Source organism: Corynebacterium kefirresidentii (assembly GCF_016599755.1).
GTDB classification, from domain to species: domain Bacteria; phylum Actinomycetota; class Actinomycetes; order Mycobacteriales; family Mycobacteriaceae; genus Corynebacterium; species Corynebacterium kefirresidentii.
Genome location: NZ_CP067012.1, coordinates 634,387 through 1,095,759, shown reverse-complemented (window position 1 = coordinate 1,095,759; position 461,373 = coordinate 634,387). Strand labels below are relative to the sequence as shown.

The 461,373-nt window shown below is 58.4% G+C and carries 425 protein-coding genes, 9 tRNA genes, 1 other RNA gene and 2 pseudogenes (2 of these 437 cut by a window edge); 145 read left to right on the top strand and 292 right to left on the bottom strand.

What is annotated here, in order from left to right; genetic code table 11:
- Window positions 1-81, top strand: the 3' end of a protein-coding gene (locus I6I12_RS05325) for a protein adenylyltransferase SelO (protein ID WP_200288935.1). 1,275 nt of this gene lie to the left of the window's left edge; only the last 81 of its 1,356 coding nucleotides appear in the window; its start codon lies beyond the left edge, outside the window; the stop codon is at window positions 79-81.
- Window positions 82-163: 82 nt separating this feature from the next.
- On the opposite strand, the gene mqo is transcribed toward I6I12_RS05325, so the two are convergent.
- Entirely contained in the window at window positions 164-1,660 is a 1,497-nt protein-coding gene (mqo, locus tag I6I12_RS05320) for a malate dehydrogenase (quinone) (protein WP_023021318.1), read from the bottom strand.
- Window positions 1,661-1,924: 264 nt separating this feature from the next.
- Between mqo and I6I12_RS05315 the strand changes: the two genes are divergently transcribed.
- The 4 genes from I6I12_RS05315 (at window position 1,925) to I6I12_RS05300 (ending at window position 5,536) form a co-directional block, all read left to right on the top strand.
- Complete coding sequence (locus I6I12_RS05315; RefSeq protein WP_200288934.1) at window positions 1,925-2,956, top strand: alpha/beta hydrolase; 1,032 nt, start codon at window positions 1,925-1,927, stop codon at window positions 2,954-2,956.
- Window positions 2,957-2,983: 27 nt separating this feature from the next.
- Window positions 2,984-4,387 (top strand): mycothione reductase, encoded by a 1,404-nt coding sequence (gene mtr, locus I6I12_RS05310; RefSeq protein ID WP_200288933.1) that lies wholly within the window; start codon window positions 2,984-2,986, stop codon window positions 4,385-4,387.
- A gap of 316 nt (window positions 4,388-4,703) precedes the next feature.
- Window positions 4,704-5,090, top strand: a complete 387-nt coding sequence (locus I6I12_RS05305) for a hypothetical protein (RefSeq protein ID WP_200288932.1) — start codon at window positions 4,704-4,706, stop codon at window positions 5,088-5,090.
- A 47-nt stretch (window positions 5,091-5,137) separates the two neighbouring features.
- Window positions 5,138-5,536 (top strand): hypothetical protein, encoded by a 399-nt coding sequence (locus tag I6I12_RS05300; protein ID WP_200288931.1) that lies wholly within the window; start codon window positions 5,138-5,140, stop codon window positions 5,534-5,536.
- A gap of 172 nt (window positions 5,537-5,708) precedes the next feature.
- Here I6I12_RS05300 and map read toward each other — a convergent pair whose 3' ends face one another.
- The 5 genes from map to dxr form a co-directional block, all read right to left on the bottom strand.
- Window positions 5,709-6,578, bottom strand: coding sequence for a type I methionyl aminopeptidase (gene map / locus I6I12_RS05295; protein ID WP_200288930.1), 870 nt, complete (start codon window positions 6,576-6,578; stop codon window positions 5,709-5,711).
- Window positions 6,579-6,656: 78 nt separating this feature from the next.
- Window positions 6,657-8,510, bottom strand: a complete 1,854-nt coding sequence (locus tag I6I12_RS05290; protein ID WP_200288929.1) for a penicillin-binding transpeptidase domain-containing protein — start codon at window positions 8,508-8,510, stop codon at window positions 6,657-6,659.
- 81 nt (window positions 8,511-8,591) lie between these two features.
- Window positions 8,592-9,755, bottom strand: coding sequence for a flavodoxin-dependent (E)-4-hydroxy-3-methylbut-2-enyl-diphosphate synthase (gene ispG, locus I6I12_RS05285; protein WP_023021310.1), 1,164 nt, complete (start codon window positions 9,753-9,755; stop codon window positions 8,592-8,594).
- A 106-nt stretch (window positions 9,756-9,861) separates the two neighbouring features.
- Window positions 9,862-11,070, bottom strand: a complete 1,209-nt coding sequence (locus tag I6I12_RS05280) for a M50 family metallopeptidase (protein WP_200288928.1) — start codon at window positions 11,068-11,070, stop codon at window positions 9,862-9,864.
- Between the two features lie 15 nt (window positions 11,071-11,085).
- Entirely contained in the window at window positions 11,086-12,246 is a 1,161-nt protein-coding gene (dxr, locus tag I6I12_RS05275) for a 1-deoxy-D-xylulose-5-phosphate reductoisomerase (RefSeq protein ID WP_200288927.1), read from the bottom strand.
- Window positions 12,247-12,423: 177 nt separating this feature from the next.
- Here dxr and I6I12_RS05270 point away from each other — a divergent pair, with 177 nt between their 5' ends.
- On the top strand, window positions 12,424-12,885 hold the full coding sequence (locus I6I12_RS05270; RefSeq protein WP_023021307.1) for a DUF2631 domain-containing protein: 462 nt from the start codon (window positions 12,424-12,426) through the stop codon (window positions 12,883-12,885).
- A gap of 180 nt (window positions 12,886-13,065) precedes the next feature.
- Here I6I12_RS05270 and I6I12_RS05265 read toward each other — a convergent pair whose 3' ends face one another.
- From I6I12_RS05265 to rlmN, 3 genes are read right to left on the bottom strand one after another with little or no spacing between them, the layout of a single operon-like run.
- Window positions 13,066-14,658 (bottom strand): hypothetical protein, encoded by a 1,593-nt coding sequence (locus tag I6I12_RS05265; RefSeq protein ID WP_200288926.1) that lies wholly within the window; start codon window positions 14,656-14,658, stop codon window positions 13,066-13,068.
- A gap of 5 nt (window positions 14,659-14,663) precedes the next feature.
- Window positions 14,664-15,494, bottom strand: a complete 831-nt coding sequence (locus I6I12_RS05260) for an ABC transporter ATP-binding protein (RefSeq protein ID WP_023021305.1) — start codon at window positions 15,492-15,494, stop codon at window positions 14,664-14,666.
- 18 nt (window positions 15,495-15,512) lie between these two features.
- The gene (gene rlmN, locus I6I12_RS05255; protein ID WP_489884471.1) at window positions 15,513-16,625 is read right to left on the bottom strand and encodes a dual-specificity RNA methyltransferase RlmN; all 1,113 of its coding nucleotides are present in this window, start codon (window positions 16,623-16,625) and stop codon (window positions 15,513-15,515) included.
- 94 nt (window positions 16,626-16,719) lie between these two features.
- Between rlmN and I6I12_RS05250 the strand changes: the two genes are divergently transcribed.
- Entirely contained in the window at window positions 16,720-17,127 is a 408-nt protein-coding gene (locus I6I12_RS05250; RefSeq protein ID WP_200288924.1) for a LapA family protein, read from the top strand.
- Between the two features lie 87 nt (window positions 17,128-17,214).
- On the opposite strand, the gene I6I12_RS05245 is transcribed toward I6I12_RS05250, so the two are convergent.
- The 5 genes from I6I12_RS05245 to rpsB form a co-directional block, all read right to left on the bottom strand.
- A complete protein-coding gene (locus I6I12_RS05245; protein ID WP_200288923.1) occupies window positions 17,215-18,093 on the bottom strand; it encodes a phosphatidate cytidylyltransferase in 879 nt (292 codons plus the stop codon).
- Between the two features lie 151 nt (window positions 18,094-18,244).
- The gene (gene frr / locus I6I12_RS05240; protein WP_023021301.1) at window positions 18,245-18,802 is read right to left on the bottom strand and encodes a ribosome recycling factor; all 558 of its coding nucleotides are present in this window, start codon (window positions 18,800-18,802) and stop codon (window positions 18,245-18,247) included.
- A gap of 71 nt (window positions 18,803-18,873) precedes the next feature.
- Window positions 18,874-19,560: a UMP kinase gene (gene pyrH / locus I6I12_RS05235; protein ID WP_023027755.1), complete on the bottom strand. Its 687-nt coding sequence runs from the start codon at window positions 19,558-19,560 to the stop codon at window positions 18,874-18,876.
- Window positions 19,561-19,828: 268 nt separating this feature from the next.
- Window positions 19,829-20,641 carry a translation elongation factor Ts gene (gene tsf / locus I6I12_RS05230; protein WP_023021300.1) on the bottom strand — a complete coding sequence of 271 codons (813 nt, stop codon included), beginning with the start codon at window positions 20,639-20,641 and terminating at the stop codon, window positions 19,829-19,831.
- Window positions 20,642-20,941: 300 nt separating this feature from the next.
- Entirely contained in the window at window positions 20,942-21,775 is an 834-nt protein-coding gene (rpsB, locus tag I6I12_RS05225) for a 30S ribosomal protein S2 (protein ID WP_005325233.1), read from the bottom strand.
- 378 nt (window positions 21,776-22,153) lie between these two features.
- On the opposite strand from rpsB, the gene I6I12_RS05220 reads away from it, so the two are divergent.
- On the top strand, window positions 22,154-22,678 hold the full coding sequence (locus tag I6I12_RS05220; protein ID WP_080971240.1) for a M23 family metallopeptidase: 525 nt from the start codon (window positions 22,154-22,156) through the stop codon (window positions 22,676-22,678).
- Here the strand turns inward: I6I12_RS05220 and I6I12_RS05215 are convergent.
- From I6I12_RS05215 to rimM, 13 genes are all read right to left on the bottom strand, one after another.
- Window positions 22,675-23,592 carry a tyrosine recombinase XerC gene (locus tag I6I12_RS05215; protein ID WP_023021298.1) on the bottom strand — a complete coding sequence of 306 codons (918 nt, stop codon included), beginning with the start codon at window positions 23,590-23,592 and terminating at the stop codon, window positions 22,675-22,677. The two genes, I6I12_RS05220 and I6I12_RS05215, sit on opposite strands and share 4 nt — an antisense overlap.
- A gap of 35 nt (window positions 23,593-23,627) precedes the next feature.
- A complete protein-coding gene (dprA, locus tag I6I12_RS05210) occupies window positions 23,628-24,809 on the bottom strand; it encodes a DNA-processing protein DprA (RefSeq protein ID WP_200288922.1) in 1,182 nt (393 codons plus the stop codon).
- The gene (locus I6I12_RS05205; protein ID WP_200288921.1) at window positions 24,806-26,368 is read right to left on the bottom strand and encodes a YifB family Mg chelatase-like AAA ATPase; all 1,563 of its coding nucleotides are present in this window, start codon (window positions 26,366-26,368) and stop codon (window positions 24,806-24,808) included. The genes dprA and I6I12_RS05205 overlap by 4 nt, the downstream gene beginning before the upstream one ends.
- Entirely contained in the window at window positions 26,355-26,753 is a 399-nt protein-coding gene (locus tag I6I12_RS05200) for a YraN family protein (protein ID WP_200288920.1), read from the bottom strand. Before I6I12_RS05200 ends, I6I12_RS05205 begins: the two co-directional genes overlap by 14 nt.
- Before the next feature lie 172 nt (window positions 26,754-26,925).
- Window positions 26,926-27,231, bottom strand: a complete 306-nt coding sequence (locus I6I12_RS05195) for a DUF2469 domain-containing protein (protein WP_005325239.1) — start codon at window positions 27,229-27,231, stop codon at window positions 26,926-26,928.
- A gap of 62 nt (window positions 27,232-27,293) precedes the next feature.
- On the bottom strand, window positions 27,294-27,935 hold the full coding sequence (locus I6I12_RS05190; RefSeq protein WP_200288919.1) for a ribonuclease HII: 642 nt from the start codon (window positions 27,933-27,935) through the stop codon (window positions 27,294-27,296).
- Window positions 27,922-28,659: a signal peptidase I gene (gene lepB / locus I6I12_RS05185; RefSeq protein WP_200288918.1), complete on the bottom strand. Its 738-nt coding sequence runs from the start codon at window positions 28,657-28,659 to the stop codon at window positions 27,922-27,924. The genes I6I12_RS05190 and lepB (I6I12_RS05185) overlap by 14 nt, the downstream gene beginning before the upstream one ends.
- Window positions 28,637-29,440, bottom strand: a complete 804-nt coding sequence (gene lepB, locus I6I12_RS05180; RefSeq protein ID WP_023021292.1) for a signal peptidase I — start codon at window positions 29,438-29,440, stop codon at window positions 28,637-28,639. The genes lepB (I6I12_RS05185) and lepB (I6I12_RS05180) overlap by 23 nt, the downstream gene beginning before the upstream one ends.
- 185 nt (window positions 29,441-29,625) lie before the next feature.
- The gene (gene rplS / locus I6I12_RS05175) at window positions 29,626-29,970 is read right to left on the bottom strand and encodes a 50S ribosomal protein L19 (protein WP_005325245.1); all 345 of its coding nucleotides are present in this window, start codon (window positions 29,968-29,970) and stop codon (window positions 29,626-29,628) included.
- Between the two features lie 363 nt (window positions 29,971-30,333).
- The gene (locus I6I12_RS05170) at window positions 30,334-32,667 is read right to left on the bottom strand and encodes a Tex family protein (protein WP_200288917.1); all 2,334 of its coding nucleotides are present in this window, start codon (window positions 32,665-32,667) and stop codon (window positions 30,334-30,336) included.
- A gap of 145 nt (window positions 32,668-32,812) precedes the next feature.
- Window positions 32,813-33,442 (bottom strand): hypothetical protein, encoded by a 630-nt coding sequence (locus I6I12_RS05165; RefSeq protein ID WP_200288916.1) that lies wholly within the window; start codon window positions 33,440-33,442, stop codon window positions 32,813-32,815.
- A gap of 494 nt (window positions 33,443-33,936) precedes the next feature.
- Window positions 33,937-34,809: a tRNA (guanosine(37)-N1)-methyltransferase TrmD gene (gene trmD / locus I6I12_RS05160; protein ID WP_200288915.1), complete on the bottom strand. Its 873-nt coding sequence runs from the start codon at window positions 34,807-34,809 to the stop codon at window positions 33,937-33,939.
- Window positions 34,806-35,303 carry a ribosome maturation factor RimM gene (rimM, locus tag I6I12_RS05155; protein ID WP_200288914.1) on the bottom strand — a complete coding sequence of 166 codons (498 nt, stop codon included), beginning with the start codon at window positions 35,301-35,303 and terminating at the stop codon, window positions 34,806-34,808. The genes trmD and rimM overlap by 4 nt, the downstream gene beginning before the upstream one ends.
- 104 nt (window positions 35,304-35,407) lie before the next feature.
- Here rimM and I6I12_RS05150 point away from each other — a divergent pair, with 104 nt between their 5' ends.
- Both I6I12_RS05150 and I6I12_RS05145 read left to right on the top strand, forming a co-directional pair.
- Entirely contained in the window at window positions 35,408-35,812 is a 405-nt protein-coding gene (locus I6I12_RS05150) for a cupin domain-containing protein (protein WP_200288913.1), read from the top strand.
- A 38-nt stretch (window positions 35,813-35,850) separates the two neighbouring features.
- Entirely contained in the window at window positions 35,851-36,537 is a 687-nt protein-coding gene (locus tag I6I12_RS05145) for a TetR/AcrR family transcriptional regulator (RefSeq protein ID WP_234288180.1), read from the top strand.
- A 227-nt stretch (window positions 36,538-36,764) separates the two neighbouring features.
- Here I6I12_RS05145 and rpsP read toward each other — a convergent pair whose 3' ends face one another.
- Entirely contained in the window at window positions 36,765-37,280 is a 516-nt protein-coding gene (gene rpsP, locus I6I12_RS05140) for a 30S ribosomal protein S16 (protein WP_005325261.1), read from the bottom strand.
- A gap of 353 nt (window positions 37,281-37,633) precedes the next feature.
- On the opposite strand from rpsP, the gene I6I12_RS05135 reads away from it, so the two are divergent.
- Window positions 37,634-39,901, top strand: a complete 2,268-nt coding sequence (locus I6I12_RS05135; protein ID WP_200288911.1) for an acyltransferase family protein — start codon at window positions 37,634-37,636, stop codon at window positions 39,899-39,901.
- Between the two features lie 137 nt (window positions 39,902-40,038).
- On the opposite strand, the gene ffh is transcribed toward I6I12_RS05135, so the two are convergent.
- The 16 genes from ffh to I6I12_RS05055 all read right to left on the bottom strand — a co-directional run bounded on the left by ffh (window position 40,039) and on the right by I6I12_RS05055 (window position 60,623).
- Window positions 40,039-41,682 (bottom strand): signal recognition particle protein, encoded by a 1,644-nt coding sequence (gene ffh / locus I6I12_RS05130; protein WP_200288910.1) that lies wholly within the window; start codon window positions 41,680-41,682, stop codon window positions 40,039-40,041.
- A gap of 51 nt (window positions 41,683-41,733) precedes the next feature.
- Window positions 41,734-43,857: a [protein-PII] uridylyltransferase gene (locus I6I12_RS05125; RefSeq protein ID WP_200288909.1), complete on the bottom strand. Its 2,124-nt coding sequence runs from the start codon at window positions 43,855-43,857 to the stop codon at window positions 41,734-41,736.
- A gap of 7 nt (window positions 43,858-43,864) precedes the next feature.
- The gene (locus tag I6I12_RS05120) at window positions 43,865-44,203 is read right to left on the bottom strand and encodes a P-II family nitrogen regulator (RefSeq protein ID WP_200288908.1); all 339 of its coding nucleotides are present in this window, start codon (window positions 44,201-44,203) and stop codon (window positions 43,865-43,867) included.
- 222 nt (window positions 44,204-44,425) lie between these two features.
- Window positions 44,426-44,794: a Na+/H+ antiporter subunit G gene (locus I6I12_RS05115; protein ID WP_049361135.1), complete on the bottom strand. Its 369-nt coding sequence runs from the start codon at window positions 44,792-44,794 to the stop codon at window positions 44,426-44,428.
- Window position 44,795: 1 nt separating this feature from the next.
- The gene (locus I6I12_RS05110; RefSeq protein WP_200288907.1) at window positions 44,796-45,086 is read right to left on the bottom strand and encodes a cation:proton antiporter; all 291 of its coding nucleotides are present in this window, start codon (window positions 45,084-45,086) and stop codon (window positions 44,796-44,798) included.
- The gene (locus I6I12_RS05105; protein ID WP_200288906.1) at window positions 45,083-45,616 is read right to left on the bottom strand and encodes a monovalent cation/H+ antiporter subunit E; all 534 of its coding nucleotides are present in this window, start codon (window positions 45,614-45,616) and stop codon (window positions 45,083-45,085) included. Before I6I12_RS05105 ends, I6I12_RS05110 begins: the two co-directional genes overlap by 4 nt.
- Complete coding sequence (locus I6I12_RS05100; RefSeq protein WP_200288905.1) at window positions 45,617-47,158, bottom strand: monovalent cation/H+ antiporter subunit D family protein; 1,542 nt, start codon at window positions 47,156-47,158, stop codon at window positions 45,617-45,619.
- Window positions 47,158-47,634 (bottom strand): sodium:proton antiporter, encoded by a 477-nt coding sequence (locus I6I12_RS05095; RefSeq protein ID WP_023021275.1) that lies wholly within the window; start codon window positions 47,632-47,634, stop codon window positions 47,158-47,160. Before I6I12_RS05095 ends, I6I12_RS05100 begins: the two co-directional genes overlap by 1 nt.
- Entirely contained in the window at window positions 47,634-50,612 is a 2,979-nt protein-coding gene (locus I6I12_RS05090; protein WP_200288904.1) for a DUF4040 family protein, read from the bottom strand. Before I6I12_RS05090 ends, I6I12_RS05095 begins: the two co-directional genes overlap by 1 nt.
- Before the next feature lie 371 nt (window positions 50,613-50,983).
- Window positions 50,984-52,948 carry a signal recognition particle-docking protein FtsY gene (ftsY, locus tag I6I12_RS05085; protein ID WP_200288903.1) on the bottom strand — a complete coding sequence of 655 codons (1,965 nt, stop codon included), beginning with the start codon at window positions 52,946-52,948 and terminating at the stop codon, window positions 50,984-50,986.
- 102 nt (window positions 52,949-53,050) lie between these two features.
- Window positions 53,051-56,560, bottom strand: coding sequence for a chromosome segregation protein SMC (gene smc, locus I6I12_RS05080; RefSeq protein WP_200288902.1), 3,510 nt, complete (start codon window positions 56,558-56,560; stop codon window positions 53,051-53,053).
- A 78-nt stretch (window positions 56,561-56,638) separates the two neighbouring features.
- A complete protein-coding gene (locus I6I12_RS05075) occupies window positions 56,639-56,917 on the bottom strand; it encodes an acylphosphatase (protein WP_023021271.1) in 279 nt (92 codons plus the stop codon).
- Window positions 56,918-56,939: 22 nt separating this feature from the next.
- Window positions 56,940-58,439, bottom strand: a complete 1,500-nt coding sequence (locus I6I12_RS05070) for an alanine/glycine:cation symporter family protein (protein WP_200288901.1) — start codon at window positions 58,437-58,439, stop codon at window positions 56,940-56,942.
- 53 nt (window positions 58,440-58,492) lie between these two features.
- Window positions 58,493-59,308, bottom strand: coding sequence for a bifunctional DNA-formamidopyrimidine glycosylase/DNA-(apurinic or apyrimidinic site) lyase (gene mutM, locus I6I12_RS05065; protein WP_200288900.1), 816 nt, complete (start codon window positions 59,306-59,308; stop codon window positions 58,493-58,495).
- A 2-nt stretch (window positions 59,309-59,310) separates the two neighbouring features.
- On the bottom strand, window positions 59,311-60,081 hold the full coding sequence (gene rnc, locus I6I12_RS05060) for a ribonuclease III (protein ID WP_200288899.1): 771 nt from the start codon (window positions 60,079-60,081) through the stop codon (window positions 59,311-59,313).
- Window positions 60,078-60,623 (bottom strand): YceD family protein, encoded by a 546-nt coding sequence (locus I6I12_RS05055; protein WP_086587445.1) that lies wholly within the window; start codon window positions 60,621-60,623, stop codon window positions 60,078-60,080. The genes rnc and I6I12_RS05055 overlap by 4 nt, the downstream gene beginning before the upstream one ends.
- 150 nt (window positions 60,624-60,773) lie before the next feature.
- On the opposite strand from I6I12_RS05055, the gene I6I12_RS05050 reads away from it, so the two are divergent.
- Complete coding sequence (locus I6I12_RS05050; protein WP_023021266.1) at window positions 60,774-61,421, top strand: hypothetical protein; 648 nt, start codon at window positions 60,774-60,776, stop codon at window positions 61,419-61,421.
- 184 nt (window positions 61,422-61,605) lie between these two features.
- Here I6I12_RS05050 and I6I12_RS05045 read toward each other — a convergent pair whose 3' ends face one another.
- Window positions 61,606-62,364, bottom strand: a complete 759-nt coding sequence (locus I6I12_RS05045; RefSeq protein ID WP_023021265.1) for a DivIVA domain-containing protein — start codon at window positions 62,362-62,364, stop codon at window positions 61,606-61,608.
- Window positions 62,365-62,563: 199 nt separating this feature from the next.
- Entirely contained in the window at window positions 62,564-63,910 is a 1,347-nt protein-coding gene (gene gdhA, locus I6I12_RS05040) for an NADP-specific glutamate dehydrogenase (protein ID WP_200288898.1), read from the bottom strand.
- Between the two features lie 198 nt (window positions 63,911-64,108).
- Between gdhA and I6I12_RS05035 the strand changes: the two genes are divergently transcribed.
- Window positions 64,109-65,191, top strand: a complete 1,083-nt coding sequence (locus tag I6I12_RS05035) for a glycerate kinase (protein WP_200288897.1) — start codon at window positions 64,109-64,111, stop codon at window positions 65,189-65,191.
- Here I6I12_RS05035 and I6I12_RS05030 read toward each other — a convergent pair.
- Window positions 65,188-65,586, bottom strand: a complete 399-nt coding sequence (locus tag I6I12_RS05030) for a hypothetical protein (protein WP_200288896.1) — start codon at window positions 65,584-65,586, stop codon at window positions 65,188-65,190. The two genes, I6I12_RS05035 and I6I12_RS05030, sit on opposite strands and share 4 nt — an antisense overlap.
- Before the next feature lie 36 nt (window positions 65,587-65,622).
- On the opposite strand from I6I12_RS05030, the gene I6I12_RS05025 reads away from it, so the two are divergent.
- Window positions 65,623-66,828 (top strand): amidohydrolase, encoded by a 1,206-nt coding sequence (locus I6I12_RS05025; protein WP_200288895.1) that lies wholly within the window; start codon window positions 65,623-65,625, stop codon window positions 66,826-66,828.
- Window positions 66,829-66,928: 100 nt separating this feature from the next.
- Entirely contained in the window at window positions 66,929-69,319 is a 2,391-nt protein-coding gene (locus I6I12_RS05020; RefSeq protein WP_200288894.1) for a glycogen/starch/alpha-glucan phosphorylase, read from the top strand.
- 70 nt (window positions 69,320-69,389) lie between these two features.
- Here the strand turns inward: I6I12_RS05020 and I6I12_RS05015 are convergent, their stop codons facing one another.
- Window positions 69,390-70,181, bottom strand: a complete 792-nt coding sequence (locus I6I12_RS05015; RefSeq protein ID WP_234288179.1) for an alkaline phosphatase — start codon at window positions 70,179-70,181, stop codon at window positions 69,390-69,392.
- Window positions 70,182-70,217: 36 nt separating this feature from the next.
- Complete coding sequence (locus I6I12_RS11990) at window positions 70,218-70,532, bottom strand: hypothetical protein (protein ID WP_234288178.1); 315 nt, start codon at window positions 70,530-70,532, stop codon at window positions 70,218-70,220.
- Window positions 70,533-70,548: 16 nt separating this feature from the next.
- Between I6I12_RS11990 and I6I12_RS05010 the strand changes: the two genes are divergently transcribed.
- Both I6I12_RS05010 and I6I12_RS05005 read left to right on the top strand, forming a co-directional pair.
- A complete protein-coding gene (locus I6I12_RS05010; RefSeq protein ID WP_200288893.1) occupies window positions 70,549-71,892 on the top strand; it encodes an IS256 family transposase in 1,344 nt (447 codons plus the stop codon).
- Window positions 71,893-71,928: 36 nt separating this feature from the next.
- Window positions 71,929-72,656 (top strand): annotated as a pseudogene (locus I6I12_RS05005) (IS1634 family transposase); the annotation flags it as partial.
- A 30-nt stretch (window positions 72,657-72,686) separates the two neighbouring features.
- On the opposite strand, the gene I6I12_RS05000 reads toward I6I12_RS05005, so the two are convergent.
- The 14 genes from I6I12_RS05000 to hisD form a co-directional block, all read right to left on the bottom strand.
- The gene (locus I6I12_RS05000; protein ID WP_005328806.1) at window positions 72,687-73,577 is read right to left on the bottom strand and encodes a cation diffusion facilitator family transporter; all 891 of its coding nucleotides are present in this window, start codon (window positions 73,575-73,577) and stop codon (window positions 72,687-72,689) included.
- 293 nt (window positions 73,578-73,870) lie between these two features.
- Window positions 73,871-75,286: a pyruvate kinase gene (gene pyk, locus I6I12_RS04995; protein ID WP_198010468.1), complete on the bottom strand. Its 1,416-nt coding sequence runs from the start codon at window positions 75,284-75,286 to the stop codon at window positions 73,871-73,873.
- A gap of 158 nt (window positions 75,287-75,444) precedes the next feature.
- Complete coding sequence (lgt, locus tag I6I12_RS04990) at window positions 75,445-76,398, bottom strand: prolipoprotein diacylglyceryl transferase (protein WP_023021256.1); 954 nt, start codon at window positions 76,396-76,398, stop codon at window positions 75,445-75,447.
- A gap of 45 nt (window positions 76,399-76,443) precedes the next feature.
- Window positions 76,444-77,274, bottom strand: a complete 831-nt coding sequence (locus tag I6I12_RS04985; protein WP_200288892.1) for an indole-3-glycerol phosphate synthase TrpC — start codon at window positions 77,272-77,274, stop codon at window positions 76,444-76,446.
- An 84-nt stretch (window positions 77,275-77,358) separates the two neighbouring features.
- On the bottom strand, window positions 77,359-77,997 hold the full coding sequence (locus I6I12_RS04980; RefSeq protein WP_023021254.1) for a TIGR02234 family membrane protein: 639 nt from the start codon (window positions 77,995-77,997) through the stop codon (window positions 77,359-77,361).
- Window positions 77,994-78,356, bottom strand: a complete 363-nt coding sequence (gene hisI, locus I6I12_RS04975; protein ID WP_023021253.1) for a phosphoribosyl-AMP cyclohydrolase — start codon at window positions 78,354-78,356, stop codon at window positions 77,994-77,996. The genes I6I12_RS04980 and hisI overlap by 4 nt, the downstream gene beginning before the upstream one ends.
- A complete protein-coding gene (gene hisF, locus I6I12_RS04970) occupies window positions 78,353-79,123 on the bottom strand; it encodes an imidazole glycerol phosphate synthase subunit HisF (protein WP_023021252.1) in 771 nt (256 codons plus the stop codon). The genes hisI and hisF overlap by 4 nt, the downstream gene beginning before the upstream one ends.
- 30 nt (window positions 79,124-79,153) lie before the next feature.
- Complete coding sequence (locus I6I12_RS04965) at window positions 79,154-79,936, bottom strand: inositol monophosphatase family protein (RefSeq protein ID WP_023021251.1); 783 nt, start codon at window positions 79,934-79,936, stop codon at window positions 79,154-79,156.
- A gap of 3 nt (window positions 79,937-79,939) precedes the next feature.
- On the bottom strand, window positions 79,940-80,728 hold the full coding sequence (gene priA / locus I6I12_RS04960) for a bifunctional 1-(5-phosphoribosyl)-5-((5-phosphoribosylamino)methylideneamino)imidazole-4-carboxamide isomerase/phosphoribosylanthranilate isomerase PriA (RefSeq protein ID WP_023021250.1): 789 nt from the start codon (window positions 80,726-80,728) through the stop codon (window positions 79,940-79,942).
- A 14-nt stretch (window positions 80,729-80,742) separates the two neighbouring features.
- Window positions 80,743-81,375 (bottom strand): imidazole glycerol phosphate synthase subunit HisH, encoded by a 633-nt coding sequence (gene hisH, locus I6I12_RS04955; protein WP_023021249.1) that lies wholly within the window; start codon window positions 81,373-81,375, stop codon window positions 80,743-80,745.
- Between the two features lie 3 nt (window positions 81,376-81,378).
- Window positions 81,379-82,629, bottom strand: coding sequence for an MFS transporter (locus tag I6I12_RS04950; RefSeq protein WP_023021248.1), 1,251 nt, complete (start codon window positions 82,627-82,629; stop codon window positions 81,379-81,381).
- A gap of 169 nt (window positions 82,630-82,798) precedes the next feature.
- Window positions 82,799-83,401: an imidazoleglycerol-phosphate dehydratase HisB gene (gene hisB, locus I6I12_RS04945; RefSeq protein ID WP_023021246.1), complete on the bottom strand. Its 603-nt coding sequence runs from the start codon at window positions 83,399-83,401 to the stop codon at window positions 82,799-82,801.
- Window positions 83,398-84,528, bottom strand: coding sequence for a histidinol-phosphate transaminase (locus I6I12_RS04940; RefSeq protein WP_200288891.1), 1,131 nt, complete (start codon window positions 84,526-84,528; stop codon window positions 83,398-83,400). Before I6I12_RS04940 ends, hisB begins: the two co-directional genes overlap by 4 nt.
- Window positions 84,529-85,839 (bottom strand): histidinol dehydrogenase, encoded by a 1,311-nt coding sequence (gene hisD / locus I6I12_RS04935; RefSeq protein ID WP_200288890.1) that lies wholly within the window; start codon window positions 85,837-85,839, stop codon window positions 84,529-84,531.
- A 126-nt stretch (window positions 85,840-85,965) separates the two neighbouring features.
- On the opposite strand from hisD, the gene I6I12_RS04930 reads away from it, so the two are divergent.
- Window positions 85,966-86,862 (top strand): type III secretion system chaperone family protein, encoded by an 897-nt coding sequence (locus I6I12_RS04930; protein ID WP_200288889.1) that lies wholly within the window; start codon window positions 85,966-85,968, stop codon window positions 86,860-86,862.
- A 9-nt stretch (window positions 86,863-86,871) separates the two neighbouring features.
- Here I6I12_RS04930 and I6I12_RS04925 read toward each other — a convergent pair whose 3' ends face one another.
- Both I6I12_RS04925 and I6I12_RS04920 read right to left on the bottom strand, forming a co-directional pair.
- Window positions 86,872-87,384, bottom strand: a complete 513-nt coding sequence (locus I6I12_RS04925; RefSeq protein WP_234288177.1) for a hypothetical protein — start codon at window positions 87,382-87,384, stop codon at window positions 86,872-86,874.
- Entirely contained in the window at window positions 87,359-88,144 is a 786-nt protein-coding gene (locus I6I12_RS04920; RefSeq protein WP_200288888.1) for a hypothetical protein, read from the bottom strand. The genes I6I12_RS04925 and I6I12_RS04920 overlap by 26 nt, the downstream gene beginning before the upstream one ends.
- A 161-nt stretch (window positions 88,145-88,305) precedes the next feature.
- Between I6I12_RS04920 and I6I12_RS04915 the strand changes: the two genes are divergently transcribed.
- From I6I12_RS04915 to I6I12_RS04895, 5 genes are all read left to right on the top strand, one after another.
- Window positions 88,306-88,845: a TetR family transcriptional regulator gene (locus I6I12_RS04915; protein ID WP_023021240.1), complete on the top strand. Its 540-nt coding sequence runs from the start codon at window positions 88,306-88,308 to the stop codon at window positions 88,843-88,845.
- Window positions 88,846-88,866: 21 nt separating this feature from the next.
- Window positions 88,867-91,065 carry a glycogen debranching protein GlgX gene (gene glgX, locus I6I12_RS04910; RefSeq protein WP_232212598.1) on the top strand — a complete coding sequence of 733 codons (2,199 nt, stop codon included), beginning with the start codon at window positions 88,867-88,869 and terminating at the stop codon, window positions 91,063-91,065.
- A 13-nt stretch (window positions 91,066-91,078) separates the two neighbouring features.
- On the top strand, window positions 91,079-92,410 hold the full coding sequence (locus I6I12_RS04905) for an exonuclease domain-containing protein (protein WP_023021238.1): 1,332 nt from the start codon (window positions 91,079-91,081) through the stop codon (window positions 92,408-92,410).
- Between the two features lie 76 nt (window positions 92,411-92,486).
- Complete coding sequence (locus I6I12_RS04900; protein ID WP_023021237.1) at window positions 92,487-93,104, top strand: hypothetical protein; 618 nt, start codon at window positions 92,487-92,489, stop codon at window positions 93,102-93,104.
- A 10-nt stretch (window positions 93,105-93,114) separates the two neighbouring features.
- Window positions 93,115-94,113 (top strand): GTP pyrophosphokinase, encoded by a 999-nt coding sequence (locus I6I12_RS04895; protein WP_023027873.1) that lies wholly within the window; start codon window positions 93,115-93,117, stop codon window positions 94,111-94,113.
- A gap of 10 nt (window positions 94,114-94,123) precedes the next feature.
- Here the strand turns inward: I6I12_RS04895 and I6I12_RS04890 are convergent, their stop codons facing one another.
- From I6I12_RS04890 to ilvA, 4 genes are read right to left on the bottom strand one after another with little or no spacing between them, the layout of a single operon-like run.
- A complete protein-coding gene (locus tag I6I12_RS04890; RefSeq protein WP_023021235.1) occupies window positions 94,124-94,513 on the bottom strand; it encodes an RNA-binding S4 domain-containing protein in 390 nt (129 codons plus the stop codon).
- Window positions 94,514-94,756: a hypothetical protein gene (locus I6I12_RS04885; protein ID WP_200288887.1), complete on the bottom strand. Its 243-nt coding sequence runs from the start codon at window positions 94,754-94,756 to the stop codon at window positions 94,514-94,516.
- Window positions 94,757-94,758: 2 nt separating this feature from the next.
- Window positions 94,759-95,397, bottom strand: coding sequence for a YigZ family protein (locus tag I6I12_RS04880; protein WP_200288886.1), 639 nt, complete (start codon window positions 95,395-95,397; stop codon window positions 94,759-94,761).
- Window positions 95,397-96,665, bottom strand: a complete 1,269-nt coding sequence (gene ilvA / locus I6I12_RS04875; protein WP_023021232.1) for a threonine ammonia-lyase IlvA — start codon at window positions 96,663-96,665, stop codon at window positions 95,397-95,399. Before ilvA ends, I6I12_RS04880 begins: the two co-directional genes overlap by 1 nt.
- 99 nt (window positions 96,666-96,764) lie before the next feature.
- Between ilvA and I6I12_RS11985 the strand changes: the two genes are divergently transcribed.
- The gene (locus I6I12_RS11985) at window positions 96,765-97,562 is read left to right on the top strand and encodes a hypothetical protein (RefSeq protein ID WP_234288176.1); all 798 of its coding nucleotides are present in this window, start codon (window positions 96,765-96,767) and stop codon (window positions 97,560-97,562) included.
- 48 nt (window positions 97,563-97,610) lie between these two features.
- Here the strand turns inward: I6I12_RS11985 and I6I12_RS04865 are convergent, their stop codons facing one another.
- Both I6I12_RS04865 and dnaE read right to left on the bottom strand, forming a co-directional pair.
- A complete protein-coding gene (locus I6I12_RS04865) occupies window positions 97,611-98,801 on the bottom strand; it encodes a cobalamin-independent methionine synthase II family protein (RefSeq protein WP_200288885.1) in 1,191 nt (396 codons plus the stop codon).
- A gap of 72 nt (window positions 98,802-98,873) precedes the next feature.
- Window positions 98,874-102,446 (bottom strand): DNA polymerase III subunit alpha, encoded by a 3,573-nt coding sequence (gene dnaE / locus I6I12_RS04860; protein ID WP_023021228.1) that lies wholly within the window; start codon window positions 102,444-102,446, stop codon window positions 98,874-98,876.
- Between the two features lie 27 nt (window positions 102,447-102,473).
- Here dnaE and rarD point away from each other — a divergent pair, with 27 nt between their 5' ends.
- The gene (rarD, locus tag I6I12_RS04855) at window positions 102,474-103,343 is read left to right on the top strand and encodes an EamA family transporter RarD (protein ID WP_234288175.1); all 870 of its coding nucleotides are present in this window, start codon (window positions 102,474-102,476) and stop codon (window positions 103,341-103,343) included.
- Here rarD and I6I12_RS04850 read toward each other — a convergent pair.
- From I6I12_RS04850 to lspA, 5 genes are read right to left on the bottom strand one after another with little or no spacing between them, the layout of a single operon-like run.
- The gene (locus tag I6I12_RS04850) at window positions 103,330-103,599 is read right to left on the bottom strand and encodes a hypothetical protein (protein ID WP_023021226.1); all 270 of its coding nucleotides are present in this window, start codon (window positions 103,597-103,599) and stop codon (window positions 103,330-103,332) included. The genes rarD and I6I12_RS04850 overlap by 14 nt on opposite strands.
- Before the next feature lie 13 nt (window positions 103,600-103,612).
- Window positions 103,613-104,635 carry an HNH endonuclease signature motif containing protein gene (locus tag I6I12_RS04845; RefSeq protein ID WP_200288884.1) on the bottom strand — a complete coding sequence of 341 codons (1,023 nt, stop codon included), beginning with the start codon at window positions 104,633-104,635 and terminating at the stop codon, window positions 103,613-103,615.
- 60 nt (window positions 104,636-104,695) lie between these two features.
- On the bottom strand, window positions 104,696-105,232 hold the full coding sequence (locus tag I6I12_RS04840) for a hypothetical protein (RefSeq protein WP_200288883.1): 537 nt from the start codon (window positions 105,230-105,232) through the stop codon (window positions 104,696-104,698).
- Complete coding sequence (locus I6I12_RS04835) at window positions 105,229-106,155, bottom strand: RluA family pseudouridine synthase (protein WP_086587410.1); 927 nt, start codon at window positions 106,153-106,155, stop codon at window positions 105,229-105,231. The genes I6I12_RS04840 and I6I12_RS04835 overlap by 4 nt, the downstream gene beginning before the upstream one ends.
- On the bottom strand, window positions 106,148-106,639 hold the full coding sequence (lspA, locus tag I6I12_RS04830; protein ID WP_034655419.1) for a signal peptidase II: 492 nt from the start codon (window positions 106,637-106,639) through the stop codon (window positions 106,148-106,150). The genes I6I12_RS04835 and lspA overlap by 8 nt, the downstream gene beginning before the upstream one ends.
- 41 nt (window positions 106,640-106,680) lie before the next feature.
- Between lspA and I6I12_RS04825 the strand changes: the two genes are divergently transcribed.
- Complete coding sequence (locus I6I12_RS04825) at window positions 106,681-107,622, top strand: hypothetical protein (protein WP_200288882.1); 942 nt, start codon at window positions 106,681-106,683, stop codon at window positions 107,620-107,622.
- Here I6I12_RS04825 and I6I12_RS04820 read toward each other — a convergent pair whose 3' ends face one another.
- A complete protein-coding gene (locus I6I12_RS04820; protein WP_200288881.1) occupies window positions 107,623-108,273 on the bottom strand; it encodes a WKL family lipoprotein in 651 nt (216 codons plus the stop codon). It lies immediately after the preceding gene.
- A 108-nt stretch (window positions 108,274-108,381) separates the two neighbouring features.
- On the opposite strand from I6I12_RS04820, the gene I6I12_RS04815 reads away from it, so the two are divergent.
- Window positions 108,382-109,269 (top strand): asparaginase, encoded by an 888-nt coding sequence (locus I6I12_RS04815; protein WP_200288880.1) that lies wholly within the window; start codon window positions 108,382-108,384, stop codon window positions 109,267-109,269.
- A 4-nt stretch (window positions 109,270-109,273) separates the two neighbouring features.
- On the opposite strand, the gene I6I12_RS04810 is transcribed toward I6I12_RS04815, so the two are convergent.
- Window positions 109,274-110,662 carry a DNA polymerase IV gene (locus tag I6I12_RS04810; RefSeq protein WP_200288879.1) on the bottom strand — a complete coding sequence of 463 codons (1,389 nt, stop codon included), beginning with the start codon at window positions 110,660-110,662 and terminating at the stop codon, window positions 109,274-109,276.
- A gap of 158 nt (window positions 110,663-110,820) precedes the next feature.
- On the opposite strand from I6I12_RS04810, the gene I6I12_RS04805 reads away from it, so the two are divergent.
- The 6 genes from I6I12_RS04805 (at window position 110,821) to I6I12_RS04780 (ending at window position 117,092) form a co-directional block, all read left to right on the top strand.
- Window positions 110,821-111,801 (top strand): ABC transporter ATP-binding protein, encoded by a 981-nt coding sequence (locus I6I12_RS04805; RefSeq protein WP_200288878.1) that lies wholly within the window; start codon window positions 110,821-110,823, stop codon window positions 111,799-111,801.
- 9 nt (window positions 111,802-111,810) lie between these two features.
- Complete coding sequence (locus tag I6I12_RS04800) at window positions 111,811-112,872, top strand: ABC transporter substrate-binding protein (RefSeq protein ID WP_200288877.1); 1,062 nt, start codon at window positions 111,811-111,813, stop codon at window positions 112,870-112,872.
- 3 nt (window positions 112,873-112,875) lie between these two features.
- Window positions 112,876-114,540, top strand: a complete 1,665-nt coding sequence (locus I6I12_RS04795; RefSeq protein WP_200288876.1) for an ABC transporter permease — start codon at window positions 112,876-112,878, stop codon at window positions 114,538-114,540.
- Entirely contained in the window at window positions 114,530-115,153 is a 624-nt protein-coding gene (locus tag I6I12_RS04790) for a metallophosphoesterase (protein WP_200288875.1), read from the top strand. The genes I6I12_RS04795 and I6I12_RS04790 overlap by 11 nt, the downstream gene beginning before the upstream one ends.
- 65 nt (window positions 115,154-115,218) lie before the next feature.
- Window positions 115,219-115,863 carry a GntR family transcriptional regulator gene (locus I6I12_RS04785; RefSeq protein ID WP_200288874.1) on the top strand — a complete coding sequence of 215 codons (645 nt, stop codon included), beginning with the start codon at window positions 115,219-115,221 and terminating at the stop codon, window positions 115,861-115,863.
- Entirely contained in the window at window positions 115,860-117,092 is a 1,233-nt protein-coding gene (locus I6I12_RS04780) for an MFS transporter (RefSeq protein WP_023021214.1), read from the top strand. Before I6I12_RS04785 ends, I6I12_RS04780 begins: the two co-directional genes overlap by 4 nt.
- A 69-nt stretch (window positions 117,093-117,161) precedes the next feature.
- Here I6I12_RS04780 and ileS read toward each other — a convergent pair whose 3' ends face one another.
- The gene (gene ileS, locus I6I12_RS04775; protein ID WP_200288873.1) at window positions 117,162-120,332 is read right to left on the bottom strand and encodes an isoleucine--tRNA ligase; all 3,171 of its coding nucleotides are present in this window, start codon (window positions 120,330-120,332) and stop codon (window positions 117,162-117,164) included.
- 288 nt (window positions 120,333-120,620) lie between these two features.
- Here ileS and I6I12_RS04770 point away from each other — a divergent pair, with 288 nt between their 5' ends.
- Window positions 120,621-121,622 (top strand): HNH endonuclease signature motif containing protein, encoded by a 1,002-nt coding sequence (locus tag I6I12_RS04770; RefSeq protein WP_200288872.1) that lies wholly within the window; start codon window positions 120,621-120,623, stop codon window positions 121,620-121,622.
- A 49-nt stretch (window positions 121,623-121,671) separates the two neighbouring features.
- On the opposite strand, the gene I6I12_RS04765 is transcribed toward I6I12_RS04770, so the two are convergent.
- From I6I12_RS04765 to I6I12_RS04665, 21 genes are all read right to left on the bottom strand, one after another.
- Window positions 121,672-121,893 (bottom strand): zinc-binding dehydrogenase, encoded by a 222-nt coding sequence (locus tag I6I12_RS04765; RefSeq protein WP_200288871.1) that lies wholly within the window; start codon window positions 121,891-121,893, stop codon window positions 121,672-121,674.
- A gap of 99 nt (window positions 121,894-121,992) precedes the next feature.
- On the bottom strand, window positions 121,993-123,168 hold the full coding sequence (locus I6I12_RS04760; protein ID WP_200288870.1) for a DivIVA domain-containing protein: 1,176 nt from the start codon (window positions 123,166-123,168) through the stop codon (window positions 121,993-121,995).
- Between the two features lie 204 nt (window positions 123,169-123,372).
- Window positions 123,373-123,666 (bottom strand): YggT family protein, encoded by a 294-nt coding sequence (locus tag I6I12_RS04755; protein WP_023021209.1) that lies wholly within the window; start codon window positions 123,664-123,666, stop codon window positions 123,373-123,375.
- Window positions 123,667-123,742: 76 nt separating this feature from the next.
- Window positions 123,743-124,195 (bottom strand): cell division protein SepF, encoded by a 453-nt coding sequence (locus I6I12_RS04750; protein WP_023021208.1) that lies wholly within the window; start codon window positions 124,193-124,195, stop codon window positions 123,743-123,745.
- Window positions 124,196-124,299: 104 nt separating this feature from the next.
- Window positions 124,300-124,998, bottom strand: a complete 699-nt coding sequence (locus I6I12_RS04745; RefSeq protein WP_023021207.1) for a YggS family pyridoxal phosphate-dependent enzyme — start codon at window positions 124,996-124,998, stop codon at window positions 124,300-124,302.
- Complete coding sequence (gene pgeF / locus I6I12_RS04740) at window positions 124,998-125,729, bottom strand: peptidoglycan editing factor PgeF (RefSeq protein ID WP_023021206.1); 732 nt, start codon at window positions 125,727-125,729, stop codon at window positions 124,998-125,000. The genes I6I12_RS04745 and pgeF overlap by 1 nt, the downstream gene beginning before the upstream one ends.
- A 24-nt stretch (window positions 125,730-125,753) precedes the next feature.
- Window positions 125,754-127,073: a cell division protein FtsZ gene (gene ftsZ / locus I6I12_RS04735; protein WP_200288869.1), complete on the bottom strand. Its 1,320-nt coding sequence runs from the start codon at window positions 127,071-127,073 to the stop codon at window positions 125,754-125,756.
- A gap of 309 nt (window positions 127,074-127,382) precedes the next feature.
- Window positions 127,383-128,054 (bottom strand): cell division protein FtsQ/DivIB, encoded by a 672-nt coding sequence (locus tag I6I12_RS04730; protein WP_200288868.1) that lies wholly within the window; start codon window positions 128,052-128,054, stop codon window positions 127,383-127,385.
- Window positions 128,054-129,517, bottom strand: a complete 1,464-nt coding sequence (gene murC / locus I6I12_RS04725) for a UDP-N-acetylmuramate--L-alanine ligase (protein WP_200288867.1) — start codon at window positions 129,515-129,517, stop codon at window positions 128,054-128,056. Before murC ends, I6I12_RS04730 begins: the two co-directional genes overlap by 1 nt.
- Window positions 129,518-130,618: an undecaprenyldiphospho-muramoylpentapeptide beta-N-acetylglucosaminyltransferase gene (gene murG, locus I6I12_RS04720; protein WP_200288866.1), complete on the bottom strand. Its 1,101-nt coding sequence runs from the start codon at window positions 130,616-130,618 to the stop codon at window positions 129,518-129,520. It abuts the gene before it with no gap.
- A 23-nt stretch (window positions 130,619-130,641) separates the two neighbouring features.
- Window positions 130,642-132,042: an FtsW/RodA/SpoVE family cell cycle protein gene (locus I6I12_RS04715; RefSeq protein WP_200288865.1), complete on the bottom strand. Its 1,401-nt coding sequence runs from the start codon at window positions 132,040-132,042 to the stop codon at window positions 130,642-130,644.
- A gap of 28 nt (window positions 132,043-132,070) precedes the next feature.
- Window positions 132,071-133,462, bottom strand: a complete 1,392-nt coding sequence (gene murD, locus I6I12_RS04710; protein WP_200288864.1) for a UDP-N-acetylmuramoyl-L-alanine--D-glutamate ligase — start codon at window positions 133,460-133,462, stop codon at window positions 132,071-132,073.
- A 41-nt stretch (window positions 133,463-133,503) separates the two neighbouring features.
- On the bottom strand, window positions 133,504-134,610 hold the full coding sequence (mraY, locus tag I6I12_RS04705) for a phospho-N-acetylmuramoyl-pentapeptide-transferase (protein WP_023021199.1): 1,107 nt from the start codon (window positions 134,608-134,610) through the stop codon (window positions 133,504-133,506).
- Window positions 134,611-134,640: 30 nt separating this feature from the next.
- Window positions 134,641-136,170, bottom strand: a complete 1,530-nt coding sequence (locus I6I12_RS04700) for a UDP-N-acetylmuramoyl-tripeptide--D-alanyl-D-alanine ligase (RefSeq protein ID WP_200288863.1) — start codon at window positions 136,168-136,170, stop codon at window positions 134,641-134,643.
- A gap of 2 nt (window positions 136,171-136,172) precedes the next feature.
- Window positions 136,173-137,708 (bottom strand): UDP-N-acetylmuramoyl-L-alanyl-D-glutamate--2,6-diaminopimelate ligase, encoded by a 1,536-nt coding sequence (locus I6I12_RS04695; RefSeq protein ID WP_200288862.1) that lies wholly within the window; start codon window positions 137,706-137,708, stop codon window positions 136,173-136,175.
- Between the two features lie 9 nt (window positions 137,709-137,717).
- Entirely contained in the window at window positions 137,718-139,586 is a 1,869-nt protein-coding gene (locus tag I6I12_RS04690) for a peptidoglycan D,D-transpeptidase FtsI family protein (protein WP_034655422.1), read from the bottom strand.
- Between the two features lie 207 nt (window positions 139,587-139,793).
- A complete protein-coding gene (gene ftsL / locus I6I12_RS04685; RefSeq protein ID WP_200288861.1) occupies window positions 139,794-140,570 on the bottom strand; it encodes a cell division protein FtsL in 777 nt (258 codons plus the stop codon).
- Complete coding sequence (gene rsmH, locus I6I12_RS04680; protein WP_432417961.1) at window positions 140,567-141,607, bottom strand: 16S rRNA (cytosine(1402)-N(4))-methyltransferase RsmH; 1,041 nt, start codon at window positions 141,605-141,607, stop codon at window positions 140,567-140,569. The genes ftsL and rsmH overlap by 4 nt, the downstream gene beginning before the upstream one ends.
- Window positions 141,608-141,765: 158 nt before the next feature.
- Window positions 141,766-142,200: a division/cell wall cluster transcriptional repressor MraZ gene (gene mraZ, locus I6I12_RS04675; protein ID WP_005324499.1), complete on the bottom strand. Its 435-nt coding sequence runs from the start codon at window positions 142,198-142,200 to the stop codon at window positions 141,766-141,768.
- 451 nt (window positions 142,201-142,651) lie between these two features.
- Window positions 142,652-143,050 carry a DUF3040 domain-containing protein gene (locus I6I12_RS04670; protein WP_023021193.1) on the bottom strand — a complete coding sequence of 133 codons (399 nt, stop codon included), beginning with the start codon at window positions 143,048-143,050 and terminating at the stop codon, window positions 142,652-142,654.
- 109 nt (window positions 143,051-143,159) lie between these two features.
- Complete coding sequence (locus I6I12_RS04665; RefSeq protein ID WP_200288860.1) at window positions 143,160-143,591, bottom strand: SAV_6107 family HEPN domain-containing protein; 432 nt, start codon at window positions 143,589-143,591, stop codon at window positions 143,160-143,162.
- Between the two features lie 231 nt (window positions 143,592-143,822).
- Here I6I12_RS04665 and I6I12_RS04660 point away from each other — a divergent pair, with 231 nt between their 5' ends.
- The 3 genes from I6I12_RS04660 to I6I12_RS04650 are packed head-to-tail and all read left to right on the top strand — an operon-like array spanning window position 143,823 to window position 147,007.
- A complete protein-coding gene (locus I6I12_RS04660; RefSeq protein ID WP_023021191.1) occupies window positions 143,823-144,377 on the top strand; it encodes a GNAT family N-acetyltransferase in 555 nt (184 codons plus the stop codon).
- Between the two features lie 50 nt (window positions 144,378-144,427).
- On the top strand, window positions 144,428-145,507 hold the full coding sequence (locus I6I12_RS04655) for a polyprenyl synthetase family protein (protein ID WP_034655886.1): 1,080 nt from the start codon (window positions 144,428-144,430) through the stop codon (window positions 145,505-145,507).
- A 9-nt stretch (window positions 145,508-145,516) separates the two neighbouring features.
- On the top strand, window positions 145,517-147,007 hold the full coding sequence (locus I6I12_RS04650; protein WP_023021189.1) for an alpha-(1->6)-mannopyranosyltransferase A: 1,491 nt from the start codon (window positions 145,517-145,519) through the stop codon (window positions 147,005-147,007).
- Here the strand turns inward: I6I12_RS04650 and I6I12_RS04645 are convergent.
- A complete protein-coding gene (locus I6I12_RS04645; RefSeq protein WP_023021188.1) occupies window positions 146,976-147,380 on the bottom strand; it encodes an Rv2175c family DNA-binding protein in 405 nt (134 codons plus the stop codon). The two genes, I6I12_RS04650 and I6I12_RS04645, sit on opposite strands and share 32 nt — an antisense overlap.
- A gap of 10 nt (window positions 147,381-147,390) precedes the next feature.
- Here I6I12_RS04645 and I6I12_RS04640 point away from each other — a divergent pair, with 10 nt between their 5' ends.
- Window positions 147,391-148,725: a protein kinase domain-containing protein gene (locus I6I12_RS04640; protein WP_023021187.1), complete on the top strand. Its 1,335-nt coding sequence runs from the start codon at window positions 147,391-147,393 to the stop codon at window positions 148,723-148,725.
- On the opposite strand, the gene I6I12_RS04635 is transcribed toward I6I12_RS04640, so the two are convergent.
- Both I6I12_RS04635 and I6I12_RS04630 read right to left on the bottom strand, forming a co-directional pair.
- Window positions 148,722-150,110: a class II 3-deoxy-7-phosphoheptulonate synthase gene (locus I6I12_RS04635; RefSeq protein ID WP_023021186.1), complete on the bottom strand. Its 1,389-nt coding sequence runs from the start codon at window positions 150,108-150,110 to the stop codon at window positions 148,722-148,724. The two genes, I6I12_RS04640 and I6I12_RS04635, sit on opposite strands and share 4 nt — an antisense overlap.
- A gap of 44 nt (window positions 150,111-150,154) precedes the next feature.
- Window positions 150,155-150,664, bottom strand: coding sequence for a polyadenylate-specific 3'-exoribonuclease AS (locus I6I12_RS04630; RefSeq protein ID WP_023021185.1), 510 nt, complete (start codon window positions 150,662-150,664; stop codon window positions 150,155-150,157).
- 74 nt (window positions 150,665-150,738) lie between these two features.
- Between I6I12_RS04630 and I6I12_RS04625 the strand changes: the two genes are divergently transcribed.
- Window positions 150,739-151,920 (top strand): glycosyltransferase 87 family protein, encoded by a 1,182-nt coding sequence (locus I6I12_RS04625; protein WP_023021184.1) that lies wholly within the window; start codon window positions 150,739-150,741, stop codon window positions 151,918-151,920.
- Here the strand turns inward: I6I12_RS04625 and I6I12_RS04620 are convergent.
- The 12 genes from I6I12_RS04620 to ctaC form a co-directional block, all read right to left on the bottom strand.
- Window positions 151,826-152,917: a hypothetical protein gene (locus I6I12_RS04620; protein ID WP_023021183.1), complete on the bottom strand. Its 1,092-nt coding sequence runs from the start codon at window positions 152,915-152,917 to the stop codon at window positions 151,826-151,828. The two genes, I6I12_RS04625 and I6I12_RS04620, sit on opposite strands and share 95 nt — an antisense overlap.
- Before the next feature lie 65 nt (window positions 152,918-152,982).
- Entirely contained in the window at window positions 152,983-153,723 is a 741-nt protein-coding gene (locus tag I6I12_RS04615; RefSeq protein ID WP_200288859.1) for a lysophospholipid acyltransferase family protein, read from the bottom strand.
- A gap of 23 nt (window positions 153,724-153,746) precedes the next feature.
- The gene (locus I6I12_RS04610) at window positions 153,747-154,679 is read right to left on the bottom strand and encodes an ROK family protein (protein ID WP_023021181.1); all 933 of its coding nucleotides are present in this window, start codon (window positions 154,677-154,679) and stop codon (window positions 153,747-153,749) included.
- Between the two features lie 38 nt (window positions 154,680-154,717).
- A complete protein-coding gene (locus tag I6I12_RS04605; protein ID WP_023021180.1) occupies window positions 154,718-155,821 on the bottom strand; it encodes a glycosyltransferase family 4 protein in 1,104 nt (367 codons plus the stop codon).
- Complete coding sequence (locus I6I12_RS04600; RefSeq protein WP_200288858.1) at window positions 155,822-156,865, bottom strand: C40 family peptidase; 1,044 nt, start codon at window positions 156,863-156,865, stop codon at window positions 155,822-155,824.
- Window positions 156,866-156,978: 113 nt separating this feature from the next.
- Window positions 156,979-157,608 (bottom strand): C40 family peptidase, encoded by a 630-nt coding sequence (locus tag I6I12_RS04595; protein WP_200288857.1) that lies wholly within the window; start codon window positions 157,606-157,608, stop codon window positions 156,979-156,981.
- Between the two features lie 968 nt (window positions 157,609-158,576).
- Complete coding sequence (gene qcrB / locus I6I12_RS04590; protein WP_023021177.1) at window positions 158,577-160,199, bottom strand: cytochrome bc1 complex cytochrome b subunit; 1,623 nt, start codon at window positions 160,197-160,199, stop codon at window positions 158,577-158,579.
- Window positions 160,199-161,419: a cytochrome bc1 complex Rieske iron-sulfur subunit gene (qcrA, locus tag I6I12_RS04585; RefSeq protein WP_200288856.1), complete on the bottom strand. Its 1,221-nt coding sequence runs from the start codon at window positions 161,417-161,419 to the stop codon at window positions 160,199-160,201. The genes qcrB and qcrA overlap by 1 nt, the downstream gene beginning before the upstream one ends.
- Entirely contained in the window at window positions 161,416-162,303 is an 888-nt protein-coding gene (qcrC, locus tag I6I12_RS04580; protein WP_049361051.1) for a cytochrome bc1 complex diheme cytochrome c subunit, read from the bottom strand. The genes qcrA and qcrC overlap by 4 nt, the downstream gene beginning before the upstream one ends.
- A gap of 53 nt (window positions 162,304-162,356) precedes the next feature.
- Window positions 162,357-162,968 (bottom strand): aa3-type cytochrome oxidase subunit III, encoded by a 612-nt coding sequence (gene ctaE / locus I6I12_RS04575; protein ID WP_432417960.1) that lies wholly within the window; start codon window positions 162,966-162,968, stop codon window positions 162,357-162,359.
- Between the two features lie 545 nt (window positions 162,969-163,513).
- Entirely contained in the window at window positions 163,514-163,945 is a 432-nt protein-coding gene (gene ctaF / locus I6I12_RS04570; protein WP_049361050.1) for an aa3-type cytochrome oxidase subunit IV, read from the bottom strand.
- A 19-nt stretch (window positions 163,946-163,964) separates the two neighbouring features.
- Window positions 163,965-165,038 (bottom strand): aa3-type cytochrome oxidase subunit II, encoded by a 1,074-nt coding sequence (gene ctaC / locus I6I12_RS04565; RefSeq protein ID WP_200288855.1) that lies wholly within the window; start codon window positions 165,036-165,038, stop codon window positions 163,965-163,967.
- 388 nt (window positions 165,039-165,426) lie between these two features.
- Between ctaC and asnB the strand changes: the two are divergent.
- Window positions 165,427-167,334: pseudogene (gene asnB, locus I6I12_RS04560) on the top strand (asparagine synthase (glutamine-hydrolyzing)); the annotation flags it as partial.
- A 45-nt stretch (window positions 167,335-167,379) separates the two neighbouring features.
- Here asnB and I6I12_RS04555 read toward each other — a convergent pair.
- A complete protein-coding gene (locus tag I6I12_RS04555) occupies window positions 167,380-168,558 on the bottom strand; it encodes an IS256-like element IS1249 family transposase (protein ID WP_005323424.1) in 1,179 nt (392 codons plus the stop codon).
- A gap of 250 nt (window positions 168,559-168,808) precedes the next feature.
- On the bottom strand, window positions 168,809-169,153 hold the full coding sequence (locus I6I12_RS04550) for a HesB/IscA family protein (RefSeq protein WP_005324455.1): 345 nt from the start codon (window positions 169,151-169,153) through the stop codon (window positions 168,809-168,811).
- Between the two features lie 141 nt (window positions 169,154-169,294).
- On the opposite strand from I6I12_RS04550, the gene I6I12_RS04545 reads away from it, so the two are divergent.
- Window positions 169,295-169,987, top strand: a complete 693-nt coding sequence (locus I6I12_RS04545; RefSeq protein ID WP_200288854.1) for a DUF3043 domain-containing protein — start codon at window positions 169,295-169,297, stop codon at window positions 169,985-169,987.
- Between the two features lie 12 nt (window positions 169,988-169,999).
- On the top strand, window positions 170,000-170,794 hold the full coding sequence (locus tag I6I12_RS04540) for a nicotinate-nucleotide--dimethylbenzimidazole phosphoribosyltransferase (RefSeq protein WP_200288853.1): 795 nt from the start codon (window positions 170,000-170,002) through the stop codon (window positions 170,792-170,794).
- A gap of 8 nt (window positions 170,795-170,802) precedes the next feature.
- Here the strand turns inward: I6I12_RS04540 and I6I12_RS04535 are convergent, their stop codons facing one another.
- The gene (locus I6I12_RS04535; RefSeq protein ID WP_234288174.1) at window positions 170,803-171,900 is read right to left on the bottom strand and encodes a branched-chain amino acid aminotransferase; all 1,098 of its coding nucleotides are present in this window, start codon (window positions 171,898-171,900) and stop codon (window positions 170,803-170,805) included.
- Window positions 171,901-172,003: 103 nt separating this feature from the next.
- Here I6I12_RS04535 and I6I12_RS04530 point away from each other — a divergent pair, with 103 nt between their 5' ends.
- The 3 genes from I6I12_RS04530 (at window position 172,004) to thiC (ending at window position 176,273) form a co-directional block, all read left to right on the top strand.
- The gene (locus I6I12_RS04530; RefSeq protein ID WP_200288851.1) at window positions 172,004-173,491 is read left to right on the top strand and encodes a leucyl aminopeptidase; all 1,488 of its coding nucleotides are present in this window, start codon (window positions 172,004-172,006) and stop codon (window positions 173,489-173,491) included.
- Between the two features lie 38 nt (window positions 173,492-173,529).
- A complete protein-coding gene (locus tag I6I12_RS04525) occupies window positions 173,530-174,066 on the top strand; it encodes an isochorismatase family protein (RefSeq protein ID WP_200288850.1) in 537 nt (178 codons plus the stop codon).
- A gap of 425 nt (window positions 174,067-174,491) precedes the next feature.
- On the top strand, window positions 174,492-176,273 hold the full coding sequence (thiC, locus tag I6I12_RS04520) for a phosphomethylpyrimidine synthase ThiC (protein ID WP_200288849.1): 1,782 nt from the start codon (window positions 174,492-174,494) through the stop codon (window positions 176,271-176,273).
- On the opposite strand, the gene I6I12_RS04515 is transcribed toward thiC, so the two are convergent.
- Window positions 176,265-176,675, bottom strand: a complete 411-nt coding sequence (locus I6I12_RS04515; RefSeq protein ID WP_023021164.1) for a hypothetical protein — start codon at window positions 176,673-176,675, stop codon at window positions 176,265-176,267. The two genes, thiC and I6I12_RS04515, sit on opposite strands and share 9 nt — an antisense overlap.
- 125 nt (window positions 176,676-176,800) lie before the next feature.
- Here I6I12_RS04515 and sucB point away from each other — a divergent pair, with 125 nt between their 5' ends.
- From sucB to I6I12_RS04480, 7 genes are all read left to right on the top strand, one after another.
- A complete protein-coding gene (sucB, locus tag I6I12_RS04510; protein ID WP_200288848.1) occupies window positions 176,801-178,837 on the top strand; it encodes a 2-oxoglutarate dehydrogenase, E2 component, dihydrolipoamide succinyltransferase in 2,037 nt (678 codons plus the stop codon).
- Between the two features lie 292 nt (window positions 178,838-179,129).
- Complete coding sequence (gene gcvP, locus I6I12_RS04505) at window positions 179,130-181,973, top strand: aminomethyl-transferring glycine dehydrogenase (protein ID WP_023021161.1); 2,844 nt, start codon at window positions 179,130-179,132, stop codon at window positions 181,971-181,973.
- 2 nt (window positions 181,974-181,975) lie between these two features.
- Window positions 181,976-183,088 carry a glycine cleavage system aminomethyltransferase GcvT gene (gene gcvT / locus I6I12_RS04500; RefSeq protein WP_200288847.1) on the top strand — a complete coding sequence of 371 codons (1,113 nt, stop codon included), beginning with the start codon at window positions 181,976-181,978 and terminating at the stop codon, window positions 183,086-183,088.
- Window positions 183,089-183,124: 36 nt separating this feature from the next.
- Complete coding sequence (gene gcvH, locus I6I12_RS04495) at window positions 183,125-183,517, top strand: glycine cleavage system protein GcvH (RefSeq protein WP_023021159.1); 393 nt, start codon at window positions 183,125-183,127, stop codon at window positions 183,515-183,517.
- A gap of 80 nt (window positions 183,518-183,597) precedes the next feature.
- On the top strand, window positions 183,598-184,407 hold the full coding sequence (lipB, locus tag I6I12_RS04490; RefSeq protein ID WP_023021158.1) for a lipoyl(octanoyl) transferase LipB: 810 nt from the start codon (window positions 183,598-183,600) through the stop codon (window positions 184,405-184,407).
- 121 nt (window positions 184,408-184,528) lie between these two features.
- Window positions 184,529-185,593, top strand: a complete 1,065-nt coding sequence (gene lipA / locus I6I12_RS04485; protein WP_200289024.1) for a lipoyl synthase — start codon at window positions 184,529-184,531, stop codon at window positions 185,591-185,593.
- An 81-nt stretch (window positions 185,594-185,674) separates the two neighbouring features.
- Window positions 185,675-186,460, top strand: coding sequence for a DUF4191 domain-containing protein (locus I6I12_RS04480; RefSeq protein ID WP_200288846.1), 786 nt, complete (start codon window positions 185,675-185,677; stop codon window positions 186,458-186,460).
- A gap of 76 nt (window positions 186,461-186,536) precedes the next feature.
- Here the strand turns inward: I6I12_RS04480 and I6I12_RS04475 are convergent, their stop codons facing one another.
- A complete protein-coding gene (locus I6I12_RS04475) occupies window positions 186,537-187,010 on the bottom strand; it encodes an RDD family protein (protein ID WP_200288845.1) in 474 nt (157 codons plus the stop codon).
- 118 nt (window positions 187,011-187,128) lie between these two features.
- Between I6I12_RS04475 and glnA the strand changes: the two genes are divergently transcribed.
- From glnA to I6I12_RS04460, 3 genes are all read left to right on the top strand, one after another.
- Window positions 187,129-188,562, top strand: a complete 1,434-nt coding sequence (gene glnA, locus I6I12_RS04470; RefSeq protein WP_023021154.1) for a type I glutamate--ammonia ligase — start codon at window positions 187,129-187,131, stop codon at window positions 188,560-188,562.
- A 241-nt stretch (window positions 188,563-188,803) separates the two neighbouring features.
- Window positions 188,804-189,769 carry a TDT family transporter gene (locus tag I6I12_RS04465; protein ID WP_200288844.1) on the top strand — a complete coding sequence of 322 codons (966 nt, stop codon included), beginning with the start codon at window positions 188,804-188,806 and terminating at the stop codon, window positions 189,767-189,769.
- A 74-nt stretch (window positions 189,770-189,843) separates the two neighbouring features.
- Complete coding sequence (locus I6I12_RS04460; protein WP_023021152.1) at window positions 189,844-190,224, top strand: hypothetical protein; 381 nt, start codon at window positions 189,844-189,846, stop codon at window positions 190,222-190,224.
- Here the strand turns inward: I6I12_RS04460 and I6I12_RS04455 are convergent.
- From I6I12_RS04455 to thrC, 4 genes are read right to left on the bottom strand one after another with little or no spacing between them, the layout of a single operon-like run.
- A complete protein-coding gene (locus I6I12_RS04455) occupies window positions 190,221-190,766 on the bottom strand; it encodes an NUDIX hydrolase (RefSeq protein ID WP_200288843.1) in 546 nt (181 codons plus the stop codon). The genes I6I12_RS04460 and I6I12_RS04455 overlap by 4 nt on opposite strands.
- 29 nt (window positions 190,767-190,795) lie before the next feature.
- Window positions 190,796-191,629 (bottom strand): trypsin-like serine protease, encoded by an 834-nt coding sequence (locus tag I6I12_RS04450; RefSeq protein WP_200288842.1) that lies wholly within the window; start codon window positions 191,627-191,629, stop codon window positions 190,796-190,798.
- Window positions 191,607-191,753, bottom strand: a complete 147-nt coding sequence (locus tag I6I12_RS04445) for a hypothetical protein (RefSeq protein ID WP_200288841.1) — start codon at window positions 191,751-191,753, stop codon at window positions 191,607-191,609. The genes I6I12_RS04450 and I6I12_RS04445 overlap by 23 nt, the downstream gene beginning before the upstream one ends.
- A 3-nt stretch (window positions 191,754-191,756) precedes the next feature.
- Entirely contained in the window at window positions 191,757-193,199 is a 1,443-nt protein-coding gene (thrC, locus tag I6I12_RS04440; protein WP_200288840.1) for a threonine synthase, read from the bottom strand.
- A gap of 39 nt (window positions 193,200-193,238) precedes the next feature.
- On the opposite strand from thrC, the gene I6I12_RS04435 reads away from it, so the two are divergent.
- On the top strand, window positions 193,239-194,546 hold the full coding sequence (locus I6I12_RS04435; RefSeq protein ID WP_023021147.1) for an MFS transporter: 1,308 nt from the start codon (window positions 193,239-193,241) through the stop codon (window positions 194,544-194,546).
- Window positions 194,547-194,560: 14 nt separating this feature from the next.
- Here I6I12_RS04435 and I6I12_RS04430 read toward each other — a convergent pair whose 3' ends face one another.
- From I6I12_RS04430 to I6I12_RS04405, 6 genes are all read right to left on the bottom strand, one after another.
- Entirely contained in the window at window positions 194,561-195,268 is a 708-nt protein-coding gene (locus I6I12_RS04430) for an AAA family ATPase (RefSeq protein ID WP_200288839.1), read from the bottom strand.
- A 10-nt stretch (window positions 195,269-195,278) separates the two neighbouring features.
- Window positions 195,279-195,497, bottom strand: a complete 219-nt coding sequence (locus I6I12_RS04425; protein WP_023021145.1) for a hypothetical protein — start codon at window positions 195,495-195,497, stop codon at window positions 195,279-195,281.
- Between the two features lie 145 nt (window positions 195,498-195,642).
- Window positions 195,643-196,110, bottom strand: coding sequence for a hypothetical protein (locus tag I6I12_RS04420; RefSeq protein ID WP_034660167.1), 468 nt, complete (start codon window positions 196,108-196,110; stop codon window positions 195,643-195,645).
- The gene (locus I6I12_RS04415; protein WP_200288838.1) at window positions 196,103-196,447 is read right to left on the bottom strand and encodes a hypothetical protein; all 345 of its coding nucleotides are present in this window, start codon (window positions 196,445-196,447) and stop codon (window positions 196,103-196,105) included. The genes I6I12_RS04420 and I6I12_RS04415 overlap by 8 nt, the downstream gene beginning before the upstream one ends.
- 97 nt (window positions 196,448-196,544) lie before the next feature.
- Entirely contained in the window at window positions 196,545-199,616 is a 3,072-nt protein-coding gene (locus tag I6I12_RS04410) for a bifunctional [glutamine synthetase] adenylyltransferase/[glutamine synthetase]-adenylyl-L-tyrosine phosphorylase (protein WP_200288837.1), read from the bottom strand.
- 7 nt (window positions 199,617-199,623) lie between these two features.
- Window positions 199,624-200,961 carry a glutamine synthetase family protein gene (locus I6I12_RS04405; protein ID WP_023021141.1) on the bottom strand — a complete coding sequence of 446 codons (1,338 nt, stop codon included), beginning with the start codon at window positions 200,959-200,961 and terminating at the stop codon, window positions 199,624-199,626.
- 192 nt (window positions 200,962-201,153) lie between these two features.
- On the opposite strand from I6I12_RS04405, the gene I6I12_RS04400 reads away from it, so the two are divergent.
- Together I6I12_RS04400 and I6I12_RS04395 are read left to right on the top strand one after the other, a co-directional pair.
- Window positions 201,154-202,212, top strand: a complete 1,059-nt coding sequence (locus I6I12_RS04400; RefSeq protein WP_023021140.1) for a DUF2786 domain-containing protein — start codon at window positions 201,154-201,156, stop codon at window positions 202,210-202,212.
- A gap of 135 nt (window positions 202,213-202,347) precedes the next feature.
- On the top strand, window positions 202,348-204,078 hold the full coding sequence (locus I6I12_RS04395) for a CYTH and CHAD domain-containing protein (RefSeq protein ID WP_200288836.1): 1,731 nt from the start codon (window positions 202,348-202,350) through the stop codon (window positions 204,076-204,078).
- Between the two features lie 59 nt (window positions 204,079-204,137).
- On the opposite strand, the gene I6I12_RS04390 is transcribed toward I6I12_RS04395, so the two are convergent.
- On the bottom strand, window positions 204,138-204,326 hold the full coding sequence (locus I6I12_RS04390; protein WP_049361312.1) for a hypothetical protein: 189 nt from the start codon (window positions 204,324-204,326) through the stop codon (window positions 204,138-204,140).
- A 259-nt stretch (window positions 204,327-204,585) separates the two neighbouring features.
- Here I6I12_RS04390 and I6I12_RS04385 point away from each other — a divergent pair, with 259 nt between their 5' ends.
- Window positions 204,586-205,860, top strand: coding sequence for a galactokinase family protein (locus I6I12_RS04385; protein ID WP_200288835.1), 1,275 nt, complete (start codon window positions 204,586-204,588; stop codon window positions 205,858-205,860).
- 12 nt (window positions 205,861-205,872) lie between these two features.
- On the opposite strand, the gene I6I12_RS04380 is transcribed toward I6I12_RS04385, so the two are convergent.
- The 5 genes from I6I12_RS04380 to I6I12_RS04360 all read right to left on the bottom strand — a co-directional run bounded on the left by I6I12_RS04380 (window position 205,873) and on the right by I6I12_RS04360 (window position 210,747).
- Window positions 205,873-207,267, bottom strand: coding sequence for a ribonuclease catalytic domain-containing protein (locus tag I6I12_RS04380; protein WP_200288834.1), 1,395 nt, complete (start codon window positions 207,265-207,267; stop codon window positions 205,873-205,875).
- A 25-nt stretch (window positions 207,268-207,292) separates the two neighbouring features.
- An RNA gene (gene rnpB / locus I6I12_RS04375) (RNase P RNA component class A) lies at window positions 207,293-207,742 on the bottom strand.
- Between the two features lie 15 nt (window positions 207,743-207,757).
- Window positions 207,758-208,891 carry a bifunctional RNase H/acid phosphatase gene (locus I6I12_RS04370; protein ID WP_200288833.1) on the bottom strand — a complete coding sequence of 378 codons (1,134 nt, stop codon included), beginning with the start codon at window positions 208,889-208,891 and terminating at the stop codon, window positions 207,758-207,760.
- Window positions 208,891-209,607, bottom strand: coding sequence for a zinc ribbon domain-containing protein (locus I6I12_RS04365; RefSeq protein ID WP_200288832.1), 717 nt, complete (start codon window positions 209,605-209,607; stop codon window positions 208,891-208,893). Before I6I12_RS04365 ends, I6I12_RS04370 begins: the two co-directional genes overlap by 1 nt.
- Window positions 209,608-210,747, bottom strand: coding sequence for a Nif3-like dinuclear metal center hexameric protein (locus I6I12_RS04360; RefSeq protein ID WP_200288831.1), 1,140 nt, complete (start codon window positions 210,745-210,747; stop codon window positions 209,608-209,610).
- Window positions 210,748-210,842: 95 nt separating this feature from the next.
- Between I6I12_RS04360 and I6I12_RS04355 the strand changes: the two genes are divergently transcribed.
- Together I6I12_RS04355 and I6I12_RS04350 are read left to right on the top strand one after the other, a co-directional pair.
- Complete coding sequence (locus I6I12_RS04355; RefSeq protein ID WP_034655439.1) at window positions 210,843-211,334, top strand: low molecular weight protein-tyrosine-phosphatase; 492 nt, start codon at window positions 210,843-210,845, stop codon at window positions 211,332-211,334.
- Between the two features lie 10 nt (window positions 211,335-211,344).
- Window positions 211,345-212,349, top strand: a complete 1,005-nt coding sequence (locus tag I6I12_RS04350) for an SURF1 family cytochrome oxidase biogenesis protein (protein ID WP_200288830.1) — start codon at window positions 211,345-211,347, stop codon at window positions 212,347-212,349.
- Window positions 212,350-212,567: 218 nt separating this feature from the next.
- Here the strand turns inward: I6I12_RS04350 and I6I12_RS04345 are convergent.
- Window positions 212,568-212,640, bottom strand: a tRNA-Val gene (locus I6I12_RS04345).
- Window positions 212,641-212,708: 68 nt separating this feature from the next.
- Window positions 212,709-213,107, bottom strand: coding sequence for a DUF3052 domain-containing protein (locus I6I12_RS04340; protein ID WP_023021130.1), 399 nt, complete (start codon window positions 213,105-213,107; stop codon window positions 212,709-212,711).
- A 337-nt stretch (window positions 213,108-213,444) separates the two neighbouring features.
- On the opposite strand from I6I12_RS04340, the gene aceE reads away from it, so the two are divergent.
- The gene (gene aceE, locus I6I12_RS04335) at window positions 213,445-216,192 is read left to right on the top strand and encodes a pyruvate dehydrogenase (acetyl-transferring), homodimeric type (RefSeq protein ID WP_200288829.1); all 2,748 of its coding nucleotides are present in this window, start codon (window positions 213,445-213,447) and stop codon (window positions 216,190-216,192) included.
- 115 nt (window positions 216,193-216,307) lie between these two features.
- On the opposite strand, the gene I6I12_RS04330 is transcribed toward aceE, so the two are convergent.
- Window positions 216,308-217,306: an alpha/beta fold hydrolase gene (locus I6I12_RS04330; RefSeq protein ID WP_023021128.1), complete on the bottom strand. Its 999-nt coding sequence runs from the start codon at window positions 217,304-217,306 to the stop codon at window positions 216,308-216,310.
- 27 nt (window positions 217,307-217,333) lie between these two features.
- Here I6I12_RS04330 and I6I12_RS04325 point away from each other — a divergent pair, with 27 nt between their 5' ends.
- Together I6I12_RS04325 and I6I12_RS04320 are read left to right on the top strand one after the other, a co-directional pair.
- The gene (locus I6I12_RS04325) at window positions 217,334-217,627 is read left to right on the top strand and encodes an acyl carrier protein (RefSeq protein WP_023021127.1); all 294 of its coding nucleotides are present in this window, start codon (window positions 217,334-217,336) and stop codon (window positions 217,625-217,627) included.
- Window positions 217,624-218,409, top strand: coding sequence for an HAD-IIA family hydrolase (locus I6I12_RS04320; RefSeq protein WP_023021126.1), 786 nt, complete (start codon window positions 217,624-217,626; stop codon window positions 218,407-218,409). The genes I6I12_RS04325 and I6I12_RS04320 overlap by 4 nt, the downstream gene beginning before the upstream one ends.
- A gap of 82 nt (window positions 218,410-218,491) precedes the next feature.
- Here I6I12_RS04320 and I6I12_RS04315 read toward each other — a convergent pair whose 3' ends face one another.
- Together I6I12_RS04315 and I6I12_RS04310 are read right to left on the bottom strand one after the other, a co-directional pair.
- Window positions 218,492-218,902: a hypothetical protein gene (locus I6I12_RS04315; RefSeq protein WP_051138330.1), complete on the bottom strand. Its 411-nt coding sequence runs from the start codon at window positions 218,900-218,902 to the stop codon at window positions 218,492-218,494.
- Window positions 218,903-219,402: 500 nt separating this feature from the next.
- Window positions 219,403-220,197 (bottom strand): serine hydrolase domain-containing protein, encoded by a 795-nt coding sequence (locus I6I12_RS04310; protein WP_200288828.1) that lies wholly within the window; start codon window positions 220,195-220,197, stop codon window positions 219,403-219,405.
- Window positions 220,198-220,353: 156 nt separating this feature from the next.
- On the opposite strand from I6I12_RS04310, the gene I6I12_RS04305 reads away from it, so the two are divergent.
- Window positions 220,354-222,045, top strand: a complete 1,692-nt coding sequence (locus I6I12_RS04305; protein ID WP_200288827.1) for an alkaline phosphatase D family protein — start codon at window positions 220,354-220,356, stop codon at window positions 222,043-222,045.
- Window positions 222,046-222,191: 146 nt separating this feature from the next.
- On the opposite strand, the gene I6I12_RS04300 is transcribed toward I6I12_RS04305, so the two are convergent.
- Both I6I12_RS04300 and I6I12_RS04295 read right to left on the bottom strand, forming a co-directional pair.
- On the bottom strand, window positions 222,192-223,280 hold the full coding sequence (locus I6I12_RS04300; RefSeq protein WP_200288826.1) for an alkene reductase: 1,089 nt from the start codon (window positions 223,278-223,280) through the stop codon (window positions 222,192-222,194).
- 143 nt (window positions 223,281-223,423) lie between these two features.
- Complete coding sequence (locus tag I6I12_RS04295; protein WP_200288825.1) at window positions 223,424-225,031, bottom strand: mechanosensitive ion channel domain-containing protein; 1,608 nt, start codon at window positions 225,029-225,031, stop codon at window positions 223,424-223,426.
- A gap of 146 nt (window positions 225,032-225,177) precedes the next feature.
- Between I6I12_RS04295 and I6I12_RS04290 the strand changes: the two genes are divergently transcribed.
- Complete coding sequence (locus tag I6I12_RS04290) at window positions 225,178-225,699, top strand: hypothetical protein (protein WP_234288173.1); 522 nt, start codon at window positions 225,178-225,180, stop codon at window positions 225,697-225,699.
- A 24-nt stretch (window positions 225,700-225,723) separates the two neighbouring features.
- Here I6I12_RS04290 and I6I12_RS04285 read toward each other — a convergent pair whose 3' ends face one another.
- Both I6I12_RS04285 and I6I12_RS04280 read right to left on the bottom strand, forming a co-directional pair.
- Window positions 225,724-226,779, bottom strand: coding sequence for a trimeric intracellular cation channel family protein (locus I6I12_RS04285; protein WP_200288823.1), 1,056 nt, complete (start codon window positions 226,777-226,779; stop codon window positions 225,724-225,726).
- Between the two features lie 106 nt (window positions 226,780-226,885).
- A tRNA-Ile gene (locus I6I12_RS04280) sits at window positions 226,886-226,959 on the bottom strand.
- A gap of 132 nt (window positions 226,960-227,091) precedes the next feature.
- Between I6I12_RS04280 and I6I12_RS04275 the strand changes: the two genes are divergently transcribed.
- From I6I12_RS04275 to I6I12_RS04260, 4 genes are all read left to right on the top strand, one after another.
- Window positions 227,092-227,997, top strand: coding sequence for a DUF5067 domain-containing protein (locus tag I6I12_RS04275; protein ID WP_200288822.1), 906 nt, complete (start codon window positions 227,092-227,094; stop codon window positions 227,995-227,997).
- Between the two features lie 466 nt (window positions 227,998-228,463).
- The gene (locus I6I12_RS04270) at window positions 228,464-229,279 is read left to right on the top strand and encodes a PTS sugar transporter subunit IIAB (protein ID WP_200288821.1); all 816 of its coding nucleotides are present in this window, start codon (window positions 228,464-228,466) and stop codon (window positions 229,277-229,279) included.
- A gap of 11 nt (window positions 229,280-229,290) precedes the next feature.
- Window positions 229,291-230,868 carry a PTS ascorbate transporter subunit IIC gene (gene ulaA / locus I6I12_RS04265; RefSeq protein WP_200288820.1) on the top strand — a complete coding sequence of 526 codons (1,578 nt, stop codon included), beginning with the start codon at window positions 229,291-229,293 and terminating at the stop codon, window positions 230,866-230,868.
- Window positions 230,869-230,905: 37 nt separating this feature from the next.
- Entirely contained in the window at window positions 230,906-231,517 is a 612-nt protein-coding gene (locus tag I6I12_RS04260; RefSeq protein WP_200288819.1) for a hypothetical protein, read from the top strand.
- 6 nt (window positions 231,518-231,523) lie between these two features.
- Here the strand turns inward: I6I12_RS04260 and I6I12_RS04255 are convergent, their stop codons facing one another.
- Window positions 231,524-232,006, bottom strand: a complete 483-nt coding sequence (locus tag I6I12_RS04255; RefSeq protein WP_200288818.1) for a MarR family winged helix-turn-helix transcriptional regulator — start codon at window positions 232,004-232,006, stop codon at window positions 231,524-231,526.
- A 100-nt stretch (window positions 232,007-232,106) separates the two neighbouring features.
- On the opposite strand from I6I12_RS04255, the gene I6I12_RS04250 reads away from it, so the two are divergent.
- The 5 genes from I6I12_RS04250 (at window position 232,107) to I6I12_RS04230 (ending at window position 236,927) form a co-directional block, all read left to right on the top strand.
- Window positions 232,107-232,526, top strand: coding sequence for an organic hydroperoxide resistance protein (locus tag I6I12_RS04250; RefSeq protein WP_200288817.1), 420 nt, complete (start codon window positions 232,107-232,109; stop codon window positions 232,524-232,526).
- A 54-nt stretch (window positions 232,527-232,580) separates the two neighbouring features.
- The gene (locus tag I6I12_RS04245; protein ID WP_049358550.1) at window positions 232,581-233,000 is read left to right on the top strand and encodes an organic hydroperoxide resistance protein; all 420 of its coding nucleotides are present in this window, start codon (window positions 232,581-232,583) and stop codon (window positions 232,998-233,000) included.
- A gap of 145 nt (window positions 233,001-233,145) precedes the next feature.
- Window positions 233,146-234,338, top strand: a protein-coding gene (locus I6I12_RS04240) for an IS3 family transposase (protein ID WP_375545482.1) whose coding sequence is annotated in 2 segments (ribosomal slippage) — window positions 233,146-233,428 and window positions 233,428-234,338 — 1,194 coding nt in all. Because the reading frame shifts where the segments join, the coding sequence is not laid out codon by codon here.
- A 213-nt stretch (window positions 234,339-234,551) separates the two neighbouring features.
- Entirely contained in the window at window positions 234,552-235,595 is a 1,044-nt protein-coding gene (locus I6I12_RS04235) for an ATP-grasp domain-containing protein (protein ID WP_200288815.1), read from the top strand.
- A 168-nt stretch (window positions 235,596-235,763) separates the two neighbouring features.
- Window positions 235,764-236,927: a hypothetical protein gene (locus I6I12_RS04230; RefSeq protein WP_200288814.1), complete on the top strand. Its 1,164-nt coding sequence runs from the start codon at window positions 235,764-235,766 to the stop codon at window positions 236,925-236,927.
- Window positions 236,928-236,980: 53 nt separating this feature from the next.
- Here I6I12_RS04230 and I6I12_RS04225 read toward each other — a convergent pair whose 3' ends face one another.
- The 7 genes from I6I12_RS04225 to I6I12_RS04195 form a co-directional block, all read right to left on the bottom strand.
- On the bottom strand, window positions 236,981-238,828 hold the full coding sequence (locus I6I12_RS04225) for a hypothetical protein (RefSeq protein WP_200288813.1): 1,848 nt from the start codon (window positions 238,826-238,828) through the stop codon (window positions 236,981-236,983).
- An 8-nt stretch (window positions 238,829-238,836) separates the two neighbouring features.
- A complete protein-coding gene (locus tag I6I12_RS04220) occupies window positions 238,837-241,047 on the bottom strand; it encodes a glycosyltransferase (protein WP_200288812.1) in 2,211 nt (736 codons plus the stop codon).
- A 9-nt stretch (window positions 241,048-241,056) separates the two neighbouring features.
- Window positions 241,057-241,995: a hypothetical protein gene (locus I6I12_RS04215; RefSeq protein WP_200288811.1), complete on the bottom strand. Its 939-nt coding sequence runs from the start codon at window positions 241,993-241,995 to the stop codon at window positions 241,057-241,059.
- A complete protein-coding gene (gene wecC / locus I6I12_RS04210) occupies window positions 241,986-243,251 on the bottom strand; it encodes a UDP-N-acetyl-D-mannosamine dehydrogenase (protein WP_284698439.1) in 1,266 nt (421 codons plus the stop codon). Before wecC ends, I6I12_RS04215 begins: the two co-directional genes overlap by 10 nt.
- Window positions 243,252-243,374: 123 nt before the next feature.
- On the bottom strand, window positions 243,375-245,282 hold the full coding sequence (locus I6I12_RS04205; RefSeq protein ID WP_234288172.1) for a glycosyltransferase family protein: 1,908 nt from the start codon (window positions 245,280-245,282) through the stop codon (window positions 243,375-243,377).
- Window positions 245,279-246,748, bottom strand: a complete 1,470-nt coding sequence (locus tag I6I12_RS04200) for a hypothetical protein (RefSeq protein WP_200288810.1) — start codon at window positions 246,746-246,748, stop codon at window positions 245,279-245,281. Before I6I12_RS04200 ends, I6I12_RS04205 begins: the two co-directional genes overlap by 4 nt.
- A 187-nt stretch (window positions 246,749-246,935) precedes the next feature.
- Complete coding sequence (locus I6I12_RS04195; protein ID WP_200288809.1) at window positions 246,936-247,712, bottom strand: DUF6270 domain-containing protein; 777 nt, start codon at window positions 247,710-247,712, stop codon at window positions 246,936-246,938.
- Between the two features lie 309 nt (window positions 247,713-248,021).
- On the opposite strand from I6I12_RS04195, the gene I6I12_RS04190 reads away from it, so the two are divergent.
- Both I6I12_RS04190 and I6I12_RS04185 read left to right on the top strand, forming a co-directional pair.
- On the top strand, window positions 248,022-248,729 hold the full coding sequence (locus I6I12_RS04190) for an ABC transporter permease (protein WP_234288190.1): 708 nt from the start codon (window positions 248,022-248,024) through the stop codon (window positions 248,727-248,729).
- Window positions 248,719-249,564 carry an ABC transporter ATP-binding protein gene (locus I6I12_RS04185; protein ID WP_234288171.1) on the top strand — a complete coding sequence of 282 codons (846 nt, stop codon included), beginning with the start codon at window positions 248,719-248,721 and terminating at the stop codon, window positions 249,562-249,564. Before I6I12_RS04190 ends, I6I12_RS04185 begins: the two co-directional genes overlap by 11 nt.
- Here the strand turns inward: I6I12_RS04185 and I6I12_RS04180 are convergent.
- Both I6I12_RS04180 and I6I12_RS04175 read right to left on the bottom strand, forming a co-directional pair.
- Entirely contained in the window at window positions 249,547-250,923 is a 1,377-nt protein-coding gene (locus I6I12_RS04180; protein WP_200288808.1) for a glycosyltransferase family 4 protein, read from the bottom strand. The two genes, I6I12_RS04185 and I6I12_RS04180, sit on opposite strands and share 18 nt — an antisense overlap.
- 173 nt (window positions 250,924-251,096) lie before the next feature.
- The gene (locus tag I6I12_RS04175) at window positions 251,097-252,434 is read right to left on the bottom strand and encodes a glycosyltransferase family 4 protein (RefSeq protein ID WP_200288807.1); all 1,338 of its coding nucleotides are present in this window, start codon (window positions 252,432-252,434) and stop codon (window positions 251,097-251,099) included.
- 251 nt (window positions 252,435-252,685) lie between these two features.
- Between I6I12_RS04175 and I6I12_RS04170 the strand changes: the two genes are divergently transcribed.
- Window positions 252,686-252,758 (top strand) — tRNA-Asn (locus I6I12_RS04170).
- A 78-nt stretch (window positions 252,759-252,836) separates the two neighbouring features.
- Here I6I12_RS04170 and I6I12_RS04165 read toward each other — a convergent pair.
- The 4 genes from I6I12_RS04165 to I6I12_RS04150 form a co-directional block, all read right to left on the bottom strand.
- Window positions 252,837-254,210, bottom strand: a complete 1,374-nt coding sequence (locus tag I6I12_RS04165) for an NAD-dependent succinate-semialdehyde dehydrogenase (protein ID WP_200288806.1) — start codon at window positions 254,208-254,210, stop codon at window positions 252,837-252,839.
- A gap of 98 nt (window positions 254,211-254,308) precedes the next feature.
- Entirely contained in the window at window positions 254,309-255,514 is a 1,206-nt protein-coding gene (locus tag I6I12_RS04160) for an oxygenase MpaB family protein (RefSeq protein WP_200288805.1), read from the bottom strand.
- A gap of 43 nt (window positions 255,515-255,557) precedes the next feature.
- Complete coding sequence (locus I6I12_RS04155) at window positions 255,558-256,925, bottom strand: oxygenase MpaB family protein (protein ID WP_234288170.1); 1,368 nt, start codon at window positions 256,923-256,925, stop codon at window positions 255,558-255,560.
- 44 nt (window positions 256,926-256,969) lie between these two features.
- Entirely contained in the window at window positions 256,970-258,337 is a 1,368-nt protein-coding gene (locus I6I12_RS04150) for an oxygenase MpaB family protein (RefSeq protein WP_234288169.1), read from the bottom strand.
- 464 nt (window positions 258,338-258,801) lie between these two features.
- Here I6I12_RS04150 and I6I12_RS04145 point away from each other — a divergent pair, with 464 nt between their 5' ends.
- A complete protein-coding gene (locus tag I6I12_RS04145; protein WP_200288804.1) occupies window positions 258,802-259,869 on the top strand; it encodes a PDR/VanB family oxidoreductase in 1,068 nt (355 codons plus the stop codon).
- Window positions 259,870-259,880: 11 nt separating this feature from the next.
- Here the strand turns inward: I6I12_RS04145 and I6I12_RS04140 are convergent, their stop codons facing one another.
- The 4 genes from I6I12_RS04140 to I6I12_RS04125 all read right to left on the bottom strand — a co-directional run bounded on the left by I6I12_RS04140 (window position 259,881) and on the right by I6I12_RS04125 (window position 264,492).
- On the bottom strand, window positions 259,881-260,804 hold the full coding sequence (locus I6I12_RS04140) for a DMT family transporter (protein ID WP_023021023.1): 924 nt from the start codon (window positions 260,802-260,804) through the stop codon (window positions 259,881-259,883).
- A 167-nt stretch (window positions 260,805-260,971) separates the two neighbouring features.
- Complete coding sequence (accC, locus tag I6I12_RS04135) at window positions 260,972-262,345, bottom strand: acetyl-CoA carboxylase biotin carboxylase subunit (RefSeq protein WP_023021022.1); 1,374 nt, start codon at window positions 262,343-262,345, stop codon at window positions 260,972-260,974.
- Window positions 262,346-262,378: 33 nt separating this feature from the next.
- Window positions 262,379-262,930, bottom strand: coding sequence for an acetyl-CoA carboxylase biotin carboxyl carrier protein (gene accB, locus I6I12_RS04130; RefSeq protein ID WP_023021021.1), 552 nt, complete (start codon window positions 262,928-262,930; stop codon window positions 262,379-262,381).
- A gap of 2 nt (window positions 262,931-262,932) precedes the next feature.
- A complete protein-coding gene (locus I6I12_RS04125) occupies window positions 262,933-264,492 on the bottom strand; it encodes a hypothetical protein (RefSeq protein WP_023021020.1) in 1,560 nt (519 codons plus the stop codon).
- Between the two features lie 398 nt (window positions 264,493-264,890).
- Here I6I12_RS04125 and I6I12_RS04120 point away from each other — a divergent pair, with 398 nt between their 5' ends.
- Window positions 264,891-266,243, top strand: coding sequence for an MFS transporter (locus tag I6I12_RS04120; protein ID WP_200288803.1), 1,353 nt, complete (start codon window positions 264,891-264,893; stop codon window positions 266,241-266,243).
- Window positions 266,244-266,403: 160 nt separating this feature from the next.
- Here the strand turns inward: I6I12_RS04120 and I6I12_RS04115 are convergent, their stop codons facing one another.
- Together I6I12_RS04115 and I6I12_RS04110 are read right to left on the bottom strand one after the other, a co-directional pair.
- Window positions 266,404-267,045 carry a 3-oxoacid CoA-transferase subunit B gene (locus tag I6I12_RS04115; RefSeq protein WP_086589098.1) on the bottom strand — a complete coding sequence of 214 codons (642 nt, stop codon included), beginning with the start codon at window positions 267,043-267,045 and terminating at the stop codon, window positions 266,404-266,406.
- Entirely contained in the window at window positions 267,045-267,788 is a 744-nt protein-coding gene (locus I6I12_RS04110; protein WP_023021017.1) for a CoA transferase subunit A, read from the bottom strand. Before I6I12_RS04110 ends, I6I12_RS04115 begins: the two co-directional genes overlap by 1 nt.
- Before the next feature lie 115 nt (window positions 267,789-267,903).
- On the opposite strand from I6I12_RS04110, the gene I6I12_RS04105 reads away from it, so the two are divergent.
- Window positions 267,904-268,674: an IclR family transcriptional regulator domain-containing protein gene (locus I6I12_RS04105; RefSeq protein ID WP_200288802.1), complete on the top strand. Its 771-nt coding sequence runs from the start codon at window positions 267,904-267,906 to the stop codon at window positions 268,672-268,674.
- A gap of 12 nt (window positions 268,675-268,686) precedes the next feature.
- Window positions 268,687-269,904: an acetyl-CoA C-acetyltransferase gene (locus I6I12_RS04100; protein ID WP_200288801.1), complete on the top strand. Its 1,218-nt coding sequence runs from the start codon at window positions 268,687-268,689 to the stop codon at window positions 269,902-269,904.
- 55 nt (window positions 269,905-269,959) lie between these two features.
- On the opposite strand, the gene I6I12_RS04095 is transcribed toward I6I12_RS04100, so the two are convergent.
- From I6I12_RS04095 to I6I12_RS04085, 3 genes are all read right to left on the bottom strand, one after another.
- Entirely contained in the window at window positions 269,960-270,625 is a 666-nt protein-coding gene (locus I6I12_RS04095; RefSeq protein ID WP_023021014.1) for a DUF1707 SHOCT-like domain-containing protein, read from the bottom strand.
- Window positions 270,622-271,845 (bottom strand): non-hydrolyzing UDP-N-acetylglucosamine 2-epimerase, encoded by a 1,224-nt coding sequence (gene wecB, locus I6I12_RS04090; RefSeq protein ID WP_200288800.1) that lies wholly within the window; start codon window positions 271,843-271,845, stop codon window positions 270,622-270,624. The genes I6I12_RS04095 and wecB overlap by 4 nt, the downstream gene beginning before the upstream one ends.
- An 84-nt stretch (window positions 271,846-271,929) precedes the next feature.
- Complete coding sequence (locus I6I12_RS04085) at window positions 271,930-273,210, bottom strand: acid phosphatase (protein ID WP_234288168.1); 1,281 nt, start codon at window positions 273,208-273,210, stop codon at window positions 271,930-271,932.
- A 432-nt stretch (window positions 273,211-273,642) separates the two neighbouring features.
- On the opposite strand from I6I12_RS04085, the gene I6I12_RS04080 reads away from it, so the two are divergent.
- Window positions 273,643-273,924, top strand: coding sequence for a hypothetical protein (locus I6I12_RS04080; protein ID WP_023021011.1), 282 nt, complete (start codon window positions 273,643-273,645; stop codon window positions 273,922-273,924).
- A gap of 66 nt (window positions 273,925-273,990) precedes the next feature.
- Here I6I12_RS04080 and dnaG read toward each other — a convergent pair whose 3' ends face one another.
- Window positions 273,991-275,913, bottom strand: coding sequence for a DNA primase (gene dnaG, locus I6I12_RS04075; protein WP_200288799.1), 1,923 nt, complete (start codon window positions 275,911-275,913; stop codon window positions 273,991-273,993).
- Between the two features lie 211 nt (window positions 275,914-276,124).
- On the opposite strand from dnaG, the gene I6I12_RS04070 reads away from it, so the two are divergent.
- Together I6I12_RS04070 and I6I12_RS04065 are read left to right on the top strand one after the other, a co-directional pair.
- Window positions 276,125-276,586 (top strand): guanyl-specific ribonuclease, encoded by a 462-nt coding sequence (locus I6I12_RS04070; protein ID WP_200288798.1) that lies wholly within the window; start codon window positions 276,125-276,127, stop codon window positions 276,584-276,586.
- A gap of 2 nt (window positions 276,587-276,588) precedes the next feature.
- Window positions 276,589-276,822, top strand: coding sequence for a barstar family protein (locus I6I12_RS04065; RefSeq protein ID WP_023021008.1), 234 nt, complete (start codon window positions 276,589-276,591; stop codon window positions 276,820-276,822).
- Between the two features lie 150 nt (window positions 276,823-276,972).
- On the opposite strand, the gene I6I12_RS04060 is transcribed toward I6I12_RS04065, so the two are convergent.
- Window positions 276,973-278,265 carry a deoxyguanosinetriphosphate triphosphohydrolase gene (locus I6I12_RS04060; RefSeq protein ID WP_200288797.1) on the bottom strand — a complete coding sequence of 431 codons (1,293 nt, stop codon included), beginning with the start codon at window positions 278,263-278,265 and terminating at the stop codon, window positions 276,973-276,975.
- Between the two features lie 47 nt (window positions 278,266-278,312).
- Window positions 278,313-278,888 (bottom strand): YdcF family protein, encoded by a 576-nt coding sequence (locus I6I12_RS04055; RefSeq protein WP_200288796.1) that lies wholly within the window; start codon window positions 278,886-278,888, stop codon window positions 278,313-278,315.
- A gap of 54 nt (window positions 278,889-278,942) precedes the next feature.
- Between I6I12_RS04055 and I6I12_RS04050 the strand changes: the two genes are divergently transcribed.
- A complete protein-coding gene (locus tag I6I12_RS04050; RefSeq protein WP_200288795.1) occupies window positions 278,943-280,967 on the top strand; it encodes a TPM domain-containing protein in 2,025 nt (674 codons plus the stop codon).
- 60 nt (window positions 280,968-281,027) lie between these two features.
- Here the strand turns inward: I6I12_RS04050 and I6I12_RS04045 are convergent, their stop codons facing one another.
- Genes I6I12_RS04045 through I6I12_RS04035 form a run of 3 tightly spaced genes read right to left on the bottom strand, consistent with a single transcriptional unit; the run spans window position 281,028 to window position 283,365 of the window.
- The gene (locus tag I6I12_RS04045; RefSeq protein ID WP_200288794.1) at window positions 281,028-281,474 is read right to left on the bottom strand and encodes a hypothetical protein; all 447 of its coding nucleotides are present in this window, start codon (window positions 281,472-281,474) and stop codon (window positions 281,028-281,030) included.
- Entirely contained in the window at window positions 281,474-281,983 is a 510-nt protein-coding gene (locus tag I6I12_RS04040; RefSeq protein WP_200288793.1) for a hypothetical protein, read from the bottom strand. Before I6I12_RS04040 ends, I6I12_RS04045 begins: the two co-directional genes overlap by 1 nt.
- 2 nt (window positions 281,984-281,985) lie before the next feature.
- Window positions 281,986-283,365: a glycine--tRNA ligase gene (locus tag I6I12_RS04035; protein ID WP_200288792.1), complete on the bottom strand. Its 1,380-nt coding sequence runs from the start codon at window positions 283,363-283,365 to the stop codon at window positions 281,986-281,988.
- Between the two features lie 183 nt (window positions 283,366-283,548).
- On the opposite strand from I6I12_RS04035, the gene I6I12_RS04030 reads away from it, so the two are divergent.
- Together I6I12_RS04030 and I6I12_RS04025 are read left to right on the top strand one after the other, a co-directional pair.
- A complete protein-coding gene (locus I6I12_RS04030) occupies window positions 283,549-283,839 on the top strand; it encodes an ArsR/SmtB family transcription factor (RefSeq protein WP_200288791.1) in 291 nt (96 codons plus the stop codon).
- Window positions 283,840-283,909: 70 nt separating this feature from the next.
- Complete coding sequence (locus tag I6I12_RS04025; RefSeq protein ID WP_049361563.1) at window positions 283,910-284,329, top strand: Fur family transcriptional regulator; 420 nt, start codon at window positions 283,910-283,912, stop codon at window positions 284,327-284,329.
- Window positions 284,330-284,439: 110 nt separating this feature from the next.
- Here the strand turns inward: I6I12_RS04025 and I6I12_RS04020 are convergent, their stop codons facing one another.
- Complete coding sequence (locus I6I12_RS04020) at window positions 284,440-285,102, bottom strand: CPBP family intramembrane glutamic endopeptidase (RefSeq protein ID WP_200288790.1); 663 nt, start codon at window positions 285,100-285,102, stop codon at window positions 284,440-284,442.
- Window positions 285,103-285,222: 120 nt separating this feature from the next.
- Here I6I12_RS04020 and I6I12_RS04015 point away from each other — a divergent pair, with 120 nt between their 5' ends.
- Window positions 285,223-285,690: a hypothetical protein gene (locus I6I12_RS04015; protein WP_234288167.1), complete on the top strand. Its 468-nt coding sequence runs from the start codon at window positions 285,223-285,225 to the stop codon at window positions 285,688-285,690.
- Window positions 285,691-285,693: 3 nt separating this feature from the next.
- Entirely contained in the window at window positions 285,694-285,888 is a 195-nt protein-coding gene (locus I6I12_RS04010) for a helix-turn-helix transcriptional regulator (RefSeq protein ID WP_200288788.1), read from the top strand.
- Window positions 285,889-285,912: 24 nt separating this feature from the next.
- Here the strand turns inward: I6I12_RS04010 and I6I12_RS04005 are convergent, their stop codons facing one another.
- The 4 genes from I6I12_RS04005 to I6I12_RS11980 all read right to left on the bottom strand — a co-directional run bounded on the left by I6I12_RS04005 (window position 285,913) and on the right by I6I12_RS11980 (window position 288,768).
- The gene (locus I6I12_RS04005) at window positions 285,913-286,611 is read right to left on the bottom strand and encodes an isoprenyl transferase (protein ID WP_234288188.1); all 699 of its coding nucleotides are present in this window, start codon (window positions 286,609-286,611) and stop codon (window positions 285,913-285,915) included.
- A gap of 67 nt (window positions 286,612-286,678) precedes the next feature.
- On the bottom strand, window positions 286,679-287,395 hold the full coding sequence (gene recO, locus I6I12_RS04000; protein ID WP_049361567.1) for a DNA repair protein RecO: 717 nt from the start codon (window positions 287,393-287,395) through the stop codon (window positions 286,679-286,681).
- A 6-nt stretch (window positions 287,396-287,401) separates the two neighbouring features.
- Window positions 287,402-288,439, bottom strand: coding sequence for a GTPase Era (era, locus tag I6I12_RS03995; RefSeq protein ID WP_200288786.1), 1,038 nt, complete (start codon window positions 288,437-288,439; stop codon window positions 287,402-287,404).
- A 182-nt stretch (window positions 288,440-288,621) separates the two neighbouring features.
- Complete coding sequence (locus I6I12_RS11980; RefSeq protein ID WP_234288166.1) at window positions 288,622-288,768, bottom strand: hypothetical protein; 147 nt, start codon at window positions 288,766-288,768, stop codon at window positions 288,622-288,624.
- On the opposite strand from I6I12_RS11980, the gene I6I12_RS03985 reads away from it, so the two are divergent.
- Complete coding sequence (locus I6I12_RS03985; RefSeq protein ID WP_200288785.1) at window positions 288,767-289,147, top strand: hypothetical protein; 381 nt, start codon at window positions 288,767-288,769, stop codon at window positions 289,145-289,147. The genes I6I12_RS11980 and I6I12_RS03985 overlap by 2 nt on opposite strands.
- 84 nt (window positions 289,148-289,231) lie before the next feature.
- Here I6I12_RS03985 and I6I12_RS03980 read toward each other — a convergent pair whose 3' ends face one another.
- The 8 genes from I6I12_RS03980 to hemW all read right to left on the bottom strand — a co-directional run bounded on the left by I6I12_RS03980 (window position 289,232) and on the right by hemW (window position 297,273).
- Window positions 289,232-290,248, bottom strand: coding sequence for a formamidase (locus tag I6I12_RS03980; RefSeq protein WP_200288784.1), 1,017 nt, complete (start codon window positions 290,246-290,248; stop codon window positions 289,232-289,234).
- Between the two features lie 276 nt (window positions 290,249-290,524).
- Complete coding sequence (gene pdxY / locus I6I12_RS03975) at window positions 290,525-291,373, bottom strand: pyridoxal kinase PdxY (RefSeq protein ID WP_200288783.1); 849 nt, start codon at window positions 291,371-291,373, stop codon at window positions 290,525-290,527.
- A 51-nt stretch (window positions 291,374-291,424) separates the two neighbouring features.
- On the bottom strand, window positions 291,425-292,042 hold the full coding sequence (gene ybeY, locus I6I12_RS03970; RefSeq protein WP_200288782.1) for an rRNA maturation RNase YbeY: 618 nt from the start codon (window positions 292,040-292,042) through the stop codon (window positions 291,425-291,427).
- Window positions 292,039-293,019 (bottom strand): PhoH family protein, encoded by a 981-nt coding sequence (locus I6I12_RS03965; RefSeq protein ID WP_200288781.1) that lies wholly within the window; start codon window positions 293,017-293,019, stop codon window positions 292,039-292,041. The genes ybeY and I6I12_RS03965 overlap by 4 nt, the downstream gene beginning before the upstream one ends.
- A gap of 23 nt (window positions 293,020-293,042) precedes the next feature.
- Entirely contained in the window at window positions 293,043-293,804 is a 762-nt protein-coding gene (locus I6I12_RS03960; protein WP_200288780.1) for a 16S rRNA (uracil(1498)-N(3))-methyltransferase, read from the bottom strand.
- Window positions 293,804-294,955 carry a molecular chaperone DnaJ gene (gene dnaJ, locus I6I12_RS03955; RefSeq protein WP_200288779.1) on the bottom strand — a complete coding sequence of 384 codons (1,152 nt, stop codon included), beginning with the start codon at window positions 294,953-294,955 and terminating at the stop codon, window positions 293,804-293,806. The genes I6I12_RS03960 and dnaJ overlap by 1 nt, the downstream gene beginning before the upstream one ends.
- A gap of 69 nt (window positions 294,956-295,024) precedes the next feature.
- Window positions 295,025-296,074: a heat-inducible transcriptional repressor HrcA gene (hrcA, locus tag I6I12_RS03950; RefSeq protein ID WP_200288778.1), complete on the bottom strand. Its 1,050-nt coding sequence runs from the start codon at window positions 296,072-296,074 to the stop codon at window positions 295,025-295,027.
- Window positions 296,075-296,133: 59 nt separating this feature from the next.
- Window positions 296,134-297,273 (bottom strand): radical SAM family heme chaperone HemW, encoded by a 1,140-nt coding sequence (hemW, locus tag I6I12_RS03945; RefSeq protein WP_200288777.1) that lies wholly within the window; start codon window positions 297,271-297,273, stop codon window positions 296,134-296,136.
- A gap of 147 nt (window positions 297,274-297,420) precedes the next feature.
- Between hemW and I6I12_RS03940 the strand changes: the two genes are divergently transcribed.
- The 3 genes from I6I12_RS03940 to I6I12_RS03930 all read left to right on the top strand — a co-directional run bounded on the left by I6I12_RS03940 (window position 297,421) and on the right by I6I12_RS03930 (window position 300,965).
- Window positions 297,421-298,815, top strand: coding sequence for a hemolysin family protein (locus I6I12_RS03940; RefSeq protein WP_200288776.1), 1,395 nt, complete (start codon window positions 297,421-297,423; stop codon window positions 298,813-298,815).
- Window positions 298,815-299,873, top strand: a complete 1,059-nt coding sequence (locus tag I6I12_RS03935) for a CNNM domain-containing protein (RefSeq protein WP_200288775.1) — start codon at window positions 298,815-298,817, stop codon at window positions 299,871-299,873. The genes I6I12_RS03940 and I6I12_RS03935 overlap by 1 nt, the downstream gene beginning before the upstream one ends.
- 219 nt (window positions 299,874-300,092) lie before the next feature.
- On the top strand, window positions 300,093-300,965 hold the full coding sequence (locus I6I12_RS03930) for a hypothetical protein (RefSeq protein ID WP_200288774.1): 873 nt from the start codon (window positions 300,093-300,095) through the stop codon (window positions 300,963-300,965).
- 241 nt (window positions 300,966-301,206) lie between these two features.
- Here the strand turns inward: I6I12_RS03930 and I6I12_RS03925 are convergent, their stop codons facing one another.
- From I6I12_RS03925 to I6I12_RS03915, 3 genes are all read right to left on the bottom strand, one after another.
- Entirely contained in the window at window positions 301,207-302,709 is a 1,503-nt protein-coding gene (locus I6I12_RS03925) for a hypothetical protein (RefSeq protein ID WP_200288773.1), read from the bottom strand.
- A gap of 366 nt (window positions 302,710-303,075) precedes the next feature.
- Entirely contained in the window at window positions 303,076-303,756 is a 681-nt protein-coding gene (locus tag I6I12_RS03920; RefSeq protein ID WP_086588326.1) for a hypothetical protein, read from the bottom strand.
- Between the two features lie 251 nt (window positions 303,757-304,007).
- Window positions 304,008-305,840, bottom strand: coding sequence for an AMP-dependent synthetase/ligase (locus I6I12_RS03915; RefSeq protein WP_200288772.1), 1,833 nt, complete (start codon window positions 305,838-305,840; stop codon window positions 304,008-304,010).
- 94 nt (window positions 305,841-305,934) lie between these two features.
- Between I6I12_RS03915 and malQ the strand changes: the two genes are divergently transcribed.
- Window positions 305,935-308,058 (top strand): 4-alpha-glucanotransferase, encoded by a 2,124-nt coding sequence (malQ, locus tag I6I12_RS03910; RefSeq protein WP_200288771.1) that lies wholly within the window; start codon window positions 305,935-305,937, stop codon window positions 308,056-308,058.
- A gap of 50 nt (window positions 308,059-308,108) precedes the next feature.
- Here malQ and I6I12_RS03905 read toward each other — a convergent pair whose 3' ends face one another.
- Window positions 308,109-308,348, bottom strand: a complete 240-nt coding sequence (locus I6I12_RS03905; protein ID WP_086588323.1) for a hypothetical protein — start codon at window positions 308,346-308,348, stop codon at window positions 308,109-308,111.
- Window positions 308,341-308,556: a hypothetical protein gene (locus I6I12_RS03900; protein WP_200288770.1), complete on the bottom strand. Its 216-nt coding sequence runs from the start codon at window positions 308,554-308,556 to the stop codon at window positions 308,341-308,343. The genes I6I12_RS03905 and I6I12_RS03900 overlap by 8 nt, the downstream gene beginning before the upstream one ends.
- 38 nt (window positions 308,557-308,594) lie before the next feature.
- Here I6I12_RS03900 and I6I12_RS03895 point away from each other — a divergent pair, with 38 nt between their 5' ends.
- Complete coding sequence (locus I6I12_RS03895) at window positions 308,595-309,893, top strand: carboxylesterase family protein (protein WP_200288769.1); 1,299 nt, start codon at window positions 308,595-308,597, stop codon at window positions 309,891-309,893.
- On the opposite strand, the gene idi is transcribed toward I6I12_RS03895, so the two are convergent.
- Both idi and I6I12_RS03885 read right to left on the bottom strand, forming a co-directional pair.
- Entirely contained in the window at window positions 309,894-310,430 is a 537-nt protein-coding gene (gene idi, locus I6I12_RS03890; protein ID WP_200288768.1) for an isopentenyl-diphosphate Delta-isomerase, read from the bottom strand.
- Window positions 310,427-310,975: a hypothetical protein gene (locus tag I6I12_RS03885; protein ID WP_049361590.1), complete on the bottom strand. Its 549-nt coding sequence runs from the start codon at window positions 310,973-310,975 to the stop codon at window positions 310,427-310,429. The genes idi and I6I12_RS03885 overlap by 4 nt, the downstream gene beginning before the upstream one ends.
- A 181-nt stretch (window positions 310,976-311,156) precedes the next feature.
- On the opposite strand from I6I12_RS03885, the gene I6I12_RS03880 reads away from it, so the two are divergent.
- From I6I12_RS03880 to I6I12_RS03865, 4 genes are all read left to right on the top strand, one after another.
- Window positions 311,157-313,046 (top strand): ABC transporter ATP-binding protein, encoded by a 1,890-nt coding sequence (locus I6I12_RS03880; protein WP_200288767.1) that lies wholly within the window; start codon window positions 311,157-311,159, stop codon window positions 313,044-313,046.
- A gap of 91 nt (window positions 313,047-313,137) precedes the next feature.
- Window positions 313,138-314,268: a MalY/PatB family protein gene (locus tag I6I12_RS03875; protein ID WP_200288766.1), complete on the top strand. Its 1,131-nt coding sequence runs from the start codon at window positions 313,138-313,140 to the stop codon at window positions 314,266-314,268.
- A 205-nt stretch (window positions 314,269-314,473) separates the two neighbouring features.
- Window positions 314,474-315,874, top strand: a complete 1,401-nt coding sequence (gene brnQ, locus I6I12_RS03870) for a branched-chain amino acid transport system II carrier protein (protein ID WP_200288765.1) — start codon at window positions 314,474-314,476, stop codon at window positions 315,872-315,874.
- A 186-nt stretch (window positions 315,875-316,060) separates the two neighbouring features.
- Window positions 316,061-317,080 (top strand): LLM class flavin-dependent oxidoreductase, encoded by a 1,020-nt coding sequence (locus I6I12_RS03865; protein ID WP_200288764.1) that lies wholly within the window; start codon window positions 316,061-316,063, stop codon window positions 317,078-317,080.
- Here I6I12_RS03865 and I6I12_RS03860 read toward each other — a convergent pair.
- Window positions 317,077-317,613 carry a hypothetical protein gene (locus I6I12_RS03860; protein ID WP_200288763.1) on the bottom strand — a complete coding sequence of 179 codons (537 nt, stop codon included), beginning with the start codon at window positions 317,611-317,613 and terminating at the stop codon, window positions 317,077-317,079. The genes I6I12_RS03865 and I6I12_RS03860 overlap by 4 nt on opposite strands.
- Before the next feature lie 198 nt (window positions 317,614-317,811).
- Here I6I12_RS03860 and I6I12_RS03855 point away from each other — a divergent pair, with 198 nt between their 5' ends.
- The 6 genes from I6I12_RS03855 to I6I12_RS03830 all read left to right on the top strand — a co-directional run bounded on the left by I6I12_RS03855 (window position 317,812) and on the right by I6I12_RS03830 (window position 325,159).
- On the top strand, window positions 317,812-318,576 hold the full coding sequence (locus I6I12_RS03855; RefSeq protein ID WP_086588313.1) for a GntR family transcriptional regulator: 765 nt from the start codon (window positions 317,812-317,814) through the stop codon (window positions 318,574-318,576).
- 39 nt (window positions 318,577-318,615) lie between these two features.
- Window positions 318,616-320,163: an ABC transporter substrate-binding protein gene (locus I6I12_RS03850; protein WP_200288762.1), complete on the top strand. Its 1,548-nt coding sequence runs from the start codon at window positions 318,616-318,618 to the stop codon at window positions 320,161-320,163.
- The gene (locus I6I12_RS03845; protein ID WP_200288761.1) at window positions 320,160-321,128 is read left to right on the top strand and encodes an ABC transporter permease; all 969 of its coding nucleotides are present in this window, start codon (window positions 320,160-320,162) and stop codon (window positions 321,126-321,128) included. The genes I6I12_RS03850 and I6I12_RS03845 overlap by 4 nt, the downstream gene beginning before the upstream one ends.
- Entirely contained in the window at window positions 321,128-321,949 is an 822-nt protein-coding gene (locus tag I6I12_RS03840) for an ABC transporter permease (RefSeq protein WP_200288760.1), read from the top strand. The genes I6I12_RS03845 and I6I12_RS03840 overlap by 1 nt, the downstream gene beginning before the upstream one ends.
- On the top strand, window positions 321,946-323,400 hold the full coding sequence (locus I6I12_RS03835; protein ID WP_200288759.1) for an ATP-binding cassette domain-containing protein: 1,455 nt from the start codon (window positions 321,946-321,948) through the stop codon (window positions 323,398-323,400). Before I6I12_RS03840 ends, I6I12_RS03835 begins: the two co-directional genes overlap by 4 nt.
- A 67-nt stretch (window positions 323,401-323,467) precedes the next feature.
- Complete coding sequence (locus tag I6I12_RS03830) at window positions 323,468-325,159, top strand: FUSC family protein (RefSeq protein WP_200288758.1); 1,692 nt, start codon at window positions 323,468-323,470, stop codon at window positions 325,157-325,159.
- Here I6I12_RS03830 and thpR read toward each other — a convergent pair.
- The 3 genes from thpR to I6I12_RS03820 form a co-directional block, all read right to left on the bottom strand.
- Window positions 325,156-325,698, bottom strand: coding sequence for an RNA 2',3'-cyclic phosphodiesterase (thpR, locus tag I6I12_RS03825; RefSeq protein WP_200288757.1), 543 nt, complete (start codon window positions 325,696-325,698; stop codon window positions 325,156-325,158). The two genes, I6I12_RS03830 and thpR, sit on opposite strands and share 4 nt — an antisense overlap.
- A 3-nt stretch (window positions 325,699-325,701) precedes the next feature.
- Window positions 325,702-325,824 carry a hypothetical protein gene (locus I6I12_RS12080; RefSeq protein WP_005324145.1) on the bottom strand — a complete coding sequence of 41 codons (123 nt, stop codon included), beginning with the start codon at window positions 325,822-325,824 and terminating at the stop codon, window positions 325,702-325,704.
- Window positions 325,825-325,909: 85 nt separating this feature from the next.
- Complete coding sequence (locus I6I12_RS03820) at window positions 325,910-327,304, bottom strand: YeeE/YedE thiosulfate transporter family protein (protein WP_200288756.1); 1,395 nt, start codon at window positions 327,302-327,304, stop codon at window positions 325,910-325,912.
- Window positions 327,305-327,473: 169 nt separating this feature from the next.
- Between I6I12_RS03820 and I6I12_RS03815 the strand changes: the two genes are divergently transcribed.
- Entirely contained in the window at window positions 327,474-327,854 is a 381-nt protein-coding gene (locus tag I6I12_RS03815; RefSeq protein WP_200288755.1) for a hypothetical protein, read from the top strand.
- Window positions 327,855-327,876: 22 nt separating this feature from the next.
- Here the strand turns inward: I6I12_RS03815 and I6I12_RS03810 are convergent, their stop codons facing one another.
- From I6I12_RS03810 to I6I12_RS03785, 6 genes are all read right to left on the bottom strand, one after another.
- Window positions 327,877-328,530: a response regulator gene (locus I6I12_RS03810; protein WP_200288754.1), complete on the bottom strand. Its 654-nt coding sequence runs from the start codon at window positions 328,528-328,530 to the stop codon at window positions 327,877-327,879.
- A complete protein-coding gene (locus tag I6I12_RS03805; protein WP_200288753.1) occupies window positions 328,527-329,738 on the bottom strand; it encodes a sensor histidine kinase in 1,212 nt (403 codons plus the stop codon). Before I6I12_RS03805 ends, I6I12_RS03810 begins: the two co-directional genes overlap by 4 nt.
- Window positions 329,739-329,804: 66 nt before the next feature.
- Entirely contained in the window at window positions 329,805-330,470 is a 666-nt protein-coding gene (locus I6I12_RS03800) for a response regulator (protein WP_200288752.1), read from the bottom strand.
- A complete protein-coding gene (locus I6I12_RS03795) occupies window positions 330,467-331,078 on the bottom strand; it encodes a hypothetical protein (protein ID WP_200288751.1) in 612 nt (203 codons plus the stop codon). The genes I6I12_RS03800 and I6I12_RS03795 overlap by 4 nt, the downstream gene beginning before the upstream one ends.
- On the bottom strand, window positions 331,075-332,295 hold the full coding sequence (locus I6I12_RS03790) for a sensor histidine kinase (RefSeq protein WP_200288750.1): 1,221 nt from the start codon (window positions 332,293-332,295) through the stop codon (window positions 331,075-331,077). The genes I6I12_RS03795 and I6I12_RS03790 overlap by 4 nt, the downstream gene beginning before the upstream one ends.
- A gap of 42 nt (window positions 332,296-332,337) precedes the next feature.
- Window positions 332,338-333,714 carry a M20 metallopeptidase family protein gene (locus I6I12_RS03785; protein ID WP_023020965.1) on the bottom strand — a complete coding sequence of 459 codons (1,377 nt, stop codon included), beginning with the start codon at window positions 333,712-333,714 and terminating at the stop codon, window positions 332,338-332,340.
- Between the two features lie 157 nt (window positions 333,715-333,871).
- Between I6I12_RS03785 and I6I12_RS03780 the strand changes: the two genes are divergently transcribed.
- Window positions 333,872-334,861 carry an HNH endonuclease signature motif containing protein gene (locus I6I12_RS03780; protein WP_200288749.1) on the top strand — a complete coding sequence of 330 codons (990 nt, stop codon included), beginning with the start codon at window positions 333,872-333,874 and terminating at the stop codon, window positions 334,859-334,861.
- 79 nt (window positions 334,862-334,940) lie between these two features.
- Here the strand turns inward: I6I12_RS03780 and efeB are convergent, their stop codons facing one another.
- From efeB to lepA, 4 genes are all read right to left on the bottom strand, one after another.
- Complete coding sequence (efeB, locus tag I6I12_RS03775) at window positions 334,941-336,221, bottom strand: iron uptake transporter deferrochelatase/peroxidase subunit (RefSeq protein WP_200288748.1); 1,281 nt, start codon at window positions 336,219-336,221, stop codon at window positions 334,941-334,943.
- Complete coding sequence (locus tag I6I12_RS03770) at window positions 336,221-337,384, bottom strand: EfeM/EfeO family lipoprotein (protein ID WP_023020962.1); 1,164 nt, start codon at window positions 337,382-337,384, stop codon at window positions 336,221-336,223. The genes efeB and I6I12_RS03770 overlap by 1 nt, the downstream gene beginning before the upstream one ends.
- A 3-nt stretch (window positions 337,385-337,387) precedes the next feature.
- A complete protein-coding gene (locus tag I6I12_RS03765; protein ID WP_023020961.1) occupies window positions 337,388-339,352 on the bottom strand; it encodes a phospholipase C in 1,965 nt (654 codons plus the stop codon).
- A gap of 259 nt (window positions 339,353-339,611) precedes the next feature.
- Window positions 339,612-341,462, bottom strand: a complete 1,851-nt coding sequence (lepA, locus tag I6I12_RS03760; protein ID WP_023020960.1) for a translation elongation factor 4 — start codon at window positions 341,460-341,462, stop codon at window positions 339,612-339,614.
- Between the two features lie 18 nt (window positions 341,463-341,480).
- Here lepA and I6I12_RS03755 point away from each other — a divergent pair, with 18 nt between their 5' ends.
- Both I6I12_RS03755 and rpsT read left to right on the top strand, forming a co-directional pair.
- A complete protein-coding gene (locus tag I6I12_RS03755; RefSeq protein ID WP_023031165.1) occupies window positions 341,481-342,017 on the top strand; it encodes a type II toxin-antitoxin system PemK/MazF family toxin in 537 nt (178 codons plus the stop codon).
- A 228-nt stretch (window positions 342,018-342,245) separates the two neighbouring features.
- The gene (gene rpsT, locus I6I12_RS03750; protein WP_023020958.1) at window positions 342,246-342,509 is read left to right on the top strand and encodes a 30S ribosomal protein S20; all 264 of its coding nucleotides are present in this window, start codon (window positions 342,246-342,248) and stop codon (window positions 342,507-342,509) included.
- Window positions 342,510-342,593: 84 nt separating this feature from the next.
- Here the strand turns inward: rpsT and I6I12_RS03745 are convergent, their stop codons facing one another.
- Window positions 342,594-343,172, bottom strand: a complete 579-nt coding sequence (locus I6I12_RS03745) for a TetR/AcrR family transcriptional regulator (protein WP_023020957.1) — start codon at window positions 343,170-343,172, stop codon at window positions 342,594-342,596.
- Between the two features lie 331 nt (window positions 343,173-343,503).
- On the opposite strand from I6I12_RS03745, the gene I6I12_RS03740 reads away from it, so the two are divergent.
- Together I6I12_RS03740 and I6I12_RS03735 are read left to right on the top strand one after the other, a co-directional pair.
- On the top strand, window positions 343,504-344,346 hold the full coding sequence (locus I6I12_RS03740; RefSeq protein ID WP_023020956.1) for a DNA adenine methylase: 843 nt from the start codon (window positions 343,504-343,506) through the stop codon (window positions 344,344-344,346).
- Entirely contained in the window at window positions 344,339-345,691 is a 1,353-nt protein-coding gene (locus I6I12_RS03735) for a type II restriction enzyme (RefSeq protein ID WP_200288747.1), read from the top strand. The genes I6I12_RS03740 and I6I12_RS03735 overlap by 8 nt, the downstream gene beginning before the upstream one ends.
- Here the strand turns inward: I6I12_RS03735 and I6I12_RS03730 are convergent.
- The 22 genes from I6I12_RS03730 to I6I12_RS03630 all read right to left on the bottom strand — a co-directional run bounded on the left by I6I12_RS03730 (window position 345,688) and on the right by I6I12_RS03630 (window position 369,151).
- The gene (locus tag I6I12_RS03730) at window positions 345,688-346,335 is read right to left on the bottom strand and encodes a LysE family translocator (RefSeq protein WP_023020954.1); all 648 of its coding nucleotides are present in this window, start codon (window positions 346,333-346,335) and stop codon (window positions 345,688-345,690) included. The two genes, I6I12_RS03735 and I6I12_RS03730, sit on opposite strands and share 4 nt — an antisense overlap.
- Window positions 346,332-346,721: an ankyrin repeat domain-containing protein gene (locus tag I6I12_RS03725; RefSeq protein ID WP_023020953.1), complete on the bottom strand. Its 390-nt coding sequence runs from the start codon at window positions 346,719-346,721 to the stop codon at window positions 346,332-346,334. Before I6I12_RS03725 ends, I6I12_RS03730 begins: the two co-directional genes overlap by 4 nt.
- A gap of 10 nt (window positions 346,722-346,731) precedes the next feature.
- On the bottom strand, window positions 346,732-347,709 hold the full coding sequence (holA, locus tag I6I12_RS03720; RefSeq protein WP_200288746.1) for a DNA polymerase III subunit delta: 978 nt from the start codon (window positions 347,707-347,709) through the stop codon (window positions 346,732-346,734).
- Window position 347,710: 1 nt separating this feature from the next.
- The gene (locus I6I12_RS03715) at window positions 347,711-349,123 is read right to left on the bottom strand and encodes a ComEC/Rec2 family competence protein (protein WP_200288745.1); all 1,413 of its coding nucleotides are present in this window, start codon (window positions 349,121-349,123) and stop codon (window positions 347,711-347,713) included.
- 18 nt (window positions 349,124-349,141) lie between these two features.
- Window positions 349,142-349,828 (bottom strand): ComEA family DNA-binding protein, encoded by a 687-nt coding sequence (locus I6I12_RS03710; RefSeq protein WP_200288744.1) that lies wholly within the window; start codon window positions 349,826-349,828, stop codon window positions 349,142-349,144.
- A gap of 99 nt (window positions 349,829-349,927) precedes the next feature.
- Window positions 349,928-350,803: a DegV family protein gene (locus I6I12_RS03705; RefSeq protein WP_023020949.1), complete on the bottom strand. Its 876-nt coding sequence runs from the start codon at window positions 350,801-350,803 to the stop codon at window positions 349,928-349,930.
- A complete protein-coding gene (locus I6I12_RS03700; RefSeq protein ID WP_200288743.1) occupies window positions 350,803-351,501 on the bottom strand; it encodes a histidine phosphatase family protein in 699 nt (232 codons plus the stop codon). The genes I6I12_RS03705 and I6I12_RS03700 overlap by 1 nt, the downstream gene beginning before the upstream one ends.
- Before the next feature lie 6 nt (window positions 351,502-351,507).
- Complete coding sequence (gene rsfS, locus I6I12_RS03695) at window positions 351,508-351,951, bottom strand: ribosome silencing factor (protein WP_179387589.1); 444 nt, start codon at window positions 351,949-351,951, stop codon at window positions 351,508-351,510.
- Between the two features lie 146 nt (window positions 351,952-352,097).
- Window positions 352,098-352,715, bottom strand: coding sequence for a nicotinate-nucleotide adenylyltransferase (nadD, locus tag I6I12_RS03690; RefSeq protein ID WP_023020946.1), 618 nt, complete (start codon window positions 352,713-352,715; stop codon window positions 352,098-352,100).
- Complete coding sequence (locus I6I12_RS03685) at window positions 352,712-353,668, bottom strand: cutinase family protein (protein WP_200288742.1); 957 nt, start codon at window positions 353,666-353,668, stop codon at window positions 352,712-352,714. Before I6I12_RS03685 ends, nadD begins: the two co-directional genes overlap by 4 nt.
- Window positions 353,669-353,679: 11 nt before the next feature.
- A complete protein-coding gene (locus I6I12_RS03680; protein ID WP_200288741.1) occupies window positions 353,680-354,948 on the bottom strand; it encodes a glutamate-5-semialdehyde dehydrogenase in 1,269 nt (422 codons plus the stop codon).
- A gap of 72 nt (window positions 354,949-355,020) precedes the next feature.
- Window positions 355,021-355,356 carry a hypothetical protein gene (locus I6I12_RS03675; protein WP_023020943.1) on the bottom strand — a complete coding sequence of 112 codons (336 nt, stop codon included), beginning with the start codon at window positions 355,354-355,356 and terminating at the stop codon, window positions 355,021-355,023.
- Window positions 355,356-356,261, bottom strand: coding sequence for a D-isomer specific 2-hydroxyacid dehydrogenase family protein (locus I6I12_RS03670; RefSeq protein ID WP_200288740.1), 906 nt, complete (start codon window positions 356,259-356,261; stop codon window positions 355,356-355,358). Before I6I12_RS03670 ends, I6I12_RS03675 begins: the two co-directional genes overlap by 1 nt.
- Window positions 356,261-357,190 (bottom strand): D-isomer specific 2-hydroxyacid dehydrogenase family protein, encoded by a 930-nt coding sequence (locus I6I12_RS03665; RefSeq protein ID WP_200288739.1) that lies wholly within the window; start codon window positions 357,188-357,190, stop codon window positions 356,261-356,263. Before I6I12_RS03665 ends, I6I12_RS03670 begins: the two co-directional genes overlap by 1 nt.
- A gap of 33 nt (window positions 357,191-357,223) precedes the next feature.
- Entirely contained in the window at window positions 357,224-358,456 is a 1,233-nt protein-coding gene (proB, locus tag I6I12_RS03660; protein WP_034660157.1) for a glutamate 5-kinase, read from the bottom strand.
- Window positions 358,457-358,516: 60 nt separating this feature from the next.
- Entirely contained in the window at window positions 358,517-360,049 is a 1,533-nt protein-coding gene (gene obgE, locus I6I12_RS03655) for a GTPase ObgE (protein ID WP_200288738.1), read from the bottom strand.
- Between the two features lie 1,804 nt (window positions 360,050-361,853).
- The gene (locus tag I6I12_RS12075) at window positions 361,854-361,988 is read right to left on the bottom strand and encodes a hypothetical protein (protein WP_023020938.1); all 135 of its coding nucleotides are present in this window, start codon (window positions 361,986-361,988) and stop codon (window positions 361,854-361,856) included.
- Window positions 361,989-362,024: 36 nt separating this feature from the next.
- Entirely contained in the window at window positions 362,025-362,204 is a 180-nt protein-coding gene (locus I6I12_RS03650) for a hypothetical protein (protein ID WP_023020937.1), read from the bottom strand.
- Between the two features lie 1,422 nt (window positions 362,205-363,626).
- A complete protein-coding gene (locus I6I12_RS11975; RefSeq protein ID WP_234288187.1) occupies window positions 363,627-363,686 on the bottom strand; it encodes a hypothetical protein in 60 nt (19 codons plus the stop codon).
- Between the two features lie 775 nt (window positions 363,687-364,461).
- Complete coding sequence (rpmA, locus tag I6I12_RS03640; protein ID WP_005324079.1) at window positions 364,462-364,740, bottom strand: 50S ribosomal protein L27; 279 nt, start codon at window positions 364,738-364,740, stop codon at window positions 364,462-364,464.
- 42 nt (window positions 364,741-364,782) lie between these two features.
- The gene (rplU, locus tag I6I12_RS03635; protein WP_005324077.1) at window positions 364,783-365,088 is read right to left on the bottom strand and encodes a 50S ribosomal protein L21; all 306 of its coding nucleotides are present in this window, start codon (window positions 365,086-365,088) and stop codon (window positions 364,783-364,785) included.
- A 226-nt stretch (window positions 365,089-365,314) separates the two neighbouring features.
- On the bottom strand, window positions 365,315-369,151 hold the full coding sequence (locus I6I12_RS03630; RefSeq protein WP_200288737.1) for a translation initiation factor IF-2 N-terminal domain-containing protein: 3,837 nt from the start codon (window positions 369,149-369,151) through the stop codon (window positions 365,315-365,317).
- A 202-nt stretch (window positions 369,152-369,353) separates the two neighbouring features.
- On the opposite strand from I6I12_RS03630, the gene I6I12_RS03625 reads away from it, so the two are divergent.
- The gene (locus I6I12_RS03625) at window positions 369,354-370,121 is read left to right on the top strand and encodes a hypothetical protein (protein ID WP_200288736.1); all 768 of its coding nucleotides are present in this window, start codon (window positions 369,354-369,356) and stop codon (window positions 370,119-370,121) included.
- On the opposite strand, the gene arsB is transcribed toward I6I12_RS03625, so the two are convergent.
- Entirely contained in the window at window positions 370,118-371,182 is a 1,065-nt protein-coding gene (arsB, locus tag I6I12_RS03620) for an ACR3 family arsenite efflux transporter (RefSeq protein WP_200288735.1), read from the bottom strand. The two genes, I6I12_RS03625 and arsB, sit on opposite strands and share 4 nt — an antisense overlap.
- Before the next feature lie 109 nt (window positions 371,183-371,291).
- Between arsB and I6I12_RS03615 the strand changes: the two genes are divergently transcribed.
- Window positions 371,292-371,642 carry an ArsR/SmtB family transcription factor gene (locus I6I12_RS03615; RefSeq protein WP_023020933.1) on the top strand — a complete coding sequence of 117 codons (351 nt, stop codon included), beginning with the start codon at window positions 371,292-371,294 and terminating at the stop codon, window positions 371,640-371,642.
- Window positions 371,643-371,655: 13 nt separating this feature from the next.
- Here I6I12_RS03615 and I6I12_RS03610 read toward each other — a convergent pair whose 3' ends face one another.
- From I6I12_RS03610 to I6I12_RS03580, 7 genes are all read right to left on the bottom strand, one after another.
- A complete protein-coding gene (locus tag I6I12_RS03610) occupies window positions 371,656-372,960 on the bottom strand; it encodes an exonuclease domain-containing protein (RefSeq protein ID WP_200288734.1) in 1,305 nt (434 codons plus the stop codon).
- A 161-nt stretch (window positions 372,961-373,121) separates the two neighbouring features.
- Window positions 373,122-373,532, bottom strand: coding sequence for a nucleoside-diphosphate kinase (gene ndk / locus I6I12_RS03605; protein WP_005324068.1), 411 nt, complete (start codon window positions 373,530-373,532; stop codon window positions 373,122-373,124).
- 78 nt (window positions 373,533-373,610) lie between these two features.
- Window positions 373,611-373,922 carry a hypothetical protein gene (locus I6I12_RS03600; RefSeq protein WP_023020931.1) on the bottom strand — a complete coding sequence of 104 codons (312 nt, stop codon included), beginning with the start codon at window positions 373,920-373,922 and terminating at the stop codon, window positions 373,611-373,613.
- Between the two features lie 55 nt (window positions 373,923-373,977).
- Window positions 373,978-374,490 carry a DUF4233 domain-containing protein gene (locus tag I6I12_RS03595; protein WP_023020930.1) on the bottom strand — a complete coding sequence of 171 codons (513 nt, stop codon included), beginning with the start codon at window positions 374,488-374,490 and terminating at the stop codon, window positions 373,978-373,980.
- A complete protein-coding gene (folC, locus tag I6I12_RS03590; protein WP_200288733.1) occupies window positions 374,487-376,022 on the bottom strand; it encodes a bifunctional tetrahydrofolate synthase/dihydrofolate synthase in 1,536 nt (511 codons plus the stop codon). The genes I6I12_RS03595 and folC overlap by 4 nt, the downstream gene beginning before the upstream one ends.
- A complete protein-coding gene (locus I6I12_RS03585; RefSeq protein ID WP_200288732.1) occupies window positions 376,022-378,742 on the bottom strand; it encodes a valine--tRNA ligase in 2,721 nt (906 codons plus the stop codon). The genes folC and I6I12_RS03585 overlap by 1 nt, the downstream gene beginning before the upstream one ends.
- A gap of 80 nt (window positions 378,743-378,822) precedes the next feature.
- Window positions 378,823-379,773: a malate dehydrogenase gene (locus I6I12_RS03580; protein ID WP_200288731.1), complete on the bottom strand. Its 951-nt coding sequence runs from the start codon at window positions 379,771-379,773 to the stop codon at window positions 378,823-378,825.
- A gap of 369 nt (window positions 379,774-380,142) precedes the next feature.
- Here I6I12_RS03580 and I6I12_RS03575 point away from each other — a divergent pair, with 369 nt between their 5' ends.
- On the top strand, window positions 380,143-380,907 hold the full coding sequence (locus tag I6I12_RS03575) for a TetR/AcrR family transcriptional regulator (RefSeq protein ID WP_023020926.1): 765 nt from the start codon (window positions 380,143-380,145) through the stop codon (window positions 380,905-380,907).
- A gap of 16 nt (window positions 380,908-380,923) precedes the next feature.
- On the opposite strand, the gene clpX is transcribed toward I6I12_RS03575, so the two are convergent.
- Window positions 380,924-382,219 carry an ATP-dependent Clp protease ATP-binding subunit ClpX gene (gene clpX, locus I6I12_RS03570; RefSeq protein ID WP_023020925.1) on the bottom strand — a complete coding sequence of 432 codons (1,296 nt, stop codon included), beginning with the start codon at window positions 382,217-382,219 and terminating at the stop codon, window positions 380,924-380,926.
- 226 nt (window positions 382,220-382,445) lie between these two features.
- Between clpX and fabG the strand changes: the two genes are divergently transcribed.
- Window positions 382,446-383,213, top strand: coding sequence for a 3-oxoacyl-ACP reductase FabG (fabG, locus tag I6I12_RS03565; protein WP_023020924.1), 768 nt, complete (start codon window positions 382,446-382,448; stop codon window positions 383,211-383,213).
- Between the two features lie 98 nt (window positions 383,214-383,311).
- Here fabG and I6I12_RS03560 read toward each other — a convergent pair whose 3' ends face one another.
- The 6 genes from I6I12_RS03560 to I6I12_RS03535 all read right to left on the bottom strand — a co-directional run bounded on the left by I6I12_RS03560 (window position 383,312) and on the right by I6I12_RS03535 (window position 388,631).
- Window positions 383,312-383,566, bottom strand: a complete 255-nt coding sequence (locus tag I6I12_RS03560) for a hypothetical protein (protein WP_023020923.1) — start codon at window positions 383,564-383,566, stop codon at window positions 383,312-383,314.
- A gap of 170 nt (window positions 383,567-383,736) precedes the next feature.
- Entirely contained in the window at window positions 383,737-384,027 is a 291-nt protein-coding gene (locus I6I12_RS03555; RefSeq protein WP_023020922.1) for a hypothetical protein, read from the bottom strand.
- 3 nt (window positions 384,028-384,030) lie between these two features.
- The gene (locus I6I12_RS03550; protein WP_023020921.1) at window positions 384,031-385,329 is read right to left on the bottom strand and encodes an inorganic phosphate transporter; all 1,299 of its coding nucleotides are present in this window, start codon (window positions 385,327-385,329) and stop codon (window positions 384,031-384,033) included.
- Window positions 385,330-385,649: 320 nt separating this feature from the next.
- On the bottom strand, window positions 385,650-387,152 hold the full coding sequence (locus I6I12_RS03545; protein WP_200288730.1) for a peptide MFS transporter: 1,503 nt from the start codon (window positions 387,150-387,152) through the stop codon (window positions 385,650-385,652).
- A 235-nt stretch (window positions 387,153-387,387) separates the two neighbouring features.
- On the bottom strand, window positions 387,388-388,011 hold the full coding sequence (locus tag I6I12_RS03540) for an ATP-dependent Clp protease proteolytic subunit (protein WP_005324052.1): 624 nt from the start codon (window positions 388,009-388,011) through the stop codon (window positions 387,388-387,390).
- A gap of 20 nt (window positions 388,012-388,031) precedes the next feature.
- A complete protein-coding gene (locus tag I6I12_RS03535) occupies window positions 388,032-388,631 on the bottom strand; it encodes an ATP-dependent Clp protease proteolytic subunit (RefSeq protein WP_049361647.1) in 600 nt (199 codons plus the stop codon).
- A 138-nt stretch (window positions 388,632-388,769) separates the two neighbouring features.
- On the opposite strand from I6I12_RS03535, the gene I6I12_RS12090 reads away from it, so the two are divergent.
- The 6 genes from I6I12_RS12090 (at window position 388,770) to I6I12_RS03505 (ending at window position 394,234) form a co-directional block, all read left to right on the top strand.
- On the top strand, window positions 388,770-389,450 hold the full coding sequence (locus I6I12_RS12090) for a metal-dependent transcriptional regulator (RefSeq protein ID WP_200288729.1): 681 nt from the start codon (window positions 388,770-388,772) through the stop codon (window positions 389,448-389,450).
- Window positions 389,451-389,565: 115 nt separating this feature from the next.
- Window positions 389,566-390,033 carry a class Ib ribonucleoside-diphosphate reductase assembly flavoprotein NrdI gene (gene nrdI, locus I6I12_RS03525; RefSeq protein ID WP_005324049.1) on the top strand — a complete coding sequence of 156 codons (468 nt, stop codon included), beginning with the start codon at window positions 389,566-389,568 and terminating at the stop codon, window positions 390,031-390,033.
- A gap of 50 nt (window positions 390,034-390,083) precedes the next feature.
- Window positions 390,084-392,279: a class 1b ribonucleoside-diphosphate reductase subunit alpha gene (gene nrdE / locus I6I12_RS03520; protein ID WP_005324048.1), complete on the top strand. Its 2,196-nt coding sequence runs from the start codon at window positions 390,084-390,086 to the stop codon at window positions 392,277-392,279.
- A 52-nt stretch (window positions 392,280-392,331) separates the two neighbouring features.
- Window positions 392,332-393,357 carry a class 1b ribonucleoside-diphosphate reductase subunit beta gene (nrdF, locus tag I6I12_RS03515; RefSeq protein ID WP_023020918.1) on the top strand — a complete coding sequence of 342 codons (1,026 nt, stop codon included), beginning with the start codon at window positions 392,332-392,334 and terminating at the stop codon, window positions 393,355-393,357.
- Window positions 393,358-393,442: 85 nt separating this feature from the next.
- Window positions 393,443-393,613, top strand: coding sequence for a hypothetical protein (locus I6I12_RS11970; RefSeq protein WP_005329175.1), 171 nt, complete (start codon window positions 393,443-393,445; stop codon window positions 393,611-393,613).
- Between the two features lie 39 nt (window positions 393,614-393,652).
- Entirely contained in the window at window positions 393,653-394,234 is a 582-nt protein-coding gene (locus I6I12_RS03505; RefSeq protein ID WP_005324045.1) for an NADPH-dependent FMN reductase, read from the top strand.
- A gap of 173 nt (window positions 394,235-394,407) precedes the next feature.
- Here I6I12_RS03505 and tig read toward each other — a convergent pair whose 3' ends face one another.
- The 3 genes from tig to I6I12_RS03490 all read right to left on the bottom strand — a co-directional run bounded on the left by tig (window position 394,408) and on the right by I6I12_RS03490 (window position 396,880).
- Entirely contained in the window at window positions 394,408-395,766 is a 1,359-nt protein-coding gene (gene tig / locus I6I12_RS03500; protein WP_023020916.1) for a trigger factor, read from the bottom strand.
- Window positions 395,767-395,856: 90 nt separating this feature from the next.
- Window positions 395,857-395,930: transfer RNA gene (locus tag I6I12_RS03495), tRNA-Pro, on the bottom strand.
- Window positions 395,931-396,064: 134 nt separating this feature from the next.
- On the bottom strand, window positions 396,065-396,880 hold the full coding sequence (locus tag I6I12_RS03490; protein WP_200288728.1) for a DUF1542 domain-containing protein: 816 nt from the start codon (window positions 396,878-396,880) through the stop codon (window positions 396,065-396,067).
- A 122-nt stretch (window positions 396,881-397,002) separates the two neighbouring features.
- Between I6I12_RS03490 and I6I12_RS03485 the strand changes: the two genes are divergently transcribed.
- The 4 genes from I6I12_RS03485 (at window position 397,003) to I6I12_RS03470 (ending at window position 399,485) form a co-directional block, all read left to right on the top strand.
- Window positions 397,003-397,077, top strand: a tRNA-Gly gene (locus I6I12_RS03485).
- Between the two features lie 104 nt (window positions 397,078-397,181).
- Window positions 397,182-397,874, top strand: a complete 693-nt coding sequence (locus I6I12_RS03480; RefSeq protein WP_200288727.1) for a nitroreductase family protein — start codon at window positions 397,182-397,184, stop codon at window positions 397,872-397,874.
- Window positions 397,875-398,000: 126 nt separating this feature from the next.
- Window positions 398,001-398,633, top strand: coding sequence for a hypothetical protein (locus I6I12_RS03475; RefSeq protein WP_200288726.1), 633 nt, complete (start codon window positions 398,001-398,003; stop codon window positions 398,631-398,633).
- A gap of 18 nt (window positions 398,634-398,651) precedes the next feature.
- Window positions 398,652-399,485 carry an aldo/keto reductase gene (locus tag I6I12_RS03470; RefSeq protein WP_200288725.1) on the top strand — a complete coding sequence of 278 codons (834 nt, stop codon included), beginning with the start codon at window positions 398,652-398,654 and terminating at the stop codon, window positions 399,483-399,485.
- An 86-nt stretch (window positions 399,486-399,571) separates the two neighbouring features.
- Here the strand turns inward: I6I12_RS03470 and I6I12_RS03465 are convergent, their stop codons facing one another.
- The gene (locus I6I12_RS03465; protein ID WP_023020911.1) at window positions 399,572-400,045 is read right to left on the bottom strand and encodes a ribose-5-phosphate isomerase; all 474 of its coding nucleotides are present in this window, start codon (window positions 400,043-400,045) and stop codon (window positions 399,572-399,574) included.
- A gap of 116 nt (window positions 400,046-400,161) precedes the next feature.
- On the opposite strand from I6I12_RS03465, the gene I6I12_RS03460 reads away from it, so the two are divergent.
- The gene (locus I6I12_RS03460) at window positions 400,162-400,566 is read left to right on the top strand and encodes an MFS transporter (RefSeq protein WP_200288724.1); all 405 of its coding nucleotides are present in this window, start codon (window positions 400,162-400,164) and stop codon (window positions 400,564-400,566) included.
- Here I6I12_RS03460 and I6I12_RS03455 read toward each other — a convergent pair.
- Complete coding sequence (locus tag I6I12_RS03455; protein WP_200288723.1) at window positions 400,563-401,186, bottom strand: mycothiol-dependent nitroreductase Rv2466c family protein; 624 nt, start codon at window positions 401,184-401,186, stop codon at window positions 400,563-400,565. The two genes, I6I12_RS03460 and I6I12_RS03455, sit on opposite strands and share 4 nt — an antisense overlap.
- A 98-nt stretch (window positions 401,187-401,284) precedes the next feature.
- Between I6I12_RS03455 and pepN the strand changes: the two genes are divergently transcribed.
- Window positions 401,285-403,801, top strand: coding sequence for an aminopeptidase N (gene pepN / locus I6I12_RS03450; RefSeq protein ID WP_200288722.1), 2,517 nt, complete (start codon window positions 401,285-401,287; stop codon window positions 403,799-403,801).
- On the opposite strand, the gene I6I12_RS03445 is transcribed toward pepN, so the two are convergent.
- The 7 genes from I6I12_RS03445 to I6I12_RS03415 all read right to left on the bottom strand — a co-directional run bounded on the left by I6I12_RS03445 (window position 403,798) and on the right by I6I12_RS03415 (window position 411,769).
- On the bottom strand, window positions 403,798-404,577 hold the full coding sequence (locus I6I12_RS03445; RefSeq protein WP_200288721.1) for a GntR family transcriptional regulator: 780 nt from the start codon (window positions 404,575-404,577) through the stop codon (window positions 403,798-403,800). The genes pepN and I6I12_RS03445 overlap by 4 nt on opposite strands.
- Window positions 404,578-404,651: 74 nt before the next feature.
- Window positions 404,652-405,368, bottom strand: a complete 717-nt coding sequence (locus I6I12_RS03440) for an SDR family oxidoreductase (protein ID WP_200288720.1) — start codon at window positions 405,366-405,368, stop codon at window positions 404,652-404,654.
- A 55-nt stretch (window positions 405,369-405,423) separates the two neighbouring features.
- Window positions 405,424-406,641: an alkylhydroperoxidase domain protein gene (locus tag I6I12_RS03435; RefSeq protein ID WP_200288719.1), complete on the bottom strand. Its 1,218-nt coding sequence runs from the start codon at window positions 406,639-406,641 to the stop codon at window positions 405,424-405,426.
- A 30-nt stretch (window positions 406,642-406,671) separates the two neighbouring features.
- Window positions 406,672-408,294 carry a dipeptide ABC transporter ATP-binding protein gene (locus I6I12_RS03430; RefSeq protein WP_023020904.1) on the bottom strand — a complete coding sequence of 541 codons (1,623 nt, stop codon included), beginning with the start codon at window positions 408,292-408,294 and terminating at the stop codon, window positions 406,672-406,674.
- Complete coding sequence (locus I6I12_RS03425; protein WP_200288718.1) at window positions 408,294-409,106, bottom strand: ABC transporter permease; 813 nt, start codon at window positions 409,104-409,106, stop codon at window positions 408,294-408,296. Before I6I12_RS03425 ends, I6I12_RS03430 begins: the two co-directional genes overlap by 1 nt.
- Window positions 409,103-410,110, bottom strand: coding sequence for an ABC transporter permease (locus I6I12_RS03420; protein ID WP_200288717.1), 1,008 nt, complete (start codon window positions 410,108-410,110; stop codon window positions 409,103-409,105). The genes I6I12_RS03425 and I6I12_RS03420 overlap by 4 nt, the downstream gene beginning before the upstream one ends.
- 3 nt (window positions 410,111-410,113) lie before the next feature.
- Window positions 410,114-411,769 (bottom strand): TIGR04028 family ABC transporter substrate-binding protein, encoded by a 1,656-nt coding sequence (locus I6I12_RS03415; RefSeq protein WP_200288716.1) that lies wholly within the window; start codon window positions 411,767-411,769, stop codon window positions 410,114-410,116.
- A gap of 202 nt (window positions 411,770-411,971) precedes the next feature.
- Between I6I12_RS03415 and I6I12_RS03410 the strand changes: the two genes are divergently transcribed.
- Window positions 411,972-413,840, top strand: coding sequence for an FAD/NAD(P)-binding protein (locus I6I12_RS03410; RefSeq protein ID WP_200288715.1), 1,869 nt, complete (start codon window positions 411,972-411,974; stop codon window positions 413,838-413,840).
- Window positions 413,841-413,891: 51 nt separating this feature from the next.
- Here the strand turns inward: I6I12_RS03410 and I6I12_RS03405 are convergent, their stop codons facing one another.
- The gene (locus tag I6I12_RS03405) at window positions 413,892-415,049 is read right to left on the bottom strand and encodes a cystathionine gamma-synthase (RefSeq protein WP_200288714.1); all 1,158 of its coding nucleotides are present in this window, start codon (window positions 415,047-415,049) and stop codon (window positions 413,892-413,894) included.
- Window positions 415,050-415,193: 144 nt separating this feature from the next.
- Here I6I12_RS03405 and I6I12_RS03400 point away from each other — a divergent pair, with 144 nt between their 5' ends.
- Window positions 415,194-416,204: a mechanosensitive ion channel family protein gene (locus I6I12_RS03400; protein WP_200288713.1), complete on the top strand. Its 1,011-nt coding sequence runs from the start codon at window positions 415,194-415,196 to the stop codon at window positions 416,202-416,204.
- Window positions 416,205-416,588, top strand: coding sequence for a globin (locus I6I12_RS03395; protein WP_200288712.1), 384 nt, complete (start codon window positions 416,205-416,207; stop codon window positions 416,586-416,588).
- 102 nt (window positions 416,589-416,690) lie between these two features.
- Here I6I12_RS03395 and ald read toward each other — a convergent pair whose 3' ends face one another.
- The 6 genes from ald to I6I12_RS03365 all read right to left on the bottom strand — a co-directional run bounded on the left by ald (window position 416,691) and on the right by I6I12_RS03365 (window position 423,857).
- Window positions 416,691-417,782, bottom strand: a complete 1,092-nt coding sequence (ald, locus tag I6I12_RS03390; protein WP_200288711.1) for an alanine dehydrogenase — start codon at window positions 417,780-417,782, stop codon at window positions 416,691-416,693.
- Between the two features lie 286 nt (window positions 417,783-418,068).
- On the bottom strand, window positions 418,069-418,707 hold the full coding sequence (locus I6I12_RS03385) for a DUF8185 domain-containing protein (protein ID WP_200289015.1): 639 nt from the start codon (window positions 418,705-418,707) through the stop codon (window positions 418,069-418,071).
- Between the two features lie 42 nt (window positions 418,708-418,749).
- Window positions 418,750-419,166 (bottom strand): acyl-CoA thioesterase, encoded by a 417-nt coding sequence (locus I6I12_RS03380; protein WP_034660154.1) that lies wholly within the window; start codon window positions 419,164-419,166, stop codon window positions 418,750-418,752.
- A gap of 25 nt (window positions 419,167-419,191) precedes the next feature.
- Window positions 419,192-420,862 (bottom strand): energy-dependent translational throttle protein EttA, encoded by a 1,671-nt coding sequence (gene ettA / locus I6I12_RS03375; RefSeq protein WP_200288710.1) that lies wholly within the window; start codon window positions 420,860-420,862, stop codon window positions 419,192-419,194.
- A gap of 119 nt (window positions 420,863-420,981) precedes the next feature.
- On the bottom strand, window positions 420,982-421,623 hold the full coding sequence (locus I6I12_RS03370; RefSeq protein ID WP_023020892.1) for a single-stranded DNA-binding protein: 642 nt from the start codon (window positions 421,621-421,623) through the stop codon (window positions 420,982-420,984).
- A gap of 182 nt (window positions 421,624-421,805) precedes the next feature.
- The gene (locus tag I6I12_RS03365; protein WP_200288709.1) at window positions 421,806-423,857 is read right to left on the bottom strand and encodes a bifunctional copper resistance protein CopD/cytochrome c oxidase assembly protein; all 2,052 of its coding nucleotides are present in this window, start codon (window positions 423,855-423,857) and stop codon (window positions 421,806-421,808) included.
- A 54-nt stretch (window positions 423,858-423,911) separates the two neighbouring features.
- Between I6I12_RS03365 and I6I12_RS03360 the strand changes: the two genes are divergently transcribed.
- The 3 genes from I6I12_RS03360 to cmrA all read left to right on the top strand — a co-directional run bounded on the left by I6I12_RS03360 (window position 423,912) and on the right by cmrA (window position 425,849).
- Window positions 423,912-424,841 carry a LysR family transcriptional regulator gene (locus I6I12_RS03360; protein WP_084279027.1) on the top strand — a complete coding sequence of 310 codons (930 nt, stop codon included), beginning with the start codon at window positions 423,912-423,914 and terminating at the stop codon, window positions 424,839-424,841.
- Between the two features lie 39 nt (window positions 424,842-424,880).
- Window positions 424,881-424,954, top strand: a tRNA-Arg gene (locus tag I6I12_RS03355).
- A gap of 94 nt (window positions 424,955-425,048) precedes the next feature.
- Window positions 425,049-425,849, top strand: a complete 801-nt coding sequence (cmrA, locus tag I6I12_RS03350; RefSeq protein ID WP_200288708.1) for a mycolate reductase — start codon at window positions 425,049-425,051, stop codon at window positions 425,847-425,849.
- Here cmrA and I6I12_RS03345 read toward each other — a convergent pair.
- Window positions 425,846-427,387, bottom strand: coding sequence for an alanine/glycine:cation symporter family protein (locus I6I12_RS03345; protein WP_200288707.1), 1,542 nt, complete (start codon window positions 427,385-427,387; stop codon window positions 425,846-425,848). The two genes, cmrA and I6I12_RS03345, sit on opposite strands and share 4 nt — an antisense overlap.
- Before the next feature lie 211 nt (window positions 427,388-427,598).
- On the opposite strand from I6I12_RS03345, the gene orn reads away from it, so the two are divergent.
- Together orn and I6I12_RS03335 are read left to right on the top strand one after the other, a co-directional pair.
- Complete coding sequence (gene orn / locus I6I12_RS03340; RefSeq protein WP_200288706.1) at window positions 427,599-428,246, top strand: oligoribonuclease; 648 nt, start codon at window positions 427,599-427,601, stop codon at window positions 428,244-428,246.
- A 49-nt stretch (window positions 428,247-428,295) separates the two neighbouring features.
- Window positions 428,296-428,371: transfer RNA gene (locus I6I12_RS03335), tRNA-His, on the top strand.
- A gap of 28 nt (window positions 428,372-428,399) precedes the next feature.
- Here the strand turns inward: I6I12_RS03335 and I6I12_RS03330 are convergent.
- The gene (locus I6I12_RS03330) at window positions 428,400-429,356 is read right to left on the bottom strand and encodes an MsnO8 family LLM class oxidoreductase (protein ID WP_200288705.1); all 957 of its coding nucleotides are present in this window, start codon (window positions 429,354-429,356) and stop codon (window positions 428,400-428,402) included.
- Window positions 429,357-429,385: 29 nt separating this feature from the next.
- On the bottom strand, window positions 429,386-430,657 hold the full coding sequence (locus I6I12_RS03325; RefSeq protein ID WP_396335057.1) for a L,D-transpeptidase: 1,272 nt from the start codon (window positions 430,655-430,657) through the stop codon (window positions 429,386-429,388).
- 170 nt (window positions 430,658-430,827) lie between these two features.
- On the opposite strand from I6I12_RS03325, the gene I6I12_RS03320 reads away from it, so the two are divergent.
- Window positions 430,828-430,900 (top strand) — tRNA-Lys (locus I6I12_RS03320).
- Between the two features lie 178 nt (window positions 430,901-431,078).
- Here the strand turns inward: I6I12_RS03320 and I6I12_RS03315 are convergent.
- The 5 genes from I6I12_RS03315 to I6I12_RS03295 all read right to left on the bottom strand — a co-directional run bounded on the left by I6I12_RS03315 (window position 431,079) and on the right by I6I12_RS03295 (window position 435,754).
- Window positions 431,079-431,840, bottom strand: a complete 762-nt coding sequence (locus tag I6I12_RS03315; RefSeq protein WP_023020884.1) for an ABC transporter ATP-binding protein — start codon at window positions 431,838-431,840, stop codon at window positions 431,079-431,081.
- A complete protein-coding gene (locus I6I12_RS03310) occupies window positions 431,831-432,886 on the bottom strand; it encodes a FecCD family ABC transporter permease (protein WP_200288704.1) in 1,056 nt (351 codons plus the stop codon). Before I6I12_RS03310 ends, I6I12_RS03315 begins: the two co-directional genes overlap by 10 nt.
- Window positions 432,886-434,049: an ABC transporter substrate-binding protein gene (locus I6I12_RS03305; protein WP_200288703.1), complete on the bottom strand. Its 1,164-nt coding sequence runs from the start codon at window positions 434,047-434,049 to the stop codon at window positions 432,886-432,888. Before I6I12_RS03305 ends, I6I12_RS03310 begins: the two co-directional genes overlap by 1 nt.
- 90 nt (window positions 434,050-434,139) lie before the next feature.
- Window positions 434,140-435,417 carry a glutaminase gene (locus tag I6I12_RS03300; RefSeq protein ID WP_023020881.1) on the bottom strand — a complete coding sequence of 426 codons (1,278 nt, stop codon included), beginning with the start codon at window positions 435,415-435,417 and terminating at the stop codon, window positions 434,140-434,142.
- A 58-nt stretch (window positions 435,418-435,475) separates the two neighbouring features.
- Window positions 435,476-435,754, bottom strand: coding sequence for a DUF3618 domain-containing protein (locus tag I6I12_RS03295; RefSeq protein WP_005323988.1), 279 nt, complete (start codon window positions 435,752-435,754; stop codon window positions 435,476-435,478).
- A 96-nt stretch (window positions 435,755-435,850) separates the two neighbouring features.
- On the opposite strand from I6I12_RS03295, the gene bcp reads away from it, so the two are divergent.
- Both bcp and I6I12_RS03285 read left to right on the top strand, forming a co-directional pair.
- Window positions 435,851-436,318 carry a thioredoxin-dependent thiol peroxidase gene (bcp, locus tag I6I12_RS03290; protein WP_005327287.1) on the top strand — a complete coding sequence of 156 codons (468 nt, stop codon included), beginning with the start codon at window positions 435,851-435,853 and terminating at the stop codon, window positions 436,316-436,318.
- 258 nt (window positions 436,319-436,576) lie between these two features.
- Window positions 436,577-437,563 carry an HNH endonuclease signature motif containing protein gene (locus I6I12_RS03285; protein WP_200288702.1) on the top strand — a complete coding sequence of 329 codons (987 nt, stop codon included), beginning with the start codon at window positions 436,577-436,579 and terminating at the stop codon, window positions 437,561-437,563.
- 21 nt (window positions 437,564-437,584) lie between these two features.
- Here I6I12_RS03285 and bioD read toward each other — a convergent pair whose 3' ends face one another.
- Both bioD and I6I12_RS03275 read right to left on the bottom strand, forming a co-directional pair.
- The gene (bioD, locus tag I6I12_RS03280) at window positions 437,585-438,244 is read right to left on the bottom strand and encodes a dethiobiotin synthase (protein WP_200288701.1); all 660 of its coding nucleotides are present in this window, start codon (window positions 438,242-438,244) and stop codon (window positions 437,585-437,587) included.
- Window positions 438,241-439,512 (bottom strand): adenosylmethionine--8-amino-7-oxononanoate transaminase, encoded by a 1,272-nt coding sequence (locus tag I6I12_RS03275; protein ID WP_200288700.1) that lies wholly within the window; start codon window positions 439,510-439,512, stop codon window positions 438,241-438,243. Before I6I12_RS03275 ends, bioD begins: the two co-directional genes overlap by 4 nt.
- Window positions 439,513-439,555: 43 nt before the next feature.
- Between I6I12_RS03275 and I6I12_RS03270 the strand changes: the two genes are divergently transcribed.
- A complete protein-coding gene (locus tag I6I12_RS03270; protein WP_234288164.1) occupies window positions 439,556-440,986 on the top strand; it encodes a peptide MFS transporter in 1,431 nt (476 codons plus the stop codon).
- 131 nt (window positions 440,987-441,117) lie between these two features.
- Here the strand turns inward: I6I12_RS03270 and I6I12_RS03265 are convergent, their stop codons facing one another.
- Genes I6I12_RS03265 through pflB form a run of 5 tightly spaced genes read right to left on the bottom strand, consistent with a single transcriptional unit; the run spans window position 441,118 to window position 446,827 of the window.
- On the bottom strand, window positions 441,118-442,266 hold the full coding sequence (locus I6I12_RS03265; protein ID WP_200288698.1) for an SPFH domain-containing protein: 1,149 nt from the start codon (window positions 442,264-442,266) through the stop codon (window positions 441,118-441,120).
- A gap of 59 nt (window positions 442,267-442,325) precedes the next feature.
- On the bottom strand, window positions 442,326-443,564 hold the full coding sequence (locus tag I6I12_RS03260) for an alpha/beta fold hydrolase (protein WP_200288697.1): 1,239 nt from the start codon (window positions 443,562-443,564) through the stop codon (window positions 442,326-442,328).
- 11 nt (window positions 443,565-443,575) lie between these two features.
- Window positions 443,576-444,445 carry a pyruvate formate-lyase-activating protein gene (gene pflA / locus I6I12_RS03255; protein WP_200288696.1) on the bottom strand — a complete coding sequence of 290 codons (870 nt, stop codon included), beginning with the start codon at window positions 444,443-444,445 and terminating at the stop codon, window positions 443,576-443,578.
- Window positions 444,446-444,447: 2 nt separating this feature from the next.
- Window positions 444,448-444,699 (bottom strand): autonomous glycyl radical cofactor GrcA2, encoded by a 252-nt coding sequence (gene grcA2 / locus I6I12_RS12055; RefSeq protein WP_005323969.1) that lies wholly within the window; start codon window positions 444,697-444,699, stop codon window positions 444,448-444,450.
- Window positions 444,700-444,739: 40 nt separating this feature from the next.
- Window positions 444,740-446,827, bottom strand: a complete 2,088-nt coding sequence (gene pflB, locus I6I12_RS03245; protein WP_023020871.1) for a formate C-acetyltransferase — start codon at window positions 446,825-446,827, stop codon at window positions 444,740-444,742.
- 314 nt (window positions 446,828-447,141) lie between these two features.
- Here pflB and I6I12_RS03240 point away from each other — a divergent pair, with 314 nt between their 5' ends.
- Entirely contained in the window at window positions 447,142-449,052 is a 1,911-nt protein-coding gene (locus tag I6I12_RS03240; RefSeq protein WP_023020870.1) for a solute carrier family 23 protein, read from the top strand.
- Here I6I12_RS03240 and I6I12_RS03235 read toward each other — a convergent pair whose 3' ends face one another.
- Together I6I12_RS03235 and I6I12_RS03230 are read right to left on the bottom strand one after the other, a co-directional pair.
- A complete protein-coding gene (locus I6I12_RS03235; RefSeq protein WP_234288163.1) occupies window positions 449,053-449,643 on the bottom strand; it encodes a hypothetical protein in 591 nt (196 codons plus the stop codon). It lies immediately after the preceding gene.
- 74 nt (window positions 449,644-449,717) lie between these two features.
- Window positions 449,718-449,802: transfer RNA gene (locus I6I12_RS03230), tRNA-Leu, on the bottom strand.
- 90 nt (window positions 449,803-449,892) lie between these two features.
- Between I6I12_RS03230 and I6I12_RS03225 the strand changes: the two genes are divergently transcribed.
- Both I6I12_RS03225 and I6I12_RS03220 read left to right on the top strand, forming a co-directional pair.
- Complete coding sequence (locus tag I6I12_RS03225; protein ID WP_023020868.1) at window positions 449,893-450,315, top strand: hypothetical protein; 423 nt, start codon at window positions 449,893-449,895, stop codon at window positions 450,313-450,315.
- Between the two features lie 2 nt (window positions 450,316-450,317).
- Window positions 450,318-450,662: a DUF3817 domain-containing protein gene (locus tag I6I12_RS03220; RefSeq protein WP_023020867.1), complete on the top strand. Its 345-nt coding sequence runs from the start codon at window positions 450,318-450,320 to the stop codon at window positions 450,660-450,662.
- On the opposite strand, the gene rdgB is transcribed toward I6I12_RS03220, so the two are convergent.
- The 8 genes from rdgB to clpS all read right to left on the bottom strand — a co-directional run bounded on the left by rdgB (window position 450,659) and on the right by clpS (window position 456,078).
- A complete protein-coding gene (rdgB, locus tag I6I12_RS03215; protein ID WP_023020866.1) occupies window positions 450,659-451,267 on the bottom strand; it encodes an RdgB/HAM1 family non-canonical purine NTP pyrophosphatase in 609 nt (202 codons plus the stop codon). The two genes, I6I12_RS03220 and rdgB, sit on opposite strands and share 4 nt — an antisense overlap.
- The gene (gene rph / locus I6I12_RS03210; protein WP_005323955.1) at window positions 451,261-451,989 is read right to left on the bottom strand and encodes a ribonuclease PH; all 729 of its coding nucleotides are present in this window, start codon (window positions 451,987-451,989) and stop codon (window positions 451,261-451,263) included. Before rph ends, rdgB begins: the two co-directional genes overlap by 7 nt.
- Before the next feature lie 15 nt (window positions 451,990-452,004).
- The gene (locus I6I12_RS03205; protein WP_023020865.1) at window positions 452,005-452,766 is read right to left on the bottom strand and encodes an MBL fold metallo-hydrolase; all 762 of its coding nucleotides are present in this window, start codon (window positions 452,764-452,766) and stop codon (window positions 452,005-452,007) included.
- Window positions 452,767-452,838: 72 nt separating this feature from the next.
- Window positions 452,839-453,618: a glutamate racemase gene (gene murI, locus I6I12_RS03200; protein WP_023020864.1), complete on the bottom strand. Its 780-nt coding sequence runs from the start codon at window positions 453,616-453,618 to the stop codon at window positions 452,839-452,841.
- The gene (locus I6I12_RS03195) at window positions 453,618-454,271 is read right to left on the bottom strand and encodes a rhomboid family intramembrane serine protease (RefSeq protein ID WP_023020863.1); all 654 of its coding nucleotides are present in this window, start codon (window positions 454,269-454,271) and stop codon (window positions 453,618-453,620) included. The genes murI and I6I12_RS03195 overlap by 1 nt, the downstream gene beginning before the upstream one ends.
- A gap of 13 nt (window positions 454,272-454,284) precedes the next feature.
- The gene (locus tag I6I12_RS03190) at window positions 454,285-455,211 is read right to left on the bottom strand and encodes a P1 family peptidase (RefSeq protein WP_200289013.1); all 927 of its coding nucleotides are present in this window, start codon (window positions 455,209-455,211) and stop codon (window positions 454,285-454,287) included.
- Entirely contained in the window at window positions 455,211-455,747 is a 537-nt protein-coding gene (locus tag I6I12_RS03185) for a DUF2017 domain-containing protein (protein WP_023020861.1), read from the bottom strand. The genes I6I12_RS03190 and I6I12_RS03185 overlap by 1 nt, the downstream gene beginning before the upstream one ends.
- A gap of 4 nt (window positions 455,748-455,751) precedes the next feature.
- A complete protein-coding gene (gene clpS, locus I6I12_RS03180; protein ID WP_023020860.1) occupies window positions 455,752-456,078 on the bottom strand; it encodes an ATP-dependent Clp protease adapter ClpS in 327 nt (108 codons plus the stop codon).
- Window positions 456,079-456,200: 122 nt separating this feature from the next.
- Between clpS and I6I12_RS03175 the strand changes: the two genes are divergently transcribed.
- Window positions 456,201-457,529 carry a nicotinate phosphoribosyltransferase gene (locus I6I12_RS03175; RefSeq protein ID WP_034655966.1) on the top strand — a complete coding sequence of 443 codons (1,329 nt, stop codon included), beginning with the start codon at window positions 456,201-456,203 and terminating at the stop codon, window positions 457,527-457,529.
- A gap of 18 nt (window positions 457,530-457,547) precedes the next feature.
- Window positions 457,548-459,527: an ATP-dependent DNA helicase gene (locus tag I6I12_RS03170; RefSeq protein WP_200288694.1), complete on the top strand. Its 1,980-nt coding sequence runs from the start codon at window positions 457,548-457,550 to the stop codon at window positions 459,525-459,527.
- Here the strand turns inward: I6I12_RS03170 and I6I12_RS03165 are convergent.
- Window positions 459,493-460,224: an aminoacyl-tRNA hydrolase gene (locus tag I6I12_RS03165; protein WP_200288693.1), complete on the bottom strand. Its 732-nt coding sequence runs from the start codon at window positions 460,222-460,224 to the stop codon at window positions 459,493-459,495. The genes I6I12_RS03170 and I6I12_RS03165 overlap by 35 nt on opposite strands.
- Window positions 460,217-461,373, bottom strand: partial view of a phosphoserine phosphatase SerB gene (gene serB / locus I6I12_RS03160; protein ID WP_200288692.1) — the 3' portion only. Its footprint extends 34 nt past the window's final position; only the last 1,157 of its 1,191 coding nucleotides appear in the window; the start codon falls outside the window, past its right edge — the gene reads right to left on this strand; its stop codon occupies window positions 460,217-460,219. The genes I6I12_RS03165 and serB overlap by 8 nt, the downstream gene beginning before the upstream one ends.

The window sequence follows — 461,373 nt, the reverse complement described above, 5'->3', positions numbered from 1 at the left end:
CACCCGTGGGAGCCCAACCCCTCATTCGAATCGCCGGACCCCAATGGCTTGGAGGGATACCTCACCTACTGTGGCACCTAGCTGCTGTTCACCGAGCCCAGACCGAATAACCCCCTGTACCGTCTCGGTGCGGTACAGGGGGTTATCTAGGAAGAAGCTGGTTCTAGCGGTCTAGCTTCAAGGTCTTCTGGGTGTACTCCCACATCTCGTCATAGAGCTTTTCATCGTTGCGCAGCTTGATGCCATAAGACGGAACCATCTCGCGGATCTTATCCGCCCAATCGATCATGTGCTCGCCGAAGCAACGCTCCAGCAGCTCCAACATGACGGCAGGGGTAATGGATGCGCCCGGGGATGCACCGAGCAGGCCGGCGATATTGCCCTCCTGGTTATTGACCAGGGTAGTACCGAACTCGAGGGAGCCGAACTGCGGGGCGCCTGCAGGCTTGATCACCTGCACGCGCTGGCCGGCGATGACGGTCTCCCAGTCGCTTTCCTTTGCCTCCGGGACGTACTCGCGCAGGGTCTCAACGCGGTCGGAGAAGTTCTTGCGTACCTCGTCTACCAAGTACTTGGTCAGGCCGAACTCCTGGACGGCAACGCCAAGGTAAGAAGTGATGTTATCCGGGCGGATGGACTTAAATAGGTCCAGGTAGCTGCCCTTCTTCAGGAACTTCGGGCTCCAGCCGCCGTAGGGGCCGAATAGCAGGCCCTTCTCGCCGTCGATAACACGGGTATCCAGGTGAGGCACGGACATTGGCGGGGCGCCCACAGCAGCCTTACCGTAGACCTTCGCCTGGTGCTGCTCGATAAGCTCCGGGTTCTTGGAACGCAGCCACAGACCGGATACTGGGAAGCCTGCGTAACCGGCAACTTCCTTCACCTTGGCCTTGCGCAGCAGATCCAAGGCATAACCGCCAGCACCCACGAAGACGAACTTAGCCTTGACTACCGTGATGTCACCGGTGTGCTTGTTCTTGGAATAGACCTTCCAGGAAGAGCCATCGCGCTTGATGTCGATGACCTCATGTCCGTAGCGGATCTCGGTGCCGGAGGCCTTAGCCGCGGTCAGGAACTGCTTGGTCAGCGCGCCGAAGTTAACGTCAGTGCCGGCATCGGTCCAGGAGATGGCTACCTTATTGGAGAAATCACGGCCCTGCGCCATCAGGGGCAGCTTCTCCGCAAAGACAGAATCATCAGCGGAGAACTGCATGCCTGGGAACATGTGCTTCTCGCTCAAAACGTCATAGCGACGCTTAAGGTAGTCAACCTGGATTTCGCCCTGTGCGAAGGACACGTGCGGAACTGGGTTAATAAATTCGCTCGGGTCGGTCAGAATACCGTTGTTGAGCTGGTGAGACCAGAACTGGCGAGACTTCTGGAACTTCTCATTAATCCCCAGAGCCTTGGAGATATCAATGCGACCATTCTTCTCCGGGGTGTAGTTCAGCTCGCACAGTGCGGAGTGGCCGGTACCGGCGTTATTCCACGGGGAGGAGGACTCCAATGCGGGGCCGTCGAGACGCTCAAAGACCATCTGGGTCCAGCTAGGCTCCAGCTCGCGGAGCATTGCGCCCAAGGTGGCGCTCATGATGCCGGCACCAATAAGTGCTACGTCGACCTCGTCTACAACCTGTGCTGTCTTCTTAGCGGAGGACACTCTGTTATTACCTCTTCGAATTGAAAATAGATATCCATCGGCGCGGTCTACGCCTTGACTTATAGCGCTTAGCGCCCCGCGCCACCATCGTTGCACTAAGACAACCTGGCAGTGCGTCACGCGTTAAGGCCTTACTCTACGCTTTTCTTATGCAATTTGGGATTTCTCCCCCAGACCAGTGGCAAAAATGTGGGAATTTCCGCCCCCACTATCTACACCCCAACACCAGCACCATAAATCCTTTATTACACCTAGAATCGAGGCATGGTTACACACTCCCCGGTATGGGGCCCAGACAAACTCGGCCCCGACTATGAAGCTGCCACCATTGACTTAGGCGTCGACCCCGACGGCGAGGGCAACGTGGCCACCACGCTGGTGCACTACGCACCGCAGCAGGCGGACGATGCGGCACGCGAACCATCCGCCGCCTCATCGCGCCCGGCTTTGGTGTGGCTACACGGTATGACCGACTACTTCTTCCACACCCACGTAGCCGAGCACTTTGCCGCCCAAGGTTATGACTTTTATGCTGTGGATCTGCGCAAGTGTGGTCGCTCGCGCCGCTCCGGCCAGTCATGGCACTATGTATCGGACTTGGCGTTCTACTTTGCTGACCTCACCGCTGCACTCGATGCCATCCCTAATGATGAGGTTATCTTCATCGCTCACTCCACCGGTGGCCTCATCGCCCCGCTATGGATGGATCATCTGCGCCGAACCGACTACGAACGCCACCAGCGCTTGAAGGGGCTCATCCTCAATAGCCCGTGGCTCGACATGATGGGCGTGCCCGGCCAGGTTCTTACCCCGCTCAAACCGCTGTTGTACGCACTTGGCCGCATCGTCCCCAGGACTCCCCTGCCCGGTGGCAACTTCACCGCCTACGGCGAGTCTGTTCACCAAGATTTCTACGGCGAGTGGGATTTTGACCTCCGCTTTAAGCCACTGGCTGGCCATAAGAAGTATGTTGGCTGGCTAGCCGCAGTATTCCATGGCTTTGATGCCATCCATAGCGGTCGTATCGATGCCGGCGTACCAATTTTGACGCTGCAGTCCACTCGCACTCAACTGGGCCGGCCTTATTCCGATACCGCGAACCACACGGATGTCATCATCGACGTTGCCCAAACGCGCCGCTGGGCAAAGGAACTAAGCGCTCACTACACCTTGCACCCCATCAAGGGCGCTAGGCACGATGTTTTTCTATCCCTTCCGGATCCGCTGCAAGAGGCCTTCAACGCCTGCGATGAGTGGTTGCCCACCGTCTTAGATTCCGCTAAACCCGTCCAGTAATTTAGTCCCTATATATAAGGAATAAACGTGACTTCTTCACACCAGAACCATACGCCCGCGGCCGAGGAACATTTTGACCTCATCATCATCGGCACCGGCTCCGGAAACTCCATCCCTAGCCCGGAGTTTGATGACCAAAAGATCGCCATCATTGAAAAGGGTACTTTTGGCGGTACCTGCCTCAACGTGGGCTGCATTCCCACTAAAATGTATGTCTATGCCGCCGATATCGCCTTGGCCGCGCGCGAGGCCGGCCGTCTAGGCCTAGATGCTCAGGTCAATAGCGTGGATTGGGATTCCATCGTGGACCGCGTCTTCACCAACCGCATCGACCAGATTGCCAAGGGCGGCGAGCAGTACCGCCGCGGGGAGGAAACCCCAAATATCACCGTATTTGACGAGCACGCCCGCTTTATTGGCCCGAAGACTATTCAGACCGGCGAACATGTCATCACTGGCGAGCAAATCGTCATCGCGGCCGGCTCCCGCCCGGTCATTCCAGAGGTCTATGCCAAGTCTGGCGTGAAGTACTACACCAATGAAGACATCATGCGCATGGACCATCAGCCACAAAGCCTCATTGTGGTGGGCGGTGGCTATATCGCCATGGAGTTTGCCCATGTCTTTGACGGGCTCGGCACGGAGGTCACCGTGGTCAATCGCTCCGAGACTTTGCTGCGCCACCTTGATGATGATCTATCTAGTCGCTTCAATCAGATTGCTCGCGAGCGCTTCGACGTCCGCATTGCCAATGGCACCCAGCTCGAGAAGACCGACAAGGGAGTGCGGTTGGAGCTAGATGATGGCACCTCTATTGAGGCAGAGGCCATTCTGGTTGCCACTGGGCGCACCCCCAATGGCGATCAGATGGATATGGATAAGGCAGGCATTGAGCTGCTTGCCGACGGCCGCGTAAAAACCGATGAGTTCGGCCGCACCACTGCCGAGGGCGTATGGGCGCTTGGCGACGTCTCTTCGCCGTACATGCTCAAGCACGTAGCCAATGCCGAGATGCGCTCCGTACAGCACAACCTGCTGCACCCAGAAGACCTCCGCCCGCTCCCCCATGACAATGTCCCTGCCGCCGTCTTTACCCACCCGCAGATCGCAACGGTGGGCCGGACCGAAAAGCAGGCTCGCGAGGAAGGCTTCGATGTAACCGTCAAGGTGCAGAACTTTGGCGATGTTGCCTACGGCTGGGCCATGGAAGATAAAACCGGTATATGCAAGCTAGTGGCAGATCGCGCTACCGGGCAGCTTCTCGGAGCTCACTTGATGGGACCGCAGGCTTCTACCCTCATCCAGCAATTGATTACCGCGATGGCCTACTCGTTGGACATGCGGGAGTTCACCCGCAACCAATATTGGATTCACCCCGCGCTACCAGAAGTAGTGGAAAACGCCCTTTTGGGACTGGAGTGGCAAAAGTAAATTGTTACGTGACCTTCCTCATACATACCCAGATTTTTCCCAGCTTCCAGGGCATATTCCCATTTCACGCCAAGGAAGTCACATTCGTGACTGCAGGAAATTCACCACCATTTAGGGACACACGTTAATTTAATGGATGAAATTCCGGTCTTTGACGCGCAAAAGGACAAGAGTTTTACTAGATTTACTGGGGGCACCGGCTCAAGCCGATACGAACACGGCTACCGCGTGTTTCTGTATGTTCCCTGTACATTCAATAACACTTTGGTTTCCCAGTGTGGAAGCCTTGCAAGTACGACTTTTAAGGAATTTTGATATGCGTATCCGCAATGCAGCTATCGCTGGCGCAACCGCTCTCGCCGTTGCCTTCGGCGGCACCACCGTTGCTTCCGCCGACGTTAACCAGAACGGCAACACTGTCCCAGTAGAGCAGGCAGGTCCTTCCAAGACTGGCGCAGGCCAGACGGAAGACCAGACCCCTGAGGACTACACCCCTTCCCTGTCCTCCAAGATCGGCAACAAGCTCGAGGGCGACCAGGCAGCTAACGCCGTTGGCATCTTCGGTTCTTCCAAGGACTTCTCCGGCCAGCCAGCATGGGCAAAGGTCTTCTACGGTGCTACCGTGCTAGCAGGCGTTGGCGCCCTGCTCGGCGGCATCATCGGCCCTGTTTACAACTTCTTCGTACACGGCCCTTCCTTCTAAGCAACAGCCACTCGGCTCAATCAAAAATTCCGAAAGGTATTTTCACAATGCGTAACTTCCGCACCGCAGCCGTTGCTGCTGCTACCGCAGTCACCGTAGCTTTCGGCGGCACCGCAGTTGCTTCTGCAGAGACCCCCTCCACCAACGAGAACACCACCTCCTCCTCTTCTTCCAGCTCCCTCACCCAGCTGGGCAAGGACTGGGGCGCATGGACCGAGGGCGAGGACGGCAAGCCTGTCGTAACTCCTGACAACCAGGTCACCGGCGAGGACATGTTCGGCACCGAAACCTCCGAAGACATCCCGGAGTGGGCTTCCAACTGGAAGAAGGGTGCTACCGCACTGGGCATCACCTCCATTGTCGGCGCAATCATCGGCGCTTACAACTACGCCGTTTACACCGGCATCGTCCCGCAGCACATCTTGGACCCAATCTTCCGCCGCTAATTATTAGCCGCAGATTGGCTCTAGATAGCTAGGGCTTGCAGGGGCCCCTTTGCTATGTGCAGCTACGTGCTGAGTGCTGATGCCTTGCGCGGGATGTCGGCAAGCAAAGTACGCAAAAGGCCGCCTCCACTTCCCCGCTTGGGGTCGTGGAGGCGGCCTTCGTTAGCGAAGCTTAGTCCTCATCGGGGATGGTAAGGATTTCGTTGCCGTCCTCAGTAATGACGAGGGTGTGCTCAAACTGGGCGGTGAACTTGCCGTCCGTGTTTTGGACGGTCCAGTCATCATCCCAGATCTCGTAATCCAGCGAGCCAAGATTAATCATCGGCTCGACGGTAAGCGTCATACCCGGCTCGAGGATATCGCGGTAGACGGTCGAGTCATGGTGCAAGACAACTAGGCCGTTGTGGAAAGTCGGGCCGACGCCGTGGCCGGTAAAGTCGCGCACGACGTTATAACCAAAACGCTTGGCATAAGACTCGATAACTCGACCGATGACGTTAATCTCACGGCCAGGCTTTGCAGCCTTAATGCCGCGCATCGTGGCCTCTTTCGTGCGCTCTACCAGCAGGCGGTGCTCCTCGGAGACATCGCCGGCAAGGAAGGTAGCGTTATTATCGCCGTGCACCCCGTTCTTATACGCGGTGATATCGATATTGACGATGTCACCATCTTCAATCACGGTGGTGTCTGGGATGCCGTGGCAGACAATCTCATTAAGGGATACGCAGCTGGACTTAGGGAAGCCACGGTACCCCAGCGTAGAAGGGTAAGCGCCGTGGTCACACATGTATTCGTGTGCCACGCGGTCTACATAATCAGTAGTTACCCCCGGCTTAACGGCCTTTCCAGCCTCCTTGAGGGCGTTGGCCGCAATCTTGCAGGCCTCGCGCATCTTCTCAATGACCTCTGGGGACTGGACATAGGGCTCGCCAATGCCCTCTTGTACCTCATCCTTCCACGCGTACTCCGGTCGCTCAATGCTTTCCGGAACGGTGAGGATCGGAGTGGGCTTGCCTGGCTTTAGCTTTCCTCGATTGCTCATGGTTTCCCATGGTAGTCCTCTCCACCGCGAACGCGGGAGCCGGGGTCCTGCGGCGGGGTTGCAGACGCAGCGCGGCGACTATCCCTCGGCCGGCGGCGCTGCCCCTTCGTGCGGACCGGAGCGGTAGGCATCGACCTTCTGCAAGAAATTGCTGGTGATATTGACCGAGGCATCGGAGCCGCCACCCAAAACCACGAGGGTGGCAAAGGCAATATCATCTTCTTCCCGGTAGCCGGTAAACCAGGCGTGCGAGCCTTCATTGATTTCCGCCTCACCGGTCTTGCCATAGATGGTGCCGCCAGCGACCATGCTGCGCGCGGTACCGCTGGTGACCACTTGGCGCATCATGGCTCGGACATTGTCCAGCACGGGCTTGGAAATCTGCTGTGGTTTCTCGGACGCTTTAGTCTTATGGCCTTCAATCAGCGTAGGCGTAGGTGTCTTGCCGTTGGCAACCGTGGCAGAAACAAGGGCCATGCCAAAAGGACTTGCCAAGTCGTAGCCCTGACCATATCCGGATTCAGTGCGTTCCAATGGCTCCTTTCCGTCTGGAATAGAGCCAGTGATGGTCGTCAACCCGGGGATGTCGTACTCAACGCCGAAGCCAAATTTCTTGCCCATATCCTTCAGCTCACCAGGCTTGAGCTTGGTGGAGATATCCGCAAAGGTGGTGTTACAAGACTGCGCGAAGGCTTGGCTAAGCGGAACACTGCCCAAAGAAAAAGAATTGTAGTTGGTCACTACGCGGCCATAGATATCCATAGTGCCCGGGCACGGAACGATGGTATCGGTATTTAGGCCCTGTTTGTCCACGCCAGCCGCGGCGGTGAGAATTTTGAAAACAGAACCGGGTGGGTACTGGCCTTGGAGGGCGACGTCGCCGTCCTCATCAGCCTTCTCGGTTTGCGCTACGGCCAAAATATCGCCATTGGAAGGTCGGATGGCTACGAGCATTGCCTGCGAATCGGCACGCTCGTTTACCGCTTCTTGCGCGGCGCGCTGCACATCGTAATCGAGACCAACCTTGATCGATGGCGCAGCATTGGGATCATGCTTTTCGACGTCCGAGAGTGCCGCACCATTTTCATTGACCACGGAAATGGACCAGCCAGTTTGACCATCGACCTCGTCTTGGACCGCAGAACGCACGCGCGACATGAGATCGGGCGCAAGACCGCGGTTGCGGGTAACCAAGGCTGGCTCCTCGTTGAGGCGCACACCGTCCATGCCTTCCACCTTGGGACGCACAGCCTTGGCTTGGTCTTCTGTGAACATAGTTACGGAGAAAGAACCATCCGCATCCTCCAATTTCTTGGCCAAATCCTTGGCATCAATCTCTGCAATTGAATCATCCTGACGATGGGCAGCTGCCAACGCACCGCTAATCTTTGCCGCGGTAGGGCGCACATCCTCCAAGGAACTGGTATCTACCACCAGCCGGTAGTTCAGCCCTGGGCTCATCAATTCCACTCCATTGGAAGAGACCACGCTGGCACGCTTTGCCTCCAATGCGCGCAGTTCCAAGTGCTGGTTTGCGCCCAAGTCTGGGTGGATAAGGCTCGGCTTCCAGCGCACCGTCCACTCATCCTCGGTCTTAGTAAGCGTCATCTGCGTGTCATAGCTCAAGGTGCGTTCCTTGGGCAGATCCCAGGTGACCTTGTAGTTCGCCGTAGCGAGGTTCTCGTCTTGATCGACACCTTCTAGCTCAATATCGAGCCCCTCGGCCTGCAGGCCGGAGTAGGTGGCGTCCAGGGCGGCGGTGGCGTCAGAGGGGGAATCGGTAAGCGCGGCCAAACCGTCGTTATTGCGAGATTCCATCCCTTCGAGGAATTCCTCCGCCACCGGTTCTGCAGATACCGGCTTCGGGGTACAAGCAACCACGCTGGTGGAAGCGAGCGTGATAGTTGCAACCAGCGCGACCAACTTCTTCATGTCTTGGCACTCTAGCAGCGCAAGAGCTAAAAAAGACTGCCCCACACCGAAGTGCGGGGCAGTCTACTTAATGTGGGTGGATTACTGGGTTACGCGAACCTCAGCCTTAGCGCCTTCCACGGCCTCCATGCCCTGCTCATCGGCAATGCGCATGGCTTCTTCAATGAGGGTTTCTACAATCTTGTCTTCCGGCACGGTGCGAACGACCTCGCCCTTGACAAAGATCTGGCCCTTACCATTGCCGGAAGCAACGCCGAGGTCAGCATCGCGTGCCTCGCCCGGACCGTTGACAACGCAACCCATAACGGCAACGCGCAGCGGGAACTCCATGCCCTCCAAGCCAGCGGTAACTTCCTCTGCCAGCTTGTAGACGTCCACCTGAGCGCGGCCGCAGGAAGGGCAGGACACGATCTCCAACTTGCGCGGGCGCAAATTGAGCGACTGCAAGATCTGGTCGCCTACCTTGATCTCCTCTACTGGCGGCGCGGACAAGGACACGCGAATGGTATCGCCAATGCCCTCTGCCAGTAGCGCGCCGAAGGCAACCGAGGACTTGATGGTTCCCATGAACTTCGGGCCTGCCTCGGTCACACCCAAGTGCAACGGATAGTCAGTCTTTTCCGCCAGCTGGCGGTACGCCTCCACCATCAGGACAGGGTCGGAGTGCTTGACGGAAATAGCGATATCTCCGTAGCCGTGCTCCTCAAACAGGCCAGCTTCCCAAATGGCGGACTCGACGAGTGCCTCCGGGGTGGCTTTGCCGTACTTTTCCAGCAGGCGCTTATCCAAAGAACCACCATTAACGCCGATGCGGATAGGAATGCCGGCATCGCCTGCAGCCTTTGCAACTTCCTTCACGCGACCGTCGAACTCGCGGATATTGCCCGGGTTAACACGGATGGCGGCACAGCCGGCATCGATGGCTTGGAAGATGTACTTAGGCTGGAAGTGGATATCCGCAATCACCGGGATGGGCGACTTCTTAGCAATGGCCGGAAGTGCTTCCGCATCGATGGGCTTAGGACAAGCCACACGCACGATATCGCAGCCGGAAGCGGTCAGCTGCGCAATCTGCTGCAGTGTGCCATTGATGTCGTGCGTCTTCGTATTGGTCATCGACTGCACCGAAATTGGTGAGTCAGAGCCGACACCGACCGGGCCTACCTGCAACTGCCGAGTCTTACGGCGCGGGTGCAGTACTGGTGGCGGGCCGTCTGGGATTCCTAGACCGATGGGGGTCGACATGAATTCTCCTTGTTGAAGCACAGAAATTTATAAGGTGGGTGATTAACGCCCCCACTCTAGCACTGCTTGCTTTATGCCTGAAGTGCGCGCTGTGGGGACACGGCTGCTAACCAAATAGCCGGATAGGGTTAACTACATCGGCGACGATAACGATGACGCCGACGCCCATCAGCAGTGCGGCCATCACATAGGTCACCGGCATCAACTTGGTGTAATCGGCCGGGCCCAAGGCCGGCTTGCCCGCGAGCTTGCGGATACCATCGCGCAGCTTTTCATAGATGATGACGGCGATATGCCCGCCGTCGAAAGGCGGCAACGGAACTAGGTTAAATAGAGCGAGGAAGAAGTTCAGCGTTGCCAGCATCATAAAGAACATCGACCACAGGGAACGCTCCGCCAATTCGCCGCCCACACGGGAAGCGCCGACAACGGACATCGGGCCGTCAGCTTCGCGTTCGTGGCCAAAGATGGAGGCCACCACGCCCGGCACCTTGCCAGGAAATTGCTTGAGGCCATCTACCGTTGCTTCCAACGAGTAGGTACTAAACCGCCACGTTGCTGGTAGCGCGTCAACAGGGCCGTGCTTTTCGACGACGTCGATAAGCTGATTGCTCAACCCGATAGAGCCGGCATCTATAAGTTCTCCGTCCTTATTGAGCCGCTTAACGGTATCCAGGTGGACTGGGATGTCTTTATCTTTTCCATCGCGCTCAACTGTCAGCGTGATGGTGTCACCAGGACGCTGCATTACCTCATCGCGCAGCTGGGTAAAAGAGTCTATCTTCTGGCCCTCGAAGGCGACGATGATATCGCCCTCCCGCACACCGGCCTTTCCGGCGGGGCCTGGACCCGTACACTTTTCCAGCTCTTGGTTCGGCTTCTGATTGGCCGAGCAGGTCACCTCGCCTACGCGGGGGCGCACATCGGCATCCGGGTTGGGCAGGCCAGCCGTCATCGCGACAAAATAGAGAATGACAAAGCCCAAAATCAGGTTGACGACAATACCGCCTGCCATCACAATGATGCGCTGCCACCATGGCTTTTTATACATGGCGTGGGGTTCTTCGTCCTCGGTGAGGAATTCATCCTGGGCAGTCATTCCGGCGATATCGCAAAAGCCGCCCACAGGGAAGGCCGCCAGCCCGTATTCCGTGTGCCCCTTCCGGAAGGAAAATACGCGCGGACCAAAGCCGATAAAGTAGCGGCGCACGCGCATACCAAAGGCACGCGCGCTAAGCATATGGCCTGCTTCATGCAACGCTACGGTAAGCCCGATGCCAAGGGCGAAAAACACAATGCCCAGCAAATTTGCCATGGTGTGAAAAGCTTTCTAGTCAGCCAGCGAATCAATCAGCGCGTTCGCGCGCCTGCGCGCCTCGCCTTCTACTGCGAGGATTTCATCGAGGCTAGAGACTACACCAGCAAACTCAGAAGCGGAATCAAGGACCTTGCCCACTACGTCCACGATTTCTGGAAAATGGATACGCCTGGATAAAAATGCGGCCGCCGCTTCCTCATTGGCCGCGTTATAAATGACCCCCGTTCCCTCGGCCGCGGCGCGCCGGGCGAGATCGACGGCGGGAAAGGCGGCATCGTCAAGCGGCTCAAAACGCCACTCATGCGCCTGCGCAAAATCTAAGGAAGGCTGCGCACCCGGCACGCGGTGCGGCCAATTCAGCGCCAGCGAAATCGGCAGCTTCATCGACGGCGGCGAAACTTGGGCGATGGTGCAGCCATCTTTGAAAGTAGCCATAGAGTGAATAATGGACTGTGGATGCACGGTGACATCGATACGCTCAGGGTCGATGTCAAAGAGCAGCGTCGCCTCAATGAGCTCCAGACCTTTATTCATGAGCGTTGCTGAATTGAGGGTATTCATCTGGCCCATAGACCAGGTCGGGTGCTGCGCCGCCTGCTCTGGGGTCACGTCCCACATCTCTTCGCGCGACCAACCACGGAAGGGACCGCCTGAGGCGGTAAGAACAAGCTTATCCAGCTCCCCTTCCTCGCCGGCGCGCAGACACTGCGCCATGGCGGAATGTTCCGAATCGACGGGAATGATTTGACCAGGGCGCGCGGCCTGGGTGACGAGCGTGCCACCGGCGACGAGGGATTCCTTATTGGCCAAGGCCAAGTACTCCCCCATCTCCAGCGTCGCTAGAGTGGCTTTAAGGCCGAGGGATCCCACTAGAGCATTGAGCACAGTATCGGCCGGAGTCGAACGCACTAGGTTCTCTGCAGCATCGGCGCCACTTAATACCGAACCGCCTAAGGCAGCGGAAACCTCGGCAGCAGCATCCTCTTTAGCCACTGCAACGTGGTCAAACGAAAGGTTGAGGCGACGAGCCTGTTCAATGATGAGCTGCGGGTTGGAGCCGCCCGCCGCGATTCCCACTACCTCGAATTTATCGGGATTATCCGCAATAACTTCCAGAGCCTGCGTGCCGATTGAACCGGTGGAACCAAGAATGAGTATTCGCTGTGTAGTCACCCTTCCACCCTAGCGCCCATCACCACGGGGCGGGCATGGCAGGTAACCAGTACTGCGGCGGGGGTGTTTAATCGCCATCTAAGGCGCGATGATTTAGAATGTGTAGCAGACAAATGGCATTGGTGTGCCCGCACGCCCATCGCGCAGACGGGCATACGCAGAAGCGAAGGAGAGCAAGTGTCTTCCCACAAGCCGGTACCGCAGGTATATGACGGTGTTTCTACTGAGGACGTCCCATCCGCAGGATTCGGTTGGTCCCGCATCAGCCGCTCGGGCGTGCAGATCGCCGGTTGGATTTCCGTTCTCTTCTTGATCGCCTACCACTTTGGTAATCACAAGGGCCACGTTGAGACTGTCTGGCTCGTCGTACTGACTGTCCTGCTGGTAATCGGCCTGCTCATTCATGCTTTCCAGCCTAAGCTGCACCAGGTGCGCACCGTGACCGCCCGCAACCAGCCGGTGGGCCACCAGGAGCCAGACTGGGTCTACGACCAAAAGACCAACACCGGTGTGTACGCCGAGCTGAGCGATTCCCAGCTGCGCGCGCTGAATATCGAGCCTTCCCGCGTTTCTCACCTGCGCGTTGAGCCAGGCACTAACAACGCCACCCCGGTTTCCTCCAGCAAGCACGCGCTCTAAGCTTTCAGCACACTTTAGCTACCGCCGCCCTTCCCCGCGAAGGTCGGCGGTTTCTTTTTGCCTCCGCTTGCCGACGCCTCTCCCCTTACTCAGCGCTCACTCTGCTGGGTGCTGCCCTGCCCACACCCACCCTTAGCAAGAGCGCGGTGTGGGCGATACTTGCTAAGAAGCGCCCGAGTTTTAAGACACCCAGTGGCCCACCTTGGCGTAGATCTCGGGCAGGGTGTTATCGACGCGCTTGCCACTGACCCGCAGTGCGAGGACATAACACGCAACAGGCACGGCTATGACGAGTACAAACCCCAGCGCGACCAGCACCATGTTCGAGCCGTAGCCGATAGCCATTGGGATGACGCCTGGGATGATGGGCGTCCAGCCAATAAACAAACTCAAAATAGCGCTTAAGAAGGCGCTAGCCGAGTAGCCGGATTTATCCGCCCACATATTCCCGCCAGGCCGCGCGGTGGCAAAGGGATTAAAGGTGGTGAGCAGCAATGACAATCCGGCGGAAGAAATGAAGATTCCCAGGGCAGCAACCACCAAACAGGCAGTGAGAGCTTTATCCGCACTTAGCGCAAAAAGCAGCATCGCCGTGAGCACAACAATTATGGCTGAAAGCACCACGTGCGCCCAGTGCCGCGCGTAGAGCAGCGTGCGCGGACGAACTGGGGCGGCCATCTTTACCCACAGGCTTGGACCGTCATAACCAAAATCATTGGTGGCGACGATTCCGCCTATCAGCCCGAGGAATAACAAACCTACTGAAGATAAATCGGAGTCAGTAGCAAAGCCCTGGATAATCAAGACGACTGCCAGAATTGGCTGCATGATAATGCTGCCAATAAGGCGGGAGTCACGGAAAATATAGCGCAGCGAGCGCGTAAATTCCATGGCAGCAGGGCTGCTATAGGAAAAGGAACCAAGGGAAAAGCGGCTTATCCCCTTGGACTTCTCACGGTGATTGCGTGCCGACGGGGAAACCGTACGGTGCTCGAATTGCCGCCGCAGCAATTGATGCCACGCCCACACAGCTACGCCCAGCGTTACTACGGCGATGAGAAATTGTGCGCAGGCTTCCACCATTTCGCCCTGAGCAAGCGCAAGCGCCCAACCCACCGGTGCTCCAACAGGCGTCCACGCTAATCCTTCACCTACCGTTCCCAAAGGGAAGTCAGAGCCCGCGAGGGAAGAAAGTTTAGTCGAGCCGAAGATAAGCACGAACACCGCCACCGAGCCCAAGGCCTTAAGCTTCGTGGAACTAAGCTCCGCGACAGTTGACCCGACATGAACCGCGAGATCCACCAGCACCAGCGTCAGTACAAGGGCGAAAAGCATTCCTAGACAGAAAGGCAAGATGAACAATGCCTTCCCGTTTGCCGCCAGGATCACGCTTCCGGCCACCGCATAAGCAATGGACAGCAAGACTGAGACCGGGGCACGCAGATTAAGCACCGAGGCGATAGCGAGTGCCGGTGTGATGTCTTTCAGCCGCAGCGGAAACGCGGAAAGCTCGCGGGCAGATAGCTGGTTCTCTCCGCTGGGCATGATGAGGGTGATAACGATGAAAGCCAGCGTGCCAAGACCAGGGGCCACGGTTAAGGCTTGCACGTTCCCAGTTCCGGTGGAAATATCTGCCGCAGCAAGAGCGGCGAGCGATGCTAGCCCGATGAGTCCATAGAGCAAAAGGCAGATCGGGATCATAACCGCTGCAGCATTCGCTTTAAGGCTTCGCACCCATAGTGTGCGGTGCAGCTTGAGAAGCGTCGAAGTCATTGCGTCTACAACTCCCCTTCCCCGCGCTGCGTTGTGCTGCCTTCGCTGCGCAACCACTCGAAAGAGTCCGCATCAAATTCACTTCCGCCGGCGAAGTGAATGAAGGCATCCGTCAGGCTGCCGCCTTGGCGCACATCTTCCACGTGGCCGGCGGAGAGCACCTGGCCACCGGCGATGATGGCTACGTGATCGCATAAGCCTTCCACTAATTGCATAACATGTGAAGACAGGATTACTGTGCCTCCGCGGGCGACATAGGCGCGCAGGATCTCTTGAATAAGCTGCCCCGAAACGGGATCCACTGCCTCTAGGGGCTCATCTAGTATCACGACCTCTGGGTTATGCAGGAGCGCGCCCGCCAGAAGTATCTTTTTAGTCATGCCGGCGGAGTAGTCCGCGATGGGTTTATCGGCGGCGTCGGCAAGCTGCAAGGCATCCAAAAGCTGTGCGCTGCGGTGCTCGACTTCGGCTTGATTCATGCGGCGCAATGCGCCGAGATAGAACAAGTACTCTGGGCCCGATAAACGGTCGAAGACCGGAGCGCCGTCGACAAGCAGGCCCATGGCCGCCTTGGCTGGCAGTGGCTCCTGCCAGGTATTGTGCCCGGCGATAAAGGCCTCGCCGCTATTTGGGCGCAGGAGGCCACACGCCATGGTCAACATGGTGGTTTTGCCCGCGCCATTGGGGCCAACGATGCCATAAATAGAGCCCCGCGGGATGTCGAGGCTCAAATTCGACACCACGGGGCGTCCAGCGAAAATTTTGTTCAGACCGCGCACGGCAAAGGCCTGCGTGGTCGGATCATCTGCAAGTGGCGGATAATTCGGAACAATCATGTCCGCCAATCTTATCAGTTAGGCTGACTTATCTTCCCGCTCATCCGCTGCAAGCTGACCACAAGCCGCCGCAATCTCATCGCCCTTTGTATCGCGCACCGTGCAGGGAACGCCTTGGGCTTGCACGCGACGCACGAACTCGTCCTGGCGGTCTTGCGGGGCCGCATCCCACTCTGAGCCCGGCGTGGGGTTCAGCGGAATAACATTAACGTGGACCTTGGAGCCCAACTTCTGGTGCAGCTTGCGCCCCAGCATATCGGCGCGGAAATCCTGGTCATTCTTATCGCGAATCAGGGCGTACTCAATGGACACGCGGCGGGCGGACTTATCCGCATAGTAGCGCGCGGCATCCAGCACCTCATCAACAGACCACCGGTTGTTGACGGGCACTAGACCGTCACGCAGCTCATCGTCCGGAGTGTGCAAGGAAACGGCCAGAGTGCAGGCCAAGTCTTCGTCCGCAAGCTTGCGAATTGCCGGAGCCAAGCCCACGGTGGAAACGGTCACGTTGCGCTGGGAAAGGCCAAAACCCGTACCATCCTGGCCAGAAATCTGACGTACGGCCTGGACCACGCGCTTATAGTTGGCCAGCGGCTCACCCATGCCCATGAAGACAACGTTGGACAAACGCCCACCTTCTGCAGCCATGGCGGCCGCAGCGTGGCGGAATTGCTCGACAATCTCGCCCGTGGACAAGTTACGATCAAGGCCGCCCTGGCCAGTAGCGCAGAACGGGCAGGCCATGCCGCACCCTGCCTGGGAAGAAATACACAAAGTAGCGCGACCTGGGTAGCGCATCAGCACTGATTCCAGTAGCGTGCCGTCGTGCAACCGCCACAGGGACTTAGTGGTCTCGCCGTCGTCCGTGGAGGTGGTCCGGATGGGTTTCATCAGCTCAGGGAAGAAGGCTTCCTTGACTGCTTCGCGCTTGCCGGCGGGGATATCGGTCATATCCTCGACGTTGTCGGTGTAGTGCTCGTAATAGTGCTTAGCCAGCTGCTTCGCACGGAATTTAGGTAGGCCAATTTCTGCGAGCTTGTCAATGCGCTCGTCTTCGGTCAGGTCCGCAAAATGCTTAGGAGGCAATCCGCGGCGCGGGGCGGAAAAGTTAAGTTTCACTGGTTGAGCCATAATATTGCCCATCTTTCCACGGTCTGCGTGGGATTTTCCAATTGGAGGCCGTGCCAAGTGGCATAATCGACAGGATTAAAGAAATAATGGATACATGACAAATCCAAATTATCCTGCAGATGATTTTTCTTCTTCCGACGCAGACCTCTCCTCGGCGGAGCTGAACGCTTCTGAACCGGAGACTAGTTCTGACCTAGAACCAGCCGTTTCTGACTCTACTTCTCACTCCACTCAGCCCTCTGGCAAGGCGAAGGGATCTTTCGCGGCCAGCACGTGGATGGCGCTTATCGTAGGATTCCTGCTGCTGATTGTCCTCATTGTGTTCATCATGCAAAACCAGCACGAGGTTCCCATGAACTTCCTGGGCTGGTCTGGCGAGTTCCCCGCCGGAATTGCTTTCCTCATTTTTGCTATCGGCGGCGCACTCATCATGGCGCTAGTCGGTGGCTGGCGCATGTTTGAGTTGCGTCGCCAGCTACGCAAGCAAGCGCAGCAGGTATAAATCTATATAAAAGCCGCCTCTCCCCTGTTCTGCCGTCTTTTTCGGGCAGTTTATACGGGAGAGGCGGCTTTTGTTTGTCTGATGTTCCTATGGTGTAAACGTAGACAGGAAGCTAATCGCTACCCAGGTGACCATGGCAGAAGGTAGCATGCCATCCAAACGGTCCATGAGGCCGCCGTGGCCGGGCAATAATGCCGACATGTCTTTAATACCCAGCTCGCGCTTAAATTGGGATTCCACCAAGTCTCCCAAGGTGGCACAGATAACTAGACCGAGCCCCATCAGGCCACCCACCCAGGCATCGTGATGGAGCAGAAATTTCACCGTGAGCGCACCGGTCACCACGCCGAAGATGATGGACCCACAAAACCCCTCCCACGATTTTTTAGGGCTCACCGCAGGTGCCATGGGGTGCGAACCAAACATCACGCCCGCAACATATCCGCCGGTATCGGAAGCCACAACGCACAGCATAAAGACGACGATGGAGGCAGCCCCACTGGAAAATGGAGTCGACACTAGCGACAACATAGCTGCGAAGGTGGCAAAAAGGGGAATCCACGTCAGCACAAAAATACCGACGGACATATCACGCAGGTAGTTGATAGGCGGACGATGACGGCCATTATGGAAAAGGCGGCCAAACATAAGTGCCAGCACCGCAGTGACATAGACCGCTACCAGGCCTGGCGCACCCAGGGGCCATGAGATCCACACCATGGCTTGGCCCAGAATAATAAGCAGCGTACGCGGAACATAGTAGGAATGCTCCCGCAGGCGGCTGAGGACCTCCCACATCGCAACGCCTACTGCAAGCGCTACGACCGCATACCAAGCCAGCGGACCAGCCCACACGGCAAGCACCACAAGAACGCCGAGCCCCACGCCAACACCGATAGCGGCCGGCAAGTCGCGGCCTGCACCATTCTTTGGCTGTGGCAATCGGCGGTTTATGGCGTCACTCACCGTGACCGGCTCCTTTCGCTGTCTTGTGTGATTCCCCGGCTAACATGCTCAGTTCCGCCGGCTCTGCCCCGTTTGTGGGAGCGGCGGGCCTTGGAACAGAAAAAGCGCCGCCGGCCGAGGAGACAGGCACGGCGGCAACAAAGCGGAGGTCCTAGACCTCCATCAGCTCGTTTTCCTTATTCTCTACCAAGCTGTCTACCTGCTCGATGTAGCCGGAGGTAATCTTTTCCATTTCCTTTTCTGCTGCGATGACTTCGTCCTCGCCGGCATCGCCGTCCTTTTGCAGCTTCTTCAACTGCTCCATGGCCTTGCGGCGAATATTACGGATAGCGATCTTGCCATCCTCACCCTTGCTCTTAGCCAGCTTCACCATTTCTTTACGGCGTTCCTCCGTCAACTGCGGGACAGTCACGCGCAGAACCTGACCATCGTTGGTGGGATTGACGCCCAAATCCGAGTTGCGGATGGAATTTTCAATCTCATGGATCATGGACTGCTCATAAGGCTTGATGAGCAGCATGCGCGGCTCTGGTACGGATATGGTAGCCATTTGGGTAATCGGGGTGGGAACACCGTAGTATTCGGCTACCAAGCCGTTGAACATGGCGGGGTTCGCGCGGCCGGTACGAATGGTCACCAGCTGCTCGCGGGTGTGCTCGACGGAAGCGGTCATGTGCTCTTCTGCTTCGAGCTGAATCTCATCGATCATGAGGCTAAATCATCCTTAAACGAATAGGGGTGGCTGTATAAAAAGGTAGCAGGTTCGCAGCCGCTACAGTATTAGGACTGCACCAGCGTGCCGATAACTTCACCGCCAGCTGCGCGGGCAATATTGCCCTCCTCCAGCAGGTTAAAGACCAAAATCGGCATATCATTGTCCATGCACAGGCTAAAGGCCGTTGCATCTGCCACCTTTAGGCCCTTTTCAATGACCTCACGCGGGGTAATTTCGGAGTACAACTCTGCATCCGGATTGGTGCGCGGGTCATCCGAGTAGACGCCGTCGACTGCCTTAGCCAGGAACAGAACCTCGGCGCCAATTTCCAAGGCGCGCTGCGCGGCGGTGGTATCCGTGGAGAAGTACGGCATACCCATGCCAGCGCCGAAGATAACTACGCGGCCCTTTTCCAAATGGCGGTCCGCACGCAGCGGCAGGTACGGCTCAGCAATCTGCGCCATGTTGATGGAGGTCTGTACGCGGCAATCAACACCTTGCTGCTTGAGGAAATCCTGCAGTGCAAGGGAATTCATTACCGTGCCGAGCATGCCCATGTAGTCCGAGCGTGCCCGGTCCATACCGCGCTGGGATAGCTCCGCGCCGCGGAAGAAGTTTCCGCCGCCAATCACCACTGCAATCTCGATTCCTTGGCGGGAGACCTCGGCGATTTGGCGGGCAACGTTTTCAACCACATCCGGATCGATACCGACCTTACCGCCGCCGAACATCTCACCGCCCAGCTTCAGCATTACTCGCTTATATCCGGTTCGCTTAATATCTGCAGCAGTCACGCCTACTTCGTCTCCTTAACGCGGGGCAGTTTCAATCTCCGCCCCATCTTACCCATATATCTTTCGCATCCTCACACCACCTGCCGATGCAGCCCGGTGGGTTTAAGCTAGGCATCAAAAAGGCACCTAGAGAAGAGAGAACCTCGCGCCGGTCACCCCATTAGCGCACAACAAAGCCCACAAAGGACGGTCCTTTGTGGGCTAGGTTTTAAAAGCGAGAGCGTGCTTAAGCGCCAACCTCGTAGCGAACGAAGCCAGTGATGGTGGTGCCAGCCTCTTCCGCAACCTGCTTTACGGTCTTCTTGTTATCAGACAAGGAAGCCTGCTCCAGCAGAACGATGGACTTGAAGAAGCCGTTCAGGCGGCCTTCCACGATCTTCGGCAGGGCTGCCTCCGGCTTGCCCTCCTCACGAGTAGTGGCCTCAGCGATCTCGCGCTCCTTTTCGACGATCTCTGCAGGAACGTCTTCGCGGGTGAGGTACTCAGCGTTCATTGCAGCAATCTGCAGGGCGGCAGCGTGAGCGCCTTCCTCGTTGCCCTCGTAGGAAACCAGAACGCCCACTGCCGGCGGCAGATCAGCGGAACGCTGGTGCAGGTAAACGGCAATGTTGTCGCCCTCTACCGTAACTGCACGGCGTGCCTGCAGCTTCTCACCGGTCTTAGCGGACTCCTCGTCCACTACCTCGGAAACCTTCTTGCCGTCGATCTCAATGTTGTTGAGTTCGTCTGCGGAGTTTGCCTTGGCCTCAGCGGCAGCGTCAGCAATCTTGGCTGCGAAGGTCTTGAAAGCCTCGTTCTTAGCAACGAAGTCGGTCTCACAGTTGATCTCGACCATAGTGTTGCCAGAAACAGCAATCAGGCCTTCGGTTGCCTCGCGGTCAGCGCGCTTGGAGACGTTCTTAGCGCCCTTGATGCGCAGGTACTCAACGGCCTTATCGTAGTCGCCGTTGGACTCTTCCAGAGCCTTCTTGCAATCGAGCATGCCGGAGCCGGTAGCTTCGCGCAGTGCCTTGACGTCTGCAGCAGTGTAGTTCGCCATAGTTGGGGCGATCCTCCTTGAAAATCAAACAGTGTTCGTTCAAACAGCGTAGTCGACGCGGTGAAATCGCGCCGCTTTAGGGTGGCAGAAACCACCCCTTTTCTCACCTATGCATGAAGGTGGAGCTGGCTTCAGCAGCACCCAGCATAGATAAAACCAACCCCCGCCGCCGTTTGAGCACGGTGGCGGGGGTTGGTAAACAGCCTTGGGCAGGTATTACTCCCTTGCTGCCCCACACCAAAAGTGCGTGGGGTATTCAGTTAAAAGCAGGTAAGGAAGGTTCCTACCAAGAAAGTACGATTACTTCTCGGCCTTGTCTGCGGATGCTTCCTCAGACTTTTCTGCGGAAGCCGGATCGGAAGCTGCGGCAGCCGCCTCAGCGTCACGCTTTTCCTTTTCAGCAGAGTCGCCGGCAGCTTCCTTGGCTGCAGCCAGCTGACGCTCCTCACGAGCCTTCTTGCCTTCCTCTACAGCGGAAGCAACGATGCCAGAAAGCAGCTTGGTGGAACGGATGGCGTCGTCGTTGCCCGGAATCGGGAAGTCAACGTCGTCCGGGTCGCAGTTGGTGTCCAAGATGGCAACAACTGGGATGTTCAGCTTGTGAGCTTCCTTGACCGCGATGTGCTCCTTGTTGGTATCAACAATCCACAGAGCGGACGGGGTCTTAGCCATATCGGAGATGCCGCCCAGAACGCGCTCGAGCTTGGCGCGCTCACGGTTGAGCATGAGAACTTCCTTCTTGGTGCGGCCTTTGTAGCCGTCCTCACGCTCGTCCATTGCCTGAAGCTCCTTCATGCGCTTCAGACGCTTGGACACGGTCTGGAAGTTGGTGAGCATGCCGCCCAACCAGCGGTGGTTTACGTAAGGCATACCGACGCGGGTTGCTTCCTCAGCAACTGCTTCCTGAGCCTGCTTCTTGGTACCAACGAACAGGATGGTGCCGCCGTGTGCAACGGTTTCCTTGACGAACTCATAAGCCTCGTCAATGTAGGTCAGCGTCTGCTGCAGGTCGATGATGTAGATGCCGTTACGGTCAGTGAAGATGAAACGACGCATCTTCGGATTCCAGCGACGGGTCTGGTGGCCAAAGTGCACACCAGCGTCGAGGAGCTCGCGCATGGTTACAACTGCCATGATTCGCTCGCTTTCTTTTATCTTGTCTTTCGGTTTTCCAATTGTGCGGTGTTTTATTCCGCACCCTAGCAACGAAGGCCCCGCTGACACCTTGTTTCCAAGGACCACGTCAGCCGCCAGGCTGTCTCTTCCTTCCAGCAGGAAGCGACAACTTCGCCGCGCGTAGTCAATGCCTCCACACGGTGGACACACTGCTGTCTCAAAGAATAATCCCTCTACGCTGGTTTTTCCAAACCGAATACAACTTATTCACACTAGGGTCGAAGCTGCTAAGCATCATGCGCCACATTCACCCCAATTGGACCATCCGCTACTCGTAATCCACAGCCCCACAGGCAAGGGCTTTCTGACAGCTCACCTCTGGTTAATGCTTTTCCCATGAGCCATTTTTCTGTGTCTTTTTCAAAGCCCGCTTTCCGACGCCCCACCTTCACCACCACTGCCTTCCTCGTCGTTTCTTCCCTCCTACTACTACTGTGCTGCCCACCGGCCACGGCCTACGTTGATCCTGCCTCGGGTAAGCCAAACCCGGCGCGGGTTTTGCGCGGGTTTGAAGCTCCCGAACAAAAGTGGAGTCCCGGCCACCGCGGTGTAGACATGGCCCTTGCCGTGGGTTCTCCGGTGGTAGCCGCTGAAGATGGCGTTGTCGCGTTTGTCGGCACGGTGGCAGGAAAACCGGTCGTTTCCATCACCCATGCAGACGGGGTAAGGACGACTTATCAGCCCGTACACGGCACCGTAAAACAAGGCCAAGAGGTTCGCGAAGGACAAGTCATTGGCCGCTTGGGCAATCCCGTCGATGGCTATCCCGGCCTGCACTGGGGCGCCCTCATTGCAAAAGATACCTATATTGATCCTTTAACCTTGCTGGATATGCCAGTGATACGCCTCAAGCCACTTTAAGCTCGAGGATGCGCCTGGTTATATACGCGTTGCAATCTTTGCGCAGATACGTGGGTATAGATCTGCGTGGTATTAAGCGAGGAATGCCCCAATAGTTCTTGCACAACCCGCAAATCTGCCCCGCCTTCTAGGAGGTGGGTGGCAGCCGAGTGCCGCACTCCGTGCGGGGTAAGCCCTTGTGCACCGCTAACTTTGGCGGCCCTATCCACAATGCGCCGCACCTGGCGCTGGTCAATGCGCCCTCCCCTGCTGCCTACGAATACGGCTTTAGTTCCTTCCTCAGCGAGTTGTCCACGGCCCTTTTCTATCCACTGCCGCAAGGCGTCGTCCGCCGCATGACCAAAAGGCACCACGCGCTGCTTATCTCCCTTACCGGTTACGTGCAAGGTGCCGCGATGAAAATCAATATCGCTCAGGTCTAGGCGCACCAGCTCCGCCACGCGCATCCCGGAGGCATACAGCAACTCCAAGATGGCACTATCGCGCAGGAAGTGAGCTTCGTCTGCAGAAACCGCATTGCCCATGAGCTCACCGGCCTGCTCGGGGGATAGAACCGTCGGTAGGTGACGGCCCACCTTGGGCGTGACCAGCCGTGCGGCTACATCTCGCTCGAGGTGCCCTTCGCGCACTGCCCAAGTGGAAAATCCTTTGACCGCTGCGGTGCGCCGCGCCAAGGTGGAGCGCGACTTTCCTTCCGCCACGGCCTCTGCCAGCCATTGGCGCAGGTTGTTGAGGTTAAATTCCGCAAAGGTAGGAACGCTGCGAGCAAGGTCGCGCAGATCTGAGCGATACCCACGTACCGTTGCCTCCGCACGGCCTTTCACGTGCAGTTGGAAATCCACGAAATCCTCGATAGCCTCAGCCATCTGCCCTTGAATATCCGGCGCTTTCGCGGAAACTCCATCTTCACTCATGTCACAGCAGTGTACTCGCCTATCACTGGGGTTATCTATTCCGTTTCCCTGCGCGCCCAGGTATTGCCGTGGCGGACAACGACACACATCTTCTCTAACGCCAATAAAAGGTGAACTGTCAACGGCAGACGAAATCCCGCGTCGCGGGCAATGTCCTCTGCCGTAGCTTTTTCTTGGCCTGGCGGCGGTGTTGCATCAAAGACTCGCAACTCATTGCGGGAGAGACGTTGTGTCATTGTTGCCGCAAAATTGATTTCATATTGTGCACCTGGATCTACTTCCCCGGTGCGGCTGACTAAGGCGCGAATTTCATCGGCGCTGGTGACCAACTGTGCACGGCCTTCCTGAATGCGCTGGTGACAGCCCAGCGAGCCGCTAGTGGTTATCGGCCCCGGTACAGCCATGGCCACGCGTCCTAGCGCTTCTGCCCAGTTGAGAGTATTAAGTGCGCCGGATCGAAAAGCCGCCTCCATAACTACGGTGCCGTGACTGAGTGCTGCTACTAAACGATTGCGCGTTAGGAACCGGTGTCGCTTCGGTGCGGTTTCCGGTGCGAATTCAGAAATAACGCACCCGTTATCCGCGATCTTGGCAAATAGATTGGCATTGCGAGCCGGATAGTCCCTATCGATGCCGCACGCCGCTATAGCTACCGTGTGCCCGTTGTTGTGCAAAGCAGTTTCATGCGCCACGGTATCGACGCCTAGGGCGCCGCCTGATATAGGAGTCCATTCGTGTTGGACCAATCCGGACACTACGTTTTGGGTTGCCTGCCAGCCATAGCGAGAAATGGCGCGAGTGCCAACAATCGCTACAGCCTGAGCAACCTCCTGTTTCACAGGGGCGCCACGCACCCAGAGGCTGTGCGGCGGCAGTGCTTGGTCATCAAAGGTAGCTGGGGCTTCCCCGCTGTTTTGATAGAAGCCGAATGCGGAATCAAACTCCTCCGTTGGCCACTCTGGGCTTTCTGCCGTGATGAGCCGAGCCCCAACGCGTTCGGCTGCTGCCATATCCTCCGCTTGACGCAGCCAATCATAACGGGAGGCCGTGCGCGCAAGCAGCGGTCCTGTCCAATCGGCACGATGGTAAATTCCATGGGCGATTTCCTCAGCCGGATACTGCGTAAGCAGGGCCTGCAAAGCAGCGGAAGGGCCTTCTACCACGCGGTTGAGGTATACCCAGGTGGCATAAGGGGTGGAGAGATCTAATTCGCTCATGCCGCGAGCCTTCCCACGTTGATGGAGCCACGCAGGTCGAGTGCGCGTCCCACCTCATCCAAGTCCGGCTGCATCTTCCCTGCTAAATCAGCTAGGGTCCACGAAAGCCTGAGCACACGGTCCACCCCGCGCTGGGAAATGTCGCCTTCCGCCAGGTAGGCGGACAACATCACCATTGCAGCATCCGCAGCCGGCCGCTTTCGGCGCAAGTAGGACGAAGGGACCTCGCCATTGGTCCGCGCGGAAATGCCATCCGCCCACCACCGCGCAGCGGCACGCTCGCGGGCAGCGGCAACTCGCTCGGCAATGACTGCGGAGTCTTCTTCGCCCTCCGCGTTAATCGTCGCCGCCTGCCCACTTAAGGTGACCACCATATCTAGACGGTCCCGGAGCGGACCGGAGAGGTTGGACAGATAGTTCATGCGCTCGTGGGGGTTACACCTGCACTGCGAAGGATCTTCTGCCGAGCACCTACACGGGTTTGCTGCCATGACCAGTTGGAAGCGAGCAGGATAGATAACTTCTCGGCGCGAGCGCGCAAGCCGTACTTGCCCTTCTTCCAACGGGGCACGCAGGCCATCGAGTACCGGTGCGGCAACCTCGCTGACCTCGTCGAGGAAGAGCACACCATTGTGAGCCAGGCTTACCGCTCCTGGGCGCGGATGCCCGGATCCGCCACCCAGCAGCGCGGCCCGAGTAACCGAGGCATGCGGGGCGATAAACGGAGCATGCTCAATGACCTCACCTGGCGTTCCGGTAAGCGAATGAATCGCGGTGGTCTCTACCTGCTGATCCGGGGTAAGTGTAGGCAGGATGGTGGGCAGACGGGAGGCAATCATGGACTTTCCCGCCCCGGGAGGGCCAATCATCATAAGGTGGTGCCCACCGGCCGCAGCAACCTCGGCGGCCCATTTTGCATTAGCTTGGCTCGCGATATCGCAAAAGTCCAAGCGCATCGTGGCTGCAGGCGCAGCTTCGAGCGAGCCAGAAAAACTCGCCGCCTGCGGTAACCCGCGGTTTCCGCACGCCCAGCTAAAAGCCTCTTTCAAAGATGCTGCGACGAGTACGTCCAAATCCGGCACCAAGGTTGCCTCGGCTGCGTTACCCGGCGGCACGATAAGAGTTGATATTCCCTGCTCCCTTGCGGCTAGAAGGGCCGGAATAATACCTGCGACGGGCCGAACGGATCCGTCGAGACCGAGCTCTCCCAAAACCAAGGTGCGCTGCAGCCGCCTCGCGGGCGAAGGCGAATTGCCAAAGCGCGGAAAGTCACCTTCTGCCTGCGCCGCCAGGATCGCGAGCGCTATGGGTAAGTCAAAGTGGGAACCGGATTTGGGAAGCGACGCTGGAGACATCGAGACGACCACTTTGGTCTTGGGCCAAGGAAGGTGGGAGTTAAAGGCTGCAGTCTTGATCCTATCCCGCGATTCAGAGATCGCGGTATCCGTCTGACCCACAACATGCATCCCTGGCAGGCCGTGGCCAACGTTCGCTTCTACATCGACTAACTGTGCTAGAACTCCGTTGAGGGACATCGTCAAGCAATTACCTAGAGCCATCTTCAACCCCTTTGAAGTGTTCTAGCGCAAATCCCTGCCCGCGCTCCAACAACGTTATAACGTCGAATCGCACCGAAGACAGTGGCTTTCCATCGAGCCACTGCGCTGCAGCCTTGCGAAGGCGCGCTAGCTTCTGCGGGGTTACGGCTTCTGCCACCCCGAAGCTGGCAGTGGCACGCGTTTTAACCTCAACAAAGACGATGGTTCCGTCCGCCTCGCGCGCGATGAGGTCAATTTCTCCTACCCTATAAGAGACATTAGCGGCAATAATTTCGGCCCCGCGTTCACGGAGGTAGCGCGCGGCGAAGGCCTCTCCCCTTTTCCCTAAGACTTGCTTATGGCGAGGCTTCTTCGTGGCTAGGTGGTGTTCTGAACTAAATTGCATTGCAGTTTATCCTTGTGCGTCGTGAAATTCATCGGCCTGCACAGAACACCGCAGCTAGCATGGGGTGCACAAGGTGTACAAAACGGAAAGTGCCCCGGCTGTGGATAACTAGGGTTCGAGGCACTGTTATCCACAGGCAGGGCACAACGCTTGTAGTGCCGAGTTGACAAAATTACTCCGGCATCATGAATTCCGGCTTATCCAGCTCTTCGATATTGACGTCCTTGTAGGTAATGACGCGAACATAGCGCACAAAGCGGGCGGAGCGGTACATATCCCATACCCAAGCATCGGACATGCGCACCTCGTAGTACACATCAGGTCCAGAGGTATGCGGAATGAGCTCTACCGCATTAGCCAGGTAAAAGCGCCGCTCAGTTTCAACGACATAGGAAAACTGACTGACAACGTCTCGGTACTCGCGGTAGAGGGACAGCTCTACCTCAGCCTCGTAGTTATCGAGTTCCTCTGCACTCACGGTGGACCTCCAGGTTGTGGGTTAGCTCGCTTAAGCTTAGCGCGCAGGAGGCTAGATTCTAGCTAGGCACGCGCGGCGAACTCCGCATGAGCGCGGCGGACATTGTCATAGCTCATCCGGTGTTCCGGGCACGCTCCCAGCGCCGAAATTGCAGCCTCGTGTGCCTTAGTCCCATAGCCTTTGTGCTTGGCCAATTCATAGCCGGGATAGCGCGCATCAAGGTCGCGCATCAGGTGGTCGCGACTCACTTTTGCCAAGACACTTGCCGCGGCGATACACCGCGCGGCTGCATCGCCGCCGATGATGGGCAGCTGGGGTTGGGTAAGGCCGGGGATAAAGAGGGCGTCGCTAAGCACATAGCCTGGGCGGATATCCAGGCGTGCTACCGCCCTGCGCATACCGGAAATATTAGCGTGCTGGATGCCGCGCTTATCGATGTCCCCCGCGCTAATGTGCACCACAGACCAGTCCACAGCCTTGTCCTTAATGAGTGGAAAGAGCCGCTCGCGCTGCCGGGGAGTCAGTTTTTTGGAATCGCTAAGCTCCGCCAGCTCCTTGATCGGGCGATTAGGCATAATGCAGGCCGCGATGGTGATTGGCCCGCAACACGCGCCGCGCCCGGCCTCATCCACTCCAGCCACCGGCCCGAGCCCAGCCTTGCTCAACGCCAGCTCATAGGTGCGTCGTTGCTTAAGCCGCCGCATGCGAAATCTCTGGGTGTTCCACCCCACCCCACCGCGACAGAGGCAAGATGACAGCCTCAACTCGGCCGCGAATATTGTCCACTGGCACGGTGCCTTGTAGGTTATCGCCCAAGTGCGCACGCGAATCGAGGGAGTTGGTGCGATTATCTCCCATTACCCAGAGATGCCCCTCCGGGACGGTGACGGGGCCAAAGTACTCGCCGCCACACTCCTGGGAGCCAACACCGGGGTCTACGGGAATCTCCGGTGGATCAAGCACGAATGATTGATCAATCGGCTGACCATCCACCATCACCGAAGGATCACCAGCCTCACAGCTCACCGTTTGTCCGCCGGTAGCAATTACCCGCTTGACGAGGATATTTTCCCCGTTGGGCAAAAGCCCAACTGCCGCCAAAGCATTCTGCGCACCTCGCACAATAATATTGCGCGAGCGTGTGACCTGAAACTCGTTATTCCACGACTCCGGCCCTTCGAAGACAACCACCTCCCCAGGTTGTGGGTCTGTGAAGTAATAGCTGACCTTCTGCACTGCGATGCGATCGTTTTCGCAGCCGGGACAACCATGCAGGGTAGGTTCCATCGACGCAGAAGGAATGACATACATCCGTCCCACCAATGCTTGTAAGAGCACCAGCAGGACAAAACCTGCCACCACGGGGAAGAAAAAATCCCGGGTGCGCAGGCGTTGGGAAGAAGGTTTATTCCTGGATGTCCGGGTCATCGATGCCACCGATGCGGGTAAACGGCCAGAAGACGAACTTCACCTTGCCGCGGACATTTTCCACCGGTACTGTGCCGTGGAATTTATCGGTCATGTGATAGCGAGAATCTGCCGAGGCCGTGCGATTATCACCCATGACCCAGATATTGCCCTCCGGTACTTCCACGGGACCAAAGTACGGGCCTCCACAAGCTTCCGAGCCTGTCGACTTATCTACCGGGTACGTTGGCGGGTCTTGCACGTAGTCTTGCTCGATGGGCTTGCCATCAACCATGACTGCAGGATCGCCCTCCTGGCAAGACACTGTCTGCCCACCGGTAGCAATCACGCGCTTAACCAGGGTATTTTCATCGGGCGGCGCCAAGGATACAAAGCTCAATGCATCCTGCACCCCGTGGATTACCGGGTTGGACGAGCGCGGCGAGACATAGCTGGAATTCCAGTCCTCGGTGCCTTTGAAGACGACAACATCGCCTGGTTCTGGCTCTCCATCGCCGTAATAGGAGATCTTTTCCGTAAAGATACGGTCATTCGTACAGCCCTCGCAGCCATGCAGTGTCGGCTCCATCGAGCCGGAAGGGATCACATACTGCCGTCCGATAAAGTTCTGGAAAAGGCCCACGATAACAAGGACCGTTGCCACGACCAGAAGGGTTTCCAGCAGCCACGGCATGTCTTTTTTCTTGGTTGCCCCTTCGCCTTGCGGGGAAGCGTTCCCCTCTACGGGGTTGGCCCCCTCACCTTCAGGCGACTGTTCCTGCGAGATGCTGTCTTTATTCACGCGCTAAATCCTAGCAACCCCACGTCCCGGTTCCCGCCTTATCCCCCTCGCGGCTGGAGAATTCACAGGCAATTATCCGGTTAAAGCCTGCCGGCTGACACCAGGAAATAGCTGGCAATAGGCACAAAAATCCCCCTTGCACCCACAAGGGTGCAAGGGGGATGGTGGCGCGCAGCGCACTAATACTAGCGACGCTCCTTGATGCGAGCCTTCTTACCGCGCAGATCGCGCAGGTAGTACAGCTTCGCACGGCGAACGCGGCCGCGGCGGGAGACCTTGATGGACTCCAGGTTCGGGGAGTGAACCGGGAAGGTACGCTCAACGCCGATACCGAAGGAGACCTTACGGACGGTGAAGGTCTCACGGATGCCGGAACCCTGACGACGGATGCAGATGCCCTTGAACAGCTGTGCACGCTCGTTGTTACCCTCGATAACCTTTACGTTAACGTCGAGGGTATCGCCTGGGCGAAAGGACGGGATATCGTCGCGCAGCTGTGCTGCATCGACCTTGTCAATAATGTTGGACATGCCAATATTCCTTTTCAGTTTGGGACAGAGGACCCTAGCGGCGCTAAGCCTAACCGGTTCGTGCCCGTTACATAGAACGGCCCCCTATTTTTCCATATGTACCTGCAGGAACCAAATTTCCTTCCCGGCACTTCTTTCTCTCCCCCGCCCAAGCTACGCCGCCGCAGCTTAGGAGGGAAACTGCTAAGCGGCCGCCCCCACCACCGCTAGGTGAAGTTTGCGCAGGTGATTGGATGGGTTCCACCTCGCCCGCATCATGGTTCCGACAACATCGTGGCAGAATCCTCCCTCCGGACTGCAAAAGCTCCCACCGTACGCAACGATGGGAGCTAAAGCAGCAGGCAAAACACTAGACCACGGCGGTTAGAAGCCTGCCTTCTTCAGGGCATCGGCCATGGCGCCACCACCGCCGGAGCCACCTCGACCGCCAGTGCGGCCGCGCGAGCCACCCCGGGAACCGCGCCCGGATTTGTGTCCGGAGCGCTTCCCTTCTCCCCTGGCGGCAGAGTTTGCGGCATGTTGCGCATCGCCACGGCGCTTGGGAGCCTGCTGCCCCGGTTCATCATCGAGGCGCAAAGACAAGCCGATGCGCTGCCGCTCGACGTCGACCTCCATGACTTTTACCTTGACCACTTGGCCAGAGCGCACGACCTCGTGCGGATCAGAGACGAACTTGTGGCTCATGGCAGAAACATGGACGAGGCCGTCCTGATGTACTCCAACGTCCACAAAAGCGCCAAAGGCCGCCACGTTGGTAACTGTGCCCTCAAGGATCATTCCCGGGGTGAGATCGGAGACCTTATGTACCCCCTCTTTGAAGGTTGCGGTCTTAAATTCCGGACGCGGGTCGCGGCCGGGTTTATCCAGCTCAGCGATGATATCGGTCACCGTAGGGATACCAAAGGTCTCATCTGCAAAATCTGTTGGCACAAGCTTGGAAAGTACGCGCGTATTGCCAATAAGCTCGGAAATGCCCAGACCGGTCTTTTCCGCAATGCGGGAGACCACCGGATAAGCCTCAGGGTGCACGGCGGAGGCATCCAACGGATCGGTGCCGCCATTGATGCGAAGAAAGCCGGCTGACTGCTCAAACGCCTTAGGTCCGAGACGCGGCACCTTCTTCAGTTCCTTGCGGGAAGCAAAGGACCCGTTTTCATTGCGATAGGCCACAATATTGGCAGCGATGGTGGAATTAACTCCAGCCACCCGCTCCAGCAGCGGGACGGAAGCAGTGTTGAGATCTACGCCCACGCCGTTCACGGCACTTTCCACCACACCATCAAGGGTGCGAGCGAGCGCGGTCTGGTTAACATCGTGCTGATACTGCCCCACCCCAATAGCCTTCGGATCGATCTTTACCAGCTCCGCCAGAGGATCCTGCAAACGACGAGCGATGGAGACTGCACCACGCAGCGAGACATCCATATCGGGGAATTCCGCCGCCGCCAGCTGCGAGGCAGAATACACCGAAGCGCCGGACTCTGAGACTACGACGGGCGTGGGACGCTGGCGTCCGGCCTGCTTGATGAGGTCCGCAATCTCCTGGGCGAGCTTCTCGGTCTCACGGGAGGCAGTACCATTTCCGATGGCCAAAAGGTCCACCGAATGCTTGGCGCACAAGGTAGACAAGGTCTGTAACGCCTGGCTCCACTGATTCTGCGGCTGGTGCGGGTAGACAATAGTGGTATCGAGCACTTTGCCGGTTTTGTCTACAACCGCACACTTGACGCCATTGCGGTATCCCGGATCCAGGCCAATGGTGGCACGCTGACCTGCCGGCGCAGCAAGTAGCACATCCCGCAAATTGGTGGCAAAAATCTTGAGCGCACCTTCCTCTGCCACTTCTTTCAGGCGCATACGTACATCCAGGCTGGAGGAAATATAAAGCTTGGTGCGCCAGCCCCAATGGACGGCGTCAGCAAGCCACTTGGAGGAGCGATCCAGTTCAAAGCGGGAGGCAATAACGTCCTCATAGTCCGCGTCATCGCCAGCATCAAGCTGCAATTGCAATACGCCTTCATTCTCGCCCCGCAGGAGCGCCAAAATGCGGTGCGAGGGCAATGTGTGGAAAGACTCGTTGAAGGAGAAGTAATCCTTAAACTTCGCCCCTTCTGCTTCCTTGCTCTCAATGACGTGCGCGCCCATAACGCCTTCAGTAAACATGCGCTCTCGCACCTCACCCACCAGGTCAGCGTCCAGTGCGAAGCGATCCACCAGGATGGCGCGGGCGCCGTCGAGGGCTTTCTTTGTATCTTCAAAGCCCTCGCAAAGGAAGGCCTGCGCTAGATCTTCTGGGGTGGCGTGAGGATCCGCGATGAGCTTATCGGTCAGCTCTTCTAGGCCGGCCTCGCGGGCAATATCCGCCTTAGTTTTACGGCGCTTCTTATACGGCAGGTACAGGTCCTCCAGGCGCGCCTTGGTTTCGCAGGCAAGGATTTGTTTCTTCAGGGCGTCGCTAAGCTTGCCCTGCTCCTCAATCGCCGCAAGGATGGTCTCCTTACGCTCCTGCAATTCCTTCAGGTAATTCGCGCGCTCCTCAATAGTGCGCAGCTGGGAGTCATCCAGCCCGCCGGTGGCCTCCTTGCGGTAGCGAGCAATAAAAGGCACGGTATTGCCCTCCGTAAGGAGCTGCAACGCGGTGGAAATCTGTGTTTCCTTCACGTTGAGCTCGGCGGCGATGGTTGCCGCAATATTCACGTGGTCTCCTCACTCTTTTCTCGAGGTTTGGGATTAGACCCACCCAATTTACCGCACTGCCCCTTCACCGCCTTCGCTTGCCGACGCCCCTCTCAACGCAAAAACCTCCTTTCCAGCAAGGAAAGGAGGAAGGTGCGGCGCGTGCTTAGTGGATAACCACGCGGGCGTTATCGCCGCCGGTGCAAGTAACCCGGGCGGAGCTACCGGAGCAGTACATGGTGTAGGTACCACCGGTGGTCGGCGAATGGACGCTCAAGGTGACGTTAGTGCCGCCACCCGCAACCCAGTTATTCATAAAAGTGGTGTAGACGTTGCGAGCAAAAGAACTGGAAGTCGGGCCAGTCGCATAATAGTTAGGGTAATCACCCCAGGAATGTCCATTGCTGGAGCCAGCGGAACCAGCCTGTGCCGGTGCTGGTGCCGGGGCTTCCTTGGTCTCGGTCACCGTGACCGGGCTGGAGTCCTCATCCTCTGCAGAATCCTTGGAGGAACCGGACTTCTTGCCGGACCCCGACCCAGCTCCGGATCCGCTATTCGCATCCGCCTGCTGGAATTGGCTATCCCCTGCAGCGCTATCCGTAGAGTCACTCTTGTTATTGGTCACGAACATAATGACCATGGCAGCCACCGCGATTACCGCCACAATGGCTGCGATAATCGCAGCGATCGTGGCACCGCTGACGCCGCCATTGTTCTGCTGGGGATAATACTGTTGGTTGTACTGGGGCGGCTGCTGGTTAAATCCACCGTAATTATTGCTATTGGGAGCCGTCATGGTTTAGGGACCACCTTGGGAATAGAAGTTTGGAGGGAATGTCCCCTTACTATAACCCCAAACGGCCTAAGCGCTGCAGATTTAGCGTGAAAATGCGGCGATTAATTTTCTCGTCGGCGCCTATTGCGCAGCTTCCGCTCGCCATACCGCTGGGGTACCAAGCCCCATCTCTGTAAAACCGATTTCCGCGCTCCCCAACCACAGCGCTTCCGGGGGCAAACATTCCGCCACAGTGGGGGCCACGGTGGCTAAGGGGTGTGCGGTCTCACCGTTAACTATAAGCCGCCACACCGGAATTCCCTGCGGTCGCTGACCAAACCTGAAACGGTATTCCTGCGCTAAAGGGCTGCTCTCCGGGCATGACTCCGCTACCTGAATGACGAAAATGCTAGCTGGATGAAAGCCCTGAGCACGTAGCCTGTCAGGCAGTCCTGCGAGGCAATCCTCATTCTCTCGAGTTCCTAGAAGCACGGAAAGATCAGCACTAACCTCCATTAGCCTTCACCCTTAGCCTTAGCTTCCTGCTCCAACTGCGCAATGAAAGCCCTATCATCCTTGTCTAGCTCGGCTACTTCCAGCAGCTCGGGACGGCGCTGCCAAGTGCGCAATAATGCTTGTTCGCGCCGCCACTTATCCACCAAGGCGTGGTTTCCCGAGGTCAAAACGTCCGGTACGGCCAGACCCCGCCACTCTCGCGGCTTGGTATAGCTCGGGCCCTCCAAGAGACCATCAGAAAAAGAATCCTCTTCATGGGAGCGCTTATTGCCCAGCACGCCTGGAATGAGTCGCACGACGGCCTCTGCAATTACCAACGTCGCTACTTCCCCACCGATCAACACATAATCACCGATGGATACCTCGCGGACGCGGTAGCGACGCGCGGCATCATCCACCACACGCTGATCGATTCCCTCATAACGCCCGCAAGCAAAGACGATATGCTCCTCAGTCGACCACGCACGCGCATCCGCTTGACTAAACGGCTTACCCGTTGGGGTAGGCACAATGAGCAGTGGGAGGTCACTATCCTCCTCGGGCTGGGCGTCAACGGCATAGGCGTGCGCCTCTACTCCTTCAAGCTCATCGTGGCGGGGACGGTTCAAGTGCGGAAGGGCCGATTCTAGGTTCGGTGCACTTTCCTGAGCAGCAACACTATCGAGTGCCGGCCCCCATACTTCCGGCTTCATAACCATGCCAGGGCCGCCGCCGACCGGCGAATCATCGACAGACTTATGCGCATCAGTCGCCCACTGCCGCAGATCATGTACGCCTACTTCAAGGCGACCTTGTTCAATGGCTTTTCCTAAAAGTGCATGCCGCAACGGCTCCAAGTACTCCGGAAAGATGGTGACAACATCAAGCCTCATAGGTCCAGCAATCCTTCCGGCGGGTCAATGGTGCACGTCCCTGCTGCAAGGTCCACGTCAGGAACAATGGCATGCACGAAAGGAATGAGTGCTTCCTTGCCAGTGTCGAGATTTACCTCTAGCAAATCTTGGCTTCCACCGTGGATGACCGACGTAACCTCACCAATGTTTTTGCCCGCCAGAAGTACGCGTAGTCCTTCCAGCTCATGGTCATAAAAACCGCCATCATCGCTATCGAGCGGCGCGGCGAAAAACTTCGTGCCGCGCAGGCTATCCGCCACATTGCGGTCTTTTACTTCTTCGAAGGTAACGAGCAGCCTTCCCTTGTGAGTGCGGACTGCCTTGATAGTTAGCGTGTGCTCTTTTTTGCCCTGCGTGCCATGGAGCGCTTCCCCCACCGCAAAGCGCACCTCCGGTTCGTCAGTAGTGGCCTCGATTACTACTTCACCCTTCACGCCGTGCGATTTAATCACGCGACCAATCATCAATTCCATAGCGGAAATTCTACAGCACGAGCCTTTTCCCTTGTCAGTGATGGGTTTTCAGCTACTTCGAAAAAGTTCCAGTTTTTGGGGCTCATTGTCGTTAAAGTAGGCACATGAGCGATTTACCTACCAATTCCCCGGATACTTTTGGCACGGCTTCCCATCTGGGCACTGCTTCCGCTATGACTACACTTAATTTGCTCGATATCGCACCGGATACGGATCCGCAGCGGCCCCGCCCAGGCGTACAGCGCGTCTTGAGCACCGATGGCGCTAATCTCATTCTCTTTAGCTTTGCACCAGGACAGTCCCTACCGGACCACAAGGCCGCTCATCCCATTACCGTGCAGACGCTCCGCGGGCAGCTCAACTTCACCTATGGTGAAGAAACCGTCACCCTTACGCCGGGCACGATCGTGCATCTTCCTGCATATGAGGTGCATAAAGTCGAGGCTGCAGCTGCGGATTCCGGTACCTCTACCCCCGCAATTTTGTTGCTCACTATGCTGACAAAATAGTTTATAGGAACATAAGTTTCGGTGATAAAATGACTCTCATGGAATCGCATAATAAGCCTTACCATCATGGAAACCTCCACGATGAGCTGCTCCGCATCGCAGTCCAGCTAGGCAAGCGAAGCGGCCCCAATGCCATCACGGTCCGTGCCGTTACCCGCGAAGCCGGAGTATCCCCTACCTCCGCCTACCGCCACTTCAAGGATCAAGAAGAACTACACGATAAGGTAGCCGAGCTTGCCACCGACGAACTGGTCCGGCGCCTGCATGAGACTACTAAAGCTGCCGGGCACTTGGATTTTCCAGAGCACTTGGTGCAAATCGGTTACGCTTACCTCGAGTTTGCCTTGGATGAGACCAATTTCTTCCGTTGCATGTTGGAATGGAAGGCGCTGCGCTTCATGCTCGGTGTGGATCCACACACCGAAGATGATCCGAAGATGGATCACCTTCAGCAGATTCGCGATTTCTTCGCCCTTCTCGCCCGCCACGCGCAAGCTTTGGACAATACTACTGACCCCACATATTTCATGCAGAACGCCCTTTTGGCATGGTCTACCATCCATGGCTTTACCGTTCTTGCCGTCAACGGCCCCATGTCACAGCTACCACGCGAGCAAATCCTAGAACTTTTTGCTCCGGTTGTTGCCGGCGGCCTGCGTGGCATGGACTTTAAAGATCCGTCTAATGTCTACAGTCGCTATGCCGACTACAAGCCACAGAGCTAAGGGAAACATTCACCCTCCCCCACCCGTTGTAGCTTGCTGGGTTTCACCGTGCTTTTCTAAAAAGATGACCGCGCACGCAACTCCACCAAGGACATACGTGCGCGGTCATCTTTTTGGGCCGGTTGATTTCATCCACACAGCACAAAGGCCCCGCCTACACAACTTGCACCGTGGTGTAGGCAGGGCCCGAAGTTAGAAGCGCTGCGCGTTTAGCAAAGGAAGGCAGATTACTCTGCAGACTCCTCGGAAGCTTCCTCAGCCTTCTCCTCGGCCTCGGCATCAGCTTCGCCGGCAGCAGCAGCGGCAGCCTCTGCAGCAGCAGCTTCCTCAGCGGCCTTCTTCTCAGCCTCTTCCTTGGCCTTCTTCTTCTTTTCGGTGATAGCCTCGATGGTCGGGCCGTTGTTAGCCTCAGCCAGTGCCTCGTTGAAGATCTCCAGCTTGGACTTCTTCTCCTCAGCAACCTTCAGGGTGCCTTCTGCACCAGGCAGGCCCTTGTGCTTCTGCCAGTCACCGGTGACCTTCAACAGAGCAAGAACCGGCTCGGTTGGCTGTGCGCCGACGGACAGCCAGTGCTGCGCACGCTCAGAATCGATCTGGATGAGGGAAGGCTCTTCCTTCGGGTGGTAGATACCAATGTTCTCGATTACCTTGCCGTTACGACGGGTGCGGGCATCAGCAATAACAACGCGGTACTCAGCAGCGCGGACCTTGCCCAAACGCTGCAGCTTAATCTTGACAGCCATGACGGCTCCTTTTCTAGTCACTGGGCAGTACAGACGCGCACCAGGTAGTGCGCCGGTTCAACCCTTGGATTTAATCTGCGTGTGACATACCGGCCGACCGTAGACGGGAACGGTGCTACGCAGAATATTACGTTCTGTGGACTACCTAGCCCGGAGTATCCGAGTAGATAACCTGAAGTATTTTAGCGCGAGTATCTGCAATTTTAAAAATCACGACGCCACTCACGCAGGTTCGTTATGCCATCGATACTAAAGCAGAGTAGCCTTAAGGGCCGAATATAGACATTTGGTTTCATATGTATGGCGCGCCTTCTGCCTCACTGTAAAGGCGTTGACGCACGAAAAGACAGTTTATGACTAAAGAATCACCGCGAAATTTCCGGTACCGCTATGACCTTGATGGTCTTCGCGGTATTGCCATCGGCCTAGTAGTTATCTACCACGTCTTCGTTGGACGCGTCTCCGGCGGCGTGGACGTATTCTTGCTGCTATCCGGCTACTTCTTCTTGGGCTCCCAGCTGCGCTACGCCAGCAAGCCCAACGCTTCTTTAAACCCTTGGTGGCCCATCTGGCGCACCCTGCGACGTTTGGTACCCAGCTTAGTTTTGGTCATTGGCGTGACCTACATTCTGGTGCGCATTTTCACCCCACAGCTCATGCGCACCGAGCTCACCCAGCAGATCACAGCCACCATGCTGTACTACCAGAACTGGGAGCTAGCGGAACAAAACGCCGACTACACGGCGGCCGCAGCGGATACCTCCCCGCTGCAGCACATGTGGTCCATGGCCGTACAGGGCCAGTTCTACATCATGGGCATTGCCTTTGCGACCATCTTGGCAGCCATCATGAAGTTCCGGCCGAAGCACCAACCACTGGGCAAGCGCAGCTTCCCCACAGTCAACCAGATTGCGGGCCCGATCCTCATTGTGGCCACCATTGCCTCCTTCGCCTATGCTTCACGCCACGGCCTCTACGGCACCCCGGAGAACTACTACTCCACCTGGTCACGCGCTTGGGAGTTGACCTTGGGTGCTGTCCTAGCCATCTACGGTTCCGCCTGGAAGATTCCGCCCCGCCTTTATGACCTCTTTACGGGTTTGGGCCTTGTGATGCTCATCTTTACCGGTGCCATCATCGCCGATACCACCGCGTATCCTGGCCCGCTTTCGCTCTTGCCGCTGGGCGGCGCCGTGCTCATCATCTTGGGTGGCGGTGGCAAGATTTCCAAGGCCATGGCCTCCAAACAGGCCCGCTGGCTGGGCGATGTAGCCTATCCGCTCTACCTATGGCACTGGCCTCTGCTTATCCTGTCCACCTCTTATTTGGGTCAAGAAACCCCATCGTGGTGGCTGGGCGTTATCATTATCGCCATTTCACTGGTGCTGGCGGACCTCACGCACCGCTTTTTGGAGCGGCCACTGCGCCAGCATCGCAAGCGCCCCACCGCCGAGGATCTGCCGGTACGCAAGGGCCTATCGACATTGCGGAAGCCGGCAGGCGCTGCTCGCGGCGTCGGTGGTGTCGTGGTTGCTGCGGCCGTTGTCGGCCTTCTGGCCATTCAGCCGCTGTGGATGCGCACGCTTGATGATGCCGACGCAGAACTTCTGAATCCTTCCCTCTACCCCGGTGCGACGACGTTCATCAATCACCTCACCCCACCGGATAATGTAGAGATTAAGCCTGACCCAATTCTGGCCGGCGGCATCCAGCCACCAGTGGCTGCTAATTGGTGCTTTGTTCCGGATAGCCAGCCCGCTGATTTCTTCTTCGAAACCCGCAAAGACGGCAAAACTCCGTGCATTTTCGGTGACACAAACGCAGAAAAGGAAGTCTATTTGGTTGGCGGCTCCCACGCGGAACAGTATTCTTCCGCGCTTGACCGCCTGGGCAAAGAAATGGGCTTTAAATTGGTTCCGTTGCTACGCCAAGGTTGCCCCATCGAGCTGGGTGACGATGTCACCGTGACCCCTGAGTGCGCCGAATGGGGCAAACTAGTGATGGATCGCATCGAAGAAGCAAACCCAGCCTTGGTGATTTCAAATACCACGCGCCCGCAAAATGAGTACGGCACGGGCCCCGATGCTGTTCCCGCTGGATACCAGGCATTTTGGGATGAATTAGCCGAGCGCGATATCCCCTTCTTGGGCTTCCGCGATAACCCGTGGGGCTTCGATGAGGAAGGCCGTCCGCGCGAGTTCGATGAGTGCTATGTAGCCACCGAAGATGCCTATGGTTGCGGCATGCGCTTTGAGCAGGTCTACCAGCCCTATGACCCCGGTGCAGTAGTGCTCTCGAAGTACCAGAATATGCTCTCGGTAGATACCGCCCCGTGGTTCTGCGATGACAATGGTGACTGCCCAGTCATCATCGGCAATACGATGGTCTACCGCGACATGCACCACATCACCAATGCCTTCGCGGAATCGGCTATGCCCATGATTCGCGAGGCCCTGAAGCCATTCCTCAACGGGGAAAAGGTCCAACAGCAAGCCCCTGATATCCCCCCGGAGCAGGCCGCAGCAGCTGTGGAGCCGGCACCCGCCGCACCTACCGACGCCGGCAAGCCACATGCCAACCCAGTCCCCTACCCCAACACTGTGCGCGACGACGCCGTCTAGGCCATAGCGCGCGAACACGCGCCAACGCCTACGAGCACGGGCGCTGGGGATAAGGCACCCAACTGCCTGCATAGAACGAAGGAGGCTCCCACAATAACGTGGGAGCCTCCTTTGCTATGTCTTAAGACTGAGGCAGACTATTTTTTGCCCTTGCCAAAGTCCAAGTTGTTGAGATCAATATTTTCCATTCCCTTCGGCATCTTTGGCATGCCCGGCATTCCCGGCATGCCACCGCCGCCGCCCATTTGCTGCTGGAGTTTTTGCAGTTCTTCCATGGACGGCATGCCGCCACCACCTGGCATTCCGCCCATGCCCGGCATTCCGCCCGGCATCTTCGGGCCGCGGTTTCCACCGCCGCCCTTGCCCTTCTTGCGCTTGCCGTTTTTACCCTTGCGGCCCTTCGGCTTCTTCTTGGTAGCAGAGCGGCCACCCATACCACCCATGCCGAATTGGCCAGCCATCTTAGACATCATCTTCTTAGCTTGGTTGAAGCGCTCGATGAGCTGGTTGACCTCAGAAACGCTCACGCCAGAGCCATTAGCAATACGCTTGCGGCGCGAAGCATTGAGGATCTTCGGATTCTCACGCTCCTGCGGAGTCATACCACGGATGATGGCCTGGATGCGGTCCAGCTGCTTTTCATCCACCATGGCAGCCATCTCATTCATCTGCTTGCCGCCGGGCATCATCTTCAGCAGGTTGCCGATGGGCCCCATCTTGCGGATCATCAGCATCTGCTCAAGGAAGTCATTCAGCGTCAGCTCGCCAGAACCAAGCTTGGAGGCGGCCTCCTCGGCCTTCTGATGATCCAAGGTGGCCTCGGCCTGCTCGATGAGGGAAAGCAAGTCACCCATGCCCAAAATGCGGCTGGACATGCGCTCGGGGTGGAAGACATCGAAATCATCGAGCTTCTCACCGGTAGAGGCATACATAATGGGCTTGCCGGTGACCTCACGAATAGACAGGGCCGCGCCACCGCGGGCGTCACCGTCCAACTTGGTGAGAACCACACCGGTAAAGTCCACGCCATCGCGGAAAGCCTCGGCAGTCTGCACGGCATCTTGGCCGATCATGGAGTCGATGACAAAGAGGACTTCGTCTGGGTTCACGGCATCGCGGATATTGCGCGCCTGCGTCATCAGTGTCTCATCAATGCCCAAGCGGCCGGCGGTATCGATGATGACCACATCGTGCTGTTTCTGTTTGGCCTCAGCAATACCGCGCTTGGCGACGTCCACCGGATCACCGTGGGAGGTACCCATTTCATGCTCATTGGAGTCCAGGGAGGTACCCGGATCTGGCGCGAAGGTCGGCACCTCGGCGCGCTCGCCGACGATCTGTAGCTGCTGCACCGCACCCGGGCGCTGCAAGTCACAAGCCACCAGCATCGGGGTATGCCCTTGCTTGGCCAGGTGCTTGGCCAGCTTGCCGGCCAACGTGGTCTTACCGGCACCCTGCAAACCGGCGAGCATGATCACTGTCGGCGGGTTCTTCGCTAGGTTCAGGCGGCGAGTTTCACCGCCGAGGATCTCAATGAGCTCTTCATTGACGATCTTGACTACCTGTTGGGCTGGGTTGAGCGCCTCAGAGACTTCCGCGCCACGGGCACGTTCCTTGATGCGCTTGATAAAGCCACGGACGACGGTCAAAGACACGTCAGCTTCCAGCAGCGCGAGGCGGATCTCGCGGGCGGTGGCATTAATGTCAGCCTCGGTCAGTTTGCCCTTACCGCGCAGGCCCGCCAGGGCTGACTGTAGGCGGTCTGATAGTGAGTCAAACACTACGGATGCGCTCCCTTAATTTAGATCGATCTAAAGTTCAACTATTTAATCTTAGTCCCTTGCCAGGGCCCTGGTCACATTCCCCACCACCGTAGCGCGGGAAGCCTGCCCGGCAAGGAAGACATTGACGATCATTGTCGCGCCCATAATCTCATGGCGCAGCCACACAAAGTCTGGCAATGCCTCTATCAAGTGCCCCAAAGCGCCAATGCGCTCGACGGTACGGATCACCAAGATGCCGCCCACATCAAAAGCCGCGGTGGTTACTTCTCCCTCGATATCTGGCAGCTCCGTATAGGTACGGGAGTTATAAGACTGGATAAACCTTATCTCCTGGGCCGCTTCCTTTAGGGTCTGTTGTACGGTGCGGATGAAAAACTCCGCCTTATAAGTACCGTCATCCTCTTTGACGATATTGGCCCGCACGATGGTCCACCCCAAAGCGGACAGCAAGGCAAAAATGCGCTTGAGCTCCCCTTTGGAGGAGCCACACCAGGACACAGTAACTTCTTGGTCTTCCCAATCCACCGTAAGCGCAACGCCCTCAGTAGATAGCGGCACGTGCACCGCGGGGCGCTGAAGGACGCCTGGTTTGAGTGCTTCCAGAGCGCGCGAGACGATAAACTTCTGCGCTTGCTCTACCCGCGGTGTCCAGACGCTAGGCCCTGTCGATTGTGCATCAGCCTTAGCCAATACCGCCAGCAGCGAAATAATCAGCGGATCGTAATGCGCTGCGGCCAACAATGCGTCGCGAGCGGCATCGGAGAACGGGTCCATTGTCGCAGCTAGCCGCGCTAAGGTGATATGCTCTGCCACCAGAATTTGAGCACGCGACCTATCGGCCACGCTCAACCGCATGCGGGCTGCCTGGCGAGCTATCATTTCCGCGCCTACCTGAGCGTGGGGGCGCTCGTAGCCCTTACCAATGTCATGGTAAAGCGCGGCCAGCAATAATAGATCAGGGCGAGCTACCGAGGTGCGCACCTCCGCGCACCGAGTAACCGTCGCAATGAGATGATGGTCCACCGCTCTGACGTGGCTGCGCTCGCGCGGCAACAAACCGCGCACATGCCCCCATTCCGGCACTAGACGTTCCCACAGGCCATAGCGGTCCAAATCCTGAATAACCCGCGGCGTATATTGCGGGGACGACAAAATGGCGAAGAAATCATCCACCGCTGCTCGCGACCAGCGTGGCGGCAGAATCGGCAATTTTTGGAGCTGGTGCCAGGTGGTCTCGGCAACGGCATATCCCGTGCGTGCTGCGGCTGCCGCAACGCGTGTAAGCAACCACGGATCCTCCACATTCGGTTTGCGCGAAAGGTAGATAACGCCGCCCTCTGCCACCACGTCCACATCGAGTGGACGGCGCTGCCCGCGGCCCGCCGCCAGCGCATTTCTCCCCAGCACCCCTCGGGCGGTGGCCAGGCCGCGTTCTACGGCCTTATTAACAGTGGCTGCAGCGCCTACCAAAGCGGCGGTTAAGGCATATCGGTTTTCAAAGCCCAAATCCGCAGCCACGTCCGCGGCGAACTCGGGGTCTAAGATATCGCGGTGGCGTCGGGCTTTGACATGCAGGAGTGTGCGGACGTCGAGAAGCAGCTGCTTTTCGACGTCTAGATCAGGAAAGTCGCACAGGTTACCCAAAGCCATCGCGCGCAGAAGCTGAATATCGCGCAGTCCCCCACGGCCATTTTTCAAGTCTGGATTCGTCATTGCTGCTACCGCGCCCGAGCGCTTCCAGCGAATAATCGCGGTATCCACAAAGTCATCAAAGCCGCGCTGCAGCTGGCGCCGCCACGCTGCGAGCAGCTGTGCCCGCGCCTCATCCACTAATATCTTGCGCCCTGCGACAAAGGCCAAGTCCAACTGTGCAAAGCCAGCAGAAGCATCTTCTGCAGCAATCGCCGCACACTCCTGCGGGGTGCGCAGGGCATAATCTAGGCGATACTTGGCATCCCATACGGGCAACCACAGCTTCTCCACCAGCGCTGGGTCTGGATCGTGGCCCTCCGGATAGATAAGGATGACGTCAATATCCGATTGCGGGGTCATCTCATTGCGGGCGAAGGACCCGGTGGCAGCGAGCGCAGTCCCCGCTGGGAGCTCGAGGCTGCGCAATACACGAAGCGCCGAGGCATGGGCCTCGGCGCGAATCTGTGCGGCGTTAAGCATGCTGGTTTTACAGTGCCGCCTCGCCGTGCTCCCCGGTGCGTACACGAATGGCATCTTCTACTGGGGTTACCCACAGCTTGCCATCGCCGATTTTGCCAGTGTAGGCAGCATCCACAATGGCGTTAATGATGTCTTCAGCGTGGTCATCCGCCGCTACTACTTCCAGCTTGACCTTAGGCACAAAATCGGTGGCGTATTCTGCTCCGCGATATACCTCGCTATGCCCTCGCTGCTGCCCAAAGCCCTGGCTTTCAGTAACAGTGAGACCGCGTACTTCCTGCTGCTCTAGCGCCTGACGGATTTCCGGCAGGGTAAAGGGCTTAACGATGGCCGTGATGAGTTTCATTGTTACTCCTTGTTTTCTCTTCGGGGCGGGCTAGAAGCACCGAATAGTGTGCATCCATTCTAGCCCGAGCACGGCAGTTGCTGTGCACTATATTCGCGTCATGAATCTAGGGCCCGGTGAATGCCACAATCCAGTAAAACCAAAAGGCGGCGAGCTCGTCTGCATTTCCGCCATTGAGCGCTATTGCAGATAAGACTCGCCGCCAGAAGGCGCTGAGGGTGACTAGATATCGTCTTCCTTGGCTTGCACGGTTTGGACTTTTTTGTGGTTATGCTTGGCGTGTTTGACGTCAGTAACTGTTACGCCGTAGATGGAACGTCCCAGGTAGAAGGAACCTACTGAACCGATAATCCACACACCGAAGCAGGCGATCAGGGCTTGAATGAGCAGCCACAGGGAAAAGCCATCGCGGCCAAAATCTACAACTAGTTTGGCCACGATAATCAGCGGTACCGCAAGACCCACGGTCGGCCCCAGCAGGTTAGCGCGCGTCAATGCGTCGGGCGCCCGCCACAGGGATATAACCGTCGCGACCACCAAAATGGTGGCGATAATAAGTAGCACCGAGGCGATAATCTCAGAAATAGCCATTTTATCGCCTGCCCTTCGAGATAATGCGGGCCATAGATAGCGTGGGCAGCACGCCCGCGGCAATGGCACCGAGGAGTGCAATGTAGTAGGCCATCGGGGCGTTATTGGTCATCGACCATGCCAAGTACATGCAGATCATGCCGTAGAACACGATGTCAGACGTAATTGCGCGAGTGAGCTCATCGCGTGTGCGCAGTGCAAGCAGCACGCCGCACCATGTGGCGACGCCAATGATGAATACGCATACAAATACGACCCAGCCGAACGGGGACAGTGTGGCAAAATCAATCATCGCTCGGTCTCCTTCCTGCGTTTTATGTTCCGGGCATGACGCTTTGGCTTTTCGACGTCCGCTTCGCTTTCTGAAAGCGGAGTGTCCTCCGCCCGCGCCAAGTCAGGCGAGCGCATAAAGCGACCGACAGATTCGAGGGGATACTCGTAGAATGCCTCATCCAATTCCGTCGTCCCTCCTTGGCCTGGGACGCCGTAGTCGATGTCTTTCACCCGTGGGGCAAGGCGTTGCTCCATATCAGCCAAGTCAGCCACGATTGCCGCCGGGTCAGATCCCTGAACTGCCTGCACCAGCACGATGCGCGGCAGCCCCTTGCGGGGTGGCTCGCGCAAACCCAACGAAAGCGTTCCTGGCGTTGCGGTGATGGAAGAAGTAAACCAGAAGATCTCCCATGCGCCAGTCACACGCAGTGGATAACGAATGATAACCGGGTGGTATTCGTTATCTGGCTTAAAGGCCGCCATCGCCAGGCTAATGCCGGCCACAAAGATTTCCTTAATGAGCCACAATGCATACACCACTGCGTTCATTTAACGGCCCTCCTGAATTTCATCGATATTGGGAACTGCAATCGGCTCGTCTCCCAAGACGGTTTCAGTATAAGCGGTGGTATCAAGCAGCTGCTCCGAGGCGCTATCCACAACGTCCAGAACGTTTCCAGAGAAAATGAACATGCACAGCGAACCAAGGATGAGTGCGGCAGAGGGGGCCATGAGCTTTTTGCGGATGATCAGTTCATCCGGAACCTTATCTTCCGGCAAGCCCTTGCCCCAGAAAACCTTGCGCCATACGCGCAGCATGGCCAAGAAGGCGGCAAAGGAGGCAATGATAATAGCCGCGATAGCGATCCACGCCCACGCGCCTCCTACCCGGGCAATCTCGAAGACGATCATCAGCTTGCCCCACATTCCGGAGAACGGCGGGAAACCTACGACGGAGAACGCACCGGCAGCGAAAATCCACGCGATAATGGGGTCCCGACGAGCGAGACCGGACAGCTTGGTTAGCAGGCCCGTGCCGTAGGTTTCCTCAATGGCGCCAGAAGCCAAGATCAGCGAACCAACAGTCAACATGTGGTGAATCGTGTACATAATGCCGGCTGCTAGTGCGCGGCGTGGGTCATCAGAGGTAAAAGCAAGCATTACCAAGATGAAAGGCATGCCGTTGAGCATCTGATAGCCGAGCACGCGGCGAATGGAGTTCTCCGCTAGGCCGCCAAAGGCACCGATCATCATGGAGATGATCATGATCACGATGATCAACACATTCCAGCGCTGATCCAGACCGAATAGCTGCACGTAGAGGCGATAGAGCATGTACACGGCCACCTTGGTGTGCAGGCCGGAAAACAGGCCCATCACCGCAGCTGAGGTCCCCGGGTAAGTGCGAGGCAACCACGATTGCACAGGGAATACGCCGGCCTTGGCGGTGATTGCAATGAGAATCAAACCCGCGGCGACGGTGACGGGCCCGTTACCTGCTGCCGCACCCTTCAATGCGCCAAGGTTAACCGCGCCGGTAACCGAATACATATAACCCACGCCAACGACCAGCAAGGTGGAGGCGAAAAGGTTCACCAAGACGAAGGCACGTCCGGCCGCCAGACGCGACCAAGTACCAGACATGGTGATAAGGCCATAAGACGGCAGAAGCATAACCTCAATAAAGACGAAGAAGTTAAAGAGGTCAGCAGTAAGCAACGCACCGCAGACACCGGTAATCAAAATCAAGGTGAGCGATGGATAAAAGCGAGACTTGGTCTCCCCGCCCGCAATGGCAAACCAGTTGGCGCCAAAAGCGACAATCATCGTGGTGATGATCATCAACGCGGAGAAAGCATCCGCAGCAAACGGGATACCCACATTGCCTTGGTATAGGCCCACTGTGTGGGCAACTACCCCGTTGTTCATGGTGTACATCAGCAGACCCAGGCCAGCGAAGATTCCCATGCCCGGGATGATCAACATGATGGAATCGCGCACCGCACGCCACGGTGCCAGCAGTGCAAAGGCTGCTGCAATCAGCGGGACCGCTGGGAATAGCGGAAGGAGTTGAGCTACAGCATCAGTCATTATTTATCATCCTCCTTCTGTTCAGCTGCCCCGCGCTCTGCTACGGGAGTGTCGTGGTCCACCTGACCGATACGGTCAAGTTGGTTGGTGGATTCTTCCAGAATCTGGCGATTTTGGGCGTCACGGCCCAAGGTTGAAAAGGCATGGTCGATGGTGTTGTCATCAACCGGCTCCACCACATCGGTGTCGTCGTTCTTGCCCATTGCCGCCATCGTCAACAGGATGGTCGAGGTTGCCATGGAAATAACCACCGCGGTCAACACGAAGGCCTGCGGCAGCGGATCTGCCATCTGGTCGTGTGGAACCTGGGAGGGGAAGGACTCGCCGCGGTAGGAGTACACGCCCGTAGCCAGCAGCATTAGGTTAGCTCCGTGTCCGAAGGCCATCATGCCCAACACGATGCGCACCAAACCGCGCTGCTGGATGAGGTAGACGGCACTGCCTATGAGCAAAGCAATAGTCAATGCAAGGATCATTACTTCTCTCCTCCTCGCTTAGGCATGGACCGTTTATTTTTCCTCTTCGTCCTTGCTTCCGATGGCGTCAGCAAAGCCAAAGGATCGGTCGAGGGGTTAATCGGGTCCGGATACGGATCATCGACATCCTCAAGCGAAATGCGCGGCGTGGTTGGCAGCGCGGAATTATCATCATGAATCCACGGCAGGAAGTCACGCTCCGTGCCAGGGCGCAGGTAACCGCCCAGGGCATTAATCGCCATGGTCAACATGCCCAACACCGCTAGGTAGATGCCCAAATCGAAGATGAGCGAGGTAGTCCAGTGCTGACCAAAGGCCTCAGCATGAATAGCCGCGAGGAAGCCACCATTTCCAAGGCCGTGGTGCAAGTAGCCCACGAAGCCTGCAATCAAGGCAGTAATAATGCCGATGCCGGTCAGGTGAATCGGGGTCATGCGGCCAAAGACGATTTCATCAGAGCCTCGGGACAGGTAGATAAGCCCGATTGCGGCGCCCATAATCAACGCTGCCGGGAAGCCACCGCCAGAGGCATTATGCCCGCGGAAGAAAACGATGACAGACATGATTACCAGAAGCGGGATTACCACGTGAACGCCCTTGCGCAGTGGCACAGAGTTCAGCTGTGACTGGCCAAATGGCGCAGGACGTGTACCTGACTTGAACGGGAACCGCGGCAACGTCGTAGTAATGGCTGCGATAACCACTGCTGCCATGCCCAGCACGGAAAGCTCGCCCAAAGTATCAAGCGCACGGAATTCCACGATGATGGTAGCCACAACGTTATCGCCGCCTGTAATATCCGGCGCATTATCGAGATACCACATGGCTAGATCCGAACGCTCGTGTCGGCCCATTAGTCCCCACACGCCCAAGAATGCAGCCACACCGGCTAAAACTGCGATGATAATAGAGCCGGTCTTGCGGGACTTATCCTTCACCGGTTGGAAGGTTTCCGGCAGGTAGCGCAGCACCATCATCATGACGATGACGGATAGGGCTTCCACCATAAACTGAGTCAAAGCTACGTCCGGCGCCCCGAGCAGGAACATCTGCAGGGTTACACCAGTGCCGGCAATGCCGATCATGATGGCACCGGTCAAGCGATTCTGAGTGCGCACCAAACCAAACATGGCCAGCGCGATGATTCCTAATGGCAGCAGATCCCATGGGTTATCCAGACCATCTACCCTCGGCTGCAGCGCTACCCCATCGACGCCCTCGCGGATGAGGGTGGTCGCGGCCAACACGATAACCAAAATGACAATAGGCAGCATGTGGCGGGACGGATTATGCGAATCGGACATCTTGGCCAAGACTCGTCCCAGCCGCGAACAACCCAACTGCAAAGAGTGCAGCAACTCATTGCCGCTGCGCGGCATAAACTCCCTGTCCTCAAAGCTTGCCCACATCGTCTTGCGGGCAAAGATACCGGCAATACCGGCGATAAGGACCACGAGCGAGATAAGGAAAGGAACATTAAGCCCGTGCCAGAGGGCAAGGTGCGAATGATGTTCCAGACCAACAGCAGCCACTGCATGGTCAATCGGGTTATTAAAGATTCCGAGTACAAATACCAGTGGCAGGGACATAAAGCCCGGTAGTGCGGCAGGCAGCCACAGGGAAACCGGAGCCTCGTGGACATGTCCCATATCGCGAGGTCCATCAAAGAAGGCGCCGAAGACGATCTTGGCGGAGTAGGTAAAGGTAAAGAAGGCGCCGATGGCGGCAACGATGAGCAAGATGCCCTGGCCAGTGCCACCAATCGGGGCGTCTTCAAACGCAGTGAGCATGCCTTCCTTGGATACAAAGCCCAAAAGCGGTGGTACCGCGGCCATAGAGGCCGCGCCGATGACTACCGAGCCAAATGTCCACGGCATCTTATTCCACAGTGGTCCGAGGCGGCGAATATCGCGCGAACCGGCCTCGTGGTCGATGACGCCAATAAGCATAAACAGCGAGGACTTAAATAGCGCGTGCGCCAACGTGTGTACCAACGCTGCGGCGATAGCGAATGGGGTTCCCACACCAATGGTGGCGACAATCCAGCCCAAATGGGACACGGTCGAATAAGCCGTGAGCTTCTTCAAATCCGTCTTTTGCACCGCAAAGACCGCGGACATTACCGCGGTACCCATTCCGACCACGATGAGCAGCCAATTCCATACCGCCACATCGTGGAAGATCGTGGAAAAGCGAATCAGCAGATACACGCCAGCCTTGACCACTGCGGCTGCGTGAAGGAAAGCCGAAACCGGAGTGGCGGCGGCCATAGCCTCAGGAAGCCAAAAGTGGAATGGGAATTGCGCCGATTTGGTAAATGCAGACGCCGCGATCAACACGGCTACGGCCGCTGTTACACCTGGGCGCTGCGTCCATACCGGCGACGCCAGAATCTCAGATACCGTAGTCGATCCGGTCACCGTCGCAGCAATACCCAACCCGGTCAGCAGGGTCAATCCACCAACGAAGGTCAGGATCAAGGTGCGCTGCGAACCAGCTTCGCCGCCCGAACCGGAGCGCGCAATCAGCATAAAGGAAGCCAAGGAGACTAGCTCCCAGGCAAGGAACAAAACCACAACGTCATTGGCCAAAACCAGCAATAAAATGGACAGCGTAAACGCTGTCATCAAGGTGTAGAAGCTGGTATTACCCTCATTCTTAGGCAGATAAGCCGCCGAATAAGTAAAGACGACGGCACCAATGACCAGCGCCAACATAGCAAAGAAAATACTCAACGCGTCCCCGCGGAGAGCAAAACTTACGTCGACGCCCGGTGCGATAAAATCGCGCACCCAGGTGGCGTGGAAACTCAATTCCTCCCCGGCTGCAATGGCAGGAAATTCCTTGGCAATAAGGACCGCCGCAATAACGAAAAGGCCAGCTAGTGGATAGCCTGCCTTTCGGTCAATAACCTTTACGGTTACCGGTGCCAAGATCACTGCCAGCGCCGCGAGGAGGACTGCATAAAGTAGCGTCACGAAATACTTGCCTCACGAACCTTGGTCTAGGTTTAATGCGAATTTCGCATTAAATACAGCCCCTTCAGGCTACCATTCTCACCAAGGCCAAACCACATTGCAGCATTCCCTGTCGGCTGATAAAAGGCGAGCACAACCGCCCCAAATACGCTTATAGTCAGAAAAACCACAGGCACTTAGCAGGACATTCTTCCATACCAATTGAATTGCCCATTCCGCATAGTTTGCGAAGTGGTGATCCCAAATCGGCGAAAAGGATTCGCGAGCAAGGTACACGCTGGAACTTAGCCAGGAAAACGAAGAACTCCCCCAGCACACCGTGGCGCACGCTCGCGCTTCCCGATATACAGGGGGAGTATCAAAGTTGGCCGTTATTTTTCACCCAAGAGAGCGTCGACAAAGCCTTCGACCTCAAACGGCGCGAGATCATCGGCGCCTTCGCCCAAGCCCACGAGCTTGACCGGAACGCCCAACTCCTCTTGCACCTGGAAGACGATTCCGCCCTTGGCAGTACCATCCAGCTTGGTTAGGACGACGCCGGTGATATCTACTACCTCGCGGAAAATCCGGGCCTGGGTCAGGCCGTTTTGTCCCACGGTAGCGTCCAGTACCAGCAGAACCTCGTCCACATCAGTCTTCTTTTCCACCACGCGCTTGACCTTGCCCAACTGGTCCATCAAGTCTGTGGAGGTATGCAGGCGGCCTGCGGTATCGACCAAGACCACATCTACTTGCTGTTCTACACCGCGAGCTACCGCGTCGAAGGCGACCGATGCTGGGTCAGCGCCCTCCTTGCCGCGCACGGTATCGGCGCCAACGCGGCGACCCCATGTCTCGAGCTGATCAGCGGCCGCAGCACGGAAAGTATCCGCCGCGCCCAGAAGTACCTTATGGCCCATGGCTACAAGCACACGGGCAAGCTTGCCCGTGGTGGTGGTTTTTCCGGTGCCATTTACGCCGACAACCATAACGATGGCTGGCTTACCCTCATTCGGCATGGCCTTAATCGAACGGTCCATCTCTGGGTGGCCTGCCTCAATGAGGCATTCACGCAGCATGGCACGGGCCTCGTCCTCGCTGGAGACGCCGCGCTCAGCAATCTTCTCGCGCAGGGAGTCAGTCACTTTCATAGTGGACTTGGTGCCTAGGTCCGCCATGATGAGAGTATCTTCTACTTCCTCCCAGGCGTCTTCGTCCAGGTCGCCTGCGGAAAGAATCCCCATAAGTCCCTGGCCGATGGCATTTTGCGACCGGGACAGGCGTCCACGCAAACGGCCGAGGCGCCCACCGGCGGGAGCGATGTCTTCCTGTGGTGCTGGCGCTGGGGCCGGCTCTCCCTCTGGAACCTCGGTCTGCTCCTTGGCAGCTTCGGCCGCGCCGGTTTGTGCCTCGGCTGCAGCCGCAGCCTCTTCGGCCTCCTCGCGGTCATCGACGCGCTCTTCAATGTCTTCCGCGTTCTTGTCTTCAACGACCTCGTCAAAGACTGGGGATTCCTCTGCTACTGCGGCGTCTTCCACAGCTACGGTATCTTCAGGAGCTTCTGCCTTTTCAGCAGCTGGCGAAGCCTCTTCCGCTGGCTTATCTGCCTGCGACGTCGCTGGCTCCTTCGGCTCGGATGTTGCTGCTGGCTGCTCGACCGACTTTGGGGCTTTATCCGCAGGTGTTTCTTTACTTTCTGCAGCCGCAGCTGCCGTACCCGCTACCCCTGCTGCACCGGCAGCGGTTGCCGCCGTGGCTCCAGCGCCCGTGGACGGGTTCTTTTCGGACTTATCTGGGAGAGAGTCAGTCGGCTGCTCTTTGACATCTGCCGGCTTCTTGGTCTCAGTAGTTTTATTGGTTTCTGCCGGCTTTGCCTGCTGTTGTGGTGCCGGCTTATTTTCCTTTGGTTGCTCTACCGCGGGCTTGTCGGCCGCAGCATCGGTCTGAGACTGAGCGGGCTGTGGCTTGTCCGCAGGTGCTTGCGGCTTGGCCTGTGGTTGTGGGGTCTTGCCGCTAAGCTGCTCGTTGGCAATGTCGGTAGCATTAGGCTCTGCCTTTGCCTCCTGATGTGCCGGAGCTGACTTATCCGCAGCTGGCTGGTTCTTCACGGGCTTTTCCGCTTGCACCGGGCTTTTCTGCTTTTCCTTGGCACTACCGGCAGGAGCGAAGTTAAAGCCGGACTTAGCTTGATAATTGCCGGACTTTTGCTCCTGAGTAAGCTGCTTCGGTTCTTCCTCAGTGGGCTTGTCAAAGGACACCTTCTTGGCGTCGCCGCGTTTTTTGCCGATCACTACGAGAAGAATAATCAGCACAATGACGACGATCGCAATGCCGATCCATAACCATAAAGAATTCATGTCTCTATAGTGCCAGTCTTGCGGGCTCGCGGCACGCCAAACCCCCTCCTATCCCGGATAGAGGGGCCTACCGGCAGGCGACGCCCGCGGCTACCACCCTGGCTAGTCGCCCCGTGGAGCATCAACGCCCAGGCGGGTAGCGTCCTCGCTGGCTTGCTCTGTTCCAGGGGCACTACCTGCGGGATTCATGCGCTGCGAAATAACACGGGTGATACCGTCGCCGCGCATGGTCACGCCATACAGCACGTTAGCTACATCCATCGTCGGCTTTTGGTGCGTAATGACGATAAGCTGCGAATCCTTGCGCAACTCTTCAAAAAGGGCGATGAGGCGGCGCAGGTTGACATCATCAAGCGCTGCCTCAACCTCATCCATGACGTAGAACGGGCTGGGGCGGGCGCGGAAGATTGCTACCAGCATTGCCAGCGCGGTGAGCGACTTCTCACCACCAGAAAGCAAGGACAGGCGCTTGACCTTCTTGCCCGGTGGGCGCGCTTCCACCTCGATGCCGGTGGTAAGCATGTCCTCCGGCTCCGTGAGGATGAGGCGGCCCTCGCCACCAGGGAAAAGGGTCTGGAAGACCTTGGGGAATTCCGCTTCCACGTCATGCCAGGCATCGGTGAAAAGCTGTAAAATCTGCGCATCCACGTCCTCAATAACCCCGGCAAGATCCTTGCGGGCTTGGATGACATCTTCCAGCTGGGTGGACAGGAAGGAATAACGCTCCTCCAAAGCCTTATATTCTTCCAACGCAAGTGGATTAACCTTGCCCAAAGAATTCAAGTCCTTTTCTGCTTGCTTCAGGCGCGCATTTTCCGCCCCGCGATCGAAATCCTCGCCTGGGGTGTAGTCCTGCAAAAGGTCCGAAATCGCAATGCCGAGCTGCTCCACAATCTTGGCTTCTGCTTCATCGACGCGCACCTGTGCCTGCGAGCGAGCAATTTCTGAGTCATGAGCGCGGTTGGTCAACCGGTCCAGCTGCTGTCGCGCGGCCGAGACTTGCTGTTTTACCTGTTGCAACTGCGCGTTCAAGGAGGTGCGCTGCGCAAAGTAGTCATCGCGCTCAGCGGTGGCGCGCTCTAGCAATTGCGTGGCGCGCGCGGCCAAATCACGCGAATGCCTTGCCACTGCACCGGCCAATTCCCCTTGGGCTTTGCGCCGGGCCATGGCCTGCTCATGGCGAGCCTTGGCTTGGCGCTCATGCTGCGCTTGGCGACGCAATGCCTCGCCCTTCCCCGCTACCTGACCCACTTGGTCTTGAGCAGAGCGGGCTGCAACCTGCGCCTCCATCTCCATCGACTTAACCTGCTCTAATGCGGCCGAAGCCTCGTCACGTTCCGCCGAAGAAGGCTCATCTGGCTGCTCGTCCGCATCGACGCGGGCGAGCCTATCGCGGGCGTCGGCAAGCTGCTTGCGGGCTTCTGCGATCTTTACCTCAATCTCGGTCGCCCGCGCAGCGGCCTTTTCGTGTTCCGATTTATTGGCCTCGTATTGCTTAAGCAGGCGCTGATGATCACGCTTCCACGCGTCAACCTCGGTATCGTGTTCGCGCAAGGCAGCCTTCGCCGAGGCGGCGGTCACGCGGGCATCTTCTGCCGCAATCTTTGCGCCCTCAAGTGTGCCGGATAGTTCTTCTAGCTCCTGCGTCGCAGATTCCAGCTGTTCCTCTGCCTCTGCGATGCGAGCGGTGACCTCTACGGTAGACGAGGCACCGGTGCCTACTTCTACCCAACCTTCGCCCAGTACCACGCCCGATTCGGTAACGGCGCGCAGGCGAGGATCCTCTGCCACCAATTTTTTCGCCGCCGCGAAATCGGGAACGAGCACGACATCCGCAAGGAGGCGGTGCAGCGCGGCGGATACCTCCGGAACCACAGCAATGTGGTCGAGCAACCACGAGGTTCCGGTGGGCAAAGTTGCATCCACGCGCCAGGAAGTGGCGGGGGCGGCCACAGAGACATCGATAAGCGCGGAGCGCGTACCCTTTTCCAGGTCCGCAATGAGCTGAACGGAAATCTCGCCGGCCTGAGCCTCAGCGAAGGCGCCCAATGCGGCAGCAACCGCCGTCTCATATGAGGTGCTGATGAATGTGGCCAGCGGCTGGAACTGCTCACCTACATCGATTTTTTCTGGTGCAGTCTGGGCCAGGGTATCGATGCGGGAGCGCAACGTGTACACGGCGCGCTCGCGTTCGCGCTGCTCATCGCGCAGCTGTTCCAAGCGTTTGTCGGCCGCACCCGATTCACTGGCTGCGCGCACATGTGCCTCCTCGAGCGGCTCGCGCTCGCCAGCCAAAGATTGCAGTTTATCCGCCACCTCATCGGCCTCTGCCTGGGCAGACTGGGTGCGTTGGCTGGTAGAAGCAAGGGTTTCCTCTTGCCGCGCTAGCTCCTCTTCCGCCGAAGTAACCTGGCCTGCCGCCTTTTCCTCCGCCGCGATAAGGCGGACTACGCCCTCGCGCCTATCAGCAATGGCGCGCAGCTGGGCCATGTGTTCGCGCTCGGCCGCCTCAAAGGCTTCGCGACGCTCTGCTACCTCTTCGCGGATCGCTTCCAGGCGTTCTGCAGCTTCTTCCGCCGCGGCGAGAAGCTCCGCATGCTCCTCATCTGCACGGGTGGCCCGTGCCTCTAGGTCCTCCGGATCTTGGCCAGAATAAGCCACCTGCGCACCAGCATTGGCCGCTCGCTCTTCCGCGATGCGCTGCGTGGCGGAAATGCGCTCAGAAAGCGTAGACAGATCGAACCACAGTTTTTGGGCGGCATCTGCCTTGGGGCTTATTTCTTCTAGTTGGGCTTCTACCTCTAGCTGGGAGCCTGTCGCTTCTTCCAGCTGCGCCGTAACTTCTTCAACCTGCTCGGCGAGAACTTCGGCCGTGCGCTCGGCCTCCTGAAACTTGCTGCGCAGCCGCACTACCCTATCGCCGGCTAAGCGCAGGCGGGCATCGCGCAGATCAGCTTGCACCGTGGCCGCACGCTGCGCGGCCTCGGCCTGGCGGGCCAAAGGCTTAAGCTGCTTTCCTAGCTCATCCGTAAGGTCCTGCAGGCGATCCAAATTGGCCCGCATGCCAGTGAGCTTTCGCTGCGCTTTTTCCTTGCGGCGGCGGTGCTTGAGCACACCCGCTGCCTCTTCGATATAGGAGCGCCGATCTTCGGGCCGCGATTCGAGGATTTCAGAAAGCTTGCCTTGGCCGACGATAATGTGCATCTCGCGGCCAATACCCGAATCAGAGAGCAGCTCCTGAATATCCATAAGGCGCGCCTTGGCGCCATTGATTTCGTATTCGCTGGCACCGTCACGGAACATTCGGCGGGTGACCGAAACTTCCGAATACTCGATCGGCAGCGCGCCGTCCGCATTATCGATGGTGAGGGTTACCTCGGCGCGCCCCAAAGCCTTGCGGTCGCCGGCGCCGGCAAAGATGACGTCTTGCATCTTTCCGCCACGCAGCGTCTTGGCGCTTCCCTCGCCCATGACCCAAGCTAGCGCATCGACCACATTGGACTTGCCGGAACCATTCGGTCCGACAACAGCGCAAATGCCCGGCTCAAATTTCAGAGACGTCGCCGACGCAAATGATTTAAAGCCTTTGAGCGTCAGCGATTTCAGGTGCATTTGGGTTAGTTTAGCAAGCTTAGAGCACGCCTGCCCAGCCGAGCCTCAAGGCTCGAAACTGCGGGCATGTGCTATGCATCAGCGTTCAATGAAGCCAGACTCTCCCTTGGGGGCAGCCCATTGCTCGACTACTAGGTCCACCGTTCCTGGCCGGCGAGTCATACTGGGCTGTTCTTTGAGGAGTCCTAGCAACTCCTCACATTTCTCCCGCGGTCCCTCGGCTACAACCTGAACCCGACCGTCGGCCAAATTAGTAGCATGCCCCTTCAAGCCGAGCTCGAGGGCACGGGAGCGCGTCCACCATCGAAAGCCCACGCCTTGGACGTGCCCGTGGACAAAAGCGGTCATTCTTTCCATGGTCAAGCGGCCTCCCTAGCTCCTAGTAGTGATCTTGTTGACCCTTATCGCGCAGGACGCGGCGGTCCTCTTCGCTGCGACGAGTGACGGGGTCGGAGCCGTCCCAGCACTCCACGCCTTTAAGCTCCGGCAGCATATCGCGGTGGAATACCGGGTCAATGCCATGGCTGCGCTGCTCGTTGTAGTTCTTGAGCAGTTTGATGGCCACCCCGGATAGCGGCACGATGGCGAGGATATTGAGGATAACCATGGTTGCCGCGCCGGTATCGGCCAAGGCAAAGACCAGCGGCAAGGAGCCCACCGCACCGAACCAGACAAAGAAAAGTACGACGAGGCGGAAAATCACCAGCGCAGGCTTGCTCTGGGTGAGGTACTCCAGGTTAGACTCCGCCAAGTAGTAATTGCCCAGGATGGAAGAGAAGGCCAGGAAGAAGAGGATAAAGCTGACGAAGTGGATTCCCCACTCGCCCACCTCAGAAGATAGGGCTGCCTGGGTCAAGGACACGCCTTCTGCTTCTGCACCATAGGCAATCTCTGGTCCCAGCAAGATAATGAAAGCAGTGATGGTACATACCACCAAGGTGTCAAAGTACACGCCGAGGGTCTGCACCAAGCCTTGCTTGACTGGGTGAGATACGGCCGCAGTTGCCGCCGCGTTAGGGGCAGAGCCTTCGCCGGCCTCATTTGAAAACAGACCGCGCTGAATACCCTTCATCATGGCCGCGCCAAGACCGGCTCCCGCAATTTCCTTGATTCCTAGGGCGTGACCGACGATATCGCCAATCATTCCCGGTACCTTGTCAAAATTGGTAATGACGACAAAACCACCGATGAGCAGGTAAGCCACCGCCATAAATGGCACGATGACCTGGGTGATATTGGCAATGCGGTTCACACCGCCAAAGATGATAAGACCCGCAACCACGGCGATAACAATGCCGATAATGGAGCGGAACATCGTGTCATCGCGGTCAAAGGAAAAGGACACCGCATCCGCAATGGCGTTGGTCTGGAAGGCGTTATATACCAAGCCAAAGGTAAAGGCGATGGCGATGGAGAAAAGCACGCCGAGCGGTCCCCACCCCAAACCGCGCTTCATATAATACGCCGGACCACCGCGGTACCCATTGCCATCGCGGACCTTCCACAGCTGGGCCAAGGTTGACTCGATGAACGCAGTAGCGCCACCCAGGATGGCAATCAGCCACATCCAGAAGACGGCACCTGGGCCGCCAACGGAAATGGCCACTGCCACGCCGGCAACGTTACCGGTGCCAACGCGGGAAGCAGCTGAAATGGTGAAGGCCTTAAACGCGGAGATTCCGCCATAGTCTTCGTCCTCATCGCGGCCCTCCCCCTTGGGGCGCTCGACGACGGCGCGGAACATATCCGGCACCATGCGCACTTGCACCAAAGCAGTACGGATGCCGAAGAATAGGCCCGCAGCAATCAGCAGCCACGGCAAAATCCACGACCACACGCCGTCATTAAATGTCGTTACGACATTTTCAAGAAAATCCATGCAGAATAATTTACTGCCTTAAGGTTCACAACGTGAACCCCATACGCCATAAATTATTGACAATGGGGGCAAAAATGGGTGGACCGCCCTGAAATTATGCAGCGCTCCAAGGGCGTTCCACACCGCAGACAGGGCTGGCCAGCACGCCCATACGCGGCCAAGGAACGCGAAAAATACCCCGATTCGCCGTTCACATTTACGTACAGGGAATCAAAACTCGTGCCACCCACTTTTAGGGCCGCTGTCATGACCTCCTGAGCTGCTGCAAGCAGAGCAACAGCATCTTTTTGCCGCAAGGTCGAAGCTTTCTTGCGGGGTGAGATTTGCGCGTCCCACAGGGATTCATCAGCGTAAATATTGCCGATTCCAGAGGTCAGCGTTTGATCCAAAAGCGCGGTCTTCACTGCGGTCCTCTTCGCACACAGGCGCCGTGCTGTAGCCGCACTATCGAAATCCGGTTCCAGCGGGTCAATGCCAATGTGCGCAATCTTGTCCCACGGCGCATACAACCAATACCCAAAGGTGCGCTGGTCAACAAAGCACACCTCTACCCCACCGCTCAGCTGGGCGGTAATGCGAAGGTGCGAAGATTCGGTGGCACCTATTCGGATCTGACCCGACATACCTAGGTGGATAAAGAGGACGTCACGGTGGGGGTCCATGGCATCTTCGTCCACAAATTCCAGCCACATAAACTTCCCGCGCCTGGCCACCGCAGAGATCTCTTTGCCCTCAAGGAGACCGGAAAGCGGCTCATCTTGGCCACGATTGGAACGCGGGTGTAACACCTCTACAGACTCAAAAGTCCGTCCCACCACGTGTGGTGCAAGGCCACGGCGGACGGACTCGACTTCCGGCAATTCCGGCATGCTCAGCCCTCTTTATGTGCAGTGCCTTGCACCAAAAGCGGAGTTTCGCGCAGGGTCTGGCAGGCCTCCTGAGCTGCCTGCTGCTCGGCCAACTTTTTATTGTGGCCCACACCATTTCCTACGGTCAGACCAGCCACAGTAGCTACTGCATTAAAGGTCTGGTCATGCTCTGGTCCGGTGGAAGTAGCCGAATAAACCGGCATCGGCGCCTTTAGCTCCGCGCACAGCTCCTGCAAAGAGGTCTTCCAATCCAAGTGGCGCCCGCTCACAGTCGCATTTTCGATCTTTTCCGCAAATAAGCGCAAGATGACGTCACGCGCCGTTTCAAAACCATGCTCGCGGTAAATGGCACCAAAGATTGCCTCAGTGGTATCCGCAAGAATGGAATCTTTATCGCGGCCACCGGTGGACTGCTCGCCCTTACCCAACAAAATGTGCGGTCCTAGGTTTATTTCCCGGGCGATATCAGACAGGCCGTAGCGCGAGACAATCGATGCGCGCATCTTGGAAATATCCGATTCCGGACGGGACGGGTAGGTGATGTAGAGCTGAGAGGCTACCGAAAGGCCCAGCACCGCATCGCCCAAGAACTCCAAGCGCTCGTTGTTTGGCAAGTGCCCATTTTCATTAGCAAATGAACGGTGGGTCAATGCTAGGCACAGGTGCTCTGGTTGCAATTCCACACCGAGCGATTCCAACAACGGGGAATGGTCTACTGCAGCGAACTCGGCAGCCAGTGCCTCTTCCCCAGTTAGCTTCTTCTTGCGGCTCATAGGAACTTCTCCAAACCAGCCCAGCGGGGATCGACCTTTTCTTCATCCTTTTCGCCAGAGATACCCGTGGTTACGCCCTCAGGCGTGTCAATCTCGCAGCCATCTTCGCATACTGGGGCAAAGGGAAGATTAAGGCCTGCCTCATCGATCACGGCCTGCAAGAGATCCAGCTCATCATCTTCAATCTCTGGAATCTCATCTCCGGATCCTTCGTCGCCGTCTGAAGGGGTATCTCCCGAGACAAAGGATTCGTCGGCTGCAAAGACCTGTGTGACGTGCAAGTCCAACTGTGGGTGCAATTCCTTCAAGCAGCGAGCGCATTCCCCGGTCAGCTGTCCGGATACGTTGGCATCCACTAAGACACCTGCACCAAGAGGGGTCAAGGTAGCGTCTACGGTGAGCTCTTCGCCCTGCGGGATGGCGATCATCTCCACGCCGATCCTCTCAGGTGAGGGGCCGGTTTGGGTGCGTTGTTCCGGCAGTGCGTCAGCGCCTTGGGCGTTCAACAATTCGCCCACATCGAACTTCAATGGTGATGTCATAACACTAGGTAGTCTACCTTGCCCCGCAAACTCCGCCTAGCGGCCCGCGCGAGGAAAGTTTCTGTCAAGAATCTGGCGTTTAATGTAAAAGGACATATGCCTTTGCGGATTAGCCTTTTCCCGAGCGAAAGCCGTCCTTAGTCTGGAAGCATGACCTACCACTTGGCACTAGCCTCCACGGATCTACGCAGCATAGCGCTCGGTTTCACCGTGTTTAGCTGTCTTCCCGCTGCGGTGTTAGCTACTGCCGGTATGCTCGTTCACGCCACTCCACGCCCGGACCGTTCAGGCATGTACGGCGCGCGTGGCATTCGCCTCTTTACCGCACTCATCTGTAGCGTCGTTGCCGGTTTGGTAGCCGGTGCCATTTTAGTATTGCCCACCGGCATGGACCTTTCGGTCCTTACCGGCGCGCTCATCTTTTCCCTAAGCGCAGGTGCTATTACTTGGTTCTCCCGCGCGACCATTCCTACCGCGCTCATTTCTGTGGGCACGATGGTGCTAGCTACCGGTGCGCTCCTTAGCGTGTGTGCCGTGTGCTTTCCACAAAATTTCAGTGATAATCCCTTGACATCATTGTCTTCCTATTTCTTCACTGCACTCGTTGCGTTCCTTTTTCCAGGCTTGGTAACCGCGATTATTGCAGCATGCATGGCCGTCCAATCCGCCGCGCCTGCACACCTTCTCCCGCAGCAGGAAGACATCTCCGTTCCCCTACACACCCACATAACGCCTACTCCCCATGAAAAAGGAAAGGCCATTGCCGCTAAGCAACCTCGCACTCGTGCCACCACCTAATTTACTCAGACCAGCGGCGATGAATAAAGGCCCTTTTTGGTGAGTAGACGGTGTACGACGAACCGCCTGCTCACCAAATAGGGCCTTTGGCCGTGCCTAGTGTATAGGTCTTTCCTAGCCCCTTACTCTACGGCCCGGTGTGCACCGAACCATAGAGTTTAAGGCCGATAAAGAAACTAAAGTTTTAGCGCTCGTTATAGCGGCGCTCATAGGTCTCGCCTTCAGCGTAACGTGTGTTGCTTGCGGCGCCGCCGGCGCGTCCCGGAGCCGAATAGTCGCCGCCACGGGAGCGCACTCCGGCACCGCCACGCAGGGCAGAGCGGTCGGAGTTTACTGTACGCAGCAGACCATTAAGGGTGGTTTCAAATTCGCTTAGCTTGCCATCCACAAATTCATCGCATTCACTGCGCAGACGGTTAGATTCGGTGTGGGCGGATTCCACAATGCGATGTGCTTCTTCATCGGCGCGGCGAACAACTTCTGATTCCGAAACCAGACGCTCTTGCTCTGCGCGGCCTTCAGCGACGGAACGCTCATATTCATCATTCGCCTGAGCGATAGTACGGTCTGCTTCCGCGCGGGCCTGCTCCACCATGGACTGAGCGCGAGCTTCAGCATCAGCCACCAGCTTGGCGGCATGCTGTTCTGCATGGGACACCGTGGCATCTGCTTCCTCGCGGGCGTGGCCCACAATGTCATCTGCCTGGGCATTAGCATCATTGATGGTTTGGTCCGCGCGCTCCTCAGCGCCGTGCAGGATTTCATCCTGCTTATCCAACACATCCTGCGCGTCATCAATCTCAACGGGCAGCGCGTTACGGAGGTCGTCGAGAAGCGCGAGCATTTCATGGCGCGGAACTACGCAATTAGAGGTCATGGGGAAGCCATGGGCCCCCTCCAAGTGCTGAACTAATTCATCTAGAGACTCAAAGACACGGTACATACCGCGAATTTTACATACCCTCACCCGCCATGCGTGGAGGCCACGCACCGAGTGTGTACTGCAGATTTTACTTCCACAACCGGTCTTGCCAGTCCGCGCCCACACATACAGAATTTATGGCACGCATATACAAAAACAAGCGCCCCTTTTACCGCCACGCTCTGTGGCGCAAAAGGGGAGCTTGAATAAAGGCCGATTTTTAGATGACGCCCTGTGCCAGCATGGCATCCGCTACCTTCTTGAAGCCGGCGATATTTGCGCCGGCTACGTAATCGCCTTCGCGGTCGTATTCCTTCGCCGTGTTGTCGATGTTTTTAAAGATATTAGACATGATCGCGTGGAGGCGGTCATCGGTGTAGTCAAAGGACCAAGAATCACGGGACGCATTTTGCTGCATTTCCAGCGCGGAGGTAGCAACACCACCAGCATTAGCGGCCTTGCCCGGCGCGAAGTTGATCTTGGATTCTTGGAATATGTGGACGGCCTCCGGGGTGGACGGCATATTGGCACCTTCGGCCACGTAGCGCACGCCGCCTTCCACAAGCTTTTTGGCCGAGTCGCCGTCCAGCTCATTTTGGGTAGCACACGGCAGTGCCACGTCCGCCCCTACTTCCCAGATATTTCCGCCCTCATGGAATTCCACGCCGCTGCCAGCCTCTTGTGCATAAGTGGAAATACGCTCACGACGAGTTTCTTTGACGTTCTTGAGAAGCTCGATGTCCACGCCTTGTGGGGTGGTGATATAGCCGGAGGAATCGGACATGGCCACCACGGTGGCGCCCAGTTCTTGGGCCTTCGCTGCGGCGTAGATGGCAACATTGCCAGAGCCAGAGACAATGACCTTGGCACCATCAAAGGACTCGCCATGGGTCTTCATCATTTCATTGGTGAAATAGACCGTGCCAAAGCCTGTGGCCTCGGTACGAACCAGGGAACCGCCCCAGGTCAGGCCTTTGCCAGTAAGGACACCGGATTCATGCTGGGTAGTCAGGCGGCGGTACTGACCAAAGAGGAAGCCGATCTCGCGGCCGCCGACGCCAATATCACCAGCTGGAACATCGCGGTATTCTCCGATGTGGCGGTGCAACTCCGTCATAAAAGACTGGCAGAAGCGCATGATTTCCACCTCGGACCTGCCCTTGGGATCAAAGTCAGAACCGCCCTTGCCACCGCCAATGGGCAGGCCGGTCAGGGAATTTTTGAAGATCTGCTCAAAACCGAGGAACTTAATGATGCCCAGGTTGACCGAAGGATGGAAACGCAGTCCGCCCTTGTAGGGGCCGAGCGCAGAATTGAACTGGACGCGAAAACCGCGATTGACTTGGATATCACCATTGTCATCGATCCACGGCACGCGGAAGATGAGCTGGCGCTCAGGTTCACAGAGACGCTCCACCAAGCCGTAGTCCGCGTACTGCGGGTCTTTTTCTAGGACAATCTTCAGCGAGTCCAGAACCTCAGAAACCGCTTGGTGGAATTCTGGTTCTCCCGCATTGCGCTTGAGCAATTTGTCGTAGTACTCAGAAATTTGGCTATCTACTGACATGGCGTGCATTCCATTCTGTGGACGTATAAGAACAGATACCAGTTTCCTATCAAACTACCGATAAAGCAAGCAGTTTCTAGACCTTGCATAGATCCGAACCGTCTTTACCAGCGACAATAAAGTAAAATATTTTCTGTAGAACGTTCGGATCTTCAGCCGCACAGACTCCTTTCGCAGGCGGGCTTTATAATCACGGGCATGCATATTGTCGTCGCGCCAGACTCGTTTAAAGGCACCGCCTCCGCGCCCGAGGCCGCAGCAGCCATTGCTATGGGGGTGCGCCAGGTTCTTCCCGAGGCCACGGTTACCACCCTGCCCATGGCCGATGGTGGCGAGGGAACCGCCGCCGTCCTCGCACAAGCGGCCGCAGCCGGCGGACAATCCGTCGAAAACATCACCCTGCCTACCACCGACGCTATAGGCCGCTTGACTCAGGCAAGCTATGCTCTGGCCGGAACCACTGCGTTTATCGACGTCGCCTCTGCCACCGGCCTGCCCGCAGTGCAGGACAGCCTTGATCCGCTGCACGCCGATTCTTATGGCACCGGCGTATTGATTGCGGATGCAGAAACGCGCGGCGCCACCTCGATTGTGCTCGGATTGGGAGGAACTGCCAGCATCGATGCTGGCATGGGCATCCTTACCGCGCTCGGCGCTGCCGCGCACGACGCCCGCGGCTACGCCCTGCCCAAGGGCGGCGCTCCCCTAGTTCAGCTCGATCACATTGACACCGCGCAGCTCAATATCAAAGCAGGCATGCTTGACTTCACTTTGCTAGCCGATACCCGCGCTACTCCAGTACAGGCGGCAACCATCTACGGCCCCCAAAAAGGAGCGCAAGGCGAGCAGGTAGCGCTGCTGGCCGGTGCCATGTTGCAAGCATGCGAAGTCACCGGCGCCGATGCGGACTCCGAATATTTCGGTGCCGCGGGTGGCCTTCCCATCGGCCTGCACTGGCTTTCTCGCACGCTCTGGGGCTCAGATGAGCATATTCGCGTCTTATCCGGCGGCGCACATGTCGCCACTGCGCTCGGGCTTCCAGAAAAAATATCCTCCGCCGATCTCGTCATCACTGGCGAGGGCCGGTTTGACGAGCAATCTTTGACCGGAAAGGCCGTCGGAACCATTGCGGCTCTCGCCCGGGACGCAGGCACGCCCATGGGCATCATCGCCGGTTCTTTCGAGCATGGCACGGACGCCTACTGCGCATCGCTTAGCCAAGAAGGCCTCTTGGCGCAACAGCTGGCGGCGGCCGCCAGGGACATCGTCAAGCAGCTCTAAGGCCGGATAGACAGCGACCATGGGAAGATAGCTGGCCGTTCATGCGCTAGCTCATCTTCCAGCAAGACGTGGTCTTTCGGCAGCACTGCATGCGGGGTAAGAAGGCGCGAGAGCACCATGCCTAGTTGGTTAACCGAGCCGCTCACCCCTGTTACCGCAATGTCGTAGCGGTGCACGCTCGCGTCCTCAAGGTCGCGGTCCTCATGCTCATCGCGATAATTTTGCCGCAGCTGTTCTTCCAACCCCTCTGGAAACTGCGGTGCATCAGGGCGAGTAACCTCAGCGGAGGCTAATGAACCGCTTTCTACCAACTTGTCGGTGGCAGTGGTAAAGATATCCGCGACGCGCTCTGCTTGTGCGTTGGGAACCAAAACATCAAATTGAATAACCGGCATAGCGCTAACCCTACCCAATTCCTAAGGTGTGAAACCATGTCTGATTCTGCCCGCATCGCCCAGCTCGTCACTTCCCAGCAGGCCGATCTGGAGTGGCAGCAGGACTTTTATGAGGACCTGCACCGCCACCCCGAGCTTTCCCACGAGGAAGAGCGAACCGCCGGTCGCATCCGCGCCAAGCTCGCCGATTTTGACTGCGAGGTAGTAGAGAACATCGGGGGTTATGGGATGGTCGCCATCTTCCGCAATGGCGATGGACCCACCGCTTTGCTGCGCGCGGATTTCGATGGTCTGCCGGTAGAGGAGGCCACCGGTGTTTCCTATTCCGCTGCCAATGGAAATATGCACGCCTGCGGACACGACATGCACACCACCGCGCTGCTAGGTGCCTGCGCGCTTCTCGACGCCTCCCGTAGTTCCTGGTCCGGCACCTTCCTCGCCCTTTTCCAACCGGCCGAAGAATCCTCCATGGGGGCTAAATTCATGCTGGCCGATAACCTCATTGAACGCGTCCCGCGCCCCGATATTTGCCTTGGCCAGCACATCATGCCCGGCCGCGCCGGCACGGTTCGCCACACCGCCGGCCCGATCATGGCCGGATGCGACTCCCTGCGTATCCGCGTCTTTGGCAAATCCGCCCACGCCTCCATGCCCCATAACTCCATCGACCCGACCTACATCGCGGCTATGATCGTCACCCGCCTCCAAGCCATTGTGGGCCGCGAGGTCGCCCCGCACGAGTTCTTTGTCATCTCCGTAGGCGAGCTTCACTCCGGCGATAAAAACAACATCATCCCCGACTCCGCCGAGCTGGTACTCAATACTCGCTACTATGATCCCGCGTTGGCAGAAAAGGTCTACCACTCCCTCGAACGCATGGTTAAGGCCGAGTGTGTCGCCTCCGGAAGCGAGCAGGACCCTACTTTTGAGTACTACGCCCACGGCGAGGTCACCGATAATGACGCCGCTGCCCATGCCCCAATAGGCGAGGTTTTCGACGCCGCTTTTGGCTCCGATTCAGTCATCGCGGCCCCTTCTACCGCCTCCGAGGACTTTTGCTACCTGCCGCAGGCGTGGGGGGTACCTTATGTCTTTTGGCACATCGGCTGCACCCCGGAAGATGAGTTGCAGGATCCTCCGGTCAACCACCAAGCAACCTTCCTGCCTGACTATGCTCCCACCGTTTATGCCTCCACCCGGGCGGCATATGGTGCGGCATTGACCTACTTGGCCACGCCCTAGGTGCCCGAGACGCGTCTTCTCATTCCCCCGCCTGCGGCGCAGGGCCAATGCTATTAAGCTGGCAGGCGTTTCGTGACTCCCCACAAACTTAAGGTTGAAAATGAGCCAGCCACGGCATTCTGCTTTCGAATCCACTGTTCCCTCCCATGTCCGCGCGGCCTCTGGCGTGAGACCGCACAACGCTTCCAACCGTAAGTTCTGGTCGGGCCTCTCCGGTGCCGTCATGGAGCAGATTGCCGATAATTGGGAGCGCACCCGTGCTGCCTACGCGGAAACGCGCCAACAGCACTACTTCTCTGCGGAATTCCTGCAGGGACGCGCGCTGCTCAATAACCTCACCAACTTGGGTCTTGTTGACGATGCCAAGGCTGCGGCCAAGGCAACCGATCACGAGCTGAGCGATGTCCTCGAAGCCGAGCATGATGCCGCGCTCGGCAACGGCGGCCTCGGACGCCTTGCCGCCTGCTTCCTCGATTCCGCTGTCACTCAGGACTACCCCGTAACCGGCTATGGCCTTCTCTACCGCTACGGCCTTTTCCGACAGTCCTTTGAGAATGGCTTCCAGAAAGAACAACCAGATGCGTGGATGGAAAACGGCTATGACTTTGTCATCCGCCGAGCCTCTGAACAGCGCCGCGTCCACTTCGATGACATGGACGTGCGCGCAATTCCCTATGACATGCCTATCACCGGCTACGGGACCGATAACGTAGGCACCCTGCGCCTATGGAAGTCCGAGCCCATCGATGACTTCGATTACGATGCCTTTAACTCCCAGCGCTTTACCGAGGCCATCGTCGAGCGCGAGCGTGTTATGGATATCTGCCGCGTGCTCTACCCCAATGACACCACGTACGAGGGCAAGGTATTGCGCGTGCGCCAGCAGTACTTCTTTGTCTCTGCCTCCCTGCAGACCATGGTGGATAACTACATTGACCAGCACGGCGAAGACCTCACCGGGTTTGCGAAGTATAACTCCATCCAGCTCAATGACACCCACCCCGTACTTGCCATCCCGGAGCTGCTGCGCATCCTGCTCGATGAGCATGGTCTGAGCTGGGATGCAGCCTGGAAGATCGTCACCGAAACCTTCGCCTACACCAACCACACCGTGCTGGCGGAGGCGCTGGAGAGCTGGGAGGTGTCCATCTTCCAGAAGCTGTTTTGGCGCATTTGGCAGTTGGTGGAGGAAATCGACCGCCGCTTCCGCGAAGATATGGCCCACCGCGGTCTGGATCAGGGCCGCATCGACTACATGGCACCGGTATCCAACGGCCACGTGCATATGGCCTGGATCGCCTGCTATGCCGCCTACTCCATCAATGGTGTCGCCGCCCTGCACACGGAAATCATCAAGGCCGATACGTTGGCCGAATGGCACGAACTCTGGCCGGAGAAATTCAATAACAAAACCAATGGCGTCACCCCGCGCCGCTGGCTCAAGATGTGCAACCCCCGCCTGGCAGAACTACTCACCCAGCAGGCTGGTTCCGATGCGTGGGTTACTGACCTCACCCAGCTGGCCAGACTCGCCGATAAGGCCGACGATGCTGACCTACTACGAGAACTGATCGCCATCAAGCAGGCCAACAAGCGCGACTTTGCTAACTGGGTAAAAGACCACCAGGGCGCCGACGTTGATCCCGATTCCATCTTTGATGTACAGATTAAGCGCCTGCACGAGTACAAGCGCCAGCTGATGAATGCCCTCTACGTCCTCGACCTCTACTTCCGCATCAAAGACCAGGGCGAGACGGTGCCGAAGCGCACCTTCATCTTTGGTGCAAAGGCCGCACCGGGTTACGAGCGTGCCAAGGCGATTATCAAGCTCATCAACACCATTGCGGAGCTAGTCAATAACGACCCAGATACCAAGGACATCATCCGCGTCGTTTTTGTGGAGAACTACAACGTCTCCCCCGCCGAGCACATCATCCCCGCCGCTGATATCTCAGAGCAGATCTCTGTAGCCGGCAAAGAAGCCTCCGGTACGTCCAATATGAAGTTCATGATGAATGGCGCACTGACCTTGGGGACCATGGATGGTGCCAACGTAGAAATCGTAGAGGCAGTCGGTGAGGACAACGCCTATATCTTTGGCGCCCGCAACGAGGAGCTTCCTACGCTGCGCGCCGAGTACAACCCGGGCGAGCTTTACCAGAGCGTGCCAGGCTTAGCCCGCGTGCTTGATGCGCTTGTCGACGGCACCTTGGGCGCCGAAAATGCCGGCATCTTCGGCGACCTGCGCTCCTCGCTTCTCGATGGCTACGGGGAGCACGCCCAGGACCAGTACTACGTGCTCGGTGACTTCGCCGACTACCGCGCTACTCGAGACCGCATGGCTGCGGACTATGAGGAAGACAACCTCGCTTGGGCTAAGAAGGCGTGGCTCAATATCTGCTATTCCGGCCGCTTCTCCTCTGACCGGACCATCGCGGACTACGCGAACGAGGTGTGGAAGATCCAGCCCACCCCGATTTCCTCACGCTAAGAAAAGGTCCTGTCCTTCGCTTTCGTGGCGGAGGACAGGACCTTTGGCAAGGCGCTGTGCTCAATTCTGTTTAGCGCAGGCCCACGCGCTTTAGCTGCTCATAAATGGGGTGCAAGTCAATAGTGAGCACACCCAACTGCGTAGCCAGGAAGCCGAGTCCACCGACGACGGCCCCCAGGATTCCTAGGCCGGTAGCAAGGCCTGCGGCAAAGCCCTTGCTACTACCGTCCTTGCCTTCGCCATCCGAGGGATTAGCAGTATCTCCCGGCTGTTCTGGGTCACCAGCAGAATCGGTGCCATCGTTCCACCACTCGTCAAAGACCAAATTAGCCACCAAAGTGTTGTCGATGTATTCACCGCGCACCGAATCGGTACCAGAGGTACGGGCCATAATGTCCTCCGAGCCGGCTCCCTTGAAGAAGAACGGCACTAGCTGATTGGTGTGCTGCCCGGAGTACCAACCGTGGCGGGCAACCTTGCCCTTCTCACCTTCCATAGCATTGAAGCGGTTGTCCGCTTCAGGGTTGTCTTCTGTCGGCACCTCATTCGCACCGGAGAGATAGCCAGTCTCGTGGTCCGCAGTAACAACGAGCAGAGTATCCTCCCACGAGGAGTTCTCTTCCACCCACTTGATGGCGGCGTCGACAGACTTATTAAAGTCCTGGGTCTCCTCGATATCGCGCACCGGGTTATTGCCGTGGCCGGCCCAGTCAATGGCACCGCCTTCAATCATGACGGAGAAACCATCCTCATCCTGCCCCAAAGCATTGAGCGCTCCGGTGGTCATGGTGGGGAGATCCACGACGTCGTTAAGCGGGTCAGAGTACGGTGCCTTTGCCTCGCCCGAGCGGGAGTTCTGCAACGTGGAACCTACCTGCGCGATACCCCAATACTTCTGCTACGGCTTGACGTCACCTTGCGCCATCTTCTTGAAGTCATCGTTGGACTCGAAGTAATTCCAGTCGGTCTCGCCTCCGGAAAGCTTGGCGTAGTCGTCCTCGTACATGAAGCTATAGTCGGGAGTATCGACCTTCTGGTGGTCATTATCGTAGAACGGGTGGCCAGCGGCCATGACCAAGTCGAAGGCGCTGCCGAGCATCTCACGGCTAATGTCCTGCAGCTTATCGCGGTCCTTGTTGTGCGCGGCCCACGCCGCCGGAGTGGCTTCGGAATAGAGAGTGTCTGATGGTTTGTGTGGGTACCTAACCTGCATGAGGAGATGGACCAGAATGACTACTGTGGCGAGACGAGATCCGGCTGATAAGGCCAAGATTGATGCGATTGAAAAGAAGCTTCTTGCTAACCCTGAAATCGCGAAGCTGATTGATGACCTAGGCACGTCTACAACGGATGCCAACGACCTGGTTCGCGGCATGTTGCAAGCCTCGATTACCAGAGGACTCAACGCTGAAATGGATGCCCACCTGGGCTACGAGTCTGGCGACAGGAGCGCTAAAGCTGCAGCTAGAACAGACAATCACCGCAACGGGTCGTATCCAAAGACCGTGGATTCTAACTACGGGCCAGTTACCGTTGATGTGCCGAGGGATAGGGCTGGCGCATTCTTGCTGACTATGGTCCCTAAAGGCTCGAGGAGATTGACCGATGTCGATGACATGACCGTTAGCTTGTACGCCGGTGGGATGACAATTAGGGACATCCAGCACCATATGGCAACGGCGATGCGTGTTGATATTTCTCATGAGACGATTTCCGCAGTCACCGATGCCGTCCTCGATGAGGTCATGGTCTGGCAAAACCGCCAGCTAGACGAGTTCTACCCGGTCATTTTCCTGGACGCGCTGCGCATTAAAATCCGCGATGGCGGCCTAGTGGTCAATAAGTCCGCGTACATGGCAATCGGCGTGGCTCTCGACGGTATCAAGCACTTTTTGGAATCGTGGATTGCCAAAGAAGAAAGCGCTTCATCCTGGGCGCAAGTATGCGCCAATCTTTCTAACCGTGGGGTTAAAGACGTCTTTATCGTTTGCTGTAACGGGTTCAAAGGCTTGCCGGAAGAAGTAAAGGCAACCTGGCCGAACTCTATGGTGCAAACCTGTATCGTGCACCTGATTCGTGCCGCTAACCGATGGGTAGCCTACAGGGATCGCCGGGGCGTATCGGCCGCGTTGAAAAAGATTTACACCGCCACGGACGAGTCCACAGCTCAGGCTGCCTTAGACGAATTTGAAGCCTCTGAATTGGCAGAAAAGTATCCACGCTCAGTCAAAGTCTGGCGAGATGCATGGGCGCGTTTCGTACCGTTTCTCCAGTTCCCACCAGCAGCCAGCAAGGTCATTTACACGAAGAATTCGATTGAATCATTCAACAATGAACTGCGGAAAGCTACCCGCAACAGGGTGCAGTTCACTAACAATGAATCAGCGCTCAAGACGCTATGGTTGATGATCTGCAATATCGAAGACAGACGAGCTGCCAAGAGAGCGAAGCAGGGCAAACGAGTCTCAGCGACAACCGGCAGACTCATGGAAGGGACCCGAGTTTCCGGCTGGAAACAAGCCATTAACCAAATGGCCGTGGCCTACCCCGACAGCTTCGACAAATACCTATAAACCTAGCCCCACACACAAACAACTTGACACCCTCCGAACAAGCAAGCATTGATAGATGCAGGTCTGCACTACATTTTGTCGGTGAAACCCCACCGTGCCTGAGGTGATTGAAACCTGGCGGCGGGAAATCCCTGGTGAAGCCTACGCCCACGGCCAGATCTGGACACAAGCCTCGGCAAGCGATGCGCGCAAACACACAACCCCGAATACGGTGACCCACTTCCAGTACTCCTATGATCGGGCCAGACGCGGCCTGCGCGGAATCAAAGAGCAAGTCGCAAAAGCCAAACGCGCTGTTGACGGCGAAATCGCCATTAAGCGCAACCGCTATTTCGATCTTTCCACCCCGAACAAGAAGGTCAACTACGCTCTTGCTGCCAAACACCGAGCCCTAGCCGGAATTAAAGGCTATGAAACCGACCTGACCGCTCTTCCCGCCCAGGAGGTTATCGGGCATTACCGCAGGCTATTCCACATTGAAAATGTCGTATCGGATGTCGAAATCAGACCTGAAAGCACGCCCAATCTATGCGAGGAAACAAAACTCGATCACAGCACATCTCAATATTGTGATGGCAGCACTAGCCGTGACCCACCTGATGGAGACCCGCAGTGGTCACTTCATCAAACGCCTCGTGAGAACACTCAAGAAATACCGCAGCTTTCAACTCGTCGTTGGCGGCGAAACCATTCACGCCGCCGTACCATTCCCGCCCGACCTCACTGCCACCATCCAAGTAATCACCGGCCGCGAACTTCCGCACAAAATTGGCCTAAGTCAGGTTAGAAGGGAATCAGCACACCGTCTCGTGGGATTCGTGCTCTGGGTGCTCAATCTGGATGGTGGAGTGCTCGATACCGTGTTCGCGCAGGGCCTGCTGGGCGGCATCCAACAGCGGGCCGGTGCCGACGGTGCCGTCGCGCACGATATGCACGGTCGTGAGCACGTTCACGCCGTCCAGGCTCCACAGGTGCAGGTCGTGGATGTCAGCAACGCCCTCGACCTGCCGCAGCGCGGGCTCGATCGCACTGGCGTCGAAGTCCGCCGGGACTTGCTCGAGCAGCACGCTCGCCGAAAGCCGCATGAGCTGCCAGGCGCGCGGCAGCACCATCGCCGCGATCGCTAGGGAGGCGATCACGTCCGCCGCCACAAACCCCGTGGTCAGTACCACGATGCCGGCTACGATTACTGCGACCGAGCCGAGCATATCCACTAACACGTGCAAGAACGCGCCCTCCACGTTGATCGAGGATTTGCGGTGCCGGTGCAGAACCCACGCCGATAGCGCATTCGCCACCAGGCCGATCACCGCGATGATCAGCATCGTTTTTCCCTGCACTTCGGCCGGGCTCTGCAGGCGGCGCACCGCCTCGACGACAATCCACACCGAGATCGCCAGCACCATCACTGCGTTCGCCAGTGCAGCAAGCACCTCCACTCGTCGGTAGCCGTACGTGGCCTGAGCCGATGCTTGTCGGCGCCCAACCAACACCGCTAACACCGCGATGATCAACCCCGCAGCGTCGGAAAGCATGTGCATCGCATCCGCCATCAGCGCCATCGAACCCGCCAACCAGCCGCCGATCAGCTCCGCGAAGAAGACGGTGCCGGTAATGCCTAGCGCAATCAAGAGTGCGCGCAGCGGCGTGCTGGAGTGATCGTGGTCGTGGTGCTCGTGTGCCATGCACTCAGCCTATCCCCGTCGACGCTTATTGACAATTAAATGAAAATGGATGGCGGTAAGCGCAGCCACTGAGGCCAAGTCGGCCTGATTTAGGTCATTGTGCAGTTGTCCTTTGAATGTGTAGAGAAGCTGAAACATGAACAACCAAAAAGTACTGCAGCCGCATGTCAGGAAAGCAACCGCTGAGTGTACTCGAGGTAAATATAAATCTACATTTGTATAAATGTATATAGAAAAGCGCCGCGACCCGTGGAACGTGTTAAAGGGTGGGTCGCGGCGCTCGTGCCAAAAATCTACTTCTTGGTTTCACCCAACAAGTGACACTGAATCATGTTGGTATTGCCGGCAATTCCTGGAGGGGTACCAGCAATGACGACAATCATGTCACCTTCTTCGTACTTATCCATCTCCAGCAATGCGTCATCGATGGCTGCCATCATGTCATCGGTGGACTTAACGTGCGGACTCAAGAAAGTCTCAGCACCCCAGGTCAACGCGAGCTCAGAACGCACGGCCGGATCCGGGGTAAACGCCAACAGCGGCAGGTGGGAATGCAGGCGGGCTACACGCTTGGCAGTATCACCGGAGGTGGTGAAGGCCACGATGGCCTTAGCATTAAGGCGCTCTGCAATATCGCGAGCGGAGTAGGACACCACACCACGCTTGGTGCGTGGAACGTGGGTAAGCGGTGGAACCTTGCCGCCGTCTTCAGCATTAGCCACAATCTTGGACATGGTGCGCACAACGTTCTGCGGGTCAATGCCCACGGAAGTCTCACCAGAGAGCATGACAGCATCGGCGCCATCGAGCACGGCGTTGGCAACGTCGGATGCCTCTGCACGGGTCGGGCGCAGGTTGGAAATCATCGAATCCAGCATCTGGGTAGCCACGATGACCGGCTTAGCGTTTTCACGCGCAATCTGGATAGCGCGCTTCTGGAACAGCGGCACACGCTCCAGCGGCACCTCGACGCCGAGGTCACCACGGGCAATCATAATGGCATCGAATGCCAGCACGATGGACTCGAGGGCATCGACTGCCTCCGGCTTTTCCAGCTTCGCAATAACCGGAACGCGGCGACCTTCTTCATCCATAATCTCGTGGACCTTATCCACGTCAGCTGGGGAGCGAACGAAGGAAAGCGCGACAAGATCTACGCCAAGCTTCAGAGCGAAGCGCAGGTCGGCGATATCCTTCTCCGACAGGGCCGGCACGGAGATATCCATGCCAGGAAGGGAAACGCCCTTGTTATTGGAAACTGGGCCGCCCTCGGTAACCTCACACACGACGTCATTGCCGTCGACTTCCTTACAGACAACGGCGACCTTTCCGTCGTCGATAAGCAGGCGGTCACCCGGCTTGGCGTCCTTGGCCAAGCCCTTATAAGTGGTAGATACTCGGTCGTGGGTGCCTTCGATATCGTCCACGGTAATGCGGACGATTTCACCGTTATCCCACTGCTCCTCGCCGTTAATAAAGCGGCCAAGGCGAATCTTGGGGCCCTGCAGGTCCGCCAAAATACCGACGGCGCGGCCGGTCTTATCAGTAGCCTGGCGCACCCAGTTGTAATTCGCCTCGTGGTCCGCGTGCTCGCCGTGAGACATATTCAAGCGGGCAACGTCCATGCCGTCTTGAACGAGGCGCAAAATGCCATCCTCGCTAGCAACGGCAGGGCCGAGAGTACAGACAATCTTTGTTCTTCTATCCAGCATTATTGGCCTATTCCGTCGGGGAAACTGAACACTCCCCAACCTACTCCTTCGTATGGATTGCGGCCACAATTTTGGACCCCCATTTTCCGAACGGACACTCAAAAATGCCCTAGCCCCCACACAATCAAACCTATTCGGAAATACCGGGGTAGAACCTACGGTGATGCAGAGTCCGAATGCTGCCCCTCAGGTACCGCGCTACCATCGCCACCCCCGTTACTATCGCGGCGCTCGGCCCAATACTTAGGATCTACCTCTGCGGGAGATTCTGGGCCTTGGCGGCGCCTATCAAGCAAGAAAAAGACGACCGCAGAGATGATGAAAATCACCAGGGAGACGATGATATTCACGCGCAGCCCGAAGATATGGGTGGCTTCATCGGAACGCATTCCTTCGATAAAGAACCGGCCCAACGTATAGCCCATGACATAGAGGGCAAAGACTCGTCCGTGCCCCAACTTCCATGCCTTGTGCGCCCACAAGAGGAATAGACATACAAGGACGTTCCACACCAGCTCGTAGAGAAAGGTCGGATGCACCGAAGTCATAACCTCACCCGTGGAGTGCCCGGAGACCGGCGCAAAACCGCCGTTGTCATTGACTCGGTAGTAAATATCTAAAGCCCATGGAACGTCGGTCGGGCGCCCGTAGAGTTCTTGGTTAAACCAGTTGCCTAGCCGCCCAATCGCCTGCGCGAGGACCAGGCCCGGGGCCACGGCATCAGCGAAGGGGCCGAGTGGCACCTTCTTCACTTTGAAAAGTATCCACAAGGCCAGCGCGCCGAGAGCAACAGCGCCCCAGATGCCAAGGCCGCCATTGGTAATCTTTAGCGCATCCGCGGGGCTGCAACTATCGCAGAAGTACTTCTGATTATCGGTAATCACGTGGTAGAGCCGCCCGCCAATGATGCCGGCTGGGATAACCACGATGGCAGCATCCCATACTGTGTCTGGGTTGCCGCCGCGAGCGGTATAACGGCGCAAGGTCATGCGCAGGCCGACGATAATGCCCACGATGATGCACAGCGCGTAGGCACGGATGGGAAGTGGCCCCACCTGCCACACGCCCTGCGGCGGAGACGGAATATTTGCAAGAATTTCTGTGTGCACGTAGCCAGTGTGCCTTATCCCCCACCCCGCCAGCTAGTCGGGGTATTACTCTAATTTGCGCGCGGGGCACGCTGGGTGCTGGCCGGCGGCAACCAGCGACCGAGCAAACGCTGTAGGGTCTTGGGCCGCCATGACTGATTCGCCGACGAGCACCGCATCGGCGCCCCGGGAAGCATAGTGAAAAAGGTTGCGCGCGTTGTTTACCCCACCTACTGCAATGCGCAGGATGGATTCGGGCAGGCCCGGGGCAATATCGTTGAACGCCTCACGGTTAATCGCGTCCGAGGCTAAAGACCACGCATTGATGGAGATAACGCTACTTCCAGCCTTAATTGCGCGGTCGACCTCGGCGCAGTTGCGTACCTCGACGATGGCGGTCATACCGAGAGATTCCACGCGGTCTAATAGTGCCTCCAAGCGAGCCTGCTCCAGCAGCTCTACTTGCAGTGGAATAGCATCGGCCCCATAACAGCGGGCCTCATGAATTTGGTAGGGATCTACGATGAGATCTCGTGACATCATGGGCACATCAATCGCTGCGCGGGCAGCCGCCATGTCCTCCAAAGAACCGTGGAAGCGGCGGAAATCAGTCTGGCACGCCATAAGGTGTACGCCGCAGTCTTCAAAGGTGCGGGCCCATTGCGCCATGTGCTCCGCAGAACCAACATGTGCAATCTCGCCGCCGTAGGGAACGGCACGCTTGAGTTCCGTGATAACGGAGCAGCCGGGGCGCAAGAGAGCTGCGCGCACATCCCGGGGAGATTCCATGTCACGCGAGCGTGCCTTTACTTCCTGAAACGACACACGGGACTCCCGCGCAGCGACGTCCTCTAAGACTCCTGCTACTAGGTGGTCAACGGCAATGGGCGTAGGCATCAGCACCTCCCTCCACGGGCGATTGAAATCACACTTAGGTTAACCCGCTCCCGTGCAGTTGCGGAAATTGCACAGACTACGGGGCTATTTTTTATCCATATCAGTGGGATCGATATCACTATCAAGCGCGTCCCACATCACGCGGCCAGAATCAGAGGAGGTTTCCAAATCCTCCTCCAATTTCGCTTGCCGCGCTGCCGGCGTCTCGTATTTGCTAGATGCCTTCACTTTATCCTCGCCTGGGTTGCGAGCTAGCATAACCGCACCAAAAAGAGCCATTGCCGCTCCTACCAGGGCCAGAATCGGCCCCCAGGCATGCACCTCGGTGGAAACCACTGTGGCCCATTGAGAAATTTGCGCGGAATCTACTGCATTCTTATTAGCCGAGGCACCTTGCAGGATCTTCTGCGCGCGCTCAACATCCGCGCCCGCCGTCAGCAAGCTAACCGGGGTCCATGCACTGGCCGCTGCTGCGAGGGCACAAATAATGCCCACTACGCGCCTACCGATGCGGCGCAGAGCCAACCCTGCGACGGCGCCGGCAACCAATACTAGAGTCAAGGCCATAATCTCTAGCGACCATGCCGAACCTATGATGTCATTGGCGGCGGAGCCGGTCTTATCATCTTCGCTGGCAGCAACCACCCACGTGGCACGGGAAGACAGCCACAATACGATGGCTCCTACAGCGATAAGTAGCGGTCCAAGGCGTTTAGCCTTCACGATTGTCCTCCTAGGAGATCTGTGGCGTCAAAGCACGTGCGGTCACCGGTATGGCAGGCGCCGCCACGCTGCCGCACGGTCAGCAGGATAGTATCTCCATCACAGTCAAGGCGAACGCCCAGCACCTCTTGGGTGTGGCCAGAAGTCTCACCCTTGACCCAGTACTCATTGCGCGAGCGCGAAAAATACGTGGCCTTGCGCGTGGCAAGGGTATGCGCCAAAGCATGGTCATCCATCCATGCCATCATCAGCACCTCACCGGACTCAGCCTGGGCAATGGCCGGCACCAAGCCTTGGTCATTGCGCTTGAGCTGCTTGGCGATGCCCCCATCTAGTTCATAGTCGGCCGGGTTACTCATCGGCGCACCTCGTAACCTGCGGCATCTAGGGTGTCCTTTACGTCGCAAATTTCTACCTCACCAAAATGGAAAATGCTTGCGGCCAAAACGGCATCGGCACCGGCCGCAACGGCCGGTGGGAAATCCGCGGCGCTGCCCGCACCGCCAGAAGCGATGATGGGAATAGTCACTGCCTCGCGCACGGCATACAGCAGGTCCACATCAAATCCTTGCTTGGTGCCATCGCCATCCATCGAGTTGAGGAGAATCTCCCCTACTCCGAGTTCCTCGCCACGGCGAGCCCACTCAATGGCGTCTATTCCGGCCGACTTCGTGCCACCATGCGTGGTGACCTCGTAACCAGAGGGCGCAAACTCCTCCCGGCACCGGCGGGCATCAACGGACAGCACGATGCATTGGGTCCCGAAAACCTCGGCCATTTCGCGCAGCACTTCCGGATTCTTAATCGCTGCAGTATTTACGGAAACCTTATCTGCACCGGCGCGCAGTAGCTCCCGGACGTCGTCGACGCTGCGTACCCCGCCGCCGACTGTTAGTGGGATAAATACCTGGTCCGCAGTGCGGCGTACAACCTCTAGCATGGTTGAACGCCCTTGCTTTGAGGCAGATACATCCAAAAATGTAAGTTCGTCAGCGCCTAAGGAGTCATAACGCGCGGCCAACTCCACCGGGTCACCGGCATCGCGCAGGTTTTCAAAGTTAACGCCCTTGACCACCCGGCCTTGGTCCACGTCTAGGCAGGGGATAACACGTACGGCTACAGCCATATCGGCCGCCTCCTTTGTGAGAATGAAGTCTTAGCGGTGAAAGGAACCGCTATGACGGGACAGGATGTCCACGATAGTGGCATGGACCTGCGGGGTACCTGCGACCAAGCCACGCGACTGCGCAGTCCACGGATTTCCTTCCGGATCAGTCACTACTCCGCCGGCGGTTTGAATTTGCAGTGCACCAGCGGCGTTATCCCACGGGTGTGGGGAGAAGTTAATCGCGCCATCAAATACGCCCTGCGCAACAAAGGCATTATCCAGCCCCACTGAACCGGTCATCCGCGGGCGCAGGCCGGTTTCGCGCAGCTCGTGGAAGATCTCAGTGGGCAGATGAGAAGAGCAGCCCACGTGTCCGCGCGCTTCATCGAAGCCCATCGCGTCCTCCCCACCGCCGAAGCCAGTAGCAGGCCCGCCTACTGAGCGCAGAGGAGAGCCATCGCAAGTGACCAAACGTCGCCCCAATAATGGGAAATCAGACACCGCTACAACAGGTGCGCCCTTATGGATGAGCGCCACCAAGATGCCGGCTAAAGGGTTTCCAGCGGAGTAATTTGCGGTGCCATCAATCGGATCTACTACCCAGACGGTATCTAGCACGCTGCCGCCGGATTCTTCTCCGTACACTGGGATGCCGGTCATTTGAGTCAAAATATCCCGCAGCTGTTGCTCGATGACGAGATCTACCTCGGTGGCAAAATCTCCCTGCCCTTTAAAGCGGGCGGGCTGCGCACCGAGGCCGGAACGAAAAATGGGTTCTACTTGGTCTACGGCCGCCTCCGCGAAGGCCACCAACTCGCGGGGTTCCATCATGGCTTAGTTGTCCTCAGGGTCGAACGGGTCAATGGTTTCTTCCGCCGGCAGCGGCTCTACCTCGGCCACTGCTGTGAGAGCTTCTTCGAGGCTGAATTTCCCCTCGTAGAGGGCTTTTCCAATAATGGCGGAATCAATGCCCTCATTTTCATAGAGAGCAAGCTCGCGCAGGTCTTCCACGCTAGAGATACCACCGGAGGCGGTGATTTTAGCTTCCGTAGCCATGGCGACCTCGCGCAGCAGCTCGATATTCGGTCCGCTTAGCGTGCCGTCTTTAGATACGTCTGTCACCACAAAGCGCTGGCATCCGGCAGCATCGAGGCGCTCGAGCACCTCCCACAGGTCGCCGCCATCGGAAACCCAACCATTGCCCGCAGTGCGCCACTCGCCGCCTTCCTCGCGCACGGCGAGATCCACGGCAACCTTATCGCCATAGCGCGCAAGGATATCTTCTATCCATTCCGGCTGTTCAAGAGCAGCGGTGCCAATATTAATGCGCTGCGCGCCGGTAGCCAGTGCTTGCTCTACTGCGGCATCGTCTCGGATGCCGCCACTAAGTTCCACGTTTATGCCCAGCTCTGCGGTGATATTCGCCATCTGCTCGTGGTTGGAACCGCGGCCGAATGCCGCATCCAAGTCCACAAAATGCAGCCATTGCGCGCCGTGGGACTGCCACTTCAATGCGGCATCGCGCGGCGCACCGTAGGAGGTTTCGGTGCCTGCTTCGCCTTTGTCCAAGCGCACCGCTTGACCTTGAGAGACATCAACTGCGGGCAAGAGCGTAAAAGTCATAGTCATCATCCTACCTAGAGCGTGCGCATCCAGTTTTCCAAAAGCTGTGCGCCAGCGTCCCCGGATTTTTCCGGGTGGAATTGGGTCGCCCACAAAGCGCCATTTTCCACCGCCGCGACAAACCTATCACCCGCGTGCTCGGCCCAGCTGACCAAGGGTGGACGGGTGATTTCCGTTTCCAACTCCCAGCGGCGGACGCCATAGGAATGCACAAAATAGAACCGCTCGTCTTCGGACAAGCCTGCAAACATATCGCTGCCGACGGGAACCGCAACGGTATTCCACCCCATATGCGGCAGGACTGTAGAGTGAAGTTTTTCAACGGTGCCGGGCCACTCGCCGCAGCCGGTGGAATTGATGTTGTGCTCCACCCCGACGTCGAAAAGCACCTGCATACCTACGCAAATACCCAGCACTGGCCGCTCCCCTGCCAGGCGCTGGCCGATGACCCTTGGCCCCTGAACCTCGTTTAGCCCGCGCATACATGCGTCAAAAGCGCCAACGCCGGGGACAAGCAGACCGTCTGCGTCCACCGCTGCTTTGGGATCCGCAGTCACGGCAACTTCCGCGCCTACTCGCTCCAGCGCGCGCTGTGCCGAGCGCACATTGCCCGCGCCGTAATCCAATAATGCGACCGTCTTTGCCATGGGCTATACCTTACGCATGCGACGCAGACGCGTTCGGATATCGTTGGTTTCACTCACGCGGGTGCGCCCAAGGATAAAATCTGCCAGCGTCATTAGTACGCCAACGCCGAGGATAGCCACACCGGCGCCAAACGCCCCCGCGTAGCCGTAGCCGGCAACCAACGCACCCAAAAGGGTCGAGCCCAAGCCGGTGCCGCCATCATAGAAGATATTCCAAATGGCCGAAGCCTCCGAGACACGCTCGCGCGGTAGACGGTCAAACATCGACAACAGGGCTTCATTTTGGGCAATGCCAAAGGCCCCGCCGAATAGGAAGGCACCCAGCACAAGCCACCACACGGAGCCGTCGAGGTAGAGCGGGACGGCGATGGCGAGCACACCCACAATGGCCATGATCTGGCTGGGGATATACAACCGGCCGGGAGTGCCCACGCGGTCTGCCACCATGCCGGCGAAGTAGCGGAAAATCATGGCCGCGCCACCCACGATGGACAGCATGATGCCGGCAAGGCTGGCGCCACGCTCTGCATCTAGTTCCTGCACCGCCGGCGGCAGGAAGGACGACACGGCGCCGTAGCTCATGGAGAAAGTCGTTAACGCTAGTGCAGGCACTGCCACCAGCTTCCACGTGGGAACGCGGATTAGGTTGGGCTCGTCTTCGGTATCAGAAGCCAGCGTGACCTTTATCTTGGGAATGCGCAAGCACAAACCAAAGCCCACGAAGCCAATGATGCCGGCAGTGATATACGTCGAGGCATAACCCAGCTTTTCCGCCATGACCAAGCCCAAGGGCAAAAAGACCATTTGGCCTAGTCCCGTAAACACACCGATCATGCCGGTGGCCTTGCCCAAAAGGCGAACAGGTGCCAACTCGGCAATAAGCGCAGACTCGGAAACGGTCAGCGCGCCAAAGCCCACCCCGCGCAAAGCGGAAAAGAGTAGGACAACCCAAGCATCTGTTCCCAAAAGATGTCCGAAGGCAGGGACGCCCAAGGTAAAGGCGGAAAGTGCCATCACGCGGCGATAGCCCCAACGGCGCAAAAGCCACGGGGAAATGATCTGCGTAAGCACGGTAAAGGCCATGAAGATGCCGGTGGATGAGCCCGCCAAAGTAGCTGAGCCGCCGGAATCAATGACAGCGAGCGGCACCACCGGAAGGAGGATGGACCAAGCGCCGAAAGCAGCGGCAATGGCCATCATAGTGGCGGTATAGCCCGGGATCTTCCAAATATTAGTCTCTTGGGTTTTGCTCACTTACCAAACGCTCCTACCATCCACGAAATTGCTGCTACCACGGTAATTGCGGCCAAAAGGGAGGCTACTACTGTCATTGCCTTCGACCCCTATTGGTAGGCAGTCCATGCACCGCCTACTAACATGCCTGCCACGAGGAAAAGAACCAAGATCATAACATGCATGCTTTTTAGAGTGCTCCCTTCGTCGAAGGAATTCCAGTCCGACGGGGGTCGGGTTCCACGGCAGCGCGCAGCGCACGCGCCACGGCTTTAAACTCCGCCTCCGTAAGGTGGTGCGGATCGCGCCCATAGCGCACGTTGAGGTGCAGCGTTATCGCAGCGTGGGCAGCAAGCGTTTCAAAAAAGTGGCGGTTAATCACCGTGGCGTAGTGGCCACCAATTATGTGCCACTGCAGGTGCTCTGGCTCGCCGTTCATCACGAAATAAGCGCGGCCAGAAAAATCCACCACCGCTTCAACCAACGTTTCATCCATGGGCAGTAGCTGGGAGCCGAAACGACGAATGCCGGCCTTATCCCCCACTGCTTCCCGCAGTGCGGTACCGAGCACGATGGCGGTATCTTCCACGGTGTGGTGGGCATCGATCTCGGTATCACCCGCTGCCTGCACGGTGAGATCAAAGCTGCCGTGGGTGGCAAACGAGGTCAGCATATGATCGAAAAAGGGCAGGCCGGTGGAAATATCGCTGCGTCCCGTGCCGTCTAGGTCGATGACCACGGAAATCTGCGATTCAGAGGTAGACCGCTGGGCGCGTCCTACACGGTTGCTCATGGTTCGCTCCTTTCTCCTCCGGCCGGATTATCCGCTACTACTGTATCCGCAAGGTCCTCAGCTACTGCCAAAAAGGCCGAGTTTTCTTCCGGCAGGCCCACGGTCATGCGCAGGTGCCCGGCAATCCCGACATCCCGGATGAGTACTTCTTTATCCAAGAACTGCTGCCATACGCGCTGCTGGTCAGCAAAGCGGCCGAAGAAGAGGAAATTGGATTCACTAGGCAGGACCGTATAGCCCAGTTCCCGCAAGCGAGCTGCCACGCGCTCGCGCTCGCTGGCGATCTTTTCCACGGTGGCGAGCGTATCCGCGCTATGGCGCAACGCCACTGTCGCCGCAGCTTGGGAGAGCACAGACAGGTGATACGGAAGTCGCACTAACATGACGGCTTCTACAAAGGCCGGATCTGCCACAAAATAGCCAAGGCGGCCACCGGCGAAGTCGAAGGCCTTGGACATGGTGCGCGAGACCACCAACTTTGTGGGGTATTTATCCAGCAGCGTCACTGCGGAGGGCGAAGAGGAGAATTCGCCGTAGGCTTCATCGACGATGAGGATTCCCGGCGCGGCGTCGGCAAGCGCGGCAATATCGTCCAGACTAGTCACCCCGCCGGTGGGGTTATTCGGCGTTGTCACAAAGATGATATCCGGCTGGTGCCGCGCCACGGCCGCCAGAGCCCGGTCCATGTCTATGCGGAAATCCTCGTCCCGCGGGCACTCCACAAACTGCGTGTAGGTTCCGTCCGCAAGGATGGGGTGCATGGAATAAGACGGCGTAAAGCCGAGCACGCTGCGGCCTGGACCACCAAAGGCCTGTAGAAGCTGCTGCAAAATCTCATTCGATCCGTTCGCCGCCCATACCTGCTCATAACTAACCCCCACCCCGGTCTGTTCGGAAACGTAATGGGCCAAGGCTTTACGCAGCTCTACGGCATCGCGTTCCGGATAGCGATTGAGCGTGGAGGCAAGGCGCTGAGTCTCCGCCACCAAATCAGCAACGAGCGCTGGAGAGGGCGGATAGGGATTTTCATTGGTATTGAGTTGGTAGGCCACAGTGAGTTGCGGCGCACCATAGGCGGACTTGCCGCGCAATTCCTCGCGCAGGGGAAGATCTGTCAATTGCGTCATTTAGTTCTCCTCGAATCGGGCGCGGATTGCTTCGCCGTGGGCAGGCAGCCCCTCAGCCTTAGCAAAGGCGATGACCTGCGGGGCAATTTCTTCCAGCGCAGCTCGGTCATAGTTAATGAGGTTGACCGGCCGCATAAAGGTGTGGGTAGACAGGCCAGCCGAAAAGCGCGCCGTGCCGGAGGTGGGCAGCACGTGATTGGAACCGGCAGCGTAGTCCCCGAGTGGCACAGGGGCGAAGTCCCCCACAAAGATGGCACCAGCGTGCTTAATCCGCTCAGCTACCGTGCCGGGTTCTGCGGTGTGGATCTCCAGGTGCTCGGCAGCATAGGCATTAGCCACCGCAATCGCTGCGTCCAGGGAATCGACCACCACAATGCCGGATTGCTCGCCGCCTAAGGCCGCGGCCGCCCGCTCCGCATTAGCGGTAGCGCCGTAGCGCGCCTCCACCTCCGCGTTCACCCGCTGAGCGAGGCTTTCTGATTCCGTTATAAGCACACTCGCTGCCATCGGATCATGCTCGGCCTGGGAGATAAGGTCATAAGCCACATACACGGGGTTTGCGGTGTCATCGGCGATGATGGCAATTTCGGTCGGACCTGCTTCTGCATCTGTCCCCACTACCCCGCGCACCAAGCGCTTGGCTGCGGTAACGAAAATATTTCCCGGCCCCGTAATCATGTCTACTGGTGCAAGCTCGGCATCATCATCGCCGTAGGCCATCAGCGCAATGGCCTGGCCACCGCCTATAGCCCACACCTCATCTACGCCAAGCATCTGGCACACAGCTAGCACCGTGGGGTGCGGTAGACCGCCGAACTCCTTTTGCGGGGGCGAGGCCACCACTAAGCTTTCTGCGCCGGCCGCCTGCGCCGGCACCGCGTTCATGATCACAGACGAGGGATAGACAGCCTTGCCTCCCGGCACGTACAAACCGACGCGCTCGATGGGGCGAAAGACCTCGGTCACCGTGGCGCCCCGAGCCAGTTCGGTGGTATGTGCGGTCGGCTTTTGTTCGAGGTGGACCTTGCGGACGCGCTCAATCGAGGCCTCAATTGCTCGGCGCACCTGCGGATCTAAGCCAGCAACGGCCTTGTCCAATTCCGCTTGCGGTACCCGCAGGTGGCGCGGGCGCACGCCATCAAAAAGTTCGCTGTAGTCCAGTGCCGCCGCGGCGCCTTCTTGACGGACGCGATGAACCATTGGTGCCACTTTGTCCACTACAGCGGCGACGTCGGTGCCGCCGCGTGGCAGGACTCGCCGCAGCTGGGCAGGGCGCAGCTCTGTGCCGCGCAAATCGATGGTTCGAAGCATTTCCGGCTCCCATTATTCTTATCGGATTTCTATTATTAAACCAATATCCTAATGTCCAAATGCCAGCGAGGGGGCGGGTTTGGACGATAGACTCGGACTCAACACAGCTTTAAGGTGGTGGCAGTGATGAGCGAGAGTGATCCTTCCCTTCTGCTTGCGCATGTCCGCGCCATCGCCCGCGAACATGGCTTGTCCTGCTGGGCGCTACCCTCAGGCGAACTTTTAGTACCCCACTCAGCCGGCGGATCTACCTTCATCTTTATAGACCAACTAGAAGAACCGGTACTCCACCTACACACCAGCCCCCGCGGCGGCGTGGACCTCAGTGAGATATCCGAACTAGCGCATGTGGCCAACGAGTGGAACCACGATTGCCTCTCACCGGCGATAGTGGTTGATTTTGACCAGCCTGAGTGCGTAAGCGTATCCGGTCATAGTTATCTACCGGCGGATAACTCCCCGAGCCGGGAACAGCTCGCGGCGTTTGCCTTACCGGCACTGCGCAATGCCGAGGTCCTCATGGACTTGCTCGCCCAATCCCATCCCGGCCTCGTGCGCGAAGCCTCACCGCAGCTAGCCCCGCTTGCCGACGCCCCCTTAGAGCCCTTCACCCTCGATAGCCTGGCCGAAATCCTGCCGCTTATCGGAATCCAACGCTTCCAAAGCGACGGCGCCACGGCTATCTACGCGTGGGTCAATGATGTTCTCTTTTCCTTCGCTTTAGACAACGGCCCCAGCCTTATCATCAAGGGACATTGGGACCCCAGCTTGGAGGAAGCGGAATTTACCCGCCTATTCCTCATTTGCAATGACTGGAATCGCGCCCATCACGGCGCCGTTGCATTTTGCCACCACACCGCCGAAGGCCTGCAGGTGCGGATGGATGCCACCACCATTGCCGCCGCCGGCCTAACGCGGCCCCAACTCTTTAGCGCTATCGGCCGCGGCCTTAAACACATCCTGCACGGAATCGATGACATCGCGCAGGAAGTTACCGGCGCCTCCCCCGTAGAATGGCCCTAGGCGCGCGGCTTACCAATCATCATCGGAACTCACAAAAGCCGTGGACCAGTAGGAAAACATCGCCATAAATGGCGCCACCGCCCAAGAGATGGCCGGGGAGAATTTCGGTGCAAATTCTACGAACTCTCCTGGGTTTTCGGGCGGATGCGTGGCGGTGACCCCGCCAAATACGTAAAACGAGGCCGCGCCTGCCAAGGCGCACACGCCGACCCACAAGAGCATCGACAAGCCCCGCCCTTGCCGTCGCATATATGCACCCAAGCCCAAAAGCAGTCCGAGTAGGCCAGTTATGAGGGCAAAGGTAATGAAGGCGATGAACTGGGCGCTGCCCATCGCTTCGATGGCATAACCGCCATCGTCTACCTCGTGGCCGGCAAGCGTCGGACGGGAAAGCCCCCACAGCGCACCTGCCACGCCAAAGACCAAGAGCGCACACGCGAGTAACCCCGCACCAAAACCTAGGGTGCGGGGTAAGCGGCGCTGGGAAAGAGACAATTTAGTTGCAGAAGGTCCAGTTGCCATTCTCGCGACGGAAGCGAACCGTAGAGGTCTCATTGCCCTCAGAGTTAGACACGCTCACGGTTGCAGAAGCATCGTCACCGTTGACCACAATGTCGTTAACAGACTGCAGCTTGGTCGACTGCGGGATGGACTCCAGCTGGCTAGCGAACTTCTCCACCTCACCGTTGCCGCCGCCCTGCTGGCGCATGGTGTTGGCGTACTCAGCGAAGGACTGGTTCGGCAGGCTATCGACGTACTGCTGGTACTGGCCAAACTCCTTGGCCTGGCCTTCACGCACGGCTTGGCAGGCGTGCTGCGGCATGTAGTTGAAGTATTCCTTCACATTATCGATTTCGTGCTGGCCGCGGACCAGCTGCTCGATGGCCTGCTTGTCAGCATCATTTGCGTCCTGGCCACCTTCAATCGGCTTGATGTCCTTCGCCCCAGCGAAAGGATCCTCGCCATTATTTAGCGGGTTGGCCATCTGATCTGGGCCCTCGCCAGGGGCGCCCTCGCCGTCTTGGCCCTCTGCACCAGCAGCGCCGTCCTTGTTTTCGCCGTCCTTGTCTTTATCCTTATCCTTGTTTTTGTCCTTGTCCTTATCGGCGTCTTTGTCCTGGGACTTGTCTGCAGACTTATCCTCAGAAGACTTGGAGGCAGTGGTGGCGGCAGCCTTCTTAGAATCGTCGTTGTTGTCATCCGAACCACATGCAGCCAGCGCCAAGGGGGCAACCAGCGCTACTGCGATAAGGGACTTCTTAGCAGGGGTCAAAAAGGACAAGGGAAAACTCCTGAATCAATCTTGCGAATGTGAAGCGCCTTAAGGCAGCTTCTTTTTGTCTTCGCAATACTAACAACACCACGATGGAAATGACATTGATACTCCATTAAAGGAACCTGTGAGCTACCGCCCCGCTAGTCCTAGTCCGTACAATCACCAAGGTGCATATCAATCGCGAGAGTATTATCGACGCCGCTATTTCCTTGCTTGATACCTATGGGCTGGGCGACGTCACCATGCGCCGCGTTGCATCCTCCCTCGGCGTTGCCCCCGGCGCGCTTTACTGGCACATTGCCAATAAACAGGCGCTCATTGCGGCTTTGGCTGAGTACATTATCTCCCCCGTTTCTGGGGAGTCGCTCGAGGAGCTCAGCCTCAGCCTGCGCGATGCGCTACTTGCCCACCGCGACGGCGCTGAGGTAGTCATTGCCGGTCTCTCCCTGCCTCAGGCCCCCGCCTGGGACTACCTCTTATCCGTCTTTTGCTCTGCCGCAGCGCGTGGTGCCTATGAAGCCGACAGTACCCACCGCGCCGCCGCCCTATCGGCTATTCACCTCGTACTCGGTGCCACCTTGATGGAACAGTCCCAACGCCAGCTTGCAGAAACCACCGGCGAGGCTCCTGGCTCTAATTATCGCGACGACCTCCATCGCGGCATTCGTATTATTCACGCTGGGCTTACGCACGGCACTGGAGACTAAAAAGTGGTTATGCTCGTGAGCATGAACACTCCCGCCATGGACGCAGTCCCCACGCCCACCGAGCGCTACGGCCGCCAAATCTGGCCTGGCAAACCTACCCCACTGGGATCCACCTTTGACGGATCCGGCACCAATTTTGCCCTATTTTCTGAGGTTGCAGACAAGGTCGAGCTCTGCCTCATCGACAAAGAAGGCAGTGAAGAGCGCATAGAAATGTCAGAGGTCACCGCCCATGTGTGGCATGTCTACCTCCCCAATGTCACCCCTGGCCAGCGCTATGGCTACCGCGTTTATGGCCCCTATGAACCTGAAAACGGCCTGCGCTGCGATCCTTCCAAGCTCCTCGTAGATCCATATGCCCGCGCCTTCGACGGCGAATTCGACGGCGATGCCTCCCTATATTCCTATGACATCCACGCCGAAGAACCTGGCACCGGCCGCAACGAAGAAGATTCGCTGGGCCACACCATGCTCTCCGTGGTCATCAACCCTTTCTTTGACTGGCGCAGCGACCATCGCCCGCACATTCCAGACAACGAGAAGGTCATTTACGAAACCCACGTCAAGGGCATGACTATGACCCACCCAGACGTGCCGGAAGAACTGCGCGGTACCTACGCCGGCATGGCGCACCCCGCCATCATTGACTACTTCAAGGAGCTCGGCGTCACCACCGTCGAGCTCATGCCCGTCCACCAATTCTTGCAAGACGATCGGCTGCGCAACTTGGGCCTGCGCAACTACTGGGGCTATAACACCTTCGGCTTTTTCGCCCCGCACCATGACTACGCCTATGCCAAAAAGCCAGGCGAGGTGGTCTCCGAATTCAAGACCATGGTCCGTGCCTTCCACGAGGCAGGCATCGAGGTAATCCTCGACGTGGTTTATAACCACACCGCCGAAGGCAACCACATGGGGCCCACCATTGCCTTCCGCGGCATTGACAATGGCGCTTACTATCGCCTCGTCGAAGGCGATGAAGCCCACTACATGGACTACACCGGCACCGGCAATTCCCTCAATGTCCGCAACCCGCACTCGCTGCAACTGATTATGGATTCCCTGCGCTACTGGGTCACCGAGATGCGAGTCGACGGCTTCCGCTTCGACCTGGCGGCGACTTTGGCGCGGGAGCTTGACGACGTCGATAAGCTCGCTACCTTCTTCGACCTTGTCCAACAAGACCCCATTGTCAGCCAGGTCAAGCTCATCGCCGAGCCCTGGGACATTGGCCACGATGGCTACCAGGTAGGCAACTTCCCACCTATTTGGAGCGAATGGAACGGCAAGTACCGCGATACCGTCCGCGATTTCTGGCGCGGTGAGCCCGCTACCCTGGGTGAATTCGCCTCCCGACTGACCGGCTCTTCGGATCTTTATGCCGATAATGACCGCCGCCCCACCGCTTCTATCAACTTCATCACCGCCCACGATGGCTTTACTCTGCGCGACCTCGTGTCCTATAACGACAAGCACAACGAGGCCAATGGCGAGGACAACCGCGACGGCGAGTCCTTCAACCGCTCCTGGAACTGCGGTGAAGAAGGCCCCACCGATAACGAAGAAATTCGCAAGCTGCGCCGCCGCCAGGTGCGCAACTTCCTGACCACTCTCCTACTCTCCCAAGGCACTCCGATGCTCTCGCACGGCGATGAGTTCGGCCGCACCCAAGACGGAAATAATAACGTCTACTGCCAGGACAACGAGCTGGCATGGATGGACTGGTCCATGCTGAAAGAAGAAAAGTCCGCCGCCATGCTGGGATTTACCAAGCGCGTGCTGGCCATTCGCAACCACCACCCCGTATTCCGCCGCAAACGCTTCTTGGCCGGTGGCCCGCTAGGCGCGGATGTAAAAGAACGCGATATCGCCTGGCTGGTCCCCTCTGGTCGCCTGATGACCCAAGACGACTGGGACCACGATTTCGGCCGCGCTCTTATGGTCTACCTCAATGGCAATGCCATCACGGAGACCACCTCCCGCGGCGAACGTATCACCGATGATTCCTTCATCATGATATTCAACTCCCACGACGGCGAAATCGAGTTCACCCTGCCTACCAAGGATCTCGGCGCCACCTGGCGGCTGATGGTCGATACCGCCGATTCCGGCGGCTACCCCGCGGAGGAAACCCTCATTGAGGCAGAGGGTACGATCACGGTGCAACCGCGTTCAACGCTGATCTTGCGTCAGGTTGAGCCGCCCGTTTTTGACTCCTAGAGAAAGGCCCCTCGTGTCATTTCCCGCGCACGGCGTACTCATCGATGTCACAGCGGATAAACTCGTGCTCCACCGCACGCTGCTGGCCACCAGCCTTGGCGCCCCAGCCACGCAGGATATCCCGCTCGATTCCATCGACACTGTGCGCGTGAATGAACCGACCGCCACCGGCTTTGGCGCCCTCGACCTTGGCGCCGCCGGTTCCATCGCTTTCGCCCCGCACCAAGACCCGCAGGCCGTCGCCCGCGCCATCGCCGCCGCCCAGCGCGGCGAGGCCCCCTCCGCCACCGCCACCATCCCGGGGCTCGATTTCACCGCCGTGGATGTAGAAACGGCCAATGATAACTGGGGCTCTATCTGCCAAATCGGCGCGGTTCGCTTCCGCGATGGCCAAGAGACCGACTCCCGTTCCTGGCTGTGCACCCCTCCGCCGGGCCTAGAGCACTTTGCGGATATCAACGTCTCCATCCACGGCATAACCGCGAGCGATGTGGAAGGGGCGCCAGCTTTTGCCGACGTCGCCAAGGAGCTCTTCGACTTCCTCGGCGGCGACGTACTTGTCGCGCACAACGCCCAATTCGATTCCACCGCACTGCGCTCCGGCCTGCTTGCCGCCGGCGCCGAGGTACCCACGGTGCCGCTGGCATGCTCCCTCGCGCTAGCCCGCGACGCCTCTAAAGCCAAGGTAATTTCGGTGCGCAATCACAAGCTGCCCACCGTCGCAGCCCACCTTTCCGCTCCGGATTTTAGCCACCACGACGCCACCGAAGATGCCCGCGCAGCCGGCGAAATCATCGCCCGCTTGGCAGAGCGCTTCGGACACACCGGCAGCATCCGCGATCTATTCACCGCCCGCGAGTTCACCCTTGGCCGCCTCGAGTCCACGGCCGTCCTTCCCGTCCTGCGCGCCCACACGGCCCCGACCTCCGGCGCCGACCTCGGCGCAGGCACCGACTTCCGCGACCAAACCCGTGCGGCCGGCTCGGCAAAAAAGAAGTCCGGTGGCCCCGCCCCCTGGCAGTCTGTCGCCACGCCGGATACTATCCCCGAGCCCAATCCAGACGCTGATCCGGAAGGCGCACTTTATGGCAAGCATGTCACCCTCACCGGTGATTTCGAGCCCTATGACAAGGGGGTGCTGTGGCAGGGCATCGCCGAGCGCGGCGGCCAGGTAGCCAAAAACGTCACCAAAAAGACCACGCTGCTTATCGTGGGCGAATGGGCCAAGAAAACCTCCAAGGAAAAGCGTGCGGAGGAACTGCAGGCCAAGGGCCAAAAAATCGACATCTGGCCGGCCGATAAGCTCTTTGCCGAACTCCAACTCGACGCCGAGCCGCCCTTTTAATTTTCCCGGGAACCAAACGGCGGTTTCTCCAGTCCAATAAAGGCGACTGCACCCTACCCCACTGGAGAGCCCCGTCGTGACCGTCGCCCTGCGTTCGCCGCGTCCTACCACCGCAAACCTGCTGCCTGCCCTCTTTGCCCGTTCCTGGCTGAAAGAACAGCGGCTTTCCGACGACGGCTTTTGCGATTCCCTTGCCACCATCCAGCTCTCCCCCAGCCTGTCCATGGCGCTTGTCTTTCCAGGCAAGCGTAGCTTTCGCCGACTAAGCCACCGCGGCTTGGCAGACATGGACATTTCCACGCGCCGGGCGTGGAACCACGCCTCACATAACCTGCAACGCGCCGCCCTCGATTCGCAGGGACTGCGTTTCTGGACTCGTCCGGCTGCCTGCGAGCTCCCTTCCGCCTCCCACCTCGGGGGCCTACAGGTTCGCTCCCACGGCGCACCGATTTCCTCCTGGATCGCTCACCCAGAAACATTTACTGTGCTGGACAAGCACATGCGCCGCCTCCTGCGTTCGCACTCGCTGACCTACCTTGTCCCAGACTCCGCCACCCTCTTCGTTTTTGCCCGCCTGCCGGACACCTATGCCTGCCAGCTGGCTGCCGATGCCGTCGCGCGCGTGCCCTACCATCGCACCGTGCTCCACCCGCGCCCGCTAGTATGGTCTAACGGATTCCCGCGGGAGTTATGAAAGGAGCACCATGCCGGAAAGTAGGATGTCGCGGCTAAGCAACCAGTACCACGACTGGGCGCGCAACCACCCCACCGCTGCGGGGGACTTCCGCACCGCCATCGAGGATCTCCTCAATGACGCCGGCATCATCTTCGACCGCGTTTCTACCCGCGTCAAGACTTGGCCCTCGCTTAAGGCAAAGGCCAAAAAGCGCCGCGAGAACGGCGATTTTGTCTACCCCCAGCCGTGGCAGGAGATCCACGATGTGATGGGGGTGCGGGTCACGCTGTTTCACTCCACCGCGATTCCAGAAGCGCTGAGCGTTTTTGGTGAATCGTTTAAAGTCGAGCGTTCCGTTGATAAAGCAGCCGAGACCCGCATTTCCGGCGGCTTTGGCTACGGCTCCCACCACCTCGTGCTCACCGTGACCGAAGATAGCGCTGCCGCAATGGAAGAGCTCGCGAACTACGTAGGTTGGACCTTTGAGGTGCAGATTCGCACCGTTCTGCAGCACGCATGGGCGGAGTTTGAACACGATATCCGCTACAAGCAAGGGCCCAACCCACCCTCACCTGAAGTGGACCGCCTCTTTACCTTGGCCGCGGGGCTTATCGAGCTTGCGGACCAGCAATTCGACGAGATTGCTGCACTCAAGGCCCCAGGTACGGAAACCGATCGGGACGTCGAGCTTACCGCCGAGACCCTACCGGGCGTGCTGGCCATTATCCTGGGCAACCGTTTCCCGCTCTCGCGCTCGGAGCACTACCGATTCTTGGCGGAGTTATTGGAGCAAAACGGCGTGCGCCACTTGAGCCAGCTCGAGCAGCTGCTTGACGATACTGCCATTGCCCACGTCCACGACGCCATGCGCTACCGCTTTCGTCCCGGCCAGGTGCGGCTTATCGACGACTTGCTGCTCAACAAATTTGGCAAGCAGCATATCGAGGCCACCGCCGAATCCGGCGACCGCCCGGGCCGCAAGCGTCGGCTTACTGCGCGCCTGAAGGCCTTGCGCGCTGCCCACTAGTTTCGGCTGATTATCGGAAACCGCCGCGGAATTTCTCCATATCGCGTCGTTCCTTCTTCGTCGGTCGGCCCGCCCCGCGTGGGCGCACGGGTACCGACGGCATAAACTCCTTGGGTGGAGGCGGCGGCGCATGGTCCGTGTAGCACGTACGCGCCACGGGTGCGCCCACGCGCTTGGCCACAGTCGCTAAGACCTCAAGGTCATGCTCGTGGTGATTGCGCCACACGCGCACACGGTCGCCCGGCACCACCTGCTGGGAGGGCTTGACAGCCTCGCCATTTATCTTGACATGCCCGGCGCGCACGGCCGTCGCGGCCGCCGAACGGGTCTTAAACATGCGCACGGCCCACACCCAGGCATCAATCCGGACGGGGCGGCCGCTAGGTTGCGGTGCCGGCATCTAATACTGGTTGTGGTTCTCGTTGACGATTTTCTGGATCTTCAGCCAGTTATAGCCGCCACCGACTACGGCGACGATGGCACCCACCAACATCCAGGCCCAGAAACTTGCCGCAGATAGCACGCCCAGCACTGCTCCCACGCCGAGGCCGCCAACCACGCACACAACGGCGTTGCGGGAGTGCTTGCGCACCTGCTGCTTGCGCTGCGCAATGGGGTTATTCGGTCGCTGCTGCATACTCATGTTCAGGATCTTACCTCAACCCACGCGCTGCCAGCTTCTGCCGCCGCGAGCTGGCCCTGCGAGATCGCTGCCAGCGTTGCTTCCAGCTCTTCCAGCCCACCTGGGCGCACGGCCACGGTAAAGGTTACTGCGGCCGCGTAGGCGGTATCGGTTATCTCATAGCCGCGCCCGCGCAGATCCGCCTCCACTCGCCCGGCCGTTGCATGTGGGCACTCCACGGCATAGAGCTCCCGGCGCGCCCGGGTTACCGCACGCACCTTTTCCATGGCCTCACTCACCGCACCACCATAGGCGTGCACGAGGCCGCCGGCTCCTAACTTGATGCCACCAAAGTAGCGCACTACCACTGCGCAGACATCGAGCATGCCGGAGCCTTTGACCACATCCAGCATGGGTTTTCCGGCGGTGCCGGAGGGCTCGCCATCATCGGAGGAGCGCTCCACCGGATTCGCACCGTCGACGTGATAGATGTAAGCGGAGCAATGGTGACGGGCGTCGGGAAAGCGGGTGCGGGCGGCGTCGATAAACGCGCGGGCCTCTTCCTCATTGGTGACGCGACCGATCAAAGTAATAAATCGGGAACGCTTGATTTCAATGTCGTGTTCAACCTGGCCTACGGGGCGACGATAAGAATTTTGCATTAGGCTACGAGGAATTCATACTCGGGGGTGCCGGGCTTGAGGTACTGCACCGAAATCTTGGATTCACCCATGCGTTGCAGCAAGCCGTCGAGGTCCTCGGCGCGGCTAAGCTGCAGGCCCACTAGCGCCGCACCGGTTTCCCGGTTATTGCGCTTGAGATACTCAAAGAGTGTGATGTCATCGGTCGGACCCAAAATCTCGTGCAAAAAGTGGCGCAGCTGCCCGGGCTCCTGCGGGAAGTTCACCAGGAAGTAGTGCTTGAGGCCCCGGTGAACTAGGGAGCGCTCCATGATTTCTGCATAGCGCAGCACGTCATTATTGCCGCCTGAAATCACGCATACCACCGTCGAGCCCGGTTTCAGGTCCAGCTGATGCAGGCCCGCCACCGACAATGCACCGGCCGGCTCGGCAATGATGCCCTCATTTTGATACAGGTTGAGCAAGTCCGTGCACACCGCGCCTTCGGACACGGTGTCAAAGCTCAGGCGCTCGCGATTGGCGTCCAAAATCTCATAGGGCAGCGCGCCCAAGCGCTTTACGGCCGCGCCATCAACGAAGGGGTCGACCGCATCCAGCGTGACCGGGCCCCCGTGGTCAAATGCCGCTCTTAGCGACGCCGCCCCTTCCGGCTCCATGCCCACCACCCGAGTATCCGGTGCCATATCCGCCAGATAGGAGGTGATGCCAGAAATCAGGCCACCGCCTCCTACGGGAACGACAACGGCATCGGGCGACTTGCCCTTGGCCGAAAGCTGCGCGAGAACCTCTGCGGCTACGGTGCCCTGCCCGGTGATGGTATCGCGGGCGTCGAAGGGCTCGATGAAGGCGGCGTCGCGCTCGGCGGCGTCGGCATGCGCAGCTGCGGCTGCCTCATCGAAGTTGGAACCAACTACCACCAGTTCTACTTGGTCGCCGCCGTGAACCAGGATGCGGTCGCGCTTTTGCATTGGCGTGGGCTCTGGCACAAAAATCTTGCCGGCGATTCCCATTGTGCGGCAGGCATAAGCCACGCCCTGCGCATGATTGCCGGCCGAGGCCGTAACAATTCCCCGGTGCCGCTGCTCTTGCGGCAGATTCGACATCCCGTTTAACGCGCCACGAATCTTATAGGAGCGCACGTCCTGCAGATCCTCCCGCTTGAGGTAGACCTCGCAGCCCGTCTCGGCCGAAAGCCGGGCGCAATACTGCAGCGGAGTCGGGGCGATTTCCGAGCTAATCCGTGCCTGCGCCTGCTGGATATCGGATGCATGGATGGTCGAATCAGTCATGTCTTGACAGTCTACCCATTCGCTGGAAATTCACTGGCCTTTAGTTGCACCGTTACCTACGTAGGCAATAGTGGACATAACCACAAGAAAGGAATATCTATGCTCAAACGCATCTCTCTCTGCGTTACCTCCTCGCTCGTCCTCGCCTGCTCCCCTGCCGCGCATGCCCACGTCGTGGATAACGTGCTGGAGCATTCCGCGCCCACCGCTGCGCTGCAGCTTAACCCCATCGGTTCTCATGAATCGGGTGTGCTGGGCAAATCGGCCGCCGAAATCGTCGCTTATCACGCCGCGTCCCAGCGCATCCTCACCGTCAATGCGCGCTCCGGCGAGGTCGATATCTTAGATGGTTCCGATCCCTCCCACCCGCACAAGATCGGCGCCATCTCCGCCGGTGGTAACAGGGAGATTAACTCTGTGTCCGCGCGCCCCGTTGGCCTGGCCGCCACCGCCGTGGCAGCAGGCCTCGTCGCACCAGCTACCGCTTCTGCCACAGAAGAGCAGCCAAAGCAACTTTCGGCTGAGTGCCAGGCCGAGGTCGACAAGGCCAAGGAAGAGCACCTCAAAAAGATCAAGAGCGGCGAGCTCGGATCTTCCGCTCGCACCCCGCAGGAGCTTATGCAGGGCCTTGCCAATGGCTACGGTTCTTCCGGAATGCCCAAGGAGCCGGACTGCGTAGCCAAGGAGGCGGAGCAGCACCAGATCGAGGCACTTGAGCGTCTGCCTATTTGGGGCTCTTCCACCCCCGAAAAGTTCCTCGAGGTCATGAGCTGGGTGACCGTGGCCGCCAGCCTCGTGGCTGCGCTGCTGCAGGCCTTCAACATGGTTGCCACGGTAAACCCGGCTGTGCTGGAGCCGATGAAGAACGCCCTCAAGCAGCTGGGCGTGCGCTTCTAAACGCCACAGATTAAGCCGCTCCGAAGTTTCGGAGCGGCTTTCGGCGTTTTAGAACAGTTCGCGGGTAGCGATGTCAGCGCCTTCTACCAAAGATTGCAGCTTCGCCCACGCAATCTGGGGGTGCAGGCGACCGCCCAAACCGCAATCGGTCGACGCGATAACATTTTCAGGGCCTACTACCTCGGCGAATTGGATGATGCGATCTGCCACGAGGCGCGGATGCTCTACCGCGTTGGTGGAGTGCGAAACCACGCCTGGGTAAATCACGGTGCCTTCCGGCAGCGCGTGGTCCTGCCACACGCGCCATTCGTGCGCGTGACGCGGTGACGCGGCTTCGAAAGAGAATCCGCCGACCTCGGCCCGCAAAATTTCCTCGATGATATCTGCAAATGGGACGTCGGTTACGTGCGGGCCGTGCCAGGAGCCCCAGCAGATGTGCAGGCGCGTTTGTTCCTTGGGCAGGCCGGCGATGGAATCATTAAGGACATCGATGCGCTCACGAATGAAGCCACGGAAGTCCTCTACGGTTGGCTCCGGGTTGATTTGGTCCCAGGCCTCGGCCAGGTCGGGTGCATCGAATTGCACAGTGAGCCCGGCATCGGTGATGGCTTGGTATTCAGTGCGCATGGCACGGCCGACGTCGGCAAGCAGCTGGTGCTCATCGTCGTAGTAACGATTGTTAAGGCGCGCAGCCGAACCGGGGGAAAGGGCGGCGATGAAGCCTGGGGTGCCGGAAGGTAGGGCGTCGGCAAGCAGGCGGACATCGGCGGCGACCTCATCTTGTCCGATGTAGGTTACCGGGCCGGTAAATTCTGGGTTTGCCACCTTGGCTCGGCCGGTGAAGATGCCAGAATCCGGGTCGTTGTAGGCCTCGGAGAACAGCGCGCGGTCGCGGCGGTCAATAAACGACGTCAGCCGCGGCTCCCCCGGTTTCGAGCGCACTACCTCAGCCGATTCCCAGCGGTCGGTATCCGTCATCGTCAGCCCGCCCAGGCGGCTAAATGAGTAATTCCACCATGCGCCATAGTCCACAGCGCCCGAGGTGATATGGCCGTATTCGCCCTCGTTAATGATATCGAGGCCCAGATCAAGCTGCCGCTTGACGACGTCCGCCACCGCAGCCTCCAAAATCCCCTGGAACTCCGCGGCCGGCAGCTCCCCGCGCTTCAGGTTGGCCTCCAGGAGCTCCGGGGTGCGCGGCAGCGAGCCGACATGGGTAGTGCGAATCTTACAAACCATCAGGTTTCCTCCATCAAAATAGACTGTGCTGTCTATATTAGTGGAGGGGGTCGCCGGCCACCGAAATTAGATTCAGCCTAAGATGCCCGCGCCCATAGTGGCTTTGAGATCGCCCATGAGGTTGCCGGAGCGTTCCACGCGCAGGTGGTCGCCGAGGATCATGGTGGTGGACTCGGAGCCGTCGACAAGCTCGAGATACACGTCCGACTCGCCCTGGTTTTTGAGCAGAACCTGCTTGAGCCGGGCAATATTTTCCATGGTGCACTGGTCCGTGCGCATAGTCAGGCGCAGCGGCAGGCCCGCACCCCCGCCCGGGCCGAGGTCTGGGACGCGAATATCGGAGCAGAACAGGGAACGCCGCTCATCACGAATCTTGACGTTCACGCGTGCCAAGATGATGTTGTCCTCCACAATCTGCGGGGCGACGAGAGAGTAGACCTTGTTGAATACCAAGATTTCCACCTGCGCGCCGTTGTGGTCTTCCACCGTGACAATGGCCCATGGGGAGCCATCGCGCTTGGAGAAGCGGCGGTCCACGCCCGAGATGATGCCACCGATGATGAGCTCTTGGCCGTTGCGCACCTCATCGTTGAGGATCTTAGTCAGCGGGGTATCCGTTTGCGCGGCCAGCGCCTCTTCGAAGCCATCGAGCGGGTGGCCGGACACGTACAAGCCAAGCATCTCGCGTTCGAGGGCAAGCTCGTGTTTTCGGTCCCACTCATCTTCTGGGATATCCATGGCAAAGGCATTTGCGACCTCGTTATCTTCTCCTCCGCCGATTCCGGCGAAAAGATCGAACTGGCCCTTATCCGCGGCCTTCTTGGTGGTTTGCACCGCATCCACCGCGTCTTCATGAATGAGCATGAGACCCTTGCGCGGGTGGTTCAAGTCATCGAAGGCACCGGCCTTGATGAGCGCTTCTGTTACGCGCTTAGTGCAGGCGGTCAGCTCGATCTTGTCCAGGTAGTCACCAAACGAGGTAAACGCGCCCTTGTCGTGGCGCGACTTAATGATGGATTCCACCACTTCCGAGCCGACGTTGCGGATAGCGCCCATGCCGAAGCGGATATCCTCTCCCACCGCCTGGAAGTCTTCTTCGGATTCGTTGACGGAAGGCGGGAGCACCTTAATGCCCAGGTGGCGGCAGTCCGAAAGGTAGATGGCAGACTTGTCTTTCTTATCGCCCACCGAGGTCAACAGCGCGGCCATGTATTCCGGTGCGTAGTAGGCCTTGAGGTAGGCCGTCCAGAAAGACACCAGGCCATAGCCCGCGGCGTGGGACTTATTAAACGCGTAGGACGCGAAGGGCTCGATGGTGCCCCAAAGCGCATCCATGGCGGACTTTGAATAGCCGTTTTCTTGCATGCCGCCCCAGAACTTGTCGTACTGCTGGGCCAACACTTCGGGCTTTTTCTTACCCATCGCCTTACGGAAGCCATCTGCCTCGCCGGCCGTGTAGTTGGCGACCTTCTGCGAGATACGCATGATCTGCTCCTGGTAGACGATGAGGCCGTAGGTCTCATCCAGGATTTCCTTCAGCGGCTCTTCTAGCTCCGGGTGAATCGGGGTGATTTCCTTCCGGCCGTTCTTGCGGTCCGCATAGTCCCAGTGGGCGTTCACACCCATCGGTCCCGGGCGGTAGAGCGCAAGGGATGCCACAATATCTTTAAAGCCGGTAGGCTTCATGCGCTTGAGCAGCTCTTGCATACCACCGGAGTCGAGCTGGAAGACGCCCAGCGTATCGCCGCGCGAGAGCAGGTCATAGACCTTGGAGACTTTGGGGTCGTCGGCATGCAGCTGCTCCAGGTGGATTTCTTCGCCGCGGTTGCGCTTGATGTTTTCGATGGCATCGCCGATAACGGTGAGGTTACGCAGGCCCAAGAAGTCCATCTTCAGCAGGCCGATGGCCTCACACGCCGGGTAGTCCCAACCAGTAATGTAGGCGCCGTCGGCCGGGCGCTTCCACATGGGGATGTGGTCCATGAGGCGGACCGAGGCCATAATCACCGCACAGGCGTGCACGCCCGCCTGCCTGACGACGCCTTCCAAGCCCCTAGCCGTGTCATAAATCTTTTTCACATCCGGGTCGGATTCCACCATCTGGCGAACCTCGGTGGCCTCAGAATAGCGCTCGTGATCCGGGTCCGTGATGCCCCTAAGCGGAATATCCTTGGCCATGATCGCAGGTGGCAACGCCGCGTTGATGCGGTCGGCCATCTGGAAGCCAGGCTGGCCAAAGTGCACCTTGGCGGAGTCTTTAATGGCCTGCTTCGTCTTCACCGTGCCGAAGGTAATCACCTGCGCCACCTTGTCCTCGCCCCAGCGCTCGGCCGCGTAGGTGATCATTTCGCCGCGGCGGCGGTCATCGAAGTCGATATCGATATCGGGGGCGGACGGGCGCTCGGGATTCAAGAATCGCTCGAAGAGGAGATCATGTTCCAGGGGGTCGATATTGGTAATGGTCAGCGCGTAAGCGACAAGCGCGCCGGCCGCCGAACCACGGCCTGGCCCCACACGAATGCCCACCGAGCGCGCGTGCTTGATGAGCTCGGCCACGATAAGGAAGTAGGACGGGTATCCCTTCATCTCAATAACGGAAATCTCATACTTCGCGCGCTCGATGTACTCCTCCGGAACATCCTGACCGGGGAAGCGAGCTTGCAGGCCCTCCATAACCTCGTGGGTGAGCCAGGAAGTTGGGGTGTGGCCCTCGGGGACGTCGGCAATAGGCATGCGATCGTGGGTGTGCTCTTCCCAAATCTCGCCATAGTCTTGTACACGCTCGGCAATCCACAGCGTGTTATCGCAGCCATCTGGAATCATATCGTCCCAGGTCTCGCGCATCTGCGCGGCCGATTTAATGTAGTAGCCGGTGCCGCCGAACTTGAAGCGATCAGGGTCCATAAAGGTCTTGCCGGTCTGCACGCACAACATCGCCTCGTGCGCCGGCGCCTGGGATTCCAAAACGTAGTGGCAGTCGTTGGTCACCAGCGGCGGCAGGTCCAGCTTGCGGCCGATCTCTAATAGGCCATCGCGCGTGCGCTTTTCGATGTCCAGCCCATGGTCCATCAACTCCAAAAAGAAGTTATCTTTGCCGTAGATGTCTTGCCACATGGCCGCAGCCTCAAGCGCCTCATTGAACTGGCCTAGGCGCAGTCGGGTCTGGACATCGCCCGAAGGACAGCCGGTGGTGGCAATGATGCCGTCAGCATGCTCCGCGATGAGCTCAGCATCCATGCGCGGCCACTTGCCCAGCTGGCCCTCATAGGAGGCCAACGAGGACAGGGTAAAAAGGTTGCGCAGGCCGGTCGCGTTTTCCGCAATCATTGTCTGGTGGAGGTAGGCGCCGGAAGCGGAAACATCGTCGCGCTTTTGGTCCGGTGTGCCCCACAGCACGCGCTTTTTATTGAAGCGAGACTCCGGTGCCATATACGCCTCGATGCCGATAATGGGCTTGATACCGGCGCCGGTCATGCGGCGGTAGAAGGCATCGGAGCCGTACATATTGCCGTGGTCGGTCATGCCTACGGCCGGCATTTTCTGGCGGACCACCTCGTCTGCCAGCATATCGACCTTGGCCATGCCGTCCAGCATGGAAAACTCGGTGTGGTTGTGCAGGTGGACGAAGGAGGAGTTTTTGGCCATGCGGCTCATCATAGCGGGGCGGTCAAAATGGGCTATTATTTTGTGATGCTCTACACGCTGGCCGCCTACATCATGTGGGGATTTTTCCCCGCGTTCTTCCCTCTCTTGTTGCCGGCATCGCCTTTAGAAATCTTCGCCCACCGCGTGCTGTGGACCGCGGTGTTGGTCACGGGATTTTTGTGCCTCGCCGGCCGATGGCGCGAGTTAGTGCGCATGGACAAGCGCACGTGGGGCTGGCTCGCGGCCGCGGGAGTATTTATCACGGCCAATTGGGGCACCTACGTGGTAGCGATTAATAGCAACCACGTAGCCGATGCGGCGCTGGGGTACTTCATCAATCCCCTCGTATCAGTTGCCCTCGGCATGGTGTTTTTGAAAGAGCGGCTGCGGCCGTGGCAGGCCGGCGCGGTGGGGGTTGCGGCCATCGCGGTGCTGTATTTGACATTCTTTACCGGCCAGGCGCCCTATATTTCGCTGTTATTGGCCTTCAGCTTCGGGATTTATGGGCTGCTCAAAAAGCAGGTGCGGGTATCCTCGGCCGTCTCGGTGGCAGCGGAGGCGCTCGTGATGTCACCACTAGCGGTGGGCTACATCCTGTGGCTAGAAAGTAGCGGCCAGGGCACCTTCGCTAGCGAAGGAACCGGCCACGCGCTGCTTTTGGTGAGCGCCGGCTTAATCACCGCACTGCCGCTTCTTTGCTTTGCAGAGGGCGCGCGGACGCTACGCTTATCGACGATCGGCATGCTCCAATACCTCACCCCCATCATGCAAATGCTATGGGCGCTTTTCGTCACCCACGAGCACTTTTCGACCCACCGGTGGATCGGTTTCGGCATCATCGGCTTAGCCGTAGCAATCTACGTGGTCGACCTAGTGCGCATGGCTAGGAGCGCTTGAGTTCCTCGCGGGCAGCGCGAGCACGGCGTCGTGCGGCCTGCTCTTCCTCCGCTTTTAGTGCCCAGCGGGGCATCACTGCGATAAGGAAGATGCCATAGGCACACACGATCCCCGAAAACACCAGCGTCATCGGGGTGCCGCCGGAAACGAGGCCAATAAGCAGTGCGATGCCGGAGACCACCGCCGCAACCCAGGCGGCGATATAAGCAAACTTGTAGTTGGGCATCCACTGCGAAAAAGGCTGCTGCGAGAACATAGGTCTAGCCTACCTAGGTAGGGCTAGTGTCAACCAGATCCGGCGGGGGCTCTTCCCAGGGGTTGACCCAGCGCACGCCGCGGGCCGTGCGCTCGAAGCGGCCGTTGCGCGGCGGGCCGGTGCGATGATCGTCATTGCGGCCATTGTGATAAGCGCAGGCGGTGGTGAGGTTCTTCGCGTTCGTCCACCCGCCGCCGGCCCAGCTGAATATGTGGTGGACTTGGCACTCATCGGCAGGCTTGTGGCAGCCCTTAACCGGGCAGGTGGGGTTTTCCGCCGCAGCCATCATAAACTGCTTCCAGGTCGCCCCGCGGCGCATGCGGTACAGATTCACCGGACCTTCCACGGGATGCAGCAGGGTGACAAACCCCTCCTCTGCCAGCGCGCGCTGGGCCAATTCGGCACCGGTTATCTGCGCGCCGTTGGTCATAGTCAGCACCACATCATCACTGCCATGGGCCACGCCGACCAATTTATCTAGTGGCACCACAACATTAGTGCGCACGGTAGTGGTAGAGGCACCGGTGCGGAAGAGGGAGGCGACGTCGGCAAGCGAGCCGGCATGCTGGTGAAGTTCCGCAATGAGCGCGGAAGGACCGGTGATAGAAAGCGTCCACGGCTTTCCGGCGGCGCGGCGCCGCAGCCGCACGCCAGGCTTGTGCTCGCGTGGCGCGCGCATCCTGCGCAGCTTGGTGCGGGCACGCCTTTCCATCTCCCGCGTATCGCAGGCAAGGTGGGTGAGCTCGGCGCGCAGGGCCCAGGCGCGAGCTTGGGTGGGCGCGCGACGCGCATGCTTTTCGATGACCTCCAGCGTCGGCAGTGAATGCCTGTTAAGACGCGCCCCATCCACCGCGCGCCGTTGGCGGCGGCGAAAGCTGGTGGGGCCGAAGTAGACCTGCGCGAGCTGCGCAATAGAGTCCGCTGCGGCATCGGGCATGCCGGCGGCGGCAAGGTCGGCAGCAGAAACGGAGGCGGCCTCGGCGAGGATATCCATTGCCGAGTTCAGTGCCGCGATATAGGCCCGAATATGTTCCATGCCCCTGATGCTAAAAGCGCTGCGGGGGCACTGCGCGCTGCGGGAGCACAGAAGGCGAAATTAGCTGGGAGGGCGGATGGCGAAGCTGCCCCAGGCGGCGTCGGCAGGCGCGGGTTCGACGGCGGCAACGGAGGGGGTGGAGGCGACGTCGGCAAGCTGAGCGCCCGATCCCCACACCACAACTGCGCTAACCGCGCTGGGCCGCTGCCCATAGGAAGCATCGATGCGGTCGAAGGCGCGCTGGATGACGCCGGCACGGTCCTCACCAGCTCTCGGTTCGGGGACGTCGATGGGGGCGGTGGAGCCAATAAGGATGGCATCCATGCGCGGGGCCGCTGCAACGGCGGCCGCGGCGGCTACGGGCGGTAGTTCCTCGTCAAAGGTAACCAGGGCGTAGGCAGGCTCATTGGGAATGTCGCTGCCCGCCACGCGCGCAATATACTCCCCGCGCGATTCCCCATCGGGGCCCAGCTGGTCTCCTTGCACCTGCGAGGTAGCCTGGGTCCCCAACGCGCCGCAGAGAGCCAGCGCCGCCAGAAAAAGCACCGCGAGCACCGCCAACGCCGCTAGCCGACGCCGCCGGTAGACCTCCCTCATCCCCGCAGCACCTCCAAGGCATGGTCAAGATCGGCTGGATACGGTGCCTGAATCTCAAACCATTTGCTGGTGCCGGGGTGGGTAAAGCCGAGTTTTACCGCGTGGAGCCACTGCCGCTCGAGTCCAAGGCGCTTGGCCAGGTTCGGATCGGAGCCGTACATGGGATCGCCCACGCACGGGTGGCCGGTGGCAGACATGTGGACGCGGATTTGGTGGGTACGGCCGGTCTCTAGGTGCACCTCGATGAGGCTGGCCTCGCGGAAGGCCTCGATAAGGCTGTAGTGGGTAACGGCCGCTTTGCCGTCATCAAGCACGGCGAATTTCCAGCCCGACTTGGGGTGGCGGCCGATGGGGGCATCGATGGTGCCCTCAATGGGATCTGGTAGGCCTTGGACCACGGCGTGGTAGGTCTTTTTCACGCTGCGGTACTTAAAGGCATGCTTGAGCGCAGAGTAAGCGCGCTCCGAGGAAGCCACGACCATCACCCCAGACGTACCCACATCGAGGCGGTGCACGATTCCCTGGCGCTCAGTCGGCCCGGAAGAAGCCACCGTATAGCCGGCTGCGCGCAGCCCGCCGATGACCGTTGGCCCGTCCCACCCCACGCTCGGATGCGCGGCCACGCCCACCGGCTTATGCACGCAGATGATATCGGCATCGCTGTAGAGCACGTCCATGCCTTCCACGAGCTCTTCGCGCGGCAACAGCGGCTTTTCTGGCTCAGGTAAAAGCACGGAAACCACGTTGCCGGAGGTCAAACGCTCGGATTTGCCCAATTCTTGGGAATCGATGGTGACGCTGCCTTCGGCACATAGCTGCGCGGTGGCGCTGCGGGAGAGGCCAAGGAGCTTGGCCAGGGCGGCGTCGGCACGCATGCCTTCTAGCCCTTCGGGGATGGGGAAGCTGCGCATCTGCCTATTCATGCTCGGCCTTCCTTTCCTCCAGCACCATGGTGATAATGAAAAGCACCACTCCGCAGGTGATAGCCGCATCTGCGATATTGAACACGGCGAAAGAGCCAACCGAAATATAGTCCACCACGTGCCCGAACCAGAAGCCGGGGGCGCGGAAGATGCGGTCGGCAAAATTACCCAGCGCACCGCCAGCAATGAGCGCTAGGCCTACTGCCTGACCGGAGTGGGTAATGCGCGGGGCGGCTACGGCCACGCCGAGCACAAAGACCAATTGGATGGTAGTAAACAGCCACGTAGATCCCTCCCCGCCCATGGAAAAGGCGGCACCAGGATTAAAAAGCAGCGTAAAACGGAACCAGTCCCCAATCACCGGCAGGGGTTCGCCCTCGTTAAGGATGGAGAGCATTACCTGCTTCACGGCTTGATCCACCAGCGCCACGGCAATGACTACTGCGGCGATAAGTCCTGTCTTGCTCCTTCGTTTTTGACTCACCCGGTCTATTCTAAACGGGAGCGTCCGGTATTTTGGTAAGCGTGTTTCGAGTCAAAGTTTTTGCAGCCCTGACCACAGCCGCCGTAGCGCTTACGGCGTGTTCCTCTGAAAAGCCAGGCCCGGCGGTGGAACAACCCGTAGGCCTGACCATCGACGCCCCGCGCGTCACCGTGGATAATCCCGGAACCGGAGAGAAAAAACTCCTGGAATACCGCGATATCGACTCCACGCAGGACCTAAACTACCGCGTTACCGAGGGCTTTGCGCAGGACCTGCTCAAAAAGTCCGCAGCTGAGAAGTTTCAGGCCGCCGACGTCGATTCCACCACTACTACCCTGCCGTTATCGGCCAAGGTAGAAAAGGCCAGCGAGGACGTCGAAGACCAGCTACCAGCCAGCCGCAATGCCTTCGTCACGGCCGGAACTCCAGAATCTACCGGAGATAAAGACGTCTCCTCGGCGGAGGGATTCCAATTCGGTTGGCGTGGCCAGGACACCGGCCAGATGAATTCGCTGCGCCTAGCTGCGCCCCAGAATGCCACGGATGATGCCCGCGGCTCCGTCGAACAGGCGATTATGAAGCTGACGGCCCTACCCGTAGTTTTCCCTACCGAGGAGGTGGGCAAGGGCGCGAGCTGGTCGGTGGATTCGCGTGTGACCGGCGAGTCTACCCTGCTGCAGACCACGCGCTATACGGTCGATTCCATCGATGGCGACCGAGTGAAACTAAACGTAGAGGTAGAACAGCGGCCCTCGCTAGGCGCACTGTCCTTTGCAGGCCAGGCCCAGGGCACGGAGCTGGAGAACAAAGAGCTCAAGGTTTTAGATTCCAGCACCAAGTCCAAGGGCAGCATCACGGTGGATTTGAGCAAGCCGCTGCCCGTAGACGGTGACGTGTCTTTCGACACTAAGGTCATTTATGGTGCCGCCGGCTCGGAGCTGCGCGTGGTGCAGTCGAGCCTGACGGAGCTGAACTTTTCCTAGTTACTCGGCCGGGGCTTCTACAGGAGCCTCTGCCGGGGCCTGCTCGGCACCGGCAGCGGGGGCATCGCCTTCCGCGGGTGCACCGTCGCCCTCGGCCGGAGCCGGGGCAGGTGCGGAGGCACCGGCGCCAGTGTCCGCACACATTTCTGGAACCTGCTCTGGCGGCACCGTATTTTGAATAAGCGTGCAAGCCCAAGCCTTGGAAAGCTTCCAGGTGCCATTTTCATACACAAACTCCACCTGTTCTGCGGTCTGCTGCTGGCCGTCAGCGGTGGTGAAGTTCACGGTGGTAAGCACGGACTGCGGGTCATAGCCCGGCAGTACGGGATCCACGACCTCAAACTCGGCGCCGGACTCCGCCTTGGATTTTGCCATGGTGTCAAAGATTTCCGGCGCGGTCTCGCCGCCTTGCACGGTGGAGGTCTTTTCTTGCTCGGAGGCATTGGGGTCGGTGGCCTTGGCCAAAATTGCGTTTAGGTCAGCCGGGGACGGCAGCGCGGGGGCGGCGGAATCGCCGTCCGAGGAAGCGGATTCCTTTGCCTCGGTGTTGGCGGCGGCGGAATTGTCCTGCTCATCGTCGGAAGAGCAGGCGGCCAGGGCGGTAGCCGCGGTCAGTGCGAGGCACGCGGCACTAAACTTGCGGAATTTCAATTCTAACTCCTCACGTGTGGGTTCCAAACTCCCATCAGTTTACAGCTGCACCACCCTTTTCCGGATTGCGCCCGCCGCGTGGACGCAGATTTCTTTAACCTTAGGTACATGACCCGAATTGCTTTGATCGCCACCGGCGGCACAATAGCGTGTACCACCACAGCCGATGGTTCCCTTGTTCCCACCGTCTCCGGCGCGACCCTAGCCGCCGATATCGACGCCGAGGTAGTGGAGTTTCGGCAACTCGACTCCTCCTCTATCACTTTGGCGGACCTCGATGAGCTCATCGCGGTGGTTAACGCCCAAACGTCGCGGGAGGACATCGACGGTGTAATCATCACCCATGGCACCGACTCGATGGAAGAGACCGCGTTGGCACTGGAGATTTTCTGTAGCGGTGCAAAGCCCATCGTGCTCACGGGGGCGCAGCGTTCCTACGATCACCCCGCGGCGGACGGCCCTAGCAACCTGCGCGATGCCCGCGATCTTGCAGCCAGCGGGCGCGCCGGGGTGTTTATCTGCTTTGGCGGTGCGAGCATTCCGGCGCGCGGTGCGCGCAAGCGGCACACTAGTGACCTGCGCGGATTCGAGTCTCTGGGTATCCCTGGCACCACGCCGCGCCTAGCTCCTGCCCCGCTGGCGCCGCACCCAGTGGAGATCATCCCAGCCTATCCGGGAGCTGGCCGCCTGCTGGTTGATGCTGCCGCCAATTCCCCTGCCAGCGGCCTCATTATCGAGGCCATGGGCTCGGGCAATATGGGCGAGGACATGGGCCGCGCGCTTGCCGACGCCCTCCGCGCCGGCCTCCCCGTCGTCATTTCTACCCGCACGCCCTACGGCCCAACAGCGCTGGCCTACGGCGGCGACGGCGGTGGCGCGAGCCTTGGGAAACTGGGCGCTATTAACGCCGGGTCTTTCCGCCCGAGCCAGGCGCGAATCCTGCTGGCAGCGGCACTGGCCACTGGCACCGACCCAGCTGAGCTATTCCGACAGTAAATGCTTAGTCTTCGGTGGTGAGCCAATCCTGCCAATCAAGCGAGTCGAGCGGATCCGCCGGCGCGAGCGCGGGTTCATCGGCCGCGAATGACTTGGTACGGCCGGGCCCCGTGGCACGGGTTTCAAAGCGCACGCTCACTACCCCATGCCCGACGCCCTGAATCCAGCCGTGGCCGTATTCGGGGTGGAATACGTCTTGCGTTGCGTGCCACTGGCTATCGGTTTCTTCTTCCACCGTCACCGTCGGTGTCGGTACTGGCGGCGCAACGTCGTCGCTCACTCCGGTTTCATAGTCCGTATCTGCCGGCGCGGGCCGCACGATTTCACGGTCCAGTTCCGGGAAGAGCACGTCTTGGCGGGCGGTTTCTAACCCGGAATAGCTCACTCCCACTAGGCGAATGGGCCCGAGCTCATCGGGATAGCGGGCGAGCTTGAAGGCGGCGGCGGTGAGCACGGCGGCGTCGTCAGTCGCGTACGGCAAGGTAGTTGAGCGCGACTCGATGTGAAAGTCCGCCATGCGCAGCTTCACCGTCACGGTGCGTGCGCCACGCCCGTCCTTGAGCAGCCGGCGGTGTGCGCCCTCCGCCGCGCGGGCTATAGCTGCATCGACCTCCGGCACGGTTAGCAAATCCTTCGGGTAGGTGTGCTCGGTAGAAATCTGCTTAGAAATAGCGCGCGGCGCTACCTCTCGGTCATCAATACCGCGGGCCAGCTGCCACAGCTGCAGACCTACCACGCTGCCGATAGAAATCTCCACTTCCTTGCGCGTCATCGCCGCGAGCTGTCCAATGGTTTCCACCCCAATGGAATTCAGCTTCGCGCCGGTCACTGGGCCGACTCCCCATAGCTTGTTCACCGCAAGCGGGTGCAGCATTTCAAGCTGGCGCTCGGCCGGGATTACGAAGGTGCCATCGGGTTTCGCCTCGCCTGAGCCAATCTTGGCAAATTGCTTACCCGAACCCGCACCGATGGAGCACGGCAGCCCCGTTTCCTTACGGATGAGCGCGCGCAATTCATCCGCCCAGCGCTTGACCTCATCCGCGCTCGCGCCTTGTAGGGCGGCGGGTTCCATAAAGGCCTCATCGATGGAAAGTTGCTCGATGACTTCCACGTGTTGCGCGATGATGTCGAATACCCGGCGCGAGGCCGCCGAATAGACCACCCGGCGCGGCTGCACCACCACCGCGCGTAGCCCAACGAGCTGCTGCGCGCGGTACATCGGCATGGCCGAATGCGCACCGTACACGCGCGCCTCGTAGGAGGCGCCTGCCACCACGCCGCGTCCGCTGGTTCCGCCCACCAAAACCGGACGCCCCCGCAGCGTAGGCCGGGTCAGCTGCTCGACGGAGGCGAAAAACGCGTCCATGTCGATATGTAAAACCCAGCGTTGCATGCGGCCCAGTCTAATAGGCGTACCTCTACATGCACTCCTGGGTGTTTGCGTGCCGTTAATTAAAGCTTTAATCCCCTTCCATCTTCACGTCACCCACATGCAATATTACGGCCTTATCTTTTTCGAGGTTATTTCTTGAAGAAAGTATTTCGCTGATTATGGACTCACCCCACGTCATCTTGCGCGGCGTTAAGCGCGAATTCGCCGATAATACGGGCCTCCACGAGACCGATCTGAGCATCAACCGCGGTGAATTCGTCTCTATTCTCGGACCTTCCGGCTGCGGCAAGTCCACCCTGCTGCGTTGCATAGCCGGATTAGAAACGCCTGACGCGGGAACCATCTCCTTCGGAGAGATGGAGGTATTTGGCCCACGAACCAACGTAGCCGTCAATAAGCGCCGGCTTTCGATGGTCTTCCAGGACCTCGCACTGTGGCCACACATGACGGTGGAAAAGAACATCGAGTTTCCGCTGACCACCCCAGGCAATAAGGTGGCGGCAGGCCAACGGGCCGAGAAGGTCCGAGCCTGCATGGACATGGTGGGTATCGCTTCCAAAGCGAAGGCGCGGCCAAACCAACTTTCCGGTGGCCAACAGCAGCGCGTTGCCATCGCCCGCGCGTTGGTTTCTAATCCAGATGTCCTGCTTATGGATGAGCCGCTGTCCGCCCTCGACGCCGCGCTGCGCGTGCAAATCCGCGCAGAGCTCACCCAGCTGGCACAGGAGCTGGGGCTGACGGTCATCTACGTCACGCACGACCAAGCCGAGGCACTTGCCATGTCGGATCGCGTCGTAGTTATGACTCAGGGCCATATCGAACAATTCGCGGATCCAGTCACCCTTTACGAACAGCCGGCCACCGATTTCATCGCTGGCTTCGTAGGCACCATGAACCGCCACCCACAGCTACCCAGCGTACGTCCAGAAAATCTCACCGTCACCACTGCGGAGGAGGACACCGGCGCCTCCCCGCGCCGGGTCGAGGCGCAGGTTCTTGGCGCTCACTACATCGGTGGGCGCTACGAGTTGCGCTGCAATGTTCCCGGGGCCGAGGAGCCGTGGGTGGCATATTCACCGCGCCGCATCGCTCGCGGCGAGACCGTCCACCTCAACTATCCATCTTCTCTTTCTGCATAGGAGCCACACATGTTCACCAAAAAGTTTACTGCCGTTATCGCTACCACCGCTGCTGGAGCGCTCGCCTTGACCGGTTGCGGGTCCGTTGAGGACAGCACCGAAACCGCCACCGACGAGTCCACCTCTTCTGCTGAGAAGTGGAAAGCGCCTGAAGGTCTATCCGGCGAGGTGGATTACTACTCCGCTAACCCACAGGGTCTCACCGACGCCCTCGTGGAGGCCTTCGAAGAAAAGACCGACGTCCACGTCAATGTTTTTGCCGACACCACCGGAAAGATCACCGCCAAGCTCAAGGCAGAGGAGGCAAACCCGCAGGCTGACGTCGTCTACCTCGCCTCGTGGGCGGCAGCTAGCAAGCAGGACAAGTCCGGCGCCCTTGAAAAGTACACGCCGGAGGGAGCGGACAAGATTGAGTCAAAGTGGGCGTCGGAAAGCGGCACGTTTACCGGCCGCGATGGTTCGGCTCTAGCACTGGTAACCAACACCAACGTCGTGGACGAGGCCCCGAAAGACTGGGAGGACCTCACCGATGAGAAGTACAAAGACCAAATCATCATGCCGGACCCGCGCGAATCCGGTACCGCAGCCGACCTCATCGCGGCCATGGTGGACCAATGGGGCGAGGAGAAGACCTGGGACCTCTTTGACAAGCTCTTTGACAACGGCATGATCGTCCAAGGTGCCAATGGCCCAGCGCTCGACCAGGTCACCTCCGGTTCCCGTGGCATCGTCCTCGGCGGCGTTGACTACTCCGCATACTCCGCGCAGAAAAAGGGTGAGCCGCTCGAGGTCGCCATCCCTACTTCCGGTACCACGGTCACCCCGCGCCCAGTCATGATCCTGAAGTCCTCCGATAACAAGGAAGCCGCAGAGGCCTTCGTGGACTTCATGTTCTCCGAAGAGGCACAAGAAATCTCCGCCTCCAAGAACATGATTCCGGCCAATAAGGACATCGCTCCAAAGAATGGCCCGAAGCTGGATGAGATTAAGACCCTCAACGATGACCTCGATGGCCTGGTTTCTCAGTCCAAGGACATCAAGGAAACCTTTGCCAAGCGCTATTTGAAGTAACCAATGAGCTCCACCACCACTCCCCGACGTCGCCTTGGGATATACGGGGTCCTTCTCATCTTGCTCGCCCTCGTCGCCGCACCACTGGCTTCCGTGTTGGTCAACGCGGCCGTGGGCTACCACGATGAGCCCTCAGCCCTAGGCAACATTGTCCAACCGGGCATGCTGCACATCCTTGGCAATACCATCTTGTTGTCCGTGCTGGTCGTGGCTTTTGCCACGCTCATGGCCGCCCCGCTCGCTTTTCTACGTGCGTGGACGCGCTTTAGCTCGGCCAACTGGATCGAGATCGCCGTCATGATCCCGTTTATGACTCCGCCCTTTGCGGCGGCAATGGCGTGGATGGATTTCACCCGCCGCGGTGGTGTCGCAGAGATGCTTCTCGGCCACGGCGCTGGCAAACTCGCCCACGATGTCATTTACTCGGTGTGGGGCATGGCCTTCATCATGGCCGTGGAGCTTTTCCCTTTCTTATATCTCATCCTGCGCACCTGCCTGAATTGCATTCCAGCGTCAACGTTGGAGATGGCCCAGGTAGCCGGCGCGAGCCGCTGGCAACAGGCCGTGCGCATCATCGCCCCAAATGTTATTGGGCCATATTCCCTTGGTGCACTCATCATCTTCATCAAGGCCGCCGGCGAGTTTGGCACCCCAGTTACGCTGGGCAATGCCATCGGATACAAGGTGCTCGTCTCCTCTATTTATGAAGACGTCACCATCGACCCCCTCGACTTTTCCAGCGCCGCCGCGTCCTCTTCGGTTCTCTTTGCCATTGGCGTGGCTGCGTGGGCATTCCAACAGTGGATTTCGCGCCACGATCTCACTGGCGGCGGACGTGTAAGCCGCCCCGTGCTCATCCGCCTCAGCCCAGTCGGCTCTATCCTCGGCGCACTCATTGCCGCAGTCATCCTCTTGGCTTCGGTGGTCATTCCCTATCTTTCCATCACTTTGTCCGCGATGACCATCCTGCGCTCGGCCCCACCTACGCTCAATAACCTCACCTTCGATTACTTCTCCATCGTTGTGCAGATGCCCACCGCACAGGAAGCGCTGATTCGCTCCATCGGCTTGGGTGCCCTTGGCGCCACCGCTGCCGTAGCACTAGGTGTCCTCGTCACGGTGCTCACCCGCCGCCAAAGCTTCATAGGCGCAAAGCTGAGCGATTTCTTGGCCGTCGCCCCCGATACCGTGCCGGGCATCGTGCTGGCCATTGGCTTTATTTTGCTGTGGAACTCTCCTTGGCTGCCCTGGTCTCCCTACGGCACGATGGGCATGCTGGTCATGGCTTTTACGGTGCTCTTTTTGCCCATGACCATTCAAAATATCAAGACTTCAGCCGAGTCTATCTCCCCCACCATGTACGAGGCCGCCGCGATTTCGGGATCCTCAACTCTGCAAACTTTTGGGCGCATTACCCTGCCCTTGCTTGCTCCTGGCATCTTCGCTGGCTGGCTCCTCGCCTTCTTCGTAGGCATCCGCGAGCTGGTCATGTCCTCGCTCATTCGCCCCAGCCAGGTCAACCTCTTGGCTCCGTGGATTATGAACCAATTCGATCAAGGACACCGTGCCGAGGCCATGGCTATGACGCTCATCGGTGTCGGAACGTCCACAATTGTCTTGGTAGCTATCACGTGGTGGCAAAACCGAAAGGCCGCACATGCCCGCTAGCATTTTTGTCTTTGCCGATCTGCACCTAGGCCGCCCGGGCGCCCCCGGCTTGGACTGGGCCCTGCAGGCACTCGAGGTTGCCGCCAACAGAGGGGCCACAGCGTGCGTGTGCTTGGGCGATATCATTGACCGCAACGCTAACTCGGCCGAGTTTATGCCTCAGGCCCGCACCGTTATGGCCCATGCTGTCACTTTGTTCAGCGAAGTCCACTTCATTTCCGGCAACCACGATACCCACCACCACCTGGACTTCCCGCCCGAGGTGACAGTCCACGGCACGCAGGTGCATACCTTTCGCATAGGAAACACCACGGTCCTAACCGCAGCGGTGGCCACCGATCCGGACCCGCGCCGCCTCCAGCTTCCTCCCCGCCGCAGCAACGGCCCCGTCCTCGGCCTCCTACATTCTTCCGTCACCGGTGAGTTTTCTAAAGGCACCTGCCTACCACTTTCTGTAGACCAGCTACAGGCCTGCGAGGCCGATGCCTGGATCCTTGGGCACGTCCACACCCCGCACACGCTTGCCGACGCCCCCTTCATCGGCTGGGTCGGCATGGGCCACGGCTTACTCTTCGACCCCGATACGTGCCACGTCACACGATTGCCTAACTAGATTCGTTCCCCACAAAGTACACCTTCACGCTTGCTTGCATGCAAGCTTGTATGCAAGATGGATGCATGTCCAATGAACGAATGCAGCCCGCCGCGGAGCGCGCCTATGACTTCGTCAAAGAGAAGATCATCGACGGCTCCTTCGAGCCCTCGCAGATGCTTTCCGAGGCCTCACTCGCTACCGAGATGGGGATTAGCCGCACCCCGATGCATGAGGCCTTTTTGCGCCTAGAGGTCGAAGGCTTTCTACAGCTCTACCCCAGGCGGGGTGCGCTCATCGTGCCGATCAGCCCGCAGGAAATTCACGAGGTCTATGAAGCACGCTTGCTCGTAGATAGGCACTGCGCTGAGAAAATCTGCGCCATGCCTGATGCCGAGCGCGCGGACATTGCTGATCAGCTGGATGCGACCATCGCGGAACAAGACACGGCGTTGGATGGCGCAGACCTGCATGCCTATACGCATCTTGATGCGCGTTTCCACCAGATCATCATGGATGGCGGGGCGAATAGCCTGCTGGCGGGACTGGGACACCAGTTGCGCGAGCGCCAACAGCGTTTTACCGCCACAGCCATTGGCCGCAATGTGGCCCGTGCCCGCACCTTCGTGGACCAGCACCGCACGCTTGCCGATGCCCTCCGCACCGGCGACCTCGACGCCTACCTCTCCACATTGGACACCCACCTAACCAACTCAAGGAATCAACTATGACCGAAAAGTTTGCCCAGCACTCATGGTTTCCCGTCGCCGGCAGCATGGTTGCCGTGGCGTGGGGCGGCAATGAGTTCACCCCTCTCCTAGTTATGTACCGCGAGCAATCACACTTCTCGCAGGTCACTGTCAACGGGCTCCTAGCCGCTTATGTGCTCGGCATCGTGCCGGCGCTGCTCATCTCTGGCCCGCTTTCGGACTACATCGGGCGCCGCCCCACAATGCTGCCTGCCGCACCCCTATCACTGCTGGGTTCATTCCTACTCTCCATCGCGCCGAATGAGCCCCTCGTCATCGCCGTGGGCCGCATCATGTGTGGCTTGGCTCTAGGCATCGTCATGGCGGTCGGCTCCACGTGGGTGGCGGAGCTTATCACCCGCGCCGGCGGCGACCCCGCTGCTGGCCCGCGCCACGCTTCGATGTGCCTAACCCTAGGCTTTCTCATCGGCGCTGGCCTCGCATCGGTGCTGGCCCAATGGGGCCCGTGGCCAACCCATCTGGCCTATATCCTGCACATTCTCCTCACCGTCGCCACCGCCATCTGGTTGATGAATACCCCGGAGACTCGCCCACCACGTGGCGCCACGGTAAAAGATACCTTCCTCGACCTGAGCATCCGCGACATGCTGCGCATGCTGCACATTCCCTCCGCAGCCCACCGCCGCTTCGTGCGCATCGTCTTGCCGGTAGCACCGTGGGTCTTCGGCTGCGCTGGTGCCGCCTACGCGCTCTTGCCCCAACTTTTGTCCAAGTCTGCCAGTGAAGCACCCATTGCTTTCTCCGGCCTCATGACTGTTATCACCTTGGGCTGCGGCGTTGGCGTCCAAATGCTCGGCAAGGTCATTGACACCAGCCGGTCCGCCCGTGCTTCCGCGGTGGCAATGGGAGTTATCACCGTAGGCACCATCCTCGGTGCGGTTGCCTCTAGTACCCGTTCGCTGCCGCTCGGTATCGCCGGCGCAGCCGTCATGGGTGCAGGATATGGCCTAGCCCTTGTCGCCGGTCTATCCGAGGTCCAGCGCATCGCCCGCCCTGAAGAACTCGCTGGCCTCACCGCCGTGTACTACTCGGTGTCCTACACCGGCTTCTTTATCCCCATGGCCTTCAGCGCGCTCGCCCCGCTGCTCGGCTTTACCACCCTATTCCTCATTGGCGCCGTGCTTGCACTGTGCTGCCTAGTTAACGCGGTCCTCGGCTGGCGCGCTCACCTGCCCGGTCCAGTCCGCTAAGTCCTATCACTCGTGAAAATTGCCCAGCCACGCCGGCTGGGCAATTATTTTTAGGTGGCAGCTAGCGCGCTACTGCTTGACGACGGTAGCGCTAACCCCCTTAACCACCTCGTGCACGCCCTCGCCATCAAGCGCCTCGGTGGTCACTTGGAAGTCGGTGGCGAGTACTTCACCGGCTATATGGTCGGCGTGACGCTCAGCCCATGCCTTCTTCGCCTCCGGTACGGCAAGTACGGCCGCGATGCGATCCGAAACCTCGAATCCAGAAGCCTTGCGGGCGTCCTGGAGGCCACGGATAACGTCAGCAGCCCAGCCTTCGGCCTCGAGCTCTTCGGTCACCTCAGTATCGAGTACCACAAGGCCATCGAGCCCGTCGATACGCGCGGTCGACTTCGGGTTCGCCGCCTGGAGGCGCTCCGTGTACTCATCCGGACCAAGCACAATATCGCCGTCAACCACGACCTCATCGCCGCGGCGCTCATAATTGCCCGCCTTGAGGTTCTTGATGGCGCGCTGCACGTCCTTGCCCAAGCGCGGGCCGGCGACCTTGGCGTTGCAGACTACCTGGAAGGTGCCCACCGAATCGACATCATCGGTAAGCTCAACTTCCTTAACGTTGACCTCGTCGCGAATGATATCGGCAAAGTCCGCCAAACGCTGTGCCCCTGCAAGAGCCACCGTCAGCTTCGGCAGCGGCAACCGGTTGCGCAACTTATTGGACTTGCGCACCGACGATGCCGCCGAGGCCACCGCACGGGTCGCATCCATCGCAGACACCAGATCTGCATCGGCTGGGTAATCCGCGGCCTGCGGGAAATCCGCCAAGTGCACAGAACGCTCGCCGGTTAGCCCGCGGTAGATAACTTCCGCCACGTGCGGCAAAAGCGGCGCGACCACGCGAGTCACGGTTTCCAACACGGTGTACAAGGTATTGAAGGCCTCAGGATGGGCTTCCTCGCCCTCCCAGAATCGCTCGCGCGAGCGACGCACGTACCAGTTGGTCAAAACGTCTGCAAACAGGCGTACCTCTTCGGTTGCCGTAGAGATATCGGTATCGGCAAGCGCCGCGTCCACCTTAGCTACGACATCGTGGGTTTTGGCCAAGATATAGCGGTCCAAAACATGCGTAGAGGTGGTGTCGAACTTGGCTTCTTTTTCCGCGTAGAGCTGCAGGAAAGTATAGGCGTTCCAAATAGGCAAGATAGCCTGGCGCACGCCCTCGCGGATGCCCTGCTCGGTCACGATGAGGTTGCCACCGCGCAGGATAGGCGAAGACATCAGGAACCAGCGCATGGCATCCGAACCGTCACGGTCAAAGACTTCATTGACGTTTGGATAATTGCCCTTGGACTTGGACATCTTGAGGCCATCGTTGCCCAGCACGATGCCATGGGCTACGACCTTCTTGTATGCCGGACGATCAAACAGCGCGGTGGACAGCGCGTGCATCACATAGAACCAGCCACGCGTTTGACCGGAGTACTCCACGATGAAGTCAGACGGCGAGTGGGTTTCAAACCACTCTTTATTCTCGAAGGGGTAGTGCTTCTGCGCGAACGGCATCGAGCCGGACTCGAACCAGCAGTCCAATACGTCCGGCACGCGACGCATCATAGACTTGCCGGTTGGATCGTCCGGGTTCGGGCGCACCAACTCATCGATGTGCGGGCGGTGCAGGGACTCCGGGCGGACGCCGAAGTCACGCTCCAGCTCATCCAAGGAGCCGTAGACATCCATGCGTGGGTAATTGTCATCATCGGACATCCACACCGGGATAGGCGCACCCCAGTAGCGGGTACGCGAGATATTCCAGTCGCGCGCACCCTCGAGCCACTTGCCAAACTGACCGTCCCGAATGTGCTCCGGCAGCCACTCGATCTCATTGTGGTTGAGCTCCACCATGCGATCGCGGAACTCGGTTACCTTCACAAACCAGGCTGGCAGAGCCATGTAGATTAGCGGCTCACCCGAGCGCCACGAATGCGGGTAAGAGTGCTCGATGGTCACGTGGCGCACCACTCGCCCAGCGGCCTTCAAGTCCTTGATGATGTCCTTATTGGCATCAAAAACCAGCTGTCCCTCATACGGCGGTACCTGCGAGGTGAACTTGCCGTCCTCGTCCACTGGGATAACCAGCTCGATATCGTACTGGTTAGTGGTATTCATATCGTCTTCACCAAACGCCGGAGCCTGGTGAACCACGCCGGTGCCATCCTCGGTAGTGACATAATCAGCGACCAATACCTGGTAAGCATTGCGCAAATCCGGGAAGAAACCAAAGATCGGCTCATAGGTAAAGCCCTCGAGCTGCGCGCCGGTGAAGGTCTCCAGTACCTCGGCCTCACCTAGTTCCTTTTCCAAGGTAGCCAGCAGGTTTTCCGCCATGATGAAGGTACGACCGGAAAAATCGCCCTCGGTGGCCCTAAAGAGCACGTAAGAGACCTCTGGGTGAACCGCCAATGCCTCATTAGAAGGCAAGGTCCAGGGGGTGGTGGTCCAGGCGAGGAAGGAGGCGTCGGCAAGCGCGGGGTGCTCCGCCAGTGTCTTTTCTGCCGCGCTTCCCTCACGAGCGCCGTCCACAGGGAAGGTAACCGTCAGGGTCGGGTCCTGACGCATCTTATAGGAGTCATCCAGTCGGGTCTCCTGGTTGGACAGAGAAGTATGCTCTGCCCAAGAGTAAGGAAGGACGCGGAATCCCTTGTAGATCAGGCCTTTGTCATAAAGCTCCTTGAACGCCCACATGACCGATTCCATGTAGTTGATGTCCATGGTCTTGTAGCCGTTGTCAAAATCCACCCAGCGGGCCTGGCGGTTGACGTATTCTTCCCACTCGTCGGTGTATTCCAACACGGACTTTGCGCAGTATTCATTGAACTTTTCCAAGCCCATGTCCTCGATCTGCGCTTTATCAGTAATACCCAGCTGCTTTTCCGCTTCCAGCTCGGCGGGCAGACCGTGGGTATCCCAGCCGAAGACACGAGGCACGTAATTGCCAGCCATGGTGCGATAGCGCGGAACGATATCTTTTACATAACCGGTCAACAGGTGACCATAGTGCGGCAAGCCATTAGCAAAGGGAGGGCCATCATAGAAGATGTATTCTGGGCAATCCTTTGTCTTTTCTAGCGAAGCCTGGAAGGTATCATCCTGCTTCCAGTACTTCTGAACTTCCTCTTCCATATCCGGGAAGCGACTTGAGCCTCCGGTCATGTCAACCTTGGGGTAAATCTTTTTCGCCATTACAATCCTTCACTCATCACTCGGTGCAGGGACGCGCCTGTCAGGCTCGCGGTACCACCCTGCTTGAGCCCGAAGGCTCCGCTTCGTTTCGGTGAAGGAGTTGACGGTCCCACCCGTTCAGTTCTACTAGGCCGCACTGGCTGTTCTTCTGAATTGCTCCCCGGTGATGGCCGGATCACTGCATGTAGCACAAAGTATAGCGCCCCAGAATCTTCGTGCACAATAAGTTATCCACAGGCTAAAAATTTTCCCTTGTGGGGGCTTGCGCGGGGCAATAAATTGTGAGTCGTGAACGCGCTAGATACTTACCTCGCAGCCATGGCACCTGGGATGGACATCGTCCTTGGGTGCGCAGGCATGTCTGAGGACGACCTCTGCGCACGGGGCGCTGCCGAAAAGACTGCCCGCGAGCTGGCCTTGTTAAAGGAAGCATACTGCGGCACGACCAAGTTCACGGGGAAACGTCGCCGCGCTATCGAAGGCGCCCAGCACAATGGGCATTCCATTGTTGCCTTATCCATCATTGAAAAGTATGCGCGGAAAATGCCTACGCTTTTCGACGCCTGGGTTCTCCGCGAACAACTCTGCACCACCAAGGCCACAGCAGGGGCGCTGGAGAAGCTGGCTCAGTCCAAAGTCCCGAAGAAAAAGCGCACTGTGAAACCGGGCGTGCGCATCATCCGACGCAAAGATGCTCCGTGGACGCTTGCGATCGATGGATCGTCTTCGTTTATCGCGGATTTGCACGCAGCGGTAGAAAACCAGAATAAAAAGCCGCTAGAGGTGGTGGAAGATACCTTCTTCGGGGACGATAGCGCGCAACGGAGCACCGTAGTAACCAATGTCATCGTGCGACTGGAAGATTACGTACGCATCGTCAACGGTGACGGTGAGGAAATCACCCTGCAGATGACAAACGGGGCAACGCTTTCGGGTGCGCAATACTTGCGCCGCACGTTAAAGGAACATGGACTCATCACGCTGGTCAGCCCCTACGAAGGCGCGGTGAACCTGTATCGCACGGAGCGCTTCGCCAATGCTAAACAGCGATTGATGGCGGGTGCAGAAAATCCTGTGTGCCCGTGGCCGCGGTGCGCTAAGCCAGCCGACGAATGCCAAATTCACCATTTGGAACCCTGGCTACACGGTGGATTGACCAATATCGCAAACTTATCCACAGCCTGCGCCTACCACAATGGAGCCAACGATGACGATCCCAATGCCCCACCGCTACGCGGGCGACTTAGCCGCACGAATGGGCAGATTCGGTGGCAGCCCCCTGACTGCTAAGACAAGACCGCGAAATAAGGCGCCTCGAGCGCCTTTTTGGCGTGCTATTTTAGTTCTCGCGTAAAGCCTCGCGCAAGGAATCTTGCTCAGGGTGTTGTGCTGCCCGGGCTTTATCGCTGCGATGCTTATGCGCCCAATCCAGAATAAAGCACACCAGACCGAGGCCAGCGGCGGCGAAGACGATATACAGCGACCAGTCGGCACCCGAGATGACGAAGTTGACCAAGGCTACGAATGCCACGAGGGCGAGAACTAAGGCGGCAACAAGCACAATGGTTCCTTTCGGTTAGGTCGGGATAGGGCACCACGGTCTAAAACAACAATAGCGCCCCCGCAGCGGTGGCGGGGGCGCTAGAGAGAACGCGGTGGCTTAGTTATTGCCAGCTTCGCCGTTCGGTGCGGCGGTGCCGCGAGTAGCCAGCTCTTCCAGCTGAGACTCGAGCAAGGTCTTCAGGCGAGTGCGGTACTCGCGCTCGAAGGTACGCAGCTCGGAGATACGAGCCTCCAGTGCGGTCTGCTGCTGCTTGACCGTGTTCATAACCTCGGTGTGCTTGCGCTCAGCATCGGCCTGCAAGGAAGCAGCCTTCTCCTCAGCCTGACGGATTTGTGCCTCAGCACGGGAGGACGCATCGGACTCGGTCTGCTTTGCCTTAGCCTCGGCGTCAGACACCAGCTTCTTGGAGCGGGAATCCGCGTCCTGCAGCTGGGCATCGTACTTCTTCTGGGCGTCGGCAAGCTGCGCCTTGGAACGAGAGTCTGCGTCGGTCAGCTGCTTCTCGGCGGCGGTGCGTGCCTCCGACAGCATGGACTCGGACTCCGCACGAGCCTCGGAGGTCAGGCGGTCTGCCATCTCCTGTGCCAGACCCAGAACGCGAGCGGCCTGCATGTGGGTTTCTGGGGTAGCCAGACCATCTGCAGCCTGAGCTGCACCAGCGCCTGCAAGGCCTGCAGCTGCAACGCCGGCCTTGGAAGAACCAGCTGCGGAAGCGGACTTCTTCAGCTCATCATTTTCCTTCTTGGAAGCCTCAAGGTCCTTCTTTGCCTGTGCAGCCTCTGCACGAGCTGCCTCGGCTTCCTTCTTTGCCTGTGCTGCCTCATTGCGGGCGGCCTTCAGGTCTGCAGAAGCGGAAGCGGCGGCAGAGCCGGTCTCCTGTGCCTTGGATGCCTCCGCCTGGGCTGCCTTTACCTGCTCGCGTGCCTTCTTGGTTTCTTCCTTAGCGCGGGACAGCTCGGACTTGGAGTCCGCCAGCTTGGTTTCGTACTCGGCGCGCAGCTTGGCCTCAATCTCCTTGCGCAGTGCAGCCTCATCGGTACGAGTGGACGCTGCCGTTGCGGTACCAGCGGCACCGGCGCCAGCGCCCGCCTTGGCCTGAGAGTTGAGATCGCTGACCTGTGCCTGTAGATCTTCGTTCTCATCCTGCAGCTGGGCAAGCGCATCCTCTACGAGGTCGAGGAACTGATCCACCTCGTCTTCGTTGTAGCCGCGCTTGCCAATGGGCGGCTTGCTGAACGCGACGTTGTGAACATCAGCTGGTGACAGTGGCATGTCTTCTCTTCCCCTTCAGGTTGATACAACCCCGGAGGTTCCAGGGCCTTAGGAGCTGCGGTTCAGGTCTAACTAAACCTTCCCCACAAAGGTACATGTGGTTCATAATACGGGTTATCGCGATTTATCGTAACCAAACGACCACAATAATCGACGCCCCGCCGAGTCTCAACGTTTACCACAGGTTGCGAGGCGACGGGGGTGCTAACCGAAAAATACGATTTGCAAGATTCGTGTAAGTATCGAAAGCAAAATAAATAGCACGAGCACCGATACGTCGAGGGCCACCCCGCCCATCTGGAGCGGCGGGATCAAACGGCGTAGCGCCTTTACCGGCGGATCCGTAATTACAAACAGTGGCTCCGCTACAACCATAAACCAACGTGGCGGGTTAAACTGCCGGGAGAAGGATTGAATCATCTCAATGATGATGCGGGCGATGAGAACCCACGTATAAATCCGCACGAGCAGGATAAGAATAATTCCGAGTTGTGTCACAATAACCGAGCCTATCTAATAGACCCCCGCAGGTGCCCAATCGGCACCCCACGGGGGTCAAGAAAAACTTACCGCTTTAGCGCAGGCCAGCGGCGCGCTCGAGCTCGTGCCTAGCGATGTCCGCAGACTTCGGCACGATAGAAAAGACCTTGCGCTCGGTATCCAATCCCTTGGTGAGGTTAAGCATGCGCCCTTCCAAGCCGAAGCAGAGACCGGCAGCGAAGTCGATGAAGCGCTTTGCGGTGGCCTTGTCGGCGTCGGTAAGCTCAAAGACCACTGCGTCGCCGTCGCGGAAAGGCTCGCCCACCTTGGCAGCGTCATTGAAAGACGTCAGCGAAATAGCCACGATGGTCGGCACAAACTCTTCTTTCACCGGAGCAGGCTCATAAGACTGCGGAGCACGACGCGGGGCGTAGGCGGAGGAGGCATTTTCGGAATAACGCGGCTCCTCGCTGTAGTAGGCATCGTCTTCTTCGATGTCCACCGGGCCCAGCCCGAAGAAATCCTTCGTCTTATCAATGAATGACATTTTTGGGTCTCCCTCTGACCTAAATTTGTACAAGTCTAAACGCGCAAAATGTGTCTAGTGTGACTCATGTGATTTACGCTGTGAAATGCGCTTTTGCAATGCTTTCAACCTACTGGCCGCGGCCCCATGATACTGGTTCCGACACGCACGATATCGCTGCCCGCAGCAATTGCTTCGGCCATGTCCGCGCTCATTCCAGCAGACAATTTCAGCGGGCGCTTCAGCGCGGCAGATAGCCGGTCGACCTCATCTCGCACACCGCGAAAGACCTCGCCCGCATCGGCGTCGAGGGGCGGGACTACCATGAGGCCAGCGAAGTCGAGGTGTTCGCTTCCTTCTACTGCTTCGACGAGCTCGTCGAGCGCGTGGCGTGAAACGCCTCCGCGAGCGTCATCGCCATCGGCAGACACTTGGACAAAGACCGGCAGGTTGCTCTCGCGTTCCCCTCGTTCCTTTGCCAAGGCGACGCCCCGTTCCAAAGCCTGAGCAAGTTTGAGGGAATCAAGCGAATGAACGCTGGCCGCCCAACGAGCCACGTGATTGGCCTTTTTGGTCTGGATCTGGCCGATCATATGGAAACGCAGCTGTGGCAATTCGGCAGCTTTGGCGCGAGCTTCTTGCTCCCGGTTTTCGGCAACGTCACTAACCCCGAGTTCAGCAAGTAGGGCGATATCCGCAGCTGGATGAAACTTCGTCACCGGCAGTAGCTGCGGGGGCTTGCGGTCTGCTTGCGCCGATAGCCGTTCAATCTCAGCTCGAGTAGCGGCGAGATTTTCTCGTAGCTGTGCTTTACGGTCTGCCATTAGTTAGCCTCCAACCAGATCAGCCCGGCCTGGCGGCCGGTAGTGCCTTCGCGGCGATAGGAAAAGAAATTTTCGTCTTCAATTGTGCAGCGCGGATCGGATTCAATCGCGGTGATGCCGAGGCCCATGAGCTGGCGGATCAAACCTGCGCGAACGTCAATTCCCCAGGTTCCTTTCGACGTCCGCGTCTTCGAACCGGGCAGCCGACGTTCTACATCCTCAGCCATCTCTTTCGGCACCTCGTAGTTTTTGCCGGAGGCAGCTGGTCCCATAACCACCTGGATGCGCTCGGGCTGAGCGCCGAGTTTCTCCATTTCGCGCACGGTATTGACGATGATGCCGTTGCGGGCGCCCAAGCGGCCAGCGTGGGCGGCGGCGATGACACCAGCGGCGACGTCGACAAACAGAACCGGCGTGCAATCTGCAACAAGGACGCCCAGCCCAAGGCGGCGCTGCGTGGTGACAATCGCGTCGGTGGCTGGCACAGGTTCATCCTGTGGACCATCGATAACGGTGACTGTATTGGTGTGTAGTTGTTCCATCCACACGATATCGTCCACGCCGGTCACACGCTTTAAGCGGTCGCGGTTTGCGGCAACCGCGGCGGGGTCATCGCCGACATGGTGCCCTAGGTTAAAAGAGTCATATGGAATAGCAGACGCCCCGCCGGCACGGCTGGTAAAGACCATGCGGACGGGGCGTTTGGTGCGATGTTCCTCGTTTACTGGCATGCACACCAGCGTAGCGCTTTGCGCTTAGCGCATGAAGGAAGGCACGTCCAGATCGTCGTCGCCATCATCATCGCGGCGCTGGGACGGGCGAGACAGACGGTAGTCATCGCGACGCTCCTCGCGGGAGAAACGGTCAGAGTTGGTGAACAGACCGGTAGATTCTGGTCGGCGCTCCTCGGCAGGGTGCTCTGGGGTGTAGCGCTCCCGCTCCTGGCCGGCACGCGGCTCGTAGGAGTGGCGCGGGGAGTAGTCATCTTGTACCGGCTCGGCCACACCAGGCTGTGCCGGAGCCGGGGTGACGGGCTCTGCGGCCGCGCGCTGGCGATTATCAAAAAGGGACCCCGGCTTGCGCTGTTCCTGCTGCTTCTGCGGTTGTGCAGCGGCCTGGGTCATATTGGCCTCGGCATCAAAGCCGGTGGCAATGATGGTGATGCGGATTTCATCACCCAAGGTGTCATCGATGATAGTGCCGAAGATGAGGTTGACGTCTTCGTCAGCGCGCTCCTCCACCATGGAAGCCGCGGCATTAACCTCGTGCAGGCCTAGGTCGGAACCGCCGGCGATAGACAACAGCACGCCCTTGGCGCCTTCCATCGTCGATTCCAAAAGCGGGGAATTAATGGCCTGCTCGGCAGCGGTCATGGCGCGATTATCGCCGCGGGCAGAGCCGATGCCCATCAGGGCAGAACCGGCGTCGGACATGACGGAGCGGACGTCGGCAAAGTCGACGTTGATCATGCCAGGGATGGTGATCAGATTGGTAATACCCTGCACACCATTGTGCAGCACCTCATCGGCGGCGCGGAAAGCCTCGACAATGGAAAGCTCTTCCCCACCGAGCTGCATCAGGCGGTCGTTCGGGATAACGATAAGCGTGTCGCATACCTCACGCAGCTCTTCGATGCCGGCCATAGCCTGGCGGGTACGGCGGGCACCCTCGAACTTGAACGGACGGGTGACAACGCCCACGGTCAACGCACCCATCTTCTTCGCGATGGATGCCACAACCGGAGCGGCACCGGTGCCGGTACCGCCGCCTTCGCCAGCAGTCACGAAGACCATATCGGAACCCTGTAGGGCGTCTTCGATTTCGGACTTGTGATCTTCTGCGGAGGTCTTGCCCACCTCAGGGTTAGCGCCGGCGCCAAGGCCACGGGTGGCCTCGCGGCCGATATCCAGCTTGGTATCGGCATCAGAGAAGATGAGGGCCTGAGAGTCAGTGTTGATGGCGACGAACTGAACGCCCTTGAGGCCTTCTTCGATCATGCGGTTGACGGCGTTGACGCCGCCACCGCCGACGCCGACGACCTTGATATCCGCGAGATTGTTATTGGAAGAGATCATGTGAGTTGGTCTCACCTTTCGCTACTTTAAGTCTGCACGTGCATTAAACGAGGAATGTAATGCGGTCCGCCGAAGGCGAATCGCGTTCCTTTCCATCTTTAACGACAGCCGTGTAATTTTCACGCACATTTTGCGCGTGTCGAGACCCTCAAGTTGCACTTTAGGGTTGTTCACCTGCGGTTTTGTTAGTCACACCCGCACCATCCGCCCCACATTGGTGCCAGAGAAAAGGCCCCTGCAGCGCACGCGCTTAAGCGGCGCTGCAGGGACCACAGAAGGGTAAAAAATGCGTCCGGGGGCACCCGTCCCCTATCCGCGGGTGGTCACCAACTCAGGGTTGGAAATATTCCACTCGCGACCTTCCATCTTCAACACGGTGGCAAAGGCACGCGCCTTGTCATCATCATTGGAGTCGCTCGCGCCCCAAAAGACGCGGCGGCCATCCTTAGTGGTAAAGATGAGCGAGTATTCATCGGCCACATCAAGGGTTCCTACTTGGTTGCGCACATCATCCGATAACGCAGCGATCGCGCGCACCGCGTCTTGGGTTTGGCGGGAGCCGCTATCAACAGAACCAGTGACCTCAACCGCGCCGGCGGGAGGCTCCGCGGAGGTAAATTCCTCGCCCTTATCATCAATCAGGAAAGGCTTATTATCGCGCTTTACAAAAGCCACAGCCTTGTGTTCGTCCACATTGATAGTCAAGGTGGAGGGGAAATCGCGCGAGACAGTTACCGAATCAACCCAATCCAATCCAGCAACACCGGAGGCTGCCTTGCCTGCATCTACGCGCAGGAGGTTTTCTCCTTCGGCAACCCCGGCGGCCTCCTCTACCTGCGCAGCATCAAGCTGGTGGGTACCTTCCACCTGAAAATGGCGGACTTTTAAGATGGGCACCGTCCACACTACGACGGCAATGATCAAGGCTACGACAACGACAGCTGCACTGATCCCGGCAATGAGCTTGGTGGATACGCGCACTAGCTCGCCCGCAATTCATCGAGAATTTCTGCCGCGACCATAGTTACCGAGCCAGCACCGATGGTCAGCACAACATCGCCAGGTTCTACGAGCGAAACAACGTCGCGGGCAGCGGCAGAAAAATCTGGTTCGAAGATGACCTGCATGTCACTTGGCATTTTATCGGTAATGATGCGGGAGGTAATTCCCTCCACAGGTTGTTCGCGCGCGCCGTAGATGTCGAGGACTACGGCGGCGTCGGCAAGCGAGAGCGCTTGGGCAAACTCGGCGTCAAATTCAATGGTGCGCGAGTACAGGTGCGGCTGGAAGCAGGCGATGACACGGCCGCCGTGGCCTTCGGCCTCAACCTTTGCCCGAGCGGCGCGCAGAACTGCAGCAACCTCGGTGGGATGGTGCGCATAGTCATCAAAGACGCGCACGGGCTTGCCCTGCTTGTCGACGCTCCCCCGGTACTCAAAGCGCCGGCGCACACCGCTAAAATCAGCCAATCCCTCAGCAATGGCAGCCGGGGCGCCACCGGAAAGCACACCAGCCAACAAGGCGCCCATCGAGTTAAGCACCATGTGGTGTCCCGGGATCTGCAGCTCGTAGCGCACAGTTTCAGAGATGCCAGGAAGGTTAACCTTTACGGTGGTGTCCATCCCCTCAGCGGTGGTCTCCTCGCGTTCCAGCTCAGCAGCCAGAGACACGGTAGTGGTAAAAGACTTGTCCGCTGCGCCATAGGCCACGACGTTGATGCCGCGCTCCTGCGCACGCTCGCCTACTTGGGCGGCGTTCTCATCCTCGGCGCAGACAACAAGATAGCCGGTATCTGGGGTGACCAGGCTAGCAAAGTCATCGAAGACCTTGAAGTAAGCCTCCTCGCTGTGGAAGAAGTCGAGGTGATCGGGCTCGATAGTCGTAAGCACCGCAACATCGGGGCTGTAGCGCAGCAGGGAGGCATCGGATTCATCAGCCTCGGCGACAAAGGCCTCACCGGTGCCGCCGTGGGCGTTGGTGCCCGCGCGATTGAGCTGGCCGCCGATGGCAAAGGAAGGATCGAGACCTGCGTGTTGCATCGCACTCACGGTCATCGACGTAGTGGACGTTTTGCCGTGCGTGCCGGCTAGCAATACCTGCTTGTGGCCTTCCATCAATGCGGCAAGCAAATCGGAGCGGCGGATGACGGGGATATCGTTTTCCTGCGCGGCTACTAGCTCCGGATTGTCTTGCGGAATGGCAGCGAAGGAAGTCACCACGACGGTCGGTAGTTCACCCGATAGGCGCAGGTTTTCGGCAGCGTGCCCGATGGCGACCTTCGCGCCCATGGTGCGCAGCACCTCCACCGGGGTGGAGGCTTTTACATCGGAACCGGTAACCACGGCGCCGCGCGTGGCAAGAATTCGCGCCAGCCCCGACATGCCAGAGCCACCAATGCCGATGAGGTGGACGCGGCGGAGATCGTAGTGTGCGGGATCAGTCATTTACTTTTCCTTCCTTCCGGCGGCGGTTTCGGCCTCGGACACGCGGGCAGCGATGCGGTCTGCGATGGTATTGGCCACGTCGCCGGCGCTGGCGTGGGCGGCGGCATGCGTCATCGATGCTAGACGTTTAGGGTCATCGAGAATGCCGCGCACCTCAGAGATAAGACGCTCAGGGGTCAGCTCCGCATCGGGAATCTGGATGGCAGCGCCCGCCTCGACCACTTCACGGGAATTGAGCGCTTGTTCACCGTTACCATGCGGCAACGGCACGTAAATCGCTGGCAGCCCTGCGGCAGATACTTCGGCAACGGTCATAGCACCGGAGCGGCATACGACGAGATCGGCTACCGCAAGGGCCGAGCCCATATCCTCGATATACGGCAAAGCAGCGTAGTTCGGATGTGCTGCGGGCTCGTCATTCTTCTTGCCATAAGCATGCAGGAGCTGGAAGTCCTTGGCTAGGTCTTCCACTGCCCCAGCAACTGCGCGGTTGATGCTGGCTGCGCCTTGGGAGCCGCCGGTAATGAGGACGGTGGGAAGCTCGGCCAAGTTCCACTTGGTGCGCGCGCCTGCAGCAAGAGTCCCCTTCGGGTCCTCCGCCAAGCTCGGGCGCACGGGAATGCCCACGACCTCACCCGGCATTCCGGAGTCCGGGTGGGCGTTGAGGCCGATGCCGCCCATTTTCACGCCGAGCTTATTGGCGATTCCGGCTAAGGCATTGGTCTCCAAAACATAGAACGGGATCCCAAGGGAGCGCGCAGCAATATAGGCTGGGCCGGCCACGTAGCCGCCGGTGCCAAAAACAACGTCTGCTTCGAGGTCCTTGAGTACCTGCTTGGCCTCCCTCACCGCGCGGGAGAGGTTAAACGGTAGCTTGAAAAGCTGCGCGTTGATTTTGCGCGGAATCGGCACGGGGGTAATCAGTCTAAGGTCCACGCCTCGGGCGGGAATGATATCGCGCTCAAGGCCCTTTTCGGTACCGAGAGCAGTGATGCGAGCGCCGTGGCGCTCACGCAAAGCTTCGCCCACGGCAAGGGCGGGTTCAATGTGTCCGGCAGTGCCGCCACCTGCAATGACGACGGAAATAGGCGTGGAATTCATAGCCTAAAGGCTACCAGCGCCACCTATCGATAGCGGCGCTCGGCGCGCGGATAGCGGCGGCCGCTTCCAGTCACCGGGCGACCAAATTGCTCTTCGCGCACACGGGAGCGTGGCTCCTGCGGGCGGGCGTGACGCCCCCGCTGCTTCTTTTTCGGCTTAGACACCGGCTGCGGCTCGCCAATGAAAAAGAGGCGATCAAAAAACGGGCGGCCAAAGTTCTGCATTGCGGAAATCTGCATCGGCTCGTGGCGCGCTACATTGCACAGCACGCCCATCGAACCGATGGTGATAATCGCCGCGGTACCGCCGGCGGAGATCATGGGCAGCTGAATACCGGTCACTGGCAGCAGGCCAATGACATAGCCAATATTGACGAAGGCCTGAGTAACCACACCGATGGTCAACGAGGCGGCGAGCAAAGATTGGAACTGATTCTGTGCCCGCATCGCGGTGCGCAGGCCCACATATCCCAAAGCGGCAAAGAGCAAGATAACGAGCGCGCCGCCCCACCAGCCAAGCTCCTCACCCACGATGGCGTAAATAAAGTCATTTTTCGCCTCTGGCAGGTAGAACCACTTGGCGCGGGATTGGCCGATGCCAACGCCCCAGAAGCCGCCGTCGGCAAGCGAGAGAAAGCCCTGATAAGACTGGAAACCAGTGCCTTGAGTATCGGAGATATTGCCCAACAAGGCGTCGAAATAGGTGTGGAAGCGATTCGAGCGGAAACCGCCTTTCAAGAAAATCCCAATCAACCCCAAGACCGCGGCAACGCCAATCGTTGCGGGAACTCTCCAGTCAACGCCGGCGAAAATGAGGGTAAAGACCACCACGATGGCGAAGGACAACGCCATGCCCATGTCCCCTTGACCGACGATGAGCAAAAACATTCCTGCAGAAATAAAGGAATACATCATGAAGGGGTCAGAAAGCTTCATGGATTTGTGTTCCTTGTCAGCCAGGACGCTCGCACCAAACATGCCTACGGCAATGCGCGCGAGTTCCGAAGGCTGCAAGGAAAACGGACCGAGGTAAATCCACGACTGCGAACCCACCTCTTCACGGCCGGTGCCTACACCGGGGATAAGCACCGCAATGAGCAAAATAATAGAAAGGCCCACGATCCACGGCACGCACTTGCGCAAAGTATGTGGCGAAACCTGCAGGCCCAGCCAAAAGGCAAGGAGACCAAAAAACACCATGACGCACTGCCGTAGCGCCTGGTTCCACACCCCGCCGTCCTCCGTCAATGACGTGGCCATTGAAGAGGAAAAGACCATGAGCACACCAATGCCCACGAGTGTGAAAATGATAAAGCGCAACAGCTGATAATCCAGGCCGGCCTGCTGGCGGGCTTGCTCGCGCAGCTCACGAACGCGGTCGCCAAAGCTCTTGGAGCGCGGGCGCTGCTGGGAGGTGGCCGTCATATGTTCTCCTGATCTTCAATATCTAGCTCTAGTCGCGGGTGAGCTCCCGCGCGGCTGCGGCAAAGAAGTCACCGCGTTGAGCCATGCCGGTATACATATCCAACGATGCCGCAGCCGGTGCCAAAAGGACGGTATCCCCGGCTTCGGCGTGTTGCAGTGCAGCATCCACCGCTGCATTCATGGCCGCGGCAGGCTCGTTGTTTTCGATAACGTCTACAGGTGCATGTGGTGCGTGTTCGGCCAGTGCCTGGGCGATTTCTTGCCTATCCGCGCCGAGAACTACCGCGGCCTTGATCTGGGCGGCGTGCTTGGCGACGAGCCCGTCTACCGCCGCCCCCTTCAACTGCCCGCCGGCAATCCATACAACGGAATTGAGCCCTTTTAGTGCCGCATCCGCTGCGTGTGGGTTGGTGGCCTTGGAGTTATCGATGAAACTGATGCCGGAATGCTCATGAATCACAGCGCCACGGTGCCCGGCGACGGTATACGCTGCCAGCCCCTGCGCGATGGAGCGCGGGCTAGCGCCTGCCAAGTGCGCGACGCTCGCCGCGGCCGCAGCGTCCAAGACTCCTGCCAAGCCGGCGGGCTCGATACCTTCGGCGGAAGCGAGATCCTCCCGCTCCTGGGCGAGCCGCGAGACAAGGCGGCCGGCGCTTACGCCTACCTCACTCTCTGCAGGTTCAGCGGCGGTAAAACCGTATAGATTAGCTGTATTCTCGGCGTAGCGCACCGCCGCGGCATCGTCCTTGCCCACGACGGCGGCTTGGCCGTCGAGCACCTTGGCTTTGGCCTGCGCATAAGCGTCGAACGAGCCATGCCAATCGAGGTGGTCTTCTGCCAAGTTCAACAGCACGCCCACATCTGGGCGCAACTGGCTAGACCAGTGCAGCTGGAAAGAAGAAAGCTCGGCACAAAGGACGTCGACGCGAGGGGTGGCGGTGAGGGCGTCGAAAAGCGAAACGCCAATATTGCCCACCGCCAGTGCGCGCTTGCCGGTGCGCTCGGCATCGGCCTGCATAATCTGGGCCAACATTCCGGTGGTGGTGGTTTTGCCGTTAGTTCCGGTGACCACTAACCAGGTGCGCGGTGCCCCGAAGACGCCGGATCGGTCCAAGCGATAGGCAAGCTCCACATCGCCGATCACCTCTACCCCAGCGTTCTGAAAAGCAACCAACAAAGGCGAGTCAGGACGCCAGCCGGGCGAGGTAATCACGAGGTCAAACTCGCTTTGGGCAGCGGAGTCAACGGAAACCGTAGCTACGCCGTAGTCCTCCGCCAACGCCTCTAGAGCAGCTTCGTTGGAATCTGCCACGGTAGTGTCCACGCCGAGTCTGGTGAGCATAGCGACGCAACCGCGCCCGGATACTCCCGCCCCAGCCACGAGCACGCGACCGCGCAAGGAGGATGGCAACTCGGTCATCTGTTTTCCTCTTTCCTCGATAAAGCTAGAAGGCGTGAGTCTTAAGAACTAAAACCGACCGCGGACAGCCAGTCACCATAAAAGATGCATACGCCGGCAATGGCGGCCATGGCGCTGAGCAACCAAAAGCGAGTGACCACGGCGGTCTCTGCCCAGCCACCGTTTTCAAAGTGGTGGTGGATGGGCGCCATGCGGAAAAAGCGCTTTCCGGTGCTGCGGAAGACGATGATCTGGATAACCACGGAGACCGTCTCAATAACGAAGATGGCGCCGATGATGATCATGAGCAGCTCGGTACGGGTGGTCACGGACAGGCCAGCGACGAGACCACCGAGTGCTAGTGAGCCGGTATCGCCCATAAAGATTTTCGCCGGTGCGGCATTCCACCACAAAAAGCCCAAGCAACCGCCCAGGCCAGCTGCAGCCAGCACGGCGAGGTCGAGTGGATCACGGACCTCATAGCACCCCGCCGCAGGCGACACCGCGCAAGAATTGCGGAACTGCCAGAAGGAAATGAGCGCGTAGGCTCCCATGACCATCGCAGTGGTGCCGGCGGCCAAACCGTCGAGGCCATCGGTGAGGTTTACGGCATTCGACCACGCCGCGATGAGTAGATAGAGAAAGACCAAGAAAACGATGGTGCCGATAATGGCGCCGCCCACGGCGATATCGAAGGTGTCAAAATCGCGGACGAAGGACAGGTTTGTAGACGCCGGGGTCAAGCCGTGTGCATCTGGGAACTGCAGTGCCAAGATGCCGAAGATAAGCGCGACGGCTAGTTGACCTACCAGCTTAGCGGTCTTATTGAGGCCGAGGTTACGCTTTTTAAACAGCTTGATGAAGTCATCGGCAAAGCCCAGTCCGCCCAAGCCCATGGTGAGGAAGTAGACCAAGAGACCGGAGGGGCTAAAGCCACCGTTGCCCGTCACGCGGGCGTAAATGCCCACCACAAGGTAGGCCACAGTGATGGCGAGCAAAATCGCCAGTCCGCCCATGGTTGGGGTGCCGCGCTTGCGTAGGTGCAGCTGTGGCCCATCCTCGCGGATTTCCTGCCCCTTGCCTACGCCGGAAAAGTAGCGGACCAACATGGGAGTGGTAAAAATCGCGACGAGGAAGCTGAGGATGCCCGCGATAATGATCTGAGTCATTGCTAGAGGTCTTTCTCCTTGTACTGAGGACTAACGGCGATTGAGCTTTTCTGCCACGCGCCACAGGCGCTGGGCATTCGATGATTTGATGAGGACAACGTCTTTGGCCTCGCGCTCCGCCCAGTCTTCGATGCCGGCAGGCGCTACCCTAATGATGTCTTCGACCGCCGCCGCAGCGGTGTCAACATCTGGGCTGATAGTAGTATTTATACCCTGCGCCCGTGCGGCCTCGACCATCGCCCTCATATTCTCGTTATCTCCCACGGCCACGAGGTAGCCAACGTGGTATTTGGAAAGGACCTCGCCCAATGTGCGGTGGGCAGCCACCGCTTCGCCGCCGAGTTCTCCCATCTCACCGAGCACGGCGATGGCACGGGCATCCGGACGAGCGGCTGAGGTATAGGCCAGCGCGGCAATCGCCGCGTGCATGGAATCGGGATTGGCATTATAGGAGTCATCGATGGTGGTGACTCCATCGCGGCGGGTTCGCACGTCCATGCGGTGTTCGGAGGCATTTTGGTGCCCCGATAGCGCGCTGGCTACCACCTGCGGGTCCATGCCTGATTCAATGGCTGCGGCCGCCGCTGCCAAAGCATTAGATACTTGGTGCCGGCCAAAGACCTGCAGTTTTACTGGAAGCGGGTCTGTGCCCGGCGCATGCAGCACGAACGAGGGGCGGGCCACATCATCGAGCTGGATATCGCTGGCGTAGTACTGGGCGTCGGCAGCCGGCGGCTTATTTGCCGAGTAGTAAACGACCTTTGCTGAGGTGCGTGGCGCCATGCCGGCGACGAAGGGATCATCGGCATTGAGCACAGCGACCCCGCCCTCAGCGGCCGAGGGCAAGGCCTCCACAAGCTCGCCTTTGGCTTGGGCGATGTTTTCACGCGAGCCAAACTCGCCTAGGTGAGCGGTGCCGACGTTGAGCACTACGCCCACGGTGGGTGCGGTAATGGTTGTCAGATGGCGGATATGGCCAATTCCGCGGGCAGACATTTCGGCAACAAGGAAGCGAGTGTGCTCATCACAGCGCAAAGCGGTATAGGGCAGGCCGACCTCGTTATTAAAGGAACCAGGAGGGGCAACGGTATCGCCCTCTGCGCGGAAAATAGTGGCCAGCAGGTCCTTGGTGGAGGTCTTTCCGGCTGAGCCGGTCACACCGACGATCTCTAGGCCCTGCTCCGCGGTCAGGCGGCGGGTGACTTCCCTGGCAATATCGGACAGCGCCTGGACAACCGCAGCGGCAGAGCCGTCCTCGTCGTGAGCATAGATATCCGCGTTCGCAGCATCACCGGTAACGCGGCCTTGAGGCTTGACGACGACCGCCGGAACGCCGACCGGCCGCGCGGCAAGCACCGCTACAGCGCCCTGCTCAACGGCCTTTTCCGCATAGTCGTGGCCATCCACTCGGGCGCCGGGCAGGGCAAGAAACAACCCACCTTTGGTTACCTTCCGGGAATCGAATTCGATGAACCCGGTAACGCGCTGGTCTGGGTCAGAAACGCAATCGAGGCTGCCCCCGGTGATTTCGGCAATATCGGCAATAGAAAGTGGAATCATGACTACTCCTTCGCATCCCTAAGGGTATCGCGCTGTAGGGTTCCGGCCAGTTTCTTCTCGATGGCGCGTGCCATTTCTTCGCGGTCATCAAAGTGCAAGGTTTTCCCGTTAACAAGTTGGCCCACCTCGTGGCCCTTGCCGACGACGATGACGGCATCGCCTGGCTCGGCCCAGTCAACGACTTCATCGATGGCACGGGCACGAGAACCTACCTCACGAATATCGCCCTGGGGCGCGGCTTCGCGTGCACCGTCCACCACCGCAGCACGAATAGTGGCAGGGTCCTCAGAGCGTGGGTTGTCATCGGTGACCACAGTGAGGTCAGCGCGGGTGGCCGCGGCAGCGCCCATGATGGGGCGTTTTGAGCTATCACGGTCTCCGCCGGCGCCGACGACGATGCCGACGCGCCCCTTGGTTCCTTCTAGTTGGCCGCGCAGAGTATCAAGCACCGCGGCGATAGCTGCCGGCTTATGGGCATAGTCCACCACGGCCACAAAGTCTTGGCCGCGGTCGATGCGCTCCATACGGCCGGGAACAGCGACCTTTTCCACGCCCGAGAGGAACTCCGCCGGCTCCTCTCCTACCGCTACGGCCATGCCCAGCGCCAAACAGGCATTGGCGATATTGAACTCGCCAGGCAGTGGCAACCGGAAGGAGAAATCGGCACCGTCATAGTTCAAGGCGACCTCTTGGGCGCCGGTAGCCTCGGTGGCGGTTTGGTGCGCAGAAATCGTGGCCGCAGCCCCCTGAGTGGCCACCGTGGTTACGGGGTGGCCAGCGCTCTCGGCGACGCCGCGCATGCGCCCGCCCCACTCATCATCGAGGCAGATTACAGCCTGCTCGGCCGCCTGTTCCCCAGCAAAGAGCTTGGCCTTAGCTTCAAAGTAGTCCTCCATGGTGGGGTGAAAATCCAGGTGATCCTGGCTTAAATTCGTAAACCCGCCCACGGCAAACCGGGTTCCGCGCACGCGTCCCAACTCCAGTGCATGCGAAGATACCTCCATCACCACGTGGGTGACGCCCTCGCTTTTCATGCGCGCGAATAGCTCTTGCAAGGTAGGTGCCTCGGGAGTAGTAAGCGAGGTAGGAACCGGGGTGCGGTTAATACGAGTACCGGTGGTACCGATAAGCCCCACGGAATGCCCAGCATGGAGCAGACCAGCTTCAAGCAGGTAGCTCGTGGTGGTCTTGCCGGAGGTACCGGTGACGCCAATGACCGTCAGTTCCCGGGTGGGGTGGCCATAAATTTCAGCGGAAATCGGACCGAGCACGGCACGAATATCGTCCACCACCACAATGGGGCGGGTTTCTTGGGCCCGGCTGAGCAGGTCGAGTCCGGCGGCGTCGGTAAGCACAGCCGCAGCCTTAGTATCGCGGGCGAACTGCGCGCCGTGTGCACGTGTGCCCGGCAGGGCGGCAAAAAGCGCGCCCTCAGGCAGACGGGAAGAATCCAGCCCGCACGCGGAGACCTCCACGGAGGCATCACCAATGACGCGCCCGCCAGAAAGCTGGGCGAGAGTATCCAATGAAACGGTCATACTAAGCTCCTATTGTGCCCGCAGGGTCAGCCGCGGTGCTGGTTTCGAAGTCGGAATATTGTCACGGTTGAGCAGCCAGGAGGCGATGTCTCGGAAAATCGGCGCTGCCGATTGGCCGCCGCCTCCATTGTCCTCCACACCGGATTTGGGTTCATCCAACATGACGGCAACGACGAAGCGCGGATCATCGGCCGGTGCGATACCGGCAAAGGTGATCCAATAGGCGGAGTTCGAATAGGCCCCGGTATTCGGATCGACCTTTTGAGCTGTACCAGTCTTGCCGGAGAGCTGATAACCCTTGAGTTGCGCATTACCGGCCGTGCCATTTTGCAGGCCAGCGTCATCGTCTTGGAAGACGGCCCGGAACATATCCACCGTTGTCTTGGCGGTTTCAGGGCTTATCACCTGGGTCTTTTTTGGCTCCTCCAGCTTTTCTTCCTTGCCGTCTGGCCCCTTCACAGAGTCAATGATGCGCGGCTCGATGCGCTCGCCGCCATTTGCCAATGTTTGGTACACGCTCGCCATCTGCAAGGTGGTCCAGGACTGGCCCTGACCAATGGGCAGGTTGGCGAAGGTGCCGCCGGACCATTGCTCCAGGTCCGGCACGCTACCGGCAGATTCATTCGGTAGTTCTACGCCGGTGGTATTACCCAAACCAAACTTTTCCAAGTACTTCGCGTATTTTTCTTGGCCCAATTTATCGGCAAGCATCAAGGTGCCCACATTGGAGGATTTACCAAAGATGCCGGTCGTTGTATAGGGCTCGGTGCCGTGCTGCCACGCATCGTTAACGGTCACACCCGCCATATCGATGGATCCCGGAACCTGGTGCACCTCGTCCGGGGTGGTCACTCCCTCTTGCAATGCGGCAGCGGCGGTAACCACCTTGGCTACAGAGCCTGGCTCATAAGGGTGCGAGACGCTGTGGTTTTCAAAGTCTTTGCCCTCATCGAGCTGATCCTCAATATTCTTGTTGGGATCTACGGTATCGGTATTGGCCATGGCGAGGACTTGGCCGGTCGCAGCATCAAGGACCACAGCCTCCGCGCCAGAAGCCTTGGAATTGGCCTTGGCCTTCTCCAGCTTTTGCTGCACATAAGTCTGCAGATCCAAATCGAGGGTGAGGGTGACATCGCGGCCATCAACGGTATCAACGACATCACGGAGCGTGCCCGGAATAACCTGGCCATCCGCGGATACGTCCTCGGTTGACTGGCCGTCAATGCCGGTTAGTTCCGTATCGCGCGCGGCCTCGAAGCCAAATTGGCCATGGCCATCCATGGATACCTTGCCCACGACATTCTCCCCAATAGCGCCATTGGGGTACTGGCGAATGTCTTGCCGGTCCGCTGCTACTCCGTGGTACTTATTGGAAATCTCTACGGCTACATCCGGATCGACATTGCGCACCAATACCTCGTATTGGGTATCGGCCTTGAGCTTATTAAGAATGTCTTCCTTTTCCACCTTGGAGGTCGAAGCTCCCGAATCCTCAATCATCTTCGGGATTCCCTCCGCCATGTCTTTGAGGGTCTCCTCCATTTTCTGGTTGAGGAAGCTATCGAGCTTCTTATCGTCCATGCCCTCAGTCGAGCCGTCATTCTGGGCCTCGATTTCGGCCTTGTCTTTTAGCTCATCGCGCAGACGAGTAGGTGAGACGGTCAAGGACCGAGACTTCATCGTATAAGCCAAGCGCTGGCCGTCGCGGTCTAAAATCTCTCCCCTACGGGCCGGCTCAATATAGACGCGCTCGCGCTGAGTTACGGCCTTGGCGGAAAGGTCCGGACCCCATACGAGCTGCACCCAGGCTAGTCGGCCGACAAGGACAACCATAGCCACGAGCACCACGGAGACGATAATGCGCAGACGCTTGCGCATCAGCTTCTTTTGCGGCACCGCGGAGCTGGTGGTGCGGCGCGGGCGGCGCCTAGCCCTACTTGGCGTAGTCACAGTCCAATGTCACCTTCCCTATTTCCGCCACAATTTCTTGCGTGTATTGATTGTGCCCTACAAAAGTCAGAATGCCCGCGCCACCACGCGCGAGCATCATCATTTTCACCGAATATTCTTTCCTAGCTACTCCGACTACTCGGCGCGGCTGGCGTACGGCGCACGTGCGGGAAGGTTGGGGCGCGCGTCATCCTGCGCGGCGCCGGTATTCCCGGCATCACCGCCGCGGGTGGTGCGCTGTTGGCCTTGCGGCACGGCGTTTAAGGAATCCGAGAGGCCTTCAGTATCCTTCGGGTCGCTGGAAGCTTGGCTGGGGCGGATAGGTTCTCCGTTTACGTCAATAAGCTTTTCCGTATCCGGGGTGCCTTCGCGCTTATCGACGATCTTTCCATCGCCGCCGACTTCCGCAATACCTGGCTGCTTAGGAATGGCCATGCCCATTTCATCCGCACGGCGCGCGATGTCTGCAGAAGAGCTGAGATTTTCTGCATCACGGTTGAGGGTTTCAATCTGGTTATCCAGTTGGGAATCCTGAACGGTGAGCTGTTGGATGGCAAAGGTTTGCTTGGTAGACAAACCGGACAGCCACATTGCCACAGCTACGCCGACGATGAGAAGCGTAAGCGCGATGACAGACAGGCGGGCAAACAGCCCGCTCTTCTTAGTCTGCGGCTGCAGCTGCCGGCCGCGGAAGCTAACAACCTGCTTCGATCCCAGGCGGTTCGTGCTGCGGCTGCGGTGCGGAACCCGGGTGCGGCTCGGGGCACGCTTCGTGCTGGGACGCTCACGCAGCGCCGTCGGGGCTCCGGTATCGATTCCGGTGGTGAAGTCTCGGCTGGCGCCCATGGTGCGAGTGGCCTCTCTGTCGCGGCTGTCAGTCTTTAGGTGGTTTCGACGTGGGATTGTGCTCATGGCCTGCCTCCCGGCGGTAGAAATTCTGGCATTCCCTCGAGCCTTTCGATGGCACGAACACGCACCGACGCGGCCCGGGAATTTTCTGCAATCTCCTCTTCGGAGGCCTTTTCCGCGCCTCGCGTCACGATTGTGAATTTCGGCGCGGTGCCAGGAAGGTCCATTGGCAGTCCGGCCGGAGTTGTGGACGTGGTCAATTCTTTAAAGGCCGCCTTCACGATGCGGTCTTCCAAGGACTGGTAACTCATAAATACGGCACGGCCTCCTACCGATAGTGCTTGGGTAGTAACCGGCAGCACATTTTCGATAGCCTCCAACTCGCGGTTGACCTCGACGCGCAAGGCTTGAAAGGTGCGCTTCGCGGGGTGTCCCCCTGTACGCCGGGTCGCGGCCGGAATGGCGTCGTAAAGCAGCTCAACTAAGCGCGCGGAGTTAGTGAAAGGCTCCTTACCGCGCTCCTTCAGTACAGCCGAGGCAATTTTCCCGGCAAAACGCTCATCGCCATAGGTCTTGAGGATCCGAGCCAAATCACCGTGCGAATAGGTGTTGAGCACATCCGCCGCAGTAATCCCCTGCGAGGGATCCATACGCATATCCAGCGGTGCATCCGTCTTGTACGCGAATCCGCGATCCGCCTGATCGAGCTGCATCGAAGAAACGCCAAGGTCAAAGAGGGCTCCCGCAAGGCCAACGCTGCGGGCCAGATCAAAGTTATAGCCCTCGCCTTCCGCAATGGCACTGCCCAACTCATCAAAGCGAGCGTTGACGCCAATGAAGCGATCGCCATAAGGAGCTAGACGTTCGGTTGCGTTGCGCAGCGCCTGCTGATCGCGGTCTACGCCAATCACTCGGACATTGGGGAAAGCTTCTAGAAAATAGCGGGTGTGGCCGCCGGCGCCCAAGGTGGCGTCAACAAGCACGGCATTATCCCCCGCCGTTTCTACTTGGGGGCGCAGGAGATCGGCCATGCGCTCGCGCATGACAGGCACATGGCCGTGATTATCAGCCACGTCATAATTTAGGTTTTCAATAGCCATGTCTCCCCGCAACCCCCTTTCTTCGAATCCCGGACTTCCAGTGGTGGAAAGCATGCGAGTGCGTATAGGGCCCTGTCCGAGGCAGGTTTCTGATATCGGGGAAGTACACCAGAATCATCCGCCTCGGACAGAGTCCTTACACGCACTCTTGTGCAGGCTTAGAGCAAGCCCGCCAGTACGTCATCGGCATCTGCGGCCGAATAAGCATCTTCAGTTTGCGACTGGTACTCGGCCCACGCGGCCGCGTCCCAAATTTCGAGAAAGTCCACAGAGCCAACCACAACGCATTCCTTGGACAGGTTCGCGTACTCCCGATGCCCCGCGGACAACGTGATTCGACCATGCCCGTCCGGTCGCTGTTCGTCCGCACTTGCTGCCAAGTTGCGAATGAAAGCGCGTGCTTCTGGGTTGGTTCGAGAAACCGCCGCTGCCTTCCGTGCTCGTGCCGCAAACTCCTCCCGTGGGTACACGGCCAACGAGTGGTCCTGCCCCTTGGTGACCATAAGGCCACCCGCGAGTTCATCGCGAAACTTTGCCGGAAGCGTAAGACGTCCTTTGTCATCGAGCTTCGGAGTGTAGGTTCCGAGAAACATCCCGGCATCCACCTTCCTTACTCGAAAACTCCGGATTCTCTCACTTCAGAATCGAGACGTTGAAGCCCCTCTTTCCTCCGCTGCGCCCCACTCTACCCCACTTTCCCCCACCTAACCCACTTATTGCCGCGTGTCTTTCAGTTAGTCCACAATTTCCCGCAGCTAGATAGCGGTTTCTTCAGTGGGAAGAAATCCCCTAAAAGACCTTGACAGCCCACTACAGCCACCCCTTACGCACCACCCGCAACACCAATATAATGCGCCCCGATTCCCTCACCTCCCCCATATCCTGTGTTATCAAGGCGTTTTGACTGGACTAACGGGAAAGCTACCCCACAACAGCCCACCGAACGCTTCTCCGGTGGGGCAAAGTGGGGAATTTTGGTTGGATACAAAAATCCCCGGTCAACCTTTACTGGGTCGACCGGGGTGAGCTTGAAAATGAAAAGCGCTAACGCCCCTCAAAACGGCGGCGGAAGTTTTCCTCCAGCTTATCGCTGACTCCACCCCTACGGGCGGCAGACTTCTTTGCACGGACACCAGAATCACGCTTCTCCACCGAATAGCCGGAGCCATCACCGCGCAGCATCCACACACCAGCGGCAAACATCACTAAAAAGCCCGCAATGGAAAGCGCAATAAACCACAGGCTCTGTTGTGCGAGGGCAACACCGCCAATGAGCATGCATAGACCGACAACAACGAGTGCTACGCCACGCAGGGTTACCGCGCCGCCAGAGCCACCGAACGACGCAGGCTCAGAAACGGAAGCGCCAAACTTAGGATCATCAGCAAGTAACGATTCCTCAATTTCACGGAGCGTACGCTGCTCCTGTTCAGAAAGAGACACTGTTCCTCCAACTAGGGTTTGGGCTTCGGGCGGCAATAGTTCTACTTATACTAACGCCCAGAATAATCAGTATGTTCCCTAAAAGGTAGTGAGCGCCCCCACGCAGTGACTACGCAGCAAAAGAGCCAAAAGAAGTCTCTAACTCACTTTCATCCAAGAACTGTGCAGCACGCTGCATAAGACCGTAGACAAAATCCCCGCCCGGGACTTCATCCAAGCCCGACGCTACGCGAGCGCGGGTACGCGAATAGCCCTTAAAAGATTCAGCCCACCGCTTTTCCTCCACACCTACGAGCGCTAGCCGGTCCCATGCGCTAGAGGGGAGGCGGCGACGTCGAGCCACCGCCGATGCAGCTACCCGCGCCCCCGCGGTGCGAAGGGCCGATTGGTACGCCACCTCTAAAGCTTGATCGAACCGCCCTTCAGCCGCATAACCGCGTGCGGCATCCAATAATTCTCGAGCCTGAAAGAGGAACCGCGCTCGCTTGCCGCCCGCCCGGCCATTAGAACGGGTACGCGTTGCCGAAATAATCTGTGCCATTGCCTTTGTCCTTAACTAAATAAATAACGTCGTTGGTTTTGCCCATTGACCCTAAGGAAGCCGCCGGACATTTCACCCTTAAGAATAGTGCACCTGTTCGAATTAGACAAGGGTATACCCTGCGCACAAGGTTCTATAAGGCCGATTGTTCGACTTTTTAACACCGCGTCCGAAAGACAGAGTTCGCCCCACTGTCCGCCTCTGGGCCAGACTTCTGGTGTCATAGATACTGTGAGCTTTGAAATTCGCCGCCTAACCCCGCCGGAGTTTTCCTTACTGGCCCCTCAATTGGTTGAAATCCATATCGAGGCAATGAACTACAACCCCGCCATCGTGCACAGCCGCATCTCCAGCTGGCGACGTGACTTGACGCGCCCTGGATTCAGCGCGCAGATAGCCACCCAGGACGACGGCATCGTTGGGGTGTCCTATGGGTTTCTAGGTTCTCCGGATAGCTGGTGGGACGCTGAGCTTCGTCGCGGGCTACGTTTGCAAGGCGGTCCCACTGAAGAGCAGTGGGACATCGTACGCAACTACTACGAATTGGCGGAGATCCACGTATTGCCGCAATACCAGGGACACGGCCTGGGTAAAAAGCTCTTAGAGGGATTGTTATGGAATGCCCCGGCGCGTTATGCCCTATTGTCCACGCCTGAAGTACCAAACGAGGACAACGGTGCCTTCCGCCTCTATAGGTCCGCCGGTTTTTTCGATGTCCTCCGCAATCACCTCTACCCCGCCGATGCCCGCCCTTTTGCCATCTTGGGCGCTAGGCTGCCGCTGTAAACCTCTGTTATTTCTTAAGTGCTCTAGGCGGTATCGTGTGGGATGTGACTATGCAAAATATTCCTGAGCTGGCGGACATTCCCGGTGCGGTACGCGAAGAACTCGCTGCCTTTCTTGATCAACGCCGAGAGCAGGTGGCCGCAATTGGTGCCCCTGTAACTAAGGCCGTGAGCTTTTTGGAATCCTTCGTGCTTGACGGCGGCAAGCGGGTGCGCCCCACCTATGCCTGGGCAGGATACCTCGCTGCTGGTCGCGGAGAAGAAGACCCGGAGGCCATGCTCCGTGCGGCCGCTTCCCTGGAATTTATCCAGGCATGTGCGCTCATCCATGATGACATTATCGATGCTTCAAATACCCGGCGCGGCAATCCTACGGTGCACCGAGGCGTCGAAAAGCTGCACCGCGAGTCGGGATACTTGGGGGACCCAGAATTTTTTGGCACGTCCGTAGCAATCTTGGTCGGCGATCTAGCGCTGGTGTATGCGGAGGACATGTTCCAGGACTCCGGTCTTAGTGCGGCAGCTTTACACCGAGCTCGCAGCCCGTGGCGCGGCATGCGAACTGAAGTCATTGGCGGACAACTTTTAGATATCTCTTTGGAGGCGGCCGGTTCCGAATCCGTAGAGCTTGCCAATTCCGTCAACCGCTATAAAACGGCCGCCTATACCATTGAACGCCCATTGCACTTGGGCGCCTCGATTGCCGGTGCTAGCGAAGAACTTATCGCAGCCTTCCGCGGCTACGGGCAAGATATCGGCATTGCCTACCAGTTGCGCGACGATCAATTGGGTGTCTTTGGCGATCCCGCCGTAACCGGCAAACCTGCCGGTGATGATCTGCGCGAAGGAAAACGCACCGAGCTTTTGGCGCTAGCGCTTCGTCGCGCGGATGAATCCGACCCGCAGGCTGCGGCCACCCTACGCAAGCTCATCGGTCACACCTCAGATCCCCAGGAGCTATCGCGCTTAGCGCAGATTATCGCTGATTCGGGCGCACCGGAAGAGATTGAGCGCCGCATCGCATCACTGACGCAATCCGGTTTGCAGCACCTGCGCGCCGCACGAGTAGATCCCGCGGTAACCGAAACCCTAGAGCAGTTGGCAATCAAGGCCACGGCTCGCCACAAGTAGGTTTTTGCCGTGTCAAAGACGTACTCCTTTCCCATTCCGCGCGCGCTACCACTGGGATTATCGGCATCCTGTATTTTGCTGTTTGCCTCATTCTCCGGCGGCGCTACCCGGAACCGCGGCGGGCTCCTTGAGGCGCTAAATATTGGCTTCTTGTCTTATGGTCACGGGCGCAATCTCGGTCTTGCGCTGTACTGGGTGGGCATTTTCCTCTTAGCTGCGGCTTGGGTACTCGCTGGGCGCACCATTATTCGCCCGCAGCTTACTAACCCTCGCCCCAAGGGCGGCTTACGCGATATCCAGCGCATCCTCTTTGCCTGGGTCACTCCCCTTGTATTTGCCGGTCCCCTGGCTTCGCGCGATGTGTATTCCTATCTCATGCAGGGCGCAATGGTCCGCGACGGCTTCGATCCTTATACCGAAGGTGCTGCTGTCAATCCAGGCCCCTTCCTTCTTGAGGTTTCCCAGGACTGGCGCAATACCACCACGCCCTATGGCCCCCTTCATTTATGGATAGGTGAATTGGTCACCGGCTTGGTGGGTGACAACGTCACCGCAGGTGTCGCCGCGTATAAGGTTCTTTCCCTATTAGGTTTTATCACCATCGCTTGGTCTATCCCCCGCATCGCTTCGAAACTCGGCGCTGATCCGGCGGTAGCTTTGTGGCTCGGCGTGGCAAACCCAGTCATTATCTTGCACCTCATCGGCGGCATGCACAATGAATCTCTCATGGTGGGTCTCGTATCTATCGGGCTGCTAGCAGCTTTGAACAGGCATTTCCACGCCGCCCTCCTCCTCGTAGGCACGGCAGTGGCGATGAAGGCCACTGCCGTCATTGCGGCACCTTTCATTGTATGGATGATGCTTCACTACTACGCGCCCAAAGGCTCTAGCAAGTGGCGGTCGCTATTCGTCTTTGTGCTTTCTGGCCTAACTGCGCTGGTAGAAATCATCGCTGCGGTAGCCCTCATCACATGGATTTCGGGAACGTCTTGGGGCTGGTTGTCTCAGGTAAGCGGCAATTCCAAGGTGATCAACCCGCTTGCGGGGCCAACCCTAGCCACTGATGTAATCTTCCCCGCCGTGCAAATCTTTATGCCGGATGCTTCCTATAACGCCATCCTGGCTGTCTTGCGCAGCATCGCAATGGTCTGCATGCTCATCGGACTGGTGGCGGTGTGGTGGCTATGCCGCAAGGACGACCGTGACGCTGTCATGGGCACCGCAGCCGCCTACCAGGTCGCCTTTGTCTTCAATGCCGTGACCTTGCCGTGGTATTACGCCTCCATCTTTACCCTGATGGGCACGTTCCGGCCGCCATTATGGCTTATTAAATTCGCCTCCGGCGTGGCCCTGTTTATCGGCGTCTCCTTCTCCGGCGATGGCAATCACCAGCTCTACAACTGGTTCTGGGTCATCGGGATGATCGTGGTGGCATGGTTTGCCATTCAGTGGATATTTGAAGGCGTGCCTAAAAAGCGGCAGCCTGAGCACGCCGGATAACCTCGCGGGCGAGGTGACCATGCAAGGCATCGATGGGGCGGCCCGGCAGTGAATCATCCTCAGTAAAGAGGTGCTTGAAGATTTCGGTGTCCTTATAGCCGCCGTCGGTCAATACGGTAATCGCCGCGGTCACATGCTTGGCAATGACACCTTTATCATTGAAGAAGGCCAGCGGCACCCGCTTTCCTTCTGGGGAATCCCAGGCGATGAACTTTCGGTCCTGCAGCAGGTCATAGGCGCGCGTAATGGGCAAGTCTAGCTTTTCTGCTACTTGCTGCATGCTGAGCAGTTCTTCGTTAGCGAGCAAGGTATCTAGGGATTTTTCTGCATTAGTCACGTTCTCTACTTTAACGCGGGCTAGAGGATCAGCCATACTGGGAAGCATGACTAGGTTGGAAATTGGTGACGTGCTGGAAAACCGTTACCGCATCGATCGCCCCATTGCCCGCGGTGGCATGTCTACCGTCTATCGTTGCGTGGACATGCGGCTTGGGCGAGCGGTAGCGGCCAAGGTCATGGACGAGCGCTATTCCGATGACCCAGTCTTTATCAAGCGCTTTTCGCGCGAGGCCCGCGCCATGGCTCGTTTGCAGCATCCCAACCTCGTGGCTATTCACGATTTTTCGGCCGATGGTGAGCCCATCTACCTCATCATGGAACTCATCGATGGCGGTACGCTGCGCGAGCTTCTGGCCGAAGGCGGCCCCTTCCCAGTGCAGGCGGCCACCTCTACCCTGCGCAATGTTCTCCGCGGCCTAGAGGAGGTGCATTCCACCGGGCTCATCCACCGCGACATCAAACCCGATAATGTGCTTATTACCTCCCACCACCGAGTAAAGGTGGGCGATTTTGGGCTGGTGCGCGCCACCAATGCCGAAGCCACGACAAACATGATTGTGGGCACCGTGTCCTACCTTGCGCCAGAGCAAGTAACAGGTGAGGAAATTACCCCAGCCTCGGATGTATATTCAGCCGGTATCGTCCTCTTCGAGCTGCTTACCGGCACCGTTCCCTTCTCTGGCGATACTCCCATGGCGCATGCCACGGCCCGCTTAAATTCCGACGTCCCCGCGCCGTCGTCGCGTATCTCTGGTGTGCCCAAGCTTGTCGACGCCCTCGTGGCCACCGCCACCGCCCGTGATCCCCGTGAGCGCTTCTCCGACGCCGGCGAGTTTCTCGAGGCACTCGATGACGTCTGCCGAGAGCTCGATCTCCCAGACGTGACCATCCCCGTGCCAAGGAACGCTGCGGCAGCGCGCACGGCACAGGCTCCTACGGATTTTTCTGGCACAGGAGCCACCGAGATCTTTGAGCCCACTCGCAGCATCTCGCAGGACGAAACGGAGCATCTTGACGGTGGCCCGACAGAAGTCATCCCGCCGCAGCGCCTTAGTTTTGAAACAAAACTGGATATGCCTCAGGCGGAGGCCGCTCCAGGGCCGCAGCCACAACCGCAGCCATATTCCACGGCCGAGTCCCCCCTCGAACCGTTTGCCCCGGCAGCTGCATCTGCGCCACCACCGGTGCCGGCGTCTGTCCCTGAGCAACCGGTCCACAGCGCACAAGAAGAACCCGCCGAGCGTCCGCTGACCAACCGCAATCCGCTTTCACTAGTTCTTTTCCTACTAGTGGTAGCGATTGCTGTTGGCGCGGTGGCGATCGGCGGGTGGTGGTTCGGTTCTTCGCTTTATGGCATGACGCCGAACCTGTGGATTTAGTTACGCAGCATCTCCGCAATGAGGAAGGACAGCTCTAGCGATTGCTGTGTATTCAAGCGCGGATCTACGGCAGACTCATAGCGGCCCGGCAGGTCCACGTCGGTGATGTCCTCGGCACCGCCCAGGCATTCAGTGACGTCCTCACCGGTGAACTCGAGGTGCACTCCACCCGGATGGGTGCCCAGTTCACGGTGGACCTCAAAGAATCCTTGAACCTCGTCCACAATCTTGTCAAAGTGGCGAGTCTTATAACCGTTGGATGCGGTAAAGGTATTGCCGTGCATCGGATCGGACTGCCAAACCACCTTGTGGCCTGAGTCTTCCACTGCCTTCACGATGGCAGGTAGAACGCTGCGGACCTTATCGTGGCCCATGCGCGAAATCATGGTCAGGCGACCAGGTTCGCGGTTCGGGTCGAGCCTTTCTGCGTACTCCACGGCCTGCTCTGGGGTTACCCCTGGCCCCAGCTTGATGCCCACTGGGTTGCCAATCATCGCCGCAAAATTCACGTGGAAATCCTCGATACCTCGAGTGCGCTCACCAATCCATACTTGGTGCGCAGAAAGATCGTAGAGCTTGGTATCGCCGTTATTATCCAAGCCCAAGCGCAGCATGGAGCGCTCGTAGTCCTTCAGCAATGCTTCGTGCGAGCAGTAGATATCGGCAGAGCGCAAGGTGTCATCGTGCACGCCGCAGGCATTCATAAAGTTCAGTCCGTTTTCGATCTCACGGGCTAGGTCCTGGTAGCGGGCACCAGCGCGAGATTTACGCACGAACTCACGGTTCCACTCATGCAGGCGGTAGAGATCCGCAGTTCCAGACGAGGTTAGCGAACGTACCAGGTTCATTGCCGCCGAAGAGTTTGCGTAGGCGCGGATCATGCGGGCGGGGTCGTGACGGCGCGCCTCCTCGCTTGGCTCCACGCCATTGACAATGTCACCGCGGTAGTTCAACAGACCGTTAGAATCCGTATCAGAGGAACGCGGCTTGGCGTACTGGCCGGCGATGCGGCCCAGTTTCACCACGGGAACCGAGGCACCATAGGTCAACACCACGGCCATCTGCAGCAGCGTTTTCACATTGCCGCGGATATGCGGCTCGGTATTTGACTCAAACGTTTCTGCACAGTCGCCGCCTTGCAGCAAAAAAGCCTTGCCTAGGGCAACGTCTGCCAGCTTCTTCTTGAGCGCTTCAATCTCGGGCGCAACCACGATAGGAGGCACGGATTCGAGAATTTTGCGCACGTTATTGGCCTGGGAGGGATCCCAGCTTGGCTGCTGCTTTGCATCACGCTTGATGACGTCTTGGAAGACTTCCTCGATGCCCTCAGGCAATGGTGGAAGGTCCGGGAGAACGCCTTGCGGAATATCTACTGTCCAACTCACACTGCTATTTAACCATTAAGGACCTATAGCGCGTTAGTTAAATTCTAGATATTGATTCTATTGCCCTTAGAGAGCGGAAGCACCTGGGCGCAGACACGGAACTTGGCAAGGTTATGGCGGGCGTCGACAAGCGCATCATGATTGCCCTTTGGCACGGCGGGCAAGCTTGGTCGTCCTGCAAACTCCCAGTACTGCTTGAGCTCGCGGGTATAGCGCGGCATCCGCCTAGGCAGCCCGGCCATATCTCCCCACAACTGCGCCAATACCACGTGATCGTAGGCTCCCACCCACGCCCACAGCTCTATCGGAGTGGAACTTTGGGTCAGGAATTCAAAGACCTCCGTGCGGATGGTCTCCAAAGGTTTCCACACTGGATCCCGGGGGCTGGGCAACTTGGCTAATACATTGTCTTTTACCCAAGAATTGGCCTTTGCCGGATCAAAATCCGTAGACACAGCGTAGTACTCGCTGCCATTCTCACCGACGATGCCGATGGAGACCAATTCAATGGTCTGTCCATCTTCGATAAATTCGGTGTCATAGAAGTAGCGCACGTCTCCCAAGCCTAGCGTCGCCTTATCCGGGGCGGTAAATTGGCCCCTTAAAGAGACAGTTGTACACTTCTGGCGTGAAGAAGTCTGTGTGGTTTACTGCATTTCCCTTGTGCCTATCTGCCCTCGTGGCCCTTTGGTGGCTGATTGATATTCCGGAGCTTTTCTCCGGCCATTTCTCCACCTACTACCACATTGACCTCGACGTTTACCGCGAAGGCGGTGCCGGCTTTGGCAGCGATTTATATGCCAAAGATTACCTAGTCGGCAGCAATCGCGATGTCTCTCTCCCCTTTACCTACCCGCCGTTTGCGGCGCTGCTTTTTGTCCCATTGAGCTGGATTCCCCTCACCGCCGCAAGCATCCTCATATCTATCGCTTCCTTTGCTGCGCTTTGGGGCTGCGTAGCCCTCGTTCTGCGTGCTTTGCGCTGCCCTGGCTGGGCAGGTTGGGCGCTTTTGGCCGCAATGCTTACTGAGCCGATCACGGAGACCTTTAGCTTCGGGCAGGTCAATATCTTGCTGACCGCACTAGTGGTGGTGGATATCCTCTGGCTTAGCCCCAGCCGTGGCCGCGGCGTGCTGACCGGTATTGCAATGGCTATCAAGCTCACCCCCGCAGTATTCCTCGCCGTGTTCTTTGTCCGCAGGGAATGGCGCGCATTTTTCAGCGCGCTAGGCGCCTTCCTAGCCGCGGGTCTCCTTGCCTTTGCTTGCAATCCGCATAGTTCCATCCAGTACTGGAGCGATACGTTGCGCGATTCCAACCGCATTGGCGGCCTTGCCTATAGCTCCAACCAATCTCTGCGCGGATTCTTCAGCCGCCTAGCCCCAGAACACGCCGAAAAGCTATGGCTCGTAGCTGTTCTCCTCGTCATTGCCCTCGTCTGGTTTACCATGGAGCGTCTCTCACAGGAGAACCAAGCGGTGCTCATGCTTCTGGCCGCATCAGTTTCGCTGCTGTGCTCGCCGGTGTCGTGGTCGCACCACTTTACCTGGCTCGTTTTGGCGGGAGTGCTTCTGGTGGCCCGTCGCCACTGGGGGCTTGCCGCACTAACGTGGCTGGCGCTTCTGGCTCGCGGGCACTGGCTCGTGCCTCATGCCAATGACCAAGAGCTAAGCTGGGCCTGGTGGCAGCACATCGTGGGCAATGATTACGCCATCGTTACTGCCCTGCTGGTTCTTTGTTCGCTACCATTGGCTCTACGACGGGCCGGCGCTTATCAATCCGCGGTGGAACCAGCGTCCACCCAAGGATAGGTACCTTGCCCAGCGCCCAAAGTGCCACCGAGGCCGCTGCCGAGTAGAAAAAGCAGGCGCCAATCCAGAACCAGGTATTTTCCATGGGCCACGCGCCGGCCAGGCTCACCGCGTAGTCACGGTGGGCCATGAAGAACCCGAATCCCACCGTCATGCCGATGGGGTGGGCCAAGTAAATGGGCAACGTGTGCCGGCCGACAAATTTTACGAAGGTGGAAAGCGCCGGAATATGGCTGATGATGACCGCACCGACGATGCCCGCTGGGGTTTCGAGCGTTTGCTCTGCAAAGCGAATCAAGAGATCTAAATCGCCCCGGCCGAGGACGTCCCCACCTGGCAATGGCCACTGCACAGCTACGTCACCTTCGATAGCATTCCAGGTTTGGCGGAGGGACAGTCCCGTGATGTAGCTAATGATGGCCGCACAATATACCCATAGCGATCCTGTGTGGAAGTTGCCCTTGAAGGGTGCTTCGGCGGCGTCGGCAAACCGCGTAATTGGTCCACGCAAATAGGCCGCCCCCACGAAAATGGGCAAGAACATAATTGCCTTGCCGATGAAAAAATAGTGGTCCTGCCAGGCTATAAAAAGCAGCGGTGCAAAACTTAGTCCTATGCCCGCCCACGCTGGCAGCTTGCGCACGGCCCACAAAAATATATTGAACAAAATGAGCGAGTGAATAAACCAAGCCATCGTGTGCCCCAAAAGCAGGTTATACAGTAGCTCAGTAACCTGGAGATAGGGATCACCGAAAACCCAGTGATATTCGATGCGCTTGGTCCATAGTTCAACGGTCATCCACACCGTATAGGGAACGAGGAAAAACCACAGGCGTCGAGTAAATAGCTCGCTAAAAGAATAGCGAAAAATCTTGGTAGAGAAATAGCCGGATACGAGAAAGAACAAGGGTAGGCGGAGCGGGTCCAGCCATACGTTTAGGGCAGCCAACCACGTTAGCTCACCTTCTGGAACTACCAGCGTGACGTGCAGCAGCACGACGCCGATAATGGATACGCCTTTAGCGGTATCTGGCCAGGCTAAGCGGGCCTTGGGAATAGTGATTACCTCCCCTTGTATTCTGCGCCGGCGGGGTAACCATGGCCAGCTTTGAGTGAAGCCTTCACATCGGAGGCGTACACATCAACATAAGGCTTATCGCTCATCTCGGCCAAATTGCGCATCACAAAATCAGTAAAGGCACGGATCGTCTCATGCTCTTTTGGATTCATACCGCGCTCTTTGGCCCACTCATGCGGCCAGATGGCGTCGCCCACCCGCACGCCGACCTTGAAGGGGCGAGGAATCCACGAGCCAATGGGATTAGCTTTGCGCGTGTTGATCATCGCAATGGGGAAAACCGGTTGGTTAGTCTCCATCGCAATGCGCGCCATGCCGGTGCGGCCCTTATAAACGCGACCATCCGGAGAACGGGTGCCTTCCGGGTAAATACCGAAAAGGCCCCCGCGGGACAAGATGCTTTCTGCGGTTTGCACAATGGCATCGCCAGCGTCTTCACTATCGCGCTCGATGGGGACTTGGCCTACCGAAGTAAAAAACCACTTCTGCAAGCTACCGACGAACCCAGGGGTGGTGAAATATTCCGACTTAGCTGGAAAGGTAATCTGGCGAGGGCATACCAAAGGAAAGAAGAAAGAATCCATCACAGCTTGGTGATTCGAGACCAAAATCGCGGGCCCTTCCGCTGGGATGTTTTCAATTCCCTCGGTCCACGGGCGATTCCATACGCGCAGGACAGGTCCGAAGAATATGTACTTAAAAGCCCAGTACCACTTGTTTTTCATCGCCAGGTCGTCCTTTGTTCGTTCTAACGGCCGCTACGGGCCAAATCGGCTACGCCAATCATACCCGCTGCAGACCCCAATTCCGCGGTGGCAACACGTGCGAGGGGGCGATGCCCTGCCCCGACAATATCTTGCCCCATGGCTTTGGTGGCCCCTTCGAGGTACAAGTCCGCGTCTTGAGATACGCCGCCGCCAAGCACTATGAGCTCTGGATCGAGGACATCGGCCACAATGGACAGGCCTTGACCTAGCCACCGGCTGAAGTCTTCCATCACCGCTACAGCAAGCGGGTCTCCCCTACGCGCTGCCTGGGTAATTTCTTTACCTGTAGGCTCCGCCGGCAACGAAGTCTCATAATGTTCACGCAGATCGGCGCAGGTATCCGGCAAGGCAGTCCCGGAGGCATAACGCTCCAAACAGCCACGCTTGCCACACGAGCACTGCCGCCCATTAGGAGACACCACGATATGCCCAAACTCTGGTGCGGTGCCGAACGCACCGCGGTAAATGGTGTCATGCGTCATCAGCGTGGCGCCGATTCCGGTTCCCACTGCAAAAAAGACCCAATCTTCCGCGCCACGACCAGCACCAAAGCGCCATTCTCCCCACGCAGCAGAATTTGCATCATGCTCCAAGCGCACGTGCATGTCTAGCTTGCGCGAAAGCGACTCCTGCACGTGGGCTTTCCGCCATGGAAGATGCGGGGCAAAGCGCACTACTTCGCACGAAGGATCCAGAAATCCCGCCAATGCGAGGCCAACCGCATCCACTGTATATTCAGCGCGCAGTTCCTCGACGATACCCACTATGTCCGCTTCCAGTTGCTCGACGTCCATAGAAGTGGGAACGGTACGGCTCGCGAGAATTTCCCCTTCCCGAGTGATCACTCCACCGCGCACGTTGGTGCCACCGACGTCAAAGCCGATAGTGAGATCGGCGGAGTTGTTCTTAAGCATGCATAACAGAATATACCGACAACCTGGTTAGGGTCACATCAGGACATCAGCCGACGCAATCGCTGGCCCATAATCCGCCAGGTCCAATGAGCTTCTACATGGCGACGCCCCGCTTGCCCCATGCTGAGCCTACGCTGCGGATCAGCCAAAAGAGCCTTTACTGCCTCTGCCAGTTCCTGCACCGATGAGCCATTGACGACGACTCCGGTATCCTCCGTCATTGTCTCCGGTGCTCCGCCGGAGTTTCCGGCAATAACCGGCAGGCCGCACGCTTGGGCCTCCAAGTAGACAATGCCTAGGCCCTCAACATCCAGACCGCCGCCGCGAGTGCGCGCCGGCATGGCAAAGATATCCGCCGCGTGCAAGGCAGTCTCAATGCTCTCTGCTTCTTGAATCACTGCATCCGGGCAGTAGATATCCGCCAGTTCCTCTAAGGCCCGGCGATAGCGCCCGCGCCCGATAAGAAGTAGCTGCGTATCGGGGAATTCTCCACGTACTAAGGGCATGGCGCGTAGGAGCTGATCCTGGCCTTTGCGGGGTACGAACCGCGATATGCACACGATAGTCGGCCCGCTGACACCGAACTCAGCCTTTGCAGCTGCACGTTGCTCCGGTGTGGCCGGGAAAAGTCCTTCTACACTCACGCCGGAAGGCAAATGCTCCCACCGCGGATTCGGCCCAAATGCTCGGCGCAACCGACGCAGGGTGTATTCAGAGATATAAGTAATGACGTCGGCGTGATCACCAATGCGGCGCAGGCACTGCCTGGCGACGGGCAGCATCGACCACCCCACCTCGTGTCCGTGGGTTGTAGCAACCACACGGGTGGCTCCTGCCTCTTTAGCGGCCTTGCCCATCAAGGCAAGGGGCGCAGCTGCACCGAACCACACGATGTCAATGCCCTCGGCGCGGATAATCTCCTGCATGCGGCGCACCGTGGCCGGCGTCGGCAGCATCACTCGGCGAGGCCAACGGATAACCTTGTAGTCCACCGCGGCATCGAATTCCGCCGGCGACTCCTGAGTCGAGGCAAATACCACGACGCCGCGCGGATCTAAGGTTGCTAAAAAATCCCGGAGGTAAGACTGAATCCCGCCGATCTTGGGCGGGAAATCATTGGTTACCAGCAGAACGCGGGCCACTTAGTACCGCGCCGTTCCGGTAATCGGCATGGACTTCAACGGCACCACCTGAACAGGCACGCCATAGGTAGAGGCATGGACCACCTGCCCATTACCGATGTACATACCCACGTGAGTGACACCAGGGTAATAACCCACAATATCGCCCGGCTGCAGGTCCTCTAGCGGTACCGAGGTGCCGCCAGCAATCTGAGCCTGCGACGTACGTGGAATCGACTTGCCAATCTGCTGATACGCCCAGAACATCAGCCCAGAGCAATCAAATTGATCTGGGCCTGCAGCGCCCCAGCCATAAGGTGCACCCAGCTTCGACAGAGCAGCGGAAGCGGCACCATCAGCAACCTCGCCCAAATCCATATCAGGCTTATCGGTACCGCCGAACTGCCCTTCCCAGGCCTGACGCTGTTGCTCATCGAGGGCGTCTACCTGCTTCTCGATGTCCTCTTGCTGCTTTTCCAGCTCCTCCTTTTCCTTGAGGAGCTTCTCGCGCTGCTCTTCTAGCGCCTTCTTTTCCTCGCGTACCTTAGTAGCGGCTTCAGTAGCCTTGTGCTTTTCTCCCTCCGCCGTCGAAGCGGCGCTCGCCTTTGCATCAAGGGTGCGCTGCGCCTGGCGGGAAAGCGCGCCGAGGTAACCCATGCGCTCAACTGCATCGGAAGGATTTTCTGCAGCCAGCGCTCCCGATACAGCGGAGCGAGAATCGCCGCGGTAGCGCGACTGAGCGAGGTCATCGACGCGGCTCTGCTGCGCGGTCACGTCACCCTTCGCCTCATCCGCCCGAGTTTGCGCCTCAGCGGCTGCGCTCTCAGAATCAGAGACTTCCGCCTGTTTTTCCTCGAGCTTGATTTCTAGCTCTTTTACTTCTTCATTCTTGGCGGAAACCTTGCGCGCAACCTCGCCAACGCGCTCCACCAACGCGTCCATATCTTCCGTGGCGTTTTCCTGTTGCGGCGCCGCTTCCTGCGCAACTACCTGCGAAATCCCAGAAACCGACGACACAGCAAGAGCTGCCACGATTGCAGCTACGGGAAGTACTCGTTTAGACACGTAAGGACCCTTAGACTAAGAGGAATTTAAAAATCGCATCGATTATAGCGGGTTTTACCCCCTAATGCACAACAAAGCCCTCCCATGGAAGGAAGGGCTCTATCCGCAACCTATTAGAAGCGGACAGCGGAGTGAATCGGCATGTAGTTCATGTCGCGCTCCTGAACCGGAACACCGGAGTTCAAAGCGTCAATGATGGTGCCGTGGCCGGTGTAGATGCCGACGTGGGAAGCACCACCGTAGTAAGCGATGATGTCACCCGGCTGCAGCTGATCCAGCGAAACCGGAGTACCACCGGAGGCCTGTGCCTGAGAGGTACGCGGAATCTGCTTGCCAGCCTGAGCGTATGCCCAGCTGGTCAGGCCGGAGCAATCGAAGGCGTTCGGGCCTGCAGCGCCGTAAACGTACGGGGAGCCGATAACGGAGCGAGCTGCTGCCAGCGCCTTCTGACCAACGGTCTGCTGTGCCGGAGCTGCCTGCTTGTGGCCGGCGGCTGCGTAGTTGGTGTTCTGCTGGTCAGAAACCTGGCCCAAAGACGGAACGTAGCGGTCAATGTTCGGGACCTGGTCAATATTCGGGACGTTTTCCAGACCTGCTACCTCGAAGCGGTAGTCAGTATTAGGTACGACGACCTCTGCCGCCTGCGCTACGCCTGGCGCAACGACAGCTGCGGTGGCAGCCAGTGCTGCGGTAGATGCGATTCGACGGGTGTTCTTAATGCCCTGACGACGGTGCTGTGCCATGAGAAAAACTCCAAATCTTCCTGCGCGCCTACTTCTCTACTAAGAGAAGCTCTGACCCTGGGGGACTAGCGTTCGTTGGAAATCCGTTCCTTTAGGATTTCCTCCACTCGGCCCCTCAGTAGGAGGAGCCAGATGCGGCGCTGTAATTCTTCTGTTTAGATTGAGCACCTTTCGGGCGGTAACTCAATGTCTCGAATAGGTTACGAAATCATTACAACCGATGTCCATTCGCACTACCCAATTTTGCTTTGTTATCGGTTCGTTACCTTCCCTTGACCTAGACGAGACTTATCACCCATAGAACGAAATAAGTTCACCGCTAGCAGAACTTATAAACCTACTACCTGCATAAATATCAAAGCTCAGACCACACCGCTCAAAGCCGTATGTTCACAATGCTGACACTCAACAATTAAGCAAGTTCTAATTTGTGACTTTAGCCACTAACACATTTGATGGCCCTATTTAGCCGTAAGTTAACCCCTTCTACTCCACCGCACTGTAGCCCCTTCACGACAGTCGAACCTCCCTACATAGCCGAGCAGTATCGGCCTCTCGCCGCGTACAGATCTTTAACCGAAACCCATAGTGAAGGTCACCGCGAGACTAGAAAATAGGGCGTAACTACAAGGAACTTGAGAAAGCCCCTACAAGAAGCAGCATCGAAGCCTGACTGCCCGTAGGGACAACGCCAAACGAAAACAACAAGCCCGGCTATGAACGCCTGCCGAGGAACTCCATGGACTTCTCACGCGTTTATCGTCTAAACATTGCTCCTCCATGCTCCAAGGCCGCTCACCGCGCAGGGGCTCCATTCCAGTACTCTTTCTGCGCTTCGGCATTACACCTCAATAACAACAGCACCTAGAGAAGTATTGGGCCAGCAAAACGCAAAACCCACCCTTGCTCCTTCAGCAGGAGCAGGGTGGGTCTATGAGCGTGTTTCGAGTAATCCTCAGGAAAAGGGCTTAGATGCGGCCGTTTTCCTCGTCCTCGCGGCGGTTAGCCTCGTTGAGGCGACGGAACATCTCCGCTTCCTCATCGTGGTTATCCGAGTGGATTTCATGGACGCGGTGCATGAGCGCCTCATCGTCAGGGCTAAAGGTGCCCTGAGTCTCGGAATCCGCCAAGCCGAGCTGGTTGAGCTGCTTTGGAACCTGAGCACCTGCGTACTCGAGGGGAACTGGGTGACCATCGGCATCAACCGGGCCGAGCGGCTGGTGAACCTCAATGAAGGCACCATTCGGCATCTGCTTGATAACGCCGGTCTCGATACCGTGCTCCAGAACCTCACGGTCGGAGCGCTGCAGACCAACGCAGATGCGGTAGGTCATGAAGTATGCAATCGGAGGCAAGATGATCAAGCCGATACGACCAACCCAGGTCATCGCGTTGAGCGAAATCTGGAAGAAGTGCGCTACGTGGTCGTTACCACCGGACAGCGTGACCAGCAAGAAGAATACGATGGCGGCTGCGCCGATAGCGGAACGGGTAGGAACATCGCGCGGACGCTGCAATAGGTTGTGGTGTGCATCGTCACCGGTGAACTTCTTCTCCAAGAATGGATATGCCATAAGCAGTACGACCATCAGACCACACAGCAGAGCAACCCAGAACGCGGAAGGAATGGTGTAGTTGCCAATGTAGAGCTCCCAAGCTGGCATGACACGGGCAACACCATCAGTCCACAGCATGTAGATATCCGGCTGAGAACCGGCGGAGACCTGGGACGGGTTGTATGGTCCAAGCGTCCAGATGGCGTTGATGGTCAGCAGACCAGACATCAGAGCAAGTACGCCGGCGACCATCATGCCCATGCCAATTGCCTTGGTAGCAAAGACCGGCATAATGCGGACACCAACGACGTTGTTCTCGGCACGGCCTGGTCCGGGGAACTGGGTGTGTTTCTGGAACCAAACCATAATCAGGTGGGCAGCAATCAGGCCGAGGATGATGCCCGGAATGACCAGAACGTGCAGGATGTAGAAACGATCCAGCATCAGGTCAGACGGGAAGTCACCGCTGAAGATTGCCCAGTGCAGCCAGGTACCGATAATAGGCAGGCCGAGGATGATGGCGGACATGATTCGCAGACCAACACCGGAAAGCAGGTCATCCGGCAGGGAGTAACCGAGGAAGCCCTCGATCATGCCCAGCAAGATGAGTGCGCAGCCGATGATCCAGTTTGCTTCACGTGGACGGCGGAATGCGCCGGTGAAGAAGATGCGGAGCATGTGAGCCACCATGGACATCATGAACAGCAGGGCTGCCCAGTGGTGCATCTGGCGCACAAACAGACCGCCACGAACCTCAAAAGAGATGTCCAGCGCAGTGGCGTAAGCGCGAGACATTTCCACACCGTTCAACGGTGCGTAGGTGCCGTCGTAAATGACCTTCGTAATGGAAGGGTCGAAGAACAACGCCAAGTAGATACCGGTCAGTACAAGAATGATGAAGCTGTACAGCGCCATCTCACCGAGCATGAAGGACCAGTGGGTCGGGAAGACCTTGTTCAGCTGAGTCCTCAGCACACCGGCGGCGCTATAACGCTCATCCATATTGTTGCCCATTTGGGCGAGTTTATTGCTCATTATGACTTACGCTCCCAGAATGCCGGGCCGACAGGCTCAATGAAGTTGCCCTGTGCAACGAGGTAGCCCTCGTCGTCCACCGTGATAGGCAGCTGTGGCAGTGCACGGGCTGCAGGACCGAAGACCGGCTTGCCGTAGTGCAAAGCGTCGAACTGCGACTGGTGGCATGGACACAGGATTCGGTTGGTCTGAGCCTCATAGAGAGAGGTCGGGCAACCGATGTGAGTACAGATCTTGGAGTAGGCGTAGTAGTCGCCGTGGTGGAAGTCTTCTTGACCTTCGCGCTCGATGGCCTTCTGCGCATCGTTGTGACGCAGTCGGATCAACATCACGGCGTTGCGGTTGCCGTGAATTGAGTGCATGTGGTGCTCGTAGACATCGCGCTCGGCATCGTACTTATCGCCATCGTTGACGTCTTCTTCTGCCAGCGGGAAGACGGTCTCCATACCGCCTGCTGCCAGATCCTCCGGACGCACGCGAACCAGGCGGGTAACGCCCTTGGTGCTGTAGTGCTCGCCGGTTTCACCGGAGTGCTTCTCAGCGATGGTACCGGTGTCGCGGGCCAGGTAAAGCTTGACACCTTCATTATGAAGGGTCCAGCCGGAGGTCCACAGAGTTCCGTCACCGGCGTAGTTCAGGTTGTGGCGAACCTTCCATGGGTTCTTGATTGCGCCGCCCAGCGGTGCAACCACAGTCAGGCCGAACAGAACGCCGGCTCCGCCCAACAGCCCCTGAACGGTCTTACGGCGACCAAGGGTGGAAGTCTTCCAAGAATCATTCAGCAACGCGGTCAAGGTACGACGGTCAACCTCTTCGGAAGGACCGTCATGGCGACGCTGTACGGAAATCTCCTCTGGGAGGATCTTCTTAACGTACTGAACAATGGCGATACCCAACGCACAAATTGCGAGTGCGGCGGTAATACCCAGCAAAGGAGTGTAGAGGGTGTGCCAAATGTGGCCCTCCTCCCCTAGCTGCTTGTACTGCCACGGCCAGAACAGGTAAACGCCGAGGAATCCCAGCCCGCCGATGACAGACAGGAAAAGCCAGATGGCGACGTTGCGGCCCGCACGCTTTTCAGCCGGGTCGCCTTCAACCGGGAAGCGCTCCTTGCGGAACGCTACGGTGACATCATCGAGCTCGGTACCTAGAGCAGCGAGTTCATCGTTGCTCATCTTATCGAGCTCAGCATTAGTGTAATTCTTCTTTACATTGCTCATGAGCGCGATCCAATCCACATAGCGGCGGCGCACAGGGCGCTAATGCCGATAATCCACATTGCCAGGCCTTCCGCTACGGGGCCGAGGCTACCAAGGTCCCAACCTGCTGGGGAAGGAGTTTCCTTTGCAGACTTGAGGTAGGCAATGATGTCCTTCTTCTCGTCTGCAGTCAGCTGGCGGTCGGAGAACTTAGGCATGTTCTGCGGGCCGGTCAGCATTGCCTGGTAAATCTCCTGCTCGCTTGCCGGGGCAAGCTCAGGAGCGAACTTACCGGAGGACAGCGCGCCACCCTGGCCGGTGAAGTTGTGGCAAGATGCACAGTTCATGCGGAAGAGCTCAGAGCCCTTCGCTACGTCTTCTGCTTGGATTTCGCCATTGTAGTTAGCACCACGCAGGGATTCCTGGGCAACGCTTCCGTCATCGTTGTAAACGATGTCTGCGCCGCCACCATTGGCTGCTACGTATGCAGCCAATGCCAGAGTCTGCTGCTCGGTGTAACGCGGAGCCTTGCGCTCTGCCTGCGCATCGTTAGACATCATCGGCATACGGCCAGAGTGTACTTGGAAGTACACAGAACCAGCGCCGATGCCAACGAGGGAGGGACCGCGGCCTTCGATGCCCTGCAGATTGGCACCGTGGCAAGTGATACAAGCGGTGTCATAGATGTCCTTGCCCTCCTGAACGAGGGCTTGGTCATCTTTTTCCGCCGTGGCGACCTGTGCGTCTGGGGTCAAGGCAGAAGCCAAGACGCCCGCACCGGACAGGCCAATCGCCAAAGCGAAGCCACCGGCAATGGTGCGCTTCGCCTTGCGGCGACGGCGGGTCTTCTTAGCCGCCGCAGTGGTCTGCTCCACTGCCACGGACTGCGAATTGTTATCCATCATTTTCCTTTAGATAACTCGAACACGGGAGGACTGTTTGGGGATAGTGGCCAGTTCTACTGGACCAAGTAAATAACGGTGAAGACGCCGATCCACACAACGTCAACGAAGTGCCAGTAGTAAGACACTGCCATTGCGGCGGTCGCCTGCGCCGGCGTGAACTTGGACTTAGCAACGCGCGCCAGGATGATTGCAAAAGAAATCAGACCTGCGGTCACGTGCGCAGCGTGGAAGCCGGTGATGATGTAGAACACCGAACCGAAGACGCTGGACTGCACAGTCACACCTGCGTGAATCAACTCGGTCCACTCGAATGCCATGATGCACAGGAACACAACGCCCAGTACCAGCGTCACGGTGTACCAGAGTCGAAGCTTGTAAACGTCACCCCTTTCTGCGGCAAACACGCCGAACTGAGAGGTCACAGAAGAAGTAATCAGCACTGCCGTAATGAGGAAACCCATGGGCAGGTTGATATGGGCGGTGTGCTCCGCCCAGTCGCCTTCTTGACCGTTTGCTCGCGAGGTGAACCACATCGCGAACAGTCCGGCAAAGAACATCAATTCCTGAGACAGGAACACGATGGTGCCCACACTGACCATATTTGGTCGGTTCAGTGAGGCAGCACGTGGTGCTGTCATACCTTGGTTAGAAACTACGCTCGTCACAGAGGCCATTATGGCTGTTCTGGGCGGCAAAGTCACCTCGATTCCCCCCGTTATCACTATTCATTTTTGATGCTTTAGCCAGCAGACGTTCAGCCAGTTCCCTGCGATATTTTTATTTTTTCCGCCGGGAACTTTTTCCTCTTCTTTACGACGCCCCATCGATGCAGGTGACAACACACGACGCCCCACGCTTAGAAATTCCCGAGCGCCCCCACCTCAGTAATTCTGACCTGTAGATGCATTAACAAGTACGCGAGATTGATACATTCTGGAGAGATAAATCACACCCACTCACCACCCCAAACCCGCAGGTCTACAACTTTCGGTCGACCCCCGCGAAAAGTCGCCTCTACGTGCCCGAATGACGTAGACAGTCAGGTAGCAGTCTTGCTAGATATCCAGCCACTACCCCACCACAGAAAAGTTTTTTGGAATCTAGGGAACTTTTTCGCGGAACATCCGACTACCGATCGCCAAAGCCCTCCTAGCTTCCAAAGCTAGGAGGGCGGAGAAGTTTTAGGCGGGGATTTCTTCAGAGTGAAGAACTAGTGCTTTTCCTTTGGCAGACCGTACTGCAGGGAAAGACCGGTGCATGCCGCGATGAGGCAGACAGCGCCGAGAGCGATCAACCAGAAGTAGAGGAAGATGATACCCAGGCCAAGGAGGGCGATAGCACCGGTCATAGCCAGCGGCCAGATGGAGCCTGGAGAGAAGAAGCCTAGGATGCCAGCCGCGTCCTCGGTCTCTGCCTCTTCCCAATCCTCTGGCAGGACGTCGCTGCGGTTATCGGTGAAGTGCAGGTAAGCACCGAGCATCATGCACAGCAGGAAGGCAAGGAACATACCCACGATGCCAACCCACTCGGCACCATACAGGTAGCCGTCGTCCTTAACGAAGGTAACGCCGAAGATGTAGACAATCAGCGAGACAAGAAGGTAGGTCGCGATTGAGTAAAAGACTTTCGATGTTGCACGCATTGTGTTGTGTCCTTATCTCTTATGCCGCCGTGTTGACGAAGTTGTCACCATTAGCGGTATCACGCTCGCCGGAGAACGGGTGGGTGGTAACCGCGTATGGGTCCTGACCGATTTCCTTGAGAGCCTCGGCGTTGGTAGCTTCCGGATTGTTCTCGCGGAACTTCATGTACTTGTTGAAGTCCTCTGGGGATACAACGCGGATTTCAAAGTTCATCATCGAGTGGTAGGTACCGCACATCTCGGCACAGCGACCAACGAATGCGCCCTGCTTCTCAATCTTTTCCACCTGGAAGCTACGCTCCTGAGCGTTTGCCTCTGGGTGTGCGTAGACGTCGCGCTTAAATAGGAACTCCGGTACCCAGAATGCGTGGGATACGTCCCCAGAAGCGAGACGGAATTCAATCGCGGTATCGGAAGGAAGAACCAGAACCGGAACCTCTTCGGTAGTACCGACGGTCTCAATCTTGTTGTAGTTCAGGTAGGAAAGGTCGCCCATGGACTTGCCGTGGATTGGGTTCGGGTTATCGATACCCTCTGGGTCGTGAGCAGACTTTTCTGCCTCGGCCTGACGTTCCTTATCAGCACCGTTATAGTTCTCACCGTTAACGTGGTTCTCCGCGTAACCGAACTTCCAGTTCCACTGGAAAGCGGTGACGTCGACGACGACCTTCGGATCCTTATCCAAGGCGGTAACTTTCTGCTGGGTCTGAACGGTAAAGAAGAACAGGCCCATGATAATGAGGATCGGAACGATGGTCAGAACCATCTCAAGCGGTACGTTGTACTGAATCTGGCGCGGGAACTCGCCCTTGCCATCCTTCTTCGCCTTCTTCGCGCTCCAGCGGAAGATAGCGGTGAGGAATAGGCCCCACATAATAAAACCAACGATCCATGCAGCAACCCAGACCCAAATCCAGAAGTTGTACATGGCCTCTGCCTCAGGGGTAATACCCTTTGGCCAACCGAATCCTAGGAGGTTCTCTACAGCAGTTGGCGCCTGAACGTCACAACCTGCCAGAGCGAGTCCACCCAGAGCAAGTGCGCCAGCTACGCCCGCCTTGCGGGCAAAGGTGCGCTTATTACGCTGTCCCACGTGTGTTCTGCCTTTCTGTCCACACAAAACTTCTCGAATACTCACAGAGCACTCTTACCCAATCAGAATAGAGGAAAATTGCCAGATTCCCAGCCTATTTAAAGGCATAAAAGGGCACCTAGTGCACTCATTTCATATTCTCCTTCTTGTAGGTTACCGCCCCACCTGCACAATGTTCCAACCGGACCCTAAGGTTCCAACACGGCCATGTGTGTCAATTCACAGCTTGCCCGGGGATACATCAACCGAAAGTTCGCACCCTATCGGGGAAGCTATTTCCAAGGCAGCCAACAGCTTTCCTTAAGCCGTGGCGTGTTCTAGTTTGCACCTCTCGAGCCGTAAAGTGGGTGACTAGCAATAGACGCTTATATTAAGGAGCAATCTTTACATGTGCGGACTTCTTGGCATGCTCGCCGCCACGGGCGACGTAGATAAGTACGTTGACGCGCTAGAACGTTCCCTGCCTTGCATGCGCCACCGCGGCCCAGATGCGGCAGGCACCTGGCACGACGGCGATGCTGCCTTTGGCTTCAATCGCCTGTCCATCATTGACCTAGAACACTCCCACCAGCCCCTTCGCTGGGGTCCGGAGGACCAGCCTGACCGCTACGCCATGACCTTCAACGGCGAAATCTACAACTACGTAGAACTACGGGAAGAGCTCAAGGGCCTCGGCTATACCTTCCATACCGAAGGCGATGGTGAGCCTATCGTGGTGGGCTACCACCACTGGGGCAAGGACGTGGTCAACCACCTGCGCGGCATGTTCGGCATCGTCATCTGGGACACCCACACTAAGACGATGTTTGCTGCCCGCGACCAATTCGGCATCAAGCCGCTGTACTACGCCACCACCGACGCTGGCACTGTCTTTGCCTCCGAGATGAAGTGCATTCTGGAAATGGCAGACGAGATCGGTCTAGAGCTCAACCTTGACCGCCGCGCCATTGAGCATTACGTCGACCTGCAATACGTCCCGGAGCCGGAGTCCCTCCACGCGAATATCCGCCGCGTGGAATCCGGCTGCACCGTTACCCTTCGTCCAGGCGAAGAGGTTGTCTCCGAGCGCTACTTCAAGCCCCGCTTCCCTGTTCAACAGGTAAAGCAAGGTGAAGAGCAGCAACTCTTTAACCGGATTGCGGAGGCGCTGGAGGATTCCGTAGCTAAGCACATGCGCGCCGACGTCACCGTAGGCTCCTTCTTGTCGGGCGGCATTGACTCCACAGCTATTGCCACCCTGGCTAAGCGCCACAACCCTGATCTGCTGACTTTCACCACCGGCTTCGAGCGCGAGGGCTACTCTGAGGTCGATGTCGCGGCAGAGTCCGCGGAAGCTATTGGCGTGGAGCACATCGTCAAGATTGTCTCCCCGGAGGAGTATGCCGAGTCCATCCCGAAGATCATGTGGTACCTGGACAATCCGGTAGCTGACCCTTCGCTGGTGCCGCTCTATTTCGTGGCCCAAGAAGCCCGCAAGCACGTCAAGGTTGTTCTTTCCGGTGAGGGCGCGGACGAACTCTTTGGTGGTTACACCATCTATAAGGAGCCACTGTCCCTCGCTCCCTTTGAGAAGATCCCTTCCCCACTGCGCCGAGGGTTGGGCAAGCTCTCCCAGGTGCTGCCAGAAGGCATGAAGGGCAAGTCTTTGCTCAACCGTGGCTCGATGACCATGGAAGAGCGCTACTATGGCAACGCACGTTCCTTCAATTTTGAGCAGATGCAGCGGGTTATCCCGTGGGCGAAGCGCGAATGGGACCACCGTGAGGTTACTGCGCCCATCTACGCCCAGTCTGAGGGCTTTGACCCGGTCGCACGCATGCAGCACCTAGACCTCTTTACCTGGATGCGCGGTGACATCTTGGTCAAGGCCGATAAGATCAATATGGCCAACTCGCTTGAGCTTCGCGTGCCCTTCTTGGACAAGGAAGTCTTCAAGGTGGCCGAGTCCATCCCTTATGACCTGAAGATTTCCCACGGCACCACCAAGTACGCACTGCGCAAGGCAATGGAGCAGATCGTTCCGGCCCACGTTCTGCACCGCAAGAAGCTGGGCTTCCCCGTGCCGATGCGCCACTGGTTGGCCGGCGACGAGCTCTACGGCTGGGCCCAAGACACCATCAACGAATCCCAGACCGAGGACATCTTCAATAAGAAGGAAGTTCTCGAGATGCTCAAGGAGCATCGCGACGGCGTCTCCGACCACTCCCGCCGTTTGTGGACTGTACTGTCCTTTATGATTTGGCACGGCATCTTTGTGGAAAAGCGCATCGATCCGCAGATCGAGCAGCGCGACTATGGGTTAAGGGTCAAAATGTGTGTCTGGCTCGGCGTGTCGCGGGGGTTAGATTTGGCCTTTTTGAATGCCGATTGAGTGGGTGTAGTCGGTGTCGATAGCGTTGTCGTAGAGGGCTGGGCGTCCTGTTTCGTGGTCGGCTTGGTTCTCGGTTTGGGTCAGGGTGGATACTTTGGCGAGTTGGCCCTGGCCCCAGTCGGACTGCCTGGCGATTCGTACTGGATCGTCAGGCAGTTCCGTTTTTAAGTAGAGCCACCAATCCAGCATGCGGCGTTGTCGTTCGCCTGATCTGCCGCGGTGGGTTCTGGCGAGCAGTTTGAGCTGGGCGTTGATGCCGCCTTCTAAGCTGTTGGTGGTGGATTTGATCCGCTCGGGCGCAAGGACTCCTGCTGGCGGGTTGAGGTAGACAAACAGCATCTCGGACCGCCAAAGATGGTTGAGGCTGTTGTAGGCCTTGCGCACGTTGTGGTGGGTCCACACGCGGGTCCATGCACCTGTTTTGGGGTCTTTGATCATGGTTTTCTCGTTCATCCATTCCCGGTAGATCGTTGAAAACTCGTGCAGTTGCACACCCCACGCGGCGGCTTCATCCAGTGTGGTGATCCGGGTCAGTTTCAGCGCAAGTCGGTAGATGGTGCGCCCGGCATCGGTGCGTGGGTTGGTGGTGGTGTAGCGGCGGACCACGCGTTGGGCGTGGACGAGGCAGCGTTGAATTTTCGTAGTCGGCCAGCACTTTTTGATTGCGCTGTATGCGCCTTGGCCGCCGTCGATGACGGCGATGAGTGGGGCTTCGATGCGTTCAAGCAGCAGTTGGTAGTCGCGGGTGGTTTCGTGTTTGCACCAGTGCCAGGCGATCACGTGGTCGATGGTCGCCGCGACGATCAGGCAGCCACCGGCGGTGTAGGTGCCATCGAGAAATACCTGGTCGTAGATCCGCTTGTGGTGGCCGGCGGTGGGGTCAGGCACATCAACGAGCCAGCACCACTTGAAGCGCCGCTTCATGGTGGCGCGGCTAACACCGTTTCGTTTGGCTAGGTCGTCGAGTGATATTGCGGTGGTGCAATGCTCGATGAACTGGGTGAACACTGCCGCGTTGGTGATGTCGTTTCGACGTTTGACGCTGGAGGCGCCGCATTGTTTGCAGCGCCATCTGGTGGTGCCTTTGCTGGTGGTGCCGTTGCGTTTCATTTCACCGCCGCAGTGGCAGCGTGGTTGGTTCTTCGACATTGCGACACCACACCACGCCGCGCATAGCACATCACGGCTGCCACACCGAGGATTTCCCGTCGGGGGCTAGATATATGCTTCCGGAGCATATACTTTCCGGAAACCTACAGGTCAATCCGTGAAAATCCGCGATTCCGGACACACTTTTTGACCCTTAACCCGCGACTATCCAGTCAAGCTCTAAGAGCCTTCCACACATACACAAGAGGGTGGGTGCCATCGGCACCCACCCTCTTTGCTGTCCTTCTTTTTAGTTGAAGGAATCGCCACAGGCGCAAGAACCGGTGGCATTCGGGTTATCGATGGTAAAACCCTGGGACTCGATGGTGTCAGCGAAGTCAATCTTGGCACCGGTCAGGTAAGGAACGGACATCTTGTCCACGACGAGGTTTACGCCGCCTACCTGGTCGACCTTGTCACCATCCAAGGTGCGATCATCAAAGTAAAGCTGGTAGCGCAGGCCAGCGCAGCCACCAGGCTGAACGGCAATGCGTAGGGAGAGATCGTCGCGGCCTTCCTGATCAAGCAGCGCCTTTGCCTTAGCGGCTGCTGCTTCAGTCAGAATGACGCCGGTTGCGGAAGCTGGAGCGGTCATCACTTCTCCTCAATAAGTATTGGTTTCGTTGCCACTACCCTACCCGCTTCTTTCAGGTGGGAAAAGGTAGCCCACTGCTACAACATCTACTGGGCCGGGCCTATTCCCCTATTCGCGCCTAAACCTTGTAGTGTGAGGAGAGTGAAACTCCCGTGGCAAAAAGATGACAAGACCTCCACTGAGCCCGCTCCTGCGCAGGACAAGGCGCAGGAAGAAATTCAGAAAGAGCCCCAGCGCAAGGGCTATACCCCACCGAAGGGTCGTCCTACGCCAAAGCGCTCCGAACAAGAGATCGCGCGCGGCGTAAAGCGCGATCCCCATGGCATGTCCGAAGCACAGCGTTACCAGCACCGCAAGGACATGAAGAAGTCCATGAGCAAGGACGAGTGGAAGGAATATAAGAAAAAGGAGCGCCAAGAGCGCCAGCAGGCCAACCGTGAGCAGCAGGCCCGCATGGCTGACGGTGATCCGCGTTTCCTTCCCGCTCGCGATCAGGGCGCAGAACGCGCCTATGTGCGCGATTGGGTAGATGCGCGCCGCAGCTTGAGCAATTGGGTTATGCCAATGGCCCTAGTTCTCATCGTGGTCGTGTTCTTGACTTACGCGGTACCAAGCATCGCGACGGTCATTAACGCGGTGGCGATGGTTATCCTCATTATCTTTGCCATCGAGGGCATCATCTTGGCCCGCCGCTGCAATAATGCCGTGCGTACCAAGTTCCCTGGCACCACTGAAGCCGGCTTTAGCCTGGGCTTTTATGCATATTCTCGCGCCAGCCAGCCGCGCAAGTGGCGCATTCCGCGCCCCCGCGTGGAGCTCGGTGCTGACGTTTAGGGAGATGTGCTCATGGCCATTCCGCAGCCCGATTCTCAGGCACGTACCGCACACGACGCGCAGCTCGCGCCTTATGGGCGCCTGACCGAAGCCGCTCAATGGCTAGCCGCCTGCCAAGGCAGCGCCCCCGCTCAGGAGCCGCAGCGTATACGAGCCATCGTCTTTGCTGAGCAGGAGCCCCAGCTACCGGCTCCCGAGACCGCTGCGCGTCGGGCCGGGGCCGGACTGAATGTAGTCACGGTGACGGATCTATCCCAGGCATATGACTTGGGAGCCGCTACCGCAGATGCGGAAATTGATGCCGGTGCGGACCTACTGATTCCCGGCGGCGTGGAAAGCGCCCGCGTCCCCGCCGTGGTCATGGCGACGATGACGCAGACGGAGCCGGTAGTGATCGTCGGCAAGCAGCCCAGCGTGGAAGACTGGAAGCGAGAGGTCTCTGCCATTCGAGATGCTATGTTCCGCGCCCGCAACCTCGAGGGCATGGAGCTCGTAGCCTCCTGCCAGTCTGCGGTGCTGGCCGCTGCGGTGGGGCTCATTACCCGAGCCGCGGAGCGTCGCACGCCCCTCCTTATCGATGCCCCCTTAACCGCAACCGCGGCGCTCCTTGCCGAGCGCGATAACCCTGGGGTGAAAGAGTGGCTCTTTGCCACTACCCTTTCCACCGCCCCTGCCCATGAGTTGGCGCTAAGAAAACTGGGCCTCCAGCCACTGCACCAACTGGCAATGGAGCCGGAGCCCACCCTCGGCGCCCTAGCGGCGCTGCCGATGCTACTTACCGGAGTCGAGATCGCCGCAGACGCCTAAGCCGCGGCCTATTTCACCAGGGTATGCAGCCAGCCATGGGTATCTTCCACGGCACCGCGCTGAATTCCGGTTAGGTGCTCGCGCAAGGTCATGGTGATCTCGCCTGCTTCATTGCCATTGACCTGGAAATCGGCGGAATCGCCCAGCACGTGGCCCACCGGGGTGATAACCGCGGCAGTACCGCAGGCAAAGGCCTCCGACATTGCGCCGGATTCTGCATCGCGCTGCCATTCCTCGGCCGTAATGCGGCGTTCGGTGACCTTGTAGCCCAGGTCTTGGGCAACTTGCAGAAGAGATTCGCGCGTGATGCCCGGCAACAAGGAACCGGATAGTTCTGGCGTAACAATCTCCACATTCTCGCCGGAGCCATAGACAAACATGAGGTTCATTCCGCCCATTTCTTCGATGTAGCGGCGTTCAATAGCGTCCAACCAGACCACCTGGTCACAGCCTTTTTCATCCGCCTGGGCCTGGGCCAATAGCGAGCCCGCATAGTTGCCCGCAAACTTGGCCGCGCCGGTGCCGCCGGGCGCTGCGCGCACGTAGTCGGTGGACAGCCAAACAGATACCGGTTTGATGCCACCACTGAAGTAGGAACCCGCTGGGGAGGCTATTAGCACGTAGCGGTAGGACTTGGCCGGGTGAACCCCCAAGGAAACCTCGGTGGAGATCATAAAGGGACGCAGATACAACGCCGCTTCTCCACCGGCTTCCGGTACCCAGTTCTTATCTACTTCCACCAATTGGCGCAAAGACTCAATAAACTCCTCTTTCGGCAGCTCCGGCATAGCCAAGCGTTCAGCAGAGTTGATAAACCGCTGGGCATTATGGTCGGGACGGAAGGTGGCAATGGAATCATCGGGCTGACGATAGGCCTTGATGCCTTCAAAGATTGCCTGCCCGTAGTGGAATACGTTGCTTGCCGGTTCCATTGTCATCGGCCCGTACGGTCTTACCTGAGCATTGTGCCAGCCCTTTTCTTCGGTCCAATCAATGGTGACCATGTGGTCCGTAAAGTGCTTGCCAAAGCCGGGGTTGGCGAGGATTTCGCTCAATTCCTCCGCAGACGTGGGATTATCGGTCCGAGTAATCGTGTAATCAAGCATGCCCACAATCTACCCCTTTATCTATAGCGAGGCAGGAATAAGTTCACCGCTGCGCGGTACAGTAGAGGGAAGATTGATAAGCCTTTTTATAAAGGAGGACACTATGGCACAAAACGAATTGCCCGCACGCGGTCACTTTCCCAAGCTAAAGCTGGGGAAGAAGGTTCCAAAGAAGGCGGACGCACTACTAATTGCTGCGTTCGAGGGCGAAGGCGGGCTAGAACTGCCGGGCACCGAGTTGCTAGGGGCTGCCGCACTTCGCTCCACCTATGAGGCACTGGTGGCCGTAGGGGCTTCCGGCACGGCCGGCGAGGTCACGCGCGTACCGGCTCCAGCTAAGGCTGGCGTAGCCTCCATCATCGCCGTGGGATTGGGCGAAGCAGAAGAAGTAGACGCTGAAACGCTGCGCCGCGCTGCAGGCCAGGCCGCCCGCTCCATTACCAAGATTGAACAGTTAGCTACCTCTCTGGGCGATTTTGGCATCGCCCCAGTGGTAGAAGGCCTCATCCTCGGCGGCTATAAGTACTCCGGCCTACGCAGCGAGCCATCTACGATGCCCACCACCTTTACCGTAGTGGCCGAGAAGTCAGCCCAAGAGGAATTTGAAAACGCGAAGATTACCGCTGAATCCGTTCTTCTCGCCCGCGATCTGGTCAATACTCCATCCAACCTGCTCTACCCAGAAAGCTACGCCGCTTTCCTTTCCGCCCAAGCAGCAGAGGCGGGCCTTGAGGTAGAGGTCTTGGATGAAAAGGCCCTAGAAAAGCAGGGCTTTGGCGGCATCCTGGCGGTCGGCCGTGGCTCTGCACGTCCGCCGCGTTTGGTCCGCTTGAGCTGGCGCCCGAAGAAGGCCAAGCGCCACGTCGCGCTGGTGGGCAAGGGCATTACCTTTGATACCGGCGGCATTTCCTTGAAGCCAGGCGCCAAGATGTGGGACATGATTTCCGATATGGGCGGTTCCGCCGCAATGGTCGCTGCCATCATTGCTGCGGCAAAGCTGAACCTCAAGGTGGGTATCACCGCTACCCTGCCACTGGCAGAAAACATGCCAGGCAGCGATGCCACCCGCCCAGGTGACGTCATCACCCACTACGGCGGCATTACCTCCGAGGTGCTCAACACCGATGCGGAAGGTCGCCTCGTGCTTGCTGATGCCATTGCGCGCGCCAGCGAGGACAACCCTGACTACCTCATTGAAACGGCTACTCTCACCGGTGCCCAGATGGTTGCTCTAGGTGAGCGGACCGCCGGCGTTATGGGTTCCGAGGAATTCCGTGACCGCATGGCCGAAATCGGCCGCGAGGTGGGCGAAAAGGCTTGGGCCATGCCGCTACTGGAGGAACACGAGGAATCGGTAAAGTCCGCCAGCGCCGATATCCGTAATATCAACGCCAAGCGTGAGGGCGGCATGGAATATGCCGGCACCTACCTCCAACACTTTGTGGGTGAAGAAATCGAATGGGCCCATATCGATGTGGCCGGCCCTTCCTTCAACACCACTGGCGCTTATGGATACACCCCAAAGATGGGCACCGGCGTGCCCACCCGCACGGTGGTAGCAGCCCTGCGCGAAATTGCTGAATTAAAATAGCACCACAGCAGGCTTTATGCGATTAAACTCCTAAAGGCATGAAGCCTGCTCTCATTATCGTTGACGTTCAATATGACTTTTGCCCCGGCGGTGCCTTAGGCACCGAACGAGGCAATGAAGTCGCCGCCAAAATCGCGACTCTGCAACAGGATTATGACACCGTCGTAGCCACGCAGGATTGGCATATAGATCCGGGCTCTCACTTTTCCCAGAGCCCGGATTTTGTTGATTCTTGGCCCGTGCACTGTGTAGCCGAGTCCCACGGCGCGGCCATGCATGAGGCTATCGGGCCGGCCCAAGCCTACTTCCGCAAGGGTGAATACACCGCCGCCTATTCCGGATTTGAGGGTGCTGCTAACGGCACCCTGCTTGCTGACTGGTTGCGCGAGCACCACATCGATGCCGTAGACATCGTGGGCATTGCCACCGATCATTGTGTTCGTGCCACCGCTGCTGATGCCCTACAGGAGGGGTTCACCGTCCGCGTTCTGCGTGACTATTGCTCCCCGGTAGATGAATCTCGCGGTGAGGCGGCGTTGCAAGAGTTAGCCGCTGCCGGCGCCACGATCTGCTAGGCAAAAGAAAACGCCTGCGGCCCTCGAACCGAAAGTGGTCCGAGGGCCGCAGGCGTCTCTCTACAAGGTGTTTCCATGTATCGGCTAAAACAGCCGCCCTCTGGAAACATGAGGGGTTCTCTCTATCTCTCTCGCATGCGCTCTCTCAAACGCATGAACTTAGTATGGGTTACCGATATTGGATAGCGGTGGAAAGATCCTGAAAGTTTCCTGTTGACCTAGCAACCACATTCCTTCACCCTCCCACCACGCATCGCTAGGCCTAGACCAAATGCAGAAAACCCTGCGCTGGGTGAGGCGATTGTTATACGGTGATCTACGTCCCCACGGGTGCCCGAGCACGGGCTGAGAGTGCGCTACAGCTGCGTATCTACCGTTCGAACCTGTTTGGTTAATACCTACGAAGGAAGAGAGGAGAGCCTGCCATGACGGCTGCCCCAGAAAACCACCCCAAGCATTCCTATTCCCCCATTCGGCACAACGGCTTAGAGGTCCCAGAGACCGAAATCCACTTGGACGATTCCCCTCATGCCCCTAACGAGCCCTTCCGCGTTTACCGCACGCGTGGTCCCGAATGCGCACCGGAGCAGGGGCTTCCGGCATTACGCACCGAGTGGATTCAAAAACGCGCGGATACCGAAAAATACCAAGGCCGCAACCGAGAGCTCGCTGACGACGGCCGCGCCGCACAGCGCCGCGGTGCTGCCTCCCAAGAATGGAAGGGCTCTAAGCGCCTGCCGCTTAAGGCGAAGGCAGGCCAACGCGTTACGCAGATGCATTATGCCCGCCAGGGCATCATTACCCGCGAAATGGAATTTGTAGCTCTGCGCGAGCATTGCGATGCGGAATTCGTACGTCAGGAGGTCGCTCGCGGCCGTGCGATTATTCCCAATAATGTCAACCACCCCGAGTCCGAGCCCATGATCATTGGCCGCAAATTTCTTACCAAGATTAACGCCAATATCGGCAACTCAGCAGTATCCTCCTCCATCGATGAGGAAGTATCCAAACTGCGCTGGGCTACCCAATGGGGTGCGGATACCGTCATGGACTTGTCTACGGGTGACGATATCCACACCACCCGTGAGTGGATCTTGCGCAACTCCCCGGTTCCCATCGGCACCGTCCCGATTTACCAAGCATTGGAAAAGGTCAATGGCGTAGCGGAGGACCTCTCGTGGGAAATCTTCCGTGATACCGTCCTCGAGCAATGCGAGCAGGGCGTGGACTATATGACGATTCACGCTGGTGTGCTTTTGGCCTATGTGCCTCTAGCTAGCAATCGCGTGACTGGCATTGTAAGCCGCGGCGGCTCGATTATGGCGGGCTGGTGCTTGGCCCACCACAAAGAATCTTTCCTTTACGAGCACTTTGATGAGTTATGCGAGATTTTTGCGCAATACGATGTTGCATTTTCGCTTGGCGACGGCCTGCGGCCCGGCAGCCTAGCCGATGCGAACGACGCAGCCCAGTTCGCTGAGCTTAAGACGATTGGCGAACTTACCCGCCGGGCTTGGGAGTATGACGTCCAAGTCATGGTGGAAGGCCCTGGCCATGTCCCGCTCAACATGATTCAAGAAAATAACGAGCTCGAGCAAGATTGGGCCTCTGACGCGCCCTTTTATACTCTCGGCCCGCTAGTTACCGATATCGCTCCCGGCTATGACCACATCACTTCTGCCATCGGCGCCGCCCATATCGCTATGGGTGGCACGGCGATGCTGTGCTACGTGACCCCGAAAGAGCACTTGGGCCTACCCAACCGAGATGACGTAAAAACTGGTGTCATTACCTATAAGATTGCCGCGCACTCCGCGGACGTGGCCAAAGGTCACCCTGGCGCCCGTGCCTGGGATGACGCGATGAGCAAGGCCCGCTTTGAATTCCGCTGGAATGATCAGTTTGCGCTTTCCCTCGATCCGGAAACCGCGCAGGCTTACCATGACGAAACCTTGCCTGCCGAGCCAGCAAAGACCGCCCACTTTTGTTCCATGTGTGGCCCCAAGTTCTGCTCTATGCGCATCAGCCAAGACATTCGGGATATGTTTGGCGGGCAGATGGCCGAGCTAGGCATGCCAACGCTAGGTGAGCAAGTCCGCGAGGCCGTCGACGGCACTGCACCGGAGAAAGGCATGCAAGAAAAGTCTGCCGAATTCCGCCGCCGCGGCTCCCAGGTCTACCTACGTGAAGAGAGCGATCTAGCTTAATTCAGTCCCCGTATCGGGGTTCTCGCCGCGCTCGAACCGGGCGCGGCGTTTTCTTTGTTCTTCCCTTTTACGCAGAATGCGGTTTCGCTCCAGGCGTTCACGCATGCGCTGCGGGTAGCCGGTTTCTTCCACGTCATAAATATCGCAGCTCAATAATGCGGCCACCGCGTCGATACCCTTTGGCCCGCCGATGCGACGGCGGATGAACTCGCCGTTTTCATCGACAACGACAACCGACATCTCGTTGACCACTGTTTCCGGCTCCACAAAGGCCTCTACATACATTCTTCCGGCGGCCCACTGTTGCAAATCCTGCGCGTCTTCTGGGCGGATGGTCTCCCCCGGTCCGCGGGGTGGTCGCAGTGACGATCTGGACTTGTTGCGGCGGAAGGGGTTGAACATAATTCCCTAGCTTACCCGGAAGGAGGGTAGTTACTAACCCCACATCTGCACGAGGGTGAGCATCACGCTGTAAGATTGTCGGGTAGCGATAGAACACTTCCAACTTTCGAGGAGTCTTATAACTCATGGCGAACTCCGTTGAGATGCCCGAGCTGGGCGAATCCGTAACCGAAGGCACCATCACGCAGTGGCTCAAGTCCGTCGGCGACACCGTCGAAGTAGACGAGCCTTTGCTCGAGGTCTCCACCGACAAGGTCGATACCGAAATCCCCTCCCCCGTAGCCGGCACCATTATTGAAATTAAGGCTGACGAGGATGACACCATCGAGGTTGGCGAGGTCATTGCCATCATCGGTGACGAGGATGAGGCAGGCTCCGCATCCAACGACTCCTCCGCTGACAAGGACGAGGAAGAAGCAGAAGAAGCTCAGGTAGAGCCAAAGGCTGACTCTTCTAACGGCGGCTCCGGCGACGCATCCGACGTGGAAATGCCAGAACTTGGCGAGTCCGTCACCGAAGGCACCATCACCCAGTGGCTCAAGTCCGTCGGCGACACCGTCGAAGTAGACGAGCCACTGCTCGAGGTCTCCACCGACAAGGTCGACACCGAAATTCCATCCCCAGTAGCAGGCACCCTGGTAGAAATCCTCGCCGACGAAGATGACGCCATCGAGGTAGGCGCAGTCATCGCCCGCATCGGCGACGAAAACGCCACCGCATCCTCCTCCGACTCCAAGCCAGAACCACAGGCCGAAGAAAAGAAGGAAGAGCCGAAGGCTGACTCTTCTAACGGCGGCTCCGGCGATGCATCCGACGTGGAAATGCCAGAACTTGGCGAGTCCGTCACCGAAGGCACCATCACCCAGTGGCTCAAGTCCGTCGGCGACACCGTCGAAGTAGACGAGCCTTTGCTCGAGGTCTCCACCGACAAGGTCGACACCGAAATTCCATCCCCAGTAGCAGGCACCCTGGTAGAAATCCTCGCCGACGAAGATGACACCATCGAGGTAGGCGCAGTCATCGCCCGCATCGGCGACGAAAACGCCACCGCATCCTCCTCCGACTCCAAGCCAGAACCACAGGCCGAAGAAAAGAAGGAAGAGGAAAAGAAGGAAGAGCCAAAGGCAGAGGAAGATAAGAAGCCGGAGCCAAAGGCAGAGGACAAGAAGGAAACCCAGCAGGATTCTTCTCTCAATACCTCCGCGAAGGTCAACAACGGCGACAACGTTCCTTATGTCACCCCACTGGTACGCAAGCTGGCTGACAAGCACGGCGTAGACCTCAACAACGTTGAGGGCACCGGCGTCGGTGGCCGTATCCGCAAGCAGGACGTGCTTGCTGCCGCTGGCGAAGGAGACGCACCTGCCAAGTCTGGTGCGCAATCCGACAACTCCCCACGCGCTCGTTGGTCCACCAAGTCTGTGGATCCGGCCAAGCAGGAGCTTATCGGCACCACCCAGAAGGTTAACCGCATTCGCGAAATCACCGCTTCCAAGATGGTAGAGGCGCTGCAGATTTCCGCACAGCTTACCCACGTGCAGGAAGTCGACATGACTGCCATCTGGGATATGCGCAAGAAGAACAAGCAGGCATTCATCGACAAGCACGGTGCCAACCTGTCCTTCCTGCCATTCATCGTGAAGGCTACCGCTGAGGCCCTAGTCTCCCACCCGAACGTCAATGCGTCTTATAACCCAGAAACCAAGGAGATGACCTACCACGCGGACGTCAACATCGCTATCGCTGTTGATACGCCGAAGGGTCTGCTCACCCCGGTCATCCACAAGGCACAGGACATGACCCTGCCGCAGATCGCGCAGCAGATTGCGGAGCTGGCTGATAAGGCCCGCAATAACAAGCTGAAGCCGAACGATCTGACCGGTGCTACCTTCACCGTGACCAACATCGGTTCCGAGGGCGCCATGCTCGATACCCCGATCTTGGTTCCGCCACAGGCCGGCATTCTGGGTACCGCAGCCATTGAGAAGCGTCCGGTGGTTGTCAACGAAAACGGCCAGGATGCCATTGCCATCCGCCAGATGTGCTACCTGCCATTCACCTACGATCACCAGGTGGTTGACGGTGCGGACGCAGGCCGCTTCATCACCACCATCAAGGATCGCCTGCAGACCGCGGACTTCCAGGCAGACCTCGAAGTCTAAAGGTTCTATCGCCGCTTAAAGCCTTCCAGCCCTACTGCGGGGCTGGAAGGCTTTTGCCATGTCTGGGGTGCCAAGTGGGGGTGATAGTTCCGCCTTTAGCTGAACCATCCATCCCGTTTTATTCGAGGCTTTTCGCGGTCGTTCCCCCTAAGCCCGTGGTGAGCGCCTTAGGAGCCACCTTAGACAGTGATGCGGTGCATAAAAGTTTCTCAAGGGGGATCGGCTCACCCATTATTAAACATATAATTAGGGCGGTTATAGCCATTGTCCCTCACTAAGGAGTCTCACTGACATGGAATTCATCTCCCGCCACCTAGGGCCGGATTCTACGGAGCAGGCCACCATGCTTGCGAAGGTAGGCTACGACAGCGTGGACGCGCTGGTCGATGCCGCCATTCCCTCCAAGATCCGCGCCGCAGAATTGCCTCAGCTTCCTGAGGCACTCTCGGAGGATGAAGCACAGGCTACGTTGCGGGAGTACGCCAACCAGAACACTGTGCTAAAGCCTTTCTATGGTCAGGGCTTTTCAGATACCCTCACCCCAGCGGTCATCCGCCGCGGTCTGCTAGAAGATGCTGGTTGGTATACCGCTTATACGCCGTACCAGCCGGAGATTTCCCAGGGGCGTCTGGAAGCGCTGCTGAATTTCCAGACCATGATTGAATCCCTCACTGGACTACCGATTGCGAATGCCTCTCTCTTGGATGAGGCTTCTGCTGCGGCTGAGGCCGTGGGCCTTATGTCCCGTGCGGTAAAGAAGGGCCGCCGTGTAGTGCTCGATTCCCGCCTGCACCCGCAGGTGCTTACCGTCGCCGCGGAGCGTGCCCGCGCGATTGACCTCGAGGTGGAAATCGTCGACCTGCGCGAAGGCCTCGTAGGCGAGGACCTCATTGGCGCCGTCATTGCCTACACCGGCACCGAGGGCGACATTTTTGATCCCTCTTCCCTCATCGAAGAGCTGCATACCCGCGGCGCGCTAGCCGCTGTGGTCACCGACCCGCTTTCCCTGCTTCTCTTGGAAGGCCCTGGCTCACTGGGCGCCGATATTGTACTAGGTTCCTCCCAGCGCTTCGGCGTGCCGCTCTTCTTCGGTGGCCCGCACGCTGCTTATATGGCGGTTACAGAAAAACTCAAGCGGCAGATGCCTGGCCGCATCGTCGGTGTTTCTAAGGACGCGGATGGTCGCCCGGCCTACCGCTTGGCACTGCAGACTCGCGAGCAGCACATTCGCCGCGAGCGCGCCACCTCTAATATCTGTACTGCGCAGGCGTTGCTAGCTAATGTCGCCTCCATGTACGCCGTCTACCACGGTCCGCAAGGCCTCAAGGCTATCGCACAGCGCGTGCATGGGCTTGCCTCCAGCTTCGCCCAATCCGTCAAGGATGCCGGAAAGCAGCTGGTATCTGAAGACTTCTTCGATACAGTCACCGTCGCCGGCGTGGATGCCACCAGCATCAAGGAAAACCTCCAGAAGGAGGGATACCTCGTGCGCGCGATCGGTGAGGACAAGGTATCGGTGTCCTTCGGTGAGTCGGCGACTAAGGAGGACGTCGCCAAGCTCGCCCAAGCCTTCGGCGCTGAGGCGACTGAGGCTGACTTCGACCTGCCTAAGAGCCTGCAGCGCAGCCAGGAGCCGCTCCAGCACGAGGTATTCAACCGCATCCACTCCGAAACCCAGATGTTGCGCTACCTGCGCAAGCTGGCTGATAAGGACTTAGCACTTGACCGCACCATGATCCCGCTGGGGTCTTGCACCATGAAGCTCAACCCCACCGCCGCCATGGAGCCGATTTCCTGGCCGGAATTTGCTGGCATCCACCCCTACGCCCCGGAAGAGACAACCACTGGCTGGCGCGCACTGGTCGAGGAGATTGAAGGTTGGTTGGCCGAGATTACCGGCTATGCCAAGGTCTCCATCCAGCCCAACGCCGGATCCCAGGGCGAGCTGGCCGGCCTTTTGGCCATCCGCCGCTACCACGTAGCCAATGGCGATAACGAGCGCGATGTAGTACTCATCCCGGCTTCCGCACACGGCACGAATGCGGCCTCGGCTACGCTGGCTAACCTGCGCGTTGTGGTGGTAAAGACCGCGGACGACGGCTCTATTGATCTGGCGGATTTGGATGAAAAGATTGCCAAGCATGGCAACCACATCGCCGGCATCATGGTGACCTACCCGTCCACCCACGGGGTCTTTGACCCAGAGGTTCGCGATGTTTGCGATAAAGTCCACGCGGTGGGCGGCCAGGTCTACATTGACGGTGCGAATATGAACGCACTGACCGGTTGGGCCCGCCCAGGGCAGTTCGGCGGCGATGTCTCCCACCTCAACCTGCACAAGACCTTTACCATTCCGCATGGCGGTGGCGGCCCAGGCGTGGGTCCAGTAGCAGTGGCCGAGCACCTTATCCCGTTCCTGCCCACCAATGCCGCGGATCCGCAGCTGGATGCAACCACTGCTACCCCGGTTGGGCAAGGCGTGCCTATTACCAGTACCAAGTACGGCTCGGCCGGTGTGCTGCCGATTTCCTGGGCATACCTAGCTATGAGCGGCGCGCAGGGACTTGCTCAAGCCTCCGCCCACGCAATTTTGGGCGCAAATTACCTGGCCAAGTCCCTGGAAGATTCCTTCCCTGTGCTCTACACCGGCAATGCTGGCTTGGTGGCCCATGAATGCATCCTGGATCTGCGCGCGCTTACCGACGCCTCTGGGGTCACCGCCGCGGACGTCGCCAAGCGCCTCGTAGACTTTGGCTTCCACGCCCCGACCCTGGCTTTCCCGGTGGCCGGCACCCTCATGGTGGAGCCCACCGAGTCCGAGGACTTGGGCGAGCTGGATCGTTTCATCGAGGCAATGCGCACCATCCGCGCCGAGATCCAAGAAATCATCGACGGCCAGGTGTCCTACGAAGGCTCCGTCATCCACCATGCTCCGTTTACCGCGGAGTCCGTTAGCGCCGATACGTGGGACTTTGTCTTCAGCCGAGAAAAGGCCGCTTGGCCAGTGAAATCCCTGCGCCACAGCTACAAGTACTTCCCGCCGGTGCGCCGCATCGACGAGGCCTATGGTGATCGCAACTTGGTCTGCAGCTGCCCGCCGCCGGAAGCATTCGATATCGACGATTCTGAGGAGTAAACATGACCGAACTACTTACCTCCCCACTCAATGCCGAGCACGAGAAGCTCGGCGCCACCTTTACGGCCTTCGGCCCATGGAACATGCCGCTGAAGTACCAGAACGAGCTAGACGAGCACCGCGCCGTACGCAACAGCGCCGGTCTATTTGACCTGTCTCATATGGGCGAAATCTGGGTCAACGGCGCCGACGCCGGCAAGTTCTTGTCCTATGCCTTCATCTCCAACTTTGAGCCCCTCAAGGTGGGCAAGGCCAAGTACTCCATGATCAACGCCGAGGACGGCGGCATCATCGATGACCTCATTACCTACCGCTTTGAGGAAGATAAATTCCTCGTCGTCCCGAATGCCGGCAACGCCGATACCGTGTGGGACGAGCTCAACAAGCGCGCCGAGAGCTTCGATGTCACCTTGAAGAACGAGTCCCGTGACGTGGCCATGATCGCCGTCCAGGGCCCTAAGGCCGCAGAAATCCTCGTCCCGTTGGTGGAAGACAATAAGCAGGACGAGGTCTACAACCTCGGCTATTACGCCGCCACCATGGGTAAGGTGGCGCGCACCTTTGCCATCATCGCGCGCACCGGCTACACCGGTGAGGATGGCTTCGAGCTCATTGTGTACAACTCCGATGCCGCGCAGCTGTGGGAAGAGCTGCTCAAGGCCGGTGCAGAATACGACCTCAAGCCGTGCGGCCTCGCCGCCCGCGATTCCCTACGCCTCGAGGCCGGCATGCCTCTTTACGGCAACGAGCTCTCCCGCGACATCACCCCGGTAGAGGCGGGCATGGCCCGTGCCTTTGCCAAAAAGGAGGCCGATTTCGTCGGCTCCGAGGTCGTCCGCCAACGCGCCGCCGAAGGCCCGCAGGTAGCGATCACCGGTCTCACCTCCGAGCAGCGCCGCGCAGCCCGCGCCGGTGCCGAGGTTTTCGTGGGCGATGAGAAGGTAGGCACGGTCACCTCCGGCCAGCCTTCCCCCACTCTGGGACACCCAGTGGCCATCGCGCTGCTGAATACCGGCGCGAACCTCGAGCCCGGCTCCGCTGTAGAGGTGGAGATTCGCGGTAAGCGCTATCCTTTTGAAGTAACCGCGTTGCCGTTCTATAAGCGCGACAAGTAAGCATCTTTTCAACCAGCCCGAAAGGACCACATCACCATGGCTAACCTTCCTCAAGATTTTTCCTACTCCGAAGACCACGAGTGGGTCAACGCTGCCGCCGATGCCGTTGCTGGCGCTACCGTGCGCATCGGCATTACTTCCGTGGCTGCTGACCGCCTCGGTGAGGTCGTCTTCGCCGAACTGCCGGAGGTAGGCGATACCGTTACCGCCGGCGAGTCTTGTGGCGAGGTCGAATCCACGAAGTCCGTCTCTGACCTCTACTCCCCTGTCACCGGCACCGTAAAGGCCGTTAACGAGGATGTGCACGATGACTACGCTGTCATCAACAACGACCCGTTCGGCGAGGGCTGGCTTTTCGAGGTTGAGGTTGATGAGGCCGGCGAGCTCATGGATGCTGCCGCTTATGCATCCGCCAACGGCCTAGATTAATTCGACCCCACGCGGGAGGGTGTGCCACGCGCACCCTCCCGCTTTGCTTTGCCCACCGCACCAGAGGAAACTTTGAGTCTATGACTGCACCACGCGATCCTTTCTTCCCCGCCGAGCGTTCTATCCGCGCCTCCGATAAACCACTAGAGGTCCGTTTCTTGGGCCGGATGGACTACCAGGAGGCCTGGGACTACCAGGCCGAGGTAGCAGCCGCGCGCGCCAAGGGGGAACAAGACGATGTGGTGCTCGTAGTCGAACACCCCAATATCTATACCGCCGGCAAGCGCACCCAACCGGAAGATATGCCAGATAACGGCCTGCCCGTTATCACCGTTGACCGTGGCGGGCGCATCACCTGGCATGGCGAAGGCCAGCTGGTCATCTACCCCATTATCAAATTGGCCGAGCCCGTCGACGTCGTCGACTATGTCCGCCGCCTCGAGGAGGCCACCATCCAGACGGTCCGCCAGATGGGGGTAACCACCGCCGGGCGCATCGATGGCCGCTCGGGCGTGTGGGTTCCTTCCACTACCGAAGCCAAGGATCCCTCCGCTCCGAAGCGTGACCGCAAGATTGCCGCTCTTGGAATCCGCATTACTCGCGGGGTGACCATGCACGGTTTGGCGCTTAACTGCTGCAATACGCTGGAATACTACGACCACATCGTGGCATGTGGCATCGATGACGCCGATGTCACCACCCTATCGCTGGAGCTCGGACGCCAGGTCAGCCTCGAGGATGCCACCCAACCGCTTTTGCAGGCGCTTGATGACGCCCTCTCGGGCCGCCTCATTGTCGCCGACCACACCTTTGGCTCAGCCCCTGATCCCACGAAGTTAGCGAATGAAAGGGCTAGACAGAGGCGTCGGCAAGCGCGGCAAGAACCCTAGTTTGGGGCTGGCGCGGAATAGGATGTGACCGCGGCGACTTATACCTAGAAGAGCTATTAGCCATCACCACCATCAACCGATAAAGTGAGTTTTTGTGACTGTTAAGCCTGAAGGACGCAAGATGCTCCGCATTGAAAAGAAGAATGCGGAGTCACCCATCGAACAAAAGCCACGCTGGATCCGCAACCAGGTTCGCACTGGCCCGGGCTATGAGGACATGAAGTCCCGCGTGGCTGGGGCCTCCCTGCACACCGTGTGCCAGGAGGCAGGTTGCCCGAATATCCACGAGTGCTGGGAATCCCGCGAGGCTACCTTCCTCATCGGTGGCGATAAGTGCACCCGCCGCTGCGACTTCTGCGATATTGCCACCGGCAAGCCGGAAGAACTAGACCGCGATGAACCGCGCCGCGTAGCCGAAAATATCCGGGAAATGGACCTTAACTACACCACCATTACCGGTGTTACCCGCGATGATCTCCCCGATGAGGGTGCATGGCTCTACGCCGAGGTCGTGCGCAAGATTCACGAGCTTAACCCCCACACCGGCGTGGAAAACCTCACCCCGGATTTCTCTGGCAAGCCAGACCTGCTGGAGGAGGTCTTCGAGGCCAAGCCGGAGGTCTTCGCGCACAACCTGGAGACCGTGCCGCGCATCTTTAAGCGCATCCGCCCGGCCTTCCGCTACGAGCGCTCCTTGGACGTCATCCGCCAGGCACATGATTATGGCCTCATTACCAAGTCCAACCTGATTTTGGGCATGGGCGAGACCGAGGAAGAGGTCGAGGAAGCTTTACGTGACCTGCGCTCTGCTGGCTGCGATATCATCACCATCACCCAGTACCTGCGCCCCGGCCCGCGCTTCCACCCGATTGAGCGCTGGGTGCGCCCAGAGGAATTCGTGGCCCACTCCAAGCTGGCTAAGGAACTCGGCTTCGGCGGCGTCATGTCCGGCCCGCTGGTGCGCTCTTCTTATCGCGCCGGCCGCCTCTACGTGCAGGCTATGGAAAAGCGCGGCTTCGAGCTGCCGGATAACCTCAAGCACCTGGCGGAGACCTCTCAGGGTGCCACCGCCCAAGAAGCCTCCACCCTGCTGGAGAAATACGGCCCATCGGAGGAGACTCCCGTGACCACCCGCATGGCCAAGGCTCCGGCTAATGCGAATTCGGCGGCGGCCACCGTCCGCTAAACCACACGTTTTCATAACGGCCTGCGCTTTCCGCGTGGGCCGTTTTAACATTCATGCCCATTGACCTTTAAAGTAGGAGCCATGGCGAAAGATGACAAGGCAGCACTAAAGGCTGCAAAGAAGCAAGAACGCGCGGCCAAGCGCCAGCAGCGTAAGCAAACCTGGTCCCAAATGTGGCAAGCATTTAATATGCAGCGCAAGCAGGATAAGGCGCTTATCCCCATCATGCTGGGCGCCTTCCTGGGCATGGGCTTGCTCTTCTTCCTGATCGGCTCGCTTTTCCACGGCCAGTGGTTCATGCTCATCCTGGGCTTGGGCATCGGCGCGCTGCTCGCAATGTTCCTATTTACCCGCCGCCTTGAGCGCGATATGTACAAGCGCGTGGAAGACCAGCCGGGTGCTGCGGGCTGGGCACTCGAGCAGCAGCTGCGCAATACCGTGGGCATCGTCTGGTCCGTCAAAACCGGCGTGGCCGCCACCCGCCAGCAGGATCTTATCCACCGCGTCATCGGCAATGCGGGCGTCATCTTCGTGTGCGAAGGCAATAAGAACCGCGTGCGCCCTACCCTCAACCAGCTTAAGAAGCGCGTAGACAAGATCGCCGGCGGCGTTCCCATCTACGAGATCTTCGTAGGCAACGGCGAGGACGAGGTTCCCGTTTCCAAGCTGCGCAATAAGGTCATGAAGCTGCCGCGCAACTTTAATAAGAACGAAACCTACGAAAACATCCGCCGCATCGAGGCCATGGACTCCATGCCGGGTACCACCCCGGGCATGCCCAAGGGTCCAATGCCCCACCAGGCGCAGAACATGGCCGGCATGAATCGCCGCATGCGCCGCGCCCAGCAGCGCAAAAAAAATAAGTAGGGCGCCTAAAGCGAATCCCTGCCGCACCATATGAGGTGTGGCAGGGATTTTCTCTTGCCCGGAAAATCCGGGCGACTTAGGAGCGAATAACGATGGTACCGGTGGCGCGGTCATGCATTCCGCGTCCATCCGCATCAACCATGGCCGCTGGGAACAGCACACCGGTGAGCACCGTGCGCAGCGCCGCGCGCCATAGGCCCACGCGGGCACCGGGAACGTCAAGCCGGGCAACACCCATGCCTAAAAGCAACATGCCGGGTGTGCGAGCAAAGAGCCAACCACATGCGATTCCCATGACTACCCACAGCGCGTAGCCCAAGAAAGCCACACCGCCGAATTCCGTGGTGAACATGTGGATCAGGTTGGCGATGAGCATGCACACGATCCAGTCAATCGCCACAGCGCCGGCGCGGCGGCCAACGGAAGCTAGTGACCCCGGTCCGGACTCCGGAAGGCCGAGCTTTTCGCCCGGCCAGCGGCCGGGACCTTCCATGTCATCGTATTCGCCCGGAATATTCGGCCCGTCGAGCCACGTACGCTTATCTGCCATGCTCACCAATCTAGCGGGCGGAAAGTGAGATGTGAAACGAGGGGAATCGCGATGCCTAAGGCGAGAACCTAGTAGGCTATAGAGAGACAATTCACCGGTCAACAACGAGGAGACAAACGTGTCTTTCGAGACAGTGCAGGACATCGTCCAATTTATTCAGGACGAGGACGTAAAATTCGTCGATATCCGTTTTACGGACGTCCCAGGCACCGAGCACCACTTTTCCATCCCAGCAGAAGAGTTCACCGTAGAAGATGCTGAAAGCGGCCTCGCTTTCGACGGCTCCTCTATCCGCGGATTCACCACCATCGATGAGTCCGATATGACCCTGCTGCCGGATCCAGCCACCGCGCATATTGATCCGTTCCGCACGGCCAAGACCCTGAATATCAAGTTCTTCGTCCACGACCCATTTACCTTTGAACCGTTCTCCCGCGACCCGCGCAACATCGCGCGCAAGGCGGAAGAGTACCTGCAGTCCACCGGCATCGCCGATACCTGCAATTTTGGCGCTGAGGCCGAGTTCTACCTCTTTGACTCCGTACGCTTTGGCACCGACGTCCAGCACGGCTTTTACGAGGTTGATTCCGATGAAGGTTGGTGGAACCGCGATAGCGAAACCAACTTCGACGGCACCCCGAACACCGGCTACAAGACCCGCCTGAAGGGCGGCTACTTCCCCACCGCTCCGTATGACAAGCACGGTGAAGTGCGCGACGCCATGGTGGAAAACCTGCAAAAGGTAGGCTTCCACATCGAGCGCTTCCACCACGAGGTGGGCGCCGGCCAGAACGAAATCAACTACCGCTTCAATTCCATGTTGCACGCGGGCGATGACATTCAGACCTTCAAGTACGTGGTCAAGCAGACCGCAGCGCAGTGGGGCAAGACCGCCACCTTCATGCCCAAGCCGTTGGCCGGCGATAATGGTTCCGGCATGCACGCCCACATGTCCCTGTGGAAGGACGGCAAGCCGCTGTTCCACGATGAAGCCGGCTACGCAGGTCTTTCCGATATCGCCCGCTACTATATTGGCGGCATCCTCCACCACGCTGGTGCTGTGCTTGCGTTCACCAACCCAACGCTGAACTCCTATCACCGTCTGGTCCCAGGCTTCGAGGCTCCGATTAACCTGGTCTACTCCCAGCGCAATCGCTCCGCTGCAATCCGTATCCCGATTACCGGTTCCAACCCGAAGGCTAAGCGCATCGAATTCCGCGCTCCGGACCCATCCGGCAACCCGTACTTGGGCTTTGCCGCCATGATGATGGCCGGCATCGACGGCGTAAAGAACCGCATCGAGCCACACGCTCCGGTAGATAAGGACCTCTACGAGCTGCCGCCTGCAGAAGCTGAATCCATCCCGCAGGCCCCGACCTCCCTCGAGGCTTCCCTCAAGGCCCTGCAGGAGGACATGGACTTCCTCACCGAAGGCGATGTTTTCACCGAGGACCTCATCGAGACCTACATCAACTACAAGTACGAGAACGAGATTAACCCCGTTCGCCTGCGCCCGACCCCGCAGGAATTTGAGATGTATTTCGATTGCTAAAGCTGCGCTAGCCAGCGTCCTATAGGGGACGAAAGGGCACGCGCCTACAAAGCTCAGTCCCGAGACCTTCAGTGGGTCTCGGGACTTGCTTTTTCTAAGCCGACCCCGCGAGATGCGATCGATGCCACAAGATGATCTAGGCTTGACCCCCGCCCCTAAATCCATACTTAGCGAGAGTTCTCACCAGCCCAAACGAGAGCAAAATTCTGATAACCCGACCGAAAGAAATTAACATGTGGGTGTGACTGATAGATTCCGCCAACTCCCAGCCCCCGGCCCCGCGTGGGGAGGCAGCCTCATGGGCACCTCCATCGTTTCGCGCCTACTCGTGGAAGAAGGCATGATGATCCTGGCCGGCATTTTTGCCGCCATTGCGTGCGTCATCTTTGTCGTCCTCACCGCGGGTTTCTTGCGCTACCGCCATCCCAGCTTCGAGCGCACCACAATGGCGGAATGGTCGATGTTTTTCATCGGAATCTTGGCGCTCGGCGCCGCGCTTTCCGGGCTCACGGACATTCCTACTTTCCGCCTCATAGGCTTTTGGATCGGTGGCCCAATTACGGTTATCACGTGGGCTATCCAGCTCACACGCTTTGATGGCGAGCCGAAGTTCACCTGGGGCCTGCCACTGGTTGGCCCCATGATTTCGGCCTCGGTTTCTGGTTGGCTGGCTCACGATTACGGCCAGTTCTACCACGTAATGGGCACGATATTTTTCTTCATGTCCCTGGTAACGGCGGTGCCGACCTTTGCTCGCGTGTACTGGGCCGCATGGCACGGGAAGGTGGATTTTACCGGCGCGAAATCAGCCACTGCCTGGGTACCACTAGGCGTGGTAGGCCAGTCCACCACGGCTATGCAGATTCTTTTCCCCGGCCCGGTATCCATTTATTACGGCCTGACTGCCCTCATCATCGCCATTCCGCTATCCATCTACGCGATGTTTACCTTCTATCCCAATGTAGCTCGGTGGGTCCCCTATTCCCCTGCCTGGTGGTCGTGCACCTTCCCGCCGGGAACCGTCAGCATGGGCGGCCACCAGCTGGCATTGGTCAATGGCTCCGAGCTTATCGACGCCATTGCGCTCACCATCCCGGTTCTCCTCACCGCGCACTGGATGCTGTGCTCCACCCGCTTCCTGAGCTGGGTATGGGAAGGCAAAAAGCAAACAGGCCCTGAAGAGCCACTTATCACTACAGGCCAATAAAAGGAGCAAAGAGGAGCAGCCACTATGCGAGACTCCAGCTTTGAAGATTCGAAGCGCCGCAACGGTCGCCGGTGATGTATAGTTCCTCCCCCATCACCTTCATCGCTTGGGAATGCGCGGACCTGACTGCAGTAAGACAGGTACTCGCCGGCGTGCAGCGAAACGGCATCTATCTCTACGGCGAGCACCTGCTCTTGGAGACGTCGTGGCTGGGCCAAGGCGCACGGGACTTCTACGCCACAGCATGGCGCTGGAGTGCAGATGATTGCCCGCTTTTCTATGAGTTGGCGCGACAGGGCAAGGTCCTCATCACCATTAATACTGCGGTGATTGCCTGCGGCGATAAAGAAGACATCGCTACTGCGCGCGACTGCATTGCACAAGAGCTTATCGCCGCCCGCAATCCGCAGCATCTGTGCAAGCTGCTTGCCGACGCCGCAACAAAGCCGACCTAAAGCCCTGGTTGCTCGCTGCGCTTCATCCAGCCCATACGTGGAACAAAGCCGCGGGGATGTTTCATCTGGGCTACTGCGTCAGCAATCATGAGGCGGTGGCGGCGCGAAACGCTATCGGGAAGCTTCGCCACCGAGAACCAATCCGCCTCGGTATTTTCTTCATCACTAATGACCGGCTCTGCGCCCTCTGCTACCGATACACGCAGCGCCGTTCCCATGAAGGTGCACTCATCGCCATTGGGATAGGTCACTGGGCCGGTTTGCCCTACGCCCAAAAGCGCTTCCACCTTGGCCTCGAGTCCGACTTCTTCTTTGACCTCTCGCAGCGCAGTGGTGGTAATTTCCTCGCCCGGCTCACAGATTCCTTCCACCGGTGTCCACACACCATTATCGGAGCGCTTGACTAGGAGCACGGAAGGAACCTCCCACAATGCGGCATCTGCGGGTACATCGCGGAGGATAATGGCGCTACAGGCCGGCACGAAGATCTGATCCTGACCAATCTTTTCGCGCAGCTGAACAATGAAATCTGGAGTCGGCATGCCACCTAGGGTAGACCAGTGCTGCCGATCTAGGCCATCGGGCCTAGAACCTTCTTGGCAAGCCGTTGAATATCGGTAGCCAAGGTGAAAGTCAGCTCCATATCCGTCTGTGTGTTCTCGCAGGAACGCCCTTCTTCGAGGGATTGCGTCGTTCCGGAGACCACGCCCACGATGGTCTGTTTGCCTTCTACCTCGCCATAGACCGGCCCGCCCGAATCGCCATTGGTACTGCACACGTGTGCCCGTGCAGCAAGCGAATCCCACTGGCGGTCCTGCCAGGTAAGCTGCGCAATTTCCGCATCATGGGATAGCGATCCACACGTCTCATTAGTAACCACGCCCAGCTTGCACACCTTCTGCGGCAGATGAGCCAGCGAGGTGGCGACGGTATTGTCTACTTCCCCGGGGACATAGTAATCAGCACTGCCGGTGATTTCGATAAAAGCTACGTCGAGGTCATAACTCTTTTCGGCGTAGTTATCAGAATAAATGACCTCACCAATGGGCTCGGCAGGATATTTGAACTCACCGTCGGCAGAGCCAGCCCAGACCTTATCGTGAGGTTTGCCGCAATGGCCGGCGGTAACGGCGATGGTGCGGGCGTCGGCAAGCGTAAATGACCATGCCGCCGTACAAGAGTGGTACTGGAAATAAGCACCCGGCTGCGGGTCATCGCCGGAGAGCTCAAGAGCCGTGCCCGGCGCGATCGGCGCCACGGCCGGGGAATAGACCTCATTAGGAATGAGGTTTTTATAAGACAGGGCAGAAAAACTTGGTTCTTCCCCACCCCGAATCGGGCTGCAGGCCGCGAGGAGCACGGCCGTGCAGACTGCACCAACGCTAGTTGCTATCCGCGCCCGCATCCCCGGCGTCGTCCTTAGCATCCTCATCCGTAGCCATCTCCGCCTGGGCCTTGAGATCGCGGATGAACTTTTCTGGGTCAAACTCGGTGTAGTGTTCTGGGCCGGCAAAATTTTCTAGGGCCATGAGCTAAACCTCCGTTTTCTGAATCGACGTGGTGATGTAATCCTTGACCACCGCAGCATCATTGGGCAAGTCCTTAACATGCCGCTCAGTATCGAGAATGCCAGCAAAACGCTCAGGCGGCTCGGGGGCAGAGCCAATGGCCTCTATGATGGTCTCTGCAAACTTCACCGGCAGTGCAGTCTCCAAGCATACGATGGGCGTCTCCACGCCTTCGCGCTGCGCCCCGCGGGCGACCTTAATGCCATCGGCCGTGTGCGGATCCACCAGGTAGTTGAAACGCTCGTGCACGTCTTTGATGGTGGCGAGGCGATCGGCGTGGCTGGAGGAGCCAGATAGGAATCCGTACTCTTGACCGGCGGCGGCGACTTTCTCTTGGTTGAGGCTGAAACCGCCCTCTTTGACCTTCGTGCCAAAAAGCTCCGCTGCTTGGGCTGCATCGCGGCCGAGCAAATCGAACACAAACCGCTCAAAATTAGAGGCACGCGAGATATCCATCGACGGCGAAGACGTAGCCATGGTTTCTGCGGCAGGGCGCGGACGGTAGTTTCCTGTGCGGAAAAACTCATCTAGCACGTCATTTTCATTGGTAGCCACGATGAGACGATCGATGGGAAGCCCCATCTGGCGGGCGATGTGGCCGGCGCAGATATCGCCAAAGTTGCCGGTAGGAACGCTGAAGGAAACCTTCTGCTCGGCATTGTCGGTGACCTTCAGCCAGCAGGAGATGTAGTAGACCACCTGGGCCATAAGCCGCGCCCAGTTAATGGAATTGACCGCACCGATACGGTAGGTGGACTTAAAGTCGGCATCTCCCGAGACCGCCTTGACCACATCCTGGCAATCATCAAAGACGCCATCAAGGGCAATGTTGAAGATATTCGGGTCATCCAAACCAAACATCTGTGCCTGCTGGAAGGCCGTCATGCGGCCGGCCGGGGTGAGCATAAAAACGCGAATGCCCTGGCGACCTCGCATCGCATACTCTGCTGAAGAACCCGTATCACCAGAGGTAGCGCCCAAAATATTCAGCGTCTCACCGCGGCGGGCGAGCTCATATTCAAAAAGCTCCCCCAAAAGCTGCATGGCCATGTCTTTAAATGCCGCAGTAGGTCCTTCAGAAAGGTGCCCGATAAAAAGGCCCTCCCCCAGTTCGGTAACGGGGACGATCTCGGGGTGTGCAAACTTGGGGCTGGTATAGGCCCGGGCGGCGATATCCTCGATATCTTGCGCTGGAATATCGTCAATGAAAAGCTTGAGCACCTCGGCCGCGAGTGCCGCATAGCCTTCATCCGCAAGGAGCGTCCGCCATGAATTTAAAGTGGCGAAATCCAACTGCGGGTAGCTCTCTGGCAGGTACAAACCTCCATCGGGGGCAAGCCCGCCAAGGAGAATATCCGTAAAAGATGCGGGCTGACGGGCGGTATCGCGGGTCGAAATATACTTCACACAAAAGAATCTTAGTAGTTAAGGCGTAAGGTATCAGCCATGTCGCAGCCGAATCCCAGAGAAGTCATTACCACTCAAGCTTTAGGCATTTGGGTGGCCGCCATGGCGGTCTACCTCGTAGCGATTACTGGCCGTACCTCTTTTGGCGTTGCCGGCCTGGACGCTATTGAGCGCTTCGATGTTGATGCCGGCCGTATCGCTGTTTTTACTTCCGTGCAGCTGGGCGTGTATGCCTTAGCCCAAATTCCTACCGGCATATTGATCGATAAATTTGGCCCACGCCTGCTCTTGGTAGTCGGCGCCGTCATCATGGGCATCGGCCAGGTAGTGCTGGGTTTTACTACTAGCTATGGCGTAGCCATCGCAGCCCGCGTGCTCATTGGCGCGGGCGATGCCACGGCGTTTCTCTCCGTAATGCGCATCCTGCCCTATTGGTTCCCGCTGCACCGCACGCCTATGTTTACCCAGGTAACCTCGTCGCTAGGGCAGATGGGCCAGTTCATCTCTGCGGTGCCTTTCTTGTGGTTACTGGGCGCAGCCGGCTGGACCGCCGCCTTCGTTACCCTTGGTGCGGTGGGCATTCTCGTGGCCATCGCCGCGATTGTGGCGGTGGCAGATTCACCGGAAAAGCTGGGCATTATCCCCACGGAAAAAGAACCGCCCAACTCTCAGGCCACCAGCATCCCAGCTCGCCTAAAGAAGGTATTCCGCTCCCCAGTGGCATGGCAGGCCTACTTCATTCACTACATCGGTATGCTCCCGCTCATCGTCTTTGTCATGCTCTGGGGAATGCCCATGATGACCCAAGGAATGGAGCTATCCAAGGCGAAGTCCAGCCTGGTGCTTACCTTGTTGGCGGTATTTTTGGTCCTCGTCGGCCCATTGCACGGCAAGATTTCCTCCCGCGCACAGCATATCCGCCCGTGGCTCAGCCTGGGTTTCGTAGCGGTCCATGTACTGACCTGGCTCATTTTCTTTACCTTCGGCACCGACAGTGGTCTGGCCGCGATTTTGGTGGTGTCCTTCGTTACCGCGCTCTGCACGCCGACGGCTAACTATGGCTTCGATATCGTGCGCGAGCGCATGGATCGATCCGTGGTGGCCACTGCTACGGGCCTGGGCAATATGGGCGGGTTTACCTCCGGCATGCTGGGCGCTCAGCTCTTCGGCATGGTGCTGGACCATTCCTCTGCTGCCCCTAACTACTCCATGCCGGATTTCACTGCAGCCTCCGCGGCGGTGCTAGCCGTGTGGGTGGTCGGCATGATTGGTGTGGTAGTCACCCACTTCCTGCGGCGCCGCGCTGGCGAGGATGGGCCTTCTGTCACCATCGTGGAGGTTTCTTAAAGGCCAGAGCATGGTTACTCGGGGTTGACAATAAAGTGGATGGTTCCTTCAGGATCCGCTAAAAGCTCACGGGTAGCCGCCACGGCTTCCGCCTCATCGAAGGCGATGCGTTCAAAGCCAGTATCGTTTAGTTCCACAATGTCTGCCCCCGGGCAGGCCAAAAGAATTGGCGAGTGCGTGGCGATGATTATCTGCGCGCCGCGGTCAACCGCTTGGGCTATTTCCCCCACTAGGGCCAGCTGCCGGATAACGGAAAGTCCCGATTCTGGCTCATCAAGGACATATACGCCTTGGCCATTGATGTGCTCATAGAGCATGTCGAAGACGGATTGTCCGTGCGAGCGGCGAGATAAATCTACATTCTGGGACAAGGTGGAGCGGCCTGCGCGTTCGTCTGATGAATCTCCGCGTGCAATCAGATGCTCGTGTTTTTCAGCGCGTAGGAAATAGGCGCGTTGGATGACTTTATCCGTGACGCAGCGAATGGGGCTGCGGGGAACGATTTCATCGGGATCGTCCATCCGTCCACCTTCGGGAGAGCAGCCCAAATCACTGGCCACACCGGCGAGCAAACTAGATTTACCAATGCCGTTTTCCCCCACGAAGACGGTTACCGGCCTCCGCAGCTTAAAGCTTCCTAGGTCGGCCAAGTAATCGAAAACCGGCAGCTTTGCCCTGTAGTCATCGGGCTTAAATTTCAGGCTTAGGGCATCAATCAGCATGGCCTCTAGACTAATTCAGCTCATCCAATATGCGCAGCGCGTCTTCACGTGTAGCTTCCGCACCAAAGTTTTTCAGGTGGCCAGCCAGTTCACCAGTGGGAAGTGATTGGGCGATGGTATCGGCCGGCACGGTATTGACGGCATAGGCCACTCCTACCCCACCGGTGATGGGGATGGCGATGGCGGCGATTACTCCCACCGCGGTCGATAGCGTGGACTTGAAAGTCATAGTCTCCTCCAAAGGCTTCGGTACCGAGCACTATGCCCGTTACCAATTTGTGATGTTTTACCTTAGGAAGAGTTACTGCCAAGGCGATGCCTCGCAGCTGCGGGTTTCCTGGATTTTCGTCCCCAACTTGCACGGTAAAGACTGGTTAGTTTGCCGGGTAGCTTTCCGCCACAATCCCATCACTAGCCGGCATAACAAGGCCTCGCTCAAAAGCTACGAGAACCGCTTTTTCATCGGATTCGCTGATGTCACCGGCTTCCACTGCACTGCTCAGCTCACGCTCAAGGTACACGCGCACATCAGACTTACCGTTTTCGGTCTGGGTAATATCTCGCGGGACGGATTTTAGGGGAATGCCCAATGCCTTAGCTAGGGAGGTCACCCGGTTAGCATCGGTGGAATTATCGTCCTTAATGGCACCATTGACCTGCGCAGGAACGTCTTCTTGGACTACGCCACCGGCCACGGCCTCGCCCACGGTCTTTGTCCCTTTGGGTGGATTGTCGCGGTTGGTTGCCCATACCCCTACTGCGATGGCCACGATGACGGCCACGGCCACAAAGACCCACAGATAGATGAGCTTGCGGCGGTGCGCCCCACTGATTTTAGCCATGGAAACCAGCGCCATCGCTAAAAGAACCGTAGTCATTGCCGCGCTGGTTTTCGCCGCGATCATTTAGGGCATCAATGATGGAGCGAATGGTGGCCTCCCCTATGCGGTCGGCGCGGCCCCAAGAGCGAGGGGTTTGGCGGGAATTTTGCGGCGCTGATTCCGGGCTCGGCGGTGTGGGCTTTTGCTCCCGAGGGGTGGAGACCTCAATGGTCACTGTGGTGCCATCAAGGTGCAGGGCGTCGCCGTCGCGCACGCCCGCAGCACGCGCAGCGGAAAGCAATGCGGATAGCTCGCCCACCGTAGCGTTATTCACATCAAGTTGCAGCTTAAAAGACATAACTAGCCAGTCCTTCCTCTTTCCCATCCCACTCTAGAGTCCGGCAGTGCAAAAAGTAAGGCCGCAGTGCTCACACCGGGGATTTTCAAGGGCAACTCTAAGAATGCTCGAAGGATTCCTCCTCGCCCCAAAAGACTTCATCGACTACCTTGCGGGCATGCCGGGTTAGTTTCAAATAGTGTTCCAAAAACTCCTGGTTATCTTCCGGTGCCCATCCGGCGGCACCGGCTACTTGGGCCAGCTGCGGGCCAGGTCCAGGCAGTTGGTCCACGCGCTTGCCGCGCACAAGCACTAGCGCATTGCGGGCGTCGGTAGCCATAAGCCAGGCTTCGCGAAGGTCAGATACCTGCCCGGCGGAAAGGATAGCGGTTTCTTCCAAAGCATCAAGCACGCGCAGCGTAGACGGATCATGGAGCTCGGCGTACTCGTGGGCATGCATCATCGTCAGTAGCTGAACGGTCCATTCAATATCGGTTAGCGCACCGCGACCAAGCTTGGTGTGAGTATTGCGGTCCGCGCCGCGCGGTAGGCGCTCATTGTCCACACGTGCCTTCATGCGCCGAATATCGCGAATGGTAGATGCGCTGGCGCCACCTTCTGGATAGCGGAAGCTATCCACCATGGACATAAAGCGCTCGCCTACCTCTTTATCCCCAGCAACGAAGGCCGCGCGCAACAAAGCCTGCAGCTCCCAGGACTCGCCCCATTCGCGGTAGTAACGCTCATAGGAGGAGATAGTGCGCGCCACCGCACCGGAGCGACCTTCGGGACGCAGGCCTAAGTCGACATCCAGTGGGGGGTCTCCCGAGGGTTTAGACAAGCGGCGCCGGAGCTTATCGACGATCCCGATGGCCCACTTCACTGCCTCCCCTTCCGCATCAGAGTCAGCATCCTGTTCGGCGGGTTCTGCTACCACGAGCACGTCCGCATCTGAACCGAAGCCCAGCTCCATGCCTCCCAGCCGACCCATGCCAATGACGGCAATGCGCGCTGGTGGCTCCGCATCCTCGTTGGCTAGGCGCCATGCCCGCACCTCGGCGCGAAGGGCAGCTTCCAGCACGGCATCCCAAATGGTAGATAGCTCATAACACACCTGCTTGACCGGCATAAAGCCCAGCAAATCCGCACTAGCAATGCGGGCAAGCTCTACCCGGCGCAGCGAGCGAGCCACCGCCACCGCCTTATCTGGGTCGGCGTGGCGCTTGCTGGAATTAACCAGTGCTTTGGAGACCTGCTCGGGCTTGGTTTCCAGTAGTTTGGGGCCAGTGGCGCCGTCGGAAAGCTGCTTTAGCGAATCCGGCGCGCTAATAATCAGATCCGAGGTAAACGGTGACGTGCCCAGGATGTGCATGAGCCGCTGGCCCACAATTCCTTCATCGCGCAGCATGCGCAAGAACCACGACCTATCGTTCGCAGCCTCGGAAAGTTTGCGATAGTTCAGCAGGCCCATGTCTGGGTCTGCGGTATCGGAAAGCCATTCCATCAAGGTGGGCAGCAAGATCGCCTGGATGCGTGCTTTGCGTGAGGTTCCTGCCGCCAGAGAAGTCAGGTGCTCGAATGCGCGGTCCGGGTGGTTATAACCCAGCGCGGCCAGCTGCAGCTTGGCGGCCTCGGGCGAGAGCTTCAGCTCATCGGCGGACATGGTGACCACAGAATTAAGAAGCGGCCGATAAAACAGGCGCGAATGCAGCTCGGAGATGCGCAGGCGAATCCGGCGCAGGTGCGAAAGCATGCGCTCGGCTGCGGATTGAGTGCCCTGCGGGTAGAAACCGGCGATGCGTGCTAGCCACTTCATCCCGTCTTCATCATCGCTATCGGGCAGCGTGTGCGTTCGCCGGAAGCGCTCCAATTGCAATCGGTGCTCAAGCAAGCGTAAAAACTCATAGGCTTCAATGAGCTGGGTGCCGTCCTCACGTCCGACGTACCCTGCCGAAACCAATGCCTCCAGCGCATCCACTGTGGATAATGCGCGAAGCGTTTCATCGGAACGCCCGTGCACCAATTGCAAGAGCTGGACTGCAAATTCAATATCACGCAGGCCACCCACGCCCAGCTTCAGCTCGCGATGCTTGAGTTCTGCAGGAACATTAGCCAACACGCGGCGGCGCATGGCCTGGACGTCTTCTACAAAGGACTCGCGCTGGGAGGCCGTCCACACCATCGGGCGGATCTGATCCAGATAGTCCTGCCCCAGTGGTAGGTAACCGGTCATGGCGCGCGCTTTCAGGAGCGCCTGGAATTCCCAAGTCTCCGCCCACCGCTTGTAGTAGGCAACGTGTGATTCCAAAGTGCGCACCAAAGCACCCGATTTTCCTTCTGGGCGTAAATTCGCATCTACTTCGAAGAAGGTGGTGGAGCCAATGCGATTGAACTCCGCCGCCAGGCGTATTGCCCGTGGGGTTGCCTCACTGCCGACGAAAATGACGTCCACATCAGAGATATAGTTCAGCTCCCCCGCACCGCACTTTCCCATCGCCATGACTGCTAGTTGTGCGTCTACAGGCTCGTCCCCGTAGATGGTGCGCACAGCGCAGGCGAGGGAGGCGGTTAAGGCAGCGTCGGCAAGCGCGGTGGTCAGAGCCGTAATCTGGCGGAATCCTACCTCCGGCTGGGGTGTGGTCTGGCCCTTGCGTGCATGGAAGGTACCGGCCACATCGCAAGCGGCAATGCGCATCATTAACGTGCGGTAGGTCGTGCGCAGCGCCTGCTTATGCTCTCCCTCGCCGGCGCGGTAGGTGCCCGGCGCGCCAAGATCCTCACGCGCCGGATCGGGCCGATCAATATCCTGAGCAAATTCCGCGGGCTGGGCGTCGACGGCGCCGAGCAGGCTCTGCAGCATCTCTTCGGGCTGTGGGAGGGGCTTTTCTAGCTCTCGCCACAACTCAGGGTTTGCCGCGAGGTGATCACCAAAGGCGGTCGAAGCACCCAGCAGGGCAAAAAGGCGCACACGCACCGTTTCATTGGCGCGCACAGCCTCATCGAGCTCTGGGACTTGTTCATAGATGCGGATGAGATTGTTGAGGGCCAGGTCTGGATCCCCCACGGCCGCAAGGGTCCACAAAAGATTGACCGATTCAGGGTTATTCCAGCCCAGCTGCTCAATATCCGAAGCAGCATGCGGGCGGGTAAGGCCAAGCGTAGCCGGTGAAGGTACAGCAGCAGGACGCATTATTCTCCTAGAAGTTCAGGTTATTGCGCAGCTCAAAGGTGGTGATCTGGCTCTGATAGTGATGCCACTCATCCCACTTGGAGCGCAGGAAGAACTCAAAGACGTGCTCGCCCAACACCTCCGCCATGAACTCGGATTTTTCAAACTCGCGCAAAGCCTGGTCCAGGCTGGTGGGCAGATCCTTATATCCCATTGCCCGGCGTTCGCGGCGGGTGAGCTGGTGGACATCGTCCTCAGCTGGATCATCGAGTTCGTAGCCTTCCCGGATTCCTCGCAGACCGGCTGCCAAGAGCACCGCATAACCCAAGTACGGGTTCATGGAGGCATCAATGGAACGAATTTCTACCCGGCGGGAATCTTCCTTAGTAAGCCGGTAGGTGGGCACGCGGACCAACGCAGAGCGATTAGACACACCCCAGGTTGCTGAACCCGGTGCCTCGTTGCCAAACATCAGGCGCTTATAGGAATTTGTCCACTGATTAACAATGGCGGACATCTCCGTGGAGTGTTCCAGGATTCCGGCGATGAACTGTCGGCCAGTCTGCGATAAGGAAAATTCATCGTCCGGATCGTGGAAGGCATTGGATTGGCCTTCAAAAAGGCTCAAGTGGGTGTGCATGCCGGAGCCTGGCAGATGCTCGAAAGGCTTAGGCATGAAGGTGGCGCGCACGTTGGAGTTGGTTGCCACCTGTTTGATTACGTGCCGGAAGGTCATGATGTTATCAGCCATGGTCAGCACGTCCGCATGGCGCAGATCAATTTCTTGCTGCCCCGGTGCGGTTTCGTGATGGCTAAACTCCGTGGCAATTCCCAGTGATTCCAGCGCCAGCATCGCCTTCCTACGGAAAAGCGGGGCGGTATCATGAGTAGCCTGGTCGAAATAACCACCATTATCGGTCGGTACCAAGTCCGTGAGTTCGCGGCCACGCTCAAAAAGGTAGAACTCGATTTCTGGTGAGGCCATGCAGGTAAATCCATCATTGGCGGCCTCGGTAACCTGGCGGCGCAGGATATGGCGCGGATCCACCATGGAGGGCTGGCCGTCCGGCTGCGCGATATCGCAGAACATGCGGGCCGATTGCAGGTCCGGCTCATCCATATCAAAGGGCAGAATCTGGAAGGTGGAGGGATCTGGCAGCGCAATGGTGTCAGACTCAGAGATACGGGAGAACCCTTCCACAGAAGAACCATCGAAGCCAACACCTTCTTCAAAGGCCGATTCCAGCTCGGATGGGCTCATGACCACGGATTTAAGGGCGCCCAAAATATCCGTAAACCACAGGCGGATAAAGCGGATATCGCGTTCCTCAACGGTTCGTAGGACAAATTCGTGTTGGCTATTCATGCCTTAGACCTTACCGGCTCACCTCCGAGGGATGTGCAGTTCATGCGACAGTTTTTCCAGGGCGAAATGCGCAGGTCGCAAGAGTATCTAGGGGGTATCAAGCGGGGGCTTTTCCTTCACGGGCCTACTGATGTGCATGCTTTGCTGAGGAAGCAAGCGAACACACGTACACCTTTTAAAGGACGAAGTTTTATGACCACCCACTGCGATGACCTTTCTGCTCACGTAATCGAACGCCTCATCACCGCCGCGCAACATGGTTGGGCACCGGCGGATTTAGAGCACGTCTTAGGCCCGCATGCTTACCCCATTATCTACCGTGCTAGCCCCCATGTGCCGGCACGGATTACCTCCCCTGCCTTACGCAAGGCTTGGCTACAAATGGCTCCGCCGGACGAAAATTTCATTCCGCGCGATAAGCTGCGCGCCATTATGAAAGAGCTAATTCACCTTCCTAGGCTGCGCGATACTGAACTTTTGGCCTTTGGCGAATCCTTGCGAGAAGACGGGCTTAGCGATAAACAACGCAAAATTCGTGCAAAGGTCCTAGGACTTTTACGCAAGGCTGAGTCCACCAGTTTTGAAGACGAGGCCGAGGTTCTGATTTCTAAGGCGCAGTCCCTGCAACAGAAGTATCGCATCGAGGATCTGCTTACTTCCGAGCTCCCCAATCTCATTTCCCACCGCGTGCACATCCACCCGCCCTATATCAAGCACCAGGCTTCCCTGCTCAGCACCATTTCTGACGCCAATGGATGCACCACGCTCCTCATCCATGACAAAGGCCTAGCCTGTGTCATCGGTGCTCCTGCCGACGCCGCCCATTGCGCCGACCTCTTTGCCTCCCTCAACCGCCAATGCGACTGGTTTATGCGTAACGGCGATGGCGCGGAAATCGCCCGCGCTACTAATTCCACTGCCGCATATCGCCGCAGCTTCCGCCTGTCTTATGCCGCCCGCATCGGTGAATTGCTCACCCAAGCCAATGAGGACGGAATTGCTGAAAACCTGCGTGAGTCTCAGTATTGCTCTCACCATGCAGAGGCTGTAGCCACCCAAACCCTTCCCGCTTTGCAAGCACGCACCGATCACGCCATCGATACCCGCAACCGCCTCTTTCCCAATCTCACAGAGATGTCGCTATCAATGAACAGTCTGCACGGCATCAACGATGGCATTGCCGCTGCCGATAAATCTCACTTGGGAGGCGACGCCTCAGGGCTCGGTTCAGTTCCAGAAATTACACGGTAATTTCCCCTGTTTGATACGGTTCTTGGCCCCCGTTCCCTGCTAGCGAACGGGGGCAGAGTATGGCACCGCAACGAGGTCATTACAGGTAAGATCACCGATGAGATTGATTAGGTCTAGAAAGTAGAAGGTACGTGAATGTCTACACAGTCTTTTCTCGAAGTTGAAGCGAAATTCTCCGTAGCCGAGTCCACTCAGCTCCCTGAACTGACCCGCCTTGAGGGAGTTGACCACGTCGCAGACACGCGCCACCACGCTCTTTCGGCCATCTACTACGACACTGAAGACCTCCGCCTCACCCACGCTAAGGTCACCCTCCGCCGCCGCACCGGTGGCAATGATGATGGCTGGCATATCAAGATTCCTAGCGAGGCTGGCCGTACCGAAATCCACGCAGAATTGGGAGAGCCTGTCGATGGCCGCTATGAAGTTCCTAGCGAGCTGCTCCATCAGGTTCGCTCCATTGTCCGCCACAACGAGCTCACCCCAATTGCTCAGGTAGACAACAAGCGCACCGAGATGGTCTTGGCAGATGCCGATAATAAGCCAGTGGCAGAGTTTTGCGATGACCACGTCACCGCCTTTTCCTTCCTTCCCGGCGGCGAGCAACAGTCGTGGCGCGAATGGGAAGTAGAGCTCGCAGGTGAGCTACCTGGTACCGAGGAAGGAACGCAGTTCATTCGCCGTGCTACCTCTCTTCTCATCGGTGCCGGTGCACGCGTATCTTCTTCCCCATCCAAGCTGAAATCGGCCTTGGGTGATTCTTATGCCAACGCCCCGCTTCCCCCGGCCCTGGTATCGCCGGACGTGGACCCGGATTCCCCTGCCGCCGCCGTGATCACCGCACTGCAAGCTAACCGCGACAAGCTGGTTGATTATGATCCACGTGTGCGCCGCGATGAGTGGGACTCGGTGCATCAGATGCGTGTAGCTACCCGCGAGCTGCGCAGCCACCTTCAGACCTTCCATGGCATCGTGGTCGGACCAGAAATCGAAAAAATTGAAGCCGATCTGAAGGAGCTCGCTGGCATTTTGGGCGTTGCTCGCGATGCGGAGGTTGTTGAAGAGCGCTGGCAGAAGCTGTTGGAGTCCGAAGATTCTGACACCTTGGATGATTCCACCCGCGAGCACATTGCGCAGGATATGGGCACCGCCTACCGCCGTGCGCACCGTCGCGTTGTCGCCGCCCTAGATTCCGAGCGTTACCTCGAGCTGCTAGAGTCGCTCGACCGCTTGCTCGCGGATCCGCCAACGGCCGATAAGCAACAGGAATCCGCTCCGGTAAATGATGATGCGGAGCAGACGGAAGAACTGTCCTCTACGGAGGAAGGCGCTGCTTCTTCCGAGTCCCGCGAGGATAACGCGGCTGCTGCAGAGAAGGCCAAAAAGAAGCCAGAGAAGAAGTCCAAGGACAAGTCCGCGGACATGGACACTGTGATGGCGCAGCACCTTGAAAAGGCCTATAACAAGCTGGTCAAGCGCCATAAGAAGGCCGTAGAGAATTGGGATAACCCGGAGCTGTCCCTGCACGAGCGCGAGGACTATTTCCACGATATGCGTAAGGCTGCAAAGAAGCTGCGTTATGCAGCAGAAGCAGCTGGTTCTGCCACCAACCTTAAGACCAAGCGTCTCTATAAGGCCTGCAAGCAGATGCAGTCGGTGCTCGGTGATTTCCAAGATTCCGTGACCTCGCGCGATAAGCTGCTCGAACTGGCAGATTCCGCTCGCCGCCGTGGCGAAAATACCTTTGGCTATGGCCTGCTCTATCAACGCGAGCGCACCATCGGGCTGAAGGCGCTGGATGATTACGCCGAGTCTTTCAAAGACATCAAGGCGGCGTTTAAGCCGCTGCGCAAAAAACTAAAGTAGCCGCGCTTCCCGGGCAGTTACCGGGAAACACGGCGTAGAAAAAGATGGCTGGAGGTTATTTACTTCCAGTCATCTTCTTTGTCTGCGGCATCTGCCGCATCGTTGCGGGCGTGGGCAATTTCGATAGCGTTTTCTGCTTCTTCACGGGTGTCATACGGGCCCATTCGGTTTTCCCAGCCAGAGGTCTTGCCTTGGCTGACTTCCTTGGTGGCTGGATCGAAGAACCACTTCTGGTCTGCATCGCTCATAAAACTATCCTCTCAGTCGTAGCGCCAGCGGCACCGGCTGATCGCTGCCGCTGGTATGGTTTGTGTCCACACTACCCACGCCGTCTAAGCGATGCCCGCTAGAATGTGGGGCAGCACATTTCTTTTATACGATTCCATGTCGTATTCCCCGCCGCCGCACCAAAAGGTGGCGGGCATTCGTTGCTTTAAGCGCACCGCCGCGTGCGAGTGGCAACGAAGACTACTGGTCCCAGAACCTGGAAAAGGAGCTTTAGCACCCATGCCACTGTGGTCAACGCCTGCAGAGCCTGTAGCCGAGCGCGCCGCCCAAGCACATACTGATCTCACGGGCAGCGCTCCAACTCATACCGCTAGCGCGCCGGCAACGTGGTCCCTTATTGGTGAACACATTGACCACTTCGGCGGCATTGTTGCCATGTGCGTGGACAAGCTACGTGCCGCTGCGGCAGTAAGCTCGCGCACCGATGGCGTGGTAGCGGTACATTTTCACCCGGCAGAAGGTGAGCCTGCCCATGATTCGATAAGCCTGCAAGCGCTCGCAGAGCTGGCAACAGCGCAACAACCCACCACGGATGCAGAGGGCCAGCCAATCATTCCGCCGGCTCCGGAGGGAGGGCTGGCTGCCCGCGTGGGTGGCATTGTCCACACGATGATTAACCGCCAGTTGCTCTCTCGTGAGACAGCCGGTGCGGATATCACCATCGCCTCCGACATTCCGGAAGGTGCTGGTTTGGGTGCGGATGCCGCCGCGGACGTCGCGGTAGCGCTGGCACTCATGGGGGCTGATGCTGACCTGGATGCGCCGCTAAGGGCCCGGGTGGCAGATGTATGCACCCAGGCCGTTACTACCTTTGGTGCGCGGCCGCCTTTGCGTGCCCGCCATAGCGCGGCTCTGCGCAGCACGGGTGAGGGCGTATGCATCATGGATTACGCCGACGGTTCTGTCACCCACGCACCGCACCTTGTTGGTCGCGAGATAGCTGCCTTCGCGGTGGCGGTGCCGGAAGATTTTTCCGCGCAGGAAGAAAAGGCTATCGCCGATATCCGCCAGCGGCAGCGCTTTATTGATGATGCCTGCCATTCCTTTGGCACCGATTCGCTACGCTTGCTTCCAGACGCCCAACAGCGCGTCCTCGATTGGCTCAAGGCCGTCCACAAGGTCTACGGCGAGGAAGGACACCCGAGCATCAGCGCCGCTACGGAATGGATGGCCTTTTATGAGGAAGAAACCCAGCGGGTAGAAAAGTTCACCCGCTTCCTGCGCTCGCATCGCGGCGCGGAGCTCTTCCCCATCCTTTTGCAGTCACAGTCCTCCCTAGCCAATATCTACGGCTTGGACTCGGCAGAAAAACTCGCCGAGCTAGTCACGGTCCGCGGTGCCGTAGCGGGGCGTTCGGCGCACGCGGGTACATCGAACGCAGTCATTGCCTACGTCCCGGCGAAGAGCGCGCATAATTTTGCGGCCGACCTGGCAGACGATGGCCTGCTCGTAGTCGAATTACAGCCGGGCGAGGCCGCACGCGGCGAGAGCTAGTAGCCTCACCAGCTAGTCAGCAGGCCACGCAAAGAGTACCTCGCGCGAATCGGTATCCGCTGTCACCAGCGAGACTGTGGTTTCGCTGCCGGTTTCTGGCGCGCCTACAGAGTGGGCGAAGACTGGTGGCTCCGGCACAAAAATCCGAGCTTTGTCCCGCTTCGCATCGCCGCTTACGACGGTGGCCGGGAAATTAGTGCCGAGCCAGGGGCGCAGCACGGTGGCCTCGGTGAGGTTGAGGCAGGCCTTATCCACTTGGGAGGCAAGCTGCGAGGTAGAACGCATTGCGCCAATGACCTCCGTGGCGCGCTCCCCCACCCAGCCGGGGACCTCGTAATCGCCGCAGAGGGCTAGGCAGACCTCGGTTGCAAACCTATCGGACAGGCGCCGCAGCGGCGCGGTCACGTGTGCGTAGTAGCCGCCTATCCCGGCATGCACCTGCGCTTCCTGTTCTCCAAGCCACGCATAATCGGCGCCTCGCAGGAGGCTTTGGGCCTCGCGCATGACTGCCATGCCGCGTGGGGAATCGGCGTCGACGGTGAGGAGAAACTGGGGAATGGGGGCATCGCCAAGCGCAAAGCCCAGGGCTTGGGCCTCGGCGCGAAATTGGCGCTCGTGCTCCGGTTCGGCGGCGGGCAAAGTACGCAGAAAACCCACGCCCGCTTCCTGCATGAGGCGTCCCGCGCACATGCCGGCAAGCAGAGAGATCTCCGAGTTATAGTCCATGACCTCATAGCGAGGCTCGATAATGAGCTCAAAGGTGCCGTCAGCATTTTCTACCACCCGCTGGGAGGGCAGGCGCAAGGAAATGGCCTCGCGGCGCAGGGAGGACTCCTGGCGCAATCGTCCCACCTCCGGCAGCAATGCAATAGACGGGTGCAGGTTACCGGCCGCCAAGTCCGCGTGCGCGCCCTCATAGTCCAGGCGGGCCTGGGAGTAGATGAGCGCGCGCTCGACGTGGAAAGACTCCACCTCACCGGCGTCATCTAGATCAAAGGTCCACAGCACGGCCGGTTTATCGGTTTTAGGCAGCAGTGAGGCACGGTCTTCGGAAAGCTCGGGCGGGTGCAGGCGAGCTGGCGCATCGGGAAGATAAATAGTCTGGCCGCGGCGGAAGGACTCGCGCTCCAGCTCGCTGCCGGGCTCAATAAAGGCGGCGACATCCGCAATGGCATAAAAGACGCGGTAGCCACCATCGCGCTTTTCCAGGTAAACCGCCTGATCCAAGTCCATGGAGCCGGCGGGATCGAGGGTTACGAAGGGAATATCGCGGGCGTCGCGGCGCGAGTCGGCATACCGGTCTTGCGCGTGGGCGGCCTGGTGGGTGACCGCAGCCGGAAAATCGGTGGCTACCGAAAATTCTGCGGCAATGGCGCGGAAATCGAGCGGGGCGGCGTAGAGCTTCATGTCCACCACCATAAACGTCTTGGGGCGAATGAGTCGGCCTATAAGCCGGATTCTGTCTAATCGCGGCACTCCCAAGGGAGCACCGTGCGGTGAACATCCATCTAGACCAACCGTTGCCAGTTGGTTCCAGCAGCTACCTTCAGGCTCGAGCGAGCAGCCTTAAAACGCCTGATCGGGCCCCGCAACGTGGCGGGGCCGTGATGCCTTGCTCCCGGTGGGGTTTACCCAGCCACCGCCATCACTGACGGTGCTGGTGCGCTCTTAACGCACCGTTTCACCCTTACCTTGTTGCTCCAACTTGGGCCGAAGCTCAAGCGGAGGCACAAGGCGGTCTACTTTCTGTTGCACTTGCCCGCGGGTTTCCCCGGGTTGCCGTTAGCAACCACCGTGCTCTATGGAGTCCGGACTTTCCTCGGCGCCCACGCGGCAGCAGCTCGCTGCCCGTATGAAGCGACGCGATCACCCGGCCGGCTCATTCGCGTTCCTTATTCTAGCGCAGGCCTGCCAGGTGGCCCACATCGTTAAATCCGTGCACCATAGAGCCGCCTTCCCAGAATTCCACCTGGGAAATGGCAGCCAGGTCTAAAAAGAGATGACCAAAGGTAGCCGGCCCGGCATCAAGCGCCTGGCGGATAAAGGACTTAATCGGATTGACGTGGCTTACTACCAGCACGGTTTTGCCCGCAAAGCGCTCTTGTAGCTCCTTGCGGGTAGTGCGCACGCGGCGGTTTAGCGCCTGCAGCGATTCCCCGCCCGGACAGGCGACGCTCGCGTCATGCAGCCATTCCTCGTGCAGTTCCGGATCGCGCTGGTGGGCCTCGGCGGCAGTCTTGCCTTCCCATGCGCCGAAGTCCACCTCGATGAGTCCTTCCACGGTCTCTACCTCGATATTGCGGCCATTGGCCACGGCCGCCGCTGTCTCTTGGCAGCGGCGCAGGGGCGAGCAGACGATGGCGTCAAAGTGGGCGTCGGCAAGCGCTTGGGCGGCGGCCAGCGCCTGCTTTTGCCCGAGCTGCGTAAGCCCCGGGTTGGCGCGCCCGGAGTACTGCTTAGCGGCCGACATGTCCGTCTGCCCGTGGCGCAGCAGGATAAAGCGAGTGGTAGGTCCGCGGTCCCCAAGCCAATCGGTGGGATGCGGCGCGGTGGTGTCGTGTTCCGTAGCCTGTGCCGGTTCGGCAGTATCTTTCTCCCCGGCAACGATGCCTTCAGGATGTCCGGCGGCCGCGGCGTCCATGGCGTCATTGGATAGGGCGTCTGCCACCTTATTCTTAGCGCGCGGCACCCAGTCCAAGCTGAAGGAAGAAAAGCCGTTGATGTAGTCGCGGGCGCGCAGGGCCAGCTTCTGCATGTCCGGGTGCTTTATCTTCCAGCGGCCGTTGATTTGCTCTACCACCAGCTTGGAATCCATGTGGAACTCCACTTCGGTAGCGCCCATTTCGGTGGCGGCTTCCAGGCCGCGCAATAAGCCGTTGTACTCAGCGACGTTATTGGTGGACTTGGTACCTACTACATAGACGATTTCGCGCAGGATGCGCTGCCCGCTGCCGTCATAAATAACGGTGCCGGAACCGGCCACACCAGGGTTGCCGCGGGAGCCGCCATCGGCATAGATAATGACCTTCATTAGACCAAACGCACCAGGTAGGAGCCGCAATCGCCGCACTGCGGCAATTCATCGGCCGGGGCATTGCGCACCGCGTTTTGCTCCGCCGGCGGCAGGACAATGAAGCAGCCGCCACAAGCGCGGTTGGCCTTGAACTGGGCGGCGCCCACGCCGTTTTCCTCGCGCTGGGTATCGTACTCGCTCAGTACCCCGGCAGGCAGCTGATGGCGCAACTCGCCGATGCGCACGGCCGGGTCTTCCTGGTTGGCAGCCGCCTCCTGTGCCGCCTCGGCCGCGCGACGCAGCTTTTCCAGCTTGCGCTCGGAATCAGAAACGCGCGCACCGTGTACGTCCAGGTTAGAACGCAGCGCGTGCACCTCATTATGGGCCTCTTGCAGCTCGCTCATGAGGTCTGCAATGCGGGACTTGGCGGCGTAGAGATCGTGCTCGAGGTCCTTGCGCGTTTCTGGATCCACGGCAGCGCCTAGCTGGCGCTTATCATCGCGCTCGCGCTGGCGCAGCTTGCGCTCATCGGCCTGGATGCGCAGGATTTCGGTCTCCATGTCATCGACGGCCATCTGCGCGGAGCCGGATGCATCCAGTAGGCGCTTGTGTTCTTCTTTAGCCTTGTCATACTCGGCTTGTTCCGGGATTTCCTTCTTCGCGCCATGGCCCTGCGAGCGTTCCAGGTTGGCCAGCTCCAGCAGTACCGGCTGTAGTTCTTGCGATAGTTTCACTTATGACTCCTTTGGGTGCGCAGAGATAGTCCACGGGTCGGTGCGCAGGCTGATAATTTCCGTATCCAGTTCTAAAGCATCCTCTACGATATCGCGCGCCTGGGCCGTCCACGGAAATTCGCTGGCCCAGTGGGCGGTATCGATGACGGCCGGCCCGCCGGCGCGCAAGTGCTCATCCACCGGGTGGTGGCGCAGATCCGACGTGACATACACGTCTACGCCTAGCTTCGCGGCCGCGGAGAGGAAGGAATCTCCCGAGCCGGAAGAAACCGCTACGGTACGCACCTTTTGTTCCGGATCCCCGGCGGCGCGGATACCCCAGGCGGTCTCGGGGAGGGCATTGGCCACCTGCTGGGTAAACTCGCGCAGGGTCATCTCCTGTGGCAGTTCTCCCACGCGTCCGGGGCCGAGCGCCTTATCCAGGTCTTGGTGGCCAGCGGTTTCCGTAATGTCATAGGCCGGTACTTCATAAGGGTGCGCGGCGTGCAAAGCCTGCAGCAAGGCGGAGCGAAGCGCGGCCGGCGCGACAAACTCGACGCGGATTTCCTCGCCGCGGTGCAGGGCGCCAATTTCACCCTCCGCCGGGTCTGCTCCTTCTTCCGGCTGGAATTGGCCCGTGCCCGCAATATCGAAGGAGCAGTGGGAGTAGGCACCGATGTGGCCCGCGCCGGCGTCGAAAAGCGCCTGCTTTACCTCCTCGGCCGCGGCAACCGGCACGTGCACGCCCCACTTATCCACGCCCTGGGGCTCCGGCACGATGGGCCGGCCGGGGTTGATTCCTACCAGCTCCGCGAGCTTGTCGTTGACGCCCGGCCGCGCCTTATCCGCGTTGGTGTGGGCCGCAAAGAGGGCAACGCCACTGCTCAGCAGCGTGTGTATGACCTTGCCCTTGGGCGTATCGGCCGCCACGGACTCCACCCCGCGCAAGAGCAATGGATGGTGGACCACGAGCATATCCGCGCCGAGTTCAACCGCCCGCTCCGCTACCGCTTGGGTGCAGTCCAAGGCAAAAGCCACGCGCTTGACCTCCGCGGTCGGATCACCGCAGATAAGCCCCACGGCGTCCCACTTTTCCGCCAGGTGCGGCGGGTAGGCCTCATCGAGTACGCGGCGGACATCGCCCACGCTCACAGCGGACATGGAGGTACTCCTTTATGCTCGTTTCATGGAATAGTTACTACTGCTATATCCTATCTTCCGCACCACAGTACTATTCGCGCGAAGGGGTTTTCCGCATGACCGAATCCGCTGCCCGCTCCGGCCTCTACCTCGTCTTTGTTTGCACCGGAAATATCTGCCGCTCCCCCATGGCAGAAATCATCGCGCGCGATGAGATGGAAAAGGACATGCTTGACCTTGTCGCCACCGTGGACTCCTGCGGCCTCGGCGGCTGGCATGTGGGCCAAGGAGCGGATCCGCGCGCCATTGCCGAGCTGCGCCGCGGCGGCCACGATGGTGGTTCCCACCGCGCGGCCAAGCTGGGGCCCGAGCACATGGATGCTGATCTCTTCATCGCCATGGACAAAGGCCACCGCGACGCCCTTATTGAGCGCAGCATCGACCCGGACAAGATCCGCTTGATGCGCAGCTTCGATCCCAACTCCCCGGAAGACGCGGACGTAGCAGACCCGTATTACGGTTCTGCCGCCGATTTCGAAACCACCCGCAACAATATCGAGGCCGCCGTACCTGGCCTGCTGGATTGGATTCGCGCTCACCACGACTAAACTAGGCCCCATGCTAAAGACGTTCCTTAAGCCGGGTTGGGTTCTACTGCTGCTGTTCGTCGTGGCCTTTTCCTACCTCGCTTTTACCGTCCTCGCCCCGTGGCAGCTGGGCAAGGACGATGACATTGTGGAACGCAACGAGCTCATCACTCACGCCTATGAGGCTGACCCCCAGCCGGTAGAAGACCTCGTGGATGACCACGGCGCTATCAAAGACGATGAGTGGTCCCGCGCCACCTTGCACGGCCGCTACCTGCCGCAGGATGAAGTCCTGCTGCGCCTGCGCCCAGCCGAGTCTGGCCCGTCTTACCAGTCCTTGGTCCCCTTCCGTACCGATTCCGGGCTGACCATCTTGGTTAACCGCGGCTGGGTCAAGGCCGGCGAGGCCAACGCCGTGCCGGATATTCCCGCCGCTCCTTCGGGCGAGACCACTATTACCGGCATGATCCGCGCCGACGAGGCCGAGCACCCGTCCGCACCCATTAAGCAGGAGGGCTACCAGCAGGTCTATTCCATCCACACGGAGCAGATTGCCTCGCTTATCGACGCCCCCTTAGCCCACGACTACATCCAGCTTTCCGCGGACCAGCCCGGCGTGCTCAACCCCATGCCCATCCCGCAGCTCGACCGCGGCAACCACCTCTCCTATGGCTACCAATGGATTGCCTTTGGCATCATGGCCCCGCTGGGCTTGGGCTATTTCGTGTGGTCCGAAATCCGTGAGCGACGCCGCCTGCGCGAAGAGGAAGAGGCCCTCGCCGCCCTCGACGCCGATGCCTCTACCCCCTCCGAGCCTGCCTCTAGTGACGCCTCCGCTGCGGACCACACGCCCGCAGAACCAACGGCCGGCGTTGACTCCGTGCCCAGCGAGCATGCGCCCGCAAACGACGATTCCACGGCCGTTCCCGCCGCGTCCTCCTCGCACGCTGCCAGCCGCCGCAATCGCTCCCGCTACGGCGATTCGAAGCCGGATCACTACGCCAAGCTGAATAAGCGCCGCCGCGAGCGCTACTAAGCCGACAACCCGCAGCCGTGGCTGAAGTGCCTGAGTACTTAGCCGAAGCCTAAGAAGCAGCCACGCTAATAGGGCTACTTCCCCAACTGCCATGCACAACGTGGCCGAAAGTTGGCCCACAGGCGCCTTAAGCCTTGAGTCCCTCCCGGGCTAGCCCGTGCCCATGCATACGGAAAAGACCGCCTCCCGGAAATCAATCCGAGAGGCGGTCTGTGTTGTGCGGCCTGAGGGGATCGAACCCCCGACCTATTGGGTGTAAACCAATTGCTCTTCCAGCTGAGCTAAAGCCGCATGCGCTCTTGCGCTGTTAGAAACAGTAGCGCAGGTTGCTAGAGCAACACAAATCAGCAGGTAAAGCCCTACTTCTTGGTGTATCCGCGCTGCACCAAGCAAGAGCCTTGCCACTCGCCTAGGCGCTCTGCCTTGGTCTGCACCAAGCCGGCCAGCTGAGCGGACTCAGAGATGAGCCCTGGCTCTACGGTGCCAGGCTTTCCGGCACCCGGGGTAAGCAGCCAGACCGCACCGTTATCGGCCAGCGGACGGCTCGCGTCAACGAGTCCATCCACAAGGTCGCCATCCTCGTCGCGCCACCAAAGAAGGACTACATCGCACAGCTCGTCATTTTCTTCTTCCAAGAAATCATCGCCGAGCACGGCTTCGATCGATTCAGAGATCGCGGTATCGCAATCCTCGTCCCAACCAAGCTCTAGGGCGATTTGCCCTTCCTTGATTCCGAGCTTGACTGCAGCGTCAGCCACTATGCATTTCCTTCCTAATTTGGTGAATGTCCGGTCCGCGCATCCCCCGCATCCTGCGGGTAAATCGCGGCTTAATAGAAGTATTTTAACGCCCACCGGCCCCTTTTACCCGCCTAAGGGGCGCAATTCCCCCATTTTGCAGGCCCTCCCACCACTTCGCCCAGTTCCGCAGAGTTTGCAAACTACCCTCTTTTACCCCAATAAACCCGGTAAAGATACTGGTTATGACGATGTAACGTACCGCACGTCCCCTTAAGTCGGGCTTCACAACCATTGTGGATCTGTGAGCGCGTATCCTAGTAAGCAAACTGTGCAGACCCTTATACAGGAGGTTTAAATGGCCGAGAAGGACGCCACCAAGGGCGACTCCAACTTCCCGCTCATCCGCGACGGCGTTGCATCGTATCTTCACGATAATGATCCAGAAGAGACCCGCGAGTGGATGGATTCCCTCGATGGTCTGCTGGAGCACTCCGATCCGGAGCGCGCACGCTACCTGATGCTGCGCCTACTCGAGCGCGCTACCGCTAAGCGCGTTGAACTGCCTTCGTTGACGTCCACGGACTTCGTCAACACCATCCCAACCTCCATGGAGCCAGAGTTTCCTGGTGACGAGGAACTGGAAAAGCGCTACCGCCGCTGGATCCGCTGGAATGCGGCCATCATGGTGCACCGTGCACAGCGCCCAGGAATTGGCGTAGGTGGCCACATCTCGACCTACGCGGGTGCTGCCCCGCTCTATGAGGTGGGCTTGAACCACTTCTTCAAGGGCAAGGATGATCCTTCGGGCGGCGACCAAGTCTTTTTCCAAGGCCATGCCTCACCGGGCATGTACGCACGTGCTTTCATGGAAGGCCGCCTGACTGAAAAGGACCTTGATAGCTTCCGCCAGGAGGTATCCCGTGGCGAGGGCGAGGGGCTGCCGTCCTACCCGCACCCACGCCTGATGCCATGGTTCTGGGAATTCCCCACCGTGTCCATGGGCTTGGGCCCGATTAACGCTATCTACCAGGCACGCTTTAATAAGTACCTGGAGACTCGCGGCATCAAGGACACCTCCAAGCAGCACGTGTGGGCATTCTTGGGCGATGGCGAGATGGATGAGCCAGAATCTCGCGGCCTGCTGCAGATCGCTTCCCTCTACGAGCTGGATAACCTCACCTTCGTGGTCAACTGCAACCTGCAGCGCCTCGATGGCCCGGTGCGCGGCAACACCCAGATCATCCAGGAGCTAGAATCCTTCTTCCGCGGTGCCGGCTGGGAGGTCATCAAGGTCATTTGGGGTCGTGGCTGGGATAAGCTGCTGGAAAAGGACACCGAAGGTGCCTTGGTCAACGTCATGAACACCACCTCTGACGGTGACTACCAGACCTTCAAGGCCAACGATGGCGCCTATGTGCGCGAGCACTTCTTCGGCCGCGATGAGCGCACGGCCAAGCTGGTAGAAGACATGTCCGATGATGAGATTTGGGCACTGCGCCGCGGCGGCCACGATTACCGCAAGGTCTACGCCGCCTATGCTCGCGCGCTGGAGAACAAGGGCACCGGCAAGCCAACCGTCATCCTCGCGCACACCATTAAGGGTTACGGCTTGGGCCACAACTTCGAGGGCCGCAACGCTACCCACCAGATGAAGAAGCTGACCCTGGATGACCTGAAGCGCTTCCGCGATAAGCAGGAAATTCCTTTCTCCGATGCGGAGCTGGAAAAGGATCCATACCTGCCGCCGTACTACCACCCAGGCAAGGACTCCCCGGAGATCAAGTACATGCTGGAGCGTCGTAAAGAGCTCGGCGGCTTCCTGCCGGAGCGCCGCGAGGACTTCACCCCGCTGGAGGCACCGGCTCTGGACAAGCTGCGCTCTGTACGCAAGGGCTCTGGCAAGCAAGAAGTAGCCACCACCATGGCCTTGGTGCGCACCTTCAAGGAAATTATGCGCAACAAGGAGCTGGGCAAGCGCGTCGTGCCGATCATTCCGGATGAGGCCCGCACCTTTGGTATGGACTCCTGGTTCCCGACCATGAAGATTTGGAACCCCCGCGGCCAGAACTACGTGCCGGTGGACCACGACCTCATGCTCTCCTACCGCGAAGCTACTGACGGCCAGATCATGCACGAGGGTATTTCTGAGGCCGGCGCCGCTGCCTCCTTTACCGCTGCGGCAACGTCCTACGCTACCCAGGGCGAGGCCATGATTCCGCTCTACATCTTCTACTCGATGTTCGGCTTCCAGCGCACCGGCGATGCCTTCTGGGCAGCCGGCGACCAGATGGGCCGCGGCTTCATCATTGGCGCAACCGCCGGCCGCACCACCCTGACCGGTGAGGGCCTGCAGCACATGGACGGCCACTCCCCTGTCTTGGCTGCGACCAACCCGGCCGTGGTTTCTTATGACCCGGCCTTCGGTTACGAGGTTGCCCACTTGGTTTCCCGCGGTATTGAGCGCATGTATGGCAAGGACAACGAGGCCATCATGTACTACCTCACCGTCTACAACGAGCCGGTACACCAGCCGGCCGAGCCGGAGGATTTGGACGTGGAGGGCCTGCACAAGGGCATCTACCACTTCAATACCGCAGAGGGCGGCTCCATTGCTGCCAATATCTTGGCTTCCGGTGTAGGCGTGCACGAGGCGCTGCGCGCACAGCAGATGCTTGCCGACGACTTCGATGTCAAGGCCTCCATCTTCTCCGTCACCTCCTGGAACGAGCTGGCCCGCGACGGCGCCCGCCGTAACAAGGAAGCCCTGCGCAAGGGCGAGGAGCCGAGCGAGGCTTTTGCTACCTCCCAGCTCAAGGGCTACGAGGGTCCGTTCGTTGGTGTCTCTGACTTCACCACCGAGCTGCAGGAGCAAATCCGCCCGTATGTCCCAGGCACCTACATCACCTTGGGCGCGGACGGCTTCGGCTTCTCCGATACGCGCGAGGGCGCTCGCCGCTACTTCAATATCGACGCCGAGTCCATCGTCGTCGCAGTGCTCGATGGCTTGGCTCGCGAGGGCAAGATTGAGCGCTCCGTTGTGGAGAAGGCAGCCAAGGATCTCAAGCTGGATGATCCGACCGTGACCACCCACATCGAAGACTAATCCCCGCTTTGGTGCTGGCTAGGCCCGCGCCACGCGCTACAAGAAAGGCGCCGCCGGCTTCCCCGCCGCGGCGCCTTTTGCGTACCCAGCCAACGGGCTTATGCATCCGGCCCGTCTATATCGCATCAAGGACGCGGCCAAGGGCCGCGGAGATAGCCTCGGGGTCTTCGAGGATCACCATGTGTCCGGAGCCTTCCACCGTCTGCAGGTTCGCGGCGGGCCAATGCTTACAGAGCACCTCGGATTGTGAACGCGGGGTGACAATATCGGCGGTTCCGACTACCACCTCGCCCTTGAGCTTCGCCAGCCGTGGGGCGGCGCCGTACTCGGCGTGTTCCAAAAGGTCGTCGAAGAAGCCGGAGTAGGAGGCCAAGGGGGTATCGAGAAGCATGGCAACGTGAAATTGCAGCTTCTCCATTTGTGGAAAGCCGGCCAAGGTCGCAGCAAAAAGTGGCGCAATGAACCGGGCGGCCTCAAAGCGCGCGCTATCGACGCGACCAGGCAGGCGCAGACAGAGGCGGTAGAGCGCATGCAGAGATTTCGACTGCAGAATCTGCGCTACGCCCTTTGCTGCAAAGCGGCGCATCGAAGTTGAAATTAGCAGCGCGCCCTTGATGCGCTCATAAACCTCGGCTGGAGCACGGCGGATGAGGTTTAAGGCAACCATGCCGCCCAGGGAATGGCCGACGATGACCAGGTTGCCACGGGGAGCGCGCTCTCGAATGACGGCGAGGACGTCGTCAGCCGCCGTATCAACGGTGCACTCCTCTGGGGCGACCGTGGAGGACTGGCCGTGCCCGCGCAAATCCACCAAGAGTGCACGCGCATTGCGACCGCGGAGATAATTGGCCTGGTCATAATAGGCTTCCGCGGATAAGCAATAGCCGTGAATGAAGACCACGGTTACTGGCGCGTCTTCGCGCCCCACCTCGTACCAGGCAATATCTAGGCCATCGTGTTCCACAGTGCCGGAAGCGCTGACCTGGGTAAGGCCCGGCTCGGTGGAGGGATCATGCAATCCGCCATAGAGTTTTTCTAGCTCGGCGCGGTGCGAGGGGCGCAGGCGCTTGAGCCAACTACGCGCCACAACGGAAGAACGTTTTCTCAATGCCATAACGGGATCAATACTAGACTGGTGGGCATGGCAAACGACCTCAGCGCCCAATTACAGGCAAAGTTCAACGCGAGCGCGCCGGAAAAGGAGCCGGAGCGCGATACGCTCGGCCAGCTCCTCGCGCTCATAAACAAGGTCACCGGTACCGAGGAAGATCTGAGCCGGGATAAGCGGCTGAAGGATATTGGCGTCGAATCGCTAGATCTAGTGGAGCTGACCGTGCGCGCGGAAGAGACCTTCCAGGTGCGTTTTTCTGAGGAAACGATGCTCAACTGCGAAACCATCGGCGATATTGCCGAGTATGTGGAGGACCACCAATGATTTCTTATCTATCCGATATGGACGGCGTACTCATCAAAGAAGGCGAGATGATCCCTGGCGCCGATAAATTTATCCAAGCGCTCAAGGATAATGACATCGAGTACATGGTGCTGACCAATAACTCCATGTCTACTCCACGGGATCTTTCTGCCCGCCTGCGCAATACCGGCTTGGATATTCCTGCCGAGCGCATCTGGACCTCCGCCACCGCCACCGCGAATTTTCTTTCCAGCCAGGTAAGCTCCAGCAAGGCCTATGTAGTGGGTGAATCCGGCCTTACCACCGCCATGCACGAGGCTGGGTGGATCCTTACCAACGATGACCCTGATTTTGTGGTGCTTGGTGAGACCCGCACCTATTCTTTTGAGGCCATCACGAACGCGATTAACCTCATCCGCAATGGTGCTCGTTTTATCGCCACCAACCCAGATGTCACCGGCCCTGCCCCAGAAGGAGTATTGCCGGCCACCGGTGCCGTGGCTGCACTGATTACCGCCGCCACCAACCGCGAGCCTTATTACGTGGGCAAGCCCAACCCAGTCATGATGCGCTCGGCGCTCAATCATATTGGTGCCCACTCGGAGCACACGGTGATGATTGGTGACCGCATGGATACAGACGTTAAGGCCGGTCTCGAGGCCGGCATGCGCACTGTATTGGTGCGCTCCGGCATCTCCGATGACCGAGAGATTTCTCGCTACCCCTACCGCCCTTCTGCCGTGCTGAAATCGGTGGCCGAGCTGCCGGACAAAATCTTTGATCCCTTCGCCGAGGAGGAATAGGCCGCCCTCAACCGGCCCTACTTATGGCAGAAGGAAAAGGGAGGGTGGACCAGCAGCTGTTGGTCCACCCTCCCTGTGCTTTCTACGGCAGGCGCACGGCAGCAGTAAAGCCGTGGCGCTGTGCAAGGTAGCGCACGACGCAGTCCAGCGCATCTAGCTCTTCGCGGGTGCCGGTCAGCACCTGGTGGCAGCCAATACCGCTGTCTGAGTGGGCACAGGCTTTGCCGCCTCGAGCAAGCGCCGCGACAGAAAGCCCATCCCGGAACCAGCGAGTGCACCACTGAGCGGTCAGTGGGTCATCGCCCGGAATGATAAATTCCGACTCGGTACGGATGCACCGATCCATGGCGCGTTCAATCTCCGAGCGCAGCGAGCGCGGCATCCCGGAAATCTTGAGCACACCGGTAACCACGGTGGCACCACCGTTGACGGAGGGCCACGCGGAGGTGGAGGCCGGCTGTTCAACCGGCGCAGGGTTAACGCACGTATTCATAGCCGATTCTCCCTCGACATAGATCACCACCGCACGAGGCCTGCCGGCCCGGCGCGATGCAAGACGAGCTTCGTCTTCCCCAACGAACTGTCTGATGCGTCTGCACACAATTTTCCTGCGTCACACCTCCCCCTACAACCCTCAACTTTCACTTCAACCCCCGTTTGCTAAACCTCAACCCCAGGTACAGACTGGGACTAAAGTTGCAGGTGAAACCAGTGTTATTAATGTGAAACTTGGCCTTTTCTGTGAACTCCCTAGGCTTGTTCTATATTCTCCACCAGACGGCCTGCTCATGGGCGCGAAAACCCTATTTGACTTACCTCCAACAGCGGCTAGTTACAGGCACGCCGCGATCCCAAGTTTTATGGCCCCTACCGCACAAAAATCCTCGATTTTCCCACCCTGCGGGGGAGCCTTCCACCGTGCCGCTTCCCCGATAAAAGGTTATAGACACGCGCTAGCGCACTGGAGGCGCTAGCTCCGCCGAGCCCGGACGCCTACAAGGCGTTCCAGATGGAGGTATTCGTATCGTGCCAGAGTGGCTTGCACCATTCGCCAAAGTCACGGTCCGTGAGCGCCACCATGGCATACTCGCCGGCCACCCAGAGGTAGGTGCCGGACATGCCAAAGTGACCGACGGCGTCGGCAGGCAGGGCGCCCATCCAGTGTTCTTTGTCGCCGTGGATTTCAAAACCAAGGCCCCAGGTACAATCTTTAAAACTGCCGTAGCCCGGGACAATGCCGCGCAGGCCACCAAAATGGACGCGGCGCATATCGGCCACGGTGGATGGGTGCAGCAGCTGCGGATCCTGGACTTCCGCAGCAAAGGCCGCCAAATCTTTCACCGTGGAGACCAAGCCGTGACCGGCCGAACCTTCGAGACGAGTGGAATCCATGCCCAACGGGGTAAGTACACCCTCGCGTAGGTACTCGGCAAAGTCCATGCCCGTGGCATCGGCCACGGTATCTGCGGCCCACTCATAACCGGCCGAGGAATAGATGCGGCGTTCGCCTACCGGCTTCTGCGGCTCTCGGGAGTCAAAGGAAATGCCAGAGGCGTGTGCAAGCAGGTGTTCCAGGGTCGAGCCCTCCGGACCGGCCGGCTGCCCCAATTCCACCGCGCCTTCTTCCACGGCAAGCATCACGCCATAGGCCGCAACCAGCTTGGTCACCGATGCCACTGGAAACTCGCGGGCGGTATCTCCTACCGTTTCTATGACCTCGCCGCGGTGCAGCAAAGCACCGGCCACCGTATCCGCGGGCCATTGGCTGATCTGGCTAAATTCACTCATGCCCTCCAGCCTACTGAGCCAAGCCCGCCCAAGGCCCGCACTCTAGGGCCGGGCGAAGGGCAAGGAAGTTAACCGCCAGTTAAGACAAAAAGAACTCTTTATGTAATTGGCCTAGGATCGCTTGCACAGGCGGCAAACATGACGAAGCTTTAAATCATGCCTAGTAATTCTCAGAATCAGTCCGCTTCTGCCCGCGGAAACGTCAATCGCCGCCGCTTCCTGCAAACCACCGGCACCGCCGGCGCCGCCATCGCTTTGTCCACCGCCGCCGCCAACTCTGCCAATGCCCAAAGCAGCCTCTCCCCGCGCGTGGAGCAGCACATGGTAGAGCCCCAACTGGGCGAGCGCCCCTTCCTCCACGGCGTTGCCTCGGGCGATCCTATTCCGGATTCGGTCATTTTGTGGACCCGCGTAACCCCGGATGCCGATGCCATGCCGGGATCCGGCCTGGGCGAGGCCACCCGGGTGGAGTGGGAAATTGCCAAGGATGAGGGGTTCGGGGACGTCGTCAAGCAGGGCGAAGTGACCACCGACGCCAACCAGGACCACACCGTGCACGTGGATCCGCACGGCCTAGAGCCGGAGACCGTGTACTTTTACCGCTTTAAGGCGCAGGATAAGTACTCGCCCATTGGCCGTACCAAGACCGCCCCGGCGCTGAGCGCCTCCCCAGAAGAGCTCACCTTCGGTGTGGCTAGCTGTGCAAACTGGGAGTCCGGCTTCTTTAACGCCTATGGCGATATTGCCCAGCGCGGCCGCGCCGACCAGCTGGATTATATGATCTTCTTGGGCGACTATATCTACGAATACCCGCAGCGCGAGTACGCCGGTAATGGCCCGGTGCGCCTGCACCACCCTGCGCACGAGATTATCTCGTTAGAGGATTACCGGATTCGCTTCGGCCGCTACCGCACCGATGAAAACCTGCAAGCCGCACACGGGGCACTGCCGTGGGTTGTGGTGTGGGATGACCACGAGGTGGCCAACGATAACTGGCGCGAGGGCGCCGAAAACCACACCGAGGGCAAGGAGGGCGCCTTCCTCGACCGCCGCAAGGCCGCAATGCAGGCCTACTTCGAGTGGATGCCGGTGCGCGCAACCAATCCTTCCGAGCAGGGCCACCTCTACCGCAGCCTGACTTTTGGTGACCTGGTGGAACTAACCATGATGGACCTGCGCACCTACCGCGATGAGCAGGTGCGCTTTGGCCCGCACAAGATGGCCGCAGAAGGCCGCACGATGCTCGGATCCGAGCAATATAATTGGCTGCTCAATAAGATTGAGACCTCTTCTGCGAAGTGGAATATGCTGGGCAATTCCGTCATGTTCTCCCCCATGAACCTGGCTACCCTGCAAAAGGATGACAAGACCAAGCCGGTTTCTTCCTCGCTGTCTTCCAATATCACCGGCATTCCGGTCAATGGCGACCAGTGGGATGGCTACTCTGCAGAGCGCCGCCTGCTTATCGACGCCCTTTCCAAGCACGATGCCCACACCCTCTTTGTCACCGGCGATATCCATTCCGAGTGGGCGCATAATATCAGCAAGGATGGCCGCATCTTTGGCGCCGAGCTGGTCTGCGCCTCCGTTTCTGCGCCCAATGTCAACGAGCAGCTCAAGCTGCCGGAAGGCAACGAGCTTTCCAAGCTTGCCGAGCGTTACCTGCTAGGTGCCAACCCGCACACCCGCCACGTGGACTTGGACCACCACGGCTATAGCTTTGTAACCGTGCGCCCGGATTCCGCAGAAATGCACTGGCTGCGTGTGGATAACCTGCTGTCCGCTAAGTCCCCGGTGCGCGAGGCTGTGACCATGACCTGGCGCCCAGGCAAGGGCTATACCAAGTAGTTGTAAGTTCTGTCACATGACAGGCACTTGGTGTTAACGAACGGGTAGTACACCTTCGATAGGCATAGTGAAAGACCCTCTCTGGGGAATTTCACTACCTATCACTCTGATGCCTCTCGGCCCCCCTTTATGCCGCGGATTTTTCCCTAGTCCGCGGCATATTCATAATCAATGTAGCCACGCTCGCCGCCCAGGTAGAACGTATCCTGGTCCGGCTCGTTGAGCTCCAAGCCCTCACGCCAGCGGCGCACTAGGTCCGGGTTGGCGATGAGCTGGCGGCCCACCACTGCGGCATCCACGTAGTCCAGCTCGATTTCACGTTGCGCATCTTCCTTGGAAGTCACCGTGGGGAAGCCATCATTCATCAGCACCTTGGTCACGCCATTTGCGCGGGCCTTTTGCGCCAGCGTGGCGATAAGCTCGCTTTCCGGCTCGCCGTGTAGCAGCGACACATAAGCCAGGTTCAGCGGCGCCAGGGCATCGAGCAGTCCGCCGTAGGTGGCCAGCATGTCGTCCTGGTCATCCTCGATAACACCCTGCACATTGTGCGCCGGCGAGAACCGCACACCGACGCGGTCGGCACCGATTTCCTCCGCCACGGCGCGGATGACCATCTCCGGCAGGCGCCAGCGATTTTCCGGGCTGCCGCCGAATTCATCCTCGCGCTTATTGGACGAGGCCGCCATAAACTCATGCAGCAGGTAGCCATTCGCGCCGTGGATCTCCACCCCGTCGATACCGGCATCGATAGCTCGGCGCGCTCCCTGACGGAATTCCTCCACGATGCGCGGCAGCTCCTCAGTCTTTAGCTCGCGCGGGAGCGGCGCTGCCATCTTGCCGGAAAAGCCACGCACGGTTCCGCCCCAGTCGAAGGAGCTCGGGGCCTCTGGATCTGCACCGTCAATTAGATCTGGGTGGCTGGTGCGGCCACCATGCATGATCTGCATGAACAAGGTGCCGCCGGCCTCGTGGACTCGGTCTGCTACCGCACGCCAGCCTTCTGCCTGCTCCTCGGTGGCAATGCCTGCCTGGCCTGGGAATGCGCGGTTGGTCCACGCGGGGAAGGTGCCCTCCGTGACAACCAGCCCGGCCGTGGCACGCTGTGAGTAGTACTTCTGGTGCAGCTCGGTAGGTATTCCGCTTTCACCCGCGCGCTGGCGGGTCAACGCCGCCATGGTCACGCGATTATCTATCGTGTATCGGCCAAGTTCCAGAGGCTCAAATAGTGAAGTCATGCCAAGTGCAACGCGCAGCCGGCTCGCACTATTTCATCTTTGCCACACAAGATCATTTCTGCACGTCAATAACAATGACATGAGCGTTTCTGCCGACTTTGCCAACCACAATAGGAAGCAATGGTCGAAATGGGGGGCACGCCTCACTGACGAGGCTCTACCGGAATCTCTGTGCCTGCGCTACCGGCCGTTCCGGAAGCTTGGGCGCCGTCGCCGGCGTCGCCTCCCGCAGTGGGCGCAGTGCCGGCGCCGGTCCCGGAATCTGTCCCCGCGTTGTCTGCGCCATTGGGGGCACTCGGGGCCGGGGAGGCATTACCAGTAGCGCCTGTTCCCTGCCTGCCGCCGGCAGGCGTATCAGTCGTGCCAGCGTCATTCGTACCCTGTGGGTAGTCGGTCTCCGTAGGAGCGGCACTGTCTTCCGTTGGTTCGGACTGTGTACCGGTCTCGGTGGTTGCTGGGGTGGGTTGGTTTGAGGGGGCGTCGGAAAGCTGTGAGGAGGAGGTTTCCTTGCCGCTATCGCGCCAGTGCTCGGGCGAGAGCCAGCCCGCGTCCGCATTTTCGGGATTGCTCGAGGCCAAGGCCAAGGCACCGACGACAAACAGCGCGAGGACAAGGCCCGTGGTGGAGGCGCGGACTCGGCCGCCGAAGGTGGCGATCTTTTGAAACTTGCTATTGGTCTCCAAGCCACGCCAGATGCCCTGGGAGGGCTCTGGTTCTTGATCATCCGCATCAGACAGCGCGGGTTTTCCGGGGCCGTCACTAGCCGGGCCATCCACCTCAGCGTCCGCGGTGGCGGCACTGCGCTCCACCTTCGTCTCAGGGTGGCAGCCCTCCCCTGCGGTGGAAGCATCCTTTACGGATTCTTGAGCCGCGGTATTTCCCTGCGGTGGGGTCAGCGGGCGCTGCAGTTCATCGAGATCGGTCACGTTGTAGTGATCCCAGAACTCCGAGAGCAGCGCCGAGCGAATGGCGCGTTCCACTGCCCATTGGCGGGCCGGGTTAACGGTGACCAGCACGCGGTAGGTCACGTGCCACGACTGGCCGGCGGCCTGCGGGGCAACCAGCTGCGTGGCTGGCAGCACCTCGAGCTCGCCGTTGACATCCACGGCGATGGATGGCTCTTGGATGGCCTGCTCGGAGATGGTGCGCACCCGGCGTGTGATCTCCGGAAGGGTCTCGCCTTCTTGCACGGGCACGTCGAAGTTGACCACGGCACGCGACCATTCCTGGGAATAGTTTGTTACCGCCCCGGCAGAACTATTGGGCACGGTGACGAGCTCGCCGGTGGGAGTGCGCACCTTGGTGGTGCGCAAAGTCAGCATCACCACGGTGCCTTCCACATCGGTTACGCCATCAAAGCTGACGTAATCGCCTACACCGAATTGCTTTTCCGAAAGGATGAAAAAGCCGGAGAGGAAATCCGCAATGATGGACTGGGCGCCAAAACCCACGGCGGCCGAAACTATCGTCGCCGGCACCGCCGCGCCTACCGCAGGAACACCGATATTGGTCAGCGCCGCCCAAATGATGAGGAAGTACGCGATGGCCTGCACGATGTAGACCAACGCACCGGTCAGCGCCAGGCGCGCCTTGGTGGATTCTTCATCTTCATCGAGGCGGCGCTCTATGATGCGGATCGCCAGCCTGCCGATGCGTGGGATCAAAATGCCTATGAGCAGCAGCGCGATAAGCGGTAAGCCGTGGTCAACGAAGATGCTCCACAGCTCGTAGAAGTAATACTTCAGGTTCATGCCTCTACCGTAGGTGGCGGAGCTGAAAACTGGATGCCAGTTCACTGCCAGCCACCATGCAAACACTCCCCCTCGCACAGCCCGTTTCCCCCTATGCCCTGCACAGACTCCGGCACCCGCCGCCTTGTTTGGCTACTGTGTGGGGCATGAAGAAATCATTCCTTATTCCCTTCTTTTCCCTAGCCCTTTTTGCCACCGGTTGCGGCGGCAGCGACGAAACCGCCACCACCATTTCCACGGTGAAAGAAACCGTTACGGAGACGGCCTCTGAAACGAGCTCTGCAGAATCCAGCACCGAAGAAACATCCACAGAAAAAACGACCACGGAAGTAGCAACTACGGAGGCCGCGCAGCACGCCGAACCACAAACAGAAAATCAGAAAGCCGTGCAACCGGCTACCGAAAACCAGCAGCGGGAAAACACCGCGCAGTACCAATGCGCGGACGGCACCTGGGTGGAGTTTGCCGCGTTGTGCAAGGAATCAAACGCTCAACCGCCAGTACAAGCGCCCAATGGGCCGAGCGCGGAATGTCCGGCCTACCTGTGCGGCTATGGCAACGATGCCAACGGCAACCGGAATAAGAGCTCCGGAGAAATCCAGACCCAATATGGCTGCGAGCAAGGCTATATCACGGACCCGCAGGTTTGCGGCGCGGTTGGGCGCTAAGCCGCCGCACTAAAGAAACGCAGGCTAGTCGCGGGAGTCGTAGCGCTTCATGAGGCGATCAATGAGTTCATCCGTAAGCTTGTCATCTTCCAAAATGGCATCGAGGAGGCGCTGTGATTCCTCATGGGAGGACTGTTCCTCCTCGTTGTAGGAATCACCGGTGAGGTCCACGCCGAAGTCCGTGTCCTCGCCTTCAGCTACCACTGCGCTGAGCTGATCCACATCAGACTCGAAGGACTCCAGAAACTCGCTGGCCTCCGCCGCGGCTTCTTTGCGCCGCTTACCGGAGCGCACTTCCTTTTCAATGCGCCGCTGCAGCGCTGCCTCCATCTGGCGGTGGCGCCAAGAACGTAGGCGGTGCGGCTCTAGGCGACGCCCCACTGCACGGCTCTTATTTTCGGCTTTCTTGGCCAACACCTTAACCTGTGCGGCGGTGTCATTAATAGGTGCCCAATCCTGATAGGCCGGCACGCGCCACCCAGCCCAAATGCCCAGCAGCGCCAAGAAGATGGAGACCAACGGCCCAATAATCATGCCCACTGCCATCATGTCGAAATGGTGGCCTACCAGCACAATAATCGCACAAGCCACGGCCGGAATGACTGTTGGCTGGTTATCACCGAAGACGCTCGGCTCGCGCCCCATCACGATGTCACGAATCATCGATCCGCCCGTGGCGGTAAACACGCCCATCATGATGCATGGAATAAGCGGCAGGCCGTAGGTAATAGCCTTCACCGCGCCGGTAGCGGCCCAGAGGCCCGAAACGACGGCGTCGCCATGCGCCTGCAGATAATCCCAGGTCTTGCCTTTGAAGTAAACAAAGCGAGCAATCAGCGCGCCGGTAAAAGCCAAGTAGAGGTATTCCGGCTGGCTCATTGCCGCGACGGTGCCGCGGTTAATGAGCACGTCGCGCACCATGCCGCCGCCTAGCGACGAGAACATCGCAATGAAGAAAAAGCCGATGATATCGTAGCCGCGCTTGCGCGCCATAGTGCCACCGATAATTCCCATCAGCAGCACACCACTGATATCGGACCAGCGGTAGAGAGATTCAATGAGCGGATCTACTTCAACCATATAGTTATTAGACTTCACCGCCCGCCCTTGCGCAATCAGCACACCCATATGCGCAGATAAGCACAAGGAGGCGCCAGCACTGCTTGCCGACGCCTCCCTATCACCGTGGGGCCAGCGGGGCTCGAACCCGCGACCAACGGATTATGAGTCCGTAGCTCTAACCGACTGAGCTATAGCCCCACGCAGATTGCACGCCCACTTGGGCGACTCTCTGCCCTGAAAAGATTAGTCAAAGAGCGGCCAAAGACCAATTTGCCCCCTTCGCTATTGAGTATTTGTACGCTTCCTACCCCCTGCGGGTAGAAGTTAATTATGCGCAAACTACTCTCTTCTCTCATTCTCGTCTCTGCTCTCACGCTTACCTCCTGCTCGGATAGCGGTAGTGACAGCTCAAAGACGAGCGACTCCAGTAATTCCGCGTCCGATGCACAGGCCGATGCGAAGTCCGTAATTGGGACGTGGAAGCAAGAGGACAGCGCTTCTGAAGATGGCTGGATGGAGGCCAGCATCACCGATGATGTCATCACCATCGAATGGGTCATGGACAACGGCGAAAATCGCATGATCTACTGGATTGGCACTTTTGACGCTCAAGCCGCCGCATCCGGTGAGACCGTTACCTCAAACCGCGATGCCGTTGCCACCGACTCTGAGTGGATGGCCGCTGGGTCCGACAAGAAAGATTTCTCTGTCGATGACGACGCCTTAACTTTCAAGGTCGCGATTGAAGATAAGGAATTCACCACACACATGAAGAAAGTGAAGGATGATCCGACAACCGTTAATGAGCTAAAGAGCACGGATTTTGGCCAAACCTTTAAAAATGGAGTCCTGGATGTTCCAGCCGCCAAGTTCGAAATTACCGATCACCGTGTTATTAAGCCCGGTGAGCCTGGCAATGAAATAGGTGAAAAGCCACTTCTCGTCTTTAACTATGACGTAACGAATAAAACGGATGAAACCCTAACCACCACCGACTTTGTCGTGTACTTCACCGCCATCCAAGACAATGATCCGAATAAAGTAAACGAGCTCGACCTCGGTTCCTACATTGATCCTGAAACTGACGATACTCAGCTTGAGCAGATTAAAAAGGGAGGCACTGTCGCTGGAACCATAGCCTACGAGCTCGATGATCTAACTACCCCTGTGGACCTTGTTGCAACTAAGCCCTTCAGCCAAGATGAAATCGGACGCCAAACTTTCGAGCTCAATTAACTGCCCGTATACAACGCGCTTAAATCTCCCGTTCTAGCCGATACAGGAAGCGAAGCCCGCCGAGATACAACGCCCAAAGGAAATCGAGCCCATTTCTCACTGAGGCAGGCAGTACTTGACAGGCGTAGCCAGGCCCCTCCTGTATCCAATGGGAGGGGCCTGTTGTAGTGCGCAAAGCAGCACTTTAGCTGTGTTTCTCCCCGCGGGGGCTAGTTCAGCCAGCGGGGATCTCTTATTTCCCTCCCCTTAGCACGGGTCCATTTCCAGATCAGCCTTTCCGAGAACAAACGGTCCCCTTTGCATTGCGACCAAGCTAAAGACCGATAGAGCCAATTCGACCGCCCCTTGAGCGGTTCCAACTCCCCCAGTGCAAACGTTACCCCTGCATTTACCTCCCGTTTCTCCGCAGCATAGAATCATGAGTGACATTGACCCCGATGTCACTTTTCTGTGATGGGAGATACATATGGTGACACTAGATTCCCTCTTGGTGCCCGGTGCCGTGGACTTGCACGGCACCGCCAAGGACTGGCGAGCAGCTATCTATCTTGCGGGATCGCTGCTTGAAGAAGCTGGCACGATAACCGCAGACTACACGGAAGCAATGGTGCACTCCGCGGAAGAAACGGGCCCATATATTGTCGTGGCTCCCGGTTTCGCTTTTGCGCACGCGCGCCCTTCGGAGGCGGTAAAAGAAACCTCACTGTCGTGGGTGCGCCTGGATAAGCCGGTGGAATTCGGGCATGATTCCAATGACCCCGTAGACCTCGTCGTAGCGTTTGCCGCACGGAGTGACTCCGAGCATCTGCAGGCGATGAAACAGCTCGCAAAGCTGCTAGCCACCAAACGCGACGAGCTTGATAGCGCAGAATCTGAAGAGGGGCTCCGCGCAGTCCTCACGGCATCGACGTCGAGTAAGAAACGCGCAGCTTCCACAGCAACGTCGGGGCCAAAGGCGCAACCAGCGAAGCAAACGGCCGCCGATTCTGTTGCCTCCAAAGGAAAAATTCTCACGGTATGCGGCAACGGGCTAGGTACGTCATTGTTCCTCAAAAACACCCTCGAGCAGGTGCTCGATGAGTGGGGTTGGGGCCCTTACCTCACCGTGGAAGCCACGGATACCATCTCAGCCAAAGGACGAGCTGGTGAGGCGGATTTCTTGCTCACCTCCGGCGAAATTGCTGCAACGCTAGGTGATGTCGGGGTTCCTGTCTACGTCATCCAAGACTTCACCTCCATGTCTGAAATCGATGGGGCTCTGCGCGAGCTCTATGACATCTAAGGAGCATCCTCATGGACTTTCTTCTTGCTATAGCGAATTTCCTTGTTAATGAAATTCTCTCCGTGCCAGCGTTTCTCATCGGCATCATCACCGCGGTGGGGCTGACAGCGATGGGCCGCGGAACCGGCAAAACCATTGGCGGCGCCATCAAGGCCACGCTCGGCTTCCTCCTTATCGGCGCCGGTGCAGGCCTAGTCACCGATTCCTTAGAGCCGCTGGGGGCCATGATTACTGGCGCGACCGGGGCTCAGGGAGTGGTTCCCACCAATGAAGCCATCGTAGGTATTGCGCAAGATCAGTTCGGCAGCCAAGTCGCTTGGATCATGATCTTAGGCTTTGTGGTTTCGCTGCTGCTTGCCCGCTTTACGCCAATGAGCTACGTATTTCTTACCGGTCATCATGTTCTCTTTATGGCGACTCTTCTCACCATGGTGCTTGCACCAGCCGGGTATTCCTCGTGGATTGTCATCGCCTTCGGAGCAGCGCTCCTTGGCATTCTTATGGTTTCGCTCCCCGCCATCGCGCACCCATTTACCCGCCGCATTACCGGCGATGACTCCGTGGCCATCGGACATTTTGGCACTGCGGGGTATTTGGCTGCGGGCGGCGTCGGCAAGCTGGTGGGCGGCAAGGGTAAGAAAATGTCGCCCTCCACTGAGGACCTGAAATTGCCGGAAGGCCTGCGCTTCTTGCGCGATTCCATGGTGGCAACCGCGCTATCCATGGCGCTGATGTACGTGGTCCTCGCCGTGCTCTTCATTGCTCGCGCCGGTTCCGAGGAAGCCTTCACGGCCTTTCCAGATGGCGCCACTAATGTGAGCAATTTCTTGATGCAGTCCGTGACCCAAGGACTCCAGTTTGGCGTAGCCGTGGCCGTCATCCTGTTTGGCGTCCGCACCATCCTGGGCGAGCTCGTGCCTGCTTTCCAGGGCATCGCAGCCAAGGTGGTGCCCGGCGCGATCCCTGCATTGGATGCCCCCATCGTCTTTCCTTATGCCCAGAACGCAGTGCTCATCGGATTCATTTCTTCCTTCCTCGGCGGACTTGTCGGCCTCGCCGTCCTGTCTACCTGGCTCAATCCAGCCTTTGGCGTGGCTTTGATTCTGCCCGGTTTGGTGCCGCACTTCTTCACCGGCGGTGCAGCAGGCGTTTATGGCAATGCCACCGGCGGCCGCCGTGGTGCCGCGCTCGGTGCTTTTGTCAACGGCCTCATCATTACTTTCCTGCCGGCATTCCTCCTCGGTGTCCTTGGTTCCTTCGGCTCCGCGAATACCACTTTCGGCGACGCTGACTTTGGCTGGCTCGGCCTGCTACTGGGCTGGTCCATTCACGCCGACGGTGCACTGGGGCTCGTCTTCATCGCCCTTATCGCACTGGCTATTTTGGCTTTGGGCTGGGTATGCCAGCGCACGCTTGTCGACGCCCACTGGGACCCCACTCCCCACCGCCCTTCCCCCACCAGCAACGCCGATGCCGCCGCAACCAGCGGTGCAGCCGGCGCACCCACTTCCGCCGGCACAGCCACAAAGTACCCGAAGGTTCTGCCACCCGAAGGCGCGCCAGTTCCACCCGCTCGTATAGACCATTAGCCGCGCGCCACACCCCGAAGGGCGCTACAGTATCCCTATGCAACGCCCTTCCATTCTCCCTCTCGCGTCCGTGCTCCTCGCTACCGGTCTTGTGCTAAGCGCCTGCGGCTCCGGTTCAGACTCCAACTCTGATTCCACCCCAGCAGAAGAGCCAGCCTTCTCCACTGCGCAAGATAGCAACTCCCCGGCTGGTGAAAATGCAGAAGAAACCAGCCCAGAGAAGGAAACGAAGCAACGTCGCACCGAAACGGTCACCAAAGAGGCAGCCCCAGAGCAGCCCACACCACCGGCCGGCGGCAAACACAACATCCATGTAGGCCAGATTGGCGGCTACTGCGGTACATCTTCATCAGGCGATTCCATCGACGCCGGCGATGCGACTTCCTGCGAATTCGCCGCCGCGGTCTTTGATGCCGCGATGCAGGCCAGCTACACTCTGCGCTCCCCAGATCCCACGGTGACATCGGTATACCACGCGGATGTCTCCGCCAGCAGCCCGGTGACCAAGCAATCCTATGACCTTGACTGCCGCATGGGCAGCGACCAGCGAGTTCTCACGTGCGAAAAGCCCGGAGACAAAACAGTTCGCGCCTCATTCGAAACCGCCGACAAAAGCGTATGGTCCAGGCGCGTGGCCACGACGAACTAAGCCCCCCTACCTCACAAAGTCATCTTCGGGGCGCCAGGGCAGCTCCACGTCGACGAGAGTAGCGGCAAGGACATCGAGAGACTCTTTAAATTCCACTAGGTCGAGGCCCAACTTCTCATAGGCCTCGACCATTGCTTCGGGGATGCACTCGGCGCGGGAGCGCAGGGCGTCGCCGTCGGCGGTGAGGCTAGCGAGGGTGCGGCGCTCGTCGGCGGGATCACGGCGTCGCTCCACGTACCCCTGCTTTTCTAGGCGCTTAAGCAGCGGGGTAAGCGTGCCGCTATCCAGACCGAGGCGGGAATCAATGAATTTAAGTGGCACCGGTTCGTCGGCCTCCCACAGCACCAACATGACCAGGTATTGGGGGTAGGTCAGCCCCAGCTCATCGAGGAGTGGCCGATAGGAACGCACTACCGCCCTACTCGCACGGTAAATCGAGAAGCACAGCTGACTATCGAGAGAAAGGTAATCAGTGGGCGCGTCATTCATAGCCAAAAGTATAGACGCCAAGAAAATATTGTCCGCAATTTAATTGTGTACAATCAAAAGTGGATATTAAAACCGGATTGTAAAATCCAAAGGAGCAATCATGGACGCCATGTACACCACCGAGGCGCTAGCCACCGGAGCAGGCCGCAACGGCCACGCCGCCGTCACGGGCTCCGACCTGGACTTTCACCTTGCTATCCCTAAGGAGATGGGCGGCAGCGGCGAAGGTGCCAACCCAGAGCAGCTTTTTGCCGCCGGCTACGCCGCTTGCTTCCACTCCGCCCTGCAGGCCGTGGCCCGCAACCAGAAGGTCGAGTTGGGTGACTCTGCGGTGGGGGCACGAGTGGGCATCGGAAAGCAGGGCGAAGGCTTCCAGCTCGCAGTGGACCTGGAGGTTTCCATCCCAGCTCAAGACAAGGCCACAGCCCAGCAGCTTGCCGACGCCGCCCACCAGGTCTGCCCCTACTCCAATGCCACCCGGGGCAATATTGAGGTCACCGTCAGCGTCGTCGAGGACTAGAATTCTTGCGTACAATCGGCGGACGTACAAAGACCCGATAGAAAAGGAGTCATTATGGACGCCGTATACACCACCGAAGCACTGTCCACCGGAGCAGGCCGCGACGGCCGCGCCGTAGTCAAGGATTCCGATCTGGACTTCACCATGACCGCCCCAAAGGAAATGGGCGGCAGCGGTGAGGGCGCTAACCCGGAGCAGCTTTTCGCTGCCGGTTACGCCGCCTGCTACCACTCCGCACTCAAGGCAGTGGCCAAGGACAAGGGTGTTGACGTGGAGAATTCCTCCGTCGGCGCCCGCGTTAAGCTGGGCAAGAACGACGAGGGCTTCTTCCTCGGCGTTGACCTCGAGGTCACCATCCCAGGCGTTGAGGACGCCAAGGCACAGGAGCTTGCCGACGCCGCCCACCAGATGTGCCCTTATTCCAAGGCCACCCGCGGCAACATCGAAGTCAACGTCGGTGTTGCACAGGACTAATTTCTAGTCCTCTTCCCCAACCCACACGGCGCCATCATGCGCGCCGCGTGGGTATTTTTATACGTTGTGCTCCGAACCTGACCCCTGTTTGGTAGACACCTGATATCCAGCCCGGTTGGGTTGGGAAGAAAGGTAATTTACCACCATGCCTAGGTATTCCGAACAGTTCAAACGTGATGCTGTGGCCCTCTACGAAAACAATGAGGACCTCTCACTTCACACGGCTGCAGCAGAGCTAGGAATCAATCGCTCCTCACTTTATTCCTGGCTTAAGCAGTACGGCACTGGCAAACGTGCCCGCACGAAGACCATGCGCGACAAGGCCCAGGAGACGACTGCTTCTGAACGGATCCGCCAGCTAGAAAAAGAAGTCTCGAAGCTGCGCGAAGAACGCGACGTCCTACGCAAGGCCGCGAAATATTTTGCCGAAGAGACACGCTGGTAATCCGCTTCCAGTTTGTCTATGACCACCGAACCGAATACTCGGTTAAGCGGATGTGCCAGGTGTTAAAGCTCAATCGCTCCTCGTTCTACAAATGGGCCAACACTCGCGAAGAACGCAGGTTAAAGATGTGTTCTGATGCTCTTATTGGTGCACGAATCAAGACCATCTTCGATGATGAGCTCGGGCTTTATGGTGCAAAACGCATTGCTGCAAACCTCAACGACGATACGGACTTTCCTCCGATCAATCACAAGAAGGTCGCACGCATCATGAAATCCATGAGGCTGAAAGGCTTTACTAAGCGGCGTCGGTGTATCACCATCAGGCGCAAGCCTGGACGTCGAGTCATGCCAGATCTAGTAGGCCGCAGATTCACAGCTGACAGGCCGAATCACGTTTACGTAGGCGATATCACCTACCTGCCGTGTAAGGGCGGCAAGAACATGTATTTGGCCACAGTTATTGACACTTACTCGCGGAAACTTGCAGGTTATGCGCTCGCAGATCACATGCGGGTATCGCTGGTTATCGAAGCTTTATCTCATGCCAGGAAAGTCCGCGGAAGCCTTAAAGGGGCAATTTTCCATTCTGATCATGGCAGTGTGTACACCTCACAGGCTGTTAGGGACCACTGCGCCCAGCTTGGCGTGCGCGAATCCATGGGAGCAGTGGGAACGAGTGCCGATAATGCCCTGGCAGAATCATTTAACACCACCTTAAAGCGTGAAGTCCTGCGTGATCGGAAAGTCTTTGACAATCCCATCGTCTGCCGCCAAGAAGTCTTCCGATGGTGCATGCGCTACAACACCCGCAGACGGCACTACTGGTGCAACCTTCTAGCTCCCGATGACTTCGAAGCGCTCACATCAGCTACACTGACCCAAGCAGCATAGCTAACCCCCGACGTGTCTACTTTCCGGGGGTCAGGCCCCATAGAAACCCCACCACATTAGAGACAGCATCTTATGAAAGTTCAAGGAACTGCCACTATTTACGTCGGACGTGTTGCGGAGATTTTGAAGGGGTCATCGATGGGGCGAACTAGTGAATAAGTTTTAGTGAGTTAGTCGGTACAAAAGCGAGAATCTTAAATGTACTATGCCTACGTGAGCTACGATCCTAGAAACCTAATTGCTTTGGTAAATGACGAAATTTTGAAACCAAAGCTGCCAATCAATACTTATGACCGGATTAAGTCCCGCACAAAACTTATGCTGGGCGAAGCGAGGTCCCGCGGCTGGGAGACCCAAAAAGTCAAAGACGGCACATGGATATTTTTGAATAACGGTAAAACGGTGGGAGGAACCGTTTATCACGGCCCATCTACCCAGAGCATGTTCGCTAGAAGGGTTTCCAACGACAAACAGGCCACAAAATTGACTCTTCAAGCCAATAACGTGCCGACGCCTAACGGCCAGAAGTTCAATTCAGCCACTAAAGCTGAGGCCCTCGAATATTTTAAGGCGCAAGATCGCCCTGTCGTAGTTAAGCCGAATGGCGGCACCCGAGGGCGCGGCGTGTCTCTCAATATCAAAGATACCGAGACCTTTGAAAAGGCTTGGTCTAAAGCAGCTGACAGCGGCTACGGCGATGAAATTGTAATCGAAGAATACTTCGCTGGTTTCGATATACGCGTCTTAGTCATCGGTGGCCGTGTACGCGTTGCTTGCTCTAGGCTAAACGCATTTGTAGTAGGTGACGGGAAGCATACGGTTCAAGAACTGGTGGATCTCGAGCTCCAACGCCGACTTGCCGATGCTTACCTAAAATCTACGGAGATAAACATAGATGAAGATTGGCTAGCCGAAAGCCCTTGGACACTCGAGCAAGTGCCCGAGCACGGCGAAGTAGTCGTTCTAAATCCAATATCCTCCGTAGGTGGCGGCGGCTTCACGCTTAATGTCATCGATAAAATTTCTCGTCAACACATCGCGGTTGCAGAGCGCGCTGCTCGGGCCTTCCCAGGGACGGGAACAGTGGGAGTAGACATTTTCACCTCTTCCTTGCAGCCTGACGCCGACATCACAGTTCTAGAGATCAATACGCAGCCTTTCTTCGACATCCACCACTATGTAAGCTACGGCGAGCCTGTTAATGCGGCTAGTTATATTGTCGACCAGATCGAGCGAACACAGCTGCTCTACTCTTAGGCACTAGTTAAGGCTCTAGGCGTTGCTGGGTCGGCGTAACTCCGCTAAATCTCTGCACCGCCTCGGGCTTAATAGTGAGAACCAAGGCGAACTAACTTGTCAGCCTGACCTCGTTGCTAAAATCTGTGCGATAAGCAACCCACTCCTAGCTCAGATGATTGGAACTACATGCGTACCGAGCACCTAAACCATATTCTGGATTCTCTGCCCAGCCTTGAACAAAATTATTGGCAAGATGGTTACACCACGGGCATACACAACGCGTGGATTCGGACTGTCCGCCGCTCGGGGCGCAACTTCCATATTGACCGCTCGAAAAAGAACCGTCCGTATATCACTCTAAAGGATTCTGCAGATGATCCCATCGGAGTAGTTACTCCTTGGAACGTACCTACCTGCACTAAGACAGCTGGACGAATCTGCCAGAACAAAGTAAAAACACAAAAAATCCTGCACACCGCTGGCATTAATGTTCCTTGGTACCAGGTTTTTGGACCGGACGAGGCTGACGACGCCTTCGACACCGCTTTTGCTCAAGGCCGGAGAGAAGTCGTGGTCAAAGCACCAAGCTTCTCCCAAGGTCTCGGAGTTTTTCTTAACGTTACTGAACAGGACTTCAAAGAGCGCTTCCACGAATGCGTGGAGATGCAAAAGGAACGAAAGCGAGAGCCCTCGGTAATTGTCCAAGAAATGGTTGACGGCTTTGAATTGCGCGTCACCGTTGTGGAGGGAGAGTTTTTCGGTTCAATCATCCGAATCCCTGCCTACGTTACCGGCGACGGAACCCACAACATCGAAGAACTGATGGCGCTTAAAAATGACGAGCGTCAGAAGGACCGCGCACGAAGCAAGCGACTTCTTCGCCGAAACGCGAACATGGAAGCGTTCATGCGCTCCAATTCATTGTCTTTCTCAGATATTCCCGAAGCAGGAGAACGCGTTCTCCTCAGCGCAATCTCTAATATTTCTTTCGGTGCTGAAACTGCAAATATCACCGATATCATTTCAGAGGAAATTAGGGACACCGCTGTTCGAGCAGTTGCCGCGATTCCGGGTCTATACACTGGCGGCGTCGATATCATGGTGCGTAGTTTGAAAGACGACATGCCACGAGTTTTGGAAGTCAACTCTTTCCCTCACGCGACCTCCTTTATCTACCCCACTTACGGGGAATCTATAAACCCCATCGCGCGCTATCTGGACTCGTACTACGCCCAGCACAAGTTTGCAAAAGGCACAGAAGAGACCTTCTCATTGAAAGAAAAGCAAATGCTTTCCTCTCGCCATGACTTCTGCAAACTAAAGCTGCAGCTATTTCCCACCGAAGACTAAAAGTGAGGTCGGTGAGCATGAGCACATCATGTTCACCGACCTACAGCCTTGGGCTAACTATCTTTCGCCGCTAGCCATTCCTTCCGCAGCCAACGATCAGCCACGTACAAACGCCAAATGAATTTCACGATCTCTCTTTGAGACGACTTTTCGGGAACGATAAGTTCTCCGTTCGCGGCCGCTTCCAAGATTTTCCCAAATTCGGGAGTGACCTTTGAAATGAGCAGATCCCAGTTAGCAGATTCCACCAATTCTCTGGCCATCTGAACGGCCACAACCTTGGTGTACTCTATCGCTTTTGAATCTTTAAGCCGAGGATCCACCTGTAAGAATTCATCGCTTTCGTGAGCAGGAACTTCGGCATATCGCTCGGCAAAGGAATCTTCTCCAAGATTCTCCGCCGGACCAGCACTCTCAAACCGCCATTTATTGCCGTTGGACAAAGGAATGCGGTTCGCTTCGGGCCAAATCATTTCTAAGGCCCTAAAGAGAACACGCTGTGAAACCTTCTCTGACATCGTCATAGCGTCAGAAATCGCAGCTACCTCTTCATCAGCGATTGGATAAGCAATGACTGCATCACGCTCGTAAAGGTTTATGTGTGCATGCAGCCAGCGTCCCGACCTAAAGTTTCGGGCAAAGAGATACAAGTACTCGAGATCGATAGATGTCTCTACTTCACGCTGCCATTGTTCAAGGAAGTAAGCGTACTGCGCTCGGATCCCCTCGTTTACGAACCACCCGGCTTGTCGTCGCAAAGCGTTTTGCAAGCCCGACTCAGAATAGTGCAGCTTCTTTGCCTGACCGCCCTTCATTAGTGGCCACTGCCCCAGCATGATTGCGTCACCAGCAACACGCGGCGAGGAGCCATAATAAATAGAAGTATGCGGTTCAGATGCCGGGATGCCATCAGACATGAGAATTGTTCGATCAACCTTTTCCGCCAAGCTTGACCGATCAACTGGGGATGGTGCAGTTACTTCCAAGTTCTTTTTAGCCGCTCGGCACAAATTATGTGCCACTCGGACCTCTTCATCATTCGGCTTGCCAAAGGTTACCCCATAGACAGGTTGCTCCGAGTCCTTAACTAGTCCGAGCAATAGCCGGCTGTCTTTACCGCCACTCATTCGTACTTGAACGTTCTTGCCCGAAAAGTTCGCTAATGCTCTCTGCGTAGAGGCCTTTAGCGCGTCGGCGAGAGCTTCAGCTGCTTCCTCTTCAGAGTGAAGGTTAGGGAGATTAGCGATTAGACCTGCGGGACGAGGAATAATCTTTACTTCTCCGCTATTAACCTCGAGTGCCTCGTCCACTGCAATCGTAGATACGCCTTCAAACGGAGATACGGCATCGAGGTTAAACCCAAACATCAAATACTGATCTAAAAAGTCAGTTTCCAATGCCACTGGAGAAGCTTCTCCCTCTGCTCTTGCTACTGCAGCAAGAAGTGGTCTGTTGCTAGCGAAAACATAATCTTCCGTCTCCGCATAATGTACCGCTTCTAGAGCCGGAATTGTGTTCCATAGTATGACGCGATCGCGATAGCGCTCACCCCAGATCGCCGTATAGCTGCCCCAAACAGGATCGGTGTAAACAACCTCGCCGCCACGCCTGGACACCTTCTCGAACAGGAGCTCGGAAACATCCTGGCCGCTCGAATGCGCCCACCAGTCTTTCTTTGCGACGACGCGGTTCGACTCGTTCGTCCTTTTCCACACACCTATAGATGCAGTCCCATGCTGTCCCGGTGTGGAAACTTTTATTTCACTCCGATAGTGATCACTGACCAAACTGCGGTATTTCTGGAAGCACCGACGTAGCAGTTCGGAATTATGCTCTGCAAGGTCGTCAGAAACGGTAGAGCGAAGCTTCTTCTTAGGCACCGCCAAAAGGTAAATGGACATCCTAGCTCCTAGATAGTTTCCGTACGCTCAGACTCCTTGACAGCAACATTTTGCCCAGTCAAGGCATCGATCCATTCGGAAATAATTTTCTTAACTCCCCAACGGGAGGCGTATTCACGTGCCTTTTGGCCCTCTTCTGCAAATGTCTCCGGTTCACGTAGGGCGAGTACGCGATCGATTGCGAGGTCACTACCCCCATCTACATACGGACCAAAAATGTTCTTCGCCCCATCTCTCTCCCACACGATGGGGACTGCACGCGAGGCCATTCCTTCTGCAGGCGCAAGATGGAAACTTTCCACATCACTTGGCGACAACACAATGCCGATCTTCCTAAACCAAGACGCCATATCTGGCCCAAAATCTTCAAACACTACGTGATCCCGTAGTCGCTCGTTCGAGGCAATAGAAGAGAAAAAATCTAGATACAACTGCTTCTGCAGCGGCTTACTCCATTCGTGAGGGTATTCCCAAGGGGCCCTGCCTCTTATGTGAAGGACGTACCGGTCGTCGTGTTCCAATAGCTCTTCAAAGAATGAAACAGCTCTATCTGGTCGCTTTAAGAAGGGAACGTAGCCGACCAGACCAATATGGAACTGAGCACCAAAAAGCTTTTCCCGGTCAAAGTCCACTAAATCAATTGCATTTGGAATTACCCGAGTAGCCGTGGAATGCAGTGGAAGTCGTTCCAGCGCCATTTCCTCGTAATGCTGCGAAACGAAAATCAATTCGTCCACGCCTTGCCAGTCGATTTCCTTCATCCATGGGCCGGGGCCACGAAGTTCGAATCCATGTAGACGACTAATTAGCCTCTGCCCTGGTCGCTTATGCTCTGCATACCACCGGACTGACGGACCACACCATTCGCAAAATACAATGTCCGCCCAATTGACCAGGTTTCGGCTGCGTTCTTCGTCATGCTGATGCAGAGACGACCAAACGTCCTTCTCGAGTATGAACCGAGGATCCTTCTCAAGCGCATCCACTAATTCGCCCATGAACTTGAAATCGTGGGAAGCGATTACGACCTTAATCGCATCCATAGGCACCGAACGGTTACTAGAACGGACTATGCCGGCCGCTTCGAAGTAGCCAGTTAGACGCTCTACCGCTGAATCCATTGAAAAGTTTGCTACCTTGCCCCGAACCTTTGGGCTCATTAGGTCAATAGAGTTTGCAGTTTTAGCAATGACCTTTGCAGCATCCACTGCGGTAGCTTGCGCATCAATAAAGAATGGATAATCGCTACCGAAGAGAGCACGGGTGTCATCGTTAAAATTAACTAAGGCAGGAGTTCCAAGAGCAGAATATTCTAACGCCTTTGTGGAAACCTCTAGGCTTGAATCTAGTACCGCTGTCCGCCAACCTAATCCAATATGGGCGGACGAAATGGCTGCCATGGATTCATCCCGAGATACACCACCTAACCATTCAACTCCGCTATCAGCATCTGCCGCTGCCTTCTCTAGCGCCTCTTTCATCTGGATGTGCCAAGAAGGATCGCTCTTATCCCTATTTATCTTGTCGCCGACAACTAATAGCTCTGACTCGATTCCCAACTTTCTGAGATGCTTGGGGATTTCCAGCATTTCGAGTGTCTTCCAGTCCTTAGCCATCTTTCCCGCATAGACAATGCGGAGCTTGTCCGACTGTTCGTAGTTCTCCCCGCGCTTTTCCTTGGAAAACGCCTCACTCGGTACCATTGGGAGCATCAAGCAGGTCTTCCCTGCCGCGAATGGAGCGATCGATTCTAGATAGCTTCGGGCCGCTTCAGTTTGTACGAATACTCTCCGAGAGTTCGCCGAGATTCTTTGCAAACGGCCCACATTGGTCTTAGAAAGCTTGGTGATTGGGAAAGGAAGATCCGTTATATAAGCCCAAAGTATCGGCGCCAAGGTCGAAGAGCGACTTAATGTGTGTGCCAAATTCAGTCCTCGAGAAACGAGGATGTCAGCACCGACCCTGTTGACCAACGATTCAAGGACAGGAACCGCGGCTTCCTCGTTGAGTGGAGAACTGGTGTCCGGAGGAAGATGTAGGACGACGTTTTCAATCTTGTCTACGGACTGTAAGAGACGATAGTTATCCGGCTTCATTTTGAGCTGGAGATGGACCTCATCGCATGTCTTTGAAAGCGTTTCGGTTATTGACATGAGCCAGATCGACGAGCCATCTACAACATTCGGACTGATGTCCCCATAAACTACAGCGGTGCTCACTTCTTAACCTCACTTACACGCGTATGCGTCGATAGCCTTTATCACTGGGTTCGCCATTTCGGCGCCCCGAGAATCTTGTCCTGGCTTCTTAGGAAGCACAACATCAGCGGTGTCACGCAAAACGCTCGTCATATGTGAGGCCGGTGCATTAGCCACGACCGCCGTAAGGACATTATTCTTTCGTTGCGCTTTCACAATCTGGCTATGGAGCTCCTGAAAAAGATGCGTCCCTTGAGCTGACAGACTCCCAAACCAGCGACCACAGGTTAAAGACGCCTCTTCGATAACAAGCCAGGAAATGTCGTTCCCAAACTTCGCTAGGTCAACGGCAGAATCTATTTTCCGGACGGAGCAGAAGCCCGAGAGACTTTCACGGAGGTCGGAAGAGCCCAAAACGGCCACTACTCGAGTCATTTCGTTGGAAGGATAAAGGAGATCCCGTAGCTTTTCCTTGGACCCCTCACCAGTGTCTTGCAGCGCCGCCTGTCGCCCGGCCACATGAGAGTTGGGTTTCTCCACAGGCTTCGATGCAGAGATACGCCTAGGGGAAAAATAGGATAAAGGTTCTGAGATTGCGCCCCCTGAACCCGTCTCACCATGTCGCCATTCCTCGACCGCGGAATTGATTTGGGTTAGTTGTTCTTCTTGAAAGCGTTGACTCTCTCGCGATTTGGCTATACTTCCCGACATGTTTCGGAGCAGCGACAACTCTTTAGCAACGGACATTACATTGCGGTAATCCTGTCGGCGTTGTGCCTCTACTCGTCGTGTCCAAGAAACGCTTAAAATCAAGATCAAAGCCGCTACTACCACCGCCAAAATCAACAGCCCAGCGCGAACTAAGTTGCTTGACAGCACCGCGGCAATTAACAACACAGCGGCTAACACGGCAAGACTTGCAAGCGACTTGCCGGATTCCAACCTCTTCATCCCTAGGATCAGCTCCACATGCCACGTGTGTCAACGACATTCTTTCCTTCCAAGACGCTCTTTTCGAGGCTCTTGAAAGGTGTATGGTCCACTAAGACAGCAACCACGGGGCTTGAAGATATCGCGTGAGAAGCGTCAACTAGCTGCACGTTTTGATATGCGGTTAGACTCTCGGGCAGCTCATTCACATTAGGCTCAGCTACTAGGATGTTTTTCTCCGGCCACTTCTCGGCCATTTGTTGCACGATAGACAGAGCAGGGGATTCTCTCAAATCATCGATATCCGGCTTAAATGCTATTCCCAGTGCGGCGATTGAATCTGCGCCTTCGGCCTCGACTGCTTCAGTAATTTTGGCAATAACGTAGGCAGGCTTGCCGTCATTAACCTCCCTCGCCGTACGGATCAGCTTGGCTTCCTCCTGAGCCGAAGAAACAATGAACCAAGGATCAACTGCAATGCAGTGGCCACCCACACCAGGGCCCGGATTCAGAATATTGACTCGTGGGTGATGGTTAGCGAGTTCAATCAATTCCCAAACATCAATTCCAAGCTTGTCTGAGATGATTGACAGCTCGTTTGCAAAGGCAATATTCACGTCCCTGAACGAGTTCTCGGTCAGCTTTGCCATCTCAGCGGTTGTTGCATTCGTCAATAGCATCTCGCCATTGCAGAAAAAGGAGTATAGCTGTTTCGCCCTATCCGTCGACAGGGGATTTAGGCCTCCGATAACTCGGTCATTAGCGGCCATCTCCTCCATAATCTTGCCCGGTAATACCCGCTCAGGGCAGTGTGCGACTAAGAGACGGTTAGCACTTTCAGGATCCGTCGATAGGTCCGGCCTTTCGGCTAAAAGAATCTCAGCCATCTTTTCAGTGGTCCCTGGAGGGGAGGTTGATTCTAGGACCACGAGCGCCCCCGGTCGAAGCACAGGAGCAATATTCTTCGCTGCCGCTTCGATGTAGGACATATTGACTGAATAGTCATCATTGAACGGCGTCGGGACAGCCACAATGAACGCGTCTGCTTCCGCTACTTCTGTATCAGCCTTGAGATGTCCATCGGCGACTACGCTTTTTAATAAAGCTTCGAAGCCAGGTTCAAAAAAGGGCATTTCACCATTGTTGATCTTCTCCACATGGCGCTCATTGATGTCCACCCCCACTACGGAGATACCAGAATCAGCGATAAAAGCTGCAGTCGGGAGACCAATGTATCCCAGCCCAACAACACAAACCTTGTTTATGGGTCCCAATTGTTTCTCTTCAATGCTCACTAAAACCCCTCCTCGGGAGAAAAAGTATTTTCAAATTTTAATTCGACGTTTTAGAACCGCAGTGCATTATTCCACAAAGGGGACGCTCCTACATCGAAAACCCTTGGGGAGCACGCGGTCCATCTAGCATTCAACAGCCTCGAAATTCCGACCAATCCCCACGACCTGCCCATTAGCCAAAAACGATGCATTTGAGACTTCCCAAGTATGTTGTCCAGCATTTCTCATCTGAACAAAGTTGAAGCGGTCTGTGGAATATATTTTCCCCCCTTTCCTCAAAAGAGAACGAATAAACGCAGTGTCTTCCCCTCGGGAACGCGCCTCAAATTTATTTTCCGCAAACGTATTGCGGGGACCGAAGAAAGTAGGGCCAGCTACGAAGTTCGTCCAGCGATGTTCCCTCTCCGGCCGCCTAACTATCAGCAATTCTTCATTGCCCAAAAACGCATAGTTTGCCTGTTTGCCTACCAGGTCAGCACCAGAAAAGGACCACGAGTTATACATATCCAAAAGATATGAAGCAAAGTAAAAATCATCATCATCAAACTTGGCGATGAAATCGCCTGACGAAGCAGCGATACCTGCATTTAAGCACTCTCCTAGCGAGGAACTTCGCTCCTCCCTAAGTACACGGTATTGATGAACTTTCGCCTCCTCAGCGAAGTTTGCAATCTCCTTGTCACCAACTTGAATCCCGTGCAGAACCAAAATCAGCTCGACATCCACTCCGGATTGCCGACCTACCTGCTCAAATACATGCTTCAATTGCCCTTCCCGCACCGTAGAGCAAATAACACTAACTTTTGGTTTAGTCTTCAGACCTTCAGATTCAGAGGGACTAACTCGTTCCAAAATCTCCATTGCCCGAGTTGTATAGGTATGGCTCTCCCAGATCCTTCTTTGTGCCCGATGTACCAGCCTGTCTCTCAACTCAGGAGAATTAACCAAGGCACGAATAGACAACGTGGCTTCTTCCCTACTATCTACAAGCACTAATTCAGTAGAAGGAAAAGTCTCCTCAAGTGCCTTGCTCCATGTAGAGACTACAGGCGTGCCAGAAGCAAGAAGTTCAAACACTCTACGGGAGCACATACTGGGACTGTCAACTACAGAGTTCACATTTAGGAAGACTTTGAAATTCTTGTAAGCCGCAATCATTTTTTCGTACGGCAGAGACCCCACGACTCTTTGGGAAAACGGCTGCGGGAAGAGATAGCGCTCGTCTTTTCCCTCGAATCTAGAGAAGATACGGAGACCGTCTTCAAGATGCCCTGATGCATCCATAGCTCCGCCCAGCAGCATCTCCATTTGCTCACGGCGTTCTGGATATTTGTGAGCAAAATACATGCCCGCAAAAGCCACGTCTCCTTTCTGATAGTTAGGCATATCAGTCCGGATAGGGTTATGAATCGCAGGCTGAGCAGCAAAGCTCAAAGGCCACACTCGATCATGCCCCAACGCGTGCTTATAGGCATCTACCAAATTGACATCGCTCGTAAACACGAAATCAAACAACCGCGCAGTATCTAAGAATTCCTCAAAATGGGGAGGGTCCTCTTTATTCCAGAAGGCCGTAGGAATCCCAAGTTGTTTGCATTGCTCGACGATCACGGAAAGCGCGGTGCTGGGAGCGGAACCGCCAGTCAATTGGTACTTCCAGGCTCCTCCATTTCCGTCCCAAGCACTCTCGACCAAGAATAAATCAAGCTCATAGGATTTAAGTTTCGATTCTTCCCCGGGCAAGATTGGCACGATTGAAAATTCCTCTCCCCATGCCAGGAGAGAAAATTCATCCATGATTACGCCAACGCATAGGTCCTTGAATGGGCTTGTCCTGTTAGTTTTCCCTTGGGCGGTTACTGCCAGTGGGTCAAACGTAGCGGTCCTTTTGCTTACCGTTCCTACGTTAAATCGCCTTTTAGTCTGGCGTATTAATTCAGAAGGGCCTTCATCTCGGGCCACCTGACGCGCCCGTTTAAAATAATATTCAGTTTTATTCACCATCTTGTTTAATTTTCCATTTTGAGTCACAGAGGCCACCCACTCCAACGAATTATTGTTTTGTACACTGCTTTGTTTAACCGATTCTCGTACGACAAGTTGAGCATTGGCCAGATTATTCTCCTAGTATTGAACGGAAGACCTATTGAGGGCCCTAACTCATATTCGGAGTATCCCGCAGCCGCCCAACTGGTCATTCGATTTTCCCAATAATAGAGGTCATAGAAGCTTGCAAGCGACGAGGAGACTGAATCTAGCTGGGTATAAGCTATGTACTCCTCCATCTCTGCGACAAGGCGAGAATTGGAGGAGAATTTACTCGTCGTAAACTTTCCGGCTAGGATTTCGCCGTTAACCGGACTCTCGGTCCTATCTTTATAAAAGACTGTGCCGATTTCACCACCGATCCCAAAAAGGACTACGGATTCTTTGGGGAAGTTCTGCCACAAAGATTTGGCTAAAGCCGGAAAACGAGCCCAAGTAGGAAACGATCGTTTGTACGCGGAAGCAAACTTTCCTTCAAAAATGAACGGTTCCACTTTCACTACCTTGTGTTGCAGACCAGACAGCATAGCTAGGAAATTGGCTCCTTGGAGGTCATTGATCCCTAAAGGATCCTTTCTCTCCGCGAAAATGTAGGTCATAGCTTTGGTGAAGTGCTTTTGGAAAAGATCAATACACGACAACAGCACTACCAAAGAATCTTGGCCTGAGGTCAAAGCGAGATAGGTTTTATCAGAGGTATTGAGCCACGCCGAAGTCTGCACCCTAAGCTCACCAATCAGAATGCGAGCGACCTCTTTTGGCGAATACTCCGCGGATATTCGGTGCTTTTCCAATGGGAAAATGCGGGAGTGCAGGGCCCTTTCCCCGTCAAAAGACAGCACACAATTAGCACTTACTAGCTCGGTGCAATCATGCGGCGTAATGCGGCCTGGCAACCATTTTCCCGCAGCACTCACATAGTCAGGATTTGAAAGAACCCAATATGCCCGCTTCCTCGAGAATTCTTCTATCTCTCTAGCGACCAACGCAGAATGCGATGCAGCGAAAAGTTGTTTATTTCTGACGGTCCAGTAGCAACTTCTGCTTGCCATTGCATCTACGTGAATACGCCACCGGTCTTCACACCCGGCGATAAGGACAAACCGGCCCCCTAGCCACAGGACGTACTCATCAATCGCCTCGAGGCTATTTCCAGACAATATTAAATCAGCAATACGGTCAGCGATGAGGTCGCTATCAGATATTCCTTCCTCCGAGTCGATAGCAAGCCCCAGCACGGCAACTGAGACTCCACGTTTCTGGGCCAATGCAACAGGAAGGTTTTCTTCAACCCGAAGGCGCCCCTCACCTAGAGCCAGCTCCTTCCAACGCGGTGAAGGCGGTGGTTGAAGGAACCCTTGGTTGCTGAACTCATATCCACGCGAAAAAGCCCGCACTTCCCCGCTACTGCTAGACGTTCGCCGTTTCTCTCCCACCGCAGCGTCTGACAACCCGCGCCAAGCTCCTTGCAGGGTGGATTTCGCGTTTTCGTCCAATTCCGGTCCGAGAAAGCGAGTACCCACAGTCGCCTCGACTCTGGAACGCCCCCGGTATACTCGCGCTCTAATACCGTGCGGGATTTGACGAGCTCTCTTCAGCAAGGAAGCCGGCAAACCTTCTAGTTTCATATCTATGCCGCTAATTCCTGGTCTGGTGCACTGATTTCTTAATCTCGTACTCCATCGAAGCATACGCCGAACGAGTGAAGTGGAATGGTGCATTTCCCCACTTATGGTTCTCGTCAGCTACTGTGCCGTCGATCCTTGACACAGTAATCCCCAGCCTTTCTAGAACCACGTAATATCTACGGAACATCTCATTATACTGCGAGGCAGATAAGCCACGTATCCGGCCAGTCTTCTTATTGTCTGAGCGATACTCGGCCCATTCCGGTGCCAAGACTAGGCATTTTTGCTTCAACCCAAGAAAATCCAAAAACTCAGTAAATAAAGCTGCAGCCCCCTGCCAACGCTGGAAGTGCTCGGCGGACCCGAAAGGAATCTTTCTGGCCTTTTTCAGAATTTGGGGCATGCCCTCCAGCCGCCTGATTTCCGCGCTATTGGTAGCAATGCTCCCATCTGGAAACTCCCAAACCCCGGTCCGCTCAACGACCAAGTCCCAGACAAAAACATCAATACCGTTTTTCTTCGATATCTCGCGCATGAGGTTTCCCGACAAATCACTCTCTAACATGCGCTGCTGGAAAGAGCTTTTCAGTTTGAAATCAGGAATGTTGGATTTCGCGTCTGAGCCCACGGAAAGTAGAGACTGACGCGCCACATAGCGGAGCACCTTGAAGTCGGTGTGCTTCGCAAACTCAACAGTGTCCCGACTCACACACCCACCAAAAATAAAGGTATGGACAGGCGTGGCTTCTTCTTTGGAAGATGCCGGCTCAAAGTTTCCTAACTGCATACGATGATTCTAGACTATCCTCAGTGACAGCTTAGACCGTAACTACAGAGCAATCATCACAGTGGAGAAATTGTGGAATCACAATTGAACAACGACAGCGACAGTGCTCCCAAGGGAACCAACGCAAAACAAGAAAAGCCCAAGCGCGTTAAAAACGCTAGTTTCCGCAACTTGGAGCTCGTCGACGATTCCCAGTTATATAACCTACGGAGCCGAGATAACCTAGCGTCTTATACTCGTTGTCTTTTTGACCGCCGACATTTCATCTCGGCTTATGCACGCAGTAAATCGCTTAGCCGAGGTAGAAATATGTTCCTCGGACGCGCTTGGCTTATCCTTCAACCGATCCTAGACGTGGCAGTCTACGCTTTCATTTTCGGCTACGTTCTTCACGTATCTAGGGGAATGGACAATTTCATTGGCTTCCTAACAATCGGTGTAATTTACCTCAAATTCGCAACCGGCGGTTTGTCAGCTGGCACTTCCATCATCCGTGGATCTAAAGGGTTGATTAGCAGTTTTAACTTCCCCACAGCAGCCGTCCCTATTTCAACGACTATTAAGCAAATGATCGACCATGCAATCCCCGCCATGGTTGCGATAGTAGGCGCACTTCTTTTTCAGCTCGATAAAGGAATTTCTTGGACCATCATTCTAGTGGTTCCCTTGTATTTCTTAATCCACTGCTTCTCGCTCGGTTGCATGTTCATTGTGGGACGAGCTACAGCATTTATTCCCGATCTAAAGTCAGTGGTGGGAATCATCAATCGAGGTCTCTTTTTCATCTCGGGTGTATTCTTCGATCTGAGTAAATTTGATAAAAATCCTCATATTCAAGCGATCATGCAAGCTAATCCCATTTACCAGTTTCTTACCGCGGTGCGACAGCTGGTTTTGGACGGTGAGGTACCGCCCTTAGGCACTTGGCTGTATATTGCAGCTTGGTCATTCGGGCTATTGATTATTGGATACTTCTACTTTTGGCAAGCCGAGGAAAGGTACGCAGTTGTCAAATAACCCAACGGTTGTCGCTCGTAATCTCAAGAAGTCCTACTACCTTAGTCGCTCCGGTTCTGAGCATGTTTTATCCAAAAAACTTTCGAAGCATACTGTGGAAGCAGTAAAAGGTGTTAGCTTTGTAGCTTATTCTGGAGAATCGATCGGCATCCTGGGGAAAAACGGCTCAGGAAAGTCAACCCTTCTACGAATGATTGCTGGGTCATCAAAGCCCGATTCCGGTGACGTGTTTGTTTCCTCCCAGCCCACCTTGCTCGGCGTCGGGGCGGCTCTCCAATCAAATTTAAGCGGTCGCCAAAATATTAATTTAGGCCTCTTGGCAATGGGGCTAACCCCAGCGGAATCTTCGAAGCTAGTGGATCCGATTATCGATTGGGCGGATCTCCGGTCTGCAATCGATCGTCCCTTAAAGACTTATTCGTCGGGCATGAAATCTCGCCTGACTTTTGCGATCTCTACAGCAGTTCGACGCGAGCTACTACTAATTGACGAAGCCCTTTCCACCGGAGATTCCACGTTCAAAGCTAAGGCTAAGGATCGTATGGACGAGTTTCTCGCTGGATCCGGAACAGTCTTTCTCGTGTCTCATGGTGCCGCGACGATTCAAACGCACTGCACTCGTGCCATATGGCTGCACGAAGGCGACATGATTGCTGACGGAGATGCGGAAACCGTAACTACAACTTACCGTGTCTGGGGAAACAGAGTTAGTACGGGAAAACTTGAAGAAGCTGACCGCATCATCAAGCGGCAACGGAAGGCGTTTAAACCGCACAAAATCCTACTGGATTCTGAGGCCGCAAAGTTCTTGACCCATTCATCTTCCCCTCAGTAGCTCTAAGTACAGACCCTCCAAGCTGTGCGCATTCCGCTCCCATGATCGCTTCTTGGCCCATTCTTCAAGCTCCCGAGGATTCACGATGAGTTCCCCCTGCCGGACTAAATCAACTGATTTGGCCAGCGCGGAGGGGTTATCCGGTTCAACTTCAACCATTAATCCACCGGTGATTTCCTTTAACGCTGGTAGGTCAGTTCCGATTACCGGTACTCCGCAGGCCATCGCCTGTAGCGGCTTAAGCGGAGTGACTTTCCTACAAACTTCAACGTCTCGCCGCGGTACCACGAACACATCCAAGGCAGCGTACCAAAGGTGAATATCAGTAGCCGGCTGCTTACCAGTAAAGACAACCCGATCCTTCAAATCAAGCTCATCGGCTAGGTCTTCAAGACCTGGTCGAGCCACTCCATCTCCTACGATAATGAGAGTTGCGTCTGGAATCTCCTTCATCGCAGCTATAGCAATGTCTAGCCCTTCGTAATCCACGACTGAGGTAATTGCACCGATTAAGAACTCGTCGCCTAGGCCCAATCGTTTTCGGGCGTGCGCTTTGTCAGTATGAGTTTCAAGCTGATCAGCTTCCAGAGCGTTCGGAACGACCTTGATTTTCGATTCTGGAACGCCTCGACGCGTTAGGTCCTCTTTCGACACCTCACTTAACGCTATTACTTGATTTGCAGCCATCATCGCCGCTGTTTCGGCCTGACGCGCTAATTCAAAAAACTCCGAGCTGCGGCGTTTTTCTGGGTCTGGAGACTGCGAAGCCCACGTGCTCTCGGGCTCGCCTCGGACCTCATAGATCCATGGGACGTCAAGTAGAGCGGCTGCGCGAGCCACCACGCGCGCGTTTGTGTACGGGGTGGTGGTGTGAAGTATGTTTACTTGCTTTTCCCTCGCGAGTCTTACTAGTTGGCGGACGGCCAGATCCTCCTGGCGAGTAATTGAAAACGGAGCAAATAAGGAGCCCAACACGAAATATTCGAGACCATCGTTGACAAAATATGGACCATGATGGAATCTACCGATATTCTCCGGATATCCGTAGCGCGTACAAGCAAACGCTTCTACTCCCCTTGCCCTTAAACTCTTGAATAGTGCTTTAGACCGAAGCGTGTATCCAGATTGGGTATAGGGCAATGCATTCGTGAAATGAAACAGTACCCGCGGGGCGGCTGCGCTACCGCTGCGTTCAACTGCTCCCTCAAAGCATTCAACTGACTGGAGTTGCAGAAGTTTCCCGCGGAGATATCTCTCAAACGAAAACGTCAATGGCCTAAGGAATCGCGCCTTTTCCAGCTGTTTTATCGCCCTACTCAATTCCCCGGCCTCGGCGGTCTCGTACCCGGGGATCCTCATTGCCGAAAGTACAAAGTGCGCCCCCTTCACACATGCTCGGGCTACCTTGGACTCTGAGTTTAAGCGCACGAATTCAACCATTTGATTCGAAAATCGCACAGGATCCTGTACAAGTCCCACAACATTGATGGACCAAAATTTGATGACCGAGCGACCAATTCCAGCAGGCATGCTTATGACTCCATCTGCTTCAAGAACTTAGCAATCAAGCTGGGCACAACGTTGTTCCGTTCGTTCTCAACCCAATGTTTAGCTCTTTCGCTAGCCTTGAGAGACAATTCGCCCTGAGCTAAGGCACACCATAGGTTCGCTAGAGCTTCCGGCGACTCGGGAGGAACCGCATAACCGGCTTCCAAGGACTCGATCAACCTGACCGATTCCCCGGCTACAACACCTGTTATTGGCACCCCGTACTCCATAAGCTCGAACAGTTTAGAGGGAACAGTTCTTTCTAATGGCTTCCAATCAGTTAAATGGACAAGCGCGGTATTTGCCCAGTCGTAATAGTCTGAGATGGAGTCAGCTGACTTCCGCTTAATGAAAGTTGCGGGAACTTTTCTTTGCTTTGCATAATCTTTTACTGACAAGCGAGCATCTCCTGCGCCCACGAACTTTAGCTCAATCGGCACTCCACGCTCCGCCGCGATCACCGCTGCATCAATCACGTTTTGAAGTCGTTGGGCGCGACCTATAGTGCCGGCATACAGCACCTTTAGAGGTCCTTCCCCTGAGCCTGGAGCCTTCTTCTGCCCCAATCCCTCTCGGGGAAAAACATTCCGGATAGTAACCATATTGTTCAGAAGCTTTGAGTTCTTCCGCAGCTGAGGTCGATTCTGAAAATCTAATTTCAAATCTTCTGCCGTAAAAATGACACCTTGGGCTTTCCCCAAGACGTAGTAGAGAGTCCTGGCAACCACAAGACTAACGAACTGAATCGGCCCTCTGCTCAAGATTTTATGCTTTAGCGAAGCACTCTTGATCCCCTTATTCCACTCACTCGAATAGGCTAAGAGGTCGGGCCAGGCGTCTCTTAAGTCGATAGCAAATTTCGCCCTTGAGATTTTCGCTGCTACAAAGGCGACCACGGCGGTTGGCAAAGCCGGCACTGTACCTATAACCAATTCAGGCTTCCAAGATTTCCAAAAGCCAAACTCTACTAGTACTGCATAGAGAGACCCCAGAGCGATGCCTGCTTGACCGATTGCACGCTGTATTAATGAGCCACCGCACGGGATAAACCCACTCCGGATGACTAAATCTACGGCGTCATTCTTTTCTTCTTCTGTTCGAGGACGGAAAAGAGATGCGCTCCACCAGTGCTTAATAGAGGCCCGTCGAACAGAAGCCGGCGGAGGAGCAATGACTCTAATCTCGTGGCCTTGAGACTTTAGAATGCTAGCGATCCATTCCCAGCGACGCTGCGGCACGTTACTTTCTGGCGACCAATACTGCGAAATGATGAGGATCCGCAATTTTCTCTCTTTCGTTAGTACTAAATCCGTCGCTCTCAAGCCTCAATAGCGTACTGATCCACTATTTCCAGCTTACTGGTTCCCATAGAACTAGCCTTCTTACCCACCATTTTTGCACAGGAACCCCCGTGAGTGGAGTCCTGACCCATTCCTGACGCGTTCCCGCTACATAAGGACAACGAATTCAGTCATTTTACCGCCGTGTGCTGGCAATTTGTTGAAATCGCATGAACCCTATATAGTTATTCCTCGTTGCACAGAGAACAGCAAGTTCGAAGTACATCATTTATTCCTCCATAGCTCAGTTGGCAGAGCATTCGACTGTTAATCGAAGGGTCACTGGTTCGAGCCCAGTTGGAGGAGCAAAAATCCCGCTTAGCTTTGCTAAGCGGGTACTTTTGTATTGAGCCCTATTACCTCTGGGCTAGAACGGCTTGTGGCCTAGTCGTTGATGTACAGATACTGCTTATTTACGAACTCATCTAGGGCAAAGACAGAAAGTTCGCGGCCGTAGCCGGAATTCTTGATTCCGCCGAAAGGCAGCACTGGGGAGAAGTACTGTCCCAGGTTGACGTGGATCATTCCGGTATCGATCTGGTCAGCCACGTTGGTGGCACGCTCGGTGTCCTCAGAGAAGACGGCGCCGCCCAGACCGTAGTTGGAGTTATTGGCTAGCTCCACTGCTTCCTTTTCGGAAGAGACCTTATAGATTTCGGCCACAGGGCCGAAGAACTCCTCATAGTAGGATTCGGAGCCTACGGGGACGTCGGTAAGCACGGTTGGCGTGTAATAGGCCGCGGTTTCATGCAGCTCGCCACCGGTACGGATGGTGGCGCCTTTGTCCACGGCGCGCTGGACCTGCTTGTCTAGGTTCTCCGCGGCACTGCGCGAGGACATTGGGTAGTACTGGTTATCCGCTGGGCTGGAAGGATCACCTTGTTCCATTCCCTCGGCGATGCGCACCATTTCATCAACAAACTCGTCGTAGATATCCTCCATGACGATGATGCGCTTATTGGAGGTGCAGGCCTGGCCGACGTTCTCGATGCGCTTGACCCAGGCTTCCTCAGCCGCCTTAGTGATATCGGCGGCATCGAGAATAATATACGGATCAGTGCCGCCGAGCTCCAGCACAGCCTTCTTAAGGTTGCGGCCGGCGATTTCCGCAATGGCGGCGCCGGCACGCTCAGAACCAGTGAGAGAAACACCCTGGACGCGCGGATCAGCAATAACGTCCGCAATCTGGTCATGATCGGCATATATATTGATGTACACGCCCTCGGGCAGGCCCGCCTCGCGGAAGATCTCCTCGATAGCAGCGGCGGACTTCGGGGTAATTTCGGCATGCTTTAGCAAAATGCAATTGCCATTCATCAAGTTCGGTCCGGCAAAGCGTGCGACCTGGTAGATGGGGTAGTTCCACGGCATGATACCCAGGAGAGAGCCAACGGGAAGGCGGCGAACCACGGCCTTTCCGCCGGGTACATCGACTGGCTTGTCTTTATTGTGCTCTGCCGCGTTATCCGCATAGAACTGCAGGATATCGCCGGAGAAGTTGATCTCCCACTCCCCTTCCGGGGTGGCCTTGCCCATTTCTTGGGCCTCAATCTTGGCTAGTTCGCCCTTACGCTCCTTAAAGAGCTCAGCAGCACGGGAGACAATCTTGGCGCGCTCGTCAATTGGGGTCTTACGCCAGGTTTGAAAGGCCTCGTGAGACTTGGCTAGTGCATCCTGAATCTGCTCGTCGGTAAAGGTATCGAAGGTTTCTACCACTTCATTTGTGGCGGGGTTGGTAACTGCGTAGCCCTTAGACATCGGGACTTCCTTCCTATGGGGTGTTGATATTGATGTACATCGCGCAGGCATTGTGCCTGTCACAACAGTACGCGACTTTTGTTAGCCATGTCACCGATTTAAGCGCCGACGGCCATCGAGCCGTCCTTCATTTTCACGCCCTCATCCTGCTTCATGTAGGTGGCATCACGGGTAAGCATCTGGCGGACCATGTCCTCATTCTTCTGGATTTCCGCCTCGAGGGCTTCCTTGTCTTGGCGCAGCAGGTCAAAACGTTCTTGCACTAGTGGGGCTTCCATCTCCAAGATGGGCTGCATCACGGACTGCGCCACGCCACAGGCATCAGCCACCTCATCGCCGTGGATGATGCGCACGTGCGCAGCGGTCCAATCTGTAAGTGTGTCTTCTGGGAAACCAGTGAGTTCCCTAGCATTGACAACGAAGCCAGACATCAAGGCATCGACAAGCTGGCGGGCAGCCTCGTTAATCTCGCCGTCGACGGCATGGATGGCGTCCATGGTCTCCTGTGAGGCCTCTACGCCATCCTCGCCGCGGAAGAGATCGGGACGGATTCCCAACATGCGGCCGACTATCTTCCACAGGTAGAACACATCCTTTTCTTCTTCCGCGGTGAGCTGCCAGCCCATGCGGCGCAGCCCGGCATATGGGATATACGTGAAATCGAACCAGGTGCGCAGCATGTCGAATTCACTAATCGGCGCACCATAGTCGGAATAGTCCAAGCCTTTGCGGTTATGTACGCGGCGCACATGAGCGTGAATCGCGCGCACCATGCCTGTATGAATAAAGCCCTCCCCTCCTGGCTGCAAAGCATCCGGCAGGTAAAGCGAATAGGTCCAATTTGTGGTGTAGGCAAGGCGCTTGACTGCACCGTCAGTAAGCTCACCGGTGTTAACCAAAAGGTCAGCGATGGCCGGGGTAGCATACGTATGCACCAAGGAACCAGGGCCCAACGCCAGACCGTGACTCAACGGCGGGATGGATAGGTAAGTGCGGCGACCACGCTCAAGCTTTTCGGCGTCTAGACCAGCAAGCGCCTTGGTCATATCCTCAATCAATGCCGCTACCTCCGGCAGGGTATCGTCATCGGCGGTGCCGCGAGCTAAGGCCTCGCGCAGGTTGGGCATGATTTCTTTGACCGTATGACCGCTGGTGAATAGGGCGTCTGCCACGGGATCCATAGCCCAGAAGGCCTCTTGGTAGCGGTCTGCGCGCTGCGTGCCATACTTGGCCACAAATTCTTCGCGGCTACCGCGGCCGGCCGGCCATTCATTTACGGTGCTCAACGGTGCTGGTGCATTCATTGTGGTTTCTCCTTATAGTCTGGTGAGAGTTGGTGAAGTCGGTTTAGCTGCGGGCTTCTTTCGAGTCATCGTGCAAGGTGTAATCGGACTTGGTATCTGGTTCGTTCTTAGCGATGTAGTCTTTGATCACCTCCGTCACCGCAGTCCAAGGGGGCTTGCCGTTATTGGCTCGCTTTATCCTGGCCCTTTTCGCACCTGGCAGCTTGTCCCGAATTCGGGCCGCACGAGCTTCCGCTTTAGCGGCTGCCTTGAAGAGGATGGCCCAAGGCCTAAAGTTGATCTTTTCCCAGCGTGTGCCCTGCACCATAAACTTGGTGTCTTTCTCGCCGCAGATGGTAGATAGTGCGCCAAGGGCAACGTGCGGCACGAGGGGGTTGAGGCTTTCTAGGATGGACATCAGCGCGGTAGCCACACGCTCGTGGTAAGCAGAGGAATATCCGCCATTGCCATAGATGTAATCAGTCATCTTGCGCATTTCATCGCCAGTTTTAGGGATAAGGCGCTCCTCCGCTCCCATCATGTAGAGGATGTATCCCCAATACTGAGCCACGTCATCCCACTCCTGGCCGCTATGCGGACGGCCAAAGAACTCGTCGATTGCAAGCGGCATCATGCCAAACCAGCCTTCTCCAGAGACGAGGAAACTGGAGCCGATTGGACGCCCGAACTCGTTATAGTGCTCCGGACCCCACATCTTTTCCAATCCGCGGTTTGCCTGGGCGTGGAGCAAACGCACGCGCACCGCCGCCTTGCGTCCCTCACCAAAACGCTCGAAAACGTTCTTCTTTCCTAGATCCACAAAGAACTGTGCAGTCTCAATAGACCGCTGCATGGCTTGGAACTCGAACATTCCGGTCTCACCTGTGGCCGCTGAGGTGCGGTCCTCCAACGTGGTTGCCCAATAAGCAAAGGCGATAGCAAGAATCTCTGAGGTGCGGGTGACGTTGTAATAGGCTACGCGCCCGCGTTCGGCGGCCTCGAGGTCTAGCCAACCTGGGATCCGATCTACTTCTTGGAAAAACTCCACCAACTCAGGGGCAGGTTCACGCACCGTATCGATGCCCTGATTTAGCGCCTGCTCGAATTTTTTCCGCGATTCCTTCGCTCCATCGCGACGGAAGGCTTGGGCGAGCTTCTCACCCGTCTCATCGGTTTGCCACATGTGGTCATCTAAAAGGCGGGTTTGCGCAGTACCGTAGCCCTCCCAAGAATCTTCCACTGAGTGCCAAGAATCAAAAATATTATGGCGCAACACGGACCAGCTCGGGGTGGGGGTGCGCCGCTTAGGTGCCGGGCGCAGCGGCATTCCATCGCGGTAAAAATAGCGGAAATCCTCATAAGGATTATCGGACATCGGCAAAATCTCTGGCTGAAGGGCTTCGCTCGCCAAGGGCTTCGTGGGGGTTGACATTCGAGTCACTTCACTTTCTAATCTTTAAGTCGGTAGCGCGGGATCTAACGCTTTGCTTCTTTCGAATCGTCGTGCAAAGTCCAGGCCACCTTGACGTCAGGCTCGTTATTTTTGATGTATTCCTGCACCTCTTCCAAGGCGTTCGACCACGGCGGGCGACCTTGAGTAGCTTTCTGCTTCTTATAGGCTTCAGCGTCTGGTCGTTGGTCCGCTTCGCGGGCTTCTTCAGCCTCTTTACGGGCCTTTTCCTCAAAATCCTTCGCAGCCTGGCTAAAGTCCAATTCGGCCCAACGGGTCCCCTCCACCATGAACTTGGTATCTTCAGGGCCAACCAACGTGGCCAACGAGCCCAGCATTTCTAGCGGCAGATTGGGATCCATTTGTTCCACAATGGACATCAGCGCAGTGGCAACACGCTGGTGATACGCGGAAGACCGCCCACCATTTGCGTAAATGAAGTCGGTCATTTTGCGCATCTCATCACCATTTTTTGGAATGAGACGGTGCTCTGCACCCATCATGTGCAAGACATAAGCCCAGTACTGAGCTACGTCATCCCAATCTTGTCCAGAGTGAGGACGACCGAATAGCTCGTCAATGGCTAGTGGCATGAGCGCAAACCAGCCCTCACCCGAAACGAGGAAGCTCGAGCCAATCGGCCGTCCGAACTCGTTGTAGTGTTCTGGGCCCCATAGCTTTTCCAGTCCCCTATTAGCCTGTGCATGCAAAAGGCGAACGTGCACTGCCGCTTTGCGGCCTTCCCCAAAGCGATCAAAGACATCCTGTTTGCCCAAATCAACAAAGAACTTGGAAGTCTCTAGCGCGCGCTGCATCGCTTTGAATTCGAACATGCCGGTCTCACCCGTGGCCGCAGAGGTGCGATCCTCCATGGTGGTAGCCCAATAACCAAAGTTGAAGGTGAGCAAATCTGCGCTTGGCGTGGCATTGTAATAAGCCACGCGTCCCCGCTCAGCGGCCTCCAGATCAATCCACTCAGGAATGGTATCTACCTGCTCAAAGAAGGCAACGAGTTCTGATGACGGTTCTTCGACGGTTTCGATGCCCTTATTTAGAGCTTGCTCAAAGTCGGCCCGAGCTTTCTTTGCGCCATCGCGACGGAAGGATTCAGCCAAAGCGGCGCCTTGTTCATCCGTTTGCCACATATGGTCATCTAGGAGTCGTGTTTGGGGCGTGTCATACCCGGCCCAGTCATCGTGGACAGTGTGCCACTTGTCAAAAATATTATGGCGAAGCGTGGACCAACCCGGTTTGTCTACGCGCCGCTTAGGCGCCGGGCGTAGCGGCATTCCATCGCGGTAAAAATAGCGGAAATCCTCATAAGGATTATCGGACATCGGCAAAATCTCTGGCTGCGTGGTTTCGCTCGCCAAGGGCTTGGTGGGGGTTGACATTGCAGTGACTCCCTTTCTTCACTCAAGTGTGAGACCACACACTGTTGAACAATATGTGCTCTATGTCACCTTTAATACGTAGTGGTCATCGTATAGAGAGTCAGATTGCACCGCAATGGAATTCGCGGAGGTTTACCCATTTTGCTCTGCTTTAAACTTTCAACAGTGGACAGAAGGGCTTGAATTACACCCCCTACCATGAGAAATAAGACAGAAGGATGCGCCAGGAAATCTTTTAATTTGAAGCCTTCACCCACCCATGTGGGTGTATCGAATGCGCTTAACTGGCCCAGTGTTACTACATGAGTGACATAGAACTCAGTTAGTGGCTACTATGTCCTCAATTACTTTAAAAGCTGAATGGCGTGAAGTGGTGCCGCGAGATGCGAATGGGCCGCACAGCGTTAGAACGCTTCACAGGCTTCCCTCGCTCCGCCCACGCCATTGAGCAGAAAGGGGCCACAATGGACGAAACTTCCTTAAAACACTCTCCGGCACGAGGCACAGCAAAACGGAGCGAAGGTTCGCGGCTGCGGGCCACAGTACAGCAGGTCACCCCAGTCGCTGATGACCTTATGGTGCTGGAATTCTGCTTTAAGAAAGGAGCGAAACTCCCCGACTACTCCCCTGGCTGCCACGTAGACGTCACGCTCACCGGGCCAGAGGATACGGAGTTAGTGCGCCAGTACTCCGTTTTTGAAATGCCATCCAAAGAGACCCCCTGTGGCGGCGCCGGTGCGGATTCAACCTACGGCATCGCCGTTAAACGCGAAGAGAATTCGCGGGGTGGCTCCCTTGTCATGATGCAACTTCGCGCGGGCGATGAGTTACTCATCTCCCCAGCGCACAATAACTTCGAACTCGTTGACACCGCCAGCTACTATGTGCTCGCCGGCGCCGGTGTTGGTATTGCGCCTATGCTTTCCATGGCCCAATCGCTACAGCGCCAAGGCAAACCCTTCATGGTTCTCTACTTCGCCTCTAGCATTACCCGCGCCGTACTGCTGCCCCAATTGCGCAGCATATGCGGCGATAGTCTCATTGAAGTTTTTGGCTCACCCCGTGCACGGCAAGAAGAAATCTACCGACACCTGTTGTCCCAAGCCCCGCAGGAAACAGTGTTTTATGTATGCGGTCCGCAAGGGTTCATGTCCGGCGCAAAGGAGGTAGTGCTGGACTATCTTCCCCACCAGAATTTCCACTGGGAAAACTTCCACCCTGATATGGAAGCGCTTAGCGGAGAGAAAAATGCCGGTGCAGGCGATTGCGCTTTCGACGTGGAATTTTGTGGGGAAACCGTACACGTTCCAGCCAATGTCACTGTACTCGAGGCACTCGAGGAAGCTGACTTGCCGGTGATGTCACGTTGTTTAGAAGGCACCTGCAGCACCTGCGTTATGAAAGTGATAGAAGGCGAGCCAGATCATCGAGATTCCGTCTTTAATGAACAAATGCATGCAGACGGCGCCTTTGCGCCCTGCGTTTCACGGTCACTGGATAGACGCCTGGTGCTCGAGCGCTGGCGCCGCTAAGGCACTACGCTTTAGAGCGAACGCACCATCACGACCCCAATGATGACTAAGGCCAGTCCCACTACGCGGTGAATAGGGGGCAGTCCCCGGCGCGCATGCCCCCAGCCGAGCGACTCTACTACCTGACCGCACACAATTGATCCCACCAACGATCCAATCACGGTCGTTCCCGTGCCCAAGATGGGAGAAAGCGTAGCCCCACCAACCACGAAGAGTGCCCCAAGGACTCCACCGAACCACATCCACCATGGACCAGGGGCGGGACGGGTGAAAAGAGCACGCCGCGGACCAAGGGGGACAATAGACAGCACTGCAAGCAAAAGCACGCCGACCGCTAGAGAAATCTCGCCGGCGGGAAGGGGGCTGCCCAATGCACGGCCGAGGAAGCCGTTGACAGCAGTTTGGGTTGCTGAGCCCATTCCAATAAGAACCCCAAAAAGCCGCCACAACCACAGCTTCACACCACTGGCTGTGGCGTGCGTAGTAGCGGCACCGCGCCCGATTTCCAATACCAACGCGATTCCCACCAACACCACGGCCACCCCGAGGATGCGCAGCGGGCCGACTCCAACGTGTGGGGAATTAAATATGCCGGTGGTATCGCAAAGCAGGCCCATTGTTACCTGCCCCAAGATAGGCAAAATAACGGTCTCCACGCTGCCGATGCGAGGGAAAAGCAGAATATTTCCCACGATGAAGGAAACTCCCATAAACCCGCCGAGCCACACCCACCAAGGCTGTTGCGCAGCGGTGGCTAAATCCGGAATTAGGTGGCCGGTGAGCGCAAGAGCAATAAGCGCAGAAACGAACAAGCCAATAATAAAGGAAAAGAATCCCGCCACAATTGGGGAGCCAACGCTTTCACGAAACCGCGTATTAATGGCCGTCTGTACCGGCACTATGGCGCCGACCAGCAGGGCGGCAATGACCAACATAGGGCGTCCTTTCTTATAAGCAGCTGGGGGCATCGCCAAGCATGGTTTCTGCCACATTGCACAATGCAGAAACACTGAAAGTGCAGGCCCAGGGTTGTGGGACCTGCACTCTCGGAGTGGCGGCAGCACTGCCATGAGATGGTGCGGGCTAGCTACCAGAAGATTTATTAATCCGCGGGAATGGAGTCAGTGTTCTCCAGTAGCTTGGCCACATAACCGGTATTGAACTCACCGCTGCGGAACTTTTCGCTATCGAGCAACATCGCCTGGAACGGCGCAGTCGTCACCACGCCCTCCACCTCTAACTCATCGATAGCGCGCAGCATTCGAGCGATGGCTTCATCGCGATCTTCTGCCCACACGATAAGTTTGCCGACCATAGAATCATAGAAAGGTGGGATGGTGTAGCCGGTTTCGATGTGGGTATCCATGCGTACACCAAAGCCGCCTGGAACGCGATAGTGTTCGATCTTGCCGGGGCGAGGAGCGAAGTTTTGGTTCGGGTCCTCAGCATTGATGCGGCATTCAATAGCGTGGCCGCGTATCTCAATATCATCCTGCCTGATGGACAACTTCTGTCCAGAGGCAATGCGTAGCTGCTCCTTGATGAGGTCCACGCCGGTGATCATTTCCGTGACCGGGTGCTCGACTTGGATACGGGTATTCATCTCGATGAAGTAGTACTTGTTTTCCGTGTTGTCGAAGACGAACTCGATGGTACCGGCGTTTTTGTATTTAACTTCCTTGCACAGGTTGATGGCAGCTTCCTGCATACCCGCTCGGAGTTCCTCGGTCAGGACCGGGGACGGGCCTTCCTCAATAAGCTTCTGGTTACGGCGCTGGGAGGTACAGTCACGCTCTCCCAAGGCCACGACGTTCTCTCCATCCGAAAGCACCTGAATCTCAATGTGCCTAATATCGGTGAGATAGCGCTCGATGTACACCGAGGGATCGTTGAACGCCGATTCGGCCTCGTTCATGATCTCATTGAGATCTTTTTCCAGCGTGTCCTCGGATTCAACCACGCGCATGCCACGACCTCCGCCGCCGGCTGCAGCCTTAATAAGCAGCGGGAAGCCTGTGTTGCGGGCGACTTCCATCGCCTCATCAATTTCGGTGACTACTCCATCGGAGCCGGGCACGGTGGGCACCCCGGCAGCTTGCGCGATGCGCTTTGCCTCGATCTTATCCCCCATCAAACCGATGTGTTCGGCAGAGGGACCGACAAAGCCGATGTTTTCTTCTTCCACCATGCGTACAAAGTCGGGCTTTTCAGATAGGAATCCGTAGCCGGGATGGATGGCGTCAGCCTTAAAAGCCATGGCCGCAGAAAGGATGAGCTCGGGGCTGTTATAGCTTTTCGCAGCGTTGGCTGGGCCGATGCAGACTGCCTTATCAGCTAGTTTGACAGGCAAGGAATCCTTATCACCCTCGGAGTAGACGAGGATGGATTTTATCCCCAGCTCCTTGCAGGCGCGGATAACGCGCAAGGCGATCTCGCCGCGGTTGGCAATCAGAACGCTATTTAAGAGATCTGACATGTTTTCCTCCAGATCGGTGTGCGGGAACGGGGTTTACTTTGGTTCGATGATCATTAGTGGCTGGCCGTGCTCAACGGCATCCTCGTTGTCCACGAGGATTTCCTTGACAGTTCCGGCAAACTTGGCCTCAATATTGTTCATCAGCTTCATAACCTCGACGATGCACAGCACCTGTCCTACCTCGACCTCATCGCCAACTTTGACGAATGGGTCCGCGCCCGGCTTCGGGGAAGCATAGTAGGTACCGACCATAGGAGCGGTGACGGTCTCGCCCTCTGCTGCCGGAGCTCCGGAAGCCTTTGGCTCCTCCTGAGCAGCGGGTTCTTGTGCAGCGGGAGCTGGTGCAGGCTCCGCTTGGGCCGGCGCCTGCTGTACGGGAGCTTGCTCTGCTGGGGATGCGGATGGAGCAGCTGCAGGCGCGGCAGCTGGTGCCGGAGCCGGGGCTGGGCGGTCGAGGCCGCCAGGCGTGCGGGACATGGCGAGTTCGATGTCGCCATACTTGATCTGCAGCTCCTGGATATCATCGGAAAGGTTGGCCCACTTCAGGAGGGCCTTCAGATCCTGCAGGTTGGTGGTATCAGTCATGATTACTTTTCTCCTTTAGTGAGGTTAATTTCCAGGTCAGAGGTCTTGAGGTGGAAGTCGGTGGTATCGGAAGAGTTGTAGATTTGCTGGACGAGGGAGGTCAAGACGCCTCCTTTGACGCCTTCGCCCTCGCCGGCGCGGCCCTCAGCTACGAAGCGCTTCATTTCATCGACTTGGCTGCCGGCGAACATAACGCGCAAAAGCAGGGTGTCGATGTCCTCGTCCGGATGCGCCTCTTTCAGGCCCGGCAGTACCGGCTTGAGTTCTGGGATTTCCTCGGTGATTTCGGAGGAACCGTTGGCCAGGATCTTTTCCAATACCTCTGGGTCCAGCGGGGCCAGAGGTTCACCGTAGTAGCCCAGGGCATACTTCTTAATCTCATTTGGGACCACGGAGTAGCGCTCACCAGTCATCACATTCATGACGGCCTGTGTACCCACGAACTGGGCAAATGGCGTAATCATGATGGGGTATGCCAGCTCTTCTCGCACGCGAGCCACCTCATAGAGAAGCTCCTCAAATCGGTCTCCTAGGCCCGCAGTTTCCAGCTGAGATTCGAAGTTCGTCAGCATGCCGCCTGGCAGCTGGTGCATGTAGTGGAGGCCGTCGAAAGCACGCGGCACACCCACCGGCTTATCCTCAGTATCGGCGATTTCTTGGATCCGGTCGCTGGCAGAGGCGATGCGATCATCGTCAACGTTGACGGTATAGCCGAGCGCCCGCAGATCTCGTACCAAGGCCTGGGTCGCAGGCTGACCGGGGCCGTTGGCAAGCGGAGCGATGGAGGTGTGAATGGAATCCACGCCCAACTCCGCGCCAAAGAGATAGGTCAATGGGGACAAGCCGGTCAGGGAGTGGGTGTGTACCTCCAGCGGGATATCTTCTCCAATGGAGCTGCGGATAGCCGGGATAAGGGTTCTCATGCGGTCCGGAGTGAGCAATCCGCCGGCGTCCTTCAGCATGATGCGGTCGACGTCGGTGCGTTCAAGCAGCTCCTCCGCCTTTTGCTTGTAGAGCTCATCGGTGTGCACTGGGCTAAGGCAGTAGGACAGTGCACCAAAGGTCTCAGCGCCAAGTTCCTTGGCAAGCTTGAGGCCCTTGTCAATGTTGTCGATGTCATTGAGCCCATCAAAAGAACCAATGACACGGAAGCCGTTGGCATAAAGGCGTTCAGTCCAGTTAAGGATGGCATCATCCGGCAGGAAGTCAAAGGATGCCAGATTCTTGGAGCGAATCAGCGCGCGGAACTTAGTACCGGGGGCGGCATGCTCGTGGACGAGGCGCACACGTTCCCACGGATCCTCTTTGAGATACCGCACGGCCACGTCGAACTGAATGGGGGCAACTAGGTCAACGTGCTCGAACCCGGCATTGGTGATGTCATCCAGCAGAGAAAGGATGTGTTCCGTGGTCATGCGGGTGGCCCAGATACTCTGGTGCGCATCGCGCAGGGTGGTATCGATGATCTTAATTTCACGCTCGCTATCGGCTGGGCGTCCGCCCGCGGCCATGACTTCGGCGAGGCTTTCTGTGCTCAATTCCTCGGGACTAAGAGCAGTCATAAATCCCTCCTTAGGGTGTGGCTCCGACAAGACTCGGGTGGCTTAGGACTCATACCTTTCCGTCCGTGTCATGTGTCACACGCTACACCAGTGTCCACCACTGTGAACCTAAAACTTTTACCTAAGGAGGGCTTTCCCGCCGTTATCCAAGCTCAGAAACGCTAGACATTTACCCAACTACCCCCAAGTGGGGTCACAATGCGCACCCAAGTTCACAATGCGAACCATAAATCTAACCACAGGTTGTCCCCGAAAGGGGTTCATCACGTGCAGTTTCTCACGCGGTAAACAACATCAATAGCGCCAGACGATCTCAATACTTTGGATCCTCGCCGCCCATTTGTGTGATCTAGGTAATATTTTTCCCAACCGTCCCGGTCCCACTACAAGGAGAACTCATGACATCCACCACCAAACCGACATCGCCACCAGATACCGAATCCGGCAAAAACGCAGCTTCTACCACCGACATCAAATCCCTAGGAGCCAGCCTTACCGGGCAAATCCTAGAGTGGTATGAGTGGAGCTCCTATGCAGTCTTTGCCCCATTCATTGCCACCGCAATGTTCAATAAGGGTGACTCCACCTCCGCCCTTTTAGCTACCTTCGGCGTTTTTGCCGTTGGCTTCCTTGTGCGTCCACTCGGAGGCATCGTCTTCGGCCGCGTAGCAGATCAGCGCGGCCGAAAATCTGTACTCATGATGACCATTATCATGATGGCCATCGCCTCCGCGATCATCGGAGTCATGCCCACCTATGAGCAGATCGGCATTTGGTCCTCTGTGGGTCTTTTGGTGATCCGTATCCTGCAGGGCTTCGCCCACGGCGGTGAATCAGCTGCCGCCAATAGCTATATCCCAGAAATCGCCCCCAACGCCCACCGCGGTAAATGGGGCTCTATGGTCTACGTTTCCATTTTCGGTGGCTCCGTCATCGCCTACGTGCTCGGCGGCCTAATCTCCCTCGTACTCAATGATGACCAACTTGCCTCATGGGGTTGGCGCATCCCCTTCTTCCTCTGCGCGCTCTCTGCCTGTGTAGCGCTATATCTACGCCGCCACATGAAAGAGTCTGATCACTTCAAGGAAATTGACAGTTCCGAGCCCAGCGTAGACACCCCAGCGCGCAAGGAGCGCGCAGCAATCCCTCAATCTGCCTCCGCTACTCGTCCGGCTTGGATCAATATCCTGCTCGTTATCGGCATGGTCTCCGGCGTTACTTCCGCGCACTACACGTGGACCTCCTACGTTTCTACCTATGCCATTAGCCACGAAGGAATGACCACACAAGGCGCGTACTGGGTCACGGTGGTTGCTCAAGTTGCTGGCCTTATCGCTCTACCGCTGTGGGGCAGTCTCTCGGACAAGATTGGACGCAAACCCGTCATCTATATCTGCGCGGTAGGTATGGCCGTTTTGCAAATCCCACTCATGGCGTTGATCGATTCCCGTCCGTGGACCCTGCTCGTCGCTTCTACTGTAGGCGTGATTATCGTCGCCGCCGGTGGTGCGCTGCTATCTTCCATCATGTCCGAGGTCTTCCCTACCGCCCAGCGCACGCATAGTATCGGTCTTGCATACTCCCTCTCTGTAGCTGTCTTTGGCGGAACCGCGCCCTATATCTACCAGTGGTTTGTCGCGCACGATCTGGCGTGGGCCTCTGGCTTTTATGTCATCGCCCTATGCGTCCTCACCATCATTAGCATGTACATTCTCCCTGAAACCAAGGGTGTAGACCTACGCGATGTCTAACTAGTACCTCTCTCATTCCCACCTAGGGCTGGGCCGAAGCATGAATCATTTCGGCCCAGCCTTTAGCTAATTCAGCACCAAAGAACCCCACTCATTAGAAATGAAAAAGAAAGCCCGCCTTCCGAGTGCTAGAAGGCGGGCTTTCGGGAACAGTTCAGGACTAAGACAGGTCCAGCGTGAATGGGGCATCAGTAACCTCGCGGATGGAGTCCTCAGTCTCCCCCTCAGCCATCTGAACTAAGGTCAGACCTTCTAACTCATCAACCTCGAAGACGGCGCGGTCCGTAATAATAAGATCCACGCAACGCGCGCCGGTGAGCGGCAGTTGGCATTCTGAAAGGATTTTGGACTTGCCATGTTTGGACACGTGCTGCATCATCACCACGATGCGTTTGGCGCCATGAACCAAATCCATGGCACCGCCCATACCTTTGACCATCTTGCCCGGAATCATCCAATTGGCAAGGTCTCCGAATTGGGATACTTCCATGGCACCAAGTACCGCTACGTCGATAGCGCGTGATCGAATCATTCCAAAGGATTCCGAAGAAGAAAAGAATGAAGCTCCGGGAGCAGCAGTGATGGTCTCTTTGCCAGCATTGATAAGTTCCGGGTCCACCTTATCTTCGGCCGGGTACGGACCTACGCCCAAGATGCCATTTTCAGAATGAAGCACCACTTCGAGGCCCTCTGGGAGGAATCCAGGAATCAACGTTGGCATGCCAATTCCTAGGTTGACGTAGTCGCCGTTTTTCAATTCCTGTGCGGCCCGAGCCGCCATTTCTTCACGTGACCAGGTCATTACTTGCTCACCGTCCTAAATTCGATTCCAGTTTCTTGCTTTCCCACTTCTACGACGCGATCGACGTAGATGCCCGGCACGTCAACCTCGGCCGGCGGAATCGCCTCCACCAATTCTTCTGCCTGCACAATGGTGATATCAGCGCAACGAGCGGCATCCGGGTTAAAGTTCTGCGCAGTCTTGGCAAAAGCTAGGTTGCCGTATCGATCTGCGCGAGCGGCATGAACGAAGGCAAAATCTGGGGTCAGTGCCTCCTCCAGCACGTAGAGCTCGCCGTTAAACTCACGAGTTTCCTTCGGCTTAGAAGTCTGCGCTATGGACCCATCCGGGTTATAACGGGTGGGGATATCCCCTTCCGCAAGCGGGGTTCCCACGCCGGCCTTGGTATAGAAGGCGGGAATGCCAGCACCGCCGGCACGCATACGCTCGGCCAACGTTCCCTGCGGGGTAAATTCCACAGTCAGTTCTCCTTCGAGATACTGGCGGGCGTACTCCTTATTCGTTCCGAGATAGGAACCAATAGAGCGGGAAATGCGATGATCTTTAAGCAAGAGCCCGAGCCCGAAATCGTCGGTACCAAGATTATTGGAAATGATGGTGAGGTCTCCAGAGCCGAGTTCGCGCAGAGCATCAATTAGACGCGCCGGAATTCCCACGAGCCCGAATCCGCCCACCGCAATGGAAGCGCCGTCTGGAATATCTGCTACGGCATTTTCTACTGAGTCGATGACTTTATCTAACATGGCTTCAGCCTACGTGTGGTTCATATATTGCACAAGGGTTCACAGTGCGAACACTTTTGGATACAATTACGAGACGTAGGCCACTTCATCAATTTTTAGAATCGGAGACCACACCTTGAACGACACCCCCACGGTGCAGTCACTCGCCCGCGGATTAGCCGTTTTGCACTCTTTTAATGGCGAGCGCCCACGCCAGACTCTGGCCCAGGTTGCCGAGGTCACAGGGCTAGCACGTGCCACTGCACGTCGTTTTTTGCACACCTTGGTAACGGAGGGGTACGCGCGCACGGATGGCTCTGAGTTTTGGCTTACCCCCCGGGTTTTGGAACTGGGCTATTCCTACCTATCGAGTTTGGGTCTTCCCGATATTACCCAGCCCCATTTGAGGGAGTTATCCACCAAACTCGATGAATCCTGCTCTGTCAGTGTGTTGGATAGGGACACCGTGGTTTATATTGCCCGCGCCGCTGCACACCGCATCATGGCCACCAATATCACCATCGGCACCCGCTTTCCCGCGCACGCGACCTCAATGGGACAGGTACTGTTAGCGGATCTCACTCCATCGCAGTTGGACGAATTCCTAGAAACGGCGTCGCTGGAGAAAGTCACCCCTCACACGCTCACCGCACCCGCGGATCTTCGGGCGCGCCTAGCGGAGATCCGGAAACGCGGTTGGGTCATCGTAGACCAAGAGCTGGAGAAGGGCCTGCGTTCCATTGCAGTTCCTATTCGCTATGGTTCGGGCCGCACTGCTGCAGCCATCAATGTCTCAACCCAAACATCCGTCTATTCCACTGAGGATCTCACCACGTGCATCCTGCCGGAGCTCATCGCAACCTGCAAGGCAATCTCCCATGACCTTGCCACCACCGAACTTTCTTAAAGGAGAATTATCATGCACACCCGCGACGTAGTCCTTTGCTACCCCAAGCGCACCCCTGTCGGCCGTTATGGTGGCGCGCTAAAGTCCGTCCCCGTCCAAGAATTAGCTAGCCTCGTGGTCAAGACCATTGTGGAAGAGTCCGGTATCGAGCCCACCAAAATCGATGACGTCATCTTGGGCCAAGGCTCCCCTAATGGTGCCGCACCCGCTTTGGGCCGCGTGGCTGCCTTAGACGCTGGCCTGCCCACCACCGTGCCGGGTATGCAGCTCGATCGCCGCTGCGGATCGGGTCTGCAGGCCATTATTACCGCAGGTGCCCACATTGCTACTGGCGCTGCCGATGTCATCATCGCCGGCGGCGCGGAGTCTATGTCCCGCACCGAATACACCGTTGATGCGGATGTACGCTGGGGAGCAAAGGGAGGAAATATGATCTTTCGCGATCGCCTCCAAGAAGCCCGCGAGGCCGCCGGCGGAAAGCACCACCCGATTGCCGGCGGCATGATTGAGACCGCCGAAAATCTCCGCCGCGAATACTCCATCGAGCGCGTCGCCCAAGACGAGCTCGCTGCACGTTCCCACCGCAATGCCGCCGCTGCACAGGAACAATCGCTTTTCGACGCCGAAATCATCCCCGTCACCGTCCCCCAGCGCAAGGGGGAGCCTATCGTCGTAGACAAGGATGAACATGTCCGCCCAGATTCCAGTACAGACAAGCTATCTAAACTGCGCGCGGTCATGCGCAAGGAGGACGAAGAGGCAACGGTTACCGCCGGTAATGCCTCGGGCCAAAACGATGGTGCCGCGGCCGTCCTAGTGACTACCCGTGAAAAAGCCGAGGAGCTAGGTCTTACCCCAATGGTCACGCTCAAGGGATGGGCCCTAGCCGGCGTGGATCCGGAACGCATGGGTATCGGCCCGGTGGAGGCTTCCCGCAAGGTTATGGATCGCCTCGGCATCACCTTCGATGATCTTGACCTCATTGAGCTCAATGAGGCCTTTGCCGCCCAAGCGCTGGCTGTACTCAAAGAATGGGACATTTCGGCAGATGATCCGCGCTTCAACCCGCACGGTTCTGGCATTTCGCTCGGCCATCCCGTGGGTGCTACCGGTGCCCGCATCGTCGTCACCGCCGCGCATCACCTTCACCGCACCGGCGGTAAGCTCGCGCTGGTTACCATGTGTATTGGAGGCGGACAAGGTCTAGCAGCGATCATCGAGGCCGACTAAGCACTGGCCCACGCTCATTAGTGCAAGTGGTTGCTTGCACTACAATCGCGCTTGGTTACTCGCCGTAGCGGCGCCCCACGTGAACGTCTACGCCGCCGAAGAGGCTATAGCAGTTCACAATAATTTCTGGCGCGTCTACTGGGAGGTCATTCGGATGGATGGCGCCGTTCTCTACCTTGAGGTCATGTCCGCCAAAAAGGCCAACGCCGCTGACGTGGACGCGGAAGCCTTCGGGAATATAAACATCGACGCCACCAAAGACGCCCGCCGCGTTGATGGTGGTAGTACGACTGTGCAGGGCGACGCCCGTGAGATCGATGTCCACGCCACCGAAAAAGCCCAACGCCGTCAGAGAACGAGCTACTGCCCCGCCGCTGACAGTAGACCCGCCGAAGATCCCCACCGCAAGGGAGCGGGTCTCCTGCACGCTCGGCTGCACCTGGCGGATAGCCTGCTCCACCTTGGCGATGGCTTTGGATTCTTGCTGGCCCGCATAGGCCTTTGCGATTTTTCGTTCTTGCCCGAACAGGAGAATTTCTGGGTCCTCTACAAGGTCAGCCAGCGGCTCGATGAGCTCAGCGCGAGTCGTCGCATTAACGCAGGCGGCCGAGCGTTTTTCAAAATCATCGAGGTCAATCTGCCCTGCCGAAAGCGCATCTCCTAAAATGTCTGCAGCTTTCATGCGCTCTCGGTGGTTACAGCGGATATCCAGCGGTTTCATACCTTTAATATATCCGCTTTCTCCGGCAGGCGCGCGAGTGATTCCTCGCCTTTGGGCCCCTTAGAGGAACCTGCCTCCGGCAGAAAATCCTCTACGCGCTCGCCTACCCCGGTCAACTCTGCGATAGCCGCAATAGCGCGCTGCGCGCCCTTGCCGTCACCATAAGGATTGACGGCGTTGGCCATGGCGTCGAATGCGGCGTCGTCGGAAAGCAAAAGCTTTGCCTCTGCCACAATGAGATCGCGATTAGTGCCCACCAGCTTAACCGTGCCGGCAACGACGGCTTCGGGGCGCTCGGTGTTTTGGCGCATGACTAGCACCGGCTTGCCCAATGCTGGTGCCTCCTCCTGGACTCCGCCGGAGTCAGTCAAGATGATGGTGGCACGGTTTTGTAGCTGCGTGAACTGGTCATAAGGCAGCGGATCCGTGATGATGATATTTGGCAGGTGCTCGACCTCCGGCAGGACCGCCTGGCGCACCTTGGGGTTGAGGTGCAGCGGCAATGCGAAGTTAATCTCCGGATAGGCTTCTGCCAAGTCCTTAACTGCACCACCGATTTCCTTCATCGCCTCAAGGTTCTCGCGGCGGTGGGTGGTAACTACGACAAGCTGCTTATCGGAGTCTGCGGCTTCCTGCAGGGCAGGGTCTGCGAACTTCGTGTCCCACGATGCTGCTTCCAGCAGAGCGTCAATGACGGTATTACCGGTGACCACAATGTCCTTGGAACGCACATTCTCGCGGCGCAGGTTCTCCATCGAGCCTTCGGTTGGAGCCAGGTGCAGCTCGGCTACCTGACCAATGAGCTTACGGTTAGCTTCTTCTGGGAACGGCGAATGAATATCGCCGGTACGCAAACCGGCTTCGAGGTGAACGATCTTTACCCCGCGATGGAATCCGGCGAGCGCTGCAGCCATAGCGGTAGAGGTATCGCCTTGGGAGATGATGACGTCCGGCTTTTCTTCCTCAATAATGGAGTCCAATCCAGCGATGGCGCGGGAGACAAGCTCATTGAGTCCCTGTCCCTGTTTCATGAGCCCCAGGTCGTGCTTCGGCTGGATGCCAAACATGGTGTTGACCTGCTCCAGCATCTCTTTATGCTGACCGGTAGAGACCGGGATGGATTCAAAGCGCTCATCTTTATCCAGCGCCTTAACGACGGGGGCGACCTTAATGGCCTCCGGCCGGGTGCCGTAAACGGTCATTATCTTGGGCTTAGTCACTAATCTTTTCCTTTAGAGTGACGGAGATATTTCTAAATTGAACCATGGTCTGGAGATCTGTACCCCCACAGGTTGCAGAACCTGCTAGCCGCTGACGCTCACGCCGCCGTCTGGGGCGATGGTCACCCTGGCCGCCATGGCGCGGGCTAGATCGAGACGCTGCCATGAGCCTCCTTCTGCTTGCCAATCCAATGGGTTGCCGGCTGGACGCGCGGTCTGGCGTAGCACCTCGGCACGCTGATCCCAGCTGAGCTCTGGATGGGATGCGGCAAGCAGCACTGGAGCGGCCTGCGGGACGACCATCGGGGCGTCAGTTCGGTAGCGCGGGGCGAAGTCATAGTCCATGAATGTGGAGTATTGTTCTACCGCATCCGCCGTGGACCGATAGTCGGTGCCCTCTGCCCGATCCTGGGCCACCAATTCTTCCACCGTCTTGCCGGTGCGCCACTTAATTTCCTTGCGCACTTCCATCGAGGCTTGCCACAGGGCATTGCGCATGCGCTTGTCATTCAAGCGGTCAGCCGCGGCGGCCTGTCCTGTCATGCGCCCACCGATGACATCCAGCGGGTAATGCACGCCCAGTACTACGCGGTGGTTGCCGGCCTCCGCGCCGCGCAGCATGAGCTGTGGGCCTACCTCAGGCAGCATGAAGGACATCAGCGTGGTAATCCACGTTGCCTGATTGGTATGGCCCGAAGGGAAGGCTGGCGAGGTGGGATAGAGATCCTTGGAGCCATCGTCATAGCGCTTAATCGCCTGCGGCGCGCGCTGGTACGGGCGTTGATAGTTGAAGTAGTACTTCTCCGACATCGTGGAATTGGCCAGTCCGCCTGCGCGGGCCGCATAGCCATTTCCTAGGAGGTATTCGGTCTTGGGCAGGCGGTGCTCGGCCAAGGCAGCGCGGAAGGCATCGCCTAGGTTCTTGCCCATCGAGTCAGAAACGGCGTTGAGCACGCTCGTCGAGCTGGCCTTGGCATCGGCCTGCGCGCGGCGGATCAAAGCGGGGTCACCGGCTGCGGCGTTATTGATGGCCACGGCCTTGTCCATATTTTCTTGGCGGATTTCTGGCTGAGCCTTGATGTGATCAAAAAGCTGGACTACCTGCCAGTAGTTGCCAAATTGATAAGAGGAAACATCGGATTCAAAGCCCGCGATATAGTCCGTGCTAAACGGCTCTGGAACCGGGGCACCGGGGTGCTGGACCGGAGGAGCGCCGGTGGTCTGCTGGGTAACAGGCTCGCGGAGCTGTGGCACGGCCACGGGGAGGGCGGCGCTGGCAGCCGGTGCCAGCGTTATGGTCAGTCCGGTGGCCGCGCACAAGGCGAGTGCGCGAACTGCCGGGCGGAGTTTATTCCGATAGTTCAACGTGGAAACCTTTCACTAGTAACGAATTCCCACGCATAATATCTAGCTAAAGTTACAAAAAGGTGAACGTGACGCTAAACCCGCATGCACAAAGCTGGGACGGTGACTACACCTTCCCGGTACTATCTAGCAATCCTCGGACCAAGCTGAAGCTTTCTGCGTAGTAGCAACACCGGTGTTCTGGTTACTCGATTCTGCCGAAATACTCGCGGTAAATAGCGCGGCCAGCGCTACTGCTGAGGCCGCGGCCGAGTCCCTACGCGCGTTTATGTCCACCTCTTTAAACTAGCGCGAATTCCTGTTTATGAAAAGAGCTGTCCTACAGCAAATCGAGCTTTACCCCTTAACGGTGGCTAGCAGCGAGCGACGGGCCTTCGCGGTAGGCTAGTGGAGAACTTTTACTCGTACTGGAATAAGGGGACACGCTAAATAATGATCCAATTCGTCTTCGGCGCCGCAGCAGGATACGTTTTTGGCACCAAAGCAGGCCGCAAGCGCTACCACCAGATCAAGGGCGCCTACGAGAAGGCCATCAACTCCCCCGTAACCAAATCTGCCGTCACTTCTGCGCGCAAGGCAGTAGCCAACCGCTTGGATCCGGAACCGCGCATGCGGGAGGTTCGCGATCTATCTTCCAAGCGCAAGGGCAAAGGCCGGCTGCGCGGTTCCCAAGTAGACAACGCGGACCGCATTTATGAACCTGATGAGGACTAAATTAGTTTCAGCCTCTTCCCTCCCCTCGCTGCGCACCTGAATCGGTGACATGGCGAGGGGATATTTTTAACCTTGGGGAGGCGTGCCGCGGAAGGCGCGGTCATTGAGCTCGCGACGGGCTTGCTCTAAAGCGACGAGGTCAGCAAAAAGCGAGTTATAGCTAGCCTCATCATCAGAGGGACGCATGCGGCCAAGACGAGCCTTCAGCTGGGCAATTTGATCTCCCACCACGGTTTCTTGCAGGCGGGAAAGCACGGAGTCAGCGTATTTTTCGGGGCCGACGTCGGTTGGCAAAATGGCCTCTACGGCAAGCTCCGAGACGAAGTTGCGGCCGGTGAGATCCTGCATTTCCCCGGCCACCGCGGCGATCCATTCCACGGCCGGCATGGTGGCGCCCTGAGCTGCGCCGCCCACGGTAGAGATGGCTTGGCGCACGAGGCGGTAGGCGTCGTTGGTATAGGCGTCGGCAGTAATGCCATCGAAGTACGAGCCTGCCACCTGCGGCATCTGCAAGGCCAGCTTGAGGGCCTCGCGCTGAGGCCACAGGTGGGTCTCCTTCGGGCTCGGCGGATGGATCATCGGCACGTCCTGCTGTGCCGGCTGCTGCTTCGCATTGTCGAAGCGACGAATGGTGGGCTTTTCGGCTTTCTTGGGCTTGCGTGCCTCCGCGCGCACCTGCCGGAGAACCTCTTCCGGATCCGGCCAGCCCACCCAACCTGCTAGACGCCGGGCATATTCACGCTGCAAAGGTTGATCACGGATCTGTGCGACCACGGGTACCGCGCGGCGCAGGGCCTGCAGGCGCCCCTCGGCGCTGTCAATGCTGTATTCCGCGATGACGGACTGGATAACGAACTCGAACATGGGGATGCGGTCCGCGATGAGCTCGCGCACGGCGGCATCGCCTTTGTGCAGACGCAGATCGCACGGATCCATGCCGTCGGGCGCTACGGAGACAAAGGATTGACCGGTGAACTTTTGCTCGCCATCAAAGGCGCGCATGGCGGCCTTCTGCCCTGCCTCATCGCCGTCAAAGGTATAGATGAGCTCGCCATTGAAGTAGGAATCATCCAGCATGAGTCGGCGCAGCACCTGCAGGTGCTCGCCGCCAAAGGCGGTACCACAGGAAGCAACAGCGGTCTTGACGCCTGCGGCATACATGGCCATGACATCCGTGTAGCCTTCTACCACCACGGCTTGGTGGTTTTCGGCGATATTGCGCTTGGCCAAATCGAGGCCAAAGAGCACCTTGGACTTGCGGTAGAGCATGGTCTCAGAGGTGTTCATGTACTTGCCGAGCTTGTCGTCGTCGAAAAGCTTGCGGGCGCCAAAGCCAATGACGTTGCCGGAAAGGTCCTTAATCGGCCACAGCAAACGACGATGGAAGCGGTCGATGGGACCACGCTTGCCCATCTTGGAAATGCCAGCTGCTTCCAGCTCTTCAAAGGAAAAGCCTAGGCGCAGCAGGTGTTTGGTAGCCGTATCCCATCCCTCTGGGGCATAGCCGCACTCGAAGTCATAGATGACCTCGCGGGAAAAACCGCGATCCAGCAGGAAATCGCGGGCTGTAGCCGCTTGTGGGGTCTCCAACTGCTGGCGGTAAAACTCGTGGGCGGCTTTATTGGCAGCGATGAGGCGCTGCCGCGTGCCCGGCTTCTCATTGCGCGCGCCCGTAGAACCGCCCTGGTAGTTGATGTGATAGCCGATCTTCTGCGCTACCGCTTCAACCGCTTCTGGGAAGGAGACCTGCTCCATTTCCATCAGGAAGCTGAATACATCGCCACCCTTGCCGGTGGAAAAGCAGTGATAGTAGCCGCGCTGCGGGCGCACGTGAAAGGACGGAGTCTTTTCATCCTTGAAGGGGCTAAGGCCCTTAAGCGAATCGTGCCCGGCGGGCTTGAGCTGCACGTACTCGCCGACGATTTCTTCTAAAGGCGCGCGTTCACGGATAGCTTGGATATCGCTGTCCGGAATTCTGCCTTTTGCCATGCGTACAGACTACCCCGCGCGCGGTGGGAACGCTTAACTGCCTAGGACAGGAAGGTGCCCTTCGCCAGGGTTCACAGTTTGGGCGCAAATTACCCTCTGTTGGGGTACTTTACCCACGCTGTTACCTACCCCCGTGACGGGGGAATTTTTGACCTCTCTATTGGCCCAGGGCGATTTATACTTTTAGCGCCGCACCTGCAACAATAAAGGTATGCCCAAGTCCAAAGCGTCCAAGAAATCGCTCCCCGTTGCCCTCGGCGGCCTTGCGCTCGCCGTCGTGGCAGGCTACTTCGGCTTCGACCTCGGCGGCAATGATGAATCCTCTGCCTCTTCACCGTCGGAGTCCGCAGCAGGGACCGCGACTGGCGACGCCGATACTTGCGAGATGTCTTCCCTACCCGCCGAGGCCAAAGACACCGCAGACGATATCTTGGCCGGTGGCCCCTACGACTACCCGGATAATGACAACGCCCGCTTTGGCAATTACGAGGGCCGGCTGCCCCAGCAGGACAAGAATTACTACCGCGAATACACGGTAGAAACCCCCGGCAGACACAACCGCGGTGCCCGCCGCATCATCACCGGTGGCGGCAGCGAGACCGACCCAGACGTGTGGTACTACACCGACGACCACTATGAAAGCTTCTGTTCTATCCCGGACGCAGAGGAGTAATCATGCGACGCATCCTCATTACTGAACACATCCGCACTCGCGCGGACTTCTTTAACGCACTCGGCCGCACCCGCGGCTGCGAAGACTGCGGCCCGCGCAACCTCGATGACCTAGCGGATTTCCTACGCGAGCAGCGCACCAGCGTCATCGTTGCCTCCAATATGGATATCGAAGGCGAGGACCTAGCGGCGGTAGCTAGCGTGCTCGAGGACCAAGGTGTCGCGTTGGTGCGCTAGCGACTCGGGCCCTGGGGTTGGAGCTGAGGCGTTAGGTCCATAGATATGAGGCCGAATTGAGGGTTTTGAGCTCTCAATTCGGCCTTTTCGCGCTCAGATCGGCCTGATGACTCTCGACCTAACTCTAGCGCGGTGGTGGGCAAGCCAGGTTTAGCTGAGGAACCCAGACAGCTCCGCGCTCCGGCGGGCCAAGCGCTCGAGGCGGGACTCCGTCATGGACGCAATTTGGTCGATGATGGCGCGGTCACGAGCGGCATCAGAATCGGCTTGCTCCCACCACAGCCGAAAGGTGGCATCGAGGGAGCCGGGGGCGCCGGCGACGAGGTAATCGTAGACGCGGTAGATGCGCTCGCGCTGGCGGTCCTGGCGGGCAAGGTGGGCGGGCTCATCCATGACATAGAGGACCGCGATGGTTTTAAGCAGTTTGACCTCGGCCTCGGCTTGCTTGGGCACAATGAGGTCACCGTGCATGCGGCCAAGGGTATTGGAGGCGATGAGCTCGGAATTAGCCTCGCTGGTAGCGCCGACGGTCGCGCCCACATAGCGGCCTACGAGCTCAGAGGTCATCTTCTTCAAGTTGGCATAGTCGCGCAAGGAGTAATCAAAATCGCCGATGGCATTGATGACGCTTAAGTTGCGCAGGCTATCGGCCGCCTCCAAGAGCTCATCGGCGGTGCCGCCAAAGGCTTTAGCGCCCTTTTCTGCCAGCTGGGCTAGCTCAACTAGGTCCCAAAGGACTTTGAGGGAGATGCGCCGGGAAATAATGCCGTCTTCCACGTCATGCACGGAGTAGGCGATGTCATCGGACCAGTCCATTACTTGGGCTTCGATGCATTTGCGATTATCGCTATGGCCCTCGCGCAGCCACTCGAGCAGATCCGCGTCCTCGTCATAGGCGCCGTATTTGCGGTTGGTGCTGCCATCGGGATTGGTTTTGGTCCAGGGGTATTTGCAGGCACCGTCGAGGGCGGCGCGGGTGAGGTTGAGGCCGAAGCTGCGCGGCACGCCGCTGGCATCGTCCACGATGATCTTGGGCTCTAGGCGGGTGAGGATGCGCAGGGTCTGCGCGTTTCCTTCAAAGCCGTTGAGGGCGACCTCATTGAGTGCGTTTTCGCCATTGTGCCCGTAGGGCGGGTGGCCGATGTCATGGGTCAGCCCTGCCATGTCGCACAGATCAGGATCGAGTCCAAGTCCAGCACCGATGCTCCGCGCAATTTGGCCCACCTCCAGCGAGTGGGTCAGACGGGTGCGTGGAGTATCGCCATCGCGCGGCCCGACGACCTGAGTTTTATCGGCCAGACGCCGCAAGGCTGCCGAATGCAGCACGCGGGCGCGGTCACGGGCAAAGACGCCGCGATGTTCTTCCACGCTATGGAAGGCTGAGCCCTTCGGCTTTTCATCGGCCAGGCGGGCGAAGTCGGCGGCGGAATAAGAATAGGACACGCCCCAAGTTTATTCCGTGAACTGGCCCTTTGGGTGAGCAACGTGGCCTAAGTGCGGTCGTCATCCTGCTCAATCGTCTGATGCCGCAGCTTTTGATTCGGGCGCAGGAGCTGCTCCACGCGGTAGAACCCATTGCGCAGTGCGGCGGCACCGCGCGGGGGCAAAAGTCCTGCTACCAGCGCGTAGGCCACGCCACCGGTTTCGTGGGCAAGGTAGCGCCACCAGGGTGTGGAAAAGCGTGCGGCTGGGTAATACGGCGTGCCGGATACGGTGGCTTTTAGTCCTTCTTGGCGGGCGATGAGTGCGGTGCGCAGGCGGTGGAGGGGATCGGTGATGATGGTGGCGTCGGAAAGCGCGAAGGCTTCCTTGGCCGCTTTCAGGGAGCTGCGGGTATCTAGCCCCTGCTCCACCGCGTGGACGGTCAGGTGCGGGAAGTGCTCGCGCAGAAAGGTGCGGCCGACGCCGGCCTCAGTAAACCTATCGCCGGGGAGCTTGCCACCCACGGTAATGACTTCCAACCCCTCGGCCGTGGCTAGCTCGCCGGCATGGCGCAGGCGTCCGGCAAGGATGCGGGAGGGCCGGCCGTCATATTGGGCAGTGCCTAAAACAATTACGTACTTCACTGCCCCATTACACTACCCGCCGAAGAGCTAAGTGGAGCCGGTAAAGTGGTGGGCATGAATTTGAGTGCACGTTTGGGCCGCGCGGCCATCGCCGCTTTCATCTTGGGCTGCACCTCCATCGGTGCGGGCTCTGCCTTTGCCGCTGAAACCACCACCGTGGCGCAGGGCACCGGTACGGCCACCCTCACGGAGAAGGTTACCGATGACGCGGGAGTTTTAAGCACCCAAGAAAAGGCCGAGCTGAGGGAAAAGATTGGCCAGCTGCAAAAGGACGAGCACCGGGTCCTCTTTGTCTACATCACCAATAAGCTAGATACGGATCCGGAAAGCTATGCCGCCCAAGTGGTCAAGGACAAGGGGGAAAACTCTGCGGTGTATGTCCTGTCCGTCGATGACCGCAAAATGGGAGTGCAGACCGGCAAGGATTGGCCCAAGGGCCGGCTCGACCAGATGTATGACGCCGCCTATGACAAGCTGACCAGCGATGAGTACGGTGCTTCCGCCCTCGCGCTTGCCGACGCCGCCCTGGGCAACACCAGCAGCTCCAACTCTTCCGATTCTTCCGGCCTAGCGTGGCTGGGCGGTGGCGCGGCCGCCATTGTCGCCGCCGGTGGCGGAATCATGTACTACTCCCGCCGCAAGACTAAGAAGAATAAGGCGCAAACGCTCGAGTCGGCCCGCGAAATCGCCCCGGGCGATACCGATCAGCTCAACCGTTTGTCACTTGAGACCTTGGACCAGTTGGCGCAGGAAGAGTTGGTCTCGACCGATGAGTCCATCCGCCGCGGCAAGGAGGAGCTCAATATCGCACTTTCGGAGTTTGGTCCGGAGCGCGTGCGCCCGTTTACCAAGGCGATGAACCACTCTACTTCTACCCTGCAAAAGGCTTTCCACCTACGCCAGCGCCTAGATGATGCCGTTCCGGAGTCCCCGGCCGAACGCCGCCAGATGCTCGTGGAAATCATCTCCTCGTGCGGACAAGCTGATGATGCCTTAGACACGCAGGCCGCTGAATTTGCCCAGATGCGCGACCTACTTATCCACTCCGATGAGAAACTGGACGAGCTCACCCAGCGCACCGTGGGCCTGCGCGCCCGCCTGCCGGAGGCCGAATCCACGTTGGCTCGGTTGAAGGGCAACTATGACGAGCACGTTTTGTCCTCCATTGCCGATAACCCGGAGCTTGCCGCCGCTTCGCTTGATGAGGCAGAAAAGCTCCTAGAAAAGGCCCGGGGAATCCAGGCCCGGCCGGCCGGCCAGCAGGGCCCGCTGGTGGGGCTCATCCGCGATAGTGAGCATGCCTGCGCGATGACGGATCGCCTAATTTCCGGCGTGGAAAACGCGGAGGAGAATATCGCCACCGCCCGCGCTAACCTCGAGTCCCTCATTGCCGAAGTCGAAGGCGAAATCGACGAGGCCCGCGAGCTCGAACGCCAAGGCAAGGCGCAGGGAACCACGGCGGATTGGAACGCGCTCGAGGAACTGCTCGGCCGCGCTGGCACCGCAGTCACTGAGGCCAAAGCCCACGGCCAGCAGGATCCATTGGGCCAGCACACCGCGCTGACCTCTATCGATACTCAGTTGGATGAGGCGCTTGACCGCGTGCGGGAAAAGACCTCCACCCACGCGCGCCAACTGGATCTCTTCCGCCAGCAGATTTCCGTGGCGGAATCCAATATTCAGGCTGCGGAGGACCTCATTTCCTCCCGCGGGCGCATCATCGGCTCGGGCGCACGCACCGCGCTTGCCGACGCCAAACGTCTCCACGCCCAAGCCCTCCACACCGAGCGCAGCGATATCCGCGCCGCCCTGCAGTCTTCCCGCGAAGCGGTGGCCGCGGCCCAGGCGGCGCTGCAGCGCGCCAAGGATGACATTGACGAGCACCGTCGCCGCCAGCAGCGGCAGCAGATGGGCAACGCGGCCGGCAATATCGTCACCGGTATGGTCCTGGGCCAAATGCTCGGCGGCGGCCGCGGCTTTGGTGGCGGTTTCGGAGGCGGCGGCTTTGGTGGAGGCAGCTTTGGCGGCGGAGACTTCGGCGGCGGCGACGGAGGCGGCTTCCGCGGCGGCTCCTTCTAGCCGAGCAAAGGCCGCCCCGTCTCACTCTCCGTGGGCGGCGCCTTCGTTGATTGCGCCGGACTAGGTGCGCAGGGTGCGCGGGGTGGCGTCGAGAAGCGCACAGGCGTAGCTCAAGAATATGGCGTCGAGCTCCGGCAGCTCACCCACGCTCACCTGCAGTCCGTTTCCCGCCGGGGCGGTGCTGGCAACCTCGGCGCCCGAGCGGCGAGCTACGATGCGGCGCTCGCGGCGGAAAGGGTTGCGGCGTTCTAGCAGGTACTCGCGCTCCCCGCAGGCCGCACGCAGGCGGGTGATGGTAATCCCGGCCTGGGAGACCGAGAAATCCTCGCCCGCGCCCGCCGCGGTCTGCGCGCGCAAGAAGAAGCGCGGGGAGGAGTAATCCAGCGAAGATTCCAAGGTTAGGCGCTCGCCGGCCGCGGTGGCGAGCACACCGTCGCACACGGAAGCCAGTTGCTCCCCCGCGGCACTGCTGAGCGCACCCTCGCCCCAAGTCCACTGCACAGTCATTAGAAGATGAAAAGCGCGAGGATGGCAACGATGGAAGCGAGGACCAAGGTGATGATCCACGCCCAAGCCTTGCCTTGGGTATTGGCATCAAGGATGACGCGGGTAAACCAGCTCAAACCGGCAATTTCGGCGGTGGTGAGTCCTTCGGCTTCGTGCTCGAATTCGAGGATGGACTTGCGCACCCCAGAGTTGCGGGAGGAGAACTGGCCTACCTTGTCATCATCGACATCATCGATGATCCAGTCGCCGCTGTTTTCATTGATGAAGTGAAAAGTGCGGCCGTTGAGCGATGCCTCTAGGCGCTTATCGCGGCCGAGGCGGCCGGCGAGGCGGTAGATGGAGCCGTCGGCAAGCGTGGCAGAGGCGCCAAGGTCACTGACCTCGGTGCGCCAGAAGTGGCCGTCGACCTCCGCGGAATGCTCCGAGAATACGCCCAGCTGCTCCGGGCCGTCTTCGGCCAAGAGCACGGGGTTTGCGCGGTCAGAGCGATCCCAGCTGGTGTAATGCATCCCTAGCACCCAATCAGGCGGGAGGCGAGGTAAGCCTCGAGGTCATCGAGCTTCACGCGCTCCTGCTCCATGGTGTCGCGCTCGCGCACGGTCACGGCATCGTCTTCGAGGGTGTCGAAGTCGAAGGTGACGCAGAACGGGGTGCCAATCTCATCCTGGCGACGGTAGCGGCGGCCGATGGCACCGGAGACGTCAAAGTCCACGTTCCAATAAGCGCGCAGCTTATCGGCCAACTTGCGGGCAGGCTCAGAGAGCTCTTCCTTCTTGGAAAGCGGAAGCACGGCTACCTTGATGGGGGCCAGGCGGCGGTCCAGGCGCAGGACCACGCGCTTATCGGTACCACCCTTGGCGTTGGGAGCTTCTTCCTCGTCGTAGGCATCAACCAGGAAGGCCATCATGGAACGGCCCAATCCGGCGGCCGGCTCGATGACGTACGGGATCCAGCGCTCGTCATTGGCCTGGTCATAGTAGGACAGGTCCTCGCCCGAGCCCTTGGCGTGTACGGACAGGTCATAGTCGGTGCGGTTAGCCACGCCTTCCAGCTCGCCCCACTTGGAGCCCTTGAAGCCAAAGGCGTACTCCACGTCCACGGTGCGCTTGGAGTAGTGGGAGAGCTTTTCCTTCGGGTGCTCGTAAAGGCGCAGGTTTTCTTCCTTGATGCCCAGGTCCACGTACCAGTTATAGCGGTCATCGATCCAGTACTGGTGCCACTCTTCGTCCTCGCCTGGCTTAACGAAGAACTCCATCTCCATCTGCTCGAACTCGCGGGTGCGGAAGATGAAGTTACCTGGGGTAATTTCATTGCGGAAGGACTTGCCAATATTCGCAATGCCAAACGGCGGCTTCATGCGCGAGGAGGTCATCACGTTCTTGAAGTTAACGAAGATGCCCTGTGCGGTCTCCGGACGCAGGTAGTGCAGGCCCTGCTCATCATCGACTGGGCCAAGGAAGGTCTTGAGCAGGCCGGAGAAAGCCTTCGGTTCGGTCCAGTCACCCGGCTGGCCGGTTTCCGGGTCATTGATATCTGCCAGGCCGTTTTCTGGCTCGTGGCCGTGCTTTTCCTCGTAGGCCTCAATGAGGTGGTCGGCACGGTAGCGCTTACCGGTGTGGCGGGATTCCACCAGCGGGTCGGAGAATACTTCAACGTGACCGGAAGATACCCAGACCTGGCGTGGCTGGATGACGGAGGTATCGACACCCACGACGTCTGCGCGGGACTGGACCATGTGGCGCCACCACTGACGCTTGATGTTTTCCTTGAGCTCTACACCAAGAGGGCCGTAGTCCCACGCGGAGCGGGAACCGCCGTAAATTTCACCTGCCTGGTAGACCAAGCCGCGGCGCTTACACAGGTTTACAACGGTATCGATGACGGATGCCATAAGTTTTCGGACTCCTCTGGTAGGGGACAGTCTTGACAATCTCGTTCAGTCTAACCCTAAGCGCTTGCCGGCGGTGGATTAGGGCATGAATTTAATTTGAAATACATACGAGTTATTGAACACATCGGGTAATATAAGGGTGCCCGACAGGTAATAGGTATTTAATTGAAAGTGACATTCCCTATGACGACCACTGATACGGCGATTAATAGTTCTGCGGCCGCCGGCGTGATCGCTGCCCTCGATTCGCCCCTACGCATCGCCATCATCTCCCGCCTGGCCGAACGCGATCACTTTGTACACGAGATCGTCAAAGCCACCGGCAAGTCTCAGCCGCTCATTAGCCAGCACCTGCGCGTTCTCAAGCAAGCGGGCATTGTTGACTCCGAGCGCAGCGGGCGCGAGGTGACCTACTCACTCATTGCGCCGCAGGTATTGGACTTGCTTGCCGACGCCGCCAGGATCGCCTCCTAGCCCTCCCCTCCTTGCATATAAAGCCGCCTGACTATGCAGTTGTTGAAAAAGAATTGATAATATAAAGGTCATGGCTTTACACGACAGTATTCCCAAACTAGGAGCGCGCAATACCAAGCAGCGCACCGCAGTCGTCGAGGTGCTGCGGGATATGGAGAAATTCGCCTCCGCCAAGGAGATCTATCACGAACTCCAGGAGCGGGAGGAAAAGGTGGGTCTGACAACCGTGTACCGCACCCTGCAGTCCCTAACCGATATCGATGCAGTGGACGCGCTCCACATGCCCAATGGCGAAACCCTCTACCGCCATTGCGAGACCGACGCCCATCACCACCACTTGGTATGCACCAAGTGTGGCCGCACCGAGGAAATCGACGGCGGCCCCATTGAAAAGTGGGCGACCTCCGTGGCCAAGGAGTACGGCTTCGAGCTCACCGGCCACGATGCCGAGGTCTTTGGCATCTGCAGCAACTGCGCCGCTTCCGCCTAAGCATCCCCACTCCGCCTAGTGAAGCCGCTCCTCCCCTAGCCCCAGTCTCCACTCCGGAGCCTAGGGTTTTCTTGCGCGGCCCGACTGTGGCAGGGCCTTCCACGCCAAGACTATAGCGCCGAGACCGCAATCAACTGCACGACCACATTATTGACCAAGTGCACAATAAAGCCTGCGCGCAGCGAATTGTGGAAGCGGGTTACAAGCGCGCACCCCATTCCTAGAAACGTCGCATACACCATGACCGGCGGCGCAATATGGACGAGACCAAATAGCAAAGAGCTGAGGATCACGCTGGCAAACGCTGGGACGCTGCGATCTAGATACCCCATCAGCAGGCGGCGAAACACAATTTCTTCCACCAGCGGTGCCAGCAAAAGATAGGAGGCCAAAGAAACGACCACCATGACACCGCGTCCATCTGCTGCAGATGTACTTTCCGAGGGCGATAGCCCCAACAGCGGCCCCACAATCGCGGCAGCGACTCCCGCTACAAAAATGGCGAGAGGAACTTGCCACAATAAGTGCCAACCACGTCGACCTAAGGGAACAAAGCCGAGACTAATTCCCCGACGCTTGAGGTAATACACCAACGCAACAGTCGGCACTACCACTGAAATAACAAGTGCAGCAGGCAGAACTACACCGAGCCCACCCGTGGTCAAACCGGTCTTCAGCATGGCAAAAACTGTCACTACCAATAGGACATCCATTGAGATGATTGCCACTATTCCGATTAGTGCGTCTTTTAGCCTGATGTCGTCTTCTGCCATGCTTTTACCCTAAAAGGCCGCCAATCATCCTTAAGAATGAATTTACCCGGGACAGTAAAGCACCCTTTACAGTAAAGGATGCTTGACATATAGTGGGCGTCAAGCACGCTTTACAATCACTTGTTAGAAGAGGCTTCCTTGCAGACCACCCGCTTTGGCCGCCCCAAGTTTGGCGGCACCCAAACCAAGCTCATCACACTATCCGTTGCAGCAGGCGCGGGCCTTGCTGCAGCCGCCGGTGCCATCGTGGCCGCTTTCGTACACGATGATTCACCGCTACTAGCGTTTGCTGTGTACGCACTGTGCCTATTTCCTGTAGCTACGGCGGCTAGCTGGGGATTCATGGTGGATCGAGACACCATCCGTGGGGCAACACCCGATCCGGAAAATTCCATCGAATCCCATTGGTATTCGCAAGCCTCCGAAAACACCCTGCACGCCATGCTCTTTGGCATCGGCGGACTTGGCATCGCCTCCTCTTTTTGGGATTTCCACGTTTCGGGCACCCTGCTCACTATCATCTTGGGAGTCTTTGTGACCGGCACCTTTGGCATTAGCTACTTTGCCCACAAGCGGGCGGCAAGCTAAGCCATGGACAACCGGCTTAAAGAGATTCGCGAGAGCCAAGGTCTCTCCCAGCAGGGCTTAGCCGCGGAGCTAGGCGTATCGCGCCAAACGGTCATCAGTATTGAAAAGGGGCGCTACGATCCTTCGCTCCCCCTCGCATTTCAGATCGCGCGCCACTTTTCCTGCCGAATCGAGGACATCTTTATCCCCGAGGTATAAAGCACACCACTTTGGTGCTGCGCGTTACTTCTTAACGCCACCGAAGCGGCGGTCGCGCCGCGCGTATTCCTCGATGGCGGCAAAAAGGTCCTCCGGAGTGAAATCCGGGAAGAGCTTATCCTGGTAAATCATCTCCGCATAAGCCGACTGCCACAGTAGGAAGTTGGAGGTGCGCTTCTCTCCGGACGGGCGCAGGAAGAGATCCACATCCGGCATGCCCGGATCATAGAGATGCTGCGCTATGGTTTCTTCCTTAATATCGCGCGGGTTGAGCTCGCCGGCTGCAACTTGCTTGGCGATGTCCCGGAAACCATCCACCAGCTCTGCCCTACCGCCGTAGTTCACGCACATGGCCAAGGTCATCTTGGTGTTATCCTTGGTCAGTTCCTGGGCAGCCTCGAGCTCCTTAATAACCGAGCGCCATAGGCGCGGGCGGCGCCCAGCCCACACCACGCGCACACCGCGCTCATTGAGCCACTCACGCTGGCGGCGCAGCACATCGCGGTTAAAGCCCATAAGGAAGCGGACCTCCTCGGGGCTGCGGCGCCAATTCTCCGTAGAGAAGGCATATGCCGAAAGATAAGGAACGCCGGCGGCCAGGCAGGCATCGACGACGTCAAGAAGCACGGCTTCGCCGCGCCTATGCCCCTCGGTGCGCTTCATGCCCTTCTCTTGGGCCCAGCGGCCATTGCCGTCCATAACCAGCGCAATATGGCGCGGCATGAACTCATCCGGGATATTCGGCGGGGTCAAAGTGCGGTTCGGGTCTGGCGTAATCACGGGCTATATTCTACTGCTCCATTACCTGCAATGCGGAAACATTGCGCTCCATGTGCCACTGCAGGTGCGCCCGCGCTAGGCGATGCCCCTCCTGCTTTTGCGCATTCGTGGGATTCGTCGGGTAGTTATGCGCTAAAAGCCACAGGTGATGCAGCGTTTCCGGATCCACCTCGGCTGCACCCGGCGGCCGGCATTCGTGGCACGCCGCCCCGCCGACTGCCGGGTGAAAGGCGTGGTGCGGGCCGGGCCGGTTGCACTGGGCACAGTTGAAAAGGCTCGGCGCCCAACCGGCATGCGCCATCGCCTGCAGCAAGAAGGCATCCAGAGTCATGGTTGGGTCCGCAGTTTGCAGCCGCTCCAAGGTCGCGGTGACGGATTCGTAGAGGTAGGGGTCATGGGCTGCGTCGGCAAAAGCCAGGCGCTCGGCTGACTCCAGCACCGCGCAGGCCGCCGTGTAACGCTCATAGTCCTCGATGAGGCGCGCGCCAAAGTAATCCACCGTATCCGCTTGGGAAATGGTGGCTAGGTTCTTGCCCACGTACAGCTGAACATCAAGGTTAACGAAGAGCTGCAGGCGCGAGCCAAAGCGCGACTTGGCACGGCGCACGCCCTTGGCCACCGCGCGCACGAGGCCGTGATCGCGGGTGAGTAGGACAATGACGCGATCGGCCTCACCAAAATCGTAGGTGCGGATGACCACTGCGCGGTCACGATAGTTCTCGCGCATAGTGGTTTAAAACCCGAGCCTACCCAGCGACTTCGGGTCAGACTGCCAATTTTTCAGCACTTTAATGCGCAAGTCTAGGTATACGTTCTGGCCCAGCAACTCGATGATCTCCTTGCGGGCATTGCCCACAATGCGGCGGAAGCGCAGGCCATCCTTGCCTTCGATAATGCGCTTTTGGCCAGGCCGCTCCAAATACAAAATGGCGTGGATATCCAGCACACCCTCACGGGTGCGCGATGGCAACATCTCATCCACCTGCACCGCCACCGAGTGCGGCAGCTCCGCCTTCAAGCCGGATAATGCAGCCTCACGAATGAGTTCCTCGATGCGCTTTTCCTGGCCTTCATCGGTGATGTGATCATCTGGGTAGAACTTCGGGCCTTCTGGCAGGTGATCCACGATGACCTGCACGAGCTCATCAAGCTGTACACCTTCCTTGGAGGACACCGGGATGACTACCGCATTCGGGTCATCTTGGGAAAGTAGCTCGTGCAGGGCCAAAAGCTGTGCGCCTACCTGGTCTTTGCTGGCTTTATCCAGTTTGGTGACGATGCCGATGATCGGCGTCTTCGGCGCAATGGAGCGCACGTTGTCCAGGATCCAGCGGTCACCCGGGCCAATCTTCTCATCGGCCGGGATGGTCAGGCCAATGACATCCACATCGGCGTAGGTATCCTTGACTACCTCATTGAGGCGCTCACCCAACAGGGTGCGCGGGCGGTGTAGGCCCGGCGTATCCACGACGATTACTTGGGCATCTTCGCGGTGTACCAAGCCACGGATGGTGTGGCGGGTGGTCTCCGGCTGGTCAGCCGTAATCGCAATCTTCTGACCTACCAGGGCATTGGTCAGCGTCGATTTACCGGTATTCGGGCGGCCGACAAAGGACACGAAGCCGGAACGGAATCCTTCCGGGGTGTCGGTGTACTGCGAATAGTCAAGCGGGGCGGCCGCATTCTCGGCGCCTTCCGGCACGGCATCATCGGGGTCTTCTGGAAGACCCTCGAATGCCGCATCAAACTGTGCATCAAAATCAGAACTCATTACCCGCAATAATAGCCCACAGAGCCAAAATCTCCGATTAGTTCACAGCCAATTTCTACCAGCGGTACAGAATAGGGCTAATCTATGGAGAAACCTCTTCTCCCCAGCACAAACCGTGCTGCCTCCCCGGAAAGGCTCCTCCATGCCCCGCACCTCTCCTGCGCTCATTTTGAGCGCTGCTCTTACCCTCTTCCTCTCCGCCTGCTCCTCCCCGATTCCGAGCCATCAGCAGAGACGAGCACTACCTCTGCGACGACCTCTTCTTCGTCCGCCACCAGCTCTTCGAGTACGGCCTCTTCTGCTGCTACCAGCAGCGGCGAAGAGAGCATGCCTGAAGAACCTGCAAATAGCGTTGCTGCAGAGCCAGAGACCCAGGCCGAGGCTGCAGCTGCGGAGCCAGAGTTGCTGTATTGCGATGACGGGCTAGGCGCGTTTGGCCATTTTTCCGATGGCTCTTGGCACCCAACTGAGCTCTGCAACACTCCAGAGCTACAAAGAGCTGTTCGGGCTGAAGAAGTCTGCGGTGGTCCAGGCGGACAATATAAGTACCCCGAAGAATGGGCCGAGCTGTGCAATGGAGGCCTTCCGCCTTCAGATTCGCTTAATGACTATGGCGACGTAGATGCCGGATACACACCAGAGTCTGACGCAGTGTTAGATACGCCAGCCGATGCCGATACAGGTGCGGTAGAAGGCGACGAGTATTAGCAGCAAAAAGACCGCACGCTGGACAACACCAAGGCCCTGCGCCCGTCGAAACGGGTGCAGGGCTTGCCGCTAAATTAGTGAAGCTTACTTAAACTCGTCCGGCAGCGGTCCAAGCTGCGGGCCGTCCGGGTAGTACTTCCAGCCGTCCTTGATGCGGACGTCGTCAGCCCACGGGAGCTTGTATTCGCCCTTGGCCAAGTCCTCGACCCAGGTGAGATAGTTTTCGGTCTTGCCGCCGGGGTAGCCAACGTAGCCGCGGTTACCCAGGTTGAAGATGTTGTTTTCAAGGCCCCAGTTGATGCGAGCCTTATCGGCCAATTCTGGGAAGATTTCGGCGGTGACGATTTCACCGGGGTTGCGGTGACCCTCAGAAATCATGTGGCCATCGTAGTTGCAGACGTTGCCCTCACCGAAGTAGTAGAAGGTGTTGTCATAGCCAGCCAGGTTCACCGAAGCAGTGAACATGAGGTTCTGGAAGGCATTGGTCTTATTGGTCATGATCCACTGATCCTGGGTCTGCGTGGAGTAGCCAGAAATGCGGATATAGACATTGGCGCCCTTATAAGCGGCCTCGCGTGCCAGCTCGGGGAACATGCCATCGTGGCAGATATTCACGGCGAGCTTGGAACCCTTGGGACCGTCACATACCGGCATACCCAAATCGCCTGGGTACCACGGTTCGATAGGAGTCCATGGCTGGAGCTTGCGGTAGTGCAGCGCAATTTCGCCATCGGAGTTGATGATGATGGCGGTATTAAATGGCGGCTTTCCTTCCTCATGGTTGGGCTCCATGATGGAGAAGACGCCCCAAACGTCATTTTCCTTACAAGCCTGCTTGAACTGATCTACCTTGGGATCATCGAGACCAATGAGGAATTCATCATAGGACCAAATCTTGGTGTTGAGACCGGAGGAAGAATATTCCGGGAAGACAATGAGATCGAGATCTGGGTAGCCCGCCTTGGTGGAGGCAACCATGCGGCAGATTTCATCCACGCTGGCTTGGACGTCCTCTGGGGTGTTAACCACGGGGACGGGGTACTGAATGAGTGCCATCAAAAGGCCGTCGGGAGAGGCGCTGATGCTTCCGGTACTAGACATGGTGAGCTCCTTCTACTTGATGAGAACGTGACTGCCGCCATATTAATAGGGCATGGTGCGCCATACCACTTTTAAGCAGGCGTGGGTGTCTCATATGAGAGACTCGGAAAGTAATACAAGGAGCAGATAAAGAAAGCCGAGCTGAGGCTGCATCCTCAGCTCGGCCAAATCAAGCTAGACCTAGCGTGGCATTACGCCGCAGTGCTGCGCTAGGCAACCTAACCTCTCACTGGATAGGGTCCGCAACAATGGGCTTTCCGTAGAGATTGCCCAGGCCTAAAGCTCCTCCGCGTGGAACTGCATGCGCGGGTGTGCGAATACATCCTGAGACTGGATGAGCTGAAGCTCAGCAGTCTCGGCCTCATAGGTGTTTTCCAGCAGGTCGTAGACAGAGGAGGCGGTGCGGCGCAAGGACTCCTTAACGTCGCTGGTCTCGGTGTAGTGGCCGGTAAACAAGGCGGCGGTGACATCGCCGGAGCCGTTACGCTTAAACGGCAATAGTGGCGTGGACACTAGGAAGGCGCGGTCGCCGTCAACGGCGAGCATCTCAATCTGGCCCTCTGGAGTTTCGGGACGCTTGACGGAGGTAACCAGAACGGTCTTTGGACCGATTTCCTGCGCCTTCTTCACCGCGGCGAGGGTCTGATCGAGGGTACCGACCTCGGAATCGGTGAGGTAGCCCAGCTCAAATTGGTTGGGGGTGATGATATCGGCAACGGGCACAACGCGGTCACGCAGCAGCGGCGGGATCTCATCGGAGACAAAGCAACCGGACTTAGCATTGCCCATTACAGGATCGCAGGCGTAAAGCGCCTTGGGGTTAGCGGCCTTAATGCGGCGGACGGTTTCCACGATGGCGTCGGCAATGTCGGCGCCGCCCTGGTAGCCAGACAGAATGGCGTCAATCTGTGGGAAGGCACCGCGCTTTTCAATGCCATCGATAATGGAGGTGACATCGCTGGCCGGAATCATCGGCCCGCCCCAGTCACCGTAGCCAGTGTGGTTGGAGAAATTCACCGTGTGGACCGGCCATACTTCATGGCCGGCGCGCTGCAGAGGAAAGACGGCCGCAGAGTTGCCAACGTGGCCGTAGGTGACGTGGGACTGGATGGAAAGGATAGTCATAGGTTTCCATTGTGCTATGCGGCGCACGCGCTCACAAAAGAAAGCGAAAAATTATTCTTCCGGGCGATCTTGTGGTTCTCCCACCGCAGGTATTCCCCCACCGGGAACCTGCTTGTCCAGGTTGGCGCGTTCGGCGGCATCGGGAAAAGCCTTCGGCCCGGAAGGCTTGGGCTGATAAGCCACGCCACGATCGGCCACATCGTCGTACCAATCCGCAAGCAGCTCGTTTTGGCGGCCGAACATTTCCTTTTCCTCGGCCGGAGTGGAGTGGTCATAGCCCAGCAGGTGCAGGCAGCCGTGGACCGTAAGCAGGGCAAGCTCGTGACCTAGGGAGTGCCCAGCGGCATCGGCCTGGCGCAATGCGAATTCGGGGCACAACACAATATCGCCCAACATGGCCGGGCCTGGATCGGCGGCATCCGGGCGGCCGCCACCAGCAATCGCACCGGGGGTGAGCTCATCCATGGGGAAGCTCATGACATCGGTAGGGCCTTCCAGGTCCATCCAGCGCACGTGGAGATCCTCGATGGTCTTCAAATCCACGCAGGTAATTGTGCACTCGGCATCGGGGTTGATGTCCATGGCGCCGAAGGCATAAGAAGCGACGTCAATCAGCATCTCCTCGTTGACGCCCTCGAAGCCGGATTCATTGAGAAACTCGATACTCATTCCATTCCCTCGTATTCTGCGGCTTTCTTATTATCAAAGGTCTCATAGGCATTGACGATGCGCCCGACCAGCTGGTGGCGCACCACGTCTTTCGCTCCCAAGTCCGCAAAGTGAATATCCTCCACGTTGCGCAGGATGCGGCGCACGATGCGCAGGCCGGAGACCTGGCCATGCGGGAGATCCACCTGGGAGACGTCGCCGGTGACCACGATCTTGGAGCCAAAGCCCAGGCGGGTGAGGAACATCTTCATCTGCGCGGGCGTGGTGTTTTGGGCCTCATCAAGGATGACAAACGCATCGTTCAATGTGCGGCCGCGCATATAGGCCAACGGAGCGACCTCGATGATGCCGGCCTCCATGAGCTTAGGGATCATCTCTGGATCGAGCATGTCCCGCAGGGCGTCGTATAGCGGGCGCAGGTACGGATCAATCTTGTCATTGAGCGTGCCCGGCAAAAAGCCCAGCTTCTCCCCTGCCTCTACAGCCGGGCGGGTGAGAATAATGCGCGAGACCTGCTTGGTTTGCAGAGCCTGCACCGCCTTGGCTACCGCGAGGTAGGTCTTGCCGGAACCGGCCGGGCCGATACCAAAGACCACCGTATTATCGTCGATGGCCTGCACGTATTCGGACTGGCCCACCGTCTTTGGGCGGACGGCCTTGCCACGGCGCTTGACGATGTCCGCCGCCAGCGCCGCCGAAACCGACTGCGGCGCCTCTACCGCCACCATGTCCATCGTGTGCTTGACCGTATCGGTGGATACGGCGTGGCCACGGCGGGCGATGGCTTCGAGCTCGTCAAGGATCTTCGCGGCGCGGGCCACCTCATAATCGGGACCGGTGATAGTAACGACATTGCCGCGGGCAAAAAGGTCCGCATCCAGGCGGTTATTGAGCACGCGCAAGTTATCGTCCGCGCTACCCAGCACGATGCTGACGTAGGCGGAATCTAGCTCACATTTCTTCGTGATGATAGGCACGTGCTTTAGGCTACCAGCGCCGGCTACCACCGCTGGGTGCGCATGCCGATTGCCGCCAGCGCCACCATTGCCGCGCTGGCTGTGCGCAGCACCTCCGGGCCGAGCTTGATAGGCGTGGCGCCGGCCTCCTTGAGGCGATCGAGCTCGGCGTCACCGATGCCGCCCTCGGGGCCGACGAGCAGAACGACATCGTCTGCGAGCGTGACATCCTTGATGGAGGCGGTGGCTTCTTCATGCAGGACAAGCACGGTGGGTGCAGCCGCCGCATCACCGGCGGCACGGTCGCGGCTGAGTTCTTGGACGAGCTGCGGGGTGGTCAGCGGGCCGCGCACCTGGGGGATGCGGGCGCGGCGGGATTGCTTGGCCGCAGAATCTGCGGCCGCCTGCCACTTGGCCACCGCTTTTGGTGCCTTCTTGCCGTCCCATTTGGCCACGCAGCGGTCTGCCTGCCAGGCGATAATCTCATCGGCGCCGGCTTGGGTGGCCAGATCCACGGCGAGCTCGGCACGCTCGGACTTCGGGATGGCCTGCACCACGGTCACCCGCGGGGTGGGCTCAGGCGTGGTGACGATGGACTCAACCATGCCCTCTAGGGAGTCCTTGCCCGTGGCGGCGGTGATGGTGAGGGTGAGGCGGATACCGGTGCCGTCGATAAGCTCGAGGCGCTCGCCCTCCCCCATGCGCTTGACCGTCACGGCGTGGCGGGCCTCCGGGCCAGAGAGGCTGAAGGCCTCGCCGGTGCGCGCGGCGGAAAGGTCCGGGTGGATGAAGACGGGGAGCGACATTAGCGGCGGAACTTATCGCGGATGCGGCTGAAGAAGGATTCCTCTTGACCGTCGCCGGTGGTGCGCACGCGCGCGCCCTCGTCGCGGGAGTTGCGAATCTTCTCCAGGGACTCGCGGGTCTTGCGGTCCAGGTCCTTTGGCACGACGACGTCCACGTGGGCAAAGAGGTTGCCAAAGCCATCGGTGCGCAGGCGCGGCATGCCGGCACCGTCGACCTTGATGGACTCACCCGGCTGGGTGCCCGGTTCGATATCGATCGTGAGCTCTTCGCCATTGAGCTGGTCGATGGTGAAGTTGGTGCCCAAGGCGGCGTCAATCATCGGCACGCGCACGGTGAGGTTCAAATCATCGGCGTTGCGCTGGAAGACGGGGTGCTCCTCCGTGTGGACCTCAACATAGAGGTCACCGGCTGGGCCGCCGCCGTGGCCGACCTCGCCCTGGGACGCCATGCGGATGCGCATGCCGTCGTTGATGCCGGCCGGGATATTAACGGTAATATCGCGACGCTTCTTCACGCGGCCGTCGCCGGCGCAGTGGTTGCATGGATCGGTGATGACCTCGCCAAAGCCCTGGCACTTCGGGCACGGGCGGGTGGTCATCACGTTGCCCAAGAAGCTGCGCTGCATCTCCTGGATTTCGCCCATGCCATTGCAATTATCGCAGGTAACCGGCTTGGACTTGGACTCAGAGCCGGTGCCGCCGCAGGTATCACACAGCACGGCGGTATCCACGGTGACCTTCTTCTTCAAGCCGGTATAGGCCTCTTCCAAGGTAATGCGAGTGCGCAGCAGGGCATCATTGCCCGGTTGGACGCGGGACTTCGGGCCGCGGGAGCCGCCAGCACCGCCGCCAAAGAACTCGGCGAAGATATCGCCCAGGCCGCCGCCACCGAAGCCGCCAAATCCACCCGCACCGGCGCCACCGCCGCCTTGTTCCATGGGGTCGCCGCCCATGTCCACGATCTGGCGCTTTTGCGGATCCAGTAGGACCTCCTGAGCCAGCGCGGCATCGCGGAACTTCTCAGCCGCGGTTTCATCATCCGGGTTTAGATCCGGGTGATACTTGCGGGCCATTTTGCGGTAGGCCTTCTTAATCTCCTGGTCAGTTGCGTTTTTATCAACACCGAGGATGCCGTAATAGTCACGAGCCACTGTAAGAGATATTCCTTCTAATTCGTCTTGTTGGGGTTAACTTGAAAAAATAATGCGCGGCCAGCTAGTTTACTCGCACTGCTCGCCGGCCAAAATTTCGCTCACATACCGTGCAACGGCAGAGACCTTAGAGATTGTTCCCGAGTAATCCATAAAGGTAGGCCCCACCACGCCAAGGCCGCCGAGCGTGGCCACCTCATCGCCGGTGCCGAGACCATAGCCCGTGGCCACAACGGAGGCTTGGCGCAACTGGTCTTCTTCGTTTTCCTCGCCGATGACCACGGAGACGTTGCCTAGATCCGGCACACGGGCAAGCAGCTTGAGGACGACGACCTGTTCTTCCAACGCCTCAATAATCTTGGGTAAACCTTCTGGGAACTCGCGGGCCACGCGCGTCAGGTTGGAGGCACCGGCCATAATCAGCCGGTCGGAGGGCTGCTCCACTAGGGTCTCGATGAGCGTGGTGGCCACCTTGAGCACATGGTGGCGGATATCCAAGGGAGCCTCGTCGACGAGGTGGGCAAGTTCCACGGAGGCGTCGCTAAGCGTCTTGCCTACCAGCGCACTATTGACGATGTCACGCAGGCGGAAGGTCTGATCCTGGTCAATGATTTCATCGAGCTCCACGTTGCGCTGGTCCACGCGGCCGTTATCGGTAATAAGCACCAGCAGCAGGCGCACTGGGGACAGCGCCACAACCTCGCAGTGCTTTACGCGCGAGACCTTAAGGTTGGGCAGCTGGACGACGGCCGCCTGCTTTGTCACCTGCGCCAATAGCTGCACCGAGCGACGCAGCACGTCTTCCAAGTCCACGCCGCCTTCCAAAAAACTGAGCATCGCGCGGCGCTCCGGGGTCGAAAGCGGCTTGACCTCATGGAGGGAGTCGACAAAATGGCGGTAGCCCTGCTGGGTGGGCACGCGGCCGGAGCTGGCGTGCTGTTGGGCGATAAGGCCCTGGGATTCCAGCACGGCCATATCATTGCGGATCGTGGCCGAAGAAACACCTAACTGGTAGCGCTCCAGCAGCGTTTTAGAACCGACCGGTTCTTGGGAGGCAATATAGTCCGCCACGATGGCGCGCAGGACTTCCTTGCGGCGGGCATCGGTTGAGGTAGACACTATGTCGCTCCTATTCGCTTGGCTCTTTCACGTGCTTTCGAGTGTAGACGGGACGAAGATTAGGTTTCTTCAGCGACGAGGAGATCGGTGATGATGCCATCGGCCAGCAAGCGGCCGGGCTTAGTGATGCGTACGCGTTCGCCGGCGCGCTCGAGCAGGCCGCGGCCTATGAAGCGCTCGAGGGCGGGAGTGGCATGGGTATCGATCCAAGCCTCCGGGATACCTTCGCGCAGGCGCAGGCCAAGCATAACCTTTTCCATGTGGCGGTCGGCCTCAGTGAGCGCTTCGGTTTCCTTAATGGGCAGCTCACCGCGGCCAAGGGCGTCGATATAGCGCGAGGGGTGCTTGACGTTAAAGAAACGCTCGTTGCCTAAGTGCGAGTGGGCGCCGGGGCCTGCGCCCCACCAATTGCCATCTACCCAGTAGATGCGGTTGTGCTCGCACTCGCCACCAGGCTTGGACCAATTGGAGACCTCGTACCACTCAAATCCTTCCGCTTCGAGGGTGGAAGAAATCATCTCGTAGCGCCGGGCCAGCACGTCCTCATCAGGGGCGGGCAAGATGCCTTTGTTGACCTTGCGGGCCATGCGGGTGCCGTCTTCAACGATGAGCGAGTAAGCGCTGACGTGGTCCACGCCGGTCTCCAGCACGCGGTCTAGCGTTTCGCGCACATTGTCATCCGTTTCGGTGGGCGTGCCATAAATCATGTCCAGGTTGACGTGCTCGAAGCCGGCGGCGCGAGCCTCGCGAGCGGCGGCGAAGGCGCGTCCAGGGGTATGGGCGCGTTCTAGGACTTGGAGAACGCCGGGGGAAGCGGACTGCATGCCGAGGCTGATGCGGGTATAGCCGGCGTCGGCAAGCTGGGCGAAATACTCCGGTGAGGTGGACTCCGGGTTGGATTCGGTGGTGACTTCCGCCCCTGGTGCCAAGCCGAAGGTGGAGCGGACGGTGTTGAGGATCCGGGTCAGCCCCTGCCCGCCCAGCAAAGAAGGCGTGCCGCCGCCAATGAAGACGGTCTCGGCCGGGCGGCCTACGCGCGCGGCCGCCAACTCCAGCTCGCGGTCCAAGGCATCCAGATAAGGCCCGGTGAGATCGCGCGGGCTGCCGAGCTCTCCTGGGGTATAAGTGTTGAAATCGCAATACCCGCAACGAGTGGCACAGAAAGGAACGTGGATATACAGCCCGAAGGGTTCAGTCATGGATAAAACCCTAATAGGGCGGGAACAAAATGGCCGAAAGGGGGGTTAAGCATGTAGTATGTTTGCATCTTCCCAAGTAGAAAGGCACCCTCAGTGGAACCTCCCAGTCGATGTCCCTACCTCCTTCTAGGCGGTGGGGAGTAAATCATGTTATCGGCTATTTTGATGATCCTGGCCGGATTTGTAGTCATCGGCCTCATCATCGTCGCGAATGCATACTTCGTGGCCCAGGAATTTTCTTTTATGTCCGTGGACCGCACACAGCTGCGGTCCCAGGCTGCTGAGGGGGATAAGACGGCGCAGCGCGCGCTGGCTATTACCCAGCAGACCTCCTTCATGCTCTCCGGCGCGCAGCTCGGCATTACTATTACCGGCCTGCTCATCGGCTATGTGGCCGAGCCGCTCGTGGGCCAAGGACTGGGCGTCCTGCTCGGCGGCGTTGGTGTGCCGAGCGCAGTGTCTATTACTGTGGGCACCATCCTGGCGCTTTTCATCTCCACGATTGCAACCATGCTCTTCGCGGAGCTTTTCCCCAAGAACTACACCATCGCCGCCCCTATGAAGACGGCGCGCTGGCTGGCCTCCTCCACGCAGCTTTACCTGCGGCTATTCGGCTGGCTCATCCACTTCTTTGAGTACTCTTCCAATGCCATCCTCAAGGTTTTTGGCATTGAACCGGTAGAAGACGTGGACTCCTCCGCCACCGCCGATGACTTGGAATCCATCGTGGATTCCTCCCATGAGGCCGGCGATCTGGATGAGAATACTTATATGGTGCTCGACCGCCTGCTGGATTTCCCTGAGCACGACGTAGAGCATGCCATGATCCCGCGCTCCCGCGTGGACGTCATTGACCCGGACACCACCCTTGGTGAGGTTCGCGAGATGATGTCGTCCGATCACACCCGCTACCCCGTCATCGATGATGAACATAACCCGGTGGGCGTCGTGCATCTTATCGACGTGCTGGGAAGCGACCTTCCCGCCGCCACCAAGGCCACCAGCATCATGCAGGACCCCGTCGTGGTACCCGAGCTGATGCCGCTACCAGATGTCGTGGAAGAACTGCGCGATAGCGAGCAAAAGATGGCCTGCGTCATCGATGAATACGGCGGCTTCGTAGGCATCGTGACCATGGAGGACTTGGCCGAGGAAATCTTGGGCGATGTCACCGATGAGCACGATATCGAAGAAACCGAGGAAATCACCGAGCAGGACGATTCCCACTGGGTGGTAGATGGCGATACGCCCATTGATGAAATCGAGCGCGCCATCGGCCACGACCTGCCTGAGGGCGACTTCGAAACCGTCGCTGGCCTCGTCATCGCCCACTCCGGCGCGTTGCCAGAGGTCGGTGAGGAACACGCCATTCAGCTCGAGGCCGAGCCCGATGATTGGGTGGACCACGATGAGGCGCCCGTGCGCTCTATCCGCCTGCGCGTGCAAGAGGTGGACCGCCACGTGCCCTCCGTCCTTGCCATCGAGCTGGTGGAGGATTACCCCGACCAGTCCGATGATGACGATGAGAAGGAGGATGCATAATGACCGAATCTTGGTGGCTTAACCTCCTCGTTACCCTACTTATCATCGCCGCTTCCGGCTTCTTTGTGATTATCGAGTTCTCCTTGATGGGCGCTCGCCGTCACCGTTTGGAAGAGTATGCGGAAAATTCCCGTACTGCCCGGGCCGGCCTGCGCTCGCTCAATGAACTGACCATCATGCTTGCCGGCGCGCAGCTGGGCATTACCGCCGCGACCTTCGTGCTGGGTGCTGTGACCAAACCGTGGGTCCACCACCTGCTCATGGCCCCGCTAGAAGCTGTGGGACTACCACTGGGCATTGCCGATGTCGCTAGCTTTATCCTCGCCCTCTTCATCGTCACCTTCCTTCACCTAGTGCTGGGTGAGATGGCGCCGAAGTCTTGGGCGATCGCACACCCTGAAACCGCACTGCAGGTCATCGCAGTTCCCGCGCGCGGCTTCGTGTGGATCTTCCGCCCGCTGCTGAAATGGATCAATGTCATGGCCAATAAGCTCGTGGCCATGGCGGGCGAAGAGCCCGTCGATCGTGCCGGTGCGGCCGGCTACGATGCCGAGACCCTGCGTACCTTGGTCGAGCATTCCCGCGAAACCGGCGCATTGGATGATGACTCCGCCAACCAGATTTCCGATGTCATCGAGTTGGAAAACTCCACTGTTGGCGCCATGGCCCGCGCCCACGGCTCCGAGGTAGTGCCCCTGCCTTCCGACGCCACCGTGGACGATCTCCAGGACCTCGTCGTGCGCAAGAACATCATGCGCGTACTGGTCTTTCCTAAGGACTCCCGCGTTCCCCGCGTAGTCCACGTGCGCGATACCTTGCTGGCAGCTCCGGAGACCCCGGTCCTCGAGTTCTCCCGCCCCGCCCTGTCCGTGTCTTCTTCTACTACCGTGCAAAAGACCTTGGACCATATGCGGGCCCGCAACGAGCAGCTCGTCATGGTGGGTAAGGCCGATAAGGACAATGCCGTGTGGATCCTTACCTGGGATGACATCATGGGCCAGCTGTGGCCGCAGATTACCGAGCAGCTAGACAAGGTCACCCCTCCCCCGGCCGTCTAAGTCCCGCTCGTCCCCGCCCGCGCCCGCCCCTTTTTGCCGGCGCGGCCTTTCCTATTTCCCGCCCTCGCGCAAGTGCAGCCTCTCCACCTTGTGGACAAGTTCGCCCCTGCTTACCCCAGCAGCCACTTTGAGCACTTGACCATCTCAGCCTCCTCGTTATCCACAAGCCCGGCCGTTACTTCCTCGCGCCGGCCAGAAGCGTGTCCTTTGCTTAAAGGCATGACAACACCACTGACCAATATCGATTCCATCCGCGCTAACCACCCCACCTTTTGGACCGACCTGAAAAACGGCACCTACCTTAAGCTCGCACCGCGCATCGCTGTCCGGCGCGATCACTATCATTGCCTCGATTTCCCGTCCCAACTGCGCCTGCGCGCCATTGCCGCCGCTCGCAGTGCCTATACCGCAGTACTCATCTCCAAATCCGCCGCCCGAGTACATGGCCTGTGGGTCATCGCCACGGCCGAGGAACAGATTGAGATGGCACTTCCCACCAATACGCTCCCCCACAAAGACCGCCGCCACCCCGAGCGCATCTACCGCAAGGCTTCCCTGCCTGAACCTGTCCTCGTGGACGGCGCCCGCTGTGTTTCCAAAGCCCGCGCGGTTATCGATATCGCCCGCTACCACGGCTTTCGCGATGGCCTCATCGCCGCCGACTCGGCACTACGCGCCGGAGTAAGCCGGGAAGAACTCACTCAAGAATTCGCCCGCATGGGAAGAGTACGCAATAGCCGCATCGTCCGCGCTGTGATCCACCATGCCTCTGAGCTTTCCCGTTCTCCATATGAGTCCTTTGCCCGCGCCCTTATCATTGAGGCTGATTTCCCGTGGCCTATTTTCTTCAAAGCACAGTTCAAAGCTCTTCCCGACATCACGACCGCTCTGTGTATCAACAACGCCTATCTCGTTGACATCGTCTCTGCGAAGGCGCTGCCCCACCTACGCGAGCGTCACCAGCTCCTACGAAAGGCGGGATTCACCGTCCTTTGTTATTCCCCGAGACAGCTCGTCGACCACCCCGACCGTTTTCTGTCCGACCTTACCGCCACCGTCTCCGCTGGGCAGAAGGCCGCCCGTTCCGCTTAAGTCCGCGGTTTCTACCTGCCGCCACATCTGACTTCCTCTCCCCTATCTTTCCCTCCCCTGCCATTCGCGCTCACCGGCAGCACTTTCGCGACGAAATCTGCCGCGCCGGTGAGCGCGAAGGGAGGGTGTGAGAATATTTCTCGGGATGCGACGCAACAGTGACTACAAATCGAAAGAGCCTCCCCGAGAACATGCTCGTGGAGGCTTTACCGATTCCAGCTAAAGACCTAAGAGAATGGTCTTACTGGTTGATGCGCCATGGGACGCTGTTCTTCGGCAGCATGCCATGGGTGTAGAGGTAGTCAACGGCAGACAGAATGCCCAGTACCGTGCCGCCACCTACCAGGGCTGCAAGGAAGGAGAAGCCGGCCACGGAAGATAGGTCCGCGTCCTTGCCATCCTTGCCGTTGATACCGTCGCGACCATCGCGTCCGTCACGGCCGTCGCGACCGTCGCGGCCGTCCTTGCCGTCCTGGCCATCTTCACCGTCGCGGCCGTCCTTGCCATCGCGACCGTCGCGGCCGTTCTCGCCGTCCTGGCCATCGCGACCGTCGCGGCCGTTCTCGCCGTCCTTACCATCGCGACCGTCGCGACCGTCGCGGCCGTCGCGGCCGTCCTGGCCATCTACGCCATCCTGGCCATCCTTGCCGGGAACAACGACAGCCTCGCTGGTAGAAGGCTCGGTGGACTCCTCAGGAGTGGTTTCCTCGGAGGAAGGTTCCTCGGAAGGATCGACCTCAGCAGGCTGATCCTTGGTCTTCTTGCCGTTGAGCATATCGGAGCACAGCTGGCCGGCCGGAGCGTTGACGGCTGCCAGGTCGGAGGCCGCCGTAGAGATATTGTTCAGGGAGTCTTCGATGCTCTTCTGCTGATCCTTGCTCAGCTTCAGGTCGCCAGCGACGTTCGCACCTGGAACCAAGCCAGCGATGGTAACGGCTGCATTAAAGAGCTTCAAGATAACCTTGGTTCCCTTGCCAAAGGTACCGTCTGCGAACTTGAGCAGGCCGGATACGGTCTTCTTTGCGGCATCCGGGTTATTCATATCAACATCGGCATCGGCATTATCGATACGTCCGATGGCCATGCCCTGGGCACGGGAAAGGTCCCAGGTAACGGTCTTGTCCTTCTCGCCTTCCTTGACCAGCTTGGCAATGCCATCCCAGGTCTTACCGGAAATCTTATCGATGAAATCGGCCGGAACCAGGTCACCGACTACCGGAATGATTTCCCAGACGGTCTTGATAATCTTCTCGCCGCCATCGTAGAACGCCTTAGCTAGGGCAAGCTTGAGGTCGAGCAGGTTGCCTTCCTTTTCAGGGGCATCAGTCACCTCACAGACCAGCTGGTCCTTCTTTTCGTCTTTAACCACCTTGACGTTCACGTCGTCATTGGAGGCCTCGGTCTGTGCGAGCTCATCAAGAGAGGTCGGCTTTGCAGGCTTCTCGGGGGCCGGAGTCTCGGTGGCTTCCTCAGCACCATCTACAGCATATGGGGTGATGGAATCGGCGGCATCGTCTTCCGCGTCGAGTTCTTTCATCGCCTTATCACCGGCGTTGTTTTCCTCGAGCAGGTTGCCTTCTTCATCGAATTCGATGCCATTGAGGCTTACGGTATCGTCGGTGGTCTTTTCTTCGACGAAGGTAGTGTCCTCGGCAGCGACGGCGGTAGGAACAACGGTAATGGAAGAGAAGGTGGCTACGGCCACTGCGCTGGCAATGAGGCGAGAAGTTCGGCGTGCGCCCATGGTTTGACTCCCTGTAGATATGGTTGAAGAATTTAATTGCGCGCGCCGCGTGTAGATGATGCTAGGGCACGGCGTTCGCGTGGACGGAAAATACCCTACAGCGCACTAAGAGTATTTTCTACTTAAATTTTAAGGGTGACCTGGCAACAACATCGCTGGCTACAGGATCTAATCAGCTGAACAGGCATAACGTGGACCATCTGAAACGGCTGTTAACCTAAAATTCTCCTAAATTTCTACCCGAATTGGGGCAGATCCCTCCGGAAATCCACGCATAAATCCACTGGAAACTTCAACGGCCACCGAGAGAGGGAATCTCGGTGGCCGTGAACATCCCCTTGTCTAAAACAAGGAAGCCTCAATAATTTATGCAGTAGTAGCCCGGCGAGCCGCTTCACGCTTAGCGCGAACCTTTTCCACCACCGCCGCTACGCGGGCACGCTCCTCCAAGAACTGCGGCGGGTTATGCCCTCGCATCGTGCGCACATAGGCGGGGTGGGTATCAAGCACCGTGTGCTTCCACGCTTGGACTGCAATGAGAGCAGACTCGCCGGTGCGCTTGTACAGGTGCGGCAGGGAGACCATGTCGAGGTTGCGGGCCACGGCGTCGGTTTGCGCAAGCACGTACTCGACTACCTCGCGCAGGTAATCCGCCACGGCCTGGGTACGGTAACGCAGGGACTGGGCCAGCTCGTGCACCACGATGGGCTTGGAGATGGGGAATCGTTCATCCAGCAGGCGCGGGGTGAGTTGTTCCGGCTCTTCCACGTCGTTCACACCGGAAGAAGCGGCGGAAATCGTGCCGGAGCGCACGCCGGAAACCAAAGCTTGGCGCAGGCCCATCAGCTCGCCCACGCAGCGGCCGGAGTCAACGCGAGCATCTTCGACGATATCGCCTAGCTCGGCCAGGCAATCCATGCACAGCTCTTCGTCCCAATCCTCGATGGCTTCAATGAGGTGCTCGAGATATTCTGCGACTTCGTCGCCGATATTATAAATCTCTTGCGTAAGCTCGCGGTGGCGCAGCTCGGCGGCGATTTTGTGCATTGGCTTCGAGCCACTCCTTCCACGGTCCCATTTCTAACCTCTAGTAGAGGTTGAGGTTTGCTGTAACGCTTCACGACTCTATGCGAGATCCGCCGCCACGGGCGCGCGACACTCCGAAGCCATTCACAGGTTTATGGCAGGTTCGACCGCCCAGAGCAGAGGGCGGCGGGTTGAGCTGCACAAGGGGCGTCGCCAAGCAGGGCAAAAAGAAACACCCGAGGACATGTCCTCGGGTGTACCCATCGCGCAGACTAGCGCTTGTACAAATGCTCAATGGCCGCAGCATAACGCTGCGCTACCACGTTGCGCTTGACCTTCATGGTGGGGGTCAGCTCATTTTCTTCCTCAGTAAGGTCAGACTCAAGGATGTAGAACTTCTTGATGCCCTCCGCGTGGGAGACGGTGGCATTGACCTGGTTGATGGCATCCTGCAGCTCCGCGCGCAGGGTGGGATCGGTGGCCAGCTCTCGCATAGAGCGATTTTCCGGAATATTGTGGTCCAGCTTCCAACGCTTCAAAATATCCGGATCCAGCGTCAGCAGCACTCCCACGAAGGGCTTACCATCGCCTACCACCATGGCCTGGGAGATAAGCGGGTGGCCGCGCAGGATATCCTCCATCGGGCCGGGCGAAACATTCTTGCCGCCGGCCGTAACAATCAGATCCTTCTTGCGGCCGGTGATAACGAGCTTGCCGTCCTCATCAATCTCACCCAAGTCACCGGTGTTGTACCAACCATCCTCGAGGGCTTCGGCCGTTGCCTCCGGGTTATTCCAGTAACCGTGGAAGACGATATCGCCCTTGATGCAGATTTCGCCTTCATCGTTAATGCGGAAGGTCACGCCGCCCATGGGCGGGCCGACGGTGCCGATGGACTGGTCCACAAAGTCCACCGCGGCCGCGGCGGCAACCTCGGTGAGGCCGTAGCCCTCATAGACCGGGATACCGATGCCGCGGTACCAGTGCAGCAGGTCATGGCCCATGGCGGAGCCGCCGGTAATGCAGTAGTTGACGTTGCCACCCACGCCCTTGCGGATGGTGGAATACACCAGCTTGTCAAAGAGCTTGTGCTTGGCCTTCAGCAGGCGATCCGGGCCCTCCGGCTTGTCCAAAGCCTTGGAGTATTCGATGGCAACCTTCTCGGACCGCTCAAAGAGAAGGGTCTTAATGCCAGAATCGGCCGCCTTAGCAGCAGCGGAATTGCGCACCTTTTCAAAGACGCGTGGCACACCCAAAATGACGTTCGGGCGGGAGCGGGCGAACTCGATGGAAATGGTGGAAAAGTCCGACCAGTGGTTCTGGGAGGCACCGCGCATGGCCACCGCAATGGATACCGCGCGGGCAAAGACGTGCGCCAGCGGCAGGAAGGTCAAGGTATGGCTGCCCGGGACGGCAAAGATACCAATGGGATTGGTGCACAGGCCGCGGGTCTGGGCTAGCCAATTGCGGTGGGTGAGGATGCAGCCCTTGGGGCGGCCGGTGGTACCCGAGGTATAAACCAGGGAAGCCAGGTCGTCGGTGGAAGTGGCCTTGATGCGGGCGTAGACCTCCTCCGCGGCCACGCCGCGGCCCTCGAACTTGAGGGTGTCAATGGCAGAGGAGTTGATTTCCAATACGCGGCGCAGCTGCGAAGGAGAGCCCTTGAGGTTGGGCTCGCCATCTTCTTGCAAAACCAGGTTTTCTACCAGTTCGGAGTGCTCGCGGGTTTCTGTAATGGCCAGCACTGCGCCGGAGTCCTCAATAATCCAACGCACCTGGGAGGCGGAGGAAGATGGGTAGACCGGCACGGAGGCGGCTCCCGCGGCCCAGATGGCAAAATCCAAAAGGGACCACTCATAGCGGGTAGCAGAGATGAGAGCGACGCGGTCCCCCTGCTGCACGCCAAGGGCGATAAGCCCTTGGGCTACTTCAAAGACCTCATCGATGAATTCTTTGCCCGTTACATTGACCCACTCGTAATTTGCTGGGCGGGTAAACATGACGCCGTGCGGACGCTTCTTCGCGGTGTCCATCAGGGCGGTCAGGCAGGTTTCGCCCGGCTCGATAGTAAATTGCGCCGGGGTATGCACTTCTTGCAGGGTCACGCGGTGTCCTTTCGAACAGCTATTTATTAATCTCCGCCTACTGTACCAATCTGTTTCCCAGCAGGCGCGTTGTCCCCGTGGCACAATGTGGCCTGTGACTACCCGCGACTTGCTTGAAGAACTCGCTCAGCGCCACGGCGTGGCCACCAGCTATGCCTCCCAGTCTGGTTTCCCCGTCCACGTTGCTGAAGACACTATTACCTATACCCTGCGCGCCTTGGGCGTGGCCATCGAAGATAACCCAGACGATGCAGCCCTGACGCAGCTGCTTTACGACGACTACCTCACCCGCTCCTCCCAGCCCCTTCCCCACTGCGTCGTCGCACCCCAGGGTCAGGAGCGCGGGTTCGTTGTGCATGTACATGCCGGCGACACCGCCAACGTACACATCGAATTGGAAGAAGGCGGCACCCGCGAGGTCTACCAAGATCGCAACGACGCCCCAGACGCAGACGTCGATGGCACGCTATGGGGCGAGGCCAGCTTCCATATCCCTGGCGATCTGCCGCTGGGCTACCACGAGCTGGTGCTGGAGTCAGAGGGCATCGGCAAGCATGCCTGCTCGCTGATTATCACCCCGGCGCGCCTCACCACGGCCGATGAGTTTGTCGAGCACCCGATTAGCGGCGTGATGGCGCAGCTTTATTCGGTGCGCTCGGAGTCTTCTTGGGGAATAGGTGATTTCCAGGATTTGGGGCAGCTGGCTGAAACACTCGCCCCGCATGCGGATTTTTTGCTGGTCAACCCGCTGCATGCAGCCGAGCCGCTACCGCCGATTGAGGATTCTCCCTATCTTCCCACCACGCGGCGTTTTATCAACCCGCTCTACCTGCACATCGAATCCATCCCGGAGCTCAAGCTGTTGCCGGAGGACTTACAAGATGATGTGCGCGAACTGGCCGAAGAGTTTCGCCAGCGCAACCGCAGCGCAGATGAAATTGAGCGCGACACCATTTTTGAAGCCAAGCTGCAGGTGCTGCGCGAGCTTTTTAATTACCAGCCCACTCCGGAGCGCGAAGAGGCTTTCGTAAGCTATGCCCGCGAAGAGGGCCGCGGGCTGCGCGATTTCGCTGCCTGGTGCGCGCAGCGCGATGCCGCGGCGCAATCGGGCCAGCGCCATGCCGAGGGCTTGGATATGGACAAGCTCACGCGTTTTTATTCCTGGTTGCAGTTCCTCTGCGATGAGCAGCTAGCCGCCGCGCAGCAGCGTGCGCTCGATGCCGGCATGCGCCTGGGCCTGGTCACTGACCTGGCGGTGGGCGTGCACCCAGGTGGCGCCGATGCGGTAAATCTCACCGAATACTTGGCACCGCAGTGCTCGGTGGGTGCCCCGCCGGATGACTATAACCAGCAAGGCCAGGATTGGTCGCAGCCGCCGTGGCACCCGCAGCGCTTGGCCACCGCCGGCTACGCCCCGTGGAGGGAGATGCTCTCCACCGTGCTGCGCCATGCCGGCGGTGTGCGCGTGGACCACATCTTAGGGCTTTTCCGCCTGTACTGGATCCCGCGCATGGCCAGCCCGCTGACGGGCACATATGTCTCTTATGATTTTGAGGCCATGGTGGGCATCTTGGCTCTGGAGGCGCAACGCGCTGGTGCCGTGGTCATTGGTGAAGACCTCGGCACCGTAGAGCCGTGGGTACAAGATGTGCTCGCTCAGAAGGCGGTGCTGGGTACGTCCATCGTGTGGTTTGAACGCGACGATGATGACTACTCCCCGCTGCCGCAGGAGAAATACCGCCAGCTGGCGCTGTCCTCAGTCAATACGCATGATCTGCCGCCCACCTTGGCCTACCTGCGCGGCGATCATATTTCGCTACGCGCGCACCTAGGCGTGCTTACCCGCTCGGTGGAAGAAGAGCAGCGCGATGACATCGAGTGGCAGGCCCGCGTACTCGCAACCGTGGCGGACCGTGGCCTCTTGCCACAGCGCGATTACCTCGTAGATCCGGCAGAGCGCGCTTCTCGCGGCGCGGAGGAGGATATAAGCGAAGCGCTGCATCGCTATATCGTAGGTACACCTTCGGCTCTTGCGTGCACCAGCTTGGTGGACATGGTGGGTGATGTGCGCGCACAAAATCAGCCGGGTACCACGCACGATCTTTATCCCAATTGGTGCGTGCCGCTATGTGATACCAACGGCGCTCCCCTGCTCATTGAGGATCTTCCTAGTCTGGAATTCTTCCAGCACTTAGAGGCCACCAGCCGGAAAGCATAAAGCGGAAGGCCTAACGCCGGGCCTAGGCGCTGGTGCGGGGTGGAGCAGGTTTAGGTCCACAGGCCGATCAGTGCGACGACTATCACCAGCGCGATCATCGTCCACAACGTGAGCGTGACACGGGATTTGGGCAGAGCGCGCTTGCGTTTAACGGGCTGTGCACCAGGCGTGGCCGCCGAGGTAGAAGACTGGCCGGCGCGCTTGGCTTCGGGGTCCCAAAGGCCCTCGCGGGGGTTAGCGCGCAGCTCGGCGCGCTCTTGCCGTGCCCGCTCGTTATTTTCCTCAGCCATGGTGGTCTATTTTAGTGCTGTGGCTGCGTTGCTGGGAAATCATGCGTTTGCCTCGGTTGGCTATGTAGTCGACCACCCACATCAGGCACCACGCTACGACCACCATGAGCGGCACGGCGATGGCCACCACGATGACCATTTGAATCCACACGGGCGCCTGCACCAACAATTGCGATAGCGTGCTGCCCAAGCTCGTCAACCACTCCATGGCTACTTATCCTACTTGCTCGCGGTAGTCTGGCTGACATGTCGAGCGCCCAGATTCCTGTTACCGTCGCCACCGCTTCCGGCCGGATCACCGGCGTACGCCGAGATGGCCTGCACTATTTCCATTCGGTGCGCTATTGCAACATCCCCAGCCCCTACTCTCCTGCCGAGCCATATGATCGCAGCGTCGATCAGGATGCCCGCGAGCCGCACCCAGAAGATATTGCTTTGTCCATTACCACTCCTGCCGATGCCAGCGACTGCCCTGTGGTGGTCTATGTTCACGGCGGGCGCTACGAGCACGGATCGCACGAGGATCCGCGGCTTTCGGGGACAAAGAATGCCCGTCACGGTGTAATCCAGGTCAACGTGGGTTATCGGGTCGGTTTGGCTGGTTTCGCACGCTTTGACGGCGATGAGGCGGACCGCTACCGCGGCATCGATGATTGCCTCCTAGCTTTGGAATGGCTGCAGCACAATATCGAGGCCTTTGGTGGCGATAAAACCAATATCACTTTGGTAGGCCAATCCGCTGGGGCGGCAATAAGCTTGTGGCTCGCACGCCGCGATCACTTCCGGGGCGGTTTCCGCCGCGTGCTGGCGCTCTCGCCAGCATTCCCACGCGACCGCTTCGAGCACCGCGTCACCGACCTACGCAAGGCTCTAGGTGTGCCGGTCACGCGCCAAGCTTTAGAAAAAATGGACCCAGAATCGCTGGCCAAAGGGTATGCCAAATTCCGCAAGAAATATCGCTTCGATGTCGCCTTGGGCCCCGCGCCACTGCGGGCCGAAGAACTGGCGGATATCCCTATCGTCGTGACATCTACCCGCGATGAGTTCTATGACATGCCCACAGCCCAGCGCATTGACAAGATGGCCTTGGCGGGCTTTATTACCAGCTATCTTTCGCCCAAGTTTGGGATTTCGCAGGGGCGCTTCAAGCAGTGGCGGCAACTGGCGCATTATGTGGATCCGCAGCGGCCGATGGGCCGGCTCATCGGTGATGCCGCAGTGCGACGTTGGACCGCCCAGGTAGCCGAGTATGCTCCAGGACCTACGTGGATGATGGAATTTACCCGCACTAATGCCCCCGCAGTGCACTGCGCCGAGCTCGGCCCACTTTTTGGCGGCAATGGTAGCGAAGGGGAAAACAACGCCCCCGCCGAAGAGCTCAATGAGTGGCTACGCCATTTTGCCACCACGGGTGAGCCCGGATTCCCCAGCTATGGCGATGACCACCAGGTGCTGGAATTTGACCTCGATACGGGCGAGCGTCGCCTAGCCTATGCCACCTTGGACTATGTGGCCGCGGCCTTTTATAACGACGAGGAGCTGTAATTACAGCGCAGCACGCAGCTTTTCGTCCGCTAGCTCATCAATCATCCACGGGCTAAAGACGCCAGGCATGGCATCGGCGGCAGCAAAAAGCCGGGCCGGCTCGACCCACTGGTAGGAATCTACTTCCTCGGGATTGGGCTCCCACTGCGCATCAGGGGCAAGCTCGACGGTATATACCGGGCAGATTTCGTTTTCTACCGTGCCTGAAGAATCCACCGCGCGATAAGAAAAATCCGGCAGGATAAGCCGCGGGGCGGATAGATCTGAAGGCGCGATGCCTAGCTCAAAGGAGGCGCGGCGCAGTACTGCAGCCGTATTCTCCTCGCCGGGAGCGGGGTGGCCGCAAAAAGCATTGGTCCACACGCCAGGCCAGGTGAGTTTGCTCAGCGCGCGGCGCGTGACTAGCACTTTGCCGCCGCAGGTTAGCCAGGCGGAGAAGGCAAAGTGCAGCGGGGTATCGGAGGTATGAACTTCGGCCTTGGGAGCGGTGCCGATGGGTTCGCCCGCGGCAGAGGCCAAGACTACAAGTTCCGTCATAGATTAAGGTCTCCTACCCAGGTCACGTTGCCTACGTGGAGGCGCGCATTCCACAGGTTGCCAGGAGTGACGTCGTAGCGGTATTGCAGATTCACCGAGGCACCCGCTCCCAACGGGTGGTCGAGTCCTGGTGGCTCCACATCCGGGGCAGACTGCTCGTCATAGGGCAAGGAATTAATCTTGGCCCAGCCACCATTGCCGTCGGCGCGTTCGAGGGTGGGATCTTCAAAGGCGTCGACCGGCAAGGGAACGTCGTTTTCATTCTTCAGCAGGATGGTCACTACGGAGCCGCCGGAATTGTTATCGGAATACACTCCCTGCAGTTCCCAGCTCACGCCCAAGCCCTTATCCTTTACCGGCTCGGCAAGGTTAGAAGTGACCTCTTTGTCATCGGTGTCCTTGGCCTCGTACGGGGCTTCTTCGGAGCTGGAGACGGTGATATTGTCCCCGAGCCCTGTTTCTTCCGGCTGGAGAACACTACATCCGGTCAGGGTCACGGCGAGAGCGCTGACCACGCCTGCGCCGAGTATGTGAGAAATTTTCACCGTGGATGGATCCTTTGCACGCGAAGATTGTTGTATTTCTGCACAAGTACCTTAGCCTAATCTTTCCGGAACTTAGGCATTTACTCCCGTGAACCCCGCATGTGGCATACTAGGCAGTCGCTTAAATCTCTCCTCCCTTAAAATCGCGCACTACCCGCCTTTTTGAATTGAGTGTGGTTTTATGAATTCCATCTTGCGCATTACTCGCAGTGCTTCTGCCCTGTGGCCTTATTACTTGGGCGTGCTACTAGCTGCCACGGTCACCGCAGTCCTAGCACTGATATCGCCCTTTTTGACGCGCCACGCTACCGATACGATCGTAGAGGCGCTGCAGACGGACGCCCCGGCCGGCGATGCACTGCGCACCGTGTTGTTATTGGCTGTGGCGCTTTTTCTTGCCGACGCCGCCAATGCCCTCTTCCGCAATATTGGTGGCTACATCGGCGATGTCATGGTCTCGCGCCTGCGCGAGATTTTGTCTACCCGCTACTTTGCCAAGCTGCTCGCCCTCCCGCAGGGCTATTACGATAACCAGGTCACCGGCACGATCATCGCCCGGCTGGATCGCTCGATTGCCAATATCACGCAGTTCGTGCAGTCCTTTGCCAATAACTTCTTCACGATGATCATTCAAACCCTCGCGGTATTAGCCATTACCGCGTGGTTCTACTGGCCACTGGCTATCCTGCTGGCCCTCCTCTTCCCGGTATATATGTGGCTCACCGCGCTGACCTCGAAGCGCTGGCAGAAGTTTGAGGCCATTAAAAATGAGAATATTGACCAGGCTAATGGCCGCTTTGCCGAGGTCATAGGGCAGGTCAAGGTGGCCAAGTCCTTTGTGAGCGAGACCCGCGAGCTCTTCCACTTTGCTACGTGCTACCGCACCGTGGTGGATACCACTAAGCCGCAATCGCGCTGGTGGCACATGATGGATACCTTCCGCGGTCTGGCCATGGCGTTTATCTTCCTAGGTATCTACGGCGTTATCTTCTGGCGCACGCTGGAGGGGCATTTTTCCTTGGGCGATATGGTCATGTTGCTGCAGATGGTCTCCAGTGCGAAGCAGCCGGTCTTTATGATGAGCTGGATTGTCGATACCGCCCAGCGCGCAATCGCCGGTTCGAAGGACTACTTCAAGGTAATGGAAGAAGAGCTCGAGCCCACCGCCCCGCGCGAACTGGTGGCCGCCACCACCGGTTCGCATACCCCGCAGCTGGATCTCACGCCGGTTCGCCCACTCGAGCCCACACCCGGCGCGCCGGTGTTTTCCTTTCAGCACGTTTCCTTCGCCTATGAGGAGGGCAAGCCCGTGGTGGAGGATATTTCCTTCGCGGCCGCTGAGGGCCATAAGGTAGCACTCGTGGGCGAGTCCGGCGGCGGCAAATCGACCTTGGTGAACCTGCTTTTGGGCCTTTACCACCCCTCAGCGGGGCACCTCGATGTGCTAGGCCACCGGGTAGACGATCTCACTGCCTCGCGCCTGCGCGCCTCGGTGGGCGTAGTCTTCCAGGAGTCTTATCTTTTCTCCGGCACCATTCGCGAAAATATCGCCTACGGCAAGCCGGGTGCCACGGAGGAAGAAATCGTGGACGTCGCCAAGCGCGCCAATGCCCATGAGTTTATCCGGGCCTTCCCGGATGGCTATGACACCGTTATTGGTGAGCGCGGCCTTAAGCTTTCCGGTGGACAAAAGCAGCGCGTCTCCGTTGCCCGCGCCATGCTTAAAGACGCCCCCATTTTGGTATTGGACGAGGCCACCTCGGCGCTTGATACCAAGTCCGAGCGCGCCGTGCAGGCCGGTTTGGATGAGCTGATGAAGGACCGGACCACGCTTATTATTGCCCACCGGTTGTCCACCATTGCGGACGTCGATACCATCATCACCTTGGACCGCGGCCGCATCGATGAGATGGGCTCGCCGGCCGAGCTGGCTCAATCCGGTGGCATTTATGCCGAACTGCTCAAACTCACTCAATCCACCTCGGCCGCAGACCGCCGCAGGTTGAAAAAATATGGCTTTGTCTCCGGCCACGCCTCCGAATCCGAGGAGGAAGAGGAGGCAGATGTCTAGGAGCCTGCACCGTCGCGGGAAGATAAGCCAGTTGAATAAAAGCGCATAAATGCGATGGGGTGGCCGCGGGCTTCGCGTTATGGTTGTTGCCATGGAGTTTCCTAGCCTAGAAGAATTGCAAGCCCGCGGAACCCGCAAGTGGACCGTCTTCGAAGAAGATGTGTTGCCACTGTGGATTGCGGAGTCCGACTTCCCCACCGCGCCCGCCATCAAGAAGGCGTTGGAAGAAATGGTGGATAGGGAAACCTTCGGCTATACCCCAGCACCCAAGGCCTCAGGACTGCGCGAGGCTGTGGCTAATTTCTATGACACACGCTATGGCTGGCGCCCCAACCCGGAGCATATTTTCTGGATTGGGGATGTAGTGCGGGGTCTTTTGCTAGGAGTGCAGTACTTTACCCGCGAAGGTTCCCCGGTCATCGTGCCAGTACCTTCCTACCCTCCACTGCTGGAGCTGCCGCGCACCGCTGGCCGCGAAAAGATCGAGACCAGCCTAGAGCTCGATGATATTGAGCGCGCCTTCCAGCAGGGCGCTGGCTCTATTTTGCTAGCCAACCCTTATAACCCACTCGGCCGTGTCTTGGACGAGGACTACCTCACCGGCTTGGTAGAACTGGCGGAAAGATATGATGCCCGCATCCTGGCCGATGAAATCCATGCCCCGCTGGTCTATGAGGGGCGGCATATCCCGGTGGCGTCGCTGAGCGCGGCGGCTGCCGAGCGCACCATCACGGTAACCGCTACCTCCAAGGCTTTTAATACTGCCGGGCTAAAGTGCGCGCAGATTATTTTCTCCAATACGGCCGATGTACACACGTGGAATGGTCTTACTGGGGTGGCCAAGGACGGCACGGGCACTCTAGGCGTGCTTGCTGCGGAGACTGCCTACCGCGAGTGCGGCGACTTCCTCGATGAAGAAATAGCGTACCTGCGGCAGACCCGCGATTGGTTGGTGGAGGAGCTGCCACAGCGCATCCCCGGCTTAAAGACCAGCAAACCAGAGGCCACCTACCTGCTGTGGTTGGACTTTGCTGATACCGCCATCGGCGGCAATCCGCAGCCGGCCAAGTGGTTGCGGGAGAATGCGAAGGTCGCGCTCAATGAGGGCGATACCTTTGGCACCGGCGGTCCGGGCCATGCGCGGTTGAATTTCTCTACCTCGCGCGAGATTTTGGAGGAGGCACTCGACCGCATGGAGCGTGCCTTCGCCGCACTCGATTAGGTCGGCCCGGCTGGGTCAACCATGTATTCTGCGTCACCCCCACACTTTGATTTCTCACCATGTGGGCGGTAATGTCTCATTACACGAACAGGCGTGACCCGCCACCTCGGACCGCGGAGACGCACCCCACCCCGCCATCACCCCTCGGCGGAATAAGGAAAGCTTCCTCACATTCTAGCTGTACATGGAAAATTAAGGAGCCACCATGGCTACCCCAGTCGCGTCAAGCACTGCAAAGCCCGTCGCCACCATCGTAATTGCGTCGTTGATGCTGTTTTCGATGTTCTTCGGCGCCGGCAACCTCATCTTCCCACCCATGGTGGGAGTTTCGGCCGGCACCAATTTTTGGCCCGCCGTCCTCGGCTTCCTCGCCGCCGGCGTGCTCCTTCCGGTCCTAGCCATTGTTGCCGTCTCCATTTCGGGCCGCTCCGTGCGCGACCTGAGCTCCAACGGTGGCGCGCTTTTCGGCCTCGTCTTTTCTGTAATGGCCTACCTTGCCATCGGTGCCTTCTACGCCCTGCCGCGCACCGGCGCCGTTTCCATGGAAACCGCCATCACCCCGCTGCTGGGCTGGGAGGGAACCATGGCCAATGGCATCTTCAATGTGGTCTTTTTCCTTATCGCCCTAGCACTGTCTTGGAAGCCAAATTCCATTATCGATACCTTGGGTAAGTTCCTCACCCCGGCTTTGGTGGCGTTGTTGGTTGTCCTCATCGCCTTGGCAGCTTTCAACAATCCCCGCGATCCCCAAGCACCTACTGCGGACTATACTTCTTCCCCCATGGTCACCGGCCTTTTTGAGGGCTATAACACGATGGATGCCATTGCGGGTCTGGCCTTTTCCATCGTCATTGTCGGCGCTTTGCGTTCCAAGGGTTTTAAGACCAAGAAGTCCCTGGTTAACGGCACCATTACTGCCGCTCTGGTTGCTGGCGCTTTGCTGGCCGCTATCTATCTGGGCTTGGCGTGGGTAGGCCAAACCATTCCCAATGGCCAGTCCTATGAGTCAGGAGCGCCCCTGCTTGCCGACGCCGCAAATCTCACCATGGGCACCATCGGCCAAGTCGTCTTCTCCGCCATCGTCATCCTGGCCTGCATGACCACCGCGGTGGGCCTTATCACCTCCACCTCCGCCTTCTTCGAAATGCTTGTGCCTAAGGTGAAGTACCACGTCTGGGCCTGCCTCTTTACCGCACTGTCCATTCTCTTCGCCTTCCAGGGGCTGGAGACGGTGCTGTCCATTGCAGTGCCCTTCATTACTTTCCTGTATCCACCAGCTATTTCCCTTATCTTCCTCACCCTGATCCAACCAGTGGTGAAAAAGTCCGTGGTCTTTTATTGGACCTACCGTTTGGCACTGTGGGTATCGGTGCTGTGGTCGGCCTTGTCCGTTATCGCAGATCAGGGCTGGGGAACCGACGCACTCGATCCCCTCTTGAGCTTGGCTCCTGGCCAGTCCGTAGACCTCGGCTGGATCGTCCCTACCGCCATCGCGGCAGTCATCGGCCTCGTTGTCGATATCGCCACCAAGGCAGGCGAGAAGCACGAGGCCGCCAACCCACCGGCAACAGAGCCGGCGGAGGCCGACGCCCTCGCTGAGGCTTAGTCTCTCCTTCCTACCTCCCCCTCCCACTCCACACCTCACCACGGTGCCGAGGCGGAGGGGATTTTTATGTCAACAGGCCCCTGCGGCGATGCGGTATAGCCCCGCCCGGAATAGTCAGGCGGCGCGTACCGTTGGAAGAAGAGAACTTAGACAGGATTTACCGAAAGCAAAAGGAAGGCTCTCCCCGTGACCGAACGCGCGCATCTTTCCGTCTTGGACTTCTGCACCATTTATGAGGGCGAGACCCCAGCACAATCCATCGCCCGCTCCGTGCAGTTGGCACAGGAAGCAGAAAAGCTGGGCTATTCTCGCATGTGGTACACCGAGCACCACAATATGAAGTCCATCATGTCTTCTTCTCCGGCCGTGCTCATCGCCCACATTGGTGCGAAGACCGAGCGCATTCGCTTGGGTTCCGGCGGAGTGATGCTGCCTAACCACTCCCCTTATGTCATCGCCGAGCAATTCGGCACTTTGGAGGAGATGTATCCCAAGCGCATCGACTTAGGCGTAGGCCGCGCACCCGGCACGGATATGAATACCCTGGGCCGCGCCCTGCGCCGCGACGCCCACTCTGCCGAACGCTTCCCCGAAGACGTCAAAGAGCTCAACTCCTATCTCGAGGGCAAGTCTTATATCCCGGGGGTCAGCGCCGTTCCAGGTGCCAATACCAACGTGCCGATCTATATTTTGGGCTCGTCCATGTTCGGCGCCTCGCTAGCCGCCAAGCTCGGCCTGCCTTATGCCTTTGCTTCTCACTTTGCCCCGCAGCACCTCGAGCAGGCTACCACCTACTACCGCGAGAACTTCCAGCCTTCCGAGCGCTTCAGCAAGCCCTACCTCATCGCCGGAGTCAACGTCACCGCCGCCGAGACCACCCAACAGGCGCAGGAGGAATACGAGCGCGTGTGTTTCAACCGCGTCAAGGCCTTCGCCGGCCGCGGCAAGCACCTCACCGATGAGCAGGTGGAGCAGATTATCGGCTCTTACCAGGGCCAGCAGATCCTAGACATGCTGAAGTACTCCGCCGTGGGCACCGCCGATGAGGTGGCAAACTACCTCGAGACCTTCCAGAAGCACGCTAAGGCCGATGAGCTGATGGTTTCCTTGCAGTCCAGCTCGCACGAGGAAGTCATCAAGAATATGCAACTGCTCGCACAGGGCTGGCAGCTCGATCCGGCACGCGTAGCCGGCACCCCGAGCTAGCCTTCGGCCCTTACGTGGCCTAGGTGGTCAATGGGGACCTCGGGGAACCGTTCCCGGAGTTTTCCCTCAAGCTCCCGCGGTCCCAGGTTCGCCTGCTCCGGCAATCGCACCGAATACTGCTGCGCTTCGTCCAAGGTAGAAACGCGTACCCCACGCGGAATCAGGGCCAGGAAATTTTGGCCCGGCTCGAGCGAATAGAACTGCATGCGGTCTAGCTCAGCGGCCGGATACCTAGTCCGCTGGAGTGGCAAGGAAATATCCTCGCCAATGCGCAGCAGCGCACGAGCTCGGCGCCGCGCGGAGGCTACCACCGCCAGCATCGCGCACAGCGCCCCGCCTAAGGGCATGAGCGCGGCAATGAGGTAAACGGTATGCAAGCGTGTGTCGGCCGGCTCCTGCAGCGCCGAGTAAATAAGCACTCCACCGATTAGCAGCAGCGCGACGGCGATAATGACAGCCACCGTCACTGCCTTGCCTAGGCGCGCGGTACCGCCGGCTTCGCGTACTTCAATAGTTTCGGTGCTCTCGTTCACGAAGACTTAGCCTAGCGTGCTTCCCACCCACCTAGCGCTGATAGAGCGGCGCGTGATTTTATTTAGTGCCTTTTCACTCAAATAGCGCGTAGTTTCTTAGTGACGCTGTTGCGTTAGCGCACCCTAGCAAAATGGAATAACATTGACGTGTTTCGCTCCGCTGCGAAAAGCCCCGGAGAGACTAAGGACAAAGGTTGAATGAGCCCACGCGATAAACAGCAACATAAAAAGATCGCGGACTACCTGCGAGAACAGATCCGCTCTGGCGTGCTGCAACCAGGCCATTTTCTACCTAGCGAAGCAGATTTATGCGAGAAGTTTTCTTCTTCCCGCGGACCCGTGCGCCAAGCGGTTGCGGCTTTGCGCGCCGAAGGGCTGGTTTCCTCCGGCCGCGGGCGACGCTCCACCGTTTTAGCCTCTACCCAGGCAGAGCTTTTTGAATCCATCTATTCCATCTCCAGCTGGCTCAGCGAATATGACGCGGATCCCCAACAGCACACCCTGTGGCTGGCTCGCCGCCGTGCGCCGCGGGAAATCACTCGTTTTCTGCGTGTGGACCCAGAACAAAATGTGGTCTTTGTCCACCGCGTGCGCTATACCGAGGACCACCCCATTGCCATTGAGCGCATGTATTTCCCCATGGTGGTGGGAAAGCACATCTTGGACTTCGACGCGGATGCCGGCTCTATTCATGCGCACCTGCACGAATGCGGCGTGGACTTTGATAATGTGCGCCGCGAACTCACATTGGAAGAAGCCACGGCTGAGGATGCCGAGGCACTTGAAGTGGCCACTGGCACCCCACTGTGGCGGCTCCAGATGGAAATATCCAACCACTCCGGCGAACCGGTGGAATTGGCGGTATACCTCTATCGCGCGGACCGCATGAAGCTGGCTATGAATAACGTACGCGGGGGCGTTTCACCCCTAGAAGTTATCCCCACACCCGGAAATTTTGCATAAGTTTCACGGCAGCTATCCCCACCGGCTACCCTGCTTCCTATGAGAAGATTTCGCGCCGGCAGGGCGCTGGGTAGCCTCGCCATGGCAGCCGCTGTCGGAACCGTATCAGCGTGCTCTGCAGGCCATACCGCGGTGGTTGATACCTCCCAAGCAGATAGTGACTCCGCTTCTGCTTCCCTTACCGTAGCCTCCACCTCGGCAGCCACCTCCCTAGATTTCACCACTACCGGTGGTGCCGCCATCCCCGCCGTACTCATGGACAATGTCTACGAAACTCTCGTGCGCATCGATGAGGACGGTTCTATCACCCCGGGGCTCGCCAGCTCGTGGGAGATCAGCGACGATGCCCGCAGCTATACCTTCCACCTGCGCAAAGGTGTCACCTTTTCCAATGGCGATGCTTTTACCGCCGAGACCGCGGCCTTTTCCATTAATTACGTTCGCGAGAAATGGACCAATGGCATCTCTGCAGCCATGGATCCGGTAGCCAAGGCCACAGCCATCGATGATCACACACTAAAGGTGCGCCTGAAACAGCCATCGAATGGTTGGCTCTGGTCCATGGGCACGGCCACCGGCGCGATGATGACGCCTAATGGCATGGATAACCTCGCCGCCCAACCGGTGGGTACCGGCCCCTTTGAGGTTTCCCGCTTTGCGCCTTCGGAATTTGTGGAGCTCAAGGTCCGCAAAAATTATTGGGGAAAGCCCGCCGCGCACGATGTCACCGTGCGCTATTTCCCAGACACCATCTCCTCGGTCAATGCGCTGCAGGCCGGCGGCGTGGACGTGGTCTGGGGCGTGCAAAACCCGGAGCTTCTCGATGACGTCAAGGACGGCATCGCTACCGAGGTCGGCACCACCAATGGTGAGGTGTTGCTATCCATGAATAATGCCCGGGCTCCCTTTGATGATCCGCGCGTGCGCCAGGCAGTCGCCTATGCCGTCGACCGCAAGGCGGCCAATGACATTTTGTGGAATGGCCTAGCCAAAGACACCGGTGGTGCACCAATCCCACCTACAGATCCATGGTTCCAAGGCAAGCACTACTACGACTACAACCCGGATAAGGCCCGCCAGTTACTCGAAGAGGCCGGCGCAGAAGGGGCCGAAATCACGCTGACCACACCGACGCTGCCCTATGCCCAGACCGTCGCCGAGCTGCTGTACTCGCAACTCACCGAAGTTGGTTTTAAGGTGAAGCTGGAATCCGCCGAGTTCCCAGCCGTATGGTTGGGCCAGGTCATGGGTGCCAAAGACTATCAAATGTCGCTCATCTCCCACGTAGAACCGCGCGATGTGCCAACCCTATTCGGCGATCCGGACTACTACCTCAACTACGATTCGCCGCGCACCCGCGAGCTTTTGGCCCAGGCAGACTCCGCACCCGAGCAGGACTACCCCAAGCTCATGGCACAAGCCGTGGACCAGATCATGGCTGATGCCGGCGCGCTGACTTTGATGAATATGCCCAATATCGTGCTCACCCGCACAGGCGTGCGCGGACTGCATCCTGATCAGGTCACGGACGCGCTGATCTTGCGCGATCTCAGCTCCGCAATGACCACCGAAAAGGAGGCACGATGACTTCCCTTCGCCTTACTGGGCGCGCCATCGTGCGCCCGCTGCTGCGCTTTGCATTAACGCTCTTTGCCGCCTCCATCATCATCTTCGCGCTCATGCGCGCGGTGCCAGGCAACCCGGCGCGGGTGGCGCTGGGAGTGAATGCGACCGAAGAGGCCGTCGGCAAGCTCAGCTCTGAGCTGGGCCTGGATCGCCCGCTGCTCACGCAATATTGGGAGTGGATAAAAGGCCTGTTTACCGGCAGTTTTGGGCAGTCATTGTCCTCGCAACAAGATATTACGCCGCTGGTGCTGGACCGCGCCCAAGTCACGCTCATCCTGATTGGTTTAGCGATGCTACTCGCACTGGCCGGGGCCATCCCGGTGGGAATGTGGTTGGCACTGCGCAACCGTACCCGCAGCGCGGATGTGGTTACTGCCGGTACGCAGCTAGGCATTGCGGTGCCCAGCTTCCTTCTCGGCATCATCCTGGTGGCCATCTTTGCCGTTCACCTAGGCTGGCTGCCGGCCAATGGTTGGGTGCCGCCAAACCAGGGCGCAGGCGAGTTTATTCGCCACCTCATCTTGCCGGTCATTGCGCTGGCCGTGGTGCAAGGTGCAATGCTGACGCGCTATGTGCGCTCGGCTGTGCTCGATGTGCTGCATCAGGACTATATTCGTACCGCCCGTGCGCTGGGTCAGTCCCCGTGGCAGGCGCTGAAGCGCCACGGCCTGCGCAATGCGGCGCTGCCCGTGCTTACCGTGGCCGGCGTACAGCTAACCACGATGGTCGTGGGCGCCGTAGTAATTGAGTCCGTCTTTGTCATCCCCGGCATAGGTTCGATGCTGCTGGATGCGGTGGCGGTGCGCGATCTGACCACGGTGCAGACCTTGGTCATGCTCCTCGTCGCCTTCGCCTTGGTGGTCAATGCCCTCACGGATGTGGCCTACCGATTCATCGATCCGCGCATCACGGCAGGTGATAAATAATGAAGCTGCGTTTTTCTGGCTGGCTGGGGGCCATCCTCGTCGCCGCCACGGTGCTGGTGGCAGTGATTTCGCTGGTGTGGACGCCGTATGACCCTACTCTCGCGCACCCGGATGTGAGCCTTGCCGGCCCCAGTGCCGAGCATCTCCTTGGTACGGACCGCTTCGGTCGCGATACCGCTTCCCGCCTCATGGCGGGGGCCCAGATTACGGTCTTCGTCGGCCTAGTGGCGGTGGGAATCGCCGCCGTGGTCGGCGTGCCGCTCGGCATCCTCGCTGGCATGCGCCGCGGCACGTGGGCCGATGCGTTAGTGATGCGCAGTGCGGATTTGTTGCTTGCCTTCCCCGCGCTGCTTTTGGCGATTATTGCTGGCGCGGTATGGGGCCCCTCAACGCTTACGGCCATGATTGCTATCGGCATCGCCGGCATTCCTTCTTTTGCCAGGGTTGCGCGCTCGGGCACGCTGCAGGTCATCACGCAGGACTATATTTCCTCCGCGCGCATTTCCGCGGTGCCGGGCTGGAAGGTAGCGTGGCGCCATATTCTGCCCAATCTTGCCGGTCTGCTCATCGTGCAGGCCTCGGTATATTTCGCGCTTGCCATCCTGGCCGAGGCCGGCCTGTCCTATCTTGGCTTAGGCACCGCCCCACCGGCCGCCTCGTGGGGCCGGATGCTGCAAGATTCCCAGTCGCTTCTGGGCACCGCTCCTCTGCAGGCCTTCTGGCCCGGCCTGGCCATTGCGGCAACAGTGCTGGGCTTTAACCTGCTTGGCGACGCCCTCCGTGACCTCCTCGATCCCCGCCTGAAAGGATCCGCGCGATGAGCCTGCTCAAAGTAGATAACCTGGCGGTCACCGCTGCTGGGTCCAGCACTGCTCTTCTGGGGCCGCTTAACTTCGAGCTCGCGGCCGGCGAAAAGCTCGGCATTATTGGTGAATCCGGCTCCGGAAAATCGCTCACTGCGCTGTCCATCATGGGGCTTTTGCCCGATGGGGTGCGCGCGAGCGGCTCCGTCACAGTGGATGGCCACGAGGTAGTCGGCACACGCGATTCCCGTATCCGCCCATTGCGCGGGAAGACCATGGCCATGGTCTTCCAAGAGCCAATGAGCGCGCTGGACCCGCTTATGCGCGTGGGCAAACAGCTGGCCCACGCCGGGGTGCGCGATACCGCAACCGCTCTCGAAGAGGTGGAGCTTGATGCCGACATTGCCTCCCGATTTCCGCATCAGCTCTCCGGAGGCCAGCGCCAGCGCGTGCTCATTGCCATGGCCATGGCCGGCCACCCCGATCTGCTCATCTGCGATGAACCGACCACCGCGCTGGATGCCACCACGCAAGATGGCGTATTGCGCGTCATCGAGCGCGTGACCAAGGCTCGCGGCATCGCGCTGATCTTCATCACCCATGACTTGGGAGTCATCCGCCGCATGTGTCCCCGCGTTGTGGTAATGCACCATGGCGCAGTGGTGGAGTCGGGCCCTACCGAGCGGATTCTTGCCCAGCCCGAGCATCCCTATACCCGCGAGCTCATCGCCTCCTCACAGCCGCCAGAGATGAGCCTTGCCCCGGCCGCAGCAGAAGATTCCCTCGTCACGCTCGAAGGGGTTAGCAAGGTGCACGGCACTCACGCCGCACTCGACGGCATCGATCTGCGCGTGCACCACGGCGAGCGCCTCGGCATTGTGGGTGGCTCCGGATCGGGCAAGACCAGCCTGCTCAAGCTCATTGCCGGACTCGACCAGCCCACAAGCGGCGAGGTCACTGTCCGTGGCCGAGTGCAGATGGTCTTCCAAGATCCGCAGGGCTCTCTCAACCCGCGGCTAAAGATCTGGAAATCCATCGCAGAGGCCATGCCGGGCAACCCAAACAAAGCCGAAAAGCGCTCCCGCGCCGCGGCCGTGCTTGCAGAGGTCGGGCTTCCGGCCGATAGCCTCGACCGCTTCCCGCACGAGTTTTCTGGTGGCCAGCGCCAGCGCATTTCCATTGCCCGCGCGCTGTGCGGCGAGCCAGATATCCTGCTGGCCGATGAAGCAGTCTCGGCCCTTGATATGTCCGTGCGCGCGCAGGTTTTGGAGCTACTGGCAGAGATCATCGACAAGCGAGAGCTCACCTTACTCTTTGTCACCCACGACCTTGCGGTGGTACGCCACCTATGCGATAGTGTCGCCGTCCTCGACCGCGGCCGGCTCATCGAGCACGGCCCTACCGAGGCCGTATGGTCCTCCCCCAGCACGGACTACACGCGTCGGCTTATCGCGGCCGCCGAAATGTGAAGCGGGTGCTGGTGGGCGTAAGGTAGTCGGGTCAGATAACTCTACTTAGAAAGGATCCTGCTGCTCCGTGGCCGCCCAGCTTGACTATCCCATCCCGCAGCGCCCTAGCACCACCCAGCTACTCACCGCATTTAATAGCGCCTCGGTGCGCTGGCCTGGTGCACTGCGCGCGGGATTGGCGATTCTCCTGCCCGGCGCCATTGCGCTGCTTACCGGCCACGACTACGCTATCCTGCTCATTTCCACCGGCGCGTTTACCGTCATCTTTGGCGAGGGACAGCCCTATCGCACCCGCCCGCGCGTCATGCTCACCGCCGGCACCGCGCTCATTACCGTCGCCGCCGTCGGCGTGTTGGTAGGCCATCTTATCTTTGCGCCCGGCCACGGCCATTGGTGGCTCCTACTCGCAGGCCTCTACTCCACGGCATTGGCCGCCGGTTGTGGCTTTGCCCAAAATGCGCTGCGCCTGCCGCCACCGGGCACCTTCTTCCTCGTCATGGTCGGCGGCGGCTCGGTCATGCTCGCCCGCACCGATGTCACCGTGGGCCAGCTGCTCTTTTGGGCGCTGACGGGCATGGTGGCCAGCTTGATCCTCGGCATGGCCCCGGCCCTTTTTGACCCGCACGGCCCTGAGCGCCGCGCCGTAGCCAGCCTGGAAAAGGCCGCGTCTGCCTTCCAGGCCGGACAGGATGATTCACTCGCCCGCCACCACCAAGCACAAACCGCACTTTTTGCTGCTTGGCAGGCGCTTTCCGACGCCCACATTATCCGCGGTGGCCGCATCATCGACTCCCAAGGAGCCCACCTAGTAGAGCGCACCCTTGCTGCCCAGCACACCATCGTGGCACATAACCGCGCCCTTGACCTCGGCTCCGATTCGGACCAGCTTACCGATCATGTCACCGACGTCGACCCGAATCGCACCGCTATCCCCCATACCCGGCCCACCGGCCGGTACCGGCTTTACCGCGCCGCGGTGCGGGATTCGCATGCCATGGTCACTACCCAAAAGGTGGTTCTTTCGGCGATCATTACCGTGCTCGTGGGCCTTAGCCTCGGCTTCGACCGGCCGGACTGGGGCGTGGTCTCTGCCTTCCTCATGCTGCAATGGGGACCCGACCATGTGCCGGGCACCGTCCGCGGCATCCACCGCATGCTCGGCTCTGTAGTGGGCGTGCTGCTATTTTCCATCCTTCACTACTTCGGTATTAATGGCTGGACGCTGCTGCTGGCTCTGGCTGCCTGCCAATTCTGCGCCGAAATCTTCGTGGCGAAAAACTACGCCATCTGCGTTATCTTCTCCACCCCGCTCGCGCTTCTCATGGGCAACTCAGCTACCCGCCCCCTGTTGCCCACCATTCAAGCTCGCTGCGGCGAGATCCTCTTGTCCATCCTCATCGCCACCGCGGTGCTATGGCTATGGCAGCGCAGCGCCCCGGTACGCAATCAGGCCCGCCTGCAGGTCCGCGCGATGGAATCCATGGCTACCCTGCTCGGACTGCTCTTTGTCAATACCCCGGATTCCGTGTTGTCCGCACGCCGTGACCTACAGTACGAGCTGCTTTCCGAGCGCCGCGCCATCCAATCCCTCGCCGCCGATAACCCAGATGCCGTGCGCCAATTCTGGGCCCGCCACATCGCGCTGCAGCACGCCGGCTACTTCCTTTTGGACTTTTGCACCACCCACCCAGACCGCACCGCCACCCGCGAAGAGCTCGATGCCCTCGTGCGGGAAATCCGTGCCGCCCGCGCCGCCTAGAATAGGGGGTATTCCTCAATTACTTCGTAGCGCGGCCCGCCGCCGCGGCCCTCGCCCAGGTGCGATTGCATAAGGCAAACCCGGTCCGCGCAAAAGTCCGGTCCTCGGTACACCGATAACGCACGCACGACATCCCCCAGTACCCACGGATCACGGGTACGCCGGCCGGCGCGCGCGACGGTGAGGTGGGGGCGGTGGTGATTAAAGGGGACATCGGCAAGCTGGCAATCCGCCATCAACTCCCGCACACCCCGCGCCTGGCCACCGACGCCCAACCACAGGGTGCGCTGCTCAAAACTTCCCGCTCCGCTCACATGCACATCCAACGCCGAGCGCCCAGCCACCGCGTGGGCGAGGTGCTCGCGCACAGCCGCGGCATCATTGGGCTGGTCGCCATAAAAGGCCATGGTCACATGCCAATTATCCGGATCCGTCCAGCGCAACTCGTTGGTAGTTGCCGCATGGATGGGCCTAAGCGTATGTACCATATGCTCGCGCGCGGCGGCAGAAGGCAGCAGCGCGGAAAAGACGCGAATCATGGTCTAGCTGGCATACACGTTAAGGCGCAGCTCCGCGTCTAGCACGTGTTCTTCCTCGCGTTCAAAGACGGCGAAGGCATGCAAAATATCCGCAACGGCGGTGGAATTATCATCAAACTCGGGCATGAGATAACTTCTTTCAAACCACAAAGGAGGCAGAAGAATCACGCGCGATTCTTCTGCCTCCACATAGTAGCTGACAATGATGTAATTAGCCGCCCTTGACTACCGTGACCTGCCAGCCGGCATCGCCCGCGCGATGGAAATCACGAATCTCATGGCCTTCATCGGCCGCCCACTGCGGAATCGAGTCGGTGGCCTGGGTGCAGTCAAAATCAATGACCAGCGCCTCACCAGGCTCTAGCTCCGCCATGACCTGCTTGGCCTCAATCAAGGGGAACGGGCAGACTGCACCGAGGGTATCCAGCGCGTAGCGCCCACCGCCTAGAGCACGGGCCTTTTCCTTGGCCTGCGGTTTGGTCTTGAGCGCCACTGCCCCGGTGGCAGAGGCAAAGCTCGGCAGCACCTTCTCCTCGGCGGAGACCGCCGAGTTATCCACGGACTCCTCGGTGGAGTAGGTCTGCGGCTGCCGTGACTGGTGGCCCTGCGCCTTCTTCGGCTTGAGCCATAGGCGTGCGCCCGCACCCACGCCGAGTGCCATAAAGAACAACGATACCCAGCCCTGGAAGCTAAACAAGGAGGTCTCCACCATGCCGTTGCCCACGGTGCAACCGCCAGCCAGCGAAGCACCCACACCCATCATGATGCCACCCCAAATAGCGCGGGTTGCAGTCTGTGCATCCGGAACGCGCACGCGGAACTCGCCGGCGGACTTCGCGGCAATGAAAGCACCCACCAGAAGGCCGATGACCAACAGGGTGCCCCAATTCATGCGCACGGAATCACCGGTGGCGGCCCAGCGCACGATATCCGCAGTCGGCGTGGTAATGCCGAGCCCACCATTGCGGCCGGCGTCGGCAGAGAGCACGAAACCCACCGTGCCGATGATGCCAACAGCAACCGCCGCGATATTCATATTCAACGGCTTGGCGTACCACGGCTGGCCCAAGTCCACCTTCGGGCGCCCGGCATCCTTGGCGCGGTAGTGGCGACACAGCATAAAGGTCACGCCCCACAGCACAGCCACGAGAATCCACGGCGAGATATGCAGCGCGTCGTGGATGGTGGTTACCGGCAGGCTCCACTGCTTGAACCAATCATTCGCCCCAGCCAGCGGACCGGACTTCATCGCCGCGGCCGATAGCCCATAAAACAGCAGCGCAATCCACGAGCCAACTAGGCCCTCGGCAGAGCGGTACCACGTGCCTGAAGCGCAGCCGCCAGACAAGATGATGCCAAGGCCAAAGATGAATCCGCCAACGATGACGGCTACTGGTTTGAAATCAGCAATCTCCGGAGAGAGCACGTCAGCGCCGGTCAACAGGGTAAGGCCAAAAGCATGGACCGAGATCAAAATGAGCAGAGCGGTAAAACCGCGCCAGGTCTTAGTGAGGAAAATATCGCGCAGCATGCCGGTCACGCAGAAGCGCCCGCGCTGCAGCACAGCACCGAAGACGATGCCGGTGAGAAGTCCGGTAATAATCACACTGTCTCCTTGTATCGAGTCAAAGGCCTCAGACTACGCCTTCTAAGACAGATTTGTCTATAATAGATGTACAACCCGGTTCTAAGGTGGCAACTGTGCGCCTTTCAGTCGGCCTTCCCTACGCCACCTAAGGCGCCCAGCCGCCCCCGGACACTAATAAGGAGAAATAATGGGAATCCCAGATGACGTCGTACTCGATGGATATACCCTCATCGAACAACACGAAATTGACCACGAGTTCCTGCTGCGCGGCTCTCCGCTGGGCACCGAAACTCCCCTCCTCTTCGCCCTGACCATCGCGGGCGTACTGCTGGTTGCGGCCAGCTTCTTCTTGCGTGGGGGCAGCCGCGTTGCCGCCGGCCTCGTGGGCGCGCTGCTCACCCTGACCAAGCTGTGGTGGATGCCTGTAACACTGTGGCAGCACTTCGATGACGGCCAAGTCTTTGGCTACACGCTCAAGTACTACCCGCAATACTGGCCGGCCGCCTCCATCATCGTCGGCGCCATTGCGCTTATCGGGCTAGTCTCCGCCATTTTCCGTCGGCCCTAGCCGGTCCCGCACCGAGCAGGAGCTAGCCGCCAAGCACTGCAATGGCAATATGCACCCGGTTGGTGCCATCGATCTTGGCCAGGATGTGCTTCATGTGCGTCTTGACCGTGGTCAGCGAGATGAAAAGCTGCTCGGCAATCTCGGCATTGCTCAGCCCCTGGGCCACCAGCTGGGCGATTTCATTTTCGCGCTCGCTAAGCTCATCTAGCCCACTGGGCTGAATCATCTCCTGTTCCGGCTGCGGCGGCGTGTCTGCCAACCCCACCAGGTTTTTTAGCACCTTCGGGCTTAACTGTTGCTGGCCTTGGGCCGCTGCTCTTACCGACGCCACCAGCGCCTCCGGCGCCGTCGTCTTCAACAAGAATCCCACCGCCCCAGCGCGCAGGGCGTGCAGGATGAACTCGTCGGTATCAAAAGCAGTGAGCATCACCACCGGGATATCACGCGCGCCGGCGAGCGAATGCAACTGCGCCGTCGCCTCGATGCCGTCCATGACCGGCATGCGGATATCCATCAGCACCACATCAGGTTCCTCGGCCAGGATAAGTTCGATGCCTTCCTTGCCGTTGCCGGCCTCGCCAATGACGCTAATGCCCGGCGCGCCTTCCAAGATCATGCGCAGGCCGTGGCGCAGCAGCGGCTCATCGTCGACGAGCACCACCCGAATTTCACTCACTTTTCTTCCTTCCTTGGCAGGCGCAGCGTCCACGAGAAGCTTTCTTCCCAGTCTTGTACCTGCAATGATCCGCCCACAACACTAGCGCGCTCGCGCATGCCGACGATCCCGTACCCACCACTGTGCACGCCTGCCTTTTCCCCAGTCTGGGCGGTGGGGTTAGACATGGTGATAGACAGGGCGTCGGCAAGCGTGGCGATGGTGATGGTAACCGGCTGCCCCGGTGCGTGCTTGCGTGCGTTGGTCAGGCCCTCCTGGACCACGCGGTTGAGCGCGTGGCCGGCCATGGTGCTCAGCTCCTCCAGCGATTGCGGCCCCGCGCCCGCCTGGTAGCGCACTTCCACGTCCATGCCCGCCTGGCGGGAACGCTCCACCAGCGATTCCACGCCCTCGCGCGGATCGATGCGCCCCTCGCTGCGCAGCGAGTGCAGCGCCTCACGCAGATCCCCCACGGCGGCCTCGGCTTCATCGCGAATCGTGCGCGCGGACTTCCGTGTCTCTTCCGGATCTAGGTCCTTGCGGTAGGCCAACCCGCCGGCGTAGACCGCAATCATGCTCAGTCGATGCGAGAGTGTATCGTGCATATCCCGCGCGATCCGGTCGCGTTCTTCCTGCCGCGCAAAATTCTCCCGGGTGGTCATTTCCTCATGCGTGAGCTCCGCCTGCGCCTGCAGCGCAATCGTGCGCTCTTTTTGGTTCGAGCGAACCAACCCGACGACTAAAACCACTACTGCTGGGAGGATGATGCCAGAGAAAAATCCCAACTTCCCGGGCGCACTAAGCCCTTCGCTTCGAGATATATCAAAATCGACCAACTCCGAGAGCACCATGGCCGTGCATACCAGCGCCATCCACAACCGGCTGCGGCGCGAGGCCGCAGAAAACGCCGCTATAAATACCGAAGGCCGGAACTCAGCAATCGTCACCGTCGCCGAAATAATGGTTGCGGCTACCAATGCACTGCGCGGGCCAGGCTGCGTGCTGCGCGGGTCACGCTCCCCAACGGCATGGCGCAAAGCCAAAGGTAAAAGCGCCCAAGTTCCGACCAACACCGCAAGTATAACAAGCACCCGATTCTCTGAGACATCATTTACCGAAACACTATCCGAGGCGGCCAACACGTCGCCGACGACAGCGATTACTGCGATGAGAATTTTCTGCCACAGCGGACGCTGGAGCATTTCGTCGGATTTTCGGAACAACTTCATAACGTGCACCAGTCTAAGCCGGCCCGCCGGCGGCGCGGTATCCCCCGCAGGGAGGATTCTCCGGCCTTAGCCACGCGCCTCTAAGACCATAATGGCGATGTGCACGCGGCTGGTACCGCCGATCTTTTTCAAAATATGCTGCATATGCGACTTCACCGTCGCCATGGACACCACCAGTTGCTCGGCGATTTCTTGATTATTCAAGCCCTGGGCCACCAGCCCGGCTATTTCCCGCTCGCGCGAGCTCAAAGTGGAAAGCCGGGTGCGAGCGGTGCGGGTGTGGTGTGAATGGGCGTCGGAAAGCGCGGGGCTTTGCATGCCCACCAGCTTGTCGACGACCTGCGGGCTCAACAACGGCTGCCCCGCCGCGGCCGCACGCACGGCCGCCATGAGCGATTCCGGCGGCGTCGACTTCAACAAGAACCCGGCCGCCCCGGCGCGCAGGGCCCGCAGGATGAAGGAATCGGTATCAAAGGCCGTAAGCATGATTATCGGCATGGCGTGGACCGATAGAATCTTCTCCACGGCCGCGATGCCATCCATGACCGGCATGCGAATATCCATTAACACCACATCGGGCTGCGCGTCGAGCACGGTAGCCACCGCGTCTCGGCCATTGCTCGCCTCGGCCACGACCTCGATATCGGGCGCGTTGGATAGCAGCAGGCGCAGGCCGCTGCGGACTAGAGCCTCGTCATCAACCAGCACCACGCGCAGGGTATCTGCCATCATGCTTCCTTTCCCACTGGTTGATTCCACCGCGCGCGCCAGAACTTCGACGCGACGGGCGTATACGCCACTGTAAGCACCACAAGACTCGCCAGCGCTACCGGCACTATAGTGGCGTGGCCTGCCACTACGCCGTTGAGGAACGAGGGCACGAGAATCTCGTTTATCTTTTCGAAGAATTTCGGGAAAAATTCGATGACTAGTGTGGCCGCAATGAATGTCAGCGCCGTCTGCAAGAGCAACGCCCACAGGTTCACCCGATGCAGCCGCTTATCGACGCCCGGCTCCCCCACCGCCGCAAACATCACTCTCGCTCCTTGCCCGCGAAACTGTGGCACGATATAGCCACGGCGCTCCACCAGCTCGATGCGATCTGCGTCTTCGGGCGCATTATCATCGCTATTTCCGCGCAGGAATTCCACGCTATAGGCCGAAGCATCGGTATCGGTATAGCTGAGCTTGCGCGAAGTTCCGTCGACCATAGAGGTAAAAAGACTGCGCTTAGAGTCTAAGTACTTTCCTGTCCATCCCTCGCGGGTCGTGGTTTCTTCTAGGTCAATGCGCATGAGCCCGTAATCGGGATGGCGCAACTGCCAACTCATTTCGCTCATTGCGTGGCCTCCTGGCGCGCTAGCGGTAAACGGATACTCCATCCAAATTCCTCGCCTTCTTCGCCGACGTGGACATTCATGCGCCCGCCGGATAGCTCCACACGCTCGCGCAGTCCCACCAGCCCGTAGCCGCCGACGCCGCTACCTGCGCGCTCCTCGGCCTTAGCCACTGGGAGCGGGTTGCGCATCTCGACGCCCACCTCACCGGCCACCTCGCACACCGTGATGCTCACCGGCTGGCCTGCGGCATGCTTGCGCGCATTGGTCAGGCCCTCCTGTACTGCGCGGTGCACGGCGTGCTGCGCCATCGTGGATAGCCCAGTAAAAACATCCGGGCTGGCACCGTCCGCGTAGGTCACGGTCACCTGCGTGCCGGCCTCCTGCGCGGCCGCGACTAGCTCTTCTAAGGTGGTGCGCGGATCCTGGGAAAGATCTTCACGTAGAGCGCTTAGGACGGTGCGCAAATCTTCTACCGCGTTCTGGGCCTCCGCGCGGATGGTGCGCGCTGCGTCTGTGAACTCGGCCGGCACGCCTTCACGCGGATAGCTCAGCGCACCCGCATGAATGGCCACAAGGCTCAGCCGATGCGAGAGCGTATCGTGCATGTCCCGCGCGATATTCTCGCGCTCCTCTCGCCGCGCGCGTTCTACCTTGGCACGCATCTCTTCGCGATTCATCCGGGCTTGCTGCTCCACCCGCCACCGCTTTTCGCGCAGATTGGCGCGCTTTTGGCCTACCAATAACCCCGCGACTATCACGACCACAACGAAGATGGCACCAACCCATCCGATATCGTCCCAGGCCATATAGGGGTTGAAGAACGCATCAATCGCAAACGCCGCCACGAAGCACGCCACTGCGGCCACCGAGCGCGAAGTCGAGCGGCGCGAGACCATGGAAATGAAAGCCACGACTCCACTAGCCGCACCAAAATAGGAGCTCGACCCCAGCAGCACGATACAGCCAGCGATGAAGCTACGGGTGGAGCCGCTATAGTCGACGTCGGAAAGCTCGCGCGGCTGGTGCTCTAACGCAAAGGGCAGGGCGATAATCGTCACCACGCCCACCGCAAAACCGGTACAGATATAGGGCCCGTACTCCTCAAACGACGGTGAATACTCCTCGATATCCATGCTCATCAGTACTACGCCGATAAGCCAATTCGCCACCGCACAAGCGGCAACGATACCGGCCGTGCTCCACTTCGTTCTGATCATGGCCTAAAGCTTAAGCCAGCGGCCATAATCCCTAGGGATGAATTATTTTTGCACCCCGGCCGCATCGCGCATGGCCTTCGTCTGCGCGGACGGGTGCTCGTTTTCGGTGGCCAAGCGCTCAAATGCGACGGCCGCCAGTGCCGCGGACTGCATTCCCAGCACCGAGTCATCAAAGCGCATCATCGGCGAGTGGTTCCACTCGCGCTCATTTTCGGGCTTGTCTGGATTGGCCGTGCCCATCCACATAAACGTGCCCGGCACTTGCGCGAGGACGTAGCCGAAGTCTTCGGAGGCCATCATCGGGGCATCGAAAGGCTGGACGTTTTCGGTGCCAAACATCTGGCTCCACAAGGTAGCAGCGAACTGATTTTCCCGCGGATTCGTCTTGGTGGTGGGGTACAAGACCTCGAAATCCACCTGTGCGGTGCACCTGTGCGAAGCAGCGACGGAGCTGGAGACCTCCGTAATCATCTGCCGCACGGCGTCGATCTTCTCATCCCGCAGCACGCGCACCGTAGCGCCCAAAGCTGCGCGCTCCGGGATGGCGTTATACGCGCCATCACCCGCCCACAGGTTAGTCACGGTAATAACGATGGGCTCGAGCGCATCGAAGCGGCGGGTCAGTGCGGTCTGCAAAGACATTTGAATCTCCGCCAGCGCCGCTACCGGGTCAATAGCATCGTGCGGGCGGGAGCCATGCCCGCCCTTGCCCAGCACCGTAATGGTCAGGTTGGAAGAGCTAGCCATCATCGGGCCTGGCACATAGTGGAAGGTACCGCGGTCCTGCGGGCCAACGTGGAGGCCGTAGGCGGCAATGGGGCGTCGGCCAGCGGCGTCGAGCACGCCCTCTTCAATCATCGGCAACGCGCCGCCCGGCCCCTCCTCGCCGGGCTGGAACATAAACGTGACATCGCCGTGCAGCTCCTCCCGATGCTCACACAGAATCCGCGCCGCGCCCACCAGTCCGGCGGTATGCAGGTCGTGCCCGCAGGCGTGCATATACCCATTCGTCGAGGCAAACGGGCTGCCGGTCTGCTCGCGTACCTCGAGGGCGTCCATGTCCGCGCGCAAAAGCACCGACACCGGCCGCTCGCCGCGCTGGCCGCCGCGCAGCACGGCGACCACTGAGCTCAGATCCTGACCCACGTGAATCTCCAGCGGCAGGCCTTCGAGCGCTTCCAAGACCTTCTTTTGCGTGCGCGGCAGATCCAGGCCAATCTCTGGGTTGCGGTGCAGATCGCGGCGGAAGTTCTGCAACTCCTCGAGCATCCCCTCGCCCATTTCCTGGAAAACCTCGGTGGCCATCCGCTCGCCAATGCGCGCCCGTGTCACCGGCAGGGGCGGCAGCTGCTGGGCCTGGCGTGGGGCAGCCAGGCGTCCGGGGTTGGTAGGACGGATTCGCTTGGTCGGGTCAGACATGGGGAGCTCCTTTTCTCGCTTTCGCATTCGAGGGTACCGCAGGTTATCCACAGGCTGCCGGGTGGGTTCGGGGGCGGTGTGACGGGAGAGGCGAGTTATCCACAGGCTCACGCGGGGGCGCTGCTGCGGCCTTGCGGGGTGTCTTATGCTCACGGGCATGACCCGCTTGCAGGACTACGCCCGCCAACTTGCCTCGCCGATGGAGCTTCTCGGCGAGGTCTCCGGCGTGCGCGAGGCGGATCTGCGTCGGCTGGGCCTGCCCCGGCAGGAAGCTCGTAGCCTACTCGCGCTTGCCGACGTCTACTTTGGCCCCACCTCCTTCACCCGCCGGCAGCGCTCGTGCCGGGCCACCACGCATTGCCTGGCCACGTTGAAACTCATTGAAAAATACGTCTCCCGCACGAAATCCAAGCGGGACGCGTGGGCGCTGCGCGCTGAATTGTGCGCGACAGACCGGGATGTGGAGCATCTTGCCCGCACGCGGTTGAAGGAGATGTATCCGCCGCGGCAGCCGGAGAAGGGGGTGCGGATGACGCGGCGCAAGGGCGGGCCGTCGACGCTTTCGATTACCGGTGATTCCGATTTCATCGCTGACCTGCACGCCAGCATCAGCGAAGAGAAACCCTTGGATTCCGTGGAGAATATTTTCTTCCGCGGCGGGGCCACGGCTCGCCCTGCCGCGATGACGAATATCATCATCCAGCTCGATGAATTAGATGAAATCCTCGACGGTGGAGGCGAGGAAATTACGCTGCGGTTGACCAATGGGGCCGAAATCAGCGGTGCCAAACTGGTGGAAAAGCGCCTTGCCGACTGCGGACTTGTCACGCTCGTCCATCCCTATGAGGGACCGGTGAACCTGTATCGCACCTCGCGGCATGCCTCGGACAAGCAGCGGCTGATGGCGAGCGCGGAAAACCCCACGTGCCCGTGGGCCGAGTGCAATTATCCGGCAGATAAGTGCCAGATTCATCATCTGCGGGCGTGGAAACACGGCGGCGAGACCAATATGGCGAATCTCAGTGTGGCGTGTCCGTACCACAACGGCGTCAATGACGATGACCCGAACGCCCCGCCGGTGCGCGGCCGGTTAGCGCGGCGGCGGGGCCGAATAGTCTGGGTCCCGCCGTGGGCCAATTCAAGCTGAAGACCCTGCCCTCATTTTTTGGGCGGACGCTTCCCAGATCACACGGCTTTCCCGCACAGTGCGAGTCGGTGAAGCATTTCTAGGCTTGGAGGAGGGAGCGGCCGAAAAAGTCGGAGTCATCAGCGACGCCGGGCAAAGCATAAAAATAGCCACCACCATAGGGTCGGATATAGTCCGCTAGGGGTTCACCTTCGAGGCGCTTTTGCACCGTAATGAACTGACGCTCCAAGTCCTGCTGGAAGCAGATAAAGACGAGACCGACATCGAGGGTGCCGTTATCGCGCACGCCATTGTCGTAGTTATAGGCGCGGCGCAGCATGAGCTGGTCCGCGGTTTCTGGCGTACGCGGATTCGCCAGGCGAATATGCGCGTCGGTGGGAATGACATCGCCGGTGGCATCGTCGAGGTAGTTGGGCTCGGCATATTCGTCGCCACCGGAAAGCGGGCCACCGGTTGCACGGTCGCGGCCGAAGATTTGCTCCTGCTCAGCAATGGAGATGCGATCCCAGAATTCCGTATACATAGCGATGAGGCGAACCACCATATAGCTGCCGCCGGCGGCCCAGTCCGGCTCGTCCGTACCGGCCCAAACCAGCTTGTCCTGATCCTTTTCGGCTGGATTGACGATGCCGTCTTTAAACCCAAGGTGGTTGCGCTGGGTGCCAGACGGCCGCGGTTCATTCATATAACCGTTTTGGCGCCAACGCACGGCCACATCTCCACGGGTGTGCCGCAAGATATCGCGCAGCGCGTGAATGACGGTGTCGTGCTGGTCGGCGCAAATCTGCAGGGCGAGGTCGCCGTGGCATAGCTCCTCCTCCAACGTGTCATCGGCGAAAGCCTGCATGGAACTTAAGTGGACGGGTTTGTGGGGTTTAAGACCGAAGCGGTCGTCGAAAAGCGAATTGCCCACTGCGAGGGTAATGGACAAACTATCGGTGGGAAGCTGCGGTCCTAGCTCCCCGGAATCGCCGGCGGGATAGCCAATGCCATCGGCCGCAGTAGCGCCGCCGGAGGTAAGAATGCGGGCGCGCTCAGTCACGGTGCGAAGCAACTTCTCTAAGCGCGATTTCTCGGTGAACTGTACATCGAGGGCGACGACCTCGGAATACTTTTGGGCTGGGGTCACGATCCCCTGCTGGTGCTCGCCGTGGAAAGGAAGTTCGAGCGGAGCGTCCGCCTCGGTGCGCGGCGATGGAGAAGCATGGTCAGCAGCGCCTTCGCTTCGCTTAGAGGAACCAAAGGAAGAGCCCGCGAGGCTGGACTGCGCATTGGCAGCTGCTGCCGGGCCAGAAAGCGCGGCGGTGGCCGCGAGCCCAGAGAGGAACGAGCGGCGGGAAAAATTAAACGGGCAGGGCACTAATCCATCCTTCTGACTACGGTCATCGTGGCGACAGGGGCAAGCAGTTCATTGGCACGCGCGACGGCGGACTGCACACGCATCCGGTCCTTCTGGGACCACTTATCAAAAGCGGTGTCATATTTTTTATCGAACTCTGCGGCGAGCTTGTCAAGCTCATCCAGCTGCTCATAGATGGGCGAGGTATCGAGCCCACGGCCCTCGACAAGGGAGCGGACGGCATCCAGCGTCAGCCGGGTTGAAATGACATCGCCACGCAGCACGGTGGGCAGGGCATGGGCGCCGAAATCGCGTTCGCCGCGCATATCGAAGCGCTCGAATTCCTCCATTACTTCATGGGTGCGCAGCCCGTAGTCGGGGGCGGGAATGGCGAAATGGGAGGTATCGAGGGCGCGGGCGGTTTTATCGACGGCGTCGGCAAGCGCGCGGGCAGGCTTCGCCGCATCCTTGACGGGGCGCCTGGACCACAGCAGCTTTTCGACGTCCATGTATCCCTCCAAGCCGGGCCCCGGCCACATCTCGCTGGAATCGTCGAAGGATCGGTAGGTCTCGAGGTAGTCAAGGTAGGCCGCTTGGGCAGCGCGGCGATCTTTCGAGGTGGCTTTAGCAAGAGCGTGGGCTTTCTTCTGTAGCTCGGGCACACGCTTTTTCTGCCTGTCCGCTTGCTGAATGGCCACGGCCGCGACCTCGCGGTCAGTAATGGGGACCATCTTGGGAGCATCGGTGATGGTGGAACCGGTGACCGCAAAATCATCAGATTTCACGGCCGAATCATTGTGGAAAACGCAGGTGAGGTGGTATGTGCCGTCCTGCAGTTTCGGGGCCCAGGCGCGCTTGGCTGGGGTGCCTACACGCTCGAGGACCTGGTAGGCGTTGCCCGCATCATCTGCCACGTAGACGGTGAGCGCAAGCCCCGAGGTGTTATAGACCTTCCACGATGCCTGCCCCTGTACCTTCTCCGGCGTAGGACATGAATACACGTCGCGCACATTCAGCTGTGGTTCTTTCGGCTTCGTGCTTTTGCTTGTCGACGCCGCCGGCCGCGAGTCTCGCGAGCTAGACGAGCTAGAACCGAGAGAGCTCAAGGAGCTTTGGGCGACGGCAGTAGGAGCTATGGCCGCGATGGCAAGCACCGCGGCGGTGGCAAAATGGAAGGTTTTCATTGATTAAAACGGGAGGTTGGGCAATGGCGGGAGCTTAAAATCTTGCAGCTTCTTCAGATCTAGGCCGGGGTGGCCATTCATGTACCAAGCAACAACCCCTGCGCCGACGCCCAGAGCCGTAAGGATAGCCGCAATGATACCGCCCTTAGAAGAACCAGCGGAAGAACTGGAACTCGAATTATCGGGCTTATTCGCACCGGGCTGTGGCTTCGCATCTTGGTGCAGCTTGGTGATGTCGGGAACGCCCTGTTCGGTGACCTTGGGGTCGTCCATGCCCTCGACGACGTCCTTGAGGTTGGTGCCGGCGCGGGAGGAATTATCCACCTTTTCAATGGAGGCGTAGTCCTTGGCCACGGTACCGTCGGTCTCGTTCAAGAAAAGCTTCGGGGCCTTGTGGGCGGCGTTGAAGTCAAACATGTTGTTGAGCTCGCCGGCGCGCTCGTCAAAGGCAATGCCCCCTAGACGGCCGAGTCCCCAATTGTCCTGAATGAACTTGGTGACGGAAGTCTGCTCGGTGTAAGTGGAGTCGATGTGGTTAGTCTTCGCGTATGGGGAGATAACCAGCAAAGGCTGGCGGGTACCCGGCCCGCACTGGCCGTCCTTTCCGCCGGCAACGCCTACTTTTGCTGCGGCGGCGGTGCAGATTTCTTTGTCCTGGTGCGGGTCATTGGAACCATTGCGGATTTCTGGGGCCTTGTGGTCGTACCAGCCATCGGAGTCATCGTAGGCGATAACGACCGCGGTGGAATCCCACTCTGGGGAATTTTGCAGCTCATTGATGTAATGGGTGATGAAGGCCTGCTCGTCTAGCGGGTTGGAGTAACCGGCGTGTCCGTCTTGGTAGTTGGCAGCCTTCAGGAAGGACACGGCCGGCAGGTTGCCCTGCTCCAGAGCGGTATCGAAGTCCTGCAGATCGTACTGGTGATTGGCGCGGTCAGTCTTGCCGATCATGTCATCGCTCGACGGCGCCAAGTGGTGCGGATTCGCGGTGGAAGCGTAGTACTGGAACGGCTGGTGGTGCGGGTTATAGTCCGTCTTGTTCTGGCCGGTCAGCGTGGTGTGGGAGGCGCCGCAGCGTGCGCGAGCGTCGTCTGTAGCTTCCTCGGTTGGCCGGAAGCCGCCTTGGAACCAGCCCCAAGTGACGTCCTTGTCATTGAGCTGGTCACCGATGTTCTTGGAGTGCATCGCGGTGACCTGGTTGGTGCCGGCGGAAGAGTTATTCGAGCAGTCGTCGTAAAGCGGATCTGGGTCGCCGACAACAGTGGCGGTCTTGCCATCTTCGGATACCCCAGCGAGGGCGTGGTTCTTGCCAGGTTCGATCTTCTTCTGCTCGCCCGTGGCTGGGTCATGCATGGTCCCGCCGGCCACGGTTCCGGAAATCAGATTCAGCGCGCCTGGGGTGGATGGGCCGAAGATAGTGGAGTAACTATTGTCGTTCATCGCAAAGTTTTGCGCGTAGTTCCACATTCCGGTGACGGTATTGCCGTCGTAATAGCCCATAGTCATGCCTGGAACGGCATAATAGCCGTTGGAAGACTTATCGATGTCGGTGGATACAGTCTCCGGGAACTTGTCCATCTTGCCGCCGTTGTATGCGGCCTGCTCATCGCCGTAGTGGTGATTCTGGTCCGTAGTTACTGCATGGTCTGGCCCGATGCGGAAAGGCTTGACGGAGTTGGGGTTCTTGTTCCCCATTACGCCATCATTTTCGAGGTTTTTCGCCTTGGGGGTGTCTTTCTTGGCGGTAAATTTTGGGGCGTCCTTGTCGCTGCCCTGCAGCTTTTCGCCGTCCTTATTCAGGGCGTTTGGGTAGGTGCCAAAGTAGTGGTCGAAGGAAATATTCTCCGAGTAAATGACAACGACGTGTTCAATTGGGGTCGTGGTGGCTGCCTGGGCAACGCCGGGGACAAGGGACGTAGTGGCGGCTGCGGCGGCGCAAAGGGCCACAGCGCGAGAGCGAAGCTTCATTAAAAATCCAACCTTGGTCAAGAATTTGCGGGGCAGGTCGAAAGTGGCTGTGGCTCACCAGGCGAGTCATCGGTCGCTTTCGAATCGAAATTTAACGCCGCCAAAACACCGACTGCAACTAGATTAAAAGGGCGTCCCCGGCCGTGGGGACGCCCTATAGAAGCAGCTCACTTTGAACTTTTGCCGGCCGCACCCCGGGAGCCGTTAACGAAATGTTAAGAATCTATTCGGCTCCACTTTGCCAATAGGGGGTACGGGGTTAATCGTCGGCGTCGGTAGACAGCGCAGCCACGAAAGCCTCTTGCGGCACCGAGACGGAGCCCAGCGTCTTCATGCGCTTCTTACCGGCCTTCTGCTTCTCCAGCAGCTTGCGCTTACGGGAGATATCGCCGCCGTAGCACTTGGCCAGCACGTCCTTGCGCATGGCCCGGATGTTCTCGCGGGCAATGATCTTCGAACCAATGGCCGCTTGCACCGGCACCTCGAACTGCTGGCGCGGGATGAGCTCTTTAAGCTTCTTGGTCATCTTATTGCCGTACCACTGGGCGGAATCGCGGTGGACGATGGCGGAGAAGGCGTCGACCGGGTCGCCGTTGAGCAGGATATCGACCTTGACCAAGTCCGCGAGCTGCTCGCCGGCCTCTTCATAGTTCAACGAGGCGTAGCCCTTGGTGCGGGACTTGAGCATATCGAAGAAGTCGAAGATGATTTCACCAAGCGGCATGGTGTAGCGCAGTTCCACGCGGTCCTCGGAAAGGTAATCCATGCCGCCCATCTGGCCGCGCTTGGACTGGCAGAGCTCCATGGTGGGGCCGACGAATTGCTCGGGCACGATGACGGTCATCTTCACCACCGGCTCGTAGACCTCGTTAAGCTTTCCTTCCGGCCAGTCCGACGGGTTGTGAACCCACTTTTCTTCGCCGTCTTCGGCCACCACGCGGTAGGTCACCGACGGCGCGGTGGAAATTAGGTCGAGACCGAACTCGCGCTCCAAGCGGTCGCGGGTAATTTCCATATGCAATAGGCCCAAGAACCCGCAGCGGAAACCAAAGCCGAGGGCGACGGAGGTTTCGGGCTCGAAGGTCAAGGAGGCGTCGTTAAGCTGCAGCTTTTCCAAAGCATCGCGCAAGTCTGGGAAATCGGCCTGGGAGATGGGGAAAAGGCCGGAATAGACCATTGGGTCCGGGTCCTTATAGCCCTTAAGCGGAGTTTCGGCGCCGCCGTTGGACCAAGTGACGGTATCGCCCACCTTGGTCTCGCGCACGTCCTTTACGCCGGTAATGAGGTAGCCCACCTCGCCGGGGCCCAAGCCTTCACACTTTTGCATCGTGGGGGACACGATGCCGATTTCGAGCAGCTCGTGGTTAGCGTTGGTCGACATCATGGTGACCTTCTGGCGCGGGGTGAGCTTGCCATCGACCATGCGGATATAGGTGACAACGCCGCGGTAGGTGTCATAGACGGAGTCAAAAATCATGGCGCGGGCCGGCGCATCCGCGTCGAACTCGGAGGACGGCGGCGGCACCAACTCGCAGACCTTGTCCAGCAGCTCGACCACACCCTCGCCGGTCTTGCCGGATACGCGCAGGACCTCTTCTGGCTCGCAGCCGATGATATTGGCGATTTCCAGCGCGTACTTTTCCGGGTCGGCGGCCGGCAGGTCGATTTTATTGAGGACCGGGATGATTTCCAGGTCGTTTTCCATCGCCAGGTACAGGTTGGCAAGGGTTTGGGCTTCGATGCCCTGGGCGGCGTCGACAAGCAAGATGGCACCCTCACACGCCTCGAGGGCGCGGGAGACCTCGTAGGTAAAGTCCACGTGGCCGGGGGTATCGATCATCTGGAGGACGATCTGCTCCCCTTCGTCCGGACCGGACTGGGGTACCCAGGGCAGGCGTACGTTCTGCGCCTTAATGGTGATACCGCGTTCGCGTTCGATGTCCATATTATCGAGGAACTGGTCACGCATATCGCGCTCCGCAACCACCTTGGATAGCTGCAGGATGCGGTCCGCCAGCGTCGACTTGCCGTGGTCGATGTGAGCAATAATGCAGAAGTTTCGGATTCGGGCGGGATCCGTAAACGTCGTGGCCGCAAAGTTTTCAGACATACGTCTACAATAGTCGACATGAAAAGCGCCATGCTCACCCGACTGCGCCAAGCGCTGGGAATCAGCGAGCGCGAGCCTATAGACACCGGCCTGACCCGCATTAATTCCCGGTTGGGGCTGGATAGGTCGGACGAGTTCCACGAGCCGCGTAAGGCCGCTGATATCCGAGTCGAGGCCACCGCCTCTCACCCCCGCTCCATATTTTTCTCCCCCGATATGGATGGCCAGGCTGATTCCGGCGAGGTGGTCTGGGTATGGGCCCCGGCCGAAGGCAAGCAGGCCCCGCCGCGTGAGCGCGCCATCCTGGTTGTCGGCCGCACGCGCACCACGGTGATGGGTTTGCTTATCTCCCCCAACCCGAAGCATGCGCTTGACGACGCCTGGCTGGAAATCGGCGCCGGCGAGTGGGACGAATCCGGGTGCGATTGCTGGGTGCGCCTCGACCGCTTGCTGGAGGTTTCCGAAGAGCAGGTGCGCCGACAAGGCACACTTTTTCCCGAACGCCGGTTCGAAAGAATCGCGAATAGGTTACGCGCGCGCTACCACTGGGCCTAACCAGTCGCACAGACGGCGACCATGCTGAGAGTTTTGGCAGGTCGGGTTCGGTACTGCTATTGTATGTTGGTTACTTACTTGCCGGGCGCGTTGGTCGGGGCGGGCAGGACCTTGGGTTCGCTCTTCGAATACCAGCGCCGAGCGTGCCAGCGATTGCTGGCCGCGGGAATAGTCCGAGCAGGTCGGTTTCTATGTCAATCACTTTCGATTACTAAGAGGTATCTTTTCATGGCAAATATCAAGTCCAAGCAGAAGCGCGTTATCACCAACGAGAAGGCACGCCGCCGCAACAAGGGCGTTCGCTCCGCCGTCCGTACCGAGATCCGCAAGTTCCGCGAGGCCGTTGCCACTGGCGACAAGGCTGCAGCTGAGAAGCAGCTGCGCGTGGCATCTCGCGCCCTGGACAAGTCCGTGTCCAAGGGTGTCTTCCACCGCAACACTGCAGCCAACAAGAAGTCCGGCATGGCTTCCGCGTTCAATAAGATGGACTAAGAGCCATTGCACTGACAATCCCCCCGGTCGCACTCTACGGAGCGCACCGGGGGATTTTCTTAGCGTAGACCCGAGCAGTGAGGCTTAGGCCAGTTCGTCGTTGAAATAATCTTCGAAGATGGCGCCGGCGTTGCGGAAGGCTTCACTAAGCGACGTTCCTCCACGGGTTTCCACAAAAATCTCGAAGGCGGTCAGAAACTGGGTGTGGATGATGTTGACGGTCGGCGTGAGGCGCGGATCGGAGGATTTCCAACCCTCACGGGCCTGCACGGCTTGGCGGAGGCGCTCAATAGTGCGGCTATTGCGCTGGTAATACAGGGCACGCAGCTTCGTATCCTTAGCTAGTGCCTTGGCCGTCAGCTGGGAAATTTCGGGGAAGAACTCATCACCCACGGCGCGGTCAAATACGGCTTTGGCCACGATTTCAGAATCTTCGCGCAGGCTTCCGGTGGGCAGTCCGGCGGCGAAATTCTGAAATTGGTGCTCTAGTTCCTCCGAAAATTCGGGACCTAAAACTGCCGATTCTTTGTCTTTTATGTAATTAAAAAGGGTACGGCGGGAAACGCCTACCTTTTGGGCGAGTTCCTCCATAGTAAACCCGCCGTATCCGGCTTCGATGACGAGGTTGAGCGCAGCGACTCGGATTTGTGATATACGCGGCATAAATGCCCCTTTCTGTCCCGACGCTCTAAGGGCCTTACTTTCGTTTTCTAAACCCTTAAATCTTTAGGTGAAAATGGTATTTCCCTACAAACTAAGGCGTTTGGGGTGATTTTATTACCTAATATTCGACTATGGAAACAGCCGTGCGCACGGGAAGAATTTACTACCGGCATGGCCGTACGTTTAGGCCCGTCATAGAACTATTTAACAAAGCTGTGATGTTAGACAACCAAAGTACCTGTACGGCCAGCCCTCCGCTCCAGTTATCCGCCCGCACGTTCGAAAGCCCAATGGTGCTCGTGTCGGGTAGGGCCGCTAAGATGAGTCAACGATGAAAAACGTTAAGCCACTGGTGAAATGGGCGGGCGGAAAGCGCCAGCTCTTGCCACATATCCACGCCGCCCTACCGGCGGATGTCCCGCGGCGGTTTTATGAGCCCTTCATCGGTGGCGGCGCGGTGCTTTTCTCGCTCCAACCAGCAAGCGCACGGGTCAATGATCTCAATGCTGAGCTCATCAACCTATATGAGGTGGTACGCGGCGGCGTCGACGAGCTCATTGCAGAACTCGTGAGCTATCCCAATGAGGCGGAGTTCTTCTATGCGCTGCGCGCAGTGGACAGGGATGCGAAGCGGTTTGCCGCCCTCTCCCCCATCGAGCGTGCTGCACGAACGCTGTATCTCAACCGCACCTGCTATAACGGTCTGTATCGCGTGAATACGGCAGGTCAATTTAATGCGCCGTTCGGGCGCTATAAGAATCCCACCATTTGCGATGAAGACACGCTGCGTGCGGTGCACCGCTATTTTGCGGAAAATGAGGTGATCTTTTCCCAAGGCGATTTCGCCGCAGCGGTGGCAGAAGCAGGCGAAGGCGATTTTGTCTATTTCGACCCGCCCTATGACCCAGTCAATGTGACGAGCTCGTTTACCGGCTATCAAAAGGGCGGCTTTGACCGCGCGGAGCAAGAACGGCTCAAAGAGGTCTGCGATGAGTTGGACGAACGCGGGGCAAAGTTTCTGCTGTCGAATTCGGCCACCGAGTTCATCCGAGAGCTCTATGCGGATTATGAGGTAGGCATCGTGGGGGCAACGCGGGCGATCAATTCCGTCGCTTCGAAGCGCGGCAAGGTCGATGAGGTACTGGTGCGCAATTATGAGGTCAGCGGTGACTAGCGGGCCGAAGGCGCACGCGGGGCGGGAGCTGCAGGAGGAGCTGCGGGCACGTTTTGGCGTTCCGGAGTCGGTGAAGCTAGGCGTTAATGACTGGGGTTGGCTGCGCATCTTGGCGGCTGGCTACGGCGAAGAATTGGAACGGCGCGGGTATTTTTTCATCAGCGCGCGGGAAGTGGAGAAAATCTCTGCTCGGCAGCCACGGTTGATGGCCAAGCATGATTTTTCCACCTCGCGGCCTTGGATCTTTCAGCGCCTGCAGCTCGGCATCGTGCCGGTAAGCCGCAGCGAATACTTGGTGGGCCGGTTCAACCTCTACGAGAAGTTTCCGCAGGCACAGCGCGGGGAGGTACGTACGCTGCAGCTGCCAGCGGGTCTAGATACCCTCTCGTTGGAGGGGGTGAGCTCGGAGGCGGTGGCGTTAAATGGGGCGTCGGCAAGCGGGATGCTAGAAGACTTTCTGGCCTGCGGGCCTTTGCAAGCTACGGTGGCAGGCCGCATGTCCACGCGCGAGATGCAGGTGCGGCTACCGGACCTGGGCGTGGAGGTGGCGGTGGACCGCGCACAGATGGAAATCGACGGCGGTTTTGAATCGCTCGAGCATCTAGTGCTGGTGGAGGCGAAAAATCACCTCTCGGATGATTTCAATATCCGGCAGCTATATTTTCCCTACCGGCGCTTCCAACAGCGCCTGGCAAAGGAAGTGGTACCGGTTTACCTGGTGTATTCCAATGGCATTTTCCACCTATACCGCTATGAATTTAGGGATCCGGCCGATTTTCGCAGCATTGCGCTGGTCGATAGCGCCCGCTACGCACTGTCGGCCTCGCACCTGGATGCGCAGGCATCGCTGGATATCGTTCGGGCGGTGGAGCCCGACGTCGAGCCGGAGGTGCCCTTTCCGCAGGCCAATAACTTTGAGCGGGTGGTCAACCTCTTGGAGCTCATGGCGCTGCAGCCGCTGAGTAAGGCAGAGATTACTCAGCGCTATGATTTCGATCCGCGGCAGGCGGACTATTATGCCAACGCCGCGCGCTACCTGGGGTTGGCGGTGCCGGTGGATGAGGCCTGGGAGCCCACCGAGCGCGGGAGGAGAATTATCGAGCAGCCGCAGCGCGATGCCCGAAATGCGGCGCTTATACGGACGTTGGCGGCGCGGCGGGTATTTCGCGAGGTGCTCGAACTCAGCTTGGCTCGCGGCGCGGTCGCCAGCACCGCGGAAATTATTGCGGCGATGGATGACCTGGGCCTGAGCTTAGCGACGTCCCGGCGGCGCGCCTCCACCGTCGCCCGCTGGACCCAGTGGGTGCTCGACACGGTGGCGGAGGGAATGCCGCGGCTGTTTTAGTGCAGGAGGTTCTGCGCGCCGGAGACAATAAGGACGATGCCGGCGATAATGAAAAACAGGCCCGAGCCGATATCGATCCACGGACCAGCGGCGATGAGCTTGCGGCGCACGGCGTTGGTAGAAATTACTGTGGCAACGACGAGGAAAAAGAGGAAGGCCGAAAGCGATAAGGACAGCGTCAACCCGATGGCCAACCAGATGGGAGGGCTGGCGGGAAGCAGCGGGGCGATCATCGCGGCGAGGAAAAGCACGATTTTCGGGTTGGACATATTCGTGGCTAATCCGACCTTGAAGGCAGAGCGTAGGCGCCCGAGTTGCGCGGCGGCGTCTTCCAGATCCACCGGCGGGTTGGCGCGCTGGGCGATGCCGCTGCGCAAGGCGCGCGAACCCATAAACACCAGGAAGCAGCCGCCAACGGCCTGAACCGCTCCCAAAATTTCCGGAAAAGCCGTCAGCAGCGCTGCGGCGCCGAAAACGGTGGCGGTGCACCAAAAGAGCACGCCGATTTGGATGCCGGCGGCTGCGGCTATGGCGTGGCGCCGCGAGCGGGTGGCGTAGCGGGTCACCAAAATAATGTCGGGTCCGGGCGAAGCGACGCCCACCAGATTCATCAACAAGAGGGTGAAAAAGGACGTCCAGGTCACTCCCCTGCCTCGCTTTCTAGGCGCGGGATAAGGTCCTCGCGGCCAAATATGCGGGCAGACTCCAGCGCGGAGGGATGGCCGGCGGCAGGGTCGGCGTGGGCGGCCAAGAGGGCGTCGATGACCGCATCTTCCTTTTTGAAAATGGCACCGGCCAGGGGTGATTGACCGCGGTCATTGAGCAGATTAACGTCCGCGCCGACGCGAGCAAGTGCGGTAACCAGCTCGGCGTGGCCGTGATAGGCCGCGAGCATGAGGAAGGACTGGCCGTCCTGGTTCACGAGGTCAATATTTACGCCGTGGTCGATATAGGCCAGGAGGTCCAAGCTGCCCTCGCGTGCCATGTCAAAGAGCCGACCGGCGAATTCCTGCACTTGCGTCTCAGACATAGCTTCTAGCTTATCGCGCCAGTTCCGCGACTCGTTTGAGGGCCGCCTCTATGGCGAATTCGGGCTCACCGCCTTGGCCTTTGACGGCGGCATCGAGTTCCGAGACGAGGATGACGGCCTTGGTGACATTATCGGCGGACCAGCGGCGAGCCACCGGCTGGGTCATCTTGACCACGTAGGGCGCTAGGCCGGTTTGGCTAGCTAAAGAATACTGGTCCCCGCGGGCGGAATACAGGCGGGCTACGGCTCCGACCTTATTGGCTAGCGCTGCGGCAATCGCCACGGGGCTGGCGCCAAGCTGCAGGGCGCGGCGGCAGGTGGACACGGCGGCTTCGACGCGGCCGGCAACGGCGGCATCGGCAATATCCCAATTGGCAACCTCGGCCACGCCGACGTAGTAGTTCTGCACGGCCTCGCGGGTGACGTTGCCGCCGGTATCGGACACCAACTGGGAGATGGCAGAGGCCAGCTCGCGTAGGTCAGAGCCCACGCCTTCGAGCACGGCATGGATGACGTCCGGGGTCGGGCGCACACCGTGGGAGGAGAATTCGCGGGTGGCCCACTGCCCCAGCTCATTGGGATAGAGCGAGAAGACTTCGTGAACCTCGGCAATCTTGCGCAGCTTGGCCACCAGTTCAGGTTGCTTCTTCTTTTTCTTTAGGGTCTTGGCCGTCACGGAGTAAATGATGACCATGGTCATGCCCGGCGCGGGGTTCGCGCAGGCACGCAGGATGATATCGACTACTTCCTTGCCGGCTCGCTCGCAGTCACTGATGACGATGACGCGACTATCTCCAAAAAGAGAGGGGCTAGTGGCCTCGAGGATTTCGCCCTCGGAGACTTCGGAAGCTTTAAGCTTGGTCAGCTCGGGGCGAGCACCGGTTGGGCCGCTCTCCTCGGCCGCGGCACGCTGAATCTGCAGGCGGGCGCGTTCGGTGAGGAATTCATCGTCGCCGAGGATGAGGTGTACTGGAGGCATGCTCGCCATTCTAACCTGCCGCCACACCGAGCCAGGCGATGCCCGCTAGCGTCAGCGCCAGAGTCAGCCAGGGGCGGTGATAGAGGAGGCCGGCAATGATCCAGGCGTAGGCCAGCAGCGTAAAAAGCGGGCTAGCGGGGATGGTGACCACCGGAAGGTGGGCCACGCCGTGGGCGATGGTATTAATCCACCACGAAAAGGGTTCTATAAGGCGCAGCAAGCCCGCACCTAGCACATCGAGTGGACCGAGCTGGGCTAAGACGGCGGCGATAAGCCCCACGATGGTAATCGGCACGGTGGCGGGCTCAACCAGGATATTGGCCAACACGGAGACCACGGAGACTTCGCCGGACATGAGTGCGACTAGCGGCAGGGTAACGATATCGGCGGCAATGGCCACAGCGACCGCGCGCAGAAAAATGGCGGGCCAGCCGGTTGTGGCCAAGTGTTTATAAATGAGCGGGCTAAGCGCCACGATGCCGAGCGTCGCCGCGCAGGAAAGGGCGAAGCCAAAGTGCACGGCGAGGTCGGAATCCACGAAGAGCAAGGCGATAATGCCGAGGCTTAAGGCATGAATCGGCTCCATGCGCGTGGAATTGAGCACGGCGAGCAGGCCCACTACCCCAGCGACGGCCGCGCGCTGGACGGAGGGTTCAAAGCCCACGAGCACAACATAGGTGGCCAGGGCGCACAGGGAGGCGGCCACGCGGGCGCGTGGCCCCAGCGCGAAGGCGGCGCAGACCATGGCTGCGGCGGAGCACACGATGGCGACATTTGCACCGGAAACTGCGCTTAAGTGCGAAAGGCCGGTGATGATATACAGGTCGCGCTCTGAAGAGCTTTGCAGGCTAGTATCGCCGAGCACCATGCCAGGAATCAGGCCCTGGCTGGAAGGACCGACGGTATCTACAACCAGAGCGCGAAATGTGTCGGACACGTGGGCCGCCCAGCCGGCTAGGCCTTCGGGCTCACCGGTTACCTGCACGTCTGTGGCAGTGGCGCTGAGCTTTCCGACGCCCGCCCTATCCGACTCCCTCACCTCCACCCTGGCCGTGAGTTCGGCGCCCGCAGCGGCCGGGACCGGTTCCGAGCTAAAGACCGGCAGTTGAGTCGGGTAGCCCGGCACCTTAAGCCGCAGCAGCCAGCCGCCCGTGCTGGTCTGCGTCGGCGCGGTGGTCAGGCGGCCGGTAACCTCGGTGCCGAGGTCGAACGCAGCGGCACGGGCCTGGCGCACCGCGGCAACCAGCGCCGCGGCTGTCGCGACCATTCCGGAAAATAGCGCTTGGCCCCATTGGCGGGCGATCAGGCAGCACCCGACGACCGCCGCAATGATAAAGATTGCCCAGCCACGGCCGCCTAGCAGCACAGCAACGACAGCCAGCCAAGCGGTGGCCGCGCCGGGGACGAGCCGCAGTTCTCGCATCGCGTGCTCGTACTCAGCTTAGAGCTGGACCTGGTCTTTAAGCTGCGCTAGCTTCGCCGGTCCGATGCCGGTGACCTCGAGTAATTCCTCAATATCTTGGAAGCCGCCATGTTCCTCGCGGTACGCCACGATAGCTTGCGCGGTGACCTCACCAACGCCCTTGAGTTCTGTAAGTTCCTCCGCGGTGGCGTTATTCAGGCTCACGCCGCCGGTACTGATGCCGTTTCCGCCGGATGGGGCTGGTTCGCCGGGTGCGGGAGGTGGGGCGGCGCCGGAGGGAAGGATGTGGAGCTGCTGGCCGTCGGAAAGCCGCTGGGCATGGTTGAGCGCGATTGTGTCTGCACCGGGAAGGGGTTGAGCGGCGTCGAGGGCATCGGCGACGCGCGCGCCGGGCTCGAGGGTCTGCAAGCCGGGCTCGGCCACCTCGCCAATGACAGAGACGATGATTTCACTGGGCTCTGCACTGGGTGCAGTGCCAGAATCACCGCTTATTGCCGCAGGCTCGGGCATGCCCGAGGATTCATCGGAGCGGGCGTTGATGCCAAGCCACGCCACCACGCCGACGACGAGAATGACCGCCACGGCGCAGGCTTGCCACGGGCTAATGCGCAGACGCGGGCGAGGATAATCGACGGCGAGGAGCTCTTCCTCACCGGTGGGTTGGGTAAATTCGCGGAGTCGTTCGCTAATCTTGGGTGCCGCCATGGCGCTGAGAATAAAGCCGTGGGCGCTAAGGCAGTAGGTACAGCGAAGGCGGGCTGTGGATAACTTGTTGGGGACGTCAACGAACCCGGCGCACTGGGCCTAGTTATCCACAGAACGGCGCGGTGGGAAGGCGCGTGGTCGACCACGCGTGTGAGGATGCGCTGGATCGGCGGGAGGCTCCGAGCTAAACACCGCAGATACGCCGATGGCGGAGGGGCCGACGTGGACGGAGAGGACGTCGTTAAGCGGGGTGCAGATAAAGGACGAGCCCTGCGGCAGGGCCGCTTCAAGCAGCGCCTCCAGCTTGGCGGCCGCGCCTTCGGCGTGGTTGTGCTGGATGGCGACGAAGACCGGCTTCCCGTTGGCGCGGGAGGCAATGAGGTCTACTAGCTTGGTAAAAGCCTTGGTCTGGGTGCGGGTTTTTCCCACCAGCTCCAGCTTGCCGCGGTTAATCGACATGATCGGCTTGGTGGCCAAAAGCGCCGTAGATAACACGGCTGTGGCCGGCGAAAGGCGGCCGGAGCGGCGCAGATCCTCCGTGGAATGCAGGTACACCCAGGTAGCCGCACGCTTGAGGGTGTCCATGGCCGCAGCGTAGCACTCCTCCAAGCCGGCTCCGCGGGAGGCGACCTTGGCTGCGGACATGGCGGCCGCACCCATCGCCATGCCGGCCGACCCGGAATCAATCACCCGCACCGTGTGCGGGAAAACGCCCGAAGCAGTCACTGCGGCGGAGTAGGTGGAAGAAAGCTCTTTGGATAGGTGTATGGCCACCACGCCATCATCCTGAGAGCGCTCCATTTCGCGGCCATAGGCGGCTGCCAGCTCCAGCGCGCTTAATCCCGAAGTAGATTGCTCCAAGCCATCCTTGCCGTGGCGTTCCATGAGGTGGAGGTCAATGACGGTGATGGATAGCTGCTCCGCCAGCTCCCGGGGCAGGCCCGCAGCGGAATCCGTAATGACGCGAACCGCCACTAGATATCCGCCCCGCCATCCCCGGTGACCTCGCCGCCCATATTCCAACCGTCGAAGTACCACTGGGCATTACCCACATTATCTGGGGTGAAGTCTAGCGAGGACAGCGGCGCTGCCGGGTTAAAGTCCGGGCGAGCAGTCAGCTGCGACCAGTGGGTATTCTTCAGCCCCGAAAGGATCCCGTACTGCGCGTGGTCAAGGCCAAGCAGGTGGCAGGTAAGCGCCGAGATGGCCCCGCCATGGGCCACGATGAGGACGGGGCCGGCGTCCCAGCCGGCAAAGTCTTCCATGAGCTCATCGATGACGGGGCGGGCACGCTCAGCCACGTCCACGCGAGACTCCCCCTCCGGCGGGGCCCAGGTGGGATCGTGGCGCCAAATGGCGCGCGCGCCTGGAAACTCCGCATCTACCTCAGCAGAGGTTCTGCCCTGCCACTGGCCCAAGTGAGTTTCGCGCAGGCGGGCATCCGTGCTGAAGTCCACGCCGAGGGCTTCGGCGACGACGCGGGCGGTTTCCTTCGCACGAATGAGATCGGAGGCAACGATTTTGGACACGCCCTGATCCTGGAGCAGGCGCGCGGCAGCGCGGGCCTGCTCATAGCCCAGCTCAGACAGCTCGGTATCCAAGTGGCCTTGCATGCGGCCGGTGGCGTTATAGGTAGTTTGTCCGTGGCGGATCAGGATCAGGCGGCGACTCATATGGGTTTAAAGCTCCTCGTCCTCACCTGGGACCTTATCGGCCAGTGGGAGCTCGTCGATGGAATCTACCTCACGCGGGTTGACGCCATTGGTCCATTCGCCCGGACGCTCCGGGGCTTCGATGCCCTCAATCTCCAGTGCCGGGCAATCATGGTAAAGGCGGTCCAAGCCGTAGAACTCGCGCTGGTCATTGCGCTGGACATGGACGACGATATTGCCGTAATCCAGCAGCACCCAGCGATTTTCGCGGTTACCTTCACGGCGCTGCGGTTCAAAGCCCTGCTTGGTCATCTCATCTTCGACTTCATCCACAATGGAGCCCACCTGGCGCTCGTTATCTGCAGAAGCCAGCACGAAGACCTCAGTAATTGCGAGGACATCGGAGACATCAATAGCCGCGATATTGGTGGCTAACTTTTCTTGCGCCGCGTGTGCCGCGGTTTCTGCCATGCTGCGGGCGAGATCAGAAGTAGACAATGTGTATAAATTCCCTTTTCGCGTCTGAGTGCATTCGAAATGAACTATCTCTAGTGAGAATCTATTCTTGCACGTTTAGCAGGCCCGTGCCCAAAATCTGGGAAAGGCCGTGAAAGTTTCTACAGGGGCTTGTCCGGGTTGGGACCGTAGAGATTGTTTTTGGTGATGTACTGCACCACTCCATCCGGTACGAGGTACCACACGGGCTGGCCTTGGGCAGAGCGCTCGCGGCACGCGGTGGAGGAAATGGCCATGGCGGGGATATCGATGAGGTCAATATCCTCTTGCGCATCGGCAGGCAGCATATCAGCGCTTAATTCGTATCCTGGGCGGGTAACCCCCACGAAGTGCGCCATCTCCAGCATCTCTTCCCAGTTATGCCAGCTCATAATGGAGGCCAGAGAATCGGCGCCGGTAATGAAATAGAACTCCGCTTCTGGGAAAAGCTTACGCAGATCCCGCAGCGTATCGATGGTATAGGTAGGCCCCTCGCGGTCAATATCTACCCGCGAGACGGTAAAACGCGGATTGGATGCGGTTGCCACCATCGTCATCAAGTAGCGGTGCTCGGCCGCAGTGACCTCGCGGTGAGACTTCTGCCAAGGCTGACCTGTGGGCACAAAGATGACGCTATCGAGGGCAAAGCGATGCGCGGCCTCACTGGCGGCTACCAAGTGACCGTTGTGGATGGGGTCAAAGGTGCCACCCATGATGCCAATGCGCTGTGGGCTAGTCATGGGTGGTGATTATAGTCCCCGGCCGAGGAGGGAGTAAGCAAGGTGGCGAGGGAGTCGGCAAAAGCGGCGTCGCCAAGCGAGGGCTCTACAAAATAAGAAGCATGGCGAGCCGCCTTGGTAGCCAACGCGTCGTGGGCGGAGGCGAGGTTCAGGTCGCAAACGAAGTCTCCGTCCAAGCAATAGTTAAGCCGGCGCGAGTCCGGCAATGCCGCAGGTTGTAAGAGCAAACGCTGCGGTAGCCAGCCCGCCATACCGTGGGGACGGCTGAGGGGATTGCCCAGGTAAACTGCCCCCGCGAGCTTGCCTCGTTGTGCAAGGTAGCGCTCCGCGCTGGTAGCGACAATGGCGCCTTGGGAGTAGCCAGCCGTAATATAGCGCGGCTGGCAGCCTGTTTCGCGCTCATACTTTTCCACCACGCGCGGAGCGTTGGCCATGCCGGTGCGCAAACTATGTACAAAACCAACGGTGACCGAATACGCCAGCTCGTGCAACGGATGCTCCATCACTACCCCACCGAGGCGGCGAATAAGCTGGAGCGGATTCAACTGTTCACCTTCCTGCGCCAGCGGCGGCAGGTTCATTGACGCCGGGTATGCCTGGGGGTCAAGGGCGAGGACATGGACTTTATCCATCGTGCCGGGATGGCGTTTTTCCACTAGATGAAAAAGCGCGGAGAGGTTTGCCCCTTCATAGCCATTCGACGGCGCGGCATGCGGCGAATACTGCTGCGGTCCGAAATACTCGCCGTATTCCTCATTCTGGTCGGAGCCACGAGCAGCCAAAACAACGAACTCGGGACACCCAGCAGGCTGCGGCGATGGGGCGGATTGTGCTGCTGCCTGGGGCACGACCGGGGCAGCATTCGCGGTGGCGGCGGCGGGGGCTATAGAAACGGCAAGCGCCGCCGAGGCGCTTAGGGCGACGGCGGCACGGAAGAAAGCAGATCGAATCATGGCGGGGAGAATTATGGACGGGTCTGACCTGTACCCTGCAGGATCCACTTAGAAGAGGTGAGCTCCGGCAGCGCCATTGGGCCACGGGCGTGCAGCTTCTGGGTGGAAATGCCGATTTCGGCGCCCATGCCGTAGACCTCGCCATCGGTGAAGGCGGTAGAGGCATTGAGCATCACCGCGGCGGCATCCACCTCGTTGCCGAATTTCACTAGGACATCGGCGTCTTGCGCGGCGATGGCCTCGGTGTGGCCAGTGGTGAACTCGGTGATATGCGCGATGGCGCCATCTACGCCGTCGACCACCTTGGCGCAGATATCCATAGATAGTGACTCCTCGCGCCAGTCTTCATCGGTGGCCTGCACGGCATCCTTGACGCCGAAGGCCTCGAGCTCGGCGACGTCGCCGTGGATGGTCACGCCAGCATCCTGCAGCGCGGCGATGATGCGGAGCTTGACGGAGTCATCCAAAGCGGCGTCGATAAGCACGCACTCCGTGGAGTTGCACACGGAGGTGCGGCGGGTCTTGCCGTTGATGACCATGTCGATGGCCTTATCAATGTCTGCAGAGGCATCCACGTAGAAGTGGCAATTGCCGGTGCCGGTCTCAATGGCGGGGACGGTGGCGCCGGTAACGACGGCCTCAATAAGCTTTGCGCCACCACGCGGAATAACCAGGTCCACCAGACCACGGGCGGTAATGAGGTCCTGGACGGAATCGTGCGTCTCGCACGGCAAAAGCTGCACGGCCTCGCGCGGCAGGTCAAACTCAACGAGGGTATCCTGCAAGATTTCTACCAGCTTGGTGTTGGAGTTGCGGGCGGATTTGGAGCCACGCAATAGCGGCACATTGCCGGACTTGATGGCCAAACCGAAGGCGTCCACGGTGACGTTCGGGCGGGCCTCATAGACCATGCCCATGACACCGAGCGGCACGCGCACCTGCTTCATCTGGATTCCGTTATCCATGGTGCGCCCCTGCAGGATCTCCCCTACCGGGTCCTGCAGGCCAGCTACCTGGCGCAGGCCGCCGGCAATGCCTTCCACGCGCGCGGCGTCGAGAGACAGGCGGTCAATAAGGGACTCGGACATGCCGCGTTCGCGGCCGGCATCGATATCCTGCTTATTGGCGGCGAGAATGGCTTCGGTGTGGGCAATGAGGTTGTCGGCTGCGCGCTGCAAGATCTCATTCTTGCGCGGCGTGGACAGCTGCGCCACAACGGGCGCGACTTCCTTGGCAGCACGGGCTTTGGACAGAACTTCTTCGCGTTCAGTGTTGCTCATGTCATACCAGCCTAACGAAAGGCCGCGCGCTTTTCAGCCAGTTGGGCGGCAAGCACCCGCACGGTGGTGTCCTTATTGGCCGAGCTCGCGGCTCCGCTTGTCGGATGCCCGGCGGCGGCGCTTCTCGTCCTTCCGCTCGAACATGAGGTATTCCTCTTCGTAATAGCTCAAGTTATAAACGTGGCGGGCTCCGGCCGAGCATATAAAACAGATAATCGGGATAACCCAAAAATAGGACCAGTGGAAGAAGAAATAGCCGAGCACAACGGAAAGGATGGTGGCCGCCCAGGCAGCATAATCGACCGCCTGTACCTTCTTCCGGCGCTCCTTCATATCCGCGACCTCGGCTTCGGTGGGATTAAAAGAGCTCCCTTGATAAGAACCGTCTTGTGAGGCGGCGTTGTCCATTAATAACCCGCCTGAATATCGACTTCCGTGGGGATTGCTTCACCTGCGGAGTAGCGCTCCATGACCTGTACTGTATGCGAGCCGATGCGCCGGCGCACCGAATAGGGAGGGTTGGCCAGGTGCGGGGTGATGACCACGTTAGGCATGTCCCACAGTGGGTGCCCATCGGGCAGCGGCTCAGGGTCGGTGACATCCAAGCCAGCGCCGGCGATGTCTCCTGCCCGCAAGGCTTCGACTAGAGCATCGGTGTCCACCAGTGGTCCGCGGCCAACGTTAATAATCACGGCGTGATCGGGCATGGCACGGAAGGCAGCGGCATTAAAAAGCCGGTGGGTCTCGTCCGTTAGCGGCGCAAGCGCCACGAAATAATCGGCGGCTGGCCAGACGCGCTCAATATCGGCGGTGGCGAAGGTTTCATCGGCACCCTCCACTGGGTTGCCGGAGCGATTGACCGCGATTATGCGTGGTCCGAAGCCTTCCAGCATACGAATAAGCCGCTTGCCGATGCCCCCGGCGCCCACCACCGCTACCGTCTTATCTTCAAAAAGGAAGCTGGTATGAGCCTCAACCTCATCGCGGTTAGACCAGCTAGTCCCCACGCGCTTATGCGCATGCAAGTGGGCGAGCAGGAGCGCAATGGTAGATTCCGCCACGGTGGCGTCATACAGGCCGGCGGCATTAGACCAGCGGGCGGTGGTATCACGCATGACGTCGAGCAGGTGATCCACCCCAGCGAAGGGGACCTGCACCAGGCCCACGCTCGGTGGCAGGGGCTGTGGGAAGTCGTCCGGACCGCCGTTGAAGATGAGAACCTCGGCGTCATCCAGTGGGGCACGCTCGTGGCCGGCTGCATCGAGTGCCTGCAGGGTTTCTTCCCACGGGGTGGGTAACATCGCGTACTTCATTAGTAGCCGGCCTCCACATCGACGCGGGTGGGCATAGCCTCTCCCCTCTCCCACGCCGCGGCATTGGCGTTGAAGATAGCGCCCAGGTGGTACTGCGCCACGTGCGCGGAAGCAGCCATGTGCGGCGTCATGGTGCAATTGGGCAGTTCATAGAGCGGATGGCCATCAGGCAGTGGCTCGGGATCCATAACTTCCAGCCCGGCGCCGGCGATCTCACCATCGCGCAGGGCCGCCACTAGATCGTCGGTTACTACGGTGCTGCCACGGCCGACGTTGATAAAGATGGCGGAGGGTTTCATCGCGCGGAAGGCGGCGGCATCGATTAACCCCTCGGTGTCCTTGGTCGCAGGCAGGATACAGAAAATGAAATCGGCCGAGCCCCACACGTGGTCGGCCTTATCCATGGGCACGACCTCATCGGCGCCTTCCACCGAGCGGCCGGAGCGATTGACCGCGGTAATGTGCACTCCAAACGGTTTAAGAAGCATAATAAGCTGCTTGCCGATGCCCCCAGCGCCAAAGATCGCTACCTTCTTCGGTCCTTGCTGGTTATAAAGCCACGCCTGGGTTTTATCCAGCTCCTGCGCTACCGACCACGAAGCGGCCTGGGCGAAGGCTTTGTGGTGGTGCGCCTGTGAAAGTGCCAGGCCAAGTGCAGATTCGGCCACCGGCTGGGCAAAAGCGCCGGCGGAATTGCACCACGGTACGCCGTCTGGGGTGATGACGCCGGCATCAATGAGCTGGTTTACGCCGGTAAAACAATGCTGCACCCAACCGATGTTCTCCGGCATCTCGGGGATGCGGCGCGGGTTGGGCGCATTGTTGATGTAGACCTCGGCATCTTCGAGGCTATTTACGCGTTCGTGCCCGGCAGCCTCGATATCTTCTACCATCGGTTGCCAGGTGTCCGGACCCATGAAATATTTCATGCCCCAACCATACGGGGAATCAGGGACTTGGGTTTAAATACGGGAGGCGAAGTTGGAGAGGTAATCGGCGTGAACAACTGAGCGGCGCTGCTCCTCAGGAAGTTCTTCCATCTTCTTTCCCTTAATACCGTGCAGTTCCTCGGAGTCGAAACGGACTTCGCCACGTCCGATGACCTCGCCATTCGGACCGAGGATATCGATGATTTCGCCCTTGGTGAACTCGCCTTGCACATCGGTAATGCCCACGGCCAGCAGTGAATTACCGCCCTCGGTCACGGCTTGTTTAGCGCCTTCATCGAGGCGGACGGCTCCGCCGGTATCTGCGCAGTAAAGTGCCCAGAACTTCCAGGCGGAAAGCTGGCGTTCCTCGCGGGTGTGGAAGACGGTGCCCACAGAGGCGTCGGCAAGCGCGGGGCCAATATTATCCGTGGAGGTCAACAGCACCGGAATGCCGCCGCGGGTTGCCAGGCGGGCTGCAGAGACCTTGGTGGCCATACCACCGGTGCCCACCTTGCCGCCATCGCCAGCTACAACGCCCTTCAAGTCCTTGCCGGTGCGCACTTCATCGATGAACTTAGCGTCCGGCTCGGCCGGGTTCTTGTCATACAGGCCATCCACATCGGAGAAGAGGAAGAGCGCATCAGCACCCACCAGGTTGGCCACCAGCGCGGAGAGGCGATCGTTATCGCCAAAGTGCATCTCCGAGGTAGCCACGGCGTCGTTCTCGTTGACGATAGGAATGGTACGCAGCTGGCGCAGGCGATCAATGGTGCGCTGCGCGTTGCGGGCGCGATCGCGGTGACCAGTATCTGACGCAGTCAACAAAACCTGGCCGATGGTGCGCTGATAGCGAGCAAAGGACTGGCCCCACACATAGGCCAAGTGCACCTGGCCTACAGAAGCGGAGGCCTGCTTGGTAGCCAGATCGGTGGGACGCTGGTGCAGCCCGAGCGGCCCCATGCCGGCGGCGACCGCACCAGAAGAAACGATAATGACATCGGAGCGGCCCATGCGCGCATGAACGGCATCGACGATGTGATCAATCTTTTCCTGTGAAACACGGAAATTCTCATCCGTGAGAGAAGAGGAACCAATCTTGACCACGACGCGCTTGGCGTGCGCGATCTCGTGGCGAAGTTCAGATTCAAAACCGGACGCTACCGGGTTCTCATCGAGCGGTTCTGGAAAGGGAGTATCGGCGGTAGGCCCGTCAAAAGGCTCTACCGGAAGTGGAAGGATGGGCTCTTTCTGTTGATCAGAAGACATGCCAACCGAGTCTACAAAGCGCCCCCTCTTATACACCCCAAGAAGAGGGGGCCTACCGAGCTAGCCTTGCCACCTATCCCGATTAGCACCCTCGCGAGTGACCTCTTCGTCGGTGCCGTAATCGTATTCATCGATAAGACCACGGCGTGCCTGAGAGGCACGCTTGCGCTCGGCGGCGGAAACGCGGCTAGTGCCCTTCAAACGGGCGTCCTCGCCGCGGCTGGCCATCGTCGGATCACCGCCAGTCATCGGCTCCCACTCGAAGGTAATGCCGCCGATCGTCACCGGACAGCCTTCCACAGCGCCCTGCTCGCGCAGCTCTTCCTCCACGCCGGCCTTGGCCAAGCGGTCCGCCAAGAAGCCCACTGCCTCATCATTTTCAAAATCAGTTTGGGTAATCCAGCGATCAATCTTCTTGCCCTCAACAATGAAGCCACCCTCGACCTCAGGGTCGGCCTTCACGGTGAAATCAGCAAATACACCGGTATGCTTCTTATGGCCCTGGGCCTTGGGATGGATAACGGTGTGGTTCTTATCCTTCTTTGGCAATGGCTGGGCCTTGCGATGCTCGGTCACCATATCCATGAGCCGGAACTTCAGCGGATCCAGGCCCTTGCGAGCGACGGCCGAAATAATAAAGACAGGCCAGCCAAACTTCTCTTCCAGATCACCCTTGACAAATTCCGCCAGCTCTTCGGCCTCAGGCACATCTGCTTTATTCAAGATGATGACGCGGGGGCGCTCACGCAGATCCCCTAAACCAGTATCTTCCTGCAAAGCCCCTTGGTATTTTGCCAGCTCACTTTCCATCGCCTCAATATCGGAAACGGGATCACGGCCGGGCTCAATGGTGGCAGTATCGACCACATGGGCAAGCACCGCCGTGCGTTCAATGTGGCGCAAGAAATCCAGGCCTAGGCCTTTGCCATCGGCCGCGCCTGGGATAAGCCCCGGCACGTCCGCGATAGTAAAGGAGCTATCTCCCATATCCACCACGCCCAGGTTCGGCTGCAGCGTAGTAAAGGGGTAATCACCGATCTTGGGCTTCGCGGCCGACAAAACCGAGATAAGCGAGGACTTACCAGCCGATGGAAAGCCCACCAGCCCTACATCCGCCATGGACTTCAGCTCGAGGATAAGATCATGGGCCTGGCCCGGCTCACCCTGGAGAGCAAAACCCGGTGCCTTGCGGTTCTTTGAGGCCAATGCCGCATTGCCTAGTCCGCCGAAGCCGCCTTCTGCGGCCACAAACCGCGTTCCCGGAACGGTAAGGTCCGCCAAGGTTTCGCCCTTTTCAGTGCGGACCACCGTGCCCGCCGGGACCTCCAAAATCAGGTCCTCGCCGCGAGCACCATTACGCATATCGCCGGCTCCATTGCCGCCGCGTTGCGCCTTAATATGCGGGCGGTAATGGAAATCCATAAGCGTATGGATTTGTTCAGAGACCTCGAGGATGATGTCACCGCCGTGACCACCATTGCCACCATCCGGGCCACCCAATGGCTTAAACTTCTCGCGGTGGACAGACACACAGCCGTGTCCACCGTCACCTGCTTGCAGGTGCAGGACAACGCGGTCAATAAAACGTGCCATGGTCAAATCCTCCGTGCATTGAATAGTTGTCCTACTCAGTGTAATGCGTATCCTGGGCTGGACTCCAACCGTTTAACATAATGTGAATATTGAATATTCTTATTAGGAGGACTTGGATTTTGCTAGGTAGACACCTAGTACCCCGCTTGGTGGAGAAGAAATGAACTGTACCACCATGCCTAAATACTCCGAACAACTCAAACGTGGTGCTATGGTCCGCTCAGAGTACATTGAAGTCGCCCGCTTCCTTCAGCTTCAGCGAGGTTTGTTGAAAACGTTCCCGCCTTTATTTTCAGGCCCACTAACACGGCACCAGCAAACGTTCCGGCACTAGAGCTTTGCGCGATATTGCCTATGGGTGAGGGCCAATTTCGAGCGAATCCGCCAGGTAGAAAATCATAGAGTTGCACGAACAACAAGATATTTTGCAAAAGGCCGCAAATTCTTTTGAGCAAAGAGACATGTGGACAATAGAGAATGTCTGATGGTTTGTAGGCAGATTCCCAACCTGCATGAAGAGTTAGACCAGAATGACTACTGCGACACGACCAGATCTAAGCTTATAAGACCACGACTCATGCAATTGATAAGAAGCTTCTTGCCCACCCTAAAATTGCGAAACACATTGACAGCCTAGAAACGACCACCACGGCTGCCAATAACCTAGTTCGACGCACGTTACAAACCGCAATGACCAGAGACTAAAACTGCCGCCGAAACCGACAATTACCGCAACGAGCCGTACAAAGACAGCGGACAGTAACTACAGCCCAGCCACATTGATATCCCTATGAGATTACCACTCGTTTAGTGGACCCTAGTCGTACGGATTTTGTGCCCGTAGGAGAAAATGATCATTGTGAGCTAACAGCGCAAGAAGTACACGCCGGAATATCGGCGCAAAGCCACGAACCTAGTATTCGAGTAAGAGCGCCCGGTATCTTATGTGGCTAAGGAAATCGGTGTTTCCGCCGAGCTTTAGACCAGCGGGGCATACTCGAGCGTGAACAAACCTCCCGGCTGATGCGCTTGGCCGACAATTCTGGCAAGGCAAAGGACGCTCACCTATAACAACGCGCAAGCCCAACGCGCCAAATTTGCGCCAAACCTAGCCAACCATGAGTTTAAACCCCAATGCCCCTACAAACTGTGGATGACCGACATAACAACCGCGCGCACAAAGAAAGGCTTTGTGTACACCGCGATTGTCACTTATACGTTTACTCAACACATTGCCGGATCGTCGTAATCAAAATCCATGCGCACCGAAGCATTGCCGCTGCATGCTTTCAACCCAGTGATCTTATCCGCCAAAGAAAAACAGGTTCGGTGCACCATTCCTACCCCGGCTTGCTGTAAGACTACGTTGTCTACAACAAACAGCTTCCCCGGCAAGGAATCACTCCTTCCACCGGAACTGTCGGGAACTCTTACGACAATGCTCTAGCCGAAAAATTTTAATGGTTCCTACAACCATGAACTCATCCATACTCACAGTATGTGATAATGCTGCCGATGCGGAACCTCCAAAACCCAAATGGTGTCGTGATGGAACAAAACCAAGCTCCACGAAAAATTTAAGACACCCAGACCCAGCCGAGACGGAAACCGAATTATCCAAACCAGAACCCACCACAGGAAATAATAAAACCCCAAGGCAAAAGCCAGGAACAAAACTCGGGCCACTTCAGTACCGAAAAATTTACCCCACTTGCCCTAAGCAACATTGCTAGTCAGGCAAATGGGGTAAATACGCAGTAGACCAAGTATCCTTTTGACACCTGCGGTCTACTTTGGCAGGTTCTTAAACGAACATACCAATGAGCTGGGAAGCGCCGTCAGCAATATTTACAAACGGCTCAACAATAGCCTTAACAACCTCTACGACTGTATTGGAAACGCTGGATAGCTCGGACACAACGCTGGATAGCTCGGACATTTTGACTCCTTCAGGAATTAGGATACTTGAATTATTTTATTCGGACTCGGACAGCGGGTTGATCACATCAACAGCATTTTCAAGATTCTTGCCAGAGAAGATCTCGGTCACGCCGGACAGAATCTTGTACCAACCTTCTTGGGTGTTGACGAAGTTGTCCAAGTGAAGCTGGATGGTGGATAGGTAATCCTGGATGGTCGACAGGTCAAAGTTCATACTCATACTCCTCGGTATCCTCTGGAGAACTTTCAGCCCAGATAGGGTTCGATTGCAGGACCGCTCTCACGTCCCACTAAAGGTATTCTGCCATAAGGTGACAATTCCGCAACAGAAATTCTGCTCCACAAACTAATTGCACCCCCTTTCAACTAGGAAATCATAATGCTAACCCAGCCTCAGTTAAGCCTATACTCATCTTTTGGGAATTCAACAGCGATTATGTAGCCCGCCTTTCAATTAAATTGAAGGATAGGTTAAAAGAGATAAACGCGTAGGTTAACTATCCGCGTTCTAATTTAAAAGTCTTTATTTTTACCTAGCGCCCAAGCACCCCCAATACCCCCCCTTATAGGGGGTTAATCTGTACGCTTTATTCCACTGAACAGTTGGCTCTTCTTAATAGCTTCTCTTCCGATTATGTTCCTGCGGGCCTTTTACACGTTGGCAAATCAGCTTTTTATCCTTTCTGACGTGCCGCAAATCCCCAACTGAGCGACCGCTCTCTACAGAAATCAGTGGAGATCCCTTAAGACAACAAGGGTTTCCCTTGCGACACACTATACGTAGGGATATTTTTATTTGATTCCATCTGCTGGCCTACAACCCGTCAGGTGTAGACCACATCCTTCACCAAGTCTGCATTGGCGCCACCTACACGGCAGCTGCTCCATACCTACCATGCACTGCACGTCATGAGCATCGCTCCCCGTTAAGATCCTACTTATATGCCAACAGCCTACACAGAAATATAAGAGTATGTTACGAGATCTAGCGGCCACATATACCGCAAGTCTCTCTTGCTAACCTCCTTCAGACCGCTACCATCTGACTCAGACGTCAAAGGGAACGAGCTACCCCAGCTACAACAACGCTGTCCTACAACAAGGTGGTGCAATAATCTTCTGAACTCAAGATAGCAATTGTTTTAGTAAACCCTTTGTTTACTTCGGAGGCACTACATAGCGTATGGTTCGCTCTACTTGAGCGCCCATTTGCAGACTGGTTATCAACACCTAGGATGAGATCAGCTACACAAAGACCTGGTACCGCCCAGTCGGAAATCATGACCGTAGGATCGACATACCGCTTGCGGGCGCGCTTCGCGTGCCACGAGGTCGACGTTGCGCGTGATCTCGACGTAGTGCAGCAGCGACTTCTTTTTCGACTCGTATTTAGCCTGGGAAAAACAAAGGTTGATAGCTCCTTTCAGGACACACGTACGTAGCCTCATCACCGGGATAGCAACTACGCAACCACCCGCACATCTGCTGCGGCGAGTACCTATCTTTCACCATCGCCCAGACCGTCTCACGCAAACGTGGATTGGCATCAATCCTGCGCTTCCGGCGTAAACGTACTCGACGCCGATTTACGGTGCGCATATGTGGGAAGATACACCCCAAACTCGTCCCGGTTACGCTAAAGCTTCTTGCTGATAGTGCTAGCAGAGTGCTGAAAACGCCGAGCTGTCTCACACACGCTTTTACCCTGCCGGTCAAGATCAAAGATGAGCTCACGCTTTCTACCGATAGATAACGCGAAGAAATATGCCTATCAATTCGCTCTTGTGGAATAGCCAGGCCTGGGGCTGCTTGGCGGCCAACGACATACGGGATTACCTACATAAGCTTGTTATACAGCGCCAAATCCGGGCCAGCCGGGACAAAAGCACATGCCCAGTGGAAATTTTAATAACGCCTGGTCCATATCAGCAACATCACGCGGATGAATTCCACAAGCTAAAGCTACATCTTTGAGACCTACACATTCACACAGTTGCATATAACCACACCGGCGCGTAGTTACACATCTTCGCGAGCATGCGCATTGCGCTTCCACAACCCAAGCTCATTACCAGTCCGATAAACCGGACTAGAGCTTATGGAAAGCGGGCGCACAAAATGCATCGGTTCCACACCTTCAAGCCGCAATCAGGCTATCGCCTGACTGTCACACAGCTAGTACGCCTGCGATGATTGCGCGGCAAGTCCAACTCACCAGCAGGCCGATAAGCAACAGACTTTGCTAAACCATCCACACCAGCAGCCACTCAGAATGAACCACCAACCTGATCAACGCTGCAAACGGCGACATAATAGGAGAAACTGGACCCAATTCGACTCCACACAATAACCCCACCGACAACAGGTGTTCCCCGAGAAGCAGAATCCGAGAGCCCTTTTACAACAGAAAATCCCCAAGCCCTTCACACTGCTGTGGGACGGACTCGAGGATTAGCCTAATCGGACTGAAGTTAAGCAGTCGCTTCTGCAGCAACCTCTTCAGCCGGGACGATGTTGACCATACGACGGCCACGCTTGATACCGAACTCAACGGAGCCAGCTGCAAGCGCGAACAGGGTATCGTCGCCGCCGCGGCCTACGTTCTCACCTGGGTGGAACTTGGTACCGCGCTGACGCACGATGATCTCGCCGGCATTAACCTGCTGACCACCGAAGCGCTTGACGCCGAGACGCTTAGACTCGGAATCGCGACCGTTGCTGGAGCTGGAAGCACCCTTCTTGTGTGCCATGTGGTTTTCCCTCCTTCAGGGATAATTACAGCCGGTTAAGGCTTACTTGATACCGGTGATCTTCAAGGTGGTCACAGGCTGACGGTGGCCCTGACGCTTCTTGTAACCAGTCTTGTTCTTGTACTTCAGGATATCGACCTTCGGGCCCTTACCCTGCTCAACGATTTCTGCGGAAACAGAAACCTTCTCCAAGTCGGAAGCCTTGGACTTAACATCGGCGCCATCGACGAGCAGAACCGGGGTGAGAGCTACGGCAGAGCCTGGCTCACCCTCGATCTTCTCGACCTTGACGAGGTCACCTTCAGCAACCTTGTACTGCTTGCCGCCGGTCTTGACGATCGCGTACATAGAGGGTTACCCCTTATCTAAACTCGCTCGGAAGCAACCGGGGAGGCCGCGTTCCGAATGGACACTTACATATTGCGTTTAGTTCTCGCGCGAACATGCCCGTACAACTCACTGAGTGAGTGTCGGACTGATCCAGCGCTGTGAGTACTAAACAGCGACTGTCAAAGACTACCCTGTAGCGGGCACAAAATACAAACCACGCTTTTCGTGCCCGCGTGGCGTAGCCCTAAGACTTGCTTCGCCGTGCTACGCGGCGCCGCCCGCGCCCAGATTTAGCTGAGGCTTTTTCTGGGTGGACTCCGCTCGCCGCAGACTGCTTCTGGGCACCGTTATCCTGTGCCTTTGGGGCCCTCGCTCTTGCCGACGTCCCCTTTTTGCGCACCGCCCTCTTCTTGCCACGGCGCAAGACCTTGGAATCGCTCGAGCCCGCCCGGTTCCCAGAACCGGTGCGCTCCGGCGAGCCTTCCTGTCGCGTCGAACGGCCCGACTCGGCCTTCGTTGCCTTCGGGTTCTCTGCTACGGCTTTCTTAGGGGCAGCCTGACGCACGGCACGGCGACGCCCCCGCCCCTTGCCGCCGGGGCGCCCAGCGCGCGTAGTGCCTACGGCCTTTTCATGTCGCTGCTCGGCCGAGCCGCCCGCCTGCTCGTGCTCCTGCGTCTTCTCCTTTACCTCGTGTGGCAGGCGCGAGGAAACACGGCTTTGGGCTTGTTGAGTGCGCACCGTGCGACGGCGACCACGCCGGCGGCCCTTTCGCTCCCCGCGCGAGTCCTTCTGCCCCTGTTGTGCTGCGGCCTCGCTTGCGTTACCGCCATCGGATGCGGGTACCGCGTGATCGGCCTTGGGTACGGCAGACTCCTGTTCACCGGCAACTGCGAATTCCTGCGGCTGTGGACGCCTATCAGAACGCGAATTGCCGCGTGTGCGGCGCTTGCGGCGCGGGGAAGCTTCAAACTCAGCTACGGCTTCCTCATAGGTCTTGCCTGCTGCAGACTCCGGGGCTTTCTGCTCGCTGCCTGCGCCAGCGCGTGTGGCCTTAGCGCGGCGCGTCGCCCGGCGCGGCTTCTTGCCACGTTTGGAGCCCGCCCCAGCATCTGGGTGGGCCTTAGCGATGGCACCCGAGTCCGCGTCCGTATCCGCATCGGGGACGTAGGAATTAAATTCCTGTACCTCGTCGCTTTCCGCAGCATTATCCGCCGCAGCGTATGCGATGGCCTCGATATCGGATACTTCAGTCTGGGTGTGCTTGCGAGCCCGACGGCGGCCACGGCCGCGTCCGCGCTCCTTAGCGCTGTCTCGGTCTCCGCTGTGCGTGTTCTGATCAGCGTGCGGCTCGTCCGCACCGCGCTCATCCACAACGACGTTAGCTACGAGATCCTCCAGCGACGTCTTTGCGGATTCCCGTGCGGCGTCTTCGCTCTCGGTGCCGTAGACCGGCGCCTGCGTTTTCTTAAAGCGCTTGGGCTTGGAATCGCTTTCAGGGGCGTCATCAAGCTCGTGCTTATGCATCGCCACCGCAGCCGGGTGCTGCTGCGGATCATGAGTCTGCTTTTTGTGCGACTTGGACTTGCGCCCAGAGTGCTTCGCGCGCGAATCGTCCTCAGCCTCGTCCACTGGGTACTGGTGAATGATGATCCCGCGGCCATGGCAGCACTCGCACTCGGTAGAGAAGGTCTCCACCAGCCCGGTGCCAAGGCGCTTACGGGTCATTTGCACCAAGCCCAGAGAGGTAACCTCAGAAACCTGGTGGCGGGTGCGGTCGCGGCCCAAGGCCTCCTTCAAGCGGCGCAGGACCAAGTCCTGGTTTTCTGGCAAGACCATATCAATAAAGTCCACCACAATCATGCCGCCCAAATCACGCAGGCGCATCTGGCGCACGATTTCTTCGGCCGCTTCGAGGTTATTGCGGGTTACCGTTTCTTCTAGGTTGCCGCCAGAACCGGTGAACTTGCCGGTATTTACGTCGATGACGGTCATGGCTTCGGTGCGGTCAATCACCAGCGTGCCGCCGGATGGCAGCCATACCTTGCGCGAGAGGGCCTTATGCAGCTGCTCGTCAATGCGGTGGACCTCAAAGGCATCCTGCCCGCCGTGGTCCTTAGCGCGGAAGCGCACCACGCGATCCGCAAGGTCAGGCGCCATGGAATCGACGTAGGCGCGGACGGTATTGAACGAACGCTTGCCATCGACGACGAGCTCGGTGAAGTCCTCGTTGAAGAGATCGCGCACCACTTTGATGAGCATGTTCGGCTCTTCGTACATGGTCACCGGCTTAGCGCCCTTGGAAGACTTTTCCTTCTTGGCGTGGGCGATGATGTCCTCCCACCGGCTGTGCAGGCGATTGACGTCGGTAGCGATCGCCTCTTCCGAGACATTTTCGGCAGCGGTGCGGATAATCGCTCCCCCATCGCCCGGCACCACGCGGCCCAGGATATCCTTCAAGCGCTTGCGCTCCGGGGCGGGCAACTTGCGGGAAATGCCCGCGCTGCGGCCGCCTGGCACATAGACCAGGTAGCGGCCGGCAAGGGAAATCTGGGTGGTCAGACGCGCGCCCTTATGACCAATTGGATCCTTGGCCACCTGAACCAATACCTGATCGCCGGACTTCAGGGCGTTTTCTACCTTGCGGGCGCGCCCATGCAGCTTGGTCTTGCGCCAATCGATTTCACCGGCGTAGAGCACGCCATTTCGGCCCTGTCCGATATCTACGAAGGCCGCCTCCATCGACGGCAGGACGTTTTGGACGCGTCCTAGGTAAATATTGCCAATCAGCGAAGCCTGGGACTCGGTGGTAACGAAGTGCTCGACCAGCAGGTCATCTTCTAGCACGCCCACCTGCGTGATGATTCCGGCACCATCCTCGCGCTCCTTATCGCGCACCACCATGGTGCGCTCCACGGCTTCGCGGCGGGCAAGAAACTCTGCCTGGGAAACAATGTGCTGGCGGGTGCGGCCCTTTGCGCGCAGTTCCGCGCGGCGGCGCTTTTGGGCCTCGATGCGCGTGGAGCCACGGATGGCCTTCGGCTCGTCAATGTATTCGGGCTCGGTAGCCTGATCCTCACGGTTCGAGCTAGCGCCGCGTCCGCGGGAGGCGCCGCGGCGACCTCGACGACGAGCCTCGGATTTACCAGAACCACGGCCGGAGCCCGGCTGCTCACTCACTTCCTCGGCAACATCGTCGCTTTCGGAGTCATCGCCGAAGAAATCTTCCTCCGCAGCGTCTGCAACTAGTGCGAAGGCCGCTGCATCATCTTGCTGTGGGGCCATAAAGATCGGCGCAAAGTCATAGTGCCCGGATTCTTCCTCAGATTCAGCGCGCGGGACAATGTGCGGGGCGTAGTAGTCATCCTCGAAATCCTCGCCGGCCTCCGCAAGCGCTTCGTGCAGCTTCGCCGCATCAACTGTGCCGTTATCGAGTGCACTCGCCGGCGCTTCTTCCACCTCATCCGCGGATTCCGCCGCTGCGGCGTCTTCGGCAGCTGAGTCGGTATCGGCTGCGGCCTTGGCGAGTGACTCTTCTACCTTGTCTTCGATTTGGGAGATCTCATTATCCACGTTCTTGCGCACGCGGTGGCGCAAGCGTTCTTCGTCTTCCGCGGGCTGCACCCCCGCTGCGTCGGTCTCGGCCGAGTCTTCGGACACTGGGGCTGCGGATTTGCGAGTGGCCTTGCGTGCGCGCTTGGCGCGCTTCTTCGCCGGCTTCTTCTCGGGTTGCTTGCCTGAATTATCTTCCTGCGGTACAGCAGCATTGTCTGCGGACTCCGTGTCCGGTGCGGCGGTGGAGGCTTCGCTGGTATCGCCAGAGGGGGCATCGCCAAGCGCCGCGGCTTGAGCCACAGCATCGAGCACCTGGCCTGCTTCCTCACGGGTGAGGGAGCTTTGCGCGCTCTTTTTTAGCCCCATGTCTTTGAGCTGCGCCACCAGATCGCGCGAGGCAAGCCCCAGCTGCTTGGCAAGGGCATAAACGCGGACCTTGTCTTTGAGCTGGCCGCGGTCCAAGTTCTGGGCCAAAGACGCCGCCGCCTTGAGGTTTTCAGTTGTTTCTTGAGAGTTCTGTGCCACCATGTTCGGGCTTACTCCTGTACTTCGTCTGTTTCAGGCGCTATCTCGGGCGCAGGCACAGCCATGGACTGTACCGCCGCCGCGCGAGGCATTTAGCGCGCTATAAAAGTTTGTGGGTATTAAGTTATTACGCGTCTCGTACGCGCTCATTACCATTGTGTCACAGAAACGCAGCCAGGCTGTCAGGCGGTGTTATGTTGACAGGGTGGCAGAACTAGCACGAATCCCCGCCCGCGAGCTGGCGCAGTATCGGCAGCGCAATGAAATCCCTGTACGCTCGGCGCTTTACTTCGGCGTACCGGCCGGCTTTGCCATTGGATTCGCCAACACCGGCGTGGATTATATGCTGGTAGGAGCCGGTATTTTTGCCATCTTTGCGGTGCTGGGGTTAGTGCACCTCATCCGCAACTACCCACGCGGCATCAACGCCGCGCGGGAGGAGTATCGCGAGGGCGACTATCCCACCATTGCCTATATCGCCCCGCTTATCCCCATCGCCGCGCCGCTGGCCATGGCTCCACTAAGTGCAGCCGGGCTAGTGCCGGAGGTAGAACTTGCCCCGCCCATTGCCGGTGTCCTGTCAGGGGCGTGGTGGGCGTGCGGCTTGCCTTTGGGGCTGTGGGCAATGTTTTCTCAATCCTTTCGGATTGGCCGGCGGCGCATTAACAAGATCCTGGAAAAGGATCCGCTTGAAGGAGTAACCGAGGCTCGCCTAGTGCTTGCCGACGCCCACGTGGACACCCTCACCGCCCTCATAGCCGCCGGCGCGGTGCAGGGAAATACGGTCTCCGCTAAGGCCCTGTCCACATTCATGCAGGTCGATCTCGACCTAGTATGCGAGAACCTTGATGAATTGGCACAGGCGGGCCTAGTGAAACTTGACCGCATCGCCTTGCGCTCTGCGCCCAAGGATTGGCAAAACACCGTCACACCGACCGGGGTTCGTTGCCTCTACCAATTGGGCAAGCGTTAACGCGGCAAGCTTTCGTCTCCTGGAAATAGCTTCGGCCCTATCCAGAGCATGACGTACACGAGTCCCACGAGCACGGGAATCTCAATGAGAGGTCCGATGGTGCCGGCGAGCGCCTGTGCAGACGCCGCTCCAAAAGTGCCAATGGAAACCGCGATGGCTAGTTCGAAATTATTACCAGCTGCGGTAAACGCAACGGAAGCGGATTGCGCGTAGTTCATTCCCACGACCTTTGCCACACCCAAAGCTAGGAAAAACATTCCAACGAAGTAAATGACCAACGGAATCGCAACCTTGATCACCGCCGTGGGCTGCGCTACCAACTGTTCTCCCTGGAGGGAGAATAGCAACACAATGGCATATAGCAAGCCGATCATCGCCAAGGGAGATACTGCCGGAAGGAAGCGGTTTTCAAACCATTCGCGGCCTTTGGCTTTCTCACCCCAGACCCGTGAGAGGACACCAAGCAGCAGTGGCACTCCCAAAAATACGAGAACCGCCGTGACGATGGACCAGAAAGAAAAATCAGCAGAGGTGGTATCCAGGCCTAGCCAACCAGGAAGAACCTGCAGGTAAAACCAGCCCATAACGCCAAACATAGCTACTTGGAAAACGGAATTAATAGCCACGAGAACAGCGGTGGCCTCTCGGTCGGCACAGGAGAGGTCGGACCACACCAGGACCATTGCGATACAGCGGGCTAACCCAACAATAATCAGGCCGGTTCGCAGCTCGGGCTGGTCGGCAAGAAATATCCACGCCAGGGTGAACATCAATGCAGGCCCCACCAGCCAGTTCAACACAATCGATACCACCATCAATCGGCCGTCGGCAGCAATGTCTCGGGTCTTTTCGTAGCGGACCTTAGCCAGAGGCGGATACATCATGACTAGCAGACCCAGTGCAATCGGAAGAGAAATACCGCCTACCTCTAGGGCAGATAGTGCTTCTCCAATACCTGGCAGGAAGTGGCCGATCAATAGCCCCACAGCCATGGCCATGATGATCCAGACGGGCAGGAATCTATCGAGAAATGACAATTTTGGGCTTTGCGGAATGGCCATAGCTCTCCTTGCGCGACGAGGAATTCACATTTCAAGGCAGTACTTTAATCACCCATATTGATACTCGTCAATATAACGGAGTAGGAAGCAGCCTCCTTATACTGTGTGCATGGACTCCTCCCCTAGCAATGCTGATAACACCCCCGACGGGCAGTGCTGCTCCCTGAGCAGTGGCCCGCTCAGCCAGAGCGATTCCTTGCGCTTTTCCCAGCAATTTAAAGTACTTGCTGACCCAGCCCGGCTTCGCCTGCTGTCCATATTGTGTGATGAGGGCTGCGGCCCGATGAGTGTTACGCAGTTGACCGAGCTCTCCGGGCTTAGCCAACCGACGGTATCTCATCACCTCGGCAAGTTGAGGGAATCCGGCCTTTTAATCAAGCAGCAATCGGGCCGTACCGTTACCCATCGAGTGCAAAAGGAAGCCTTCAGCACGCTGCGCCAATTACTCTCCTTCGATTAGGAGAGCTCCAGTCCTAGTCTGCGAAGTGAATGACCTCACGGGCGACGTCTTCCGCAACGATGGGAATGCCATACTGCTTCGCTTTCTTGGCTTTGCCCGATTGCGAGTCCGGGTCACCGGCGATGAGCACCTTGGTCTTTTTGGCTAGGCCGCCAATCTCCACGCCGTGCGCGGCAAAATACTCTTCCCATTCCGCAGTCGAGTAGGCCTTAGCTCCGGTAATGGTTACTCGCTCGCCAGCGCTCACCACAATGCCGCCCATGCTGGCGAGTCCGCCAATACTGCCGGCCTTTTCAGAACCTTGCGGCGCCTCTTCACTAGGGGCACCATGCCGACCTTCTGCCTGTGGAGCGGTGTCGGGGTCTACGGCAGCCTCGATATCAGAAGCCGGGATCCCCAAGGCGCGGCCGACAGAAGCCAGGATGTCGCGTTCCTCAGCCGTGACAACACCATCAGCCCAGGCTTCTTCAATCAGCAGCGTGATATAGGCTTCATGCAGCTCGCGCAGACCATCTTCATCGAGCCCATGTGCTTGAGCAAAGGCCAGCAATTGGGTTTGCTCGGTGGCGGAGAGGCGGCGGTCGAGCAAGGCGGCATCGAGAAGCTTGAAATAGTCTTCCGCAGCCGTATTCGATGGCGTCTCACGTTGTGCGACGAGCCCGGCGAACCAGCCGCCGTACTGTGCCGCTTGCTTGGCGGATTCCGCAGCTGCGCGGCTGAGAAGTGCCGGCTCCACCCAACCCGGGTGGGGTGCCAGGCTGCGATACAGCTGTTGCTCAGCCAATCGCTCACTCATATAGTTCTCTTGGGCTGCCGGGGTATTGGCCAGGAAATGCTGGAATAGTTGCGCCGTGGCCATCGCATCCGCCAATGCGGAGTGTGCCAACTCATTATGAATTCCCAGATGGGCGCAGCAATCCCCCAGCTTCACCTTGGGAAGACCAAGATACCTGCGTGCCAATACGGCCGTATCGATCGCCGGCAACGCCTCTTCAGAACAGGCGCGACAAGCCAGCAGCTCGGACTGAATAAAGGTCCGATCGAATCCCGCATTGTGAGCAACGAATATGCGGTCTTCGAGAGAATTAGCCAGCTTGTCCGCTACTTGCGCAAAGGTGGGCGCGCCTAGAACATCAGAGGCGGAAATGCCATGAATTTCCGTGGCCGCGATATGGCGTTGCGGGTTAATGAGCGTTTCCCAGGAATCCTGCACTGCTCCTTCCGGCGATAGCTCCACGACGCCAATTTCAACGATGCGGTGCCCGTGCTTATAGGAAAATCCGGTGGTCTCAATGTCTACGACCGCGTAGCCGCGCATATGCGCCTCCCTACGTCTTGTTGAAAATAGTTCTTAGCCGCACCAGTGTAGGCGTGTTGTGCTCCTGCTCGCTGCCCATATAACGAGGGACCAGGTGACGCTATGAATAAAGCCCGAGCCGGTGGCTCGGGCTTAAGTGCGTACGAAACGCTATAAAGGCTTTAAAGGTTCGGGAACCAGATAGCGATTTCGCGCTCTGCGGACTCTGGGGAGTCAGAGCCGTGCACGATGTTCTCGCCAACGGTCAGAGCGAAGTCGCCGCGGATGGTGCCCGGGGTGGCCTTGGAAACTGGGTCGGTGCCACCGGCCAGCTGACGCCATGCCTCGATGGCACGCTCGCCCTCGACAACACCAGCGATAAGCGGTGCGGAGGTGATGAACTCGACGAGGTCACCGAAGAATGGCTTATCCTTGTGCTCCTCGTAGTGCTTCTCCGCGGTCTCGCGGTCAGCAACGCGCAGATCGAGTTCGGCCAGCTTCAGGCCCTTGCGCTCGATTCGGGAGATGATTTCGCCTACGTGGCCGTTCTTTACGCCGTCCGGCTTGATGAGAATCAGTGTACGTTCAGTCATGCCCCACACTGTACCGAAACCACCCGACTGCGTCGCGCGCTGGGGTATTCCTTTGGGGTAAAAGTGTGGGGTCCAGGGCTATGCGAGTTGTTTAACTATCTCTTCGGCGCGCCCCTGCGAAGTCCCCCTGAACCACAGGCGTACCTGGCCTACTGCGGCGCCAAACTGTCCATTAGCCAACAGGCGTTGCAGCTCCGCTCGCTGTTCCTTATCCAAATCCTCGAAGGTGGCTTCTTTGGCCGGTTCGAAGTTGCTCCGCAGGGCCAAAACCAGAAAAACGCCGCCAATAATGAGGGCGACTAGCGGTAGCCACGGCGTTCCCGTAGCGGCACGGGCTACCACTGCGGCAACACAAGCGAGTGCGGCAAGGACGAGATAGAGAGTGCGCATGGCCGCCAGTCTATCGCGTCTTGGCCACTCGCCGAAGGCCGTCAAGGCTACCGTGCTATTTCTCGTTGAGGTGCTGCGTGGTGAGGTAGCCACGCTTCATGCGGGCGATGAGGTTACTGCGCAGGTAAACGGCCAGGAGCCACTCCAAGCCGAAGATGATGAAGATGGCGGCTACGGCCCAGTGGACCATAAAGCCCAAGATGACGCACAGCAGCTGCACCCACACGATGACGGTTAGCGCCCACTTCTTATTCATGAACGCGATCATCACTAGGTGAAAGACAATGGCGGCAAGGACAAAGCAATAGTTAAAAGGCGTCCACAGGGTGCCGTCATACAGCTTGTACAGCATCGGCAGTGCGAAGGATAGGGCGAGCGCCTCCATGGTCAGGGAGCTGGCAATGACCATCCCGTTGAAGCTTTTAAGTGGGTCCTTGACTGGGGCTTGGCCCATGCCTAGGGGTCCGATCTCGCTTTCAGGGATATGTTCCTCGCGGCCGCGGGCACGGCTGCTGCGGGGCGGGCGGGGTTGGCGCTCTCCGCCTGGGTGGTGATTGTCGCGGCTCATGCAGGTTCCTTTCCAAACATCGCGCGGGCGTCACCGGCAGTGACGACCGAGCCGGTGATGATAATGCCAGAGCCGGATTGCACCTCCGCGTCTTCAGCAAGTTCAACGGCTTGGGCATAAGCGCCGGGAAGATCCTCGGCAACGTGGACGCGTTCCTCGCCGTAAATATCGCGAGCAGTCTCGGCCAATTCATAAGCGTCGAGAGCCCGCGGCGAGGAGTTTTGGGTAATGACTACCTCGGTCAGATACGGCTCCAACGCGGTGAGAATGCCAGTTGCGTCCTTATCCGCAAAGATGGACAACACACCGATGAGGCGGGCGAAGTCGAAATCGCGGTCCAACGCTGCGCCTAAAGCCTTGGCACCGTGGGGGTTATGCGCGGCATCAATAAACGTCGTGGGCGAGGTACGTACGCGCTCGAGGCGGCCGGGCGAAATCGCCTGGGCGAAGCCATTGCGCACGGTAGCAACGTCCAATGGGTGGCCGGCCGAAGCCCCAAAGAAAGCCTCTACTGCTGCAAGGGCCACGGCAGCATTCTTGGCTTGGTGCTCGCCATGGAGGGGCAGGAAAATATCCTCGTATAGGCCGCCGAGGCCTTGGATATTGACCTGCTGGCCGCCGACGGCAATGCGGGATTCGAGGGCCGCAAATTCGGAACCGGAGCGGGCCACGCCCGCCTCGACATCGACGGCCTGCTGCAAGATGACACGCATGGCTTCTGGGTCCTGTTCCGCGATGACGACAATGTTTTCGTTCGGGGTCAACGGATCATCGGCATCCTCGCGCGGCTTAATAATGCCAGCTTTTTCACCTGCGATTTCGGTGATCGTATCGCCCAAATAATCCGTATGGTCCATGCCCACTGGGGTGATGACGGAAACGTCTGCAGTGACCACATTGGTGGCGTCCCAACGTCCGCCAAGGCCGACTTCGACGACAGCGACATCTACGGGGGCGTCGGCAAACGCAGCATAGGACAAGCCGACAAGGACCTCGAACTTAGACATAGGCACGTCCGATTGGGCATCGACCATTTCCACAAACGGCTTGATCTCGTGCCAAATGCGCACATAATCGCGCGGGTGAATGGGCTGGCCATCGATGCCGATGCGCTCAGTAACCCGCTGCAGGTGTGGGCTAGTTACCAAGCCCACTCGGCGGTGGAAGGCACGCAGGAGCGAATCAATCATGCGCGCGGTAGAGGACTTACCATTGGTGCCGGCAATGTGGATGACATCAAAAGAACGCTCCGGGTGACCGAGCAGATCCATAAGCAGCTCGATGCGCTCGAGGGAAGGCTCAATCTTGGTTTCGGGCCACCGCTCATTGAGTTCTTCTTCAACCTCCGCGAGGGCGCGTAGCTCCGCGGCGGAAACCTCCTGTGGGGCGGCCTCGTTGTACTCATCCTCGCCGCCCATGCCCAGATTGAGCGTCAAGCCGGACTCGGTGATTTCCACCGGGCCGCCATCGGTTCCTTCTTTGAGGGCATCGACGATCTCAAAATCCTCTGTGCCCTTGTCCTTTTCCGCCACTACTTCAGGCCTTCCAAACGGCTGGTAATGCGTTCAACCTCTTCGCGAGCGATCTGCTGGCGCTGCTTAATTTTATTAACCACTTCTTCCGGCGCCTTGGACAGGAAGTTCTCATTGCCAAGCTTCTTGCCGGTTTGCTCCAATTCCTTATTGGCTTTGGCCAAGTCCTTTTCTAGGCGCTTGCGCTCAGCCTCCACGTCTACCGCGCCGTGGGTATCTAGGGTGACCTCCACGGTGGCCTGGGAAAGGCGTACCTCAATGGAGGCGGAAGGATCGAAGTCTTCGGCCGGAGCGGTGGTATTGGCCAGATTGCGCACCAGTTCCTCTTGGCCGGCGAGATCCGCTGCGGCAAAGTCGAGGCGGCCCGGGACCTTCTGGGAAGGCTTGACACCCTGGTCAGAGCGGAAGCGGCGCAGCTCGGTAATGAGCTTATCCGCGTCCGCAATGCGACGGGCGGCCACCTCATCCTTGGTAGCGCCACCATTGGTATCGGCAACGGTAGGCCACGGTGCCACGACGATAGACTCGCCACCAGTCAAAGCCTTCCAGAGCACCTCGGTCACGAAAGGCATGGTTGGATGCAGCAGGCGCAGGACGACGTCTAGGACGCGTCCCAGGACAATCTGGGTATTGCGGCCCTGTTCACTGACACCATCACGCGGGATCTGGGTCTTTGCAATCTCCAGGTACCAGTCACACAGCTCGTCCCAGGTGAAGTGGTAGAGCAGCTCGTTTGCCTTAGCGAACTGGTAATCATCCAGGTATGCATCCACCTTGGCGCGGACCTCTTCGGCGCGGTCGAGGATCCACCGGTCGGCGTCGCTAAGCTCGTCGCGGTTGGGCAACGTAGCTACGCCGGCACCATTCATGAGGGCAAACTTGGTGGCGTTGAAAAGCTTGGTGGCGAAGTTACGGGCGGCCGCTGCAGCATCAGAGCCCAAAGGCAGGTCCACACCCGGGTTGGCACCGCGAGCAAGGGTAAAGCGCAGGGCGTCTGCGCCGTAGTCACGCACCCAATCCATCGGGTCAATGCCGTTGCCCAAAGACTTAGACATCTTGCGGCCCTGCTCATCGCGAACCAAGCCGTGCAGGTAAAGATCCTTAAATGGAACCTGCGGGCGACCATCGGTGCCCTCCCCCAAAAGCTCTGGGGTATGGGAGCCAGCGAAGGTACCAAACATCATCATGCGGGCCACCCAGAAGAACAAAATGTCATAGGCGGTGACCAGCACGTTGGTGGGATAGAACTTCTCCAGATCCGGGGTCTTTTCCGGCCAGCCGAGGGTGGAAAATGGCCACAGCGCGGAGGAGAACCACGTATCCAGCACATCAGGATCCTGCTCGTAGCCTGCTGGGGGCTCTTCATCGGGGCCGACGCAGACAATGTCTCGCTGGCCATCTTCGCCTTCCGGCCCGTACCAAATAGGGATGCGGTGACCCCACCACAGCTGCCGAGAGATGCACCAATCGTGCATATCATCGACCCACTCAAAGTAGCGCGGCTCCAGCGACTGCGGATGTAAGGTGGTATCTCCCTCGCGCACAGCAGCACCAGAGTCCTTGGCCATCTTTGATACGTCTACGAACCACTGCAGGGACAGGCGCGGCTCGATGGGTTCCCCAGAGCGCTCGGAGTGTCCCACGGAGTGGACATAAGGACGGATTTCCTTGACAATACGGCCCTGCTCACGCAGTGCCTCGCGGATTTCCACACGGGCTTCTTCGCGGGTCAGGCCGTCGAAGCGGGTGCCAGTATTGGCAATATGGCCGGTGGTATCCATGACGGTAGGCATGTCCAAGTTGTGGCGGGTGCCCATCGCGTAGTCATTCGGATCGTGCGCCGGGGTGATTTTCACCGCGCCGGTACCAAACTCCATATCGACGTAATCATCAGCGATGATCTTGAGCTTGAGGTCATCGCGGAATGGGTGTGGCAGCTCCTTGCCCACAAGATCGGCATAGCGTTCATCGTCTGGGTGAACGGCAATGGCAACGTCACCCAGCATGGTCTCTACACGGGTGGTGGCCACGATGAGGTGCGGTTCATCATCATTAAGCGAGCCATAGCGAATGGAAACCAGCTCGCCCTCGACGTCCTTGTAGACAACCTCGATATCAGAGACGGCGGTCTCCAGCACCGGCGACCAATTGACCAGACGGTTAGCCTGGTAAATCATGCCCTCATCATAAAGGTTCTTAAAAATGGTCTGCACAGCGCGCGAGAGGCCATCGTCCAAGGTGAAACGCTCGCGAGACCAATCTACGGAGTCACCAATGGCACGCATCTGGTTCTGGATGGTGCCACCGTACTGTTCTTTCCACTCCCAGACCTTGTCAATGAACTCTTCGCGCTCGTAGTCCCAGCGCTTTTTGCCCTCGGTCTCCTTGAGCTTGGCCTCGACCTTGGTCTGGGTGGCAATGCCGGCGTGGTCGGCACCGGGCAGCCACAGCGTGGCGTAGCCCTGCATGCGCTTGCGGCGGATAATGGAATCAATCAGCGTGTGGTCCAAAGCGTGGCCCATATGCAGCTGACCGGTCACATTCGGCGGCGGCAGCACGATGGAATAAGGCTCGGCCTCCGAATGTGCATCCGGGGTGAAGTAGCCCTTTTCTACCCAGCCCTCATAGAGGTCCTTTTCTACGGCCTGCGGCTCCCAAGACTTAGGCAGCGTATCAGCGCGGTTGGTACCAACTAATTGCTCATTATTTTGCTCAGTCACCTGGCCGATTCTACCTTGCACGTCAACCGGCTCATCTAGGCAGGGTGCGCACCGAGTATGTGGTGCGCACCGAGTGGGTTTTAGAGCAGGTCTGCTACGGCTTCGCGCTCCTCACGCAACTCGGCCACAGACGCTGCAATGCGCTCCTTTTGGAACTCGCTAAGCTCCAGCCCCTGCACGATTTCCCACTTTCCATCACGGCAGATGGTGGGGAATCCGCAGATGAGGCCCTTGTCGACGCCGTAGGAACCGTCCGAGGGCACCGCCGCGGTGCGCCAATCCTCGGTGCCATGAATCCAGTCATGCATGTGGTCCACGGCTGCCGACGCCGCCGATGCGGCCGAGGAGCTGCCACGCACCTCAATAATCTCGGCACCGCGCTTCGCTACCTTGGGGATCATCTCTTCGCGGTACCAATCCTGATCCACCTCGGCATTGGAAAAGGTGATGTCTGGGAACTGGCTTGCGGAGTGATTGCCCCAGACTGCCACCTTGGTGAAATCGGTGGTGAACTTGCCGCTTTTCAGCGCTAGCTGGCTCAAGGTGCGGTTGTGGTCCAAGCGCATCAGAGCATTGAACTGAGAACCGTCCACATCCGGGGCATTATTCGCAGCGATGAGAGCATTGGTATTTGCTGGGTTGCCCACCACAAGCACGCGGACATCGCGCGCGGCATAGTCATTGATGGCCTTGCCTTGCTTGGTGAAGATGGCACCATTGGCTTCCAGCAGATCCGCACGCTCCATACCCTTGCTGCGCGGGCGCGCGCCTACGAGGAAGGCAGCAGAGGTGTTTTCAAAGGCCTCCTTTAGGTCATCAGTTACCGTAATCGAGTTGACCAACGGCAGGGCGGAGTCATTGAGCTCCATGGCCACGCCCTGGGCCTTGCCCACCGCAGCGGGGATTTCCAGCAGCGCTAGATCTACCGGGGTGTCCTTGCCATAAACATCGCCGGCAGCGATGCGCCACAGCAGCGAATAAGCAATATTGCCGGCGGCACCGGTGACAGTGATTTTGACGGGCTGAGTCATGGTTAAAAGCCTCCTCAATGGCTGCGTCAAGGGCGGCACACGCGAGCCAGGCTGCTCGCACCGCCACGGAATGTACCCATCCCCGAGCTTAGCCCCACCGCCGCCTCTCGCGCTGTGAATCTGACCCCCTCTTTTGGAGGGGATATTCGCTGAGGTTGCGCTAAATTACCCCCATTTACCTCCAAATTAACGCCCCCAATGGATAAGAAGCTCCCGCAACGGGTGACTAATCGGGCATGATGGGAAAAGGAAAAGCGGGGCTCTCCCCCACGCCACGCACACAGATTGCATGGGGCCTATCTACTCCCGCACTATTAGATATCAGTTGACCGCGCCACCGCTGCGCCGCAAGGATTAAGGACTTACGCCATGAGCACTGAGAATACTGATGCACTGCAGGCTGCAGGCCAGGCGGATTCTCCTCACGCTGCCCACGCGGAATCCGTCAGCATTGACTCCGTGGTGGACGTAGCAATCAAGCACTTTTCCCGCAGTGGTTTCGCAGAAACCAAGCTGGAGACCATCGCCCAAGAATCGGGCATGTCCAAGCGCATGATCCACTACCACTTTGGCGATAAAAAGGGCTTGTACCTACGTGCACTCAGCACGGCCGCGCAGCGGCTTAATCCGCCGCAGGACGCTCTGGAAATCGATACCGCGGTTCCGGTCGAGGGCGTGCGCAAGTTGGTGGATTGGCTCTTCCGCGAACGCGTGGCCAACCCGGATGCTATTCGCATGCTGGTATGGGAGAGCAATCAGCAGATTGTGGACCCAGCTCAGCAAGCTATTGCCGACGTCGCCGGGGTCGCCCTCCACCTCGACCGCCTGCTGCTCTTGGGCCAAGACGCCGGTGCTTTCCGCCCAGGCATTTCCGCCAATGACATTTTCACCCTGATTTCCTCGTTGACCGTCTACCGCGTAACCAACCAGGTGATGGTGGAAAACATGCTGGGCGTGAACTTCAATACCCAAGAAAATATCGACGGCATGCATAGGCTTACCGTCGATGCTGTGCTGGCGTTTTTGACCGCCAATATTCCAGACTCGGGCCACGAGTCCTACCTCACCTCCTCCTCGTTCGATACGAAAGAGGGAGACGAGGCCTCACCACAGGATATCTACAGCGAGGAGTAGTCGCGCCGGCAGGCGCTTAGGCAGATTCCTTCGCCTCGTCCTTATAGCTAAACTGCGGCTCCGCGCCCTCTGTCACGCACTCTGGGGTGATATGTACCGCGGCGATATCCTCGCGGTCCGGCAGATCATACATAACTGGCACCAGCAGCTCTTCCATGATGGCGCGCAGGCCACGTGCACCTGTCTTACGCTCCAAGGCAAGCTCCGCGATGGCATCCAACGCCGCCGGCTCGAATTCCAATTCGCAGTCATCCATCTCAAATAGGCGACTGTACTGCTTGACCAAGGAGTTCTTTGGCTCGGTAAGCACTTTGACCAAGGATTCACGGTCCAAGTTATCCACCGTGGCCACGACGGGCAGGCGCCCGATGAATTCTGGAATCAGGCCAAACTTCACAAGGTCCTCAGGGCGTACCTGGGAAAAGAGGTCGACCTTTTCGCGCTCATCCTTGGTATCCAAGTTGGCGCCAAAGCCCACGCCCTTTTTGCCCACTCGATCCGCAATAACCTGGTCGAGCCCAGCGAATGCGCCGGCAACGATGAACAAGATATTCGAGGTATCTAGCTGGATGAATTCCTGATTCGGGTGCTTGCGCCCACCCTGCGGTGGAATGGCCGCCACGGTACCTTCTAGGATCTTCAGCAAGGCCTGCTGAACGCCCTCACCGGAGACATCGCGGGTGATGGACGGATTCTCGGACTTGCGGGAGATCTTGTCCACTTCGTCGACATAAATAATGCCGCGCTGGGCACGCTCCACATCAAAGTCTGCGGCTTGCAGCAGCTTTAACAGGATATTTTCCACGTCTTCACCCACGTAGCCGGCCTCGGTGAGGCTAGTGGCATCGGCGATGGCAAAGGGGACGTCGAGAAGCCGGGCCAAGGTCTGTGCCAAGTAGGTCTTGCCGGAACCAGTAGGTCCCAACATTAGGATATTGGACTTAGAGATCTCCACCTCATCGCCCTCGGCCTTTTTGCGCCGTGCTTCCAACGCGGCAGACTCTTCCGCCTTGATGCGCTTGTAGTGGTTGTAGACCGCCACAGATAGCACGCGCTTGGCTTTGTCTTGGCCAATGACGTATTTATCCAGGAAGGCAGAAATCTGCGAGGGCCGAGGCAGGCGCACCTCCGCGTCGGAGGATTCCTGCGCCTGTTCTTGGCCCAGTTCCTCTTCGATGATTTCATTGCATAGCTCGATGCACTCGTCACAGATGTAGACACCGCCGCCGGCGATGAGTTTTTTCACCTGTTTCTGACTCTTGCCACAAAAGGAGCACTTGAGCAGGTCAGCGCTTTCTTGCATACGTGCCATTAAGTTCTTTCACACTCGCTTTTCGTACCGCTATCCACAAATGGAAGGATGATTCTACCCTTCCGAGCGGCTTAATCTTCATCTATTTCTACCTTAGTAAATCAACCCGACAGGCCCTTCATTCATTCCCTTCCGCGTGGCGAATTTCCCCGACTTTTCTTGCTCCTGCGACCTAAGCTAAAAGGTGAAACGACCTTCATTCCGCCCCGTTAGGAACAGGAGAATTATGTTCGATCTCACAGACCACGTAGCCATTGTCACCGGCGGTGCTTCCGGCATTGGCCGCGGCATTGCCGCTTCACTTAGCGAGGCCGGCGCCTCTGTCATCATTGCTGATGTCAACCTTGAGCACGCCACCGCTACCGCAAAAGAGCTAGGTGCCAGTGCGATTCATGTGGATGTCACCGACCGTACTTCCGTACAGGAAATGTACCGTCACGTTGTTGCCACGCATGGCGGGTTCGACATCGTCTGTTCCAATGCCGGCGTCTTTCCCAATTGCCCATTAGCGGAAATGACCGATGAACAGTGGGAGGCCATGTTTGCCATCAATACCCACGGCACCTTTAAGGTGGTCCAGGAAGCACTCCCCTACCTCCAAGAACGCCGCTATGGACGCATCGTAATTACCACGTCCATCACCGGCTCGCACACGGGCTTTCCTGGCTGGGCCCACTACGGCGCCTCCAAATCCGCCCAACAAGGATTTATGCGCTCAGCTGCGCTTGAAGTCGCTCGCGATGGTATCACCATTAACGGTGTTCTTCCCGGCAATATCCTCACTGAGGGCCTCAAGGCCCAAGGCCAAGAGTATCTCGATCAGATGACGCGATCGGTGCCGCTGCATCGTCTCGGCACTCCGCGCGATATCGGCAATGCGGCGGCTTTCCTTGCCTCAGAAGAGGCAGGCTTTATTACCGGTCAGACCCTCATTATTGATGGCGGCCAACTCCTGCCCGAAACCCCGGAGGCCATCTTGCCGCCGCGCGATTAGCCGCGCTTACCGAAGTCCACCGAGTCCGGCAAAGCACGAGGCCCCTTGCTGCACAGTATGCGGCAAGGGGCCTCGTGGGGATTTCATTCAGTAGCTGCTTACTGCAGCCAGTCGAAGTCGAGCAGGAAGAGTTCTGCGTCGAGCATCTCAACTTCATCCGGTGCATGACCGGTGACGGCTTCTAGCGCTTCTGCTACGTCTTTAGTCGTAGCAGGAGTCTTATCAGCGTCAAGCAGGGTTTCTGCCACCAAAGCACGGACCGGAGCTTCCGAAATGGTGTCCAGGCCGGTACCAGTGGTGGAGCCCTTGAACGCATCAGCGATGCCGTCCATCAAAGAACGCATCTTGTTCATTTCTCACACCTCCATGTGGCTTTCTCTCTGTCTGATACAGAAGAATATACGTGACACAGCCCCGTTAGGCAACCCATAGGTCGCTTAAAGTTAACCTTTTGTTAACTTTCGGAGAATGTGCCACGCATCACTTGGAAGGTTGACTTCCCTCTCAGGAAGGGAGGGATAACTTAGAGGTCACCGAACGGCGCGAAGCCGAAGTAATGGTCCAACGTATCGCGAGCAATCCACATGATGGCCACGAGGATAACTACGGCTAGCACTGCGTAAACGGTCCAACCAAGCACCTTCATCTGAGTGCTTGCCGGAGTATCCCCTACGACAACACCGTTGTCATCACGAATGGGGTCACCGGTCATACAACGCATACCCAGGGAGAAAAGGAGCGGAATGCCAGCGCCAAATACCAATGCCAGGCCGGCAACATGGAGAAGAGACTGGAAGATTTCTGCAGCAGTCATGGTTTAGCGCTCCTCTTGAGCAGTAGACGACGCGGAGGTGTCCTCCGCCTGGGTTGCAGCAACTGGGGCGGCGCCGGCAGCAACCGGCTCCTGACGGTTGGACTCAGCTCCCATGGAGGAATCCACGGACTCGGAGTTTGGATCCCAATCGTTGTTCACGTTGGAGGCATCCACTGGGTTCATGCGGGAGCGGATGACGATAAGTCCGGCCATGGCCAGCAGCAAGACAAAGTCAACGATGGCGCCAGTTGCCACGTTAGTAAAGGAGGAAACACCGTGTGCCAACCACCACGTAGCAAAGCCAACAAACGCAGCGCAGGGCAGGGTGATAAGCCACGCGGAAACCATACGCATCGCAACACCCCAGCGAACCTCGGCACCGCGACGGCCCAGGCCGGTACCCAAGATGGAACCGGTGGACACGTGAGTGGTGGACAGCGCCATACCACCGGTAGCGGAGGTCAAAATGATTGCCGCGGAGGTAGCTTCAGCGGCCATACCCTGCGGGGACTCAATCTCCACCAGTCCCTTACCCAGGGTGCGGATAACTCGCCAGCCACCGGACATGGTGCCGGCTGCGATTGCTACGGCACAGCAGACGATGACCCAGGTAGGGATGCGGGAGTCAGCAACCGCATGCCCGGAGGCAACCAGCGCTAGGAAGATAACGCCCATGGTCTTCTGCGCATCGCCAGCACCGTGTGCCAGCGACACCAAGCAAGCGGTGACAATCTGGCCATGGCGGAAGTGCTCATTCTTAGCCTTATTCGGAATGGTGTTGGTAACCCAGTAGACAAGGAAGGTGGCACACGCGGAAACTAGCGCCGCAATAATCGGCGAGGCAACGGCCGGGATAACGATCTTGCCAGCGATGGAGGACCACTCAACGCCGGACGTACCCATCGCCGCGAAAGCAGCGCCGATAAGGCCACCGAACAGCGCGTGGGAGGAACTCGACGGCATACCCAGCAACCAAGTGAAAAGGTTCCAAATAATGCCGCCGATAAGACCGGTAAAAACCACCATCAGCAGTGCTTGGCTGTCAGTGTCTGCTGCGGCGCCGGACAAGTCATAGGAATCGAGGTTAACAATGCCTTTCGCTACGGTCGCAGCAACATTGACCGAAAGGAAGGCACCAACCAGGTTAAGGACTGCGGAGATTGCCACCGCAGTAAATGGCTTCAAAGCACCGGTGGCAATGGACGTAGCCATCGCGTTGGCAGTGTCATGAAATCCGTTCGTAAAGTCAAAGGCAAGGGCGGTAACCACCACAATGCCGAGGATGATCAGAGTCGCTGTCACAGCGTTGGCCCCTTGGAAAGAAAAAGATGAACACGGTACGTATCTACGGCGCCTTCACGCGTCGCGGACGAAATGCAGAATACTCCAGCCCCGGACCATAGACAATTGCTTTTCTTTAACGTTTTCTTTGGTTAACCTTTAGTTAACCTACCGCAGCATAGAACCGTGCCTTTTGGGGTTTCCACCGGCTTAGAAATGCCCTGCTTAGAATACTTATATTCTTTTACCCCCACCGCTTAGCTTGAGTGATAAAAACCACTAAGGGAGGCATGTCGCAGTTGAATCGACATACCTCCCGTTTCGGGGTGCTTTAACTTCCCTTAGCGGAAGCTAGAGAACTTCTTTACTACCCAGCGGCTGAGGACAAGCAAGATGCCGCCCAACACGATAGATACAACGCCAAGGGAGATAAAGAAGGTATTCTCCGCGCCTGCATCATCTGGGTTGTAGAAACTAGCCAAAGAGCCAGCCAGGGATGTGCCCATTGCCACTGCCATCATCCATACCGCCATCATGCGGGATGGGAATGCCTCTGGCGCCACCTTGGTAGCCAGGGCATTGCCCACCGGCGAAAGGAGGAGCTCCGCCATGGTGAAAAGGAAGAGAATGAAAATGATGACATACATCGGGGTGGAGTTCGCTTCCGCACCCGAGAAAGGAAGGAAGAAGAACAAGGAAATGCCGATGACGATATTGGCAGCGCCAAACTTTACCGGGGTGGACCACTGCCTATCCCCTAGCTTCGTCCACATCGTTGCAAAGACCGCGGAGAAAATAACAATGAAGATTGGATTAATGGACTGGACGAGCGATGGAGGGATTTCCCAACCAAACATGTGACGGTCCAAGCGCACATCCGAATAAATCGTCATCACGGTGAACTGCTGCTGGAAGATGCCGAAGAACAAAACACCGGAAATGAACATCGGGATAAAGCCCAGCAGGCGGTTCTTTTCTTCGCGAGTCACCAACTTCGAGGTATACATCTGAACCCACAGATAAACTGCAGCCAGAAGTGCCACCGCGGTAACAATATTAGAAAGCCAATCAACCTGAATGGCGCCGGTTGCCAGTGCCACTACCATGACCACAATGATGGCCACTACCGCCAACACGCCCATAAGCAATTGCTTGGGGCTCACCGGGTTTGGAACCTCATGCCCCGCGTCTTTAATGGTGGTCTTGCGCATGAGCGAATACTGAATCAGGCCGAGCGCCATGCCAATTGCTGCGATGCCAAAACCCCAGTGGAAACCCTGCCAGCCCCACAGGGCGGTGGTAAGCAGCGGACCAACGAGTGCGCCAATATTGACGCCCATATAGAAGATGGAGAAGCCACCATCGCGGCGCGGGTCATCGCGACTATACATGGAACCAAGCACAACCTGTGCGGTGGTCTTAACACCGCCGGAGCCGATGGCGATAAGAACGAGGCCAATGGCCAAACCAGTTATTGCGGGAATAAACGCCAAAGCAATGTGACCAAGCATCACCATGCTGGCCGAGTAAAACAGTGTGCGTTCTGCACCCAAGACTCGGTCAGCAACAAGAGAAGCCAACAAGCAGGCCATGTAGACCAAGCCGCCGTAGGCACCCACAATAGACGTCGCGTCCGCCCGGTCCAGGCCAAGGCCACCATCGGTAGTGGCGTAATACATGTACAGCAAGACAAGGGCTTGCATGCCATAGAAGCTAAAGCGCTCCCACATTTCCACGCCAAAAAGGTTGGCCAAACCCCAAGGGTGCCCAAAAAATGTACGTTCGCCGCTCTGCGGCGTGGGCGCAGCGGCCTGAGCCGCCGCGTCGGATGTGTGTTTCTCCATAAAAATATATGACCACTTAGAGGTGTAAATCACAAATCGACCATTATGGGTTTAGTGTCGCACGATAGAAATTCACCTAACGACCTGCAGAAATTGTATGAAGAGAGATACCCCATTCGGGTGCAGCGCGAGCCAACAGGACACCCCCTTCCCTGCTTTAAAAGCAGAAAACCCCTGCCATGCAACCGGAGTGCCGGTTGCATGGCAGGGGCCACGTGGAAAGCGTTATTCCAAATTATGCATTGAGCTTGCGGTAATCAAAGACCGTATCGATGATGCCGTATTCAACGGCTTCCTGAGCGGTCAGAATCTTATCGCGATCCGTATCAATGCGGATCTGCTCAGCGGTACGACCGGTGTGCTCAGACAGGGTGGTTTCCATCAGCTTGCGCATGCGCTCAATCTCGGCGGCCTGGATCTCCAAGTCAGAAACCTGGCCTTGGGTACCCTGGGTCGCCGGCTGGTGGATAAGCACGCGGGAGTTTGGCAGCGCTGCGCGCTTGCCCGGCGCCCCCGCAGCTAGGAGCACTGCTGCTGCGGAAGCAGCCTGGCCCAAGCACACGGTCTGAACGTCAGGACGCACGTAGCGCATGGTGTCATAAATAGCCATCAGCGCGGTAAAGGAACCACCCGGCGAGTTGATGTACATGGTGATGTCACGGTCCGGGTCTTGGCTTTCCAGGACTAGCAACTGCGCCATGATGTCATTGGCGGAAGTATCATCCACCTGGGTCCCCAGGAAGATGATGCGCTCTTCAAAAAGCTTGGAGTATGGGTTGGTTTCCTTAGTGCCCTGTGCGGACTGCTCAATGAAGGACGGCAGAACGTAGCGGGAACTTGGCATCTGGGACTGATTCATAGTGATTTTCTCCTTATTCCCTAGTTGCTCAACGGGCCGTTGACGGATTCAATGACATGGTCAACAATGCCGTATTCCTTGGCCTGCTGTGCGGTCATCCAACGGTCGCGATCGGAGTCTTTGGTGATCTGCTCAAAAGTCTGGCCGGTGTGCTCTGCAATGAGCTCGGCCATCTCGCGCTTAGTCTGAGCGAACTGCTCAGCCTGGATGGCGATATCCGCAGCGGTACCACCGACACCAGCGGAAGGCTGGTGCATCATAATGCGAGCGTGCGGCAGCGCGTAGCGCTTACCCTTGGTACCGCCGGAAAGCAGGAACTGGCCCATGGAAGCTGCCAAGCCCATACCGTAAGTGGCGATATCGCACGGCGAGTACTTCATGGTGTCATAAATAGCCATGCCCGCAGTGACAGAGCCACCCGGGGAGTTGATGTAGAGCGAAATGTCGCGAGTGGGGTCCTCGGCGGACAGCAGGAGGATCTGGGCGCACAGCTTGTTCGCAATCTCATCATCGACCTGGGTTCCCAGGAAGATAATGCGCTCGCGCAACAGGCGCTCGTACACGCTATCGCTCAGATTCATACCCGTAGACGACGAGTTCATTGAAATCTTCTCAGACATTAGTGGTTCTCCTTCAAGTGAAGAATGCTTTAACTGGCCCCACCTTACCGGCATTCCTCTCAAACTTGGCCTCTGTTCGCTATGAGCGTTGGGCCACAGCGCCAAAGGCGCACACGGAAGCTGGGTTAACATTTACTCATGTCTGTTTCCGAGCTGTCCACCAGTACCCAGAACTATTTGAAAGCTATCTGGGGGCTAAAGGAATGGTCATCCGAGCCCGTTACCGCCACGCTTATAGCGAAACAGCTGGGACTCAAGCTCTCCTCGGTTTCCGATGCAGTGCGCAAAATGGCGAAGCAAGGGCTCGTGTCACACACGCCCTATGGCTCTGTGGAGTTAACCGAACTTGGCAGGCAGTACGCATTGGTCATGGTGCGCCGTCACCGATTGCTTGAGTCTTTTTTGGTTCAAGCATTGGGCTACACCTGGGACGAAGTCCATAATGAAGCCGAAGATCTCGAACACGCGGTGTCTGACATGCTCATAGAACGTGTGGATAAGTTCCTTGATTACCCCACTAGGGATCCGCACGGCGATCCTATCCCTACGGTTGATGGACAGATCACCATCCCCAGTGCGCATCGCCTCACCGACAGCAGTGCACAATCGCAGGTGACCGTGGAACGCATTTCTGATTCCGACCCACAACTGCTGAAGTTCCTTGAAGAGCGCGGCATTGTCACTGGGGCTGTTCTTAGCACGCGCGAGGGAGCGCCCTTTTCAGATTCTCTCGAAATACAGGTGGCCGGCGGCACTCAGTGGGTAGTACTTGGACGCCCAGCTACCGACGCAGTGTTTGTAGCACACCACAACCTTTAGACATTCCCCTTTGCATTAATCCTGCTCTCACCTGCCCTTTTCAAAACTACGTTAGACCGTAGTTGCAACTACGGCATTGCGTAGTTAGTCTTTTCGAATATCACCTACCCCACTTATGGCTAAGGCCAGGATGAGCAGGATTGCCATGTCAGACTCACCAGATTTGGTGTACTTTTCCAGCGTTTCAGAGAACACGAAAAGATTCGTCGAACGCTTAGATAGACCCGCGGTGCGCATTCCACTGCGCCCCAAGAAAACCGGGATGATCCAGGTTTCACACCCGTACGTACTCATCGTTCCCACCTACGGCGGCGGCTCGCTCAAACGCGCAGTCCCCAAACAGGTCATCGACTTCCTCAATGACCCAATCAACCGCTCCTTTATCCGGGGCGTTATTACCTCAGGGAATACCAACTTCGGAAGTGCTTACTGCGTCGCCGGACGCATCATTTCCGCCAAGTGCCACGTACCGGAGCTGTATCACTTCGAGCTTCTCGGCACCCAGAAGGACATCGCCGCCGTAAAGCAGGGCCTTCAGAAGTTTTGGGAGCAGCAAAAGCAGCTAACGATGACACCCCATTAATCCCCCACAAGATGAAGAACACATCCGCATCACACAGATTGGAAAACACAATGTGGCCTCTTGATGCCACCCCCACACAGACTATTGGCGCTACGCCCCGCACCGCTTCAGCAGACAATGCCGGCGGTGTCGGCAAGCGCAAGAGCTACCACGCACTCAACGCGCAGCTGAACTTGTTCGACGCTTCTGGAAAAATCCAGTTTGACAAGGACATTCAGGCAGCACAAGACTATGTCACGCACCATGTCGCTCCCCGCATGCATCAGTTCGATTCCACCAAGCAACGCTTGGAATGGTTGGTTGATAACGAGTACTACGAGCGGGATTTCCTTGAGCTTTATGATGACGCCTTTCTGTGCGCCATGTACGACAGAGCACATCGAGTTAAGCATCAGTTCCGCACCTTCCTCGGCGCATTTAAGTTCTTCACTTCATATGCACTGAAAACCTTTGATGGCTCCCGATTCCTAGAAGGCTACGAAGAACGCGTCGCCACCACAGCTTTATACCTTGCACAGGGCGACGAAGAGCTCGCAGAAAAGCTGGTGGATGACATCATGACCGGACGCTTCCAGCCCGCCACCCCTACTTTTCTCAACGCAGGCAAAGCCCAGCGCGGCGAAATGGTCTCCTGCTTCCTCCTGCGAATCGAAGACAATTTGGAGAGCATTGGCCGCTGCGTGAACTCTGCACTGCAACTATCAAAGCGCGGTGGTGGAGTGGCCCTGTTGCTGAGCAATCTGCGCGAATCCGGAGCCCCGATCAAAAAGATTGAGAACCAGGCTTCCGGCGTAGTCCCAGTCATGAAGATTCTCGAAGATAGCTTCAGCTATGCCAACCAATTGGGCTCCCGGCAGGGCGCTGGAGCCGTCTACCTGCATGCGCACCATCCAGATATTCTTCGCTTCCTGGATACCAAGCGGGAAAATGCCGATGAGAAAGTCCGCATCAAGACTCTTTCGCTGGGGGTTGTTATTCCAGATATAACCTTCCGTCTGGCCAAAGAGAACAAGGATATGCATCTTTTTAGCCCGTATGACATCGCTCGCGAGTACGGCGTAGCCATGTCTGACATGTCCATCACCGAGTACTACGACGAGCTGGTTGCCAATCCGCGAATCTCTCACACGACCATTAAGGCCCGCGAGTTTTTCACCACGCTGGCTGAGCTTCAGTTTGAATCCGGATACCCCTACATCCTCTTTGAGGATACGGTCAACCGCGCTAATCCCCTCAAAGGACATATCAATATGTCCAACCTGTGTAGCGAAATCCTCCAGGTCAACACGCCATCGACCTACGGAGCTTCGGGTGACTACACCACCGTTGGCCAGGATATTTCCTGCAATCTAGGTTCGCTCAACATTGCGAAGGCTTTTGAATCGCCGGACTTCGGGGAGACCGTCGAAACCGCAGTGCGTGCCCTCACGAAGGTTTCAGACCTGACGAATATCGAAGCTGTTCCCTCCATCGCTCACGGAAATGCTTCCATGCATGCCATTGGTCTGGGCCAAATGAATCTCCACGGCTTCCTTGCTTCACAGCGTATTCCTTATGGCTGCGCCGAGGCACTGGACTTTACAAATATCTATTTCCTCACGGTGACCTACCATGCGCTCCGCGCATCCCATGCACTCGCGGTTGAAAAAGGTCAACGATTCACAGGCTTCGAAGAATCCACCTATGCCACTGGCGCCTACTTTGACAAATACATCGACCAAGACTGGGCGCCAGCCACTGAACACGTAAAACAGCTCTTCCACGAAGCAGGCGTGCAGATCCCTCAACGCGAGGATTGGCTACGGCTCAAGAATCAAGTGATGCAAGACGGCATCTACAACGCCTACTTGCAGGCAGTTCCACCCACTGGATCAATTTCCTACATCAATGACTCCACCGCGTCCATCCACCCAATTGCCTCCAAAATTGAAATACGCAAGGAAGGCCGATTGGGGCGCGTGTACTACCCCGCGCCGGAAATGACCAACGACAACCTGGAGTATTTCGATGACTCCTACGCCGTGGGATACGAAAAAATCATCGACACCTACGCCATGGCCACCCAACACGTGGACCAAGGGCTTTCCCTGACCTTGTTCTTTACCGCTGATACCACCACGCGGGACATCAACAAGGCACAAATCTATGCCTGGAAAGCCGGAATCAAGACCCTCTACTACATCCGTTTACGCCAATCCGCGCTCCAAGGAACCGAGGTCGAAGGCTGCGTCTCCTGTGCTTTGTAGGAGCACGGTCCTCCCCCTTGTCCACAACCATTCACTCAGAAAGAAAGAAGCTATGTCGTCAACATCGAATAGTGCTGAACTAACCAGCATTTCAGTTACTCCGCCGAGCTACCGGCATGATCCTTCAGCCCGCATCCGCGCCATCAATTGGAACCGGGTGAGCGATGACAAGGATCTTGAAGTGTGGAACCGTCTAACCGCCAACTTTTGGTTGCCAGAGAAGGTCCCGCTTTCTAATGATCTCCCGGCGTGGCAGAAGATGACACCCGAGGAACGCAACCTCACCATGCGGGTGTTCACAGGACTCACCACCCTGGATACTGTCCAGGCCACCGTGGGTGAAATCTGTCAGATTCAAGATGCCCGCACCGAACACGAGGAGGCCGTGTATACCAACATCGCCTTCATGCAGTCAGTCCATGCCCGTTCATACTCTTCAGTGTTTTCTACCCTGAGCAGTACAAAGGAAATTGATGAAGCATACCGCTGGGCGGTGAATAACGACCTTCTCCAGGCACGCGCCAAGAAAGTTCTCGCGCACTATTTTGGGCCGGATCCACTCAAACGCAAGGTGTCATCGACGTTGCTTTCCTCGCTGCTTCTCTACGCGGGTTTCTATCTTCCCTTGCACTTTTCTGTCCACGCCACCCTGACAAATACGGCAGACATGATCCGCCTCATTCTGCGTGACAAGGCAGTGCACGGCTACTACTCGGGTTACAAATATCAGCGCGGTCTGGAATCCACGACCCCGCTACGGCAGAAGGAGATGCATGATTTCACCATTTCTTTGCTCGAAGAGCTTTATGCACTAGAGCTGGACTATTCCGGCGAGCTATATGAGCCTTTGGGACTCATGGATGATGTAGCCGTGTTCGTTCGCTATAACGCCAATAAGGCACTCATGAATTTGGGCTACCCGGATTATTTCCCGCCCGAAGAAACGGAAGTGAACCCAGAAATCCTCGCGGCCCTAGCCCCCGGAGCAGATGAGAACCATGACTTCTTCTCCGGATCTGGTTCCTCCTATGTCATTGGTACTGCTGAAGAAACGAGTGATGATGACTGGGATTTCTAAACCTTTTCCGCGACCGGACCAAGGAAGCTGGCTTGAGACCATCGCGCTGTTTGAAGCCATCCGCGAAGGAAACCAACCCGCAGCCATGCGGCTGTTGAATACATCCGCCGCACGAGAGGCCGTCCTCGGGGGGCTTCTAGGACTCATCGAACTGTACTTCCGCCATGAAGAAGGAGACAAAGTAGATGGCTTCCTCACCGCCGCCCACGCTGCCGGCCCACCACCGGCCTTTGGCTGCAAGCCTTTTCTCCCTTGACCACGTCTCCCTACACCCAACTAAGAAAGAAGGTTTACCATGACCACCCCACGTATCAGCGTTATCGTCGGCAGCCTGCGCCGAGAGTCATTTGCACGCAAGATTGCACACGAGGTGCTCACGATGATCCCTGAAGGCTACGAGGCAAACATCGTGGAAATCCGTGACTTGCCGCTCTATGACTTCGACTACGATGACCCCGCCGTCACGGACAAGCCCACTCCGGCTGAGTACACCACCTTTCGCGAGACCATCAAGAACTCGAGCGGGATCCTCTTCATTACGCCAGAGAACAACCGCACTATCCCTGCCTGCCTCAAAAACGCAGTGGACATCGGCTCTAAACCCAACTCAGATGTGGCGTGGAAGAACCTTCCCGCAGGTATCATTAGCCACTCTGTAGGCCGCATGGGCGGCTACAGTTCACAGAAGAACCTTCGCCTCGCTCTGTCCTACTTCGACATGCCGCTCCCTGGTCAGCCCGAAGTATTTCTGGGCCAATCCCCCACCCTTTTCGAAGAGTCCGGACATCTCAATCAACGTACCGCAGACTTTGTCAAGGATTACGTTATGCGCTTCCTGCAGTTGACCGACGAGGCCTTTAGAGCCAAGAACGGCTAGCGGTATCCCCAGCCAACACACATCACGCCCTCTTCGAAGTACTCAAAGACTCCTAGAGGGCGTTCACAATGACACAAACCCCGGATTCAGGCTCATCCTTGAGTTACCTGAATCCGGGGTTTCATGCGCGCTCGCCACCACACATGTGGCAGCAGCGCGTTACAAGCGGGAGATTACTTCTCCTCGGAAGCTTCTGCAGCGTCCTCTTCTTCGATTTCACCGAAGTACTGGTCAACGTCAACCTTATTGCCCTCTTCATCCTTGACGGTGGTGCGGCAGATAGCGGCAGCCAGTGCCTTGCCACGGCGCACGTCAGAGAAGAGGTTTGCGATCTGGCCGTTGGACTGCAGCTGCTGGATGAACTGGTTCGGGTCCATGCCGTAGGACTGAGCGGTGAACAGGATGTGGTCGGTCAGCTCCTGCTGGGAAACTTCCGGCTCTTCCTTCTCTGCTACGGCGTCGAGGAACAGCTGAGTGCGGACGGACTCTTCTGCCTGCTCACGAGTCTGCTTATCAAACTCCTCGCGGGAAGTGCCCTGTGCCTCAAGCAACTGAGCCAGTGCCTTCTCATCGTGAGCCAGCTGGCCCAGAATCTGGTGCAGCTGGGAGTGAGCCTGCTCGTCCACTACGGACTGCGGCAGTTCGAATTCGACCTCGGAGAGCGCGGACTTCAAGACCTCATCGCGAATCTGGGCAGCCTGCTCCGCCTTCTTGGTCTCCTCCACCTGGGTCTTGGTGGATTCGCGCAGTTCATCCATGGTGTCGAACTCGGAAGCCATCTGAGCGAACTCATCGTCCATGGCCGGCAGCTTGCGCTCCTTGGACTGCTGGACGTGAACCTTGATGGTGGCCTCTTCGTCCTTGTGCTCGCCAGACTGGATGGTGGAAGTGAACTCATTATCCTCACCGGTCTTCATACCACGCAGGGCGGTGTCCAAGCCCTTGATGAGGTCATCGTCACCGATGCGGTAGGACAGGCCCTCGGTGGAAGCGTCCTCGATCTTCTCGCCGTCAATCTCAGCGGTGATGTCGATGATTGCGTAGTCGCCGGTCTTCATCTTGCGCTTGGTGTCCTTGAGCTCACCGAAACGCTCTGCCAACTCCTCCAGAGCCTTGTCGACGTCCTCTTCGTCAGCCTTCAGGGCCGGGACGGTAACGGAAATCTTGGAGAAGTCTGGGACCTCGAACTCAGGGCGGATATCAACCTCGGCAGTGAACTCCACGAAGTCTTTATCTTCAATCTTGGAAATATCAACGTCCGGCTGGCCAATAACCTTCAGATCGTTTTCCTTGACTGCCTGCTCGTAACGGGAAGGCAGCATGTCATTGACAACCTGCTCCAGGATGGGGCCGCGGCCGAAACGAGCGTCAATAAGCTGGCGCGGTGCCTTGCCCTTACGGAAACCTGGAATAGAAACCTGCTGCGCGATTGCCGCGTAAGCTTGATCGATTTCCTGGTCCAGCTCCGCAAACGGAACGTTGACGGTGAGCTTAACGCGGGTATCGCTCAGCTTGTCTACGGTGGTCTTCACGAGTGAATCTCCCTGGCTTCATTGTTTTACGTACATAAACTTAAAGGGGGTCCGGAAATCCTTATTAGGGCATTTCCAGACCCCCATACGTCGGGGCGACAGGATTTGAACCTGCGACCCCCTGCTCCCAAAGCAGGTGCGCTACCAAACTGCGCCACGCCCCGTATGTAGGCCACCAAGTAACCTTGGCTGCGTTGCATACCTGAGACAGTGTACCGTGTCCGTTTTAAATCTCCTAAACGGACCCCCACTTAAAGGTATAAACGCAGCCCAGCGGCCGATTTTGACAGTGCTTCAGCTAGAAATCGAAATCAAACATTCCATCAAAGAAGCCGTCACCGTCGCCGTCAGTTAGACCATCGAAGAAACCGCCGCCATCATCGCCGCCACCAACGTCGCCAGCGTCACCGGCGTCGCCACCCAAGTCGCCAGCGTCACCCATACCATCGGGACCGCCCCAATCGCCGCTTTCTGCAGCAGCCGCAGAGTAGCCAATGCCCGACATGCCAGAGAATAGGGCATTAAACATCATGGAGTAGCCCACCATCCACACGCCGGTTTGCAGCGCATCGGCCCACCATGGACGGGAGTACCAACCTGCCGGAACCGGACGCCCTGCCACGATTCCACCCGGGTAGTAGTTGGGAGTATTCGCAGAAGCATATGGTGAGGCCGTAATCTCCTGGCCATTCGCTTCGACCGTACGCTCTTCCGTCACCTTGCCAGCCGCACGCTGCCCCTCCAGCGGCGGGAGCTCTGGGCCTGGGTTCATGCCCATAATTTCGCGCGCGGCATTCACATAATGCATGCCTTCCAGGGCCGACTCGCGCGCCAAATTCGCCTGCTTGGCGGTAGTAGCACGCGAAATCGCCGCGTTAGCTGCAGTAAATCGCTCAGAAGCATCAGCCATCGCTTGCTTGGAGGCAGAATCTGTGCCAGAAATCTGCATTACTTGGCCACCTAGCCGTTCAATCCACCGGCGAGCATCAGCCTGTGCATCGGCCAATTGCTGTGCCTCACGTTCTTCCCGACGTTTGTGAGAGCTACGGGAGGAAATAAACCAGGCGCCTCCACCAATTGCCAGCGCAACGAGCAAAATTCCCACTATGATCATCGCTTTCTATAGATAGGTCCGTTCCTCTTATAACAACGGCTCAGGCGCCAGCCTAGTTCCCTATTTTCTTTTTTGGCCGCGGTTGCGCTAAAGTATGGCCCAGCGTTGAGATAGCGCGCTGTGGGAATGTCGTATAGTGGCTAATACCTCAGCCTTCCAAGCTGAAGACGCGGGTTCGATTCCCGTCATTCCCTCCAGTTTTCGCCCACCTCTAGGTGGGCGATTTTTCGTTTTCCACCCATCATCATTGGATGTTCACGGTATACGGCGAGCACATGCGAAGAAGTGTAGGGTGGCGCGCATGACTTCAACCAATAAGTATTCTGAGTTTATTCGCAGCCGCCATTCGCCCCGAGCGTTCCTGCCAGAACCCATGCCGGTAGAAGACATCAAGCAGGTTTTGCTGGATGCTCAATCCGCACCGTCCAACTCCAATACTCAACCGTGGGACGTGCATTTGGTGGGTGGAGAAAAGCTCAAGGAACTAAGCGCCGCGCTTATTAAGGAATTCGACACCAACGGGCTCAGCCCAGACTTCACCACCGATTATGGTGAGGGTATCCATCCCAAGCGCTCCCAAGAGCTAGCCGCCAAAATGTACGGCCTCCTGGGCATTGAGCGCGAGGACAAAGCAGGTCGCGTGGAATTCGTCCGCGAAAACTTACGCTTCTTTGGCGCACCCCATGCGGTACTTCTCTTTATTCCGCCGATGGGTGACCGCATTCGCGCCGCCTTTGACCAAGGAACCTATACCGAAAACTTCCTGCTTTCTTTGGAAGCACACGGCTACCACGGCATCCCACAAGGGATGATTTCCTTGATTGCGCCAACCGCGCGTGAATTCCTCGGTGTAGACGAGGACTACAAGCTGGTCACCGCCATTACCTTTGGTAAAGCTGATGAATCCAGCCCGGTCTTTAAAACGAATCCAGGCCGCGCGCCACTTTCGGAAACCGTGACAGTTCACGGCATCGATGGCCTCGACCTCGATTAGGCCCCGCCCCATCAGGAAGCTACTTTCAACGATTTCGTCCATCTAAAACACCGCAACCGTCGACGAAACAGGCGATCTGTGGGGACGAAATCGTTGAATCGCCTCGGCAAGCCTAGAATTATGGCTATGGATATCACTCTTGCCACCTTTGACCATGCACCTGAGACTGCACTGCGGGGCGTGCGCTTCAACAACACGTGGGTACCGTCGGAAACGTACGCTGATTCCCGCCGCGGCACGCTGACCGGGCAATATCCGCAGCGCCAAGCCACCACGCGTATTAGCGAGGTTTTCGCGGGCGTGGGTTATGAGGTGCGCGAGGATACGCAGCCGGCCGGTAGCGATGTCTTTCGCTTGCTAGAGCAGCCCAGCCTGGAAGAACTCAACGAAGTCAATGGCGTCATCGCCGTCTGCTCGCTACTAGGTGGAAATTCACCTATGTCGGTGTTGTGGCCAGGTGTAGCCGAAAGCGGGGAGAATAATGAGTTGGTCTCCCCTATTGACTTAGCGCCTACGCTCGCTGCCATTGCCGGCCTCGACGTGCGCCCTAATGCACAACTGTCCTTTGATGGATTGAACTTGGTGCCGGTGCTGCGGCATGGCGCCTCGGGGCACGCAGCGTTGTTCTTTGACAATGGAGTGCGCATGATTGATGCCTCGCTTATCGACGGCACCGCTACCCCGCCCCATGAGCGTGCCCGCCTGCAGGATGAGTGGGAGACGTGGAATAAATTCATCACTCTCGGCCCGCTGCAATAGATAGGTAGTCTGGGGCGCATGAGCGTACCTAACATCACCCTTAATGACGGCAATACCATCCCGCAGCTGGGCTTTGGCGTGTTCCAGATGGATCCGGAGCAGACCGAAGATTTGGTAGCTGAGGCCCTGCGCGTGGGTTATCGCCATATTGATACCGCCGCTATCTACGGCAATGAGGAAGGCGTAGGACGGGCTATTGCCAAGTCTGGCATTCCCCGCGAGGAGCTTTTTATCACCACCAAGCTGTGGAATGACCGCCAGACCGATGCTGCCGCAGCGCTCGATGAGTCCTTGGAAAAGCTCGGCTTGGAGTATGTGGATCTTTACCTCATCCACTGGCCTACACCGGCAAAGGGCACCTATGTTGAGGCTTGGCAGCAACTCATTGATCTGCAGAAGCAGGGCAAGACAAAGTCCATCGGCGTCTCCAATTTCGAGCTGGAGCACCTGGAACAGCTGGAGCTCAAGACCGATATAAAGCCAGCGGTGAACCAAGTCGAGCTTCACCCTTATCTGCAGCGCTGGCGGGAGCTGGACGCCTTCCGCGCCCACACCGTGGCTATCGAGGCATGGGGTCCGCTGGGGCAGGGAAAGAGCGATATCTTGGATGCCCCCGAGGTCACCGACGCCGCTGCAGCGCACGATGTCAGCCCAGCGCAAGTCATCATTCGTTGGCACCTACAAAATGGCGTCATCCTTTTCCCCAAGTCTGCGACGCCCTCGCGCATTGCGGAAAACTTTGATGTCTTCGGCTTTGAACTAGCCGAGGATGAGATGGCTGCCATCACCGCCTTGGACGAAGGCGAAGAGGGGCGCGGCGGACCGCACCCGAATGACATGAATGATGCCTAAGGCTTAGGGCCTTAGCTCTGCCTGGCCGAAACACAAAGAAACGCCGCGGAACCACCTTTGTTCCGCGGCGTTTATTTTCTCAAGGCTTAGGCCTCGGGCAGCTCTGGGGCGATACCGGTGCGCTCGTACTGCGCCAAGATGTCGATGCGGCGCTGGTGGCGCTCCGCACGGGACCATTCTTGATCCAGGAAGGCATCTACGATTTCCAGTGCCTGCTGCTCGGTGTGCATGCGGCCGCCGATGCCGATGAGCTGGGCGTTGTTGTGCTCGCGGGCAAGGCGGGCGGTCTCGGCGGACCAGGCCAGTGCACAGCGGGCTCCCTTGACCTTATTGGCTGCAATCTGCTCGCCATTGCCGGAGCCGCCAAGCACAATGCCCAAGGAACCCGGATCATTGACGGTGCGTTGTGCCGCTTCGATGCAAAATGCCGGGTAATCGTCCTCGGCATCGTAGGTGTGGGCGCCGCAATCAATGACTTCGTGGCCCTGTTTAGTGAGGTGTTCAGCAATCAGGTTCTTGGTTTCGAAACCTGCGTGGTCTGCTCCTAGATATACGCGCATGGCCCTTATCCTACCGGCCCGGCGCGCCTCGAGGAGGCTTAGCGCCCGCCCTGTTTCGCATTACAAATTCCTGATAGGCTCGCGGACAAGCATTTTCGCGATAAGAGAGGAAAGCCATGCCTATAACCAAACCTGTCCTCACGCTATACGGTGGGCTCCTTCTAGCCTGGTTCATTATGCTCGGCGTTCAGGTTTCCGGAGGCGGAGGCTTTCTCCTACCGCTTATCGCCAGCACCCTAGCAACGTTGGCTCACGTGGGCTTAGGCATCTGGTGGATTGCCCAGAAGGTGCGCGGGAATCCGCGGGCCAACGGGGGCGCTATTGCGGCCGGCATTATCGCGCTTCTCGCCGGCGCCTCATGGGCTTCCTGGGTACTTGTTGCGTGGGACGACTTTCGAGCCAGCATGGCGCTGCCCGCTATTAATATTGCGGGCCTTCCGGCATTCATCTTGACCCCGCTGACCATCGCGCTGTGCGTCGGCGCCGCAATTCAGCTGCACCGACGGGAAAAGAGCGCTTAGTTCTCCTCTACCTGCGGCATCTCGGTGCGGGAGCGCTTGAGTTCGAAGAAGTAAGGGAACTGGGCAAGGCGCAAGGAGGCGTCGAAAAGCTCACCTGCTTCTTCCCCGGTAGGGACGCGGGTAATTACCGGGCCGAAAAAGGCGGTCTCGCCCAGCTTGATAACCGGGGTGCCTACCTCATCGCCCACGGAAGAAATGCCGTTGTGGTGGTACTCGCGTAGCTTTTCGTCGTAATCCTCGGTATTGGCTACCTCGGCGAACTCGGCCGGCAGGTCTACCTCGGCCAAGGCCTGGGCAATGATGTCGTCATAGGCACCAAAGCCGGTACGCATACCGTTGCCCTTGGCATGGACGAGAGTACCCATTGCGGTGTAGAGCTCGTCGACCTTCTCCGGACGCTCGGCCTTGACCTTGGCAAAGACGCGGGCTGGGCCCCAGTTAGCCTTCATCATGTCCATGTAGGTGGAGTCTAGATCGCGTCCGTCATTGAGCACGGACAGGGACATGGGCTCGAACTCCACCTCGATGTCGCGTACTTTTTCTACTTCCTTAATCCAGCGCGAGGTGGCCCAGGCGAAGGGGCAGGATACGTCGAACCAGAACTTTACTGCGTCAGCCATGAATACTCCTTTGATTGATAAAAGTTTGCCCCACCAGCCTAGGCGCGCGACTACTGTGGATGCAGAACTATTTTCGGCACAGAAGGAGAATATAGGCTATGACCTCCGTAAACCTGACTCGCACGGAAGCGGTTGAGCGCTCCCGAATGATTGAGGTGGGCCATTATGATGTCACTTTAGACCTCAAGTATTCAGATACCCATTTCCTTTCCACTACGAAGGTGAGCTTCACCTCGCGCGAGATTGGCTCCACCTTCATCGATCTGCGCGCCGAGGAAATCCAAGAGGTGCGCCTCAACGGCAATCCGCTGCCCACGAATTCTTATAACCCCACCTACGGCATTCCGCTTTCCGGCCTCCAAGTGGCCGACTACACGCTAGAAGTCACCGCGAAGATCCCGTATTCGCGCACCGGCGAGGGCCTGCACCGTTTTGTCGATCCCGCCGATGACAAGGTCTACCTCTATACCCAATTTGAAACCGCCGATGCCAAGCGGGTCTTTGCTTGCTTTGACCAGCCGGATATGAAGGCCACCTACGCGCTGCATTTCAAGGCGCCGGAGGATTGGACCGTCATTAGCAATGGGCCAGTGAGCTGGGAAGGAGACGTGGCCAGCACGGCTATCGACTACCCACTATCGACCTACCTGGTAGCCCTGTGCGCCGGTCCCTACCACGAGGTCACCGATACCTGGCGCGGCGAGCTGACCGCACACCCAGAGGGCAAGCCGGCCCAAAAGCTCGAGGTACCGCTGGGCATCTACTGCCGTGCTTCGCTCGCCCACGCTTTAGATGCTGAGCGCTTATTTACGGAGACCAAGCAGGGCTTTGATTTCTACCACCGCAATTTCGGCTTCCCCTACCCCTTTGGCAAGTATGACCAGATTTTCGTGCCGGAGTTCAACGCGGGTGCGATGGAAAATGCTGGGTGCGTCACCATCCGCGATGAGTACGTCTTTACCTCCCAGGCCACGCACTATAAATACGAACGCCGTGCCGATACCATTCTGCACGAATTGGCCCATATGTGGTTTGGTGATCTGGTCACCATGCAGTGGTGGGACGATTTGTGGCTCAATGAGTCCTTCGCCACTTGGTCGGCGGCCATTTCCCAAGCGGAAGAGACCGAATACGATACCGCGTGGGTAACCTTTGCCAACGTAGAAAAGTCCTGGGCCTACCAGCAGGATCAGCTGCCTACCACCCACCCGATTTCTACCGATGCAAGCGATATCGAAACCGTCGAGCAAAACTTCGATGGCATCACCTACGCCAAGGGCGCTTCGGTGCTGAAGCAGCTCCAAGCTTATGTTGGCCGCGGAAACTTCCTGGCCGGGGTCCGCCGTCACTTCGCCGCCCATGCCTGGGGCAATGCCACCTTTGATGATCTGCTTGGCCACCTGGAACAGGCCTCCGGCCGCGATCTTTCCTTCTGGGCGCAGCAGTGGCTTAAGACTTCCGGCATCAACACTCTGAGCATAGCGCTCAATGCAGATGAGTCCGGCACGATTACCCATGCCTACCTCTCCCAGCGCGGCGATACGCTGCGCACCCACCGCGTGGCGGTGGGCCTGTATAACCTGCAGGACGGTCAGGTGGTGCGCACCGATCGCATCGAGATGGATGTTGATGGCTCCTCCACCGAGATTCCAGAGCTCATAGGCCGCCAGCTGGCAGACATTGACTTCCTGCTACCCAATGACGATGACCTGACCTACTGCCTCATCGAATTGGACGCGGGTTCCCTGCAATTCCTGCTGGATAATATCGATAAGTTTGCTGATCCTATGGCCCGCACCCTGTGCTGGTCCACCGCCTGGGAGATGACCCGCGCCGGGACTATGCGCGCCCGCGATTTCATCCAACTCGTGGCCCGCGGTATGCAGGCCGAGACCGAGCTTGCCGTCCTCGAGCGCATTGTTTTGCAGGCCTCCAGCGCGTTGAAGAACTATGCCGATCCACGGTGGGCCGCCCAGAGCACCCTGCTTGCCGACGCCCTCCTCGACGGCGCCCGCAGTTCCGATGCCCAGCGCTCCATCATCTGCACCCAGGCGCTGGTGAAAATTCGCCTGCACGATAGCGCGCGTGACTACCTGCGCGGCGTGCTCGAATCCTCCGAGGATGCAGGGCTGCGTTGGTCCGCGCTCGCGGCACTTGCCGCCGACGGCGCGATAGAGGACGTCCCCGCTGCCGCGGATGCGCAACTGGAGCGGGATAATTCCGCCACCGGCTACTACTCTTCGCTGCGCGCTCGCGCCGCAGTGGCAACTGCGGAAAACAAGCGCGCGGTATGGGAAGAAATCGTGGCTGGTAATCTCACCAACCGCGAGCTGACTTCCAAACTTGAAGGATTGCTCTATCCGCATGGCGATGCGTTCCTTCCCACCGCGGAGTTCTTCGATATCGCGGAAAAGGTGTGGGCTTCCCAATCCTCCGAGGTGGCTCTGACCACAGTTACCGGCCTCTTCCCTTCCTGGGACATCACCCGCAAGGGCTTGGACAGAGCCGATGCCTTCTTGCAGAAGGACCTGCCCGGTGGTCTGCGTCGTACAGTCACCGAGCAGCGCGACCGCGTGGCCCGCGCGCTACGCAACCGCCAGGTGGACGCTGGCTAGGCCGGCTTTCCTGCGCCGCCGTCCCGGGTTTGTACGGGTTGTGGCGCAGGATCCTCGCCCAAGACCACTTCTACATTGGCGATATCAGAGCGCAGCGACTCTTCGATATAGGCAAAGACCACGCCGGTCTCATTCTTCAGCAGCCGTACGAACCGCAAAAGCGGGTGCGATCGGCTCACGCCCAAGAGTTTCTGTTCTTCTGTGCGAGCGGTAGCGGCGCTCATACTCTCGCGTTTGAAGACCGGCTGGAGGCCATAGCCTGCCAGTATGTCTAGGATGGGCTCGCGCAGGTCGTGCTGATTGAGCTCGGGAGCCATGTCCACTGGGATGGTGTAGCGCGAGACGATGACGGGCTTACCATCGACGATAAAAAGGCGTTTAATATCCCACGCATAGGTGGCATCGTTCACGCCCAGGGCCGCTGCCACATGTTTGGGCACATGGGTTTTATTCACGGAGACCACCCGCACGGTGATTTCGTGCCCACGCTCGCGCAGTTGAGTGGCGATGCTGTCCTTTTTGGTCAGGCTCAGTGTAGGGGGAACCGTGCGCACGTAGGTGCCGCCGCTGCGCCCACGGCGGCGATCAATAAGGCCTTCATCTTCCAAAATGTCTAATGCATGGCGCACGGTCATGCGCGCAACATGAAATTCTCGGACCAATTCGCGTTCGGTAGGAAAACGCTGACCAGGCTCTAATTCATTGCGCTCGATCTTGTCACGTAGGGCATCTGAGATAAGGAGATAGGCGGGCCGTTTTCGGCTTTGGGAAGTCACAGCCCTCGAGTGTAACGGGCGGGCCGAAACCAACCCCCCATCACTGCATGATGACCTTAATAACACTTGATTTACTACTTGCGCAGAGATAATTCGATTCGCGGCCTGACTTGGATTTCCGTCAACTGCGTGGTGGGCCCAGCCTCTACTACGGTACGAATGGCACGCGCCACCTCAACCGGTGCAATGACCTGGGAGGGATCATAGTCCTGCAGGCCCTGCAGCATCGGAGTATCGGTAGGCCCGGGCGCTACGGTGGAAACGCGGATTCCCGGCTCGGAGATACGCAACCCGTCGGCCAGCGCATACAACGCGTGCTTCGTGGCCGCGTAGACGACGTTATCGCCATAGCTGTGGCGGCCAGCACCAGAGTTAATAAAGACCACTGTGCCTTCGACTTTACGCAGCTGCGGCAGCAAAACACGGGTCACCTCTGCGGGGGCGTGCACGTTGAGGTCCATGTGCGCGCGCCAATTTTCTGGAGTGGCTTCCTCCACGGAGTACTTGGTAGCCCGTGCGGCGGCGTGCACGAGCACATCTACGCGATCCAGCTCCGGCAGCGCCATGCCTTCATCGAGGCCGGCTACTAGGTCGATGGCGATCGGCGTGATGGATTCCGATTTAGGCAGGTCCGCCGCGCTCCGTCCCAGTGCGTACACGTGGTAGTCACCAGCCAAGTCGGCGATGATTTCGCGGCCCATGCCACCGGTGGCGCCGGTGACGACGGCCACCTTGCGCGGGGCTGCGGCCTCTGAGTGTGCTGGTGCGGTGAGATTCTTAGTATCAGTCATGCCGCTCCATCATAGGGATCCTCCGCTGAGGTTGCCGCACCAACCCAATCACCACCTATTGCCGAAAGCGCTTGGGCACATCCGGCTGCCCCAAGGTAAGCATCAAGCGATTGGCCCAGTTAAAGAAGGACGATGCGTAGATGAGGTCCAGAATGGACTGATCATCGAAACCGGCGTTGCGAAGGTCGGTGCATAGCTGCGCATCGAAGGCGAAGGGAGTTTCGGTCAACGCCACAGCTGCGCGACGGATAAGGTCCCACTCTTTAGAACCCAGGTCGGCGTCGATGCCTGTGTCCAAAAGGCGGTCTACGCTGTCACGGTCGCCGCCTTCCTGGACGCACCGTGCCTGGTGCACGGAAGCGCAGTACTCGCAACCGTTGTACCGCGAGGCCACAGTGGCAGCGAGCTCGCGGTCTGCACGGGAGAGGCCGCCTTCGGTGTTATAGAAGATGTCCAAGTCAGTTAGCGTACGCGCCTTCAAAGCCGCGGGATCGCGGGCGAGCAACCGGAAGTACTCGGAATCAATGCGCTCTGGTTTGATGAGGGCGTCGGTATGCGCTGCGGTGAAATCCTCTTTCGCCAGTGCCTCTACCCAAGGCTTCCAGCCCAGGGAGTGGTTGACAAAGTGGTCCGGCAGCACGGTATCGGGTTGCAGGGTATTCGCGGTAACCTGCCAGCTTGGGTCAGCTACCCCGGCTGCACGCTCGGCCGCGGGGCGTGCGGCGCCCTCCTCGCCAGAGAGCACCCGCAGACCGTGGACCACGCGCAGCTGGAAAGCCAAAAATGCCACAAGCTGAGACAGGCTGACAATATCGGTAGCCGACCACCCGGCGGCGTCGAGGTGACCGATGGCCTGCGGGGAGGCGTCCTTGGGGTGGAAGGCCAAAAGGTGCGCCCAGTCAAAGGCAGCGGCTAGGCGCTTTCCGAGCGCTGCCTCCGCAGCAGTTTCGCCAAAAATAAGGAAGTCACCCTGGTAGTAGGGGCCGGTAGACACACCACGCTGGCTTGCGGCGCGCACGGCGGCAACAAGGTCCACATCGGCCTCATCCCCCAGCAGGTCGAAGTAGAAATCTGCTGCCTCCCCCGCCTGGTAGACCGCAGCGCTAAAAGCTGCGACGGCATAGCGCTCTGCATAGGTGAATTCACCTGGCTCTGCAGGCTCAAGCAAAGCGTTAAAGCTCAGCTGCGCATTGTCCTGCGCCTCTTGGCGGGCGCGGCGCAGTTGCTGCACCTCGGCGGAGGCGTGGGAGAGCTCGTTAATAATGTCGGTCATATTCTCAGTCCAACCTTTCTAGGGCTCGGTTTATAGCCCCAAGTTTAGGTCTCCAGCGCGGTAGCGGGAGCCTGGGATGGCGTCAATTAGCTGACGGGTGTATTCGGTTTCTGGGTGTGCAAAAACCTGCGCCGTGGGCCCGGATTCCACTTGTGTGCCGTGGGAGAGCACGGAGACGGTATCGGAAATCTGGTTGACTACCGCGAGGTCGTGAGAGATGAAGATATAGGTAAGCTCCAACTCGCGCTGCAGCTCATCGAGCAGGCGCAGGATCTGTGCCTGTACGGTGACGTCGAGCGCAGAAACGGCCTCATCGAGCACCACAAGATCGGGTTCAATGATCATGGCACGGGCGATAGCCACGCGCTGGCGCTGGCCGCCGGAGAGCTCACGGGGACGGCGGGCTGCCATGGAAGAGTCCAAGGCCACCAAATCAAGAAACTTTTGTGCTTTCGCGCGGGCATCGCGTTTCGAGGCCCCGGTAAAGTTGCGCACCGGCTCAGCGATGGTATCGCCGATACTCAATCGTGGATCGAGCGAGCCAAAGGGATTTTGGTAGACCATCTGGATAGAGCGGCGCAGCTCCCGGCGGCGCTTACCGCGGGCGGTGCTGATATCTTCCCCCGCCAAGCGAATACTTCCCGAGGTAGGCGTGCTCAACAGAGATATGGCACGGCCGGTAGTTGTCTTTCCGGAACCGGACTCCCCCACCAAGGCATGGGTAGTGCCACGGGCTACGGAAAAGTTGATGTCATCTACCGCGGTGAAATCCCCGAAGCGCTGGGTGAGCCCCTCGACTTCGAGCAACGTCTCCTGCTGGGCGGGCGTACTATTCCGCACCGGAGATGCGGTCTGGGAGGAAGTAGGGGCGGTGAGCGAGGGGGCGTCGGCAAGCAGGCGCTTGGAGTAGGCATGCTGGGGATCGGTGAGGACACGGGCGGCTACGCCCGACTCGCGGACGGCGCCCTTTTCCATCACCACAATATTATTGGCGCGGTCACCCGCCACGGCCAGATCATGGGTAATAAAAAGGATGCCCATGGTGAGCTCTTCGCGCATTTCATCAAGGAGATCCAGGATGATTTTCTGCACGGTGACATCCAGCGCGGAAGTAGGCTCATCGGCGATGATGAGCTCTGGCTCCAGTGCCACAGCGGCAGCGATGAGCACGCGTTGCTTCATGCCGCCGGAAAGCTCATGCGGGTACTGATGATAACGGCGCTGTGGATCATCAATGCCCACGCGCTCCAGCAACTCCAGAGCACGCTTCTTCCGGGACTCCTTATCGTCCTGCCGGTGGATGGCCATGCCCTCTTCCACCGAGGCTCCGATGGTCTTGAGCGGATTGAGCGAGTTATTGGGATCCTGCGGAATCAACCCGATGCGGCGGCCACGCAGGGTGCGCCACTGCTTTTGGGAGAAATGGGTGACATCGTGGCCGTCGAAAGTAATGGTGCCGGAGACAATCGAGGCATTGTCTGGCAGCAGGCCAATGGCGGCCATGGCGGAGGTGGACTTGCCGGAGCCTGACTCGCCCACGATGGCGGTCATTTCCCCGGGGTTCACTTCTAGCTCAATGCCGCTGACCGCTTCCATCTCGCCGTGGGCGGTGCGGTACGTAATGGATAAATCACTAATGCTAAGCAGGGACATTAGGCCGCCTTTCGCAGTGTCTGGCTGAGGTAGTTGGCCGCAAGAACCACGGCGACGATAACGATGCCGGGGGCGATGGTCAGCCAGCCGGCGGTGGCAATATAGTCGCGTGATTCAGAAATGAGCAGGCCCCATTCCGGTGTTGGGGGCGGAGCGCCGTAACCAAGGAAGCCAAGGGTGGCTAGCTGCAAAATGGCCAGGCCGAATTGCAAGGCGGCTACGGCGAAGACTGCGGTGAGTGAATTGGGAAGAATATGGCGCACGAGCACCTGGAAGGCAGAGCCGCCGGAGCCGTAGGCGGCCTCGACGAAATCGGAGCCTGCCACACTGAGCACCTGGGAGCGCGCGAGGCGCGCAAAGGTTGCCACGGAGGTAATGCCCACGGCGATGGCAGCATTAAAGATGCCGTGTCCGAGCACGATGATGACGGACAGGGAAAGCAAGAGGCCAGGAATAGACAACAGCACATCCACGATGCGCATGATGACGGCATCTACCCAGCCGCGGCGCACTCCGGCGATAATGCCCAAGACGGTGCCAACGATCAGGCCGAAAAGTACCGCCAATAGCGCGCCGAGTAGGGATTGGCGCGCGCCATAGACCACGCGGGTATAGAGATCACGGCCCACGGCATCGGTGCCGAACCAGTGTTGGAAACTGGGCTGCAGCAGCGCTGTGGTGTCACCGCCCTGGTTAGGATCCTGGGAGGTAAATAGTTGGGGGAACAGTGCGCAGAGCACCGCCAGGCCCAGCACAATAAGCGAGATGATGGTGCCCGGGGTGAGCTTCAGGCGTGTGGATTTAAGCTTCATGCTTGGACCTTCTTCTCGTTCTTTGCGGGATTATCAGCGGTGGCGGTGGTGTTGCTGTGCGCGCTATCGTGGTTGCCCTCGCGCAGGCGCACGTCAAGCACTGGGTAGAGCAGGTCCACGATGAGATTGATAAGAACAAAGACGGCCGCGGCCAGCACCACGATGGCGAGCAATACGGAGGTATCGCGGTTGGCCACCGCATCCACGGTCAGCGCGCCAATGCCGTGGCGGGCAAAGACCGCTTCCGTCACCACGGAGCCGCCAACGAGCTCACCAAAGGTAAGGCCGGCCATGGTCAGCGCCGGCAGCAACGCATTACGCAGGACATTGCGCCACAGCAACCAGGCACCGCTAGCACCCTTGGCTCGCACTACCTGCACGAAGGACATATCCATTACCTCATCGATGGAGCGCAGGAGCACCTGTGCCAGCGGTGCGGCCACGAAGATGGCCAAGGTAATCACCGGCAGGATAAGGCTTTGGGCATCGCTCGCGCCGATAACCGGCACCCATCCCAAACCAAAGGAAAATATCTGGATCAAAATGATGCCGATCCAGAAGGTGGGCAGGGAAACCATCACGGACGGCAGGCTACGGAAGAAGCTACGGAGCCAGGAAAATGGACCAAAGGTGGAGGCGATGGCCATGAGGAAGGCTAGGGCCACTCCTAGGAGGAAGGCAAGGATAGCCAGCGCCAGTGTGGAAGGAAGGGCATCCGCTAGCATCTCCGATACGGCAGTGCCGGTGGCGACGGAAAAGCCGAAATCACCGGTGAGGAATCCACCGAGCGCGCTGACGTAGCGGCTCAAGATCGGTTCATCGGCACCATAAACCTCACGGATAGCGGCCAATTGCTCGGCGTTGAGCCCCAGGGTGGGGTTGTCATAGCGGGTCGCCACGGCGTCGCCAGGCAGCGCCGCCAAAAGGATGAAAGAAAGGGTGAAGGTAGCCCAGATTACGAGCACGGCTTGACCGATGCGTAGGGCAATCGATTTCAGGCTCATGGATTACTCCTCCCCTTCTGCGGTGTTGATGTCTACCGCATAAAACGATGGGCGGCCGATGGCCTCGGTACTAAAGCCTTCGATATAAGGCTGGAAACCATAGACCTGCGGCTCTTCAAACATGGGCAGGATATAGGCCTGTTCGGAAAGGTAGTCCTGCATGCGGCCGGTCATAGCTAGGCGGTCTTTTTCGTTGCTGAGGTCGAAGTAGTCTTCCACCAGTTTCTGCAGCTTCTTATCGCCGAAGCTATCGGTCTTTTCGTCATAGTTGAGGAAAGAATTGCGGCCCGTGCCATCTAGCCACGTGGCCAAGGTATCCACATTGGCGCGGCCGGTCATGGTGTGGCGTACCTGCACGGTGTCTTGGTCCTTCATGGCCTTCTGCTGCGCGGAGCGGTCGCCTGGGTTGAGGTTGGCCTCGATGCCGACGTTCTTGAGCATCTCTTGGGCCTTGGTGAACATCTCTTTAGAGCGCGGCTGCGGGACTGCCTCATTAAAGGTCACGGACAGGCGCTTGCCGTCTTTCTCGCGGATGCCATCTTCTCCTTCGCGCCAACCGGCTGCATCGAGCAAGCGCTTAGATTCCTCTGGATCGAAGGCATAATTCGCTGCTTGATCCTTATAGCCAATAGCCGTCTTGGCCAGGATCGATGTGCCTTTGGGATAGGAGTCAGAAAAGAGGGTGTTCAGAATATTATCGCGGTCGATGGCGTGAATGATGGCCTGACGCACGCGTTTATCCGCCAAGAGTGGGTGGCGGAAGTGGAAGTGGAAGCTATTGTTTACGCCACGGGTGGGCGCGGCGAAAATCTCCAGGTTTTGATCCTTGAGGTGCTTCTCATCGGGGGCTTCGATCTGGCGAGCAATATCGGACTGCCCCGCCACGAGCGATCCCACGCGCACGGAATCCTCGGCTGCGAGAACAATATTGATGCCCTCAATATCGGCCGGCCCTTGGTGGTCCTTGCGGGCCGGTGGTGCCCAGTCATAGTCCTCCCGCTTTTTGAGCACCAGCTTGGTGCCCAGCTCTTCTTCCTCGATGACGAAGGGGCCCGAACCAGAAATAGCGGTGGCATTGCCCGGCGCGAAGCCGGTGTCATCTAAATCCAGCGTGGCATTAGAAAGCAGGCCCTGATTCATCACGGAGGTGGACTGAGGAAAGCCTGGGGAGGGCTCACTGAAGTAGAACTTCACCGTGTAATCATCAATAACCTCGGATTTTTCATAGTTGGGCAACTGCTCCGAAGGGGTGAGCATGCGGTCCTCATCGCCTAGGGCGTAGAGGTCATAGTTCTTCTTTACGTTCGCGGCATCTAGGCGGGAGCCATCAGAGTAGGTCACGCCCTTGCGAATCTTGAAGGTGAACTCGGTATTGTCCTTGTTCGCCTTAGGCATCTCCTCCGCAATCCACGGATGCAGCTCGAGGGTATCCGGGTCCTGCCACAGCAGGCGGTCCGTGATGTTATTGAGCACGCCACCGTTGGGGTAATAGCCGCCGGAGGGGGGATAGAGGTTATTGAACATATTGGGCTCGACGTAGGTGACCATGCCATCTTCCGCGGCATGGGAAGTAGAGGCGCAGGAGGTTAGCGAGAGAGCTAGCGCACCGCTGGCAAAGACTGCGGCCACTGGTCTCAGGAGCCGAGAAAGTTGCTTCATAAAAGCTCGAGTTCCTTTAATTCTTAAGTAGTACTCGCCCATTAGAGCATATCCATACCCACAAATACAAGACTGGACGGTCTACCCTATTACCTGCCATAACAAGGGGAAAGAAACTTTTGTATAGACTGTTTAGTCTATTTAAATACCACCGCTGGGTCCGATGCTCGTGGAAGGGTCTGGATGTGGCACGATAGGTAGTATGTCTACTCCAGCAATCGCAATCGTCGGCATGGGCCCACGCGGCATTTCCATCTTGGAACGCCTCTCCGCCCGCATGGACGATTCCAGCGACCCCATAACCGTCCACCTCATCGATGATGCCCAGCATGGTGCCGGCCGCATTTGGGAAACGGATCAAACCAAGACCCTATGCATGAATACTCGCGCCGGTGCTGTCACCCTTTTCACCGAGCCCGGCTCCACTGTGGACGCCCCCGTGCTCGAGGGGCCCATCCAATACGAGTGGATTCAGCTCCTGCGCGGCGATGGCGACAATGTCTCAGCCGCCAAGCGCGAGTTTTTTGAGCAGCATCCTCCGGCCGCACATATTGCGCAGGACTACCGCGAAGAACTTGCCGCTACCCGACCCGAATCCAACCCCTCGCGCGCGCTGTATGGCGAGTACCTGCGCTGGGTCTATGACGTGGTCATTGCTCGCCTACCTAAGAGCATTTCCACTGTGAACCACTTCAGCCGTTTGGAAACCATCAGCGAGGATGGCCACGTAGACGTGCTCCGCTTGGCCGATGGCTCCGAGGTGCGCACCGATGCCACCGTGCTGGCCTATGGCTGGATGGTTCCGGAGTACAACGAGCAGGAAAAGCAGCTGGCGGCTTCCGGCCTGAACTGGATCGCTCCTAATAACCCGGTAGAGCAGGACTATGCCGCTATCCCCGGCGGTGAGGACGTGCTGGTACGCGGGCTAGGCATGGGCTTTTATGACATCATGGCGCTGACCACCATCGAGCGCGGCGGCACCTTCGTGGAGGATTCTTCCACACGTTCCGGCCTGCGCTATGAGCCCTGCGGCGACGAGCCCAACTTCATCATTTCCTCCGGCCGCGGCTACCCCTACCACCCCAAGTCCGAATACGGTGAGCTGCCGCCCACCATGCCACGCCGCCGTCTGAAGAATGTCATTGCGGAGCTCAGCGGCACCCATGACATCGACTTTGACTCCCAGGTTTGGCCCGCTATCGCCCGCGATAGCTACGAGGCCTATATCACCACTTTGGAGCGCGTGCGCCCGGATTCCTTGCTGCGCCCGCGCGCTGACATTCTCGAGGTCATCGATGCCACCGCCCCGGATGAGCTAGGCGCGGCTATTGCGCCCATGGTTACCGAGCCGTGGGACATGAACGATCTCATGTACCAAATTGCCGGGTTTACCGGGGACATAGATGAGCTCACCGAGCATATTGCCCAGTCCATGGAAAGCGATATCCGGGAGGCCTCCGCCGGCCACGACTCCCCCATCAAGGCCGCGCTATGGTCGCTATCGCAATCGCGCAAGCCCGCCTCCATCCTTGGCTCGGAGGGCCGCTATACCCGCGAGTCCCGCACCGGCCGCTATGCCCAAGTAATGTCCTTTGGCCAGATGATAGGTTCCGGCCCGCCGCTCTTCCGCGTGCGCCAGCTGCTCGCGCTTGTTGACGCCGACTTGGCCCACTTCCTAGGCGATCACCCCACCCTGGCCATCGAGGCAGATCACTTCACCCTAACCTCCGGCCCACGCTCGGCTTCTGCACCCACGCTTGTCGACGCCTTTATGCACCGCCCCGATATCCGCACCGCCGGCGATTCCATGACCCGCTGCCTGGTAGATTCCGGCCGCGTTCGCCCCTTCCCCGATCACGGACAACCCACCGGTTCGCCGGAAACCGATGGGACGACCCGCCGCACCGTTCACCCGAACGGCGAGCTGGATGCGCGCCTGCACATTGTGGGCATCCCCACCTATTCCCAGTGGCCGGATACCACTATTTCTCCGATGCCGGGAACCGACCCACTCATGTTGCAGGAAACCGATAAAACCGCCGGTTCCCTCCTCGCCGTGGTGCGCTCCTAAGCCACCACCGCGCTAAGGGCTCGGTCCCGGTCCTGGCCCCGGTCCCGCGGCCTATAGCGCGTCGAGGGCCTGCTTCAAGTCCGCGAGCAGGTCATCGATATCTTCGATTCCGATTGAGATGCGCACCATATCATCTGGCGGCACCAGCTCGGATCCTTCCGCGGATACGTGCGTCATATTCTTCGGGTGCTCGATGAGCGATTCCACCCCACCCAGCGATTCCGCTAGACAGATAAGCCGCGTATTGAGGCAGATCTGCTTGGCATGCTCCGCGCTATGAAAGCGCACGGACATCATGCCGCCAAATCCGCGCATCTGCTGTGCTGCCAACTTATGCCCTGGGTGATCTTTCAGCCCTGGGTACAGCACCTGCTTTACCTCGGGGCGGCCCTGCAGGAACTCTGCCACCTTTTGCGCATTGGCGCAGTGGCGATCCATCCGCACCGAAAGAGTCTTGATTCCGCGAGCCGTAAGGTAGGCGTCGAAAGGCGAGCTCACCGCACCCACATTGCCTTGGAAGTAGAGCAGGCGCTCGTCCACGTGGGCATCATTAGTAACCACCGCACCGCCCAGTACATCGGAATGCCCACCCAGGTACTTGGTGGTCGAGTGCAACACATGGTCCGCGCCGAGCTCCAATGGGTTCTGCAGGTAAGGCGTAGCAAAAGTATTGTCCACTAGGACCTGCGCGTTGCCCTTAATCTTGGCCACCGCGGCGATATCGGTGATATTCAACGCCGGATTGGTGGGCGTTTCCAACCAGATGAGCCTGGTATTGTCCTGGACCGCCGCGGCTACTGCGGCGGTATCGCTGGTATTAACGATGGACATCTCCACGCCCCACTCAGTGAAATCATTCAGTAGCCGGTAGGAACCACCATAGGCATCATTACCCAAAATGACGTGATCCCCTGGGCGCACCAAGATCCGAATCAGCGTATCGGCGGCGGCCATGCCGGAAGAGAACACGCGGGCATACTCAGCGCCCTCTAGCGCCGCTAGAGTGCGTTCGAGCGAGCGCACGGTGGGGTTTGCCACGCGTCCGTATTCGAACCCGCCGCGCAGCTGCGCTAAGCCATCTTGCGCAAACGTGGTTGACGCATAGATCGGCACATTGATAGAGCCCATGTGCGGGTCTGGGTGGTAGCCGCCATGGATGGAACGGGACGTAAAGCCTTGAGCGAGGTTCTGCGTGCTGCGTTCTGTCATAGCAACACAGTCTAGACCAAGCTGTTCACTTGCTAAGGAAAGATAGGTATTTATTTTCACCCACCTAGCCACCCACCACTCATCGCGTTTTCAGGCTCGGCCTTTACAATGGGCGCGGTTCCCATTGTCCACGACTAAGAAAGAATGATGAATACGCAATTCTTAGCCTCAGCCGCTTCCACCAAGGACTCGGCCGTCGAGTCCGTCTCTAGTTTTTGGAATGACGAGAAGGTGCAAAGCTGGCTTATCGAGCGCCCGATTCGCATCGCCGTTATCCTTATCCTGGCCGTCATTGCCCACTGGCTCCTCCACCGCATTATCAACAAGGTGGCCGAAAACAGCATCAAATCTTCCGGGCTGGATAAGCAGCGTTTCCGCGGAAAATTCAAGGGTCGAGCCAACCGCCCCGAACCGACCCAGCAAGAAGAGGCCATGCGCCATACCCGCGAAACCCGGCGCGCCTCCCGCATTAAGACGCTAGCCGGAGTGGCCCGTTCCGCCGCCGCTATCTTCGTGTGGGTATGGGCCGTTATTGCCATCTTGGATGAGCTAGACGTTAACGTGGCACCGCTTATCGCCTCCGCCGGTGTTATTGGCGTCGCCCTTGGTTTTGGCGCCCAGGCACTGGTGAAGGATTTCCTTTCCGGCATCTTCATGCTCATTGAGGATCAATACGGCATTGGCGACGTGGTTGACCTTGGCAACGGCGTCTTTGGCGATGTCGAGTCCATCTCCTTACGCATCACCACGGTCCGCGATATCGACGGTGCTCTGTGGTACGTGCGCAATGGCGAAATCCTCCAGGTAGCTAACCACTCCGATGAGTACTCCGTTGCCCGCATCCAGATTCCTGTGGGCCTTTCTAATGACCCAGAGCTCGCCGGCGAGGTCATCGAGGACGCAGTGAAGGAAGCCGCGCAGGACGATAAGGTACGCAAGCTCATCCTCAGCACGCCTCGTGTGGATGGCATGTCCGGTTTCGAACCGGATTATGTTTCCTTCCGCGTGTCTACAAAGACCCTGCCGGGCAAGCAGTGGGACGTCCAGCGTTTCTTGCAATCCCGCGTGCTCAATGTCATGCACACTAAAGGCATTACTACCCCCTACCCGCACGGCATCGGCATTCCCGATCCCCGCAAGGAAGAAGAAGAGTAAATGGATTCTGTTTATGAGGCTATTGGCGGCATGGAGACCTTTCAGCGCCTCGTCCACGGCTTTTATTCCCAGGTCAAAGAGGACAATGTCATCGGTCCGATGTACCCCGATAATGACTGGGAAGGTGCCGAGCAGCGCCTCACTTGGTTCTTGGCGCAGTATTGGGGTGGCCCGCAGCTCTTCTCTGAAAACCGCGGCCATCCGCGCCTTCGCATGCGCCACGCCCCCTACCCCATCGATATAACCGCGCATGACCGGTGGCTAGAGCTAATGGGTAACTCCCTCGCGGAAATCGACGAGGAAACCATCCCACCGGCCTACCGCGAAATGATCTGGGATCATATGCAGCGCGTGGCCGCCATGATGATCAACAAGGCACAATAATCGCACCGTCTTGCCCCACCCAAGAGACAAAGCCCGGCTCCCGCTATTTAGCGAGGAACCGGGCTTGTGGTTTATCTAGCCCACACTATGGGGACCTGATGCTTAGTCTTCCCAGTCAAAGGCCTTACGTACAGGCTCGGAGACCAAACGGCCACCACGAGTCATTACGCCACCCTCTAGGCCCGGGAAGCGCTTGATGGCGGCATCCAGGCTGTCATTGGCCACCGCGCGAATGTAGGGCAGAGTTGCGGAGGACAAGGCACGGGTGGAGGTATTGGCCACCGCACCCGGCATATTCGCCACGCAGTAGAACAAGGTGTCATGGACCTGGAAGGTTGGGTCATCGTGGGAGGTCTTCTTGGAGTTCTCGAAGCAACCACCCTGGTCGATGGCGACGTCCACGAGGACGGCACCCTTCTTCATCTTCTTTACGGTCTCCTCACGCACCAGCTTTGGTGCAGCGGCGCCTGGGATGAGTACCGCGCCAATGACGAGGTCAGCTTCCTGCAGTTCCTTATCGATGGTGGCCGGATCCGAAATCAAGGTGCGCACGCTGCCGGCGTACTGGTCATCGAAGCGCTGCAAAACGTGCGGATCAAGGTCCAGTACGGTGACCTCGGCACGCAGACCGTGGGCCATGGCAACGGCGGACGCACCAACCTGGCCACCGCCGATCACGACGACGCGTGCTGGCTGGGTACCTGGAACACCAGAAACCAGCAGACCGCGGCCGCCCTGCGTGGACAGCAGGTGGTGGGTGCCCTCGATTGCGGCAAGGCGGCCTGCCACCTGGGACATCGGGGTAAGAAGTGGCAAGGTACCGTGGCGGTCAGTAACCGTCTCATATGCAATGGCCGTGGTATTGGCGTCAACAAGCGCCTCAGTCAAAGGGCGGTCCGCGGCAAGGTGCAGGTAGGTAAAGACGGTAAGGTCCGGACGCAGGTACTGGTACTCAGACTCGAGCGGCTCCTTGACCTTCAGCAGCAGTTCCGCCTGTGCCCAAGTATCCTCCGCGGTGCCAACGATGCTGGCACCGGCGGCCTCGTACTCGGAATCCGGGAAGGATGCGCCTTCACCAGCACCGGTCTCAATGAGGACCTCATGGCCGTCGTGAACGAGGGTCTGCGCGCCGCCCGGGGTAAGAGCCACGCGATTCTCGTTATTCATGATTTCTTTAGGCACGACAATACGCATTACACAATCTCCTTGCGGGTGGAGTAAATTACATCGACCACGTAAGGGTAACGCAGGACACGTTTGCGTGCGGCACTATGTTCATGAATTCACAAAGCGGGGGGTAGCAACGCAGCAAGCCATCTTGTAAATGTGCAGTTCAAAAGAGTAATGACCCCACTTGGCCAGAGTCCCCCTCCCCCTAAGACGGACCGCTTTTCGGACAAAATCTCCAAAGCAGGGCGCGTGCGCGCCGATTCTGTTGAACAGAACCGCTACGTGGCAGGCCGGTTTTTCGCGAGCGAAGTTAGAACAGCGACAAGCGGGTGGAACGGTAGATGCTGCCAAAGGGGGCGTCGAGGCGCACCCACCTGCCTAGCTGAGCCACCCGCAGGTGCCTCGGCACATCCATCGGTGCGGAAAAACCAGGGATCAAACCCAAATTGGTGCAGGCAAAAATCATGCGCATAGGGATTTCCACCGTGGCACCTTCCCCCTCGACCGTGACAACGGTCTGATTCAGCAAGCTGGATGGCGGGCCCATGGGGCCAGAAAATTGCCGGGTCAGTTGTTGACCCTTATCGGAGAGCTCGCGCACCACGGTAACCGGCAAGGTATCGACCACGCTGTAGCCAGTGGCCGGCGGAAGCGCTCCCGGCCACGACGCATCGCGGGCAGGTCCCAAATCTAGCGTTCCGCTCGATTCTTGCTCCTTGAGCAGCTCGGCCAGGGTAGCCGCAGAAACCACTGCCCCGTCGCGGGAAACGACGCCCTGCACGCGGCGGGAGGCAACCACCTCGAAAGGTGTGGTGACAAAGACATCGACGACGTCGTCAGTCAGCTGGCGTAGCCGCACCGAAGCACCCGAATCCAAGCCAACCGCGCGCGTGACAAGGGCCCGAAGGCCAGGTCCACCGCTTCCAATTTCTAGAGTCTCGGTGACCATGCCTTCGGGCCCTGCCTTTCTCATCTTCGCTCCGTTCCGCGGTTAATTGGCCGCGGTATTTTGCAGAATATCCTTTTCCTGTTCCGTCAGCGGACGAGGAGTCTGCTGCTGACGATCAATGACTACCTGCACGCACTCCACGGTTGCCGCGACTTCACCCTGGTCATCCTTGACCTGCTGGGTAGTGGTAAACGAGGTGGTACCAATCTGCGAAATGGTAGTTTCTACCTCCACCGTAGTGGTGTCCTTAAACTCCATCGGGCGAAGGAAGTCCACATCGAGGTGGCGCACGAACGCAATGAAGTCAAGGCCTTTGGAATAGATATGTTCCTTCGCAAAGGCCAAGCGCGCTTCCTGGGCGAGCTCGATGTAGTTTGCATTCATCATGTGGCCGTACATATCAAAATCCGACCAGCGGGTTTGAATACGATACGTGTGCACACTTGGGGTTGCCATCATTCTCCTCAGTAAAGGCTTCAGCTACTTAGCGGGTCAGCTTGCGGTGGGTCACGCGAGAAGGACGGGCTGCCTCTTCACCAAGGCGGTCGACCTTATTCTTCTCATAATCGCCGAAGTTACCCTCAAACCAGAACCACTGACCTTCTTCCACATTGCCTTCCCAGGCCAAGATGTGGGTACAGGTGCGGTCTAAGAACCAGCGGTCGTGGGAAATGACCACGGCACAGCCCGGGAACTTCTCGAGCGCGTTTTCCAGCGAGCCGAGGGTTTCCACATCCAAGTCGTTGGTCGGCTCGTCAAGGAGGATCAGGTTACCGCCCTCTTTCAGGGTCAGCGCCAAGTTCAAACGGTTGCGCTCACCACCGGAGAGCACCTTGGACGGCTTTTGCTGATCCGGGCCCTTGAAGCCGAAGGCCGATAGGTAGGCACGCGAAGGCATCTCGTTTTGGCCCACGTGAATATAATCCAGGCCACCGGAGACGACCTCCCAGACGGTTGCCTCGGGGTCAATATTCTCACGGTTTTGGTCCACGTAGGACAGCTTGACGGTATCGCCCACCTCGACGGAACCGGCGTCCGGCTGCTCCAGGCCAACGATGGTCTTAAACAGGGTGGTCTTACCCACGCCGTTCGGGCCGATAACGCCCACGATGCCGTTGCGCGGCAAGGTGAAAGAGAGGTCCTTAATCAAGGTGCGGCCATCAAAGCCCTTCTGCAGGTCCTTGACCTCCACGACCTTATTACCCAAGCGCGGCGGGGTAGGAATCTGGATCTCTTCGAAGTCGAGCTTCTTGTACTTCTCGGCTTCTGCAGCCATCTCCTCGTAGCGCTCCAGACGGGCCTTGTTCTTGGCCTGGCGAGCCTTCGCACCGGAGCGTACCCACTCCAGCTCGTCCTTCAAGCGCTTGCGCAGCTTCGCGTCCTTCTTGCCGGCAACCTCCAGACGCTCCTGCTTCTTATCCAGGTAGGTGGAGTAGTTACCCTCGTATGGGTAGAGCTTGCCGCGGTCAACCTCACAAATCCAGCCCGCGACGTGGTCGAGGAAGTAGCGGTCGTGGGTCACGGCCAAGACAGCGCCCGGATAATCAGCCAAGTGCTTTTCCAGCCACTGCACAGACTCGGCGTCCAAGTGGTTCGTAGGCTCATCGAGCAACAACAAGTCCGGCTCGGTAAGCAGGAGCTTAGCCAGCGCTACGCGACGGCGCTCACCACCAGAAAGGTTGGTCACCGGGACATCGGAAGGCGGGCAGCGCAAAGCTTCCATTGCCTGCTCGATCTTGGAGTCAACCTCCCATGCATCGGCGGCATCGAGCTCTTCTTGCAGCTTGCCCATTTCTTCCATGAGCTCATCGCTGTAGTTGGTGGCCATCTCTTCGGCGATCTGCTCGAAGCGCTGCTTCTTTTCAAAGATTTCGCCCAAGCCCTCTTCGACGTTGCCGCGCACGGTCTTCTCGTCGTTGAGCGGCGGCTCCTGCTGCAGGATACCCACGGTGGCGCCTGGATCTAGGAAGGCCTCGCCATTGGAAGGCTGGTCCAAGCCGGCCATAATCTTCAAAATGGAGGACTTACCGGCACCATTGGGGCCGACCACACCAATCTTGGCACCTGGGTAGAACGCCATTGTTACATCGTCAAGGATGACCTTATCGCCAATTGCCTTGCGCACGTTTTTCATCGTGTAGATGAATTCGCCCACTTTTACCCCTTTGCAAAAATTTGGGAGACGTATTTATCTACACAAACACTACATCAGAACCACCGCTCGAGTGCCTCGGGTCAGGTACGCCCGAGGCGATCAAGCCAGGGAGGAAACGCTTAAGCGTTCACTGGGGCGGATTCTGCCTCGGCAGCCTCCTCTTCCACTTCGGCGTCGAAGGCATCTTCTTCCCCACCGCGTGCAGCTGCGGCTCGTTCGGCAAGGTAGCGGTCCGCTGCGGTATCGGCAGCGGTGTCTCCCTGCCCCGCCTGCTGCGACGGCAGGCTGTGGTCCACGTCTGGTTCGATAGCATTGTCCCCCAGCTCTGGGACCGCGATATTTTCCTGGTTGTACTGCGGGACGAGGCGCTTTGTACCGATAACGTGACGGTTCAAGTCCAGGCCCACGTACTGCGCCTTAATATACGTGCGGAAATGATCGGCACCCTGGTCATCACGCCATTGTTCGGTAACGAGAGACCCCACGATGACTAGAGGCATGCCTTTTGCCAGGGATTTGCGCACGTTGATGGCGAATTGATTCCACATCTCGACGTCGATATAAAGATGATCCACGTCACGCCACTGCGGCGCCTTGGTGTTGTGCCCTTCCGTATTGTCCATACCGGCATCGGCTTGGCGGTCCGGAATCCGGCGCGAGGAGGCGACGCGCAGCTTGGCTTTATAGGCCCCAGTGGAGGTTTTGGTCAAGATTGGGTCGCGAGTAAGGCGACCGGTCAAGGTAATTGGGTATTGGGACATGGTGCTAGAAAATCCTTTGCTGGATAGTTGGGTTGGCGAGTGTGGTTTTCCTCGCTCGTTTGCACATCCTGATGCCCGCGCACAAGCCACACCATGCCGGCGACCCCAACCCTGTGAATAACTTGTTGTATCCGTCAACGAAGGACAGAGTTTGGGGAGATTTTTAAACGGTTATCCACAGGCTAGCGCCCGCGGAAGCTCGATTCATCGCCGTGTCCCATATCCTGCAGCATCGCGTTATAGCGTTCCAATTCGGCATCATCGTCCGCATCCGCCTGCATATCATGGCGGCGGGCGGTAGCACGGTCATCGCCCAGCCAATCCAGGAAGAGCTTGCCAAAGACGATGACCAGCGGGAACTGGCCAAAGCCCCACGCAATGCCGCCGCCCACGCGTTGATCTTGGAGCAGATCCTGATCCCACGGCAGGTCCAAATACTGATAGAAGTCGGCACCCAGCACGCTTTGCAGCTGCATGAGATATACACCAGCAAAAAGGTGGAACGGCATGGAAAGGAATAGCACGGCCAAGCGGAATGGGGTAGATCGACGATTGGGAAGCGGGTCCGGCCCGATGATTTCCCAAAAGTAGAAGCAGCCAGAAACGATGAACGCAAAGTTCATAATGAGGTGGCCTGCGTGTTCCGAGATGGCAAATTGATACAGGCTCGGGAACAAATACAACACGTACAGGAAAAATAGGTACTGCACGAGATTGACAAACGGATTGGTAATAAACGCGACGACCTTAGATTGGGTGGCCGCCAGCGCATAGTCATGCAGGCTCGGCTGACCCTTTGGCCCAGGCTCAAAGGCCTCCATAAGCAGGGTCAGTGGCGCACCAAGGACGAGCAGAAGCGGTACCGCCATCGACAAAATCATATGTACCAACATGTGCATCGAGTACATCGCTGGCATATAAAGTCCCAGGCCGGTAGACATCACGAGGGTCATACCCAACGCGCCGCTCATAAACCATGCAGTACGTCCCTTATTCCACGTCAGGCCACGCTTATGCACGCGGTAGACGCAGTAGCCATACGCCGCGGCCAAGAGCAGGCCAATGGTGCCGAACATGATGTCAAAGCGGAACATGGTCCACACATTGAGCACCGTGGGCTTTTCAAAGAGCTCATAGCCCATCAAAATCTGCATCGAGTTGAGGTTCGGATCGCGCGGCGCTGGGGGCACGGTGCGCCCCAGCGTAATGGCCACGCCAATGGTGCCGGCCATAACCGCTACTTCCACAATGGCGATACGGATAAAAAGGCGCGGATCCTTGCCCAGCTGCGGGATGGTGAGCTCGCGGTGAGCAAGGCCGAAGATTCCCAGCAAAATCGTGAGTACGAACTTAGTGATCAAGATGATGCCGTAGGCAGAATCCACCAAATCGGAGATATTCATGCGGATGAGGGTGTTGATCAAGCCCGATACTGCCAGCACCACAATGGCCATGAAGGCAATGCCAGAGTAACGCTTTACCGCAAAGGCGAGATTGGGGCCAAGGCGCCGCCCATGGGCGATTAGCGCCATGAGCCCGCCTACCCACAGCATGACAAAGACCAAGTGCCACAGGAGCGAATTGGTGCCATAGTCGTGGTCACCACCAGCCGCGGAATGGCCTTCCATGCCGATGGGCACAACCTGCAAGATGGACAAGAAAAGCAGCACCGGCTGCATCGACCAGCCGCGACCGCACAGGCCAAGAACGCCCACGACAAGGGCGATGAGTACGGAGATTCCCCACACAATGGTGGTAGAAATTTCCGTCAACGCCATCTTCATAGTGGAAGGTTCAAATACCTGAAAAAATGGCGCTCCGGTGAGATCGGACATAATGAGCGGAATTTCCACTAGCCCCACGGCCGCCACACCAAAGGAAGCCCAGGTACCTGTGCGCGTGGCGATGTGGCCATCGACGGACAAGGGGGCGTCGATAAGCGCAGCGTTGTCTCCACGCGGAGCAATGAGGAACGACGAGGCGAGGAACGAGCCGATGGACAAAGCCATGAGTATCCAAGCCAAGCCGCGAAAGAGCGGCAGGCCAAAGGTGGTAATGCGGCCGGGGTCCGGAATTCCCAGGGCCGCTAGGGAATCGGCGAGGAGAAACAGGGAAATGAAACCAGCGATCAAGCCGGCAATAAGCATCGCTGCGACATAAATTCCCCAGGAAGAACGAGGTTTCTTCCCCGCCTTATTTACACTGTTAACCTGCTCATTTGCCATAGTGCGCATTGTATAGCGCAACCTAGTTCCCCACCTAACACACATTTTGTCTTTACATGTGCCATGATGGAGCTTATGGACACCCGTCAACTTCTTTATTTTCGCGCCGTTGTAGACAATGGCTCTTTCACGCACGCTGCCGAGTCCCTCGACATGACCCAGCCGTCCCTGAGCCTTTCCATACGAAAGCTAGAAAAGGAACTTAATGCCCAGCTCCTTTCGCGCGGGCGCTCCGGCGTCTCCACCACGGAGGCCGGCGATTATGTCTATGAAACGGCCGTCAAGGTTGACGCTTTACTGAACGAAACCCAGCGCCATATCAGCGAAATCACCGGCGACAAGGCCAGCACCGTTTCCCTCGCCTCCGCCCCCATTTTGAACTGGGAATTTACCCCTTCCGCCCTGGCCGAACTGAAGCGGATTTACCCCACTGCCACTATCTCGCTGGACGACGCCGCGCCGGCCACCGCCATCAAACGCCTGCTGGATGGCCAGGTAGACCTAGCGCTTTTGCCGACATCCGACCCGAAAGCCTTCCTCCGCCGCTACGCCCACGAGCTCACCATCCACCAGGTGGCCACGTTTGATTACTCCGTCGCCCTACCCCAACGCCTTGCAGGGCTTGAGTCTCCCGTCTCGCTCGCGGACCTGCGCGGCGAAACCTGGCTCATTCCGCCGCGCAGCCGCGAGCTTCCTGAGCTAGCAGAATTCTATAGCGACCTGTGGAATAGCCGCCCTGGCCTCAAGCCAGAAAGGACCCAGGAGGTAGCCAGCCTCAATAGCGCCATTCCCATGGTCTCCAGTGGCCTAGGCGTAAGTATCGTGCCCAATTGCGCACCTGCTGTGCAGCCACAGGGCATTATCAACCGCCCAATTTCCGATGAGCTGCCGCACTACTACGCCATCGTGGCCTACCGCACGGATCGCGAGCTGACCGCTGCCGCCCAAGACTTGGTGGACATCCTGCGCGCCCCGCAGCGCACCCTGGCTTAGGTTTCCCCGCCGTCGTGGGCTACTATAAGTGGGTCATAAGCCCCCATAGCTCAGTGGATTAGAGCAGTGGGTTTCTACCCCATGTGTCGCGGGTTCGAATCCTGCTGGGGGCACCGTGTGAAGCCTTGAGGCGCCGAGTTTCTCGCCGCTTCAAGGCTTTTTGTTTACGCTAGGTCTCACCATGCCCCACCCCGGAAAGGAATAACCATGTCACTTCCCGCCCCCTCCCGCACCTCCTATGCCCTCGTCACGGGAGCCAGCCAAGGCATTGGCAAAGCCATGGCACAGGATTTCGCTGCCCTGGGTTATAACGTCATCCTCGTGGCCCGCCGCCGCGAGTTACTGGAGTCCATCGCTACGGAGCTCGAGCAGCGCCACAATATTGACGCCATCGCCCTACCGGCGGATCTCGCCGTGGCTGACGACGTCGCCCGCGTAACCGACACCATCGCCACCCACGAGGTGTCGATCCTGGTTAATTCCGCCGGCATCGCCAGCTTCGGCCCCTTCATGGACCAGGACTGGTCCTATGAGACAACCCAGTTTGAGCTGAACGGCACTGCCGTCCACCGTCTTACGCGGGCTGCCTTGGAGCGGATGCTGCCGCGCCGCAGCGGCGCCATTTGCAATGTCGGCTCTGCCGCGGGCAATATCCCCATCCCCAATAACGCCACTTATGTCTTCACCAAGGCCGGCGTTAATGCGTTTACAGAGGCCCTGCACTACGAGCTGAAGGGCACCGGGGTCTCTTGCACCCTGCTTGCCCCCGGCCCCGTGCGCGAGGCCACCATCGCCGAAGAAGACCAATCAATCGTGGACAAGGTAGTTCCAGATTTTTTGTGGACCACCTATGAGTCTTGCTCCCAAGAAACAATTGCAGCGATGCGCCGCAACCAGCGCCGCGTGGTGCCAGGGCCCTTGTCGAAGGCTATGAATACCCTCAGCCAAGTGCTGCCCACCCCGGTAATTGCACCGCTGGTGGGCAGCTTCTACGCCAAGATGGGCTAAGCCCCGGCGTCTTCTAGATCCTTGTTTTTGAGCACGCTGTCCTCGCCGCGTGCTCGCTTGCGCTCTACCCAGAAGTCTGCATTCTTGATTCCCAAGGCCTCCGGGTCGAACTGCGGATCTTTGCCAGCCTTCTTCTGCTTCTCATAGTCTTTGAGTGCCTTGATGGCAGGAACCTGGAGGAAGAGGATGGCAATGATATTAAGCCATGCCGTCGTGCCAACGCCGATATCACCGAGCGCCCACGCCGCCCCCGGACTGGTGGTAGCACCGACGATGACGGAGACAATAATCAGCGCGCGCAGCACCCAAATCAGGCCACGGCGGACAGCGCGGGAGCGTACCCACCGGTTGAAATAGGTCAGGTTAACCTCGGACATGTAGTAGTACGCTAGGACCGTCGTAAAGGCGAAAAAGGCAATGGAGACCGCGATGAAGGTGGGTCCCCATCCTGCAAAGACGCTATCGAGACCGGACTGCACGTAGCCAGGCCCCACCTCAACGCCTTCTGGCAGCGAACCGTGGTAGACCACTTCACCATCCTCGGAGCTACCGCGGAAGACGGTGTACATATCCGTAGAAATGATCATGAACGCGGTAGCCGAACAGACAAAGAGCGTATCGACGTAGACCGCAAAGGACTGCACGAAGCCCTGCTTAGCTGGGTGGGAAACCTCAGCGGCTGCAGCGGACTGCGGACCGGTGCCTTGACCGGCTTCATTGGAGTAGATGCCGCGCTTTACACCCCACATGATGGCCGCGCCGAGCATGCCGGAGAAGCCGGCTTCCATATTGAAAGCAGATTTGAAGATAAGCCCGAAGACCTCTGGAATCTGCGAGAAGTTCATGCACATGACCACCACAGAAATCACAATGTAGATAACCGCCATAAATGGCACGACGATGGTGGCGAAGTTCGCAATACGCTTAACACCACCGATAATGATGATGGCCAAAATGCCCGCCAGGACAACGGCCGCCCAGGTAGAGTTCACACCCCACGCGGTATCGGCCGCAGCAGCTACCGCGTTGGCCTGAATTGCGGGAAGGAAGTAGCTGGTTGCCAGGATCATAGCGACGGCAAAGACGATTCCGTAGACCACCATGAAGGGTGCGGCTTTAGTGTGCTTGTAGGCCTTCTCGATGTAGTACGCAGGCCCTCCGCGGTATTCGCCGGTGTCTTGGTCCTTTTCCTTGTAGATCTGGGCCAACGTACATTCGATAAACGAGGTGGACGAGCCGAGTAGCGCTACGGCCCACATCCAGAACACGGCACCAGGTCCACCGAAGGCAATGGCCGTGGCCACGCCGGCGATATTACCCACACCCACGCGGCCAGATAACGAAACCATCAAGGACTGGAAGGAAGAAACGCCGTCTGCGGATTTTTCTCCGTTGACGATCTGCTTGAGCATGTCCGGAATGCAGCGCACCTGCAAAACGCGTGTCACCACGGTGAAATAAATACCCGCGCCGAGGCATAAAAACACCAAGACGGGGGACCAAATTACGGTATTGAGGGCATCGAGGAAGTTTGCCATCTGGTCTCTCCTAAGTCTGTCGCACCTCCCGAATGAAGAGCGATAACCCAGAGTATGCCCTAACTCACACTAGTATATGAGGCAAATCACCAATTATTTTTATGCAGGATGGAAACACACTCGCGGGAAGGCCGCCCTCCCCAGTGGCAATCACCCCTCCAGAACAACCCCGCCCGTACCCCATCTAGGGGTAAAAGGAGGCGGGAGTAGAATGGGCTGCATGCCACATTCCGACATTGCCGCAAAGCACGACCGCCTCGTTTGGATCGATTTGGAAATGACCGGCCTGGACCCCGAGCGCCATGTCATCGTCGAGGTCGCCGCCGTCATCACCGATGGCAATCTCAACATCCTGGGAGAGGGCATCGATCTGGTCGTCCACGCCACCGAGGAGGAGCTGGCACAGATGGATTCCTTCGTCACCGAGATGCATGCCAATTCCGGGTTGGATAAAGAAATCCGCGAGTCCACCACCTCCATCGGCGAGGCCGAAGATGCCGTACTTGCGCTCATCAACGAGTACTGCGATCCGGAGCACCCCGCTCCCCTGGCCGGCAATTCCATCGCCACTGATCGCACCTTCATCCGCACCTATATGCCCCGGCTCGATAGTGCCCTGCACTACCGCATGATCGACGTGTCCACCATCAAGGAGCTTGCCCGCCGCTGGCACCCGCGCGCCTATTTCAACCAGCCCGATAAAGGCATGGCCCACCGCGCACTGCAGGACATCATCGAATCCATCCGCGAGCTAGACTTCTACCGCCGCAGCGTCTTCCGCACCGATGAGGGGCCTACCTCCCCCGAGGCGGAGCAGATTAAGGCGGAAACCACCGCAGATTACCAGGCGTTTTTGTAATTTAGGCGGCGTGAGTTAACCTATATCTCGTTGCTTTAAAGCAGCGATGGTGGCTGTAGTTCAGCTGGTAGAGCACCAGGTTGTGATCCTGGGTGTCGCGGGTTCGAGTCCCGTCAGCCACCCCAAGTGCCCGAGCCTCGCGCTCGGGCTTTTTCAGTTTTCTACCTGCATGCTCGCCAGCAGCTCCTCCGAACGAGCCCGGCCAGCAACATCTGGCATATCTCCGGTGACCACAAACTCACTAACGCCTAGCCGCTTGCCGACGCCCCTTAGTTCCTCCCTCACTTCCTCCACCGTTCCCCAAACGTCATGGGCCAACGCCTCCTCAATGCGCCGTCGCTGCTGCCCCGTGAGGGCATCCATGTCCAGCTCGCCCGCCGGCCGCAAGGTCGCGAACTCGCCGGTCGATTGCGCTCGCACCTTCGCATAGGCTTCCGGCAACAAGAGATCACGGGCGGCCGCGGACGTCTCGGCAACGGCGATATTGAGCGAAGAGATAATAGGCGGGGCGTCGGCAAGCGCATGTTCGCGGTACACTCGCGCAGCGGCCTCCTGCGTGGCTACAGGACCGCCCAGAATGACACCAAGTCCCAACTTTGCCGCCACCATTGCCGAGCGAAAGCCCGCCAAAACATAGAGCGGGGTGCCCCTATACTCAGGCCTGACCGTCACCGCCTCTTCGCCGCGCAGGTAGCGCAAGAGCGTGGCTAGCTCCGTCTCGAAGCGCTGCTTCACCTCGGCCGGCTCCCCCTGGCGCAGCGCCTTTCGCACCGGCGCGGTAAACCCGACGGAGGAGCCAATCCCTATATCAATGCGCCCGGGATACAGCGCCTCGAGGAGATTAATCTGCTCGGCCACCAGAAACGGCGGGTGATTGAGCAACATAATGCCGGCCGTGCCCACCCGAATGCGCTGCGTCTGTGCCGCAACGTGCGCCGCGAGCATCCCCGGCTGCCCCGCTGGTATTCCCGGCACACCGTGATGTTCGGCCACTAGAAAGCGCTGAAACCCTAACTTCTCTACGTGCCGGGCGTGTTCGGCCACCTGATCCAGTGGGCCGGCTGCCCCGCGGTCCAAAACAGAAAAGCGCATGGCCACCACTGTAGCCATGCGCTTGTGCCTTGCGCGGCCCCTAGCCGCTACTGATTAGCGTCCGTGTTACCTTTAGACCACTCGTCCCAGGACATATTCCAGTCACCGAGACCGTCCAACGCATTAAGCGTCTCGCCGTAGGTGTTGAATACCCGCACCACGTCGCCACGCTTCATCGTCTCCTGGAACCACTGCGCAGCCTCCGGCGTCACGTTGACGCAACCGTGGGACGTATTGGTATTGCCCTGCGCCCACACGGACCACGGAGCGGAGTGGACATAGATGCCGGAATAAGACATTTGCGTAGCCCAGTCCACGGTCGTGCGGTAGCCGCCCGCGTCATGGGCTAGGCCAAAGGTCTCCGAGTCCATGACTAGCTGCGGGTGCTCATCGCCGATAACGTAGCGGCCATTGGGCGTATCGTACTGATAATCGCGGCCCAGCGAGACCGGGATGGCACGCAAGAACTTCTTATTCTTAAAGACCTTCATCGTCTTGGTGGCGTTATCAATAATGGCCACCGTGCGGTCACCGATGGTGAAATTCGTCTTGGCGTTTTCACCGCCATAGATTCCCCCACCTAGGTCCTTGCCATACTGGTCCACCTTTACTTCAACCTTAGTGCCCGGCTCCCAGTAATCCTTCGGACGCCAGCGCACCTCCTGGTTATTGACCCAGTGGAAAGCGCCTTCCACCTTGGGGTTAGTGCTCACAGTAATGGTCTTTTCAGCCGCCTTCCGGTCCGTAATTGGCACACCGAAATTCACCCCAATAACCTGACCGACGCCGACTTCAGAATCCGGGATAGGGGAAAGCGAGACTTCGGCAACACCCGCTGCTTGCGGGGTGGAAAAACTGAGGCTCTTCTTGTTGCCATCTACATCGGAGGCCACGATGGAATAAGTGTGGTTATAGCCCAAGTCCTCCGCAGTAGACCACGTCTTGGCGTCTTTAGAGAGCTTTTCTTTAACTTCCACGCCCATTTCATTGGTCATGGTGACGCTCTTGAGCTTGCCCGTGGTCTCCACGGTGACAGGCTTGGACGGATCTACATCCGTCGCCCCGTCCTTTACGGAGGCTACAAGGCCGTCTTTCTTTTTGTCGGACTCTTTGCCGCCGTCCTTGTCTCCATCCGCATGTGCGGCGGCGGTGGATTCTTGGTCGGCAGCCTGATTCTCGGCTGAGGAATCAGAGGAGCAGGAGGCGGCGGCTAGGGAAATGCACGCAACGCCCACGGCCGCTACGAGACGGCGCGCGATAGGGAGGGAATTTTTCACTGAGTTGCCCTTAGACACGTAATTGCTGCTTTCAAAGACCAACATAGATTAGCGTCTCCCTCCGCCAATTACCAGAAGCCACTTCAGGCATTAACCAATTTGTTATACACCCTTTAAAAACCGCTTTGACCAGGCGATTTTACACTTTTAAAGAATGGCTGCTAGAGTATCTACTCGTTGCACAGAGAGCCACACGGCAGGAAGTCAACAATGCGCCATTAGCTCAATTGGCAGAGCAACTGACTCTTAATCAGTGGGTTCGGGGTTCGATTCCCTGATGGCGCACAATACGAATCTCGAGGCGTTGTTCTTAGAACGGCACCTCGAGATTTTTCTTTTTATGAGCCAGTCCTTGTCACCGCGCCGCACATGACTTATGTGCTCACGGCGCCAAGAAACCAGATGCCTGATGGCTCACCACTAAAACTAATAAAAATAGGCCGGGCGATTACCCGGCCTTGTGCTATCTCACCCGCAACGGGGCAATGAGTGGAGCGCCGCCATGCTGGACGACGTCCGCCTCTACCCCATACACGCCTTCCACGAGCTCCCCCGTGAGAACGTCCGCAGGGCTACCTTGAGCACGAATATGACCCTTTTTAAGCACCACCAGCTGGTCACACATGCGCGCGGCCAGGTTGATGTCATGGATGGCCACAAGGCCCAGGCTGCCATCGCGCTGTGCTTTGGCACGGACCTCATCCAAGACAAAGATCTGGTGATGGAGGTCGAGGGCGGACGTGGGTTCGTCGAGAAGCATGAGGCCTGGATTTCCCACCAGCATCTGTGCCACCGCCACAAGCTGACGCTGGCCACCAGAGAGCTCATTGAGGTAGCGCGAAGCAATCGCGTCCAGCCCCAAGGAGTGCAGTACCTCACCCGTGCGTGTAATCGGGTCTTCGCAGGCCTCCCGGCGCGCGGAAATCAGCACGGCTTCAAAGGCCCGCAGCGCGGCCGTGCTCGTAAGGTCCTGCGGCACGTAGCCGATAAGCTGGCGGCGTCGCTTGCCGCGCGGGGCCGTGCCATCGACGCGGAAATCCACCTCGCCGTCACAGCCGCGGTGCACGCCGGCTAGGGACTTAATAAGCGTTGTCTTGCCAGAGGCATTCGGCCCCAAAAGGCCAACTAGCTGCCCGCCGTGGAGCTTTTCCACATCCACGGACTCCAGCACGCGATGCTTGCCATAGGCCGCACTCAGGCCGGAAATAGTCAGTTCTACGTCCACAGGGCCCTCCTTCGGGTCATGACGATAGCAATGAAGAATGGCACGCCCAGCAGCGAAGTAACGATGCCAATAGGAATAGCCAAGCCTGGTTTAATCATCAGGCTCACCGCATGCGCTGCACACATCACGGCTGCACCCGCCGCCATGGAGGCCGGCAGGAAGTAACGCTGGTCCTCGCCTACCAGCATGCGGGCGATGTGCGGGCCCACCAAGCCAATGAAGCCGATGATGCCTGCGAAGGCCACGGTGGTCGCCGCAACGAGCGAAACCACGATGAGCACTACAACGCGCAGACGGGAGGTATTGATGCCCATGGCGGTAGCGCGGGCGTCGCCAAGCCGCAAGGCCGTCAGGCGCCAGCCCAGCACCCACAGGATAGGCAGGGCGATAATGAGCACGGCCGCCAGCACGCCATTGGCCGCCCAGTTGGCGCGAGTCAGAGAACCCATGGACCAATAGACAATCTGCTGCAGCGCCTCGGCCGAAGACCGGTATTGGATAAGCGCCAGCATGGCTTGGAAGAAGAACACCAAGCCGATGCCCAGCAGCACCATAGTTTCCGCTTTAGCGCCGCGAATAACAGCCGCAATCACGATGATCGCGGTGGCTACCGCGGCCGAAAGCCACGCCACCAACGCGAGATTGAACTGCGGCTGCGCAATCAGCTGCCATTTGAGCACGATGGAGCTGGCGCCGCCAAACGCGGCGGCCGCCGAAATGCCCAGCGTGAACGGCTCGGCTAGCGGGTTATTAAGGATGGTCTGCATCTCCGCGCCAGCCAAAGACAGGGCCATGCCGATGAGCACGGCCATCACGGCCATGGGCAGGCGCAGCTGCCACAGCACCGTGCGCGTCTGGTCATCCAGCCCCGCGGGATTCACGATGCCCTTCATGACCTCGGCCGGGCTGATATCAATCGCGCCCACAAAGTTGCTGATAATAAAGGCCACGGCCGCAATCAGCGTCAGGCCCGCAACGATGCCGATGCGTTGCCAGGTTAACTTCTTATGTTGCCGCGCGAGGGCGGCTACCTCTGCGCCCTGCATTAGTTGGTGCTAAAGAAGGTTCCCTCGCCGGAGACCGGCGAGTACTTTTCTTGCGCATCCATCCACTGCTTGGCGACGTCCATATCGGCATACGCCTCCGGGTCGATCCACTCCGCCACCTGCAGCAGTGCCAGGTAGTTAAACGGCGAATCATAGAACTGGTGCCACATGCTGTGCAGGTGGTGCTGCTTAACCGCACGCAGCTTATCGAAGCCAGCCTGCTTCTCCGGCAGCTTCGCGATGCTGCCCTTGGCTTCCTTTTCATCAATGCCGTAGCCCACTGCAGCGTATCCGACAGGGTGGCCTTCATCGTCCTTCATCTCGGACCAATCACCACCGGTGGCGATGATCATATCCGGGTCAGATTCCAGGACCTTTTCCGGGGTGATTGTGCCGGACTCGCCCGGAATGACTTTATCGCCGATATTCTCGCCGCCGGCCGCGTTGACCAGCTGGGAGATATTGGAATCGTTCCACGAACCGCAGCAATCGGAGACACCTGCTGCTCTCCAAACGAAGGTCTTTGGTTTATCTTTTACCTTCTCTGCGCGGTCTTCAACCAGATCCACCGTCTCTTGCCAGTCCGCGTTGAATTCCTCAGCGCGCTCCTCTTGGCCGAAGATCTCGCCGAAGATGTCCATAGTCTTAGGCGTATTCTCCAGCGGGTCGCGGCGGAAGTCGGTGACCGCATACTTCAAACCAGCCTGGTCCATCTTGTCGGTCAGGCCAGCTTCGCGGGAGGCATCGTATTGATCCAGCGAGAGCACAATGAGGTCCGGGTCTAGGCTCACGAGTTTTTCTACGGTGACATCGCCCTTGGCAAAGCCGCCGATCTCTGGAACCTCGTTTACGGACGGCAGTTCTTTTTCCAGCGCCGCGTAGTAATCCGGCACGTTCTGCTTGAGATCCGTACCGATGCCAACGACCTTGTCCAGTGGATTATCGGGGTCGAGTACACCGGTGGCAAAAATCGATCGGCCCTCCCCCAAAATCACGCGATCGGGAGCGTTATCCAGTTCCACGTCACGGCCGGTGATATCGGTGAAGGAGAACTCGGCATCGCCACTGGAGCCGCCAGTTACTTCCTCAGCTGCGCCACAGCCGACGAGTGCGGTTGCCGATGCCGCCACAACCGCCATCACCTTGAAGGGGGTATGAGCCATTTTTAGTCCTTGGTTGTTGGATGCCCTCGCAGCAGCCGCGATGGGCCTTACATAGGACATCCTAACCTGACTAAGTAAGGTAACCCAAACCTAAACGGGTTCGCCGTTGATCGTGTAGTCTTCCGGCTCTCCCTTGGGCACCTCAGTTCCGTCCGCCATGGTGCGGTTTTCCAACTCTCCATCCGGATCCACAATCGCAATATCGAAGCCGGACTCGCGAATTCGGCGCAGCCCCTCTTTCAGCATGCGCCGGCCCATGCGGTTCGTACCGGTGATATGCGATAGCTCGAGCACCACCGTGCCTTCGCCAAAATCCGACTCCATCAGCTCGTACAAGATGGTCTCGGCCGCGTTGAAGTTAATCAGGCCCTGCAGATAGATGACGGTCAGCTCGGCATCCTGCTCCACCTTGCGCACTGGGTTCACGCCATAGCGCTCATCCGTAGACATTAGGTGCAGGCCCATATCCTTCGACAACAACTTAAACGCATCCACCCCGCGCACCGAGTTGCCCTCCTTGTTCAGCCGCGGCGAGAACGTCGCCACACCCAGCTGGCCAGGCAGAGTACCCAAGAGGCCACCTGAAACACCCGACTTCGCCGGGATTCCCACCTCGGCCATCCACCGGCCGGCGCCGTCGTACATGCCGGCCGAGCTCATCACCGACAGCGTCAATCGGCACACGTCCGCATCCAAAATCTTGTCTCCCGTTACCGGCTGCACCCCACCATTGGCCAAGGTTGCCGACATCACTGCCAAGTCCCGCACCGTCACCACAATCGAGCACTGCTCGATATACGTCGAGACCGCATCGTGCGCTTCGTCCTGGATGATGTCGTAATTGCGCAGCATGTGCGCTAGCGAAAGGTTGCGTTCGCTGACATCGAGCTCGGAGGAGCGCATGGCGTCGTCGATAAGCAAGTCGCGGCCTGCCAACCGGGAGAAATAGGTGCGCAGTCGCTCCACGCGCGCGGCCGGCTCCGAATCCACGCCATTAATCAACTGCGTGACCGCAATCGCGCCCGCATTGATCATGGGGTTGACCGGCCGGTGGTCATCACGGTTGAGCGAAAGCTCATTGAAAGCCTCCCCCGAAGGCTCCATGCCCACTATCTCGCGCACCGCGGAAAGGCCGAGCTCCTGCAGCGCCAGTGCGTAAACAAACGGTTTAGACAGGGATTGCAGGGTAAATTCCACCTCATCATCGCCCGCGGAATATACGTGGCCGGTGGTGGTGCACATCGCGGCGCCGAGGTACTCGGGCTGCGCCTTAGCCAACTCCGGAATATAATCCGCCACGGTGCCGTCGCGATTATCGCGCACCTTATTGAGGATTTCCTGCAAATAAAAAGGGATTGGTGTCTTCATCCCAACCCAGCCTACGAAAAAAGTCCCCGCGGTGTGCGGGGACTTCCTTAATTAGTAGTTAGTGGCGCTCGGACAGCAGGCGCTGCAGCTCCTTCAAGTCGCTCTTGCGGCGGCGAGAACGGAAGACTGAGAAAGCAATTAGTCCAACCACAGCGGCGCCGACGCCGCCAAGGGCCATCTGCACGTTGCGGTCCTGCAGCTTATCGGTAGCCGCGGTCTTGGCCTCGTTGGCAAAGTTCTGCGGCTTGCTGCGCTGCGCAAGCTCGTCCAGGGTGCCGGCCAGCTGGCGGCGAGTGCGCTCGATATCGCGTTGAATGTCTTCAATATTGCGTGCCACGAAGTTCTCCTCTTAACTTAGGTTCGCTCTTAACGGGATCATTCTACCCCGCCGGTGCAAAAGCGTGCAGCCCGGCCGGTAAGTATGGTGGGAACCATGACTGAAAACCGATTGAACGTTGGAGATACCGCCCCTGCCTTTGCGCTCGCCGACGACGCCGGAAACACCGTTTCCCTCGCCGATTACGCAGGCCAACGCGTACTCGTCTATTTCTACCCCCGCGCCAATACCCCGGGCTGCACCAAGGAGGCCTGCGATTTCCGTGATTCCTTGGAGCAGCTCAATGATCTCAATATTGCCGTCGTAGGCATCTCGCCCGATAAGCCAGAGGCGCTGGCAAAATTCCGCGCGGACCATGAGCTGAACTTCCCGCTCCTGTCGGATCCGGATAAGTCCGTTATGACCGCCTACGGTGCCTTTGGCGAGAAGAAGAATTACGGCAAGGTCGTCCAGGGCGTCATCCGCTCCACCTTCTTGGTCGAGCCGGACGGCACCATCGGCCAGACGCACTACAATGTCAAGGCCACCGGCCACGTCGCCCGCGTGATGAAGGGCCTAAGCTAGCGCGGCGTCGTCCAGCGCAGTGACGAACGCATTGACCGGGCCGGTCTCCTTATCCACAGCCTGGCCGTACGGTGCAATTGCGCAACTGCGCGCGATCCGGGGGCCTTTCTAGCACGGTGGTAGCGATCTAAAGCGCGCTCGTTTCGCGCCTTTGTGCCACTTCCGCCCACCGCAGGCAGTTGACACTTAAACAAGCTATCCACAGCTGCGGCCGTCTACGACTCAGCTCTACTGCCAGTCCTGTTTAGAGTTGCGGCCATGAGCGCACTGAAGGCTTATGCCTCCCACATAGCCTCGGCGATGGATATCCTCGCCGAGGCCCGCGGCATGTCTGAGCGCGCCCTCATCGAGCTGGGTCTACCCGATGTAGAAGCCCGCGACGTCCGCGCGCTTGCCGCGGTTTATTTCGGCCCAACGCGCTTCAGCCGGAAGCAACGCCACGCCACCACGGCCGCTCGCCACCATGACCTCATAACGCTCAAGCTGATTGAAAAATATGTCTCCCGCGTGCGCACACAGCGCGATGCGTGGAACTTGCGGGTAGAGCTGTGCCGCCTGCGAGGCCCCGCCTCTGAAATCGCCCGCCGCGCCAAGCAACGCCTCCGCGACCTCCGCCCGCGCCGCTCGCCGCCCCGCGAAGGGGTGCAGCTCCTTCGCCGCCCGAATGGCCCCTGGACCATGCGGATTACCGCCCCCTCTGCCTTCCTCGCGGAGTTTGACGCCGCGCTCGACCCCGCGCGCCCACTCGATTCCCTGCGCGATCTCCTTCGCGGCTCGGGCGCCCCTTCCGCGCGCACCACAACCAACGTCATCATCCCGCTCAACGCGCTGGACCGCATCTTGGACGGCGACGGTGAAGAAGTCACCCTGCGGCTGACTAATGGCGCCACCATTACCGGTGCCGAGTTGGTCGAGCGTACTTTCACCGAGCACGGACTAGCCACCCTTATCCATCCCGTTAAAGGCCCCGTCAACCTGTATCGCACCTCGCGCTACGCCACCGAGAAACAGCGGCAGATGGCCGCGGCCGAAAACCCTACCTGCCCGTGGCCGCCGTGCAACCACCCGGCGGACAAGGCCCAGATCCATCACCTGAAGGCTTGGAAGCACGGAGGACTGACCAATATGGACAACCTCACCGTGTGCTGCCCGTATCACAACGGGGTCAACCAAGATGATCCGAATGCCCCGCCGCTGCGTGGACGCCTTGCCCGAGTCAATGGCAAGGTTCGTTGGGTCCGCTAGCGCTGCCTCTGCGAGGTAGCGCTACTCGGCGTGCTCGACAAAGTCCGCGTAGACTTCCGCGGCTACCCGCGCGAATTCGGCCGGTGCCATGCGCGCCATGCCCTCCGGCAGGCTGCCCCACAACGTACAGCCTGTCACCTCCGGCATCTCCTCCAGGTTCAGGCGCGTAGCCAAGTCCGGATCGGCCGGCAGCGAGCCGCCAACTAGCCCGAGCACCTCAATTCCACGGCGTTGTGCCTCGCGCACGGTCAGCTCGGCCGCGTTGAGGCTTCCTAGGTTAAGGGAGGTGACGATGAGGAGCTTTTCGGCGACGTCGGCAAGCGTATAGGCGTCCGTTAAACGCACGAGGAGCCCGCCGGCGCCTTCCACCAGCACCACACGGCCGGGTGCGTCAAGGGCGGCAATCCACTCTTTAAGTTCCTGCAGGCCGGGTTGGGGCATGCCGGCCCGGCGCGCAGAAAGATTCGGCGCCAGTGGCTCCGGAAAGCGCACCATCTCTGCTACCTCCACCCCCGCCAGCTTGCCGACGGTCGCCGCATCCCCCTTCCCCTCCGGCTCTCCCGTCTGCAGCGGTTTGGCGTAGATGACCTCGCGGCCGCGTTGCTTGAACGCGCTGGCGAGCGCGGCCGTGGCCACAGTCTTACCGACGTCAGTATTCGTCCCCGTCACGTAAATTATCACTGTCGTCCTCCTGCCACCGCAGCGCGCACGCCGCGGCACATTTGCGCTATTTCATCTGCGGTGCTGATAAACGGCGGCATGATATAAATCAACCGGCCGAACGGACGTAACCACACACCTTGGGCTACGGCTGCGGCCGTCGCTGCGGACATATTTACATCGCATTCCATTTCCACCACACCTATGGCGCCAAGTACGCGCACGTCGGCTACCCCAGGTTCCTCGGACAGGCCCTCAAACCCTCGTTGCAGCTGCTTTTCGATGCCGGCTACCTGCTCGCGCCAATTGCCCTCCAAAATGAGCGCAGTTGCCTCGGCCGAAACGGCACAAGCGAGTGGATTAGCCATAAATGTTGGTCCGTGCATTAGCGCGCGCGGACGCATCCCCACGGCCACCTTCGCGGTGGCGAGCGTGGCAGCCATGGTCATAAAACCGCCGGTCATCGCCTTGCCAACGCACATGATATCTGGCACAACGCCAGCGGCTTGGGTGGCAAAAAGTTCGCCGGTTCGCCCGAACCCGGTGGCGATTTCGTCCGCGATCAGCACGATACCGTGGCGGTCGCAGATTTCTCGGGCCCCGCGGACCAGCTCGTGGTCGTGAAAGCGCATGCCACCCGCACCTTGGACTACAGGTTCAATAATTAGCCCCGCAACTTCTTCCGTGATGCACGCTTCCAGCTCGCGCAGATAGTTCGCGCGCTCGGCCGGGCTAGCCCCGCGAGTGGGCGGCGCCGGGGCGAAAATCTGCTGAGCTAAGGTACCGGTCCACATCGAGTGCATGCCGCCTTCGGGATCGCACACACTCATCGCCGCGAAGGTATCGCCATGATACCCCGACCTCCACGTCAACATCTTGGTGCGCTCTGGGTGCCCTGCGCCACGGGCATACTGCAGTGCCATTTTGATGGCTACTTCGACCGATACAGATCCGGAATCGGAATAAAAGACCTGCTCAAAATCACCACGCGTTAATTCCATGAGGTTACGAGTAAGCCGCGTAGCCGGTTCGTGGGTGAGTCCGCCGAACATGACGTGGCTCATCCTCTCGATTTGTTCGTTCGCTGCCGCCTTGAGCCGTGGGTGACTGTGGCCGTGGGCGGCGGCCCACCAGGAAGACATGGCGTCGATAAGCGTGGTGCCATCTGCGAGTGTTAAATAAACGCCGGCGGCCGAGTCCACCACAAGCGTGGGCTCGCCTGGCTCGGCGTAGGGATGCCAAATGTGGCGTGCGTCGAGAGCGGCAATGTCCTCCGCTGAAATATCCATGATTTTAGGTTTATCACAGACTTTCGGCCGTTATAGTGCTTTTATGACAATTATTAAACATCGTTCAATTCGGCGTTTACCGGTGGCTTTGCCGGCTATCGCCGGAATTGAAATGTGGGAGCGCTTTAGCTTCTACGGCATGCAGGCCATCCTCGCCTACTACCTCTATTCCACCTCCGGCGGACTCGGCATGGACCAGGCGCAGGCCACGGCGCTCGTCGGTGCCTACGGCAGTCTGCTCTACCTGTGCACGTTCGTGGGCGGGTGGGTCAGCGACCGGCTCCTAGGTGCCGAACGCACGTTGCTTGCCGGCGCGAGTCTGCTCATGTGCGGGCACCTTTCGCTGTCCTTCGTGCCTGGTATGGCGGGCCTCGTGGCCGGACTGTTGCCGCTTGCGCTGGGTTCAGGGCTGCTTAAAACGGCGGCAATTACCATTCTGGGCGCGGCTTTTCCTCCCACAGCCGGCGCACGGGATGGGGCTTTTCAAATCTTTTACCTGGGGATAAATATTGGCGCTTTACTCGGACCGATGCTCACGGGCTGGCTGGCACAAAAGCACGGCTACCATGCCGGTTTCCTCGCAGCCGCAGGCCTCATGTGCTGCGGGTGTGTCTTCTACGGGTTATTGCGCCAGCGGGTAGTCACGGAGTTCGACACCCGGCCTCCCAACCCTACTGCCGCGCCAGGCAAGGCCGCGGCGGTAGCTGTGGTGGCTGTAGTGGGCAGCGTCGCGGTCGCGGTGACGGTTCCACCAGACAAGCTGGCTATGCTTTTGCTCTTTGCGACGTTCGCGGCCGCCCTCACCCTCTTCGCCAGCATGCTGCGATCCCCGCGGGTCAGCGTGCCGGAGCGGAAGCAGGTTCTGGCGTATATCCCGCTCTTTTTCTGCTCGACGGCCTACTGGACTCTCCAGCCGCAGATTTACGGGGTGCTAGCCGTGTACTCGGATCAACGTGTAGACCGCATGGTCGGCGGGTTTGAGATTCCGGCGGCATGGACGCAATCGCTCAATCCACTGTTCATCCTGGCATTGTCCCTACCGCTGGCGGCGAGCATGTCTCGGTGGGCATGCTCGCGGCGTGTGCTGATGGCCGTAGGCATCATGGTGGCAGGTTCCGGAATGTTTGTGCTGTTGCCGTTCGTCGGGGGCGGAGAAAATTCAACGCCATTTGTGGTGTTGGCCGTGACCATCTTGTTGATGTCGCTCGGCGAGCTATTTATCGGGCCGGTGGGTATGGCGGCATCGGCCGCGCACGCGCCGCGAGCGTACGCGACGCGCTTTTCCGCGCTGTATTTCCTCACCATGGCCATTGGAACCTCGCTAGCGGGAACGCTGTCGACGCTGTATGACCCTTCCTCGGCGGGTGCGGAGCGGACCTACCTACTTGTTGTCGGAATTGTCCCCGTCGCGCTGGGACTCATGCTCTTGGTCGGCAGAAAGGGCGTCGTGAACGAGGCTTCGGGCAGCGTTTAAGGCATCGACTTGTGAGGCAGCCCTGGTCTCGGCGGGGAAAATCTGACACTCGTGGTCGGGTACAACTTCTGCGCGGCGGGTAATACCGCGCTGGGCGGTATAGGCGTCAAAGAGGTTATCGATGCTCAGGGCTAGTCCTCGTTTTTGAGTTGGTCGCGCAGCTGCTGGAAGTACTCGCGGGCAGCCTGGGGCTGCGCGGTGGAGTGCTGGCCCTGCTGCGCCTGTTGCTCACCGCGATTTTGCTCGGAGCGCTCCTGCTCAGCACGCTGGGAGGCAGCGATGGCTTCGCGCTTGGCACGCTCTGCCTGACGCTTGGACTCGCGCTCGATTTCCTCGGCGCGGGATGGCTTGTGCGGCTGCGGGCGGCGGTGCTGAGGCGCCCCCTCGGCGGAGTCGAGGGCGCGGTTGGCCATGAGCACGTCGCGCATGCCGCTAAAGAGGTCACCCATGCCCTGCGGGTTGGAGGGCATGTACAGCACAGAGGCCTGGCCGTTGTGGGAGACATCGACCATCGCGTCAAGGTATTGAGAGACCAGCATGAGCGCCTCGGGGGATTCTTCCACGCCGGCGTCGCGAAGCATTTCGTATTGCTGGGCAATGCCCTCGACGATTTCCTTGCGCTGGTCCGCAACGCCGCGTCCCTGCAGCTTCTTTGCTTCGGCGGCACCCTCGGCCTCTTTGACCACGCGGATCTTCTCGGCCTCTGCTTGGGCGACGGCCGCTTCGCGCTCACGCTGCGCCGCGTTAATGGAGTTCATGGACTCGCGTACGCGGGAATCGGGGCGGATATCGGTAACCAGGGTGTTGACAAAGTTCCAGCCGTACTCGGCCATATTATCGCGCAGGGAAGCCGCAACATTGCGAGCAATGGTGTCCTTGGAGGAGAAGGAATCATCCAAGTCCATATTCGCCACGGAGGAACGAACATTATCCTGCACGTAGGCCACAATCTGCTGTTCGTGGTTGGAGAGCATGTAATATGCCTCGCGCTCTCGGCCTTCAACTACCTCGTATTGCACGGCCACAGGGATCTGGACGAAGACATTGTCCTTGGTCTTGGTCTCCACCATCACATCCAGCTGGCGCACCTGCAGCGAAATTTTATCGCGTACGCGGTCTACCCACGGCATCTTGAAGTGCAGGCCAGCATGCGCCACCTTTTGGAATTTACCCAAGCGCTCCAAGATGGCAGCTTCGCGAGTGCGAACGATGAAATAGCCATCAAAGAGGGTTCCCAAGATAAGCAACAGGATGAGGACTATAACTATGGTGGCGATCAAAATATCTCCCTAAATGTCGTGACAATCACCAATATTTTCGCATAGGAAATAGCGAAACGCTAGTGATCGTCGATAAGCGCAAAAAGCCTGCCCAGGATGGTCGCACCGTCTTCGCGAATGCCGTTGTGCTGGAACTCGTTGCTAATCCACGGCCGCAGGTCCCCCAGGTGGGCGGCGGTAGCCAAGGATTCTTCGAGCGGAACGAAAATATCATCGACATATATGGCCGCGGCCGTGGTCGGCACCTCACCGAGCGCATAGGGCGGGGAGAATTCGTGGCGGGCGAGGCCGTGGGCGGCGTCGGCAAACGCGTGCAGAGCAGGGTCCTCGTCGAACTGCCAGGGAAAGATATGCTCGCCAGTCAACCACGTGCCGGACTCCGCAAACTCCGGGAATTCCTCGCGCACACGATGCGCCGCCCAATGAGTAACGGCCTGCCCACCGGCGCCGCCATAGATTGACTCATGGATAGCGGCATACAGCGGGCCGTCTGCAAAGCTCACGCGCTGGCCGACGTCCACCAAGAAATCGCCGCGCAGCCGCTTCTCCCCTGCCACGGTGCGGAAAGGCTCTTCCAGCAGATAAGCCAGCGAATCAAAACCGGTGCCGCGGCCGAGCTCAATACCGATGGTGCGAAACCGCAGCGAGGACAGACGCTCTCCGGTGGGAAGGCGCTCATCCGAATTGTCCAAGTGGGAGATGATCTCCTCAATGCTGTCCTGGGCCCACGGGAATTCGCGGTAGAAACGCTGCTGGCGAGCCTTGAGCTTGCTAAAAGTGGCGCGGTATAGATCGTCTGCACCCTTCAGCGTGGGGATGCCACCGGTGAAAAATGCATGCTCGACGTGTTCGGGGGCCTGGGACAGGTAGGCGGTAATGCAAAAGCCGCCGAAGGATTGGCCGAATAGCGACCACTTCTCCAGGCCGAGGTGTTCGCGCAAACGTTCGGCGTCGCGGACGATATTATCTTGGCGCAGCAACGCCAAGTGCGCTGCGGTGCGCTCCGCGGCCGGGCTCAGTGCATCGATGCGGTGCGATCGGCCGGTGCCGCGCTGGTCCATGAGGATCACGCGGTACCGCTCCAGTGCCTTGCCAATAAGCCCCGTGGGTGTCAGCGGCCGGGGTGCTGGGAAACCAGGCCCGCCCTGGAGGTAAAGCAACGCGGGCAGGCCCTCTCCGCCGGGCGGGATGATTTCGCGGGCATAAAGCCCAAAAGTCCCGTGGGGATTGGAATAATCCCACGGGACTTCTAGGTGGTGCTCTTTAATTGTGTGGCCAAAGCGGCGGTAGTCGGTCATGCCCTCCCAGGCTAGTAGACTTCCAAGCCCTTCGAGCGGAAGACGTCGCGGATTTTCTCCACGTCCTCCGGCTTTGGTGGCTTCGTGTCTGCCAACTGGTAGGTCATATCTAGACCTTCCCACTTGTCTTTGCCCATATTGTGGAAGGGCAAGACCTCGACGCGTTCGACGTTAGATTTCCAACGCGCCACGATATTGGCCACATTTTCCACGTTCTCTGGCGAGTCCGTGAGGTCAGGCACCGCTACGAAGCGGATCCATACCGGCTTACCTATCTTGTTCAACCTGTCGCCGAAATCCAGTGTTGGCTGGAGCTGGCGTTGGGTGACCTTGCGGTAAGTCTCCTCGTCGCCCGACTTGACGTCGAGAAGCACGAGGTCGATATTGTCTAGGTCCTCGTCCCGCAAGCGCGAGCCCAAGTACCCAGCCGTATCGATGGTGGTGTGAATACCCGCATCGTGGACTTCCTTAAGCACGCGGCGCGTGAAGGAAATCTGGAAGAGGGGTTCGCCACCGGAGATGGTCAGACCGCCACCGGAAGCTTGGAAGATGGGCTTATAACGCTTGATGCGCTTGACCACATCCTCGACCCGCTCCAGTGTGCCGGTCTTCATCTCCCAGGTGTCTGGATTATGGCAGTACTGGCAGCGCAGTGGGCATCCGGACATGAACATCGTCATGCGGGTTCCCGGGCCATCGACGGCGGTCACGAGCTCCCAAGAGTGCACGAGGGCGATATCGCCGGTACGGCGCGCCTCCATGAGCTCCGGGCGGGTAATGTCATCGAGTTGTGCATTATCTCCCAGGCCCGCAGCTACGCCGCGGACACGCTCTCCTTCTTCCGGAGAGAGGGTGACAACACCAGTAACGCCATCAGCCATGATTAAGAACCCTGGTGGAAGGTGCGGGAGATAACGTCGAGCTGCTGCTCCTTGGTCAGCTTGACAAAGTTGACAGCGTAGCCAGAGACGCGAACGGTGAGGTTCGGGTACTTCTCTGGGTGCTCAACGGCGTCCTCGAGGGTGGACTTGTCCAGCACGTTGATGTTGGCGTGGTACAGACCAGAGTTCATCTGGTGTGCATCGCGGTTTGCCTTCATTGCTGACATACGGTCTTCGAAAGTTGGGGTTGCCATGATTTTCTCCTTTTCGAGATGGTTGAGGGTTGAGTGGTTTTTACTTCTCCATGATGAAGCCGGCATCCAGAACGCCCACCAGGTTAGTGATGCGCTCTTCTGGGGTGCGGCCCAATCCGGAAGGAGTAATGGTGTTGGTCAGCGAGATGCCGTCCAAGGCGTCCTTGTAATCCAGCTTGCCAACGGACAGCATGGAAGCAACCATGCCGTGGCTGTCGGCACCGTTTTCAGGGTTAGCGCCTGGGGAGAACGGCGTGCCGGCCTTGTGGCCCGACGGGAAGGCGCCTGTTGCCTTGCCGTAGACCACGTTCGAGGTAATGGTCAGCACGGACTGAGTTGGGATGGCATTGCGGTACATCGGGATGGCCTTAATCTTTTCCATCACGGTGTGGACAATGGTTGCGGCGATGTCATCGGCGCGGTCATCGTCGTTGCCATAGAACGGGAACTCGCCCTCGGTGACGTAGTCCGTAATCAGGCCGGTCTCGTCACGGACCGGGGTGACCTTGGCGTACTTGATAGCAGCCAGGGAGTCGGCGACGATGGACAGACCGGCGATGCCGCAGCCCATGGAGCGTACGATATTGGAATCGTGCAGCGCCATCTCGACTGCCTCGTAGGCGTACTTGTCGTGAGAGTAGTGGATGATGTTGAGGGCCTCAACATAGGTGCCAACAACCCAGTCCAGCATCTCTTCGTACTTCTGCCAAACTTCATCGAAGTCCAGCGGGCCATCGCCCTTGATGGGCTCGTAGCCTTCTACGACCTGCTTGCCGGTTACCTCATCGCGGCCACCGTTGATGGCGTAAAGCAGAGCCTTAGCGGCGTTCACACGAGCGCCGAAGAACTGCATCTGCTTGCCCACTTCCATCGGGGAAACACAGCAGGCAATTGCGGCGTCGTCGCCCCACTGCTCACGAATCTGGCGGTCAGACTCGTACTGGATGGACGAGGTCTCGATCGAGATGTGCGCACAGAATTCCTTGTAGCCTTCTGGCAGCTTCGGATCCCAGAAAATGGTGATATTTGGCTCCGGTGATGGGCCAAGGTTAACCAGGGTCTGCAGCAGACGGAAGGAGGTCTTGGTGACCATGTGGCGGCCGTCGTTGCCAAAGCCAGCATCAGACCAGGTTGCCCAGTACGGGTCGCCGGAGAAGATCTGGTCATAATCGATGGTGCGCAGGAAGCGGACGATGCGCAGCTTGAGAACCAGGGAGTCGATGATTTCCTGGGCGTCTTCCTCGGTGATGATGCCAGCGGCGAGGTCGCGCTCGAAGTAGCAATCGAAGAAGGCAGACAGGCGGCCGATGGACATTGCGGCGCCATCCTGGGACTTAATGGATGCCAGGTAGCCGAAGTAGGTCCACTGTACTGCCTCGTGAGCGGTCTTAGCCGGCTTGGAGATGTCGAAGCCGTAGGACTCAGCCATCTTCTTGAGCTTCTTCAGGGCCTTGATCTGCTCGGAGTGCTCCTCGCGGAAGCGTGCCCAGTGCTCAGAGAAGCCAGCATCTGCGACGGAATCGCGGGAAGCCTGCTTTTCCTCGATCAGGTAATCCACACCATAAAGGGCTACGCGGCGGTAGTCACCGATAATGCGGCCACGGCCGTATGCATCCGGCAGGCCGGTGATGATGTGCGATGAACGAGCAGCACGGATGCGCGGGGTGTAGATATCGAAGACCGCATCGTTGTGGGTCTTGCGGTAGCGGGTGAAGATCTTCTCCACCTCAGGGTCGACTTCCTTGCCTGCTTCGGCGATGGCCTGCTTGACCATGCGCCAGCCACCGAACGGCATCATGGCGCGCTTCAGCGGGGTATCGGTCTGCAGACCGACGATGACGTCATCGTCGTCTGAGATGTAGCCGGCCGGGAAAGCGTCAATGTCGGTCGGGGTGTGGGTGTCAACATCGTAGACACGCTTTTCGCGCTCGACGGACAGGTAGTTCTTCTCCAGGGTCTCCCAGACGCGCTTGGTCTTTTCGGTCGGGCCCGCCAGGAAGCTGGAATCGCCGTCGTACGGCGTGTAGTTACGCTGAATGAAGTCGCGGACGTTGATGCCCTCGGTCCATGGACCGGACTCAAATCCCTTCCACGCTTCAAACTGTTGAGGCTGCGTTGCGGTAGTCATAATTCCCTTCTTTCGGGCGAATTTCTATCAGGGGTAAATGCCGCTTTTTCGAGCCACAGCACCAAGCCCCTCTGGCCTCAATTGTTGACTACATCAGCGGTAATAACAAGTTCAGCAGACGTTGGAAAGGCTAAATATAAACCGGTCGTGTTGTTTCGCTGGTTAGTGATTTCATGCAGAACGCACGTACGTCTTAGATCGGGGGTGGACTAGCCCCGAACGTGTTCCTCATCACCCCGATTTTTTGGTCGCTACCTGCACGAACCTCTACTGTTAAACCCGTTCAGCTTCGCTTCCGCACAAAGGAGGACTTCGTGGCTTCCCAGCCCAAGCATCCAGTAGATACCGTCCCACCCGCCCCCAAACTAGCCGCCTTGGGTGTGCAGCACGTACTGGCCTTTTATGCCGGGGCGGTTATCGTTCCACTGCTCATCGCCGGCTCGCTTAACCTGGATGCGGAAACCACCATCCACCTCATCAATGCGGACCTTTTGACCTGTGGCATAGCAACGATCATTCAGTCTATGGGCGTCGGCAAGCGCATTGGCGTGCGCCTGCCCATCGTGCAGGGCGTAACCACAACGGCCGTCTCCCCGATCATCGCCATCGGCCTGGGCGCAACCGACGGCGAAGGCGGGGTGGCCTCGCTGCCGACCATTTATGGCGCCATCATCGTCGCCGGCCTGTTTACTTTCTTCGCGGCGCCGGTCTTTGGCAAAGTGCTGCGTTTCTTCCCGCCGGTGGTCACCGGTTCGGTCCTGCTGGTGATGGGCACTTCACTATTGGGGGTTTCGGCCAATGACTTTGTCAATTACGCCGAGGGAGTTCCAGCCACCCGTGACCTGCTCTACGGTTTTGGCACGCTCGCGGTCATCATTTTGGTGCAGCGTTTTTCCTCTGGCTTCCTAGGCACCCTGGCCGTGCTCATCGGCCTAGTCTTGGGTACGGGCGTAGCGCTCGTGCTAGGCGACGCCTCCTTTAGCGAAGTCTCCTCCGCCCCCGCCCTCGGTATCACCACCCCGTTCTACTTCGGCATGCCAAAGTTCGACGTGGTGGCTATTTTCTCGCTCATCATTGTCATGATCATCACCATGGTGGAGACCACTGGCGATGTCTTTGCCACCGGCGAGATTGTAAAAAAGCGCATCCGTCGCGATGATGTCGTGCGCGCCATCCGCGCCGATGGCCTTTCCACCCTGGTGGGCGGCGTAATGAACTCCTTCCCGTATACCTGCTTTGCACAAAACGTCGGTCTGGTCCGCCTGACCAGCGTGAAATCGCGCTGGGTGGCCGTGGCTGCCGCCGGATTCATGATGGTATTGGGCATTTTGCCCAAGGCCGGTGCGGTCGTGGCCGCCATCCCGTCCCCTGTGCTTGGCGGCGCCTCCCTGGCGCTTTTCGCCAACGTAGCGTGGGTGGGCCTACAGACCATCGCCAAGGCCGATCTTTCCGATGGCCGCAACTCCGTCATCGTCACTTCCGCGCTCGGCCTGGCCATGCTGGTGACCTTCAAGCCGGATATCGCCTCCGCCTTCCCGGAGTGGGCGCAAACCTTCGTCTCCTCCGGCATGTCCATCGGCGCCATTACGGCCATCGTGCTTAACCTGCTGTTCTTCCACACCGGGGGTAAGCAGGGCACGCAGGTGTCTCGGGCCGTCGGCAAGAGCGTAAGCCTACAGCAGCTCAACAATGCCTCCCGCGAGGAATTCGTCTCCGCGCTGCGCCCGCTATTCAATAACGAGACGTGGCCGCTCGAACTGGCGTGGGAGTCGCGGCCTTTCAGCGATATCAATGAGCTGCGCGCCGCCATTCAGGTAGCCGTGCTAACCGCGGATGATTCCCGCCGTGCTGCCCTCATCCACGATTACCCGGCCATGGATGAGCTGCTGCTTGCCGACGCCGACGAAGCCGCCACCATCTCCGCCGACCGCGGCTCCTTGGGACTAACCGACTTGGATGATGTGCAGACCGAGCGCATTACCGAGCTTTCCGCCGCCTACCGCGAGCGCTTCGATATGCCCTTTGTGGCTTATCTAGATACCAATGACACCGTTGACCGCGTCATTGACGCCGGCGTACGCAGGCTGGCCAACTCCCCGGAGCAGGAGTACCGCACCGCGATGGGTGAGATCGTAGAGATTGCCAACGACCGCTTCGATATCTTGCTGGCCGATGCCAACCCGGTCCGTTCTTCCTGGGACCGCAAGTTCACCGAGGTGGACTAGCTACCGGAAGGAAAAATCTACCTCAGCCTCCGGGTCCACGCCGGAAATAATGCCGGTGTAGAACTGCTTGGCCTGGCTTTGGAGGACATCGCGATTATCCGCGATGTCCTTTTTCTTTTTGTCCTCATCCAGAATCTTGGTGATGGTTTCCGCTTTATCGATATCCGGGGTAATCCAGCTCAGCGCGCCATTATCTTCCACCGCGGTTTCGAAGTTCTCATCCGAGTGGCCAATGAAAATGAACTCTGGGATCTGCACGCGGAAGTGGTGCGGGGATTCCTCTTCTACGTGCACCTGGGATCCTTCAATGCCGAGCTTCGCGCGGTAGGAGTACTTGATGTATTGGGTACGCTCACTGCCTGGGACCTGCCAATTCCACAGCGTGCTGGTAGCGGACTCCTCCGATATTCCCTCAATCCCCAAGGAGACGAGCACCACCTGTTCCTCGCGCTCCACGGCCTTGATGACCTTGGTATTGCTCGATTCGGTCTCCACGTCCACCGGTTCCCGGACTTGCCACACCACCACCGCAGCTACCGCCAGGGCGGCGATGAGAATGACAGCGATAAGGGTGGAAAACAGCTTTTTCATAATGCCCATCTTAGGGTGAAATACGGACGGTGATATGCGAAAACGCCGCCGACCACGAGGGTCGACGGCGCCTATGGTGCGCCCGGTGAGACTTGAACTCACACGTCATAAGACACTAGAACCTAAATCTAGCGCGTCTGCCAATTCCGCCACGGGCGCGGGGGACTTGACATAGTGTACACGGTGGGCGGGTAATCCAGAAACCAGGGGTGTTCTGTTTTCCGGCCGTTGGTGGGTAGGGTGGAACGCGTGAGCACTCAAGAGGAACAGAAAAACAAGCGCGTGCAGGTGCGATGGTGGCACGTCCTCCTCATCGCGTTTTTCGTCGTGCTCTTCCTATTCCTGGCCTATTGGCAATGGACCCGCTTCCGCTCCGGCTCGGGCACCTTCCAAAACCTGGGCTATGCCTTCCAGTGGCCACTGTTTGCCGTGTTCGTGGTTTATGCCTATCGCACCACGCTGCGCTATGAAAACGAGCGCCTCGCGGCCGAGGAAGAAGTCCGCGACATGGATGACACAGACAAAACCGCCCCGGCCGACGCTCCCACACAGCCGCAGGCAGAAACCAAAATTGATGAGGATTTCCTGCCCCAGCGGCCCCAGATGGATGTGGAAACGTTCAACGCCATGAATACCCCGCGCCGCCGGCGCGGCGAGAATGAAGAAAGCTGATTATGACCAATAAAGTTCACCCCGCCCGCCAAGCCCGCATCCGCGGACCCTTGAAGTTTTTCTCCATCGCGGCCACTGTGACCGGTATCTTCTTGATCATCCTGGTCATCCGCATGGTCTGCCAGTACATCATTGGCATGGATATCCCCGAGTGGGCCACCTATATCGCGATCGTGCACGGCATCGCGTACATGACCTACCTGCTGTCCATCCTCATCCTCGGCCCGCGCGCGCTGTGGCCGGTGGGCAAGCTCTTTACCACCGCCCTTGCGGGCGTGGTGCCCTTCCTGTCCTTCTGGATGGAGCACAAGCGCCGCAAGGAAATCACGGAGGAGTTCCAACTCTAAGAGTTGTGGACAAGCTCCGCGATGGCGGGGACAAGTTGACTAAGAGCGCGGCCGCGATGCGAGACCGCGTTCTTTTCTTCTGGGGACATCTCTGCAGCCGATCGGGACTCGCCTTCCGGCTGGAAGAGTGGGTCATAGCCGAAGCCGTTTTCCCCGCGCGGCTCGCGCAAGAAGCGGCCTTCCCAGCGGCCCTCGGCCACGTGCTCTGCGCCTTCGGGCGTGACGAGCGCGCAGACCGAGACAAAGGCTGCGGCACGGCGCTCATCAGGGACATCGGCCATCTGCGCCAAGACTAAGTCATTATTGGCCTGGTCATTGCCGTGCTGGCCGGACCAACGGGCGGAAAGCACGCCGGGCATGCCGTTGAGCTCTTCGATAGCGAGGCCCGAATCATCCGCCACGGTGGCATAACCGGTAGCGGCCACGCCAGCACGGGCCTTGATGAGCGCATTATCGGCAAAAGTGCGGCCATCTTCTACCGGTTCTGGATAAGGTTCCACGGCGGAAAGCGGGCGCAGCTCGACACCCTCGATGCCGGCATCAGCCAGAATCCGTTCCAGCTCGCCGAGCTTCTTAGGGTTATTAGACGCGACGAGAATTACCACCCCAACGCCGCCTTCTGTGCGGCGATGAGTTCGCGGCAACCCTTCTGCGCTACGTCGAGCATCTCGTTGAGCTCCTCTCGGCCAAAGAGACCGTGCTCACCGGTGCCCTGGATTTCAACGAAGTCGCCGGATTCCTGCATCACTACATTCAGGTCGACCTCGGCGCGGGAATCCTCCTCATAAGGCAGATCAAGGCAGATTTCGCCGTCAATGATGCCTACCGAGACTGCAGCGATGGGATCAAGTAGCGGCTCGCCGGGGACGACGCCCTCGGCTTTGAGGTGCGCGATGGCGTCAGCCAGCGCAACATAGGCGCCGGTGATAGAGGCAGTGCGGGTGCCGCCATCAGCCTGGAGGACATCGCAATCGAGCTGAATGGTGTTCTCCCCTAGCTCCTCCAAGTCCACTGCGGCGCGCAGGGAGCGGCCGACGAGGCGGGAAATCTCATGGGTGCGGCCCTTGACCTTGCCCTTCATGGATTCGCGCGGCATACGGTCGTGGGTGGCGGAAGGCAACATGGCGTACTCGGCGGTCAGCCAGCCTTCGCCCGAATCGCGCTTGAAGCGAGGCACGCCATATTCTACGGATGCGGTGCACATGACGCGGGTATTGCCAAACTCCACCAGCACCGAGCCGGCCGGGTTGGTGGTGAAATTGCGGGTAATGCGGACGCTGCGCATCTGGTCCAGCGCGCGCCCATCGGCACGAGTAAATTCAGTCATGCCGTCCAGCGTATCTTAGAACTCCATACCCGCGGCGCCGAGGATAATCTCACCGTCGAATTCGGAGCGAGCGGCCTCCAAGGTAGCTTGGGCATCGCCCCACGGTTGGATGTGGATGAGCACGAGCTTGCCCACGCCCGCCTCGCGCGCCGCCCTGCCAGCTTCCGCGCCCGACATATGCATATCCGGTGCCATCCCCTCCGAGCTCGCGCCCCAGGCTGCCTCACAGAGGAAAATGTCGGCGCCCCGTGCGGCGTCGACAAGCGCGGGCGTATATGAAGAATCACCGGAGTAGGTGATGGTCTGGCCCGTCTTAGTATGTTCCACGCGCAAAGCATAGGCCTCTACCGGGTGGGTGACCGGGAAGGGAGTGATATATACATCGTCGACAAGCTGGCGCTCGCCCGGCTCCCATGCGCTAAAGGCGAAGGTATCGGACATGTCATCGATGCCATCGACCTCATCGGAAGACAGGCGGCCCAGGTGCGTCGGCGTAGCCTCCGGCCCGAAGCACATATTTCTTGAGGCCGCGGGCGCCGTGGGATGGAAGCGGCGCCACACCATCAGAGAGGGGAAATCCAGGCAGTGATCGGCATGCAGGTGACTAAAAGCCACGTGCGCATCGCAAGGATCCTGCTGCTGTTCCAGCTGCGCTAAGGTGCCAGGGCCCATATCGAGGACGATGGACGGCGCATTATCGAAGGACAGCAAATAGCCGGAGGCGGGGTTCTGGGCGGTGGGGACGCTACCGGAGCAGCCTAAGATGGTCAGCTTCATGGGCTCAATAGTTCCATGAAATCGCCCCGCATGCGTACTCAACGTGCAAACGGGGGAGAAATTTGCACCTACTTATGCAATCCGCGGGCCGAGAAAGCGCGTGGCAAGGCGGGCAAAGGCTTCCGGGTCACCGGTCGATTCAAAGGTGTGGACCGGCTGAGTATCCGCAGGGGCCAACATATCGGTTTCCGTGAGAATCCGCATAACGTCCTTGGTGGTTTCCTCCGAAGATGTCACCAGCGAGACATTATCGCCCATAGCTAGCTGGATGATGCCGGTCAACAGCGGATAATGCGTACAGCCCAAGACCAGCGTGTCTACTCCTTGTGCTTGGAGCGGGGCCAAGTAGCCCTCAGCGACGCCGAGGATCTGGCGGCCGGCGGTAATACCGCGCTCGACAAAGGGAACAAAATCCGGGCAGGCGGTAGCAAATGCCTGCACCTTCGGGTTGAGCGCAAAAAGGTCCTGATAGGCGCCGGATTTGATGGTGCCCTCGGTGCCGATGACGCCGATTTTTCCGTTGCGCGTGGTGGACATGGCACGGCGCACCGCGGGGCGGATGACCTCCACAATGGGGATATCGTAGCGCTCGCGTGCATCATGCAAGAAGGCAGCGGTGGCCGTATTGCAGGCTATGACCAGCATCTTGCAGCCACGTTCCACCAGCCGATCCGCCACGTCCTGAGAAAAAGCGCGGACTTCTGAGATAGGCCGCGGTCCGTAGGGGCTATGGGCAGTATCGCCGGTATAGATGACAGATTCCTGCGGCAGCTGTTCCATCACTGCGCGTGCCACGGTGAGCCCGCCCACGCCGGAATCAAAGATGCCAATTGGAGAGGTTGCGGTAGGCATTAGCGCTTCACTGCCTTAACCGGATCGTCCGAGGTAATGGTCATGCCGGCTAGAATGCCGCCGATGGCGCCGAAAAGGTGGCCTTGCCAGCTCACTCCCTCGTAGACGGGCAGCACGCCCCACACCAAGCCGGAATAGGCAAAGCCGAGAACAATGCCCAAAATGGTCTGGATGAGCGATCGATTGAAGATACCGCGCACAATCAGATATGCCAGCCAGCCATAGACCAAACTGGACGCCCCGATGTGGGAGGTACCGGGGCCACCAATGAACCACGTGCCAAGGCCTGCGACCAGAGTGGTAATCAGGGTAACTTCCCACCAAGCCTTGCGGCCGGACAGGCCGATAAGGAAGCAGAAAATGGCGCCGGGCACCGAATTGGACATGAGGTGCTCAAAGTTTGCATGCAGCAGTGGGGCGGTAAAAATGCCCCAGATGCCGTTGAAGTCCAGCGGGCGAATGCCGTAATTGGATAGCTGGCCGCCAAAAAGGAACGCGTTAATAATGTGGACCGCCCACTCCACCACGAGGAAGCCAAAAGCTATAGAAAATCCGGTGGTGATGCGCCCGCTGCGAGTGTAGTTTTTGGAATCGCCACGATTGACCTGGCCCGCGGGCGCCGGCCGGTAGTTAAATGTTCCACCTGAAGTCATAATGCGCCTTATCTTAGTCCAGCAGATCGCGGTACACGCTCAAGCCCAAGCCAGGCTCGGCGGCGGTAACCGCGTTGACAATCGCTTCCTCCACGGCATCGGCGGCAGCGGCGCAAATCTGGGTCATTATCTGCGTGCTGAGTTCGGCCGGGCGCTGCGCGGTGGATAAGGCAAAGATGGTGTCACCATCTAGCGGTGAATGCGCAGGACGCACCGCGCGGGCGATGCCATCGTGGGCAGTCATGGCCAAGCGCTGGGCTTGGGCAGTGTTAATGGGGGCGTCGGTGAGCACGGCACCGATGGTGGTATTGAGCTTGGACTCCGCTGGATGTGGCAAGGCGCGGTAGGCAGCAGCATTGACCGCGGTGCTCCCTGGCGCACCGTAGAGCCGGCCGGACTGCGGATCGATGACCTCACCCACAGGGTTGGCGACCATCGCGGCGCTAACCTCGTAATTTCCTACCCGGCGCGTAGCTAGGCCGAAGCCACCCCGCAGCTTGCCGGCGGTAGCACCCACGCCGGCTCCCACCGTGCCCATGGTTTCATCATTGCCCGCCAGCGCGGCTCGGAGCGCGGCCGCGCCCTCTTCCGGCCCGGGTCGGGAAGGCCCGACCAAGAGGTCAAAAATGACGGCACCGGGAACGATGGGCACACGCGGACCGGGTCTTTCCTCGCCAAAGACCGGGAAGCCAATCCCCTGCTCTGCCAGCTCATTCATCACGCCGTCCGCGGCTGCCAAGCCAAAGGCGGAGCCGCCCGACAACACCACTGCGTGAACCCGCTCGACCGTATTATGTGGCTGCAAGAGATCCGTTTCCCGGGTGCCTGGTCCGCCACCGCGCACGTCGACGCTGCCGAGCGCGCCGCCCGGCCCGCAATAGAGCACCGTGACGCCGGTATCGGTGCCGCTAAAATGCCCGATGCTAATGCCGCCCAGCATTAATCCATCAGCACCTGAAGTAGCGAATCCTGGCAAAAGGCAAGCCATTCCACCAGGCTATCGCGGTCCAACATCAGGTTGTCATCAGAAACATCGCCCGCCGCAACGTAGAGGCGCAGATCGTTTAGGCCGGCAACGAAGGCGTGGGCCTCCTGCTCATTAATGCTGACCTCTACCCCACCGGTGGGGCCGAGAGCCGTGCCGATCACCTGGAGGTTTTCCAATTTGGCGCGCGCAATGTCATTTTCGTGCAGCGAACGCAGCAAAGAAGCATCGCCTTCGTATTCCTCATCGCCGGGCATTTCAAAGTCTGGAAAGAGGCGGGCCAGTGAAGGATCTTCTGGGGCTTCCGTATGCCCAGTAGGCATATCCAGCATCTCTGCTAGCTCATCCTTAGGTGCAGACTGCGCACGCTCGATGATCGCCTCAGAGACGGTAGCGGTGAGATCTCCCAAAACCTCGCGCTCCATCGGCTCGAAGACAGCCGTAATTTTTGGCGCGCGCATAAGGGACTTCTTTTTCTTCCACGGTTGCATCTAGTTAACCTGCCTGCTGCATCGTCGCCCACAGACCAGCGATCTGGAGCTTTTTCACGTCCGCTTCAATCTTGTCTCGCTCGCCGCTGGAGACGGCGGCCTTGCCCTCAGTATGGACCTGCATCATGAGTTCATTGGCCCGCTTCTTGTCGTATCCCAAAACCGTTTGGAATACATAGGACACGTAGCTCATGAGGTTGACTGGGTCATCCCACACGATGCACATCCACGGGAGGTTCTCGCTCGTGGCCACATCTACGTCGATTTCTTCGTCCAATTCGGGCGTAGCCATAGGAGAGCTCATGCGGACTACGGGAAATTGCGCCTTCATGCTTTCTAGCCTAACCACTTTTGGGGATTTATTGTGGGCCAGCCCGATCTGGCTGCGGACAATCTAGGTCCAAAGAATCTAAACCTCTGAAAAACACCTAGTCAGTGGGTATTATCAACCACGTGAATGACAAAGCTATTCCTAATGATCGCTCCACCGCTTTACTGACGGATAAATACGAGCTCACTATGCTCCAGGCCGCGCTGCGAGACGGCTCGGCAAACCGCCAGGTCACCTGCGAGGTATTCGGCCGCCGTCTGCCCAATGAGCGCCGCTACGGCGTGGTTGCCGGCACCGAGCGGGTCCTGCGGGCGGTGGAGGATTTCCGCTTTTCAGCCAATCAATTGGCAGAGATGGACTTCCTGGATGAGAAAACCAAGGAATACCTGCGTCACTACCGCTTTTCTGGGCAGATTGACGGCTACCGCGAGGGTGAACTCTATTTCCCCAACTCCCCCATCTTGACGGTGCGCGGCACCTTTGGAGAGTGCCTCATTTTGGAGACCGTTATTTTGTCCATCATGAATGCCGATTCCGCGGTGGCCTCGGCCGCCTCCCGCATGGTCACGGCGGCCGATGGCCGCCCGATTATCGAGATGGGTTCGCGCCGCACCCACGAGTATGCGGCGGTAACCTCCGCCCGCGCGGCCTACCTGGCTGGCTTCGAAGCCACCTCCAATTTGGAGGCGGGCTACCGCTACGGCATCCCTGTCTCCGGCACCGCGGCCCACTCCTGGACTTTGGCGCACACAAACCCGGATGGCACTCCGAACGAAGAGGCCGCCTTCCGTTCCCAGATCGAGACCTTGGGCGTGGACACCACGTTACTGGTAGATACCTATGACATCACCAAGGGCGTAGAAACCGCAGTGAAAGTAGGTGGCCCGCAGCTAGGTGGGGTCCGCATAGATTCCGGTGACTTGGGCGCCGTTACCCGCCGCGTGCGCAAACAGCTGGATGATTTGGGCAACCACAACACCAATATCGTGGTCTCTTCCGACCTCGACGAGTTCGCTATCGCCGGCCTGCGCGGCGATCCGGTAGACGTCTACGGCGTCGGTACGTCTGTGGCAACCGGGTCTGGCGCACCGACCGCCGGCATGGTCTACAAGGTCGTAGAAGTAGACGGCATCCCAGTGGCCAAGCGCTCTACTTCCAAGCAGTCCGTCGGCGGTGCCAAGCGCGCGCTACGCACCTACCGTTCCTCGGGCGTGGCGGTGGAAGAGATCGTCTATCCCTTTGACGCGCCCGCGCCAGATACCGGCCAGCTCGATACCCGCGAGATGACCATTCCGCTCATGCGCGATGGACACATCGTGGATGAGCTGCCGGATCTGCATGCCTCCCGCGAGTATTTGGATCAGGCCCGCAAGACCCTGCCGTGGGAAGGCCTAGCGCTCTCCCGCGATGAAGCAGCAGTGCCCACACGGATGGTGGGCTTTAAAAAGTAGGCCGCTAGACTGTGTGGGGTGAGTGAGCACGCAGATGAGCCCCTAAACCTCGACACGGAAACGCTGCTGGACAAGGCCGTTGCTGCGTTGGGTGGTAGCCAGCGCGAAGGCCAGGTGCGCATGGCCACGGCCGTCGCGGCCGCGCTCGATAAGGAGCGCCACTTAGCAGTGCAGGCCGGTACCGGCACCGGTAAGTCGCTGGCCTACCTAGTCCCGGCTATCCGGCATGCAATGAACTCAGGGTCCACCGTCATCGTCTCCACCGCTACCCTGGCATTGCAGCGCCAGCTGGTGGAGCGCGATCTGCCCCGGCTCACGAAGGCCCTTGCCCCCGTTATGGAGCGCACTCCTACCTTCGCCATCATGAAGGGCCGCAATAACTACTTGTGCATGAATAAGATTGCGGCGACCCCGGATGATCCGGAAGCTCTTATCGACGAATCCGAAATCTCCCGCCGCGGCAAGGCCGTGCGCCGCATCCACGAGTGGGCACAGGAAACCGAAACTGGTGACCGCGATGACCTCGAGCCAGGTGTACCGGACCTGGTGTGGCGGGCGGTGTCGGTAACGTCAAACGAGTGTTTGGGGGCTTCGCGTTGCCCGCACGGGCCAGACTGTTTTGCGGAAGAGGCTCGCCGGGCGGCTGCCGACGTCGATATCGTGGTCACCAACCACGCCATGCTGGCCATCGACGCTATCTCTGAGGCAAATATTTTGCCCGAACACGACGTGGCCATTATCGATGAGGCCCACGAGCTCGACGGCCGGATCACCTCCGTGTCCACCGCGGAGATTACTACCCGCGCCATCAAGATGGCCGCCAACCGCGCGAAGTCCTTAGGCAATGCCGGCAATCTTTCGGATCTGGCCGAGGAATTCGATGACCTGATGAAAATCCAGGAGCCCGGGCGGTGGACCGACTTGGATGAAACTTCGCAGGGCCACCTGCGCGCGCTTGCCGAAGAGTTCCTGCGCGTTAAGTCTCTCGTTTCACGCGCCCCCGAAGGCGAGGCCACCGATGACCCAGAAAAGAACGCCGAGCGCCAAAACTTAAGCAACCACCTCTCCGACCTCGCGCAAGCCGTATCACGCATGCTGGAGGTCTTCGCCACCGATGACCCAGCCAAGCAGGACGACGTAGTCTGGCTCGAACGCGATCCGCGCAGCGACGCCGAAACCCTCGCCGTGGCACCCCTGTCCATCGCCCACATGCTGCGCGAGAACCTCTTTGGGGAACAAACTGTTGTGCTTACCTCGGCCACTCTCGCCCTCGGCGGCCGCTTTGATGCTATGGCCGCACAGTGGGGCATGCCGAGCGGCACCTATGACACCTTGGACGCGGGCACGCCCTTCGACCCAGCCAAATCCGGCATTTTATACACCGCCAAGCATCTGCCCGCTCCGGGCCGCGATGGGCTGTCTAAAGAATCGATCGAGGAGATCTATGAGCTCATCATGGCCGCCGGCGGGCGCACTCTCGGATTGTTTTCCTCTCGCCGGGCCGCGGAAGAAGCAGCCGCCGCGCTCAAACCGCGTATCCCGTTTGACCTCTTCGTGCAGGGCGAAGATTCCATCGGTGCGCTAGTAGAGAAATTCTCGCAGAAGGAAAACTCCTGCCTCTTCGGAACGCTTACCCTATGGCAGGGCGTGGACGTGCCAGGGCCGGCGTGCTCGCTGGTCATCATCGACCGCATTCCATTCCCTCGCCCAGACGATCCCCTCATGCAGGCGCGCGCCCAAGCAGCCGATGCCGCCGGCCGCTCCGGGTTCATGGAGGTCTCCGCCAATCACGCCGCCTTGCTGATGGCGCAGGGAGCCGGCCGTCTGCTGCGCCACGTGACCGATCGCGGCGTGGTCGCCGTGCTTGATAACCGCCTGGAGTATAAGCGCTACGGCAGCTTCCTCAAGGCCTCCATGCCGCGCTTTTGGCAGACCACTGACGCGAGCACGGTCCGAGGTGCGCTTAAGCGATTGGTCGCCGCAGGGCGCACACGGTAGCCGAGTCTGGCGCGATTTCCGTAAAGCCGGCGTCAACGATGACCACGGCGCCGTCCTGTGCGCAGGCGGTGCGAAAATCCGTCGCGGAAACCTCGCGCACCGAAAGCCGAAAGTCAGTTTCTGCCCAGTCGCGTGCTTCATCCACCGACATCGCAGCGGCCAGCATCATCGAGCCGTGGCCTACCTGTGCCGCGACTTTGCCCGCAGACATGTCGAGGCTGCGGTCGACATAGATAACGGGGGCATCGCTAAGCGGGGCTCCGGGTTCGTCATAGGCAAGGTCGGTGTGGCCGATCTGCAGCTTGGCAATGAGAGGATCCACCTCTGCTACGGCCGAGGGCACAAAAGCGCGGGCGCGGTCCGCTACGGTCACGCCGGGCAGGCTTTGTACATCGCGCCACGCTTTATTGCGCGCGCGGCGGGCGATCTTGCGGATGCGGTGGCCATACCACTGCCCCAGCGCCTGCGCGAAGGCGCCGTCCTCGCCCGCGCGCTCGTCGAGGCACACCGCCACCACAGCGCGCGCGGCCGCTTCTAGCACCGCCGTACGTGTCGGCGGCTCCTGCTTCGGCAGATTAAGCGCAATCTGCATAGCTTGAATCGTGGCCGGATCATCTGGATTCTCAGGATCATCGCGCCAGGAGCGTGAATCACAGGCTTCCACCAAACGCTGATGCGCTCTGTCGAATTTATTCATCAACAACCTCCTCGGCCGGAATACCCAAAATTTGCAGGACCTCATCCAACCGCCGGTGGTTCACAGAGGTATCTGCCACTTCCTGCAGGGCTGGTTTAGCATTGAAGGCAATCCCCAGCCCAGCAGCAGAAATCATATCGATGTCATTGGCGCCATCGCCCACGGCCACCGTCTGCTGCATACTCACCCCGGAATCCGCAGCGAACTCCCGGAGGAATTCCTCCTTCGCTTTGCGGTCAACCACCGTGCCGGTCACCCGGCCGGTGAGCTTCCCATCTGCGATCTCCAAGGTATTGGCGCGCACATAGTCCAATTCCATCTCCGCAGCTAGGCCTTCTAAAACTTGGATGAACCCGCCGGAGACCACCGCAGTGCGGTAGCCAATGCGATTCAACGTGGCGATGGTTTCCCGGGCGCCTGGAGTCAATTGAATATCGCGGGCCACCTCATCGATAATGGCGGCATCCAGCCCTTCCAGCACGGCGACGCGCTCACGCAGGGAAGCCTCAAAGTCCAGCTCCCCGCGCATGGCCCGGGCTGTTACTGCGGCAACCTCGTTCTCCTTTCCCGCATGGGCGGCCAGCATCTCGATGACCTCGCCTTGAATGAGGGTGCTATCGCAGTCGAAGCACACCAAACGCTTGGAACGCCGACCCAGGCCCGCGGGCTCAATGGCGATATCGATGCCGATCTGCTGCGCCAGCTCCGCTAATGCTTGGCGCACAGGTGCGGCGGAACCATCGAGAGATAGGAAAAGCTCCAGCCCGGTCAACGGAGAGGTCGAAAGCCCGCGGATGCGATCGATATTGGCATCGAAGTTGGCCAGTACGCGGGCAACTTCCTCCATGTGATGGGCGGTAACCTGCGTGCCCATGAGGACCACCACATAGCTCGAGCGGGCTCGAGCGGTGGATTTTTCCTCCCGCAGGTCTACGGATACCTGCTGACCGTAAATGCTCAAGGTATTGCGCAGCCCCTGTGCAATTTGCTCGGCGCGCGCCCCAGGAATGCGGGTATGGGCAGCGAGGGTAATGCGGCCGGAAAAGATGGCTTGTTCGACGTCGACAAGCGTGGCGTTATGGGCCGCCAGAACGCGGAAAAAGGCCGCCGAGACCCCGGGCTTATCCGGCCCGCTGGTGGTGATGACTG

Excerpts from the sequence above, each read along its gene's own strand:
- I6I12_RS05315 (WP_200288934.1), top strand. The coding sequence starts at position 1,925 with ATGGTTACACACTCCCCGGTATGGGGCCCAGACAAACTCGGCCCCGAC.
- I6I12_RS05305 (WP_200288932.1), top strand. The coding sequence starts at position 4,704 with ATGCGTATCCGCAATGCAGCTATCGCTGGCGCAACCGCTCTCGCCGTT.
- I6I12_RS05300 (WP_200288931.1), top strand. The coding sequence starts at position 5,138 with ATGCGTAACTTCCGCACCGCAGCCGTTGCTGCTGCTACCGCAGTCACC.
- map (WP_200288930.1), bottom strand. The coding sequence starts at position 6,578 with ATGAGCAATCGAGGAAAGCTAAAGCCAGGCAAGCCCACTCCGATCCTC.
- I6I12_RS05290 (WP_200288929.1), bottom strand. The coding sequence starts at position 8,510 with ATGAAGAAGTTGGTCGCGCTGGTTGCAACTATCACGCTCGCTTCCACC.
- ispG (WP_023021310.1), bottom strand. The coding sequence starts at position 9,755 with ATGTCGACCCCCATCGGTCTAGGAATCCCAGACGGCCCGCCACCAGTA.
- I6I12_RS05280 (WP_200288928.1), bottom strand. The coding sequence starts at position 11,070 with ATGGCAAATTTGCTGGGCATTGTGTTTTTCGCCCTTGGCATCGGGCTT.
- I6I12_RS05265 (WP_200288926.1), bottom strand. The coding sequence starts at position 14,658 with ATGACTTCGACGCTTCTCAAGCTGCACCGCACACTATGGGTGCGAAGC.
- I6I12_RS05260 (WP_023021305.1), bottom strand. The coding sequence starts at position 15,494 with ATGATTGTTCCGAATTATCCGCCACTTGCAGATGATCCGACCACGCAG.
- rlmN (WP_489884471.1), bottom strand. The coding sequence starts at position 16,625 with ATGGCTCAACCAGTGAAACTTAACTTTTCCGCCCCGCGCCGCGGATTG.
- I6I12_RS05250 (WP_200288924.1), top strand. The coding sequence starts at position 16,720 with ATGACAAATCCAAATTATCCTGCAGATGATTTTTCTTCTTCCGACGCA.
- frr (WP_023021301.1), bottom strand. The coding sequence starts at position 18,802 with ATGATCGATGAGATTCAGCTCGAAGCAGAAGAGCACATGACCGCTTCC.
- pyrH (WP_023027755.1), bottom strand. The coding sequence starts at position 19,560 with ATGCTGAAGCTGGGCGGTGAGATGTTCGGCGGCGGTAAGGTCGGTATC.
- tsf (WP_023021300.1), bottom strand. The coding sequence starts at position 20,641 with ATGGCGAACTACACTGCTGCAGACGTCAAGGCACTGCGCGAAGCTACC.
- rpsB (WP_005325233.1), bottom strand. The coding sequence starts at position 21,775 with ATGGCAGTTGTAACCATGCGCGAGCTCCTCGACGCTGGTGTGCACTTT.
- I6I12_RS05220 (WP_080971240.1), top strand. The coding sequence starts at position 22,154 with ATGAGCCATTTTTCTGTGTCTTTTTCAAAGCCCGCTTTCCGACGCCCC.
- I6I12_RS05215 (WP_023021298.1), bottom strand. The coding sequence starts at position 23,592 with ATGAGTGAAGATGGAGTTTCCGCGAAAGCGCCGGATATTCAAGGGCAG.
- dprA (WP_200288922.1), bottom strand. The coding sequence starts at position 24,809 with ATGAGCGAATTAGATCTCTCCACCCCTTATGCCACCTGGGTATACCTC.
- I6I12_RS05205 (WP_200288921.1), bottom strand. The coding sequence starts at position 26,368 with ATGGCTCTAGGTAATTGCTTGACGATGTCCCTCAACGGAGTTCTAGCA.
- I6I12_RS05200 (WP_200288920.1), bottom strand. The coding sequence starts at position 26,753 with ATGCAATTTAGTTCAGAACACCACCTAGCCACGAAGAAGCCTCGCCAT.
- I6I12_RS05190 (WP_200288919.1), bottom strand. The coding sequence starts at position 27,935 with ATGCGGCGGCTTAAGCAACGACGCACCTATGAGCTGGCGTTGAGCAAG.
- lepB (WP_200288918.1), bottom strand. The coding sequence starts at position 28,659 with ATGACCCGGACATCCAGGAATAAACCTTCTTCCCAACGCCTGCGCACC.
- rplS (WP_005325245.1), bottom strand. The coding sequence starts at position 29,970 with ATGTCCAACATTATTGACAAGGTCGATGCAGCACAGCTGCGCGACGAT.
- I6I12_RS05165 (WP_200288916.1), bottom strand. The coding sequence starts at position 33,442 with ATGACGGCTCCCAATAGCAATAATTACGGTGGATTTAACCAGCAGCCG.
- trmD (WP_200288915.1), bottom strand. The coding sequence starts at position 34,809 with ATGAGGCTTGATGTTGTCACCATCTTTCCGGAGTACTTGGAGCCGTTG.
- rimM (WP_200288914.1), bottom strand. The coding sequence starts at position 35,303 with ATGGAATTGATGATTGGTCGCGTGATTAAATCGCACGGCGTGAAGGGT.
- I6I12_RS05150 (WP_200288913.1), top strand. The coding sequence starts at position 35,408 with ATGAGCGATTTACCTACCAATTCCCCGGATACTTTTGGCACGGCTTCC.
- I6I12_RS05145 (WP_234288180.1), top strand. The coding sequence starts at position 35,851 with ATGGAATCGCATAATAAGCCTTACCATCATGGAAACCTCCACGATGAG.
- rpsP (WP_005325261.1), bottom strand. The coding sequence starts at position 37,280 with ATGGCTGTCAAGATTAAGCTGCAGCGTTTGGGCAAGGTCCGCGCTGCT.
- I6I12_RS05135 (WP_200288911.1), top strand. The coding sequence starts at position 37,634 with ATGACTAAAGAATCACCGCGAAATTTCCGGTACCGCTATGACCTTGAT.
- I6I12_RS05125 (WP_200288909.1), bottom strand. The coding sequence starts at position 43,857 with ATGCTTAACGCCGCACAGATTCGCGCCGAGGCCCATGCCTCGGCGCTT.
- I6I12_RS05120 (WP_200288908.1), bottom strand. The coding sequence starts at position 44,203 with ATGAAACTCATCACGGCCATCGTTAAGCCCTTTACCCTGCCGGAAATC.
- I6I12_RS05115 (WP_049361135.1), bottom strand. The coding sequence starts at position 44,794 with ATGGCTATTTCTGAGATTATCGCCTCGGTGCTACTTATTATCGCCACC.
- I6I12_RS05110 (WP_200288907.1), bottom strand. The coding sequence starts at position 45,086 with ATGATTGATTTTGCCACACTGTCCCCGTTCGGCTGGGTCGTATTTGTA.
- I6I12_RS05105 (WP_200288906.1), bottom strand. The coding sequence starts at position 45,616 with ATGAACGCAGTGGTGTATGCATTGTGGCTCATTAAGGAAATCTTTGTG.
- I6I12_RS05100 (WP_200288905.1), bottom strand. The coding sequence starts at position 47,158 with ATGACTGATGCTGTAGCTCAACTCCTTCCGCTATTCCCAGCGGTCCCG.
- I6I12_RS05095 (WP_023021275.1), bottom strand. The coding sequence starts at position 47,634 with ATGATCCTTGCATTGACTATTGCTTTGCTCATAGGCAGTGCCGTCTAC.
- ftsY (WP_200288903.1), bottom strand. The coding sequence starts at position 52,948 with ATGAATTCTTTATGGTTATGGATCGGCATTGCGATCGTCGTCATTGTG.
- smc (WP_200288902.1), bottom strand. The coding sequence starts at position 56,560 with ATGCACCTGAAATCGCTGACGCTCAAAGGCTTTAAATCATTTGCGTCG.
- I6I12_RS05075 (WP_023021271.1), bottom strand. The coding sequence starts at position 56,917 with ATGGAAAGAATGACCGCTTTTGTCCACGGGCACGTCCAAGGCGTGGGC.
- I6I12_RS05070 (WP_200288901.1), bottom strand. The coding sequence starts at position 58,439 with ATGGATTTTCTTGAAAATGTCGTAACGACATTTAATGACGGCGTGTGG.
- mutM (WP_200288900.1), bottom strand. The coding sequence starts at position 59,308 with ATGCCGGAATTGCCGGAAGTCGAGTCCGTCCGCCGTGGCCTTGCACCA.
- rnc (WP_200288899.1), bottom strand. The coding sequence starts at position 60,081 with ATGAGCCGCAAGAAGAAGCTAACTGGGGAAGAGGCACTGGCTGCCGAG.
- I6I12_RS05055 (WP_086587445.1), bottom strand. The coding sequence starts at position 60,623 with ATGACATCACCATTGAAGTTCGATGTGGGCGAATTGTTGAACGCCCAA.
- I6I12_RS05050 (WP_023021266.1), top strand. The coding sequence starts at position 60,774 with ATGACCTACCACTTGGCACTAGCCTCCACGGATCTACGCAGCATAGCG.
- I6I12_RS05045 (WP_023021265.1), bottom strand. The coding sequence starts at position 62,364 with ATGTACCGTGTCTTTGAGTCTCTAGATGAATTAGTTCAGCACTTGGAG.
- gdhA (WP_200288898.1), bottom strand. The coding sequence starts at position 63,910 with ATGTCAGTAGATAGCCAAATTTCTGAGTACTACGACAAATTGCTCAAG.
- I6I12_RS05035 (WP_200288897.1), top strand. The coding sequence starts at position 64,109 with ATGCATATTGTCGTCGCGCCAGACTCGTTTAAAGGCACCGCCTCCGCG.
- I6I12_RS05030 (WP_200288896.1), bottom strand. The coding sequence starts at position 65,586 with ATGCCGGTTATTCAATTTGATGTTTTGGTTCCCAACGCACAAGCAGAG.
- I6I12_RS05025 (WP_200288895.1), top strand. The coding sequence starts at position 65,623 with ATGTCTGATTCTGCCCGCATCGCCCAGCTCGTCACTTCCCAGCAGGCC.
- I6I12_RS05020 (WP_200288894.1), top strand. The coding sequence starts at position 66,929 with ATGAGCCAGCCACGGCATTCTGCTTTCGAATCCACTGTTCCCTCCCAT.
- I6I12_RS11990 (WP_234288178.1), bottom strand. The coding sequence starts at position 70,532 with ATGCAGGTTAGGTACCCACACAAACCATCAGACACTCTCTATTCCGAA.
- I6I12_RS05010 (WP_200288893.1), top strand. The coding sequence starts at position 70,549 with ATGACTACTGTGGCGAGACGAGATCCGGCTGATAAGGCCAAGATTGAT.
- I6I12_RS05000 (WP_005328806.1), bottom strand. The coding sequence starts at position 73,577 with ATGGCACACGAGCACCACGACCACGATCACTCCAGCACGCCGCTGCGC.
- I6I12_RS04985 (WP_200288892.1), bottom strand. The coding sequence starts at position 77,274 with ATGCCTACGCCCATTGCCGTTGACCACCTAGTAGCAGGAGTCTTAGAG.
- hisI (WP_023021253.1), bottom strand. The coding sequence starts at position 78,356 with ATGAGTAACCCGGCCGACTATGAACTAGATGGGGGCATCGCCAAGCAG.
- hisF (WP_023021252.1), bottom strand. The coding sequence starts at position 79,123 with ATGGCTGTAGCCGTACGTGTTATCCCCTGCCTAGACGTGGACCAAGGC.
- I6I12_RS04965 (WP_023021251.1), bottom strand. The coding sequence starts at position 79,936 with ATGATGGAACCCCGCGAGTTGGTGGCCTTCGCGGAGGCGGCCGTAGAC.
- priA (WP_023021250.1), bottom strand. The coding sequence starts at position 80,728 with ATGACTTTTACGCTCTTGCCCGCAGTTGATGTCTCTCAAGGTCAAGCG.
- hisH (WP_023021249.1), bottom strand. The coding sequence starts at position 81,375 with ATGGCAAAGACGGTCGCATTATTGGATTACGGCGCGGGCAATGTGCGC.
- hisB (WP_023021246.1), bottom strand. The coding sequence starts at position 83,401 with ATGAGCAACCGTGTAGGACGCGCCCAGCGGTCTACCTCTGAATCGCAG.
- I6I12_RS04940 (WP_200288891.1), bottom strand. The coding sequence starts at position 84,528 with ATGACGCAATTGACAGATCTTCCCCTGCGCGAGGAATTGCGCGGCAAG.
- hisD (WP_200288890.1), bottom strand. The coding sequence starts at position 85,839 with ATGCTTCGAACCATCGATTTGCGCGGCACAGAGCTGCGCCCTGCCCAG.
- I6I12_RS04930 (WP_200288889.1), top strand. The coding sequence starts at position 85,966 with ATGAGCGAGAGTGATCCTTCCCTTCTGCTTGCGCATGTCCGCGCCATC.
- I6I12_RS04925 (WP_234288177.1), bottom strand. The coding sequence starts at position 87,384 with ATGGCAACTGGACCTTCTGCAACTAAATTGTCTCTTTCCCAGCGCCGC.
- glgX (WP_232212598.1), top strand. The coding sequence starts at position 88,867 with ATGAACACTCCCGCCATGGACGCAGTCCCCACGCCCACCGAGCGCTAC.
- I6I12_RS04895 (WP_023027873.1), top strand. The coding sequence starts at position 93,115 with ATGCCGGAAAGTAGGATGTCGCGGCTAAGCAACCAGTACCACGACTGG.
- I6I12_RS04890 (WP_023021235.1), bottom strand. The coding sequence starts at position 94,513 with ATGCCGGCACCGCAACCTAGCGGCCGCCCCGTCCGGATTGATGCCTGG.
- I6I12_RS04885 (WP_200288887.1), bottom strand. The coding sequence starts at position 94,756 with ATGAGTATGCAGCAGCGACCGAATAACCCCATTGCGCAGCGCAAGCAG.
- I6I12_RS04880 (WP_200288886.1), bottom strand. The coding sequence starts at position 95,397 with ATGCAAAATTCTTATCGTCGCCCCGTAGGCCAGGTTGAACACGACATT.
- ilvA (WP_023021232.1), bottom strand. The coding sequence starts at position 96,665 with ATGACTGATTCGACCATCCATGCATCCGATATCCAGCAGGCGCAGGCA.
- I6I12_RS11985 (WP_234288176.1), top strand. The coding sequence starts at position 96,765 with ATGCTCAAACGCATCTCTCTCTGCGTTACCTCCTCGCTCGTCCTCGCC.
- I6I12_RS04865 (WP_200288885.1), bottom strand. The coding sequence starts at position 98,801 with ATGGTTTGTAAGATTCGCACTACCCATGTCGGCTCGCTGCCGCGCACC.
- dnaE (WP_023021228.1), bottom strand. The coding sequence starts at position 102,446 with ATGGCCAAAAACTCCTCCTTCGTCCACCTGCACAACCACACCGAGTTT.
- rarD (WP_234288175.1), top strand. The coding sequence starts at position 102,474 with ATGGGCTATTATTTTGTGATGCTCTACACGCTGGCCGCCTACATCATG.
- I6I12_RS04850 (WP_023021226.1), bottom strand. The coding sequence starts at position 103,599 with ATGTTCTCGCAGCAGCCTTTTTCGCAGTGGATGCCCAACTACAAGTTT.
- I6I12_RS04845 (WP_200288884.1), bottom strand. The coding sequence starts at position 104,635 with ATGGAACATATTCGGGCCTATATCGCGGCACTGAACTCGGCAATGGAT.
- I6I12_RS04840 (WP_200288883.1), bottom strand. The coding sequence starts at position 105,232 with ATGAGGGAGGTCTACCGGCGGCGTCGGCTAGCGGCGTTGGCGGTGCTC.
- I6I12_RS04835 (WP_086587410.1), bottom strand. The coding sequence starts at position 106,155 with ATGAATAGGCAGATGCGCAGCTTCCCCATCCCCGAAGGGCTAGAAGGC.
- I6I12_RS04815 (WP_200288880.1), top strand. The coding sequence starts at position 108,382 with ATGACCCGAATTGCTTTGATCGCCACCGGCGGCACAATAGCGTGTACC.
- I6I12_RS04810 (WP_200288879.1), bottom strand. The coding sequence starts at position 110,662 with ATGCAACGCTGGGTTTTACATATCGACATGGACGCGTTTTTCGCCTCC.
- I6I12_RS04805 (WP_200288878.1), top strand. The coding sequence starts at position 110,821 with ATGGACTCACCCCACGTCATCTTGCGCGGCGTTAAGCGCGAATTCGCC.
- I6I12_RS04800 (WP_200288877.1), top strand. The coding sequence starts at position 111,811 with ATGTTCACCAAAAAGTTTACTGCCGTTATCGCTACCACCGCTGCTGGA.
- I6I12_RS04795 (WP_200288876.1), top strand. The coding sequence starts at position 112,876 with ATGAGCTCCACCACCACTCCCCGACGTCGCCTTGGGATATACGGGGTC.
- I6I12_RS04790 (WP_200288875.1), top strand. The coding sequence starts at position 114,530 with ATGCCCGCTAGCATTTTTGTCTTTGCCGATCTGCACCTAGGCCGCCCG.
- I6I12_RS04785 (WP_200288874.1), top strand. The coding sequence starts at position 115,219 with ATGTCCAATGAACGAATGCAGCCCGCCGCGGAGCGCGCCTATGACTTC.
- I6I12_RS04780 (WP_023021214.1), top strand. The coding sequence starts at position 115,860 with ATGACCGAAAAGTTTGCCCAGCACTCATGGTTTCCCGTCGCCGGCAGC.
- ileS (WP_200288873.1), bottom strand. The coding sequence starts at position 120,332 with ATGGCGAAAAAGATTTACCCCAAGGTTGACATGACCGGAGGCTCAAGT.
- I6I12_RS04760 (WP_200288870.1), bottom strand. The coding sequence starts at position 123,168 with ATGCCACTGTCACCAGCTGATGTTCACAACGTCGCGTTCAGCAAGCCG.
- I6I12_RS04750 (WP_023021208.1), bottom strand. The coding sequence starts at position 124,195 with ATGTCATTCATTGATAAGACGAAGGATTTCTTCGGGCTGGGCCCGGTG.
- I6I12_RS04745 (WP_023021207.1), bottom strand. The coding sequence starts at position 124,998 with ATGGCAGACCGTAAAGCACAGCTACGAGAAAATCTCGCCGCTACTCGA.
- pgeF (WP_023021206.1), bottom strand. The coding sequence starts at position 125,729 with ATGCCAGTAAACGAGGAACATCGCACCAAACGCCCCGTCCGCATGGTC.
- ftsZ (WP_200288869.1), bottom strand. The coding sequence starts at position 127,073 with ATGATCTCTTCCAATAACAATCTCGCGGATATCAAGGTCGTCGGCGTC.
- murC (WP_200288867.1), bottom strand. The coding sequence starts at position 129,517 with ATGACTGATCCCGCACACTACGATCTCCGCCGCGTCCACCTCATCGGC.
- murG (WP_200288866.1), bottom strand. The coding sequence starts at position 130,618 with ATGAATTCCACGCCTATTTCCGTCGTCATTGCAGGTGGCGGCACTGCC.
- I6I12_RS04715 (WP_200288865.1), bottom strand. The coding sequence starts at position 132,042 with ATGACGGCCACCTCCCAGCAGCGCCCGCGCTCCAAGAGCTTTGGCGAC.
- murD (WP_200288864.1), bottom strand. The coding sequence starts at position 133,462 with ATGACCGAGTTGCCATCCTCCTTGCGCGGTCGCGTGCTCGTGGCTGGG.
- mraY (WP_023021199.1), bottom strand. The coding sequence starts at position 134,610 with ATGACTCAGATCATTATCGCGGGCATCCTCAGCTTCCTCGTCGCGATT.
- I6I12_RS04700 (WP_200288863.1), bottom strand. The coding sequence starts at position 136,170 with ATGATTCCACTTTCTATTGCCGATATTGCCGAAATCACCGGGGGCAGC.
- I6I12_RS04695 (WP_200288862.1), bottom strand. The coding sequence starts at position 137,708 with ATGACCGTTTCATTGGATACTCTCGCCCAGCTTTCTGGCGGGCGCGTC.
- I6I12_RS04690 (WP_034655422.1), bottom strand. The coding sequence starts at position 139,586 with ATGCGCAAGCGTCTGCGCATTATCGTCTCCGTGGTGCTCGTGGCTATG.
- ftsL (WP_200288861.1), bottom strand. The coding sequence starts at position 140,570 with ATGAGCACAATCCCACGTCGAAACCACCTAAAGACTGACAGCCGCGAC.
- rsmH (WP_432417961.1), bottom strand. The coding sequence starts at position 141,607 with ATGGCTATTGAAAACCTAAATTATGACGTGGCTGATAATCACGGCCAT.
- mraZ (WP_005324499.1), bottom strand. The coding sequence starts at position 142,200 with ATGTTTCTCGGAACCTACACTCCGAAGCTCGATGACAAAGGACGTCTT.
- I6I12_RS04665 (WP_200288860.1), bottom strand. The coding sequence starts at position 143,591 with ATGGCACAGATTATTTCGGCAACGCGTACCCGTTCTAATGGCCGGGCG.
- I6I12_RS04655 (WP_034655886.1), top strand. The coding sequence starts at position 144,428 with ATGCAAAATATTCCTGAGCTGGCGGACATTCCCGGTGCGGTACGCGAA.
- I6I12_RS04645 (WP_023021188.1), bottom strand. The coding sequence starts at position 147,380 with ATGGCTGATCCTCTAGCCCGCGTTAAAGTAGAGAACGTGACTAATGCA.
- I6I12_RS04640 (WP_023021187.1), top strand. The coding sequence starts at position 147,391 with ATGACTAGGTTGGAAATTGGTGACGTGCTGGAAAACCGTTACCGCATC.
- I6I12_RS04615 (WP_200288859.1), bottom strand. The coding sequence starts at position 153,723 with ATGAAAAACAAGTGGTACTGGGCTTTTAAGTACATATTCTTCGGACCT.
- I6I12_RS04610 (WP_023021181.1), bottom strand. The coding sequence starts at position 154,679 with ATGCTTAAGAACAACTCCGCCGATCTCACTATCGGCTTTGACGTCGGT.
- I6I12_RS04595 (WP_200288857.1), bottom strand. The coding sequence starts at position 157,608 with ATGGCACAGCACCGTCGTCAGGGCATTAAGAACACCCGTCGAATCGCA.
- qcrB (WP_023021177.1), bottom strand. The coding sequence starts at position 160,199 with ATGAGCAATAAACTCGCCCAAATGGGCAACAATATGGATGAGCGTTAT.
- qcrA (WP_200288856.1), bottom strand. The coding sequence starts at position 161,419 with ATGAGCAATGTAAAGAAGAATTACACTAATGCTGAGCTCGATAAGATG.
- qcrC (WP_049361051.1), bottom strand. The coding sequence starts at position 162,303 with ATGATGGATAACAATTCGCAGTCCGTGGCAGTGGAGCAGACCACTGCG.
- ctaF (WP_049361050.1), bottom strand. The coding sequence starts at position 163,945 with ATGCGTGCAACATCGAAAGTCTTTTACTCAATCGCGACCTACCTTCTT.
- I6I12_RS04555 (WP_005323424.1), bottom strand. The coding sequence starts at position 168,558 with ATGTCGAAGAACCAACCACGCTGCCACTGCGGCGGTGAAATGAAACGC.
- I6I12_RS04550 (WP_005324455.1), bottom strand. The coding sequence starts at position 169,153 with ATGACCGCTCCAGCTTCCGCAACCGGCGTCATTCTGACTGAAGCAGCA.
- I6I12_RS04540 (WP_200288853.1), top strand. The coding sequence starts at position 170,000 with ATGGCCATTCCGCAGCCCGATTCTCAGGCACGTACCGCACACGACGCG.
- I6I12_RS04535 (WP_234288174.1), bottom strand. The coding sequence starts at position 171,900 with ATGCTTGATTACACGATTACTCGGACCGATAATCCCACGTCTGCGGAG.
- I6I12_RS04530 (WP_200288851.1), top strand. The coding sequence starts at position 172,004 with ATGGCACAAAACGAATTGCCCGCACGCGGTCACTTTCCCAAGCTAAAG.
- I6I12_RS04525 (WP_200288850.1), top strand. The coding sequence starts at position 173,530 with ATGAAGCCTGCTCTCATTATCGTTGACGTTCAATATGACTTTTGCCCC.
- thiC (WP_200288849.1), top strand. The coding sequence starts at position 174,492 with ATGACGGCTGCCCCAGAAAACCACCCCAAGCATTCCTATTCCCCCATT.
- I6I12_RS04515 (WP_023021164.1), bottom strand. The coding sequence starts at position 176,675 with ATGTTCAACCCCTTCCGCCGCAACAAGTCCAGATCGTCACTGCGACCA.
- sucB (WP_200288848.1), top strand. The coding sequence starts at position 176,801 with ATGGCGAACTCCGTTGAGATGCCCGAGCTGGGCGAATCCGTAACCGAA.
- gcvP (WP_023021161.1), top strand. The coding sequence starts at position 179,130 with ATGGAATTCATCTCCCGCCACCTAGGGCCGGATTCTACGGAGCAGGCC.
- gcvT (WP_200288847.1), top strand. The coding sequence starts at position 181,976 with ATGACCGAACTACTTACCTCCCCACTCAATGCCGAGCACGAGAAGCTC.
- gcvH (WP_023021159.1), top strand. The coding sequence starts at position 183,125 with ATGGCTAACCTTCCTCAAGATTTTTCCTACTCCGAAGACCACGAGTGG.
- lipB (WP_023021158.1), top strand. The coding sequence starts at position 183,598 with ATGACTGCACCACGCGATCCTTTCTTCCCCGCCGAGCGTTCTATCCGC.
- lipA (WP_200289024.1), top strand. The coding sequence starts at position 184,529 with ATGCTCCGCATTGAAAAGAAGAATGCGGAGTCACCCATCGAACAAAAG.
- I6I12_RS04480 (WP_200288846.1), top strand. The coding sequence starts at position 185,675 with ATGGCGAAAGATGACAAGGCAGCACTAAAGGCTGCAAAGAAGCAAGAA.
- I6I12_RS04475 (WP_200288845.1), bottom strand. The coding sequence starts at position 187,010 with ATGGCAGATAAGCGTACGTGGCTCGACGGGCCGAATATTCCGGGCGAA.
- I6I12_RS04460 (WP_023021152.1), top strand. The coding sequence starts at position 189,844 with ATGTATAGTTCCTCCCCCATCACCTTCATCGCTTGGGAATGCGCGGAC.
- I6I12_RS04455 (WP_200288843.1), bottom strand. The coding sequence starts at position 190,766 with ATGCCGACTCCAGATTTCATTGTTCAGCTGCGCGAAAAGATTGGTCAG.
- I6I12_RS04450 (WP_200288842.1), bottom strand. The coding sequence starts at position 191,629 with ATGCGGGCGCGGATAGCAACTAGCGTTGGTGCAGTCTGCACGGCCGTG.
- I6I12_RS04445 (WP_200288841.1), bottom strand. The coding sequence starts at position 191,753 with ATGGCCCTAGAAAATTTTGCCGGCCCAGAACACTACACCGAGTTTGAC.
- I6I12_RS04435 (WP_023021147.1), top strand. The coding sequence starts at position 193,239 with ATGTCGCAGCCGAATCCCAGAGAAGTCATTACCACTCAAGCTTTAGGC.
- I6I12_RS04430 (WP_200288839.1), bottom strand. The coding sequence starts at position 195,268 with ATGCTGATTGATGCCCTAAGCCTGAAATTTAAGCCCGATGACTACAGG.
- I6I12_RS04425 (WP_023021145.1), bottom strand. The coding sequence starts at position 195,497 with ATGACTTTCAAGTCCACGCTATCGACCGCGGTGGGAGTAATCGCCGCC.
- I6I12_RS04420 (WP_034660167.1), bottom strand. The coding sequence starts at position 196,110 with ATGGCTAAAATCAGTGGGGCGCACCGCCGCAAGCTCATCTATCTGTGG.
- I6I12_RS04415 (WP_200288838.1), bottom strand. The coding sequence starts at position 196,447 with ATGTCTTTTAAGCTGCAACTTGATGTGAATAACGCTACGGTGGGCGAG.
- I6I12_RS04410 (WP_200288837.1), bottom strand. The coding sequence starts at position 199,616 with ATGCGTCCTGCTGCTGTACCTTCACCGGCTACGCTTGGCCTTACCCGC.
- I6I12_RS04405 (WP_023021141.1), bottom strand. The coding sequence starts at position 200,961 with ATGAATAGCCAACACGAATTTGTCCTACGAACCGTTGAGGAACGCGAT.
- I6I12_RS04400 (WP_023021140.1), top strand. The coding sequence starts at position 201,154 with ATGACCACCCACTGCGATGACCTTTCTGCTCACGTAATCGAACGCCTC.
- I6I12_RS04395 (WP_200288836.1), top strand. The coding sequence starts at position 202,348 with ATGTCTACACAGTCTTTTCTCGAAGTTGAAGCGAAATTCTCCGTAGCC.
- I6I12_RS04390 (WP_049361312.1), bottom strand. The coding sequence starts at position 204,326 with ATGAGCGATGCAGACCAGAAGTGGTTCTTCGATCCAGCCACCAAGGAA.
- I6I12_RS04385 (WP_200288835.1), top strand. The coding sequence starts at position 204,586 with ATGCCACTGTGGTCAACGCCTGCAGAGCCTGTAGCCGAGCGCGCCGCC.
- I6I12_RS04380 (WP_200288834.1), bottom strand. The coding sequence starts at position 207,267 with ATGAAGCTCTACGCCGCCCCGCTCGATTTCCGCGCCATTGCCGCAGAA.
- I6I12_RS04370 (WP_200288833.1), bottom strand. The coding sequence starts at position 208,891 with ATGAAGGTCATTATCTATGCCGATGGCGGCTCCCGCGGCAACCCTGGT.
- I6I12_RS04360 (WP_200288831.1), bottom strand. The coding sequence starts at position 210,747 with ATGTCCGCTGTGAGCGTGGGCGATGTCCGCCGCGTACTCGATGAGGCC.
- I6I12_RS04355 (WP_034655439.1), top strand. The coding sequence starts at position 210,843 with ATGACCGAATCCGCTGCCCGCTCCGGCCTCTACCTCGTCTTTGTTTGC.
- I6I12_RS04350 (WP_200288830.1), top strand. The coding sequence starts at position 211,345 with ATGCTAAAGACGTTCCTTAAGCCGGGTTGGGTTCTACTGCTGCTGTTC.
- aceE (WP_200288829.1), top strand. The coding sequence starts at position 213,445 with ATGGCCGAGAAGGACGCCACCAAGGGCGACTCCAACTTCCCGCTCATC.
- I6I12_RS04330 (WP_023021128.1), bottom strand. The coding sequence starts at position 217,306 with ATGGCATTGAGAAAACGTTCTTCCGTTGTGGCGCGTAGTTGGCTCAAG.
- I6I12_RS04325 (WP_023021127.1), top strand. The coding sequence starts at position 217,334 with ATGGCAAACGACCTCAGCGCCCAATTACAGGCAAAGTTCAACGCGAGC.
- I6I12_RS04320 (WP_023021126.1), top strand. The coding sequence starts at position 217,624 with ATGATTTCTTATCTATCCGATATGGACGGCGTACTCATCAAAGAAGGC.
- I6I12_RS04315 (WP_051138330.1), bottom strand. The coding sequence starts at position 218,902 with ATGAATACGTGCGTTAACCCTGCGCCGGTTGAACAGCCGGCCTCCACC.
- I6I12_RS04310 (WP_200288828.1), bottom strand. The coding sequence starts at position 220,197 with ATGAGTGAATTTAGCCAGATCAGCCAATGGCCCGCGGATACGGTGGCC.
- I6I12_RS04305 (WP_200288827.1), top strand. The coding sequence starts at position 220,354 with ATGCCTAGTAATTCTCAGAATCAGTCCGCTTCTGCCCGCGGAAACGTC.
- I6I12_RS04300 (WP_200288826.1), bottom strand. The coding sequence starts at position 223,280 with ATGACTTCACTATTTGAGCCTCTGGAACTTGGCCGATACACGATAGAT.
- I6I12_RS04295 (WP_200288825.1), bottom strand. The coding sequence starts at position 225,031 with ATGAACCTGAAGTATTACTTCTACGAGCTGTGGAGCATCTTCGTTGAC.
- I6I12_RS04290 (WP_234288173.1), top strand. The coding sequence starts at position 225,178 with ATGAAGAAATCATTCCTTATTCCCTTCTTTTCCCTAGCCCTTTTTGCC.
- I6I12_RS04285 (WP_200288823.1), bottom strand. The coding sequence starts at position 226,779 with ATGGTTGAAGTAGATCCGCTCATTGAATCTCTCTACCGCTGGTCCGAT.
- I6I12_RS04275 (WP_200288822.1), top strand. The coding sequence starts at position 227,092 with ATGCGCAAACTACTCTCTTCTCTCATTCTCGTCTCTGCTCTCACGCTT.
- I6I12_RS04270 (WP_200288821.1), top strand. The coding sequence starts at position 228,464 with ATGGTGACACTAGATTCCCTCTTGGTGCCCGGTGCCGTGGACTTGCAC.
- ulaA (WP_200288820.1), top strand. The coding sequence starts at position 229,291 with ATGGACTTTCTTCTTGCTATAGCGAATTTCCTTGTTAATGAAATTCTC.
- I6I12_RS04260 (WP_200288819.1), top strand. The coding sequence starts at position 230,906 with ATGCAACGCCCTTCCATTCTCCCTCTCGCGTCCGTGCTCCTCGCTACC.
- I6I12_RS04255 (WP_200288818.1), bottom strand. The coding sequence starts at position 232,006 with ATGAATGACGCGCCCACTGATTACCTTTCTCTCGATAGTCAGCTGTGC.
- I6I12_RS04250 (WP_200288817.1), top strand. The coding sequence starts at position 232,107 with ATGGACGCCATGTACACCACCGAGGCGCTAGCCACCGGAGCAGGCCGC.
- I6I12_RS04245 (WP_049358550.1), top strand. The coding sequence starts at position 232,581 with ATGGACGCCGTATACACCACCGAAGCACTGTCCACCGGAGCAGGCCGC.
- I6I12_RS04230 (WP_200288814.1), top strand. The coding sequence starts at position 235,764 with ATGCGTACCGAGCACCTAAACCATATTCTGGATTCTCTGCCCAGCCTT.
- I6I12_RS04225 (WP_200288813.1), bottom strand. The coding sequence starts at position 238,828 with ATGTCCATTTACCTTTTGGCGGTGCCTAAGAAGAAGCTTCGCTCTACC.
- I6I12_RS04195 (WP_200288809.1), bottom strand. The coding sequence starts at position 247,712 with ATGCAGTTAGGAAACTTTGAGCCGGCATCTTCCAAAGAAGAAGCCACG.
- I6I12_RS04190 (WP_234288190.1), top strand. The coding sequence starts at position 248,022 with ATGTTCCTCGGACGCGCTTGGCTTATCCTTCAACCGATCCTAGACGTG.
- I6I12_RS04180 (WP_200288808.1), bottom strand. The coding sequence starts at position 250,923 with ATGAGGATCCCCGGGTACGAGACCGCCGAGGCCGGGGAATTGAGTAGG.
- I6I12_RS04165 (WP_200288806.1), bottom strand. The coding sequence starts at position 254,210 with ATGTCTAAGGGCTACGCAGTTACCAACCCCGCCACAAATGAAGTGGTA.
- I6I12_RS04160 (WP_200288805.1), bottom strand. The coding sequence starts at position 255,514 with ATGAATGCACCAGCACCGTTGAGCACCGTAAATGAATGGCCGGCCGGC.
- I6I12_RS04155 (WP_234288170.1), bottom strand. The coding sequence starts at position 256,925 with ATGTCAACCCCCACGAAGCCCTTGGCGAGCGAAGCCCTTCAGCCAGAG.
- I6I12_RS04150 (WP_234288169.1), bottom strand. The coding sequence starts at position 258,337 with ATGTCAACCCCCACCAAGCCCTTGGCGAGCGAAACCACGCAGCCAGAG.
- I6I12_RS04145 (WP_200288804.1), top strand. The coding sequence starts at position 258,802 with ATGGACGAAACTTCCTTAAAACACTCTCCGGCACGAGGCACAGCAAAA.
- I6I12_RS04140 (WP_023021023.1), bottom strand. The coding sequence starts at position 260,804 with ATGTTGGTCATTGCCGCCCTGCTGGTCGGCGCCATAGTGCCGGTACAG.
- accC (WP_023021022.1), bottom strand. The coding sequence starts at position 262,345 with ATGTCAGATCTCTTAAATAGCGTTCTGATTGCCAACCGCGGCGAGATC.
- accB (WP_023021021.1), bottom strand. The coding sequence starts at position 262,930 with ATGACTGATACCACCAACCTGCAGGATCTGAAGGCCCTCCTGAAGTGG.
- I6I12_RS04125 (WP_023021020.1), bottom strand. The coding sequence starts at position 264,492 with ATGACTGCTCTTAGTCCCGAGGAATTGAGCACAGAAAGCCTCGCCGAA.
- I6I12_RS04120 (WP_200288803.1), top strand. The coding sequence starts at position 264,891 with ATGACATCCACCACCAAACCGACATCGCCACCAGATACCGAATCCGGC.
- I6I12_RS04115 (WP_086589098.1), bottom strand. The coding sequence starts at position 267,045 with ATGACCTGGTCACGTGAAGAAATGGCGGCTCGGGCCGCACAGGAATTG.
- I6I12_RS04110 (WP_023021017.1), bottom strand. The coding sequence starts at position 267,788 with ATGTTAGATAAAGTCATCGACTCAGTAGAAAATGCCGTAGCAGATATT.
- I6I12_RS04100 (WP_200288801.1), top strand. The coding sequence starts at position 268,687 with ATGCACACCCGCGACGTAGTCCTTTGCTACCCCAAGCGCACCCCTGTC.
- I6I12_RS04095 (WP_023021014.1), bottom strand. The coding sequence starts at position 270,625 with ATGAAACCGCTGGATATCCGCTGTAACCACCGAGAGCGCATGAAAGCT.
- I6I12_RS04080 (WP_023021011.1), top strand. The coding sequence starts at position 273,643 with ATGATCCAATTCGTCTTCGGCGCCGCAGCAGGATACGTTTTTGGCACC.
- dnaG (WP_200288799.1), bottom strand. The coding sequence starts at position 275,913 with ATGGCAAAAGGCAGAATTCCGGACAGCGATATCCAAGCTATCCGTGAA.
- I6I12_RS04070 (WP_200288798.1), top strand. The coding sequence starts at position 276,125 with ATGCCCAAGTCCAAAGCGTCCAAGAAATCGCTCCCCGTTGCCCTCGGC.
- I6I12_RS04065 (WP_023021008.1), top strand. The coding sequence starts at position 276,589 with ATGCGACGCATCCTCATTACTGAACACATCCGCACTCGCGCGGACTTC.
- I6I12_RS04050 (WP_200288795.1), top strand. The coding sequence starts at position 278,943 with ATGAATTTGAGTGCACGTTTGGGCCGCGCGGCCATCGCCGCTTTCATC.
- I6I12_RS04045 (WP_200288794.1), bottom strand. The coding sequence starts at position 281,474 with ATGACTGTGCAGTGGACTTGGGGCGAGGGTGCGCTCAGCAGTGCCGCG.
- I6I12_RS04040 (WP_200288793.1), bottom strand. The coding sequence starts at position 281,983 with ATGCATTACACCAGCTGGGATCGCTCTGACCGCGCAAACCCCGTGCTC.
- I6I12_RS04035 (WP_200288792.1), bottom strand. The coding sequence starts at position 283,365 with ATGGCATCCGTCATCGATACCGTTGTAAACCTGTGTAAGCGCCGCGGC.
- I6I12_RS04030 (WP_200288791.1), top strand. The coding sequence starts at position 283,549 with ATGACGACCACTGATACGGCGATTAATAGTTCTGCGGCCGCCGGCGTG.
- I6I12_RS04025 (WP_049361563.1), top strand. The coding sequence starts at position 283,910 with ATGGCTTTACACGACAGTATTCCCAAACTAGGAGCGCGCAATACCAAG.
- I6I12_RS04020 (WP_200288790.1), bottom strand. The coding sequence starts at position 285,102 with ATGGCAGAAGACGACATCAGGCTAAAAGACGCACTAATCGGAATAGTG.
- I6I12_RS04010 (WP_200288788.1), top strand. The coding sequence starts at position 285,694 with ATGGACAACCGGCTTAAAGAGATTCGCGAGAGCCAAGGTCTCTCCCAG.
- I6I12_RS04005 (WP_234288188.1), bottom strand. The coding sequence starts at position 286,611 with ATGCCGCGCCATATTGCGCTGGTTATGGACGGCAATGGCCGCTGGGCC.
- recO (WP_049361567.1), bottom strand. The coding sequence starts at position 287,395 with ATGCGCGAGAACTATCGTGACCGCGCAGTGGTCATCCGCACCTACGAT.
- era (WP_200288786.1), bottom strand. The coding sequence starts at position 288,439 with ATGAGTTCTGATTTTGATGCACAGTTTGATGCGGCATTCGAGGGTCTT.
- I6I12_RS03985 (WP_200288785.1), top strand. The coding sequence starts at position 288,767 with ATGCCTGAAGAACCTGCAAATAGCGTTGCTGCAGAGCCAGAGACCCAG.
- I6I12_RS11980 (WP_234288166.1), bottom strand. The coding sequence starts at position 288,768 with ATGCTCTCTTCGCCGCTGCTGGTAGCAGCAGAAGAGGCCGTACTCGAA.
- I6I12_RS03980 (WP_200288784.1), bottom strand. The coding sequence starts at position 290,248 with ATGTCTAGTACCGGAAGCATCAGCGCCTCTCCCGACGGCCTTTTGATG.
- pdxY (WP_200288783.1), bottom strand. The coding sequence starts at position 291,373 with ATGACTATCCTTTCCATCCAGTCCCACGTCACCTACGGCCACGTTGGC.
- ybeY (WP_200288782.1), bottom strand. The coding sequence starts at position 292,042 with ATGAGTATCGAGTTTCTCAATGAATCCGGCTTCGAGGGCGTCAACGAG.
- I6I12_RS03960 (WP_200288780.1), bottom strand. The coding sequence starts at position 293,804 with ATGTCGCTCCCCGTCTTCATCCACCCGGACCTTTCCGCCGCGCGCACC.
- hemW (WP_200288777.1), bottom strand. The coding sequence starts at position 297,273 with ATGACTGAACCCTTCGGGCTGTATATCCACGTTCCTTTCTGTGCCACT.
- I6I12_RS03940 (WP_200288776.1), top strand. The coding sequence starts at position 297,421 with ATGTTATCGGCTATTTTGATGATCCTGGCCGGATTTGTAGTCATCGGC.
- I6I12_RS03935 (WP_200288775.1), top strand. The coding sequence starts at position 298,815 with ATGACCGAATCTTGGTGGCTTAACCTCCTCGTTACCCTACTTATCATC.
- I6I12_RS03930 (WP_200288774.1), top strand. The coding sequence starts at position 300,093 with ATGACAACACCACTGACCAATATCGATTCCATCCGCGCTAACCACCCC.
- I6I12_RS03925 (WP_200288773.1), bottom strand. The coding sequence starts at position 302,709 with ATGGGCGCACGCCGAACTTCTCGCCTCATTGCCAGCGCAGTGGCCGTA.
- I6I12_RS03920 (WP_086588326.1), bottom strand. The coding sequence starts at position 303,756 with ATGCACAAAATCGCCGCCGAGCTGCGCCACCGCGAGCTTACGCAAGAG.
- I6I12_RS03905 (WP_086588323.1), bottom strand. The coding sequence starts at position 308,348 with ATGGCTGAGGAAAATAACGAGCGGGCACGGCAAGAGCGCGCCGAGCTG.
- I6I12_RS03900 (WP_200288770.1), bottom strand. The coding sequence starts at position 308,556 with ATGGAGTGGTTGACGAGCTTGGGCAGCACGCTATCGCAATTGTTGGTG.
- I6I12_RS03895 (WP_200288769.1), top strand. The coding sequence starts at position 308,595 with ATGTCGAGCGCCCAGATTCCTGTTACCGTCGCCACCGCTTCCGGCCGG.
- idi (WP_200288768.1), bottom strand. The coding sequence starts at position 310,430 with ATGACGGAACTTGTAGTCTTGGCCTCTGCCGCGGGCGAACCCATCGGC.
- I6I12_RS03880 (WP_200288767.1), top strand. The coding sequence starts at position 311,157 with ATGAATTCCATCTTGCGCATTACTCGCAGTGCTTCTGCCCTGTGGCCT.
- I6I12_RS03875 (WP_200288766.1), top strand. The coding sequence starts at position 313,138 with ATGGAGTTTCCTAGCCTAGAAGAATTGCAAGCCCGCGGAACCCGCAAG.
- brnQ (WP_200288765.1), top strand. The coding sequence starts at position 314,474 with ATGGCTACCCCAGTCGCGTCAAGCACTGCAAAGCCCGTCGCCACCATC.
- I6I12_RS03855 (WP_086588313.1), top strand. The coding sequence starts at position 317,812 with ATGAGCCCACGCGATAAACAGCAACATAAAAAGATCGCGGACTACCTG.
- I6I12_RS03850 (WP_200288762.1), top strand. The coding sequence starts at position 318,616 with ATGAGAAGATTTCGCGCCGGCAGGGCGCTGGGTAGCCTCGCCATGGCA.
- I6I12_RS03845 (WP_200288761.1), top strand. The coding sequence starts at position 320,160 with ATGACTTCCCTTCGCCTTACTGGGCGCGCCATCGTGCGCCCGCTGCTG.
- I6I12_RS03840 (WP_200288760.1), top strand. The coding sequence starts at position 321,128 with ATGAAGCTGCGTTTTTCTGGCTGGCTGGGGGCCATCCTCGTCGCCGCC.
- I6I12_RS03835 (WP_200288759.1), top strand. The coding sequence starts at position 321,946 with ATGAGCCTGCTCAAAGTAGATAACCTGGCGGTCACCGCTGCTGGGTCC.
- thpR (WP_200288757.1), bottom strand. The coding sequence starts at position 325,698 with ATGATTCGCGTCTTTTCCGCGCTGCTGCCTTCTGCCGCCGCGCGCGAG.
- I6I12_RS12080 (WP_005324145.1), bottom strand. The coding sequence starts at position 325,824 with ATGCCCGAGTTTGATGATAATTCCACCGCCGTTGCGGATATTTTGCAT.
- I6I12_RS03815 (WP_200288755.1), top strand. The coding sequence starts at position 327,474 with ATGGGAATCCCAGATGACGTCGTACTCGATGGATATACCCTCATCGAA.
- I6I12_RS03805 (WP_200288753.1), bottom strand. The coding sequence starts at position 329,738 with ATGAAGTTGTTCCGAAAATCCGACGAAATGCTCCAGCGTCCGCTGTGG.
- I6I12_RS03800 (WP_200288752.1), bottom strand. The coding sequence starts at position 330,470 with ATGATGGCAGATACCCTGCGCGTGGTGCTGGTTGATGACGAGGCTCTA.
- I6I12_RS03795 (WP_200288751.1), bottom strand. The coding sequence starts at position 331,078 with ATGAGCGAAATGAGTTGGCAGTTGCGCCATCCCGATTACGGGCTCATG.
- I6I12_RS03790 (WP_200288750.1), bottom strand. The coding sequence starts at position 332,295 with ATGATCAGAACGAAGTGGAGCACGGCCGGTATCGTTGCCGCTTGTGCG.
- I6I12_RS03785 (WP_023020965.1), bottom strand. The coding sequence starts at position 333,714 with ATGTCTGACCCGACCAAGCGAATCCGTCCTACCAACCCCGGACGCCTG.
- I6I12_RS03780 (WP_200288749.1), top strand. The coding sequence starts at position 333,872 with ATGACCCGCTTGCAGGACTACGCCCGCCAACTTGCCTCGCCGATGGAG.
- I6I12_RS03770 (WP_023020962.1), bottom strand. The coding sequence starts at position 337,384 with ATGAAAACCTTCCATTTTGCCACCGCCGCGGTGCTTGCCATCGCGGCC.
- I6I12_RS03765 (WP_023020961.1), bottom strand. The coding sequence starts at position 339,352 with ATGAAGCTTCGCTCTCGCGCTGTGGCCCTTTGCGCCGCCGCAGCCGCC.
- lepA (WP_023020960.1), bottom strand. The coding sequence starts at position 341,462 with ATGTCTGAAAACTTTGCGGCCACGACGTTTACGGATCCCGCCCGAATC.
- I6I12_RS03755 (WP_023031165.1), top strand. The coding sequence starts at position 341,481 with ATGAAAAGCGCCATGCTCACCCGACTGCGCCAAGCGCTGGGAATCAGC.
- rpsT (WP_023020958.1), top strand. The coding sequence starts at position 342,246 with ATGGCAAATATCAAGTCCAAGCAGAAGCGCGTTATCACCAACGAGAAG.
- I6I12_RS03745 (WP_023020957.1), bottom strand. The coding sequence starts at position 343,172 with ATGCCGCGTATATCACAAATCCGAGTCGCTGCGCTCAACCTCGTCATC.
- I6I12_RS03740 (WP_023020956.1), top strand. The coding sequence starts at position 343,504 with ATGAAAAACGTTAAGCCACTGGTGAAATGGGCGGGCGGAAAGCGCCAG.
- I6I12_RS03725 (WP_023020953.1), bottom strand. The coding sequence starts at position 346,721 with ATGTCTGAGACGCAAGTGCAGGAATTCGCCGGTCGGCTCTTTGACATG.
- holA (WP_200288746.1), bottom strand. The coding sequence starts at position 347,709 with ATGGCGAGCATGCCTCCAGTACACCTCATCCTCGGCGACGATGAATTC.
- I6I12_RS03715 (WP_200288745.1), bottom strand. The coding sequence starts at position 349,123 with ATGCGAGAACTGCGGCTCGTCCCCGGCGCGGCCACCGCTTGGCTGGCT.
- I6I12_RS03710 (WP_200288744.1), bottom strand. The coding sequence starts at position 349,828 with ATGGCGGCACCCAAGATTAGCGAACGACTCCGCGAATTTACCCAACCC.
- I6I12_RS03700 (WP_200288743.1), bottom strand. The coding sequence starts at position 351,501 with ATGAGTCGCCGCCTGATCCTGATCCGCCACGGACAAACTACCTATAAC.
- rsfS (WP_179387589.1), bottom strand. The coding sequence starts at position 351,951 with ATGGCAGAAACCGCGGCACACGCGGCGCAAGAAAAGTTAGCCACCAAT.
- nadD (WP_023020946.1), bottom strand. The coding sequence starts at position 352,715 with ATGACTAGCCCACAGCGCATTGGCATCATGGGTGGCACCTTTGACCCC.
- I6I12_RS03685 (WP_200288742.1), bottom strand. The coding sequence starts at position 353,668 with ATGATTCGATCTGCTTTCTTCCGTGCCGCCGTCGCCCTAAGCGCCTCG.
- I6I12_RS03680 (WP_200288741.1), bottom strand. The coding sequence starts at position 354,948 with ATGAGCAACACTGAACGCGAAGAAGTTCTGTCCAAAGCCCGTGCTGCC.
- I6I12_RS03675 (WP_023020943.1), bottom strand. The coding sequence starts at position 355,356 with ATGGACAACGCCGCCTCACAAGACGGTTCTTATCAAGGGAGCTCTTTT.
- I6I12_RS03670 (WP_200288740.1), bottom strand. The coding sequence starts at position 356,261 with ATGAAGTACGCGATGTTACCCACCCCGTGGGAAGAAACCCTGCAGGCA.
- I6I12_RS03665 (WP_200288739.1), bottom strand. The coding sequence starts at position 357,190 with ATGAAATATTTCATGGGTCCGGACACCTGGCAACCGATGGTAGAAGAT.
- proB (WP_034660157.1), bottom strand. The coding sequence starts at position 358,456 with ATGTCTTCTGATCAACAGAAAGAGCCCATCCTTCCACTTCCGGTAGAG.
- obgE (WP_200288738.1), bottom strand. The coding sequence starts at position 360,049 with ATGGCACGTTTTATTGACCGCGTTGTCCTGCACCTGCAAGCAGGTGAC.
- I6I12_RS12075 (WP_023020938.1), bottom strand. The coding sequence starts at position 361,988 with ATGTCCGAGCTATCCAGCGTTGTGTCCGAGCTATCCAGCGTTTCCAAT.
- I6I12_RS03650 (WP_023020937.1), bottom strand. The coding sequence starts at position 362,204 with ATGAACTTTGACCTGTCGACCATCCAGGATTACCTATCCACCATCCAG.
- rpmA (WP_005324079.1), bottom strand. The coding sequence starts at position 364,740 with ATGGCACACAAGAAGGGTGCTTCCAGCTCCAGCAACGGTCGCGATTCC.
- rplU (WP_005324077.1), bottom strand. The coding sequence starts at position 365,088 with ATGTACGCGATCGTCAAGACCGGCGGCAAGCAGTACAAGGTTGCTGAA.
- I6I12_RS03630 (WP_200288737.1), bottom strand. The coding sequence starts at position 369,151 with ATGGTGGCACAGAACTCTCAAGAAACAACTGAAAACCTCAAGGCGGCG.
- arsB (WP_200288735.1), bottom strand. The coding sequence starts at position 371,182 with ATGGCCATTCCGCAAAGCCCAAAATTGTCATTTCTCGATAGATTCCTG.
- I6I12_RS03615 (WP_023020933.1), top strand. The coding sequence starts at position 371,292 with ATGGACTCCTCCCCTAGCAATGCTGATAACACCCCCGACGGGCAGTGC.
- I6I12_RS03610 (WP_200288734.1), bottom strand. The coding sequence starts at position 372,960 with ATGCGCGGCTACGCGGTCGTAGACATTGAGACCACCGGATTTTCCTAT.
- ndk (WP_005324068.1), bottom strand. The coding sequence starts at position 373,532 with ATGACTGAACGTACACTGATTCTCATCAAGCCGGACGGCGTAAAGAAC.
- I6I12_RS03600 (WP_023020931.1), bottom strand. The coding sequence starts at position 373,922 with ATGCGCACTCTCTATCTCGTCCTTGCCGCACTCGCTTGTGTTGCCGCA.
- I6I12_RS03595 (WP_023020930.1), bottom strand. The coding sequence starts at position 374,490 with ATGAGCCGCGACAATCACCACCCAGGCGGAGAGCGCCAACCCCGCCCG.
- I6I12_RS03580 (WP_200288731.1), bottom strand. The coding sequence starts at position 379,773 with ATGACTCAGCCCGTCAAAATCACTGTCACCGGTGCCGCCGGCAATATT.
- I6I12_RS03575 (WP_023020926.1), top strand. The coding sequence starts at position 380,143 with ATGAGCACTGAGAATACTGATGCACTGCAGGCTGCAGGCCAGGCGGAT.
- clpX (WP_023020925.1), bottom strand. The coding sequence starts at position 382,219 with ATGGCACGTATGCAAGAAAGCGCTGACCTGCTCAAGTGCTCCTTTTGT.
- fabG (WP_023020924.1), top strand. The coding sequence starts at position 382,446 with ATGTTCGATCTCACAGACCACGTAGCCATTGTCACCGGCGGTGCTTCC.
- I6I12_RS03560 (WP_023020923.1), bottom strand. The coding sequence starts at position 383,566 with ATGAACAAGATGCGTTCTTTGATGGACGGCATCGCTGATGCGTTCAAG.
- I6I12_RS03555 (WP_023020922.1), bottom strand. The coding sequence starts at position 384,027 with ATGACTGCTGCAGAAATCTTCCAGTCTCTTCTCCATGTTGCCGGCCTG.
- I6I12_RS03545 (WP_200288730.1), bottom strand. The coding sequence starts at position 387,152 with ATGGAGAAACACACATCCGACGCGGCGGCTCAGGCCGCTGCGCCCACG.
- I6I12_RS03540 (WP_005324052.1), bottom strand. The coding sequence starts at position 388,011 with ATGAATCAGTCCCAGATGCCAAGTTCCCGCTACGTTCTGCCGTCCTTC.
- I6I12_RS03535 (WP_049361647.1), bottom strand. The coding sequence starts at position 388,631 with ATGTCTGAGAAGATTTCAATGAACTCGTCGTCTACGGGTATGAATCTG.
- I6I12_RS12090 (WP_200288729.1), top strand. The coding sequence starts at position 388,770 with ATGTCTGTTTCCGAGCTGTCCACCAGTACCCAGAACTATTTGAAAGCT.
- nrdI (WP_005324049.1), top strand. The coding sequence starts at position 389,566 with ATGGCTAAGGCCAGGATGAGCAGGATTGCCATGTCAGACTCACCAGAT.
- nrdE (WP_005324048.1), top strand. The coding sequence starts at position 390,084 with ATGTGGCCTCTTGATGCCACCCCCACACAGACTATTGGCGCTACGCCC.
- nrdF (WP_023020918.1), top strand. The coding sequence starts at position 392,332 with ATGTCGTCAACATCGAATAGTGCTGAACTAACCAGCATTTCAGTTACT.
- I6I12_RS11970 (WP_005329175.1), top strand. The coding sequence starts at position 393,443 with ATGCGGCTGTTGAATACATCCGCCGCACGAGAGGCCGTCCTCGGGGGG.
- I6I12_RS03505 (WP_005324045.1), top strand. The coding sequence starts at position 393,653 with ATGACCACCCCACGTATCAGCGTTATCGTCGGCAGCCTGCGCCGAGAG.
- I6I12_RS03490 (WP_200288728.1), bottom strand. The coding sequence starts at position 396,880 with ATGATCATAGTGGGAATTTTGCTCGTTGCGCTGGCAATTGGTGGAGGC.
- I6I12_RS03480 (WP_200288727.1), top strand. The coding sequence starts at position 397,182 with ATGACTTCAACCAATAAGTATTCTGAGTTTATTCGCAGCCGCCATTCG.
- I6I12_RS03475 (WP_200288726.1), top strand. The coding sequence starts at position 398,001 with ATGGATATCACTCTTGCCACCTTTGACCATGCACCTGAGACTGCACTG.
- I6I12_RS03470 (WP_200288725.1), top strand. The coding sequence starts at position 398,652 with ATGAGCGTACCTAACATCACCCTTAATGACGGCAATACCATCCCGCAG.
- I6I12_RS03465 (WP_023020911.1), bottom strand. The coding sequence starts at position 400,045 with ATGCGCGTATATCTAGGAGCAGACCACGCAGGTTTCGAAACCAAGAAC.
- I6I12_RS03460 (WP_200288724.1), top strand. The coding sequence starts at position 400,162 with ATGCCTATAACCAAACCTGTCCTCACGCTATACGGTGGGCTCCTTCTA.
- I6I12_RS03455 (WP_200288723.1), bottom strand. The coding sequence starts at position 401,186 with ATGGCTGACGCAGTAAAGTTCTGGTTCGACGTATCCTGCCCCTTCGCC.
- pepN (WP_200288722.1), top strand. The coding sequence starts at position 401,285 with ATGACCTCCGTAAACCTGACTCGCACGGAAGCGGTTGAGCGCTCCCGA.
- I6I12_RS03440 (WP_200288720.1), bottom strand. The coding sequence starts at position 405,368 with ATGACTGATACTAAGAATCTCACCGCACCAGCACACTCAGAGGCCGCA.
- I6I12_RS03435 (WP_200288719.1), bottom strand. The coding sequence starts at position 406,641 with ATGACCGACATTATTAACGAGCTCTCCCACGCCTCCGCCGAGGTGCAG.
- I6I12_RS03430 (WP_023020904.1), bottom strand. The coding sequence starts at position 408,294 with ATGTCCCTGCTTAGCATTAGTGATTTATCCATTACGTACCGCACCGCC.
- I6I12_RS03425 (WP_200288718.1), bottom strand. The coding sequence starts at position 409,106 with ATGAAGCTTAAATCCACACGCCTGAAGCTCACCCCGGGCACCATCATC.
- I6I12_RS03420 (WP_200288717.1), bottom strand. The coding sequence starts at position 410,110 with ATGAGCCTGAAATCGATTGCCCTACGCATCGGTCAAGCCGTGCTCGTA.
- I6I12_RS03415 (WP_200288716.1), bottom strand. The coding sequence starts at position 411,769 with ATGAAGCAACTTTCTCGGCTCCTGAGACCAGTGGCCGCAGTCTTTGCC.
- I6I12_RS03410 (WP_200288715.1), top strand. The coding sequence starts at position 411,972 with ATGTCTACTCCAGCAATCGCAATCGTCGGCATGGGCCCACGCGGCATT.
- I6I12_RS03405 (WP_200288714.1), bottom strand. The coding sequence starts at position 415,049 with ATGACAGAACGCAGCACGCAGAACCTCGCTCAAGGCTTTACGTCCCGT.
- I6I12_RS03400 (WP_200288713.1), top strand. The coding sequence starts at position 415,194 with ATGATGAATACGCAATTCTTAGCCTCAGCCGCTTCCACCAAGGACTCG.
- I6I12_RS03395 (WP_200288712.1), top strand. The coding sequence starts at position 416,205 with ATGGATTCTGTTTATGAGGCTATTGGCGGCATGGAGACCTTTCAGCGC.
- ald (WP_200288711.1), bottom strand. The coding sequence starts at position 417,782 with ATGCGTATTGTCGTGCCTAAAGAAATCATGAATAACGAGAATCGCGTG.
- I6I12_RS03385 (WP_200289015.1), bottom strand. The coding sequence starts at position 418,707 with ATGGTCACCGAGACTCTAGAAATTGGAAGCGGTGGACCTGGCCTTCGG.
- I6I12_RS03380 (WP_034660154.1), bottom strand. The coding sequence starts at position 419,166 with ATGATGGCAACCCCAAGTGTGCACACGTATCGTATTCAAACCCGCTGG.
- I6I12_RS03370 (WP_023020892.1), bottom strand. The coding sequence starts at position 421,623 with ATGTCCCAATACCCAATTACCTTGACCGGTCGCCTTACTCGCGACCCA.
- I6I12_RS03365 (WP_200288709.1), bottom strand. The coding sequence starts at position 423,857 with ATGCGCACTATGGCAAATGAGCAGGTTAACAGTGTAAATAAGGCGGGG.
- I6I12_RS03360 (WP_084279027.1), top strand. The coding sequence starts at position 423,912 with ATGATGGAGCTTATGGACACCCGTCAACTTCTTTATTTTCGCGCCGTT.
- cmrA (WP_200288708.1), top strand. The coding sequence starts at position 425,049 with ATGTCACTTCCCGCCCCCTCCCGCACCTCCTATGCCCTCGTCACGGGA.
- I6I12_RS03345 (WP_200288707.1), bottom strand. The coding sequence starts at position 427,387 with ATGGCAAACTTCCTCGATGCCCTCAATACCGTAATTTGGTCCCCCGTC.
- orn (WP_200288706.1), top strand. The coding sequence starts at position 427,599 with ATGGGCTGCATGCCACATTCCGACATTGCCGCAAAGCACGACCGCCTC.
- I6I12_RS03330 (WP_200288705.1), bottom strand. The coding sequence starts at position 429,356 with ATGGCTACAGTGGTGGCCATGCGCTTTTCTGTTTTGGACCGCGGGGCA.
- I6I12_RS03310 (WP_200288704.1), bottom strand. The coding sequence starts at position 432,886 with ATGCAGGGCGCAGAGGTAGCCGCCCTCGCGCGGCAACATAAGAAGTTA.
- I6I12_RS03305 (WP_200288703.1), bottom strand. The coding sequence starts at position 434,049 with ATGGCTCATACCCCCTTCAAGGTGATGGCGGTTGTGGCGGCATCGGCA.
- I6I12_RS03300 (WP_023020881.1), bottom strand. The coding sequence starts at position 435,417 with ATGAAGACACCAATCCCTTTTTATTTGCAGGAAATCCTCAATAAGGTG.
- bcp (WP_005327287.1), top strand. The coding sequence starts at position 435,851 with ATGACTGAAAACCGATTGAACGTTGGAGATACCGCCCCTGCCTTTGCG.
- I6I12_RS03285 (WP_200288702.1), top strand. The coding sequence starts at position 436,577 with ATGAGCGCACTGAAGGCTTATGCCTCCCACATAGCCTCGGCGATGGAT.
- I6I12_RS03275 (WP_200288700.1), bottom strand. The coding sequence starts at position 439,512 with ATGGATATTTCAGCGGAGGACATTGCCGCTCTCGACGCACGCCACATT.
- I6I12_RS03270 (WP_234288164.1), top strand. The coding sequence starts at position 439,556 with ATGACAATTATTAAACATCGTTCAATTCGGCGTTTACCGGTGGCTTTG.
- I6I12_RS03260 (WP_200288697.1), bottom strand. The coding sequence starts at position 443,564 with ATGACCGACTACCGCCGCTTTGGCCACACAATTAAAGAGCACCACCTA.
- pflA (WP_200288696.1), bottom strand. The coding sequence starts at position 444,445 with ATGGCTGATGGCGTTACTGGTGTTGTCACCCTCTCTCCGGAAGAAGGA.
- grcA2 (WP_005323969.1), bottom strand. The coding sequence starts at position 444,699 with ATGGCAACCCCAACTTTCGAAGACCGTATGTCAGCAATGAAGGCAAAC.
- pflB (WP_023020871.1), bottom strand. The coding sequence starts at position 446,827 with ATGACTACCGCAACGCAGCCTCAACAGTTTGAAGCGTGGAAGGGATTT.
- I6I12_RS03235 (WP_234288163.1), bottom strand. The coding sequence starts at position 449,643 with ATGAAAAAGCTGTTTTCCACCCTTATCGCTGTCATTCTCATCGCCGCC.
- I6I12_RS03220 (WP_023020867.1), top strand. The coding sequence starts at position 450,318 with ATGACCAATAAAGTTCACCCCGCCCGCCAAGCCCGCATCCGCGGACCC.
- rph (WP_005323955.1), bottom strand. The coding sequence starts at position 451,989 with ATGACTGAATTTACTCGTGCCGATGGGCGCGCGCTGGACCAGATGCGC.
- I6I12_RS03205 (WP_023020865.1), bottom strand. The coding sequence starts at position 452,766 with ATGAAGCTGACCATCTTAGGCTGCTCCGGTAGCGTCCCCACCGCCCAG.
- murI (WP_023020864.1), bottom strand. The coding sequence starts at position 453,618 with ATGCCTACCGCAACCTCTCCAATTGGCATCTTTGATTCCGGCGTGGGC.
- I6I12_RS03195 (WP_023020863.1), bottom strand. The coding sequence starts at position 454,271 with ATGACTTCAGGTGGAACATTTAACTACCGGCCGGCGCCCGCGGGCCAG.
- I6I12_RS03190 (WP_200289013.1), bottom strand. The coding sequence starts at position 455,211 with ATGCTGGGCGGCATTAGCATCGGGCATTTTAGCGGCACCGATACCGGC.
- I6I12_RS03185 (WP_023020861.1), bottom strand. The coding sequence starts at position 455,747 with ATGCAACCGTGGAAGAAAAAGAAGTCCCTTATGCGCGCGCCAAAAATT.
- clpS (WP_023020860.1), bottom strand. The coding sequence starts at position 456,078 with ATGAAGGCGCAATTTCCCGTAGTCCGCATGAGCTCTCCTATGGCTACG.
- I6I12_RS03165 (WP_200288693.1), bottom strand. The coding sequence starts at position 460,224 with ATGAATAAATTCGACAGAGCGCATCAGCGTTTGGTGGAAGCCTGTGAT.